This window comes from Mesorhizobium sp. M4B.F.Ca.ET.058.02.1.1, assembly GCF_003952505.1.
Taxonomy (GTDB): domain Bacteria; phylum Pseudomonadota; class Alphaproteobacteria; order Rhizobiales; family Rhizobiaceae; genus Mesorhizobium.
Genome location: NZ_CP034450.1, coordinates 4,218,734 through 4,680,106 on the forward strand (window position 1 = coordinate 4,218,734; position 461,373 = coordinate 4,680,106).

The window sequence follows — 461,373 nt, forward strand, 5'->3', positions numbered from 1 at the left end:
CTCGCGGCGCAGCATTTCTATCAGGACGTGCTCGGGCTTGATGTGCTGATGGACCAAGGCTGGATCGTCACCTGCGGCTCGGCCGAGACGATGACGGTGCAGATCAGCTTCATGACCGAGGGCGGCTCCGGCACCCCGGTGCCTGATCTTTCGATCGAGGTCGACGACGTCGACGAGGCGCTTGCGGCCATGCGCAAGGCCGGCTTCGCCATCGAATACGGCCCGGCCGACGAGCCCTGGGGCGTGCGGCGCTTCTATGTGCGCGACCCGTTCGGCCGGCTGGTGAATGTCCTTTCGCACCGGTGACGGTTGAAAGGCTTGCGCCGCAAGCACTTGGCGTTTAGCAAGGCCGCGGTTTCTCCAAACACTCTCGGGACGGTTCTCCATGGCTTCGAAAAATCTCCTCCTGCTCGCCGGCGACGGCATCGGCCCCGAGGCCATGGCCGAGGTGAAGAAGCTGATCGCGGCCATGAATGAAAAACTCGGCAGCGGTTTTGCCACCGATGAGGGGCTGGTCGGCGGTAGCGCCTACGACGCGCATGGCGCGGCGATCTCCGATGCCGACATGGAAAAGGCGATGGCGGCGGATGCCGTGCTGTTCGGCGCGGTTGGCGGGCCGAAGTGGGACAAGGTGCCTTACGAGGTGCGTCCCGAGGCCGGGCTGCTCCGCCTGCGCAAGGACATGGAGCTGTTCGCCAATCTCCGTCCGGCGATCTGCTACCCGGCGCTCGCCGCATCCTCCTCGCTCAAGCAGGAGGTGGTCGAGGGCCTCGACATATTGATCGTGCGCGAGCTGACCGGCGGCGTCTATTTCGGCGAGCCGAAGCAGATCATCGATCTCGGCAACGGCCAGAAGCGCGGCATCGACACGCAGGTCTACGACACGTTCGAGATCGAGCGCATCTCGGGCGTCGCCTTCGAGCTGGCGCGCACGCGCCGCAACCAGGTCACTTCGATGGAAAAGCGCAACGTCATGAAGTCGGGCGTGCTGTGGAACGAGGTTGTCAGCCAGACCCACGCGGCCAGCTACAGCGACGTCAAGCTCGATCACATGCTGGCCGATGCCGGCGGCATGCAGCTGGTGCGCTGGCCGAAGCAGTTCGACGTCATCGTCACCGACAATCTGTTCGGCGACATGCTGTCCGACATCGCCGCCATGCTCACCGGCTCGATCGGCATGCTGCCGTCGGCCTCGCTCGGCGCGCCGGATGTGAAGACCAAGAAGCGCAAGGCGCTCTACGAGCCGGTGCACGGCTCGGCGCCCGACATCGCCGGCAAGGGCATCGCCAACCCGATCGCCATGATCGCGTCCTTCGCCATGTGCCTGCGCTATTCCTTCGGCATGGTGGCCGAGGCCGACAAGCTGGAAGCGGCGATCGCCGCCGTGCTCGAAGACGGCCTGCGCACCAAGGACATCTTCTCCGACGGCATGAAGGAAGTCGGCACCATTGAAATGGGCGACGCCATCATCGCCAAGTTCCTTGGATGACAGATGGGCGAGGTGGGTCGCGCCATCGAAAGGGATGCTCTTGGCGAGCATAAACGCCAGGCCGACTTTCGCACCGACCAGCGTCTCGCGCCACTGCGGCAGTTCGTATGCGATCGATATCAGATCGAGAACAGTTTGAGCTGGGCTCTTGATCTGGCTTTGGCCCGGCAAGGTGGTTGATTGCGAAATTACCTATGAAGGATCCGAATTCAAGATTGTTGGGACCGAGACGATCCAAACCCACAAGAAGGCCCTTCGTGGTGACACTGCGAAGCACTTCAAGATTATCGAATACATCGCTTTGAGCGAACACGGTCAGTCTGGCTTGCGGCCCTAGTCTAGAACCTGACGCCGACCGGCATCGGTCCCCATTTGTTGTCGCCGGCCTGGGTCGGGATCAGCCCGAAGACGAGCGTCGCGAGCCAGCCGATATAGGGCAGGAAGCAGAGGATCGCGAGCCAGCCGGTCAGGCCGAGATCGTGCAGACGGCGCACGAGCAGCGCGACCCACGGCAGGAAGGTCAGCAGGATGTAGAGAACGACAAGGCAGATCATGACGATCGGCAGGTCGTCGCCCTGTTCGATGCCGCTTCCCAAATCCACAGAGAGGCCGACGCCGACAATGACGGCGAGGCCGATCGTCCAGAAAAGGCAAAAACCCCAGAACTCCTTGCGCCGGGCGCGGCCGGAGAAATCGACGTAATTGGTCGTCAGGCCGCGCCAGAAATAGTCCCACAGGCCACTCGATCCGATCGTTCCATTTTCGGCGTTGCGGCCGAAATGGTTGGGCACCGCAGGCGCGCTGCCCGGCAAGGGGCGAGGAGACGCCGCGGTCGGGGTGGCGGGCTCTGCCGGACCGGTCATGCGGGCGCGGACCGAAAATATGCTGCTTGCCCGGTCGCCATTCGGCTGGAATTCGACCTCGGCGCCCCTGGCCAACGCCATCTCGCGGCGCAGATCCTCGCGCGCGAAGCTGTAACGCTTGCCGTCGGCGCCGGTTATGAAGCCGAAGCCTTGCTGCTCGTCATAGTGCAGAACCTCGCCGCGCATCGCACTGCCCCCTTTGCCGCGCATGCCCAGACTGGTCAAAGTCGCGGCGAACCGCAAGGGGGATGCGATTTAGCGCACTGGCGGGCACCACGCCTTCGTCATTCTACGGCGGAGCAAGGAGCGAAGCGACGCGGCGCAGACCATAGAATCCATTCCGTGACCTACGAGCGTTGCAGCCGTTCAGAACGGCCCCTATTTCTGCCCCTTGTCTATGCTTCGCGCGAGGTCACGGCATGGATCCTCGGGTCTACGCGTCCGCTTCGCTCCGCCCGTGGATGACGAAGGTCGGACGCTTCGGCTAATTTTCGAGGTTGGCGGTTTGCCCGGACGTTCGCTGCGGGTCAGCTTCCAACCTGGCGAACCTACGCCGGCCGCTTCTTCGGCTTCTTGTGCTTTACCGGCTTGTCGAATTTCGGCCGGTCGAGTTTTGATTTGTCGAATTTCGGCTTGCCGGGCTTCTTCGCCCAGGGTTTTGAATCCACGCCGGCGGGCCGGTGCTCGCCCGGCGCGCGCTTTTCGAATTGGGGCGCGTTCTGGTCGAAGGGCCGCTTGCCGCGATGCGGCTTCTTGTCGGGTTTCGGCGGCTGGTAGCCGGCCCGCGACAGGTCGGGCGTGCCGTCCAGCCGTCTCACCGCGATGTTGTTCTGCAATTTGCGGTCGGGGCCGATAGCGGCGAGGAACCGGTCGGCCCAGTCGGCGGCGATCTGCACGAAGGTCTCTTCCGGCTGCATCTTGATGGCGCCGATCTCGCGCTTGCTGATGCTGCCGGTACGGCACAGCATGGGGATCAGCCAGCGCGGCTCGGCATTCTGCCGGCGGCCGACCGACAGCGAGAACCAGACGCTGTCGCCGAAATCGTCGCGGCGGCTGGGCGTCTCGTCGCGTCGCGCGGGCCTTTCGGCTGACGGCGTGAAGGGCGCGACGTCGAGCAGGTCTTCCGGCGCCGAGCGGCTGCCGCGGCAGAGCCGGACGAAGGCGGCGGCGACAAGCTCGGCGCCGTGGCGGTCGAGCAAGGTTTCGACGAAACCGCGTTCTTCCTCGCTCACCGGCTCACCGAAGGCAGGGTCGGCGAGGATACGCTCGTCGTCGCGGCGCAGCACCTCGTCAGCCGAGGGCGGGCTCGCCCAGGACGCGGTCAGGCCGGCATTGTGGAGCAGGCGCTCGGTGCGCCTGCGGGCATTGTTCGGCACGATCAGCGCGCTGACGCCTTTCCGCCCGGCACGGCCGGTGCGGCCGCTGCGGTGGAGCAGCGTTTCCGGGTTGGACGGCAGGTCGGCATGGACGACCAGGTCGAGATTGGGCAGGTCGATGCCGCGCGCCGCCACGTCGGTGGCGATGCAGACCCTGGCACGGCCGTCGCGCATCGCCTGCAGCGCGTGGCTGCGCTCGTTCTGGCTGAGCTCGCCGGACAATGCCACGACGGCGAAATTTCGGTTATTGAAGCGCGCGGTGAGATGGTTGACGGCGGCGCGGGTGTTGCAGAACACCATGGCGTTGGTCGCCTCGTAATAGCGCAGCACGTTGATGATGGCGTTCTCGCGGTCGGCGGGTGCCACGGAGAGCGCCCGGTATTCGATGTCGAGATGCTGCTTTGCCTCGCCGCCGGCGGAAATGCGCACGGCATCGCGCTGGTAGTTCTTCGCCAGCGTGGCGATCGAGCGCGGCACGGTGGCGGAAAACATCAAGGTGCGGCGCTCGGCGGGCGCGGCGTCGAGGATGAATTCGAGGTCCTCGCGAAAGCCGAGATCGAGCATCTCGTCGGCCTCGTCCAGCACCACGGCCTTGAGCGCCGACATGTCGAGCGCGCCGCGCGTAATGTGGTCGCGCAGCCGGCCCGGTGTGCCGACGACGATATGGGCGCCGCGCTCCAGCGCCCGCCGCTCGCTGCGCATGTCCATGCCGCCGACGCAGGAGGCTATCTGCGCGCCGGTCAGCTCATAGAGCCATTCCAGCTCGCGCCGCACCTGCAGCGCCAGCTCGCGCGTCGGCGCCACCACCAGGCCGAGCGGCGCGCCGGCATCGGTGAAACGCGCCGCGCCGCCAAGCAGGGTCGGGGCCAAGGCAAGGCCGAAGGCGACCGTCTTGCCGGAGCCGGTCTGGGCCGAGACCAACGCGTCGGCCGCGCGAAGCTCGGGCGCCAGCACCGCCTGCTGCACCGGCGTCAGCGCGGCATAGCCGCGTTTTTCCAGCGCCTCTGCAAGCGCAGGCACGATCGTTTCGAAACTGGACATTTTTCTCTTTCGGAATTCGGAGCTTGCCTGTCCGGCAACACATGCCGGGCTGACGCACGCAGGCGAAGGACATTTTGAGCGTTCGTACTTCCTGCGGCGGCCATTGTACAGCGCAAGCGGCACCGCCTCTCCTTCTCCCCTTGTGGGAGAAGGTGGATCGGCGCGCAGCCGAGACGGATGAGGGGTGTTCCAGCGGAGTGAGAGGTTGGTGTTTTCTGGAGCACCCCTCATCCGTCGCCTTCGGCGACACCTTCTCCCACAAGGGGAGAAGGGAGAGCGCTGCCGCCAATTGACTCTTTTACCAAACCGCGTAAAAGCCCGCTTCGAACGGGATTGTTCTTCGATGCGCGGCCTTCTGATGGCTCTTCTTGCATTCGATGCCCCAGCCACGATGCACGGCATCGGGCCGGGCGCTTCGGCGCGCCTGCCCGTTCCAGCAAAACTACGGCCAAAACCACCACCAAAACGGTGTGATTCCCTTGGCCTAACCACCCTCTCCCGGGTTCGGCCCGGGGGACGGAACCCGCATGAGGCCAGCGGGTTTTCTCCAACCAAGCGGAGAGGGACAGGAGATCTTTATGAGTTTCAAGGTTGCGGTAGTCGGCGCCACGGGCAATGTGGGCCGCGAAATGCTCAACATTCTGGATGAGCGCGGCTTTCCGGTAAGCGAAGTGGTGGCGCTGGCCTCGCGGCGCAGCCAGGGCACCGAAGTGTCCTTCGGCGACCGCACGCTGAAGGTCAAGGCGCTCGACACCTATGACTTTTCCGACACCGACATCTGTGTCATGTCGGCCGGCGGCAACGTCTCCAAGGAATGGTCGCCGAAGATCGGCAAGCAGGGCTGCGTCGTCATCGATAATTCGTCCGCCTTCCGCTATGACCCGGACGTGCCGCTGATCGTGCCGGAAGTGAACCCGGACGCGGTGGAACTGTTCTCGCGCAAGAACATCATCGCCAACCCGAACTGCTCGACGGCGCAGCTGGTCGTGGCGCTGAAGCCGCTGCATGACGCGGCGACCATCAAGCGCGTCGTTGTCGCCACTTACCAGTCGGTCTCCGGCGCCGGCAAGGAAGGCATGGACGAGCTGTTCACCCAGACCCGCGCCGTCTTCGTCGCCGACCAGGTCGACGTCAAGAAGTTCACCAAGCGCATCGCCTTCAACGTCATTCCGCATATCGACGTCTTCCTCGACGACGGCTTCACCAAGGAAGAGTGGAAGATGGTGGCCGAGACCAAGAAGATGCTCGACCCCAAGATCAAGTTGACGGCGACCTGCGTGCGCGTGCCGGTGTTCATCGGCCACTCGGAAGCGGTCAACATCGAGTTCGAAAAGCCGATCACGGCCGACGAGGCGCGCGAGCTCCTGCGCGAGGCGCCGGGCTGCCAGGTCTTGGACAAGCGCGAGAACGGCGGCTACATCACGCCGCTCGAATCGGCCGGCGAGGACGCCACCTTCATCTCGCGCATCCGCGAGGATTCGACCGTCGACAACGGCCTGTCGATGTGGGTCGTCTCCGACAATCTGCGCAAGGGCGCGGCGCTGAACGCGGTGCAGATCGCCGAACTTCTGGTCGAGCGGGGCCTGATCCAGCCGAAGAAGAAGGCGGCATAATCTCGCTCGCGGGCCGCACCGCCGCTGCCGCGGCGGGCCCTCCGCGGGGGGCGCCGGACGACCGGCGGCCCGCGGTCGCGGGCTCGGCCTTCGGCCGGGTAGCTTCCTTCTCCCCGTTCACGGGGAGAAGGTCCCGGCAGGGGGATGAGGGGCGGCACCGGCATCTCAAGCAGGCGGTGGAGAGCCGGCATCACAACCGATTTTGCTCCGCCAATTCCATCAACATCGCCATCGCTTCCTCGGCCCGATCCGCCGGGACGAACAGATGGTCGTGGTAAAAGGCCGAGACCGGATTGACGCCCATGCCAGCCCCTGCCAACCGCGTGGTGATGGCGGCGAGGAATCCGACGGCTTCCAGCGAGGAGTGGATGTTCAGCGTGATCATCCGGCAGCGGAAGATGCCGTCGATGCCGACCGCTCTCGACTGGTCCTCCTTCACGATCAGCGTAAGGCCTTCCTGCTCGCGAAAGCTCATGACCGGATCGAGGCCATCCGGCATGGTCGCGCCCGGCGCCAGCGTCGCGAAGACGTGGACATCGGGAAGCAGTCGCGGCGTCATCGACGCCAACAATTTTTGCAGATCGGTTTCGCCGGTCATTTTTCCTCCCTCGGCGGCGCGCGGCTGCCAGTCTCGCGAGCCCGCCGCCTCGTCCTTAGACCGGCCGGATGAGCGCCGGTAGTGCCTGCCCGGGCGACACGGAAATGTCGCTGTCGACCGAGCTTGCTTTGCCGTTGCATAGCACAATGGACGGGATCGGGACCGGAGCCGGTCCGTCTGGGGGTTTTGATGATCGTCCGCCCGCGTCCGCGCTTCCTGCATCTGTTCTTCATCATGCGCGGCTCGGTGGTGCCGCGCATCCTGCCGCAGATCTTCGGTTTTGCCGCCTATGGCGCGCTGGTGGTATTGGTCATCAAAGCTCTCAAGCTCGACTTCGGCAATGCCGGCACGGCACCCTTCGCCCTGCTCGGCGTGGCGCTGTCGATCTATCTCGGCTTCCGCAACAACGCCGCCTATGACCGCTGGTGGGAGGCGCGCAAGCTGTGGGGCCAGCTCGTCTTCGACATCCGCAACCTGGCGCGCGCCTCGACCGGCCTTATCGAGGACCGGGCCGAATTGCGCGGCCTGTTGATGGATGCGATCGCGTTTTGCCATTTCCTGCGCGGCCTGCTCAGGCGGGTGGATGCTACGGCGGAAGCGCGCGGCTTCATCGGCGATGAGGCCGAAGCCGTGGTGAAGGCCGTCAACTCTCCCGATGCCCTGGTACGCAGGATGGGCGCGCGCATCGCGGCGCTGCGCAAGTCCGGGGCGCTCGATGCGGTCGGCTACCGTATCCTCGACGAGCGCCTGTCGGAGATCGCCGCCGCGCAGGCCGGCTGCGAGCGCATCGCCGGAACGCCGTTGCCTTTTGCCTACACGCTGCTGCTGCAGCGAACGGCCTACGTCTTCTGCCTGCTGCTGCCGTTCGGGCTGGTCGCGCCAGCCGGCTGGGCAACGCCGCTGTTCACGGCGCTGATCGCCTATACCTTCTTCGGCCTCGACGCGCTCTCGGAAGAGCTCGAGGATCCGTTCGGCACCCAGCCCAACGACCTTGCGCTGGATGGGCTTTGCCGCGTCTGCGAGATCTCGGTGTTCGAGGCGCTCGGCGAACCGGCGCCGAAGATGATCCCGGCCGAACGGTTCTATTTCTCCTGAGGCCAGAGCGTTCCAGCCCTGGCCATCCGGTTTGCGAGCCGGATGAGCGCTGCCTGGATTCTGTTTTTGACACCGCCGCTTGACTCGGCCGGCGGCCTCTCGTATAGAACCAAAAGGTTATATAACCAGTTGGTTCAATATGACGGATAGCCTCAGTCTGACCCTCGCCGCGCTTGCCGACCCGACCCGGCGCGCCATCCTGGCGCGGCTGGCGCTCGGCGAGGCCTCCGTCACGCAGCTGGCGGAGCCGTTTGCCATGAGCTTTCCGGCGGTGTCGAAGCACCTCAAGGTGCTTGAGCGCGCCGGCCTGGTGGCGCGCGGCCGCGACGCGCAGTTTCGGCCGCGCCGCCTGCAACCGGAACCATTGCGCGAGATCGACGAATGGCTGGAGACCTACCGCGTGCTATGGGACGCGCGCTTCGACCGGCTGGAAACCTATCTGCAAGCCTTGCAGGCGGGTGATCCCGGCGCAGGTAAAAGCTAAGCCGGCCAATCATCTTGCCGCCCTTGCGCAACAAGACATCCAGAGAGGGGAACATGACAGATCAGACCATCGACACGCCATCCGACGACCCGGTCATCATCATCACCCGGACCTTCGATGCGCCACGCGCGCTGATGTTCAAGCTTTTCACCGATCCATATCACCTGGTGCGATTCTGGGGACCGGAAGGCTCAACCTATCCGGTCTGCGAGATGGATGTACGGCCTGGAGGGCAATTCCGTCTGACCATGCGCTTCGCCGACGGCAGTGAATACCCAACCAACAGCGTCTATCTCGAAATCGCTCCGCCGGAGCGGATCATCTATCGCGACGCCCCGCTCGATCGCAGTCAGTGGCAGGATACCCTGCCGCCGCCCAACATGGTGACGACAATCCTGTTCGAGGATGCCGGCGGCAAGACGCGGATCGTCGCCAACATCCGCGCCAACTCGGTTGCCGCCCGCGACATGGCGGTGAAGATGGGCTTCGGCCAGATGGTCATGGCGAGCTACGCGCGGCTGGAAGCCTATCTCAAGACACTCTGAGTGCCCTTGCGGCGCGCCGGAATGAGCCGCGCGCATCTGTGAAAAAGATTCCGGCACGTGTCGGACGGTCGACGCGTGCCGCGTCCTTGGTTCGAGCCTGGCAAAGACGCCGGGGTTCTAACTAAAATATTAGGAGGGAACGTCAATGAGCATTGCTCAAACCGCGCCCGTGTCGTCGGGTGCCCTGTGGACCGGTCGCGTGCTCAGCGCGCTCATCGTGCTGTTCATGATCTTCGACGGCGCCATCAAACTGCCGCCGCTCGACATCGTCACCCAGACGATGGTGCAACTCGGCTGGCCGGCCGATCCCAACGCCGCGCGTATGCTCGGCATCATCGGGCTGATCTCCACCGCGCTCTACGCACTGCCGCGCACCTCGGTGCTCGGCGCCATCCTGCTCACTGCCTATATGGGCGGCGCCATCGCCACCAAAGTGCGGCTCGACAGCCCGCTGTTCTCGCACACGCTGTTCGGCGTCTATCTCGGCATCATTCTGTGGGCCGGCCTGTTCCTGCGTGACCCCAGGCTGCGCGCGCTGATCCCGTTTGCCCGCTAAGCATCGGGAGGACCGTAGAATGTTCACCACCATCCTCACTATCCTGATTGTCGCCATTGCCGCCGTGCTCATCTACGCCGCGACACGGCCGAACGATTTCGTCGTCAGCCGCTCGGCCATCATCAAGGCGCCGCCCGAGGCGATCTATCCGCTGATCAACGACTTCACGCGCTGGCCCGAATGGTCGCCTTACGAAAAACTCGACCCGGACATGAAGCGCACGCTGTCCGGCGCCGAAAGCGGCAAGGGCGCGGCCTATGCCTGGGAAGGCAACGGCAAGGCAGGCGTCGGGCGGATGGAGATCACCAGCTCGGTTCCATCCTCGCTGGTGGCGCTGAAGCTCGATTTCGAAAAGCCGTTCCGGGCCAACAACAGCGTCGACTTCACCTTGACGCCGTCCGGCGAGACCACGACCGTCACCTGGGCGATGCGCGGCGGCCGTCCGTTCATCGCCAAGCTGATGGGCCTGTTCATGAATTTCGACACGCTGATCGGCAAGGATTTCGAGGTCGGCCTCGCCAACTTGAAGCGAGCCGCCGAATAACTACCTGAAAATGCACCATCTTTGCGCGTCCGGGGGGACGCGCGGCACTGCAGGGCGGATCAAATCACGTCTTTGTGCGTTATCGCTGCAAGGCGGGTGCAGGCGCATTCCCGTTGGGGAGAAACGATGATGAAGAAAGCGATAGTCTTAGTGGCCCTGCTGATGGCGCTCGGCGCTTGCTCGCAGACGGAAAAGGGTGCTGCGGTCGGCGGCCTGGGCGGGGCGGCGATAGGCGCTGCCGTCGCGAATGACCCGGTGGAAGGCGCAGTCGTCGGCGGCGCCGTCGGCGCTGTCGCCGGTGCGTTGATTGGCCGGGCCAACGAGCCGGACCGCTGCCGTTATCGGGATCGCTATGGGCGCGTCTATATCGCCCGTTGCCCGCAGGGCTACTGATTCCTTCCGGGAACGCCTGAAACAAGAAACGGCGGGCAAAGCCCGCCGTTTTCGCAAAGCAATGTGAGCCGGATTACTCGGCCGTGGCGGCTTCCGCCTCGGCCGGAGCAGCTGCTGCCGCGGCAACGGCGGCGGCGGCATCTTCCTGCGCCTTCTTCAGAAGGGCGGCGCGCTCCTGCGCCTTCTTGCCGGGCTCGGCCTTCTTCGGGTTCGAGCGGGCCGGACGCTTGGCAAGGCCGGCCTCGTCGAGGAAGCGCAGAACGCGGTCGGTCGGCTGGGCGCCGTGCGAGAGCCAGTGCTTGACGCGGTCGGCGTCAACCTTGACGCGCTCGCCGTCCTTCGGCAGCAGCGGGTTCCACGAGCCGAGCGCCTCGATGAAACGGCCGTCGCGGGGCGAGCGGGCGTCGGCGACGACGACGTGGTAGTAAGGACGCTTCTTCGAGCCCGCGCGGGCCAGTCTGATCTTCAGTGCCATTGTTTTCTCCTAAAAAGCTCTGATTTTCGTTTGATGGTCTGGGTTGGGTCTCAACCGGTTTTCGTCACGCCGTTGGCAGCGGCGATCTGTTCGTGGTGACGGATCACTTCGCGGACGACGAAGTTAAGGAATTTCTCCGCGAAATCGGGATCGAGATGCGCATCCTTCGCCAGTTGGCGAAGGCGGGCGATCTGCTGCTGCTCGCGCGCCGGATCGGCCGGCGGCAGGCCATGCTCCGCCTTCAGCACGCCCACTGCCTTGGTGCAGCGGAAGCGCTCGGCGAGCATATGGATGAGGGCGGCGTCGATGTTGTCGATCGAAGCGCGGTAGCCGGCCAGGGTGGCGCGTGCGTCGGCCATGTCCTTGTCCTCGTTCATCGCGCCCTCACTTCTTCTTGCCAAGGCCGGGCAGGCCGCCGCCACCTAGGCCCGGAAGGCCGGGCAGCTTCATGCCGCCGGGCAGGCCAGGTAGACCACCCCCGGCAAGACCGCCGGGCAACCCGCCAGGCAAGCCCTTGCCGAGGCCGGCCGCCTGCGCCTGCTTCTGCAAGACTTCGAGCTGCTTGGGATCCATCTTGGACAGGTCCGGCATGCCACCGCCCATGCCGCCGGGCATCATGCCGCCGAGACCCATCTTGGAAGCGAGGCCGCCCATCATGCCGCGCATGAGGCCGCCGCCTTTGCCCTTGCCGCCCATCGCCTTCATCATATCGGCCATGCCGCGATGCATCTTCAGCAGCTTGTTGATCTCGGCGGCGTCGGTGCCGGAGCCGGCGGCGATGCGCTTCTTGCGCGAATGCTTGAGGATATCCGGATTGGCACGCTCGGCCTTGGTCATCGAGGAGATGATGGCGAGCTGGCGGGCGAACATCCTGTCGTCGAGGCCGGCCGCGGCCATCTGATCCTTCATCTTGCCCATGCCCGGCATCATGCCCATGATGCCGCCCATGCCGCCCATCTTCGACATCTGCTGAAGCTGCCCGGCGAGGTCGTTGAGGTCGAACTTGCCCGACTGCATCTTCCTGGCCATCGCCGCCGCCTGCTCGGCGTCGATGTTCTCGGCCGCCTTCTCGACCAGCGAGACGATGTCGCCCATGCCGAGGATGCGGTCGGCGATGCGCTTGGGGTGGAATTCCTCCAGCCCGTCCATCTTTTCGCCGGTGCCGATCAGCTTGATCGGCTTGCCGGTCACGGCGCGCATGGAGAGCGCGGCGCCGCCCCGGCCGTCGCCGTCCATGCGGGTCAGCACCAGGCCGGTGATGCCGACGCGCTCGTCGAAGCTCTTCGCCAGGTTGACGGCGTCCTGGCCGGTCAGTGAGTCGGCGACCAGCAGTATCTCGTGCGGCGACGACACCTTCTTGATGTCGGCCATCTCGACCATCAGCGGCTCGTCGATATGGGTGCGGCCGGCGGTGTCGAGGATGACGACGTCGTGGCCGCCGAGCTTGGCCGCCTGCACGGCGCGCCTGGCGATGTCGACCGGGCTCTGGCCGGCGATGATCGGCAGCGTCGCGACCTTGGTCTGCTCGCCGAGCTGGCGCAGCTGCTCCTGCGCGGCGGGACGCCGCGTGTCGAGCGAGGCCATCAGGACCTTCTTGTTCTGGCGCTCGGTCAAGCGCTTGGCGATCTTGGCGGAGGTCGTCGTCTTGCCGGAGCCCTGCAGGCCGACCATCATGACGACGACCGGCGCCGGCGCATTGAGGTCGACCGCGACGCCCTCGGCGCCCAGCATCTCGACCAGTTCGTCGTGGACGATCTTGACGACCATCTGGCCGGGCTTGATCGACTTCAGCACGGCGGCGCCGACCGCCTTCTCGCGCACCTTGTCGGTGAAGGAGCGAACCACTTCCAGCGCCACGTCGGCCTCGAGCAGCGCGCGGCGCACCTCGCGCAGCGCCGCGGAGACATCCGCCTCCGACAACGCGCCGCGGCCGGTCAGGCCGTTCAGGATGGAGCCAAGGCGCTCCTGAAGGGATTCAAACATTCTGGTTCCTTTTCTCGGGGCATCCGGATGATGTCCGAGAGGTAATGCGTTCGCGCCCGATGTCCAACAAGCAAAGTCCAAAGCCAAAAAGCACCCGGGGGCGCCTTGCGCTGCCGGGTGTTGGCCTCCAGGATCGGTTTACAGCACTTGGCCTCTAGAGGCTTCGGCGTCCTGGTCGGCTTGCTCGGAGGGATACTCGTCGCGGAATTAGGGGCGTGTAGACAGGAAAACGCCCCGGGAGTCAAGATACGGGCCGAAATCGGCCGGCGCGACGGCTCAGGGGAGCGTTTCGCCGTCGAGGATGCGGGCATAGAGTTCGAGATAGGCCTGCGCCGTCCGGGTGATCGGAAAGCGGTCGGCCGCGGAGTCCCGGCAGCGCCCGGGTGAAAGATCGGCGATCGCGGAAAGCGCCGCGGCAAACTCGGCATCGGTGTCGAAAAAACGTCCGGTGTCCGCGTCGACGATCTCCGGCAGGGCGCCGCGCGGCGTCGTCAGCACCGGCGTGCCGCACAGCATCGCCTCGACCGGGGCCATGCCGAACGGCTCTTCCCAGGCGATCGGATTGAGGAATGCCCTGGCCTCGCCGAGCAGCCGCAGTTTTTCGGCGCCGCCGACGACGCCGTGGAAACGATAGCGGCGGCCAAGGCTCTTGAAGAAGACCCCCTGGCGCCGCACCTGGCTGCGCGTGAGCAGGCGCCAGCGCGGGCCGCCGGCGATGTCGAGCGCAAAATTGAATGTCTTGGCCAGGTCGACGGCGCGGTTGAGGTTCTTGCCGGCGCGGGCGACGCCGGCGAGGAACAGCAGGCGGTCATTCCTTGTCGCCGAGAGCCGGTAGTCGTCGACCGGAAAACCGTTGTAGACAAAGGTCTGGCGGCCATGGTTGCGGGCGTGGCTGGCGCTGACGAAGTTCCAGTTCGGTTGCGGCCGCGATTGTCCCGGAAGATAGCCGTGCTCGGTATTGAGAGCTGGAAACGGCACATCGAGGAACCAGCTGTTGAAGTGGACGATGTCGGTGTCCGTGGGAATAGCGGCCCGGCATTCCGCCTTCGAAGCCGCCTGCCGCACCTCGCAATGCGGATGGCTGGAGCCGGCGGCGGCGACAAGGACCACGCTGTGCCCGAGGCGGGCGAGTTCCGTCGCCAGCCAGTCGACCTGCCGCTCGGTGCCGCCATAACCAGCGCAGGGGATCGCCCCATCCACCACCAGTGTTATGCGCATCAGACCGGCCCACCGCCGCGCCATGTCGCCGCCCCGACTTTCAGCGGTGAGCGCGGATGCAGCAGAAGCAGCGCCGTCAGCAGGCTGCTGACGATACCGATCGCGGCGATTAGGACAGCGTCGAAACCGGTCCAGCCGGGGCCTTCTAGCGGCCTGGCGTTGAACAGGGCGAAGGAATTGTAGCTCTGCTGGTGCGAGATCAGCAGGAAGCCGGTCAGATTGTTGCCGAGATGGGCGCCAAGGGCCACTCCCAGATTGCCGGTCGCATAGACAAGGAGCGTCAGCACGAGCGCGAAGCTGGCGATCGAGACCAGCACGCAGGCATTGATGGCGAGCGTCGAGCTCGCACTCCAGTGCAGCGCGCTGAACAGCATCAGCGGAAGCCCTGCCCAGATCAGCGGACTGCTGAACCGGCTGGCCAGCCCCCGCAGCAGATAGCCGCGGAACAGCGCCTCCTCGGACGAGGTCTGCAGCAAAGCGAGCAGCACGATGGGGATCAGGAACAGCAGCCATGTCGACAGGCTGATCGCGCCGCGCGCGATCTCGGGCTGCAGCCAGTAGAGCAGAATCTCCGAAAGAAGCGAGGTGATCAGCACCGCGATCAGCCCCTTGAGGAAGTCCAGCCATGAAACGCGGTGGCTTTCGCCGACCAGCGCCGCAAGCGGCTCGCGGTGCACGAAGCGCATGGCGACCCACAGGCCGATCCAGATGCCGGCGAAGGAGAGCAGCGCGGTGAGGATACCCTGCGGCGAGGCGAGGAAATCCTGGACCGGGCCGCCGGCCGGCCGGCCGGCTCCCGTCGAGGCCCGCCAGACGATGAAGGCATAGGTGCCGCCGAGCAGCACCACCAGGGTCGCCGCCATCCAGAACAGCACGACGATCGCGGTTCCAAGCAAGAGGCGGAGCGGGGTTGTCCTGGCGTTCGGCGAGCGCCGGTAGCGCTCGAAGGCGGTTCTGTCGATGATCACGCGGTTCCCCTTGCCGAACGCGACTGGCGAGCATCCGGGTCGCCTGATCTATGGGATCGGCGCTTTGCGCGCAATCATCCTCGCCACGGCTTGCGCTCGTGGTTGCGCATTTGTGCAGAGGCGGCCGCACCGTTCGACGGGCGACCGCCTGTTGGCCGGCACTTGTCAGCGCATCACGTAGACGATACGCCGCGTGCCGGGATCGACCAGCGCCGGCTGGTTGTTCACATAGACATAGCGGTAGTCGTAGTCGGGGATTTCGCGCAACTCGACACTGTCGGGCAAGGTCGCGCCCGTCACCACCTCGCCGTCGAGATAGACCGGATCGAGCCGATGGGTGCTGATATAGGTGCCCACTTCGGCCGGCGGCCTGGCGATCGGTTCGACTGGTTCGACCGGTTCAGCCGAGATGATGGCGCCGGTGTAGTTGTCGGAATAGTCGCTGTCATCCGGCTGCTCGACGACGGCGATGCCCGCATCGGCCGGCCGCCGTGTCAGCACGACCGCGTTGCCGCCGAAATCGGCGGTCACATAGTCCGAATAGATCCAGCCTCGGCCGTTGGTCTCGGCGATGGTGCACCATTTGCTGTTGGCGATACAGCCTTCGAGCGTTGCCGACTGGCCCGCGGCCAGCACGCCGATGACCGGATATTGCGGGCCCGGTCCGGCGCGCACGTTGAGATCGGCAACAGCCGAAACGGCGGTCTCGGCCAGCGCAACACCCGACAAGGCGGCGAGCGCAGCGGCGACCGCGGGAAACAGTATGAGTTTCATGGATTTCACTCCGTTTTCAGGCTCCCTCGCGGACGAAAACGAAGCCAGGCCTTATGCGTTCCGGCTAAAATGCCCGTGCCGGCTCACGAATTATTCCCGTTTCTTTCGGCAATTCGGTCAGCAGGTTGTGGACAAAGGCCAGTTTATGCGCCGTCACGCCCGAGATGACGAAGGGGTAGAGGTCGGGCAAGCCCATGCAGCGGTTGATCGAGTTGGACGCCTCCGACAGCACCAGCCAGCGGTCAAGGATCTTCTCGAAAGGCTCAGGCGCGTTCCTTGGTTCGGCGGGCGCGGTCTGCAGTTCGCCGCCGGTATCACCACGCGGCAGGGCGTTGGCATCCACCGTCTCCAGCCGGCCGAGCGGAAAATTCAGCGCATGCACCATCTCCAGCGTGTCGGTGATGTGAAGATAGTGCGCGAAGGTCTCGGCCCAGTCCTCCCAGGGATGCGAGGTCGCATAGGCCGAGATGTGGCCCTGCTGCCAGTCCGGCGCCGCGCCATTGGCGTAGTAGGCCGTCAGCGCCTGTTCGTAGCCGGCACGCTCGTCGCCGAACAGGGCGCGGAATGCGGCAAGCCTTTGCGGATCGTCGCGGATCAGCCGGTCCCAATAATAATGGCCGAGTTCGTGGCGGAAATGGCCGAGCAGCGTGCGATAGTTCTCGCCCATCGCGACACGCCGTCGCTCGCGTTCGGCCGAATCCGCCTCGGCGACGTTGAGCGTGATCAGGCCATTGTCGTGGCCGGTGAGGATGCGCTCGCCACCAGGACCGCCACCGATCGGATCGGCAAGGAAATCGAAGGCAAGGCCCGCCTCGTCGCCAGGGCTCTGCTTGGGCGCGACCGGCAAGCCGAAGGCGAGCAGCGAATAGATGGCGCGTTTCTTGGCGGCCTCGACGCGGATCCAGCGCCGGCGGTTCCCATCCACGGACAGGTCCGGAATGAGCTGGTTCAACGCGCAGGCGCGGCAAAAGGCCTGGCCCGGCTCCGTCCGCCAGTTGCAGGCGCATTCGTCAGCATTGGTGCAGTGGTAGGCGCCATCAACATCCGACAGCGTGAAACGCGCGTGCTCGGGATCATAGAGCACGAGGCTGGCGCAGTTCAGGCACTGGGCATTCTCGAAATAGAGGCGGTGGCCGCATTGCGGGCAGTCGAACAGCTTCATATGGCACTCAAACCCATCAGCGCCCGCATATAGGGCGCGATCTCGCGCCACCCAAACGCCTGGCCGCGACCAGGCGTTTCAGCGCTATTCGGCCGCAAGCACGGCCGCCACCTGCCGCGCCACGCTCTCGCCCGACAGCCGAGCGCCGCCGCAGGTCTGGATCAGCGGTCCCGCCAGATGCTCGCCGGCGAAGAAGATCTTGTCCGCCACCGGCCGCATCAGGGTGGCGCGCGCCTCCGATCGCCCGGGCCGCGCCGCGGCATAGGCGCCGCGCACGTAACGCTCGCCGCCCCAATTGGTCATCATGGCGCGTCCGACATGCTTGCGGGTGTCGGCACCGAAAATGTCGCACAGCCGGTCAACGACGAAATCGATACCGGCCGCCTCGCCGGCCGCCGACATTTCCCAGGCGAAGTCGCCGCCGACGAAGCCGACCATCAGGTCGAGATCGAAGGGAAAGCAGAGAAAGTAGATGTCGTGCCTGGCCAGCCGCTCGACCAGCAAATCGTCGAAAGGCTGCAGGCCGAGCCGGGTTCCGCTGATCTCGACCGGCAATTTGGTCAGCATGCCCATCGGCAGGTCGAAGAAAGCGGAAAAATGCGCATCGGGAAGGGCCGGCGAGAACGCGATCTCCTCGAAGGCGAGCACGGCGGGCGAGGCGGTGACGATGACCGCCCTGGCGCGGATTGTGCCGCGATCGGTGACGCAAGCGACATCCGGCCCGTTCCAGAAGATCCTGCGCACCGGGGTCGACAATTCGACCGGCACGTCGGCGCCGAAACGCGCGACCAGCGCGCCGAACCCTTCCTTGCTGAAATAGTTGGGGTCGAGATCGGCGGCGGCCTGGAAATCGCGGATCGATATCTCGTCCTCGTCGGCGCCGAAGTCCATCGGACCGGCGAAGGTGGCGGCGGCGCGCGGCGCCTGGCCCCTGGCGAGCAGCGCCGAAAGCCGGTCGTCGTCACCCTCCTCGACCTTGTGGGCGGCGAGCAATTCGAATAGCTTCGCGTCGGCGGCCTTCATCTCGGCCTCTTCCGCCTCGCTCGCCTTGCGCTGGCGGTAGTAGAGATGATCGACATTCATGTCGTGGTGATGCAGGTTCCAGCCGGCGGCTTGCGCCTCGGGAAAATAGGGATTGCGGTCCGCCGCGTGCAGCCAGGCGCAGCCGATGTCGAAGGGCACGCCGAAATGCCGGTCGCTGGTCCAGGCGCGGCCGCCGATTCGGTCCATCGCTTCCAGCAGTTTGAAGGACAAGCCGGCGGCGCTCAGGGTTTTCGCGGCTGAGAGCCCGGCCGAGCCGGCCCCGATGATCACAACATCAACATCGCCCATGTGTATCGCGCCCCCCGCCACAATAAATACTTGATCGTAGGCAAATTCCGCTTCATTGGCCAGCATCGAGCAACCAGTGCAGCCGTGGGGGCGGTGACAATCGGGCGCTTCACTGGCAAATTCGCAACCGGGACGTGATTCAGGCGATCAGGAGAGAACAGCATGGCATTTCTTGCCAAGGGAAAGATTTTTGCGGCCGTGGTGGCGGCGGTGGTTGCGCTGGCGACAGGCGCGCAGGCGGCTGGCAGCTGTGGCAAGAACAGCGCCGGCTTCGAAGCCTGGAAGCAGGACTTTGCCGCCCAGGCCCAGGCCGAAGGGGTCGGAGCGAGGGGGCTGTCCGCCCTGGCTGGCGCGACCTACGCGACGAGGACCATCTCCGCCGACCGCGCCATCCACAAGGCGTTCAGCGGCTCGGTGGAAGATTTCATGAAGCGCCGCGGCGGGGCTGCGATCATTTCCAAGGGCCGTTCGCTGAAGAAGTCGAACGCGGCGCTGTTCGACAGGATCGAAGCGACCTACGGCGTGCCGCCCGGCGTGCTGCTCGCCATCTGGGGCATGGAGACCGGCTTCGGCGCCTCCATGGGCAACCAGAACACGGTGTCCGCTATTTTGACGCTTACCTATGATTGCCGCCGGCCGGACTACTTTTATCCGCATGCCATTGCGGCGCTGAAGCTGGTCGATCGCGGGACGTTGACCTCCGCTTCGGTCGGCGCCATGCATGGCGAGATCGGCCACACGCAGTTCCTGCCCGGAAACGTCCTGAAGTATGGCGTCGGCAACGGAAATCTGCGCGACAGGAATACCGCGCTCGCTTCCACCGCCAACTACCTCAAGGGCCATGGCTGGCGGGCCGGCGCGGGCTATCAGGCGAACATGGGCGCCATAGCCGGCTGGAACTCGGCCAGCGTCTACCAGCAGGCCATTGCCCGCATCGCGGAGGCGATCGACGGCAACTGATGCCATCTCCACTCGACAGAAAGCCCGGCCATGCGCCGGGCTTTTTGTTTATGGAGCGGTGTCAAAGCCAATCGCTCGAAACGATCAGGTTCGATCCCGCTCTCAATAATGCGCGTAGCCGCTCAACGGGCATTTCTGGGAAATGGGAACCTGGAAGCTGCCGTCAATACCGCTGCAGTTACGGAATTTGGACGACCGCGGCGCCGGGGCCGCCTTCGACCTGCCCTTGGTGTCCATTTTGGTCGGCTGGTCGGAATGCGCGTAGCCGCTCACCGGGCATTTCTGGGAAGCGGGAACCTGGAAGGGGCCGTCAAATCCGCTGCAGGTACGGAACTTGGACGACCGTGGTGCCGTCGCCGCCTTCGACCTGCCCTTGCTGTCCATTTTGGTCGGTTGGTCGGAATGCGCGTAGCCGCTCACCGGGCATTGCTGGGAAATGGGAACCTGGAAGGGGCCGTCAAATCCGCTGCAGGTACGGAACTTGGACGTCGGCGCCGCCAGGGCCTGCGAGGACTGGCATCCGCCGAAGATGACTGCCGCTGAAAGCAAGAGAAAAAGACCGTTCTTCACTGTCGAAGTCCCTCCACTCCGCTGCCTTGCTTTCTGCCTATGGGGCAGGGTCAAAGCCCAATCACTCGCTCTCAACAATGCGCGTAGCCGCTCAACGGGCATTTCTGGGAAATGGGAACCTGGAAGCTGCCGTCAATACCGCTGCAGGTAAACAAGTTGGAGTTCCGCAGCGTTGGAGGAGCCGCCCTTGGCCTGCCCTCGATCATCGTCGGGACCCCGGTAGATTACGATTAGCCGCCGCCCAAGGGGCATTTCCGGGAAGCGGGAACCTCGAAGGTGCCGGTGAAAACATTTGAGCAGGTATGGAATTTGGGGTTCCGCGGCGCTGAGGTGGCCGCCTTCGACCTGGCGCTAATCTCCCTTTCGGACGGCTGCTCGAAATGCCCGTAGCCGCCTGGGGGGCATTTCCGGGAAGCTGGAACCTGGAAGATGCCGTCTCTCCCGGTGCAATTACGGAAGTTTGACGATCGCGGTGCCGGGGCTTGCGTGACCGCGGCCGGCTTTGGCTTGCCTTTGAGGACCATCCAGATTTCGGTCGGTTGGTCGAGCTGCAGGTTGTTTATATCGGAATAGGTGATCCGGCCGCTGCGCACGCCGGCAGCAAGGCGCTCGCAGAACAAGGCCGGCATGCGCTCCAGCGAGACGCCCATGAAACCGGCGATATCGTGCTTGAGCGTGATGTTCCAGGCGCGGGCTTCGGCGATGCAGCCGTCCAGATCCGGCTTTGGCTCACGCTTCGCGGCCTGCGCGGTCTGGCACGCCGCGAAAGCGACGGAAGTTGCCAGCAGAACAAAAATGCCTTTTTTCACTGTCAAAACCCCGTCAATCCCGCGGCGGAACTTAGATGAAGCTACCGAAAGGTCAAACGGGAAACGTCATTTGGTCGTTCTTATTTTGCTTATATTAGGAACGCAAAATAGAAAACCCGGCGTCTCCACCGGGTTTCTTGCGTCGTTTCGGCTTTCGCGGGATCGGCACAGCGCACGACGGCGCTATGTCAGCCCTTGCGCGTGCGCGCCGCGAGCGTCCTCAGCCGCAGCGCATTGAGGCGGATGAAGCCGGCGGCGTCCTTCTGGTCGTAGGCGCCACGGTCGTCCTCGAAGGTGACCAGCGCGTCGGAATAAAGCGTCTTCTTCGACTTGCGGCCGGTGACCATGACATTGCCCTTGTAGAGCTTCAGTCGCACCGTGCCCTCGACGTCCTCCTGGCTCTTATCGATCATCGCCTGCAGCATCAGCCGCTCGGGCGAGAACCAGAAGCCGTTGTAGATCAGCTCGGCATAGCGCGGCATGAACTCGTCCTTGAGGTGCGCGGCACCGCGGTCGAGCGTGATCGATTCGATGGCGCGGTGGGCGGCGATCAGGATGGTGCCGCCGGGCGTTTCGTAGACGCCGCGCGATTTCATGCCGACGAAGCGGTTCTCGACGAGGTCGAGCCGGCCGATGCCGTTGTCGCGACCGAGGTCGTTGAGGGCGGCCAGCATCGTCGCCGGCGACAGCTTCTTGCCATTCAGCGCAATCGGATCGCCCTTGAGGAACTCAATCTCGATCTCGGTGACCTTGTCCGGCGCGTCCATCGGCGAGACGGTGCGCTGGTGGACGAATTCCGGCGGCTCCGTCCACGGATCCTCCAGCACCTTGCCCTCCGAGGAGGAGTGCAGCAGGTTGGCGTCGACCGAGAACGGCGCGTCGCCGCGCTTGTCCTTCGGCACGGGAATCTGGTGCTGCTCGGCGAAGTTCAGCAGGTCGGTGCGCGACTTGAAGGACCAGTCGCGCCACGGCGCGATGACCTTAATGTCGGGGTTAAGCGCGTAAGCCGACAGCTCGAAACGGACCTGGTCGTTGCCCTTGCCGGTAGCGCCGTGAGCAATCGCGTCGGCGCCGGTTTCCTTGGCGATCTCGACGAGGTGCTTGGAGATCAGCGGCCGGGCGATCGAGGTGCCGAGCAGGTAGGTGCCTTCATAGACGGCATTGGCGCGGAACATCGGGAAGACGAAGTCGGCGACGAATTCCTCACGCACGTCGACGATGCGGATGTCCTTGATGCCCATCAGCTCGGCCTTGCGGCGCGCCGGCTCCAGCTCGCCGCCCTGGCCGAGGTCGGCGGTGAAGGTGACGACTTCGGCGCCGAGCTCGGTCTGCAGCCATTTCAGGATGATGGATGTGTCGAGGCCGCCTGAGTAGGCGAGCACGACTTTCTTCACGTTCTTGGTCTTGGACATTTTAGGCGGTTCCGCGGGGAAAGGTTTCGCGGGCGAGGTATCACGGCGTTTCCGGGCTGCGCAAGAGAGGAACGGTCTTTGATAGCCGAACGCTGGACCAGACGCCGCCGTCCGGCCGCTGGCCACGGTGACGCCGATGGTCGTATCTGTTCGGCGGCGTGTTCTCGGCCTTCGCGCTCAAGATCCTGACGGCCCAGGCGAAACAGGCTCGCTCTCGCGCCAGCTGCCGGCCCAGCGGCCGGCGGCGAGCCAGTAGAAAATACCGCCGACCATGCCGGAGCCAATTACCGCCAGTATGGCGCTGGTATCGGTGACGACGAAGTTGGGATCGCCGCTCTGGCGGACGAAACCGAGGAAGGCCGCGGCGACGCCGCCGCCGGCGATCGCATAGAACAGCCAGTCGCGCCGTCCGAGGACCTCGGCGGCGAGGATGACGACGGTCGCCGGCATGAAGGCGAAATAGGCGACGAACAGCGCCACGAAGGGGATCGAGAAATAGAGCGAGGCGGTCGCCGTCGGGTGAGCCTGGTCCGGCGTATAGCCGAGCGAGCCCAGGAACAGGATGTTGAGGAAGGCGCTGGCCGCCAGCGAGGCGGCGATGTAGCCGACAAGGATGACGGCGAAGCGGATGAGGTAGGCGATGAAGCGGCTCACGCCTCGCCGTGCCCCGCGATCATCATGGCTTCGAGCGCCAGCCGGTCCACCTTGCGCATGCGCTCCGACTCCGACTTGAGCTGGCCGCAGGCGGCGAGGATGTCGCGGCCGCGCGGTGTGCGGATCGGCGACGCATAGCCGGCATTGTTGATGTAGTCGGCAAACTTCTCGATCGTCTCCCAGTCCGAGCACTGGTAGTTGGTGCCCGGCCACGGGTTGAACGGGATCAAATTGATCTTGGCCGGAATGCCCTTGAGCAGCTTGACCAGCGCCTTGGCGTCGTCGAGGGAATCGTTGACGTCCTTCAGCATCACATATTCGAAGGTGATGCGCCTGGCATTGGAGAGGCCGGGATAGGCCCGGCAGGCGGCGATCAGCTCCTTCAACGGGAACTTCTTGTTGATCGGCACGAGCAGGTCGCGCAGGTCGTCATTGGTGGCGTGCAGCGAGATCGCCAGCATGACGCCGATCTCCTCGCCGGTGCGGAAGATTTCCGGCACGACGCCGGAGGTCGAGAGCGTAATGCGGCGCTTGGACAGTGACAGGCCGTCGCCGTCGGAGGCGATCAGCAGCGCCTTCTTCACTGCCTCGAAATTGTAGAGCGGCTCGCCCATGCCCATCATGACGATGTTGGACACCTTGCGGCCCTCGGCCGGCACGATGGCGCCGTCCGGCGTGTCGCGGTCGGGGAAGTCGCCGAGCCGGTCGCGGGCGGTGAGCAGCTGCGCCAGGATCTCTTCGGTGGTCAGGTTGCGCACGAGCTTCTGCGTGCCGGTGTGGCAGAACGAGCAGGTCAGCGTGCAGCCGACCTGCGAGGAGATGCAGAGCGTGCCGCGGCCTTCCTCGGGGATATAGACGGTCTCGATCTCGACCGGGCGGCCGGCGCCGCGCGGCGGAAAGCGGAACAGCCATTTGCGGGTGCCGTCGGCGGAGATCTGCTCCTCGACGATCTCGGGCCGCGCGACGGTGAAATGCCTGTCGAGTTCGGCGCGCAGATCCTTGGAGATGTTGAACATGCCGGAAAAGTCGGAGACGCCGCGCACATACATCCAGTGCCAGAGCTGCTGGGCGCGCATTTTGGCTTGGCGCTCCGGCACGATGCCGGCCTCGACCAGGGCGGCGCCGAGCTCGGCCCGGGTGAGGCCGATCAGCGTCGGCTTTTCGGCCGGCGCGGCGCGGGCACGCAAGGCGTCGCGCGCGCCTTCGGCGGTAAGATCAAGTGAAAGGGTCATGGTTGCGCCAATATAAGCGGTTTGCGGCCGATTTCAGCATCGTGCCCGAAATGAAGCGCGGCGCATAGCACAGGTTCGGAGCGGAGTCATGCGGGGCGGGCGCGACCTTGCCAGTCGTGTCATCATTCGCTCGACCGCCGCGAGGCGGCGCCGCATCCCTCGCACTGCGCAAATCGATCACATATTCGTGTTGGCGTAACGACCCAAGGCGCCTTCGCGAACCCTGAAAGGGGCAACTGTGCCCCTGCAAAATGGGAGTATGCGGAATGCACTCGATCAAGCTTATTGTCATCGCTGGCCTCCTCGGCCTTTCCGCGACACAGGCATTTGCCGAAGACACGATGGGAACGATGACCATGATGAAGGCCGGCCAGGTAACGGCGATCACGCCCGACGGCCATATGGGCACGATGATGCCGGACGCCAAGATGAGCGCCGAGATGATGAAGATGGCGAAGCCAATCAAGCACTGCATGATGATGATGACAGACGCCAAGGGCAAAACCTACATGATCGACACCTCGACCAAGAAGGCCCAGGCCGAGTGTGAAAAAATGGCGATGTGAACATCGCCAAGCACGCACGCCGACCTTCCCGCCGGCCGGCACGCCGGCGGGTATTCCGATCACATCTGCTTGAACCCCGTTCCGAGACGTTGCCGGCATAGCGTCGGACTCGCCGCGCGGGTTGATCGGCTCCGTCATTGTGCTAGGCCGGGCCTATCACCACGAGGCTCGTCATGGCCGGCATATCCCGAAAATACCGCTTGCTGCGGCGTTCGCACGCCATGTGGGTGTCGCGGCGCGTCTGGCAGCCGCGTCTCGTCTTCTGGGCCGGCGCCGTCTCGATCGGCCTGATCAGCGTCCTGTTCGCGCTGCTTGCCGACCGAGCCGCCGGCCTGTTGTCGATGGTGTCGGGCATTCCGGGCGGTCTCTTCGCACCGTCGCTGGCGGTGGGCGCGGGGCTGGGCAGCACCCTCGGCCTGGTCTTCGGCACCGCCACCGGCACGGCGGCGCTGCTCGGCATGGCCGGTTATTTCGCCGGCGTCGTGCAGGCGCCGATGACGGCCTTCGTCATCATCCTCGAAATGACCGGCAACCACGACAATGTCATCGCGCTGATGTGCGCGGCGATGCTGGGCTACGGCACGGCGAGGCTGATCTCCAACGAGCCGCTCTATCATGCGCTGTCGCGCGTCTTCATCGCCGAGGCGATCCGGCGGCGCAGAGCGGAGACGATGCCCGCGCCGGGCTGAGCTATCGTTCTTCCGCTTTCACTTGCGGGAGGCGGACCTCGCTGTTGCGCCAGAGCGCCAGGTCTCCCTGGCTTTCAATGTCGCCGCGCGCGTCGAGAGCTTCCAGTCGCCCGGCGATATCGTCCCAGGAAACCTGGACGCCCGCCTTGCGAAGCGCCTGTTCGGTTTTCGCGAGGACCATGGCCGTCTTCTGCCAGCGGTCCATCACCATTTGCATGATGGCGCGGTCGATCTCGCTGTCCGCCGTCAAGGGGGGCCTCAGCCTACTTGCACTTGGCGATCGAGGCCAGCGCGGCCGAAATGCCCTTCAGCGAGAACACATAGGAGGTGGGGTTGCCGCGACCGGACTTGGCCTGCACCTTCATGTCGGTGCCGGTCTTCATGGCGGCGATCAGCACCGGTTCTTCCGCCGCGTTCTCGACCCAGGCCGACTTGCCGCGCGTGAACATCGAGAAGGTCTTCTTGTCGATGGTGACGGTGGCCTTGGAGCCTTCCTGGAAATTGTAGCCGGCGATGAATTGCGGCTCGTAGGACACCTGCTGGCCCGGCCGCTGGCTGACGAAGAAGAACATGTCGCCGTGGTCGAGCGTCGCCGGCTGCTTGTCGGTCGGCACGGTGAGCACGTAGCAGACCTTGCCGCCGGATGCCTGGTAGCTGTAGGTGCCCCAGGCATTGTGCTGGCCGATCTTGGTCGCCGACTGTGCCAGCGCCGGCGCCGCCAGGGCCACCAGGACCAGGCTGGAAACTGTAGCAATCAATCCGCGCATCGTTTTTCCCGTATTCCAAATGGTGCGGCGGCAGGCCGCTGCGGCGTCCTGCCCGTCGCTTCATTTTGATTTAATCAGGGTTACCAAACGGTGAATTTTCCTCAAGAAAAGGACCCTCACCCCAGGAAACCGCCGCCATTCCCGCGCCGCCGCTCGAAAGCGGCCGGCGCGTTGTCCCTGCGCCGACTTGGAGGCCACGAAAACGGCAAGAGTTTGACTTTTCAAACAAGCGCTTGCGCCGGTTCCGGATCAGCTCTTGTCGGCGATCGCGTCCCTGGCGGCTTGCCTGTGCGCGGGCGTGATGTGGGCGCTAACGGCGGTAATCGCGGCTGTCAGCACGGCGATGTCGTCGGTGAAGCCGAGGCCGAAGATGACATCGGGGATGAAATCGATCGGCAGCACGAAATAGCCGAGCGCCGCCAGCAGGATACCCTTGGCGCGCAGTGGCGTATCCTTGTCCATGGCGCAGTAATAGGCGGCGACCACCTCTTCCATGAACGGGATCTGGCGGGCGGCCTTCTTGGCCGTGCGCCAGAATTTTTCGCGCACCTCGCTCTCGCCGGCGAGCTTGTCGCCAAAGCCGAAGAAATCAAAACCGGGTTGCCGCGCCATCTGCTTCTCCTTGGCGCCGCGCGCTTGGTTGGGTGCGCGGCCGCCGGGGGAAAATGTGGTGAAAGCGCCGCCCCATCACAAGAGTTCAGCCGCCGAAATAGCGGTTCATCTTCTTTGCCAGTTCGATGTCGAGCGCCGTGACACCGCCTGCGTCATGGGTGTTCAGCGTCACATCCACGGTCTTGTAGACATTCGACCAGTCGGGGTGATGGTCCATCTTCTCCGCCGCCAGCGCGACGCGGGTCATGAAGGCGAAGGCTTCGGAAAAGTTCTTGAAGACGAAGCTGCGTTTTATAGAAGCGCCGTCCTCGGCCAGCAACCAGCCGCGGAGTTCCGCCAGCGCGGCAAGGATGGCGTCCTTGCCCAGTTTTTCTCTCGTCATGTCTGTTTCCCGTGCTATTTCGAATTTTGACCCTCACCATAATGCATGTCGCCCAAAAGTGCGCCGCGGTTTTGGGACAATGACATGCACAAAAACGGCGCCGGATCGATGAGCGCGAAGCCCATAACATCCATCCTGTTCGTCTGCCTCGGCAATATATGCCGCTCGCCTCTCGCCGAAGGCGTGTTGCGCGCCGTGCTGGCCGAGCGCGGGCTGGGCCGAACCGTCATGCTCGATTCGGCCGCGACCAGCGGCTGGGAGGTCGGCTCCGCTCCCGATCCGCGTTCGATTTCGATCGCGGCGCATCATGGCATCGACATTTCCGGGCAAAGGGCACGCAGGGTGGCGCCGGAGGATTTTGCCCGCTTCGACGTGATCCTCGGCATGGACCGGGCGAACGTCCGCGACCTCAAGGCAATCGCGCCGGCCGCGATGCGCGAGCGCATCCACCTGTTCCTGGAGTTTGCCGACGCCGGCGCGGGCGAGGTGCCGGACCCTTATTATGACGGGCCGGACGCGTTCGCCGAGGTCTATCGCATGATCCGCGAGGCGTCGGAGGCGCTGGCCAATCGACTGGCCGCGCGCGTGTCAGCGCCCGAGAGCGGCCAGGCTTCCTCGACGATATAGGGACCGCCGCCGACTGAATCTCGTGACGACATCAAAACGAAGCGGCCGACGCGGAAGGGCAGCGCCGAGAAATTACCGCGCGCCGAAAGATATTGCGCCACGTCGAGTGGGCTCGAATTGCGCAACCGTGCCAGCGTCACATGCGGCATGAACTTGCGCGGATCGGCCGGCAGGCCGAGCCGCTGGCAGATGCGGTCGATCTCGCCCTGCAGGGCAGTCAGATCCGGCGAGGCGGCGACGCCGGCCCACACCGCGTGCGGCTTCTTCTGGCCGAAGGCACCGACACCGGAGAGCGTCAGCGGGAAGGACGGGCGGTGGACGCGGTCGAGCGCGTTGGCGATCTCGTCGGCGACATGGCCCTCGACATCGCCGATGAAGCGCAGCGTCAGATGGTAGTTTTCGACATCGATCCAGCGGGCTCCGGGCAGGCCGCCCCGGAGCAGGGACAGCGAAAGAGCGGCGTCACGAGGAATTTCGAGGGCGGTGAAAAGACGCGGCATGGCAAGCCTCCTGTCCTCGAATCGAAACTCACGCCCCTAGCGAATCATCGATATCCAAGCGGGGCAAGCGGTTTGTTGACCTCGCGGTTTCCCCAACGGCAAGCGTGACTTTCCTGCCTCACGACCCGCCGCCACCCGCGGCAATCGACTTTTCCACCGTCGGCAGTATGCCTTCGACCATCCTGTCGACGCCGCTGGCGTTGGGGTGCAGGCCGTCTTCGAGCTGCAGGGCGGGCACGCCGGCGACGCCGTCAAGGAAGAACGGATAGAGCGGAACGCCGTATTTTTCGGCGAGCTTCGGATAGATGGAGTCGAAGGCATTCTGGTAGTCGGTGCCGAGATTGGGGGCGGCGCGCATGCCGGCCAGGAGCACGGCGATCTTGCGCGCCTTGAGTTTTGCCAGCATCTCGTCGAGGTTCTTCTCAGGAATTGCGGGCGCGACGCCGCGCAGCATGTCGTTGGCGCCGAGCTCGAGGATGACGAGCCGCGTGCCGTCCGGCACCGACCAGTCGAGCCGCGCCAGGCCGCCGCTCGACGTGTCGCCGGAAACACCGGCATTGGCGACGCTGACGTCAAGACCCTTGGCGCGAAGCGCCGCCTGCAGCCTGTCGGTGAAACCTTCGCCTGGCCCGAGGTTGAACCCCGCCATCAGGCTGTCGCCGAAACCGACCATCCTGAAGGTCTCGGCGCCTGCCGCCGACATGGCGCCGCCGATCGTTACGAAAACAACGAAGGCTGCTGCAAGAGTGTGTTTGAAAGCCATGCGGCAGGCCCCATATGAGCGGAAATGGTCTTCAGGCGAAGCCGGGTTCCTCGTTGAGCATCGGATTCCCCCGGTCTCCACTTTGGCTCCGATGCTTAGCCCTCATCTATCCATATAGGACGCTTTCATTGTGACAGAAGCCGTCATCGTGCTGAAAGACGTATCGCTGACGCTCGGTGAAGGCGCGTCCTCCGTGCATGTGCTGAAGGGCGTCAGCCTCGATGTCGCCGCCGGCGAGGCGACCGGCATCGTCGGCCCATCGGGCTCCGGCAAGTCGACGCTGCTGATGGTCCTGGCCGGCCTGGAAAGGGTCGATTCGGGAACGGTCCGAATCGCCGGCGAATTGCTCGATGGCAAAAGCGAGGATCAGATTGCATCGTTTCGGGGACGAAACATCGGCATCGTCTTCCAGTCCTTCCACCTCATCCCCAACATGACGGCCCTCGAGAACGTCGCCGTGCCCCTAGAGCTCGCCGGCCATGCCGACCCGTTCAGCGTCGCCGCGCACGAGCTGGCGGCGGTCGGCCTCAGCGACCGCGTGACCCATTATCCCGGCGAACTGTCGGGCGGCGAGCAGCAGCGCGTTGCGATTGCCCGCGCGCTGGCGCCCTCGCCGCGCATCCTGATCGCCGACGAGCCGACCGGCAATCTCGACCAGGCGACGGGACGGCAGATCGCCGACCTTCTGTTCGCGAAGGCTGCCGAGCGCGGCATGACGCTGGTGCTGGTCACGCATGATCCGGCACTCGCGGCGCGCTGTTCGCGCCAGGTGTCGATGCACTCGGGACGGATCGAGGACGCGCCGAAACCGTTGAAGGTTTCGGCCTGATGCCCCTGTCGCGGACGTTGAAGCTCGCGGTCCGCTTCTCGCTGCGCGAGATGCGCGGAGGCCTGTCCGGCTTCCTCATCTTCCTCGCCTGCATCGCGCTCGGCGTCGCCGCTATCGGCGGCGTCAATTCGGTGGCGCAGGCGATCACCGCTGGGGTCGCCAACCAGGGCCAGACGCTGCTTGGCGGTGACCTGCGCTTTCAACTCAACCAGCGCGGCACGACGCCGGCCGAGCGCGGCTTCCTTGATCGGCTGGGAACGATTTCGCACAGCGCCAGCATGCGCTCGATGGCGCGGCTGGAGGACGGCTCGGACCAGGCGCTGGTCGAGGCCAAGGCGGTCGACGAGGCCTATCCGCTCTACGGGGCGCTGGCGACCGAGCCGGCGCTGCCGCGCGAGGCGCTGTTCGCCGAGAGGTCCGGCGTCTTCGGCGCCGCGGCACCCGAGCTTTTGTTCGACCGGCTGAACCTCAAGCTTGGCGACCGGGTGAAGCTTGGCGCTGCGACGTTCGAGCTGCGCGCGCGGCTGGTGGGCGAACCGGATGCGGTGTCCGACGGGTTCGGCTTTGCGCCGCGGCTGCTGGTATCGACCGAAGGCCTTGCCGCCTCAGGCCTGGTCCAGCCGGGCAGCCTGGTCGAGAACGCCTACAAAATCCGCTTGCCCGCCGGCGCCAGCGAGACCGACCTCAAGGCGATCCAGGACCAGGCGGCAAAGACGTTTCCGGAGGCTGGCTGGTCGATCCGCACGCGCAGCAACGCGGCACCGGCGCTCTCCTCCAATATCGAGCGCTTCTCGCAATTTTTGACGCTGGTCGGGCTGACGGCGCTGGTGGTCGGCGGCGTCGGCGTGGCGAACGCCGTGCGCGCCTATCTCGACGGCAAGCGCGGCGTCATCGCCACCTTCAAGAGCCTCGGCGCTTCGGGTGGCTTCGTCTTCACCGTCTATCTGGTGCAGATCCTGCTGATCGCCGGCCTCGGCATCGTCGCCGGGCTGATCCTCGGCGCCGCTATGCCGTTCGCGGCGAGCGCAGCCCTGCAGTCGGTCATCCCGGTGCCGGCGGAAGGCGGCTTCTACCCCGGCGCGCTTGCCATGGCGGCGCTGTTCGGCCTGCTGGTGACACTGGCCTTCGCGCTGCTGCCACTGGGGCGCGCCCGCGACGTGCCGGCAACGGCGCTGTTTCGCGAGATGGGTTTTGAGAGCCGCGGTTTTCCGCGCCTGCCTTATGTGGCAGCGGCAGTCGGCATCGCGCTCGTCCTGGCGGCGCTGGCCATCCTGTTTTCCGGCGACCGCCGCATCGCCTCGATCTTCGTCGGCGCCACGGTCTTTGCCTTCCTTGTACTGCGCCTGGTCGGCGCGCTGGTGCAGTGGGCGGCCAGCAGGAGCCCGCGTGTCCGTTCCGTCGCGCTCAGGCTGGCGCTGGGCAACATCCACCGGCCGGGCGCCCTGACGCCGTCCGTGGTGCTGTCGCTCGGCCTCGGGCTGACGCTTTTGGTGACACTGGCGCTGATCGACGGCAATCTGAGGCGCCAGATCTCCGGCAGCCTGCCGGAACGGGCGCCGAATTTCTTCTTCGTCGATATCCAGAGCAGCGATGTCGATGCGTTCTCGGCGCTGATCGGCAAGGAGGCTCCGCGGGGGACGCTGGCCAAGGTGCCGATGCTGCGCGGGCGGGTGATGGCACTGAACGGCGTCGACGTCGGCAAGGTGAGCGTGCCGGCGGAGGGCGCGTGGGTGCTGCGCGGCGACCGCGGCCTGACCTATGATGCGAAGATGCCTGCCAACGCGACGCTGACGCAAGGAACCTGGTGGCCGGAGGACTATGCCGGCGAGCCGCTGGTGTCGTTCTCGGCCGAGGAGGGACGGCAGATCGGGCTGAAGCTCGGCGACACCGTCACCGTCAATGTGCTGGGACGCAACGTGACGGCCAGGATCGCCAATTTCCGCCAGGTCGAATGGGAGACGATGGGCATCAACTTCGTCATGGTGTTTTCGCCCAACACCTTCGCCGGCGCGCCGCATGGCTGGCTGGCGACGCTGACCGACAAGGACGCCACCATCGCCGACGATGCCCGGCTGCTCAACGCGGTGACGCGTGCGTTCCCTTCGGTGACGACGGTCCGGGTCAAGGACGCGCTCGATATCGTCAACCGGCTGGTGGGCCAGCTCGGCACGGCGATCCGCGCCGCCGCCGGCGTGGCGCTGATCGCTTCTGTGCTGGTGCTTGCCGGCGCGCTCGCCGCCGGCAACCGGGCGCGCATCCATGACGCGGTGGTGCTGAAGACGCTGGGTGCGACGCGCAGGACGCTGATCACAGCCTTCTCGCTGGAGTATGTGCTGATCGGCCTTGCCACCGCGGTCTTCGCGCTGGCGGCTGGCGGAGTGGCGGCCTGGTTCGTGGTCGCGCATATCATGACGCTGCCATCGCATTTCATGCCGGAAGTGGCGGTGGCGACGATCCTGTTTGCGCTGCTCGTCACGGTCGGCATCGGCCTTGCCGGAACCTGGCGGGTGCTTGGCCACAAGGCGGCGCCGGTGCTGCGCAATCTCTGATTTGCCGCGCTGACACCGCCCGACTCGGATTAAATCTTGGTAAGAATGACCGCATAAAGGCCGGCAAAGCAGCTTTTTGCCCTCTCACGAACCGTTACAGCCGGTTACGGTCTTGTCCTTGACGCGAAGAACCATCATATTCCGCGCAGGCATGCTGGAGCCCCTGCCAGCGGCGCCTGGGCCCGAAATGGCCTGACACCGGACGGGGCAGAAGCAACAGAGGAATTCCAATGGCTGATCCCATTCGCAACTACCAGACGCGCGCCGTGCCCGGCGCCCGTGTCGATGCCGACATCGACCAGGGCCTGCGCGCCTATATGATCAAGGTCTACAATCTGATGGGGCTTGGCCTGCTCATCACAGGCCTTGCCGCTATCGGCACGATCATGCTGGCCACCACCACGGACCCGGCCTCGGCGGTCGCCACGCTGCCGAGCGGCGAGATGCTGACCTCGTTCGGCTATGCCATCTTCGGCTCGCCGCTGCGCTGGCTGGTCATTCTCGCCCCGCTCGCCGCCGTGCTGTTCCTGTCGTTCCGCGTCCAGTCGATGAGCGTTTCGGCGGCGCAGACCACGTTCTGGGTCTATGCCGGTCTCGTCGGCCTGTCGCTGTCGTCGATCTTTTTGGTCTACACGACGGCCAGCATCTCGCAGACCTTCTTCGCCACGGCCGCCGCCTTCGGCGCGCTGTCGCTCTATGGCTATACGACCAAGCGCGACCTGACCGCAGTCGGCTCGTTCCTGATCATGGGGCTGTTCGGCCTGATCGTCGCCATGGTGATCAATATCTTCCTGCAGTCCTCGGCGCTGTCGTTCGCGGTTTCGGCGATCGGCGTGCTGATCTTCGCCGGCCTGACCGCCTATGACACGCAGAAGATCAAGGAGATGTATTTCGAGGGCGACGCCACCGACGTCGCCGGCCGCAAGGCCATCATGGGCGCGCTGACGCTTTATCTCGACTTCATCAACCTGTTCATGTTCCTGTTGCAGTTCATGGGCGACCGCCGCTGATCGGCACTGGACCACTGAGTTCACGAAGGGCGGCCCAACGGCCGCCCTTTTCTTTTGTCCGAGCCTTTGCTGTTATGGGAGGCAGATGAACAGTTTGCATAAATTATGAGCAGCATCGCGATCAGAGCCGCAACGACGGCAAACCTCAACCGAATCACGGAAATTTACGCCGATGCAGTGACGCATGGCACCGCAAGCTATGAGCTGGAGCCGCCCAGCCGCGCCGAGATGGGCAGCCGATTCGACAGCCTGGCGGCGGGCGGCTTCCCCTATCTGGTGGCTGAAAGGGATGGCGTCGTGCTCGGCTATGCCTATGCCGGCCCGTTCCGGCCACGCCCTGCCTATCGTTTCGTTGTCGAGGATTCGGTCTATGTCGCGCCCGAGGCCAAGGGCCAGGGTGTCGGGCGTCTGCTGATGCAAGGGCTGATCGAGGCGGCCGAGGCGGCGGGCTTTCGTCAGATCATCGCCGTCATCGGCGACGGCCACGCCGACAGTGCCTCCGTGCGGCTGCACGAGAAGCTCGGCTTCCGCCATTCCGGCCGCCTCGAGGGCTCCGGCTACAAGCACGGACGCTGGCTGGACACGGTGTTCATGCAACTGTCGCTGAATGGCGGGGCAGGACTTTCGCCGGATCCGGATTCGTGGCCGGAGCGGAGGTTCCGTGATGGACTAAGGGGGAAATGAGGAACCGGGGAATTGGAGAACTGAAGAACAAAAGGAAGACGGCGGTTACATCAGGCCCTGAGTGCCTTCTTCCCTAATTCCTCAATTCCTCAATTCTTCAGTTCCTCATTTCTCCAGTTCTCCAGTTCTCCAGTTCTCCAGTTCCTCTTCGACTTCCCAGCTCAGGCCTCGATAACCTTCAGCTTGGGATCGAAGACGCCGAGCACGCGGCCGAGCTCCTGGCCGCGCTTCAGGATACGGCCGCCGGCGGCGATGACAGAGAATGCGCCCTGGCGGCGCGCCAGCTTCGGGTCCTTGACGATCTGGAACAGCGGCACCTCGCTGGCGCGGCGGAAGACGGAAAAGACGGCCCGGTCGGAGAGATGGTCAATGGCATAGTCGCGCCATTCATTGGCGGCGACCATGCGTCCGTAGAGCCTGAGGATCTGGTCGAGTTCTCGCCGGTCGAAGCGCACCGGCTGGTCGAGGCGCTCGCGTCGGGCCTCATGCAGCGGGATCAATATTGCGGATGCGTCCCCATCCTCCGTCCCACTGCCACCGCGATCGGTCATGCCTCGATCCTTCGAATGAATCTTCGCCCTCAGAAGTTGGCCCGTTCGCCGTGGAATTGCAAGACCCGGCTAAGCATGCCGGAGCCGCGCTGTTTCCGGAACGTCCAGTCACGTTTGCGAACCGCGTGTTGGAATTGGTGATGCTCTGACACATTGTCGCCACAATTTATCCGCGCTCATGCCCCAATGTCCGACGAGTTTACCGGCGTTGCCTGAGACGGTTCGGTCCGGCACCGGCTCGTAAACCCCAAGCCCCCGCCCACGGGTCTGCGTCGGATCGAACCAACCTCGGTTTTCCGTTGGAAAATCGGGTGCGACGATCCCAAAACCTAAATGACCGGCGTCAGAAGCAAGCTGACGCCGGTTTTTTATTGCTCGAAGGCTGGGGTCAAAGGCGGTCGGGCTTGCGAATAAACGCAGCGCCGAGGATCGGGCCGGGCATGCCATCCTTACCGACCGACTGCAGCAGCACCGCGCAGCCGGCCTTCTTGGAAATCTCGGTCATCGGCAATTCGTAGCGCTGCGCCTTGCCGTGCCACATGCCGGCGATCTGGATGTCGGAGACAGCGTTCCAATAGGTCAGGCGACGCCCGCTGTTCTCGCCCTGGCCGATCTTGATCGTTTGCGGCGGTTCGAAATAGACGATCACCACATGGGCGTCGTTCGGGCCGTTGCCGGCGTCGCCGGCATCGATCATGACGCGGTCGCTGGTGTGGCTGACCGTCACGCCGACGCGCATGCCCTCGCCGGTTCGGTCGAGGCGCACCAGCGTGCCGTCGACTTCCTTGCGGCTGGCGCCGTTGACGTGGCTGCGGCCGTTGATCACGGCTTGCGGCGTGTAGACAGAGCGGCTGCCGAAGGCACGCATATAGTCATACTGCCGGTCGGTGTTTTCCTTGTTGCTCAGCGTGTCCTGCCAGCCGAGATAGTCCCAGTAGTTGACGTGATAGGCGAGCGCGACGATGTCCTGCTTGCCGGCAAGCTCGGCAAAGAACTCATCGGCCGGCGGGCAGGAGCTGCAGCCCTGGCTGGTGAAAAGCTCGACCACGCCTAGCGGTTTGTCGGCCTGGGGCTTTTCGAGCTCGCCTGCCAGCGCCGTGCCGGCACATGCCGACAGCGCCAGCGCGAGTGCCGCGAGCCGCGAGGGTTTTGCAAATGCCATGGCCGTTCCGATTCCCGCCGGTGACGCCGGCCTTGTTCTGATTGCCAAAATATGTGGCAGAAGCGCCGGTCAACGGGAAGTCACGTTGCGGTGAAATTTTCACCGTTGCAAGCACGCGCAGGGCCGCAATAGGAAGGATGCCTGCACTTCACGCCGCGGTTCGATTCGGAGGGCGCATCATCGTCATGTGGCAGACTCTCTTGGCGCCCGTCGACCTTTACTGCGAGCGGACCGGGCCGGAACTTTGGGCCGAGCCGGCCAATGCTTTGACCAATCTTGCCTTTATTGCCGCTGGATTGTGGGGCGTGCGGGAAGTGCGGCGGCATGGGACCGGAACGTTCGCCGCGATTCTGGCCTGGTGGGTGGTGGCGATCGGGATCGGCTCGACGCTGTTCCACACCTTCGCCGTCAAGTTCACGATCTGGGCCGACGTGCTGCCCATCGCCGGCTTCACGCTGGCTTTCACGCTGTTCAACCTGCGCCGGTTTCTCGGTCTGGAGTGGGGCAAGGCGATCGCCGCCTTCGTCGTCTTCTATGCCGCCGCCGGCCTGTTGACCTATGCGGTGCCGGACTGGCTGCGGCAGGCCTCGAACGGCACGACCGGCTACCTGCCGCCGTTCCTGGCGCTTGCCGTCTTTGGCGTATGGACGGCGGCCAGCGGCAGCGGCGCCGGCCGCTATATCCTGGTGGCTTCGGCGATCTTCGTCGTCTCGGTCGGCTGCCGGATGGCTGATCCACTGGTTTGCGCCAGCTTTCCGCTAGGCACGCATTTCCTGTGGCACATCCTCAACGGGCTGATGTTGGGCGTGCTGCTGGCGGCGGTGGCGCGTCAGGGCGCCCCGAAGGGCAGGGGAATAGGGGAGTGCGGCAGCAAGGAAGCAGGGAATAGGGTGAAGCTGGGGCAAACGGCCTAACCTTCTGCCCTATTCCCCTACTCCCGTACTGCCTTTCACTATGCTGCCAGATCGCGCAGCACGTATTGCAGGATGCCGCCGTTCTTGAAGTAGTCGAGCTCATCCAGCGTATCGATGCGGCAGATGATCGGCACGTTCTTCACCGTGCCATCGCCATAGGTGACCTTGGCGCCCATCTTCTGGCGCGGCTTGATGGCGTCCAGCCCGTCAATCTCGACCAGCTCGTCACCCTTGAGGTTGAGGGAAGCCCATGAGGTGCCGTCCTCGAAGACGAAGGGGATGACGCCCATGCCGACCAGGTTCGAGCGGTGGATGCGCTCGAAGGACTGAGCGATGACCGCGCGGACACCAAGGAGGTTCGTTCCCTTGGCCGCCCAGTCGCGCGACGAGCCGTTGCCGTATTCGACGCCGGCGAAGATGACCAGCGGCACGCCTTCCTTCTTGTACTCCATCGCGGCGTCGTAGATCGACATCTCCTCCTTCGAGGGGTAGTGGATGGTGTAGCCGCCCTCGCGGCCGTTCTCGCCCAGCATGTGGTTGCGGATGCGGATGTTGGCGAAGGTGCCGCGCATCATCACCTCGTGATTGCCGCGCCGCGTGCCGTACTGGTTGAAGTCGGCGACGCCGACGCCATGTTCGGTCAGGTACTTGCCGGCCGGCGAGGCGGCCTTGATCGAGCCCGCCGGCGAGATGTGGTCGGTGGTGATCTTGTCCCCGAAGAGGCCGAGCACGCGCGCGCCCTTGATGTCGCCGATCTTGCCGAAGCCCGAGGTCATGCCGGCGAAGTAGGGCGGGTTCTGCACATAGGTCGAGCTGTCGTCCCAGGCATAGGTCTGGCCTTCCGGCGCCTTGACCTTCTGCCAGTATTCGTCGCCCTTGAAGACGTCGGCATATTTGCGGGCGAACAGCTCGCGCGTGACGTTCTTCTCGATGAACTCCTGGATCTCGGCCGCGCTCGGCCAGATGTCCTTGAGGTAGACCGGTTTGCCGTCGCTGCCTTCGCCGAGCGGCTCGGTGGTCAGGTCCTTGGTCACCGTGCCGGCCAACGCATGGGCGACGACCAGCGGCGGCGACGCGAGATAGTTCGCCTGCACGTCCGGCGAGACGCGGCCCTCGAAGTTGCGGTTGCCGGACAAGACCGCGGCAGCAATCAAGCCTTTGTCATTGATTGTCTTGGAGATCGGCGCCGGCAGCGGGCCGGAATTGCCAATGCAGGTGGTGCAGCCGAAGCCAACCAGGTTGAAGCCGATCTGGTCGAGCTCCTGCTGCAGGCCGGATTTTTCCAGGTATTCGGCGACCACCTGGCTGCCTGGCGCCAGCGAGGTCTTCACCCACGGCTTCTGCTTCAGGCCGACGCGGTTGGCGTTGCGGGCGAGCAGCCCGGCGCCGATCAGCACGCTCGGGTTCGAGGTGTTGGTGCACGAGGTGATGGCGGCGATGACGACGTCGCCATGGCCGAGATCGTGGTCGGTGCCTTCGACCGCGTAGCGCTTGGAGATCTCGGCGGCCTTCTTGTACTCGGTCTCCATCGCCTTGGCGAAGCCGGCCGGAATGCCTTCCAGCGCGACGCGGCCCTCAGGGCGCTTCGGGCCTGCCATCGACGGCACGACGTCGCCGAGATCGAGCTCGAGCAGGTCGGTGAAGACCGGGTCGGCGGAGCCGGCGTCGCGCCACATGCCCTGCGCCTTCGAATAGGCCTCGACCAGCGCGATGCGGCTTTCCTCGCGGCCGGACATCGTCAGATACCGGATGGTCTCGCTGTCGACCGGGAAGAAGCCGCAAGTGGCGCCATATTCCGGCGCCATGTTGCCGATGGTGGCGCGGTCGGCCAGTGTCATGTTGGATAGGCCGGGGCCGAAGAACTCGACGAACTTGCCGACAACGCCCTTCTTGCGCAGCATCTGGGTGACGGTAAGCACGAGGTCGGTGGCGGTGACGCCTTCCTTGAGCTTGCCGGTGAGGCGGAAGCCGATGACCTCGGGCAGGAGCATGGAAACCGGCTGGCCAAGCATCGCCGCCTCGGCCTCGATGCCGCCGACGCCCCAGCCGAGCACGCCGAGGCCGTTGATCATGGTGGTGTGCGAATCGGTACCGACGCAGGTGTCGGGATAGGCGGTGGTCTCGCCGTCCTCGCTGTTCGTCCAGACGACCTGGCCAAGATATTCGAGGTTGACCTGGTGGCAGATGCCGGTGCCGGGCGGCACGACGCGGAAGTTGCGGAAGGCCTGCTGGCCCCATTTCAGGAACTTGTAGCGCTCCTCGTTGCGCTCATACTCGAGCTCGACATTGCGGGCGAAGGCCATCGGCGTGCCGAACTCGTCGACGATGACGGAGTGGTCGATGACGAGGTCGACCGGCACCAGCGGGTTGATCTTTTCCGGATCGCCGCCGAGCGCCTTGATGCCGTCGCGCATGGCGGCCAAATCGACCACCGCCGGAACGCCAGTAAAATCCTGCATCAAAACGCGGGCCGGACGGTAGGCGATCTCGACGCCGGCGGTGCCCTTGTCGGTCAGCCAGCCGGCCACCGCCTGGATGCTCTCCTTGGTGACGGAGCGGCCGTCCTCGTTGCGCAGAAGATTCTCCAGCAGCACCTTCATCGAATAGGGCAGCCGGGCAATGCCGGCGAGGCCGTTCTTCTCGGCCTCGGTAAGGTCGAAATAGACATAGTCAGCGCCACCCGCGGTCAGGGTGCGGCGGCATTTGAAACTGTCGAGGGATTTTGACACGTGCGATCCGTCCTTGTCTGTTCAGCCTGAAAGGGAACGGACGCCGATGGCATGCAATCACGCGCAAAGGTGCGGGTACGGCCATTTCCGCTGTCCGCTCCCAAGCAACCCGAGCCGTTCAAGGCGGCGCGTGCGCTGGTTCGGCGCCAATTCTGTTCCCGCGCCGACCGCTGGCACGGATGATCCGCATATAGAGAATTTCCTGGAATAGTTCTAGACAGTCGAAAGGCAAATTTGTGCGATGCGGCGACGGCCGCGAAACGGTGCTTTCGGAACGGGCAATGATGCGGCTGATCGCCGAAAATCTGGGCGGCGAGCGCGGCGGCGAGACGGTCTTTTCCGGCATCGGCTTTGCGCTCGAGAAGGGCGAGGCACTTGTCGTCACCGGCCCGAACGGCGCCGGCAAGTCGACGCTGCTGAGGGTCATCGCCGGACTGCTGCGGACTGCTGAAGGGCAGGTCCGGGTCGAAGGCGGTGGCGAGGCCTTCCCCACGGTCGCCTCGGCCTGCCACTATCTCGGTCATCTAAACGCGATGAAGACGGCATTGAGCGTGGCGGAGAATCTGCGCTTCTGGCGCGACTTTTCCGGTGAGCCGGCGTTTAGCGTGGACGAGGCGCTGGCGACCGTCGGGCTCGGCGGCATCGGCCATCTGCCGTTTGGCTATTTGTCGACCGGGCAAAGGCGGCGCGCCTCGATCGCAAAACTCCTGGTCAGCCACCGGCCGATCTGGCTGCTCGACGAGCCGACGGCGGGGTTGGACAAGGCGTCGGAGGAGAGGTTTGGCGGACTGATGCGGGTGCATCTTGCGGATGGGGGATCATCGTGGCGGCGACGCATCTGCCGCTTGGGCTGGAAGGGGCGCGCGAGCTGCAAATGAGGGTGGCCGGTTGATGTCGGTGCTCTACGGCGCCCCCCTCTGGCCTGCCGGCCATCTCCCCCACTTGGGGGAGACTGGCAGCTCCGGCGCCCCGCTCATCTTTTCAATGTTGGTGATTGGCGAAATCGCCGGCGACGTCTGATCTCCCCCTCGTGGGGAAGATGGCCGGCAGGCCAGAGGGGGGCGCGAAGGAACGCACACCTAACCAGGGGACCGCACCATAATGGGGTCCCTCTTCCTGCGCGATATCCGCCTCTCGATCCGTGCCGGCGGCGGCGCGCTCACCGGGGTCATCTTCTTCCTCGCCGTCATCGCCACCATCCCGTTCGGCGTCGGGCCGGACCTCAACCTGCTTGCCCGTATCGGCCCGGCGATCCTGTGGATCGCGGCCTTGCTCGCCTGCCTGCTTGGCCTCGACCGGCTGTTCCAGGCCGACCGCGAGGACGGCTCGCTCGATCTTCTGGTGCTCGGCCACGACCGCCACATGCTGGCGCTGACGGTGCTGGTGAAATGCCTGGCGCACTGGGCGGGCAGCGTGCTGCCGCTGGTGGTCGCCGCACCGCTGCTTGGGCTGTTCATGAACATGGAGCCGGCCGGCATCGGCGCCACCGCGCTGACGCTTCTCGTCGGCACGCCGGCCATCACCTTGATCGGGGCGGCCGGCGCCGCGGTCGCGGTGGCACTGCCGCGCGGCGGGCTGCTGATCTCGGTGCTGGTGCTGCCGCTCACCATTCCGGTGCTGATCTTCGGCGTCTCGGCAAGCTATGGCGCGGTGGCCGACCCAGCGCCGTTCCTGCAGCCCTTCCTCATTCTTGCCGCGCTGACGCTGTTTCTTGCCGTGCTCGGGCCGGCGGCGGCGGCGCTGGCGCTGCGCCATGGGACGGACTGAGCGATACGGGCTGCGGCGCGGCGGCCAATTGCGAAGCCGGAACGGCGAGGCTAAGGGAAGGCATGAACAAGCAGGGCAAAATGGCCGGGCCGGAATGCCGCATCCGCGCGGAGCGGCGGGCATGAGTGCGCATGCGCTCTATGTCACGGCTGCCTATGCCATTACGGCGCTGGTGCTGGCGGGGCTGGTCGCATGGATCCTGATCGACCAGCGCGGGCGCAAGCGCGATCTCGCCGAGCTCGAAGCCGCCGGCGTGCGGCGGCGCTCCGACAAGAGCGAGGCCCTCAAGGACAAGGGCGCGAAATCATGACTGAGAGCACGGAAACCGGAACGCCGGCGCCGCGCGCGCGTCGCCTGTTCGTCCTGCTGCCGCTGCTGATCTTCCTGGGGCTGGCCGGGCTGTTCCTGTCGCAGCTCCTGTCCGGCCGCGACGTGTCGGAAGTGCCGTCGGCGCTGATCGGCCTGCCGGCGCCGCAGACCAATCTGCCACCGCTGCAAGGCAGCACGCTGCCGGGGCTCGATTCGAAGTCGTTCGCCGGCAAGGTCACGCTGGTCAATGTCTTCGCCTCATGGTGCGCGCCGTGTCGCGACGAGCATCCGGTGCTGCTCGCTTTGTCGAAGGACAAGCGTTTTGTGCTGGCGGCGCTGAACTACAAGGATGAGCCGGAGAACGCCCGGCGCTTCCTTGGCGAGGTCGGCAATCCCTACCAGGCGATCGGTGTCGACGAGGCCGGGCGGGCGGCTATCGATTGGGGCGTCTACGGCGTGCCGGAAACTTTCGTCGTCGGCAAGGACGGCAAGATCGCCTACAAGCATGTCGGGCCGATTACCGCCGAGTCGGCGGAGACGCTGCTGTTGCCGCAGATCGAAAAGGCGCTGGCGGCGCATTGATATCCAGGTGATGCCGGCCTGCGAACGGCGGCTTCCTGCGCTTCCGGTGCTCCAGTACCTAAGTACGCTCCGCTCCGGTTCTCGGAATCCACCATTCTCGACTCGGCCTGACCTGAATCTCAACGCGCCTGACAGCGCGGAGCTGGTTGGGCCGAAAAGCTCAGCCGTAGATCTGCTTGTGGATCTGGTAGAGCATCTCGGAGCGGTCGGCGCGCATGTCGGCCAGATCGCGGCTGGAGAAGCTGTCGATTTCGGCGACGAGGCGGTTGTACTGGCGGCGCTTGGCGATGTTGGTGCGAGCGCGGGTGACGAGGTTGTCGAAGATCATGGTAGAGGTTCCTTTCGTGCCGCGTTGCCGCGGCGAATTGTTCCTCCCTTGATCGATACGGAGCATGACATAGGATTGGTGCGTTGCAAAAAGAAGATGTTGCAATGCACCATTGCGCTGGGCGCATAGCCGGTTAATGCGACGTCAATTCCGCGGGGCTGGTCGCCGGGCCACAAGCCATACGCCAACTCTCGCCCTTTTTGTATTGCAACTGCGTATTCGCACATTGCCTTCTGGCTAGCGGACTGGCTTGATCCGCGCATTCTGAAATGCCCGGAGGAAAAGCATGACGGCCGCCGATTACGAAGTTCTCGATCCACGTTTTTCGCGGCTGGTCAACAGCAACGAGCGGGTGGAGAAGCTGTTCACCGGCTGCCGCTGGGCGGAAGGTCCGGCCTGGTTCGCCGCCGGCCGCTACCTCGTCTGGTCCGACATCCCCAACAACCGAATGCTGCGCTATGACGAGACCGACGGCAGTGTCAGCGTGTTCCGCCAGCCGTCCGGCAATTCCAACGGCAACACCGTCGACCGGCAGGGCCGGCTGGTCACGTGCGAGCATTCGGGCCGCCGCGTCAGCCGCACCGAGCATGACGGCTCGGTCATCACCATCGCCGACAATTGGCGCGGCAAGCGGCTCAACTCGCCGAACGACGCGGTGGTGAAGTCCGACGGCTCGATCTGGTTCACCGATCCGGCCTACGGCATCGACACCGACTATGAGGGCAATCACGCAGAAAGCGAGATCGGCGCCTGCAACGTCTACCGGGTCGATCCCGGCACGGGGGAGATCGATGCCGTCATCACCGACATGGTGAGACCCAACGGGCTTGCCTTCTCGCTCGACGAAAGCCTGCTTTATGTCGCCGATACCGGCCGCACGCATGGCGCCAAGAACCCGGCGCATATCCGCGTCTTCAACGTCGGCAAGGGTGGCAAGAAGGTTTCGGGCGGCAAGGTCTTCGCCGACTGCACGGCCGGGCTGTTCGACGGGTTCCGTCTCGACGAGGCCGGCCGAATCTGGACAAGCGCCGCCGACGGCATCCATTGCTACGATCCCGACGGCACGCTGATCGGCAAGGTCAAGGTGCCGGACGTCGTCGCCAACTGCGTCTTCGGCGGCCCCAAGCGCAACCGCCTCTACATCGCCGGCACCACCTCGCTCTATGTGGTCTGGCTGATGGTGAACGGCGCCAAGACGTATTGAGCGATGGGCCCGGCCGGTGTCATCGCGAGCGGATGAAGCCGGCGAAGGCCGAGAGCGCCTCGTTCATCGCCAGCCGGTTCGCAGGCTCCGCCAGGATCGCCTCCATCTCCGGCGGCTTCTTGCCCAGCAGCGCGATTTCCAGCGCCGCTTCTTCACGGAGCGCGAACGACATCGTCCGCATGATCTCGGCCAGGGCGGCGCGCGCATAGAGCGAGCGCGGCGAGGCATGCACGAACATAGCCGGCTTGGCGACGGCGGCGTCGCGCGACACCAGCCAGTCGAGCGCGTTCTTCAGACCGCCCGGCACGCCATGGGCATATTCCGGACAGGAGACGATGACGCCGTCGGCCGCCGTGACGGCCTCGATCAGCGCTGCCGCTTCCGGTGGCGTGCGCTCGCCCTCGTCGTCCGGGTTGAAGATCGGCAGCCGGCCAAGTCCGTCATAGAGGGTCACGCGGGAGCCGGCCGGCGCGTTTTGAGCCAGCGCCGCGAGCAGCGCCGAATTGGTCGAGGCGGCGCGCAGGCTGCCGGAAATGGCAAAGATGTTGAGCAAGCGGGAACTGTCCGGGCGAATCGTGCCCGAGGCTACCACATGGTCTGCCGGTAATCCTGGTCCAGCTCGCGGTCGATGTCGCCGGCGGCCTCGGCGAGCGCCAGCTGGTCGCGGATGATCTGGCCGAGCGTCGGCAGCGTCGCGCGGTCGTACCAGGTCTCCGGCTTCCACAGATCCGAGCGCATGAAGGCCTTGGCGCAATGCATGTAGGCGGCCTTGACCGACACCACGATGACGCTCTGCGGCTCCTTGCCGTCGACGGCCAGCCGCCCGCGCAGGCCGGCATCGACGGTGATGCGGGCGTCGCCGTTGACGCGCAGCGTCTCGTTCATGCCGGGAATGAGGAACAACAGCCCGACCGAGGGATTGCGGACGATGTTCTCCAGCGTGTCCAGCCGGTTGTTGCCGGGCCGGTCGGGGATGGCGATGGTCGCGTCGTCGAGGATGGCGGCGAAGCCGGGCTTGTCGCCTTTCGGCGTTACGTCGGCATTGCCGGCGCCGTCGGAGGAGCCGATCAGCACGAAGGGGCTCTTGCCGATAAAGGAGCGGCAATGGCCGTCAAGCGCCTTCAGTTCCTTGCGGATGGGGCCATCGGTCGGTCGGGGCGTCTTGTAGATCGCCCTCAGCTCGTCGCGCGTGGTGAGGAATTCCATGCCCCGTCCCTCTCTTGTTCTGCCGCAATTCCGGACGGAAAACCGCTGCGCACGTTTCCTGGAATTGCTCTATTTGCCAGCGTTCTCCTCCTTAGCCTTGTCCTCAAGCGAATGGCGCATGATCAGTGGCATCTGGCTGAAGGTGAAGAGAAGCGTGATGGGCATGATGCCCCAGACCTTGAAGGTAACCCAGGCGTCGGTGGAAAAATTCCGCCAGACCACTTCATTGACGAGGGCCAGGAAGAGGAAGAACAGGCCCCAGCGGAAGGTGAGCTTCTTCCAGCCTTCGGTGTCTAGCCTGAAGGCTGAATCGAAGACATAGCCGAGCAGTGACTTGCCGAAATACAGGCCGCCGAGCAGCACGCCGCCGAACAGCGTGTTGACGATGGTCGGCTTCATCTTGATGAAGACGTCGTCCTGCAAATAGAGCGTCAGCGTGCCGAAGATGAGGACGACGACACCCGACACCATGGGCATGATCGGCAAGGTGCGGATGAGCAGCCAGGAAACGATGAGCGCCAGCGCAGTGGCAACCATGAACAGGCCGGTGGCGACGAAGATCGGCCCGCCGAGCTCGCCCAGCACCGGGAATTTCTGCACCAGCCATTCGCTGCGCGAATTGGCGAAGAAGAACACCATCAGCGGACCGAGCTCCAGCGCCAGCTTGAGCACCGGGTTTACGCCTTCCTTCTTCTGTTTCTGCGGGTCTGACGGGTCGCGTTCGAGGATGTTCATGGAAGTCCTTGTTGTCCCGAAAGTCGGCGCTTTTGGGATCGTTCAAGCCACGCCAGCGATCGCGCGGGCGAATTCGCTGGCTGAAAAAGGTTCGAGGTCGTCGACTTGCTCGCCGACGCCGATGAAATAGACCGGCAGCCTGTGCCTGGCCGCGATCGCCACCAGAATACCGCCGCGCGCCGTACCGTCGAGCTTGGTCATCACCAGGCCGTTGACGCCGGCGACGTTGCGGAAGATCTCGACCTGGCTCAGCGCATTCTGGCCGGTGGTGGCATCGACCGTCTGCAGCACGGTGTGCGGCGCTTCCGGATCGAGCTTGCCCAGCACGCGCACGATCTTCTCCAGCTCCGCCATCAGCTCGGCCTTGTTCTGCAGCCGGCCGGCGGTGTCGATGATCAGCACATCGGAGCCGGCATCCTTGGCCTTCTCGAAGGCGTCGTAGGCGAGGCCGGCGGCATCGGCGCCGAGTTTTGAGGCAATGACCGGCGATTTCGTCCGCTCGCCCCAGATCTTCAATTGTTCGATCGCGGCGGCGCGGAAGGTGTCGCCGGCGGCGAGCATCACTGACAGGCCGCCATCGGTCAGCTTGGCGGCCAGCTTGCCGATCGTCGTGGTCTTGCCGGTGCCGTTGACGCCGACCACCAGGATGACATGCGGCTTGTGGGTGAGGTCGAGCTCCAGCGGCAGGGCGACGGGGGTCAGCACCTTCTCGACCTCGGCCGCCATGACCGAGCGCACCTCGGCGTCGGAGACGTCCTTGCCGTAGCGGCTGGAGGCCAGCGCATCGGTGACGCGGAGCGCGGTCTCCAGGCCGAGATCGGCGCGGATCAGCACGTCCTCCAGGTCCTGCAGAGTGTCCTCGTCCAGCTTGCGCTTGGTGAAGACGCCGGCAATGTTGCCCGACAGCTCGCGCGAGGAGCGGGCAAGCCCGTCCCGCATGCGCTGGAACCAGGAGCGCCGCGGCGCCGGCTCCGGCGCCTTCTGCGCCTCGGCCTTCTGCTCGACCTTTTTTGCGACGGTTATCTTGCCGGTTGAGGGCTTTGGCTCCGGGGTGTGCGGGATCGGCTGCGGCTCGGGGGCAATCTCGGCAACCATCCGCTCCGGTTCGACCGGCGCAGGCTGGCGAATCGGAGGAGCGATTTCCGCCGGCGGAGCAGGCTCCGGTGGCGGCAAATCCTCGACAGGCTGGCGCTGCCCCTCACCCTCTGCCCGTGAAGAACGGCGCGAGGGGGGCGTCGGCGTTGGCGCTTCTTCCTTCTCCCCGTCACTATACGGGGAGAAAGTGCCGGCAGGCGGATGAGGGGCGGCGCCGACCTCCAAAGATGGCTCGATAGAACGTGGCGCTGCCGGCGGCACCTCGATCGGTGCCGGCGTCTCGGCCGGGACTTCGCTGGGCGTCGTCGGCACTTCGACGGGCGCCGGCTCCGGCTGCGGTACCTCTTGCGGCGCGGGCACCGGCTCAGGTGCAGGTTCGGGCGGAACGGGCACTTCCTCCGGTGCCGGCGGCTCCGGCTTCTCCGGGGCAGGTTGCGGCTCTTCCTCCGGCAGGGGCTGCGGCAACGGCTCCGGCTCGGACGGAACGACCGGCTCAGGTGCCGGCGGGATGACGGGTTCCGGCGCCGGCGGAATGTCCGGTGCAGGTTCGGGCTTCGGCTCCTCGGCCGCCGGCTTCAGCGCGTCCAGCGCATCCCATTTGATCGGCGGCAAGGGTGCCGTCTCGTCGACGCGCTCCTCGACGACTTCCTTCTTGCCGAACGAAAATATCTTCTTGAAGAAACCAGCCATGTTTTGCGTATCTCAGGCGGCGCGCGCGGCAAGCGACGCGGCCAGGAGGCGGGCGCCGTCATGGCCCGTAACAACAGCCTCGACGATCTTGCCCGGTGCCCCGGCGTCGATGGCGGCCAGCGTGAACCCCTCGGTGCGGCCGAGGCCGTCGCGCTCGACCAGGATCGACTGGCGCGTACCGGCAAGGGCGGCGAGATGGCGGCGATAGGCGGCCTCGCCGGCGGCGCGAAGCCGGGCCGCGCGCTGCTTGACCACCTCGCGCCGCACCTGCGGCATGCGCGCGGCGGGCGTGCCTTCGCGCGGGCTGAACGGGAAGACGTGCAGATGCGTCAGGCCGCATTCCTCGACGATCTTTTCCGAGTTCGCGAACATCGCCTCGGTCTCGGTCGGGAAGCCGGCGATGATGTCGGCGCCGAAGACGATGCCGGGGCGCAGCTTGCGTACCTCCTCGCAGAAGCGGATCGACTGGTCGCGCAGGTGGCGGCGCTTCATGCGCTTCAGGATCATGTCGTCGCCCGACTGCAGCGACAGATGCAGATGCGGCATCAGCCGGGGCTCGGTGGCGATGGCGTCCAGCAGGTCCTCGTCGGCCTCGATGGAATCGATCGAGGACAGCCTGAGCCGCTTCACCTCTGGCACCTGGCGCAGGATCGTCTTCACCAGCTTCCCAAGCTTCGGGGCGCCCGGCAGGTCGGCGCCAAAACTGGTCATGTCGACGCCGGTCAGCACGATCTCGGCATAGCCATTGCCGGCCAGCCGCTTGATCTGCTCGACCACGGCGCCCATCGGCACCGAGCGCGAATTGCCGCGGCCATAGGGGATGATGCAGAAGGTGCAGCGATGGTCGCAGCCATTCTGCACCTGGACGAAGGCGCGCGCCCGGCCCTCGATTGCATCGACCATGTGGCCGGCCGTCTCGCGCACCGAGAAGATGTCGTTGACGCGCGCCTTCTCGGTGTCGTTGACGCCAAAATCGGGGAGCGCGCGATAGGAATTCGCCTTCAGCTTCTCTTCATTGCCGAGCACGAGGTCGACCTCGTCCATGGCGGCGAAGTTCTGCGGCTCGGTCTGCGCCGCGCAGCCGGTGACGATGATGCGTGCCTGCGGGTTCTCGCGGCGGGCTTTGCGGATCGACTGCTTGGCCTGGCGCACCGCTTCCGCTGTGACGGCGCAGGTGTTGAAGATGACGGCGCCGCCCTCGAGCGCGCCGAGGCCGGCGCTTTCGGCCTCGCGGCGCATCACCTCGGACTCATAGGTGTTCAGGCGGCAGCCGAAGGTGACGACGTCTATCGCCATCAGGCCGCGCTTTCGGTGTCGCGGGCCCAGGTGCCGGTCGAAGGGTCGAAGCTGCCGGAGAATTCCCATTCGGCGGCACCGGTCAGGATGACGTGGTCGTCGTCGCGCCATTCGACATGCAGCGAGCCGCCGCCGGGCGTCATCAGCGAGACGCTGCGGCCGGTGCGCTTGGTGCGGGCAGCGGCCACCACGGCGGCGCAGGCGGCCGAGCCGCAGGCCTTGGTCAGGCCGGCGCCGCGTTCCCAGGTACGGATAACCATGGTTTCGGGCGAGGTGACCTGCGCGATGGTGATGTTGGCGCGCTCGGGGAAGATCGGATGGTTTTCCAAAAGCGGGCCGAACCGGTCGAGCTCGTAGGACCAGACGTCGCGATCGACCCAGAAGATGGCGTGCGGATTGCCCATCGAGACGGCCGAGGGCGAATGCAGCACCGGCGCGTCGATCGGGCCGATCTGCAGCTCGATCATGCGGGTGTCGCGGAACTCCTCGGCGAGCGGGATGTCCTGCCAGCCGAAGCGCGGCGCGCCCATATCGACCGAGATCGTGCCATCGGCATGTTCCTTGGCGTTGAGGATGCCGGCCCGGGTCTCGAAGGTGAAGCTCTTCTGGCCGGTCTCGGCGGCGAGCGCCTGCACGACACAGCGCATGCCGTTGCCGCAGGCCTGCGCACCCGAGCCGTCGGAATTCAGGATGTCGACATAATAGGCGGTGCCCGGCGTCCTCGCATCGTGGATCGCCATGATCTGGTCGAACTTGGTCGCGGCATCGGCATTGAGCGCGATCGCCGCCGCCGGCGTCACCCGGTCGGCGCGGCCGCGCATATCGGCAACGATGATCTCGTTGCCGATGCCATTCATCTTGGCGAAGGGGGCGGTGCCTGCCATCTAACCGGTCATTCCATGTCCGTTTGGCGCTATATGGCGGAAACGGGCGGGAATTACCAGTGCGGCGCGCTTGAAGCCACGGCGAAGACGCCGAACCGGCCACGACGGAGACACCGGGCCCGGCGACGGCGAAGACGTCGCGCCTTGGCGACGACGAAGACGTCGCGCCTAGCCGACGGCGAAGACGTCGGGCCTAGGTAACCGCGAAGACGCCGAGCACGATCAGCAGGAAGATGATGAGGACGACGCCGATCAGGACGCGCGCGCCGGTGGCGGCCGCGCCTGCCAGTGCCGGCATGCCGAGCAGGCTCGCCGCCGCGGCGACAATAAGAAGAATGATGATCCACTTGATCATGGAAAGGCTCCCAGCCGAATTGCGCTGTTGGGTCAACGCCTCTTGTCGGCTTGGGTTCCTGTGGTCGGCCAGCTCCTGGGCTAGGCGGCCGGCACATCCCACACCTCGCCCGGCCGCAAGGCGCGGAAACGTTCGCGCGGCAGGCGCTCGGCGTCGAGCGCCTCGGCCAGTTTGCGGGCAGGCTCGTCGATCGGCTCATTGGTGAGCTGGAAGGTGCCCCAGTGGCAGCCTGCGGCGTGGGCTGCGTTGCAAAGCATCATGCCTTGCACCGCCTCCTCGGGATTCTGGTGCTGCGGCTCCATGAACCAGCGCGGCTCATAGGCGCCGATCGGCAGGATGGCGAGGCGGAAGCCGCCATGCTTTTCGGCCATCAGCCGGTAGTTGGCGCCGCCATGGAAGCCGGTATCGCCGGCGAAATAGATTTTTGCGCTTGGCGTCTCGACCACGAACCCCGCCCACAGTGCCATGCGCCGGTCGCGCGCGCCGCGCGCCGACCAGTGGTGCACCGGCTCGACATGGATGGCGGCATCCTTGCCGAGGTCGAGCCTGTCGCCCCAGTCATGCGCGCTGAGCCGCATGCCGGGGACGGCGGCGTCGATGATGGCGTCGTTGCCGAGCGGCGTGATCACCAGCGGGTCGTGCCTCGCCTTCAGCCGCTTCAGCGTGGCGAGATCGAGATGGTCGTAATGGTTGTGGCTGACCAGCACGAGGTCGATCGGCGGCAACTGGGAAAAGGCGATGCCCGGCGCGTTGACACGTTTCGGCCCGGCAAAGGACAGCGGCGAGACGCGCTGCGACCAGGCCGGATCGGTGAGGATGTTCAGCCCCGCCGTCTGGATGAGCAGCGAGGAATGGCCGACCATGGTGAGGCGCAGCGCGGCGCCGTCGACGCGCTCGTCCGGCCTCGCCTGATGGAACGGGCTCGGATTGGCCGCCGGCCATTTCGCGCGCTCGCCGCCCAACTGCCATCGCAGGAGGTCGGCGAAGCGGCCGGGCGGCTTGCCATTGGGATTGAAGAACAGGGTGCCGTCGAAATGATCGCTTGGCGGGCCGCGATAATAGCGGTTGGCGGCTGTCTTTCTTGCGGCCAAGGCTGCGGCTCCGGCATGTTTCTTCCTCTTGCAAGATAGGATCGATGCCATCTGGCGCAAGCATTTGGGACGGGTGCATGCTCTGGCCAGAGGCCGCGCGCTGGCGCCGGCGATGATTTCCGGTATACGATCGGTCGGCGGAATGGAGGGGGAAACCATGCGTCGGCAGGCAGTTCTTGCAGTCGTGGCGGCGATCATGGGGACCGCGCCGATAGCGCCGGCTGCCGCGCAGACGCAGCCCGGCGCTTGCGCCTTTGCGCCAGCCATCCTGGACGCGGGCGATTTCCTGCTTGCCGAACCGGCAACGTTCCCGAATTTCTGGCGCGACCGTTTCGGGGATGACGCCGCGTATCTGAAGATACGCTATGGCGGCCTTGCCTACACCGAAGGCTCGGCGCTTCTGGCGAGCCTGGAAAAACGCAGTCATCCGCCGCAGCGCATTGTCGAACTCAGACTTGCCTATGCAACAACGCCGGACCGGGCGGCGATGATTGCCGGCATGCAGCCGCTGCCCAAGGCACAGTCGATTGTGCCACAGCTTGGCCAATCCGCCTGGCGCGCGCTGGTCATGGAGGATGATGGCGACTGGCTTCTGGACGAACTGGCGCGCTTGCAGACGTCGGATCTTTACCAAGCGTCGGTCGCCGCCAAAGGAATTGCGCAGGCGCTGTCCGCTCTCGATGATCAGGCAAAGTCGCAGCTCGCCCAAAGGGCTGAAGAAGCAGGCGTTTGGCTCCTAGCGCTCGAGATGCGGGCAGCAGAAGACGACCTCTCCGACTACGTCGCCTACCTCGACCGCCTTCCGCCCGCGGCATTAATCGACAAGCGTCATACCGGTTATCTTCGCAACGCCCTCAACTCTGCCAATCTTCGCCCGTTCTTCGACATTTCCAAACAGCCGGCGCAGGTACAGGCGCTCGACCGTCAAAACGGTATGGGTTCAGCCATCAGGCCAATCGGGCAGCTGATTGACCATTCTCCGCAGGCCGCCATCTTGCTGACTCTCGTGAACCAGACCGGTGATCTGCGGCTTGGCCCTACAGTGGCAGGGGCGCTCAACGCGCAGATTGCAGCAAAACAGCTCGACCCGATCAACAATCCCGATGCCGTCACGGCGGCTATGCTCAATGGGATCGACTATGTTCTTGGTCGCCGCGAACGGGAGGACAATCTGCGTCATGCCCTGATCTCCGAGATGCAAGGCGAAACGGCGGAGTCGTTCGTTGACAGGGCGTTGGCTCGATCGACGCTGGCGCCTTTCATGAAAGGCAATGAGGCCGAACCGCCACATCGCCCAAAACAGCTCACAGCGGCCTTCCCCTGGGAACAGTGGGTCGGGCTGGCGGGCAGGCTGAAGGCTGGCGAAACCATCGCGCCGGAAGATCGCATCGTCGCCGCCGACCTCATGATTGCGGCCAACCGCCCGTCGGATGCGCTTGCCCTGCTGAAAACAGCCGGCGCCTGGAAGACGGCGGCGCTGCGAGCCCATCAGTTGGCCCTCGACCTGGACCGCCGCTGCGCCGACTTGCTGCGGCCCCCGGTGGCGCTCGCGCAACCGCTCTACCAGTTCGAACCGCGCTGAGACCGTTCCAGCGACATCCCCGTAATTTCCGAGGGCAGCACGATGGCAATGAAGCGGACCAAGACACCGTGGATGAAGGCCGAGGATTTCGGCCGCTCGCTGCCGCGCGGCATCGGCGTCAACCTGCTGGTCACCGACATGGCGGCGATGGAGGCCTTCTGCCGCGACGTGCTTGGCGCCCGCATCATCTATGTCGACGAGGATTTCGCGGCGATCGAACTCTTGGGCTCGATATTCATGCTGCATGCCGACCATTCCTATCTCGACAATGAGATGAGCGGCGTCATCGCCGGCGCCGAGACGCGCGGGACGGGCATCGAGCTGCGCCTCTATGGTGCCGATCCGGATGCGATCGAGGCGCGGGCGCGCGATCTCGGCCACATCGTGCTCGCCGGCACGATCGACAAGCCGCATGGCCTGCGCGAATGCTATGTCGTCGGTCCGGACGGCTATGTCTTCGTGCCGAGCGCGGGGCTTTCCGCATAGGGCCGCGCCGGATATTGCCGACGACAACGGGCTTCATCGAGGCGCGCCATAATTGGACCTTCGAGGGTCACACGCCTGTTGCGACAAAATTGCAACAATTGCCCCGAAAACCCTATTTTAACCATATCGGGTTGAAATTCTGCCACCTTCTCCATCTTGGTGGAGGGAGAGATTGCGCGGACGGCGTCCCCCCAGCCGGGTCCGACGGAGGTAGGAATGACTTTTTCGAAGACCGGTCTGGTGGCCGTATCGCTGGCCGCACTGATTGCAAGCGGTTGCTCGACGTCGCGATTCTCGTCGATGGATGACCAGCAGCCGGCGCCGCTGACGCCCGCGCCCGCCGGCACGGTGACCGGAAACCAGCTGCCGCCGCCGGCAGCTCCCGGCACCGCCGACGCCTCGCAGTTCCCGACCGCGCCGGCGAACGGCCAGGTCGCCTCGCTGCCGCCGGATGGAAGCGCACCCGCAGGGGCGCCGGACCTCACCGCGGCCAGCGTCGCCGGTGTGTGGAACGCCAGCGTTTCCGGCCAGAGCTGCAAGGTGGCAACGCCGCAGACCAAGTTCGGCGCCGGCTACCGCGCCGGTCCGTTGCATTGCCCGGCGCCGATCGACGGCATCAAGTCCTGGAATGTCGCCGGCAAGCAGCTGACCCTCTATGACGAGAATGGCGGCACGCTGGCCAGGCTTTATTCCTCGGGCGGCGAGAAATTCGACGGCCAGACTTCCACCGGCCTGCCGATCTCGCTTACAAGATAAGGCGATACCGCCCTGGGGCGGTTCAGCGTTCGAAAGAGTCGCCTAGCCGCTCCAATTACGGGGGGAAAGCGGCTACTTTTCCTGGATGTGCTCAAGAACGACGTGACCGATGCACCTGCGTGACGGCCTCCAAACCCATGCGACCGTCAGGCAGCGCTACGACCATCTGGTCGAGACCGGCGCCATCGCGCGCGATCCGGCGCAGGAGCGCATCGCCGCCGCGCTCGATCGGCTGACCGACGAGATCTCGGCAAAAAGGCTGGCGCAGAAATCGAGCGCGCTGGGCTGGCTGTTCGCCCGCAAGCAGCCGCCGGCACCGGTCAAGGGCCTCTATATCCATGGCGGCGTCGGCCGCGGCAAGACCATGCTGATGGACATGTTCTTCGAGCTGTTGCCGGTCAGGCGCAAGCGCCGCGTGCATTTCAACGACTTCATGGCCGATGTGCAGGACCGCATCCAGAAGCACCGGCAGGCGCGCAAGAACGGCGACGCCAAGGAGGACGACCCGATCCCGCCGGTGGCGCGCGCGCTGGCCGAGCAGGCCTGGGTGCTGTGCTTCGACGAGTTCTCCGTCACCGACATCGCCGATGCGATGATCCTGTCGCGTTTGTTTTCGGCACTGTTTGCCAATGGCGTCGTGCTGGTCGCCACCTCCAATGTCGCGCCCGAAGGTCTCTACCGTGACGGGCTGAACCGGCAGCTCTTCCTGCCCTTCATCGGCCTGCTCGAGCGCAATGCCGAGGTGATGACGCTGGACAACGACAAGGATTATCGCCTCGAGAAGCTCAGCCGCATGGCGGTCTATGTCGCGCCGGCGGACGCGGCGGCCGACGCCGCCCTCGACGAGGCGTGGCGGGCGATGACGCATGGCAAGCCGGTAGCGGAGACGACGCTGACGGTGAAGGGCCGGCAGGTCGTGGTGCCGCGCGCGGCCGGCGACGCGGCGCGCTTTTCCTTCGCCGATCTTTGCGAAAGGCCGCTCGGAGCGCGCGATTTCCTGGCCATCGCCGGCCGCTTCTCCACCATCTTCATCGACCATGTGCCGGTGCTCGGCGAGGGCAAGCGCAACGAGGCCAAGCGCTTCATCCTGTTGATCGACACCCTCTACGACCATCACACGCGGCTGGTGGTGAGCGCCGATGCCCCGCCGCCCGGGCTCTATACGGCCAAACGCGGCAACGAGGTGTTCGAGTTCGAGCGCACGGCCTCGCGCCTGATCGAGATGCAGGGGCATGAGTGGCTGGAGGACTGGGCCGAAAGACGGAAGGACGGGGCGATGGCATCGCCGGAGGCGCAGCAGGTGCGGGCGTAACCTCGGCCAGCCCATGTGGCTCGCCCGGACGCCCATTGGGCACCGCCATCACAAGGGCGTCATCGCTCGCCGCCAGCCTTCTGATCTCCATCTTCATTGTGTAAATTCTCCCAAGTCGGCTTAGGAATTTTGACGTTTACGTAAAACCCAAATTATCTAACCGATTGAAAATGCTCGCTCCAAAATAATCGTTTGAATTTTCTATCCACCGGAGCTATTGGGTGCGGCGAAATCTCACGGGTTCCCCGCAGCATTCGGCCTCCTTCCTCGACGCCGTCAGCAAGTCGCTAAAGATTGGCGCCGTCACAGACAAAGGGAAAAAATCCTCACATGGCACGCAACAAGATAGCGCTTATCGGCTCGGGCATGATCGGCGGCACGCTCGCCCATATGATCGGCCTCAAGGACCTCGGCGACGTGGTTCTGTTCGATATCGCCGAGGGCATTCCGCAGGGCAAGGGGCTGGATATCGCACAGTCGTCGCCGGTCGACGGCTTCGACGCCAGGCTGACCGGCGTCAACGACTATGCCGGCATCGAAGGCGCCGATGTCTGCATCGTCACCGCCGGCGTGCCGCGCAAGCCGGGCATGAGCCGCGACGACCTGCTCGGCATCAACCTCAAGGTCATGGAACAGGTCGGCGCCGGGCTGAAGAAATACGCGCCGAAGGCCTTCGTCATCTGCATCACCAACCCGCTCGACGCCATGGTGTGGGCGCTGCAGAAGTTCTCCGGCCTGCCCAAGACCCATGTCGTCGGCATGGCCGGCGTGCTCGACAGCGCGCGCTTCCGCTATTTCCTGGCCGAGGAGTTCAAGGTCTCGGTCGAGGACGTCACCGCTTTCGTGCTCGGCGGCCACGGCGATTCGATGGTGCCGATGATCCGCTATTCGACGGTCTCCGGCATTCCGCTGCCCGACCTCGTCAAGATGGGCTGGACCTCGAAGGAAAAGCTCGACCAGATCGTGCAGCGCACCCGCGACGGCGGTGCCGAGATCGTCGGCCTGCTGAAGACCGGCTCGGCCTACTACGCGCCGGCGGCTTCGGCGATCGCGATGGCCGAATCCTTCCTCAAGGACAAGAAGCGCGTGCTGCCCTGCGCGGCCCACCTGTCGGGCCAGTACGGAGTGAAGAACACCTATGTCGGCGTTCCCGTGGTGATCGGCGCCGGCGGTGTCGAGCGTGTCATCGAGATTGACCTCAACAAGAGCGAGCAGAAGATGTTCGACAGTTCGGTGGCGACGGTGCAGGGCCTGACCGAGGCCTGCGTGAAGATCGCGCCGCACCTCGCCTCGAAGTGATCCGCCAGCAGTTGATCCGGAGATAAGCCATGAACATTCATGAATATCAGGGCAAGGCACTGCTGAAGTCGTTCGGCGCGCCGGTCGCCGAGGGCGTGCCGGTGCTGAAGGCCGGCGATGCCGAGGCCGCCGCCAAGGCGCTGCCCGGCCCGCTCTATGTGGTGAAGAGCCAGATCCATGCCGGCGGTCGCGGCAAGGGCAAGTTCAAGGAGCTTTCCCCCGACGCCAAGGGCGGCGTGCGGCTGGCGAAGTCGGTGGCCGAGGTGGTCGCCAACGCCAACGAGATGCTCGGCCACACGCTGGTCACCAAGCAGACCGGCCCGGCCGGCAAGCAGGTCAACCGCCTCTATGTCGAGGACGGCGCCGATATCGATCGCGAACTCTACCTGTCGATCCTGGTCGACCGTTCGGTCGGCCGTATCGCCTTCGTCGTCTCGACCGAGGGCGGCATGGACATCGAGGCCGTGGCGCACGACACGCCGGAGAAGATCATCACCGTCGCCATCGACCCGGAAAAGGGCGTGACGGCGGATGATCTCAAGACGCTCAACGGCGCGCTGAAGCTCGACGGCGACGCGGCCAAGGACGGCGGCACGCTGTTCCCGATCCTCTACAAGGCATTCGTCGAGAAGGACATGAGCCTGCTCGAGGTCAACCCGCTGATCGTCATGAAGAACGGCCGGCTGCGCGTGCTCGACGCGAAAGTGTCGTTCGACAACAACGCGCTGTTCCGCCATCCCGACGTGATGGAATTGCGCGACACCACCGAAGAGGACGAGAAGGAGATCGAGGCGTCGAAATACGACCTCGCCTATGTCGCGCTCGACGGCAATATCGGCTGCATGGTCAACGGCGCCGGCCTCGCCATGGCGACGATGGACATCATCAAGCTCTACGGCGCGGAGCCCGCCAACTTCCTCGACGTCGGCGGCGGCGCGTCCAAGGAGAAGGTGACGGCGGCGTTCAAGATCATCACCAAGGATCCGGCGGTCGAAGGCATTTTGATCAATATCTTCGGCGGCATCATGAAATGCGACGTCATCGCCGAAGGCGTGATCGCCGCGGTCAAGGAAGTCGGGCTGAAGGTGCCGCTGGTGGTGCGGCTGGAAGGCACCAATGCCGAACTGGGCAAGAAGATCATCAATGAAAGCGGCCTGAACGTCGTCTCGGCCGACGACCTCGACGACGCGGCCAAGAAGATCGTCAAGGCGGTGAAGGGCTGAGCGGATGCAACCGAGCCGCCTTCTGTGTGCAATCGGATTCGGCTTTCTGGCCGTTCCGTCGCATGCGGAAGAGATTTCGGATGCCGTCGTGCTCTATCAGCAAATTTGCATCGCTCCCGATGGTGATCTGGCGAAAAGCGGACAGTTGGCGTTGGAAAACGGGTTCTCGATCAGTTCGGATAATTTCGGCGTGAAAATCCTTAATCGAGATACGTCAAAAGGTCTTTCGGCGCCCTTCGTCAAGTTGAGTTCCGAGAGACCTGACGCAAACAGGCTTGTCGGTGTTTGCGAGGTTTTTGGTAGCACCGGACACGTGTCGACGTTTTTCGACTACGTGGAATCGCAGGGATTGGTGGAGCTGCCGAAAGAAGAGATTTTCCCTGACGCAGGAGACAAGATCTACCTTCGGTATTTTGCCGCCAAGGACTGCCTGGCTTCGACCGGATACGACGGAAAATGCCGGCTTGTATGGACGATCGGTGATCCTCCTGTTGGCGAGAACTACAGCGGCGCTTTTCGATTCAGCCGGAATTCTCACCACGATGCGGTTGGCCAACAATGAGCCGCGTTGAAGCCCCCGCCATTGCGAACGCAGGAACGAGCCCATGCCTCCGCGCAAGATAAACCTGGTCGAGGCGGCGGATCAAAAGATCGCCAAGGTCTTCGATCCGCATGTCGCCGGCGACGTCAATGACAGCCAGGCCAAGGTCGCCAAGTTCGGTGCCGCCTTCGACTGGCATGCGCATGACCATGAGGACGAGGCCTTCCTCGTATTGCGCGGGCGCATCGCCATCGATTTCCGCGACGGGCCTGTCGAGCTCGGCGAGGGTGACTTCATCGTCGTGCCGCGCGGCGTCGAGCACCGGCCGCGTTCGCTGACCTCCGAGCCTGTGGTGCTGATGTTCGAGCCGGCGACGACGCTCAACACCGGCAATGCCCGGAGTGAGCTCACAGTCACCGATCTGAAGCGGCTCTGAGCCATGAACGCGTCGCCCTTCTCCTCGCTTTCGGCCGATCACCAGCGCCTGCAGGCGCTGGTCGGCGCGTGGCGCGGCGAGGAAGAGGTGGCGGGCACGCAATGGACCGATGCCGGCACCGCGACTTCGGAAGTGATGGCCGAGGCGCAGTTCGGCGGCCTGTTCGTGGTGCAGCGCTATCGCCAGCGCCGCGACGGGACGATCTCGTTCGGCTCGCACAATGTGTTCGGCTTCGACCAGCAGAACAGCCTCGTCACCATGCACCAGTTCGATTCGATGGGCTTTGTGCCGGCGTCCCCGGCCACAGGCACGTGGAACGACAGCGAGCTGGTTCTGGAGCGGTCGTCGCCGCGCGGCGCCGCGCGGGTGACTTACGTTTTTGAAGGCGCCGACACCTACCGCATGCGGCTGCAGTTCAAACCTTCCGGCAGCGATGCCTGGCAAGGCATGGTGAGCGGGCTCTACCGGCGCGTCGCGCCTTCCGAGATGAAGGAAGGCTGAACCGATGGTGATCGCCGGCATTGAAGAATTACACATAATCACACATATTATTCCTGTGTATTTATGTGGAGACGGACGATGAAGAACGTCACCCTGGCCATGGACGAAGCTCTGCTCGAAAAGGCGCGAGGCCTCGCGGAGCATCGCAAGACAACACTCAACGCCCTGATCCGCTCGCTGCTCGCGCATGAGGTCGAACAGGAAGACCGGATCGCCTGGGCGCGGGAAGGCATGCGCAGGCTGATGGAGGAATCGCCGCTCGACCTAGGCCCCGAATACAAATGGAACCGGGACGAGATCTATGCCGAACGAGAGGATAGAATGCTTTCTCGACTCGAACGTCCTCCTGTACGCGGCTTCGGAGAGGACAAGTGATCCTCGCCGCCACGATATCGCGCAAAGGCTTGTGCTCGGGACCGTGTTCGGTGTCTCCGGCCAGACCTTGGCCGAGTTCGCGAATGTCGCGAGACGCAAGTCGGCCTTTGCCGATGCTGTGGTCGACCGGTGGCTGGTCTTTCTCGGCGCGCTTCCGTTCGTCCCGGTCGACCAGGCCTATGTCATCGCGGGCCTTCGTCTCGCGCGCCGCTATCAACTCAAATACTATGACGCAGCACTGCTCGCGGCCGCGGAGCGACTTGGCGCGCCGATCTTCTACACCGAGGATCTCAATCACAACCAGGTTTACGGCTCGGTCCGGGCCGTCAATCCTTTCTTGTAATCGCTGAATTCAGAGGCGTTCTCACCCATGTCCATTCTCGTCGACAAGAACACCAAGGTTCTCGTGCAGGGCCTGACCGGCAAGACCGGCACGTTCCATACCGAGCAGGCGCTGGCCTATCACGACACCAAGATGGTGGGCGGCATCCACCCGAAGAAGGGCGGCGAGACCTGGACCGGCGCCAAGGGCGAGAGCCTGCCGATCTTCGCCACGGTCGCCGAAGGCAAGGAAAAGACCGGCGCCAACGCCTCCGTCATCTATGTGCCGCCGGCGGGCGCGGGCGAGGCCATCATCGAGGCGATCGAGGCCGAGATCCCGCTCATCGTCTGCATCACCGAAGGCATCCCGGTGATGGACATGGTCAAGGTCAAGGCGCGGCTCGACCGCTCGACCTCGCGGCTGATCGGCCCGAACTGCCCGGGCGTGCTGACGCCCGACGAATGCAAGATCGGCATCATGCCCGGCAACATCTTCCGCAAAGGCTCGGTCGGCGTTGTTTCCCGCTCGGGAACCCTTACCTATGAGGCAGTCTTCCAGACCACCAATGTCGGCCTCGGCCAGACCACCGCCGTCGGCATCGGCGGCGATCCGGTCAAGGGCACTGAATTCATCGACATGCTGGAAATGTTCCTCGCCGACGACGAGACCAAGTCGATCATCATGATCGGCGAGATCGGCGGTTCGGCCGAGGAAGACGCCGCGCAGTTCCTCAAGGACGAAGCCAAACGCGGCCGCAAGAAGCCGATGGCGGGCTTCATCGCCGGGCGCACGGCACCGGCCGGCCGCACCATGGGCCACGCCGGCGCGGTCATCTCCGGCGGCAAGGGCGGCGCGGAAGACAAGATCGCGGCGATGGAATCGGCCGGCATCAAGGTTTCGCCGTCGCCGGCAAGGCTCGGCACGACGCTGGTCGAGGCGATCAAGGGTCAGTGAATAGTGAATGGTGAATAGTGAATGGCAAGTACGGATGAGTGGCGGTGCAAAATCGAGGGAAGTCCCGGGTTTTCTGCTGACCATTCACCACTCACTATTCACCATTCACCCTGAAAAGGAGACGGAGCCAGGCTCCGACAAGTGACATGGCACGACAAGATCAGGCCAACGACCAATTCTCGCTCACCTCTTTCCTCTATGGCGGCAATGCCGACTATATCGACGCGCTTTATGCCGCCTATGAGGACGATCCTGAATCGGTCAATCCCGAATGGCAGGACTTCTTCGCGGCGCTGAAGGACGACGCCGCGGACGTTCGCAAGAACGCCAAGGGCGCTTCCTGGGCCAAGCCCTCCTGGCCGATGCAGGCCAATGGCGAACTGGTGTCGGCGCTCGACGGCAATTGGGGCCTGGTCGAAAAGGCGATCGAGAAGAAGGTCAAGGAGAAGGCGGTCACCAACGGCGTCGTCCTGTCCGATGCCGACGTGCACCAGGCGACGCGCGATTCCGTGCGCGCCATCATGATGATCCGCGCCTACCGCATGCGCGGCCATTTGCATGCCAATCTCGACCCGCTCGGCATCGCCAAGCCGCTCGAGGACTATAACGAGCTGTCACCCGAGAATTACGGCTTCACGTCAGCCGATTACGACCGGCCGATCTTCCTCGACAATGTGCTCGGGCTCGAATTCGGCACCATCCGGCAGATGCTGGAGATTCTCACCCGCACCTACTGCTCGACGCTCGGCGTCGAGTTCATGCACATCTCCGATCCGGAAGAAAAGGCGTGGATCCAGGCGCGCATCGAGGGCGCCGACAAGGAGATCACCTTCACCGCGACCGGCAAGAAGGCGATCCTGCAGAAGCTGATTGAATCGGAAGGCTTCGAGCAGTTCGCCGACGTCAAGTACAAGGGCACCAAGCGCTTCGGCCTCGACGGCGGCGAAGCCCTGATCCCGGCGCTGGAGCAGATACTCAAGCGCGGCGGCCAGCTCGGCCTGAAGGAGGTCGTGCTTGGCATGGCGCATCGCGGCCGCCTCAACGTGCTCTCCCAGGTGTTGGCCAAGCCGCACCGCGCCATCTTCCACGAGTTCAAGGGCGGCTCGGCAGCACCCGACGAGGTCGAGGGCTCGGGCGACGTCAAGTACCATCTTGGCGCCTCGTCGGACCGCGAGTTCGACGGCAACAAGGTGCACCTGTCGCTGACCGCCAACCCCTCGCATCTGGAAATCGTCGACCCGGTGGTGATGGGCAAGGCGCGCGCCAAGCAGGATCAGCTCGCCGGCCGCGAGCGTGGCGAGATCGTGCCGCTATCGGAACGCGCCAAGGTGATGCCGCTCCTGCTGCACGGCGACGCGGCCTTCGCCGGCCAAGGCGTGATCGCCGAAATCCTCGGCTTGTCCGGCCTGCGCGGCCACCGCGTTGCCGGCACGCTGCATTTCATCATCAACAACCAGATCGGCTTCACCACCAATCCGCGCTTCTCGCGCTCCTCGCCCTATCCGTCGGATGTGGCCAAGATGATCGAGGCGCCGATCTTCCACGTCAATGGCGACGATCCGGAAGCCGTGGTGCACGGCGCCAAGGTGGCGACCGAGTTCCGCATGAAGTTCCACAAGCCGGTAGTGGTGGACATGTTCTGCTACCGCCGCTTCGGCCACAATGAGGGCGACGAGCCGGCCTTCACCCAGCCGATCATGTACCGCGCCATCCGCACCCACAAGACGACGGTGCAGATCTATGCCGACCGGCTGATCGCCGAGGGCCACATCACCCAGGCCGAATTCGACAAGATGAAGGCCGACTGGCGGGCGCATCTGGAAGTCGAATGGGAGGTTGGCCAGTCCTACAAGCCGAACAAGGCCGACTGGCTGGACGGCGCCTGGTCCGGCCTGCGCACGGCCGACAACCAGGATGAGCAACGGCGCGGCAAGACCGCCGTGCCGGTCAAGACGCTGAAGGAGATCGGCAAGAAGCTGACCGAGGTGCCGAAGGGTTTCGAGGCGCACAAGACGATCGTCCGCTTCCTCGAGAACCGCCGCCAGTCGATCGAATCCGGCGAAGGCATCGACTGGTCGACGGCCGAGGCGCTGGCCTTCGGCGCCATCCTTCTCGACGGCAACCCGATCCGCCTCTCCGGCCAGGACTCGGAGCGCGGCACCTTCTCGCAGCGCCATTCGGTGCTCTACGACCAGCGCGACGAGACGCGTTACATCCCGCTCAACAATCTGTCGGCGGCGCAGGCCGGCTACGAGGTCATCAACTCGATGCTGTCGGAAGAGGCCGTGCTCGGCTTCGAATATGGCTACAGCCTGGCCGAGCCGAAGGCGCTGACGCTGTGGGAAGCGCAGTTCGGCGACTTCGCCAACGGCGCCCAGGTGGTGTTCGACCAGTTCATCTCATCCGGCGAGCGCAAGTGGCTCAGAATGTCGGGGCTCGTCTGCCTACTGCCGCATGGCTATGAGGGCCAGGGACCCGAGCACTCGTCGGCCAGGCTCGAGCGCTTCCTGCAGCTCTGCGCCGAAGACAATATGCAGGTGGCCAACGTCACCACGCCGGCCAACTACTTCCACATCTTGCGCCGGCAATTGAAGCGCGATTTCCGCAAGCCGCTGATCCTGATGACGCCGAAGTCGCTGCTGCGCCACAAGCGGGCGGTGTCGACGCTTTCGGAGATTTCGGGCGAAAGCTCGTTCCACCGGCTGTTGTGGGACGACGCGCAGCTGTTGCCGAACCAGGCGATCAAGCTGACCAAGGATTCCAAGATCCGCCGCGTCGTGCTGTGTTCGGGCAAGGTCTATTACGACCTCTACGAGGAACGCGAGAAGCGCGGCATCAACGACATCTACCTGTTGCGCGTCGAGCAGCTCTATCCGTTCCCGGCCAAGGCGCTGATCACCGAACTGTCACGCTTCCGCAATGCCGAGATGGTGTGGTGCCAGGAGGAGCCCAAGAACATGGGCGCCTGGTCGTTCATCGACCCCTATCTGGAATGGGTGCTGGCACATATCGACGCCAAGCATCAGCGGGTGCGCTACACCGGCCGTCCGGCCTCGGCCTCGCCGGCGACCGGGTTGATGTCGAAGCATCTCAGCCAGCTCGCCGCCTTGCTCGACGACGCGCTCGGCGAATAGAACCTTAACGAGACAGAACGGACAGGCACAATGGCTACCGAAATCCGCGTCCCCACCCTCGGCGAATCCGTCACCGAAGCGACCATCGGCAAATGGTTCAAGAAGGTTGGCGACGCGATCGCCGCCGATGAGCCGCTGGTCGAGCTCGAGACCGACAAGGTGACGGTGGAAGTGCCGTCCCCGGGCGCCGGAACGCTGGGCGAGATCATCGCAAAGGAAGGCGAGACGGTCGGCGTCGGCGCGCTGCTCGGCTCGATCTCGGCCGGCGGCGAGGCGGCGGCGCCCGCGACCAAGCCGCAAGCCGTGTCGCAGGCCTCCAGCCCCGAGGCGGCGTCCACCGTCAAGCAGGCTGCCGCCGAGACCGCCAAGATCGCCGGCGATGCCGGCGCGATCGAGCAGCGCTCCATGCCGCCGGCGCCGGCGGCGGCGAAGCTGATCGCCGAGGCCAACCTCGCGGTCGACCAGATCACCGGCACCGGCAAGCGCGGCCAGGTGCTGAAGGGCGACGTGCTCGACGCCATCGCCAGGGGCGCGCCGTCGCAGCCGGCCGAGACGCCGAAATCGGCGCCGGCCCCGGTCGTCGTCCGCGCGCCGTCGCCGGCCGAAGACGCCCCGCGCGAGGAGCGCGTGCGCATGACCAAGCTGCGCCAGACCATCGCGCGGCGGCTCAAGGAAGCGCAGTCGACCGCCGCCATGCTCACCACCTTCAACGAGGTCGACATGAGCGCGGTGATGGCGCTGCGATCCAAGTACAAGGACGTGTTCGAGAAGAAGCACGGCGTGAAGCTCGGCTTCATGGGCTTCTTCACCAAGGCGGTGACGCATGCGCTGAAGGAGATCCCGGCGGTCAACGCCGAGATCGACGGCACCGACATCATCTACAAGAACTTCGCCCATGTCGGCGTCGCCGTCGGCACCGACAAGGGCCTGGTGGTGCCGGTGGTGCGGGATGCCGACCAGATGGGAATAGCCGAGATCGAGAAGGAGATCGGCCGCCTCGGCCTCGCCGCGCGCGACGGCAAGCTTTCCGTCGCCGACATGCAGGGCGGCACCTTCACCATCTCCAATGGCGGCGTCTACGGGTCGCTGATGTCGACGCCGATCCTGAATGCGCCGCAGTCGGGCATCCTCGGCATGCACAAGATCCAGGACCGGCCGGTGGTGGTCGGCGGCCAGATCGTGATCCGGCCGATGATGTACCTGGCGCTCAGCTACGACCACCGCATCGTCGACGGCAAGGAAGCGGTGACCTTCCTGGTGCGCGTCAAGGAAAGCCTGGAGGATCCGGAACGGCTGGTGCTCGATCTGTGATCGAAGGCTGACCCGCTATGAGTGGCTGGCTGGAGCACCTGGGGTTCGGGCTGGGGCGTGCGGCGCGCGGCTTACAGCGGGTTTTTCGGCGCGGCCTTGTCGGACTGGGCCTGTCCACGGCTATCCCTTCGCTGGCAATCGCCGCACAATGGGATCCGGCAAAGGCGAGCAGCAACCTCGGTATCTTCGCGCTCAGCGAGACGCAACTGGCGGAGCGCAAGATAGCGATCACGCCAATCGGAGACCTTGAGTTGCCGACAGGTGAGATCATCGCCTGCGATCCCCTGGTTACAAGCGATGACTGGCCGGCGCTGAGCCGCAAGGTGAAGCCCGGGCACTATCCGGTTTCGCTGTTCGAGGCGCAGGGCCGTGTGGCGGCGGCCTTCCTACGCTTCCATCCCGGCACGCCGGTGCGCTGGGAACTCGCCACCATGCCCGGCCAGGATATCGCGACGCTTAAGGCCGACGAGATCTTCGGCTATCCCGTCGATGCCGGTCTGGGCTCGTTCATGGACAAGACGGCGATGGCGCTGATGTCGGCCGCGCAGGACAGGCTAAAGCCCGACCAGAATTATTATGACGATGTGCTGGCGGCCGAATTCGCGCCCAACCAGGATCGGTTCGTCATGCATCATCCGGTCGCCGGCAAGGCGACCAACATCGCGATGTTCTGGAGCGGTTGGGGCGACGGCTTCTATCCGTCCTTCTGGGGATTGGACGCGGCCGGCGAGCCGCTGGTCTTGATGACCGATTTCGGCGTGCTCGAAAACGCCGACGGCCGCGAGAGCAGCCAAGCCAACTGATGGCAAACGTCACCTCGCCCATAATCGGATATATGGCCGGTTCGCTGGCTGTCCTCGCAGCGGGTCATGAGGCCCACGCCGCCTGCCCGCTGGAACTCGCCGTCTATGGCGATGCCGAAAGCGAGGCCGGCATCGATTTCAGGCCGACCATGGACTCGGCCACCGTCACCAACAGCTTCAAGATGCTGCTCGACAAGGGCGTGGTGCTGGACGGTATCGTCATGTGGACCGACGGCGTGGCGCGGCCGCATGGCTCGCTGATGTACAAATGCCCGACCGGCGACGTGACCGGCGATGAACTCGCCGCCTGCACGGTGTGGGAGGGCGTCGTCTACAGCGCCGACGACAAGGGCAACATCGCGCTGCTGCCGGCCGAAGGCGCGGAGGCGCCGAAAAGCCTGATCTTTCCAGATCTAGGTGCTTCGCTGCAGATGTCGGCCGCCTATGGCCCGGACGGCTTTTCCAAGGTGCCGTGGGATGTCTTCCTGCTGAAAGGCTGCCAGGAATGAGCGCGGACAAGAAGACGCTGCTGGTCACCGGCGGCAGCCGCGGCATCGGCGCCGCCATCTGCCGGCAGGCCAGCCAGGCCGGCTATCGTGTCGCTGTCAATTTTGTCTCCAACCAGGCAGTCGCCGAGGCGCTCGTCGCCGAACTCAAGGCCGCGGGCGGCGAGGCCATTGCCGTCAAGGGCGATGTCGGCAACGAGGCCGATGTGCTGGCGATGTTCGAGGCGGTGGACAGAACCTTCGGCCGGCTCGATGCTTTCGTCAACAATGCCGGCATCGTCGACGCCAAGACGCGCGTCGACGAGATGAGCGCCGCGCGGGTAGAGCGCATGATGCGCGTCAATGTCGTCGGCTCCTTCCTCTGCGCGCGTGAGGCGGTCAAGCGCATGTCGACCCGGCATGGCGGCAAGGGCGGCGGCATCGTCAACATCTCTTCCGCCGCGGCGAGGCTGGGTTCGCCCGGCGAATATGTCGACTACGCCGCCTCCAAGGGCGCGATCGACACTTTGACCATCGGCCTGGCGCGCGAGGTGGCGACGGAAGGCATCCGCGTCAATGCGGTCAGCCCCGGCATCACCGACACCGAGATCCACGCGTCCGGCGGCCAGCCCGATCGTGTGGCGCGGATGCAGGATATGCTGCCGATGAAGAGGGCGGGGACGGCCGATGAGGTCGCCAGCGCCGTTCTCTATCTTCTGTCGGATGCGGCCTCCTATATAACGGGCGCGATCCTGAATGTGAGCGGCGGCCGCTGAAGGCCGGATAAAGGGACAACACCATGGCTTATGACGTTGTAATCATCGGATCGGGACCGGGCGGCTATGTCTGCGCCATCAAGGCGGCGCAGCTCGGGCTGAAGACGGCGGTGATCGAGAAGAACGCCACCTTCGGCGGCACCTGCCTCAACATCGGCTGCATCCCGTCGAAGGCGCTGCTTCACGCCTCCGAGATGTTCGCCGAGGCCGGCCATTCCTTCGACACGCTCGGCGTCGAAATCGGCACGCCGAAGCTCAATCTGAAGAAGATGATGGCGCACAAGGACGCGACCGTGACGGCCAACGTCAACGGCGTCGCCTTCCTGTTCAAGAAGAACAAGATCGATAGCTTCCAAGGCACCGGCAAGGTGGTCGCAGCCGGCAAGGTCTCGGTCACCGGTGAGGACGGCAAGGTCGAGGAGATCGAGACCAAGAACATCGTGATCGCCACCGGCTCGGACGTTGCCGGCATTCCCGGCGTCAAGGTCGACTTCGACGAGAAGGTGATCGTGTCGTCGACCGGCGCGCTGTCGCTGGAAAAGGTGCCGGGCCATCTGGTGGTGGTCGGCGGTGGCGTCATCGGGCTGGAGCTCGGCTCGGTCTGGGCCAGGCTCGGCGCCAAGGTCACTGTCGTCGAATTCCTCGACGCCATCCTCGGCGGCATGGACGGCGAAGTTTCGAAACAGTTCCAGCGGCTGCTTTCCAAGCAGGGTTTCGAGTTCAAGCTCGGCGCCAAGGTCACCGGAGTCGCCAAGGCCAAGAAGGGCGCCAGCATCACCTTCGAGCCGGTGAAGGGAGGCGCCGCCGAAACGATCGCCGCCGACGTGGTGCTGGTCGCCACCGGCCGCCGCCCCTATGCCGACAGCCTCGGGCTGAAGGAAGCCGGCGTCGAGGTCGACGAGCGCGGCCGCGTCAAGACCGACCGGCACCTCAGGACCAACGTGCCCGGCATCTACGCCATCGGCGACGTCATCGCCGGGCCGATGCTGGCGCACAAGGCCGAGGACGAGGGCGTGTCGGTGGCCGAGATCATTGCCGGCCAGGCCGGCCATGTGAACTACGACGTGATCCCGAGCGTCGTCTATACCAGCCCGGAGATCGCCTCGGTCGGCAAGACCGAGGAGGAGTTGAAGAAGGCCGGCATCGACTATAAGGCCGGCAAGTTCCCGTTCACCGCCAATGGCCGGGCGCGCGCCATGCTGCATACCGACGGCTTCGTCAAGATCCTGGCCGACAAGCAAAGCGACCGCGTGCTCGGAGTCCACATCGTCGGCTTCGGCGCCGGCGAGATGATCCACGAGGCGGCGGTGCTGATGGAGTTCGGCGGCTCGTCGGAAGATCTAGCCCGTACCTGCCACGCACACCCGACGATGTCGGAAGCGGTGAAGGAAGCGGCGCTGGCCACCTTCTTCAAGCCGATCCACATCTAGCTGCGCGCCACGCGGCGGCGCCGAACGCCCGTCGAAAACGTGGTTGCCACCAAACAAAACGGCCCGCCTTTCGGCGGGCCGTTCGTCGTTGAGCTAAGCCTGATTACGGAGACGGCGCAGGTGCCGGAGCGGGCGCCGGGGCCGGTGCTGGCGCGGGAGCCGGCTCTGGTGCCGGAGCGGGCGCTGGCGCAGGTGCCGGGGCAGGTTCCGCAGGTTTCATCGGCTCGGGAGCGGGCGCCGGTGTGCTGGCGGCCGGCGGCTCGGCGGGCGCCGGAGCTTCGCCGCTTCTTCCGAAAACATAGTAGGCAACAATGGCCAGGATAATGACCACCAGGGCAATCAGCCAGCCACTGCCGCCGCCGCCCGATCTGGGAGTGTCGTTAGGGTTCGCCATAAAAGTGTCCTCCGTGGATGAAAAGTATCAAATAACAACCGTCAACGCGCGACCGTTGAACGGGTTTCATACTAGGCCCGGAAAATGCTGAAAGCAGGGCAATTCTGACCTGGGATCCCCTGCCGGCAGGCATTTCCACCACAAAATGGGTCGGGATCGAGCCGAACCCGGTCTTTCGACACCATTCGGCACGAAACCGGGGAGCCTTGCGCCGCCAAGTCACGAATCAGCACGGCACCGGCGCTCCTTCCCGATCGAAGCGCAACCCGGCCGTGCGGATCAGTCGACGGCGGTCACCGTGTAGCCGGCCTTGCGAAAATCCTCGACCAGCCCCTGCGGGCCGGGAAGGTGCAAGGCGCCCACCGCGATGAAGGCATTGCCCCTGGCCAAGAACGGCGCGGCATGATCGGCCATCACCTTGTTGCGGCTGGTGATCATGGTTTCCTCGAAGGCGGCGTAGCTGGCCGGATCGTCGGCGTCGCCGGGCAGGACTGCTCGAAACAGCGGCCAGAACATGCCGGTGTCGCCGTGCTGGTAGAGCACGATCATGGTTTCGTTGACGTCATTGACCTTGTCGCCGAGCTTCAACGTGTCGACCAGGCCCTTCATGTGGAAGGCAAGCGGCAGCGAGGCCATGGCATGAAGCTGGTCGGCGACGGTCTCCAGCCCCTCGACGGCCTTGCCCGAGGCCTTGGCGTCCTCGGCGAGCTTGACGTCGAGCACCGGCGCGCCGCCGGCCTTGCGCGCCAGCTCGCAGGCCGGCAGCGCCACCATGGCCGACAACATCCACGGCTTCATCTTGGCGACGGTCGCCGGTGGAATGCCGCGCGCGTCGAGCGCCTTGTTCATCGTCGCCGCGTCGTCGGGCGACAGCAGCGAGGACAGCGTGGTGCTGTCGGTGAACATCATCAGGTCCGGCTCCTTGACGAGCGCGGCCATCATCTTCTGCTGGTCGAGCACTTCGGTGGTCTCGATGACGACCGTGTCGGCGGCGCCGAAAGCCTTTCGCGCGGACGCCGGCAGCGTGGTGACGCGCGGATCGGTCATGTGCATCGTGCCGAACAGGAAGGAAGGCTTTTCGCCCGGCTTTTCGAGTTTCCAAAGGAGGCCCTTGCCGTTCGGCGTCGCCGCCGCTTCGGCCTCGATCTTGCGATAGGTGGCCGGATCGTCCTTCTGCAGCGCGCTCAGCATGTCGTTGCCGCCGCAGGCTGCAGCTTCGGCATGTGCCCTGCCGGCCAGCAGCAGGACGACGAGGAAGGACAGGAAGAACAGTACGTTCAGCGCGACAAGCAGCCTCAGCGACACGAGGGCCGCGCGATCAGCGATGGCGATGACGCGTTTCATGAGGAAGCGTCTTAGCGCTGAAAAGCGGCAAAACAGTTAATCGACAGAATGAAATTGTTTTCGGTGCTGTTGGTCTTAACAACAGCTTGCGTTGTCCGATGATGTCCTGACGATCAACCAAGGCCCATCGCGTCGCCTACGAAGTCGGCGGTTTACGCCCGTGGATGCGCGGATTCGTAGATCTCCAGCAGCCGCGCGGTGTCGACGCCGGTGTAGATTTGGGTCGTCGACAGGCTGGCGTGGCCGAGCAGTTCCTGGATGGTGCGCAGGTCGCCGCCCCGGCCGAGCAGATGCGTGGCGAAGGAATGGCGCAAGGCGTGCGGCGTGGCGGTGTCCGGCAGGTTGAGCGCCGAGCGCAGCTTCGCCATGTCGCGCTGGACGATCGCCGGATTGAGCGGCCCGCCGCGCGCGCCGCGAAACAGCAGGCCCTTCGGATCAATATGGAAGGGGCAGAGCCGGCGGTATTCGGCGACCGCGCGCAAGGCAACCGGCAGCACCGGCACCAGCCTGGTCTTGCCGCCCTTGCCGATGATGCGCAGCACCGTGTCCGTCTCCGACACCAGCTCGGCGCCGGCGAGGCCGAGCGCCTCGGAAATGCGCAGGCCCGAGCCGTAGAGCAGCGTCAGCACGGCGGCGTTGCGGGCGGCGATCCAGGGCTCTTCCGCCAGCTGGCCTTCGACGGAGACGACGTCTCTTGCATCACTCGCCGTCAGCGGCTTGGGCAGCGATTTCGGCTGGCGCGGCGCGCGCAGCGCCGCCGCGCCCGCAGCATTGGCGAGGCCGCGGCGTTCGAGGAAGCGCAGCAGCGAGCGGATACCGGCCAGCCCGCGGCCGAGCGTGCGGGCACCGGCGCCGGCGTTGCGGCGGGCGGCGAGGAATCCGCGCAGATCAGCCGGGCGCAACTCGGCAATGTCGGATATGCCGGGCGGGCCGCCGCAATGGCCGGTCAGGAAATGCAGGAACTGGCGCGTGTCGCGCTCATAGGCTTCCACCGTCTCCGGCGACAGCCGCCGTTCGCGCGCCAGCATCTTCAGCCAGTTCTCGCGCGCCGCCTGGAGGTCGGGCTTTGCCGGGATGAGGAATTCCTGCATGGCGGCATTGTCCGCCAGTCGGGTTAGGAAGCGGTGAAGAGGCGATCATTGGAATGACGCCGGGCGATCATTGAAATGACGGCTGGGGAGGGTTAGAGCAGGGCAAAGGATGTCGCGCCATGACCAAGCCCCAGAACCCCGTCCAGCTGGCCGTGATCGGCGCCGCACATGGCATCAAGGGCGAGCTGCGGGTGAAGACCTTCACCGGCGATCCGCTGGCGCTCGCCGATTACGGGCCGCTCTATGCCAAGGACGGCCGCGCCTTCCAGATCATCGACATCCGGCCCGCCAACACCGTCGTGGTGGTGCGTTTCAAGGGTATCAGCGACCGCAATGCCGCCGAGGCGCTTTCCGGCACCGAACTGTTCGTCGATCGTTCGGTGCTGCCTGACGACGGCGAGGAGGACGAGTTCTATCACGCCGACCTGATCGGGCTGGAGGTCAGGGACGACACCGGCGCGGCCATCGGAAAGGTCGTCGCCGTGCACAATTTCGGCGGTGGCGACATACTCGACGTGACGCTTGCCGGCCGCAAAGGCGTACTGATTCCGTTCACCCAGGCCGCTGTCCCGCAGGTGTCGGTCGCCGAAGGGTTCGTCCGCGTCGATCCGCTGGCGGCGGGGCTGGTCGAAGACGAGGATGGCCAGGCCGCTCCCGGCCGCGACGGCTTCGACCCGAAGGGCCGGCCGCGCGGACCGAAGGACGCCGGGGGCAATCGGTGAGCTTTGTTGCCTCGGTGCTGACGCTCTATCCGGAGATGTTTCCCGGTCCGCTCGGCCTATCGCTGGCCGGCCGGGCGCTGGAAGCCGGCACATGGTCGCTTGAGGCGATCCAGATCCGCGATTTCGCCACCGACAGGCATCGCACCGTCGACGACACGCCGGCTGGCGGCGGCGCCGGCATGGTGATGCGCGCCGACGTGCTGGCGAAAGCCATCGACCATGCCTCGCCGCCGGGTGATGCGCGCGCCCGCCTCTTGATGAGCCCGCGCGGAAAACCCCTGACGCAGGCCCGCGTGCGCGAGCTTGCCGCCGGGCCTGGCGCGGTGATCCTGTGCGGCCGCTTCGAGGGCGTCGACCAGCGGGTGATCGACGCGCGGGGATTAGAGGAGGTCTCGGTCGGCGACTTCATCCTGTCGGGCGGTGAGCCGGCCGCGCTGGTGCTGCTCGATGCCGTGGTGCGGCTCTTGCCGGGCGTCATGGGCAATGCGGTCTCCGGCGAAGAAGAGAGTTTCGAGAACGGCCTGCTCGAACATCCGCACTATACGCGGCCGCAGGAGTTCGAGGGCCGGCCGATTCCCGATGTGCTGATCTCGGGCAATCACAGAAAGATCGCAGAATGGCGGCGGGCCGAGGCAGAGAAGCTGACCAAGGAGCGGCGGCCGGATCTGCTGGCGGACGATCCGCCCCGGTAGCTCGAGCGGATCGTCCTTCTCTTTATCTGACCATGATCTTTTCCGAAAACCGGGTCCCACTCTTCGGGATTTCTCAGCCCTTGGTGAAATAGTAGAAGGCGAGGAACAGGCCGACGGCGACGACGAAGCCGCGCACGACGTTCTGCGGCACGCGCTTGGCGATCCAGACGCCGGCATAGCCGCCGAGCGCCCCGCCAGGAATCATGACGATCGCCTGGGGCCAGGCGACGACACCTCCGGAGACGAAGACCAGGATGGCAATGGCGGCAATGACCACCGCCAGCATGTTCTTCATCGCGTTCAGCCGGTGGTAGTCGCCGGCTTGGGTCAGGCCCAGTGTCGCCAGCATCATGACGCCCATGCCGGCGCCGAAGAAGCCGCCATAGATCGAGGTCAGGAACTGGACGAGCGAACCGGCGAGCCAGCCGACGGTCGGCTGGTGTCCGGGCTTCGGCGCCGGCTTCAGCCACGGCCCGGCGGCGAACAGGGCGGTGGCCGCAAGCAGCAGCCAGGGCACGAGCGTGCGGAACGAGGGGTTGTCGAGCGCCAGAAGAATGAGCGCGCCGGCCAGTGCGCCGAGGGCCGAGATCAGGCAGAGCAGCAATGCCTGGCGCCAGAAATGCCTAATGTCGGATGCATAGGCGAGCGTCGAGGTGATGTAGCCCGGAAACTGGGTCACCGAGGAGGTGGCATTGGCGACGATCGGCGGCACGCCGACCAGCGTCATGGCGCCAAAGGTGATGAAGGTCCCGCCGCCGGCGACCGCATTGGCAGCGCCTGAGACAAAGCCCGACAGGAAGAGCAGGATCGCGTCGAAAACAGACATCAGGACGCCGCCGGAGAGGATTGTTTTCTCCGGATTAGGAAGCTGGGAGGGCCGGCGCAACCCCGCCGGAGCCAATTGCGTGATGGCATGCGGCCAAAAAAGACAGGGCCAAGGCGTGACAAAGCGTCAAAATAGCTGTATGTGCCCGCCCGAACCGGAAGAACGATCTTTCGGAACCCGTCAACAATGGCGGTGTAGCCGTCCCTGCCCGATGTCCTATGTTGGACAGAGGGCATAGCCAAGCGGTCGATGGAACTGCAAGGCGAGTTGAGGACGCTCTGACTGTCGGAAGAACAAGAAGTGGATATTTGAGATGGATCTCATCCGTCAGCTCGAGGCCGAACAGGCCGCCAAGATCGAAGCCAAGCGCAAGCTTCCCGAATTCCAGCCCGGCGACACCGTGCGCGTCCAGGTGCGCGTCACCGAAGGCACTCGTACCCGCGTCCAGGCCTATGAGGGCGTCGTCATCGCCCGTTCCGGCTCCGGCTTCCAGGAGAATTTCACCGTCCGCAAGATTTCCTACGGCGAAGGCGTGGAGCGCGTGTTCCCGGTCTACTCGCCGATGGTCGAGGGCGTCGAGATCGTGCGCCGCGGCAAGGTGCGCCGCGCCAAGCTCTATTACCTGCGCGATCGTCGCGGCAAGTCGGCCCGCATTTCGGAGAACACCGGTGTGCGCGCCCGCAAGCTGAACGACGATGAGCGTGATGCGCTGAACGCCGAGAAGGCGCGCATCGAGGCCGAGAAGGTTGCCGCCGCTGAGGCGCTGGCCGCCGAGAAGGCAGCGCAGGACGCCGCCGAGAAGAAGGCCGCCGCCGAGGCCGCCAAGGCCGCGGAAGCCGCGGCCGAGTAAGGCTTTCAACCAATCGTTTCTGGAAAAGGCGGCCTCGGCCGCCTTTTTTCGTTTCCTGGACACGTTCACGTAGCCGTGAAGGCTTTCCGTCCAAAAATCCGGGCGCGGACGTTGACGACAAACTATCTTGTACACTAAATAATCGTGTACAAAATAACAGGAGACCACACATGTCTGCACTCTACACCACTCAGGCTCGCGTCACCGGCGGCCGCGCCGGCCACGCCGAAACCAGCGACGGCCTGCTCAAGGTCGATCTGGCGATGCCGAAAGAGCTGGGCGGGCAGGGCGGCGCCACCAATCCGGAGCAGCTTTTCGCCGCCGGCTACGCCGCATGCTTCGAAAGCGCGATCCGCTTCGTCGCGCGCAAGCAGAAGCTGCCGCTCGAAGACGCCGCGGTGACGGCCACCGTCAGCCTCCATCCCAACGACCAGGGCGGCTTCCGGCTCGGCGTGTCGCTGGCGGCGGAGACGAAAGGCCTTGATCCGGCGGGCGCGGAAGCGCTTGTATCGGCGGCGCACCAGATCTGTCCCTATTCCAACGCCATCAGGGGCAATATCGAGGTGGCGCTTTCGACCGTGGCGCTTCCGGCAAAGGCAGCATGACGACAGAGATCACAGCGACCGTCAGCGACGTCCCGGCGGATAGAGCCGGGGCGATTGCCGTTCCGCGGCTGGATCAGCAGCTCTGCTTCGCGCTCTATTCAGCGAGCGGGCTGATGACCAAGCTTTACCGGCCGCTGCTCGATCCGCTGGGCCTCACCTATCCGCAATATCTGGCGATGCTGGTGCTGTGGGAGCGCGCGCCGAGCACGGTGGGCGCGCTTGGCGAGGCGCTAGGCCTGGATTCGGCGACGCTGACGCCGCTGCTCAAGCGGATGGAAGCCAGCGGCCTCGTCAGCCGTCGGCGCGATGTGGCCGACGAGCGCCGGGTGCTGGTCGAGCCGACGGCCAAGGGCGAGGCCCTGCGCGAGAGGGCAGCCAGGGTGCCTGCCGCCCTGGCATGCCAATTGCCACTCGAGGTCGGCGAGCTGCGATCCCTGCACGGTGTGCTCACTCGCTTTGTCGCCGAGATGCGCAAGTCGAGCTCGGAAGCGACGGAATAATCGATCCACCCCGATACGTTCCAAAACCACGTCGTTGAGAGCACGGGAATCCACTTTGGTGCCCATCCGCGCAGCGGATCGGCTTGCAAGGCGCTTGCGGAAAGCTAAAGTCGGCGCCGGATTTTTCCTGCAAGCCCGGCACATTCGCCGGGCGTTTCAAGTTTCTGGGAGCGTGTCATGACCAAATCGAAACTGCTGCTGGCAGCCCTGCTGGCTTGCCTTCTCGCGCCTGTCGCCGCATTGGCCGAGACGCTGCCCGACCTCGGCGGCAAGAAGGTGGTGGTGGTGACGGAAAACGCCTATCCGCCGCTGCAGTTCATCGATTCCAAGACCGGCAAGCAGATCGGCTGGGAATATGACGCGATGGACGAGATTGCCAAGCGGCTGAACTTCAAGGTCGAGTACCAGAACACCTCCTGGGATGCGATGATCCAGGCGGTTTCCGACAACCAGTACAACATCGGCATGACCGGCATCACCATCAAGGACGACCGCAAGGAGAAGGTCGATTTCTCCGACCCCTATATGCGCTCGGAGCAGTTCATGCTGGTGCGCGGCGACGAAAGCCGCTTCACCGACGCCAAGAGTTTCGGCGCCTTCAAGGACGGGCTGATCGGCGCGCAGCCGGGCACGACGCCCTTCTACACCGCCGTCTACAGCGTGCTAGACGGCAATGAGCAGAACCCGCGCATCAAACTGTTCGAGACGTTCGGGGCCACCGTACAGGCACTCAAATCCGGCGACGTCGACGTCGTCTTGACCGACGGCACCGCCGGCAAGGGCTATGTCGACGCTTCCGAAGGCAAGCTCAAGCTCATCGGCGGGCCGCTCGGCACCGAGGATTTCGGCTTCATCTTCCCCAAGGGATCCGACCTGGTGAAGCCGGTCAACGCCGCGATCGCCTCGCTCAAGGCCGACGGCACGCTCGATGCGCTGAACAAGAAGTGGTTCCTTGATTACAAGATGGGGCAGTAGGCACTTTTGTTGAGGGTGGTGCATTTGCGAGAAATCACGCTGACATTGCGCCCAGGCACCCCCTCTGCCCTACCGGGCATCTCCCCCTCAAGGGGGAGATTGGCAGCTCCGCCGACGGTGCTCTTCATTCAACGTTGGTGATTGGCGAAAGCCAACGCGAAGTTCGATCTCCCCCCTTAAGGGGGAGATGGCCGGCAGGCCAGAGAGGGGGGCCTTGGCGCCAGCCTTTCGCGATTCTTACACCAGCGGTGCCAGCTGATGCCTGCGCCGTCCGCTTCTGCAGCCAAATCCGAATTCCCCTGGTGGCTGGCAGCCGCCCTCGTCCTCGCATTGGTCGCCGCTCTGTTCATCGCTTCCAGCGACCTCTACGCCCAGGTCTTCGCCACGGTCGCCAAGGGGATCGGCATCACCGTTTTCGTCACCGTGGTCGCCTTCGCGCTGGCCTCGGCGATCGGGCTCGGCATCGCGCTGATGGGGCTGTCGAGCTCGCGGCTGCTTCGCCAGATCGCCCGCTTCTATGTCGAGATCATCCGCGGTGTGCCGATCCTGGTGCTGCTGTTCTGGATCGCGTTCGCCGGCGCGCCGGCCTTCGTCGCGGCGTGGAACGCGCTGACAGCGCCGCTGCAGAGCGCCGGCTATCTCGGCGAATTGCAGGTGCGCGACGTCTCGCTTCTGTGGCGCGCCATCATGGCGCTGACCATCGGCTATTCCGCCTTCATCTCCGAAGTGTTCCGTGCCGGCATCCAGTCGGTCGAGAAGGGCCAGATCGAAGCGGCCAAGGCGCTGGGGCTGACGCGCGCGCAGCGCTTCCGGCTCATCGTCTTTCCGCAGGCGATCCGCACCATCCTGCCGCCGCTCGGCAATGACTTCGTCGCCATGGTCAAGGATTCCTCGCTGGTCTCGGTGCTCGGCGTCGCCGACATCACCCAGATGGGCAAGATCTACGCCGCCGGCTCGTTCCGCTTCTTCGAGACGTATTCCATCGTCGCTTACATCTATCTGATCCTCACGGTCGGCCTGTCGCTGGCGCTGAGGGGGCTCGAGAAACGGCTGCGCCGCCAGCACCAGCAATAGCCGCCCGCCAAAGACCGCGCTACGATCCTCGCCGCGCGGTAGCGGAGGAGGACAATCGATGAATTTCGACAAGGCCAATGCGGCGCTGGACTCCGTCTACACGGCCGACACGCCGGAAGCGCTTGCCAAGGCCTATGCCGAGTGGGCCGCGACCTATGACAGCGAGACCGCCTCGCTCGGTTATTTGCTCCCCTTCCTGATCACAGCCTGGGTGGCGCGCCACGTGCCTGTCGGCGAAGGTCCGCTGCTCGACGCCGGCTGCGGCACCGGCCTCTCCGGCCCGTCGCTCAAGGCACTGGGCTATGGCGACATCGCTGGGCTAGATCTTTCGGACGACATGCTGAAGCTCGCCGGCAGTCGGCAGGCTTATGGCGAGCTGAAGAAGGGGATGCTCGGCGGGCAGCTGCCCTGGCCGGACGACCATTTCCGCGCCTTCTTTTCGACCGGCGTCTTCACCATCGGCCACGCGCCAGCCTCCGGCCTGCATGAGCTGGTGCGCATCACGAAGAGCGGCGGCCACGCCATCTTCACCGTGCGCGACCAGGTGTTCGAGAGCGGCGGCTTCCATGCGGTGTTCGACGAACTGGAGCAGGCGAAGAAATGGCGAGCCGTGGAGCAAAGTCTGTGGTTCCGCTGCTACGCGATCGGCGATCCGGAAGCGCTGGTGAAGACGTTTGTGTTTGAAGTGATGTGAGCGCCGCCCTCTTCCCCTTCTCCCCTGGGAGAAGGGGCCTCGCGAAGCGAGGTCGGATGACGGCACTCCTCCCAACACCCATCATCCGTCTCGGCGCTGCGCACCGATCCACCTTCCCCACAAGGGGGAAGGGAAAGCCGCACCGCCGCCCGCAATTGCCGAAAAGGCAAAACATTGATATGAGCAGCGCCATGGAAGAGCTTTTCGGCGATCCGGCTTATAAAAGTTTCGTGCTGCAGGACAGAAAGCGCCTGCCGTCGCGATTTGCCGCGCGCGTCTGCGGCGCGCTCACCAGCCGACTTAGCCAGGCCGACTGATCGCAGTCGTGGCGCCGGACTGCCGGCGTCTACTCTCCCCCTTTTCATATCGACGGATTTACGCACATGAGCGCACCGCGCACCCTCTACGACAAGATTTTCGACGACCATCTGGTCGACCGTCAGGACGATGGCACTTGCCTGCTCTACATCGACCGCCACCTCGTCCACGAGGTCACTAGCCCGCAAGCCTTCGAAGGCCTGCGCATGAGCGGCCGCAAGGTCCGGCATCCGGAAAAGACGCTGGCCGTGGTCGACCACAACGTGCCGACCTCGCCCGAGCGCAAGTTCGGCATCAGGAACGAGGAAAGCCGCATCCAGGTCGAGGCGCTGGCCCGGAACGCCAAGGATTTCGGCATCGACTATTATTCCGAGAACGACATCCGCCAGGGCATCGTCCACATCATCGGCCCGGAGCAGGGTTTCACCCTGCCCGGCATGACCATCGTCTGCGGCGACAGCCACACCTCCACGCACGGCGCCTTCGGCGCGCTCGCGCATGGCATCGGCACGTCGGAAGTCGAGCATGTGCTGGCCACCCAGACGCTGATCCAGCGCAAGGCCAAGAACATGCTGGTGCGTGTCGACGGCACGCTGCCCGAAGGCGTCACCGCCAAGGACATCATCCTTGCCATCATCGGCGAGATCGGCACCGCCGGCGGCACCGGCTATGTCATCGAGTATGCCGGTGAGGCGATTCGTGCGCTGTCGATGGAAGGCCGCATGACGATCTGCAACATGTCGATCGAAGGCGGGGCGCGAGCCGGCCTGATCGCGCCGGACGAGACGACCTTCGCCTATGTCAAGGACAAGCCGCGCGCGCCGAAGGGCGCGGCGTGGGACGCGGCCCTTGCCTACTGGAAGACGCTGCATTCCGACGAAGGCGCGCATTTCGACAAGGTGGTGGTGCTCGACGCGCAGAAGCTGCCGCCGATCGTCTCCTGGGGTTCCTCGCCGGAGGACGTCGTCTCCGTGCAGGGCTTCGTGCCCAACCCGGAAGAGATCACCGATGAGAACAAGCGCTCCTCGAAGCTGCGCGCGCTCGACTATATGGGGCTGACGCCCGGCACCAGGATCACCGACATCCAGCTCGACCGCGTGTTCATCGGTTCGTGCACCAATGGCCGCATCGAGGATCTGCGCGCGGCCGCCAAGGTGGTCGAGGGCAGAAAAGTCAATCCGCGCGTCAACGCCATGATCGTGCCGGGCTCCGGCCTGGTCAAGGAACAGGCGGAGGCCGAGGGTCTCGACAAGATCTTCCTCGCCGCCGGTTTCGATTGGCGCGAGCCGGGCTGCTCGATGTGCCTCGCCATGAACGACGACCGGCTGAAGCCGCACGAGCGCTGCGCCTCGACCTCGAACCGCAATTTCGAGGGCCGGCAAGGCTTCAAGGGCCGCACCCATCTGGTGTCGCCGGCCATGGCGGCGGCGGCAGCGATCGCCGGCCATTTCGTCGACATCCGCGACTGGAAATAGGCGGCCGCGACCTACCGCATACAGAACCCAAGCAGACCCCGAACCATCCCGATGGTTCGGGGTTCTTCTTTGCCCACGCCGCCGGTTTTTTCGGCAAAGCGGCCTTGGCTTAACCGCTTGTTTGGGCTTGCGCTTTAGCATCTTCCCTGACTAAGCGGGGAAATCACAGTCGTTTGGACACGGGTCTGCTCATAGCGCTGCTCAACCCGACGATCGCGCTGGCGCTTGGCGCGGCGTTCCTCGTCCTGTGGTTCCATCAGCGCCATCGCCCCTATCTGGCGGTGCTGGCTGCGAGCTACTGCCTGTCGGCCCCCGGCTTCCTGTTCCAGTATTTCACGCTTCCTGTCGGGATGGTGCTGACCAAGCTTGTCTCCAACATATGCTTCACGGCGGCCGCCTGCTGCCTCTCCAGCGCCATCGTCGCGCGCTACGGGCGGCGCGTCCCCTATATCGGGATCGCACTCACCACCGGCGGCGGGCTCGCCGCCTTTTCATGGTTCATGTTCGTGCAGCCAGATCTCACCTGGCGCATCCTGTCGATGAATTTCGGTTTCGGCGCCCTCAGCCTGCTGGTCGCCGCCGAACTGCGCACGGTGCGCGGCAACGGTCCGACGGAAAAGATCCTGTTCGTGCTGTCGCTGCTGTCGGGATTGAACTTCGTCGTCCGAACCCTGATCGTCGTCATCGCGCACGGGCCGTTCCCGAGCTATGACGGATTCTACGGCTCGTCCTACTGGACGACGGCGCTCTTGTCGCATGCGCTGCTGTCGCTGCTGATCGCGCTTTCCCTGTTTTCGGCGGCCGCACTCGACGTGATGAAGGCTCTGAAGGCCGAGACCCATACCGACCCGCTGTCCGGCCTGCTCAACCGCCGCGGTTTCGAGGAGCGGGCGGCGCTGCTGCTCGACCAGTGCGCCAAGGCGAAATTCCCCGTCGCCATGGTGCTTGCCGACCTCGACCACTTCAAGGCACTCAACGACCGGCACGGGCACGCGGTGGGCGACAGGGTGATCGCCGACTTCGCCGCCAAGCTGAGCTTCGCCACGGGCACGCGCGGTGCTGCCGGCCGCATCGGCGGCGAGGAGTTCGCCGTGCTCCTGCCGTTGTGCGATCTCGCTTCGGCGCGGCTGTTCGCCGAGGCGATCCGCTCGCTCTATTCGGCCGGCGGCGTCGCCAGCCTGCCGCGCGGCGTCAGTGTGACGGCGAGTTTCGGCGTCGCCGCCCGCACCGGCGACGAGGGTCTGGCGCCGCTGATGCGCCGCGCCGACGATGCGCTCTACAAGGCCAAGAAGAACGGCCGCGACAGCGTGCGGCTATCCTATGAGCGGCCGGAAACGGTGTTCGTGCCGGAGCCCGCCGGCGTCGGGTGAGGCCAAGCAGCCCGATCATGACCCGTCGTTAACGTCTTTTTCGCCCGTCGATGCTTTGCTGTCGGCGGGGGTTTTTGAACCATGGGCAGCGCGGACGTCATACTCGTGATCAACCTGTTCGTCGCCGGACTGCTGGTGGCGGCGTTCATGACGATCGCCATCTACGACAAAAACCGGGTGTCGGCGCGCTGGCTGGCCTTCGGCTACATGATCGGCATGGTCTATTTCGCCCTCGAATTCGTCATCCCCGCCTTCGACAATGCCCGGCTCCCGGTCGTCGCCGCCTTTGCCGTCTTCCTCGGCGCCACCATCGTCTTCAATGGCGGCCTTGCCCACAAATACGGCGTGGCACCGCCATGGTGGCCGATGCTGCTCTTCCTGGCCATCGCTTCCGTCGGGGTCTATCTCGTGCAGGAATTGCCGCGCCAGTCGCTGACCGCGATGATGGCCTATCAGCTTCCCTACGCCGTCATGCAGTTCACCGCGCTCGGCATCGTCTGGTCGTCCAGGCAAAGGCGCGAGCGGCTCGACACCATACTGATGGGCGTGCTGACGGCCAGCGCGCTGCAGTTCGCCTCCAAGCCCTTCATCGCGCATGCGCTGGGCGGCCGCGGCGCCGACCCGCAATCCTATGTGCAGACGAGCTACGCGCTGGTGTCGCAATCGCTCGGCACCGTGTTCGGCCTGGCGCTGGCGCTGCTTGCGCTGGCCATACTGGTGCGCGACGTGCTGGCCGAGGCGACGTCGAAATCGGAAACCGACGCGCTGTCCCGGCTGCTCAACCGCGGCGGCTTCGAGCGCCATGCCGAAATCACCCTGAGAGATGCCGCGCGCCGTGGCGTTCCGGTGGCGCTGGTGATCGCCGACCTCGACCATTTCAAGGGCATCAACGACAATTTCGGCCACGCCTGCGGCGACCGGGTGATCGAGACCTTCGCCGGTTTCCTGCGCGAGGCGGCGGCCGACCATCACGTCGCCGGGCGCATCGGCGGCGAGGAGTTCGCCATCATCCTGCCGGGCACCAATCTCGCGGCCGCACGGCTGTTCGCCGAAGGCGCGCGCAGCGCGTTCGGCGCCCTGCCGATCGACAGCCTGCCGGCCGAGCACCGCTGCAGCGCCAGCTTCGGCGTCGCCGAACTCGGCGCGGGCGAGGGCTTTTCCGATCTGTTGCGGCGCGCCGACGAGGCGCTCTATCGGGCCAAGGGCGGCGGCCGCGATTGCGTGCGCGTCTCGCCCGGCCCGGCCGGGCGGCAGGCGTCCGCCGTCTTCAACGGCAGGGGCTGAGGTTCGGCATCTCGCCGTCGGACAGGCCGTACATATAGGAGCGGCCCTTGATGAAGACCGGCGGCTGGTAGCAGCCGCGGCCAACGGTCTCGTCGGATTCGTTCTCGTAGATCACGTCGGGCTCGCCGGCACTGGTAAAGTTCGACAGCTCCTTGGCGTGCCTGCCTTCGCCGACGATGATGCGTTTGTAGCCGGCGGCGCTGTCGATGACGAGATTGCCGAAGGAATCGGCATAGACGCGGTCGTGGTGGCGCAGCCCGGCTACGGCCGGCGCCGTGAAGCCGACGGCAAGTGCCGCCAGCGCAAGCGCCGCTAGGCGCAGTCTGCTCGAATTCGAACGCATGGCACCCTCCGTTTGCTTCGACCGTTTCGGTCTGGAGCCTGTTCGAATCGGAAATTAACCTTTTCTTAACCTTTGTTAAGAGCCGGCCCGCTTTCGCGGCCGGACTTTAACAAACATGGTTAATTTCGGCCGACGGGGTGGCCATCTTTCGGCCATGCTTGCCCGCACCATCGCGCCACCTCGACCAGCCGTTTGAGCCGGGTGAGCTTGATCAGGAACGACATCGTGGCTAGCGTGCCGCGCACAGGAGGGGCAGCACATGGCGTTACGCCGCTTGGTTCGGGGATTGCTCCTTGCTCCGTTGCTCGCTGCGGCAGCGGCCTGTGTGCCGCAGGATGGCGCGCCCAAGGCGGCATCGCCAGCGATCTCTCCCGCTCCGGCTCTGCAGGCCACCGCACCCGCCGCGCCGCCAGCGCCTGCAACGGCATCCGCAGCCAGGATCACCACCGACCTCACTGCGCCGCGATCGGCAGTCGGCATGGCCACCTACAAATGTAATGGCGGCACGATCTCCATCCAAAATCTCGGCACGTCGCTGCGTGTGGCAGGGCCGGATGGCTGGACAGAGGAGTTTGCGGCGTCGCCCGCCAACCAGAGCAGCCGCTACCAGGCGGCGACGACGCATGACGCAGTTGTGATCGACGGACGCGAGGCGCTGCTGATGAAGAAGGGGTCGACGCCGCTCACCTGCAGAAGGTAGGCAATCTTCATCGACATGCCGCACTGCAGCGAACCATTGCGCCGGCTTTCGGACGCGCCCTAATCGATTGAAGCAAAAGCCGGCCCTTTTTTCAGACTAAATGACGTTTCCAAAACGATTTTCCGGCTTTGACGCGGTGCAAAAAGAGCATTAGAAACCGGCTGTCCGAAGTCGCAACCGGGAACGGCAATGCCGCTTTTCCGCTGAGGCTCCAGGAGACGCCGAACTGGGGGAGCCATGAGCAAATCACCAGCCACCCGCGAATTTGCCAGACGTGAACGGCCGCTTTCGCCGCACCTGAGCGTGTACCGGCCGCCGATCACAATGACCATGTCGATCATCCATCGCATCACCGGCGGTGCGCTCTATTTCGGCACGCTGCTGGTGGCGCTCTGGCTGATGGCAGCGGCGAGTTCCGAGGCCACGTTCGATCTCGTCAACTGGGCCTTCGGCTCGTGGCTGGGGCGGCTGGTGCTGTTCGGCTACACCTGGGCGCTAATGCACCACATGCTGGGCGGCGTACGCCACCTGGTCTGGGACACCGGCGCCGGGCTCGAGAAGCACACGGCCTCGAAGATCGCCTGGGCGACACTGGCCGGCTCGATCCTGCTCACGCTGCTGATCTGGATCGCCGGCTACATGGCGCGGGGAGCCTGACCATGAGCGGCAAGAACACCGACATGCGCACGCCGCTGGCCAAGGTCCGCGGCCTTGGCTCGGCCCGCGAGGGCACTTCACATTTCTGGCGTCAGCGGCTGACGGCGATCGCCAACATCCCGCTGATCCTGTTCTTCGTCGGCTTCCTGATCGCGCTCAACGGCCACGGCTACACGGAAGTGCGGACGGCGCTCGCCAATCCGTTCGTGGCGCTGGTGCTGGCGCTGGTGCTGATTTCCGGCCTCTACCACATGCGGCTCGGCATGCAGGTGATCATCGAGGATTACGTGCATGGCGAAGGCATGAAGCTGGCGCTGATTGCGCTCAACACATTTTTTTCCGTAGCGGTCGGCGTCGCCTCGCTCTTCGCCCTGCTCAAACTGGCATTCGGAGGCTGACATTTTGGCCAAGGACGCGAAATCAGCCAATTCCGCCTACACTTTCGTCGATCACAAGTTCGACGTGGTGATCGTCGGCGCCGGCGGCGCCGGCCTGCGCGCCACGCTCGGCATGGCCGAGCAGGGCCTGCGCACCGCCTGCATCACCAAGGTGTTCCCGACACGCTCGCACACGGTGGCGGCGCAAGGCGGCATCGCCGCCTCGCTCTCCAACATGGGCCCGGACTCCTGGCAGTGGCACATGTACGACACCGTCAAGGGCTCGGACTGGCTGGGCGACGTCGACGCCATGGAATACATGGTGCGCGAGGCGCCGGCCGCCGTCTACGAGCTCGAGCATTACGGCGTGCCGTTCTCGCGCACCGAGGAAGGCAAGATCTACCAGCGGCCGTTCGGCGGCCACATGATGAACTATGGCGACGGCCCGCCGGTGCAGCGCACCTGTGCGGCCGCCGACCGCACCGGCCACGCCATCCTGCACACGCTCTACGGCCAGTCGCTGAAGAATAACGCGCAGTTCTTCATCGAGTATTTCGCGCTCGACCTGATCATGGAGCCGGACGGCACCTGCACCGGCGTCGTCGCGTGGAACCTCGACGACGGCACCATCCACCGCTTCTCGGCCAAGATGGTGGTGCTGGCGACAGGCGGCTACGGCCGCGCCTATTTCTCGGCGACGTCGGCGCATACCTGCACCGGCGACGGTGGCGGCATGGCCGCCCGTGCCGGACTGCCGCTGCAGGACATGGAGTTCGTTCAGTTCCACCCGACCGGCATCTATGGCGCCGGCTGCCTGATCACCGAGGGCGCCCGCGGCGAGGGCGGCTATCTCGTCAATTCCGAGGGCGAGCGATTCATGGAGCGCTACGCGCCGTCGGCCAAGGACCTCGCCTCGCGCGACGTCGTCTCACGCTGCATGACGCTGGAGATCCGCGAGGGACGCGGCGTCGGCAAGAACAAGGACCACATCTTCCTGCATCTCGACCATCTCGATCCGGCGGTGCTCCATGAGCGGCTGCCCGGCATCTCGGAGTCGGCGAAGATCTTCGCCGGCGTCGATCTCACCAAGGATCCGATCCCGGTGCTGCCGACGGTGCACTACAATATGGGCGGCGTGCCGACCAACTACTGGGGCGAGGCGCTCAACCCGACAGCCGCGAGCCCGGACAAGGTATCGCCAGGCCTGATGGCGGTCGGCGAGGCCGGCTGCGCCTCGGTGCATGGCGCCAACCGGCTGGGTTCCAACTCGCTGATCGATCTCGTCGTGTTCGGCCGCGCCGCGGCGATCCGCGCCGGCCAGGTGATCGACCGCAAGTCGGCAATCCCGTCGCCGAACGAAGCCTCGGTCGAGAAGATCATGGACCGCTTCGACCGGCTTCGCCACGCCAACGGCTCGACGCCGACGGCGGTGCTTCGCGAAAAGATGCAGAAGGCGATGCAGGAAGACGCGGCGGTGTTCCGCACACAGGAATCGCTGGAAAATGGCTGCAAGCGCATTTCGCAGATCTGGGGCGAGCTCAAGGACATAAAGGTGTTCGACCGCTCGATGATCTGGAATTCGGATCTGGTCGAGACGCTGGAGCTCGAAAACCTGATGGCCAACGCCATCACCACGGTCTACGGCGCCGAGGCTCGCAAGGAGAGCCGCGGCGCGCATGCGCGGGAAGATTTCTCGGCCCGCGACGACGCCGCCTGGCGCAAGCACACGCTGGCCCATCTCAGCGAGGACGGCAAGGTGACGCTGACCTATCGTCCGGTGCACACCGAGCCGCTGCTGGCCGAGAAGGACGGCGGCATCAGCCTCGCCAAGATCGCGCCGAAGGCCAGGGTGTACTGACGATGGCGCTGGCGGCAACGGGATATTCCGGCACCCCGCTTCCGGCCAAGCTCGGCCTGAAGGACGGCATGGTCGCCGCCTTCATCGCGCTGCCGCCGGAGCTGGATGATCTTGCCGGAGCCGTGGACTTTGCCGCGATCGACCGGCTGGCCGACTGGTCGGAAATTTCTGGTCGCCAGAGATACGATGCCGTGCATGCCTTCACCCGGCGGCGCGCCGAGATCGAGGACGGCCTTGCCGGCATCGAGACGGCGATCAAGCGCGACGGCATGGTCTGGGTTTCATGGCCGAAGAAGGCGTCGAAGGTGGCGACCGACGTCACCGAGGACGTCATCCGCGCCGAGGCGCTGAAGCGCGACCTGGTCGACGTCAAGATCGCCGCCGTGAATGAAATCTGGTCCGGGCTGAAGCTCGTCATCCGAAAGGACCGCAGGTAATGGTCGAACTCACGCTCCCCAAGAATTCGAAAGTTCAGCAGGGCAAGACCTGGCCGAAGCCGGAGGGCGCCACCAATCTTCGCGAATACCGCATCTACCGCTGGTCGCCGGACGATGACGAGAACCCGCGCATGGACACCTATTTCGTCGACATGGACGATTGCGGACCGATGGTGCTCGACGCGCTGCTCTACATCAAGAACAAGATCGACCCGACGCTGACGCTGCGCCGCTCCTGCCGCGAGGGCATTTGCGGCTCCTGCGCCATGAACATCGACGGCTCCAACACGCTCGCCTGCACCAAGGGCTGCGACGACATTTCCGGCGCGGTGAAAGTCTATCCGCTGCCGCATATGCCGGTGATCAAGGACCTGGTTCCCGACCTCACCAATTTCTACGCCCAGCACGCCTCGATCGAGCCATGGCTGAAGACGGTGTCGCCGGAGCCGGCCAAGGAATGGCTGCAGAGCCATGAGGACCGCGAGAAGCTCGACGGGCTCTACGAATGCATCCTGTGCGCCTGCTGCTCGACGTCCTGCCCGAGCTACTGGTGGAACGGCGACCGCTATCTCGGCCCGGCGGTGCTCTTGCAAGCCTATCGTTGGCTGATCGACAGCCGCGACGAGGCCAAGGGCGAGCGGCTCGACAATCTCGAGGACCCGTTCCGGCTCTATCGCTGCCACACCATCATGAACTGCGCGCAGGCGTGCCCCAAGGGCCTGAACCCGGCCAAGGCGATCGCGGAGATCAAGAAGATGATGGTGGAGCGGCGGGTTTAGCCTTGGCGGGATAACCAACGACAACCTCAAACGCGGCGATCCTTCGCGCCCCCTCTGTCCTGCCGGACATCTCCCCCACGGGTGGGGAGATTGGCTGTCATGAGGGCTTTCGCCTATCTCCAAGGTTGAAGGATGAAGCGCGGTCGGCGAAGCTGCTGATCTCCCCCAAGTGGGGGAGATGTCCGGCAGGACAGAGGGGGGCGCTGTCCCGCCAGCGTCAGAAAGGATTGCACGGCAATGAGCGAAGACCTTCCCATCCTCTCTCCCGCCGAAGCGCGTGTGCTCGGCTGCCTGATCGAGAAGAAGGAATTGACGCCGGACGTCTATCCGCTGACGCTCAATGCAGCGCTTGCCGCCGCCAACCAGAAGACGGCGCGCGAGCCGGTGATGGCGCTGGAACAGACCGAGGTGCATCGGGCCCTGAAGCTGCTTGAGCAGAAGGGGCTGGTGCGGCAGATGTTCGGTTCGCGCGTGGAGCGCTATGAGCATCAGATGGCGCAGCGATTCTCGCTGACCACGCCGCAGACCGCCCTGGTCGGGCTGCTTCTGTTGCGCGGGCCGCAGACCGCATATGAGCTGTTGGCGCGAAGCGAGCGCATGGCGCGGTTTTCGTCGATCGAGGATCTGCGCGGTGAACTCGACATGCTGATCGGCCGCCGGCCGGCGCTCGTTCAGGAGATACCGCGCGGGCCAGGCCAGCGCGAGGACCGCTATGTGCATCTGCTGGGCGGGCCGGTGGATGTGGCGGCCGTCGCAGCGGCGCCATGGCAGCCGCCAGCGTCATCGGGCTCCGATCTTGAGGCCCGGGTGCTGGCGCTTGAAGAGGAGGTGGCGGCGCTGCGTGCCAAGGTCGAGGCACTGGGCGGGTAGTAGTGCCTTAATGCAGTAGTCTCGCATCCGGGCCGAAGTCGGGGCTGCCCCTCATTGCCCTGCCGGGCATTTCTCCCCGTAAACGGGGAGAAAGAGGCTGGCCGCGACTTTGGCGCCAGTCTCGCAGCGTTGGAGATTGGCGAAACCATCGGTGACAGCGCCCCTCTCCCCGTCACTATACGGGGAGGGGACGCCGGCAGGCAGGTGAGGGGCAGCACCCAGCGTCTGTAATAATGAGCAGCGCCGGCAGACCGACGTCTGCAGTCTTCTCACCCCAGCTTCGCGTCGAGCGAAACCTTGATGGCGCCGAGCGCCTTCGAGACCGGGCATTCGGCCTTGGCCTTCTCGGCCAGCTCATTGAACTTTGCCGCGTCGATGCCCGGCACCTTGCCGACGACGGTGAGAGCGCTGCCGGTGATGCCGGTGCCGGGCACCAGCGTCACCACCGCCTTGGCGTCGAGTTCGGTGGCGGGCGTGCCATTCTCGGCGAGGAAGTGCGAGAACTGCATGGCGTAGCAGCCGGCGTGCGCGGCGGCGATGAGCTCCTCCGGGTTGGTGCCGGATTTGCCGCTCTCGTCCTCGAAGCGCGCCTTGAACGAATAGGGCGTGCCTTTCAGCGCCCCGCTCTGGGAGTCGAGCGTGCCCTTGCCTTCCTTCAGATTGCCATTCCAGACGGCGTTCGCGGTGCGGTCCATGAAATCCTCCTTGATCGTCGGGGTTGCGCCGGCAGAGCGCCGGCGTTCCCCAGGACTATAGCGCGGGCACGCGCGAAGGCCACCGCGCTCTTCGAGCGGTGGCGTCCAAAATTCTTTCTCAAAAAAAGCGCGCGCAAAAATGTCGACTTCCATCGGACTCGACCGTCCTACGGGCGGCCACGGATTTCGCGGCCGGATGGAGGCTCACATGGACGGTTTGTTTTTCGCGCTGTGGAAATGCCCTGAGCACAAGGCCCGGCGACAGGAAGACTATTGGCTCGATCCGCCGCCCTCCGGCTTCGGCCGGCTGCTGGCGGCGGTCGCCATCATCGGCATCGCGGCATGCCTTCTCGATCATGCGGCGGCGTTCGGAGGCGCGGCTGACACCATCATCACCGCATCCTATGGTCCATCACAACACGGGAGATCGGAATGAGATATGTCTGCCTGGTCTATGGCGAGGAACAGAGCCTTTATGCGTTGACCCCGGAAGGATCGGCCAAGCTAGACGCCGATTCGCTGGCCTATGACAGATCGTTGGACCAACAAGGCAAGCTGATCATCGCGCAGGCGCTGCAATCGGTGAAGACGTCGAAGAGTGTGCGGCGGCGCAACGGGAAAAGACTGGTCACCGACGGCCCGTTCGCCGAGACCAAGGAGCAGTTGCTCGGCTTCGTCATGATCGAGGCCGAGAGCCTCGACGAGGCGCTGGAGATCGCCGGCGACATTCCGCTGGCCGAACTCGGCACCGTCGAGGTCAGGGCGATCTACGACATACCCGGGTCATAGCTGGTCGCCGCCGGCTCATGCAGGTCGGCGGATCATATCCGCCGCCTTCTCGGCGATCATCACCACGGGCGAGGCGGTGTTGCCGGAGACGATGCGCGGCATGATCGAGGCGTCGATGACGCGCAGACCCTCGACACCGGTCACGCACAGGTCGGGACTGACGACGGCGCGATCGTCGACGCCCATTCGGCAGGTGCCGACCGGATGAAAGATCGTCGTCGCGATCGAGCCGATCTGGTGCAGCAGGTCGTCGTCGGACTGGTGGGCGGGACCGGGCAGGATTTCCTCCGGATGGAAGTCGGCAAGCGCCTTGGCGGTCATGATCATGCGCGCCTGGCGCACCGAGCTCAGCGCGATCTCGCGGTCGCGCACCGTCGAGAGATAGTTCAGCCGGATTTCCGGCTGTACGGCCAATTCAGGTGTCGTGGCATGTACGGAGCCGACGCTGTCGGGCCGCAGATTGCAGACCGACATGGTGATCGCCGGGAACGGGTGCAGCGGGTCGCCCAGCCGGTCCGTCGACAAAGGCTGGACGTGGTATTCCAGGTCCGGCGTCGCCATCGACGGATCGGATTTGCTGAACATGCCGAACTGGCTTGGCGCCATCGACATCGGCCCCGACCGGGCAAAGGCATATTGCAGCGCGATCCGCGCCTTGCCGCTCAGGCTGTTGGCAAGGGTGTTGAGCGTCAGCGCCGACGACACTTTGTAGACCGTGCGGATCTGCAGGTGGTCCTGCAGGTTCTCACCGACATCCGGGCTGGCGTGAACCAGATCGATCCCGAGTGAGGCGAGGCGATCCGGCTGGCCGACACCGGAAAGCTCCAGCAGTTTCGGCGTGTTGATCGCGCCGGCCGTCAGCAACACTTCTCGCCTGGCGCTGGCCTGGCGTGCCTCGCCGCCGGCGAGGTAGCCGACCCCCGTAGCCCGCTTGCCCTCGAACAGCACCTTCTCGACATGCGCCTTGGCGACCAGCCGCAGGTTGGGCCGCCGCAGCGCCGGGCGCAGGAATGCCTTGGCGGTGTTCCAGCGTATACCCTTGCTCTGGTTCACTTCGAAGAAGCCGGAACCCTCATTGTCGCCGTCGTTGAAATCCTCGCGCGGCATAATGCCGAATTCCTTCGCCGCGTCCTGCACTGTGTTGAGGATCGGCCAGGACAGGCGCTGCCGCGCCACTTTCCATTCGCCGCCGGAACCATGCAGCCTGGTCTTGCCGCCATGATGGTCTTCGGATTTGAGGAAATAGGGCAGCACGTCGTCCCAGCCCCAACCGACATTGCCCATCTGCCGCCAGCCATCATAGTCCGCAGCCTGGCCACGCATGTAGATCATGCCATTGACCGATGTGCAGCCGCCCAGCACCTTGCCCCTGGGATAGACCAGCGAGCGGCCGTTCAGGCCGGCCTCCGGTGCCGTCTTCATCATCCAGTCGGTGCGCGGATTGCCGATGCAATAGAGATAGCCGACAGGAATGTGCACCCAGTGGTAATTGTCGCTGCCGCCGGCCTCGAGCAGCAGCACGCGCGTCGCCGGATCTTCGCTCAGGCGGTTGGCCAGCACGCAGCCGGCCGTACCCGCGCCGACGATGATGTAGTCGTAGTCGCCGTCCAGCCTTTGGGTCATTCTGCTGCTCTGCCTGGTCCTGCGGCCTGTTCGGTCCAGAACGATCGCAGCGTATCGGCGAGGCCGCAATAGGCGCGATAACGCCTGGCATAATGTCGCTGCATGGCCGGATCCGGGCGGTAGGCGGCGCGCGGCCGAGTCATGGCGTCGACGCCGGACTCATAGTCGGCGAACAGTCCGGCCCCCACGCCGGCGCCGATCGCCGCGCCAAGCGCGCCGGTCTCGCGGGCTTCAGGAACGGTGATCGGTACGCCGAGCCCGTCGGCGAAGATTTGCGGCCAATGTTCGCTGCGGGAGCCGCCGCCGGACAGCACCGCCTTGTCGAAGCTGACGCCGGCGTCTTTCAACACATCGATGTGGCGCCGGTGCTCGAACATGACGCCTTCGAACAGCGCGCGCAGCAGATGGCCTTCCCTATGCCAGCCGGCCAGGCCGTAGAAGCCGGCGCGGAACTCGGCGCCCTGGCCCGAGCCGTAGAGGAACGGGTGGAAGATCGGGTCGTCCCAGGCCGGCGTGACTTCGCCGACAGCTGCGTTGCAGTGGCCGAACGGATCGTCGTGGTGGCTGCCGCGCTCGACGAATTCGCGCACGTACCATTCAAGATTGGCGGCCGATGTCGCGCTGGATTCGATGTTGACGAAGCGGCCGGGGCCGAAACGCGCGACCATGAAAACATCGGGATCGACAACCGGCGCGGCGGAGAAGACCTGGTTGACCGACCAGGTGCCGGCAATGATCGAGGCTTCGCCGGGGCGCACGACGCCGGCCCCCATGGCGCTGGCGACAACGTCGAAATAGCCGGCGATGACCGGCGTGCCTTCTGCCAACCCGGTCTCATCGGCCGCCCTGGCGGTGACGGCGCCGGCAATGTCGGCGCTGTCGAGCAGCCGCGGCAGTTTTGCCTGCGCGTCCTCGATGCCGTAGAGCGCGAGAAGCTCGCCATCATAGACGCCTTCGGGCATGCGGACGAGGCCGCAGCCGGACATGTCGGAGACATCGCTCACCTGCTCTCCGGTGAGGCAAAAGGCGATGAAATCCTTGCACAGCATCGCCGTGCCGGTCGCGGCATAAAGGTCGGGTTCATGCTGCTTGACCCAGGCCAGCAAGGTTGGCGTCTGCGCCGGCCAGGGCTTTTGCAGGCAGATCGCGTGCAGTGCGCCGGCGTTGCGCGAAGCCAGTTCCGCCGCCATGCCGGCGGCGCGGGTGTCGAGCGACTGGATGCCGATCAGCGGGGCGCCGGCGCGGTCGATCAGATAGAGGCCGTTGCCATGGCCGGCGCAGCCGACAGCGGCGATCTGGCGTGCGTCGATACCAGCCTGCGCAATGCAGCGGCGGATGGCGTCGCGCGCAGCGGCCCACATATCGCCGAGGTCGCGTTCGACATAGCCGGGCTGCGGCGTGTGCGAGCGCCCGGCGACGGTGTGCATGGCGACCTGCCGCCCGGCGAGGTCGAACAGTACCGCCTTGATGATGGTGTTGCCGGCGTCGAGACCGAGCAGATATGCGGCCTGATCAGCCATTGTTGTAGATTTCCCAGGCCTCTTCGCCGCCGGCGTCCTTGTGGACCATCGCCATCAGCGCGTTGACCACCGCCTTCGGGTTGGCATGCTGATAGATGTTGCGGCCATAGACCAGCCCTTTGGCGCCTTGTCTGAGCAGGGCCGACGATTTTGCCAGCACGGTCCTAAGGTCGTCCTTGCCGCCGCCGCGCACCAGCACCGGCACGCGCGCCGCCTCGACGACGCGGTGGAAATCCTCAGGCCGGGCCGTCGGATCGGCCTTGATGATGTCGGCGCCCATTTCGGCGGCGAGCCGCACCAGGGTGACGATCTTCTCGGCGTCGCCGTCGACCTGATAGCCGCCGCGCACATCGTTGGGCAGCATCACCAGCGGTTCGATCATCAAGGGCATGCCGTATCTGTGGCAGGCAGCGCGGACCTTGCTGATGTTTTCGACGCATTGGCGAAACAGCTCCGGCTCGTCGGGAAGCATGAACAGGTTGACGACGACGCAGGCTGCGTCCAGCTCCAGCGCGCCGATGATCGGCTCGTCATGATTCTGCAGCATCGACCACATCACGCGGTGGCGCTGGGCGTTGTAAGGATTACCCATGTCGATGCGCATGACCAGCGCCGGCTTGTCCTTGTCCGGCCGCGATTGCAACAGATCGGCCTGCCCGTAGGCGAGTTGCAGCGCGTCCGGACCTACCGCGATCAGCGTGTCGATGACTCGCGGCATGTCCTCCAGGCCGACGAGAAAATCCGGTTCATTGCAGACGCCGTGATCGAGCGCCACGTCGAGGCAATTGCCGTTGGTGAACATCCGGTTCATGCGGGCCTTGGCGCTGACCTTCATTTTCTGCTCCTGAAATCGTGCGTTGGACGAGCATCTCCTGCGAGACGCCGTGATAGGTGTCGAGTTCGGCAACCAGGCCCTGCACCTCGCGGTCGCGATGCTCATCGCTCCAGCCGCGCTCGGCGGCCAGTGCGTCGGCGATGCGTTCGATGGATGCCATCGAGATGTCGCCGCAAATGGCAAGCGATGTGCGGCGCAGGATAAGGTCCGACAGACAGGTTACGAACTCATGCCGGGTCAGGTAGACGATTTCGGCTGCCGTCGTTTCGGTCCTGCTGTCCAGTCTGACATCGTCGGGACGCCCGCCGCAAAACAGGACGATGTCGCGCGCACCGCTGCCATAGCGGTCGACAAGATACGCGGCGCGGGCGCCGCCGATCGCGAACTCACCAGCCAGATCGGCCGCCAGCGACGCCGGGTCCCGGGGGAAGCCGAGGCCGCCGCCGATCGGCATGGTCAGCGTGCCGCAAAGGCGCTCGCGGCCAAGCTCGGCCAGCACTGCGTCGGCCGCCTGTTCGGCGAAGGCGCGGAAGGTCGTCCATTTGCCGCCGATCATGCAGAACTGCGGGATGTCGCCGGCAATGCGATGCACGGAATGGCCGCGCGAAATCCTGCCGGTGAAGGCATGGTCGCTCTTCGGCAGCGGCCGGATGCCGCTATAGGTGAACACGATGTCGGAGGCGTGAACCGGAATAGCCGGAAAGACCAGCCGTGCCGCCGCCAGTATGTAATCGGCTTCCGCCGGTTCGCAGCGCACGCGGCTGGCCTCGCTGACGCGAATATCGGTCGAACCGACCAGCACCTTGCCGAGATAGGGGAACATGATGCAGATCCGGCCGTCGGCGTTCTCGAAGAAAATCATGTGGCCGCCAAGTGCCTGGTAAAGCGGCTCGTTGTTGAGGATGAGGTGCGAGCCCTTGGTGCCCTCGACGAGCGGTGCCGCGGGCTTTCCGGATGCGTCGAGCCGGGCGATCGCCGAATCGAGCCATGCGCCCGTCGCGTTGACGATTGCCTTGGCGCTGACAGGGAAGCGCTCGTCGGTCGTCATGTCGGTAAGTTCGAAGGCCGAACCGGCGCGCGTGATATGGGCGCGGTTGAGCGCCAGGCTGTCGGGCGCCAGGCGTCCGGCATCGAGCAGCAGTTCGATGCCAAGCCGTTCCGGATAGCTGATCCAGGCGTCGTAGTAGGTGGCGGAAAACCGCAGTTTCGGGTCGAGCGCCGGCCATTGCGCGAATGTCGTCCTGGCGCCGCGGAAATTGTGGCGCGGCAGCACCCGGCGCTTGCGCGTCGTCCAGTCGTAGAGCGCGAGCCCCGCCTTGATCGCCAGTGCGCCGCGGCTGGAAGGCGCCTCAGAAAGCCCGAGAAGGCCTGCCGCCCCGTTCATCAGCCCTGAGAAGACGGTGCGGATCGGAATTACAGTCGGCAATGGCCGCACCATATGCGGCGCATTGGCCAGCAGCGCATCGCGTTCGCGCAACGATTCCTGCACCAGGCCGAACTCGCCATTCTCGAGATAGCGCAGACCGCCATGGATCATGCGCGAGGGGGCCGCACTGCAGCCCGAGCAGAAATCGTTGCGCTCGACCAGCAGCACCTTCAGGCCCTGCAGCGCCAGTTCGCGGAAAACGCCGATGCCGTTGATGCCGCCGCCCACGACGACGACATCGAACGCGCCGTTCTGGCGGATCTTGTCGAGGATGAGGCTTCTCTGGTCAGGCATGGCTTCGCCGTTCGGCCGTCTGGTGGACGGCAGCTCAACTTGGTTCGGGTTCACAGGTGGCGGTCAGGCGTCGAGATTTGTCAGATGGCGGCTGGCGGCCTCGCTGATCTGGCTGATCTCCTGTTCGGACAATCTGATGCGGCCGGCCCGCGCGTTTTCCCTGGCCTGCTGCGGGCTGCGGGCGCCGCAAAGCGAGAAGGTGATGCCCGGCTGCTGCAGCGTCCAGGCGATGACGATCTGCGCCTCGCTTGCGCCGTGCGTCTCGGCAATCGGCCGTATCTCTTCCATCAGCGCCGCGACCTTGCGGCGGTTGGCCAGCGAGAACCACGGATTGTCCTTGCGCTGGTCATCGCCGGTAAAGACGCGGTCCGGACCGATCTTGCCCGACAACAGGCCGAGCGCCAGCGAGGAGTAGCTGAGCACAGACACATTGTTGTCCGCGCAGAAAGGCAGAAGGTCGCGCTCCATGTCGCGCACCACCATGCTGTATTGCTGCTGGACCGCGTCGAGCTGGCCGGCCGCGAGATAGGCTTCGACATCCGCAATGCTGACATTGCTGGCGCCGATGGAGCGGATCTTGCCTTGGGTCTTGAGGCGATCGAGCGCTTCCATGGTCTCAGGGACCGGCGTCGTCGCATCCTGCCAATGGGTGATGTAGTGGTCGATGTGGTCGGTGCCGAGACGGCGCAGGCTCTGCTCCACTTCGTAGACCACGGAGTCGGCGCCGAGATAGCGATGCACCGGCGCGCCGTCATAGTCGAAGAAGTGGTTGCCCTTTTTTGCGTGCCAGATCAGTCCAAGCTTCGTGGCGAGCACGACCTTGCCGCGGCGTCCCTTGATCGCCTTGCCGACGATTTCCTCCGACAGCCCCTGGCCGTAGGCCGGCGCGGTGTCGATCAGCGAAACGCCTTCGTCGATCGAGGCGCGGATGGTGTCGATGGACTGCGCCTCGTCGGTGCCGCCCCACATCCAGCCGCCGATGGCCCAGGTGCCGAGGCCGATCGCGGAGGCGGCGATTCCCGACGCGCCAATGGTGCGCGTCAACATTTCAGGCGACATTGCGTATGCTCCCCGCATTGTTCAGGACCGCGTTGGCCGTTTCTTCGTCGACGACCAGAGACTTGAGATAATTGCCGCGCAGCGCGGCGCGGATCGGCCCGACTTTTTCGGCGCCGCTGGCGACGCCCATCACCGTCCGGCAGCGAGCGAGTTCCGAGGGCGCCAGCGCCACCAGGCGGTCGTTGGGCGGGTAATCGGCCAGCGTGCCGTCGTCGCGGATCAGATGCGCAAGGAACTCACCGACCGCGCCGCTGGCGGCCAGCTTGTCGCGGTCGGGGTCAAGACCTGGGCGAAGGTCGTAATAACTCGACCCGGGCGTCTGGATCGACCCGATGCCGACCAGCGCGATCGCGGCCTTGCGCGCCAGATCGAAGATCTCGCGCACCGACGCCATCTCCAGAAGCAGGTCGCGCTGCTCCCGGCTCTCGGCGAACAGCGGCGCATGCAAGAGCATGCTGGAGCCGCCGAGCCGCTCGGCGAGCCGCGTCGCCAGATGGTTGACGTCGGTATAGTGCTTGCCCTGGACGCCGCCGGTCAGCGGCACGACGGTGATGTCGAAAGCCCGCTCCGGCTGCAGGTTCTCGGCGAGGGCGCTGATCGCCTTGCCGCCGGTAATGGCGATGACGTCGCCGTCGCGCAAGGTCTCGAGCAACTGGTTGGCCGCCGCGCGCCCCACCTGCTGCAGCGTGCTTTCGGGACTGCCGGCCACGGTCGGCGTCACGATCGCACTTGCCAGGCGGGCAACCTCGATCAGCTGCTTTTCGATATCGACCAAGGCCTGGAACGGGCTCTCGACCGCGATCCTCAGCATGCCGAGCTTGCGCCCCTGGGCGATCAGCCGATTGACCTTGGACGCCGACAGGTTGAGCGCCGCCGCGATGTCGTTCTGCTTCATACCGTCGACGAAATGCAGCACCAGCACGGTGTGGATCTGCCGGATCGCCTCGAAATCTTCCCTGCTGTCCGCCATCTCAGCCCCGCCGCTTGTTGAAGTAATAATCGGCGGTGACCGCCGTCAGCAGAATGGACCCGCGGATGATGTCCTGCCAATAGACGGACACGTCGAGCAGAGCGAGCGAGCTTGAAACGACGGACAAAAGGACGGTGCCCAGGATGGCGCCGAGAATGGTGCCGATGCCGCCGGTCAGGCTTGCGCCGCCGATCACCGCGGCGGCGATGACGTTCAGCTCCATGCCGGCGCCGAATGTCGGCTGGGCCGAGCCGAAGCGGGCCATGTAGATGACGCCGGCAAAACCGCACAGTGTCGAGCAGAGCGTCGTGGTCAAGAACACGACCTTGTTGGTGCGGATGCCGGAATAGGCCGCCGCCTTCTCGTTGCTGCCGGTGTAGAAGACTTTGCGGAACATCGTCGTGCGGCGCAGCATGAAGTCGGACAGGATGACGAAGACAATGAAGATGATGATGACGACGGGAATGCCGCCGACCGCGCCCTGGCCGATGAACTTGAACTCAGGCGGCAGGGTGTAAAGCCCGAGCGGGCGGCCGCCGGTGCCGAGCAGGCAGAGCCCGCGTGCAATCACCATCACCCCCAGCGAGACGATGAAGTGGTGCAGCCCCACTCTGGTGACGAAGAATCCCATGAAGGCGCCGATGGCAGCGCAAGCCGCTATCGCCACCAGCGACGCCAGCCAGGGGTCCATGCCGCTGAGGAAAAGCAGACCGGCGACCACCATGGCGAGCGCGGTGACCGAGCCGACCGAAAGGTCGATGCCGCCGGAAATCAGCAGGATCGTCATGCCGACCACGACGATGCCTTCCACCGCGAAGGCCATCGCCATCGCCCGCATATTGTCCCAGGTCAGGAAATAGGGGGATGCGAACGACATGACGGCAAACAGCACGGCGATGATGAGGATCAGGCCGGTCTCACGCATCCTGATCAGGCCACCGAACCTTGCGCCGAGCCCTATCCTGGCAGCTTGCGTCGCGCTGTCCATACTGTCCCCACGATGCTCATGCGGCGCTCCGTTGCCGGCCTTCATCGGCAAGCGATGCCAGGACCATGATGTTTTCCTCCGTCATCTCTGCCCCCGCGACTTCGCCGGTAATGCGTCCCTCGCGCACGATCAGCACCCGGTCGCAGATGCCGATCAGCTCCGGCAGCTCGGAGGAGATGACCACGATGCCGACGCCATCGCGCGCCAGCTTGCGCAGGATGCGATGAATTTCGGCCTTGGCGCCGACATCGACGCCGCGCGTCGGTTCGTCGAGGAAGATCACCTTCGGGTCGACCGACAGCATCTTGGCGATCGCTACCTTCTGCTGGTTGCCGCCCGACAGTGTCGAAACCGGCTGACCGACATGGCCGCATTTCAGCGACAGCTGCTTGCCGATCGTTTCCGCCCGATGCTTCTCGCGCCGCTCGTTGATGAGGCCGAAGCGCGTGGCGATCCGGTCGACCGCCAGCGCCGAAATGTTGGCGGCGATCGACATGTCGAGAAACAGCCCGTCGCCCTTGCGGTCTTCGGACAGGTAGACGATGCCCGCGGCGATGCTGTCGCCATAGTGTGTCAGCGACAGGCGCTCGCCGCGCAGGCTGACATCGCCGGTCACCTCACCTTCGAGCCGGCAGATGCCTTTGACGATCTCGCTGCGGCCGGCGCCGATCAGGCCGCCAATGCCCAGGATTTCGCCCTTGCGCAGCTGAAAGCTAATGTCGCGGAAGGCAGTCGCCTCGCAGAGGCCGACGATCTCGAGCAATATGTCTTCGGACCGTTCATCGTCGCGCAGCTTCTCGGGGTAGAGGCTGTCGATGACGCGGCCGACCATGGAGGCGACAACTTGTTCGGGAGTCGTCCCTGCTATGTCGAGCGTGGTGATGTAGCGGCCGTCGCGCAGCACCGTGACGCGGTCGCAATTGTCGAAGATCTCGGCCATGCGGTGCGAGATGTAGATGATGCCGATGCCTTCGCCGGCAAGCTGGTGAATGATCTCGAACAGTTTTTGGGCCTCGCGCTCGGTCAGCGCTGCCGTCGGTTCGTCGAAGATAAGGATGCGGCAATCGAGCGTCAGCGCCTTGGCGATCTCGACCATTTGCTGCTGGGAAATGGACAGATTGCGTACCATCGCGGTCGGATCGATGTGGCCAAGCCGCGCCAGGATCGCCGTCGCGCGCTTCTCGAGGTCGCGGTAGTTCATCAGCACCGCCTTGCTGGCGTTGGTGATCGACATGAAGATGTTCTCGGCCACCGAGATATCGGGGCACAGCGCGATCTCCTGGTGAACAAAGCCGATGCCAAGCTTCTGCGCCGCCAGCGGCGAGGAGATAGAGACGGAGCGGCCATCGACCTGGATGTCGCCGCTGTCCGGCGACAAGATGCCGTCGATCACCTTCATCAGCGTCGACTTGCCGGCGCCGTTCTCGCCGGCAATGGCGTGGATTTCACCGGCGCGCAGCTCGAATCCGACATCGCGCAAGGCACGGACAGGGCCGAACGATTTGCTGAGGCCGGATATTTTGAGGAGGACCGGGGTTTCCACTGAGGTTCTCGCCTGCTCAGGAATGGTTGAGGCAACCGCGCCGGACGGCGCGGTTGCCCGCGGGACGGATCAGCTTGGATCGCGGCCTTGCATGTATTTGTTCAGGTCGAACGAGTCGGCGTTCTCCTTGGTGATGACGGCGAAGCCGTTATCGGCGAAGGGGATGCTCATCGGGTTGTAGCCCGACGTCTTGTAGTCGTTGAACGGGTCGATCAGTTCCGGATGCGCCGCCATGAAGGTGGCGACGAAGCCGAGATAGCCCTGCATGCCCTGGTTCGGGCTCAGCGCCATGTGGATGTTGCCGGCCTTGATCTGCTCCAGCGTCGCCGGGGTGATGTCGGCATGCATGATCAGCACCTTGGCCTTGGCCTCGAGGACGGCGGCGACCGCGCCCTCGGCCGAGCCGGCTTCCGGAATCCACAGCGCCTTCAGGTTCGGATTGGCCTGCAGCATCGAGGCCACCGCCTTGTTGGCGACATTGGCGTCCTGGTTGGAGGCCTGGCGGCCGACCAGCTTCATCTTAGGATAGTTCTTGGCGAGATAGTCGATGAAGGCGGTGACGCGCAGGTCGTGGTTGCTCTGCCCCGGATTCTCCAGCACGCCGTATTCGGCGTCGTCGCCGACTTGCTTGACGATCTCCTCGGCGGCGAATTTGGCTTCCGCCAGATTGTCCGAGGTGATGTAGGACACGCGCTTGGATTTCGGCGAGTCGGCGGCGAAGGTGACGACGGTGGTGCCGTTCTCGACGGCGCGGTTGATCGGCTCGATGAACGGATCGGCCTGCATCGGGTGCAGCAGCACGCCGGCCGGCTTCTTGATCAGATCCTGTTCGAATGAGGCGATCTGCTTTGCGATGTCGTAGTCAGGCGTGCCCGAAAACACGGTCTTGCAGCCCATCGCCTGGGCGGCCTGCTTGAAGCCCTGATAGACCGGCACCCAATAGGGATGCGCGGAGACCATGACGTTCATCACATAGGTCTCGTCCGGCTTGCACTGAAACTTGCTCTCTGCCGACGCGGCGCCTGGCATCGCCAAGGTCAGCGTCATCATGGCGGCGCTCAATGCGCCCGCCAGCCCAATCCTGTTCATTCTCTCCTCCGGGTTCCCCGACGATGAAAAGCCTCGTCGTATCAGCTTTGCAAGAAATTTCAGGATATGAAATCTCTGGCAACGTTGAATACGGCGGGATTTGTTGCGTGTCAACGATGTTGCATGAAATATCAGATGGTGAAATTTCTTGCAGTGCGCGTCGACCAGCTGCAGCGTCGTCGGCAAGAGGCTGCATCGTTTGCCTTGCGGGTGAGCGACCGAAAGCCAGGACATTCGATCCGGTGCGCAGTTGCCTGGAGGGAGAGCACCTCTTCTTCACCGGCCGCAATTCTTGCGTGTTGAAGCAACGGCACAGTTCTCTTATTGTCGCCGGAAATTTCCGGGGGATTTTGACATGCCTTTCCTGCTTGCTATCCTTGGCGTGTTGGGAGCGGCCGCGTTCTGGTGGTACCGGATGAAGGCCATGAACGAGGCCGCGCGCGAGGTCGCCGACGTCGTCGGCCGCGTTCAGGGCAACATCCGCCGCAAGAAGCTGCGCAAGCAGGCGGCGCTGTCGCCGCTGACGGCGATCGACAATCCCGTTGTGGCGGCGGCGACGCTGATCACCGCCATCGTGTCGGAACAGGGGCCCATCCTGCCGCAGCGCGAAGCCGTCATCCGCGAGGTGATTTCGGGGATTGCGGATGGCCAGAAGAAGACCGACGAGGCCGTCGTCTACGCCAAGTGGGCAACGGCGCAGATCGACGACACGACGATCGTCATCGACAAGCTGGCGCCGTTCCTGCGCGAGCGCCTCGACCCGCACGAAAGGGAAGATCTGCTGCAGATGCTCAATCGCGTCGCAAAGGGCGGCGAGCAGGGCCTGAAGATACCGGACCAGCGGATGCTGCGGCTGCGGCAGAAGCTTGGGTTCGAGGTGAATTGATCCAGGCGACCACCGATCTTTGAACTGAAGGCAGTTGTGCCTACATCAGGGTGGGCATGCCCAACCGTGGGGAAATAGAGGGAAGCAATTGCCAGCGCGGCTGCCGAATTGGCCGATTTGATTGACGCGCTGTTGGAGACAGGTTGCGCAAATCCAGGGTCGGCAGGTGGGTGCTCGGCATGCTGGCCGCCGTAGCGGTCTTCTATTACCTTCTTTGGCTGCTAGATCGCTTCCCCTTTCAGTAGCCGCGGCGTGTCGCCGGACAGGCCCGAGGCCTGGCGGATGAAAAAGTCCTTCAGCTTCGGCATGCGCTCGACGAGGCCGAGGCCGATGTCGCGCGCCGCGCGCAGCGGGCCGATGTCGTTGGAGAACAGCCGGTTCAGCACATCGGTGGTGACGCCCATCTGCACGGTGTCGAAGCGCCGCCATTGCTGGTAGCGTTCGAGCACGTCGAGCGCGCCGATGTCCTGGCCCAGCCGGTCGGCCTCGACCACCACCTCGGCCAGCGCCGCCACATCCTTGAAGCCGAGGTTGAGCCCCTGGCCGGCAATCGGGTGGATGCCGTGCGCGGCATCGCCGGCAAGCGCGATGCGGGGCGCGACGAAGGCGCGGGCAAGGGTCAGCCCAAGCGGCCAGGCGCGCGGCTTGTCGGCGGCATGGATCTCGCCCAGCCTGAGGCCGAAATGCAGCTCCAACTCGTGCTCGAAGACAAGGTCGTCGCCCTCGACCAGCTTCCGCGCATCCTCGGTGCGTTCGACCCAGACGATGGAGGAGCGGTTGCGGCCGTCCTTGTCGGGCTTCAGAGGCAGCGTCGCGAAGGGGCCGGCGGGCAGGAAATGCTCTTCGGCGCGGCCATTGTGCGGCCGTTCATGCGCCACGGTGCAGACGATACCGGATTGGCCGTACTCCCACTTCACCGTCTTGATGCCGGCCATGTCGCGCAGCTTCGAGTTGACGCCATCGGCAGCGACCAGCAGTCGCGCCTTCAAGGTCGCGCCGTCCGCCAGATGCACGGTGATGCCGGCGCCGTCGATTTCGAAGGCGCTGACGGCGAGACCTTCGATGATGTCGATGCCGAGTTTTTCGGCGCGCCGGCGCAGCGCGCCGTTCAGGTCCCTGTTGGCGACCATGTGGGCGAAGGGCTCGCCGGGCGCCACTTCGCCGTCAAAGGTCAGGAACACCGGCCGCACCGGATCGGCGGTGCGCGAATCGGTGATGATCATTTCGGTGATCGCCTGCGCTTCCGGCGCGATCTCGCTCCAGACGCCGAGTTGCTCCAGCATGCGGCAGGCGGCGGCGGCGATCGCCGAGGCGCGGCCATCCTTTTGCCAGACGCCGGCGGGCGCCGCGTCGACGACGGCGACGGCGAGGCTGGGGCGTGCCTGCTTCAGCGAAACCGCGCTGGCCAGCCCGACATAGCCGGCGCCGGCGACCAGCACGTCGAGCGAGGCTCTCGATCCTGCATCTGCCTTACGGTCAACCATGGCAAATTCCTTTCACGGCTCTGTCTACGCATGTCGCTGCCCCAAAACCGCTGCCACTTTTGGGCGACATGCCTAGTCTACAGCCTGCCGCACCACGCCGGTCTTGACTGCCCGCCCTTCCTGTCCGAAACCGCCATAACATCTTTTGCGGCTGGAGCGTGAAACATGACGGCGGCCATGGACGAGCTACTCGACATTCTCGACCTCGAGCAGCTCGAACACAATCTGTACCGTGGTCGCAGCCCCAAGCTCGACTGGCAGCGGGTCTTCGGCGGCCAGACGATCGCCCAGGCGCTGGTCGCCGCCCAGCGCACCGTCGAGCCAGAGCGCCACGTGCATTCGCTGCACGGCTATTTCATGCGGCCCGGCGACACCAAGGTGCCGATCATCTACGAGGTCGACCGCATCCGCGACGGCGGCTCCTTCACCACGCGGCGCGTGGTGGCGATCCAGCACGGCCAGGCGATCTTCTCGCTGGAGGCCTCATTCCAGCAGGACGAGGTCGGCCTCGAGCACCAGGTGCCGATGCCGCAGGATGTGCCGGCGCCCGACAATCTGCTCAGCCAGCGCGAACTGCTCGGCAAGTTCGGCGAAGCGGTCCCCGAAGGCATCAAGCGCTACTGGGACCGCGACCGGCCGATCGAGATGAAGCCGGTGATGCTGAAGCACTACACCAGCCGCGAAAAGCTGGAGCCGAAGCAGAACATCTGGATCCGCACCACCGGCCCGGTGCCGGCCGACCGCGCCACCCGGGCGGCAGTGCTCGCCTATCTCTCCGACATGACGCTGCTCGACACCTCGACCTTCGCGCATGGCCGCGCCATCTTCGACCGCGACATCCAGGCCGCGAGCCTCGACCACGCCATGTGGTTCCATCGCAGCCACCCGCTCGACGACTGGATCCTCTACACGCAGGACAGCCCCTCCACGCAGGGCTCGCGCGGCTTCACGCGCGGCTCGCTGTTTGCCCGTGACGGCACGCTGATCGCCTCGGTTGCCCAGGAAGGCCTGATCCGGCTGAAGCGCTGAGCAGATAGCCGACTTTCGGTTCAAGCCCACTGAACAGGCATTTTTGAAAATTTGCCTATTTTTTAATCATTTGTCCTGCCGCGACTCTGAACAGTCGGCATGGAAATGCCCCTCAATTCCTTTGTTTACAACAGGTTAACGGGCTGCTTCGGCAATTGGCACGGAGCTTGAATCCTGTTGCGCACTTTCCGGCTCTCATGAGGATCGGTGAAGGTGTGCAAACGCGGGGGACCCGCAACAGCAAAGGGTGAAACCTTATGAAAATCGTGATGGCAATCATCAAGCCGTTCAAGCTCGATGAGGTGCGCGAAGCGCTCACCGCAGTCGGCATCCAGGGCCTGACCGTCACCGAAGTCAAAGGCTACGGGCGTCAGAAGGGACATACGGAAATCTATCGCGGTGCGGAATACGCGGTCAGCTTCCTGCCCAAAATCAAGATCGAGGTCGCGGTTGGTGCCGACATGGTCGACAAGGCCGTCGAAGCCATTACGTCGGCGGCCAAGACCGGCCAGATCGGCGACGGCAAGATCTTCGTCTTCGGCATCGACCAGGCGGTGCGCATCCGCACCGGCGAAACAGACACCGACGCGCTCTGAGCGGCGATCCCCCATTCCAACGGAGAGTTCAATGAATATTCCTTCCACCTTTAAGACGACGGGGCGCGCGACTGCTCTCGGCGCGCTCGCCCTGACGGCCCTGGGCACGGTCGCCGCCTTCGCGCAGGAAGCCGCGGCTCCGGCAGCGGCGCCCGCCACGCCGGCGCCAACGCTCGACACCGGCAACACCGCCTGGATGCTGACCTCGACGGCGCTGGTGCTGATGATGACCATCCCGGGCCTGGCGCTGTTCTACGGCGGCATGGTGCGCAAGAAGAACGTGCTCGCCACCATCATGCAGAGCTTCGCCATCACCTGCCTGGTGACGGTGCTGTGGTTCATGTTCGGCTATTCGCTGGCCTTTTCCGACGGCGGCAGCACCAATGCCTATGTCGGCGGCTTCTCCAAGTTCTTCCACCACGGCATCACCACCGCGACGCTGTGGCTGCCGGGCGTGGCGAACATTCCTGAATTCGTCTTCTCGATGTTCCAGCTGACCTTCGCCATCATCACGCCTGCGCTGATCGCCGGCGCCTTCGCCGAGCGCATGAAATTCTCGGCCCTGCTCATCTTCATGGGCCTGTGGCTGGTGTTCGTCTATGCGCCGATCGCCCACTGGGTGTGGGGCGGCGGCTTCCTCGGTTCGGCCGGCGTTCTCGACTTTGCCGGCGGCACGGTCGTCCACATCAACGCCGGTGTCGCGGGTCTGGTCTGCGCCCTCGTCCTCGGTAAGCGCGAGGGCTACGGCACCGCCAACATGGCGCCGCACAACCTCGTCTATTCGGTCATCGGCGCTTCGCTGCTGTGGGTTGGCTGGTTCGGCTTCAACGCCGGTTCGGAACTGGCCGCCGACGGCCTCGCCGGCGCCGCGATGCTGAACACCCAGGTCGCCACCGCCGCAGCGGCGCTCGCCTGGATGTTCGCCGAATGGATCATCGCCAAGAAGCCGAGCGTGCTCGGCATCATCTCGGGCGCCGTCGCCGGCCTGGTCGCCGTGACGCCCGCCTCCGGCTTCGTCAATCCGACCGGCGCCTTCATCATCGGCATCGTCGCCGGCGTCGTCTGCTATATCTCGGCCGTCAAGGTGAAGCACATGCTCGGCTATGACGACTCGCTCGATGCCTTCGGCGTGCACGGCGTCGGCGGCATCATCGGCGCGCTGCTCACCGGCGCGCTGGCCGATCCCGAGATCAACGCGCTCGGCAAGGGCGCCTCGGTCGGCACCCAGATCTACGGCATCGTCTTCACTATCCTGTGGACGGCGATCGCGACCTTCGTGATCCTCTACATCGTCAAGGCCCTGGTCGGCCTGCGTCCGAGCAGCCAGGAAGAAATCGAAGGCCTCGACATCAGCCAGCACGGCGAAGTGGTGCCGTGAGCCTATCGACCATCCGGCGCCGGCATCCTCCCGCCGGCGGCGGATCCGTTTCACGCAATTCCGACCGAAGCCGCTACGCATTTTTCCGGAATTGCTCAACAATCCCGTCGTGACGCTCCGAAAGGTGCTCACGCATTGAGGCCCGGAAACATCTTCCGGGCCTCCTTTTTTGGAAAATCGTGCGCCTCAATTGGGCGAACGAGGAATCGTTTCACGCGATCACGGTCGCGTGATGTGCCAGCGGAAAGAAACATTGGGCCTTCCGGCTCCGTACTGGGGTAGCGACCGCCGTTCTGGCGCTCGCTAACAACAGGGAAGGAACCAACCGATGAACATCAAGAGCATCTTCCTCGGAGCACTCGCTCTCTCCATGGTCAGCGGCGCCGCATTGGCCGGTGCTCTCGACGAACCGGACAACATGGCGCCATTCTTCACCGATACCGGCATGAAAACCATGAAGCCGGAAGCCGATTTCAAGGCGGCCTGGGCTGCGACGGCCAAAGACAAGCAAGACATGATGATGAAGGAGTGCCAGGACGCGGCGATGAGCAAGCCTCATGCCGAATTCTGCGCCAACTTGATGATGTACGCCGGTCACAAGTGATTGCTACAGATCGGTTCCAGACGGGCCCGATCGCATCCTTGTTCCAATGAGAGATGGCGGGCCGCGCGGCCCGCCTTCGTCGCCCGAACCGATAAAGCCGGCGTCAAGCTTTATCCATTGCGACAACCGACGATCCTCACGTGAGCATCAAGCGAATGTGATTCAGAGTGATTCAGTTCGGCACCTTTCATCGGCTAGCCTTTGCCTCGATCCAAACCCCCGGGATCATGGAAGGTGAAATCCCACTTTCGCTCTCCACAACGAAAGCCTCGCTGGCTCCGGCTCGCGAGGCTTTTTTGCATGCGCGGCCAGGCTGCGGAAAGCCGCGTGTCCGGCAACAACAATTCAACCGCCGGTGATGCGCGCCCAGGCCGCTTCAACCTCTTATAGTTAATGCGCCCTTAACCTTCCCGCCGATAGTCTGTCATCCGAATCTGCCGGCGTGCGTCATGCGTCCGGCGAGGCACTCACAGACGGGGAAGAGGCATGCGTTCAGGCGCTTCAGCACCGCTCGCGCTAACTGATACGGGGCACGGCATCCAGGCATTCGCGCGGCGTCAGCTTGGGCGGCTGGTCGGCGCCGGTCTGTTCACGCTCGTCGCCTTCGGCGTCGCCGGCCTTGCCACCTGGAACGTCGCCGATCCGAGCTTCTCGCACGCCACCGACAACATCGTCACCAACGCGATGGGTTATGCGGGGGCGGTGTTCGCCGATCTTGCCATGCAGTTCTTCGGCCTTGCCGCGGTCGCGGCCCTGGTGCCGGCGGTGATTTGGGGCTTCCTGCTCTTTTCCGCGCGCGGCGTCGACCGGCTGCCCAAGCGCGGCCTCGCCTGGTTCGGCTTCGCGCTACTTGCGGCGGCGATCGCCGGCTGTGTCACGCCACCCAAAACCTGGCCGTTGCCGACGGGCCTTGGCGGTGTTTTCGGCGACATGGTGCTGAAGATCCCCGGCATCGCCGTTGGCGGCTATCCCAAGGGCCTTTTCGCCAGCATCGTCGCCGTGGTCCTTGCCGCGCCGGCATTGTGGCTGTTTGCCTACGGCTCGGCGCTGATTTCCCGCAAGAACGGCTTTGCCGTCATGGAGCGCGCCGCCGAGCCCGAGCCGCGCGAGCAGGACGACCTGCTCTTCGACGAGGATGAGGACGAGGGCGATGAAGGCATCCTGGCACTCGGCGCCATCACCCACTGGTGGCTGTCGTTCAGGGCCTGGATGCACCGCCGCGCCGCGCGCCGCCAGCACGAGCGCGAGTACGAGCCGGAGATGGAGCCGCGCGCCAGCGCCTGGCGGCGCGCAGCCGAGCGCGTCGAATCAGCCGAGTTCGCCGAATCGCGGATGAGCCCGGGCGGCCGCGCCCGCGTCGAGCCTGAATTCTTCGCCGCCATGGTCAACGACCGCAGTATCTCGGTCGATCCTGACGACGACATCTTCGACAGTGACGAGGACGACGACTTGGATTTCGCCGACGAGCCTCCTGTCCAGCGCCGCGCCACGCCGACGGCGAAGGTGCAGAATTTCCGTTCCGATGCCGCAACCCGCGTCGAGGCGCCGGCGCCGCGTCCGGCGCCGGGCGCGCGCGTCCAGCGCGAGGCGCAGACCTCGCTGATCGGCTCGGACAAATTCGAGATGCCGTCGCTGCATTTCCTGTCGGAGCCGAAGAATGTGGTGCGCGACGCCAGCCTGTCCAAGGACGCGCTGGAGCAGAATGCGCGGCTCCTGGAAGGCGTGCTCGAGGATTTCGGCGTCAAGGGCGAGATCATCCATGTACGGCCCGGCCCGGTCGTCACACTCTACGAGCTCGAGCCGGCGCCCGGCATCAAGTCGTCTCGCGTCATCGGCCTGTCCGACGACATCGCCCGCTCGATGAGCGCGATCGCCTGCCGCGTCGCCGTCGTGCCCGGCCGCAACGCCATCGGCATTGAGCTGCCCAACGCCAAGCGCGAGACGGTGTATCTGCGGGAAATCATGGCCAGCCGCGACTTCGAGACCACCAAGGCGAAGCTGGCGCTGGCGCTCGGCAAGACCATCAATGGCGAGGCCGTCATCGTCGACATCGCCAAGATGCCGCACGTTCTGGTCGCCGGCACCACCGGCTCGGGCAAGTCGGTCGCCATCAACACCATGATCCTGTCGCTGCTCTACCGGCTGACGCCGCAGGAATGCCGGCTGATCATGATCGATCCGAAGATGCTCGAACTCTCCGTCTATGACGGCATTCCGCATCTTTTGACGCCGGTCGTCACCGATCCGAAGAAGGCGGTGGTGGCGCTGAAGTGGACCGTGCGCGAGATGGAGGACCGCTACCGCAAGATGTCCAAGGTCGGTGTGCGCAACATCGACGGGTTCAACGCGCGCGTCCAGCTGGCGGAGAAGAAGGGCGAGAAGATCTCGCGCACCGTGCAGACCGGCTTCGATCGCCAGACCGGCGAGGCGATCTACGAGACGGAGGATCTCGACCTCGAGCCGATGCCCTATATCGTCGTCATCATCGACGAAATGGCCGACCTGATGATGGTCGCCGGCAAGGACATTGAGGGTGCGGTTCAGCGCCTGGCGCAGATGGCGCGCGCCGCCGGCATCCATGTCATCATGGCGACCCAGCGCCCTTCGGTCGACGTCATCACCGGCACGATCAAGGCCAACTTCCCGACCCGCATCTCCTTCCAGGTGACGTCGAAGATCGACAGCCGCACCATCCTTGGCGAGCAGGGCGCGGAGCAATTGCTCGGCATGGGCGACATGCTCTACATGGCCGGCGGCGGCCGCATCCAGCGCGTGCACGGCCCGTTCGTGTCCGACGACGAGGTCGAGAGGATCGTCGCGCACCTGAAGCTGCAGGGCGTTCCCGAATATCTCGACGCCATCACCGAGGATGATGACGAGGACGACGAGGACGAAGGTTCCGGCAAGGGCGGTTCCGGCGGCGGTGGCGGCGGCAATTTCGAGGATTCCGACGACCCCTACGACCAGGCGGTGGCGGTGGTGCTGCGCGACGGCAAGGCCTCGACCAGCTACATCCAGCGCCGACTCGGCATCGGCTACAACCGCGCCGCCTCGATCATCGAGAAGATGGAGAAGGAAGGCATTGTCGGTCCGGCCAACCATGCCGGAAAACGCGAGATCCTGGTGCCGACGGAGGAGGACAAGTTCTAGGGTCTATCGATATCCAGGTGATGCCGGCTGGCAACCTTGAACCTTTCGGCGCGTTGAGGCGACGGAGCGTCGCTGGAGCCGCCAAACTTAAGCCCAACTGGGGGTCCAGAGACTGCGACACCATTCGAATCAGAAAGTGACCGGCATGAAAAACGAACCTTTCGCCCCGAACCGCCGCCAGGCGCTTGGCCTCGGCCTCGTGCTTGCCGGCGCGGCAAGCGTCAATGTCGTCCCCGGATTCCAGCTCCTGGCGTCGGCGCAGGCGGCGATTCCGCCGGCGGCGCAGAAGATCGCCGACCACTTCTCCTCGGTCAAATCGATGAGCGGCGAGTTCGTTCAGTTCGGACCGAAGGGCGAGCAGACCGGCGGCAAGTTCTTCCTGGAACGGCCGGGCAAGATCCGCTTCAACTATGATGGATCGTCGAATTTCCGGGTGATCTCCGACGGCAAGTCGGTGGTCATCCTCAACAAGAAGCTCAACACCTCCGATCTCTATCCGCTGTCGAAGACGCCGCTGAAGCTTTTGCTCGACAATCGCATCGATCTCTCCGGCGGACGAGTAAAGAGCGTCAAGGAAGAGGACGATCTCACCACCATCCAGCTCTCCGACAAATCGGTGTTCGGCAATGCCAGGATCACCATGATGTTCGATCCGAAGTCCTATGAACTGCGGCAATGGACCATCACCGACGCCCAGGGCAAGGACACGACGGTGATGATCTTCAACGTCAAGGAAGGCGTCAGCTTCGCTCCCGACACCTTCGCCATAGATTACACGGCGAACCGTGAGGTGAATACGAAGACAAGATAACTTCCTTCGTCTTAGTGCTCTTGCGAGCGTCGGCGCCGCCCCTCATCCGGCTGCCGCCATCTTCTCCCCGTAAACGGGGAGAAGGGACGCCGTCATCGACGGTTTCGCCAATCTCCAGCGTTGCAGAATGAGTGCCAAGGCTGCGGCCGGCTTCTTTCTCCCCGTTTACGGGCAGAAATGCCCGGCCGGGCAATGAGGGCGGCGAGCGCCTCGGCGATTGTCGCCGGCTTGTTTTTATGGCTGGCGGCTGGCAGTAGTTCGGCGACCTCTTGCCGGACCCCGCCGCATGCCCTTTTCCATCGCCACCTGGAACATCAACTCGGTGCGGCTGCGCATGCCGATCGTCGAGCGCCTGCTTCTGGAATACGCGCCCGATGTGCTCTGTCTGCAGGAGACGAAGGTTCCGGACGAGCTTTTTCCCGAAAAGGCCTTCCGCAAGCTCGGCTACGAGCACATCGCCTTCCACGGCCAGAAAGGCTATCACGGCGTCGCCACGGTGGCGCGGCGGCCGATCGAGCTGGTTGAAAAGCGCCGCTTCTGCGAGATCGACGACAGCCGACACCTCTCGGTCAGGGTAAGCGCCAGCGGCAAGTCGATCCTGCTGCATAATTTCTATGTGCCGGCGGGCGGCGACGAGCCCGACCCGGAGATCAACCGCAAGTTCAGGCACAAGCTGGATTTCGTCGCCGAGATGAATGGTGTACGGGCCGAGCACGACGCCGGGTCCGGCTCGATCCTGGTCGGCGACCTCAACATCGCGCCGCTGGAGCATGACGTCTGGTCGCACAAGCAGCTGCTCAACGTCGTCAGCCACACGCCGGTGGAGACCGAAAGCTTCGAGGCGATGCGGCGCGCCGGCGACTGGGTCGACCTGATGCGGCTCAACGTGCCTGCCGAGCAAAAACTCTACACCTGGTGGAGCTACCGCGCGCAGGACTGGCAAGCGTCGGACCGCGGCCGGCGGCTTGACCATGTCTGGTCTTCGCCGAACCTGGTGGAGCGCTTCACCGGCTACGAGATCCTGCGCCCGGCGCGCGGCTGGGAGCGGCCGTCGGACCACGTGCCGGTGATTGCGCGGTTCGATCTGGATTGAAGTCCGCCGCAGCCGGACGGATTCAAACACGGGGCCTGACGTTCTTGGGCGCGCCGTTCCGGAACCTACGCGGGCAGAGCCTCCTGTTCGTCCGCATGCCCCATCAGACAGGGGTGATCCCGGCGGCGCGTCGCCAGCATCCGCCGGGCGGCTTCTATGATTTTCGGCGCCGGGACATCGGCGACCAGGCCGGTCGGGCTTTCATGGCGCGCTTCTACCGCGTCCACGCTGTTCGAAAGCGGTCGCCAGCGAGCCATGTTGGCACCGCTATTGACGATGACCATCGGCGTCATCACCGTGGCCATGAGATGCGCCGTGCCGCCTTCGGCGCCAATGTAAAGATCGGCGAGTTCCCCGAGCGCCAGCAGGATGTCGCTGACAGGAATATCTTGCGCCGCGCCAGAATCGACGAGCCGCAATTTCGGCACGCGTTGCGCCAACTCGGCCATGTCTGGGCCGACGCCCGGTGTTTTCACATAGATGAGGTTGGCGCCATCGCCGATCATACTGTCGGATATCGCGACAACCTGATCCGCTGTCATCCGTTTGTTGCCATCGCCATGGGCCGCGATGACGACCAATGGAGCATGCTTGCCGGCCAGGCGCCTGGCCGCCGCACGCGCGGCCGCAGTCGGCTCCAGCCGATGGTCAAAAGGCAACCGCTTTCCCGCCAGGCGTTCGACAAGGCGGTGGTAGCGCCATGCATTGTGCTCTGGTCGTGTTTCGGGTCCATGGCCGGGGGCCAGGAAAGAGCGAACGCCGGAAAATTTGCTTCGTAGACGATGCCGCGGCCGAGCAGCGATACCCAGGTTTGAACCAGCCAGGGCGCGACAATGCGGAAATCGACAATGGCCAGCTGCCCTTTGCCCTTGCGATGACTGGCGACCAGATGCGCCAAGGGCGTCTGCGCCCTTATCGTATCGACCAGGTGGCGGACATGGTCATTGACGGCGGTTTCGAGCGTGCATGTCTGGGTGGTTCCGTACACGATCAAACTGTCGGGAAATGCCGTTCTCGCCGCTCGCAAGGCCGGAATCCGCAGCAAGCCGTCGCCGAACGCGTCCTTGCGTGAATACAAGATAATCGTCTCGTAACGCGCTGGCGGCATTCCCGCTCCCCCAGGAGCTCGGTGGTGTCGGTTCCTGCTACGCGGCCCATCCTCGAGTCCTGTAGGATCTCACCTTTTGCCTGTCAACGGAACCTCGCCCTCGGGGCCGGATGATCAACGCCAGGTGCGATTCGTCTACCCCGTGAAACGCGGCCCCAGTTTTTCGATGCGCCTGATCATCTGCTGGAATTCCTCCAGGATGCGCTCGTGCAACAGCACCGCAATCTCCGGATATTCCTCCAGGATGCGGCGGAACATCTTGCGGCTGAGCCGGATCACTTCAGAGTCGACCGCGGCCGATGCGCTGGTCAGCCGGTTGGTGTCGGCAATCAGCGCCAGTTCGCTCAGCATGGTGCCGGGTCCGGCGGTGCCGATCGGGACGCGCTCGCCATTCTGCTCGCGATAGAGCGCGATGCGGCCGCTGACCACGATATAGGCCGAGTCAGCCGCGTCATCCTCGCGGTAGAGCTTGTGGTCCGCCTGCAACAGCGTGGTTTCGGCGCCGAAGGCGAGCAGGCGCAACTGCTCCTGCGTGAAGCCCTCGAAGAGCTTCACGGCGGACAGGATGCGGATGTCGTCATCCAGCGCCATCTAGCTATGTCCCCGAGCGGTCAGTCCAGTCCCTCCCTTGGAGCGCGGCGTCCTCCTGGACGCGCAAAGGACGCTCCAACATCCTTTGAGTCTACGCATCGTGCCCGCCAAAAATCGATTCCGATTTTTGGCCGATGCGCATCGGAGCCGATCCAACCACCCTCCAGCACCAGGATCGCTTCCGAAGCGGCCCCGCCCTGACCGCTCATTGGATCATGAAAAGTTTAAGGAACCAGCTTGTAGCCGCCGCTTTCTGTCACAAGAATTTCGGCATTGGAAGGATCGCGCTCGATCTTCTGGCGCAGCCGGTAGACGTGGGTTTCCAGCGTGTGCGTGGTGACTCCTGAATTGTAGCCCCAGACTTCTTCCAGAAGCACGTCGCGCGTCACCACCTTCTGTTCGGCGCGATAGAGGTATTTGATGATCGACGCCTCTTTCTCGGTCAGTCGCACCTTGGCGCCGCGCTGGTCGATCAAGAGCTTCTGGCTGGGCTTGAAGGTGTAGGGGCCAACCGAGAAGGTGGCGTCCTCGCTCTGTTCGTGCTGGCGCAATTGCGCGCGGATGCGGGCAAGCAGCACGGCGAAGCGGAACGGCTTGGTCACATAGTCGTTGGCGCCGGCCTCGAGGCCGAGGATCGTGTCGGAATCGGTGTCGTGGCCGGTCAGCATGATGATCGGCGCCTTGTAGCCGCCCTTGCGCAGGATCTTCACCGCCTCGCGGCCGTCCATGTCGGGCAGGCCAACATCCATGATCAGGAGGTCGACAAGGCCGCCGCGCGCCGCGGCGACGCCTTTCGCGGCCGTCGCTTCCTGCTGGACGTCGAACTCTTCGTAGAGGGCCAGTTGCTCGACGAGCGTGCCGCGCAGGTCGTCATCGTCGTCAACGATCAGTATGGTGCGTGAGGTCATGGATCAATCCGTTGTTTTAAAAAGTATATTCAGTTGACCGTCCCCCATTTATGCGGAAGCTGACCGGCACAACAGCCGATCACAGTGATTTGTTCCGTGACACGATCATACAAGAAAAAACGTCCATGCAATGCAGCCGGCGCAATTTTGCCAAAAGGCCTCGCCGTGCTCAGCGTGCGCGCCAGGCCCGGCCATCCCAGCCAGGGGCTGCTGCAGGCGGGCAGCCTGGTGTTCGCCTGCGCGCTGGGACGCGGGGGCATTTCGGCGAACAAGCGCGAAGGTGACGGCGCGACGCCGCTTGGCGCCATGCGCATATTGTCGGGCTATTTTCGCGACGATCATTTTTCCGGCGGCCGCAGGACGCGGCTTGCGATGGCGCCGATCGGGCCGGATCTCGGCTGGTGCGAGGTGCCCGACGACCGCAACTACAATCGCCCGGTGAAGATTCCCTATGGCGCCAGCCACGAGCGGATGCGCCGTGATGACCGGCTCTATGATGCCTGCCTGGTGCTCGACTGGAACATCGCGCCGCGGCGGCGCGGCCGCGGCAGCGCCATCTTCTTCCATCTGGCGCGGCCCGGCTTCACACCGACACAAGGCTGCGTGGCGGTGACGGCGCGCACCATGGCGCGGCTGTTGCCGCTGCTTTCGGATCGGACGGTGGTGAGGGTGGTGAGGTAGGGATGACTAGGCAGTAGGGCGCTATGCCCTCTTTCCCCTACTGCCTAATCCCTACTGCCTTACCTTCTCGGCTGCTGCCAGCCAGTGCCGAGCAGCCCGATTTCGCGGAGCTGCCGGTCCACAGCCTTTGCGACGTCCCGGCGCTCGGCGCCGATGTCACGCAGCAGGTCGTCGGAGAGATCCTCGATGGATTCGAGGGGAAGCTGGGCAGCGACACGCGCCTGACGCAGCCAATCGAGGGTGGCGCGCAGCCAGACTGCGATACCGGAGCGGGAATTTAGGGCGGCGTGGGACTTCAGAACGATCTCGGTCATGGCTCTATCCGGTTTCTCCGGATGTCAAATCCGGTTTGATAGTGCTTCGATGCTGCAATCATGCCGGATTGAAAAATAAACAGGAAACGAGTAGTTCTTGCTTGATCATCAAGTTTTATTTGGAGATCGAATGGCCCGCCTGCTGCCCGGAACGCGTGCCCTGAGGACGTTCGAAGCGGCGGCCAGGCACCTCAATTTCACCCGCGCGGCCGACGAGCTCGGCCTGACGCCGGCGGCGGTCAGCCACCAGATCAAGGAAATCGAGGACCAGCTCGACCTTGCGCTGTTCATCCGCACCAGCCGCACCATCCGGCTGACGGAGGCCGGAAACGTCCTATTCGAGGCGTCGATCGACGCGCTCGACCTGCTCAACCGGGCGGTGTCGCGGGCCCGCAAGATGACGCGCGGCACGGCGCTGCTGAAGGTGACGCTCGACGCCCAGTTCGCGACGAAGTGGCTGATGCGCCGCGTGGACGATTTCCGTCAGCGGAAGCCGGGCATCGAGCTGCGTTTCGACATCACCTATGATGTCAGGGACTTCGAGCGCGACGATGTCGATATCGGCATTCGCTTCGGCGCCGGCAAATATCCCGGTCTTGCCGCGCATCGCCTGTTCGACAACATCATCATCCCGGTGTGCAGCCCGGCACTGCTGGCGTCCGGCCCACCGCTCAACGAGCCGCGCGACCTCTTTCGCCACACGCTCGCGCATATCGACTGGTCGCGCCAGGGCGTGACGTGGCCGAACTGGAGCATGTGGATGCATGCGGCCGGCGTCGACGATTTCGACGACAGCCGCACGCTTGTATTCGGGTCCTCGACCGATGCCACGCAGGCGGCGCTCGACGGCAACGCGGTGGCGCTGGCCGACTTCGCCATGGTTGCCAATGACCTTTCGCAAGGGCGTCTGGTGCGACCCTTCGAGCTCGGCATCAAGGTGGCGCCGGAGTTCGCCTATTTCCTGGTTTATCCGGAGGCCGTGAAGGACGACGCGCGCGTCGCCGCCTTTCGCGAATGGCTTATCGAGGAAGCGGCGAAGACGCCGACCTGAGAAAGCGAGTTGATATTCAGGTGATGCCGGCCTGCAAATGGCGGGTTCCTGCGCTTCCGGTGCTCACGTACTTCAAATTCGCTCCGGTTCTCTGAACCCGCCACTTTTGGCTCGTCCTGACCTGAATCTCAACTCGCCCTAGCCGGCCGGCGCGCCGAACCAGCCAATCACTGCGCCGATGAGGAGCAGCACGCCCAGCCAATGGCCGGCATCGATCAGCGTCAGGTCCCAGCCAAAGCCTTCATAGCGGTGGTTGACGGACAGCGTGGTGGCGACGAAGCCTAGCCAGAGCACGAAGCCGAAGATCAGCCCGGCGACAAGGCTGGGCTCGCCGCCGGTCATCGCGCCGACGACCAGGCTCAGCACGATTGCCATGACCAGCTCGGCGACGAAGGAGATGATGAACGACAGCGGCGACCGTTTCATCGTCGCCGGATCGAGCTTAGCCGCCTTGAGCCACGGCTTGCTGAGCGTCGTGTACCAGGCGGCGCCGAACAGCCACGCCACCACGGCGGCAACGACCACCGCCAGCCAGTTCACCGCAGAGAAATCCATTCGACCCCCTCCCGATGCATGTCGTTCTAACATGCACCCTCTTTGAAATCGCGGCGATGGAACGCCTGTTCGGCGCTGCCGTCAAGCAAGGCGCCAGACGGTGGTGCGCTTGACCTCGGCATCCTCCAGCACGCGCGTCACGGGCACCTGGTAGACGGCGAGCGATTGCAGCCCCTTCTTCGGCATGTAGGCGCGGCCGGGATCGCCGACGAGGATGTCGGCGCCGCGCGCCGTCAGCGCCTGGAACCAGGGCAGCAGCCTGTCGGCGAAGGCCTTGTCGTAGAAGACGTCGCCGGCCAGCACGACATCCCAGCCCATGTCGGCGCCGACGCAGTCCTGGCCGAGGAATTCCGCCTCGGCCCGGTTGGCCTCGAGGTTGAGGGCGATCGCCGTCTCGCAGAACGGATCGATGTCGGCGGCGGTCACTGCTGCGGCGCCGGCCTTCGCGGCGGCGATGGCGACCAGGCCGGAGCCGGAGGCGAAGTCGAGCACCCGCTTGCCGCGAACGGTTTCGGGATGGTCGAGCACGTAGCGGGCAAGGCCCTGGCCGCCGGCCCAGGCGAACGCCCAGAACGGCGGCGGCAGGCCGATCGCAGCCAGTTCCTCTTCCGTGCGCAGCCAAAGGTCATGCGCCTCGTCGGCGAGATGCAGGAACACCTCCGGCACATGCGGCGGCGCCATCAGCGCCGTGTTGTCGAGAATGAACTTTTTCGCGCTTTTCGGCGTCAGCCTGGTCACGGCGCTGGCGAGAGATCGGCCATGCGGCAGACCTCTTTCCATTCGGCCGGCGTCACCGGCTGCACGGAAAGCCGCCCGAGCCGCACGAGCGCCATGTCGGCGAGCTTGGGGTTGGCCTTGACCTGCTCAAGCGTCACCGGGGTCGGCACATCCTTGAAGGCGCGGATGTCGACGCATTCCCAGCGCGGGTCGTCGCTGGTGGTGTCGGGATGGGCGAGCGCGCAGACCTCGGCGATGCCGACGATGTTGAGCCCTTCATTGGAGTGGTAGAAGAAGCCGAGATCGCCGATCTTCATCGCCTTCATGTTGTTGCGCGCCGCATAGTTGCGCACGCCATCCCATTGCGTGCCGGCCTTGCCCTTGGCCTTCAGCGCCTCGAAGGAGAAGACCGAGGGTTCGGATTTGAACAGCCAGTAGTTCATCTCAGTTGTCCCCTTGCCATTGTCGGTTGGCTACAATGAAGCGTTCGCGCTCCCACTACCCTTACCCTTTCCCCGTTCTCGCGGGGAGAGGGGCGCGCCAAGCGAACGATCAAGCACCGGCGGGCTTCTGGAAGACCCAGTTCCACGGGCGGATTTCGACGCTTTCGAACAGGCCGACCTTGGCATAGGGATCGCTGGCCGCCAGGGCTTGCGCCGCCGTCATATCCGCTGCCTCGATCATGACCAGACTGCCGTCGGGCTTGCCGTCAGCGTCGAGGAAGGGCCCGGCAAAGGCAAGTTTTCCTTCGCTGATCAGGCCTTCCAGGAACGCCGCATGCGCCGGCCGCGTGTCGACCCGCAACTGCAGGCTGCCAGGCTTGTCCTTGCAAATCAACGCAAACAGCATGGTCTAAAACTCCGATGGTTCAGATGTCGGTTTCGGTCTTGAGCGGCCGCGTCATCAGCGCCGTCACGGCCTGGCCGATGGTCACGGTGCCGTCGAGAATCGCGGCGACGGCGGTGATGATCGGCGCGTCGATGCCGCGCTCTGCGGCGAGGCGGGCGGCGATCGCCGCCGTCGGCACGCCTTCGGCGAGCGGCAGGCCGGCAAGCGGCTTGCCCTGCCCGAGCGCCAGCCCATAGGCGAAATTGCGCGACTGCGCCGACGAGCAGGTGAGCAGGAGGTCGCCGAGACCGGAAAGCCCCATCAGCGTCTCTGGCCGGGCGCCGAAGGCGGCGCCGATGCGGCGCAATTCGACGAAGCCGCGCGTCACCATGGCGGCTTGCGCGCTGGCGCCGAGCCTCGCGCCGGTGACGGCGCCGGCGGCAATGGCGAAGACGTTCTTCAGCGCGCCGCCGATCTCGACGCCGACAAGGTCGTCACTTGAATAGCAGCGCAGGTTCTCGGCCGAGAAGCGGGCGGCAAGGTCGGCGGCAAGGTCGGCGTCGCGGGCGGCGACCACCACGGCCGTCGGCAGGCCGCGGGCGACATCGGTGGCGAAGCTCGGGCCGGACAGGGCGGCAACCGGATTGTTCGGCAAGGCCTGCTCGACGATCGCCGACAGCAGCGCGCCGGTGTCGCGCTCGATGCCCTTGGCGCAAAGAACCAGCGGGATGCCCGACGGCACATGCTCCCTGGCGCCAGCCAGCATAGCGCGCAGCGCCTGCGCCGGCGCCACCGCCAGCACGCAGTCGGCGCCGTCGAGCGCAGCCTCGATATCGGTTGTCGCCACGATGCCGGGCTGCAGAGCGATGCCCGGCAGATAGCGCGGGTTCTCGCCGCGATCGATCGCGGCGACGGTTTCCGGGTCGCGCGCATAGAGGCGGACGAAATGACCGGCGCGCAGCATGGCCAACGCCAGAGCCGTGCCCCAGGCACCGCCGCCTAGCACGGCGACGCGCCAGCCGCTCGGTGCCTCGTGGCCGCTGGTGACCACCTCGGTCATGCCTTGGCTCCGCGTCGGCCGGAGCCGACCATCGGGGCGGAGACGCTGTCCAGCGGCCAGCGCGAGCGCGGCACGAAATCGGCGGCATTCTCCAGCGCCATCCCGGCGCGCAGGCGCTCGATACCGGCCCAGGCGATCATCGCCGCATTGTCGGTGCAGAGTTTTTGCGGCGGCGCTATGAAGTCGAAGCCGGCTTCGGCGCAGAGCGTTTCCAGCGTCGCCTTGATGGTGCGGTTGGCGGCGACCCCGCCGGCGACGACCAGCGCCGGCTTCGCCTTATCAGGGAATTCCTGGCGGAAGCGGGAGAGCGCGCGCGAAACGCGGTCGCTCAGCGCATCCGCCACCGCCGCCTGGAACGAGGCGCAGATGTCGGCGACATCCCGGTCACTCAAGGGGGCAATGGCGGTCGCGGCCTGGCGCACGGCAGTCTTCAGGCCGGAGAAGGAGAAATCAGGCTGTGCCGCGCCCTTCATCGGGCGAGGAAAGGCAAAACGGCTCGCATCGCCCGACGCCGCCGCCTTCTCGACGTTGGGACCGCCGGGATAGGGCAGGCCGAGCATCTTGGCCGTCTTGTCGAAGGCTTCGCCGAGCGCGTCGTCGATGGTCGTCGCCCAGCGCTGGTAGTCGCCGACGCCGCGCACGGCGACGATCTGGGTGTGGCCGCCGGACACCAGGAGCAGCAGGTAGGGAAAGTCAAGCCCGTCGGTCAGCCGCGCCGTCAGCGCATGGCCTTCGAGATGGTTGATGGCGAGCAACGGCTTGTCGGCGGCGGCGGCAATCGCCTTCGCCGTCATCAGCCCGACGATCAGCCCGCCGACAAGGCCGGGACCCGCGGTCGCGGCGATCGCGTCGACCTCGCCCAGCGCCACGCCCGAATCGGCAAGGGCCGCCTCGACGATGCCGTCGAGCGCCTCGACATGGGCGCGCGCAGCGATTTCCGGCACGACGCCGCCGAACACGGAATGCTCCTCGATCTGGCTGAGCACGATGTTGGACAGGATTTCGGGCGCGGCGCGGCCATCCAGCGCCACCACGCTGGCAGCGGTCTCGTCGCAACTCGTCTCAATGCCCAGAACGCGGATCAATTGGTCGCTGTCCTCGAAGATTGTGTCGCCGGAGGTCTGTCGATATTCAGGTGATGCCGGCCTGCAAATGGCGGGTTCCTGCGCTTCCGGTGCTCACGTACTTCAAGTACGCTCCGCTCCGGTTCTCGGAACCCACCATTTTCGACCCGGCCTGACCTGAATCTCGGCAGACCTCAGCTTGCCGGGGGTTATCACGGACCGCGCGCCATGCAAACAACCTTGAAAATCGGAACACGCGGCAGCCCGCTGGCGCTTGCCCAGGCGCATGAGACGCGGACGCGGCTGATGGCGGCGCACGGCCTGCCGGAAGAGGCGTTCGAGATCGCCGTCATCTCGACCAGCGGCGACCGCATCCAAGACCGGCCGCTGTCGGAAGCCGGAGGCAAGGGCCTGTTCACCAAGGAGATCGAGGAGGCGATGCTCGCGGGCAGGATCGACATCGCCGTGCATTCCTCGAAGGACATGCCGACGGTTTTGCCGGAGGGGCTCGAACTCTGCGCCTTCCTGCCGCGCGAGGACGCGCGCGACGCCTTCATCGGCAGAGCGGCGAAAACGATCGCCGAATTGCCCCGGGGCGCCAGGGTCGGGTCGTCCTCGCTCCGGCGCCAGGCGCTGATCCGGCGCATGCGGCCGGATCTCGAGGTGGTGATGTTCCGCGGCAATGTGCAGACCAGGCTGCGCAAGCTGGACGAGGGCGTCGCCAACGGCACAATCCTCGCCTATGCCGGGTTGAAACGGCTCGGGCTGGAGCATGTCGTCACCGACCTGATGTCGCTCGAAAAATTTCCGCCGGCGCCAGGGCAAGGCGCGATCTGCATAGAAAGCCGCATCGGCGATGCCGAGGTCGAGAGGATGCTGGCGGCGATCCATGACGCGCCGACGGGCCAGGCGCTGGCCTGCGAGCGCGCTTTCCTGGCGGCGCTCGACGGTTCCTGCCGCACGCCGATCGCCGGCCATGCGACGATTTCGGGCGACAAGCTCTCCTTCGCCGGATTGATCATCGCGCCCGACGGCGCGCAGTCGCATGAGGTCAGGCTGGATGGGCCGGCGCGGGATGCCGCGCGGATCGGCACGCAAGCCGCCAGGGAGGTGCGGGCCAAGGCCGGCGAATCCTTCTTCGAAGGCTGGGCCTGACATGCTCCGCGTTCTGGTGACGCGGCCGGAACCGGGCGCCTCGCGTACCGCGCAACGGCTTGAGGAGATGGGTTTTCAGCCGATCCTGCTGCCGCTGACCGAAACGGTGGCGCTGCCGGCCAAGGCAACCGAAGCGCGGAAGGATGCTATGGCGGTCGCAGCTACCAGCGCCAACGCTGTGCGCCACGCGTCGCGGGAGCTCATCGCCGCACTGGCTGCCTTGCCCTGCCATGCAGTTGGCGAAAGGACTGCGGAAGCGGCGCGCAAGGCAGGCTTCGTGTCGGTGAGCGAAGGCCCCGGCGATGCCGTGGCGCTGGCCGATGCGATCGCCGGCGGCTCTCCGGCAGGGACGATCGTCTATCTCTGCGGCCGCGTGCGCTTTCCTGCCTTCGAGCAGCGCCTCTCGGCGGCCGATATTCCGGTCCGCGCCGTCGAAACCTACGACACGATCGCGCTCAACTATTCTGACGCGGATGTGGTTGCGCGGCTGTCCGGCGGGCCGGTCGATGCGGTCCTGCTCTATTCGGCCAAAGCCGCCCTGGCGATGCAGGTCCTGATCCGGCGGCCGGCGCTCGGCGATCATTTTGAAAAGACCAGATTTTTCGCGCTGTCGGGACGTATCGCCGCAGCGCTCGACGGCGTCGCTCCCGAACGGGTTCGCGTCGCCGGGGAACCGCAGGAAGACGCGCTGATCGGGCTATTGCTGGCCGGACGCTAAGCAGATTCCGAAAAGTGTCACACGGTTTTCCGACAAGAATCTGCGACAAGACAAAATGCCTAAGCAGGCATTCGTTGGCTTGCCAAGGAATGCCTGCTTAGGGTCTGTGTCATCACGCCGCCCCTTTTCACCGCTTGGTGATGTGCTAGAGCATCCTTCAGCTCTAGACCCTTTGAACCATCCCAAGCCAATTTGCGGAGCCCAAGCAATGGTCAAGACGCCGAAGATGCGACATTCGAAGAGCCGCCGCGAGCCGGTGACGATCGAACTCGAGCCCGGCGCCGTCTCGCGCATCATCGAGGAGGATGCGGCGAAGACTGTCGAGGCCGAGGCGGAGGAAGCCGCAAGCGCTTCGCAACCCGAGGCCCCGGCGGAGCCGGTGCATGCCGACCAGGTCGATCATGAGCCCTGGGAGCACAGCGACGCCGCAACGCGGGCCGGAACGGAAGACGCCGCCGCCAAGGGCTCGGATGAGGCGGAACGCCCCTATCCGGCTGGGTCCGACCTGCCGCCGAATCAGACGCACGCTTCCGACTACAGTTTCGAGGATGCCTCGGCCAGGGCGGCCGCCGAAGACGCGCCGAAAGCAACCCGCGCGAGGGAGGACTATATGGCACCGCAGCCGAAACGCGGCGGCCTCAATGGCATTGCCGCCGGCGTGATCGGCGGCGTCATCGCGCTGGCCGCAGCCGGCGGCCTGCAGTTCGCCGGCCTCATCGGCGCGCCGGGGTCGGGCGGCGTCTCGCTCGACGGCGTCAATGGCGAGATCGCCGCGCTGAAGAGCGAGATCGCGGGCTTGAAGCAAGCGGGCGGCAATGGCGATGCCGCCAAGGTCGACGGGCTGTCGTCGGCGCTGGATCAGGTCACGAGCGATGTCGCGGCACTGAAATCGGCGGTCGAGCAAGGCGGCGCCGGTGACGGGGCCGGGGTAGCGGCACTTGGCGACAAGCTCAAGCAGGTCGAGACGGCGATCGCCGACCTGCAGAAGGCCGGCAGTGCGGCGCCGGTCGATCTCGGGCCGCTCGATGAAAAGCTCGCCGGGCTGGACGCATTGGTGAAATCCGCCGGCGAGGCGGCGAAGGCGCAGGACGGCCGGCTGGCGGCGCTGGAGCAGTCGGTGTCGCAGCTCTCCGGCAAGGTCGAGGCGCAGGCCTCGCAGCCCAAAATCGCGATGGCCATCGCGGCGTCGGCGCTGAAGTCGGCGCTCGATCGCGGGGCGCCATTCGCCGCCGAACTCGAGACTTTCGCGGCGATTGCGCCCGATGCGCCGGAGATCGCGACGCTGCGCGCCTATGCCGAGAAGGGCGTTTCGACCCGTACGGACATCGCCGCCGAGGTCGATGCCGCCGCCAATGCGATGGTCGCCGCCGCCACGCCTGTCGACCAGAATGCAGGCTTCCTGCAGAACCTGATGTCGAGCGCCGAATCGCTGGTCAAGGTCCGGCCGATCGGCGCCGTCGAAGGCAAGGGCGCGCCGGAGACCGTGGCGCGCATGGAGGTGGCGGTCAACCAGGGCGACTATGCCAAGGCGCTCAGTGAATATGACACGTTGCCGGAGGCAGTGAAGTCGGCCGGCGCCGATTTTGCCGGCAAGCTGAAGGCGCGGCTCGAGGTCGAAAAGCTGATCGATTCGCTGATTGCCGGCGCGATGAAGGCGTGAGGGAGACCAGATGATCCGCATCCTCATCTTCCTCGCCGTCGTCTTTGCGCTCGGGCTCGGCTTCGCCTGGCTGGCCGATCGTCCCGGCGACATGGTGATCACCTTCAACGGCTATCAGTATCAGGTCAGCCTGATGGTGGCGGCGGTGGCGGTGGTCGCGGTCGTCGCCGCGGTGATGATCCTGTGGTGGCTGGTGAAGTCGCTATGGAACAGCCCTTACACCATCTCGCGCTATTTCCGGGTGCGCCGCCGCGACCGCGGCTACCAGGCGCTGTCGACCGGCATGATCGCCGCCGGCGCCGGCGATGGCGCGCTGGCCCGCAAGAAGACCAAGGAAGCGGCCAAGCTGATCCGCTCCGACCAGGAGCCGCTGATCCATCTCCTGGAGGCGCAGGCCTCGCTGCTGGAAGGCGATCACGAAGGCGCGCGCGAAAAATTCGAGGCGATGCTCGACGATCCCGAGATGCGGCTGCTCGGCTTGCGCGGGCTCTATCTGGAGGCCGAGCGCCTCGGCGACCGCAATGCCGCCAGGCACTATGCCGGCCGCGCCGCAGCCGTGGCGCCGCAGCTTGCGTGGGCCGCCGAATCGACGCTGGAGGAGCTGACCGGGCGCGGCGACTGGGACGGCGCGCTGAAGCTGGTCGAGGCGCAGAAGTCGACACGGCAGATCGAACGCGATGCCGCCAACCGGCGCCGGGCCGTGCTGCTCACCGCCAAGGCTGAGGCGCTGATCGACAGCGACGCCAATGCGGCGAGGACCGCGGCGCTCGAAGCCAACAGACTGGTGCCGGAATTCGCACCGGCGGCGGTCGCCGCCGCCAAGCTGCTGTTCCGGCAGAACGATGTGCGCAAGGGCTCCAGGATCCTCGAAACGGCGTGGCGGGCCGAGCCGCACCCGGAAATCGCCGAGCTCTATACTCATGCCCGTCCTGGCGATGCCGTCGGCGACCGGCTGAACCGGGCGAAGAAGCTGCAGGACCTGAAGAAGAACCATGCGGAGTCGTCGATGGCCGTCGCCCGCGCGGCGCTCGACGCGCAGGACTTCGCCACCGCCCGGCGCGAGGCGGATGCGGCGATCCGCATGGACCGGCGCGAAGGCGCCTATCTGCTTTTGGCCGACATCGAGGAGGCTGAGACCGGCGACCAGGGCAAGGTCAGGCAGCTGCTCTCCAAGGCGGTCAGGGCGCCGCGCGATCCTGCCTGGGTCGCCGACGGCGTCATCTCCGAACGCTGGGTGCCGGTGTCGCCGGTCACCGGCAAGCTCGACGCCTTCGAATGGCGGGCGCCGATGGAGCGTCTCGGCCATCTCATCGACAGCCATGACGAGGCTGCGGAGACCGTCGTGCCGGCGATCGCCGTGTCGCCGGAGCCGGCGAAGGAAAAGACGCTTGACGCCGTTTCGGCGGTTGGGTCGGCGGCGTCCGATGCGGATCAGGTCAAACCGGTCACCGCCGCCGCCTTTGCCGCCGTGCCTGACGATGCCGAAGGGGTGGAGCCGGCGGAGGAACTGGCGAGGCTGCCCGACGACCCCGGCGTCGACCCGGACGAGGCGGAAAAGGCGCCGCGCCGGTTTCGTTTGTTTTGAGGCCGGGAGCGATCCCGGCGCTATGGGAATGAAGTGATGTTCGAACGCGTCTTGTCCTTCTTGAGGGATCTGCCAGGCGGAGCCGGCGCGCGCGCCAACGCGGACGACCCGCGCGTCGCCGCGTCGGCGCTGCTCTATCACGTGATGAACGCCGACGGCGTGCGCCAGGACGTCGAGTGGGAACGGTTCAAGGCGGTGCTGGCGCAGACCTATTCGATCGGCGGAGAGGAGCTCGATGCGCTGGCGGCCGCAGGCGAGCGCGCCGACAATGAGGCGATCGACCTCTATGCTTTCACCAGCGTGTTGAAACGCCATCTCGACGCCGAGGCGCGCAAGGCTTTCGTCGGCCTGATGTGGGAGATCGTCTATGCCGACGGCGAATTGCACGAGCTGGAGGACAACACCGTGTGGCGCGTCGCCGAGCTGATCGGCGTCGAACGGCGCGACCGCGTCGAGGCGCGCCAAAAGGCGGCGGCCCGGGCGCCGGGGGCACGCGGAACCTCAAGCGATGAATAGTCAGGGCGACGAATAGCCGGGGTCCCGCCTCACGATGCCTCCCAGACCGTGTTCGAGACCAAAGATCCTGATCGTGCTGCATCAGGAGAGTTCGAGCCCCGGCCGCGTCGGCCATATGCTTCTGGAAGAAGGTTTCGATCTCGACATCCGCCGGCCGCCGCTCGGCGATGAATTGCCGGGCACGCTGGACGGCCATGCGGGCGCGGTGGTGTTCGGCGGGCCGATGAGTGCCAATGACGAGGACGATTTCGTCCGCCGCGAGACCAACTGGCTCAACATTCCGCTGAAGGAGAACCGGCCATTGCTCGGCATTTGCCTGGGCGCGCAGATGCTGGTCAACCATCTCGGCGGCAAGGTGGAAGGTCACGGCGAGGGGCTGGTCGAGATCGGCTGGTATCCGCTGAAGGCGACGGAAGCCGGCAGGAAGCTGATGCATTGGCCGGAGATGGTCTACCAGTTCCATCGCGAAGGGTTTTCGCTGCCGAAGGACGCGACGCTCTTGGCGACGGCCGAGACTTATCCTAACCAGGCCTTCCGCTACGGTGACAATGCCTGGGGCATTCAGTTCCACGGCGAGCTGACCCGGGCGATGATGCAGCGCTGGGTGGTGCGCGGCGCGCACCGCTTCGAACTGCCAGGCGCGCAGCCCGGCCGCGACCATCTCGGCGGCCGGCTGATCTGGGACATGCATCTGAAGCGCTGGCTGGGCGAATTCCTGGGGCTGATATTCGGCAAGCCGGCGGTGGGATAAAACCCAATTGCTTTGGGCAGCGGAGCTTGACCTTACCTTCCGATTTGTGACGCTGCCGACATCAGCTCCCGAGTGTTCGGGGCGCCGAATAGGCCGCCATCGAGGACCTCGTTGGAGGCCCAGCGAACGACGCCATCGCGGTCCAGCAGGAACTGGCCGACGAGCTGCCCTATGCCGGTTGCCATCATCTGTTGGTCCGCTTCAGTGATATCGTAGCCGTCTTTCTTGTTCAGATATTCGAGCGCCGCAAACGGGTCCATCGGTTCCGGCATCTCGTCCGGCAATTCGACCCGTATCGACTTCACATCGCTCATCGAAAACTTTTGCGGCCATGCGCTCTCGTCTTCGGTGATTTGCATATTCGGCAACCCAAAGGCGCGGTGTGAAGTCCGCTCCGGATCGGATGCCGCGAGTAGGCCTAGCATCGGATGGTAGCGGAGATAAAGGCGCGCCCGCTCGACAGGTGTGTTTACCACCGTCAGGCTATCGATGCCCTTCGCATTGAGGGCTGGGGTGAGCTGCGAAAGTATGGCGATATGGCGCCTGCAAAAGGGGCAATGCAAGCCTCTATACAGTCCGACCAGCACTGGTTTCTCGCCTCGGAAATCGTCGATGGCGATCTTGCCCTCGCGGGTAATCGCGTCGAGCACGAAATTGGGCGCCGTTTCGCCAAGTTGCAGCGGGCCTATGTTCAGACGTTCTGGCATGCTGATCCCTCCTCCCGGGTTGATTCACGACGGATGTGCGGGCGAGTGGCTTGAGCCCATGTGCGACACATACGTCTTTGGGCATGCTGAAATGGCGGTCGGCCTTAGTTAGGTCGGCGTCGATAGTCCAATTATAGCACGGAGTGGGCGGACGCTAAGGCGTTCTTACGGAGGGCCGCGCTTACCAGATGGCGCTGGTGTCCGCTTTAGCCCGGTTGCCGGCCTAAGCCCCGTAGATTGACCGTCCGATATATGTCTGGAGCCGAAGGCTGCAGGTCTGCTGACGGCTTATTCAGCCGTTGTCGGCGCAAGCTTGGCGCCCAAGCTGCAGTCTCGTCGCTCTCGGCGGCGCCGCGAATCTGTGCTAAGCGCCCGCCCAAATCAATCAAAGGACGACAGCTGTGAACGAACTCACCGTGGCCGAGGCGACCGAGAACATCTACGCCTCACTCCAAGCGGATAATGCCGACATCGATGCACATATCGCGACACTCAAGGCAGCGTTGACGCGAGAGGGGAAAAAGCAGGCGGTGTTCGATCCGGCCAGGCTGGCACAGAACAACCGCTCTGGCCGCAAGTTGATGCAGGCCTATTTTCGGCAGCGCGGCGTTGGCGTGAGCTTTTCGGATTAGCAGAGCGCGCCGTTGGGAGTTCCCTGCCGGTCCGGCGGTTCGCCATCCTGACGTCGCGTGCAGGCAATCTTAGGTACTATGCTGTAAGATTATCTTCCCCTTGCCGGCAAGCCGATCCCGAGACCCAATGCACCCATCTGAACGGCTCAGATTCTGGAGCGAGCGACTTGCGGACGATGTTTCGCCTCGCGCCATGCTCGCCGACATCTCCGACGATGCGAGCGAGCGCCTGGTCGCATTGCGAGCGGCCATGCGCGCCTTCCCTGGAATTGCACGCATTGGCGATGGGCCCTGGGGATTGGGGCGCGAAATAGACCTTCCCATCCGCCTACATTCAATCCGGGCAGTCTTCGTAACGTGGACTGAATTCGTTTTCGATGGTGTTCGCAATGACGCCCGGCGTGAGGCCTTGGACGCCCTTGAGACGCCGCTGGCCAAACTCGATGAGGGCCTTCCCGACTTCTACCAGCGCAATATCATAAGCAGCGACTATGCTGTCGCCGCTTGGCAGGACGCGACCGAAGCTGCGCGAAGGGGAGTTTCGCTTGTCGAAGCGATTGCGGCGCTGGAATTTCGTGATCTGGCATTCGATCGGGACCGCCCCCATCGGGACTTCCTCGACACGCTCTGCATATACGGTCCGACCGGACGCAGCGACATGGCCAGATGGCGGGCGGCGCAACGCGTCGCCATAGGGGTGGATTGCGCTGTCCTGCGAGATGGCGAGATGACAAGATCGGAACTTGCGCTTGCGCCGCTTTGGCCTGATGCGACCACCGCCGCACTGGAAACCAATCTCACGATGGGCCTGAGCTTCAAGAACGCGCAAGACCTAGGATATGACATCGAGAAGTGGCTGCGCGAGCGCAAGGACGGTTCCCTGATCCTCGGCATGGGCGCTGAGCAAGCGCGAGAGCGCGTCGTGCGGACCGCGAATCTCGCCTGTTCATTCTGGGAAACCCGGCCCGCTACCGACACGTGCTATGCTTTCGACTATTGCCTGCACGGAGATCTGCAAAACCCGAACTGGGGCAGCGAGACAAGCCGCCGACCCTGACCTGCCGAAGTGCGACGATCCAGCGGTATAGATTCGGCGCTCAATTCCGGCTGTTCAAATGCCGCACCCGGCGCAGCGCCGGAAACAGCCAAGCCCACAGCCCAGCGACGGCCACCGCGCCGATGCCGCCGATCACCACGGCGGGCACGGTGCCGATCAGCGCCGCCATGGTGCCGGCGCGGAACTCGCCGACTTCGTTGGAGGCGCCGACGAAGACCTGGTTCACCGCATTGACGCGGCCGCGCACGTCATCCGGCGTCCACAGCTGGATCAGTGTCTCGCGGATATAGACGCTGAACATGTCGGTGGCGCCGAGCAAGGCGAGGGCCAAGATCGACAGCCAGGTGATGGTTGAAACGCCGAACAGAACGGTGACAGCGCCGAACAGACCGACAAAGCCCAGCATGATCTTGCCGGCATGGTCGCGGATCGGGTGGCCGGCCAGCCAGACGGCGACGCAGATGGCGCCGATGCCCGGTGCCGAGCGCAGCAGGCCGAGGCCCCAGGGACCGAGTTCGAGAATGTCGCGCGCATAGACCGGCAGCAGCGCCGAGGCGCCCGACAGGAGCACGGCAAACAGATCGAGCGAGATGGCGCCGAGCACGATCTTCTCGCTCCAGATATAGCGGAAGCCGGCGAACAGCGTTTCCATCGTCGGCTTGTCGGTGGCGGTCTGCTGGGCGGGCTTCGGAATGGTGAAGACGAGGAGGGCTGCAACCAGCATCAGGACGGCGGCGGTGATGTAGGCCGTCTCCGCCGAAAGCCCGTAGAGCAGGCCGCCGGCGACCGGGCCGACAATGGTTGCTGTCTGCCAGGCAGAAGAATTCCAGGCGATCGCGTTGGCGAAGTCCTCCGGCGGCACCAGATTGGCGAACAGCGAGGATGAAGCCGGTCCATAGAAGGCGCGCGCTATGCCGAACATCGCAAGCACCACAAAGATGGGCAGCGGGCCGGCGAGGCCGCGCAACGTAAGCAGCAAGAGCGCAACCGCACAGCCCGCTTCGATCAGCGACGACAAGGTCATGATCAGGCGGCGGCCGAAGCGGTCGGCGACGACGCCGGTGACCAACACCAAAAGCAGCGAGGGCAGAAACTGGACGATGCCGACGATGCCGAGGTCGAAGGGATCGCGGGTCAGATCATAGACCTGCCAGCCGACCGCGACGGAGACGATCATGGTGGCGAAAGTGGTGAGGAAGCGCGCCACCCAGTAGCTGAGGAAGGGTCTGTGCCGGAAAGCGGCATAGCGCTGGTCCGGCGAAGTCTGTTCAAGTGCCATGGAGAGAAAGGCCCCGTTGCGAAAAAAGGCCGGCGGGGCAACTTCCACGATGGGCGCTGGTCCGGCCAGATGACCTTCTAGCAAAGTTCGCGGCGGGATGTGTGGCAGAATCGCGCTGGATCAAGAAATTTCCGGCTGGCGGCAAGGCGGACCGGAAAGTCAGTCCCTGAGCGCGGCGGAAATGGCCTCCAGCCCACCGCGCAAGTCGGCCTCCTTCGGCCAACAGAACCCGACGCGGAAGAAGCGCTTCGGCATTTCGAACCAATGGCCGGGGCCGACATAGGTGCCGTGGTCTTCCAGCAGCCTTGTGTAGAAGCGATCGAGGTCGAATTCGGGATCGACGTTGAGCCTTGGGAAGCCGACAACGCCGCCTTGCGGCCGCACCCAGTCGACCAGCGGCTCGTGGTCGATCCATGCCTGCACGATGTCGCGCCGCTTGGCCATCTCGGGCAGAAGTATTGCGAGGAACGCATCGCGACGCTCGAGCATGCCGCGCGCTATGCCTTCGTCGATGACGCTGCCGCAGATGCCGATCTGCTCCTTGGCGGCGAGGAACCTTTCCTGGAGCGCGGCGTCGCGAGTGACCAGCCAGCCGATGCGGATGCCCGGAATGCCGAAGGCCTTGGAGAGCGACGAGACGCTGATCGCGCGTTGGCTGAGCGATGCGGCCGCCGGCAGGCGCCGGCCGTAGGAAAGGTCGCGATAGGTCTCGTCGACCAGGAGATGGCATTGCCGGCTCTCGGCGAGCGCCACGAGCGCGTCGAGATCGGCACGACTCATCATCGTGCCGGTCGGATTGTGCGGGCAGGTGACGCTGATCAGGCGGGTGTTCGGCCGCATCGCCGCGGCGAGACGATCGACATCGACGGCGAAGCCGTCGTCGAAGTCGAGGTCGACATAGGAGATAGGGCAGCCGATCGCCCGGGGGGTCTCAATGTTGGTGGCGTAGTTGGGCCTGATGACCACCAGATGGTCGCTGGCCGAAAGCAGCGATGTGGCGATGATGAACAACGCGCCGGCGGCACCCGCGGTGACCAGCACGTCATCGGGCGAAAGGCTCTCGTCCTGCGCGGCGACCAGCGCGCGCAACTCCTTATCGCCGCGATGTTCGCCGTAGAACAGGGTGAGATCGGGCAGCGTGAGACCGATGTCGGAGAGTTTCTGGTCGGCAATCGAGCTTTCGGAAAGGTTATAGCGAATACGGTCGTAGCCGTATTCCTCCGGCGCCTCCCTCTCGATCACCATCATGGCTCCCCCCAGACTGCTTGGACTATCCAAGCCACAAAAGCATGAAGCCTGCCAAGGCGGATTCGCCGGCAGGCTTCTGTTCCAGTCGTTGAAACTATTGGCTCAGGCACGAGCCTGTCCCGGGCGTCGTCGAAATTCACCGTGAACTAATGAAGGCAGCGGCGAGCGTTCGGTTGAGGGGGAAGCGGTCGGCAACACAGCGCGCTCGACCTCCCCTTGCAAGCCGTCGATCCATGCGCTAATACTGAACCAAATGGTTCAGTATACGACAGTCCGCCTTGATGCCTCGTTCGCCGCGCTCTCCGACGCGACCCGGCGCGGCGTGCTGGAGCAACTCGGAAGTGCAGAAGCTTCGATCACGGAGCTTGCCGAAAAGTTCCACATGACCCTCACGGGTATGAAGAAGCATGTCGTCGTCCTGGAGCAGGCGGGGCTCGTCATCACGAAGAAAGTCGGGCGCGTTCGGACCTGCAAGCTCGGCCTGCGCCGGATGGAGGAAGAGGCGGCATGGATCGAGAGGTACCGCCAGCTCTGGGACGCACGCTTCGACGAGTTGGACAAGGTTGTCGAGGAACTGAAAACGGAAGGAGAAGATTGATGGACGTAAGAAAAGAGAGTGAGCGCAGCCCTATGACGAGCCGCACGACGGTCGAACGGAAGTCCGAGTGTGAGCTGGTCGTTACGCGTATTTTCGACGGCCCGGTCCGCATCGTCTACGAGGCGTGGACCAAACCCGAGCTGTTCAAGCGGTGGTGGGCGCCGAAGTCGGCAGGCGTGCCTCTGCTTTCCTGCGAGATGGATGTTCGTGTCGGAGGCAGATACCGGGTCGAATTTGGCCACGATGCCTTAGAGTCAATGGCATTCGTCGGCAAGTACATCGACGTGATACCGAACTCGCGCCTCGTCTGGACCAATGAGGAAAGTGATGACGGTGCCGTGACCACGGTGACGTTCGAGGAAAGAGGTGACAAGACGCTTCTGGTGCTGCACGAACTCTATCCCTCGAAGGAAGCTCTCGACGAGGCCATCGCCGGGATGGAGGGCGGTATGCCCGAGCAGTTCGAGCAGCTGGACGAGCTTCTCGTCACGCTGGGCGCGGGTGTGGGACGGTCATGAAGTCGCTCTCGCGGTCACCGGCCTCGAGGGGAGTCTCAACGTGCCGTAGAGCAATTCCAGGAAAGGTGTGAAACGGTTTTTCCTGGAATAGCGTCAAAACAAGGATAGAGCGGTTCGACGTTTCCGTGAAACGGTGAACCGCTCTAGGCCGAAACCCTGGCCTTCCTGCCCCTGGCCTTGACCGGCTCGGCGGCCTTGCGGCCGAGGCCGATCGACTTCGCCAGCTCGGAGCGCGAGGCGGCATAGTTGGGGGCGACCATCGGGTAGTCGGCCGGCAGGCCCCACTTGGTGCGATAGGCTTCCGGCGTCAGCCCGAAATGGACGCCGAGGTGGCGCTTCAGCGATTTGAATTTCTTGCCGTCCTCGAGGCAGATGATGTAGTCCGGCGTCACCGAGCGCCTGGGGTTGACCGCGGGGACGAGCGGCGCGGCGACCGGGGCCGGCGGCTGGCCGAGGCTGCTGATCGAGGCGCTGACGCTGGCGATGAGGTCGCTGAGGCCGGAGGCAGGCAGACGGTTCTTCTCGACATAGGCGGAAACGATGTGGGCGGTAAGCTCGAGCAGGTCGATTTCCTTGCGAGCGTCGTTGCTGTCGTCGGCCAATTTATGTCTCCGTCGGTAGGGGGATGGCGCGACTCCTAGTCGGCAAATCTGGATAACGCAATGACTTCGCGCCACGAAACACGTTATTTTGAACAACTATACTGAGCTATAATACTATCAGACGATCAGCGCCTTGTCGCGCCACAGTCGAAAACCGCCCTCGAAAGCGCGCGTATTGTCGCCGCGCCTGGAATCGGCGGGCATTTCATCAAGCTTGTCGACATTGCCGCCGCCGATGACCACGTAGTCCGGCTGCAGGGCGGCGCGAAGCCTGTCGACGACATCGAAGACGGATTTGCGCCATTTCCTCTTGCCGCGTTTCTCCAGCCCGCGCTCGCCGACATAGTCCTCGAAGCTGCCGCCCTTCCTGTAGGGAAGATGGGCGAGTTCCATCGGCTGGGCGACATTGTCGACGATCATCGCGGCGCCGAGGCCGGTGCCGAGGCCGAGGAACAGCATGCGGCCGCCCTCATAGCTGCCGATGGCCTGCATCAGCGCGTCGTTGATAACCTTCACCGGCTTGCCGAAGGCGGCGGCGAAGTCGTAGCCCGCCCAACCCTTGCCGAGATTGGCGGGGTCGGCGAAAGGCCGGTTGTGGGCGACCGGACCGGGGTAGCCCATCGAAATCAGGTCATAGGGCAGGCCTTCGGCCAGCGTGTTCACCGAGGTGATCATCTGCTGCGGCGTCAGGCCAGGCCCGGACTCGGCGCGGCGCATCTCGCCGCCGGCGCTGGTCAGGATCTTGACATGCGAGCCGCCGATGTCGATCGTCAGCACGATCTGTTCCGCATCCGCCGCCGCCGGCTTTGCCGCCTTGGCCATGTCGTTGCCTCCCAGCCCCTATTTCGATGGGTTGATCCAGCCGTTCGGCGGACCGAAGTCGTTCAGGGCATCGGCCGGTCCCCAGCTCTTCGGCGCGTAGATGTGCGGCGCCGTCGTGTCGCCAAGCACAGGGCCGACGATGCGCCAGGCAAGCTCGGCCGCATCCTGGCGGGTGAACAGCTGGCCGTTGCCGTTCATGGCGTCGCCGATCAGGCGCTCATAGGGCGGCATGTCGCCCTTGCTGTCATCGAGCGCCGTCAGTTCCACCTGTTCGCCGACCATGTCGTCGCCGGCCACCTTACGCTGGGCGCCGATCGAGATCGCCACCTGCGGGTCGATGCGGAAGCGGACATAGTTGGCGTCGTCCGGCTTGATCGGGTCGAAGACGTCGAGCGGCGGCCGTTTCAGCCGCACGATCACCTCGGTGGCATGCACCGGCATGTTCTTGCCGGCGCGGATGAAGAAGGGCACGTCCTGCCAGCGCCAAGTGTCGACGAAGAAGCGGACGGCGGCGAAGGTTTCGACCGGGGAGTTCGGGCGCACACCCGGCTCCGCCAGATAGCCGTCGAACTGGCCGCGCACGACATCGTCCTTCGTCAGCGTGCGGATGGCGCGGAGCACCTGGACCTTCTCGTCGATCAGGTCGTCGGCCGAGCGGCCGACAGGCGGCTCCATGGCGAGCAGCAACAGGATGTTGAGCAGGTGGTTCTCGATGACGTCGCGGATGCAGCCGACATCGTCATAGAATTTGCCGCGACCGTCGATGCCGAAATCCTCGGCCATGGTGATCTGCACGCTTTCGACGAAGTTGCGGTTCCAGATCGGCTCGAGGAAGGCATTGGCGAAGCGGAAATAGAGCAGGTTCTGGATCGCTTCCTTGCCGAGATAGTGGTCGATGCGGAAGATCGACTGCTCGTCGAACACCAGGTGCAGCACCCGGTTCAGCCAGCGCGCCGACTGCAGGTCGTGACCGAATGGCTTTTCCACCATCAGCCGCGCGCCACGCGCGGTGCCGGACTGCTCCAGCCCCTGGACCACGGTTTCGAACATGGTCGGCGGCACCGCCATGTAGTGCAGCGGGCGCTGGGCGGAGCCGAGCGCCGTCTTCAGCTTCTCGAACGTCGCGGCGTCGCGGTAGTCGCCGCTGACATAGCGCAGCAGCGAGGCGAGCTTGGCGAACACCGTCTCGTCTATACCGCCCAGCGCATTGACGATGCCGTCGTGGGCGCGCGCCTGCAGTTTGCCGATGTCCCAGGGGTCGAAGGCGACACCGATCACCGGCTCGGTGAGCGTCCCCTTGGCGACCATCTGGTAGAGGGCCGGAAATATCTTCTTGTGGGCAAGGTCGCCGGTCGCCCCGAAGAGCACCAGCGTGTCGGACCGTTCCTGACTCATCGATGTCTTCCCCGCTCTCAGGTCTTTGGCTTCTCGACATGGCCGCCGAAGGCGTAGCGCATGGCGGAGAGCAGCTTGTCGGCGAATTCGGATTCGCCTTGCGAGGAGAAACGGTCGAAAAGCGCCGAGGACAGCACCGGCGCCGGCACGCCGGTGTCGATCGCCGCCTTGAGCGTCCAGCGGCCCTCGCCGGAATCCGAAACGCGCCCGCCGAACTGCGTCAGCGCCGGATCGTTCTTCAGCGCGCCGGCGGTGAGATCGAGCAGCCAGGAACCGATGACGCTGCCGTGCCGCCAGACCTCGGCGACCTGCGGCAGGTCGATGTCGAACTGGTAGTATTGCGGGTTCTCCAGCGGGCTGGTCTCGGCGTCGGCGGTGCGCGCCCGCTTGCCGGCATTGGCCGACTTCAGGATGTTGATGCCTTCGGCGTAGGCGGCCATGACGCCGTATTCGATGCCGTTGTGGACCATCTTGACGAAATGGCCGGCGCCGCTCGGCCCGCAATGCAGGTAGCCGTAGGGCGCGGTGCCGGCGTCCTTGGCCGGCGTGCTCCCGGCGTCGGCGCCGGGCGCTAGCGTGGCGAAGATCGGATCGAGATGGCGCACCGCCTCGTCCGGACCGCCGATCATCAGGCAGTAGCCGCGCTCCAGGCCCCAGACGCCGCCGCTGGTGCCGACATCGACATAGTTGATGCCCTTGGCCGCCAGCTCGGCGGCTTGGTCAACGGCGTCGTGATAGTAGGAATTGCCGCCATCGATGATGATGTCGCCGGGCTCCATCAATGCCGCCACCTGGTCGGCGATCCTGCCGGTGATCGCCGCCGGCAGCATCAGCCAGGCGCTGCGCGGCTTGGCGAGCTTGCCGACGAATTCTTCCATCGAGGCGGTGCCGACGGCGCCGTCCTTGACCAAAGCGGCGACGCTTGCCGGGTTGATGTCATAGACGACGCATTCATGGCCGTCGCGCATCAAGCGGCGCACCATGTTGGCGCCCATCCTGCCCAGTCCCATCATTCCGATCTGCATGGATTTGTCCCAGTCGTTTGAGGAAGAAGAAATCTAGCGGCTATCCGACCCTTCGATACAGACGGTGAAGTCGACATTCTCCCAACGGCTGGTGTCGGGCCAGAAAAAAGTGAAGACGATCGTGCTCCCCGGCGGAAGTCGGTCAACGGACAAATCCACCAGATGGACACCGAACGCGTTTTCGATCGTCTTGTCGTCGCGCACCGTCAGCCATTTGTCGCTGCTCCAATGGACAACGCCGCGCGCTGCAAGCTCGACGCGCAGCATCTTGCCGGTGGGGATGGAACGGATCTTGTTGTTGAAGCGCCATATCCTGCGCGGCGAGGTGGTCTTTGCCTTGATGTAGCGCTCGACGCCTTGCGGCGGCAGGTCGAAGACGGCGCCGTCGCGAAGCGAACGCAAGAGCTTGATGTGCTCGGCATGCGCCCAGACCAGCGGCATGGCGCTGCCCGAAGGGGCGCCGCGGCGCAACTCGCGCTGCGGCATGTCGGGGCCGTCCCAGACCTGCTCCGGCAGCAGGCCGCCGATCCCGGCGGACGCCTCGAGCGTCGCGAGCAGGCTTTCCGCCCTGTCTCTGCGGCCCGCCGCGAGCTCGTAATGGGCACGCTCGCCCGCCAGCAGCGGCCATGGGCGGCCCTGGCCAGTGCCGTCGAAGGGCGCGCCGTCCTCGTGCTCGCCATAGCCGTCGCCGGTGTAGCGATACCAGAGCGGCCCTTGCGGCAGGTCGCAGCGCAGCCGGGCGTCGATGGCCTTCAAAGTGTCTAGAATGCGCGGATCATCCGCCGCCCTGAGACCAAAGCGCACCAGCGCCAGCGAATCGGGGCTGATGATAGCCTCGGCCAACCTGTCGGAGTCGACCGGGGGCCGGTTCTTGATCGGCACATAGCCGTCCTTGGGGGAGGCGGCATCCGACGTATCCGGCGGGGCGATGCGGACATAGTAGCCGTTGACGCCCATTTCTGCGGATAATGGCGTGCCGGTGGCATAGGTCCAGCGCTCGATCTGGTCGTTCCAGCAATCGGCGGTCTCGCGCAGATAGTTTGCCGGCTCTGTTTTTCCCACGATGTCGAGCATGTCGGCGGCCGCCAGCAGGGCGGCGATCTCGACGGCCAGCGTGAAGGGGTTGTAGCCGGCATCCTCTTCCCAGCGGTCCTCGCCGGTGACCGGCCCGTTGCGCACGACATAGGACGCGGCACTTTCGATCATCGGCAGGAAGCCGGCGAGTTTCGCGCGTGGCAGGTGGCCGGCGCGGCGCAAGGCGTCGGCAAGCAGCAGCGGAAAGGCGCATTCGTCCATCTGGATGCCCGGCCAATAGGCGGTGCCGTCGGACCAGGCATTTTGCGGCCAGTGGCCGTCCGGCTGCTGGATCGTGCGCAGACGGGTCAGGATCTGTAGCGCCTGCTTGCCGTCGCCGGCGGCTAGGAAGCCGCCGGCAGTCTCGACCAGATCGCGCGGCCAGATAAGGTGGTAGCCGCCGAGATCGTCGTCGCCCTTGTTGAAGCCCCAGGGGATCGACAGGCTGGCGACGGCGGCCCCCGGCCTGGCGATCGACAGATGCGAAGCCAGCACCGCCGTGCTGGCGCGGTAGGTGTTCAGTCCCGAGGTCGCGTGCCGGTCGAGCTTGTGCAGCCCGGCCTGCCATTTGCGCCAGTTTTCGACATAGACCTTGGCGGAGGCGTCGTAGCCCTGCTTCAGGCTGGCAAAAGCCAGGTCGGCGGCCTCTTCCGGCGAGGCTCCAAAGCCGAGTGCCAGCAGCGCTGTGTCGTCAGCGGCGGAAAAACCGATCTCGCCGGTCAGCGCCACATTGCCGTCCTCGGCCCGGCGGCAGACCGGATCGAGGACGCCGCCCTGCTGGAGCTGCTGCCAGCCGTCGGAAAAGCCGACATAGCCGGCCGAGCAGGCGCCCCAGGGCAGCGATGAGGCAAGCGCCAGGCAAGTGCCGCGTCCCGAGGCGAACAGCACAGGCCTGCCCCTGTGCTCGCCCACCCAGGCGGTGTTGCCCATGCCGGCATTGACGAGATGCGGCGCGAGCAGCGAGTAGACGCGGTAATCGCTAGCTGAGCCTTTGAGTGCCGAGAAGGTGATCTCCTGCAGCAGGACAGGGCGTTTCGGATCCGTAATGATCCTTTTACCGATCCTGTACGCCCCATCGGTCGCGGTGTTGGTCAGCCGGTAGGCGGGCACGCCGGCATCGACCGTCGAGACCTCATGCGCGGCATCGCGCTTCTCTTCGGAGAAATAGCCGCCGGGGCCGGTGACGATCAGTTCCATGTCGCGCGTGCAGGCGCTGTCGAGGCGCGGATGGTAGATCTCGTTGAGGATGCCGTGGCTGAGCGTGAACCAGAGGGGGCTGACCTCAGAAAGCGCAGTGCCAACGCCGCTCTTGGCGCTTGACGTCCAGCGCGCCGGTATCCCCGGGGCGCCCTGAGCAACGGTCGCTGCCATGCATTGGCCTCCTGCTGCCGTTCCTAGACCAGGAGCCGAAGGCTTTTCAATCGTCGCACCTGAAGTTGATCGCCGGCAGCGAGGGCAGGTGTCGTTGACGCGGCATCGGCAAGCGTTCACTATTTCGCTGGCAGGGAGGACTGCAGGCCGCGCTCGCCAACGAGGCGTCTGGCGTGCCGCTTGGTTTGCGGAGATGGCGAGGGAAGAGACATGTCGGACGTATCTCCCCAGTTGATAGACCGGCTGGTCGCCATTTCCCGCGCGCTTGCCGGCCACATCGATCCGGGCTCGGCGTTCCGGGCGACGGCGATCGAAATCGGCACGCTCATTCCGCACGACCACATCGACCTGGCGGTGCTGTCGCAGGACGGCCGCATGCATGCCTGCTACGAAGCCGGTTTCCACACCAGTTGGAGCGATCTGGCGCAGCATCCTGTCGAGGGCAGCCCGATCCGGCGCGTGCTGTGGGGCCAGACGCCCTTTCTGTTGTCGGACAACGCGCTGGTCGACGAGCGCTTTCACTTCGCCGGCGCCTTCGACGAGCCGATCTTCGAAGCCAGGCTGCGCAGCCGCATCATCGTGCCGCTCAGGGCGCGCGGCAGCGTCATCGGCGCGCTCAACATCAGCCGCCACGAGGTCGGCTGCTACACGCTGACGGATGTGGCCGTCGCCCAGCAATGCGCCGATCTCATCGCCCCCTACATCTTTGCGCTGATCCAGACCGAGGAGGCGCGCCGCGCCATGCTCGCCGAGAGCGAGGCGCGCAACCGGGCGGAACTGCTCAGGGTCGGCGCCTCGCAACTGACCGAAGGCATGGAGCGCGAGCGCCGCCGCATGGCCATGGACCTGCACGACCAGACGCTTGCCGATCTTGCCCGCATCGCGCGCCAGGTCTCGGCCTTCCGCAGCCGGGGCATGGCGCGGACGGCCCAACTCGCCGATCTCGAGCAGGAGATCGCCGGTTGCCTGGCGGAACTGCGCCACATCGTCGACGACATGCGGCCGAGCGTGCTCGAGCTGTTCGGGCTGCGCGACGCCGTCGAGGCGCATCTCAACCGCAGTGTCGCGCGGGCGAAGCCGCCGATCGCCGTGCGGATCGCCGACACCAGCGACGGCAGCGCCGACAGCCTGCCGGAGACGATGCGCACGTCGCTCTACCGGATCGTGCAGGAAGCGATCAACAATGCGGTGCGGCACGCTGCACCCGGCCGGATCGAGGTGCTGCTGACCTCGACCGACGGCGTGTTCAAGGTCGTCGTCACCGACGACGGCCATGGCTGCGGCACGATCGACCCGGCCGCGCAGGGCGGCATCGGCCACATGCATACGCGGGCGGCGCTTGTCGGCGCGCGGCTGCGCTTCGAGCCGGCCGGCCGCAAGGGCGGCACCAGGGTGGTGATCGAGATCGACCGCGCGCCAGCTGACGGCAAGCCGGCCATGGCGGCGAGCGAGCCGGTATCGGAGGTGGCGTGATGCTGGTCATGATCGCCGAGAATGACGGACTGCATCGCACTTTCGCGCGCCGGACGGTGGAACAGTTGTGGCCTGGCGACGTCGAGGTGATCGAGGCCGGCGACGGCGAGGATGCCATCAACATGGCGGCCGAGCGCGAGCCGCCGCATGTCGTGCTCGACCTGCAACTGCCCAAGGCAACGGGCATCGAGGTGGCCCGCGCCATCTGGAGCCGGCGCGCCGGCACGCACATCCTGTTCTGGTCGAACTTCGCCGACGAGGCCTATGTGCGCGGCGTGGCGCGCATCGTGCCGCCCGGCTCGGTCTATGGCTATGTACTGAAATCGGCTACCGAGGAAGGCATGCGCTCGGCGCTTCGCGGCGTCTTCCGCGAAGGCCACTGCATCATCGATCGTGAGATACGCGGCATCCAGCATCGCGTCCAGGATCGTTTCGAAGGCATCACCGATGGCGAATATGAAAGTCTGATCGACATCGCGCTCGGCCTGACCGACCGGGCGATCGCGGCCCGCCGGGGCCTGTCGATCCGCGGCGCGCAAAGCCGCATCAAGCACGTCTACGACAAGCTGGGCATCGTGCCGCCGGAGGACGGCGCCGGTGAGGCCTCCGTCTTCAACTCGCGCACGCGGGCGATCTACCTCGCCTTGGCGCGCGGCCTGATCAACATCGACGCGCTGCGCCGCGAGCAGGACCGGCTCGACGCCTGGCTGGCGCAGGCGGCGCCGCTGCAGGACCAGTAATTGACGTCCGCGGCCTGAAGGGACCGACTGTGCAAAACCACAGTCGGCGCTGCGCGTTGACCCGTATCGCCCGGCCCGGGCGCTGACTAGGCTCGCTCCCCACAACAAGAAAATGCCCGGGAGGCGCCGATGCCGTTCGTCAACATTCGGATACTCGAGGGCCATTCGCAAAAGCGCAAGGACGAGATCTCGCGCCGCGTCACCGAAGCCATCAGCGAGGTCGCCGAACTGCCCAAGGACGCGATCTGGGTGGTGTTCGAGGACGTGGCCGGCAGCGACTGGTTCGTCGGCGGCGCGGCAGTCCGCAAGCCGAAGGACCAGTGATGTCGATTTCGGCGCCGGCCCGCCATTCCGGCTTCGGCGACGTTGTCGGCAACGCGGCGATGGAACGGCTGGCGACAGGCTACTCCTTCATCGAAGGGCCGGTGTGGCATCCTTACGATAAATGGCTGGTGTTTTCCGACATTCCCGAAAGCCGTATGTACAGGCGCAGCTCTTCGGGCGAGATCGAGTTGTTCCGGGAGCCCAGCCATAAGGCCAATGGCAACACTCTCGACCGCCAGGGGCGGCTGGTCACTTGCGAGCACGCGACGAGCCGCGTTACCCGCGCCGAGCCGGACGGAACCGTGACCGTGCTCGCCACCCATTACGGCGACAAGGAGCTGAATAGCCCGAACGACGTCGTCGTCGCCACCGGCGGCGCCATCTACTTCACCGACCCCGGGTTCGGCCGGGCGGAATTCTACGGCGTGCCGCGGCAGCAGGAGCTTTCGTTTCAGGGCGTCTACCGGATCGACGGCGACCGCGCCCTGACCTTGCTTGCCGACGATTTCGCGCAGCCCAACGGGCTCTGCTTCTCGCTCGACGAATCGCGGCTGTTCGTCAACGACACCGAGCGCGGGCATATCAGGGTGTTCGGCGTGGAGGCCAACGGCGACCTCAATGGCGGCGCGGTCTGGGCGGCGACCGAGGGCACTGAGCCGGGATCGACCGACGGTATGAAGATCGACAGCCGCGGCAACCTATATTGCACCGGCCCGGGCGGCATCCACGTGTTCGATGCGTCCGGCGAGCTTCTCGGCGTCATCGCGACGCCGGAAGACTGTGCCAATTTCACCTTCGGCGACGAGGATCTGAGGAGCCTCTACATCGCCGCGTCGACGTCGCTTTACCGGCTCAGAGTCCGCGTGCCGGGGCTGAGGCTGTTTTGAGCGCGGGATCGTCCGGGCTCAAATCGGATTGGAAGTGAGGCCGGCCTTAAAAGCCGGCTGGAATGCAGCAGTCAACACATCTGGGAGGATATGACATGAAGAAACTACTCGTCCTGAGCGCTCTGGCGGCGATGCTCGCCTCGGGCACCGCGCTGGCCGACACCAGTGGCAAGAAGATCGCCTTCTCCAACAACTATGCCGGCAATTCGTGGCGCCAGGCGATGCTGGACAGCTACGGCATCGTCACCAAGAAGGCGGTCGAGGACAAGGTGGTCGCGGCCGCCGACGTCTTCACCACCGCCGACAAGGAAGTTCCGACCCAGGCTGCGCAGGTGCAGAACCTGATCCTGCAGGGCTATGACGCCATCGTCATCAACGCCGCCTCGCCGGATGCGCTCAACGGCGCCATCAAGCAGGCCTGCGATGCCGGCATCGTCGTCGTCTCCTTCGACGGCATCGTCACCGAGCCCTGCGCCTACCGCGTCGTCGTCGACTTCAAGGACATGGGCAAGCAGGAAGTCGAGCAGATGGCCAAGTTCCAGCCCAAGGGCGGCAATCTGCTGGAGATCCGCGGTCTCGCCGGCACCTCGATCGACGATGCCATCCATGCCGGCATCCTCGAAGGCGTGGCCGCGCATCCCGAGTTCAAGATCGTCGGCTCGGTCACCGGCGACTGGGACCAGACCACGGCGCAGAAGGCGGTGGCGACCATCCTGCCGTCGCTGCCTGACGTGGTCGGCATCGTCGACCAGGGCGGCGACGGCTACGGCGCGGCGCAAGCCTTCGCAGCCGCCGGCAAGCCGCGCCCGACCATCATCATGGGCAACCGCCAGGACGAGCTGAAGTGGTGGAAGGAGCAGAAGGACAAGGACGGCTACCAGACCTGGTCGGCCTCGATCGCGCCCGGCGTCTCGTCGCTAGCCTTCTGGGTGGCGCAGCAGGTGCTGGACGGCCGCACGGACATTCCGCACGACCTTCTGGTGCCGTATCTCGCCTTCACCCAGGACGATTTCGAAGCGGCCCTGCCGAAGATCAAGGAGGGTGGCGTCGCTACGCACGAATACACACAGGAAGACGCCATCGCGGCCATCAAAGCCAACATCAAGTGATGGCTGAACTGTTGCCGCCGGCATCGCCAACCGGATATCGTTGAGCATGCCCGAGGCAAACACCGATATAGTCAGGCCGGATGGCGCCAAAAAGCATTTCGGCGCCGCCAATTTTGACATCATCAGACTGGACGGTGCCGAAAAGCATTTCGGCGCCGTCCGGGCGCTCAGCGGCGTCGACTTCCAAGTCGGCGCCGGCGAATGTGTCGGTCTCGTCGGTCACAACGGCGCCGGCAAGTCGACGCTGATGCACATGGTGGCGGGCACGCTTGTCCCCGACAGCGGCGCGATCACGGTGCGCGGCAGCGCCGAGCAGGCCTATTCGGTGCCGCGCGCGCAGCAACTCGGCATACGCTGCGTATTCCAGGAACTATCGCTCTGCCCGAACCTCAGCATCGCCGAGAACACGCGCATCAACCATCCTTCGCTCACCGGTTTCGGCTGGCGACGCAAGGCCGCCGACCTTATCACCGCCAAGCTGGACGAGATCTTTCCGGACCACGGCATCTCCGCTTCCGACATCGCCGGCGACCTTTCAATCGGCCGGCGGCAGATGGTGGAAGTGGCCCGCGCCTTCACGCTGACCGAGGATCCGCTGGCACTGGTCATCCTCGACGAGCCGACCTCCTCGCTCGACGCGCATACAGCGGGCCAGCTGCTTGCGTTCGTGCGCCGCTTCGTCGCTTCCGGCGGCAGCTGCATCCTGATCTCGCATGTGCTGGGCGAGGTGCTGCAGAACGCCGACCGCATCGTGGTCATGCGCGACGGCAAGGTCGTCGCCGCCGACGCCGCAAGCGCCTTCGACCGCGATCGGCTGGTCGCCACCATGGGCGGCGCCGAAGGGCATCAGAGAACTGCCGCGGAGACAAGGAAGGCGGAGGCCGGCCCGCTGCGGGTCAAGGCACGTCCGGCGCGGCAGCAGGACGGCAAGGAGCTCGTCGCGCGCGCGGGCGAGATCATCGGGCTCGCCGGCCTCGCCGGCCACGGGCAAACCGACCTTTTGCTGGCGATTTTCGGCGCTGCCCAGCGCGCCAGGACCGGCATAGAGGTGACCGCGCCGGTGGCGCTGGTCGCCGGTGACCGCCAGTCGGACGGCATTTTTGCGCAATGGTCGATCGCGCAGAATATCGGCATCCGCTCACTGGCGCGGCTGCGCAGCGGCTTCCTGATCTCGCCGCGGCGCGAGGCCGAGCTTGCCGAATTCTGGAAGAACAAGATCGGCATCCGCACGCCCGACATGAGCAACAACATCTACTCGCTGTCCGGCGGCAACCAGCAGAAGGCGTTGTTTGCCCGCGCGCTGGGCTCGGATGCCGGGATCGTGCTGATGGACGACCCGATGCGCGGCGTCGATATCGGCACCAAGCTGGAAGTCTACGATCTGGTGCGCGAGGAAGCCCGCAAGGGCCGCACCTTCCTCTGGTACACGACCGAAACCGAAGAGCTCGACAATTGCGACCATGTCTATGTCTTCAAGAACGGCCGGATCGTCGCCAATCTCGGACGCGACGAGCTGACCGAGGAGAAGATCATCCAGTCCTCATTCGGCGATGCGGCCTGAGATGACGGCGGCCTCACTCGAAACCAGGCTGAAGGCGTCGTCGGCGGGTGGCGGTGCGGCGGCGCGGGCGCGCATGCTGCGCAGCCTGCTTCCGGCGTTGTCGTTGGCGCTGGTGCTTTTGGCGATCGCCTGGCTCAACCCGCGCGCCATCTCCTATTTCGGCTTCACCCTGATGCTCAACCTGGCGATCCCGATCGCCCTGGCCACGATCGCGCAGATGTTCGTTATCGCCGGCAATGAGCTCGACCTCTCGATTGGCACCTTCGTCGGCTTTGTCGGCTGCGTCACGGCGACCTGGCTGAAGGATGCGCCGCTGATCGGTGTGGCGGTGCTGCTGGGCTCGATCGGCGTCTATGCGCTGCTCGGCGCGCTGATCCACCTGCGCAACCTGCCCTCGATCGTGGTGACGCTGGGCATGAGCTTCGTCTGGCAGGGCCTCGCCATCCTCGTCCTGCCGAAGCCCGGCGGCAAGGCACCTGACTGGCTGTTGTCGCTGATGGCCTTCAAGCCGCCTCTCATTCCGTTCCCGATCATCGCCGCGCTGGTGATCGCGGCGGTGGTGCATGTCGGCCTGATGCGCACATCCTATGGCGTCATCCTGCGCGGCTCCGGCGGCAATGCGGCGGCGCTGCGGCGCGCCGGCTGGTCGCTGCTCAAGACCAGGATCGTGCTGTTCGCGCTGACAGGACTGTTCGGGGTACTCTCCGGCATGGCGCTGATCGGCATCACCACCTCGGCCGACGCCAATATCGGCAACGGCTACACGCTGCTGTCGATCGCCGGCGTCATCCTCGGCGGCGGCGAATTCGTCGGCGGCCGGGTGTCGCCGATCGGCGCCGTCATCGGCGCGCTGACGCTGGCGCTCGCCGCCTCGCCGCTGTTGACCTTCATGCACATCCCGCCCGACTGGCAGGTGGCGGCCAACGGCGCCATCCTGATCATCGTGCTGGCGGCGCGGGTGCTGATCAGCCGCAGGGAGAGGTGAGCGATGGCCTCGCTGCGAATGCTGCTGGCCAAACCGTGGACCTGGTCCTTCATCGGCGCAGCCGTGGTGTGGCTGGCGACCATCGTCTTCACCGGCGGCTATGGTGCCGGCGGCATGATCACGGCGGCACTTTCGCTGGCCGTCTTCACCGTCATCGTCGGCGTCGGCCAGATGTTCGTCATCACGCTCGGACCCGGCAATGTCGACCTGTCGCTGCCGGCCAATATCGGGCTTGCCAGCGCGGTCGCCATGAAAGTGATGGACGGCAATGATTCAATGATCGCGGTCGGGCTGATCGCGGCGCTCGCCACCGGGGCTGCGATCGGCGCGGCCAACTATCTGCTGATCTGGGCGCTCCGCATCCCGCCGATCATCGCAACCCTGTCGGCGAGCTTCATCATACAGTCGATTGACATCAGCTATGGGCGCGGGCTGCAGATCAAGCCGCCGCCGGGTTTCGCCGACTTCACCAACTGGCAATTCCTCGGCATCCCGGTGCTGGCGATGCTGACGGTACTCTTCACCATCGGCGCGGCAACGTCGCTGCAGCGCATGATCTACGGCCGCTCGGTGCTGGCGATCGGCCAGAACATCCGCGCCGCCTGGCTCGCCGGCGTCAATGTCGGCCGCATCCGCTTCCTCACCTACACGCTGTCCGGCGCGCTCGGCGGTATCGACGGGGCGCTGCTCGCCGGCTATTTCCGCGGCGCCAATGTCGACATCGGCAACGAATACCTGCTCGCCTCGATCGCCGTCGTCGTCATAGGCGGCACCTCGGTCGCCGGCGGCAAGGCCAATGTGCCCGGCGTCTGGGGCGCTGGCCTGTTCCTGGTGCTGCTGCTCACCATGCTCAACACGTTCGGCGTCAGCGCCGGCGTGCGGCTGGTGCTGACCGGACTGATCATCGTCGGGGTGATAACGGCGGCAGGTGGAGAGAAGGCGCTGCGGTGATATCCAGGTGAGGCCGGCCTGCAAATGGCGGCTTCCTGCGCTTCCGGTGCTCACGTACTTCACCTACGTTCCGCTCCGGTTCGCACCCAGTTTGGTCGCTTCGCGGCCGTCCGACTCCGGCTGACCGAATATCGGCGGAGTTCGTCAGATCGTTTGGTGTTGCCTTCTTCAGCGCGCTGTCGCGGCTTGTCCAGACAAGCATTGTGCCAGCGATACCATCAGGTTCCCATTCGCGGCGCGGCCTAGTAAACCCGTCGTGATCGCAGCCGGTCTCGGGAGGTTCCGCTTGTCCAATTCTGTCAACGTCGCAAACGAGAACGGCGTGGCGGTGGTCATAATCGACAACCCGCCGGTCAACGCGCTCAGCTTCCACGTCCGCGAGCCACTCCACGCGGCGCTGGCCGCGCTGCGCGACGATGCCACCGTCAGGGCCATCGTGATCGTGTGCGCCGGGCGGACTTTCGTCGCCGGAGCGGACATCACCGAATTCGGCAAGCCGGTGCAGCAGCCGGAGCTGCGCGCCATTGTGGCGCTTCTGGAAACCATCGCCAAGCCGACGGTCGCCGCCATCCATGGCACGGCGCTGGGCGGCGGGCTCGAGCTGGCGCTAGGCTGCCATTTCCGCGTCGCCGACGCCGGCGCGAAACTCGGCCTGCCGGAGGTGAAGCTCGGCCTGCTGCCGGGCGGCGGCGGCACGGTACGGCTGCCGCGCCTGGTCGGCGCGGCGAAGGCGCTCGGCATGATCGTTTCGGGAACGCCGATTTCGGCTGGCGAAGCAAAAGCCGCGGGCCTCGTCGATGCTGTCTTCGACGGCGATCTGATCGCCCAGGCGGTCCGGTTCGCCGGCGAGGCGGCCGCCAAAGGCGGGTCGTTCGCGCCGGTGCGCGAACGCAGGGACCGCGTTGCCGAAACGGACCTTGCAGCCTTCGACCGTCAGGCGGCCGAGCTTGCCAGGAAAGCGCGTGGGCTGGAGGCTCCGCTTGCCTGCGCCGAAGCCGTGCGCAATGCGATCACGCTGCCGTTCGATGAGGCGCTGGCGGCGGAGCGCGCGCTGTTCGTGAAGCTCGTTGCCGGCGACCAGTCGCGCGCGCAGCGGCATCTGTTCTTCGCCGAACGGGAAGCGGCCAAGATACAAGGCAAGGACGTCACCCGCCGCAAGATCGCCCGCGTCGGCATCATCGGCGCCGGCACGATGGGCGGCGGCATCGCGATGGCCTTTGCCAATGGCGGCTTTCCGGTGACCTTGCTCGAAACCGGCGAGGAGGCGCTGCAACGGGGCCTCGCAATGATCGAGAAGAACTACGCGGTCTCGGTCGGCCGTGGCTCGCTGACGGAAGAGGCCAGGCAGCAACGGCTTGGCCTGTTCAAAGGCAGCACCGACTATGCCGACCTTGCCGATTGCGACCTGGTAATAGAGGCGGTGTTCGAGGACATGGCGGTCAAGAAGGTGGTGTTCGGCAAACTCGACGCGGTGGCCAGGCCGGGCGCGATCCTTGCCACCAACACCTCCTATCTCGATGTCGACGAGATCGCCGCCTCGACGTCGCGGCCGCAGGATGTGCTCGGCATGCATTTCTTCTCGCCGGCCAATGTCATGAAGCTCTTGGAAATCGTGCGCGCCGATAGGACCGCGCCCGACGCGCTGGCGACGGTTGCGGAGCTAGCGCGGCGCATCGGCAAGGTGCCGGTCGTCGTCGGCGTCTGCCACGGCTTCGTCGGCAATCGCATGCTGTCCGCACGCGGCGCGGAAAACGAGTTCCTGCTGCTCGAAGGGGCGACGCCCGGCCAGGTCGACAAGGCGTTCACCGATTTCGGCTGGCCGATGGGGCCGTTCCAGATGGGCGATCTCGCCGGCCTCGACATCGGCTGGCGCAACCGCAAGGCGCGCGGCCAGACGGCGGTGATTGCCGACACGCTCTGCGAGCAGGGCCGTTTCGGCCAGAAGACCGGCAGGGGCTGGTATCGCTATGAAAGCGGCTCGCGCGAGCCCGTCCCTGATCCCGAGGTCGAGGAATTGATCCGCGCCAAGGCAGCCGAGCCTGGCATCGCCCGGCGCGAAATCGGCGCCGACGAGATCATCGAGCGCACGCTCTATCCGCTGGTCAACGAAGGCGCGAGGATCCTCGAGGAAGGCATTGCGGTGCGGGCGTCGGACATCGATGTCGTCTGGGCGAACGGTTACGGCTTTCCCATCGGCAAGGGTGGGCCGATGTTCTGGGCTGGCCTCGAAGGGGCTGCGAAGATCGTCGAGCGGCTGGAGCATTGGCATAGGCGGACCGGCCGGGCGATCTTCGAGCCGGCGCCGGTGCTGAGAAGGTTCGCGGAGACGGGGTCATGGCAAGTCCCGTAAACGGCTCAACGTCGCGTTCCTTCGCATCCAAGCACATCAAATTTGACCATGTGGACAAAACTCAGACACCGTTCCATAGTCCAGCGTCTGACATTCCTGAGAACGGCCGGCTCGACACGGCTGTCAACCAGAGGGCACTTCCATGAAAGACGATCCTAGCAAAATTGAACGCGCCGGCTTGTCTCGGCGCACCGTGCTGGAACTCGGCGCGCTTGGGCTGGCAGCGGCGGTGCTGCCGAATGCCGCCTTAGCCAAGGACAAGAAGCTGAAGGTGGCGGCGATCTTCGCCACGCCGATCGAGGAGCCGTGGGACAACCAGATCCACGTCGCCCTGCAGAAGGCCGAGAAGGAGCTCGGCATCGAATACAAATGGTCGGAAAAGGTGCAGACCGCCGACTTCAGCCGCGTGATGCGCGAATATGCGCAGGGCGGCTACCAGCTGGTGCTGGGAGATGCCTTCGCCGCCGAGCGCGAGTCGCGCCGCACGGCAAAACAGTTCCCGAAGACCGCATGGCTGTTCGGCTCCGGCGCCGGGCCGGCCGAGCCCAATTTCGGCGTCTTCGACAATTGGATCCACGAGCCGGCGTACCTTTCCGGCCTGATTGCTGGCAAGATGTCGAAGTCCGGCACCGTCGGCGCGGTGGCGGCGATGGGCATTCCGGAAGTGAACCGGCTGGTCAACGCCTTCTTCGCCGGCGCCAAGGAGGTCAACCCGAACATCAAGAAGAAGGTCGCCTTCATCGGCTCCTTCTTCGATCCGCCGAAGGCCAAGGAAGCCGCCGTGGCGCAGATCGACGCTGGCGTCGACGTGATCTATGCCGAGCGCTTCGGCGTCATCGAGGCGGCGGTGGAGAAGAAGATCCTCGCCATCTCCAACATGTCCGACCAGTCGAGCCTCGGCCCGGATACGGTGATCACCGGGCCGGTGTGGGACATGTACCCGACGGTCGAGCAGGCGATCAAGCTGGTCAAGGCGGGTGTCTTCACCGCGCAGGACTATGGCGATTTCTCGCGCATGGCCAAGGGCGGTTCGTTCCTGGCGCCGTATCACAAGTTCGACAAGACGCTGCCGGCCGAGGTCAAGGACCTGGTCGAGAAGAAGAAGGCCGAGATCCTCGAAGGCAACTTCCGCGTCGACGTCGACGAGAACACGCCGGTCTCGGATTGAGGCCGGCTTATCCCCCTCGAGGGGAGGGTGGCCCGCAGGGCCGGGAGGGGTCGCCCGCGACGCGCTCCATCTTGCTAAGTCATAGGTCGAGGCGGTTGAGGTGACCCCTCCCGCCTCGCTTCGCTCGGCACCCTCCCTCAAGGGGAGGGGTACCAGGAGTATCCCTTGTCCGCCCCACTCATCGAAATGCGCGGCATCACCAAGAGCTTCGGGGCCGTCAAGGCGAACGAGGCCGTGGATCTCAGCGTCGCACCGGGCGAGATCCTTGGGCTGCTTGGCGAGAACGGCGCCGGCAAGACGACGCTGATGAACGTGCTGTTCGGCGCCTATGCACCTGACGCCGGCGAGATACTGGTCGAGGGCCGGCCGGTCGCCATCCACAGTTCGGCCGACGCGCTCGCCGCCGGCATCGGCATGGTGCACCAGCATTTTCATCTGGCGCCGCGGCTCACGGTGCTCGAGAACCTCCTGATCGGCATTCCGGGCAAGTCGGGCCGCATCGACCGCGCCGGCGGGTTGGCGCGGCTGAAGGAGATCGGCCGCCAGCATGGGCTGAGCCTCGATCCGACGCTGCCGGTCTCGGCGCTGTCGGTCGGCGAGCAGCAGCGGCTGGAGATCATCAAGGCGTTGTTTCGCGGCGCGAAGCTTTTGATCCTCGACGAGCCGACGGCGGTGCTGGCGCCAGGTGAGGTCGACGGCCTGTTCGCCGCCCTGCGCTCGATGGCGGGCCAGGGGCTCGGCATCATTTTCATCTCGCACAAGCTCAACGAAGTACGGGCACTCACGCATCGCTGCGTGGTGCTGCGGCACGGCAAGGTCGCGGGCCGCGTCGACGACCCCGCCAACACGACGTCGTCCGCCATGGCGCAATTGATGTGCGGCCGCGAGATCTTGCCGCCGGCCAGAGGGCCCTCGACGCCAGGCGCGACGGTGCTTACCCTCGACGGCATTTCCACGTCGGGTCATCTCGGCACCGCGTTGCGAGATGTGTCGCTTTCGGTGCGGGAAGGCGAGATCCTCGGCATCGCCGGCGTCTCCGGCAATGGCCAGCGGGCGCTGGCCGACGTCATTTCCGGCATGCTGGCGCCGAAGGCCGGCGCGATGACGATAGCCGGCAAAGCGGTTGCGCAATTCTCGCCGCGCGCGGTACAGGCACTCGGCCTTGGCCGTATCCCGGAAGACCGGATGACGACCGGGCTGGTGACCAATCTGCCGCTCGCCGATTCCATGGTGCTGCCGCGCATCGGCACCGAGGCGTTCAGCCGCAAGGGTCTGCTCAATCCGTCCGCCATCCGCGCCTTCGCCGAGGAACAGATCAAGGCCTATGACATACGCTGCCCGGGGCCGATGGTGCGCGCTGGCGCGCTCTCCGGCGGCAATCTGCAAAAGGCACTGCTGGCGCGCGAGCTCGCCTTCGATCCGAAAGTGCTGATCGTGTCGCAGCCGACGCGCGGCCTCGACATCGGCGCTGCCCGCTTCATCCACGAGAAGTTCCTCGCCATGCGCGCCAAGGGCTGCGGCATCATCGTCATCGGCGAGGACCTCGAGGAACTGCTAATGCTCTCGGACCGCATCGCGGTGATGTATGAGGGCCGCATCGCCGGCACACTCGCCGGTGCGGACGCCACCGTCGCAAGGCTCGGCCTGATGATGACCGGCGTGGAGGGGAGGGCGTAAAGCATGGGTTTGCCTCTGATTTCGAACGCCGGCGCCGCCCCTCACCTGCCTGCCGGCACCCTCTCCCCGTATAGAGACGGGGAGAGGAGCGCTTTCATCGATGATTTCGCCAATCGCGAGCGTTGCAAGAAGGGTGTGACGGCTGCGGCCAGCCACCTTCTCCCCGTCACTATACGGGGAGAAGGTGCCGGCAGCCGGATGAGGGGCGGCGCCGACATCTGGCGAGCGGGGGGCCACGCCTGATGTTCCGCCTCGAAGCCCGTACGTCGACGCCGGCTTGGTTCAATCTCGCACTGCCGCTGCTGGCGATCGCGGCGACGCTGGTGTTGTGCAGCGGCCTGATAGCAATCGCCGGCGCCGGCGTGATCGAGGCCTATGGCGTGATGCTGTCGGCCTCGCTCGGCGACAGCTACGCCATAACCGAGACGCTGGTGCGCGCCGCGCCGATGATCTTCACCGGCCTTGCTGTGGCGATCGCCTTCCGCGCGAAATTCTGGAACATCGGCGCCGAGGGCCAGTTGCTGGCGGGCGCTGTGGCAAGCTGCTTCGTCGGCGCCATCCCGATGCCGGGCTATCTCGCCATGCTTTTGATGGCGCTGGCGGGCGCCGCGGCCGGCGCCGCCGTGGCGCTGGTGCCCGCCACGTTGCGCGTAAAGTTCAAGGTCGACGACGTGGTCAGCTCGCTGCTGCTCAACTCAGTCATCTATTACGCGCTGATGGCGCTGATCGAGGGGCCCTGGAAGGATAGCTTCAGCGGCTATCCGATCTCGCCGCCGGTCGAGGATTCGGCCAATTTCCCGGTGCTGATTGAGGGCACGCGGCTGCATCTCGGCGTCGTGGCGGCGCTGATCGCCGCGCCGCTCTGCTGGTTCTTGATCGCGCGCATGACGCTCGGCTTCCGCATCCGTGTCACCGGCGAGAATCCGGAAGCGGCCCGCTACAGCGGCATCAACGTCCAGCGCGTGCTCATCTCGACCGCACTGCTCTCCGGCGCGCTGGCGGGCTTGGCCGGCGTCGGCGAGGTCGGCGGCGTGCATTTCCAGGTGATGAGCGACATTTCGCCCGGCTACGGCTATTCCGGCATTGTCGTCGCCATGCTGGCCAGGCTCAATCCGCTCGGCGTGGTGCCGGCGGCGCTCTTCCTTGCCGCGGTTATGACCGGGGCCGAGGCGATGTCGCGCGCGACCGGCGTGCCGGCTTTCCTCAGCGACGTCATCCAGGGCACGGCGCTGCTTGCCATGCTGGTGGCGCTGCTGTTCACCGCCTATCGAATTCGGCGGGTCGCGAAATGAGCGCGGTGTTCGAGCAGATCTTTCAGGTCGGCTTCCTTGCCGCCATCATCCGCATCGCCACGCCGCTTGCCTTCGCCACGCTTGGCGAAATGTTCTCCGAGCGCGCCGGCGTGCTTAATCTCGGCATCGAAGGCATCATGCTGCTCTCTGCCATGGCCGGGTTCACCGCCACCAGCATGAGCGGCAGCCTGTGGCTCGGCGTGCTGGTTGCCGTGGCGACCGGCGCGCTGATGGGCGCGGTGCATGCGCTGTTCACGGTGGCGCTGGGCTTAAGCCAGCATGTCTGCGGCATCGGCGTGACGCTGTTCTGCTCGGGGCTCGCGTATTTCCTCTACCGGCCGATCTTCGGCCAGCAGTCGGTGCCACCGAGCATCAAGGGTTTCCAGCCCGAGCCGATCCCGCTGCTTTCGCACATTCCGATCCTCGGCCCGGCGGTGTTCAACCAGTTTACGCTTGTCTATCTGGCGATCATCGCCGTTCCGCTCGCCGCCCTCGTGCTCTACCGCACGCCATGGGGGCTTTCGGTGCGGATGGTAGGCGAAAACCCGCGCGCCGCCGACTCGGCCGGGGTCAGCGTGATTGGCACGCGCTTCCAGGCGGTGATCCTCGGCGGCGCGTTGATGGGGCTCGCCGGCGCGTTTCTCACCATGGCGCAGTTCAACGCCTTCACCTTCGGCGTGGTGTCCGGGCGCGGCTGGGTGGCGATCGCGCTGGTCGTGTTCGGCCGTTGGGACCCGTGGCGCTCGGCGGGCGCGGCGCTGCTGTTCGCCTTCGTCGATGCGCTGCAGCTCAGGATGCAGGCAAGTGGGCTCGGCCACATCCCCTACGAAGCCTTCCTGATGCTGCCCTTCATCTTCACGATCGTCGCCATGGCCTTCATGTCGCGCAATGCGGTCGCGCCCTCGGCGCTGCTGAAGCCGTTTCGGAGGGAAGAGCGGTAGAGGACTTGGCGCCCTTTCCTCTCCCCCGATCGACGGGGGGAGAGGAAGAGCGCCAAGCCTGGGACGCTTCACATCGCCGTAAAGGCGTTGTCGACGAAGAAATGCGCGCCGTTGACGAAGCTGGATTCGTCACTGGCCAGGAACAATGCGGCCTTCGCCACTTCTTCCGGCTCGCCGATGCGGCCCTGCTGGGCGGCGAGTGCCGCGTCGGAGACGTCGACGCCGAGTTTCCCCAGGTCGGCCACCTCGCGCAGCCCGTGCGGGGTGCGGATGAAGCCGGGACAGACGGCGTTGCAGCGAATGTTGCGGTCGCGGAATTCGACCGCGATGGCGCGGGCGAACATGTGGCAGGCGCCCTTGGTGGTGTCGTAGAGCACCTCGTTCGGCGTCGCCGCCACCGCCGAGATCGACGAGGTGCAGACGATCGAGCCGCCGCCCGCCGCGATCATGCCGGGCAGTACGGCGCGCGTCATCAGGAACATCGAGCGCACATTCACGGCGTGCAGCCAGTCCCATTCCGTGAGCGTCGTCTCCAGGAACGGCTTTATCACGATGGTGCCGGCGTGGTTGAACAGCACGGTGACGGGGCCGAGCTTTGCCGCCGCCGCCTTCACCGCTCCCTCGACCTGCGCTTCGTCGGAAACGTCGGCGACGAAATGCGCCGCGACATGGCCGCGTGCCTGGATCGCGGCAGCGGTCGCCGCCGCCGCTTCGCCGTTGCGGTCGACGATCGCCACCTTGGCGCCTTCCGCCGCGAAGAGCTCCGAGGCCGCTCCACCCATGCCCGTCGCGCCGCCCGATATGATCGCGACCTTGCCCGCCAGCCTTCCGCCCATTGATTTCTCCGTCTGTTGATGCTTCACGCGTGAACCGGCAACGATGCTAACCCGCGCGTGTCGGATGGCCAAGCTCGCTGGCCGCATCGCCGACTCCAGCGCGACCGCCGAAATCCGGGGCGGCGTCATCATCTCCGCAGCCGTTTCCCCTGCATAGGGCAGACGCAGCAAGCCAAACCAATGTCCAGCGCGATATGAGAAATTCGTTCTTCGGATCGCGGAAAAATAGCAATCGACAAAGTCTACTAACTTTATAGATTAAGGGTGAGACGGAGGCCGACATGTCCTATTACCAAAACACCCAGACAGACCGCAGGGGACAAACCGTCGGCCAGAGCTGGCGGCCGGCCTATGGCGGGGCCTTCGCCTATCTCGTTTTCACCCTTGCGTTCGTGTTCACCGGGGCAGTCGTTGTGGGCCTCATTCCCTGAGGCGCGGGAACCACGGGGGTGGCGGCCTAACGCTTTCAGGCAACCGGAGTTGAGTGAGCCGCGTCGGCGGCGCGTTTTCGCGCGCCCTGTGGTTTTGATATGCGATTCCAAACGTGATGAAGGAGATGGCAATGCCAATCGAGTTCACGCATGTTCCGGGTAAGTCTGCCTATGGCAGCTTCTTCTACGATTTCGCCGAGACCGCGACGAAACTGTCGCTGATCGAGGATGTCGGCTTTCAGAAGATCGTCGTCGACGATCCGGCCGGCCTGCTCACCAATATGGACATAGCCGCGCAGGCGCTGAAGCGCACCGCGTCGCTGGAGGTGGTGCTGACCCACTGGGCTGGCGTGGTCGAGCCGACGGTGGCGGCCAGGCAGCTTGCCGCGCTCGACGCCAGGAGCGGCGGCCGGCTGTCGCTCAGGATGCTGAGCGAGCCGCTCAGCGATGAGGATGCCGAGGCGCGCCCGGTCGGGCACACCGTGGTGTGGCAGCGTATTGACGAATATCTGGTGCTTTTGAAGCGCCTGTGGTCGAACGACAGGCCGTTCGACCATGAAGGCGCCTTCTACAGCGTCAAAGGCGGCTATGTGCCCGGCAAGGGCCCGCACGGCGCCGACGTGACGATCCGGCTTGGCGGCCAGTCGGGAACGGCGCTCAGGGTAGCCGGCCGGCACGCGGATGTCTTCGAACTGTCCGCCGGTTCGCCCGACGAGGTCAGCCAGTTGATCGAGCGCGTGCGCGCCGCCGCCGCCGAGCATGGAAGGGCCGGCAAACTGCGCTTCGCGCTGCCCGTGCGCATGCGATCGCAAAAAGATGAAGGCGTCGCCGATCACAAGGCGGTTGAGGTTTCCGGGTCGCCGGCCGAGATCGCGTTGTCGCTGTTGCCCTATGCGGGGCTCGGCATCCATGAATTCATGATCGGCGGCATCGACCGTCCGCGCGAGATCGCGACGGCGGGTCGCGAGACTGTCACGCTTATCGCCAATTCACTGGCGCGTCTCGAGAGCAGCGTGACGCAATCCGGCGCATTGGCGCCGCGCCTGCCATCGGGATCCCGCGCCCGGGCCTGACCGGGTCGTCAGCGCGGCCTGCCGGCAGGCCGGGCCAGCGCTTCGATGACGGCGTCCGAATCCGCCAGCGCGCCGAAGACGCCGTCCTCGACCGTCACCATGTGAAGCGCGGCCTCATGCGCCTGTCTGCCGCCGCTGGCGCAGGCGTCCGCAATCGTCAGGCACTGGAAGTTGCGGTCGCAGGCCTCACGCAGCGTGGTGTGGACGCAGACGTCGGTCGTGCATCCCGTGAACAGGAGATGCGTGATGCCGCGTGCGCGCAGGACCAGCTCCAGGTCGGTATAGGTGAAGGCGCCGTTGCAGGTCTTGTCGACGACGATGTCCTGCGGCGCCACCTCGATATCGGCGACGATCTGGAACCCCGGGCTGGAGCGCAGCAGGATGTCGGTGCCGTCGAGCCCTGCCCGTTGGCGGCGCCATTTCTCGTAAGGCGTCATGTCGGCCATGTCGGCGCGGTAGCCTTGCCTTGTGTGCACGATGGTCAGGCCGGCGGCGCGGGCTGCCGCGATCAGCCGGTTCACCGCCGGCAGGATCGCCCTGAGCGGCGAAGGGTCGTATCCCTTTCTGGCGAAATAGCCGGTCGGCGACAGGAAGTCCTCCAGCAGGTCGATGACCAGCAGCGCGGTGTGTTCCGGCACCAGCCGGCCGTCATAGGGAAAATCGAACGGGATCGCCTTGATCATGGGGGCTTGCCTCACGCAGGGAGCCATCGTGGCCGGAGATGGTATCGCAGTCCATAGCCAGGGTCATGACCCCGCAGAGGCGCCACATTGGCAGCAATGGCGCAATTCGACCGTGCGCCGGGGCCTCATGACATTTTTGTTGATTCAAAAAGTCACCTCATAGTTGACTATTAAACTCATGTTTCTTAGTCAACCGTCGATGGCAGCTGGAAACCGCTTGCCGAGGAATGCGCAAGCCCGAGTTGCAGAAAGGCCAGAGCGTGGCTGGAGTTCAGACTGCCTTCCGTGTCGAAGCGGTGCGTTTCGCCGTCGGCGAGCGGACTCTGCTCGGACCGGTCTCGCTCGAGCTCGAACGCGCGCGCGTCTACGGTCTGATCGGCCACAACGGCTCCGGCAAGTCGACGCTGATCAAGCTTCTGGCGCGCCAGCAGCCGGCAAGCGAGGGCGCGATCAGCTTCGCCGAGCGGCCGCTGGCCGGCTGGAGCGCGCGCGAGCTGGCGCGGGCATTGGCCTATCTGCCGCAGACGACGCCGGCGGCGACCGGGCTTACCGTGCGGGAACTGGCGGCGCTCGGGCGCTATCCCTGGCATGGCGCGCTCGGCCGTTTCGGCCATGAGGACAGGCGGCATATCGAGGAGGCGCTGGCGCTGACCGACATGGCCGGCTTCGCCGACCGTCTGGTCGACGAGCTTTCCGGCGGCGAGCGGCAGCGGGCCTGGCTTGCCATGCTGGTGGCGCAGAATGCCGGCGTCATGCTGCTCGACGAGCCGATCTCGGCGCTCGACATCGCCCACCAGGTCGAGGTGCTCGACCTGGTCAGGGAACTCAGCCGCAAGCGCGACCTTTGCGTCGTCGTCGTGCTGCACGATCCCAACATGGCAGCGCGTTATTGCGACGAACTGATCGCGCTGAAGGAAGGCAGGCTGCTGACGCGCGGCACGCCCGCCGAGATCATGCGGGGCGACATGCTCAAGGGCATTTTTGGCGTCGAGATGGGGGTGTTTTCGCACCCCGTCACCGGCCAGCCCATCGGTTACGTGCAATGATGAAGCGAGGACGAAGCGTGTCCAGACATGGCCTTTTCGCGGCGCTGGCCGCATCGTTGATCCTGGCGGCCGGCGCTGTCGCCGCACAGGAGCAACCGGCGACGCCAGCTCCGGCCGCACAAGCGCCGGTGGCGCAAGCTCCTGCCACCCAAGTGCCGGCCGCACCCGCCACAACCGCTCCGGCCATTGCTGCTCCCGCTGCACCGCAACCGGGCGTTAGGCCGGCTCCGGCACCGTCGACGGCGATTGCGCTGACGCTGCCGCACGATTTGTCGCCCTGGGGCATGTTCATAGCCGCCGACATCATCGTCAAGGCGGTGATGATCGGCCTCGCCTTCGCCTCGCTGGTCACCTGGACGATCTGGCTGGCCAAGTCGCTGGAGATCCTCGCCGGCAAGCTCAGGGCGCGCCGCGCCGCGCAGGCGATCGGCAATGCCGCGACGCTGATGCAGGCCGGGCGCGCGCTCGGCCACAACAATGGCCCCGGCGCGCTTCTGGTGCGCGCCGCAGAGGAAGAGGCCGCGCTTTCTGCCGGCGCGCTCGACCACGTCACCGGCGATGGCCTGAAGGAGCGCGTTACCTCGCGGCTGTCGCGCATCGAGGCAGCTGCGGCGCGGCGCATGTCGCGCGGCACCGGCCTGCTCGCGACCATCGGCTCGACCGCGCCTTTCGTCGGCCTGTTCGGCACGGTGTGGGGCATCATGAACGCCTTCATCGGCATCTCGCAGGCGCAGACCACCAATCTGGCGGTCGTGGCGCCCGGCATCGCCGAAGCGCTGCTCGCCACCGCCATGGGCCTGGTGGCGGCGATCCCGGCGGTGGTCATCTACAACGGCTTTGCCCGCTCCATAGCCGGCTACAGGCAGATCCTCGCCGATGCCGCCGCTGGCGTCGAACGGCTGGTCAGCCGCGACCTCGATTTCCGCACCGTGCCGCCGGCAGGCGCCATCGCGGCGGAGTGAGCGGTCATGGCGGCGCGGATTCGCGAAACGGCCGGCGACGATCTCGAGGAAAGCCACGAGATCAACGTCACCCCGTTCATCGACGTCATCCTGGTGCTTTTGATCATCTTCATGGTCGCGGCACCGCTCGCCACCGTCGATGTCAATGTCGACCTGCCGGGCTCGACGGCGACGCCGGCGCCGCGCCCCGAGACGCCGCTGTTCCTGACGCTGAAAGGCGATCTTACGCTCGCCGTCGGCAATGACAGCGTGCCGCGCGCCATGTTCGCCGCCATGCTCGACGGTCGCACCAAGGGCGACAAGCAGACGCGCATCTTCCTGCGCGCCGACAAGTCGGTTGGCTATGGCGAGCTGATGGAGGTGATGAACCTGCTGCGTGCCGCCGGCTATCTCAAGATCGCGCTGGTCGGCCTGGAGACGCTGCCTTCGGCCGATGCGCCAGAGCCAGGCGGAAGCCAGCCATCTGGAGGCCAGCCGACAGCCCCGAGCGGCGGCACGGCACCATGACGGGCGCGACGGCCGCCTTGTCCGGGGTCGGTCAGCCGCGGTTCGGCGCGAGCGAGACCGGCCTGTGGGCGGCTGCCGCCGCCTTGATCCTGGTCGCGCATGTGGCGGTCGCCTATGCAGTGCAGAACTTCAGTCCTGCCGACATCTCTGGCGGACCGCCGCCGGCGCTTGCGATCGAGATGTCGCCGCTCGCGCCCGCAGAACAGGAAGAGGCGCTGGTGCCGGACACAGTGACGCCCGATCAAGCCGAGCCGGTCGAGGAGACGGAGAGGGCGGCGCCAGTGAAGCCGGCAACCGAGCCGGCGCCTGAGCAGGTCACCGAAGTAGCGGAACCGACCGTCGAACAGCCGGCAGAGGCCGACGCGGCCGAACCGGCGGCGCCGACGGTCGCCGCGCTGAGCGCTCAACAGCCGCTCGACGAAGTGGTTCCGGACGTCGTCGAGACGGTGGCACCGGACGTCGTCATTCCCTTGCCGCAGCCGAAACCGGTCGATGCGCCGGCGGAATCCAAGGTCATGAAACCGGTCGAGGCCAAGGCGAAGAAGCCCGTCGACAAGCCGAAGCAACGGCCGAAGAAGGAAAAGCCGGCGCCGGCCAAGACCGCCATGGCGGCCAGCGCCGACGCCAGGCCGGCCGCGCGCGCGGCGGCGCCAAAATCCGCCGAGGGAGCATCGCGTTCCAGCGCCAGCCCGGCGCGCTGGAATTCCAGCCTGGCGGCTTGGATCAGGCGGCATACGCGCTATCCGAGCGCGGCACGGTCGCGGCGGGCCGAAGGCAGCCCAAACGTGACCTTCACGGTCGATTCTTCCGGCCGGGTGGTCTCGGCCCGGCTGGCGCGGTCCTCCGGTGACGCCGACCTCGACCGCGCGGCACTCGGCGCCTTGCAGGGCGCCTCGGTGCCGGCGCCGCCATCCGAACTCGGCGCCCGCGTCACCCGCACCGCGCCTTTTGTCTTCAGTTTGCGGGATTAGATGGCAAACGATGTCATCGTGGCGACGTGTCGTGTCGCCCTTGGCTCTCATGCTTGCCGGGACCTTCCTTGGCGGCCTCGGGGTGCGCACGGGGCGGCAGGGTCTCCGTCAGGTTTCTGACCTTTGGCATTGTTGTGCGCATCGATGATCGCGCGGCCAAAATGGACAAGGATTGGAAGCACTGACATTGCGCTTCCTCCGTTGGGACGGCTGCTGCGCGCTGTCGGAACGGGGATAGATGCGTCGGGTCTGTTTCGCGGGGATGGCACGGAAAACGGCGGGCTGTTGCCGAAATCATCGACCGGGAAACATTTGCCTACGAATGATTTGGTTCGTTTCGCCTATGCCGAAACGGCAACCGAGCAGGCGAAACGGCTGCGAAATCCATTCGGGTCAAGGGCTCGAGAAATCCCACTGGTGGAGCTGAGGGGGATCGAACCCCTGACCTCATCATTGCGAACGATGCGCTCTCCCAGCTGAGCTACAGCCCCGTCCAGCGGATGGCGCATTTATCGGGCGCGGCGGTTTCGTGTCAAGGCGAAACGAGCGGCGCCATTGGCGCTGCCGGAAAGCCGGCTCTTGCCGGCTCCGCCTGCAATGGCTACATGTCGGCCGTTCGCAAGGAGCACCTGATGATCGCAGTCTTTTATACGCTGCATGCCGCAATAGGCATCTATTGGTGGATCGTAATCGGCGCGGCCATCTTCTCTTGGCTGTACGCCTTCAACGTCGTCAACTCGCGCAATCAGCTCGTTAACTCCATCGGCACCATGCTCTACCGGTTGACCGAGCCGGCGCTGCGGCCAATCCGCCGCTTTCTGCCCGATCTCGGAGGTGTCGACATCTCGCCGATCATTTTGCTGTTAGCACTGACATTTATCAGCGTGTTCTTGAACTACACAGTTCAGCCGATGTTCGGCATCGGTCCGATGTGAGGTCTACCGCCTTTTTCTTCTTTCGTCTCCGCAACGACGGCATCGATCTGTTCGTACGGCTGACGCCGAAGGCGGCGCTTGATGGGATAGAGGGCGTCGAGACTACCGCCGACGGAAGAAGCCACCTCAAGGCCCGCGTGCGCGCCGTGCCGGAAAACGGCGCCGCCAACCAGGCGCTGGAACGGCTGGTCGGCAAGGCGCTGGGCGTTCCGGCGTCGGCCGTCGCGGTCGTCGCCGGCGCCACGGCGCGGCTGAAGACGCTGCGGATAGTGGGAGATGCGGCTGAGCTGGCGAAGCGCATCGAGGCATTGAGCGGCAGCCAAGGCAAATCGCATTGATGGCTGCTAGTCACATCATCGGTCGGCGCTGCCCCTCATTGCCCTGCCGGGCATTTCTCCCCGTATTGTGACGGGGAGAAAGATGCCTTTGTCCGAACCGGATAGATAGGTAACAGAATGGACCGATTGCATAGGTGACAGTTTTCTCCCTCGCCGGAGGACCCGGCGATGGTTTGGCGAGAGACTGGCATCATGGACGAGCGGCTTCGTTTTGTAGTGGATTGCCTTTCTGGCGAAGAGACGATGAGCGAGCTTTGTGCGGCCTACGGAATTTCGCGCAAGATCGGCTATAAATGGCTGGGTCGCTACCGGGAGTTTGGCCCGGAAGGTTTGCACGATCGGCCGCGAGCGCCGCTCAATCATGGCCGTGCGACAGCCCTTGATCTTGTCGAGCGGATCGTGGCGGCGAAGGAGACGCATCCGCTGTGGGGGCCCAAGAAGATCGTGGCGCGGCTCAAGCGCGCGGCTCCCGACTTGATCTGGCCGTCGGCCTCGACGGCAGGCGCTATCCTTGCACGGCATGGGCTTGTCAGCGCCCGCAAGCGGACCCGGCTGCGGGCCTGCGGCAATGGACCTTGGCCGGAGCCGCAAGGGCCGAACGCGGTGTGGACCGGCGATCACAAGGGCTGGTTCCGGACCCGTGACGGGTGGCGTTGCGAACCGTTGACGGTGATGGATGCGTCGAGCCGCTACTTGCTGGCGCTCGAAGCGACCGGCTCGACGGCGGATGCCGAGGCCTGGCCGGTATTCGAGCGGCTGTTTGAGGAGCATGGCCTGCCGGACCGGTTCCGAAGCGACAATGGCCCGCCCTTCGCGTCGGCCGGTGTCACCGGGCTGACACCGCTTGCGGTGCGCTTCATCAAACTCGGCATCGCCCTGGAGCGGATCGCGCCCGGCAAACCCCAGCAGAACGGGCGCCACGAGCGCTTTCATCTGACCCTGTTGCCGCTGGCCGAGGCACCGGAGGCCGACAGGGCGGCCCAGGGCCACGCCTTCGAGGCCTTCCGGCGCAGCTACAATGAAGAACGTCCCCATGAGGCGCTAGGCATGGACACTCCAGCCCAGCATTACAGATCCTCCCGGCGCGCCATGCCGACGATGCCGCCCGAGCCTGATTATCCGGCCGAGGCCGCGGTCCGTCATGTACGCCACAATGGCGAGATCAGGTGGAACGGCGGCTTCGTCTATGTCTCGCAGGCACTGGTTGGTGAAGCTGTCGCGGCCGCCCAAACCGAGGATGGTCAATGGGCTCTTTCCTTCCATGCACACCAGCTCGGCATCATCGACACAAGGCGTATGACGCTTGTCCGCTGCAGCGCCGCGCTAACCAATCCGCTTGGCGCTGCAGCGGACAAATAGGGGGAGAACTGTTACCTATGTATCCGGTTCAAACTGTTACCCATCTATCGGCTGGACACCTTCGCCGGCGATTTCGCCAACCATAAACGTTGCAGAAAATTGCGCTGCGGGCGCGGCCAGCTCTCTTCTCCCCGTTTACGGGGAGAAGGTGCCGGCAGGCGGATGAGGGGCGGCGCGACGATTCCAGGATTGGCTCGGTTCTCACCGAATGTCCCCATTCGGCATCACGTGACCATGGAAAGATGCCCCCTCAATCCCCCAGCGGCAGGCGGGGGTCGTCGACCTTCAGCGTGTTCACGCTCTGCTTGATGCGGCGCAGGTTCTCCAGCACCTTCGGGCCGCGCGTCTCGGCGACCGAGGTCACGATCATGTCGACGATGGCGAGCAGCGCGTAGCGCGACGATGTCGGCTTGTAGATGTTGCCGTCCTCGAACGACTGCAGATGGATGACCGTATCGGCGGCCTTGGCCAGTGCCGAGTCCGGCGCGGTGATGGCGACCGTCGTGGCGCCATACTGCTGCGCGACCTGCACCGCCTCGATGACCGATCGCGCATAGCCGGAAACCGAAAAGGCGACCAGCGTCGTCTCGGGCGTCGCGACCGCGGCGTACATGCGCTGCAGCTGCCCGTCGATCTGCGCCAGCACCGGCATGCCCAGCCGGAACAGCCGGTTCTGCATTTCGGTCGCCATCATCGAGGAGATGCCGCCGGAGCCGACGCACAAGACATTGCCGGAAGTTGCGATGCGCGCGGCGACGCCGACCAGCGCCGTCATGTCGAGGTTCTCGCCGGCGCGCTGGATGGCCGCTATCGCCGCTTCGGTGATGGCCGATGCGATGCGCTGCTCGCGCGCGTCGCGGCTAAGCGGCGCCGGCGACAGATACGGCCCGCCGATGGCGATCGCTTGCGCCAGGTAGAACTTGAAATCGCGCAGGCCCTCGCAGCCGAGATTGCGGCAGAAGCGGGTTACCGTCGGCTCACTGACGCCGACGCGCGCCGCGATCTCCGAGATCGCCGCCTTGGAAGCGAAATCGAGATCGGAAAGCACGAGGCCGGCCAGCCGGCGGTCCGACTTAGTGCCGTCCTGCGACATCAATTGCAGCCGCGTGACGATGTCGGCCGGCGTCTTCATCTGGGGTGACTTCATAGGGGCAGGCCCGTCGTCCTGTCGAACAGATGGGTGTTGCGCGGCTCGACGGTGACCGGCAAGCCGCCGATCACGTGATCGCCGGAGCTGATCGTTTCCAGGCCGGCCAGCATGCGCAGCAGGGTCGACTTTGCCGCACCCCGATGGCCCGACCAGCATGACGGACTCGCCGCTTTGATCTCGAGGTCGATATCCACGAGGATGCTGTGAAGCCCGAACGATTTCGACAGGTTGCGGAACTGGACATCGGTCATGGTCACGCTCCCAATATGTCGTCGATGAAAGGCAGGCACCCGGCGGTGAGCCCCGCATCGACCGGCATCACCACGCCCGTTACGCCGGATGCGCGGTCGGAGGCAAGGAAGGCCACCGTTTCGGCCACTTCCGACGCATTGACGATGCGGCCGAGCGGGTAGAGCCGCTTGAGCTTGGCGAGGATTTCGGGGTCCTTGGCCAGGCGATGCTCCCAGGCGGCGGTGCGGATCGATCCGGGGCAGACGACATTGGCGCGCACGCCGCTGCGGCCGAGCTCGACGGCGATCGACTTGGCATAGGCATTGATGCCCGCCTTGGCCGCGGCATAGGCGGGATTGCCGAAATGGGAAATCGCGTTGACCGAGGAGATGAAGACAACGTTGCCCGCGCCGCGCTTGGCCATCGCCTTGGCAATAGGATCGGCGAAAATCATCACGCCGGCCAGGTTGAGATCGAGCTCATGCGCGACCCTGTCCGCCGTCAGCGCGCCAAGCGTCTCGGCGCGGGTCCAGCCGGCATTGTTGATCAGGATGTCGGGGACGCCGTCGCTGTCGAGGATCGCTGCGATGGCTGTCTCGATCGAGACCCGGTCGAGCAGGTCGAAGACATGGCGCGAGGCAAGATGCGGGCTGGCCAGCGCCTCGTTCGACTGATCGCAGCCGACGACGCGCGCGCCGCGTTCGTTGAGCAGCGCCACGATCGCTGAGCCGAGGCCGCCGCCGGCACCCGTGACCACGGCCGTCTTGCCCTCGAATTCGGCTTTCGAAACCACAGCGCGCTCCTCCTCCGACGGAACGCTACTCAAGGAAATGAAATTAAGCAACAGAATGATCTGCTTGATTGATGCGAAATCACGGATAATGTAGGAAAGTCACATCAATCCTGAATCCTTCTGGCTACAGGCGCAGATGCCCTGGCGCTAGGAGCCGTCAAATAGCAATTCCAGCAATTCCGGGAAAAGCGTGCGGCGGTTTTCCGCCCGGAATTGCGAAAGACAAAGACTACACGGAGCATTCATGCGCATCTTCACCGCCTCGCTGGCGACGGAAACCAACACCTACTCGCCGGTGCCGACCGACCGGACCTCGTTCGAGATGGCCTTCTATGCCGGGCCGGGCAAGCATCCGGAAACGCCGACGCTGTGCTCGTCACCGATCGTGGCGCTGCGCCGGCGCGCGGCAGGCGAGGGCCTGACCGTCATCGAAGGCACCGCCACCTGGGCCGAGCCCGGCGGGCTGGTGCAGCGGCAGGCCTTTGAGGCGCTGCGCGACGAGATCCTCGGCCAGCTCAGGGAAGCGCTGCCGGTCGATGCCGTCATCCTCGGCCTGCATGGCGCGATGGTGGCGCAAGGCTATGACGACTGCGAGGGCGACCTGCTCGAACGCGTGCGCGCCATCGTCGGTCCGAAGGTGGTGATCGCCTCAGAGTTCGATCCGCACAGCCATTTGACGCCGAAGCGTGTCGCGGCATCCGACATCATGGCCTACTTCCTTGAATTCCCGCACACCGATTTCTACGAGCGCGGCGAGCATGTCGTCGAGCTCGGTCTCGCCGCTGCGCGCGGCGAGATCAAGCCGGTGATCTCGACCTTCGACTGCCGCATGATCCAAGTGCTGCCGACGAGCCGCGAGCCGATGCGCTCCTTCGTCGACAAAATCAACGCGCTGCACGGCAAGGACGGCGTGCTGTCGGTCTCGGTCATCCATGGCTTCATGGCCGCAGACGTGCCGGAGATGGGCACGCGCATCCTGGTCGTCACCGACAACGAAAAGGAAAAGGGCGATGCACTGGCGGAAAGCTTGGGGCGCGAACTCTACGCCATGCGCGAAAGGACAGCGATGACGATGCTGAACACGGCCGACGGCATCGAGCGCGCGCTCGCCGTGCGCAAGGCGAATCCGGACAAACCGGTGGTCATCGCCGACATCTGGGACAATCCCGGTGGCGGCGTTGCCGGCGACGGCACCGTCGTGTTGCGCGAGCTGCTCGCGCGCGGCATCAGCAATGTCGGCATGGCGACGATCTGGGATCCGATCGCGGTGACGTTCTGTCAGGCAGCGGGTGAGGGCGCCGTCATCGATTTGCGCTTCGGCGGCAAGGCCGGGCCACTGGCGGGCGAGCCGATCGATGCGCGGGTCAAGGTGCTGAAGGCGGTCGGCGAAGGCTGGCAGAGTTTCGGACCGAGCCGGGTGACATTGGGGTCGGCCGCGGTGGTGCGCGTCGAAGGCACCGAGGTCGATGTCATCCTCAACACCAACCGCACGCAGACCTTCGAGCCGGACATCTTTTCCAACATCGGCGTCGATCCGCTGTCGAAGGACATTTTGCTGATCAAGTCGACCAACCATTTCTATGCCGGCTTCGCGCCGATCGCCGCCGAGATTATCTATGTCTCGGCGCCGAGTTCGTATCCCAGCAATCCGGCGGTGACGGATTACACCAAGCTGGTGCGGCCGGTGTGGCCGAGGGTGGCGGATCCGTGGCTCTAATCTCCCCCCTTGAGGGGGAGATGTCGCCAAAGGCGACAGAGGGGGTCCTCGCGCGTGAAGCGCTAGGCTCCATCTGCCGCAGGAGCTCGCGTCCAGTCGAACCGACCCCCTCTGGCCGCTTTGCGGCCATCTCCCCCTCGAGGGGGGAGATTAGCCAATCACACCAACCCCCGCTTCGCCATCATCGCCTCTGGCGACGGCATCTTGCCGCGGAACGCCATGTAGAGCTCTTCCGGATCCTTGGAGCCGCCGGCGGCGTAGATGTTTTGCTTCAGCCGCTCGGCCAATGCCGGGTTGAAGGGATCGCCCGCCTCCTCGAAGGCGGCAAAGGCGTCGGCGTCGAGCACTTCGGACCACATGTAGGAATAGTAGCCGGCCGAATAGCCGTCGCCTGCGAAGACATGGCCGAAATGCGGGGTGCGGTGGCGCATGGCGATGCTGTCGGGCATGTCGAGCTTGTCGAGCGTTTCGGCTTCGAAACGAAGCGGCTCTTGCAGCGCGTCGGGGCGCGCATGGTAGGCCATGTCGATCAGCGCCGAGGCGGTGAACTCGACTGTGGCGAAGCCGGCGCCGAAGGTGCGGGCGGCGAGCATCTTGTTGAGCAGGTCCTTCGGCATCGGCTTGCCGGTCTTGACGTGCAGCGCGTGCTTTTCGAGTACCGCCGGCACCGTCAGCCAGTGCTCGTAGAGCTGCGAGGGCAGCTCGACGAAATCTCGGCTCACGGACGTGCCCGAGACCGACGGCCAGGTGACGTCGGTCAGGATGCCGTGCAGTGCATGGCCGAATTCGTGGAACAGCGTCTTCGCCTCATCGACCGACAGGAGTGCGGCCTCGCCGGCCGGCGGCTTGGCGAAGTTCATGATGTTGTAGATAACGGGCCTGGAACCGTGCCCGAGCTTATAACCGGATTTCAGCGCGCTCATCCAGGCGCCCGAGCGCTTGGAGGGCCGGGCGAAGTAATCGGCGAGGAACAGGCCGCGCTCGCTGCCGTCGCCGTTCTTGACCACAAAGACGCGCGCGTCGGGATGCCAGGCCGCGATGCCCTGCTTCTCCTCGAAGCTGATGCCGAACAAGCGCGTCGCGACGTCGAAGCAGGCGTCGATGACGCGCTCGAGCTGCAGGTATGGCTTCAGCTCGGCCTCGTCGAAGGCGAATTTCTCGGCGCGCAGCTTCTCCTGGTAGAAGCGCCAGTCCCAGGCGGCGAATTTTTCGTTGCTGCCGGCCTCTGTCGCCAGCCGCTCCAATTCCTTTTGGTCGAACGCCGCCTTCTCCAGCGCCTTCTCCCATACCGGGTCGAGCAGCGCGTGCACGGCTTTCGGGGTCTTGGCCATGGTGTCGTCGAGCTTCAGCGCTGCGAAGGAGTTGTAGCCGAGCAGTTTTGCCTTCTCGGCGCGCAGTTTCAGCATGTCGCGGACCACTTCGGTGTTGTCGGTGGCGCCGCCGTTCTGGCCGCGCATGGTGAAGGCGCGGAAGGCGATCTCGCGCAGGTCGCGGCGCTCGGAGAAGGTCGAGAACGGCTCGTAGATCGAGCGTGACAGCGTCACGGCGAAGCGGCCCTTCTGGCCGCGCATCTCGGCCGCTTCCGCCATGGCGCTTTTCAGGAAATCCGGCAGGCCGGCGAGATCGGCAGCGTCGAGGAACAGCGCCCAGTCGCGCTCGTCGGCCAGAACGTTCTGGCCGAAGCTGGTGCCGAGCGAGGACAGCTCTTCGTTGATCCTGGCCAGCCGCTTCTTGCCGCCGGCGTCGAGCTTGGCGCCGGACCGGACAAAACCCTTCCAGGTCTTTTCCAGCACGCGCAGCGTCTCTGCATCCAGCTTCAGGCTTTCGCGGCGCTGGTAGAGGTCGTCGATGCGGGCAAACAGGTTCTCGTTCATCGAGATGGCCGAGAAATGCCTGGACATTTTCGGCGAGATGTCGCGCTCCAGCGCCTGGATGTCCTCATTGGTGTGCGCGCCGGCACGACACCAGAAGATCGACGAAACCTGGTCGAGCGCCTCGCCGGCGAGTTCCAGCGCGGCCAGCGTGTTCTCGATCGTCGACGCCTCGCTGCTGCCGGCGATCGCATCGATCTCGGCCTCATGCGCCTTCAGCGCCGCGTCGAAGACGGGGCCAAAATCGCCATCGCCGATGCGGGTGAAATCTGGCAGGCCGAGCGGCCCTTGCCATTTGGTCAGCGGATGGGCGGCGAGATCGACGGCTGATGACATTGAAGAACTTTCGATTGGTGGCAATGGGAGGCGAGACCGATGTAGGGCGCGGGCTTGTCGCGCGCAACCGCGCGGTGGGCCCGTCAGTAGGCCTCGCAGCTTTCGGCGATCGCCGCCTGCGTGCTGGCGGTGATGCGGTTGCCGGCGACGGAGAAGGTCTCGTGCATCAGCATGTCGTTGTTGGGGAAGTCGTAGCAGGCGATCACCGTGGTGACGCCGGCTTCCGACTTCTCGATGCGATGACGGATCGCGGCGCCGGCGACAGCGCCCTGCCAATCGTCGATCGAGGCGATGAACTCTTGCTTGGTCTGCACGACGCCAAGGTCGTCGAGCTTGATGCGCACGTCGTCGGCAAGCAAATCCGAGAGCTCCGTCCGGTCGGCGACGAGCAGCGCCGAATACCAGCGGTCGATCAGCGCGCCGTCATCGGCGCGGGCGGCGAGGACCGAAAAGAACAGCGCGGCGGCTATCGCGGTTCCCTGGGAAACGATCCGCATCGCGGGCCTCACCCCAGATCCGGCCGCTCGAAATCGCCGGTCTCCTTGTTCATCACCCACAGCTCGCCTGTCGAGATGTCGAACCAGGCGCCGTGCAGCGACAACCTGCCCTTGCCTTCGAGGATGGAGACGCAAGGGAAGGTCCGCAAGTTGGCGATCGAGTAGCGGATCGAGATGCGCTCCAGGGCGGTCTGGCGCTCGGTCGCCGTCATGAAGGTGCTGGACGACACGGTCTCGGCGGCGGGCGCGATCAGGCTCATCCACTTGCCGATGAAGTCGCCTGGCGAGAGCGGCGCGGAATTCGGGTCGAGTGCCGCGCGGATACCGCCGCAGCGGCCGTGGCCCATCACCACGATGTTCTTTACCTTCAGGCTCTGCACCGCGAATTCGAGCGCGGCGGAGGTCGAATGGAATTCGCCGTCCGGCGCATAGGGCGGCACCAGATTGCCGACATTGCGCAGCACGAACAACTCGCCCGGGCCGGCATCGAAGATCGCCTCAGGGGCGGAGCGCGAATCGCAGCAGGCGACGATCATCGTCTCGGGCGCCTGGCCTTCGCGCGCCAGAGAGCGGTAGCGCCCGCTTTCGGCCGGATAGCGGCCGTTCATGAAATTGCGATAGCCGTTGAGCAGATGTTCGGGAAGATGGGGCATGGGCGGCGTCTGGACCCTTTCCGGGTTGGATGCGGCACTTTCAGTCTGGAGAAGCCTCTAACGGCAAAAGCCGGTCGCGAGCAATGCCGAATTGCGGATGGCTCCGTCGCAATCGCGATGCGGCGGACATGGCTCAACCTGTCGCTCTATGCCCAGATGGCGACTGGAATGCCAAAACGATCCGACAGCGGCGGGTCCGGATTCGGCCTTGCCTCGCCACTGGCGATGCGGCCGGCAATCAGCATCATCGCTGCCGCGTCGAGAAAATCATCGGCGGCGGCTCCCTTCGGTGCCGGCTGATCGAGGAAGCTCTTTTCATAGCCATGCCGGCATAGCAGCGCCTTGCGTTCCTCCATCCCGGCGAGGTTGATCGCGCCCTTGACCTTCTTCGGCAGCGCCATGGCCTGGCCGCCATTCAGCCGGCAGAAGGCGACCTCGGGGTGCGATTCGAAGACGCGGCCGCGCAACTCCGGCCGCGCGATCAGCAGGGCATCGATCTCGCGGATCTTGGCAAAGATGCCGAAGGCCTGGATCGAGACGCCGCGCGGCGGATCGGAACTCGCCTTGGCGACCTCGCTGGCGCGGCGATGCGCGGCGTACCAGGCCTCGACCGTGGTGAAGCCGTCCGTCTCGGCATAGAGCGCCGCGCGCGAGGGGATCGAGAACACGCTCGATTGGCGCTGCCCAAGCAGCGGCCGCACGATCGCCTCCGGGCCGCGTCCTCCCCTTTGCGAGAAGTCGGGGAGGCCGATCGGCATGTCGACGGCGATCGTGGCGCCGCCGGCGGGCAATGCGGCGAGCAAAGCGGCAAAGCCTGGAAAGACGGAGATCGACGGAGCGGCATCCGGATGACGATGGACGGCGATCCAGCCGGCCTTGCAGCCGTCGACGCCGACCAGCACGCCGGCCGTCACGCCCGCTTGTCCCGCTCCGGGTGCAGGAGGTGGCGCAGCTGCACCATCGCCATCGGATGCGACAGGCTCTGCGCGTCGGTCTCGAGCTGCAGTTCGTCGCCGCCGCGTTTGGCGGTCCGCGCCAGGATCTCGTAGACGGCGGCCGTGGTCGACTGCAGCGCCTTGATCGGCGGCTGGCCGGAGAGGATGCGCGCCAGATAGACGGCGGCCGTCAGGTCGCCCAGCCCGTTCGGCGGCTTGTCGATGAGGCGGTGCTCGGCAAGCAACGCCTGCCTGGAATCGAGCAGGAGGTTGCCGGTACCGCCGGCCATCATCGAAGGCGCGGAGGTGACCAGCATGGTCGAGGGACCGGCGTGAAGGGCTGCCGCCATCACCGATTTCAGGTCGGCAAGCGGTGCCCCGGCCATCCATTCCAGCTCGTAGCGGTTGGGCGTGGCGATGTCGGCGATCGGCATCAACCGGTCGCGCAAGGCCGCCGCTGTCGGCTCCGGCACGTAGAGCCCGCCGGAATCGCCCATCACCGGATCGCAGATATAGAGGGCGTTCGGCGTCCTCTCCCGGACGGCGGTGACCAGCGAGGCGACGGCCTCGGCCTGGCCGGCCTCGCCCAGATAGCCAGACAGCACCGCGCCGACCTCGCCCAGCCAGGGCGCGCGCTCGAGATCGGCCATCAGCGCCTTGAACTGGTCGAGCGGCGGCACGATGCGGGTTGCCCGGCCGTGGCCTGGATGCCAGGGCAGGACGATGGTCGGCACCGCCCAGACCGGGAAGCCCAGTGTCTCCAGCGCAAAAACGGCGGCGCGGTTGCCGACAGAGCCGCGCGCGACATGGCTGGAGATGACGATGACCGCGCGCGGCGCGCCGGCTTTTTCAGCATTCATGGATGTCCGGTCCTAACCGCCACGCGTGGCGAAATACACCAGCCAGGCCAGCAGGCCGAAGGCGATGACGAGCCCCAGCACCCTGCCGATGCGGGTGCCCCAATAGTCGATCCGGTCCGAACGGTCGGCGTCCGCGGCGTTGACATGGTCGCGCGCGCCTTTCGCCGCCCGGGCGATGAACGACGTGCCGCCCGGGTTCGTCTCCCGCTCCACGCGCTCGAGAATACGGCGCGATTCTTTGTCGCTGTCCTGGCGCTCGGCCATGGCAATGTCCTGTTCAGCCGGGACCTTAGCCTGTTCGCCCGGCCATTCACAGGGCCTGCCTGCAGGGCAGCGGGATGGCAGTGGAAGCTTTCCGGCCGGGTCATTTTCTTGCACGCGGATTGTGGTAATGCTTCGCGTGCAACTTCCGACGAGGGACCCAAATCATGCTTGCCCAGAGCCTCTCTTCCCCCTCCATCTTCCGCCATCTGCCGGCCATTCTGATGATGGCCATCGTGCTGCCGCTGCTTGCCGGCTGTGGCTACAACACCATCCCGACGGCGGAGGAAAACGCCAAGGCGGCCTGGAGCGAGGTGCTGAACCAGTACCAGCGCCGCGCCGACTTGATCCCCAATCTGGTCGAGACGGTCAAGGGCTATGCTGCGCATGAGAAGGACACGCTGGACGCCGTGGTCGAGGCGCGCGCCAAGGCGACGCAGATCACGGTGACGCCGGAAACGCTGAAGGATCCCGAGGCCCTCAAGAAGTTCCAGGATGCCCAGGCCGGGCTGACCAGCGCGCTGTCGCGGCTGATCGCGGTGTCGGAAGCCTATCCCGACCTCAAGGCCAACCAGAACTTCCTGGCGCTGCAGGCGCAGCTCGAAGGCACCGAGAACCGCATTGCGGTGGCGCGCCGCGACTACATCCAGGCGGTCAAGGATTACAATTTGACGCTGAAGACCTTCCCGTCGGTGTTGTGGGCGACCTTCTGGTTCCGCAGCAACGAGCCCTTCGCTAACTTCACCGTGGAGGAAGACAAGATGCAGCCGCCGAAGGTCGATTTCGGCACGAAGCAGGGCGGTTGAACGACGAGTTAGTTTACCGAGCTTGCCAGCCTTGCGTTCCTTCGCGCCCCCCGCTGTCCTGCCGGACATCTCCCCCCCAGGGGGGAGATTGTTCGTCGCGTTCGCCTTCGCCATTCCCCAACGTCTGAAAGGGAGGGCTGGTGGTCGAGCCGTCAATCTTCCCCCAAGTGGGGGAGATGTCCGGCAGGATATAGGGGCGCGCGCCAGAACGCCTTCGTTGGCGTCTTGCTGAGCTTCGTCTGCTTCCTCCTCCTCCCTCTCACCGCCTTCGCCGCCGATCTGCCCGCGCTCACCGGTCGCGTCGTCGACAATGCCGGTATCATCGACGCTGGAACAAAAGCCGCGCTGACGAAAAAACTCGCCGATTTCGAGAAGAAGGGCTCCGACCAGATCGTCGTCGCAACCATCCCCAGCCTGGGTGGCGAGGAGATCGAGCCTTACGCCAACCGGCTGTTCCGGTTCTGGAAGCTCGGCCAGGCCAAGGAGAACAACGGTGTCCTGCTCGTGGTGGCGCCGAACGATCGCAGGATGCGCATCGAGGTCGGCTATGGGCTGGAAGGCACGTTGACCGACCTGCACACCAAGCTGATCATCGAGAACGACATGGTGCCGGCCTTCCGCGCCGGCGATTTCTCCGGAGGCATAACCAAGGCCGTCGACGACATGATCATGGTGCTGGAAGGCAATCCGGAGGAACTGGAGGCGCGCGGCAAGCGCAACGAGCAGGCGCCATTCAATTCAGACGATTTGTTCTTCTCGATCTTCATCGCAGTCTGGATCACCATCCTCGTTCTCAGCCTTGCCGCTTCCATCCTGCCACCGATCTTCGGCCAGAGGATCGGCCCCGGCCGCTATCGCTGGCTAGGCATGACCTTCGAGCCCGGCAAGCGCTCGTCCAGCGGCGGCTGGTCCTCGGGGAGCTCCGGCGGTGGCTGGTCCTCGGGCGGCGGAGGCGGCGGATTCTCCGGTGGCGGCGGTTCGTCGGGCGGCGGTGGCTCCTCGGGAAGCTGGTGAGACACATGGCGACACGACCGATCAGTCCGCAGGATCATGAGCGCATCGCCGAGGCGATCCGCGCCGCCGAGGCGAGGACCGACGGCGAGATCTACTGCGTCGTGGCGCATGCCAGCGACGGCTATTTCTTTCCCGCCGCCTTCATGACGACGCTAGCCATGCTCGTCGCCACCCTTGCCGTCGCCTATGGGCTGGAGGCCTGGTGGCTGTCGATCCGCCTGCCGCATTTTGTTTTCGCCGAGCTCCTGGCGCTGGCCTCGGTGCTGGTGCTCTTGTGGGCGCTGCCCGGATTGCGCATCCATTTCGTGCCGCGCCACCTGCGTTACCAGGCGGCGCATCTCAACGCGGTCAAGCAGTTCCTTGCCCGCAACGTGCATCGCACCGCTGCGCGCACCGGCGTGCTGGTCTTCGTCTCGATCGCCGAGCGCTATGCCGAGGTGTCGCCGACAGCGGCATCAACAGCAAGGTCGGCCAGCATGTCTGGGACGGCGTGGTGCGCGACCTTACCGCGCATGCCGGCGACGACCGGCTCGCCGACGGGTTCATCAAGGCCGTCGAATCGGTTGGCGCGGTGCTGGCCGAACATTTCCCTGTCACAGCGGGCGATGCCAACGAGCTGGACGATCATCTCGTCGAGATTTGAGATTAGTCTTAAACCTGCGCTGAGCCCTCCCGCGCCCTGTTGTTCGCCTGTGCGAAAGCGCGGATGCCGTGGGCCGGACTCTTTGCAATCCGGCGATGCGGGTTTATGGTTAACCAATCATGAACACGCTGACCATCGACATCAGGAAGGCCGAGCCGCGCGACGCGGCGGCCATCGCCGACGTGCATCAAGAGGCCTGGCGCGGCGCCTATTCCGGCATTATTCCGCACCGCACGCTGACCTCGATGATCAACCGCCGCGGCGCCGACTGGTGGGCGAACGCGATTCGCCGCGCCGCCACCGTGCTGGTGGTGGAGATTGGCGGCACGATCGCCGGCTACGCCACGATCGGCAAGAATCGCGCCCGTGAACTCCGCCAGCAGGGCGAGATCTACGAGCTTTATCTGCGCCCGGAATACCAAGGCATCGGGCTCGGCAGCCGGCTGTTCAGCGCGGCCCGCGCGCGCCTAGCCGACCACGGCCTGCGCGGCATGGTGGTTTGGGCGCTTGAGGACAACCAGAACGCGCTCGCTTTCTATGCTGGCGCCGGCGGCCGCGACATCGCCGAAGGCGTCGAGATATTCGAGCAAAAGGCGCTGAAGAAGGTCGCCTTCGTCTGGGAATGAACGCCCGCGTTTCGGCGTTGTTATTCTCCCCGCACGATTCGCCGCATTGCACCATGACGCGTCCGCCGCTATCGGTCTGACAAATCGAGAGAGGGATTTGAGTTATGCGCATCGAAGCGATTGCCACCGGGAAGAACCCGCCGGAAGACGTCAACGTCATCATCGAAGTGCCGATCGGCGGCGAGCCGATCAAGTATGAGATGGACAAGGAGGCCGGCACGCTGTTTGTCGACCGCTTCCTGCATACCTCGATGCGCTATCCCGGCAATTACGGCTTCGTGCCGCACACGCTGTCGGGCGACGGCGATCCGATCGACGTGCTGGTCTGCAATACGCGCGCGCTGGTGCCGGGCTGCGTCATCAATGTGCGGCCGATCGGCGTGCTGATCATGGAAGACAATGCCGGCCAGGACGAGAAGGTGATCGCCGTCCCGTCGCCGAAGCTGACGCTGCGCTACGAGAACGTCACCGAGTACACGCATCTGCCCGAGATCACGCGTGATCAGGTGCAGCACTTCTTCGAGCACTACAAGGATCTCGAGCCCGGCAAATGGGTCAAGATCGAGGGCTGGCACGATTCCAAATACGCCAAGAAGATGATCGTCGAGGCAATCGAACGGGCGAAGGTGGCGAAGGCGGCGAAGTAGTCTCGGCTCAGTTATCCACCCGGCCGAAGTCCGGCACGCTGCCGATCACCTCGCGCTTGTCCTTGCCGCAGGCGAAGCCTTTCGCCTTCTCGTCGGCGAGCTTGCGCGCCTGGTCGTTGGCCTGCGGGTTGCCGGTGGCCAGCACCAGCCCGATGGTGCAGCCCTGCTGGGTGTCCGGCTGGGCCACCTTGGCGACGACCAGCACCTGGGTCGGCTTGTTCTCGTCATCGGGATTGCTGACCTCGCGGCGGTGGATGACGGCGAAGGGGATGGCGACGTCGCCGTTGGTCTCGATGCGCCATTCCACCTTGGGCCCGGCCGTGTTGAGGCCGGAGAAGCTTTCCCAGACCGAGGTCATGTCGCCGGACGGGAACCCGTAGAACAGCGATTCGCGGGCATCGTCGTAGCCGATCAGCACGGGGTAGCCGCGATAGCCGGAGCAGGCGAGGCTCGCCCAATCGCCTTCGCCCTCGGCCGCCTGCGCATAGGTTACGCAATCCCTCTCCCAGTCCAGATCGGTGTAGGCGCTGGATATGTCGCCGGCATGGGCCGCCTGGCAGAGACCGGCGAGGGCAAGCGGGATCAGAGGCGCACGCATGGCGGACAACTCCGTTTCGAGTTGCCGGGAGCGTACCGCCAATCGCTATTTCTTCAAGCTGGCTTCGATCAGCAAATCGGCGTTGCGGGCGACCGACGCCGCCGGTCCGCCGAGGCCGAACAGCTGGCCGCTGATATAGGCGCCCTCGATCAGCAGCAGCAGGCCGTCGCCAAGCGTGTCGGCATCGGCGGCGCCCATTGCGGCCGCCATGGCGCGCAGGCGGCGGCGCAGTTCCTGCTTGTTGGTCTCACTGACGATGCGCGCCGGATGACTGTGATCGGGATATTCCACCGCCGCATTGGTCATGCCGCAGCCGCGATAGTCGGGTTTTTGCGTGCGCTTGCCGACGCGGGTGAGGAAAGCCACGATCTGCGCGCGCGGGTCGCCCGGATGCGCATCGACAGCCTCGTCGAAGCGCTCCCAGAATTCGAGATCGTATTTGCGCAGATAGGAGGCGGCGAGTTCGTCCTTGGAGGGAAAGCTGCGGTAGAGGCTGGGCTTGGTGACGCCGGCGCGCTTGACGATCTCGTCGACGCCGATCGCTCTTATGCCTTCGCGGTAGAACAGGTCGCGCGCCACGTCGAGAATCTTGTCGGCGGCCTTCGGACGCGCTGGCGCGTGATCCCCGCTGATGGATGCTTCAATTTTTTTGTCCGGTGGCATGCCACGACTCGCTTGACAATGTTACTGACCGGTACGTATTCATAGCCCCATCCAATTGCAACGTACCGGTCAGTAACATGATAGCTCAGTCTCGTCCGTTTGGCCAGCGCTACGCTTTCGTCGTGGTCGGCGTTATCTTTCTTTGCCTGCTGATCGCGGCCGGGCTTCGTTCGGCGCCGTCGGTGATGATGCTGCCGCTGGAGGAGAGTCTTGGCTGGCGGCGCGACGTGGTCTCGCTGGCTGCCGCGATCGGCATCTTCCTCTATGGCCTGACCGGGCCGTTCGCGGCAGCCCTGATGGAGCGGATCGGGCTGCGCCGCACGCTGCTAATTTCGTTGCTGGTGATGTCGGGCTCGACGGCGCTCAGCCTGCTGATGACCAAGCCGTGGCATCTGCTGATCACCTGGGGCGTGCTTTCCGGCATCGGCTCGGGTGCGGTCGCAACCGTCCTCGGCGCCACCATCGTCAATCGCTGGTTCAAGACCAATCGCGGCCTGGTGATGGGGCTGATGTCGGCTTCGAGCGCCACCGGCCTGCTTGTCTTCCTGCCGTTGCTCGCCTCGCTGGCGCAGGCGGGTGGCTGGAAGCCGGTCGCCATCGCCATCGCGATCGCCACCGCCGCCCTGGTGCCGGTGGTGTGGCTGCTGGTGCCGGAGCGTCCGGCCTCGATCGGCCAGGTGCGCTATGGCGCCGATCCGGATGACGTGCCGCCGGTATCGCCCGCCTCGCAGGGCAATTTTCTGGCGCACACGCTCAGCACGTTGCGCCGCGCCGCCGGCACGCGGGTGTTCTGGTACCTGTTCGCCACCTTCTTCATCTGCGGCTTCACCACCAACGGGCTGGTCGGCACGCATCTCATCGCCTTCTGCGGCGACATGGGCATCGGCGAGGTGCAGGCGGCCGGCCTGTTGTCGATGATGGGCATCTTCGACCTGATCGGCACGACGCTGTCGGGCTGGCTCACCGACCGCTTCGACCCGCGCAAGCTGCTCGGCGTCTACTATGCCATCCGCGGCCTGTCGCTGATCTACCTGCCCTATTCCGGCTTCTCGGCGGTCAGCCTGATCATTTTCGCCGTGCTCTATGGGCTCGACTGGATCGCCACCGTGCCGCCGACGCTGAGGCTCGCCAACGAGGCCTTCGGCGACCGCAGCGGGCCGATCGTGTTCGGCTGGATCGTCGCTGGCCACCAGGTCGGCGCGGCGGCGGCCGCGGCGTTCGGCGGCACGATGCGCGAGCTGCAGGGCAATTACGAGCTGGCCTTCCTGATCGCCGGCATGACGGGCATCGCGGCGGCCTGCATCTCGCTCTTGATCAACACGAGCAAGCCGGCCTTCGAGCCGGAGCCGCAGCCGGCGTAGGACACGACTGCCCCTTCTCCTCTTGTGGGAGAAGGTGTCGCCGAAGGCGACGGATGAGGGGTGTTCCAGAGGACACCGACGTCCCATTCCTTCCAGTACCCCTCATTCGTCTCGGCGCTATCGCGCCGATCCACCTTCTCCCACAGGGGGAGAAGGTAAAGACACCTGTTGGTTGTCAGAAAAACTTCATGGTTCCGAGATGCGCCTGAAACATTGAGGCGGGAGCTTGGCGGTCCCGTTCAATGCCATCCCGGAGACAGCCATGAACAAGATCTCGATGACCCGCCGCGCCTTCGTCACCTCGGCGAGCGCGTTCGGCCTGGTCGGCACCTCGGGCCTCGCGCTGCCCTATTATTCGCGCGCCAGCCAGCGTCCGGCCTTCACCCATGGCGTCCAGTCGGGCGACGTCGATGCTGGAAGCGGCATGGTGTGGACGCGCACGGACCGCCCGGCGCGGGTGATGTTCGAAGTCTCGTCGACGGAGAGCTTCGCCAACGCGACCAGGCTCGCGCCGCTCGATACGTCGCCGGCCAGCGACTACACGGTGAAGCGGCTGCTCACCGATCTCGCCGCCGACCAGGACATCTTCTACCGCATGACGGCCGCCGATCTCGCCGACGTCAACGCCGTCTCCGAGCCGATCGTCGGCCGGTTCCGCACTGCGCCGGCCTCCAAGCGCGACATTCGCTTCGCCTGGTCGGGCGACACCGCCGGCCAGGGCTGGGGCATCGACGAGACCGGCATGAAGACCTACGCCACCATCGGTAAGCACACGCCCGATTTCTTCCTGCACTCCGGCGACACGATCTATGCCGACGGCGTGATGAAGGATGAGGTCGACCTGCCCGGCGGCGGCAAATGGAAGAACGCCGTGCTGATCGACGAGAAGCGCAAGGTGGCGCAGACGCTCGACGAATACCGGGCGCAGTGGAAATACAACATGATGGACAAGAACGTGCTGGGCCTCTCCGCCATCTGCCCGACCTTCTACCAGTGGGACGACCACGAGGTCGTCAACAACTGGTCGGATTCGAAGGACCTCAGCAGTGACGACCGCTATTCGGAAAAATCCATCCATGTGCTGGCGGCGCGCGCGGCGCGCGCCTTCCACGAGATGACGACGATCCGCTATGAGCCGGCCGAGCCAGGCCGCGTCTACCGCAAGATCGCCTACGGGCCGCTGCTCGACGTGTTCTTCCTGGACTTGCGCTCCTATCGCGGCCCGAACGGCCCGGACATGCAGGACACGATGACGCCGGAATCGCGCATGCTGGGCGAGCAGCAGACCAAGTGGCTGAAACGCGAGCTGACCAATTCAAGGGCGACCTGGAAGATCATCGCCGCCGACATGCCGCTTGGCCTCGTCGTCTGGAATGACGGCACCAAGAAAGTGGGCGCAGAGGCCGTCAGCAACGGCGACAACGGCCTGCCCAAAGGGCGCGAACTCGAGATCGCCGATCTGCTGCGCTACATCAAGAATGCCGGCATCAGCAACACGGTGTGGCTGACGGCCGACGTCCACTACACGGCCGCGCACTACTACAACCCCGACAAGGCGCAGTTCCAGGACTTCAATCCGTTCTGGGAATTCGTCTCAGGCCCGATCCATGCCGGCACGTTCGGGCCCAACGATTTCGACATGACCTTCGGACCGGAGCTGAAGTTCATCAAGGCGCCGACCGCCGAGCAGGGCCAGAACCTGCCGCCGTCGGCCGGCCTGCAGTTCTTCGGCCTGGTCGACATCTCAGGCGCCACCGAGCAGCTGACGGTGCGGCTGATGGATCGCGACGACAATGAGCTCTACAAGGTGACGCTCGATCCGGTGCGCTCGGCTTAGGAGACTGTTGGAAATTCTACTCCGGCGGCCATCTGCTGGCGTTTTCTGCGCTTCCGGTGCTCACGGACCCAAATTGTCCGCTCCGCTCCGGTTCTCGAAACCACCACCATATGACTCGCCGGAGCGAATTTCGAAACAGTCTCCAGGAGGACGACCGCGACCGCTGGCCGTCAGTCCGGATAGCAGACAGCGGGAATCTTCGGCCAAACGGCGCTGTCGCAGCCGGCATCCTTCTGTCGCTGCTTGAAAGCGGCGCTGACGGCGCCGGTCACCACCGGGTCGACGCCATCGGGGGCGTCGGCGAACATCTGCTCGGCCGTCTGCGTATCGGCGGGCAAAGCCGGATTTCCCTTGAGCGTCGCGGCGGACTGCGCCCCGCCAACCGCCAGCAGAACGGCAAGCGTTGCCCATGCCACGGTTGGACGCAATCTGGTGAGTTGATCGGTCATGGGAATCGAACTGCCTGGACCCCGAAAGGTTCCGCCCTGGTGAATTGATACATTTGACGCAAAGACGCTTAACAATTGGTAACCACATATTTGGGTACGAGCCTCCCCTTTCGCAAATGCGAAAAACCCTGTATGAGCCGCGCAACCGAAAAAGGCGGCGCCTCTGGGCCTGCTGCCCGCAACGCTCCCGAGACCAGACACATGAACCTCCGCAATATCGCGATCATCGCGCACGTCGACCATGGAAAAACCACCCTCGTCGACCAGCTCTTGAAACAGTCCGGCGCCTTCCGCGACAACCAGCGCGTCGCCGAGCGCGCCATGGATTCCAACGACCTCGAAAAGGAACGCGGCATCACCATCCTGGCCAAGGCGACTTCGGTCGACTGGCATGGCACCCGCATCAACATCGTCGACACGCCCGGCCACGCCGATTTCGGCGGCGAGGTCGAGCGCATCCTGTCTATGGTGGATTCGGCGATCGTGCTGGTCGATGCCGCCGAAGGGCCGATGCCGCAGACCAAGTTCGTCGTCGGCAAGGCGCTCAAGGTCGGCCTGAAGCCGATCGTCGTCATCAACAAGATCGATCGCCCGGACGCCCGCCACGTCGAGGTGGTCAACGAGGTGTTCGATCTCTTCGCCGCGCTCGACGCCACCGACGAGCAGCTCGACTTCCCGATCCTGTACGGTTCGGGCCGCGACGGCTGGGTCTCGGAAAACCCCGAAGGCCCGAAGGATCAGGGCCTGGCGCCGCTGTTCGATCTCGTCGTCAAGCACGTGCCGGCGCCGACGGTGCATCCCGGCCCGTTCCGCATGATCGGCACCATCCTGGAAGCCAATCCCTTCCTCGGCCGCATCATCACCGGCCGCATCGAGTCGGGCTCGCTGAAGGCCAATCAGGCGGTCAAGGTGCTGCACCATGACGGCACCCAGATCGAGACCGGCCGTGTCTCCAAGATTCTCGCCTTCCGCGGCCTCGAGCGCCAGCCGATCGAAGAAGCCCAGGCGGGCGACATCGTCGCCATCGCCGGCCTGTCGAAGGGCACCGTCGCCGACACGTTCTGCGACCCGACGGTGACCGAGCCGCTGCATGCGCAGCCGATCGATCCGCCGACGGTGACCATGTCCTTCCTCGTCAATGACAGCCCGCTCGCCGGCACCGAGGGCGACAAGGTGACCAGCCGCGTCATCCGCGACCGCCTGCTGCGCGAAGCCGAGGGCAATGTCGCGCTGAAGATCGAGGAATCGCCGGAAAAGGATTCCTTCTTCGTCTCCGGCCGTGGCGAATTGCAGCTTGCGGTGCTGATCGAGACGATGCGCCGCGAAGGCTTCGAGATCGCCGTGTCGCGGCCGCGCGTCGTCATGCAGAAGGGCGAGAACGGCGAGCTGCTGGAGCCGGTCGAGGAGGTCGTCATCGACGTCGACGAGGAGCATGCCGGCGTCGTCGTGCAGAAGATGTCGGAGCGCAAGGCCGAGATGGTCGAGCTGCGCCCGTCCGGCGGCAACCGCCAGCGCCTGGTCTTCCATGCCCCGACACGCGGCCTGATCGGCTACCAGTCGGAGCTCTTGACCGACACGCGCGGCACCGCCGTGATGAACCGGCTGTTCCATGCCTATGAGCCCTACAAGGGCGAACTGCCCGGCCGCACCAATGGCGTGCTGATCTCCAACGAGCAGGGCGAGTCGGTCGCCTATGCGATGTGGAACCTGGAAGACCGCGGCCCGATGGTCATCGATCCCGGCGTCAGGGTCTATCAGGGCATGATCATCGGCATCCACAGCCGCGACAACGACCTCGAGGTCAATGTTTTGAAAGGCAAGAAGCTCACCAACATCCGCGCCGCCGGCAAGGACGAGGCGGTGAAGCTGACCCCGCCGATCCGCATGACGCTGGAGCGCGCGCTGGCCTGGATCCAGGACGACGAGCTGGTCGAGGTAACGCCGAAGACGATCCGGCTGCGCAAGCTCTATCTCGACCCGAACGAACGTAAGCGTTTCGAGAAGTCGGCCAAGGCGGTCGGCGCGGCGTAAGGTCTTCGCCTGAGCAATCATCGAGGGAGGGAGCACTGCTCCCTCCCTTTTTCGTTTCACGCGCCGGCAGCGGCGACGATGGTGTCGCGATCCGGTTCGTCGCTCAGATCGATACGGATGGCCATGCCGTCGCGCGGCGGCCTGCGCAGCGCCCTGGCGCCATCAAGCTCGACGCAAAGCTGCCGCCGCTCCTCCCAGGCCTGAAGCCGCGAGCGCGAGACGCCGAGTTCGCCAGCCAGCAACCGGTCGAGCCGCAAGGGCACAGGCATTTCCAGAGTGAGCCGCAGGTCCAGCACGGTCGTATGTTCCGGCCGGCGTTCCAGCACATACCTTTCAATGGCGACGTCTGGGAACTCCTCGATGCGTCCGACGTGGCTCCTCAGTACGGCGGCATCGAAGGCATGACGCCGGGCCAGCGCCGGGTCGTTGCTTTCGAGTGCCGCAAGCAGCGCCGGCTCGATGTCGTGGCGGCTGCGGCGCTCGAAAATGGCGAAATTCCAGGAATTGTCGCAGTCGACGCAGCGGTAGATCAGCCAGGCGTCGATGCGCTTGCCGTTGGCGTTGACGCGGAACTTGCCGCTCGATCGATACGGCCTGAGGCCGCGGCAGCGATTGCAGTTGATGAGAGGTCGAGGCGCGATTTCGGGCGCGATCGCCCAGCGGATACGCAAAAGTCCGGACATGCCGAAAGCCCTTCCCGTCGGGAAGTTCGCCAGGTCGGCGATGTCGAGTTGCCCGGGCGGGCACGGCGTGGCTGGAGAGCTGCGGCTTTAAGGAAATCAGGCGTCGCGCAGCGCGCGACAGGTTCAGCAATGCCAAACCGGTCTCGAACCGCCGCCTGAGGAACACATGAAATGATCGGGACGCCGCAACTGCAGCGCCCTGTGTTTTCAGGAGAGTTGACGAGACCGGCGGTTACTGAGGCAAAGTGAAGCTCGAAATGAATGTCGGGGCGGCTCTTCTAGCCGCGGCCGACGGGAACGGCAAGGCGGCAATTGTCGAGATCGGCGCCCCGCCCGACCGAAGCGATTGCTTGTTCTTTGCCAATGCTGCCGTTGCTGGCTAGATTGGCGGCCAAACCTCGATCGGAGATTTTGGCCATGCATATCACCTCGCTGCTGATCTTCGCTGCCGCGCTTTTCGTGGCCGCCGGTTCGCCCGGCCCGTCGATCGCCGCCCTTGTCGCAAGGGTGATCGCGAAGGGTTTTCGCGACGTGTTCCCATTCCTGCTCGCCATGTGGATCGGCGAGGGCATCTGGCTGTCGCTGGCAGTGTTCGGGCTGGCCGTGGTGGCGCAGACCTTTCATCTCGCCTTCGTCGCCGTGAAATGGGCGGGCGTCGCCTATCTCGCCTATCTGGCGTGGAAGATGTGGACCGCACCCGTCGAGGCAAAGGAAGGCGAGATGCCGCGCGAGGATTCGCCGGCAAAACTGTTCTTCGCCGGCATGGCGGTGACATTAGGCAACCCCAAGATCATGATGTTCTACCTGGCGCTGCTGCCGACTATCATCGATCTCGCCTCGGTCAGCGTCGTCGGCTGGATGGAGCTGACGGCGACCATGGCGGTGGTCCTGGTCGCCATCGATCTTGCCTGGGTGCTCGCCGCCGCGCAGGCGCGCAAGCTTCTGAAGAGCAAGCGGGCGATGAAGATCGCCAACCGCGTCAGCGCCACCACCATGGCAGGGGCCGCCGCGGCCATCGCTGCCCGTTCCTGAACGGCTACATCATCTCGATGATAGGCGCGATCTCGACGCTGAAGGCGGGATTCATCAGGATCGGGCAATCCTTGGCTTTGGCGACGGCATCGTCGATATCCCTGGCTTCGACGACGGTGTAGCCGGCGGTCGGATTGCTGCCGCCATTGTTCTCGACCTTGCCGCTGGGCAGCACCGTTTTCGACATGCCGACCGGATTGCCGCCGTCGACCACGGCCGAGCCGAGCTTGCCGTACCAGCCGTTCCAGGCATCCATCGCCGCCTTCCGCTCGGCTTCGTCGGTCGGCATCTTGCCGGAGCCGTGATAGACATAGAGAAACTTCGCCATGTTCTCCTCCCTTGATCGGCGGCAGCGAACCGGCATGCGGCCGTGCCGCTAGCGACATGCGGCTATGCCGCAATCGTTGATCATCGGACCAAAACAGCGAAGAAGCAATGCGAATGCGCGATGCCAATAACTGAGGTGACCAGCCCGGCTATCTTGCCATGGCGTGGTATTCATCGTTCGGTCGCATGTCGACGGCCGCGGCCACGCGGTTCGACATGTTGAAGAAGGCGGCGGTCGAGGCGATGTCCCAGATGTCGCGGTCGGAAAAGCCGGCCTTGCGCAAGGCGGCGCGGTCCGCCTCGATGATCTTCGCCGGTTCCTCCGTCAGCTTGACGGCGAATTCGAGCATCGCGGTCTGCTTGGGTGAGAGGTCGGCGGCGCGGAAATTCATCGCCGTCATCTCGCCGAGGGAAGGATCGCCCGAAAGCTGGCGCACCGCCGCGCCATGCGCGGTCAGGCAATAGTAGCAATGGTTGATCGAGGAGACGACGACGGCGATCATCTCGCGCTCCAGCTTCGACAGGCCGGACTCGCCCAGCATCAAATCGTTGTACATGTCGGTGAAGGCGCGCAGCTTCTTCTCGTCGAAGGCATAGGCTTTCAGCACATTGGGCACCAGGCCGAGCTTTTCCTCGCATTTGACGAAATAGGCTTTCGTCGCCTCGCTGAGTTCAGCCTGGGCGAGGTCGAGCGCGGTGATCTTGCCGGTGGTTTTGGCGGTCTTCCTGGCGCTCATTGGGCTCGTCCTTCTCATTCGCTGCCGATTTGCGATCAAAATCCCGAAGAATCTTTGCAAGCCGTCAAACCTTTGTCGCCAAATGGCGGTCATCTGCTACCATAATCGCAAAAGCATGTGACGGGAGGGACTTCGCATCATGGCCAGCCTCAAAACCGCAAGCCAGCCGAAAAAGACGGTTCCAGCAAAGGGAGGCGCGGCGAAGGGCGGCGAGAGACCAGGCCGGCTTGCCGACTACCTTCTGGCTCGCGCGCCGGCGGAAGACGTCGCTGCCTATGAGGTCGCCGACCTCGAGCGCGCCGCCGACCTCGCCGGCCGCGCCATCGCCAGGCACAAGAAGGGCGACTCGATCGTCGCCATCGACACCGAGTCCGGCGTGGCGCGCCAGGGCCGGCCGGTGACGGTGATCACCGTCGTCAACGACAACATGCCGTTCCTGTTCGATTCCATCCTCGGTGAGATCACCGAGACCGCCGGCGAGCCGTTGCTGGTCACCCATCCCGTCGTCGCCGTCAGGCACGGCAAGGGCGGCGTGGAGGAGATCCTCGGCGATGGCGGATACGCCAAGGACGACGGCAGCCACGACCGGCTGAGCGTCGTGCATGTCCACATCGGGCGCCTTTCCGCCGAACTGGCCGACGCGCTGGCCGGGCATTTGAAGAAGCTGCTGGTCCAGGTGCGCGCCGCCGTCACCGACTGGAAGCCGATGCTTGCCCGCCTCGACCAGGCGATCTCGGAATTCCGCTACGCGCCGGTGCCGCTCGACAAGGCGCATGTCACCGAGGCGATTGCCTTCCTCGAATGGCTGCGCGACGACAATTTCACCTTCCTCGGCATGCGCGAGTTCAAATACACCGGCGGCGAAAAGAGCGGCACGCTGGAGCGCGCCGACAAGCCAGGGCTCGGCATCCTCTCCGACCCGGATGTTCTGGTGCTGAGGCGTGGTACCGAAGCGGTGACGACGACGCCCGAAATCCGCGCCTTCCTGCATGGGCCGGAGCCACTGATCGTCACCAAGGCCAACGCCAAGTCTGCGGTGCACCGGCGCATCTATCTCGACTACATCGGCGTCAAGACCTACACCGCCAAGGGCACGCTTTCCGGCGAATTGCGCATCGTCGGCCTGTTCACCTCGACCGCCTACACGCGCTCGGTGATGAAGATCCCCTATCTGCGTTCCAAGGCCGAGACCATCATCGCCAAATCCGGCTTCAATCCGAACGACCATTCCGGCAAGGCGCTGATCAACGTGCTGGAAAGCTACCCGCGCGACGAGCTGTTCCAGGTCCCGGTGCCGATCTTGAGGAAGCATGCCGAGGCGATCCTCGGCCTGATCGAGCGGCCGCGCGTCAGGGCACTGGTGCGCGTCGACCAGTTCGACCGTTTCGTCTCGATCCTCGTCTTCGTGCCGCGCGACCGCTACGACAGCGTCGCGCGCGAGAAGATCGGCACCTACCTCAAGACCGTCTTCGCGGGCCGGCTGTCGGCCTACTATCCGGCCTTCCCCGAGGGCGGGCTGGCGCGCGTCCACTTCATCATCGGCCGCTCCGGCGGCAAGACGCCGAAGGTCGAGCAGGCAACGATCGAGGCGGCGATCCGCGACATCGTGCGCACCTGGGACGATGCGCTGCGCGAGACCGCGGCCGAAACCGGCACGGAGAGAGCGCTGACGGCAATCGCAGCGCGCTTCTCCGAAAGCTACCGCGACAGCTTCTCTCCGGCGGTGGCACTGGCCGATGCCGGGCGCATCGCCAAAATCAGCGCGGCCAATCCGATAGCTATCGACTACTACCGCCACGCCGATCAGAAGCCGAATCAGGCGGCGCTGAAGATCTATCACCACGGCAGCCCGGTGGCGCTGTCGCGGCGGGTGCCGGTTCTGGAGAACATCGGCTTCCGCGTCATCAGCGAGCGCACATTCGAGGTCGGCGAGGACCCGTCCAGCATGGTCTTCATCCACGACATGGAGCTGGAGAACAGCTACGGTAAGCCGATCGACCTTTCCGGCGGCGGCGGGCTTTTCGAGGATGCGTTCCTGTCGGTCTGGCGCGGCGACGTCGACAATGACGGCTACAATGGCCTTGCCCAGACGGCCGGCCTGTGGTCGGGCGAGATCACCATCCTGCGCGCCTATGGGCGCTACCTGCAGCAGGCCGGCATTCCGCAGAGCCAGGATTTCATCGCAGCCGCGCTCAACCGCTATCCCGACATCGCGCGCGGCCTGCATGCGCTGTTCGTCGCCCGCCTCGGGCCGGCGGCCGAAACGGAAGGCGTGGTGGCGGCCAAGCATCTCAAGGCCAAGATCAAGGATGCGCTGGAGGAGGTGCCCAATATCGATGACGACACCATCATCCGCCGCTACCTCAATCTAATCGAAGCTTCGCTGCGCACCAATCATTTCGTTGCCGGAACGAAGGAGCGAGGGCAGTCGCTGGCGATCAAGCTCGATTCGCAGGCGGTCGACGGCTTGCCGGCGCCGCGGCCGTGGCGCGAGATCTTCGTCTATGGTTCCGAGGTCGAGGGCGTGCATCTGCGCTTCGGCCCGGTCGCACGTGGTGGCCTGCGCTGGTCGGACCGCGCCCAGGACTACCGCACCGAGGTGCTAGGCCTGGTCAAGGCGCAACAGGTCAAGAACGCCGTCATCGTGCCGGTCGGCGCCAAGGGCGGTTTCTATCCGAAGCGTCTGCCCGTCGGCGGCAGCCGCGACGCCATCTTCGAGGCCGGCACCTCGGCCTACAAAAACTATGTCTCCAGCCTTTTGTCGATCACTGACAATATCGGCATAGACGGCGTCATCCCGCCGGCCGGCGTAGTCCGGCGCGATCCTGACGATCCCTATTTCGTCGTCGCCGCCGACAAGGGCACGGCGACCTTCTCCGACACCGCCAACGCGATCTCCGAGAAGCACGGCTTCTGGCTGGACGATGCCTTCGCCAGCGGCGGCTCGGCCGGCTACGACCACAAGAAGATGGGCATCACCGCCAAAGGCGCCTGGGAAGCGGTCAAGCGGCACTTCCGCGAGATGAACCGCGACATCCAGACCTCGCCCTTCACCGTCGTCGGCGTCGGCGACATGTCGGGCGACGTGTTCGGCAACGGGATGCTGTTGTCGCCGCAGACGCGGCTGATCGCCGCCTTCGACCATCGCGATATCTTCATCGATCCCGATCCGGACATGGCGGCCTCGATGGCCGAGCGGGAGCGCATGTTCGCGCTGCCACGCTCGTCCTGGCAGGACTACGACAAGTCGAAACTGTCGGATGGCGGCGTCATCGTCTCGCGCAATCAGAAGTCGATCACGCTGCCACCGGCGGCCGCCGCCGCGATCGGGCTTGGCAAGACCACCGCGACGCCAGTCGAGATCATGAATGCCATCCTCAAGGCGCCTGTTGACCTGCTGTGGTTCGGCGGCATCGGCACCTATCTCAGGGCTTCGACCGAAACCAACGCCGATGTCGGCGACCGCGCCAACGACGCCATCCGCGTCACCGCGCTCGACGTGCGCGCCAAAGTCATCGGCGAGGGCGCCAATCTCGGCGTCACGCAGCGGGCACGCATCGAATTCGGGCTTGCCGGCGGCCGCTGTAATTCCGACGCCATCGACAATTCCGCCGGCGTCAACTGCTCCGACGTCGAGGTCAACATCAAGATCGCGCTGGCATCGGCCATGCGCAAAGGCCAGCTAGCCCGGCCGGCGCGCAACAAATTGCTCTCGGAGATGACCGGCGAGGTCGGCGGGCTGGTGCTGTCCAACAACTACCAGCAGACGCTGGCGCTCTCGATCGCCCGCAAGCGCGGGCTGGCCGACATCGCGCATCAGAGCCGCTTCATGACGGCGCTGGAGGCGCGCGGTCTGCTCAACCGTGCGGTCGAGACGCTGCCGTCCCCGGCGGCCCTTGCCGAGCGCGAGGCGCGTGGCGAGCCGTTGACCCGGGCCGAACTCGGCGTGCTGCTCGCCTATGCCAAGATCGTGCTGTTCTCCGACATCGTCGCCAGCGACGTGCCTGACGATCCGCATTTCGAGCGCGATCTGCTTGGCTATTTCCCGGACCGGATGGCGAAGAAATACGCCGCCGAGATCGACGGCCACCGGCTGCGCCGCGAGATCATCGCTCGCGTGGTCGCCAACGACCTCGTCAATCGCGGCGGTCCGTCCTTCGTCAACCGGCTGCAGGAGGCCACCGGACGCACCGCCGCCGACGTGGTGCGCACCTTTGCCGTGGTGCGCGACGGCTTCGCGCTGCCGGCGCTCTATCGCGAGATCGACGCGCTCGACAACCAGATCGACGGCCAAGTGCAGCTCGATCTCTATCAGGCAGTTAGCCGGCTCATCTTCATGACCAGCGGCTGGTACCTGAAGAACGACGCCGGCACCGCGCCGCTCGGCCAGCGCATCGCCGAGCTGCAGGAGGCACGCAAGGTGTTGGAGCCGAAGCTCGCCTCGCTGTTGCCGGCATATTCGCGCGAGCGGATCGAGGAGCGGCGGCATGGGTTGTTCAAGGCCGGGGCACCGGAGAGGCTTGCCGGACAGCTGGCGCTCGCCGATGTCGGGGAACTGATCCCGGATATCGCGCTGACGGCGCGCACCGCCAATGCCGATATCGTCGCCGCGGCGAAGGCCTTCTTCGCCGTCAGCGACGCCTTCCGCATTCCGCGCATCGAGGAAGCGACGCGCGCGATCTCGCCGCCGGACTATTACGACCAGCTGGCGCTTTCACGCGCGGCCGACACGATCGGCGCCGCCCGGCGCGGCATCGCGGTTGCGGCGCTGACCGCCCATGCCAAGGCGGCCGACCCGGTGACGGCCTGGCTGGAGGCCGGCGGCGAACGCGTCGCGCGCATCCGCGAGCGGCTGCAGGCGCTGACCGAGGGCGGCGACATCACTGTGTCGAGGCTGTCGGTGGCATCCGGGCTGATGAGCGATCTGACGGGGATGTAGCCATCTCCGAAACGCCTGGCGCCGCCCCTCATTGCCCTGCCGGTGTCCAGCCGATAGATGGGTAACAGTTTGAACCGGATACATAGGTAACAGTTCTCCCCCTATTTGTCCGCTGCAGCGCCAAGCGGATTGGTTAGCGCGGCGCTGCAGCGGACAAGCGTCATACGCCTTGTGTCGATGATGCCGAGCTGGTGTGCATGGAAGGAAAGAGCCCATTGACCATCCTCGGTTTGGGCGGCCGCGACAGCTTCACCAACCAGTGCCTGCGAGACATAGACGAAGCCGCCGTTCCACCTGATCTCGCCATTGTGGCGTACATGACGGACCGCGGCCTCGGCCGGATAATCAGGCTCGGGCGGCATCGTCGGCATGGCGCGCCGGGAGGATCTGTAATGCTGGGCTGGAGTGTCCATGCCTAGCGCCTCATGGGGACGTTCTTCATTGTAGCTGCGCCGGAAGGCCTCGAAGGCGTGGCCCTGGGCCGCCCTGTCGGCCTCCGGTGCCTCGGCCAGCGGCAACAGGGTCAGATGAAAGCGCTCGTGGCGCCCGTTCTGCTGGGGTTTGCCGGGCGCGATCCGCTCCAGGGCGATGCCGAGTTTGATGAAGCGCACCGCAAGCGGTGTCAGCCCGGTGACACCGGCCGACGCGAAGGGCGGGCCATTGTCGCTTCGGAACCGGTCCGGCAGGCCATGCTCCTCAAACAGCCGCTCGAATACCGGCCAGGCCTCGGCATCCGCCGTCGAGCCGGTCGCTTCGAGCGCCAGCAAGTAGCGGCTCGACGCATCCATCACCGTCAACGGTTCGCAACGCCACCCGTCACGGGTCCGGAACCAGCCCTTGTGATCGCCGGTCCACACCGCGTTCGGCCCTTGCGGCTCCGGCCAAGGTCCATTGCCGCAGGCCCGCAGCCGGGTCCGCTTGCGGGCGCTGACAAGCCCATGCCGTGCAAGGATAGCGCCTGCCGTCGAGGCCGACGGCCAGATCAAGTCGGGAGCCGCGCGCTTGAGCCGCGCCACGATCTTCTTGGGCCCCCACAGCGGATGCGTCTCCTTCGCCGCCACGATCCGCTCGACAAGATCAAGGGCTGTCGCACGGCCATGATTGAGCGGCGCTCGCGGCCGATCGTGCAAACCTTCCGGGCCAAACTCCCGGTAGCGACCCAGCCATTTATAGCCGATCTTGCGCGAAATTCCGTAGGCCGCACAAAGCTCGCTCATCGTCTCTTCGCCAGAAAGGCAATCCACTACAAAACGAAGCCGCTCGTCCATGATGCCAGTCTCTCGCCAAACCATCGCCGGGTCCTCCGGCGAGGGAGAAAACTGTCACCTATGCAATCGGTCCATTCTGTTACCTATCTATCCGGTTCGGACACCGGGCATTTCTCCCCGTATAGTGACGGGGAGAAAGGGCTGGCCGCGGCCTCGGCGCTCCTTTTTGGAACGCTGGTGATTGGCGAAATCCGCGGCGACAGCGCCCCTCTCCCCGTCTCTATACGGGGAGAGGATGCCGGAAGGCAGGTGAGGGGCAGCACGAACATTTGCCAGTTTGCATGCTCATGAAAAACATGCAGACATGGCGCCCGACGCGGGGCGGGCCGAGGGAATCATCATGGCGGTAGAGACAGTGCAGCGGGCGTCGGGGCGCGGCATCTGGGGCTGGATGTTCTTCGACTGGGCGGCGCAGCCTTTCTTCACCCTCGTCACCACCTTCATCTTCGGGCCTTATTTCGTCGAGCGCATGGCGAGCGATCCGACCACCGGCCAGGCCGCCTGGGGTTACGGCATAGCCGCCGCCGGGCTGGTCATCGCGGTGCTTTCGCCGGTGCTCGGCTCGATCGCCGACCAGACCGGGCCGCGCAAGCCGTGGATCGCCTTCTTCGCGGCGATCAAGATCACCAGCCTCACGCTCCTTTGGTTCGCGGCACCGGGTTCGAACCTGTTCCTGGTGGTGATGCTCTTCTCGCTTGCCTCGGTGGCGGCGGAATTCTCCACCGTGTTCAACGATTCGATGATGCCTCGCTTGGTGCCCAAGGAGGACATCGGCAGGATTTCCAATGTCGCCTGGGGGCTCGGCTATCTCGGCGGCATGATCGCGCTGATCTTCGTCGTGTTGTTTTTGGCCGGCTCGTCGGAGACCGGCAAGACCATCATCGGCGTCGACCCGCTGCTCGGGCTCGACCCGAAGCTCGGTGAGGATGCGCGCGCCACCGGACCGCTGTCGGCCGGCTGGTATTTCCTGTTCATCCTGCCGATGTTCTTCTTCACCCCCGACGCCAGCAAGGGAATTGCGATGGGGCCGGCGGTGCGCGAGGGCCTGTCGGAACTCAAGTCCACGCTGTTCGAGGTGCGCAGGCGCGCCGGGATATTCCGCTTCCTCGTCGCCCGCATGATCTATCAGGACGGTGTCAACGCGCTGCTGGCGCTCGGCGGCACCTTCGCCGCCGGCATGTTCCATTGGTCGACCATCGAGATCGGCATGTTCGGCATCATCCTCAATGTCGTCGCCATCTTTGGCTGCTGGATCGCCGCCCGCCTCGACACTGCCCTCGGCTCCAAGGCGGTGGTGATGATCGCGCTGGTCATGCTGTCGGTCGCCACCGTCGGTGTCGTCTCGACCGGACCGGGCTTCACGCTGCTCGGCCTGATCCAGCTCTCGACTGCCGATTCCGGCGGCAACTTCGGCACCGCTGCCGAAAAGGCCTACATCCTTTACGGCCTGCTTATCGGCCTGGCCTTCGGGCCGGTCCAGGCCTCATCCCGCTCCTACATGGCGCGCAGCGTCACGGCGGCCGAGTCCGGCCGCTATTTCGGCATCTACGCGCTGGCCGGGCGGGCGACGAGTTTCCTCGCGCCCTTCATGGTGGCGACGATCACCGCCGTCAGCGACTCGGCGCGGCTCGGCATGGCGGCGATCATCCTGTTCCTCGGCATCGGCCTGGCGATCCTGGTGAAGACGCCGTACCCGGCGGATCGGCCGGTGGAGTAGCACCCTCTTCCCCTTCTCCCCCTGTGGGAGAAGGTGTCGCCGAAGGCGACGGATGAGGGGTGCTCCAGCTTGGCGACGAGTTGGAAATCGCCGCCGCCTCACTCCGTCACGTACCCCTCATCCGCCTCGGCGCTACGCGCCGATCCACCTTCTCCCACAAGGGGAGAAGGGAAGAAGGGCTCAATGCCGGAAATGCCTGACGCCGGTGAACACCATGGCGATGCCGTGCGCGTCGGCGGCGGCGATCACTTCGTCGTCGCGCATCGAGCCGCCCGGCTGGATGACGGCGGTGGCGCCGGCTTCGATCGCCGACAGCAGGCCGTCGGCGAAAGGGAAGAACGCGTCCGAAGCGACCACCGAACCCTTGGTCAACGGCTGCGACAGGCCCGCGGCTTCCGCCGCATCAAGTGCCTTGCGGGCGGCAATGCGCGAGGAATCGACACGGCTCATCTGGCCGGCGCCGATGCCGACCGTGGCGCCGTCCCTGACATAGACGATCGCGTTCGACTTGACGTGCTTGGCGACACGGAAGGCGAACTTCAGGTCGGCCATCTCGGCCGGCGTCGGCGCGCGCTTGGTCACCACCTTCAGTTCGAGATCGTCGACCACCGCATTGTCGCGGCCCTGGACGAGCAGTCCGCCGGAGACCGATTTCACCGTGGTACCGGCGGCGCGCGGATCGGGCAGGCCGCCGGTGACCAAAAGGCGCAGGTTCTTCTTGGCGGCGACAATCGCTGCCGCGTGCTCGGACGCGTCGGGCGCGATGATGACCTCGGTGAAGGTCTTGACGATCTCCTCCGCCGCTTCGGCGTCGAGGATGCGGTTCATGGCGACGATGCCGCCGAAGGCCGAGACCGGGTCGCAGGCGAGCGCCTTGGCGTAGGCCACCTTCAGCGAGGTCGCTTCGGCGACACCGCAGGGGTTGGCGTGCTTGATGATGGCGACGGCGGCTGTGGCGGCAGGATCGAACTCGCCGACCAGCTCGAAGGCGGCGTCGGTGTCGTTGATGTTGTTGTAGGAGAGCTGCTTGCCCTGCAACTGACGCGCTGTGGCGACCCCCGGCCGCTTGTCGCCATTGAGGTACAAGCCGGCGCCCTGGTGCGGGTTCTCGCCATAGCGCATCACCTGATCAAGCCTGCCGCCGAAGGCGCGCCAGGTCGGATGCTCGATCTCCAGCGCTTCGGCGAACCAGCCGGAAATCGCGGCGTCGTAGCTGGCGGTGCGGGCGAAGGCCTTGGCCGCCAGCTTCTTGCGGAAATCCAGCGACAGCGAGCCGATATTCATCTCCAGCGCGTTGAGCACCGCCGCATAGTCTTCGGGATCGGTAACGATGGCGACATAGGCGTGGTTCTTGGCCGAGGCGCGGATCATCGCCGGTCCGCCGATGTCGATGTTCTCGACGATCGAGGCGTAGCCGGCGCCGGAACGGCGCACCTCCTCGAACGGATAGAGGTTGGAAACGACGAGGTCGATCGGCTCGATATGATGGTCGCGCATCGCCTTCGAATGCTCAGGGTCGTCGCGCACGCCGAGCAGCGCGCCATGCACCGAGGGATGCAGCGTCTTGACGCGGCCGTCCATGATCTCGGGAAAGCCGGTCAGTTCGGAGACGTCACGCACCGCCATGCCGGCGTCGGCGATCGCCTTGGCCGTGCCGCCGGTCGAAACCAGCTCGACGCCGGCGGCGGCGAGCGCCTTGGCGAAGTCGATCAGGCCGGTCTTGTCGAAGACGGACAGCAGCGCGCGGCGCACGGGAACGAGGTCGGGCGCGGGAATGTTCTTGGCGGCGACGGCCATGGGCTGGCGGCCTTTCAAGGCTGGATTGGAAGAAGCCCGCGCCGTAGCACATGAGATCAGGAAATCAAGCGCCGTGCGGCTGGCATCACACGCTGTTGCGCGCCGTCAGTTGTTTTCCGGATAGCCGGCGATGGTCGTCCTGGTCAGCTGCCAGTGGACCTCCGATATCTCCGAGGCCTTGAAGGCAAGCACGATCTGCCGGCTGCGGCGCGGCCCGCCGAGCCCGGCGAAATAGATCGACTCCTCCACCTCGGGCACGATGCCAGCGCATGTGAACACCCAGGTATCGCCCTGGTCAGCGGCGAGCACCAGGCGGTCATGCTCGTCCTGCAGCAGGTTGATGTCGGGGTGGACGTGGAAGCGCACGGCGACGAAGTCGCGGCCATTGTTGCGGATCGCGGCCCCGCCGGGGCGCTGGAAGCGGTCCCGGCCCGTCAGCACATTGCCGTTGCTCGACAGTTTCATTTCGCGCTCGTGCAGGAACCCGAAGCGCTGGACATAGCCGTCATGGCGGGCAAGGAAGCCCTGGCTGCCCTTCAGGTCAGTCCGCTTGCAGGGCACATGCTGCGGACCGCCGATCAAGGGCGAGCCGAGCAGGTCATTGACGCGCAGCGAATGGCTGAAACGCGCCGAGGACGTGTCGTTGACGGTGGCGGTCGAATGCGCGGCGGTGGCGCGGGCCAGCGGCCGGAACTCGGCGGCGCCATAGGTGTCGATGCCGGCATTGACGATGTAGTGCTGGCGGCCGGAGGACATCTCGAAGGCGAGGCAGCCGGCGTGCGCGGCGTTGGACACGTCAACGGGCGGCGGCAGGCCGGTGTCGGCGATGACGGTGACGCCGCCCATCGACAGGCGCTCATAGCCGGAATGCGGCGCGTGCAGCAGCGGCGCGCCGACGGTGTCGTCATGGCGCAGGATAGTGGCGATGCGGTCGTGGATGGTCGCCCCCATGCCGTTGAAGCGGGCGAGGCTGCCGTCCTGATGGCGGAAGAAGCGCAGCGCCGGCAGCATGCGGTCGATGGCGCCCATCAAAGCCGTAGGCGGCGTCTCGGCCTGGTTGGCATAGGTCTGGCGCAGCGGCAGCAGGTCAGCGAGCAGCTCCAGAACCGTCATCGGGTTGCGCGAGATGTGGCCGCCGTCGGGAAGGATCTGGCGGTCAAGCTCCTCGGCGAGATTGCGGGTGGCACCGCGCAATGCCGATGCCGGTGCTGGCAGCGACAGAGCGGCGAAGGCGAGCGCGATACGGGCGCGCAACCTGTCCTTGCCGTCGGGCATCGCTCGCGCCATCGAGCGGAGATAACGGATCTGCACGGCAAGCGATTTGAGAAAGGCACGGTAGAAAGGAAATTCGGCCCCCTGGAGCACGACGGAGGAATGCTGCAGCCAGGCGATCACGCGCTTGGCGGTGGTGCCGGGCTCCCAGGCGATGCCGGAAATCTGGTTGCCATGGATGGCGATCCAGTCGGAAACCAGCGCGCGGGCATTGGCGGCGGCAAGCTCGGTGCCGGCGGCACGCATATGGCGCAGCCAGCGAAAGCCGTGCAGCGTCTTTTGCCAACCGCGATTGGGCACGTCGATCTGGAAGGGCGATTTGCCGCCGGTCTCGACCAGATGTCCCGACAGCGGATAGCGGCCATAGTAGATTTCGAGCGCGATCTGCGGGTCTGCGAGTCTGAGATCCGGCGGGGCGATCAGGACGCGTTCGGGCGTGCGGCCGGAATAGCGCCAGCGATAGACCGGGCCGGCGCGCAAACGCCGGCGGGTCTTACGCCAGAACTCCTTCGCAACAAGCGTCCATAGCCGCGTCGTGCTGCCGGCAGCGATTGCCAAAACCCCTCCTGATCGTCCCGACCCAGGCACAAGCTTATATGATTCAAGAACTTATGCGAAGGCGGATTTCGCGCGGGTGACCGAGTGAACCCAATCGGGACGCGATCCTCCCTAAAAAAGTCGGCAAGTTTTACGAAAACAAGCGCCAAAGCGCGTCGTGTCGAAACGGATTCAGGCGATGCGCGCTTTGGCGAGATGCGTTAACCGGCGCGGCGCATGCGGGCGGCGAAGAAGCCATCGAGGCCGGACAGTCCGGGCGATTCGTGCGGCAGATCGGCCGGCGTGGTGCGCAACGTGCCCTCGGCCGTCAGGAACGGATCGATGCCGGCGATCTCGCCGCGGCGGACCGGATCGTCGACGACATCGGCTGTCTCGGCGAGGAAGGCGCGGTAAAGCTCCTCGCCTTCGAGCGGGTCGAGCGAGCAGTTGGAAAAGACGATGCGCCCGCCGGGCCTGGTCAGGCCGACGGCACGGGCGAGCAGCTTGCGCTGCAGCGCGGCGAGCTTTTCGACATCGGCCATCGTCTTGGTCCACGGCACGTCGGGATGCCGCCGCACCGTGCCGGTCGAGGAGCAGGGCGCGTCGAGAAGAACGGCATCGAACAGCTCAGCCGGCCGGTAGTCGAGCAGGTCCGTCTGCACGAGCTCAGCGGTCAGGCCGAGGCGCTCGAGATTTTGCGCCAGCCGCGTCAGCCGGTTCTTCGAGGTGTCGACGGCGGTGACGCGCGCGCCGGCAAGGATGAGCTGCGCCGTCTTGCCGCCGGGGGCGGCGCAGAGGTCGGCGACGCGCAGACCCTTGATGTCGCCGAACAGGCGGGCCGGCAGGGCGGCGGCGGCGTCCTGTACCCACCACGCCCCCTCGGCGAAGCCGGGAAGTTCGGGTACGGAGGCACTGAGCCTTTCCACCCGTATCGTGCCGGTCGGCAGGACGATGCCGCCGAGCCGCTCGGTCCAGAGCGCCGGATCGGACTTGACCGAAAAATCGACCGGCGCCTCGTGGCGATGGGCGGCAAGGATTTCTTTCGCTTTGTCCACGCCGTAGGCCGCCCTCAGCCGGCCGGAAAACCATGCCGGCGCTTCCTCGGTGGCGATCAGCGCGGGGGCGAGTTCGGCGTCCTTGGCCCGCGCCAGCGTGCGCAGCACGCCGTTGACGAGGCCGGAAAAGCGCAGCGTGCGCGGATCGGACTTGGCGTGGGTGACGGCAAGGTCGACGGCGGCGCTGTCGGGAATGTCGAGGAACAGGATCTGCGCCGCCGCCACATGCAAAATGTGCGACAGCGCGGTGGCGTTCTGCGGCAGCGGCTTTTCCAGCCGGCGGGAAAGAAGTCCGGCGATCGTCATGCGGTGGCGCAGCGCGGTGACCAGTATGGCGCGCACCAGCGCCCGGTCGCGCATGTCGAGCGCCCGGTATTGCGGGTGGCCGTTGTCGTGGTCGGTCAGACCGTCGAGCGGCGTGCGCGCGTCGATGACAGCGGCAAGCAGCCGCGCCGCCGCCTTGCGCGCGGCGAGGCCCGCGACTGCCTCGGTCCTGTCGTCACGATCGCCTGGGGTGCGCTGCCGGCGTTTGGCGCCGCTCACGACCACGGACCCTTGGGCCCGGTCGGGTTGCGGCCCCATGGATTGGGCCTAGGCTTGGCGGGTTGCGCCGGCTGCTCTGGCCGCGCGGCCTGGTCCCATGGACCTGGCGTCTGCTCGTCGTCCGCCGGATCGGATGTCGGCGCCTGGCGTGGCGCCTGCGCTGCGCGGCCGCCCATCTCGCGCGCCATCTCCTGCAGGGCGGCGATGCGGTTGTCGGTGTTGGGATGGGTGGAGAACAGACTGTCCATGCGCTCGCCGTGCAGGGGATTGATGATGAAGAGGTGCGCCGTCGCCGGATTGCGTTCGGCATCCGGGTTGCGGATGCGTTCGGCGCCGCGGGCGATCTTGTCAAGGGCAGATGCCAGCCAGAGCGGATTTCCGCAGATTTCGGCGCCGCGCCGATCGGCCTCGTATTCGCGGGTACGGCTCACCGCCATCTGCACGATCATCGCGGCGAAGGGCGCGACCAGCATCGCCACCAGCACGCCGACGAAGCCGAACGGGTTGTTGTTGTCGCGGTTGCCGCCGAAGAAGAAAGCGAAGTTGCCGAGCATCGAGATGGCACCGGCCAGCGTCGCGACGATGGTCATGGTCAGCGTGTCGCGGTGCTGGATGTGGGCGAGTTCGTGCGCCATCACCGCCGCCACTTCCTCATGCGAGAGCTGTTCCAGCAGCCCGGTGGAGGCGGCCACTGCGGCATTCTCGGGATTGCGGCCGGTGGCGAACGCGTTGGGCTGCGGATTGTCGATCAGATAGGTCTTCGGCATCGGCAGGCCGGCCTGCTTGGCCAACGCCTGGACGATGGCGTAGAACTCAGGTGCGTTCTTCGCATCGACCTCGACGGCGCGATTCATCGACAGCACCATCTTGTCGGCGTTCCAGTAGCTGAACAGATTCATGCCGGCGGCGATCAGCAGCGCGATCACCATGCCGCCGGAGCCGCCGATCAGGAAGCCGACGCCCATGAACAGCGCCGTCATCGCGGCAAGAAGCATTGCTGTGCGAAGGGTGTTCATCGTCTAGATCCGTCCGTGGTGGCGAAAGGGGTCGATCCTTGCGAGTTCATGGCTATATGATGGGAGACACCTGCCCCTGTTTCAATGCGCCGGGACTATCGCATGACCGACCAGACCAGCAAAGCCGATGCCGCGCCGGCGAGCGACGCGCCGCAAAAAACCCCGACGCCGGCGGCCAGCCGCGCGCTGGCCGAGGCTGAAGCGAGGCGCCTGGAATATCGCGAAAGGGAAGCCGCGCTGCCCAAGGAAATCGGCGGCCGCGGCGGCAAGGAACCCGGACGCTACGGCGACTGGGAGGTGAAGGGTCTCACCAGCGATTTTTGACGGGCGCGCTGATATTCAGGTGATGCCGGCCTGCAAGCGGCGGTTCCTGCGCTTCCGGTGCTCACATACTTCAAGTACGCTCCGCTCCGGTACGCGGAACCCACCATTTTCGACCCGGCCTGACATGAATCTCAACGCACCCTACGCGGCGTCGCGTTGCGGCTCGATCACGATCCAGCCGTGGTCGTCAAAAGCGATGCCGAGCTCGTCGTAAGAGGCGATCGATGCGTGCAGCGTCGCGATCGGATGCGTGTGCGTGGCGCTGATCACCATCAGGGAAGCGCCGGACGCTTCCGCCGCCGCGATGCCGGCCGGAGCGTCCTCGAAGACCAGGCAGTCGCGTGCGTCGACGCCGAGACGCCTGGCTGCGAGCTGGAAGCAATCGGGCGCCGGCTTGCCGCGGGTGACGTCCTCGGCCGCGACGATCACGGCGGGAACAGGAATGCCGGCCGCCTTCATGCGCAGCAGCGCCAGTTCGTGCGGTGCCGAGGTGGCGATCGCCCAGCGCTCCGGCGGCAGCGACTTGAGAAACGCCACCGCGCCGGCGATCGGCACGATGCCTTCGAGATCACCCGCTTCAGCCTTCAGCAGCGCGTCGGCCTCAAGCACCGGATCGACGCCGGGAAGCATCAGCGCGGCGATGGTCTCGACAGCCCGCTTGCCATGAATCGTCGGCAGGAAGGTCGCGACGTCGAGGCCCTGGCGCTGAGCCCAGTCAGTCCACACCCTTTCGGCCGCGGCAATGGAATTGATCACCGTGCCGTCCATATCGAACAGGAAGGCCGCGAATTTTCTGCCTGCAAACATCTAAAATCCTGGAGGTCGTATTCGGGAGGGACTAAGCTACGATCGATAGTAGCCGCATGGCCGGGCCGTGGAAAGGCGCAAGGCCGCCTTTTGACATGCCGGAGCGGTGCAAACCGCTCCAATTCTGTTTGCGCAATTCCGTACGGAAGACCACTACGCACTGTTGCTGAAAGTGTTCCAAGGGGAACCATGGCAGGCCTGCCGCGTTGAAAAGACTGTCTTCCAGAATGACCGCAGGGGGCAATCGTGATGCTGATCCGGCTCGGCTACGAAATCGCCATTGAATGCGCCGGATCGACGCCGATCATCTCGCTGCTCGAGATTCACAGGGATCGTCAGGCCGACATCAAGCGGCAGACGCGCGTGCTCACCTCGCCTTCCGTGCCGACCAGGGTCTACCACGACCGCCACGGCAACAGCTGCCGCCGCTTCACCGCGCCTGCCGGCGGCTTTCGCATCCTCTATGACGCGGTCATCGAGGACAGCGGCGAGCCGGACGAGGTCAACACGCTCGCCAGGGAAACGCCGGTGGCGGAGCTCCCCGATGACGTGCTCGTCTACCTGCTTGGCAGCCGCTATTGCGAAACAGACCATCTCAGCGATCTCGCCTGGCAGCGGTTCGGCAACCTGCCGCCGGGCTGGGCGCGGGCGCAGGCGATCGTCGATTACGTCCACAGTCGGCTGTCCTTCGGCTACGGCTATGCGCGCGCCACCCGCACGGCGGCGCAGGCGCATGAGGAGCGCGTCGGCGTCTGCCGCGACTTCGCGCATCTGGCGATCGCGCTGTGCCGCGCCATGAACATGCCCGCCCGATATGTGAACGGGTATCTCGGCGACATCGGCGTTCCCGTCGATCCGGCGCCGATGGACTTCTCGGCCTGGCTCGAAGTCTTCCTCGACGGCAAATGGTACACGTTCGATCCCCGCCACAATATTCCCAGGATCGGCCGCGTTGTCATCGCGCGCGGCCGCGACGCAACCGACGTGCCGCTGCTGCACAGCTTCGGCCAGCATCAGCTCAAGCTGTTCAAGGTCTGGACCTATGAGCAGGAGCGCAATCTGTTCAGCCCGCCCCATCACAACGTCGACAGGACGGTCAGCGCGCAGATGCTGGCATAGGCCCTGCCGCTGCCGGATTCCCGCAAGACACAGAGCCGGATCATGATCCGCTTCGGCACAGCGCGCCTGTGCCGGACTGGGATCGCGGTTGGCGGCTCGGTCGCGCGAAGACGGAGCATGGTAAGCACTTCCTAAACTCCGCGGCTGCCACGGCCTTTTGTTTACCGGCCGTTCACCCTGACTTGCTCGGAATTCAAGCAAAAACAAGGACTTGACCAGAAAGCGCCGGATTCATCCGGCAGGGTGCCGCAACCCGGCCGGAATCCTGCACCGCATCCGTCAGTCGGCTTCGAGGCCAATGGCGAATGGAGGCGGAAGATGCGGCGTTTTGCGGGTCTTGTTCAGGGGGCAGGCGGCTTTGCCAGGGATCGCGGCGGAAACTTCGCCATCCTGTTCGGCGCCGCCGCCTCGGTGCTGGCGCTCGGTGTCGGCTTCGGCGTCAACATCACCCAGATCTACAATGCCCAATCCAGCCTGCAGGGCGTGGTCGACGCAGCCGTCACCTCGACGGCGCGGGACCTGACCACCGGCGTCATCAAGGAGGCCGACGCGAGCAAGTCCGTGCAGGCTTTTCTCGACGCCAACAGCGCGGCCGGCATCCTGCAAGCCGGCCAGGTCGTCCTCGACAAATTGACGGTAGACAAGGCCGCAAAGACCGTCCGGGCGGACGCGTATGTCGATGTCGCCTTCTACTTCCCGCTGTTCAGCATGGGCGACACCAAGCGCATTGCCGTCTCCACCACCGCGCTCTATTCCGACAAGACAATCGAGGTGGCGATGATGCTCGACGTCACCGGGTCGATGGCCCCCGACAAGCGCGCCAAGACCAACAAGATCGGCGACCTGCAGGCTGCCGCCTCGGACGCGGTCAAGGATCTGCTCGGCCAGAACCGCGACCCCGGCAATCCGCGCGTGCGGGTGTCGATCGTCCCCTATGCCGAGGCCGTCAACACAGGCGGCCTGGCCGGCACCCTGTTCGTCGAGACGGCGACTGGCCCGAAGGTCCCGCCGCCGATCGACGCGCCTGTATCGGCGTCGGCGACTTCGGCGCCCGACAAATGCGCGACCGAGCGCAAGGACAGGGACGGCTATGCCGACTATTCGTCCGACGGGCCCTACACGCTGCGCCTCGACAACAAGGGCAGGACATATCAGGCCAAGGTCAACCGCGACTACCGCATGAAAGTGTGTCCCTCGGCCGCCCTCGTTCCATTGACCGCCGATGAAGGCAAGCTGCTCACCGCCATCGACCATTTCAGCGCCGCGGGCGTCACGGCCGGCGGGATCGCCGCGCAGTGGGGTTACTACATGCTCTCGCCGGCCTGGCGCTCGGCGATCGCGGACGCCGGCCTCGGCGCCGGCCCCGCCAATTTCGACACCAGAAAGGTGGCCAAGATCGCCATCCTGATGACCGACGGCCAGTTCAACACTGCCTTTGCCGGAGCGCGCGGCGCGCCCAAATCACAGGACCAAGGCCAGATGTCGCGCGGCAACGCCGAAAGCATCTGCGCCAACATGAAGCGCGACGGCATCGAGATCTTCACCATCGGCTTCGATCTCAACGATCCGTCGATGACGGCGACGGAGCGTGACCAGGCAAAGACCCTGCTCAAGGATTGCGCCACGGCCGATACATCGTCGCTCAAGCACTATTACGAGGCGGCCAACGGTCCGGAACTGTCCGACGCGTTCGGCAAGATCACCGAGAACATCGAGAAGCTCACGATCAACCGCTGAGACGTTGCGGCGAGCGCGTGCGCAGCCCGCCAAACGGAAAAGGCCGCCGCTTCTTCACGAAGCCGGCGGCCTTCCGTGTTTCCGTCCATGACGCGGTCTCTGGCGGTGATGCCATCGCATCACCTGCCGCGCTTCTCGCGCCTTAACGGGAAGACTGCTTCCCGAAAGTGCAATCCGCTGAGGCCACGTTCTGGAAAACGAAATCACTCGACATCGGATCACCTCCTTTCGATCTGTTGAACACACCCTCATGATGGGGTGCGTTGCAGCGAAAGACAAGGGGCAGGCGAAAAAGGCGTTGGTGTATTGCTAGACGAAGCGCATCGTCGCGCCGACCTCGATCCGCGCCGGCCGGTCGACGGTGCAGTAGACGCCGAGATTGTGGGCGTTGTGGCGCACCAGGTTGCGCAGGATGCCGGGATCGGCGTCGAAGCCGTCCTGGGCGATGATGGTGAAGCCGCAGCGGCGGCACGGCTCCGAGACGGTGAGCAGCAGGTCGCCGATAGCGAGCTTGCGGCCGACCCATTCGGTTTCGGGAAACGAGCCTTCGACCGGGGCCATGTCGATGACGATGTTGGGACGGAAGCGGCGCGGGTCGGCCGCCCCTTCCGGATGCAGCGTCTTGAGCCGTGCGAGCGAGGCGGTGGTCAAAAGATGGATCGGCGTCTTGACGTAGCGTTCCGCGGTCAGCGGGCCGGCATAATCCGGCGCGGCATCGTCCTGGCGGAATGGCCGGATCGAAGCCGCGAAACCGAGAAAGGCGGAGATGGCGCGGTCGCTTTCGGCCCCGGGCGCCGCCAGCCAGCCGCCGCCGGGAACGGCAACTTCCAGTTCCCGTGCGTTCGACAGCCGGGTGCGGATCAGCGGCACCTTGTGCCATTTCGCTTCCCGGTCGGGCCGGGCGATCTCGCCGCTGGTCGCGTCGACGAGGCCGAACAGCCGATCGCCATCGACGGTGCGGCTTCCGACCTCGATCGCATGCTGGCGCTCGCCGGCGAGCGAGCTCGCCGGATAGCGCCAGAGCTGGCTAACCGTGCCCCGTGCGGCCGCGTCGGCCATCAGCTCCTCTTGTTTTGCCGGTTGGCGACGAGGTCGTCGACGACGGCCGGGTCGGCCAACGTCGAGGTGTCGCCGAGCGCGCCGAAATCGTCCTCGGCGATCTTGCGCAGGATGCGGCGCATGATCTTGCCCGAGCGGGTCTTGGGCAGGCCCGGCGCGAACTGGATCTTGTCGGGCGTGGCGATGGCGCCGATCTCCTTACGGACATGGTCGACAAGCTCCTTGCGCAGCCCCTCGCTCGCTGCCTCGCCGGCCATCAGCGTGACATAGCAGTAGATGCCCTGGCCCTTGATGTCGTGCGGGTAGCCGACGACGGCGGCTTCCGATACCTTGTCGTGGCTGACCAGTGCCGATTCCACTTCCGCGGTGCCCATGCGGTGGCCGGACACGTTGAGGACGTCATCGACGCGGCCGGTGATCCAGTAATAGCCGTCGTCGTCACGGCGGCAGCCGTCACCGGTGAAGTATTTGCCCTTGTAGGTCGAGAAATAGGTCTGCACGAAGCGATCGTGATCGCCATAGACGGTGCGCATCTGGCCAGGCCAGGAATCGGTGATGCAGAGATTGCCGTCGGCCGCGCCTTCCAGCACCTTGCCGTCGCCGTCGACCAGTTGCGGCTTGACGCCGAAGAAGGGGCGCGTTGCCGAGCCCGCCTTGAGGGTTGTGGCGCCGGGCAGCGGCGTGATCAGGATGCCGCCGGTCTCGGTCTGCCACCAGGTATCGACGATCGGAACCTTGCCGTTGCCGACGAGGTTGAAATACCACTCCCAGGCCTCGGGGTTGATCGGCTCGCCGACCGAGCCCAGCACGCGCAGCGACTTGCGCGAGGTCTTCGTCACATGGGCATCGCCGGCGCCCATCAGGGCGCGCAGCGCCGTCGGCGCGGTGTAGAAGATGTTGACCTTGTGCTTGTCGATGACTTCCCAGAAGCGCGACTGCGAGGGGTAGTTCGGCACGCCCTCGAACATCAGCGTCGTGGCGCCGTTGGCGAGCGGCCCATAGACGATATAGCTGTGGCCGGTGACCCAGCCGACATCGGCGGTGCACCAGTAGATGTCGCCGTCATGGTAATCGAAGACATATTGGTGCGTCATCGAGGCGTAGACGAGATAGCCGGCGGTGGTGTGCAGCACGCCCTTCGGCTTGCCGGTCGAGCCGGAGGTGTAGAGGATGAACAGCGGATCCTCCGCCTTCATCTTCTCCGGCTTGCAGTCGGCCTTAACGGTCGCGGCTTCCTCGTGGTACCAGACGTCGCGTCCCGGTGCCCAGCCGACCTTGCCGCCGGTTCGGCGCACCACCACCACCTTCTCGACCCTGGTGCCGGCCTTGGCGGCGATCTCGACCGCCTTGTCGGTATTTTCCTTCAGGGGACATGTTTGCCGCCACGCAGGCCCTCATCGGCGGTGATGACGATGGTCGACTTGCAGTCGTCGATGCGGCCGGCGAGCGCGTCCGGCGAGAAGCCGCCGAAGACGACCGAGTGGATGGCGCCGATCCGCGTGCAGGCCAGCATCGCATAGGCCGCTTCCGGGATCATCGGCATGTAGATGGTGACGCGGTCGCCCTTCTTGACGCCGTGCTTCTTCAGCACGTTGGCGAAGCGGCAGACGTGCGCATAGAGCTCGTTATAGGTGACCTTGCGATCGTCATAGGGATTGTCGCCTTCCCAGATGATGGCGGTCTGGTCGCCGCGCTTCTTCAGGTGCCGGTCGATGCAATTCCACGACACGTTGGTCTCGCCGTCCTCGAACCATTTGATCGACACCTTGCCGTCGAAGGAGGTGTTCTTGACCTTGCTGAAGGGCTTGAACCAGTCGATGCGCTTGCCGTGCTTGGCCCAGAACTTGTCCGGTGACTTCACGCTGTCAGCATACCATTTGAGATAGGTGTCGTTATCGATCAGCGCGTTCTTCTTCCACGCCGGCTGCACCCGATGGACATGAACCTCGGACATTTTCAGTTTCCTCCCCAAACCAAGCCGCCGGGTGGCGGTGTCGCGGCGAAGCGGCCGCGAATTCGGGCGCATTATTAACAGTTCCGCGGTGACGACAACATTAGACGTTGGATTCGCGCGGCGGGATGACGCAGGGGCACTGCCGCACGCTGTCAGCACTCACGGCCTATCGCTGCTAACTGCATGTTTTGGCGAAGGAAAAGGCCGACACGATCAGAAAAAATCAATAGACAGTTAAGCAACTGAGCGCAGAATCACACATGGGAGGAAAGGAGATCGACGCAGGGGGCTGCAATGCATGACCATACCGAAATGGACCTGATGCTCAGGGGATATGGCCTGACCACGGCCAAGATTCTCTACCATTTTCCCGACCATCCGCATCTCTTGCAGAGCTACATCTGGCAGGACTACGACATCGCGCCGAAGTTCCCGGTGCTGATCCGCTTCATCGAGTTCTGGAAGGCCAAGCTCGACGGGCCGCTGCATTCGGTGACCTACACGCACCAGACGCTGGTCGCGCCGAACGAGTGGCGCAAGGTGGATGGAGAGTTTCTGGTGCATTAGTCTCTCGGTGCCGTTCCGACCGACGGCTCGCATGCCTTGGCGATTGGGGAAAACCCAGATCGATTCGTCATGGTCGACGCGGTGCCGCCGGCGGGGTCCTTGTAGTCGCAGTGTGGCAGCCGCGTTCGGGTAAACCGTCTGGGAGTCGATATGCGGATCGGGTGGACGATCTTGATCTGGCTTGCGCTTGGCGGCGTCGGCGCCGCGGCAGAGGCGCGGTGCCCGAAGGGGGAAGCGCCGATCCAACCGGAGGATATCGAAGCCGCGCCGGACTGCATCCAAGCACACAAGCTGCACGATGCCTGCGCCTGGGGGTCGAGTGGCGATGCCACTATGACGGAGATCGTCATGAGCAAGTGCGAGGCCGGTTTCTTCGACCATATGACGGCCGCGCAGAAGCGCCGCTATGAGGCTCGTGGCCGAGCATGCGGCGAGCGCTATCCGGTCACGCCGCTTGGCGGGTCAATTCAAATATACCTGTCCGCCATGTGCCACGAGGACCTCGCGGTGACCTATTTCAAGGCGGCCAAAGGCGGGCGTATCGCGGGAACGCCACCGTGGAAGGTTCCCGACATAGCTGAGTAGATCGAGGTTTGCTTCCAGGAGCCGCAAGCTCTTCGGCGAAAGGTCGGGGGCAAATTTTTGCCCCGCTGAACGGCGGCGATGCCGCCGCCCGGTGGGTAAACTGGTGTCAGACGGCCGGCGGGTTCAACCGGGCAAAGCCCTCTTGCCGCCGATAGGGGAAGTACGGGTAAGGCGCGGTGACTTCGCTTGCCGCGTCCAGTGTCCTGATCTGCTCCGGCGTCAGCGTCCAACCGACGCCGCCAAGGTTCTGGCGCAACTGCTCTTCGTTGCGGGCGCCGATGATGACGGAGGCGACGGTCGGGCGCTGCAGGAGCCAGTTGATGGCGACCTGCGGCACCGTCTTGCCGGTTTCCTCAGCAACGGCGTCTAGTGCCTCGACAACATTGAACAGGTGTTCGTCATCGACCGGCGGCCCAAAGCTTGCCGTGTCGTGCAGCCGGCTCCTTTCCGGCAGAGGCCGGCCGCGGCGGATCTTGCCGGTCAGCCGGCCCCAGCCGAGCGGGCTCCACACCAGCGCGCCGACGCCCTGGTCGAGGCCGAGCGGCATCAGCTCCCATTCATAGTCGCGGCCGAGCAGCGAATAGTAGACCTGATGCGCGGCGTAGCGCGGGTAGCCGTGCTTCTCCGCCAGGCCGAGCGACTTCATCACCTGCCAACCGGAGAAATTGGAGACGCCGACATAGCGCAGCTTGCCGGCGCGCACGAGGTGGTCCAGCGTCGACAGTACCTCTTCGACCGGTGTGCCGGCATCGAAGGCGTGCAGTTGCAAGAGGTCGATGTAGTCGGTGCCGAGACGCCTGAGCGCGTCCTCCACCGCCTTGATCAGACGCGAGCGCGAGGAGCCGTAATCGGCTGGCCCGTCGCCCATTGGCAGCGATGTCTTGGTCGAGATCAGCACGGCGTCGCGGCGGCCCTTGATCGCCGCGCCCAGCACCACTTCCGAAGCGCCGTTCGAATAGACATCGGCGGTGTCGAAGAGGTTGACGCCGGCCTCGAGGCAGATGTCGAGCAGCCGGCGCGCCTCTTGCGCGTCGCTGTTGCCCCAGGCGCCGAACAGCGGGCCGGAACCGCCGAAGGTGCCGGCCCCGAACGAGAGCGCCGGGACCTTGAGGCCCGATGCGCCAAGACGTCGATAATCCATCTTTTGCTCCTGCTTGGATTGAGAGGGTGGTTGAGCTTTTGCCGGGCAGACTACGTGCGGACGGACGCCGGCTCGCCGAGCGCCTGGGCGCGATCGAGGCGCAGCGCCAGCGCGGCGACGCAGAGCGCCGAAAGCGGCAGCAGGGCCGCGACCCAGGTGACGGCGCCAAGGCCGGGGCCATGCGCGATAACCACGCCGCCCAGCCAGGCGCCGGCGGCGTTGCCGAGGTTGAAGGCGGCGATGTTGAAGGAGGAGGCAAGGCTCTGCCCGGCGCCTTCGGCCTTTTCCAGCACCCACATCTGCAGCGGCGCCACGGTGGCGAAGGCGGCGGCGCCGAGCAGGCCGGCAAAGAGGACCGCCAGCACCTGGCTCCGCAGGCCAAGAGTCATCAGGCCAAGCACCAGCGCCAGCACAATCAGGCTGCCGAGCACGGACGGCACCAGCCAGCGATCGGCTGCCTTGCCGCCGATCAGGTTGCCGGCGATGAGGCCGCCGCCGAAGACGAGCAGGATCGGCGACACCGCCGCTTCCGGAAAGCCGCTGATTTCGGTCAGCATCGGAGCGATGTAGGTGAAGACGGCAAAGACGCCGGCATAGCCAAGCACGGTGGTGGCGAAGCCGAGCAGGACGGGTGCGCGGCCGAGCACCGCGAGATCGGCGCGCAGATTGCTCTTCTGGGGCTCTGGCTGCTCGCGCGGCACCAGGGCCAAGATGACCGCGAAGGCCGCGATGCCAACCAGCGTCACCGCCCAGAAGGTGGCGCGCCAGCCGAAGGCCTGGCCGAGCCATGTGCCGAACGGGACGCCGAGGATATTGGCGATGGTCAGCCCGGTGAACATCAGCGCGATCGCCGAGGCCTTCCTGTTGGGCGCGACCAGCCCGGTCGCCACGACCGAGCCGACGCCGAAGAAGGTGCCGTGGGCAAAGGCGGTGAGCACGCGGGCGCCCATCAGCGTCCAGTAATCGGGAGCGAGCGCGCAGGCGAGATTGCCAAGGGTGAAGATCGCCATCAGCGCCAGGAGCACGGTCTTGCGCGGCCAGCGGCCGGTGGCGATGGTGAGCAGCGGCGCGCCGATAACGACGCCCAGCGCATAGCCGGAGATCAGCTGGCCGGCGGCCGAGATCGAGACTCCAAGGTCGCCGCTGACCTGGAGCAGCAGGCCCATGATGACGAATTCGGTGACGCCGATGCCAAAGGCGCCGGCGGCAAGGGCATAGAGAGCAAGAGGCATGGCGATCGTCCCGTTGGTGGTGCTGGGACGCACTTCCCCGCGTCCCGGCTCGGAAGATCGTGTTGCTACCGTCTGTGAGCCAGACTTGCCCGAGGCACATCGATTATGAAATAGATTCATAGATGGCGAGATCAGAGATAAACCGCTCTGGCGAGATCGAGGTGTTTGTTCGCGTCGTCGAGGCTGGCAGCTTTTCGGCGGCGGCGCGGGCGCTGCGCATGACGCCGTCGGCGGTGAGCAAGCTGATCGCGCGGCTGGAAGCGCGGCTCGGCGCCCGCCTTGTCAGCCGTTCGACGCGCAGGCTGCAGCTCACGCCGGAAGGGGCCGCCTTCCACGACAGCGGCGTGCGCATCCTGGCCGACATGGCGGCGGCCGAGCGCGAGGCAGCAGCCGGTGCCGCGCCGCGCGGTCTGCTCAGGATCAACTCCTATGTGCCGTTCGGCCAGCATCGGCTGATCCCGCTTTTGCCGCGCTTCCTGGAGCGCTATCCCGAAATCTCGGTCGACGTCGTCCTGACCGACCATGTCATCGACCTGATGGAGGAGCGCGCCGACGTCGCCATCCGCGCCGGGCCACTCGGCGAATCGCGGCTGGTGGCGCGCAAGCTCGGACAGAGCGGCGTGGTGGTGGTCGCAGCACCCTCTTACCTCGATGCGCACGACACGCCGCGCACGCCGGCCGATCTCGACCGCCACAACCGCATGGGCTTCCGCTTCGCGCGCCATATCGACGGCTGGCCGTTTGCCGACAGGGCCGGCCGTGCCACCGTAGTCCCAATCAAGGGCAATGCCCAGGTCAGCGACGGCGAGGCGATGCGGCTGATGGCGCTTGCCGGCGCGGGCATCGCCCGGCTGGCGCGCTGGCATGTCGAGCCCGACATCGCCGCCGGCCGGCTGGTGCCGTTGCTCGAGGATTTCAATCCCGGCGACGAGGAAATGACCCACGCCGTCTATGTCGGCCAGGGCAAGCACCTGCCGGCCAGGGTGCGTGCCTTTCTCGATTTTCTGGTCGAAACGGTGCGGCTCTGAACGGGGCACGAAAAATGCCGCGCGCCCGAGGGACGCGCGGCTGCTCAGACGAAGCGGACGAACTAGGCCTTCGGCACGAACGGCGCCGGGCGCCGGCCAGCGCCCTGCCGCTCCAGCATCCAGCCAGGATATTCGGAGGGCAGTGTGCTGACCTCGTCCAGCCTGGCGATATCCTCGGCGTCGAGCTTCAGCGCGGTGGCGGCGAGGTTCTGCTCGAGCTGGTCCATGCGGCTGGCGCCGATGATGACGCTCATCACGAAGGGTTTTGCCAGCACGTAGCCGAGCGCCACGGTGGCAACGCTGACATCGTGCTTCCTGGCGAGTTCGCGCATGACAGCGACGGCTGCCCAGGCGCGATCCTCGTTGACCGGCGGAAAGTTGAAGGAGGCGCGTCGGCCTTCGCCATTGCCAGGCGCGCCCGGACCGTATTTGCCGGAGAGCAGCCCGCCGGCCATCGGTGACCAGACCATCAGGCCGAGCTTCTCCTCATTGAGCAGCGGCACGATCTCGCGTTCGAGGTCGCGGCCGGCGATCGAATAGTAGGATTGCACGGTTTCGAAGCGGGCAAGGCCCCTGCGCTCGGCAATGCCCAGCGCCTTGGCGATGCGCCAGGCCTGCCAGTTCGAGACGCCGACGTAACGCACCTTGCCGCTGGACACGAGATCGTCGAGCGCCCGCAGCGTCTCGTCGATCGGGCTCACCGTGTCGGTGCCGTGCAGCTGGTAGAGGTCGATGTGATCGAGCTGCAGCCGTTCGAGGCTGGCGTCGACCGAATCCATGATGTGGCCGCGCGAGGAGCCGCGCTGGTTCGGGCCCTCGCCCATGACGCCATGCACCTTGGTGGCGATGATGACGTCCGACCTTTTGACGCCGAGATCGCGGAGCGACTGGCCGAGCAGTCTTTCGGAGGCGCCGAATGAATAGACGTCGGCCGTGTCGAAGAAGTTGACGCCGGCGGCAATCGAGCGGCCGACGATCTCGTTGACGCCTTTCTGGTCGAGGCTGGCGATCAGGCCCCATTGGGCGTTCTCGCCGGCGGCGCCGAAGGTCATGGTGCCGAGGCAAAGTTCGGAGACGAACAGGCCGGTGTTTCCGAGTTGATTGTAGCGCATGTTGGGAGCTCCAGGGAGATGGGAATGACGCTGGAGAAAATAGGAACGGTACGTTCCGTTTCAAGAGCTTGGAGCAAGCGTGGCGAGCAACTGGCTCAAGAGAACCGTCGGGCAGCCACCGCTAGGCAGTAGGTGGTTCCCAGGGATTAAGTACGGTAACGCCGATGTCTTCGAAGTCAGACATTGCGCGTAACCACGATTAGGTCATGGACGAGGGCTGTCGCTGCTATCAGTGTGTCTGCGCTACCTCGCGTACGACCTGCCGTGATGCGGCCCCTGCCAACGCAATCTCTTCGGTGATTGGAAGAATGCAGTCTGCATTGTCTCTTCGCAACTCTCGCAGCCAGATATCGAGCCGGGCCGCCCTTTCAGGGTCAACCTTGCGCTGCTTGACGATCCCTCGCTCGATCTCGCCAAGGGTAATGACGCTAAGGCTGATCGACGCCGGATCGATCGAAGCCACCCACGCAGGCGGCTTCGGCAGGCGCCTCTGCGTATCCGAAGCGACGTTCGTATCCAGCAGGTATATTCAGAGGTCGATGTCCCGGATCATCGTATTCCGGCGACGGGTGATTTCCTCGTCAAACTCATCGTCCCACCCGGGGCCGGTCAGAAGATATTCGGCAAGCGATTTCTTCTTTCCGGCAAGGCGATCGTAGTCCTCCACGGACAGGACAACTGCAGCCCGTTCACCGCGAAGTGTCACGGTCTGTGGCCCTTCGGTTCGCGCCCGCTGAAACACTTTCGAAAAATTGTTTTTTGCGTCCTGTAGATGCCAGTTCATGAAGACCGTCCTAGCTAGCTTGGCTGGATATACATCTGGCAAGCCTTTGCGGCGAGGTTCATCGCCCAGTTATCGGCTGCCGAAGATCGCCGAGCCGACCCTGACGCTGGTCGCGCCGAAGGCGATCGCCGTCTCGTAGTCGCCGGACATGCCCATCGACAGCTTTGCGACCCCAGCCTCCTTGCCGAGCTTCTCCAGCAGCGCGAAATGCGGGCCGGGGTTCTCGTCGGCTGGCGGAATGCACATCAGGCCTTCGACCGCAAGGCCGTGGACCTCGCGGCAGCGCTTGACGAAGGCGACCGCCTCGCGCGGCTCGATGCCGGCCTTTTGCGGCTCCGAGCCGGTGTTGACCTGAACGTAGAGTTTTGGTGTCCGGCCCTGTCTCGCCATCTCCTTGGCGAGTTCGGCGGCGATCTTCTCGCGGTCCACGGTCTCGATGACGTCGAACAGCGTGACCGCTTCCCTGGCCTTGTTCGACTGCAGCGGACCGATCAGATGCAATTCGATGCCGGGAAATAGATGCTTCAGCGCCGGCCATTTGCCTTGCGCTTCCTGCACGCGGTTTTCGCCGAAGACGCGCTGGCCGGCCTCGATGACCGGGCTGATCGATGCGGCCTCGAAGGTCTTCGACACCGCCACCAGCGTGACCGCGCCTTGGTCGCGGCCGGCCTCGCGCTCGGCGGCGGCAATCCTTGCCTTGACGGCAAAAAGCTGTTCGACGGCGCTCGTCATGCCCATATCCTGCCTGTAGTTTTGGTCCTCGCCGGCTCGCCGCAGTTGACGGGTCCGGCAATCCATGATGAACACCGCGACGACATTTTCCTGGGCCGCCGGGCATTGCCCCGCGGTTCGTGCCAGCTTTTAAGTGAAAAACATCCGATGGCAACCGAACGATACAATCCGCGCGCGTCAGAGCCCAAATGGCAGAAGGCCTGGGCCGAAAAGAAGCTGTTCGAGGCCGACAACGCCGATCCGAAGCCGAAATACTACGTGCTCGAGATGTTCCCCTATCCGTCGGGGCGCATCCATATCGGCCATACCCGCAACTATACGATGGGCGACGTCGTGGCGCGCTACAAGCGCGCCAAGGGTTTTAACGTGCTGCACCCGATGGGCTGGGATGCCTTCGGCATGCCGGCCGAGAACGCGGCGATGCAGAACAAGGTCCACCCCAAGGACTGGACCTATGAGAACATCGCCACCATGCGCGAGCAGCTCAAGGTCATGGGCCTGTCGCTGGACTGGGCGCGCGAGTTCGCCACCTGCGACGTCGACTACTACCACCGCCAGCAGATGCTGTTCCTCGACTTCGTCGAGAAGGGGCTGGTGACGCGCAAATCCTCCAAGGTCAACTGGGACCCGGAGGACATGACGGTGCTCGCCAACGAGCAGGTCATCGACGGTCGCGGCTGGCGCTCCGGCGCGCTGGTCGAGCAGCGGGAACTGACGCAGTGGTTCTTCAAGATCACCGACTTCGCGCAGGACCTGCTGGATTCGCTCGAAGGCCTCGACGAATGGCCGGAGAAGGTCAAGCTGATGCAGCACAACTGGATCGGCCGCTCGGAAGGGCTGCTGATCCGCTGGCCGCTGGCCAAGCCGGTCGCCGGCGAGCATGAGCTGGAGGTCTACACGACCAGGCCGGACACTATCTTCGGCGCCTCGTTCATGGCGGTCGCCGCCGACCATCCGCTGGCCAAGAAGGCTGCCGAGGATAATGTCGAGCTGGCCAAGTTCATCGACGAGGTCCGCCACATGGGCACCTCGGTGGCGGCGCTGGAGACGGCCGAGAAGAAGGGCTTCGACACCGGCATCCGCGTCGTCCATCCGTTCGACGAGAACTGGACGCTGCCGGTCTATGTCGCCAATTTCGTGCTGATGGAATACGGCACCGGCGCCATCTTCGGCTGCCCGTCCGGCGACCAGCGCGACCTCGACTTCGCCAACAAATACGGCCTGCCGGTGATCCCGGTGGTGATGCCGGAAGGCGGCGACGCCAAGACCTTCCAGATCATCGAGGAGGCCTATGTCGACGACGGCGTGATGATCAATTCGCGCTTCCTCGACGGCATGAAGCCGGAGAAGGCCTTCGACGAGGTGGCCAGGCTTCTGGAAAAGAAGACAATCGGTAACCGGCCGATGGCCGAGCGCAAGGTGAACTTCCGCCTGCGCGACTGGGGCATTTCGCGCCAGCGCTATTGGGGCTGCCCGATCCCGATGATCCATTGCGAGGATTGCGGGGTGGTGCCGGTGCCGAAGGCCGACCTGCCGGTCAAGCTGCCCGACGACATCGAGTTCGACCGGCCGGGCAACCCGCTCGATCGCCACCCCACCTGGCGGCACGTCAATTGCCCGCAATGCGGCAAGCCGGCGCGGCGCGAGACGGACACGATGGACACGTTCGTCGATTCGTCCTGGTATTTCGCGCGCTTCACCGCGCCCTGGGCCAACGATCCGACCGACCCGAAGGCGGCCAATGAGTGGCTGGCGGTCGACCAATATATTGGCGGCATCGAGCACGCGATCCTGCACTTGCTCTATTCGCGCTTCTTCACCCGCGCCATGCGCGAGACCGGCCATCTCGATCTCGCCGAGCCGTTCAAGGGCCTGTTCACGCAAGGCATGGTGGTGCATGAGACCTACCGTGTCGGCGGCCCGTCCAACAACGGACGCTGGCTGTCGCCGAGCGAAGTCAGGCTCGAGGACGATGGCGGCAAGCGCCGCGCCGTCGACATCGCCACCGGCGAGGAGGCCGTCATCGGCCCGCTTGAGAAGATGTCGAAGTCGAAGAAGAACACGGTGAGCCCGGAAGAGATCACCGACGGCTACGGCGCCGATACCGCGCGCTGGTTCATGCTGTCGGATTCGCCGCCCGAGCGCGACGTCGAATGGACCGACGACGGCGCCGCCGGCGCGCATCGCTTCGTCCAGCGCATCTGGCGCCTGGTGTCGATCGCGGCCGAATCGCTGGCCGGCGTCAAGCCAGAGGCGGCGCGGGAGGGCGAGGCGGGCGCTGTCTCCAAGGCCGCGCACAAAATCCTCAAGGCGGTCGGCGAGGATATCGAGAAGCTCGGCTTCAACCGCGCCATAGCCCGCATCTACGAGCTGGCCAATGCATTGACCACGCCGCTCAACGAGGCGGCAGAAGGCAAGGCCGATGCGGCGCTGAAAGGCGCCTGCCGCGAGGCGGTGGAGATCCTAGTGCATCTGATGGCGCCGGTCATGCCGCATCTGGCCGAGGAGTGCTGGGAGACGCTGGGCGGCACCGAAATGGTCGCCGAACGGCCATGGCCGGTCTTCGATCCGGCGCTCGTCGTCGACAACGAGATCGTGCTGCCGGTGCAGGTCAACGGCAAGAAGCGCGGGGATTTGACAATTGCCCGCGACGCGGACCAAGGTGCGGTCGAAAAAGCGGTGCTGGCCCTCGACTTCGTGCAGAAAGCGCTGGAAGGTAAGGCGCCCCGCAAGGTGATCATCGTGCCGCAGAGGATCGTCAATGTCGTTGCCTGATTTCGGAAAGACGACGCGCTCGCTCCGCCGCACCGCGCTGTACGGCCTGGTCGCCTCGCTGGCATTGGTGTCGGCCTGCACCGTCAGGCCGCTCTATTCGAACGCGCCGCTTACCGCCGGCTCGACTGTCGGCGCCGCCGCCGAACTGGCGTCGATCTCGGTCAAGCCGGTCAAGACCCGCTATGCCCAGCAGGTGCGCAATAATCTGATCTTCGCGCTCGGCCAGGGCGCCGGCGAACCGGCTACGCCTGCCTATACGCTCGATCTCGGCGTCACCGAGCTGGTCGAATCGGCGGCCCTGGTGCAGATCCAGACCGACGAGGACGAACCGACGGCCGGCACGGTGACATTGACCGCGAATTATGTACTGCGGGACACCACCGGCACGGTCATCGCCACGGGCAAGCGCTCGGTGCCGTCATCCTTCGACCGGCCGCGTCAGGAATATGCATCTTACCGGGCGCAGATCGATGCCGAGAACCGCGCAGCGCGCGAGCTGGCGGACCTGCTCAGGCTCGCCGTCGCGCAGGACTTGATCAAGCACGGCAAGTAGGCCTGAGGCGTATTGATATTCAGGTGAGGCCGGCCTGCCTTCAAGTACGCTCCGCTCTGGCTCTCGGAAACCACCGTTCTCGGCGTGGCTTGACCTGACTCTCAACACACCCAAGCGCACAAGTATGCATTCACCAAAAAAGGCCGGTCGCCCGGCCTTTTTTCTTACCTGACGAGATCAGCCGATTTTCTGGCCGGTCTTGGCCCAGTCGGCGAGGAAGGCGGCGAGGCCCTTGTCGGTCAGCGGATGGCTGACCAGCGCCTTCAGCGTCGCCGGCGGCGCGGTGATGACGTCGGCGCCGATCAGCGCCGCCTGCTTGACGTGGTTCACAGTGCGCACCGAGGCGGTCAGGATCTCGGTCTGGAAGTCGTAATTGTCGTAGATCTGCCTGATCTCCTGGATCAGCTCCATGCCGTCCGAGCCGGTGTCGTCGATGCGGCCGACGAAGGGCGAGATGAAGGAGGCGCCGGCCTTGGCGGCGAGCAGCGCCTGGTTGGCGGAGAAGCAGAGCGTGACGTTGACCATGCGCTTCATCTCGGTGCGGATCGTCTTGCAGGCCTTCAGCCCGTCGAGTGTCAGCGGCACCTTGATGCAGACATTGGGGGCGATCTTGGCCAGTACCTCCGCCTCGGCCATCATCTGCTGGTATTCGGTCGCCACGACCTCGGCCGAGACCGGACCTTCGACGATGTCGCAGATCTGCTTGGTGACCTCGGCAATCTTGCCGCCCGATTTCAGGATCAGCGAGGGATTGGTGGTGACGCCATCGAGCAGCCCCAGATCGTTCAGCTCGCGGATTTCCTTGATATCGGCGGTGTCGACAAAAAATTTCATCGCGGTCTCCTGAAGATTTTCATGTGCATGACATGCAGCTTGGGGGTCGGCCTTTGCTCTAGACCAAAGTCGGGGCAAGGTCACGCCTCATGATGGAAGATTCGCCCTTTGTCGCCGCCGCGCCGGTGCTGGTGCCGATGCCGGCCGAGCGGCCCTACACCTATGCGGTGCCGGCCGGCATGCGCGTGGTGCCGGGCTCGATCGTGCGCGTGCCGCTGGGCCCCCGCCAGGTCGCCGGCATCGTCTGGGACGGCGCCGTCGAAACGGTCGACGCAAGGAAATTGCGGCCGATCGAGCTGGTCTTCGATTGCCCGCCGATCGACCGCGCGATGCGCCGCTTCGTCGACTGGATCGCGCAGTACACGCTGTCGGCCCCGGGCATGGTGGCGCGCATGCTGCTGCGTGCGCCGGAGGCCTTCGACCCGGAGCCCTGGATCGAAGGCCTGCAGCTCACCCTGGCTAGACCCGACCGGATGACCGAGGCGAGGGCGCGCGTGCTGGAGACGGCCGAGGGCGGCCTTGCCTGGACGCGCTCGGGCCTGGCGCATGCGGCCGGCGTATCGTCGGCGGTCATCGACGGCTTGCGGGCGCAAGGCGTGTTCGAGACGGTGATGATCCCGCCGCGGCCGGTGGTGGCAGCGCCTGATCCGGCCTATGCGCAGCCGACGCTGATGCCCGACCAGGAGGACGCGGCGGCCATGCTGCGCGCCGGCGTCGCGGCGAACGCCTTTGGCGTCACCCTGCTCGACGGCGTCACCGGATCCGGCAAGACGGAAGTCTATTTCGAGGCGGTGGCGGCGGCGCTCGACCAGGGCAAGCAGGTGCTGATCCTGCTGCCGGAAATCGCGCTGACGCACGCCTTCCTGGAACGCTTCCAGGACCGTTTCGGCGCCAAGCCGGCGGAATGGCACTCGGACCTGCCGCCGAGAATGCGCGAAAAAGTCTGGCGGCAGGTGGCGGAAGGCGGCGTGCGCGTTGTTGCCGGGGCGCGCTCGGCGCTGTTCCTGCCGTTCCCGGAGCTCGGCCTGATCGTCGTCGACGAAGAGCACGACCCCGCCTACAAGCAAGAGGACCGCGTCTTCTACAATGCGCGCGACATGGCGGTGGTGCGCGGCCACATAGGCGGCTTCCCGATCGTGCTCGCCTCGGCGACGCCGTCGGTCGAAAGCCGGGTCAATGCCAGCCAGGGCCGCTATCATCGGGCAGTGCTTTCGTCGCGCTTTGCCGAGGCGGCGCTGCCCGACTTGAAGTCGATCGACATGCGACGGGCGCCGCCGGCGCGCGGCGGTTTCCTGTCGGCCGTCCTGCTCGAGCAAATGGAGCGCACGCTAGGGAAAAAAGAACAGTCGCTGCTGTTCCTCAACCGGCGCGGCTATGCGCCGCTGACGCTTTGCCGTGTGTGCGGCCATCGCTTCGGCTGTCCGGTCTGCTCGGCCTGGCTGGTCGAGCACCGCTTCCGCGGCCAACTCGTCTGCCACCATTGTGGGCACAATGAGCGGCGGCCGGAGTCCTGCCCGGAATGCGGCACGCTCGACCATCTCGTCGCCTGCGGTCCCGGCGTCGAGCGCATCGCCGAGGAGGTGGTGACGCATTTTCCGGACGCCCGCACCATCGTCTTGTCGTCGGACCTGATGGGTGGCGTGCGCCGGCTGCGGCTCGAGTTGGAAGCCATCGCCAATGGCGAGGCCGACATCGTCATCGGCACGCAACTCGTCGCCAAGGGCCACAATTTTCCCAATATGACACTGGTCGGCGTGGTCGACGCCGATCTCGGCCTCGCCAATGGCGATCCGCGCGCCGCCGAGCGCACCTTCCAGCTGCTCAGCCAGGTGACGGGCCGCGCCGGCCGCACCGGCAAGAAGAGCCTCGGTCTGCTGCAGACCTACCAGCCGGACCATCCGGTGATGCGGGCCATCGTCTCCGGTGACGCCGAGGCCTTTTACGAGCGCGAGATCGCCGAGCGCGAGCGGGCGGCGCTGCCGCCCTTCGGCCGGCTCGCCGGCGTCATCGTCAGCGCCGCGACGCGGGCCGAAGCGGAGGCGCATGCGCGCGGCCTGCGCCGCACCGCGCCGCAGGCGGCGGACCTGTTCGTGCTGGGCCCGGCCGAGGCGCCGTTGTCACTGCTCGGCGGGCGCCACCGCTTCCGCCTGCTGATCCAGGGCGAGCGGCGCGCCGACATGCAGGGCTTCATCCGCGCCATGCTGGCCGAAGGGCCGAAATTGCGCGGCTCGGTTCGGGTGCAGGTCGATATCGATCCGCAGAGCTTTTTGTGAGATTACGAAACTACTCCCGTGGACCAGTCTCAGCGAAGGGGTCCAGGTAGGGTACATCCAGAACCGCAAAATGCCGGACATTGGCCGTCAAGACTGAGAGGCCATTCAAACGAGCGGTCGCGGCGATCAGGATGTCCGCCAAGCCCGGGTTAAAGCCTCTGGCGAGAGCGGCATCCTCCAATTTGCCGGCTTCCCTCGCGATTGCCGTGTCGACTGGCAGAATGCGCTGGTCGAATTCCGCCAGCAGCCGTTCGAACCATTCGCCAATACGTGCCGCCTTCGAATTCGCGCCAGATCGCTTCAGCTTCGCAATGCCCTTTTCCACCTCCAGAACGACAATGGAAGACATATGCCATGAGCCGCGCGCCCGCTGTTCGGCAACCCATGTCTGAACGTGCGAGGGAAGGGGAGCACGGTCAGGTTCAAAGGCCGACAGGAACGACGTATCCAGCAGATAGCCAGTCAAAACTCGACGTCCCGGGACGGCGATTCGTTTCGCTCAAACTCGATGCCGCCGGGGTAATGAAGCAGGAAATCCACGAAGTCCTGCTGGCTGTTTTGCGGATAGAGCTTCTGCCCCTCTTCAATCGGGACAACCATGGCCGTTGGTTTGCCATGCTTTGTGATGACGGTAGGCTCACCATTCTCGGCGGCCTCGACGAGCGCTGAGAAACCTGCCTTGGCCTCCCGAACCTGCATCGTCTTCATAACTGCCTCCTTGTAGTCTCATGTGGTCATAATATAGGAATTGCTGGAAAGGAACAGCCACCGTGAAAACCCTTGGCCTCATCGGCGGCATGAGCTGGGAATCGACCGCCATCTACTATCGACTGCTCAACGAGATCGTGCGTGAGCGGCTCGGTGGCCTCCATTCGGCGAAGCTGCTTCTGTGGTCGTTCGACTTCGCCGAGATCGGCGAGCGCCAGCATGCCGGCGACTGGCGGGGAGCGGGCGTGCTTCTTGTCGAGGCTGCGCGCAAGCTGGAGGCGGGTGGTGCGGACGGCCTGGTGGTCTGCACCAACACCATGCACAGGCTGGCGGATGAGGTACAGGCGGCAGTGTCGATACCGCTAATCCACATCGCCGATGCTACGGCGGTCGCGGTCAGGGATGCCGGCGTCCGGCGGCCGGCGCTGCTCGCCACGCGCTTCACCATGGAGCAGGATTTCTACAAGGGCCGGCTTGCCGAGAAGTATGGCCTGCAGCCGGTGGTGCCCGGCCAGGCCGGCCGCGACATGGTACACCGGGTGATCTATGACGAACTCTGCCAAGGCATCGTCAAATCCGAATCGCATGTGGCCTATGTCGAGGAAGTTGGCCGCCTGCGGCGCGATGAGAACATCGACGGCGTCATCATGGGCTGCACCGAGATCACCATGCTGATCGGCCAGGCGGACTTCGACATTCCGGTGTTCGACACCACGCGCCTGCACGCCGAGGCGGCGGTCGCATTCGCCCTGTCTTGATACGCCTTCCTAAAGTTCCGGCGCCATCTGGCGCGCGGCTTTTCCTCCGCTAGAATGCCCCGGTTTTCAAACAGGCATTTACGAGGGGGCAAGATGGAATTTGCGTTTCCGTGGCCGATGAGCCAGGGCGAGTGGCTGGCATGGTCGAGCGCCGTGGCGACCTTGCTGATCGGCCTGTTGCTGTTCCTGGCGCCGAACCTCGCTTTCAGGATCCTCAGGCTGCAGGCCAGGCCGGAGAAGGCGGCGGCGATCGCCGAGGGGCGCGGCCGCATGTCGGGCTTCTATCTCGGCGTCAGCCTGTGCTGCATCCTGCTCGCGCAGCCGCTGCTTTACATGGCGCTCGGCTTCTCCTGGCTGTTCACCGCTTTCGGCCGTTTGCTGTCGATGATGTCGGACGGCGCCAACACCCCTTTCAATTGGGCTTCCATCGTGGTTGAACTGGTGCTGGCGGCGTTGCCGCTGGCCTTTGCTTTCGGCTTTTTGCCCTGAATCACCGACTAATCCGCCGCTTGCGGCCGGGCTCTACCGCCGGATGCGACAAAAGTGCCTGAAAACCATGCCGGACGACGCATTGCGGTCTTAAAAGGCCTGTGCTAGACGGCAATCGACTTTCGGCCGGGGATAGCGGAAGCCGCGCCTCCGTGCTTGGAAAAATGCAGTAAGGTCAAAGATTTAGCCAGAGTTCTCGCTCGCGCCAACAATCTGCGGCCTGTCAGACAAGAGAAAAGACGGTCCGTGGCTCAATCGTCATCGCCAATCTCAGCTGTCGCAGAACGCTATGCGGGTTCGCTGTTCGAACTCGCGCTGCAGGCAAATTCGGTCGCCCAGGTCGAGGCCGACCTCACCAGTTTCGAGGCGCTGCTTGAAGGCAGCGCCGATCTTTCCCGGCTGATCAACAGCCCGGTGTTCTCCAGCGAGGATCAGGCCAAGGCGATCGCCGCGATCGTCGCCAAGGCAAAGCTCGGCGGGCTCGCCGGCAATTTCCTGCGCGTCGTCGCCAAGAACCGCCGCCTGTTCGCAGTGCCCGGCATGATCAAGGCTTTCCGCCGCATCGCCGCCGATCATCGTGGCGAGGCTTCGGCCGAGGTCACCTCGGCGCATGCGCTGACGGCGGCGCAGGAGACCGAACTGAAGGCGGCGCTGAAGGGCGTTGCCGGCAAGGACGTGGCCATCACGGTCACCGTCGACCCGTCGCTGCTCGGCGGGCTGGTGGTCAAGATGGGCTCGCGCCAGATCGATACGTCGCTCAAAACCAAACTCAATTCGCTCAAGCTTGCACTGAAAGAGGTCGGCTGATGGACATCCGCGCCGCGGAAATTTCCGCAATTCTGAAAGACCAGATCAAGAATTTCGGCAAGGAGGCCGAGGTCTCCGAAGTCGGCCAGGTGCTGTCCGTCGGTGACGGCATCGCCCGCGTCTATGGCCTCGACAATGTCCAGGCCGGTGAAATGGTCGAATTCCCCGGCGGCATCCGCGGCATGGCGCTGAACCTCGAAGCCGACAATGTCGGCGTCGTCATCTTCGGCAACGACCGCGACATCAAGGAAGGCGACACCGTCAAGCGCACCGGCGCCATCGTCGACGCGCCTGTCGGCATGGGCCTGCTCGGCCGCGTCGTCGATGCGCTCGGCAACCCGATCGACGGCAAAGGCCCGATCAAGGCGACCGAACGCAAGCGCGTCGACGTCAAGGCGCCCGGCATCATTCCGCGCAAGTCGGTGAACGAGCCGATGTCGACCGGCCTCAAGGCCATCGATGCGCTGATCCCGGTCGGCCGCGGCCAGCGCGAGCTGGTCATCGGCGATCGCCAGACCGGCAAGACCGCGATCATTCTCGACACGATGCTGAACCAGAAGTCGGTGCACGAAAACGGCCCCGAAAAGGAAAAGCTCTACTGCGTCTACGTCGCCGTCGGCCAGAAGCGCTCGACCGTCGCGCAGTTCGTCAAGGTTCTCGAGGAGCGCGGCGCGCTTGAATATTCGATCGTCGTTGCCGCCACCGCTTCCGACCCGGCGCCGATGCAGTTCCTGGCGCCGTTCACCGGCGCCACCATGGGCGAATATTTCCGCGACAACGGCATGCACGCGCTGATCAGCTATGACGACCTGTCGAAGCAGGCCGTCGCCTATCGCCAGATGTCGCTGCTGCTGCGCCGCCCGCCGGGCCGCGAAGCCTATCCGGGCGACGTCTTCTACCTGCACTCGCGCCTGCTCGAGCGCGCCGCAAAGCTCAACGACGATCTGGGCGGCGGTTCGCTGACCGCGCTGCCGATCATCGAGACGCAGGCCAACGACGTGTCGGCCTACATCCCGACCAACGTGATCTCGATCACCGACGGCCAGATCTTCCTCGAAACCAACCTGTTCTTCCAGGGCATCCGCCCGGCGGTCAATGTCGGCCTGTCGGTGTCGCGCGTCGGTTCGTCGGCGCAGATCAAGGCGATGAAGCAGGTTGCCGGCTCGATCAAGGGCGAGCTCGCGCAGTATCGCGAAATGGCGGCCTTCGCGCAGTTCGGCTCCGACCTCGACGCCGCCACGCAGCGCCTGCTGAACCGCGGCTCACGCCTGACCGAACTCCTGAAGCAGCCACAGTTCTCGCCGCTCAAGGTCGAGGAGCAGGTTGCGGTGATCTTCGCCGGCGTCAACGGTTACCTCGACAAGCTGGCGATCAACCAGGTCGGCAAGTTCGAGCATGGCCTGCTCAGCCACATGCGCTCGGCCGGCAAGGACGTGCTCGACGGCATTCGCAAGGAGAAGGCGCTGTCGGACGATCTGCGCGCCAAGCTCAAGGCCGAGATCGACGCCTTCGCCAAGACCTTCGCCTAAGAAGAAGCCGGACGCACGGGATCAGGTTTGAAGCATGCCTTCATTAAAAGACCTTCGTAACCGTATCGCCTCGGTCAAGGCGACGCAGAAGATCACCAAGGCGATGCAGATGGTCGCCGCGGCGAAGCTGCGCCGCGCGCAGGAAGCGGCGGAAGCGGCGCGTCCCTATTCCGAGCGGATGGGCGCGGTGCTGGCCAACATCACCCAGGCGATCGGCGGCGGCGGCGATGCTCCGGCGCTGATGACCGGCACCGGCAGGGACGACGTGCAACTGCTCGTCGTCTGCACCGCCGAGCGCGGCCTCTGCGGCGGCTTCAATTCGCAGATCGCCCGCCTTGCCCGCGACCACATCCGCAAGCTCCTGGCCGACGGCAAGCAGGTCAAGATCATCTGCGTCGGCAAGAAGGGCTACGACATCCTGCGCCGCGACTACGCATCGCTGATCCTTGAGCGCGTCGACCTGCGTGAAGTGCGGACGCTCGGCTTCGCCAATGCCGATGCGATCGCGAAGAAAGTCATCCACCTCTTCAACGAGGGCGGTTTCGACGTCTGCACGCTGTTCTACTCGCAGTTCAAGTCGGTGATCAGCCAGATCCCGACGGCGCAGCAGATCATCCCGGCGGCGACTGCCGCTCCTGCTGCTGCCGAGGCGACCAATGGCGGCAACGCCGTCTACGAATACGAGCCGGAGCCGGGCGAGATCCTCTCCGACCTCATCCCGCGCAACATCTCGGTCCAGATCTTCCGCGCGCTGCTCGAAAACGCAGCCGGCGAGATGGGCGCCAAGATGAGCGCCATGGACAATGCGACGCGCAACGCCGGCGACATGATCAACAAGCTGTCGATCACCTACAACCGCCAGCGGCAGGCGCAGATCACCAAGGAATTGATCGAAATCATTTCGGGCGCCGAGGCGCTCTAGTCGCGGGCCCATGTGGAGGTCGCTGACCTCCATGCGGACAGCGCGAGAAACAGAAAGACGAAAAAGGGCAAAGACGATGGCGAAAGCAGCTACCCCGAAGACCGCCGCCAAGGCGGCACCGGCCCCCAAGGCGGCGGCACAGGCTCCGGCAGCAGCCGCGAAGGCCGCTCCGGCCAAGAAGGCGGCGGCACCGGCCAGGGCAGCACCGTCCAAGGCGGCGAGTGTCGCCGTCAAGAAGACCGGCGCCGTCGGCAAGGTCCGCCAGGTCATCGGCGCCGTCGTCGACGTGCAGTTCAGCGACCACCTGCCGGCGATCCTGAACGCGCTGGAAACCTCCAATGTCGGCAACCGCCTCGTGCTCGAAGTGGCCCAGCATCTCGGCGAGAACACAGTGCGCTGCATCGCCATGGACTCCACCGAAGGCCTGGTCCGCGGCCAGGAGGTCTATGACACCGGCGCGCCGATCTCGGTGCCGGTCGGTCCCGGCCTGCTCGGCCGCATCATCAACGTCATCGGCGAGCCGGTCGACGAGGAAGGCACGGTCGACGGCGTCGAACAGCGCGCCATCCACCAGCCCGCTCCGGCCTATGTCGACCAGTCGACGGAAGCGCAGATCCTGGTTACCGGCATCAAGGTGCTCGACCTGCTCGCTCCTTACGCCCGCGGCGGCAAGATCGGCCTGTTCGGCGGCGCCGGCGTCGGCAAGACGGTGCTGATCCAGGAACTGATCAACAACGTCGCCAAGGCGCATGGCGGCTTCTCGGTGTTCGCCGGCGTCGGCGAGCGCACCCGCGAAGGCAACGACCTCTATCACGAGTTCATCGAATCGGGCGTCAACAAGAAGGGCGGCGGTGCAGGTTCCAAGGCGGCGCTGGTCTATGGCCAGATGAACGAGCCGCCGGGCGCCCGCGCCCGCGTCGGCCTGACCGGCCTCACCGTCGCCGAGTACTTCCGCGACCAGGGCCAGGACGTGCTGTTCTTCGTCGACAACATCTTCCGCTTCACCCAGGCGGGCTCGGAAGTGTCGGCGCTGCTCGGCCGTATTCCTTCGGCCGTGGGCTATCAGCCGACGCTGGCCACCGACATGGGCGCGCTGCAGGAACGCATCACGACGACGACCAAGGGCTCGATCACCTCGGTGCAGGCGATCTACGTGCCGGCCGACGACTTGACCGACCCGGCGCCGGCGACCTCGTTCGCCCACTTGGACGCCACCACCGTGCTCAACCGTGCGATCTCGGAAAAGGGCATCTACCCGGCCGTCGATCCGCTCGACTCCACCTCGCGCATGCTCGATCCGATGGTCGTCGGCGAGGAGCACTACCAGGTGGCGCGCCAGGTGCAGTCGATCCTCCAGCGCTACAAGTCGCTGCAGGACATCATCGCCATTCTGGGCATGGATGAGCTGTCGGAAGAGGACAAGCAGACCGTTGCCCGCGCCCGCAAGATCGAACGCTTCCTGTCGCAACCGTTCTTCGTCGCCGAAGTGTTCACCGGCTCGCCGGGCAAGCTGGTCGACCTCGCCGACACCATCAAGGGCTTCAAGGGCCTCTGCGCCGGCGACTACGACCACCTGCCGGAAGCCGCCTTCTATATGGTCGGCGGCATCGAGGAAGCGGTCGAGAAGGCCCAGCGCCTGGCGGCTGAAGCGGCATAAGAAGCGAATAGCGAATAGGGAGTAGCGAATAGGAATACCAGCGCGGCGGATTTGTTCTTACTACTCGCTACTCGCTATTCCCTGCTCGCTAATTTGATCATGGCTGAAGCTTTCAAGTTCGAACTGGTCTCGCCGGAGCGCCTGCTCGTTTCCGAGCAGGTTGAATCTGTCGTCATCCCCGGCGCCGAAGGCGAGATGACCGTGATGGCGCTGCACGCGCCGGTCATGACCACGATCAAGCCGGGCGTCGTCACGGTGAAGACCGTTGCGGGCAAGGAAGAACGCTATGTGGTGTTCGGCGGCTTCGCCGACATCGTGCCTTCCGGCTGCACGCTGCTTGCCGAGTCGGCGGTGGCGGTCGGCGACATCGATCGCGCGGATGTGGCACGCCGCATCCAGGAGGCGAAGGAAGACGTCGCCGACGCCAAGGACGACCAGGCCCGCAGCAAGGCAGAGCAATTCCTTAGCCAGCTCACCACGCTGGAAGGCGCCATCCTGCCGGCCTGAGATCAGGCTTCCACCGGAGATTGCAAAAGCGGGCTTGCCCCGCTTTTTTGTTTAGTGGACAGTCCGGCTGCCTTTGCGTGGGGGGGTGGCCGATGACGCAGCAATCAGACCAGCGAGAAATTGCGCCGCGATCCAGGTGGTCGACGGCGCTGGTGTCGGCCTTTGGCGGGCCGTTCGGCGGGTTTCTCTGGATCGGCGCCGGAAGGCCGGCGCTTGCCGTCCTGATTGTGTTCAGCGCCCTCGGCGTCGCGGCTGTCTATATCGGGTTTCCGGTGCTGCCGGGCGCCGATCTTGCCGGGCTGGCCAATTTCTCAGGGTTCGTGTTGATGGTCCTGTGGATGGCGCTCGTCGTGCCCTTCGCGCATCGCTTCAAGCCGGACAAATGGTATGCGCACGGGCTTTCGGTGCTGGTGCTCGTCCTGCTCACCTCGTCGGTGCCGGCCTTGCTGATCCGATCGTTCCTGTTCCAGCCGTTTTCGATTCCCTCCGGCAGCATGGTGCCGACACTGCAGGAAGGCGACTATCTCTTCGTCTCCAAATTCGCCTACGGCTACAGCCGCTACAGCGTGCCGTTCAATTTGCTGCCAATCGAAGGACGTGTGCTAGGCGCGGAACCCAAGCGTGGGGATGTGGTGGTCTTCAAATTCCCGTCCGACCCAAGCATCGACTATATCCAGCGGATCGTCGGCTTGCCGGGCGAGAAGATCCAGATGGTCAACGGCGCGCTCCACATCAACGATGTGCCCGTTGGTCTCGAGGATGCCGGCACGTTCCCGTACGAGGAGATGGCGCAGCCGGCCAGGCTTCAGCGCGAGACCTTGCCAGGCGGGGTCAGCCATTTCGTTCTCGACCTGACGGACAATTCGATCGGCGACAACACGCGCGTGTTCGAGGTGCCCGAGGGCCACTATTTCGTGCTTGGCGACAATCGGGACAATGCTTCCGACAGTCGATTCACCGTCGGATTCGTCCCTTACGAAAACCTCGTCGGCAGAGCAGCGCGGCTGTTCTGGAATTCAAAGGGCACCGGCTATTCGTCCCGGCAAACACTGTATGGCTCGGCTGTGGAATAGGCGAGCCATCCGTGGGTGGAACTGCAAGTCTATTCTTGCCGTTCGCCCTCTATGCCAAGCGCGGCGAAGGCCAGGGTGGGGCCGTCCCGGCGCAGGTGGACGAGATGGACAGCCACGAGTTCAATCAATGTCTGGCGCTCGGCGTGGTCCCTGGCAAAGCCAGCGAGATCGAACACCGCCGTCACCGTTTCGTTTGCCGGCAGTTGCTGGCTCAGAAGTTCCGTCAGCGCCGCGTCGAGCGGATCCGTGAAATGGGCTTCCGGCAAGGCCTTGCCGCGCGCCGCGCAGGCGGCGATCCAGGCGGCCACCACCAGCGTGAGATGGACCATTTCGGTGCCGGCTTCCAGGCACTCCAAGACTGACGCCACGATGCGCTGCGGCAGTTTCTGGCTGCCGTCATTGGCGATCTGCGCGGTACGATGGGCAAGCGCGGTGTTCGAAAAACGTTGGGCGAGTTCCGCCGTGTAGGCGCTGGTGTCGAGCCCGGCGTCCTCGGGCAGCGTCGAAATGGCCTCGGCCCACAGGCGATCGACGAACTGCCGGATCGCCGGATCGGCGAAGGCACGGTCGACGGTCGCGTGGCCGCTGAGCAGGCCGAGATAGGCGATGCCCGAATGCGCGCCGTTGAGCAGTCTCAGCTTCATGTCCTCGAAGGGGCCGACATCGGCGACCATGGTGACGCCGAATTTTTCCCAGGCCGGCCTGCCGGCCGGAAAATCGTCCTCGACGACCCATTGGCAGAACGGCTCGGTCATCACCGGCCAGGCATCCTCGACGCCGAGCTCGACCGCGATGCGTGCCCGGTCGGCATCGGTGGTCGCCGGCACGATGCGGTCGACCATGCTCGATGGGAAGGCCACTTCGTTTGCAACATGGCTGGCAAGAGGGGCATCGCCCGGTGGGGCGAGCTGGACATCGCCCTGTCGGGCGAGCTGGACATCGCCCTGTCGGGCGAGTCCTGCATCGCGCAGCATCGCGAATTCGGCCAGCAGCCGGTGCAGCGTGGCGCCGTTGGCCGGCAGGTTGTCGCAGCAAAGCACGGTGAAGGGCGGCGTGCCGGCGGCGCGGCGGCGGGCCAGCGCTTCCGTGAGGAAACCATGCGCCGTGCGCGGCGATCCCGGATTGGCCAGATCGTGGACGATGTCGGGGTGGGTTTCGTCGAGCCGGCCGTCGGCTGCCCTCAGATAGGCCTTTTCGGTGATGGTCAGCGTGACGATGCGGGTGCGCGGGTCGATAAGCGCCGCCAGCACCGCGCCTGGGTCCTCGGGCGCCACCAGCATCGACTGGATCGAGCCGATGACGCGCAGGCTCTCGCCGCCGCTGTCGCGGATCGCCAGCGCGTAGAGCCCGTCCTGTGGCGCCAGCGCATCGCGCGTGTCGGCGCTGCGCAGCGAGACGCCGACAATGCCCCAGTCACGCTCTCCCGCCGCCAGGCAGTCGTCGACATAGGCGGCCTGATGGGCGCGGTGGAAGGCGCCGACGCCGAGATGGACAATGCCCCCCGCGATGTCGTCCCGATCGTAGGCGGGAACCGAAACCTGATTTGGCAAGGACCGCAGCGTCCCATCGGAGAGGCGGTCGTGGGTCATGGCACCAAACACGCTGAGAGGTTTCGGCGGAGCGGCATTTTGATGTCCCGTGCGATGGATCCGATGCGGGGTATCATCTGTTCCCCGCTGCCGCAAGCAGGCTCAGGAACGCCGTTCGCGTTGACATCACTCCTGTCCGACCATACCGGTACTCCCTCCTGGAGGAGCCGTTATGTCCACGATCACGCTGACCGATCCGGATCTGCTGTTCCCCTCCGAGGCGGATGCGCGCGCTTGCCAGCGCGCTTTACGCCGGCGTGGAAAAGCTGCCCATCGTCAGCCCGCGCGGTCATACACAGGCGAACTGGCTTTTGCGCTGCTTGGACGCGATCACGGAGGCACGGCGTCATCGATGACAGACAAATGTTGGATATCATGAGCAGGAAAGGGCCCGATCTTTCCGCCTTCAGCCTCGCTAGCAAACGCATCCTGGTCACCGGCGCCAATACCGGCATCGGCCAGGGCATCGCGGTGTCGGTCGCGCGTGCCGGCGGCACAGTGATCGGCGTCGGCCGCTCGGCGATGGATGAGACCGCCGAAAGGATAGAGGCGGCCGGCGGGAGCATCGAGGCGGTGCGCTGCGAGCTTGCCGACTCGACGGCCGCGCAGGCGATGCTCGATCGGGTCTGGCGCGACAGCGGACCGCTCGACGGCCTGGTCAACAATGCAGGTATCATAAGGCGAGCCGATGCGGTCGAGCTGACCGAGGCCGACTGGGACGACGTCATCGACGTCAATCTGAAGACGGTGTTCATGCTCGGCCAAGGCTTTGCCCGGCATGTGCTTGCCGAACCCGGGCGGCGCGGCAAGATCGTCAACATCGCTTCGGTGCTGAGCTTCCAGGGCGGCATCCGCGTCGCCTCCTACACGGCCTCGAAGCACGGCGTGCTCGGCATCACCCGGTTGCTCGCCTGCGAGTGGGCGCAGAAGGGCATCAACGTCAACGCCATCGCGCCGGGCTATATCGAGACCAACAATACCGAGGCGCTGCGCGCCGATCCCGATCGCCGCGCCTCGATCATGGCGCGCATCCCGGCCGGCCGCTGGGGCCGGCCGGAAGACATGGGCGACGCGGCCGTGTTCCTGCTGGCGCCGGCGTCCGACTATATGCATGGCGCCGTGGTGCCGGTGGATGGCGGCTGGCTGGCGCGCTGAGAGAGGCGAGATGACCGTGACGAAGATATTCTCGCATGCCGGCGAGGCTGCATGGACGCCGACGCCGGACGGCAACCGCCGGCGCGTGCTCCTCCACACGGACGAGCTGATGATGGTCGAGTTCGGCTTCGACAAGGGTGGCGTCGGCGCGCTGCATTCGCATCCGCATGTGCAGGCGAGCTACGTCGCCGAAGGCCGCTTCGAGGTGACCGTCGACGGCCGGACCGAAGTTCTGGAAGCCGGCGGCAGCTTCATCGTTCCGTCCAATATGCCGCACGGCGTCAGGGCGCTGGAGGCCGGGCGCCTGGTCGACAGCTTCACGCCGCACCGAGCCGATTTCCTCGGCTGATTTTTCTGACCGTAATCTAGCGCGGCAAGGCGTGGTCGCGTCGGCTCGCGGCGAGCAAGCGATGGGTGGCTTCGATAATCGCCTCGGCCGGCGTATCGGAGACTTTCGCCGATCGCCCGCGCCTAGGCGCGGTGACCACCTCGACGGTGTTCGACAGCGGCCGCCAACGTTCCATGTTAGCGCCATTGTTGATGATCACCGCCGGGGTCATGACGGTGGCGAACAGATGCCCCAGACCGCCTTCCATGCCGACATAGGCGGCCGCCATTTCGCCGAGCGCAAGCAGCAGGTCGCTGAATGCTTCGGCATCGAGCCCAAGCTCCGGGCCGACCAGTTGAAGACGGGGTTCCTTCGCGGCAAGGGTCTGCGGGCTCGGTCCGCTGCCCGGGGTGACCAGATAGAGCACCCGGCAGCCGGCATCGATGAGGTTGCCGGCGACGGCGGCGACCTGAGCGTCGCTCATGAACTTGTTGCCCTTGGCGTTGCCGCCAAGAAGGATGAGCGGACGCTGGTCCGCGCCGCGCAACTGACGCGCCATGGCGCGGGCAGCCTTCGGAACGTCCAGCCTGTGGTCGAATGGCAGATGCCTGCCGGCCAGCCGCTCCACCAGCCGATGGTAGCGCCAGGCATTGTGTTCGGGACGCAGCGTCCATCTGACGCCCGCACGCCAGGACAGCATATAGCCGGCAAAATTGGGCTCGTAGCGAACGCCGCGGCCGATGAGCTGCAATCCGGTCACCAGCAGGCCGGGCACGCCGGTGCGGAAATCGACGAGCGTCGTTTGCCCGCCGCGCGGCTTGAACTCGGCGAGGACAGCCGAAAGCGGCGTCACCGCCCTGAAATCGTCGATGAGGGAAGCGACGTGCTTCCGCAAGACACCGGTGAGCGAGGAGTTGCCCATTGTGCCATAGACGATGTGGCTCTGCGGGAAGGCCGTTCTTGCGGCGCGCAATGCCGGCAGCCTTAGCAATCCGTCGCCGAGGGCGTCGTTGCGGGCGTAGAAGATCAGCAGCGGTGCGGTCGAATCCATGCCGGTGCGGAACCCGTGGCTCAGGGCGGAAATGGGCCTCGATCGAGGCGCGCTCTGGTCCGGCCGCTGATACTGAAGCCGTCCTGGGGAGTCAAAGGCGATCTGCCGCGCACCGGAAACAGAAAACCCGCGCCTCCGGGGAGGCGCGGGTATGTTGCCTGGGCGCGTGTGGCGCCGCGGTACTCAAAACATCACCGCAGGACTGGGACGGTGCCGCAACATGGTGAAGATAGGTTTAACGCGGGCTCGAATGAGGTTCACGGCGACGCTCCCGCCTGTGGATAAGCCAGGCCATTTGCAGGCACCTGAAAATGCACGTATCTGACCATGTTCGTGGGCGGAGAGGCAAAGCTTGAACGAAGGCCGGAAAGAGGCTTGTCAGCCCGGGACTCGCGTCGTTCTGGCGGTTCGGCGACATGGGCCCATCATCACGCCGGGCATGCTGCCGGGCGACGATGGCGACAACATCAACGGCCCGTCGCTGATCAGGGTACCCGACTGGCTGCCGGGCCGGCTCGGCGCCTACTATCTCTATTTCGCCCACCACACGGGCACGTATATCCGGCTCGCCTACGCGGATTCGCCGCAGGGTCCGTGGCGGGTCCATCCCGGCGGGGCGCTGTCGCTCGAACAATGCCCGTTCCTGCGAGAGCACATCGCTTCGCCGGACGTGCATGTCGACGATCAGAGCCGCCGCCTGGTCATGTATTTTCACGGACCGACCGAGGCCGGCGGCCGGCGCCAGACGAGTTTTGCCGCAACCTCGCCCGACGGCATCCATTTCGAGCCCCGTCCGGAGCCGCTCGGGCCATCCTATGCGCGGATCTTCCGCCACGGTGGCTGGTGGTACGGGCTTTTCGGCACCGGCACCGTCACGCTGTCGCGCTCCAGCGACGGGCTTTCGGGCTTCGAGCCGGGCCCCGTGTTGTTGCCTGCCTCGGGCCGCCGTCTCTCCCCCAGGCATGTCGCCGTGCAGACATGCGGCGAGCGGCTCAGGGTCTACTACACGCGCCGGGGCGATGCGCCGGAGCGGATCCTCCATGGGACTGTTGATCTCGCGCTGGACTGGCGCCGCTGGAAGGTGCGGGGCATGACCGAATTGCTGCGGCCGTCATGTGGATTCGAAGGCAATGGCGAGCCTGTCCGGCGCAGCCGGACGGGGCTGGCAAGAGGCCGGGAAAACGCCTTGCGCGATCCGGCGATCTTCGAGGAGGACGGCCGGACATGGCTGCTCTATGCCGCCGCCGGCGAGAGCGGCATAGCGCTCGCCGAAATCCATTCGATGCCGGAGCGGATGGCGGACCGGCTTGCCAGAACCATTCGCCAGGTGGCCTCGCCGCTGTCGGAACGGCTTCGACGCCTCGGGATCCGGACCAAGCAGCCCAGGCGGATATTCATAGCCGGCTGCGCGCGCAGCGGAACCACGCTCGCCCGCCGGCTGATGGGCTGTTTCGACGACACCTATGTCCATGAATTCGAATCGCCCTTTCCAAAGCTGCTCGAACTGAAACGCCCGCATGCCAGTCTCGTCGTCAAGCGCACTGCCCAAAGCCACGAGCAGCTATGGCAACTGCCCGCCGGCATCGGCCTGATCTATTGTGTGCGCCATCCTTTCGACGTGCTGACCAGCGCGCATCCGGAGACGGTGCATCTGCGGCCCTTTCATGTCACGACCGAACGCTGGGAGGCGGAGTATGCCGGCTTGAACCGGTTGCGCGAAGCCCAGCCGGCGCGCAAGATCCTCTACCTGCGCTATGAGGATCTGATTGCCGAGCCGGATGCCGCGCAGGCGAGGATCTCCGGCGCGTTCGGCCTCGCGCCGGCGATCCGCTTCAGCGCGGATGCGGACAATCCGATCCGCGCCACCTCGTTGCGGAAATGGGAACGCAATGAGGCGCTCAGGACCTATCTCCAGGGTCTGCCGCCGGCCTTCCTCACCCGCGTCGAGATGTTCTGCCGCGAATTCGGTTATGAGTTGCCGTCAGATCTGAACGCCGGAAAGGGCGAACGTGGAGAGTGAGTCGCGTCATCGAGCGCCTGCAGCGGCGCATGATCCGCCCGCTCGCAGCCGACCAGAACGCAGGTGGCACACGCGGCGGGTGGCGCTCGGGCGATCTTGCCTTTAAGACCATCGCCTCGACCAAACCGGGGACCATCGGGTGATGCATAGATCGGCGGCGAGCGTCCCGGCGGATGCACGGGATGCCAAGCATCGCGTCCTCAAGGACGTGTTCGGCTACGACGATTTTCGCCCCGGCCAGGCCGCTGTGATGGAAGCGCTGCTCAACGGACGCCATGTGCTGGCGGTGATGCCGACCGGCGCCGGCAAATCGCTCTGCTACCAGGTCCCGGCGCTGGTGCTGGGCGGGCTCACCATCGTCGTGTCGCCGCTGGTGGCGCTGATGCAGGACCAGGTCGCGGCGCTGCGTCTGGCGGGTGTGGCCGCCGACACGATCAATTCCTCGCTCGACCGCGAGGCCAATGTCGCCGCCTGGCGCCGTGTCGCGTCGGGCCAGACGCGGTTGCTCTATCTCGCGCCGGAGCGGCTGATGACCGAGCGCATGCTCGATGCGCTGGCCAGGCTCGACGTCCGCCTGATCGCCATCGACGAGGCGCATTGCATTTCGCAATGGGGGCCAGCATTCCGGCGCGAATATGAAGACCTGTCGCGGCTCGGCGGCATCTTCCCGGATGTGCCCGTCATCGCGCTGACGGCGACGGCGGACGAAGGGACTCGCGCCGACATCGAAGCCCGGCTGTTCTCCGGGCGCGTCGAGACCCTGGTGCTGGGCTTCGACCGGCCGAACATCAAGCTTGCCATCGAGGCCAAGCAGGACAGCAAGCGCCAGTTGCTGCGCTTCATCGAACGCCATCCAGGGCGCAGCGGCATCGTCTATTGCCTGTCGCGCAGGAAGACGGAGGAGGTGGCGGCCTTCCTCGAGAAGAACGGCGTCACCGCGCTCGCCTATCATGCCGGCATGAGCAAGGACGCGCGTGAAGCGAATCAAAACGCCTTCATGACGCTCTCCGGCGTCGTCATGGTGGCCACCATCGCCTTCGGCATGGGCATCGACAAGCCCGACGTCGCCTATGTCGTCCACACCGACCTGCCCAGCAGCCTGGAAGCCTATTACCAGGAGATCGGCCGCGCCGGCCGTGACGGCCGGCCGGCAGAGGCGCATATGCTGTTCGGCCTCGGCGACATCCGCACACGCCGCATGTTCATCGAGGATGAGGACGCCTCGCCGGAGCACAAAAGGCGCTCGCATGGCCGGCTCGATACGCTGATCGGCTATTGCGAGACGGCGCAGTGCCGGCGCCAGGTGCTGCTCGGCTATTTCGGCGAACAGGCCGAGCCGTGCGGCAATTGCGACAATTGCCTCGAGCAGGTGCCGCGCGCGGACGGCAGCGCCGAGGCGCGCCTCATCCTTGCCGCCGTCGCCCAGAGCGGCGAACGTTTCGGCGCCGCCCATGTCATCGACATCCTGCTCGGCCACGAAACCGAGAAGGTGCTGGCCAGGAGCCATCACAGGCTTGGAAGCTTCGGCAGCGGGACGGCGCACAAGCGGCCCGCATGGCTGTCGCTGATCCGCCAGCTCGTCGCCGGCGGGTTTCTCGTACCTGATCCCGCCGGTCATGGCGGTCTTGCCATTTCCGAAAACGGCCATGCGCTCGGTCGTGGCGAGGTTTCGTTCGAGTATCGCGTCGAGACGCGGCACCGCGCCATGCGTGGCAAAGCGCGTTCCGGCGAGGGTGGCGGCGCGGAGGCGGACGGCGTGGATGCAGCGCTGCTCGCCACGCTCAAGGCCCTGAGGCTGCGCCTGGCCAAGGAACGCCAGGTGCCGGCCTATGTCGTGTTCTCCGACCGCACGCTGATCGACATGGCCGAGCGCCGCCCGAACGACCTCGACGCTTTCGCCGAAGTGAACGGCGTCGGCGAGGCCAAGCTGAGGGAGTTCGGCGAGATTTTTCTCGAAGCGATTGCGGGGCATCGCGCGGTCTAGGTCAGGCGCAACCGCCGAGACCGAGGGACAAACTCCCGGGCCGCGGACGCCCTGTCTGCCCAGACCACGTCTGGCGATCGCAACCGCGCATTCCGGCCGGCAGTTGCCGAACGCCGATTGGCAGGAGCCACGTTCCGCTGAATTTTTCCCCCGCCGCGGCGAAATTCCGACAAAGGCTGTGCCGGAAAAGCTCTAGGTACGACGCTGCTGGAGGACCCAGCGCAGTTTTTGAGGGCTGTCAGCCCCAAGTGGAATGCACGAATGACGATAATCATCGACAATGCCGCAAATTGGCGCGACATCGCGCGCGTGGGAGACGGCGAAAAGCTGGCGTTGGCGCCGGCCGCCTGGGATCGCATCGCGCATGCGAACCGCATCGTGGCAAGCCTCGTCGAAAAGGGCATCCGCGCCTATGGCGTGAATACGGGCGTCGGGGCGCTTTCGAGCCAGGTGGTGGCGCCTGCCCTCCAGGAGAAGCTGTCGCGCAACATCATTCTCAGCCACGCTTGCGGCGTCGGCGAACTGGCGCCCGAACGCGGGATCCGCGCCATCATCGCCGTGCAGGTGGCAAATTTCGCGCATGGCCATTCGGGCGTGCGGCCTGAGATCGTCCGCAATCTGCTCACCTTCCTTGAGCGCGACTGCATTCCGGAAGTTCCTTCTCGGGGATCCGCCGGATATCTCACGCACAATGCCCATATAGCGCTGGTGCTGATCGGCGAGGGCATGGCAAGGGTCGCCGGGCGCAGGATGAACGGTCGCGAGGCTTTGGCCGAGATCGGCCTCGAGCCGCTGGTGCTGGGCGCCAAGGAAGGTTTGAGCCTCGTCAACGGCACGGCGTGCGCAACCGGCCTGACAAGCATCGCGGTGGCTCGCGCCGAGCGTCTATTGGGTTGGGCCGATGCCGCCGCGGCGCTCACGCTGGAGGCCGCCGGCGGGCAGATGGCGGCCTTCGACGAAGATGTGCTTGCCATGCGGCCTTCGCCCGGCATCCAGTCGGTTGGCGCTTCATTGCGGCGCCTGCTCGATGGCAGCGGGCTGATCGCGGCTGCGCATGGCAGTCGCACGCAAGACGCCCTCAGCCTCCGCGCGGTGCCGCATGTGCATGGCGCGGCGCGCGAAGTGCTTGAGCGCTCCGCGCAACTGGTCGATCGCGAACTGGCTTCGGTAACCGACAATCCCATCGTATCCGGCTCGCTCGATGACCCGCGGGTGTTTTCGCAGGCGCATCCGGTCGCGGCCGCGCTCGGTCAGACCGCCGACAGTTTGACGATTGCGCTGGCGCAGGTCGCCGCCATGAGCGAACGTCGCATCGACCGCCTGGTCAACCCGCTGGTCAACAATCTGCCGGCATTTCTCGCGGCGGAAGGCGGTTGCAACTCGGGCTTCATGATCGCCCAGTACACCGCCACGTCGCTAAGCAACGTCAATCGGCGCCTTGCCGCGCCGGCAGCAACCGACGGCGGCGTGACATCCGGCCTGCAGGAGGATTTCCTCGCCCACCCGACGGTGGCGGCCAACAAGCTCTTGGCGGTCATCGACAACGCCGAATACATTCTGGCGATCGAACTCATGGCGGCCGCGCAGGCGCATGATTTCCTGTCCGACCGCGCGGCACGGGCGCCAGGCACCGATGCCATCTATCGCGCCATCCGCCAGCGCGTCGGGCACTACAGCGACGACCGCCCGCTGTCCTGGGACATGGAAAGGTTGCGCGATTTCATCCGCGAGGCCGATGTGAGGCAGTGAAAGGCGGATGTCGGGAGAGGCTCCGAGCCGCCCTCCTGCGCTAAAGCTTCGGAGGGGCAACCTGCTTCGCGCGACGGAGCGGGCTGTTCGGCGAAGCTCGAAGAGCGAGCAGGATGGCGGAGAGGGAGGGATTCGGTTTCACGCCTATCCTGCTGAAAATGCTAATCTTTTCGCGCTTTTTGTTACGCAGTTTGTTACACTGCTACAACTGCGATTTACAATCGCTCTTTTGAGCTCGCCTGCCCAATCCATCTTATCTGTCGAAACCGACGCAATGGCGCGGCGGTGGATTGGGTCACTCTGTCATAGTATCCGCGCTTCATTAAGTTGACGATGCCGTTTAGACTCGGAGCTGATCCTTTCCGGTCGATCACCAGGATTTGGCGCGCGACCCGGCACCGGCGGTTCGTCTTTGTACGTTTGTGTCATCCAGGCCGGATCAACTCGGCCATCAGGCTTCTCACGACTTATGCATGCGTTTCCCACTTTTATTAGCATTCGGTGCGAACCCGCACCCTGCACCAAACCTGCGACGCCTAAGCTATCGTCCTCGACTTGAGCGTTCCCTGCTTCTCGTGGAAGACGCTAAATTCGCTCGTGCGTTATTGCCGGCCAGCAAAGGCTGCGGGTCGGCGGTGAGGGTGTCGAGGAGCGGCGGCCGTTCCCTTTCACTCAATAGTGCCGCCGGCGCCTGGATGGTTTCCACGACGCCGCCCCCGCAATCGTAGCCGTTGTGATGATCATCGTGCATGCGCTGAGCTGTTGGGGACATGCTGATGGCGGTGCCGGAAGCACCGGAGACATGTGATATCTCGGCAGCGGGCAGAGCGGCTTCTCTGTCGCTGCACAGGAAAGCGTAGAGTTCCTTCACGCAAATGCGGGCGTCCTTCTTGTCTTTTTGAAAGGGCGGGACGAGGGGCAACCTGATATCGGCCTTTTGGTAGAACGGACTGCGCTCTTCGTACAGCTGGTCAACCTTCTGCTCGATGTCGGCGCCTTGCAGCAGCGGCCGGCTGGTGTCCCTCTCGAGGCGCCTGCGGAGCTCTTTCAGCTCGGGTGTCGAGCCAGATCGACCTCGCCTTATTAAGAATCAGGGCTTGATTGGACTCCTTGCCAAAGCAGCCGCCGCCGGTTGCGATGACGATGGGGCCTCTCTCCAGCTGCTTGGCGAGCTCTTTGGTCTCCAGGTCCCTGAAGTGCGCCTCGCCACGGCCAGGGTCGGCGAACATCTCCATCAGATTGCCGTGATCGGCGACGATATGCTTATCGATGTCGACAAACTCCACCCCCAACTCCTTGGCAAGCTGGGCGCCGATGGTCGACTTGCCGCTCGCCGGCATGCCGACGAGCACGACCGGCCGCGTACCGAGGGCCGCGAGGATCTCGCCGGCTTGCGGCGAGCGAGCGACCGCAATCTGTTGTCTTGCGACGATGGGCGACCTGGAGGTCCCTGCCGCCCTCGACCTGCTTTCTCCTGACGAGTCCCAGTGTAATATCTCCCAGGCACCACGGGGAATGGGGACTAGCTGTGAGCTCTGCGCGCGGTGCGCGAGCTCGGCCCGATAACTGGCCGGCGTAGGGAACTCGACCTCGAAGCGATAGTTCTGCGCGGTTCTGAACGCCGTGTGAACGCCGCGTAACCGCGGCCTGTCCATCCTGATGACCCAGTTGGTGGTCTCGACCTCGCTGCAGTCCCGCTCCTCGAAGGCCAGTGCCGCCTTCCTGAAGGCGCGCGTAAAAGCCTCGTCCGGGATCTCGAAGACATGGCGCACGGCATTGGTGACCAGTTGGGCCTCCGGCGCCGTGCTCACGCTCTGGCCGGTCAACTCGTCGGCTATCCAGACCTGCCCGCCCGACCGTTGGTCAAGATGCGGCACCTTCACCTCGATGCCGTCCTGCCGCAAAAGCTCGGCAACCGCATGCACAATTTTTGGTAATCGCGCTTTCTTGCGCTTCGGCGGGGGCGGCTTCGAGCCTGGCCCGCTCAAGGGCCTGTTCGCTGCTCAGCGTTATCGTGCTGGCGCGGTCGTCTTCGGCCGAGATTGCTAAGGCGCTGAGCAGAATGCGCTTTTCGACGGCGAGTCTGATCGAGGCCTCCATGACCGATGCCGCCAGCGTGGGGTTGTCCTTCAGATCCGCCAGGCTGCCATCGACGTCGAACCGGCCCTGGTGGAGCTTTGCCGCCTGCGCCTTGACATATGGCGCCGACTTGAAGCCCGGCCTCTGCTCCAAGAGCCGCTGCAATTCGGTGGTTTTTTGCATGAACACCCGCGCACCGGTATCGGACTTGTAGGCGTCAGTGCCGACCTTGATGCCGACGCTCAACAGATTGATGGCGCTTTCATGCAGCTTGACTTCCGACTGCTCATGAGCCGGCTCGCTATTGAGCTGCAGGTTCCAGTCCTGGAGCTCGGCCACTAACAACGCGGCCAGTTCGCAGGCCACCGGATGCCTGGCGGCCTTGCTGTCTTCCCTCGCCCTGGCGATGAGCTCATGGAGGGCCTGGCCATCCGGCCGATCTTCCTGCAACAGTGCGCGGATGTCGGCCTTGAGCTCATTATGAATGCCCTCGTAGGTGCCGAAGATGGCACGCTCGGCAAACCAGCGTTGCGCCTCCAGCGGCTGCGCCAGCACGTTGCGCTGCAGGCAGCTGTAGGTCTCCAGCACCAGCCCGGTGGCCGACAGGATCTGCTTGGACCGGGTGAACTGGTAGCCGCTTTTCTCAATGGCCGGCGTGTGCGACTTCGGCGGCTTCATCGAGGCGATGCCGCGCGCCTGCAGCTGCGCGTCGAACTGGCGCACATGCTCGTAAAGGCGAGGCTGGTCGCCAATGATGACGACGGTGTCGCCATCAAAATCGCCGTCGAGCATTTTTTGTTCGACGCTTGGAACCGCAACCAAAGAGCCGGGCGCGAACACCTCCGTCGCCTGCAGGATGCCGACGCACTCGAGCGCGGTGTCGGCCTTGACCCGGTCCTTTTCCTCCAGCCAGTACGAATGGCACTTTACGTCCTCGGCAGACATCACGACCCCGCGCTCGGCGAAGTCCGCCGGCCACATTTCGTCGGGCACAACGATCAAGATGCCTTTGGCAAAGAAGGTCGGATCGTCGGCGGCAAGCCCAGCCCCCGACCTGTGCGCGAAGTTGAAGCTATATTGGAAGGCCACGCACCGATCCAGGAACGCCGCGGTCCGGTCGCCATCGCGCGCCGACCTGACCCGGTCGGCGGCGAACGGGCGCAGGTTGGGCTTGTCATAGGGGGAGCGTCCGACAAGCACGCCAGCGTCACGGGTCAAGGTCTTGCTCTTGCCCGTCGGCACATGCAGGCATTCGTCGCTGGACGGCACGGCGATAGCGCTCGAACCCTCGATATGCCCGCCCGTGACCGTCCGGAACAGCTCCTCGGCGGTGAGGCTTTGATGGGTTTCGAGCCAAGCCTGAGCCTTCTCGCGGGTCTCCTGTGCTACCTCGACGCTACGCGGATAATGTTGCAGCGCCGAGGGCGGTACCGCCGATTGCCTTTTATCGGCATAGGCAGGCATCCGCTCGGGAGCGTCGTGGCGAGCCCGGGCAATGGACGGCATGCGCTCGGCCAGTGAGGCCCTAATGAAGCCGCAGCCGTCATGCGGCCGCAAGGCGATCTCGCCGTCTCGCCCCTCGAACCGGAAGGGATGCACTGCGCCTGCGGGATGGTCGGGCAGAAGGGACAGCTTGAAGCACCCTTCCAGCGCATAATCATGGGGGCCAATGTCGGGGATGCCCGGCGGCGCGGCAAATCCGCGGCGCTGGGTATAGTAATAGGCTTCCTTGAACGGCGCCCAGGCCCGCGACAGCTGCTCAAAGGCCGTACCCGGAGCCGTCTCGGCATAGGGGATCGCCAAAAGCTTGCCGCTTGGGGCCTCTGCGGCCGTGAAAGGCAGGTGAGAGGCAAGCTGGTTCAGGCTCTTTTGCGGCGGCTTCAGTTTGCTGCCGCCGAACAGGTCCATGCGGTAGGGCACGCCCTCCACGGTGAACGTGCGTGTCAGCATGGCTCCAGTCGGAGTTCCCTTTAGCTGCACCGCCACCACCTTCACCGCGCCCGAGGTCAAGCGGTGGAAAATGGAATAGCGCAACTCGGCTTCGCTGGCCAGCGGCCGGCCTTGCATGTCGACCACCGGCAGCCGCATCAGTCCGGCATCGCCTTGCGGCGGTCTCGGCTCGTGGTCCATGGCCTGAAGGACCCGATGGACATCGAAGCTGGAGGCTGCATGCTGGGCCTGGATCATCGATGCGTTCTGCGCCATGAAGGTGTCGAGCGCTTCGAGCGGCTCCTTCGCCTCGATCTCGGCGATCACGCTCGAGTTCGCGCACCGCCTCGGCGCGCGCCGCGGCGCTCCTTCCTCGGCTGATGAACACTGCCGATCATAGATTCGACTGCCAGCCTCAAAGCCCCATCGTCGTGCATAATATGGGCTGGCCTCGCTACATTCGAAGGGGATCGAAGGCCGATCCCACGGTGCGGTGAAAGAAGCTGCAAGCGGCTTCCAAGACTAGGTGCGAGCACCTCGATCTCATTGTAGGCCCGTCATCGGATCATATGGAAATCGGTGAGCTTCATCCGCCGGCCTTTTACAACGTGGTTTGGTCGATCCTCTAGGGGATTACGCAGTCTTAAGCCAGCATTAATACCTTAGACGCGACACTAGGAATACTTTTACTATTCGCTAAAGCTCGATGCTATTTGACGAGGACTGGTCTTGCGTTTGCAGTTTTCTAGATGAGAGGGCTAAAGGACATTAGCGTCGGGACCAAGCTCTCGTTGGGCTTTGGGCTGGCGCTGCTGTGCGTCGTGGCCGTGGGAGTATTTGGGGTCGCGCAACTGCGATCACTCAACAAGGTCACGAGCGAGATCACCAGCGTTTGGTTGCCCCAGGTCCAGATCGTCGGCGAGATGAAGCGCAACCTCGCGGAACACCAGCTCTATGCGACGTTGCGCGTGCGCACTGCCGAGGCTGCGCAGATAGCCGGCATTGAGAAGGAGATGGCGAGGGAAAGCGACGAAATACTGCAAGGTCGGCGCGCCTATCGCCGGAGTGCCGGATCGCTGGCCGAGCAGCAGCTGTTCGACCAGTTCGTCAACCTATGGACGGCCTACGAAGATTCCCTGACATCGATTTTCCCGCTCCTCGAAACAGGAGGGCGAACAATGGCTGTCAAGGAGTTCGAGACGGTATCGCTCCCGACCGTTGCCGCCGCCACGCAGCGATTGGACGACCTGCTGGCCCTCACCAACGAGCGCAGCACGGCCGCGGCGGTGATGGCGGACAGGACCTACACCGTTGCGCAAAGATTGACTTGGCTGGCAGTTCTTTTTGCCGCCGGGTGTCTTGGTGGGCTTGTCGCCTGGATACGCCACAATGTCAGCAAGCCGATCCTCGCCGTGACCGAGGCGATGCGTTGCTTGGCGCAGGGCGAGCGCCGTTCGAGTCTCATTGCGCTGAAAAGGGATCGGCAGGACGAGGTTGGAGTGCTGTTCTCGGCCTTTGCCGGCTACCGGGCCAGCCTGGAGCGCAGCGATGCCTTGGCCCGAGAAGCCGAGCTGGAGCGGCAGCAATTGGCCGCGGCCGCCGCCAATATGCCCGTAGGGCTTTGCATGTTCGATGCGGAGAGGCGGCTGGTTCTGTGCAACCAAAGCTACGCCGATCTCTACCATGTGCCGGAGCCCCTGACTCGTCCCGGCACGCCGTGGATCGATTTGATGCGGTTCCGGATCGCGGCGGGCCTCTATGCCGGCCATGACCCGGAAAAGTATGTGCAGCAGCTGACGGAGACCATCGATCGCGCAGAGCGGACGGTGAGCCTGGTGGAACTCAGGGACGGACGCACCATCGACCTCATCCATCAGCCACTGCCGGGCGGCGGGTGGCTTGCCACTCACCATGACGTGACCGACTTGCGGCGGAGCGAAGCCAAGATTTCATACATGGCGCGCCACGACGGACTTACCGAGCTTCCAAATCGCATATTGTTCCGCGAACGCGCCGAGGAGGCTTTGGTCGAGATGCGGCGTGATGGTAGCAAGATTGCTTTCCACTGCCTCGATCTCGATCATTTCAAGATGGTCAACGACACGCTGGGGCACCCGGTTGGCGACGCCTTGCTGAAGGAGGTCGCCGCCAGACTGAAACAGGTGGCCCGTGAAGGCGACACCGTGGCAAGGCTCGGCGGCGATGAGTTCGTGATCATTCAAACCGCGGTTGATCAGCCGGTCGAGGCGACAGCTCTTGCCCAACGGGTCATTGATGGGCTGAGCGCACCTTATGTCGTCGATGGCCACGGGGTTATGATCAGCGCCAGCATCGGCATCTCGATCGCGCCGGACGATGGCATTGACGCCGACCAACTTCTCAAGACCGGCGACATGGCGCTCTACCGGGCGAAGGCGGAAGGCCGCGGAACCTACAGGTTCTTCGAACCGGAAATGGATGCGCGCATGCAGGCGCGGCGGTTTCTCGAACTCGACCTGCGCGAAGCGGTGGTGCGGCAGCAGTTCGAAATCTACTACCAACCGCTCCTCAATCTCGACCGCGGCGAGGTCAGCTGCTTCGAGGCGCTGCTGCGCTGGCATCACCCGACGCGCGGCATCGTATCCCCGGGAGAATTCATCCCGCTGGCCGAGGACATCGGCCTCATCGTCCCGATCGGTGAATGGGTTATCAAGCAAGCCTGTCTCGACGCGGCAAGCTGGCCCGGTAGCATCAAGGTCGCCGTCAATCTGTGCCCGGCGCAATTTCGCAACGCGCGCTTGCTCTCCACCATCGTCGAGGCATTGGATATCTCGGGACTGCCCCCCAGCCGGCTTGAGCTTGAGATCACCGAGACAGTGCTGCTGGCCAACAGCCAGGCGACTCTCTCGATGCTGCAACATATCCACATGCTCGGCGTTCATATCGCGATGGACGACTTCGGAACCGGATATTCGAGCTTGAGCTATCTGCGCTCGTTCCCATTCGACAAGATCAAGATCGATCAATCCTTCATCACGGACGCCGGAGATATCGACAGTTCCGTCGCCATCATTCGAGCGGTCACGAGCCTCGGCAACAGCCTCGGGATGCAGACCACCGCCGAGGGCGTCGAGACCGTGGAGCAGCTGGAACGGGTCCGAAGAGAAGGCTGCACCGAGGCGCAGGGCTTCCTGCTCAGCCGCCCGCTGCCCGCGCGGGACATCCCCGCGATGCTGGAGCGGACCCGCGCCGTGGTGGCGGGCGAGATCATTGAGACCGAACCCGAAACGTCAGGCGAGCGAGACACGGACAAGCCGGGCAGGCGTCGCAGTAGGGCGTCTGTCCCCGCCTAACCGGGATGCAAGCGAAAAACAGTGCCAACGAACATGAGTTTGCCGGCCTAGTTCAGGCCGCCACTCGGATCATGTCGATAGCGGGTGTGTAGGTCGGCGCGGCTCGAAATTAGGTGTGCTGAGCGCCGGTCAAAGTGGGATTAGCTTGTCATATCGATTATGGGATCCAGGTTGAACCCGACTTGCAGGACTCTGCTCGTAACCGAGCAGATCAACCTCACATTCGGTCGCTGCTCTTCACGGCTGCACCAACATCCCGCCTACGGCCGCTGGGCTCGGGCGACGAGACCATTCTGAGTGAGCGGCGTTTTATATACCCGTTCGGTCGTCAGTACCTTGCGTTCACGACAGATACGCCGGCGATCCTCCTGCTCCGGTGTTGGCTCTTTGACCATTGCACATATGCGCGGTTCGCCTCGCTTGAAGGCAAGGAGAGACGAGCGTTTCACCATCGATCTTATCGGTTTTGGCTCGGCGACTGCGACGAGACACTGCGATAGAAGCGGGATCAACGACGTAGCTCTCGATCCCCGCCTTGCTCAGAACCCGATGGATCCAGGAGCCATCGAGCCCGGCTTCCTGGATAGCGACGACGGGGAAGTCTGGCCCCATGCGTGCTCTTGCCTTCTCTCGCACGCTATCGAAGCGACGGAACAAGGCGGATAAATCACCACTGGGGACACTGTGTTTCGACAACTTCTCGCCGCCACCTGGCGACAACGACGAGATCAGCCAGGTTGAACGGCTGAGCTCCAGCGATACGAAGATTGCGCCCAGACCAGTCCGGATAGCAGTCAGAGTTTCGGATCGGTCGGCCACTACATGCATGGTGTTCCTCCGCGGGGTGTTTGTTAGCAGCGTCACTCTGCCAGAGCACGCGCCGCTATCCATCCGTCGCCATGGGATCTGGTGATTGTTCATGTCGCCGATTCCCGCGAAGGAACGCCACCATGACCAAGATTGAAAGTAAGACCGCCAGCGCTGCCGTCAAAGACATTCTGCTTTCAGACCCGGACGGACTTCACGAAATGATCCGTGCGGTGATGCAGGAGGTGCTCGAGGCCGAGATGGACGACGGTGGAGGAGACCATCGAGCGCACGCTGACCTTCTTTTGCCTGCCGCGCCAGCATCACAAGCATCTCAAGAGCACCAACATGCTTGAACGGCTCAATGAGGAAATCCGCCGGCGCACCTATGTCGTGCGCATCTTCCCCAACGCCGAAAGCTGCCTGCGCCTCGTCAGGGCGCCGGCTGTCGAAACCAACGAAAACTGGATGGAGGCCCTACATCAACATTGACGACCTGCGCGAGCACAAGAAGCTCGCTCTACGCCAAGCCGCATGACCAGCATCGTGGCCGCCCCATTTTGCAGAACTTGACGCACACAACCGCCACTTCGAGTTTACCGACCGCACCGAGTCATCCACGCAAAGACCTGCGCAGCGTCAGCTTCAGAGCTTGGTCCCACCGGCTGAACGCCAAAAAAGCGGATCTTGGCCATCGGAAGCGCCCTCAACCGACTGAGAGGTTTCGGCTTATGCGATGCGACTGGCAGTCCTGCGCTCCGGGGACAAGGCCGTGGCGGCAGAAGATCCCCTGGACATCAGGCGATGTCCGGAAGGCAGCATCGTAGTAACGGTTTTTACGCCGCTCGCGGCACGCGCGAGGTGAACGTCGCCCGGGTGACCGACACGCTGGTGCCGTCAATATCGCTGATAATCTCCACCCTGGCCTCCAGTTGTTTCACCAGTGCTTCGACGATGGCTGTTCCAAGTCCGGTAGCCGGTACGTCGTTGGCGATCTTGCCGACGCCATTGTCCGAAACCGTCAGTTTCCAGTCACTGCCCGCGGTCTCGTAGCTCACCTGGATGCGAGCGCCGGTTCTCTTCTTGGGGAAAGCATATTTGATGGCGTTGAGCACGAGTTCGGTGACAATTAGTCCCAGACTGACTGCCCTTTGCGAATCTATCCTGCCGCCTTCGGCCATTACGGTGACCGTGATCGGCTGGGCTTCGCCGACCATCGACGAGGCGAGGCTGCTGCACAATTTCGGTAGGTAAGAGCCGACATCGATCTCGTCGACGCCGGCGGAGGTGTGGAGATGGCGTTGCACCTCGGCCACGGACAGAACGCGCTGATGGGCGTCCTTGAGATGCTGGCGCGTCTCTTCCGACGTCACCGAGCGTGCCTTCAGCAACAGGATCGAGGCAATGATCTGCAGGCTGTTGGCAACCCGATGCTCCATCTCGCGCAGCAGGACGTCTTTCTGCCGAAGCAGGTCTTCGGTGCGACCGAGCAGTTCTTCCTTCTCCCGCTCGATGATACGACGGGCCGTTATGTCATTGAAGGCGAGAAGGATGGTGATGGCCGAACTATGGTCGTAAAGCACCTTGCGGGCATTGAGCAGCATGGTGCGACGGCCGATCCGCGTTCCTGAGCCATGCTTGCCTCCCTCTATCCCTTGATCTGGATCTTCTTCGGCCGATCCGCCTCCGGCCGGTGCAACTCGACTTCGAGCAGCCCGTTGGCGAAACGCGCCTCGACCCGTTCCGGGTCGACGCGGAATGGCAATTGCACTGTCCGGGAGAAGGTCCCATAGGCGCGCTCACGGCGGTGCCAGACGGATTTCTCGTCCTCCGTTCGAGGCTCGCGCGTTCCCTTCAATGTCAGAATGTTCTCGCGCACCGTGAGGCCGATTTCGTCAGGTGATATCCCCGGCAGTTCCGCGGCCACCGCCACGCTGTCCTCGCCAGTCCAAAGATTGATCGGCGGAAACTCCTGAGCGGCGCTGGCGGTCAGCCCGGCCAAACGCTGGTTTACTTCCTGTTGCATGCGCCGCATTTCCACAAACGGATCGAACCCGATGCGGCCGAAATCCGACAAAAGCATGTACATCCTCCTATGATTCACGACCTTGCATGATTGCCACGCGCGACACGTGCGTGCGCACCGGAAGCGGAATCGATCGATGGCAACAGGAGGGGCGATCAGCACAGAGACCGAGCGGCCCGATCGCGCAACCTCGCAGAATGCGAGAAAGAGGGGTTCGGGCAGACGCCGGAACACATCCTCCTTGCGAAGCGACATGAACCGAACTCGATCCACCGTAGGGCCGGACCGTCATTCCCGTGCCAGGACCCGATAGCGGCATCCGGCTTTATCATTAGGTGGCCCCAAATGGCCTTTCACGAGGTGATCTTTGACATTCCACCAGTCACCTCTTCGGCAACAGCGGGGTCCCTTCGAATCCGTAGCCACGTTGCCTCTAGTCGCTGATTTGGCTTCCCTTTGCGCAACTGTCGGGATCGACGAAGCGTCCCGAATTGCACCGCGGTTCGATCAACTGATCGCAGGCGACGCGCCGCATCGTCATGGTAGCTGACGAATGAATCGGCATGACACGTCGCAGTGACCGAGACATCAAGCCAGCACCTATGTCGGCTTGCCGCAAGTCAAAAGAATCCAGCCCTGCGTGCCGCGTTCGCTGACCTTCGCCAGTGACGCCATTTGCATTTCGGCCGGACAGATGGGCACAGACATGTGCAATTCCCGCATCGCCCATTATTGGAACTCACAAGGCGGCGTTCTTTCCGTCTTGGCGAGCAGCGGGCCAACGCGTTACCGGCGGTGATCTTCCTGCAGCTTTAAATCAGTCGCCACCAACGACGAAATCAGATTTGGCCAGCACGCCGGCAATCCTGGCAAATCCCACAATGCTTGCCGCGCCTGCTCGGGTGTCATCTGTCCGGCGATCGCTGCGTTGCTGCTTCTCACCGCGCAACTGAATACCGGTCCCCGACGCGCTTTTGGCCACTGATTCAGGAATACGAGCGCTTCGCGCACTGTGTTGATGTCGTGACGACGTCGTTGGTCTTAACCTGGACCGGCGATAGGAAAGCCAGACCGGTTATTCTTACCTCCCTGCGATCGCACGCTGGATCTTTCATTCGGTGGTTGGTTGCGTGACAGGTTTCGAACGTTAGGTCTTGTTTTCTCTGGAAGATCGGGCTGTACGACATAATCCAAATGTTGCGACGCAGCGAAGGCTTCTGCTGGTTCCCGAGTTGAAAAAGCCAGTTGCACCTGGATGAGTGTGTCGCCGCCACCCAATAGCCCATCAGATGTTCAATGGCAGGCGGCGTCCGACGCTCGAACAGCAAGCGCCACGGCCGGCGGGTAGCCGATGCCACAGCTTTGGAGCTGCCCCGGATACTATTATAAGACCGATTGACGCGGGGCTCGACGCGTTTGCGGCAAATAAGCTCGAGTGTGGACAGAGATGTGACGTTCTATTGAGTCGCTGACCCAATCGGTAGCGACCTGGTGATCCACGCAACCAATTCCGGTCGTTTCTGTCACTAAGAACTCGATATTCGCTATTTGCACCTCGAAAGTCGCATAATTGGCAGTGAGAAACTCAACGCGTTGTGAGGATGGCATAGAGAAGCAGTAGCCCCTTCTCTAGTCTCGCTACGGGAAAAATTCTGGAAAATGGGTCTGCTTGGCTGGACGCAGAACGCTGTGGTTATTCAGCCGGCATTTCTGAAGCCTCTCCAAGACAAACAGCTTGCCTTCGCGCACGCTGTCTTCGAGCGGCTTCGGCTTCGCCAGATGCGCCGCAATCGCGCTGGCCAGCATGCAACCTGTCCCGCGCATCGATGTGGCAAGGCGCGGTGCATCGAAGCGGATGGGTTCGTGCCCGGAGCGTAACAGAATATCGGTCGACCGGGTTCCCGACGCATGCCCACCCTTGATCAGCAGGGCTTGAGGGCCGGCGGCCAGCAGTCTTTTTCCTTGTTGGAGCGCTCCGTCCTCATCCACTGCCAGTTCGGAGCCACTAAGGAGCGCCAGTTCAGGGAGGTTGGGCGTGACAATGCAGCAAAGCGGCATAAGATCGCGCTTCATGGCAGCGATAGCGCCTGCTTGCAGAAGTGCGCGGCCTGAGGTGGAGGCCAGCACAGGGTCGAGTACTGCGGGGACATGCGGAAATTTGCGCAGCACTGCGGCAACGGCAACAATGATCTTGGCAGTCGCCAGCATGCCGATCTTGATTGTGGCCACGTCGTTGGCCTGCAGCGCGGCGCACATCTGATTGGCCACCAGGCTAGGTGGCGAATAATAGATTTCGATCACGGCGTCATGCGTTTGCACCGTTAGCGCTGTGACGGCGAGACAGGTGCGCACGCCAATGGCAGAGATCGTCTCGATATCGCGTGCAATTCCAGCACCGCCACTGGAGTCCGATCCACCGACGACAAGCACATGTGGTTCTCGCCTCAGCGCCATTGGTCCGTCTTTTCGATCCATTCTCGCGTGCGCGCCTCGGGGTCGTCGTTGAGCGTGATGTCGGTCACCACCGCCGCGCTGTCCGCGCCAGCCGCAAAGACACCGTCGAGCCGCTCAGGGTTGAGGCCACCAATGGCGACCAATTGAAACGGCGCGACCTGGCGCTTCCATTCGCTGATCCGTTCGACCCCTTGCGGCGCCCATTTCATCTTCTTCAGGATGGTCGGATAGATGGGTCCAAGCGCTATGTAGTCAGGCTCGGCGGCCATCGCCGTTTCCAGCTCCTGATGATCATGTGTGCTCAGTCCGAGCCTTACGCCGGCTGCCCGTATCGCCAAGAGGTCAGCGGTCTGCAAATCCTCCTGGCCGAGATGTATGAAGTCGCAGCCTTCCTCGATTGCCAGGCGCCAGTGGTCGTTGACGATGAGTTGGCACTGGTATCGAGCACACAAGGCCTTCGCGGTGCGGATCTCCGCGCGCAACCCAGCCTCATCCACGGTCTTGATGCGCAGTTGCAGAAGCCGGACTCCGAGTGGGACCAGCCGTTCGATCCAGGCAGCGCTGTCGACGATCAGATAAAAGGGATCGAGCTTCATGAAAAAACGGCCCTGCCGACCATCGGTGTCGATGGCACGGCGACGTCGCGCGGTTCGAGCATTCCCGAACTGAACGCCTCACGACCGGCGTCGACCGCCTTACCGAAAGCACGCGCCATGCCGACCGGATATGCCGCCTTGGCGACCGCTGTGTTCAGGAGCACGGCGTCAAAGCCGAGTTCCATGACGGTGGCCGCGTGCGACGGCCGTCCGAGCCCCGCATCCACAATCAGCGGGACGCCAGGGAAATATCCGCGCATCGAGCGCAGCGCCGTCATGTTGACCGGTCCCAAGGCGGAACCGATCGGTGCGCACCACGGCATCAGGACCTTGCAGCCCGTTTCCAGCAGCCGCTCGGCGACAACGAGATCGTCGGTGGTATAGGGGAATACCGCAAAGCCGTCCTCGCACAGGATGCGGGCGGCTTCAACCAGACCGAACACATCCGGCTGTAGCGTGTCGTGATTGCCGATCACTTCGAGCTTGATCCAGTTGGTGCCGAAGACCTCGCGCGCCATTTTCGCGGTGGTGACGGCTTCCTTGACGGAGAGGCAGCCGGCGGTATTGGGCAGGATTCTGGCGCCCAGCGAGCGGATCAACGACCAGAATTGTTCGCCGGCTCTACCGCCCGCCATCTCACGCCGCAACGAGACGGTCACCACCGACGTGCCCGACGCCTTGACTGCATCGGCAAGGATGGCCGGCGAAGGATATTGAGCGGTGCCGAGAAGCAGGCGCGACGAAAGCTCGGTTCCATAAAGCTCCAACATGCTAGCCGCCCTGCATGGGCGAGAGGATTTCGATCCGGTCGCCGTCGCTCAACTGGAACTCCGTGCGGTTGGCTTTGTGCACGAGGTCGCCGTTGACGGCGGTGGCGAGCCAATCGCCCTCATAGTCGAGCGCGGCAAGCAACTCGGCCAGCGTGGTGGCGGCAATCTCACGCGCCTCGCCGTTGACCATCAGTTTCATGAGCATGCTCCTTGGTTCTGTCTTGACTGAAAACCAGGCCGGCAGCCTGGCGCGCCATGGCGGGGGCGAGGAGAAAACCGTGACGATAAAGACCGTTGATCGCGATGATCTCACCGTCTGTTTCGACGCGTGGCAAATTGTCGGGAAATGCCGGACGGACACCCACACCGGTTTCAACGATCTCGGCCTCACCAAAGGCCGGATGGAGGGCATGGGCGGCGCCCAGCAGCTCCATCATGGAACGCGCCGTCACCGGTCCGGCGCTCTGGCTTTCAATCATCGTCGCTCCGATCATGAAACGGTGATCGGTGCGCGGCACGGCATAAAGCGGAAAGCGTGGATGAAGCAAACGGACCGGCCGCGACAGCGAGACATCAGGCGTGCGAAGGATCAGCATTTCGCCGCGAACACCGCGCAGCCTGTCATCGGCCGCTGCCATTCCCATGCAGTCTATCTGACGGGCGAAACCCGAAACAGGCCGGGCGTCGCAGCCGAAGTGGAATTTGACACCCATGGTCGCAAGGTTGTCATGAAGTGCCGCCATCGCCTGGCGTGGGTCGAGGTGAGCCTCGTTGGGGAAGAGCAATCCACGCCGGAAGCGGCCGGCGAGGTCGGGTTCCAGGAGCGCAATTTCGTTTTCATCGACGCGCCTATGCCCTGACGTGCGACTGGCGAACCGGTCAAGCTCACCGGCATCACGCGGCGCGGCCACGACCAATGTCCCGGCCCGTGTCACCTGACCCGACAGCACCGCATCCCACCAGTCGGCAGCGTCGCGTCCGAGATCCAGCACCGGCTGCTCCGCGCTTTCGCGCTCGCACCATGGCGCCAGCATGCCGCCGGCGAACCACGACGCGTTGCCGCCAAGGCCATGCCGCATCTCGGCGACTGTGACCGTCGCGCCGCGGGCGGCGAGTTCGAAAGCGACGGTGAGGCCGGCAACGCCGGCCCCTTTGACGAGCACCCTCATGATGGTTTGGGAGCCTCCGGCACGACCGGTACGCCAGTCTCGTCCGCCGGCATGTAGAGATCGCCGCCCTCCCGGTATTTTGCCGCCATTGCCGCCATGCCTTCCTTCTGAGCCTCGGCACGGATGTCGTGGGAAATGCGCATGGAGCAGAATTTCGGCCCGCACATCGAACAGAAATGTGCCAGCTTGTGCGCCTCCTTGGGCAAGGTCTGGTCGTGGAAGGACCGTGCGGTTTCGGGGTCGAGCGACAGGTTGAACTGGTCCTCCCAGCGGAACTCGAAGCGCGCGCGCGAAAGGGCATCATCCCTGGTTTTCGCTGCCGGATGGCCCTTCGCCAGATCGGCTGCATGGGCGGCTATCTTGTAAGTGATCACCCCAATCTTGACGTCGTTGCGGTCGGGAAGGCCGAGATGCTCTTTCGGCGTGACGTAGCAAAGCATTGCGGTGCCGAACCAGCCTATCATGGCGGCACCTATCCCTGAGGTGATGTGGTCATAGCCCGGCGCGATGTCGGTCGTCAGCGGCCCCAACGTGTAGAACGGCGCCTCACCGCACACTGCGAGCTGCTTGTCCATGTTCTGCCTGATCTTGTGCATGGGGACATGGCCCGGGCCTTCGATCATCACCTGGCAGTCCTTTGCCCAGGCAATCTTGGTGAGTTCTCCAAGTGTTTCCAGTTCGGCGAATTGCGCCGCGTCGTTCGCATCGGCGATTGAACCGGGACGAAGGCCGTCGCCGAGCGAGAAGGAAACGTCATAGGCTCTGGCGATGTCGCAGATCTCCTCGAAATGCTCGTAGAGGAAGCTCTCCCGGTGATGGTGCAGGCACCATTTGGCCATGATCGAGCCGCCGCGCGAGACGATGCCCGTGACCCGGTCGACGGTCAGCGGTATGTAGTGCAGCCGCACGCCGGCGTGGATGGTGAAATAGTCGACGCCTTGCTCGGCCTGCTCGATCAGCGTGTCGCGATAGACCTCCCAGTTGAGGTCCTCGGCGATGCCGCCGACCTTTTCGAGCGCCTGATAGAGCGGCACCGTGCCGATCGGCACCGGTGCATTGCGCACGATCCAGTCGCGGATGTTGTGGATGTTGCGGCCGGTCGACAGGTCCATCACCGTATCGGCGCCCCAGCGGATCGCCCACACCATCTTTTCGACCTCTTCGGCCATCGACGATGTGGCAGCCGAGTTACCGATGTTGGCGTTGATCTTCACCAGGAAATTTCGCCCGATGATCATCGGTTCGCTCTCGGGATGATTGATGTTGGCGGGAATGATTGCGCGTCCGCGCGCCACCTCGTCGCGCACGAATTCGGGTGTGACGAAATCTGGGATCGCCGCGCCGAAGGCTTCGCCGTCGCGTTGCAGCTTGCCGCGCATCACCTCGCGGCCGAGATTCTCGCGGATGGCTACGAACTCCATTTCTGGCGTGATGATGCCGGCGCGCGCATAGGCAAGTTGGGTCACCGCCTTGCCCTGCTTGGCCTTGAGCGGCCGATTGCGTATCGGAAATTCCGGTGTCAGGCGCTCGCCGGTGGCGAATCCATTGTCTTCCGGCCGGACGTGGCGGCCGTCATAGGCTTCGACATCGCAACGCGCCGTGACCCATTCGTGGCGAAGCCGGGCAAGGCCTTTTTCGATGCTGGTTTGGACTGATGGATCGGTGTAGGGGCCGGACGGATCGTAGACGGTGACGGGCGGTTCGCCGGCCGTCGGATGGACGGAAATCTCGCGCATCGGCACCCTGATCTGCGGGTAGAGGACGCCGGGCTTGTGGATTTTCCGCGAGGCGGGCAGTGGTCCCGTCGACACGGCGGGGGTGAGGGCATTCATCGTGAGGCTCCTTTGCTCATGCATTGGAGACCCAGTTCTGTGCCGGAAGGATGAAAAGACGCTTCTGTAGACCTGCTGCAGCAGGACCTCGGGCGTAAACTCCCGCAAAGCGCTTGCACCGTCCCTACGCCAGTATGAACTGGATCAGGTTCAACGGGTCACTGCGCCGCGAAAGCCAGCAGTATCTCAGCCCCTTACCGGGACTCCCCTGGTGAATGCCTCAAGTTGAATGGGCCGGTGCTGCTTTGTCAAGCGCCTTCGGGCGCCTTCGGGCGCCTTCGGCCGGTGGCGACGTCCGGCGGCCGGCCGAGCGGAGAGCTCGCGCATGCATCGGGGACAAGTCACGCCCCGTAGACCAGGGCTGGAATGGCCAAAGTCTCATTCGCTTCGTGAAGGATGGAAAAACTGTATCGGCCATGTGCGTCGAGATCGACCGAGTAGCTCAGGCGGTCACGGATGTGGTTATCCTGGTCGAAGGCGACGATTTGCGGCTTCAGCGAGGTGATTTGCACCACGTCCAGGTAGATGGAGTTGCAGATATGATCTGGTCGTCGGGCTGGCAGGTGCAAGCGGCCGCTCTATTCAGGATGCGGCATCGGCGGCGTTCCCGATACCAATGATATCTTGCGGGCAACTTATGCAATCACCGGCTTCGTAAAACCCGACGGCGGCGGCCGTGTCCTGGCGCTGAGGATGTGCCGCTGTTCCAGCAGAGAAATCGCGTGGGCGCGGAGTTTTCGCTCTGCGAGGAAGAGTTGACGCAATCGTTTAGCTTGCTTGCAGTTCGTAGAGACCCGCCTTTGAAAGCAACTAAGCTATTGCATTGATATGTTGGTGCGCGATCGATCGCTACATAGCCGGCCGCCATTATCCGAGTATTGATCCGCCGGTGTTCGTGTTGCCGTATATGGCAATCCCTGCGAGATCGTCGCGGCCGGATCGGCCGCACCCTCTAGTCATAAAAGGGGAAGCGACCGAGAATTCCGCTGCCGAAAACTTCTCTGGCTTGGCTATGCATGCGGTAGATGAGATCGCCGCCTACCGCGACCTGGTCGAGGAAGGCATCGACGCCCAGTTCGGACAGCCTGGTTATCGCAATGCGTTAGCGGCTCAGACTTGCGGTCTCGAGAGCGGCCTTTGGGGGTCACCTCTTTTTTGTTTCAGAGGTTGGAAGACGGCTGCTCGTTACCCAATAGAAATGGCGACTACGGAACGCGATCGATCGCGGCCATCAGGAAACACCTGTCTTCGGCTCAACCTCGACATGGCGTCCGATCGACCGCAGATATACAGCTATCTCGTCCATGAGATGATCGCGTTCGCCGTAGATCTCAGCAATCCTGCGCAGCTGTGGCTCGACGGACCTCCGTTGCGCCGGCGTCAAATCAGCATCGCCAAAGACATATCCCAAGTTGCCAATCGCGCAAATGTTGCAGCCGGCCTCCACAACTGCTTGCACGAATGCCGGAATGTCTTTTTCTTGCATAGTCTTCATGTCGAACCTCTCGTGAATGGCGTGCTTGCGCGCCCATGCTGCCTTTTCAGCGTGTCCTCTGGGCGGCGCAAGCCTTGAGCGTAATTGTGCCGGGCAACCTCGACTATCCCGTCTGCCACGCTCTTTAGAGTCGGTGGGGTCTGGTGATTGCAGGCTGGGCCACTCAAAAGCCTGCAAGAAGAAAGTCATGGCGACCATTGCTCAAGATCGCGAGGGTGCGTGCAAGACCTTCCGTTGGCAGTCATGCACGCTCACCCAGCAACTGGGTATTGAGCAACTGGGTCTCACGTCGCGGGTCTCGTGTGCTTCACAGCCGAAAATAAGGTACCACCGTGGCTATTCTCAAGTGCAGGCTACCTCTTCAGGACACGGCGGAGTGCCTTCCGACGCACCCCTGGTGCAACGTGCGACCTAACGAGACACATCTCGTTCGCGTTCCCTCGACCTTTCTTCGTATTGCTGCTTGCCCTGCGATTTCAGGCCCTCTGCTAGCTTCTCGGCCGCTCTTTGGCCTGCAATGTCACTATTCAAGATCATATCCGACATCCCTGGATGGTCATAACCGTAATGCGCATGCAGTTTCCCTCACGAGCAGCGCCTATCCGTCGATTAGTTCGTCTTCCGGAACCCGAAGCCCTTTTTATCCGGCGTACCTATCCACCATTCAACCGGTATACCTTTCCCAACTTTGGCGGACCATTTACCTCAGGCATGATCATCTCGCGTGACATTTTTTTTGGCGCCATCATCGCACGTGGCATTTTCTAAAAACCAAGACGTGTCAATTTGTAAAATCAAGGATGCGGCCGCGCCCGTTGCGAGGATTTGCAGGTAGCTCTTCAGCCCCAACACGATGTGTGAGGCGGCGGTGGAAAAGGCAACCGACGGCGTCGACGCGTCCTTTGATGATCGCAAGCGATATGCTTCGTCGCGAGCCCAGATTGCGGTCTCGGGCACAAGGCGAGATCACAGTTCTGCGATCTGTGGTAACGCGAGCCCGCAAAGCGCCGCTGCGGCCACCGCTTTTGGAATCTGGACGAGATTCGTCGTCGTCTGAGATCAGTTGATCGAGCAGTTCGCGCGCGCGGGACGCGCTTGCGGTGCAGTCTCTCCCGCGAGCTCGCCCGTGACCTTCTCATCGACGACATCCGAGAGCTGCGCGGACGGCCCTATGACCTCGTCGCTGTCGCCGGCGGCTGGAAGCACCTGACACGGCCGGCCTATGCCGATGCCATCCGCGCCTGCGGAAGCAGCGGGCGTGCCGTGGACCTGACGTGGTCGGACGTGCTGATGCTGATGTGCATCGGCACTTCCAGCCGATTACCCGCGCCGAATTGTCGTCGGTTTTCGGGAAGTAATCAGTCGCGACCTGATCGGCCATCTGCGGCACCGGCCTGATCGCGTCGAACCCGCGCAGTCCGACGCCCGGCGCTCCCTACACCTATGTGACGACAAAAGCGTCCTGCTCGAGTTCGGCCTCGACACGCTTCGCGATCTCCCGGACTGCGAGGCGCTCGAGGATGCCGGGCTGCTGAGCAGAGATGAGCTGCTTGCTGGTGAAATTATGCCAGAGTTGGCTAGTGGCCATGAGGATGCGGGTTTGGATACGGAGGAATAGCTTGGCGCTGCAGACGCTGTGGCCACCGGGCTTGCGAGTGCTTCCAGCTTTCCATAGCGAATCTAGCGCGCCCAAGGGCGTCCGAAATTTGTAGGCAAATTTCGGACATGGACACGGTCAGCGACGTCAAGCAGGCAGCGGTATGCGGCCTCTGCACCGCTGTCGCCCAAAAATTCGTGGCCATGGGCAAGCCCCACTTGAGACCCCAGAGAGAACGCTCGTGAGCGATGGAAACGGTTTTGGTCCAAAGCTTGATACAGATGGCCTGCAGATGGGTGTAGGGTTTCAAAGCGCTCGAAGACGCGCCTTCGCAGAGTTAAAAGTCCGCGACGAACTCGTGTGTCGTTTGTCGCCAACTGCAAATTCGATAGTTAGCGCAATTATACTGCGCCGAGTCTGCCATCTCGAGCCCCAAGGGTTTGTGAGGCCTCTCGGCTCACCACCGCCTTTGCTAACCGCCGTGATTCCAAAGACGCGTGCCTTTACGGAGGGGGTCAAACGGCCTATATTATTCTTTATAAGGAGAAGAATAATGGGCACACTTGCTCGCATCTACACCCCCGCAGAGGCAGCCGCCGTCAGCGGGATAGGAATCAAGGCCGTGCACAATGCGATCGACAAACGCATTGTCGATACTGTGCCAAGCACTGCTCGGCGCATCGGTGGGGTCGTCCGACGGGCATTGACCGGCGAGGATTTGCTGCGGCTCAAGCTTTGGTATGGCGTGGGTGCGACATTGCCCGCTGATCGTCGCTACCGCCTGTTCGAGGAAATCAAAGCTGCCCCAAGGGCCAAGACCGTAAGGGCCGACGACCTGCTGATCGTCGACGTCGCCGAGGCACGTAAACAGCTCAAAGCGCGCATCGTGGATCTTGATGAAGCGGAGGCCGCCATCGGCCGCGTTAAAGGGGTGATGGGCGGAGAGCCTGTCTTCAAAGGAACCCGCATCCCTGTTCGTATGATCACGACGATGCTAGCGCAGGGCGCAGATGAAGCGGAGGTTCTGGAGGGATATCCGAAGCTAACGCCGCGCGTGATTGAGCTCGCCAGAATGTGGGTCGCCGCGCACCCGGTTCGTGGGCGGCCTAAGAAGCTGGTCGAGCAGGGCGTGAAAATAAAGTCGTCGAAGCGCGTGGTTTTGAAGGGCGACCCAGGTCCGTCGGCCAGGTCGAGACGCGTGTGACCTCGTGAGGTTTCTGATCGATGAGTGCCTGCACACGTCTCTGGTTGCGGTAGCCCAAGAACGCGGACATGAAGCAAACCACGTCAACTGGCTTGGGCTAAGCGGCGAAACCGACTGGGACCTCATGCCGCTCATTATCGATGAGGATTTCACCTTCGTCACCAACAATGCTAAGGACTTCAGGAAGCTCTATGCCAAAGAACCGGTTCACGCCGGCCTGATTATCGTCGTCCCTCAGGTCGGGCCTGAAAAACAGAGAGAGCTCTTCGATGCTCTCCTCGAGGATCTTGGCCCAGAGGAATTCCTGATTAATGAAGTTATCGAAATCGAGATCGAAAACGGCATTGCAATCGTAACACGATACGATCTGCCGTCGCCCTAGCTGAGGCTGCGCGATCTCCGCTTATGACCGACCCGGTTGCCAGTCGCTCATCTGCAAAATGTTACCGCCGAGTTTTGCAAACGCGCGTTGGCGGCAGGAGAAAACGAGAATCTGCTGATCGTGTGATTGACGATGCAAAGCGTCGAACATGCGCTCGATGCGGTCGTCATCGGAATAAACCAAAGCGTCATCCAGGATAACCGGTGTGGGTCGGCCGTCGCGGGCAAGCAAACGGGCGAAGGCCAGACGTGTCAGAACCGAAAGCTGTTCTCGCATGCCGCCACTCAACCTATCGACATCCTCATCCTGACCATTGCGGCGAACGGTCTGTGGCAACAGTGTGTTCTCGTCGAACACTATGGAGATGTCATCGAATAGCAATCCAAGCAGCGGTCGCAGCTCGGACATGACCGGCTTCAGATAAAGATCGCGTGCCGTCGAGCGCGCAGCGACCAGCGTCGTGCGCAGCCGGTCGAGGACGGCTTTTTCGAATTCGAAGCGTCTCGCTCGCTCTCCAGCGATTTCCAATTTTTCTGTGGCCTCGCGCAAAGCTTCTTCCACCGCGTCGTCGGACCGAGTGCGAATATGGCCATTGAGATCGGCCAGGGTTACACGCAACTGACTTGCTTCCTGTGTGGCGGCATCCTGAACCGAACGGGCGCGGCGCAGAACGGCTTCAGCGCTGGTGAGATCGCGAGCGCCGTCGCGCAGGGGAGCAGCGCGCATTTCGGCCGCTTCGCGCAGCTTTTGTCGTGCGGTGGCCTCGGTGAGCAGCAAGCGCCCCTTTTCCTCGCGCGCTGCATCGGGTCCCAATATGACCTCGAGGCTGGTCAGTTCCGCCTGGATGGTGACATAAGCCGTCTCCGCAGCCATGACAGCCTCGTCGGCATGGCTGCGCAAAGGCAAGGCCTCGCGCACGCTGTTGCGTGTTGTCGCCACACGCTGCTCGGCTGCGGCATGATGTTGCCGGATCTGTTCTGGATCGACTTTGAGTTCGAGGTCCCCGGCCCCGAGGGCACTCAGACGAGCAAGCTCCTCGTGTAATTGCTGTATCCCCTTGGGCGCGAGATCGGCAAGTCGCTGACGCGCCAAGCCCAGTTCGGTAGCTTTGTCGCGCGCTTCCACTAGGCGCTGGCGTGCCGTCCTGAGGCTATCGACACCGAGGGACGCAAGCAGGCTGCGGTGCTTCGCTTCGGCGTCTTCGATGGTCCGGTCGGCCTGCTGCGGCCGATTCGATCGCAGGGTCAAGGCTCCGATGCCGGCAATATCCAGGCGTACGGTGCCAGCAAAGCTTTGGTCTTCTGCATGGGGCAAGGGCTTGGCATCGATGGTCACCAAATCGGCGGCGCCGTCCCGGTATTCCATGCATAGCGTCGGCAGGGTTGCCAGGTGAGCTGCACGAAGGCTGGCGATCTCGATTTCGAGCGCCTGGAGTTGCTCGACAGCTTGTTCCGGCACCGCCAGCATCGCCAGTGCTGCCTCTCCATCTTCGATCTGGGTTCTGGCGACTTCGGCTTGTTTCAACCGGTTGTCCGAGCCGGCCAGTTGTTCGGCAGCGTCACGCGCCAAAAGAGTCGCATCCAGCCGCGCGAGCAATTCGCGTGCTTCGCGCTCTTCCAGTTCGGCTGCTTGAACTTCGCCCATCGCTTGTTCGTTTTCGGCAATGGCAGAAGCGCGCCGATCGAGAACCTCACTGCGGCGAAGCTGCGCAATCGTCGACTGCTGGCGCAAATCCGTGGCTCGTTTGAGCGCGGTCCGAAAACTATCGAGGGCCTGCTGCGCCGCGTCGTGGTGAATTGCGGCAAGGGCAGCTTCCGCCTCGGCGGCTTTCAAGGCTTCGCTGTGCGATTTGGCGGCCTCGACTGCGGCTTCCGCGGCCGAGATGGCTTCCCGCCGAGTGGCGCCTTCTTCGGGGTTTTCAAGCTCAGACAGACGCGCCAACGCCATGCGCCGCTTGTCGAGCGAATCGCGCAGACCGGTGACTTCGGCGCTGAGACGCTGCTCGTCTTTCACCAGCTTGTCACGCTCGTCGAGCGCTGCCGCATAGAGACCGCCGCTCTTGGGACGCAGCGTTGACGTAACCAGGCTATAGAGTTCTTCTTCACATGCCGCGGCGATTTCGGCCATGCGTCGCCCGCCGGTCAGGGCTTCAACTTCCCCTGAACCGAGGACAGTAGGCTTTCGCGCACGCGTTTTTCGCCGTCCTCCTCGCTTTTGCTGCGCCTTTCGATGCCGGTGACCCCTTGGCGAACCCAGAGCAATCCTGCCGGTCCTGCGCTTCCGCCATGGATTAGTTTGCCGATAAAGGCTTCGGCCTCATCGGCTTGAGCCAACAGTCGCCCGCCGTCGAGGTCAATAACGCTGGCCAGCCTGCCGCCATAAAACTGCTTGGCAAGTCGATAGCGTCCTTCTGAAGTGGTGATGTCGGCCTCCACCACCGGATTGCCCCCACTGTAAGGCCGCAACAGTCGCACGCCTTCGGGTGTGCCCGTGTGAGGCTGGAAAAAGAGTGCGTGCAGCGCTTCGAAGAAGGTTGATTTGCCGAACTCATTGACCGCGCAAAGCACGTTGACGCCGTCGCCGATGTTTTCGATGGCGACGCCTTGCCCGGCGAACCGTTTGACGTTGTGGAGCCGAAGGGCCGTAAGTTTCATGATCCCATCGCCTCGCAATAGCTGAACAACCGAACCAGTGCTTCTCGCGATATGTCGCGTTCGACAGCCGACCGGGTTTCGTCGCTGCTTTCATCCAACAGTGCCTGCGCTGCCTCGCGAAGGGCACCAGAGCGGTCGATCCGATCCAAATCGCCACTTTCGCAGTCGGTCGCGAGCCCGTCCCCGTCCAGTTCCAGATAGGCGAAGTCGGGCGCGGCTACCGCGATCGCCGCTTGAAGGATCGTTCGCCCACTTAACCGCACCCGGCCAGACGCGGCAATTCGCAGCAAAGTCTGACGCCGCAGATGAGCCGGTGGAAGCAACGCTTCAAATGCCGCGGCGCTGTCGTCGCCAGACAGCAGATGCAGGGGAGCGGTTTTCCAGGAAAAGCTAGCTGTTTCAACGGCCACGATCTCGGGCACGGCGCCAGGCCCGGCAATGGAAACGACAAGGGCCTGACCGGGTGTATCATGCTTGAAACGGTCAGGTTCGGGCGCACCGCTATAACGGCTGCGCTCATTGATGGTGACGGGTCCGTGCCAGTCGCCAAGTGCCAGATAATCGAGGCCGGCCTTAGTCGCGCGATCTGGTGCAATGACATCGGACGCTGCTGAATCTTCGGAAAAGTTCTGAATAGCGCCATGAGCAAGGCCGAGCCGGATGGCGCCTTGCGGCGTCGCGGCGCTGTTCATCCACTCGGTAAGGTCGCGACCGGGTCTGCGGGTGGTGCAAGGTGCAGGCAGCAGCGCCACGTCCGCGCCAATGGTCAGGGTTTCGGGCCGCGTCGCCAGCAGGACATTGTCCGGCACAACGCTGTCCGCTGCACTCCACAATTGATCAGCCAACAGGGAATCATGGTTGCCAGGCAGCAATATCCAGCGCAGAGGCGCGCTCTGGCTCATCTCGGCCATGGCCTGCCGCAACATCGCTGGAGTGGGCGTTTCGGTATCGAACGTATCGCCGGCCAGAAGTATGGTGGATGCACCATGGACGCGTGCCTGCTCTGCCAGCCGGCTGATCGCGCCATGGCGCGCTTCACGGAGCCGCCCGCGCAGATCCTCTGGCATGTTGCCGAACCGCTTGCCGATATGAAGATCGGAGCTGTGGATGAATCGAAACATGGAGTCTCCGAGACTATGTCGATGCCAGGTTGCGCTGGGCGCGATCGATGGCTTCATCCAGCCGGGAGCGTGAAATCGCCGCAAGTCGCTCGACACCGAGCAGACGTGCAAGGTCGAGAGCGGGGTCGGACTGTTCCAGAATGTCCTCGTTCGCAACGACGACAGCGGCCAGCTCGGCGATTGGAATGTCGGCAATGGACCGGCGGGCATCGGCATCGAACGGCATGCGATAATCAAGCAGGTCGACCACCGTCCCTCTCTTCCATAGGAAGCTGCCGCTGGATTCTTCAGTTCTATCGAACTCGCGCAGATGCAGGTCGATCCGCTCCCGAATCTTGTTGCCCGTTCTGAGCCAGCCATGCGCCCGTGCGATGCGCTGCGCAAGGACGTCATCTCGCAGAGGTCCTTCCTGCTCGATCACCGCGTCGACCATGGACCGCAGCGTGCCTCGGTAGACGAAGTCATAAAACTGATCCGGGCTGGTGGAAAATCCGGTTAGATCAGTCAGGCGATAACGGCCGCCCGTCGGTACGGTATCATGCGTCGAATGCGCGGCCGCAGGCAAAATTCCTGCAGATGCCGATGGGCGCTCTCCCGTCGCGAGGGGAGCGGCGACAAGTTCTGGCTCTGATTTTATCGACGGATGTTCCGGTTCGCCGGCCGATGCTAGGTCTTCGGCTGGCAATGGGTCCATGGGGTCGACCTTATGTCCCATGTCCCAATGGATCGCGGCTTCACTTTCCTGTTGTTCAGCCTGTTTGCGACGGCTTTCCTCGAGCAGCGCGGCCAGGCTGGCATGAAGCCTCTCGGTGCAACCTTCGAGATCAAACCACCAATCGGTTGACCATACCCGGACAATGTTCCACCCGAGGCCGCGCAGGACCTGCTCGCGGACCTTGTCTCGATCTCGCGCCGTGGCAGAACTGTGATAGGTCGCGCCGTCGCATTCGACCCCAGCCAGATAGGCGCCGGCGAGATCGGGATGCCGGATCCCTATATCCACTCGAAAGCCCGAAATGCCGACTTGAGGAACGATGGTCCATCCGCGCTTCTCAAGCTCGGCAGCGACGGCCTCCTCGAAAGGGGATTCCAGGGCTCCGACCGATCCGCGTTCCTGCGCTGGCAATGCCACAGCGCCGCGTTCGGCAAAATCGAGAAAGGCTTTGAGATGCTGTACGCCGATCGCTTTGGTTCGGTTGGGGTCGATCTGGTCGGCGGCAAAACCTGAAAATACGATCAGTTCCTGCCGCGCACGCGTCACCGCGACATTCAGCCGGCGTTCGCCGCCGTCCCGATTCAGCGCGCCGAAATCCATGCTGCGCTTGCCGGCATTATCTTGCGAAAAGGTGATCGAAAACAGGATTATGTCACGCTCGTCCCCTTGGACATTTTCCAGATTCTTGACGATGGCGGGCTCAATACGCTCGTCGGCAAAGAACCATTCAAGCTCCGGCTCTGTCTGGCGTGCCTTGTCGAAAAGGTCGAGGATGAGCGACTGCTGTTGCGCGTTGAAAGTGATGACTCCGAGCGTGGGTCGGTCCTTTTCCGGTAGGGCCAGCCAACGCCGCATCCTGCTGACCGCCTCGTCGGTTACCGCTTGGGCTTCGATTCGATTGGTGCGGCTTTTGCCACGGTCATAGATGCCGGTCGTGATTTTTCGCAGCTGAACTGCCCGATCTTCCACCGTTGGCGAAGGGAATGTGATGAGCCGGTTCTGATAGTAGTGATGGTTGGAAAAGGCGATCAGCGACTCATTGCGGCTACGATAATGCCAGCGCAGGTCACGTACCGGGATGCCGGCCGCTTTGGCTTCGTCGAGAATGCTCTCAAGATCCTTTTCGTGTTCGACGACTTCCTCGTCCTCCTCGTTGCGGCCAAAGAAATTGGTGGGCGGCAACTGCTTGGGATCGCCTACGATTATGGTTTGATGGGCTCGCGCGATGGCACCGACGGCGTCCCAGGTGGTGATCTGCGATGCTTCGTCGAAAATCACCACGTCGAACAGGGCTTGGTCGGGCGGTAGATATTGAGCGATTGAAAGAGGGGACATCAGCATGCACGGCGCGAGCTTGGCAAAGCTCGTCGGCATCGCGCCAATCATCTCGCGGATTGACCGGCTGGGCCGCTGCAATTCCATCTGATGGCGCAACAGGCCCAACTCGGAATTGCGCGGGACGCCTTGCACAGCCGGCAAACCATGAGCGATGGCACTGATGACGCGAAGGCTTGCTTGAGCGCGGACAAGATCGTCGATTTCCCGGAAATCTTCGATGGCGTGCTCGTGCTGGAAGCGACGGAAATTCCGCAGCACCGGATCGGCATCCAGCGTGGCCGGCAGCCACCAGCGTACATAGGCCAGGCGGAACGCGGATTGAGCTTCAGCTGGTCGCACTAGACCCGCCTCGATATCGTCGACCAACGCTCCCAGATTGTGACTGACAGCCCTGCGACGAATGCCGCACCACGAAGTCCAGTCCCGGAGAAGATGACGGGCGTCGAGCAAGTCTCCCATCGCAGTCGTCAATTCGGTCAGCGGGTTATCATGTTCTGCCCAAGAAGGCGTCTTTCCAGCAGGGATCGCAAATTGGGTCTTGGCAGCCTCGAATGCTGCAGAAGCCGCAAGGAAGCGGGCTGCCCCATAGCGCATCGTGCTATCTGCTGCACCGCTTCGCAGGCTCGGGGCGGTTGCTTGCAGGAGCGCTTTGAAATCCTCCGTGCCGAGGCCGGGCAGGCGTAGCGTCTGTCGAAGCCTTTCGGCCATCGAGAGTATCTGATCGATACGGTGGGTGTCGGTATCAAGTGCGGCAAATCCGATCGGCTTCCCAGATAGGATGTTGGCTTCGACAGTGGCCCGGCGGTCCTGCATCAGGCGCAACAGCAGCAAGTCGTGCTGAGGATCGGCTACCCCCTCTGTGACATAGCCTTGAAGCAGCTTCTGGACTTTGCGTTTGCCCAACTGACTGTTTGGCCAGAATGCAGAAGCGGCCTGCTGCCATTGCTGCTCTATGTCCTCCACCCGTATGCGCGCAACGGCAGCCTCGTCATAGCGGGCCGACAGGTCCTTGCGAGACTTGCGATAGTCTCCGATTGCCTCATTGAGAGTGGCGAGGGCTCCCCGCAACTGGGCGAAATCTCGATCAAAGACAATGCTGACGTCATAGCCGGCACTGTCCTGGAGTGCCGCTGCTAGTTTTCGCAGCGCTTCGAGCTCCGCTTTTGACGCGTCGCCTTTGGCGCGCAGGCCGATGCTCACCAGGAAGGCGTCGAGTGCGGTCGCTAGAACCTCGGACGCATTCTTGAGGGTCTTTGCCCCTTCGAGCAAATTGTCCTGCCAGCCTGACGTCCACTCGGTGACATCTATAAGACGCAAGACCGACCGCATCTCCACCGACTGAAATGCGAGACCTGTTTCGGCGGCAATATGCTCCAGCGCCAGCCGGTTTGCCTCGTCATGGGAATCGCGCGATGGCCAGGACAATCTCGGAGCGTGCTGCCGCTTGTTCTTGAGAGCGATGCCGAGCGCCAGATAAGGCGTCAGACCATTGACATGGTGCCGATGCAGCGCTTCGACATAGGCATTCAGTTCGTCGCGACGGACGCGAAGCCGCTCGTTGATCGCAATCCACTCCGCTGCGTCCACGCGCACGCCGCTTTCCCAGCTGATCCTGAGCTGGGTGAGAAAGTTGCGTCGGTCCGCCTTGCTGGAATGGAGTTCGAGACAATGCGCGCCCAGGCCATGTTCGCGCAGGCGGCGATACACCACATCGAGCGCCGCCGTCTTCTCGGCCACAAACAGCACGGTTTTGCCAACTGAAAGACAGTTGGCAATCATGTTGGCAATGGTCTGGCTCTTGCCAGTGCCGGGAGGACCGATGATGACAAAATCGCGACCCTCAGCGGCGGCAAGACTTGCGGCGGTCTGTGAGGAGTCGGCCGGCAGCAGCAAAACCATGTCGGACGGGGCATAGTGCCGGTCGAGTTCGCGCTCGTCGCGGAATGATGCGCCATTGCCCTCGAAAGCTATCTCCGGCGTGTCGATCAGATGGCGCACGACACGGTTTTCGCGCAGCGCATCGGTACGCTCGACCAGATCCTTCCACATGAGAAACTTGGCGAAGGAAAAGGTCGACAGCGCCGTCTCGTCCACCACCTCCATGCCGGGGACGTCGCGCACTGCCTGGCGCATAAGACCGAGCAGCCTCGGCACATCAACGCCGCTTTCGTCCTCGGGCAGCTCACCGGAAAACTGTGGCAGTTTGAGCTCGAAGTCGCGTTCGAGAAACTGCAACAAGGTTGCGTTGAATCGCGGTTCATCTTCATGGAAGCGCAAGGTAAAATGCGATGTTGCGCTGCGGCGCTCGATTTTGACCGGTACGAGCAGCAATGGCGCGCGATAGCTGCGCTCGTCCTCGGCCTTCTTCTTCCAGCGCAGGAAGCCGACCGCCAGGAAGAGCGTATTCGCGCCGCCCTCGGCAAAATCGTTGCGCACTTGCCGGTAAAGATCGATCAGCCGGGATTCCAATTGACGCCCATCGAGCGTCGACGGGAGCTCGTCGCGCAGAAGCGCTTCCGCGGCAAAGCCACGCTGGAGGTCACGTCCGTGCACCTCGCGATAGAGGACAGCATCCCGCTCGCCCAGTGGATTCTGTTCGGGGAGCGAAATCAGCCGGATCGAAGCGCCTGCCATCAGACGGTCCTCGAGGTAGCCGACGTCAGTACAAAGAAACGGAATTGTCTTCTTGGAGTCCGGAAAATTGAGCAGGCGGTTCCGCAGTGTCAAATCGAGGAGCTTTTTCTGCCAGCGGTCGATCCGTCCGGCCGCTGTCGTCGGCTTTACCTCGACGATCTCGACCGGCAGGGCTACCACGGCCGGTGCGGCTGGCAACGGCAACGCGATTTCGGTTGCCGCCTCTGCATCCACGCTGCGGCGCGTCGGTTCGTGCGAAGCAAGCGGTGTGATGCCGCCGCTGCGCGAGCGGCGTATATCGATGGCTGCGACAAAGGTGGCTACCTGCGTTTCGTCGAGCCGCTGTTCGATTGCGTGTTGGGCAGCCTCCAACGTCATCGCCGGCCGATGCGTCACGCCTGTCGTCTCAAACACGATGAGTTCGCGCGATGCCAGCGCCTTGCGGACCTCCATGGCATCGGGTTCAATGGCGTTGGCGAGCGTCCTTTGTGTCATCCAGACGCCGACGGCCGCGTGTCCCTGAAACATCAAAACGACGGGATGCAAGCCCGTCGCCTCCAGGGCGGACGCGAATAACAGACTGGTATCGAGACAGGTTGCCAGCTTTTCTGCCGTAATAATTGAGGGACGTCGAATTTTTTGGCCGCGGCTTTCGAAGCTCGCAGGTGGCTCTGCATAATGCAGCGATAGGCCAGCAATGGCCGAATAAATTGCGGCCGCCAGCATGAATGCGCGTTGCGGATTGCCGCTTTGATAGCCATCGAGGCTGGAAGGATGACCATGCGCTGCGAGCAGCTCCGCTGCGGAACGCAGCAGTCCTGCGATCGCCGGGTCGTTCGGCATGACGAATGCGGCGAGCAATTGCGCCATATCGACGACGCCACCCCATTCGTCGCGGGCAAGCAGGCGCACCGCAACGCGCTGCTCGGCCAGCACTGCGCCTCCTGAGGTTAGGCGCAACGTTATCTCCCCGCGCTCAGCCTCGTTGAGACCGGCCAGATAGCCGGCGTCGAGATCGATTTTTCGATCGCTTAAGGGAAGCCGGTCGCCAGCAACGATCCGATCAATTGTCCAGCTTTTGGCGCGCAAAAAAGGGGGGTTCGATGTCAGCTCGAGAGTGCATTTTTCGAAACCCTGCTGGGTCGGGTTGTTGAGCGCGATAGACCGGATCACCGGAATAGCATTTTGGAAGGACGCATATGTAAAGCTGGCGGCGATGTCCGCCACGACTTCTATTACGGGCGCGGCTGATATACCGGCAGCATCGCCAGTCTCCGAACTCGTTTCCATACCCCATCCCCTATTTTCATTTACGATAGAACTTTGCCGCCAGAATTTGAAAGTAAATTCTCGGTATGGTCGCCGCTTATGTCCAGCAGCATAGATTTCTAAAAGTGTTACCGCCCAGATAACGGTCGAAATGGAGACAGGCGATAATCGGTCGTCACGATTGGAGGGGATCCAAAAGTCGCGGAAATCGGAGCGCCGGCGCACGCTGCTGAAACCCAAGACGGGCAGGACGTCATCCGCAAATGTGTGGCGGTCCGGGCGCCATGGACCAAGCGTTGCGCGCCTATCGCGAGCGCTGTCGTGGCGCCTATCGCGGACTCGGACCCAGCCCGACAGTGACGGCGAACCTCGATCGGCCTATCGGTGAGGCGGTCGAATTCCGCCCATAGACTATCGAAAGGCACGCACTTCCAGCTCTATCTCCTCGTACGCGTTGCCGGCTACCTAAATTCGTGCGCGCGGTCCAATGCCTTTGATTGCTGATGTCGTTGTGGAGACGTTTGATCGCTGAAGCATTTGTTTGCTGACCTAGCGGCGCGGGGGAGGTCATTTATTGGGTACATCTCCAGCACTCTATGTGCGATCGCGAGGAAAATTTGTCCAGACAAGCGAATTCATCGAATCTGGACTAATCAATAAGTATAATGATGGTAAGATTCGGGGGGCAGGAATGGCCGAGGTTGGACTTTTGGAATGGGCGGATAAGCAGCCCGACTGGATTAGGGATGCCTTAAGAAGACACGCCGCGCGGCCGGGCTTCAACCTCGAGCAGGAGGATAAGGCCGGTGTAACAGCTCGGGTCCGCCACGTCGGTGGATTTACCGCTGATCTGCCCGAATGCTCTCCGCTCTCGGCGGAGCATTTGAGGGCCAACAGTTCGAACGAGCCGCGCGCGGTGCTTTGCTCACTCGGCCCCGTCAAGCATTTGAACCGCCTCGCCGAAGAGCAGCAACTGCGTTTCGCCACCGATGGCATCACCATTATCTACGGCGACAATGGAAGCGGAAAGAGCGGCTATTGCCGGATCGCGAAGAAGCTTTGCCGTAGTCTGACGGCGGATGATCTTCTTGGCAACGTGTTCGAGATCGGCACCAAACCGCCAGCCGAAGTGCTTGTCCGGTTTCTCGAAGAGGGTGCTACGGAACCGACCCCCATAACCTGGAAGGACGGAACGCTGCCCCCGCGTCAATTGCACGGATCTCCGTTTTCGACTCCGCGAACGCTCGCCTCTACGTCGATAAGCAAAACCGTATCGGTTTTCTGCCCGCAGCCATCGCGCTTCTCGAAAGCCATGGACGTCACCGCACCGAGCTCGAAGCCGACTTCCGGGAAGAAATCAAAGCGATCGAAAAGAACCTAAAGACACCATTGCCGAGTGGGTACACAGCTGCCGGCGCGGTCGTAAAGCTGCTGGCTCGTCTCGAAATCAAGTCAAAGGACGTGATGCCTTCCGCAGCCGAAATCAAAAACCTCGCTGCCCTCTCAGAGCAGGACATGGCTGATCTCGCTGGCCTCGAACAGGCTCTGGCAAGCGACCCTTCAACGATGGCGACAAAGCGTCGGCGTGCCAAGGCGGCCTTGGAAAAACTGCTGACTGCATCTGAACAGATCGACGCGGCTCTCTCAGCGGCGGCCCTCGAGATTTATCGCAATCTATATGCAACAGCCGATTCTACAGCGCAGGCTGCACAACTTGCCGCCTCAGGAGCGTTCGCGACTATGCCGTTGAGCGGCGTTGGGCTTTCTCCCTGGCGGTATATGTTCGACCATGCACGAGCCTATTTAGCGAGCGTCACTGGCATCGATCATCAGCACTTGCCAGATCAGGAAGGCGATCGTTGCATGCTCTGCCAGGAGCCGATGACGGCGGACGCCGCGGGGCGGATCCAATCCTTCAATGACTTCGTAACGGGCGCCGCAAATAAGGCGGCGCAAGTCGCATCTATTGCCCATGAAGAGGCCCTGCGCCAAATCAAAGGACTCACCATTGCGACCGGGGAGGCGGTTGAGGCGGCTCTCGGAGAGTTTGGCGATCTGTCCGCCGCACGCAAGGCGATGGTGGCCCTGATCTCGGCATATTATGTCGAGGCAGGTAAAAGGCGTGATGCAATTGTCGTTGCGGCTGCGCTGTCCGAGTACGCTGCGTTCCCGCAACTTGCGGCGCCAGTTGCATCGAAACTCCGAACGGAGGCGGAGGCGCTAGAGGCCGAAGCGCTGACGGACGACAAGGCAGCGGCCGACGACGGGAACCGCGCTACCGATCGAGCTCGTCGCGATACACTCAAGGATCGGAAAAAACTGGGCGACGATCTCACCATCGTTCTCGCGCGCTTGGCGAATCTCGAAGAGCGGCGCAAGCTTCTCTCATGCTGCGATGCTGTCGAAACAGGCTCGGTGTCACGGCAGATGACGTCGCTTCGACGAAGCCTCGTCATGCAGGATCTCGAAAAGCGCGTCGTCGCCGAGATTGAGACTCTGGCGTTAACGCACATCCCGTTCGCAGTTAATGATCGTAGTCAAGATGGGCAGAGCTATTTCGAGGTCGGGCTCAACGCGGCAAAAGCGATCTCAAACAGCAAGGTCTTAAGCGAAGGAGAGCAGCGCGCGCTTGCCCTGGCCTGTTTCTTAGCCGAGGTCGGAGGAGACACATCGCGTCAAGGCATGATCATCGACGACCCCGTGTCATCTCTCGACCATGTTCGGATCAGGCGGGTCGCGGCAAGGCTCGTAAAAGAAGCGGCCACAGGACGTCAGATTATTATTTTCACCCATAATCTTCTGTTCTTCAACGAGGTGGTTGACGCAGCTGCGCAGGCCAATCCGCCGATTCCCCTTGTTCGAAACTACATCAACAAGTCCGAATCTGCCGGTTTTGGCTTGATTAGCGAAACTGACGAGCCGTGGATCGCACAGTCTGTCACGAAGCGCATCGAGACTCTCAAGACGCGCCTGAAGAGCTTCGACGGCGCCACTGATTTCACCACCGATGCTTGGCGAAGGTCAGCGAAGGATTTCTACAGCGATCTTCGGGAAACCTGGGAGAGGCTCGTTGAAGAAATCCTGCTCGGTAAAGTCGTCGAGCGATTTAACAGCGATGTCAAGACACAGAGCCTGAAGGGTGTGGTGGTCGAGGACGAAGACCACAAGCGAATCTATTGGGCCATGAAGCGAGTTTCGGAGCGTTCTGGACATGACATGGCGTCCGCCAAGGCCATTCCAGTTCCAACACCAAACGATATGAAGAGCGATCTTGATGGAATTGACCAATATCGTATCGACACCACCAAACGAAAAAAGGATGCCGAAAAGCGCCGGATTGAATTCGAACAGCCTCCCAAGGCGACTGTACTCTAGCCTAATGACTATTGTCGTGTATTACTGGCCCTCACTGGCTTCATCCTGCTGCGCATGCCGGTGTCCGCCTGCCGCGGGCGAAGCCGACGTGACGAGGAAGTATCGCGAGGGCGCCAAGCCATCAATGGCTGTGCGCTCGCTCTTCATCTTGGATTTCAGCGCCGAGAAGCCTGACCGCTGGTAGTGCTTCGCCTGCACAATGTCGCCGCCGGCAAGGGCATGTCGACCATCCATCGCGTCGTCCGGTCCCTCGGGAAAGGCCTCGAAACGCTTGTCGATCTCGCGACCTACGAGGTCGCGGGCCAAATCCTCAAACTCGTTATGGGACAAACTCGAGAAATCATAAGCCATGCGCCCAGATTGAGTGCCCATTTGGTGGGCAGACAAGCAACCGGGGGCACAATTGCGTCGTGCCTCTCCATTACCAACAAAAAGATAAACGCGCTTTCCAGGCGATGCGGTCGGATGATCGTTTCGCGCTTGGCAAAAGCGAACGGATTAGTCTATGGCTCTCGGCGGGGGGGCGAGTTATGCGACGGGTGCGAATCCTTCAAGTAGGCGATATTCACTATCCGGATTGGCATCCTTCCTCTAGCAACATCGATGCCAAGGATAGCAAGTTCGCTCCGAAAATAACGCAGAAGCTACGCGCGTCTTCGCTGCGTGCCGTCTTGACGAAGCTTCGGCGGCTGACGACTTCGAAGCCCTTGGATTCGATCGCCTTCATGGGGGATTTCACGAGCCGTGGCGACAAGACTTTCATTGCTTCGGCATTCCAGCATTTCACGTTGCTCTGCCGCGCACAGGGGCGCAGTTCAAAGGCGCTTCCGTTGATATTCGTACCGGGAAATCACGATGTGAACCGTGATGACGCGCGCGAACTTGGACCGACTGAGAAATTCAGCGAAATGGCGAGTTTAGCCGCCCGCTTGGGTTGGCAGACCGTTCCCGTGGACCAACCCGTGCACTTCAGACTTCCGACAGGATCCGCAGGCGCAAACTTCATCCTCGTCAACACAGCGATAGGCAGTTGGGAGCTTCAGAACCTTCCCGCGTTCCTTCGTGATCGTCTCGAGGCACTCGGTCCTTCTACAGAACCTGTAGATCTCGGCTCGCCGGACACCTCGGGACATTCGCCCGCGACACCTCCCAGCGATCCAGACAAGGAGGCGTCCGACGACGAGTATTACGGTCAGATGGACACGCCATACATCTCGCGTGAGATGCTTGCAGGCCTACAGGAATTGCTCCAGCAGCCCGACATGCGTTACGGCATCATGATCGGCCATCACAATCTGCTGCCACAAAAGACTCCGCGCATTACGCCATACGCGGAGATGCTCAACAGCGGATTTGTCAGAACTCAGCTGCTGCAGGGCAACAAGCCTATCGTCTACCTGCATGGACACATACATGCCGATCCGGTCGAGATCGTCAACGATCCAAGGTTTCCGGACGGCAAATTGATCTGCATCTCAGCACCAGAGATACAGTCAGGTTTCAATGAGCTCGTCTTCTTCACGACCGATCAGGGAGAGCTCGTCGGCATCCGACTTATACCCTACCGCACCAATGTCGCCGACGGGACGGTCATGGAAGGCGAACATTGCTTCATCTCGACTATGTCCAACGGCAAGGCCTTTCTGAACAACGACACGTTTGACCTGATGCGCCGACTGCGCGACCATGCCACCAGGCGCGGGAATGGGTTACTCTTCTGGGACGAGATCACTGAGATTGCCGCCTCCGCCGAGCTCGGGCTAGATTTGGAAGACTCTCTTCTGATGCTCCAAGCGGCGCGCTTCGTCGAGATAGACGGCCTCACGAAGGCAAACTCGGCTTGGCGCATTAAGGTAAGGGACGAATAGAGATGGAGAATCCGTTCGGCCCCAACAGGATCGAGTACGAAAGTCGCCCGATACTGTGGTTCAGTCAGAAGTCGGCCTTGATTTCTGCCGCCGCCAAGCCGGTCTTCGTCGCAGGGACGAGAGGCAGCGGCAAGACCAGTATTCTTCGCTCGCTTTCCACAGTTCATATCCTCGAAGACAAAAGTCTCGCGGACCAAGTCGGCAAGCTCGGCTGGTATGGCGTCTTCTTCCAGCTCAATGAGACATTTTCGCCCCTAATCGACAACGCGGTTCTGAACCTCATTCCGGAGCGGATACGCTTCGACACGGCCGCCGTGATCCCGCGGCAATTCGTAATCTTCTCTCACTATCTGGAGCTGAAGATAGTCGAACGCCTGCTCGAGAGCATCAGCCAGCTCAGACGCGACAGCCACTTGAAATACCGGGCCTCTGAAGATAGGGACGTCGCCTTGGCACTGCATCGCGAAGTGCTGCACTTCATACCCCAACCTGCCCGTCTCGACTTCTTCAGCATAGATGAGCTGCGGGGTGGGATAACCCGGTACGTCGACGAATGCTTCAACGCGTTCTTCTTTGCCGCCGATGAGGGAGCGACCGGCTTCAGAGCGACAGACCCTGGCGCGATCATTAACAAGGTCGCGACCGCGATCACCCCACTTTTAAATGGCCCATCTTTCGCCGGTGACAGGGCGCCCTTCTTCAAGATCCTGATTGACGACTGTGAGGCACTGACACCGCTCCAACAGCAGTTCCTGAACACCTTGGTGAGGAAGACGCGCGGCAATGTGAAATGGGTCCTCGCCTACATCGGCGGCCTTTACGACACGATCCGGACGATCATACCCGGCCAGTCGCTCTCGAATGCTGACCGGGACGTCGAGAATCTTGATTCAGTCGATCCGAGGGAGTTCGCCACGCTGTGCGAGAACGTGTCGTCGCTTCGGCTCTACTATGCGCTTCCTGACCATCTGCGGAGTGATCTCAAGCGCAACGATGCGCTCAGCGCGTTTTCGCTCAAAAACCGGCTGGGGCGGCTTTCCGTCAATGACATCATCGAGCGGGTTATCATATCGGGTCATTCCGAGGGCAGAGAAGAGCTTGTGGCACTCGCTGATGCAGCACGTGAATTCCTCTCCGTGAATTTGAGGACGGCGGATCAGCAGCAATTCCTTCTTGATCGAAAAGCGCGCCCTTATGCCGAAGGGCTGGCGCTCGCGCTCATGAACCCGGAAATCAAGCGCCGGCCCATGAGCAAGGCGGATGCTTCAAATCTGAAGAGGTCGATCGCCCGGAAACAGGGATGGGCTTTTCTGAAAGCGTGCCAGATGCTGCGTCTGCATGACTACCCGTACGTAGGGCACCAGATCATCACATCATTGAGCGACGTCTGTATACGCGATTTCCTTGATATAATGGGAGAGATCTTCCGCCGCAGTGTTCCGAGTTCCAGTGATCCACGAAAACTGGTGGAATTCATCAACTCGGATTTACAGATTCATCTCGAACAGCAGAGACAGGCTGTGAACGCCGCCTCTCAACGGAAGCTTGATGGACTTCAGGCGCTTTCACATCCGTACGAAGAAGAGAGCGTGCGCATGGTGCGGGCGTTGGGTTACCTGACCGCTCGCCTCCAGACAGAGTTTGCCGAAGAAAATGCTCTAGGAACGACAGAGAGAGGCATTTTCAGGGTTGATCTAAAGGAAATGCGCTCGCTGGTGAACCGACTGGAGCAACCCAGCGGAAAACTGGACGAGGTCCTGCGTCGGGCGGAAAGGGATGGGTTTATCCGGGAGGTCTCCGCCGCCGGCAACTTTGAGGTGGACCGCGCCGACCCCGCATCGAAGGAGATGCTGATCAGATTGCATCGGCGATTTGCACCTTACTTCGGGTTCTCCTATCGCGGCCCGTACGAAATCAACACAATCCCTGCGGCGCAGATGGTCGACCTGCTTTTTACCAGGCATCGGCTCCCAGAAGACTGGGCCGACTCGGTGTTTAAGGAGCTCGTCGCGCGGCCCGCACTCAAGACCGAATTCCAGCACTCGCTTTTCGAGAGCGATCTCGAATGACCGCTTCAACTGTCGAGTATCGAGTCTTCGGCCATCTGGCCGTCACTGAGAAGGCGAGAGATGCAGGTACCTGCGAAACGATGGAGGCAGATATCGCGATCGTCGCGCTTGGATGGGAAACGCGTTTCGCCGCGTTCGAAAACCATCTTGACCTGAAGGTCGGCAAAATCGTGGTTCTGGACTTTGCTCTGAAGGAAGCGAACGTCCCAGCCGTCGAAGAAAACCGGCGAAAGCTCATCGCTATGGGTACCCGATGGGGCGTCGAAGTGACTGCGATCACCCTCGAGCCTTCCATCGAGTATCAGAAGAACATCAATCTCCTCGATCACCTGCTCACTCAGATGGCCGCTTCATGTGGCTCATACGAAGGAAGCCTGCGGAAGGTTTTCGTCGAGTGCTCGACGATGCCGCGAATCTACATCCAATGGCTGATTGCGGTGGCATTCAAGAAAATGTCGATTCAGTCTCTCGAATTCGGGTACGCCGAAGGTATCTACGGGAACGCGATCGGCAAAGAGGATTTTTCCAGCGGCTTGGACCGATACGTCACCGTCCCTCATCTTCAAGGCAGCGGAGGAATGGGCGAAGAGAAAGTCCTGCTCGTGGGGATCGGAGGAGATGCCGACGTATTCTACGGATTGATCGATATCGTCAGTCCGGAACGGATCTCGCTCCTCGTCCCAAGAAGCGAGAAGAATGCGCATATCGATGCTTTGCTCGATCAACAGGTGGCCAAGGTACGTGAAACCCACCGGCTCGAAGATGGCGAAGTTCGCGACATCCAGGCTTTCGGGCTGATGGCCCACCTCGATGCTTTCGAGACGTATCTCGACGGGTTCGGCTCGCGTGCGGTGGTGAACGTTTTTGTCAGCGGCCCGAAGGTTCAGGCCATCGCTGCTGCCGTGCTCGCCTGCTCCGACAGCCGCGTCCATCTCAAGGCACGAATTCCCACCTCCTATGCCCATCGTGAAGTCTCAGCGAATGGGCGGTATCATATCTATAGGCTGATTGACCTGACATCCCCTGCCTGCAGCCTTCCCGGGACGTTCTGACACGATCTTGCATTCGAGTAGCATCATGGTCCCAGTAGCCGTTCCGCCAAGCCTTCAGCGCATGTTCGTGTCGCCCGATCCGGTCGATGGGGGACTAATTCCCACTTAGAAGCTGCTCTACATCAGATCAGGGGAAATGCAGACTGGCAGAATTCCATAATTAGCGACTCAAAACATATACTCAGGCGAGACTGTTTAGCATAGAAATAGTGAGCGCTCTCCAATATGTTAGGCTCTGTCGCAGTAGCGCAACAAGCTCAGTCTTTGGATGGGTGGTATGAGGATGAGACGACTGAATGTGTACAGGCTCAGTCATTTTATCGAGGCTCTCGTTTTTGTCGTAAGCGCGTTCGGTGCGACGTGGCTTACCAGCTTTGTGAACGCGCCATGGTGGGCATATGTGATTATAGCGGCCATCACTATGGGCATGTTCGTAGCCGTGCGTCGGGTCCTTTCTGAGCCGCAACGTATGGGACTCTTGGCACACAACTCGGCAGCGACCTCTGCGTGAACCCAGGCGCCTTGAAAATGTCCCCGATGCGTCCGGATTTTTGGCGGTGATCTTCAATCAAATGCGATGAGCTGCAATTTCTGGCGACGGCCACGCTAAGGGCGGGCCTCCAGCACCATGTTGAACGGTGTCTCCGCGGCGCGACGCAATCGCTTGAAGCCGCCGCCGGTCACAACCTTGCGCAGCCTCGCCTCACCGGCCTGGGCTCCAAGCGCGAGCCCGACTTCCTGCGACACGGATGCGGGCGTGCACACGAAAGTGGAAGCGGCATAGTAAACGCGGCCGACGGGATTGAGGTTCGCCGCCAGATGATCATGCGCGAACGGCTCGACGATCATCCACGTGCCGTCCGGCTTGAGCGATCCGTGGACATGGGTGGCGGCGCCCGTCGGGTCGCCCATGTCGTGAAGGCAATCGAAGAATGTGACGAGGTCATACGTTCCGGGATAGCTCTTGGCGGCCGCCACGTCGAACCGCGTGTTAACGCCGACGCCGGCTACCTCGGCCGCCTTGCGGGCGCGCTCAATCGAGGGGGCATGATAGTCGAAGCCGACGAAGCGCGAATTGGGGAAGGCCTGTGCCATGAGCACGGTCGATGCACCATGACCGCATCCAACATCCGCGACGTCCACGCCGCGTTCGAGCTTCTCGACGACGCCCTCCAAGGCCGGCAGCCAGGAGTCGATCAGATTGGCATTGTAGCCTGGACGGAAGAACCGTTCCGTACCGCGAAACAGACACGCGCTATGATCGTGCCACCCGACGCCCTTGCCGGACTGGAATGCCTGCCTCACCTTTTCTTCATCGAGCCACAGCGCGGACAGGAACTCGAATGCGCCTGCCATGAAGGCCGGGCTGTCTTCATCAGCGAACACCAGCTCTTGCTCGGCGTTGAGATAGAATTTGTCGCTCGCTTCATCGTAGTCGACGTAACCCGCCGCCGCCTGCCCGGAAAGCCATTCCCTTACGAGGCGTTCCTGGGTGCCGGTGCGTGTCGAAAGTTCGGCGGCCGTCATCTTGCCGCCTTCGCGCAATGCCTTAAACAGGCCGAGTCTGTCCCCCAGCAGGACTCCCGCGCCCGTTGCGATCGCACCGAGATCGCCGACCATTTTCCCCAAGAATGCGTCCAACTTTTCCTGATTCGCTTCAGACATCTGAATCTCCCTTTGGGTTCAATCTCTCCAGGCGACGGAGCCGTGCTCGTCATGAGGCGCCTTGAGCATCAGATGCTCGAAGACATGCAGATATCCCCGGCGGCTCATCCGCGCTGCCGATCCTGCACCAGACCATATCGGTGACGAGCGGCGCGGTGGTCGGGAATGACAGCCACCTCCATGCCGTTGAAAAGCAGGAAATCCGTCACTTTGCCCTCGTCGGTAACCGGCGGAGCCGGAGTGGTCGTCACCAGGGCAAGCCCTGTTGCAGCAGGTATCCTTGGGCAGCCTGTCAGAACATCGATGACTCCGGTTGTGGTGCCGGGGCGGGCGATCAGGGGCCAAGTGATTGTTCCGCGGCGGCTGTATGTTGTGGTAAGGTGATCATGCGAACTCTTGTTGGTCGGTCACGTGTTTTGCGGATGACCCGCATGTACTGTGCCAAATGAGAAAACCATTCAAACGCAATCCAGTAGATCTGACTGTATCCGACATTGTCGGAATTTGGACATCGCCGAACGCGAAGCGCTCGGGGCTTGTGACGATACTTGAGCGTGCTGCTTCGGAGGAGGGATGCGCCTCGAACCGGCCGCGAGGCCTTTTTCTGGCAACGGATATTCCGGCCGGGTTAGGCCGCGAGGAAAGCGACGGTGAATAAGAGGTAGAGGACCAACCGTTTTGAGCGGGTAGTTGCCGTGTTGCGCCCCCAGGCAAAGGCCAGCACCACGGAGCAGTATTTCTGGTGGCGATACTACATCGCCTTTAAGTGCCGGTTACCCGTTTTTACCCAGTTGGCCTGGTGCATTCAGAGCGAGGTCGTTGGAAACCGCTTATTGTGGCTATGAGCAAACTCGGGATGGAGGAGTGGACCCAAAAATTGGCAAAATGCCCCAGGGAGGATTACATGGGTCGCTCATTCCCCGTACTCGTTACAGGTGCGCGTCGCTACGCAAACAGCTTGCTTTTGACTTGGCGTTTCTTGCCGTTTCGGCATCGCTCACTAATTCGGCCGCTGCCGACACCGTGAACTGGCGTCAATTCGAAGGGACCAGCATAACTTGGGCCTACGACATCCACCCCTATGCGGATGCTCTCGCTGCGCAACTTTCCGGAGTTCGAGAAGCTGACCCGGCATCAAGGTCACGCCGGAACTCTACCCAGACGATTCTTACTGGAACAAGATGACGATCCAACTGACGACGAAGTCGCCAGCATGGGATGTGTTCGGCACTGGCATTCAGCCCGCGTAGGACCTCGCTCCGAGTGGCGCCTGCTGGACAAATACCTGAGTGATCCGAAGCTTACCGATGCTGGATACGACTACATTCGGACATGATCAAGAAGTGCGCGGCTCCTTCCTTCGCCAATGATAACTGGAACCAGGTCGTGGACGGCATCTCGTCCGGCCGCACCGCGATGACGATCGACTCAAAAATGTTCGGCTTCTGGAACGATGTTGCGGGGAAGCCGGCATCCGGCAAGATCGCCTTCGCTCCGCCGCTGCACGCACCGAGCGCCACGAGCTTGGATTCTGACATCTGGATCTGGGCTCTCGCCATGAACGCGGCTTCCGAAAAGAAGGGCACGGCCTGGCTGTTCATCCCGTGGGCCACCTCCAAGCAGGTGGCGCTCAAGGGTGCCCTTGCTGGCCAGCTCGTCAATCCGCCGCGCACGTCGACCTGGCAGGACGATACCTAGACTAAGTACGCTTCGCAGCCCGAGTTCAACAACTTCGTTGACAGCTTCAAAAAGATACAGGATCAAGCCGCGCTGGCTTTCACACCGCGTGTCGGCTTCGGCGAAGCCATGAACGCATGGGCCGTGGCGATGCAGAAGATGGCAAACGGCGATGACGTCGAGACGACGTTGAGGGCGCTTGCCGAAGAAATCCGCACTGGCCTCTGATCAAAAGGAACAGGGCAGTACTATTGCACTGCCCTGTTCCCGCCAACGGCGGAGATCACGCCGTGTCACCCCAAGCACTTAAACCCAGCGCTGCTTCGCCCGGCCGCGCCGACGATTTTTCTTGGCCGCCAAGGCGGCAGCCTGCGGCCGGGGCCACAACCGAAACGACCACGGCGATCAGTCCGTAAGCTGCCCGGGGCAGCGGAAGGGCGGAAAGCGCCTTCAGGTGGCCGCACAAGTAGGGTCTCGAGACGGACTCAGCGCGGCAGCACGCTCGATCCCATCAGCGCCTCATCGATGGCGCGCGCCGCCTGGCGGCCCTCGCGGATCGCCCAGACGACCAGCGACTGGCCGCGCCGCACGTCGCCCGCCGCATAGAGCTTTTCGACGCTGGTCCTGTAGTCCCGGTCATTGGCCTCGACATTCTTCGAGCGGCGGCTGTCAATGGCGATCTTCATCTGGCCGGCCAGTTCCGACACCGGCCCGCGAGCGGCTGGCCCGGCAAAGCCGATGGCGATGAACGCGAGATCGGCACGAATGACGAATTCGCTGCCGGCGATCGGCTTGCGCTTTTCGTCGACCTCGCAGCATTTGACCCCGGTCAGCTGGCCGTCTTCGCCGATGAACTCGAGCGTCGCCACCTGAAACTCGCGCTCGGCGCCTTCGGCCTGCGAGGACGAGGTGCGCATCTTGGTCGCCCAGTAGGGCCAGACCGAAAGCTTGTCTTCCTTTTCCGGCGGCTGCGGACGGATGTCGAGCTGGGTGACGCGGACCGCGCCCTGGCGGAAGGCGGTGCCGACGCAGTCGGACGCGGTATCGCCGCCGCCGACGACGACCACATGCTGGCCGCCGGCGAGGATCGGATGCGACGGCCACGCCACCGACTGGATCGGTTCGCCGCCGACACGCCTGTTCTGCTGCACCAGATAGGGCATCGCGTCATGCACGCCGCCGAGATCGTCGCCGGGAATGCCGGCCGCGCGCGGCGTTTCGGAACCGCCGCAATAAAGCACCGCGTCATGTTCGGCGAGCAGCTCGGCAACCGGCTTGTCGACGCCGACATTGACGCCGCAATGGAAGGTGACGCCCTCGCCCTGCATCTGCTCGATGCGCCGGTCGATATAGTGCTTCTCGATCTTGAAGTCGGGAATGCCGTAACGCATCAGCCCGCCGGGCCGGCTCTCGCGCTCATAGACATGGACGTCGTGGCCGGCGCGGCCGAGCTGCTGGGCAGCCGACATGCCGGCCGGGCCGGAGCCGATGACGGCGACGCGCTTGCCGGTCTTCTTCTCCGGCGGATAGGGCCTGATATGGCCGGTCTCGTAAGCCTTGTCGGCGATCGCCTGCTCGACCGTCTTGATGGCGACGGGAATGTCCTCGAGGTTCAGCGTGCAGGCTTCCTCGCAAGGTGCGGGGCAGATGCGGCCGGTGAATTCCGGGAAATTGTTGGTCGAATGCAGGTTGCGGATCGCATTGTCCCAGTCGCCATTGTAGACGAGGTCGTTCCAGTCCGGGATCTGGTTGTGGATGGGACAGCCCGTTGGCCCGTGGCAGAACGGAATGCCGCAATCCATGCAGCGCGCGGCCTGTTTCTCGACCTCCTTGTCCGACATCGGCAGCGTGAATTCACGGAAATGCCGGATGCGGTCGGAGGCCGGCTGGTACTTGTGCACCTGCCGGTCGATTTCGAGAAAGCCTGTTACCTTGCCCATAGTCCAGCTCCTGCTGTCCAGATGGCGCGCCTGGCGACGCCCTGCAGCTGGATCAGATGGGGCATCCCGTCCACACATGGGCCGCACCAAGTTGCCCAAAATTCGACTATGTACACTTGCCGGGCTCAAAGCTCGTGAGGGGCTCGCCATGCAGCCAGTTCTCGACTCTAATCGAAGGAGCCGGGGACTCCATCTGCAATACCACGTTGCGGTCCAAAGCTATTTCCAAAGGTTTCTGCACGAGCTGGTTTCCTCTCAGAGACGGCACACGGGTTCAGGGAGGAGCGCATCGCTCGTCTTGCCCCATTAAGTGCAGTCACAGTCACTCAGTCTCAAAAGCCATGCCAACGCGCTCAGCGCGCAGTTAGCGCCCATTGCTTCGAAAAACCTCGTCAGTGCCCAGATGTTGGTTGTAATGAACCTGACATTTGTCTGACGCTGTCAGCTTTTGGACACGCGATCACGCGCTTCGTGCCGCCAGGCCAGGCCGAGCCCTGTGTTGCCAGCGGTCGCTTCGATGATTGTACCGCCCGGCGCGAGCTGGCCACGCTGTTCGGCATTAACGATCATCGACAACGCAATGCGATCCTTGATCGATCCGCCGGGATTTTGGCTTTCGAGCTTGACGAAGAGAATTCCTGACTCCGACGTTGTACCGCTGACCAGCCGTGTTGGAGCTGAAATCAGAGGAGTTCGCCTTGGTGGAGACCTTTCGGACGCAGCGATAGCAGCCATCAACCAGCTTCTTCTAAAACACAAGGTGATCTTCTTCCGCGGCCAGGAGCATCTCGACGATGCGGAGCAGGAATTGTTCGCGCGGCGTCTGGGTAACCTTGTACCTCATCCCACGCAGGGGCCGGCAGCCGGCACGGCCTCAATCCTCAATCTCGATTCCGGCCGTGGCGGTGGCAGGGCAGACCAGTGGCATACCGATGTGACTTTCGTCGATGCCTATCCGAAATTCTCGGTCCTACGTGGCGTCGTCATTCCGGCGGCGGGGGGCGACACGATCTGGTCCAACACGCACGCCGCGTACGAGAATCTGCCGGCGCCGCTCAAAATATTGGCGGACAATCTGTGGGCTATTCATAGCAATGCCTACGACTACGCAGCCGTGCGCCCGCGCGCCACAGCCGAAGAGAAGAAGCACTTCGAGGAAGTTTTCACATCGACGATCTACGAGACCGAGCATCCGGTCGTGCGCGTCCATCCGGAAACCGGGGAGAAGTCGCTGCTGCTCGGCAATTTCGTGCAGCGCCTCGTCGGCCTTTCCAAGAGCGATTCCGCCAAACTCTACGAGGTGTTCCAGTCCTACGTCACTGCCCCGGAAAATACCGTGCGGTGGCGCTGGCAAGTAGGCGACGTCGCTATCTGGGACAACCGTGCTAACCAGCATTATGCGGTCAACGACTATGGCGACCAGCACCGGGTTGTGCGTCGCGCTACGGTTGACGGTGACGTTCCGATCGGCGTCGACGGTCGCCGCAGTATAACCCATGTCAAGGCAGCCAAGCCGGCGGCGAAGGCAGCCTGACCGTCTGAACAGGGTAAAGATGAAAACTTCGTATCGCCGCGGCCATATCGCGCTGCTTAACCGCCCCACAAAGCCTTATGATTTCCGAGAAGCAAGGCGAGTTGCGGGCTCGAGGCTTGGCCCGAAATCGAGGTCCTGCAGCGTGGCGCATGGCTCGAGTCGCTGCTCGTGGCCCCGCTGCAGCGGTACAGGTCCCCCACCGCCCCACCATCTCGCCCGCCCTGCACCTCGGATAGCGATCATTCACCGTTTGTTCATTATGATAGCGCACGATCATAACTGGACATGCTGGTAGCTCGTACATGCCTGAAGGCCCTGCGCGCCGACCCAGCGCCGGGGCCTTTTTACTTCCGCAAAATCGATTCCAGCAACGCGGGCACTTCGCAGGATGTCGGAATCCCGCGCTTGCGATGATACGCCGTACAGCGAATTGCGCGAGTCAAACGAATTTGGGTTTCTCAAATATAGAATCGTCGATACCGATCCTGATGGATCGAGCCTCGACGACGAAGTCAACCATCTTCAAACGGAATTATTCAACATTGCCGAGAGCTCCCGGTGTGCCGTCGAAGCCGACATTGGGGAGGTCAGCGGTCACCAACGATCATGGTGATCGCCAGCATCTTTCGTATTCACATAACCGTCGGCCTTGTACTTTCCCGAGGCCATGACATGAGTGGGTCTTCCAAGCACCGATTTGGCCCGGTAGGATTTGCAGGGGGCGCGGACAAGCGGATGAACAAACGGAATGATGCCGGAAAACTGCGCGCGCCTGCTGGGATTTAGCCGACCGTCGATAGGAACATAGCCCTGGTCGACGGCTTTCTGAAGGGCAAGAGTTTCGCCGACCTGGCTCAGGAACATGGCTTGTCGACAACGAGGGTGCGCCAAATCATCGAGAAGGCCGATCGGCTCGTGGGCGGCGCATTCAGACCAAGACTGAAACGTCCAACGCCTCGCCTCGGTCCGATTTCATGGTCGACTATCCCTATGTGTGCAAATGGCCGAGAAGCACCGGCTGGGTAGCGTCACGCCGCATCATTCTTTGCGGAGCTGGAGCGCGCGGGATCGCTGGAGCGGCTGGTGAAAGCGGTTGCCGGGGCGCACAACACGTGAGCTGGCGCCTCGTGTGGCAAAAGGAGAGGGCGAGAGCCCATGGCCTGCAATGAAGCGATCAAGCATTGCGATCGTGGAACCAAGCTAGTCGACCATCCGGACCGCGGCCTTCAATGCCAGCTCGCCTTGGAATCGGCCTTCCAGGAATTGGCTGAGCGCGCAGCGGAATCCGGCTGGACCGAGGAGATAGCCACGCGCTCCTCGAACTCGCCGGCGCGCGCCTCAGGAGCGACTCCGCCAATGACAGACTGAGAGGACGATTAATCGTGCCAGGGCAACGAGAGAGCGGCAGGTTCAAGAAGCTTCGCCTGAACCGATAGGAACGTCGCTGCGCCAATAAAATTGGCGGTGAAGGCTGACCGCGGCCGAGTCGGGCAAGCGAGCGAAGTGCTGAAATAAGGGCGTGAGAATCCAAGACATCGTTTGTAGAGAGCATCGAGCTTCGCGAGATTGTGGTACAGGATCGACCGCAGGTGTTCTCGCAGCGCTCGCAGAACCCGGGATTCTTCCGCGGCACCCGCCAAGGCGAAGAACGGTCAGAGTTGCACGATAACGTTTAAAAGCGAGCCTTCCTCCGAAAGTCTGCGCGCGCAGTTCCACGGTCCGATGCGCTTTCATAGCTATTCCAATCGCCGCGCCCATCCTCTCCCGGATCAGGTCCAGCGGGTCTGCAGTGCATGCGCCCCCAAAGTGGACGCCATTGGGCCGGGTGAACCGGGCTCGATTGCGCGCCGAAGGCCCGTTCCAGGCCCGGAAATCCGGGTCCGTCAGGGCGAGCGCGTGCGGGTCGAGGTAGAGAACGGCCTTGCCGAGAAAACGACCGTGCACTGGCATCGCGTGCGTGTGCCACATGCCATGGATGGCGTGCCTCACCTCACGCAGAAGCCCGCGAAAAGGCAACGGAAGATCTAGCATTTATGGGGGAAATGTTTTTTCGGAGTGCTTGACCCGCAGGAAGGGCAGGGCATGACTGCCTATCGCCCGACCCGGCCGGCCGCACTCATGACCGGCTGGGCTCGGTTAATCCTGCATGCCGCGCCCATGAGGTTGCGCTCTGTCGGGAGTGCGTCGAGCACAACGACGAGATGTAGTTCACGATCTTTGAAACGCGTGTCAACCATCCAAAGTGTGGATGCCTTTCATCGAAACAAACGATTTCATCAATGTTCTGGAATCCTGCATGGGCAGAACAGAAACCGCCCGAAAGGAGATTTTTCATGCGCTCTACCGGGCAGTGGAGTGCTGGGAAAGGGAGTTGCAACTGACCGGGTCCGACTTCTTCCGAGTCTATGGACAGACTGGGAGACGCGCACGGTGTAGCGGCTCACATCGTCATACTGCACCTACGCCACACACCGGCCGGACCTGATCCGGCTTTATGAGCATTGGGCTTTGTCAGTTGCCCAAGCGTGATGGCTTTCGCGACGCGGCGCGCCTCAGGAACTGAGCCGCGTCCAGGTCGAAACGCGGGAAAGAAAGACAGGAAACAGAATGGCCGATCAATTCGCAACGGACGTCATTGCCCTGATCAAGAAACGCGCCGAGTCGGAGAGCGGTGAGGGAATGCCTGCGTCATTCGTCGGCGAGATAACAATCGCCACGGAACTGGACGCGCTCGGGTTTGATTCGCTGGGTTTGGCGGACGTCCTCTGGGATGTGGAGCAGGCCTACGGCATCAAGATCGACATGAACACGGCCGATGCCTGGTCCAATCTCAAGAATGTCGGCGACGTCGTGGAAGCCGTCCGCGGCTTGCTTGCGAAGGAGGCTTGAATGGACAGGCGCGTCGTTATCACCGGAGTGGGCGGCCTGTGCGGACTGGGCACCGACGCCGCCTCTATGTGGAAAGAGATGCGCGAAGGCCGCTCCGCCATCGGCCCGATCGCCAATTCCGAGCTTCATGACCTGGAGGGCATGACCGGCGCTGAGATCAAGGCGCTGCCCCAGCACGACATCAACCGGGGGCATCTCATCTCCATGGACCGCTTCAGCTTGCTCGCCGTGCTTGCAGCGCGCGAAGCCATGCGGCAGGCCGGACTTTCCTGGGACGAGGGGAATGCCCATCGCTTCGGCGCGACAGTGGGCGTCGGATTTACCGGTTCATACGCAACAGAACAAACTTACCGCTCACTGCTTTTGGGTAGCGCAATCCGTGCTGAACTCTTCACTGGAGTAAAGGTGATGCCCAGCGCCGCTTCCGTCCATCTTAGCTTGAGCCTCGGCTTGCGCGGGCCGGTCTTCGGGGTGACCTCCGCATGTGCCTCGGCCAACCATGCGATCGCCTCGGCGGTGGACCAGATCAAGCTGGGCCGGGCCGACGTAATGGTTTCCGGAGGCAGCGACGCACCCTTCGCATGGGGCGTGCTGAAAGCATGGGAAGCAATGCGCGTGCTTTCACCCGATACCTGCCGGCCCTTCTCCGCCGATAGGAAGGGCCTGGTGCTGGGCGAGGGTGCGGGCATGGCCGTGCTGGAAAGCTACGAGCATGCCACGAGGCGTGGTGCCACAATTCTTGCCGAGATCGCCGGCGTCGGCCTTTCCGCCGATGCCTTCCACATTGCCGCGCCATCTGTCGAGGGGCCAGCGTCGGCGATGCGCGCCTGCCTTGCCGATGCCGGGCTGAATGCCGAGGACGTCGACTACCTCAACGCGCACGGCACCGGTACCAAAAGCAATGATCAGACTGAAACGGCGGCGATCAAGCGTGTGTTTGGAAACCACGCTTATTTGATGTCCATCTCTTCCACCAAGTCCACGCACGCGCATTGCCTCGGCGCAGCGAGCGCGCTTGAAATGATCGCCTGCGTGATGGCAATCCAAGAGGACGTCGTGCCGCCGACCGCCAACTATCGCGAGCCAGATCCCGCTTGCGACCTCGACATCACACCCAATGTGCCGCGCGAGCGCAAGGTGCGCGTCGCCATGAGCAACGCCTTCGCCATGGGCGGTACGAACGCAGTTCTGGCATTCAGGCAGGTGTAGAAGCCATGCAAGACGCCTCATTTGAGGTCACCTGTCGTATCTAGCTGCTTGCCGGACCACTATGTGAAGCGAGCGCTATTGGCTGCCTCTGCGATGCGGGAATTGGCAGCGGACGTCTCACGATCAAACAGGCATCTGCTTGTAGAATTCTTTTAATCGTGAAGCGGCGCGAGTGCGCTATCCGTTGAGGTGAGCAAGGCCGGCGCCCTGGGTGAGCGCTGGTGTCGGGTGGTGGAAAGTACAGGGGGAGCTGTGTGGCCCCCTCTTTCTCGGCCTCGACGATGTGCGAAGGAGCCTGTGCGGCGAACGGGCCGACGCCCCAGGCTCAGAACCTGGGCGAACCTAACTCCCGCCAAAGGACAGCCCAGAGCTGGATACACGAAAGAGATACTGAACCCGCGAATCAGATTCTGATCAATCGTCGTGTCTGAGCTCCGCTCGGCTCTTACGGAGATAATCGCGCGGCCCGGCAACGGCCGCGCGTGCCGCGGGCGTGAGCTTTGCGCTTCGTCAGAAGTGCCTCGAGCGTGACGACGATAATTGACCAGCCATATGGAACGCATTCGCCCAGTTATCCAAAGCGTGGATACCTTTCATCTAAACAAAGGATTTTACCGTTTTTGCTGCAGGTCCCATAGAGGCGCTTCAAGTTGGAAAGATAGGTAGTTCCCATGGTTGCGTTGGATCCGAGGAGCATCATCTGGTGTGCGGGGCGCACAAAGTCAGTCGCATCTGCATTACGGCTTGGTCTTTCGGCGGTCTCCACAAGTTACGCCCCGTTGGTGCGATGCCAATTATTTAACCAATGCTTGGACATTTATCTCAACCAGACAGCTCCAAGGTGAGGTCTTCCATGCGCCCGAATGTCGATTGGAAGTTGTGCTGGGAAAATGAGCTGCAACTGGCCGACCATGTCGAACTCTCCGACTTTTTTCGAAAGACCTATGGACGGACTGGCGCCTTCAACGCGGAGCCATTCGAAGGCGGCCGCAGTTGGGCCGGCGCGAGGCCGGAATTCCGCGCAATCGGCTACGACGCGCATGGGGTAGCGGCTCACATCGGCATGCTGCGGCGCTTCATCAAAGTTGGCGAGGTCGACTTGATCGTCGCTGAATTGGGCCTGTACGCGGTTCGTCCGGATCTTGAAGGGCTCGGAATCGGTTTTTCGATGCGCGTGGCGTACCCAGTGCTCCATCAGTTGGGTGTTCCATTCGCTTTCGGCACGGTTCGGCACGCGCTGCGAAACCATGTCGAAAGATTCTGCAGAGCCGGCCTCGCGAACATTGTGTCGGGCGTTCGCGTACGATCGACCCGTCCAGATGTGCATCCCGACCTGCCGCCCACGCGCCTGGAAGACGTACTCGTGTTGGTTTCGCCGATCGGACGCTCGATGGACGAGTGGCCGTCCGGTACCCTGATCGACCGGAACGGTCCGGAACTATGAAGCCTCTGGACTACATATGCGAAGGGCAGAGTGACAATGCCGATGGCACTGCAGAGCGCAGCGTCTATCTGACGTTTGACGATGGTCCCAATTCATTTTTCACACCGCAGATACTCAATGTGCTGGCGCAACATCAGGTGACGGCGACCTTCTTCGTTGTTGGGGCCTACGCGGCCGACGAGCCGGAACTCGTTCGCCGAATTATTACAGACGGGCACGGTATAGCCAACCACACGATGACTCATCCGGACCTGGCCAAATGCGGGTCCGTCGAAGTCGACTGCCAGATAGTTGAGGCAAACAGAGTCATAGGGATGGCTTGCCCGCAGGCCATGGTTCGGTACTTTCGTGCACCGTATGGCATCTGGACCGAAGAAGTAATCGCTGCATCAGCGGGTGCGGCATTGGCGCCCGTCCATTGGTCCATTGATCCACGCGACTGGTCTCGCCCCGGCGTTGACGCCATCGTCGACAGAGTGCTCGCCGATATCCGGCCGGGCGCAATCGTGCTGTTGCACGACGGGTGCGCTCCCGACGAATTGCAACCAGGCAATCAAGCCAGTCTGCGCGACCAGACGGTGACAGCGTTGTCACGCCTAATTCCAGAATTGCACGGCCGCGGATTTGTAATCCGATCACTTCCTCAACACCCCTGAACAAACAGAGATCCTATGGACCTTCTCACCACAGCCAGTACTGTTGCCGTTTCGTCTTATGCGGTGCTCTCGACTGTTTACAGAGGCATGCAAGCGGTCTACTCCCAACCGGAAAATGTTACGCCGCCGTCGGAAAGCTTGTTCGGATCCGACCGTTGGCCGAGCGTGGATGTCATTATCCCCTGCTACAATGAGGACCCGCGCACACTCGCGGCGTGTTTAGCTTCCATTGCAAATCAAGATTACGCCGGAACATTTCAGGTCTATCTGGTTGACGACGGTTCTGGAAATCGTAATGCCGTCATCCCGGTACATCACGCCTACGAGGGCGACCCGAGATTCAATTTCATTCTGCTCCGCGAGAATGTTGGCAAACGCAAGGCGCAGATCGCCGCCATCCGCCGCTCATCTGGAGATTTCGTGCTCAGCGTCGACTCTGACACGACACTTGCGTCCGACGTCATCACAAAGCTTGCAGTAAAAATGCGGGATTCCATGGTCGGAGCGGCCATGGGCCAGCTGACGGCATACAACCGCAGCGACACTTGGTTGACCCGATTGATCGATATGGAATACTGGCTGGCTTGCAATGAGGAGCGCGCGGCGCAAGGTCGCTTTGGTGCGGTCATGTGCTGCTGCGGCCCATGTGCAATGTACCGCCGGTCTTGTCTCCTTTCTCTGCTGGATCAATACGAGACGCAGCTGTTCAGGGGGAAACCAAGCGACTTCGGTGAAGACCGTCATCTTACGATCCTCATGCTGAAAGCAGGCTTTCGAACCGAGTACGTTCCAGGTGCCGTCGCGGCGACAGTCGTTCCGGACAAGATGGGACCTTATTTGCGCCAACAACTCCGCTGGGCACGAAGCACCTTCCGGGACACGATGCTTGCGCGAGGTCTACTGCGTGGCCTGGATCGCTATCTAACTTTGGATGTGATGGGAGAGAATCTCGGCCCATTGTTGCTCGGCATCGCGGTAGTAACGGCGCTCGGTGAGCTACTATTTTCACATACAGTAAATTGGTGGACGGTGCTGGCTATTGTCACGATGACCATAATCAGATCTACGGTGTTATCTTTCCGCACTCGGCAGCTTCGATTCATCGGCTATTCAATGCACGCGTTAATCAGGATATTCCTGTTGATCCCCTTGAAGGCTTACGCCCTGTGTACATTGAGCAATAGCGATTGGCTGTCGCGTAAAAGTGTTCCCCTGCCCAACAGGAGCACAAAGGAAATCACAAGCGCGATGCCGCTTGCCGGAGCAAATGCTGCGGGCAATTCTGGAATTGCGGAGTCACTTCATACTGCAGATCTTTCGCTCACAGCTGGTGAAGTCTGACGGCCTTGCAGCGCCGAGTGACCGAGTAAGTTGTGTCAGTCGACACGGGGTGAAGCTTTCGAGTTACCTATGGTCAGAACGGGAACTATCTGGAAGCGACACGTGGCATCTTGACGTTATTCTTTGGCGGAAGCGATACACGCGTCGCTCCGGCCGCGACTTTCCAAAGGTGCCATCTCAAGGCGGTGGCCTGCTCTGAACCAGAATTCGCAAGTAAGCTGCCGGTGGCCAATCGGACTCATTCCGCTTGAGATAGACGCATGTCCAATGTAGCAATCGACCTTACCGGCGTAACCAAATTATTCGGAAACAAGCTCGTTGTGGACGGGCTGTCCTTCACCGTTGCATCGGGAGAGTGCTTCGGTCTGCTGGGGCCGAACGGCGCAGGCAAGAGCACGATTGCGCGTATGCTCCTCGGTATGACCCGGCCTGACGCGGGTGATATAACAGTCCTCGGTCTACCAGTGCCGGCACGCAGCCGCTTGGCCCGCAAGGGCATAGGCGTGGTCCCGCAGTTCGACAATCTCGACCTGGAATTTACGGTACGCGAGAACCTGTTGGTGTTCGGGCGCTACTTCGGCATGAGTACAAGAGAGATCAACGCCGTCATCCCACGGCTCCTCGAGTTCGCTCGCCTTGAGAGCAAGGCGGATTCACGTGTCGGCCTGCTATCCGGCGGGATGAAGCGGCGCCTGACGCTGGCACGTGCTCTGATCAACGACCCCCAGTTGCTTGTGATGGATGAGCCCACGACCGGCCTCGACCCGCATGCCCGCCATCTGATCTGGGAGCGACTTCGTTTCCTGCTGGCGAGCGGAAAAACGATCATTTTGACCACCCATTTCATGGAAGAGGCTGAGCGGCTTTGTGATCGGCTGTGTGTTCTCGAGCGGGGACGCAAGATCGCCGAGGGCAGTCCTCATGCGCTGATCGACGAGTACATTGGGTGCAACGTGATCGAGATCTTCGGCGGCAATCCACAGGAGCTGATTTCGCTGATCAGACCGTACGTTCAGCGTGTCGAGGTAAGCGGCGAGACGCTCTTTTGCTATGCGCCTGAGCCGGAGGATGTGCGCATCCAGCTTCGCGGTCGAGCGGGTCTGCGTATTCTAGAGCGTCCACCCAGTCTGGAGGACGTTTTCTTGAGGTTAACCGGACGTGAGATGGAGAAGTGAGCAATGGGTGAACGTTTTGCGGCCGCTCTACCCGCCAACGCCTGGAACTGGATCGCGGTGTGGCGCCGCAATCATCTGGCATGGAAGAAGGTGGCATTTGCTTCAATGCTCGGCACCCTTGCTGATCCGATGATTTACCTTTTCGGGCTCGGCACTGGCCTTGGACTGTTGGTAGGCCGCATCGAAGGTGCATCCTACATCGCCTTTCTGGCAGCCGGCATGGTTGCGACGAGCGCGATGACAGCATCAACCTTCGAAACAATTTACGCGGTTTTCGGTCGAATGCGCGATCAGGGCACTTGGGAAGCAATCTTGCACACACAACTTACCCTCGGCGACATCGTTCTCGGTGAATTGACCTGGGCAGCCACAAAGGCCTTTCTGGCCGGTACGACAATTGCGATTGTTGCCGCCGCGCTAGGTTATGCCGCGTGGACGTCGGTTCTCTACGTGCTGCCGGTCATCGCTCTCACCGGGTTCGCCTTTGCGAGCCTGGCCATGCTCGTCATCGCGCTCGCGCCCAGTTATCACTATTTTATTTTCTATCAGACGCTTGTCATCACACCTATGCTGTTCCTTTCGGGCGCGGTTTTTCCAGTCGGCCAATTGCCAGGAGTGTTTCAGCAGATTGCGGCCTTCTCGCCGCTGGCGAATTCTATCGATCTAATCCGTCCGGTGATGCTCGGCCGCCTGGGCGACAATGTAGGGCTGCATATAGGCGCACTTTGCATGTTCGCTGTATTGCCTTTTTTTGTGTCGGCTGGACTGTTTCATCGACGACTAATGCGTTGACGCTTACCTACGCCCATCAACGAGAAGGAGGTCCGCAATGCCGGATTGCAAACTGCCCACAGCGGCCCGGAGGCATGCGTGTGCCAGGAATCGCGAGTGGTACAACAACGCCGAAGCCGGGCGCCACCCAGCCGCTGCAGGCACGCGCCCATCTTCGCGACCACACCTCGGAGTACAGGCTGGGTGGTGAGGCGCGGACCCACCCGGAGCGTTCAAGCGATAGCAGCCAAGCTTCTTGTGCGCGTCCCCAGACCGTCGCGGCCATTATTTAGTTGGATACACATGCAATGACCCACAACGAACCAACTCCTGAGCCTTTTGTGATCCTTGCTATGCCAAGGACCGGAACACACTATTTAGAAGAATTGCTAAACGAGCATCCGACCGTTTTGAGTAACGGTGAGTTGCTAAACGAATATGATCCCAATTGGCCCAGCACGGATCGCCTGCTAGGCACGGATCGCGAGCTTCTTGAGCTTGCCTATGTGCGCTGCCCTATGCGCGACTACAAGAATGTGACGCATCTTGGCTGCAAGATCAATGAACCTCAGTTTCGCGAGCGTCCAGCATTCTTTGCGGAATTAGCTCGTTGGCCAGCACTCAAGGTCATCCTCGTTGTTCGCCGAAACGTATTGGAATCGCTCCGTTCCTTTGTGCAGGCCAGGGAAAGCGGTCAGTGGCTGAAGTTCAGCTCGGACAACGATACCGCTCGGCCACCGAGCGTCAGGTTGTCAATCGCTGACTGTGAGGCTTATTTCAAAGCCGCCGACGATTTTCACGCTCGCGTTATGGACTCCTTCACGTCGACCAACCTGCTTGTAATGGAATACGAGAGCCTTCTTCATGAACCTGCCCAATGCTTGGGAGCGGTTTGGGATTTCCTGGGCGTTCCAGCGCTTGAGCCATCAGATAACGCCATCCTGCAGCGCCAGGAAACGCGACCGCTGGATCAAACGGTGGAGAACTTTGACGAGTTGCGGATTCACTTCGCACGCGGACCTTATTCAAGATTTTTTGACCTCGGAGATTCGATGCGCTCCTACGCTTAATCGCTTGTCCCGCGTGCTCTGATGGGCGTGTAGGATATCCTACAGTTTGCGCGCATTCCGTCGCAAAACTGACCAACCAAAGTCACCAAGACGACAGATATCGGCCGGCATTCGATCTGCGGCGAACATCAAAGGCACGGCCGCAAGGCGACCTGGTCAATTCCCTCTCTGGCGAAGCACTTCTTCACGCGATCTTTGGCGAGCCTTGAGTGCAAATTCCGGCAAAGGTGGAGGGTTCCAGTGCGCAACCCGCACCAATCTCGCTGGACGGGACAGGCCTCCAGTTGGCACGGCGCTTGCTCCGAGATGACAGCAGCGCTCGACCGGAGCGCAGCATGGGAGAAGGAGGAGCCCCCACCCCGATCCGGTCAGGGAGAGAGAAACGGTGTTGGTTCCAAAAGTCCCCCGCGCGATCGCAGCGCCCCGCAAGCGCCATTTTGCCCGGACCTACGTGCAGGTGCTTGCCGCCATAGTCCTGGGTGCCGCAATTGGCTATCTCTATCCGGAAACCGGCCAGAGCCTGAAGCCGCTCGGCGATGCCTTCATCAAAGTCGTCAAGATGATTATCGCACCTGTCATCTTCCTGACAATTGCGACCGGCATTGCCGGCATGAGCGATCTGCAGAAGGTCGGCCGAGTTGCCGCCAAGGCGATGGTTTATTTCCTCACCTTCTCGACGCTTGCACTCGTTGTCGGACTGATTGTCGCGAATATCGTTCAGCCTGGCGCCGGCCTCAACATCGATCCGGCCTCGCTCGATGTCCAAGCCGTTAAGGGCTATGTGGCCACGGCTCACGAGCAGTCCGTGACCAGCTTCCTGATGAACATCATCCCGTCAACGATTGCCAGTGCCTTCGCGGAAGGCGACATCCTGCAAGTCTTGTTCTTCTCGGTCCTGTTCGGCATTGCTTTGGCGATGACCGGAGAGACGAGCAGGCCGGTCGTTACCTTTCTCCAGGCGCTTACCGCCCCCATTTTTAAGCTCGTCGGCATTCTGATGAAGGCTGCACCCATCGGCGCCTTCGGCGCAATGGCCTTTACGATCGGCAAATACGGTATCGGTTCGGTGGCCAACCTCGCGATACTGGTCGCGACGTTCTATCTTACCGCCTTCCTCTTCGTGTTCGGGGCTCTCGGCGCGGTCTGCCGCTACAACGGCTTCTCGATCTTTTCTCTTGTCCGCTACATCAAGGACGAACTGCTGCTTGTCCTGGCAACGTCCTCCTCGGAGGCCGCGCTGCCCTCGCTCATGGAGAAGATGGAGAAGGCCGGCGCCGCGCGTTCGGTCGTAAGTCTCGTCATCCCTACTGGATACTCATTCAATCTGGACGGTACCAATATCTACATGACGATCGCCGCCCTCTTCATCGCGCAGGCGACGAACACAGATTTGTCAATTGCCGATCAGATCCTCCTGCTGCTAATTGCGATGCTTTCCTCGAAGGGTGCGGCAGGCGTCACCGGCGCCGGCTTCATCACATTGGCCGCTACTCTCTCTGTCGTGCCGAGTGTTCCCGTTGCCGGAATGGCTCTAATTCTTGGCGTGGACCGCTTCATGTCGGAATGCCGCGCGCTGACGAATTTAGTCGGTAATGCGGTGGCATCGCTCGTTGTCGCTCGCTGGGAAGGCGAATTGGACCAGTCACGGATGGAAGCCGCTTTCCGCGGTTAGGGTTACATCAAACTGGCTCCCCGCAAGCAAAATCGCAACAGCGCGACGTGTAAGTCGCGGCCTTGCCACAACAGTCGAATTGCCAGCCTCCAAAGAGCGCTGGAAATAGAGTACTAACGCAGTGAGTAATACAACACCATGAAGCCCCTAAGCAAACGAACGGTTCACGGAAACTCATCTGGGTGCGCATGGAGCGCTGTTCGTCGAATGCGCTATCAACCGCCGGGTGTGGGAACTATTTCAGCTTGCCGCCCCAAGCCGTCGCGGGATCGCACCGGATGACGGAGGACCGGCCGATCAGAATCGCTAGGGGAAAGCGCGTCACAATTGCCGATCTCGCCCGCGAAGCCGGAGTCAGCGTAGCAACAGTCGATCGGGTTCTGAACGTCCGCCTTCCGGTGCGAGAGGAGACCGCCCAGCGGGTCCATGCGGCCGCGCACGCGATCGGCTATCATGCTGCCGGTCTCATCAAACAGCGCTTGCAGCAGCACCTGCCGCACTACAAGCTGGGCTTCATCTTGAGAAAACCTGCCCACGATTTTTACCAAGATTTCGCTCGCAATATTGAAGAGTCGGTCAGTATGGCTAAATCCTTCCACGGCCTTCCGATCATCGAGTTCGCGCAGTCACATTTGCCGCGTGACCTGCTCCCGCTTCTTAAGGACCTTGGAAGCCGCTGCCAGGCGATCGCCATGGTGGCGGCCGATCACCCGAAAATCACAGCATCAGTCGAGGAGCTCAAGGCGAAAGGTATCCCGGTATTTTCGCTGTTATCCGACTTCGCCGATGGCGTGCGCGAGGGCTACATCGGCCTCAACAACAGCAAGGTCGGACGGACTGCCGCTTGGGTGTTTTCCAAGGCCGCAAAACGGCCCGGCAAGGTGGCGGTGTTTGTCGGAAGCCATCGCTTCCAGGCGCATGCGACGCGGGAAACGGCCTTTCGTGCCTATTTTCGTGAGAACGCGCCCAAATTCGAGGTGCTTGATCCGCTCGTGAACCTTGATGAACGGCAGCTCACTTACGAAAAATTGCTGGATCTTATGCAGCGGGAACCAGAGCTCGTCGGCTTCTATATGGCCGGCGGGGGTATAGAGGGAGCAATTTCCGCGCTCCGAGAAGAGGGGAGCGGTCAGGATCTCGTCGCGATCGTGAGTGAAATGACGCCGCAGTCACGTGGGGCGCTTGCGGATGACATCTTGACGATGGCGGTCGGCACGCCAATGCGCCGACTTTGCCAGGAGCTGATAATGGCAATGGAGCGGGCCATCAAAGCCGGCGTCGCGGAGAGCCCGGGGCAGACATTTCTGCCGTTCGACATTTATCTTCCGGAAAATATTTGACCTTGATGGATTTCTATCATGAGCGCCCATTTTCCTTTCACCGATGAAAGGAAAGCTCGATTGACTCGGCCGTCTCTGTCCGATCTGTGAACCGGCGTGGTTCCGTCTTGAAAGAAGCCGGATGCCGAAATGGCAGCCGCGCTTCATGGAAGGAAAGTCAAGCAATGCGCCAGGTATCGCCCCGCTTTGCACTCGATCACATGGCGGCGCCCCGCCTTGACGTCAGTGCGCTTTTCGCGCTTGCCCGTGACCAAGGCCTGACCGACGTCCAAATCCGTTACCCTCATTTCAGCAATCCTGTCGCACGCGGCATTCCGGCTGCGGACGTCCGGTTTGCCGCTACCGAAGCGGGCATCACGATCATCTCTGTCAACGCCTTGCAGCGGTTCAACGACTGGACTCCAACGCGTCAGGCCGAGGCAAGCAACCTCGCCGATTATGCGACGGCGTGCGGGGCGGAGACGCTCGTTTTGGTGCCGGCCAACCGCAGCTCGTGGCCCACCAATAGCGAGCGCCAGGACAATCTTCGTTTCGCTCTAAACGAGATCAAGCCAATCCTCCAGTCGCGGGGTCTGATCGGTCTTATCGAGCCGCTGGGTTTCCGAACCTGCTCGCTTCGATCAAAGAAGGAAGCGGCCGAGGCCGTTGCCGCGGTTGATGGCCAGTCCGTCTTTCGCCTCGTGCACGACACGTTCCACCACACCCTGGCCGGGGAGACATGCCTGTTCTGCGAGCTTACCGGCCTGGTGCACATTTCAAGCGTAAACGACCCGACCTTCTGGATTTACCCCGATCGCTTTCTTGCAGGTTCCGACAATGGCAGCCAGATTCAGGCGCTGCTGGATGGCGGCTACGCGGGACCTTTCTCGTTCGAGCTGGTCGAGGAAGTCCATTCTCTGGACGATCTCGCAGGCGCACTTGCCGCCAGCATCGACTTTATCCGGCGAGGGCTATTGTCGTCAGAGTAGATGGTGACAGGAGTAGTGACTATAGGTGCGCCTGAATTTTCCGTGGGTTCACAGCGGGACAGCCATCCGAGATGCCTCTTGCATCATTATCTCCCGCATCCAGATGCTTGCCGGATCGCTATTGTGGAGGGCCGGCCATTGGAGGGTCTCGGTGAATGTGGGAAATGGCAGCGGAAGTTCGATAACCCGCAGGGGGAACGTGTTTTCGAAATGCCTGACCAGCCGCAAGGGCATGGTCGCTATACGAGCTGTGCCGGACACCATAGGTGGAATCATGCTGAAGCCCTGCACGGCGACCTCGACACGTCTCTTAAGGCCATGCTCAAGCAAAAACCATTCCTCGATAGACGGCTTCATCGTACGCCCGAACCTGACCGCGACGTGCCTCATCGACATGTATCTCTCGAATGTAAGCTGCTGTGGCAGCTGCTTGTTTGTGGGACAGCCTACGCACACGAGCTTCTCGTCAAACAGCGGAACGCTTGAATGCACACTCGACGTGAACATATCCGGTAGAATTAGAAAATCGACGTCACCGCGCCGGAGAAGCTCATCGGGGCTATCGTCGACAGGCAGCAGTTCGAAGCTGACGGCGGGGGCTTCCCGTGCAATACGCTCCACAAGCTTTTCGAAAAACACGAGCGTGACGAAATCGGAAAGAATGATCCTGAAGAGGCGATCGGCTCGAGCTGGGTCAAACGGATCCGAAGAAATAATCGAGCACTGGATGTGCTGGAGAGCGTCGCGAACTGCGGGGGCAAATGCTGCCGCACGCGGGGTTAGAAATCGTTCGCGACCTCTTATCGTAAACAGTTCATCGCGGAAATAATCGCGCAGTCGGGCGACGGCCGCACTCATGGCGGGCTGACTCAGGTTGATCCTGCGTGCCGCCGCCGAGAGATTACGCTCCGTCAGGAGTGCGTCGAGCACAACGAGGAGATTTAGATCAAGTCCTTTGAAACGCATGTCATCAGCCATCCATGGGATGGATGCCTTTAACCGAAACAAACGACTTTAACAATTTAGCATTCTTGCAATCTTTTGTCGCAAAAAGTTTATGATGGATGACGTTAAGGTCCGACATATGAGCCGCGTGATCTGCCGAAGCGAGCAATCGTACGTACTGTGCAGGTCAGAGATTGGCGGTTTGAAATGCCGGGCCGATGGCGCCGGGCTATCAACCAGCGTCTTCGGCGGCCCCGACCTAGCAAGGCGTGGTCCGAGGCGACTGATGGGCGGTTTGATCCTAAGCTGCCGTGAGGCCTGTGTTGTATCGGCGAAGCCAATGCAGCAGTTCGGCAGCGTTTTTGAGAGCTGTTGTAGGCTCGGCCTAAGCCCATTGGCGCAAGCCTGTCTGAACGAAGCGCTTGGCCTTGCTGTTATCCGGTGGTGATCTGTGGTGCCTTTTCGTCCTGCCGTTCTTGTTTTGGAACGCCCTTATGGTGAGCCCATCCGGGACGTGGGGCACCGGGAGCACGAAGGTGCAGGCAGGCCGTCAATAGACCGTGGGCTGAGAGCCCGAGCTCGTTACATCGCCGCCCCTCGCGACTTTCCCGGAGGCGCTGCGAGCGCGGATCAGTAGATGTCGTGTTACCCGCCAGCTCCCGTCTTTGACCGAGCCAAGAAGGAGGAACGGGCATGCGCATCATCGGACTGGATATTCACCGCGCCTTCGCCGAAGCAGTGGCATGGGAGGATGGCAGGCTCAGGCGACTCGGCCGCGTCGACATGCGGCGCGATCTGCTGGCGGCGTTCGCCGCGAAGCTGTCGCCGAACGATGTCGGGGTGATCGAGGCCACCGGCAACGCGACGTCCGCTACGGCTGTGGTTGCGCCGCATGTGAAGAAGGTGGGGATCGGCAACCCGAAACAGGTGCGTATCATTGCCTATGCCAAGATCAAAACGACGATCGAGGCCGACGTTCTTGCGCAGCTCTATGCCAGCGGCTTCTTGCCAGAAGTCTGGATTGCGGACGAGCCGACGCAGGCTCTGCGTCGACAGGTGACACGGCGCAATCAGATTGTCCGACAGAGATCTCGATTGAAGACCGTCATCCAGTCGATCCTTCATAGCCACCTGATCCCGTCCTGCCCGCATGCCGACCTGTGCGGCGCCAAGGGTCGGACCTGGTTAATCGAGCAGGTCGTACCGCAGGACGAGCGCCTCGCGATCGATCGGCATCTGCGCGAGTTCGACCGATTGGGCGAAGACCTCCAGGTCATCGAACGCGATCTTGCCCGCTCGGCTCTCGAGGATGAAGGCGTGAAGCGGCTGATGACCATTCCCGGCGTCGACATCACCGTCGCGCTGGCGATGAAGGCGGCGATCGGCGACGTGTCGCGCTTCGACGATCCGCAGAAGCTCGTGACCTATCTCGGGTTGAACCCAAGCGTCCGACAGTCCGGCCAGGTCCGGCCTACCATGGGCGGATCACCAAGCAGGGCCGTGGTCATGCGCGCGGCATGCTCGTCGAGGCGGCCTGGGCGGCCGCTCGTGCTCCCGGACCGTTGCGAGCCTTCTCCCTGCGGCGTGCGAGCCCGGCGCGGACAGCATGTCGCGGCCGTGGCAACCGCACGCAAACTCTCTGTCGTGATCTGGCATCTGTTGATGAAGGGCGAGAGTTACGCGTGGGCTCGACCCTCCCTGCATGCCAAGAAGCTTGCGCGATGTGGAACTCAAGGCCGGGAGCAAGGCTGTGCGCGGCCAAAAGGGAGCCGCGCACGCCTACAACATAAAGAGCCACCGGGAAGAAGAGCGCCGCTGGGTGGAGCAGGCCGAGGGCGCCTATGCACGCCTCGCCGCCGGTTGGAACCCACGAGGTCCGAAGAGGGTAGGCACGGATGCCGCAAACCGGGCGCCCAGCTTGGCATAAGGGCTACGTGGCCTCAGGAAGCGTCGTCGCCAATGCAGACCATGGACGAATTCCCAGCCGATGCCGAGATGCCGGTCGACCGTGCCTGTCGCCGTCCGGTGATGCGATGCCCCCGAGCGGATGAGTTCGCCCCGGATGCTCCCGGTCACGACGCACGGGTTCGGGTTCCAAGGCGCTCAGTTTGTTCGCGCCTAATCGGTGTAGGGCGCGGCAGAAATACGAGCGTGACGAAATCGGAAAGAATGATCCTGAAGCGGCGATTCGGTAGAGCCGGGTCAAACTATCCGACGAAATAAACGAGCACTGGATGGGCGGGAGAGCGTCGCGAACTGGAGGGCAAGAGCTCCCGGACGCAGCGTTAAGTTTGAATACCTCCGCGGACATGGTCGCGAGCTCATCGCGCAAATAATCGAGCAGCCGAGCGCCGGCCGCACTCATGACCGGCTGGGCTCGGTTAATCTTGCATGCCGCGCCCATGAGGTTGCGCTCTGTCGGGAGTGCGTCGAGCACAACGAGGAGATGTAGTTCACGACCTTTGAAACGCGTGGTCAACTATCCAAAGTGTGGATGCCTTTCATCGAAACAAACGATTTCATCAATGTTGTGGAATCCTGCATGGGCAGAAGCACCTGACGGACACCGATGCCCCACTGCCTCATGGCGTGGCGAGCGTCTTAAGAAACCGCCCGAAAGGAGATTTTTCATGCGCTCTACCGGGCAGTGGAGTGCTGGGAAAGGGAGTTGCAACTGACCGGGTCCGACTTCTTCCGAGCCTATGGACAGACTGGGAGACGCGCACGGTGTAGCGGCTCACATCGTCATACTGCACCTACGCCACACACCGGCCGGACCTGATCCGGCTTTATGAGCATTGGGCTTTGTCAGTTGCCCAAGCGTGATGGCTTTCGCGACGCGGCGCGCCTCAGGAACTGAGCCGCGTCCAGGTCGAAACGCGGGAAAGAAAGACAGGAAACAGAATGGCCGATCAATTCGCAACGGACGTCATTGCCCTGATCAAGAAACGCGCCGAGTCGGAGAGCGGTGAGGGAATGCCTACGTCATTCGTCGGCGAGATAACAATCGCCACGGAACTGGACGCGCTCGGGTTTGATTCGCTGGGTTTGGCGGACGTCCTCTGGGATGTGGAGCAGGCCTACGGCATCAAGATCGACATGAACACGGCCGATGCCTGGTCCAATCTCAAGAATGTCGGCGACGTCGTGGAAGCCGTCCGCGGCTTGCTTGCGAAGGAGGCTTGAATGGACAGGCGCGTCGTTATCACCGGAGTGGGCGGCCTGTGCGGACTGGGCACCGACGCCGCCTCTATGTGGAAAGAGATGCGCGAAGGCCGCTCCGCCATCGGCCCGATCGCCAATTCCGAGCTTCATGACCTGGAGGGCATGACCGGCGCTGAGATCAAGGCGCTGCCCCAGCACGACATCAATCGCAAGCAGTTCGTCTCCATGGCCCGCTTCAGCTTGCTCGCCGTGCTTGCAGCGCGCGAAGCCATGCGGCAGGCCGGACTTTCCTGCGACGAGGGGAATGCCCATCGCTTCGGCGCGACAGTGGGCGTCGGCGGCTTGGGCTGGGATGTGATGGAGGAAACTTACCGGGCCCTCCTTTTGGACGGCGCGAGGCGAGTTGGCATCCTCGCTGTACCCAAAACGATGCCAAGCGCCGCCGCCGGCCAGGTGAGCTTGAGCCTCGGCTTGCGCGGGCCGGTCTTCGGGGTGACCTCCGCATGTGCCTCGGCCAACCATGCGATCGCCTCGGCGGTGGACCAGATCAAGCTGGGCCGGGCCGACGTAATGGTTTCCGGAGGCAGCGACGCACCCTTCGCATGGGGCGTGCTGAAAGCATGGGAAGCAATGCGCGTGCTTTCACCCGATACCTGCCGGCCCTTCTCCGCCGATAGGAAGGGCCTGGTGCTGGGCGAGGGTGCGGGCATGGCCGTGCTGGAAAGCTACGAGCATGCCACGAGGCGTGGTGCCACAATTCTTGCCGAGATCGCCGGCGTCGGCCTTTCCGCCGATGCCTTCCACATTGCCGCGCCATCTGTCGAGGGGCCAGCGTCGGCGATGCGCGCCTGCCTTGCCGATGCCGGGCTGAATGCCGAGGACGTCGACTACCTCAACGCGCACGGCACCGGTACCAAAAGCAATGATCAGACTGAAACGGCGGCGATCAAGCGTGTGTTTGGAAACCACGCTTATTCGATGTCCATCTCTTCCACCAAGTCCACGCACGCGCATTGCCTCGGCGCAGCGAGCGCGCTTGAAATGATCGCCTGCGTGATGGCAATCCAAGAGGACGTCGTGCCGCCGACCGCCAACTATCGCGAGCCAGATCCCGCTTGCGACCTCGACATCACACCCAATGTGCCGCGCGAGCGCAAGGTGCGCGTCGCCATGAGCAACGCCTTCGCCATGGGCGGTACGAACGCAGTTCTGGCATTCAGGCAGGTGTAGAAGCCATGCAAGACGCCTCATTTGAGGTCACCTGTCGTATCTAGCTGCTTGAGGGGCGGGGCATTGTGATACAGGGAGAGCTGTGGGGTCCCTCCTTCTCGGCCTCGACGATGTGGAAGGAGCCTGTGCGGCGAAACGGGCTAGACGCCCCAGGCCCAGAACTTGGGCGAAACCAACTCCCACCAAAGGACAGCCGGTTTAGTAGCCGAACAATGAAACCTCGCTCGACGAGCCGCCGTCTCTACTGTCTCCGGCCTCACGCGGTTGAAGCGAACAGCGCAGCAGCTACTGTTCCGCACAACTCGGATGGCAATTGGGACAAGTCCGCACATGTCGTCACGTACGCTGAACGCCGCAGGTACAGCCAAACTGGGGCGGGGCGTTTCTGCCGTTTTGATAGAATTCTATCAAACTGACAATTTTCCTTGCATAAATGCAAGGAGAGCTCGGTTGACTCCCCTCCTTTCTTGTCAAGGATGAGTTTGCAGGCTGCGGTGCGGCAGAAGCCGGACAGAACAGCGACCGGTCGAGTAAAGGCCTGCGCAAACCGCATATTGCGAGCGCCCGCGCGGAGGAAGACGCTCGTCCTGGTGAAAGGCAACGATGCTCAGGCGCCATTGCCATTTGCCGAGGGCGTCCGCGCGCCGAAAATTTCGAAGCAACAAAGGTGAGATCGAGAATGATGATGACGAAATACAACACAGCTCACCGTCCAGTGCAGTTCTACCGGCGGGTGGCGGAGTGGGATGGGCTGCCAAATGGAACGTAAAAAGATCAGCAAGGAGATGCTTGGCGATAGTCAGGCGCTGCGCAAGCTGCGTGAGCACCTTGTCAAGGTGGCCAAGGCGAAGACTACGGTCCTGTTGCGAGGTGAATCCGGAACCGGTAAGGAGCTGGTTGCCAAAGCCATTCACGAGCTCTCGCCTCGCGCCAAGCAGCCCTTCATCAAGGTCAATTGCGCGGCGCTCACCGAGACGCTTCTGGAATCTGACTTGTTCGGTCATGAGAAGGGTGCCTTCACCGACGCGAGCAGTTTGCGCAAGGGGCGCTTTGAGGCTGCCGACAAAGGCACATTGTTTCTGGACGAGATTGGCGAAATATCGGGCTCGTTCCAGGCTAAGCTGCTGCGTGTCCTGCAGGAGCAGGAGTTTGAGCGTGTCGGCAGCAACCACACCATTAAAGTCGATGTTCGCGTGATTGCCGCAACCAACAGGGACTTGGAAAAGGCAGTTCAACGCAAGGAGTTCCGGCAAGACCTCTATTACCGCATCAGCGTCGTCACTTTACGCGTGCCGGCATTGCGCGAAAGGCGAGGTGATATTCCGCTCTTGGCCGCTCAGTTTCTCAAGAATTTCAATACTGAGAATGATCACACGCTGACCTTCGCTCCCGAAGCGATTGAGGTGCTAATGAATTGCGAATTTCCAGGCAACATCCGAGAGCTCGAAAACTGCGTTCAACGGACGGCAGTTCTGGCGACGGGTCCATCAATCCTCAGAACTGACTTTGCCTGTTGCGTGGGTGAGTGCTTGGCCGCGGCGCTGTGGAAGAACGGACCGCCGACGTCAGAGAACTCGACTACGATCGAGCCTTCCGCCGCCCGTGCCGCCCCGCCCGTCGGCGACGGGCAAGCGCCGATAGGCCCTGCCACGACTCGTGGTAGGGTGCCCGATGCCGATACGGTCATTGCCGCCATGGAAAAGTGTGGCTGGGTGCAGGCAAAGGCGGCGCGCCTGCTCGGTTTGACCCCGCGCCAGATCGGCTACGTGCTGAGAAAACACGGCATCGAGATCAAGCGTCTCTGAAACAACCCGCCGAGCAAGAGCTGGAGCAGGTCAAGCATTGGTGCTCTGGCGCCGAGCCCATCGGCCACCTTACGAACGTGGGTGTGAACAGCGCTGCCAAGATTCCGGCCGTGTGCTTTCTACCACCAGTCGTACTGGGGCTCTGCGGCTGACAAAACTAAGAAGGAGGAATCCTATGGCTAGTAACTTCGCTCTACACCGCAAGGGCAAATCCAATCCGACGTGCCTGAAATCCAGAAATAATCGATGTATCATTGGTGACACGCCAGCATGCGTAGAGGCGACGCGCAGATCTCCGCTGGCGGGACCTGGTCGATACATAAGCTGATCGCTTGCCGCTCGATATCGCGCCAATCTGATCTGAAAGAAATAAGTAGTTTTGGGAATAGGGATTAAGCATGCCAACGCGCTTCAGAACGATCAAATTGTTTTTAGCAACAACGGCGCTCTTCGCACCAAATCTGTCCTTGGCCCAGGAATCAGTCGCGTCGCCTGCGCCGGTGGCAGATGCCGAATATTCCAGAAATTGGGGCCTGAGTATGATCAACGCCCTGCCCGCCTACCTTAAAGGCTATACGGGCAAGGGCGTCGTCGTTGCGATTGTGGATACAGGACTGGATATCAACCATCCCGAATTCGTGGCGCGCATTTCGAAGGCGCTGCACAACTTCGGGACGGATAAACGCTTGGCTGACGTCAGCCATTCTGTCGACAAAGACGGTGTGCCTGACGGACACGGGACCCATGTGGCGGGGATAATCGGCGCCGCGCGCGACGGCACGGGCATGCAGGGCGTGGCCTATGAATCGACAGTATTGCCCCTTCGAGCAGTGGATATCGGCGACCCAGATGATCCCGAGATGGACCCGACCAATGAAGCGATCGAATACGCGATTGGTGCGGGAGCTGGCGTGCTCAATGGGAGCTACGGGCCAGGCCTGTTGCTGGGGCGGTATCTCAAGGACGAGAACGGCCAACTGAAACTCGATGGCAAGGGATATGCCATCGATAATAAAAACTATGAGATTCTCGACTATCAGGCCATCTATGATGATCCGAGCAATCTCGTCGATACCTACAATACGTTGAAGAAGGCGGCTAAGGCGGACATCGTGCTCGTCTTCGCCGCCGGTAATGATGCCAGTACCGACGACCAACCCGGCGCTGCTTCGGCGATTCCCAGCGGCATCGGCACGTTGCCGTTAATAACGCCAGAAAATACCAAAGATGGAAATCTTTATAAGTTCATCGACACAAACGATCAAACAAACAAAGGTTTCGATTTCAATAACCCAAATACATACAAGATAGTGAGCGGGTCTGATGTCTCGAAGCTCGACTTCTCGGATCTGGCAGGCTCGCTGATAACAGTCGTTGCTGTCGGCAAGGATGGCAAGATTGCCAGCTATAGCAATAGATGCGGAGCCACAGCAGAGTGGTGCCTCGCGGCTCCGGGTGGCGATATTAATGCCGATCCCGATAATCCGATTGATGAGAACGGCATTTATTCTACCTGGCCACAAGGGGATCGGGCGAACAAGAACAACCCGTATAAGTACGAGGAAGGTACTTCCATGGCAACGCCGCATGTTGCTGGCGCGGCGGCAGTGATCCGGTCGGCATTCCCTTACATGAACGCCCGCCAGACCATTGAAACCCTCCTGACAACGACGACCACCAAAGGGTTCGAGGATGAACAAGTCTTCGGCCAGGGTCTGCTCAATCTCGGCGTTGCGATCGAGGGTCCGGGCGAGTTCCGCTACGCCGGCGTCTTCGACGTCGACACCAAAGGCTACTCCTCGATCTGGTCGAATTCAATCTCGGGCGCCGGAGACCTGACGAAGCGCGGCGAAGGAGCGCTGATCCTGTCCGGCGAAAACAGCTACAGCGGGCCGACCAAGGTGCTTGGAGGCATACTCGCCGTCGATGGCCGCATTGTTTCGAAGGTAGGCGTCTCGGCTACTGGTACCCTTACGGGTATCGGTGCAGTCGGCTCTCTTACGGTTGGCGCAGGCGGCACCGTCGCTCCTGGCAGCGTGCTCGATCCAAGCAAGGGGGTTGCAGTGCTCACCGTCAACGGTGACTTCGTGCAGCAGGCCGGGTCGACCTATTTGGCGGGTATCGCACCGAGCAAGGCTTCAGATCTCATCGACGTTGCCGGCAGTGCCGCCATCAACAAGGGAGCGAGCGTCAACCTGGTGCGTGAAGGTGCCGGGCATTTCTCAGTCGATACCCGCTACACGCTTCTGACCGCCGCTGGCGGCGTGATCGGGACCTACGGCGGGCTGACAGGAGGCCTCTTTACAGACTCGCCCTTCGTCGATTTCGAACTCGCTTATGACCCGACCAACGTCTATCTCGACGTCGATCGCAATTCTGTCACCTTTGCCGATGTCGGCAATACCTTCAATCAGCGATCCGTGGGCGCGGCTGCGGAAGCCCTTGGTTCCGGCAACACGATCCACGACAACATCCTCTTCCTGACGGGACAGGGATCCCGCAACGCATTCGATCAGCTTTCGGGCGAGATCCATGCTTCCGTTCACAGCGCCTTTGTCGAAGACAGCCATTTCGTCCGTGACGCCGCCGGCGATCGCATTCGCGCAGCGTTCGCAGGCGTGGGCGCATCAACCGTGCCGGTCATGGCATATGGACCGGAAGGCCCGGAACTGGCTCCCGCGACCAGCGAAAACTTCGCCGTCTGGGGCAGCGGTTTCGGCGCCTGGGGACATTTGGACGGAGACGGCAACGCTGCTCGCCTCGACCGCTCGACGGGAGGCTTTATTGCAGGCGGCGATGCGGCCATCGGCGAAAGCTGGCGGCTCGGGCTTCTTGCCGGTTATAGCCATACGTCCATCCATGTGGATGATCGCGCCTCCTCCGGCTCAGGCAACAATTATCACCTCGGGATCTACGCTGGCACGCAGCGTGGCCCTCACAGCTTCCGTTCCGGCCTTGCCTATACGTGGAACCGCATCGAGACCGGCAGGTCGGTGGCGTTTCCGGGCTTCTCCGACAGCCTTTCGGCCGATTACCATGCCGGCACGTTCCAGGCTTTCGGCGAACTCGGCTCTCGACTGGATACAGCTTCCGTATCTTTCGAGCCCTATGCGAACCTAGCCTATGTGAACTTCAACGCGGATGGCTTCACAGAGCATGGCGGTGCCGCTGCGCTTTCCGGAAAAGACCGGTCGAGCGACACGACATTCACCACGATAGGGCTGCGCGCCTCGACCGCTTTCCCGCTTGGTTCCGTCAATACAACCGCCCGTGGCGGTATCGGCTGGCGTCATGCGTTCGGCGATGTGGTGCCTGAAACGGCGCTTGCCTTCACAGGCGGCTCATCCTTCGCCGTGGAGGGAACGCCAATCGCAAAGAACGCTGCCGTCTTCGAAGCTGGTATCGATGTCAACCTTACCGACAAGGCAACCATCGGGCTTACCTATAAAGGTCAGCTTGCCTCGGACGCGCAGGAGCATGGCTTCAACGCCAAACTCAGTGTTCGGTTTTAATCGCCGCAAGGGAGGGCGATATGTCATGCCCGATTCCAGCAGCGAACTGACAGCCATCTCTATTGAAAGATCTTATCGCCTTGCAATGGCCGACCATCCTTCGGCCATTGCTGCTTTTGCTTTCCGGAAGGAGTGTTTCGTGAACAAAGTAATTCTAATTGCGATTTGGCAGGGTGCCTTTCTTTCGCTGCCGGGTGCAGTACGTCCGACGGCGGCAACTGGGTGAAGGACGAGACGCCGCGCAGTGCTGCCCAGCAGGACTACACTGAATGCAAGTATCAGTCGGAAATGGCGACGGCGACGATCGGAACGAATAGCCGCCCGAAAACGATGACAGATGCAATCGGGGACGGTGTCGGGGATCGTATCGTCAAGGGTATGGAACAAGGCAATCTCGTCAAGGATTGCATGAGAGCCCGCGGCTACACTCAATCCTGACAGGCAACTCATGGGCTTCCGCCGCTATCGAAGGGATTGTAAAGGACGCGTCGATCTTCGAGAAACGAGGAAGCGGCGTACGATTTCTGTCTCTGAGGGGCTGGGGTCCGACCATGACACGCCGAAGACAGGTGTACTGATACCGGTTACCCGGCGTGCGGTCTCGGCAGTGACCTTGCTGCTCTAGCGAATAAATTGCGCTACTGCCTGCTAGCCGACCCTAAGTCTGGCCTGCTTCAAATGAGGTTGATGCTCGGTCGGCCGAAGCGAATGAGCAGCCATCGCGGCAATGAAAACCTCGGGCGTTTTTAGGTAGCGCTCCAGCTTGTTCTCCCTCATGAGCACTACGAACAGAGCGCACGTTTTCGCCTGACAATTGACCGACTTGGTAGGGTTGAACTCTATGTCAGTGAAACCGGCATACCGCATTTCGCCGTCCACTCGATTTTTGAGCCATACACGGTGAGGAAAGATGGCATTGAGATAAAGCCAATCGTAGAACACGGTCGTGGGTTCTAGCGGGAACTCGAAGCCGTCGAATTTGAAGCCCACCAGTGCGCCGGATTCGCGGAGTCGTGGCTCGCGCTTCGCATCGCGCGGTTCAACCTCGTACAGATCGGTGTACGGCCCGCCACGCTCGAATACCTTACTTCCCTGAAAGGCGTTCTCCAGCGGTATCTCGCCGATGCTGGTCCTCACGCGCAGGTGAAACGCGCTAAGATGCTGGCCGGCGACTTCATCAGACTTGCTAGACACTTCTAGCAGCGGCGCATATCCGGCTTTCTTGGCGGCCTCATGCAGCGACCGTATATTCTTCTTCTTCTGAACCTCAGCGAAGCCACCGGCCCACGGAATTTCGAAATCCAATCGCCTGACGTAACCTTCGTCCTCGGTTGCAGGGATAAAGACTGGTCTCTCAGCCATTCTAAATGTTCCTTATTAAGCCCAGCAGAATGACATGGGGAACCAACACCTCGTATTTCTCCGCCTGAGTGAGACGCGCCTTAATCGCCGAATCCTTCCAGTCCGTTCGGGTGTAAAGTATCTCAAAATCGATTAGCGGTTCAGCCTCTCCGATAGGAATCGATTCGACGCCAGCTTTGTTCGCGACATCGTTGGTAAAACGAACACCCGTGAACTGCATTACCGAGGGGTGTATTTGCAGAAAGATCGTGTCCGTAATCCTCCCATCCTGCCGGGCAACGTACTCCATCGGATGGGTGCTACGAAAGCAAAGGTGGACGTAGTTGCCCATTCCCTTCAACGCGTCGGCGTCACGACTCCATTCATTGCCGCCCGGTGCCGGAACCTTGACCTTCTTCTGGTCAAGCTGCGCGAGTGGATAGAGTCCTCCCATTTCTTTAATCACCGGCAGGTTCCTCCGGTCGGTGAAGTGATAGAGCAGCGGCACCTTATCAAGAGTATCAATTGCCATGTTCCCCTCCGTCGCAGGCCGGTAGCAGCCTTGCCCCACACGGGTGGAATCTTACGGCAGTCATCGTCCGAACGCCATGATCCGAGGCGAGGTGTTCAGATTGGCGACGTTTCTCAATTGTTCTATACGATTAAAATAGAATTCTACATCGCCAACTATGGTTCGAAATCGTCGTGCACGGCAGCTCCACAACGATCATCATCCCGGATCGGACTGTGCGGGAGCTGCAATCGCAGCCGCGCGAAGGCGACCGTGTTGTCACGAGCAACGACGCGCTCCTCCTCGATGCACAGGATCTGGGCCAATTGCTGCGGGTCGGCGGCGACAAAGGCACTGTCTTCAACCGCGGCGGGCCTGGCGAAGCGGGCATTGTGAGCCGGCAGATAGGTCTGTGCGACGAAGCGGTTGGCGGCCTCGATATCAGCCATGCCGGCCAGTGCCAGTTCCCTCGGCAGTCGGTCCTGCAAGGTTGAGAACATCCGCTCGGAGCGGCCCCTGGCTCCAGGCGAATAGGCTGGAATATGTTCGATGCCGAGCCGCTCGAGCGCCCGACCGACCTGGGTCATGCGAATCTTGTCGACAGCCCCGCCCGCCTTGAGCGTCACGAAATAGTGTCTGCCACGATCGCTGTAGAGGCTTGACGGCAATCCCTTGGCGACAAAGGTCTCCAGAAGTCCCTGGAAGCTCGACGCCGTGCCTTCCTCCTCGATCAGAAAGGCCGAATAGATCGTGCTCGTCGCATCGTCCATAGTCACGATCAGATCCAGCATCGGCCCACTCGCCAGCCACTGATGACGGCTGCCGTCCTGGTGTAGCATCATCCCTTCGCACGGCTTCCTTTCCCGCTTGCGCCGGTGAGCACCGCGCCGCTTGGCCCGTTCCACCAGGCCCGCCGCGTGAAGCTGCGTCTTGATGAAGGTGTAGCCCCAGCTGAAATCGTGATCGCGCAGCAGGTGCTCGTGGAAATGCTTCACGTTCCAGCCAAGGTAGCGATGGCGATAAAGCTCCAGCATCTCCTCGATCGCCTCCACTGGCACCCGGCGCGTCGAAAGCTTGCCCAAACGCCGGTCCAGCAACCCAGCCTCCCCGGCCTCTTCGTAACGGTCGCGATAACGCCGAAATTGCCGCTCCGACATGCCCAGCAACTCGCCTGCCTCCATCATCGAGAGATCGCCGCCAGTCCAACGGCTCAATACGTCCCGAAACTTCTGTATTCTCCGTCCTGGAGCCACGCTGCCCGCTTCATCCCCAGCTTCCATTCGCTGGCGATGAAACCGGACAACTCCTGTGCTACCTAATCCGGACAAATCATGTGCTTACGACACGCCGGAGCGGAACGCTTGCCTGCGGCATCGCGGTCGGGTAATTGTTGCAGATACGTCGGCCCGAAGATCGGCATCGATTTTCGGGCCGACGCGTCGTTTCAATCGGATAGAGCGCCATTCTCGCCTCGAAGGCACGCGCGGCGCTCCACGACAAGGGGGCAACGGAGCTTTGCTGATGTCGGATTCGTCCAGGATTTGTGCGGTGGCCGCGGCCACCCTCATGGCGCTTTCCGCGTCGTTGGCAGCTCAGGAAGCCGGGCTGCCGGGCGGTGCTTCCTCGCTGAAGGAGACCTATGAGGACTGGGATCTCTCCTGCCAGGCCACGCCGACGCTGGTATGCGCGGCTACCTATCAGCAGTCGCAGCAGAACGGACGGCGCCTGCTTGCGGTCGAATTGGGCAAGGGGCAGGAGGACGGCATTGCGGGCAATCTCGTCCTGCCCTTCGGCCTGCAACTCGCCGTCGGCGCGACGCTTCAGGTCGACGATGGGCAAGCGGGCAAGCCGCTGCCCTTCTCGACCTGCCTGCCCGCCGGCTGCTTCGTGCCCCTCAGCTTCGACGCGAAAGCAGCCGCGTCGCTGCGCACGGGCACAACGCTCAAGGTCACGGTTAAGAGTCTCGACCAGAAGGATGTGCCCTTGTCGGTTTCATTGAAGGGTTTGACGGCGGCGCTGGACAGGTTGAAGGTGCTGCTCGGGGCTTAGATTGGGGGCTGGCTGGCTGATGATCTCGGTTGTCACTTTCCTTTGTTCCACTACGGCTTTTCGACATTTTGGTCAGATAATCCCCACGCGCGAGAAGCGCGCGGTCTCGGCCTGAGTGATCTCGGGCGGGCGAGTGGCGCCCGACGCTTCCGACTCCGCGGCAGCGATCCGCTCGATCGCCTTCTTCACCTTTGCACGAACATTCTCGTCGAACGTCCGTACACTGACCTTGAGGAGGGTCTCATCCGGGATTACGTCGTACTTTGTCCCCGCATTGATCGCGCCCACCTTTACAATCATCGCGGCTGTCCTGAGGGAGAGAAGAGTAATGATGCGCAGAACGTTTCTCATGGCGGGCGTGTCCCTGTCTGCCGTAGCGGTCGGCAAGTCCTTAGCCGCGTCGGTATTCCTCGACTACACACAGGAGCAACTGGATACGGCGTATGACCAGTCATTCTGGGCGCCGCGGATGGCGGAACTGGAGGAAGGCGATGGCATCGCCAGCGCCGAGGTCCGGCGCGCGATGCCGCCGCGTCCGGCAAAATACGGTCCAGATGCCAGAGATCTCATCGATGTGTTCGCGCCTGGGATGCCAAGGCCGCCCCGGTCCTGGTCTTCATCCATGGCGGTGCCTGGACCCGAAACACTCGCGAGGATGCATCCTATCCGGCCCCGACCTTCGTTTCGCGCGGGGCGGCCTATGCCGCGCCTGACTTCGGCAGTGTGAAAACGCTGACGCTGCGACAGATGGTCGAGAATTGCAGGCGGGCGGTGGAGTGGACGATGAAGAATGCCGCCAGTTTCGGCGGCGACCCGAACCGGGTGTATGTGGCGGGTCATTCTTCCGGCGCGCATCTGGCGGCCTGCGTCCTCATCACCGACTGGACGGAGCGCAGCCTACCGGCGGATGCCCTCAAGGGCGGCTTGCTGATGAGCGGCATGTATGATCTCTATCCGGTGATGCTTTCCTCGCGCAGCAGCTACCTGCATCTGACGGAGGGGGGAAGAGGCGGAATTCAGCCCGATGCGCCATCTCGACCGGATCACCTGCCCGATTGCCGTCGTGTCAGCCGACCAGGACAGTCCGGAGTTCAAGCGCCAGTCCGATGTGTTCGGTGAAGCGCTGCGCGGCATGGGGAGATTGGCCAGTCGAACGATAGCCTTCAACGCCAACCACTTCCAGGAACCCGAGCATCTGAAAGACCCCGACACTGAAGTCAGCCAGGCGGCGTTCAAGCTGATGGGGATCTGACACGGATGTGTTGCAAACTCTTCAGCTAATGGGATTGTTAGTTTCGTACAAAACGATGCACTTTCTCAATCTTAGAGGGTGTTTGGGAATTAAGTATTTCGGCGTTCGAGCGCGTTGCGCCGCGCTCATGGCACCCGTTGAGATGGGCATGAAAGTGAGTTCGACCGCTGGACAGTTGCCGACTTCGTCAGGTATTGGCCCTGCGACCGGTTGATCTGCGATATTTCCAAAATTCGCAGAAGTTGGTCGAGACGAAACTGTCGCCCCGGCTTGACCACGCGCCCGGCAGACCGAGTTACAAAGTTGCCGAGGCAGTTTGATGTGCGTTCCTGCATCACTGCACGGGACACGACCTGACGGGAGACTATGATGCGTAGCCAGAAAGAAAAGATGCTCGCAGGCGAGTTTTACAATGCGGCGGATCCGGAGATCCAAGCTGACCTGTTGGCCACCGGGGCTTGGCTCAAGCGGTACAATGATACGCTGGGGCAGACCACGGAGCATTGGCATGAGCTTTTGTCCGAGCGGCTGGGAGAGGTTGGGCGCGGAACGGTCATCCGTCCGCCCTTTTTTTGCGACTACGGATTCAATATCCGCATTGGCGCCAATGCCTACATCAACTTCAACTGCGTTATTCTTGACGTGGTAGAGGTCAAAATCGGGCAAGGAACGGCAATTGGGCCTGCCGTGCAGATTTATACCGCCGATCATCCACATGATGCCGAGCAGCGACAGGCCGGCCTGCAGGTCGGGCGTCCTGTTCGCATTGGCAGCCGTGTCTGGATCGGCGGTGGAGCAATCATTCTGCCTGGCGTCACGATTGGCGATAATGCGGTCGTAGGCGCTGGCAGCGTGGTCACACGCGATGTTCCCGCCGGGGCAAAGGTAGTGGGAATTCCTGCTCGCGTCGCCAACCCACATAAACAGGCATAATCAACCTCCTTGACCCTGGAGGTGCATGCGAACTGTCGAAACTGTGCCAAATTTCTGCCGAAGCCATTGAGCGCTGCATATCTTGTCGCGGTTCGGCTCGGGCGCTTCAGTTCTTTTGCCACGGGTGTCACAAAATCATGTGCGTAATGCCGCCGCAACGTGCTCACGTCCCGCAGCAGCGGGCCCTTTCACATGGCCCAACGAATTCAGAGCCTCCGTTGTGCTGCCAGTAGCATTACTGCTCAGATGTATTCCCAACTGAGTTTTCGCCCTTGGAGGCAAGCGACTCACCAGCAATCGCCGGCCATTAATCCTGGCTAGCATCGACCCCGACGAGGCGAGCCGCGGCGTTGCCGATCGGCATGTCGATGACCGTGATTGCGCCTTCGGCAAGGAAACGACGTTCGTTTCTGGTCAGCGTAGCCGAATCGATCACCGCAAAATGTGGGCCAGTGGAGCGCTTCATCATCTGTCTGGCATATGTGCGCAGCATCTGATCGTTGAAGCGACAGCCAACGAAGAAAAAGCCCCGGTTGACGCGCCGTTGCTTCACCACGTCCGGGATCGGCGTCTGGATATCAATTTCGGTTAGGACTTCGACGTAATCGGAATCAGCCACGAGGAAGTTTGCGGCCGGCCTGACGCTGCCGTGCGGCGCATAGAGCACCGTCCTTGCCACTTGTTCGGCGTCGAGTTCTGTTCCTGACAAATCGTAAGTTCTCGTCCAGATGTTACCAATTCCGGTCGCTCGCGTGGTTCCTTGTATCTCGACAACGTCTGTTTGGCCGGCCTCTGCAAGGGCTGCCCGCATGGCGCCATCGTACCAGCTGTCGATGATGACAGACAGTTGAAGGGTTGCGAGCCAGGCGTGAAGAACGGTCGGCTCGGCGGGGGCTGCGAATATCTCCGCCATCCACGCTTGAAGAGTCCGACGATGTCGGCGCTGCTCGATAAACTGCGCGACCGACCACATATTGGTGCGAATCCTGGAAGGGGCAGGCGCCCGCTTGTTGAGCGCCGCGGCGACATCTTCAGGGGTGCAAGGTGCAGGTGATTCCGGCGTGTTAAGCTGCAGAAGACCAGGACCGAGATAGGGGATCACTCGATCGGCCTTGAGAGCGCCCTTCAGCAGGTCAATCAGCTTTTTGGCAAAACTGCCCCGGACGACGACGAGATGGTCCCAGCTCAGCATCGTGTTCATACGCGTTTCCTCTCCGCCACTGAACCCACCGGCATCAGGCCCCGTCGGAAATCTTCATCGCCTCGACGGTGATCGGCAAACGCGTATCGCGCGGAAGGTCGGGCAGCATGAGCCGCCAACCGTTCCTGAGCGTCACGGTCCCGCCCCATAAGTCTGCGTTCTCAATCTCGGTGATCGGCTCTTCGAGATCCTTCTTGGGGACATAAGCCGACAAGCCAGTAGCGGTCCTGCGAATCATTACTTTCATCCGGCTGTTCCTCCGTTGGAAATGCCTTCAGCTCCGCAGGGAACCTCGACTTTGTCGAGGCTAATGAGTTCGCGCGCTCGCATGCCGACGACCGTGCCACGATCGATCCATTCGACCGCATAGATGAAGAATTGCTGGAGAAAGGTTCCAATGTCGCGCACGTAGCCTTCGTCGCCCTTCCGCACGAGGTTTTCGCCGATCTCCTTGCCGGGATAGGTGCCGTCGTTTTTTATGTGGCGTGTTGCACGGACCCGCTCACCCTGCATGAACCGTGGCGGTCTGCCGATTTCGACCTCCTGTTCGCGTCTGGACCACATGCTGTCCATTCCTTTCTCGAGGCTTTTGGTGTGGTCGCGGGTTGCAGGCGTCCTCGCGCGGCGAACCCGACCGTTTCGGTAGGAATCAAGCGGGAACGCAGGTTTTCGGTACCGGACAGACCGACACGCATTGCTGCTTATCGAAGGCCTCCTTGCATTCGGTGCACTTGATTGGATCGATCACATAGGCGTCGCCCTTGAACTTGATCGCTTCCGAGGGACATTCGAACTCGCAGGCCCCGCATTGGGTACATTGGGATGCGATGATCTTGAAAGCCATTCTAACTCCTGGTTATCGGACGAGACCGCTCAGGCCGTCGCCGCTAGTGGTCTGATCCCAAACTCTGCCGCGTAAAGTGCGCTGACTGCGGTCTCGATGTAGTCATGGCCATAGGCGTCGGTTACGCGCAGTCCAGCTCGCGAGAGTTGTTCCTTCGGGCGATTTCCGATCTTGGCGCATAGCACTATGTGTATGCCTTCCAGCGCAGCGAAGACGCCCTCGAGGGTGGCGTCTTCGCCCCCGCCTCCGAGGCAATACCGCTCGACCTTCCGATGCCCGACCAAGCTGATCCCTCTAGGCGAGACTTCATAAACCTGGAATTCCTTCGCGTGGCCGAAGTGTTCGTTGACGCGTCCACCTCCCTTTGTGGCCACCGCAACCAGAAGCGACTTTTCGGAGTCTGTTGCCTTGACCATACCGATGGCCTCGCTCCTCGCCGCCTCATGATCACGGCGCTCGTGTGCGACCACCTGCCGATAGGCCTGACGCTTGCCAGCATCGTAGGTGACATCGTCGGGAATCCCATCCAGCGTGAATTCCTGGCCACGATCTTCACCGAGCAGGCCGACAGCATCTGCCCGGCACTGCCGGCAGTGGCGCATCAACTTGGCGCCACCTTCAAGTCGATCCTGAAGAGCCATCATCTCCATTGCCGTTGGGCCGCGCTGCCCGATGAGTCCGTAGTGGGTGCCGTGCGCCGGGTCCGAAATCAGAGGCATCACGTTGTGCAGGAACGCGCCCCGCTCCTTGACCATTTTGTTCACCTCAAACAGGTGCTGGTCGTTCACTCCAGGAATCATCACCGAGTTGATTTTGGTGAGGATGCCGCGCGCGCTCAGCATCTCCAGGCCCAGCATCTGCCGCGCGTGCAAGATTCGAGCGGCTTCGATGCCGAAGTAGCGGCGATTTTCATAAAAAATCCAAGGATAGATCTTTGCGCCGACTTCCGGGTCGACCATGTTGATGGTGATCGTCACGTGATCAACATTCATTTCGGCAAGCTCAGCTACATGGTCCGGCAGCACGAGCCCGTTGGTGGAGACGCACAGCTTTATGTCGGGGATTTCCCTGATGACGCGGTCGAACGTTGCCTTCGTTTTCTCCCAGTCGTAACAGGCATCCCCCGGCCCAGCGATGCCAAGAACCGAAAGCTGCGGAACTTCGTTGGCAACCGCGATGACCTTGCGTAGCGCTTGGTCGGGCGTCAGCTTCTCAGACACAACACCAGGCCGGCTCTCGTTGGCGCAATCGTATTTGCGATTGCAGTAGTTGCACTGGACATTGCAAGCCGGCGCGACCGCCACATGCATACGCGCGAAATAGTGATGCGCTTCCTCCGAAAAGCAGGGGTGATCCTTGATCTTGTCCCAAATAGCCGGATCCACATCGCCCGGGCTGGTCGGCGACGAACCGTAGGAGGACGGTGCGCAGCCACCGGATTTCGCGGCTGCCAGAAAACCCTCGGATGTCGTGCTGGTCGGCCCCTCAATCGAAACTGTCGGTGAGGACATCAAACGGCTCCGTTGCTGGTAACGTCGCGGTTCAAGGTGCAAGAGCCATACCAACTTAAAAAAGCGGCTTCAGTTCACTATTTGGGTCGATGTCGGATTGTGTGAGGCCGGCGCGACACAATTTTGTCCTGCTTGCGACAGTGCAAGTCCAAATCCGTTCAGAAGCACAAAGCACTCCTTGTCGCGCAGAGGGCGCGCAAGACCACTGGCCTGACGATTGGCTCATCAGGCTCTTAGAATTTCCTTCACCTCGAGACTATGCCGGCGTATCGCCTAGCCGACTTGTCGCGGCGTGAGGCGGAGAATTCGAGCCGCATTAGCCTGAACCCAGCCGGCCTTCTCCATTGTGTCGATCAGCCGGTCACGCTCCGTCCGTCGCGGTCCCAGCGCCGGTCCGGCCGTATCGTTAGAATCGCAACCGGCTATCTCGTGTTCAGGGGCGCCGATGCGCCTAACCGGCTTCGTGCTGGGCCGTGAGAGCTCGTCGATGCCATTGCCACGTTCCGAAAGATTGGTTCCTTCCAGAGGAGAACGCGCAAGTGTGGCTGTTCTTTACACGCAGTTCTCCAGCTCGCGGACGTTGCCGGGGAAATAGCATTGCGAGATCAGCTCAACTGCCGACGGCGTAAAGCCATGGTTCTCCATATTTTAAGGGTAAGCGCTGTGTCCTTCCAGGAGTGCCCGCGATCTGTGGGCCTGCCGATTCTGAGGTGGATCGGAGATCGGCTTGTGTCTGAACTTGAACTTTACGATTGACCCTGAGCGGCAGCCTCGGCGTTTCAAGGTGATCAACGGCGCTGTTAGTCGGCAGGCATTGGTCGATGGACGACAAGGGACGGAGTCATCGCCGAGACCCTGGGGCCGAACGTGGTGATCTCGGAGGTTGCCCGGCGCTACGGGCTGCGGCCGCGGCGGAACGCTCGCAAGCTTGCGACGTCGGCAGGACAGGCCACTCCCGCCTTTGTTCCGGTGGTGGTTTCGGTGGCGCCACCGGAACGACCCGTTGGGCCTACATCCGTGCACCAGAACTCAAGGCCGCGGCCTGAGAATCGGCCGCCCGCTCACCCTTTACTTGGTTCCTCAGCCGACAGCGCTAAGAAGGAGAGCAACTTCCGTCGGTGCGAGGATCATTGCGTCGTGGCCAGTGGCGAGTTCCTGCCACGCCCAGCCATCCTGCTTCGCGACCCATTCTCGCGCTCCCGCCGTCGGCGGGTGGAGCGGATTAGTGCAGACGACATAGGTTCGGGGCCTGCCGTTGCCGAGCGGGGGCTCGAGCTTAAGTCTGCTTTCGTAGGTGCTTGCCGCATGCGGTGTTATCCGGCGCCGCACCCAGTCCGTGAGCGAGTGTCCCTTGGGAATGCCGAATGCTGTTGGCGGCGGAGTCGGCATGAAGATACCCCGTCCTTCCTCCGCAACCAATTTTCGACGGGCGGCGACGATGTCGGGGGGCATGGTGCTGAATACACTTTGACCGCTCTCGACGATGGCGCCGTCGAGCGAGATAAACGAGATGGCTGATATGGTCGGGTATCCGGTCGGCGGCGCCGGTGATGCTGATGCCGCCTAGACTGTGACCGACAAGGATCACATCGCTCAGCTCTTCCGTTACAATGTGGTTGACGATGTCGGTCACGAATGTGTCGGGCGTGATGTCCTTGCACAGCAAATGTGCGCGTTCGCCGACACCTGTCTGGGTCGGCGTGGTCACGTGGCATCCCATCTTGCGAAGATTGGCGGCGACGTCCCGCCAACACCATCCGCCATGCCAGGCACCATGCACTAGCACATACGTCTTTGTCATGGATTGTGCCGTTCCATTTGCTCACCGGCCGTTGTGGCTGCCATCCGGCACGATGGCCGAACGTTGTCCCAAAGGGGCTCGACCACGTTACCGGTGGTAAGTCCGGCGCACAGGCCGCCGCCGTGGCCTGAGGACACCCCTACCAGTCGAGGAAATTTGAATTGCGAACGCCCAATATTCACTAGCTCTTTGCAAGTGGATGGAGAGGCTCATGGTGTGCCGCAGTTGCTCGCTGCCGGCATGCTCTTGGCACGGTCCCGGCTGATCATCCGAACTTGAACAGGACACCAAAGCCGCCGCGCGGATAGTTCCACTCGATGTCGCCGCCTTTCTCGCACAATATCCGGCAGGTGCCGCATTCCATGCAGCCGTCGGCGGTGATCTCGACTTGGCCCCTGTCATTCAACTCATAGCATTTCGCTGGACAGACGTAGGTCAACGCAAGCAAGTTCGCGCTTGGCTTCTCGTGCGGTCGCACTATGATATGGGGGCGGCCGGAATCGACCAGGTAGCGGTTCTGGTAAAGCTTGTCCTCGACACGAACCTTCGTCACTGCGATCGTCATCTTGTACCCTCTTCAGCGCCATGCCAATGCCAGCCGGACCGCGTCGCTGACCAACCCCCAGCGCGAGCGCGCGTTGATGAAGGCGGCCGTGGTGGCCCTTTCCTTCTCGATCTTCGGCGTGCCGTCGACACGCATGAAGTTCTGAGCGGCATACGACATCAACCGCGGATAGCTGGTAAAAAAGTTGCTGGAATTGGTGTGGAGTAAGGCTGGCATGTCCTTGTATTTCTTAAGATCCTTGATCACAAAGGATTCATCCAGCATCGTCTTGTAGAGCGCAAGGTTCCCTTTGGTCATAGGACCGTTGCGGCTTTTGACTTTGATGATCGCCTCAGCCGCGACACGACCCGAGGTCATGGCAAGGTTCGAACCCTCACGGTGAATGGCATTGTTCAGTTGCGCTGCGTCGCCGACGATGACCCAACCGTCGCCGAAGAGCTGCGGAATGGCCCTGTAACCACCTTCGGGGATAAGATGGGCGGCATATTCTTTCACCTCCGAGCCAGCGATCAGCGGCCGGATCGAAGGATGGTTTTTCATCGCGTCTAGGAGGGCGGACGGGCTCTCCAACATCGCGGCGAAATCCGAGACCAGGCAGCCGATGCCGAGTGAAATCGACTCCTTGTTGGTGTAAAGGAAGCCGAGCCCGGCCATGTCGCGAGAGATCGTGCCCACGGCCTCGATTACGCAGCCTTCATCGCCCTTGACACCGAACCGCTGGTCAATGACCTCTTCGGGCAAGAAATGCATTTCCTTGACGGCAAGCGCCACGGTCTCCGGCTTCGGCATCTCGCGCAGGCCTGCGCGAGTGCCAAGCAATCCCGACACCCCTTCTGCGAGAACGACCACATTCGCGAAGACCACTCCGCCAGCCCGGTCTGTGCGGACGCCGATCACCTTGCCATTGCCATCACGGACGAGTTCCGTCGCGGTCGTCTCACACAGGACCGTCGCGCCAGCCTCGCGCACCTTGCGGGAAAACCATTTGTCGAACTGGGCGCGGATGATCGTGTAGCGGTTGGGTTTCGCCTCATTGAAGTCGTCCGACCGGTAATGAATTCCGGTGTGAGATGTGTTGTCCATCACCCAAAGTCGCTGTTCGACCAGGTGCCGCTCGAGGGGCGCATCATCCCGGAAGTCCGGGATGATCTTCTCCAGCATGTTCGCGTACATTATGGCGCCCTGGACGTTCTTAGAGCCCGGATATTCCCCGCGCTCCAACTGCAGTACCTTCAGCCCCTGGCTTGCCAAAGTGTAAGCAGCTGCGTTTCCGGACATGCCGGCTCCGACCACAATGGCATCGAATTGTTCAATCATGTCCTCTCCCTCAACTCGCAAGCTTGTCTCGACTGTGCGGCGACAGCCGCCGGGTGAAGGCTTCCGTGAGTGCGGGCAGGAAGCGGATTGCATCCGTGACGATCCCGAGGTGGGCGAACTCGAAAATCGGCGCGTTCGGATCGGTGTTGATCGCGACGATGAGATCGGCCCCCTCGACCCCAACTCGGTGCTGGATGGCGCCGGAAATTCCGGCCGCGATGTAAAGCTTCGGTCGAATGGTCTTGCCAGTTTGGCCAATCTGGCGATCAGCCGGCATCCAGCCCTTCTGGACCAAGGGGCGCGAACAGCCATGCTCGGCGCCGATCGCTCGGGCAAGATTCTTCACAAGCTGAAGGTTCTCCGCCGCACCGAGACCGAGGCCTCCCGCAACCACGACATCCGCATAGGCAAGATTTGCCATTGCCGACTGGTTATCCGGTAGGAAGCCGAGGACTTTGGTGACGATATCGTCCTCAACGAGCGACAGCTTGTGCCGCATGACACGCCCGACCGGCTTATCCACCCGTTGCGGCATAGGCATGACCCTTGGTCGCACCGTCGCCATTTGCGGCCGGTAATTTAGTGTATAGATCGTACACAACAACGAGCCACCAAAAGTCGGACGGGTCGCGGCGAGTGAACCGTCGGAATCTACATCAAGTTCGGTGCAGTCGGCCGTGAGCCCCGTCTGCAGGGTCGTCGCTACCGAGCCCGCAAGATCCCTGCCCAGTGTGGTCGCGCCGAGAAGGAGGATTTCGGGTTTATGGGTATTGACCAGATCCGTGAGCGCCTTGGCGAACGGCTCGTTGCGGTAGTCGGCGAGCGGCGGCGCATCGACGATGTAGACAAGATCCGCCCCGTAAGCGAAGGCCTCGGCAACAGCGTCCTCGACCATCTCGCCCGGCGGTCCCAGCACGACGCCCGCGAGCTGGACTTCAAGCTTGTCGGCTAATTTGCGGCCTTCACCCAGCAGTTCGAATGATACAGGATGCACATTGCCGCGTTCGAGCTCGAGGAAGACCCACACGTGCCGGTAGTCTTTGAAACGGTCGGGAAGTTCTTTCTTTACACCGGCACGGCCGGGGGCAAGGCGAGGGGTAGCTTGGCTTGCGGTCGACATTTTCTGCTCCTGGCCGTCACGTGCCGCTCTTGAAGGCCAACTCATGTTCCAGCGCCGGCCGGCGGGTTAAGATATCGGCGATGAGTTCATCGGCGATGTCCTGCAAGCCCTTTTCCGCGGTGTCGATCTGCGCCGCGCTTTCTGCCCGTGCGGTGGGGGCGAAAACACGCTTGACGACTGTCGGCGAGCCACGCAGACCGCACCGGGTGAGATCGTCAATGCCGGCGTCGGCTGCAGTCCACTTCACGACTTGGCTGCGCGCCGCGCAAAGAGCCTGCTGGAGCGAGCCCCGGCGGATTTCGTTGGTGTCTTCCAGCATGGTAATGAGGCAGGGGAGTCTGCTCTTCAGCAACTGGGTGCCGCCTTCGGCGCGACGCGCGACTTCGATCTCGCGCGTTTTGAGATCGATGGAGGCAATCTTCGCGACGTAGGTAAGTTGCGATAGATTCAGGCGCTTGGCTATGCCTGGTCCGACCTGGGCGGTATCGCCGTCAATCGTCTGCTTGCCGGTGAAGACGATGTCTGGCCTGCCGAAAGTCTCCCCAATTTTTGCGATTGCTTGCGAAAGAGCAAAGGAGGTCGCCAGCGTATCGGATCCGGCAAAATAGCGGTCCGTCAAGAGAACTGCTCGGTCAGCACCGTAACCGAGCGCCTTTCGCAGCGAGTCCTCCGCCATGGGCGGACCCATTGTGAGCACAGTAACCTCGCCACCATGAACGTCGCGCAGTTTGAGCGCTTCTTCGAGGGCGAACAGGTCGTAAGGATTGATGATGGTCGGCACACCCTGACGCATGATCGTGTTCGTCACCGGGTGGACGCGGATCTGGGCCGAATCCGGCACCTGCTTGATGCAGATTACGATGTGCATTGGCGATTTCTCTAAGCTCCCAGTCCGGATGCGTGCTTGGCGGTTCACCTCATTGCCTGCATCGTTCATGCCAAGTCTTCTTCCTGCCTCTATTCCAGAAGGTGGCTTCGTTTGCGTCCGAGGAGGCGTCATGAGGACTGGATTTGTCGACTTCCCGACATTGTCGCGTCGCAGCCGTGTCGGGCTCATTACTTTCCGAACCGCTTCAGTGCAGAGTCGAGCGGGACGAAGGCGCGGCCAGGTGCGGGACATATGTTTGGATCGTGGTCCCTTAGCACCTTGAACACACGTTGCGTGAGCGGCGAGGAAGTCGCGAAATCTTCGTAGGCGCGTTCCAGCTTGGCGCGCACCCGCGCGGCGATTACCTGGTCAGGCAGACCGGAGAAATCTTCTTCGGCAAGGTATTGGCCCACGCGCTTCATGATATGGAGCCGCGAGACATTCATCACTTTCGGGTCGTAGGAGACGCCAAGGCAGGCGAAGAAGTCCTCCGCAGCCGACAGGCCCTTCAGTCGCGCCAGGATATCGGTGGGATCAATCGGGCGGCTGTCAGCGGAGCAGTTCATTGTATTCTCCCGGCGCGAAATTGTGGTGTCGATGCGTTGGTGACATTGCTGACGGCGTGCCGACCTCTGGCACGGCGGCTGGGGCAAGAGACTTGGCGATCTCAAGCTTTTCTGAAGTGGTGAAGGCGACCCCGGGTTGCCTGCTCTCCATTGCGTAGGGTCGTCACGTTGAGGAAGTCCTCACGGCTCATGAGTGGGCGTCGGCTATTGTGCCGCTCGGGCCCGGGCCGGAATGAAGGTGTTCTGCACCTCGCCCGCACAGTCCAGCACTGGGAACGGCACGTAGTTTCTCGATGATCGCAGGCAGGACCTCAAGCACGCGGTCTACGTCATCTTCGCCGTTGTCACGCGACAAGGAGAAGCGGACTGCCCCACATGCCGCGTTCATAGCGATCAGAACATGGCTCGGTTCCATTGAGCCAGAGGCACAGGCGGACCCGGCGGAACAGGCGATTCCCAGCCGGCTGAGGACAATTGGGATTGCATCGCCTTCGATACCTTCGAATCCAATGTTTGCAGTGTTTGGCAATCGCTCCTGCGGATCGCCGTTGATGGATGCGTTTGGGATGCGCTGGATGATCCCGTTCTCAAGGCGGTCGCGCAACCATTTTATTCGTGTTGTCTCGTCCATGAATTTCAAGGCGAGTTCGGCCGCCATGCCCAGTCCGACTATGCCGGGTGTGTTTTCAGTGCCTGCACGCCGGTCGCGCTCTTGGTGGCCACCCTTGATCAGGGAGGAGAAGCGCACGCCACGTCTTACATAAAGCGCGCCTATCCCCTTTGGACCATGCAGCTTGTGGGCGGAGAGCGACAGCATGTCGATCGCGGTCGATTTCAGCTCAATCGGAAACCTTCCGACCGCCTGCACTGCATCAGTGTGGAAAAGCGCGCCGACTTCCCTGGCTAGGTCGGCAAGCTCAACCACGGGAAAGATCGTACCGGTCTCACTGTTCGCCCACATTATCGAGACGATTGCCACTTGTGGGGTGAGGGCGGTTCTGTAGGCGTCCAGGTCGAGCCGGCCGTGGTGATCGACTGGGATAATGTGCACCTTGACGCCGCGCGTCTTTTCAAGGTGCGCGCACAACTTCAGAACGGCCGGATGTTCAACCGCGGAAGTCACTATTTCCGTTCGACCGGGCATTACCTCGAGCGCCGAAAGGATGGCTGTACTGTCGCTTTCAGTCCCGCCCGAGGTGAAGATGATCTCGTCCTCGAATCCCGCGCCGATGAGGGCTTGCAACTGCCGCCTCGCCTTTCTCACGGCTTCAGCAACCGATGCGCCATAGGCGTGCATGGACGAAGGATTGCCAAATTGCTCCGTAAAGAAAGGCAACATCGCTCCAAGGACTGCAGGATCAACCCGCGTCGTTGCGTTGTTGTCGAGATAGACAGGTCTCATGGGAGTGATCCTTCAACTGCTGAAATGATTCAAGGGTAGGCGGGCCATTGAACCTCTGGCGCATATCGTATCTGGTGAGGTGGGCGGCCGGGCGAGCGATGGCTTGGCTGACCGGTCGCTGCCGACATTGCCATTTGGTGGCGGCATCCGCCGGGAATTCAGCTGTTTCGGGCAATGTTGTTTGCTTGCCCACGGCAACGATCGATGATCGCGATTTGGCACATCACCGAACGCAATTGTTCCGGGCCGACAGTGCGTGTCGGCTGGTTCCAGAGCGCCGGGGGTTACCGGTTTGACGCAGTATTCCTTGGCGTCGCTATAGTCGAACATAGCCTGTTCCCCTGCAATCATTTGCAGGACTTGCCGCAGCTGCACTTCTCCTGCGCATTGGGGTTATCGAAAACAAAGCCGGATGTTTCGAGCCCTGTGACGAAGTCGACGGTCATGCCGGCGGCATGGGGTTGGGAGCCTCTATCCATGAACACCTTGAGCCCATCTCGCTCGATGATCGTATCGCCCTCATGTGAGACGCTCTCCAGGCCCATTGAGTATTGGAAGCCGGCGCAGCCGCCGGCATGGACCATGATGCGAAATCCTTCCGCCGGCTCGCTGGCGCGGTAAAGAGCGGCCTTGATGGCGGCAACAGCGTTGTCGGTGAGCGTAATCATGGCTCGATTTCTCCTCGGTCCGTGACGTTTTCGCGGATCATCTCGCATGAACCGTGCCAAAGGGAAGACGTGTGTAAAAACGGTAGGACATCCCGACGTCTCTATGCTCGATTGCTGGGGAGACGTCCGACAACCGACACTTACTGTCGGGTTTGTCGCGTCCGCGTCACAGGAGGGGCGCCTGAGTTCGCGATGCACTCACGCGTAAAGCAATGAACAGAGCCAAAGATGTTCAGAGCTTGCCGCGGAGCAACTGGCACGACTTTTGAGAGCCTTCGTTGCGGCGGCAAAATTGCCGGCCGATTCACCTTTGGGTTGCCCTCGCAATCGAAGAACGAAGGAAGCAATATGTCGCTCCTCCCTCAGACCCGCCTTGTGTGGGAAAGCAGCACCGCCGGTGGAACCCGAATGCTCGATCGGCCGATTGGCGCCGACCACCCAACAATCGCTCTCTACCGGCGATTGGCCGCTGACCGCCCGGAGACAGGATTCGACTGGCGTGTGCCTGACGATCAATCGCGTCCGCCGTGCACACCCCTGAGGCCCTTTTTTCGACCGATCGTCAAAAGAAGAACGGGGCGGGGTTAAAAACATGGATCAGCGCAAGAAGCGGTCGCCCAACGAAATCCGGCGTGCGTGGGAAGTCTGTCCGAGCATTCCCGCGCGTGATTTCGCCGCCCAATTGGGCATTTCGGAAGCGGAACTGGTCGCGGCCCATTGCGGTTTCGGCGCGGCACGCATCGACCCGCGCGTCAATCACCTGCTGACGGGCCTCGAATTCGTGGGCGAAGTGACGGCGCTGACCCGCAATCAAGGTGCCGTGCACGAAAAGATTGGCGTCTTCAACAAAGTGATAACCGGCAACAATCACGCCATGGTCCTTGGTGACGAATTCGACCTTCGCGTCTTCCCGCAGGCTTGGAGGTATGGTTTCGCTGTTGAAAGGCGCCATCGCGGCGGAATCCAGCGCAGTTTGCAATTCTTCGACGCCGCCGGCGCAGCAGTGCATAAGGTGCATCTCAGGCCGGTCTCCAACCTTCATGCCTATCGAAAGCTGGTGGCCGAGCTCGTATCCGCCAACCAGGAGCCGACCATGTCGCTTAAGGCGAGAGTAGCCGACCTGGGCGCGAGGACTGCGGACCGGGCCGGCACGGTGGACGACCTACGCGAGCACTGGAGCCGGCTGACTGACGTCAACCTTCTGAAGACGCTCAAGCTCAGCCGCTGCCAGGCTTTGCGCATGGTAGGCCAGGATTACGCTTGGCTGCTCGACAATGCTGCAGTTGGCGCCGTGCTCCAGCGTGCGGCCGAAGACGAATTGCCGATCATGTGCTTCGTCGGCAACCGAGGCTCTATCCAGACCCATTCCGGCTTAATCAAGTCGGTCAAGCAGATCGGGCCGTGCATCTATGTGCTGGACGAAACCTTCCGGCTGCATCTCAGGAGCCACCAAATCCGTGAGGTTTGGGCCGTGCGCAAGCCGACCAATGACAGTCACGTCACCTCGCTCGAAGCATATGGGTCCGACGGCAAGATGATCATCCAGTTGTTCGGTGCGCGCAAGGAAGGCGAACGCGAGCGCGACGACTGGCGGGTTCTGGCGGAAAACCTGCCGCGTTTCCCCGACAGCTACATGAGAACAGCTACATGAGAAAGACCGATCGTTGTCGGTGGGACGCCGGCGCCCATCTGCCTCCGCAGCGAGTAGCCGGGCATTGAAGCCGAGATCGGGAACACGATGACGCAATAAGCGCGCTGTATTGTCATAACGCGATGAGCAGGTAGCAATTTGGCGCTGCCCCATCGAAGGCATGGTTACGACGAAGCCGCGGCCTTTGGCCGAGCTCAGAGGTGACAATAGCGTTAACGCCACCGACCGTCGTCACTCCCCACCAGGCGGTCAGCTGTTGCGGTTCGGGCCGAGCAGAAATACTGTCAAGACAGCGAGGAACGTGGCAACCGCGCTGTAGAGAAAGACACTGGCAATGCCCGTGTGATCCACCAATAGGCCACCGAAAGTTGTGCCGGCTGCGATCGCCACTTGGAAGGCTATGACCATCAGTACACCAGCGCTCTCGGCCTGTTTCGGAGCGGCGCGCAGCACCATCCAGGTCTGCAATCCGACCGGGACCGCGCCAAAAGCAAAGCCCCATACGGCAACTGCAATTGCCGAGGTCAAGGCCGATGCTCCCATAGTCAGGAGCGAGACAGCGGCTACGGCAATGAGCAGGGGCGGCAGGGCCGCGACTGCCTTGAGACTGTGTTTGGTGAGGAATGCGCCCGCTAAATTGCCGAAGACGCCGGCCGTGCCAGAAGCAAGGAACACGAGCGGGATCGACTTCTTGTCGAGCGGAGGAACGCTCTCGAGAAAGTCGCGGATGTAGGCGAAGCTGGCAAAATGGCCGGAAGCGACCAATAGCACGACTAGGACCGCAACCTTCATCGTCGGATTCTTCGCGACATCCAGCGGACTGCGGAATCTGCGCACTTCGATCGGAGGCAGTGGCGGAATGGTTACGAGTTGCACGAGCAGCGCAACGGCACTCACGATTGCGGCGACCTTGAACGAGGCTCGCCATCCCCAAATGTCACCGACATAAGCGCCGATTGGAGCCGCGCAGACGGAGGCGACAGAAACGCCGGTGAGGATGATCGACATGGCGCGCGGCATGAGGTGACTTGGAACCAGCCGCATTGCCAACGCTGCCGAAATTGACCAAAAACCACCGAGCGATATGCCGAGGACGACGCGTGCCGCCAGCAACACCGGCAGCGACCCCGCAACCTCCGCCAGAACGTTCGACAGGATCAGCAGCAGCGTCATCGCCCAGATGACGACCCTGCGGTCCAGACGCTTTGTCACGATGGCCATTGTCGGTGCCGAGATCGCCGCGACGATTGCGGTCGCTGTTAGCGCCTGTCCAGCCGTGCCCGTGCTGATACCGAGATCATGCGCGAGCGGTGTCAGAACGCTGGCGGGCAGAAACTCTGCCGTCACAAGCCCGAAGGTGCCGAAGGAAAGCGAAATGATCGCACCCCATGCGGGGCCAGACCGTTGATAGGGACTTTCTGGGTCAAGCCGATCTCGGTCGAACAGAGCCGCGTCCACTAAATCTGTCGCCGATTCGGTCATGAATGAGTTCTCCAGCTAGGAGCTGTTGCAGCAGGGGTGGCTATATCGCCGGGGATCAAAGCCGCTAGACCTTCCGGCGGCGGCCAGTCGGCCTCAGTCGAGGCCTCGGCGCCCACGCATCCGAGGCCTCATCGGAGGGCCGACGGACACAACCGTCGACAATGCGGGAGAGTTCTCGGCGCGGTCGCATCGATCGCATCCGTCGAAGTGCGGCCTGTTCACTGCGAACCAAGCAAGCCGAACGCGGTGTCCTCGATCGAGGCCTTGATGGGGGGATGATCGACGATCTCTATATTGCTTTGAAGCAGGAAGTTCCGTCGCCATATGCGGTTATCCTGGCAGCCAGAATTGAGCGGTCGTCGCAAGCACCAAGGCGGTCGCAATGAGTGCAACGAGGCGGAAGTCTGATCGATGGCTGCGGTTCGATGGCCGCGCGATCGACAGAATTGAGGTGATGAGTTATCCCTTTTGAAGCCGTTGCTCCCAATTCTGGGATAAGGTAATTGCAGGCGGTCCCAGCAACGTCGGGCGGCCTTTTTGGTGATTGAATTCATGGGACGACACTCTCGGTCCGTGACGCGTCTGCGAATGACTGCGCAAGTACCGTGCCATCAACGACAAATCTGGCTCTGCTGAGCGGGTGGTGGAGGCACGAGCGTGGGCTATCCCAAGAGCTTGCCGCAAGGTTGTTCGAAGTTGAGGTGCCGGATAGGCCGCAAATATGTCGGGCGGCCTGGGGTTCGCCAACACGAAGATGCGCAAGTTCAAAAGGACGAGCTGAACCCTTGCCGATATCCGTCCGAGGCTGATCTGGAGAAGGTCAAGAACTGCGTCTTGAAGGCTTTCCGCCGCACCGGCAAATGCGAAGCCAAGGTGCTGGGCAAGATGGACAGGGCCACACAACCCCTCGACTGGACGCTCATTAACGGCATCGGTGTGGCTCTGGTAGCTGGCGAGAAAACGCCGTGCTGAAAGACGAAAGCTCGTGTGGCCGGCTCTGAAGGAGGGCCAATGAGGCAGGCGAGGAGAGGCTATAGCCCATTCTTGTAGACTGACCTTGTCCCACGGAGGCGGCTAACCACCCCGCCAGACATCATCGAGGGGAGCGCCACTAGGCTCACGAACAAGTGTTGGTCATTTCCACCTGGGTGACCTCGGCCAAGTCACCAAACCGCTTAGCGCAACCTTTCGAACTGGATGCTCCCCGGGCACATGATCGGCTAGCGATCCCACCAATTGAGTTGCTCCAAGTCGGTGTCTAGCTTTCTACATTCTGTGTCCGACGCTGGACAAGAATGTTGCAATCCCGACCAGTAAGTCAGCACAGGCGCCACCTGTTGCCCAGCAAACGGCAAGGATTATCGAAAGACGAATTCGGCACGGAGCTTGCACCAACGATTGCATGCAAATGCCGACAGCATCTCATGAACGGTCTCTCGATTCTGGCGCGGTTAAATCGCGGCCGGTTCCAGATCATGTCCCGCCCGAAATGGTGAGGGACTTCAGCCTGTTTACGTCGCCCGGCATGTTGCCGACGGCCAACGGGGATCCGCATGCAGCGGTTGCTTGCGTTCATGCCGGGCCTCCGATCTTTTATTCAACCAGCAACACGCGCGACGGTCGGGGTACCTGGGTCATCACTCGCGCGAGCGACCAGCGCCGGGTGCTGCAGGACACCGAAACGTTTTCCAGCCATCGCAGCATCTTCGCCTCTGTGCTCGGCGAGAGCTGGCCGATGATCCCGCTTGAGCTCGATCCGCCATTCCACGGTGTTTTTCGCTCACTGCTCAATCCGCTGCTTTCGCCAAAGCGGGTAATGGCATTGGAGCCGGCTGTCCGGGAACGAGCGATCAAGCTGATCGACAGGATCGCCGCATCAGGCACGAGCTGCGACATCATGAAGGATTTTGCAGTTCCGTTCGCGGTCAATATCTTCCTTCGCTTTATTGGGCTTTCGGACGACGGACTAGAAACATTTGTCGGCTGGGCTAGAGATCTGCTCCACGGCGATAAGGAGCAACGACCACCCGCAGCCCGGACGATCGTGGCCTTCATCGACGAACTTGCCACCGAGCGCCGCAAGGAGCCGGTCGATGATTTCATGACCTTCATCGTGAAGGCAAAGGTCGAGGGCCGTCTGCTCAGTGACGAAGAAGTCCGTGGCATCGGCGTGCTTGTGTTCGTCGCGGGGCTCGACACGGTCTCAGCAGCCATATGCTTCGACTTGGCCCATCTCGCGCGCAACCCCAAAGATCAGGAATTGCTACGAAGCGAACCGGACCGGATTGCCGTCGCCGCGGAAGAATTGCTGCGCGCCTATTCGACCATTCAGATGATCCGAGTGGCAACGAAGGATGTCGACTTCAAAGGCGCGCCGATCCGCAAGGGAGACTATGTTTCCTGTGCCACGATGATTGCCAATCGTGACCCGGCGGAATTCGAATACCCGAATGAGATCGATCTGGCGCGCGAGGACAACCGGCACGCTGCCTTTGGCTATGGTCCCCATCGTTGTCTTGGCTCACACCTTGCCCGGCGGGAGATTGTCATTGGCCTGGAGGAGTGGCTGGCGCGCATCCCAGCCTTTCGGATCAAGACAGGGACTGAACCCATCACCTTCGGCGGCCATGTGTTCGGGATCGAGAATCTGATCCTGGACTGGTCCTGAAGTTTCCGCCAACGACATTGGAGTTCGCTATGCGTGTCATCGTACACAAAGCCAGATGCCAGGGTCATGCGCGCTGCTTGGCGCGGGCGCCGAGAGTCTTCAAGCTTGATGACGACGGCTACATCTTGCCCGGTGATATTGATGTTGCCGATGGGGAGCAACTGCTTGCCTCACAAGGGGTAAGAGCCTGCCCCGAACAAGCTCTGGAAGTTGACGAGCCCCCCGCTAACTCAATTGTAGAGAGAGACACACGCAAAGTGCAGACTGGCGTCGGGAAGGACAAAACAATCATACAATTCGCGACAGAACCTGTCGACCACGCGAAAATTACCGAACTGCGTGACCGAGAGGCGATCCGCAACTGCCTGTATCGGTACTGCCGCGGGATAGACCGCGCCGATGAGGCGGCGCTGCGTAGCGCATACTGGCCCGAAGCGTATGACAGGCACGGTCCCTATTGCGGACCGGCAGAGGACTTCATCCAATTTGCTCTCGGTCTGCCGGGGCAGCGTAACATCCATCAAATCACGAACAGCCTGATCGACTTCATCAGTTCAGCAGAGGCCGCGGTCGAGAGCTATTTCACCGCGCTGCAACGCGGACCGGATACAGACCAAGAAATACGTCAGACGCTGCTTTGCGGCCGTTACTGCGATCTGTTTCAGAAGAGGCAGGACGAGTGGCGAATTGCGGAACGGACAGTCGTCTACGATTGGGTTGAGGAGCAAATCCCGCCAGCGATTCTTGAGGCAGATAGGTTCGGCCGGCGACAGCCGATTGGAGCACCACATCCAGACGATCCCATCTACCAGCTGCTCAAGCGTCACATCCCCACCGACCAAGATGGCGTCGAGGGTCCCCAACTGGGAGCTGCATAAGTGGGTAGAAATGGAGGATGAGCGCCTTGCGGGATTGAGATCTGTGTGGGGCCGCAACTGGCGGTCACTGCAACGATTTGGCTCGACCCTTCATTCCGCCCAAGGTCGATGGGCTGAGATCACAAGCGGTCATCGTGGAGAAGCTCTCGTGAAACTGGCAGCACGCACCGTAATCATCACAGGCGCCGCGGGCGGGATCGGCCGTGCCCTGGTCGATATCCTTGCCGCGGACGGAGACACTGTAGTTGCGGTGGACCTTCCGGGCAGTGGTGTGGTTGAACTGGCTCGGGATCTCGGGTCGCCGCACGTCGGTCTGGAGTGCGATGTGTCGCGAGAGAAGGACATGCTCTCACTTTTCGGCCAGGTCGAAGCACGGTTCGCGCAAATCGATGTCCTCATCAACAATGCGGCGGTTGGACCCACGATGGATAGGATCATCGACACCGCTGTCGATACCTTCCGACGCGGCGTGACAGTGAACCTTATTGGGCCATTCGTTATGGCCCGGGAAGCGGCGCGGCGCATGAGGCCGGGCGGTGCGATCGTCAATGTGGCTTCGATGGCGGGCGTGGTCGGCAATCCCAGGCGCAACGCCTACGCAGCCTCGAAAGCTGGCGTGATCTCGTTGACAAAGTCCCTTGCGTGCGAGTGGGCTATGCGAGGAATCCGCGTCACGGCGGTGGCGCCGGGCTCCGTCCGCACCCCAATGGTCACAGAACTGGCACGCGCTGGCAAAATGGACCTCGCGGCGATACGCCGCCGCGTGCCGATGGGGCGCTTGGCTCGCCCCGACGAGATCGCCAGGGTCGTGCGTTTTCTGAGCAGCACGCAGGCGCGCTACATCACCGGCTCGGTGCTGGCAGTCGACGGAGGCTGGATGTCATTCAACCAGCCGGGGGATGCTCACCCGCCGGTGGATAGTGCGCTCCAAGCCGAGCTCTCCTGTCCGGCCGAATGCACAGATGCGCGAATCGTGCTCGTCACCGGTGGCGCAAAAAGCATTGGCGCGGCCGTCGCTCGCCGCTTTGCCGCGAACGGCGACACCGTCGTGATTGCTGATAAAGATGGCACTGCAGCGGCAGAGCTGGCTACATCGCTCCCCGGCAAGCATCTGGCGAAATCGCTGGACGTGGCCGTCGAGAGCGATGTGGTGTCGATGTTCGAAGAGCTGAGGCGACGCTTCGGGTATATCGATGTTCTGGTCAATAGTGCTGATACCGCCGACAGGATTGTGCCTGCGATCGAGCAACTGTCGAAACAGCTCGAACACGTCCTGGATGTCAACCTTACCGGCGCCTTCACCTGCGCGCGCGAAGCGATCAAGGCTATGCGCCCGGGCGGCGTGATCCTCAATCTCGGGTCGATCGACAGCTTTCTGCCGTTCGCGCCGCGCCATGCCTACGGCGCCTCCAAGGCGGGGATGGATATGCTGACCCGTTGCATGGCGGCCGAACTCGGCCCGGTCGGAATTCGGACAGCCACCGTCGCTCCTGGCCACATCCGCACGCCCGCACTTGCTCAGTTGGCCAAAGCCGGCCGCATCGACCTGGCAGCAATCGGACGACGCATCCCCATGGGCAGGATGGGACGGCCAGAAGACGTCGCAGATGCATCGTTCTTCCTTGCTTCGTCTGACGCCTCATACATCAACGGCTCGATCCTCTACGTGGACGGCGGCTGGACCTCGTTCGGTGATGCGGGAAACGCCAGCGAACTCTATGACGAATGTTTTGCGGAGGCCGCAGGTTAATTGCCAGGCATTCGCAGGGCGACCGGCCGAGCATTATGAAGCCTCGGCTCCACGACGCACCCGAGGTGCTTGAGATCCAAGCATGCGCATGCCGAGCACATTCCCGGTCGGCTGACGTGTCTATAACGAGGAGAAATCATGGAATTTGCCACTTTCATTCTGGCCGCCCAGCGTGGCTATCACCAATCCTCAGAAAGCGTCATCCGCAACTCCATCGAACAGGCCGTCGCTTCGGAGCAGGCTGGGTTCAACACCGCGTGGTTTGCTGAGCACCACTTCAACAATTACAGCCTCATACCATCCCCGCTGATGATGGTGGCGCACTGCGCCGGCTTGACAAGCACGATTCGCCTGGGCACTGCCGTCTGCGTGCTGCCGCTTTACCAACCGCAGCGCCTGCTGTCCGAGATCGGCTTCGCCGACATCGTTGCGAACGGCCGTCTCGAGCTCGGCGTAGGCTTGGGATACCAGCAGTTCGAGTTCGAACGGTTCGGCGTGGACATCGATGAGGCGCCGGCCGTCTTTTCGGAATACCTGGACATCATTCTCAAGGGCCTCAACCAAAACGTCTTCGAACACGACGGCCAGTATGAGAAGATCCCCCCAACAGCGATTTCGGTCCGCACAGTCCAGCAGCCGACGCCGCCTATCTGGATCGCTGGCGGAGCCGCACGGATGGCTCGGGCCTACCGCGAGGGGCACAATTTTTTTGTCACAGCCTTCCACGACGGCTTAGAGACTTTGACCACACTGCGTGAATCAGTCGAGAGGGCGGCGGCATCCGAGGAAAAGAACGTCACCGACGTCAAGATATCGCTGCTGCGCTGCTGCTATGCCAGCCACGACGAGTTGGAGATCAACAGCTATCTCGACAATGCCCGCTTCCAGCGCCGGCTTTCTGAAGCCCTGCATCAGCGCCGCCAACAGAGCCACGATGGCTACCTGCTGCAGGAGACACCGACCCAGCAGGATCTGTCCTTCGAGACCATGCGCAAAAATTTGCCGATTGGCAGCGTAAATCGCGTGATTGATCGCCTGCTGGAAGAGATCGATGTCTTGAAACCGGACCAGATCGCAGTTCAGACTCAATTGGGCGACTTCGACCAAAAGACGATGCTGCGCCAGATCGAGCTCTGGGGCGACAAGATCATCCCTGCGGTCAACAAGGCGCTTTGTCATGCCGGAAGCTGAAGCCGGCCGTTACGATGATGGCTGCCTATCCACGCGCGCAATGGCGTGGGTCCGAGCTAGGGAGGAGCTTCGATCAGCATGTGCTGCCCTGCGTGCTTTCGCGTTCGCTTGAGGAGGTCCAGGCGGGCGAGGTGTTGGCGACGGAGGGGACAGGCCTTTCGTCTGTCGAATTGCGTGATGTCTTGGCCGCAACTTTCCCGTCTACCTCCAGCAGCGTATTCGCTTTGGAGGAGTTGAGCGAGCCCGAGCCGGAACTGGAAGAGGAGCTGCTGCGCCGGCTGCTGCTAGCGCATGCTGCGCCGGGCGACCCGGCGAGCGCCCGCTTGGCCAAGATCATCGCCCGGCGTGCGATGCGCACGGACCATCTTTGGCGGGATCTTGGCCTCTCAAATCGCGCTGAGCTCAGCCGCCTGCTTGCCAGACATTTTCCCGCGCTGGCGGCAGGCAACACAGAAAACATGAAATGGAAAAAGTACTTTTACCGCAAGCTGTGTGAGGCCGAAGGCTTTTCGTCATGCACTGCACCCAGTTGTCGGGAATGCCATGACTTCGAAAGCTGCTTCGGCCCGGAGGAAGTTGAGAGTCGCCTCTCGCCGACCAGGAATGCCGGTTAGTCACTTCGCTTGATCGCAGCTGCGGACAACCGCTTATCACGGCGCCGTAGTATGGAGGAAGGGATGTTCATCGCCTCGCGATATTTGGTGACGGTACGGCGAGCGACATTGATGCCGGTCTGCTTGAGCTGAGCAACGATGTCTTCGTCGGAAAGTACCTTGTCGAGCGATTCTTCGGCGATGATTGCCTTGATCCGATGGCGGACAGATTTGGCGGAGTGCGCGTCGCCGCCCTCGCAGGATGCGATTGTCGCTGTGAAAAAATACTTCAGCTCGAACACCCCGCGCGGAGTTAACATGTACCTGTTCGAAGCCACCCGGCTTACCGTCGACTGGTGCATTTTGATCCCGTCAGCGACATTTTTGAGACAGAGAGGCCGCAGATGGGCGACGCCGTGTGTAAAAAAGGCATCCTGCTGGCGCACGATTTCGGTCGCAACCTTAAGGATCGTCTTAGCGCGCTGCTCGAGACAGCTGATCAGCCAGTTCCCTTTTTCCTGGCAATGGTCGAGAAACGCTTTGCCTTCCGGATTTTGATTGGTCAGCTGCGAGATTTCGGCGACATAGGTGTGGTTGATCAACACTTTGGGCAGCGTGGCCGGATCAAGCTCCACCCGCCATCCACCTTCGGACTTGGGCATTACCCAGACGTCCGGTACGATGGTTTCCGGCGTCCCGGACTGGAACCGGTCTCCAGGCTTGGGATCGAGCGCGCGGATTTCGTTCCTCATGTCGAGGAGATCCTCCTCGTCGACTCCGCAACGCTGCTTCAATCCCTGAAAATCCCCCCGTGCAAGCATCTCGAGATTGGCGACCAAAGCTGCCATAGCCGGGTCGAACCGGTCTTGCTGGCGCAGCTGAATCTCCAGGCATTCGCTGAGAGTTCGCGCAAAAATCCCCGGCGGATCAAATTGCTGCAAGATTCCGATGACCCGTTCCACATCAGCTTGCCGAACGTTTAACCTCCCGGCCAGATCGAAAAGGTTTACCTGAAGATAGCCAGTGTCCTCCAGATGGGCGGCGAGCTGTCCGGCAATCAGCCGCTCCTGCGGGGTGAACGGGGTGAGGGCGACCTGGCGGGCGACATGGTCGTGCAATGTTTCGGTGTGGGCGGTAAACTCCTCGACGGCAGGTCGATCGTTGCCGCTACTGCGTTGCGACTTCCATTGCCCGCGCCCGCCAGACGGCCCGCCAATGGGCGATTCGCCGATTTCGCTTCTGCTTTGACTGCTCCGCTGATCCACCCCTGACAGCGGCGAAACGTCGTCAAACGGGTCAGGCTTCAAAACGGGGTTCTTCTCGAGTGCCTGCTCCACGAGCTGATGGAGTTCAGTATGCGTCAATCGCAGCAAGCGAATAGCTTCAATGGCTTGAGGCGATAAGACCATACGTTGCTTCTGGCGTTGAAGCAGGCTTGCTGAGAGATGCATGTTGAACCGGTAATCTGCCGAGGAGGCTCTAGTGTGTGCTGGGGTTGTGTGAGACTTGCCACTTCTGGGTCATGCCGCCGCCTTCAGTTTGTCGAGAACGTTTTGCGGGGATGAAACGCCATAGGGGTCCGTCTCGCAGTTGTCACAGAAGCCTTCCTCCTCGAACCACTGCTCCACCACGCCATCGTCGATCAGAGCGGCGTATCGCCAGGAGCGCATGCCAAAGCCCAGATTGTCCTTCGCGACCAGCATGCCCATCTTGCGCGTGAACTCGCCCGACCCGTCTGGGATCAGCTCGATCTTCTGCAGCCCCAAGGACTTTCCCCACGCATTCATGACGAAAGCATCGTTGACTGAGACGCAGTAGATCGCGTCAATTCGCAGTTCCAGAAATTGATCATAGAGTTTTTCGAAATCGGGCAGTTGGAAGGTCGAGCAGGTCGGGGTGAAGGCGCCAGGCAGCGAGAACAGGATAACGCGCTTGCCCCCGAAATAATCGTCGGAGGTCTTGTTCTCCCACCGATAAGGATTTGGCCCCCCGATCGACTCATCGCGAACACGCGTGCGAAAGGTCACGAGAGGAACGTTCTTTCTATCGGTCATTGATTTGCTCCCAGGCCAAAGTGGTACGGTGCATTTTTCGGTTAAACTGAAGCGGCATCGACTTCGGTGGACAGTTCCGGCAGCCTTTCGCCCTGGCGTGGTTGCCTCGGACCAGTCTTGTGCAAGACCGCCCCCGAGCAGGGACGTTTAACGGCGACGAGCTTCCAGTTTTCCGCGGGGACGGGGAATGTTTGCTCGCGTGCTTTATCGAGCTTTGAGAGGTAGGCATGGTCTCCAACCGTGGTTTTGACTGCGTTCTAGCGACCGAGTCGCAAGCGCCATGCCAATTGACCCCATGCCTTGGGTTCACTTCGGTTTTTGCAGCAACTTTCGTGTTGTGCAGTAATGCCGGTCGATATTATTGCTCAAGCAGCACTGGAAATTGGGTGGGACTCCGTTCGGCAAACCCGGCCTTTGTCCGAAGCCGGACACGAATGTCGGAAATTAGCCAAACGCCAGGACCTGGGGCGGGTTAAGAAACGTTGCCGTGGGCACCGTTCTTCAGCACAATTGCGCCACGCGAGCATGGCTCCCAGCGTCAATGCCGTGCAGCAGCGAGACGAAAGTCACTGCAGAATATCAACCTCTGCGAAGTCGTTGAGACGATGGGACAGGATAGCCAAGGAGGTGCGCCGTCTTGCATGCCCCGCCAGCGAGGCGAACCCTCTTGGCTACGCGCGCCACCAGAGACGCTCCATATCGTCAGGCCCGCGTCTCATGCTCAGATGAGCCGGTATTTGGCTCTCTCATCAGCGAACCGAGAGAGCCCATGCCAAGACGGAAGCAAGCAAGACGAACGAGCGTCAAAGATACCCGGACGATCCTGCGCCTGACCCGTAAACAGGGCAGTCCGGTGGGCGAGGTGGCAGAGCAACTGAGGTTCGGCAAGACCTCGGTTTCCACCTATTTCTGCGGGCGCTGGAGGCGGGCTGTCGTGCTGGCCCTGCATGCGGCTTTGACGACGATGCGATGTTGAAACACCGTCTGTTGCGCCGAATCGGCCGTCGGCCACACGTTGGGTCGTCATCAGGTTCTCGACAGCTTCCCGGTGTCAAATCCAAACCGTGGTCGGCGATCCCACCAAGGTGGGAAGGCAGCGCTGACATAGCCGAACGTCGATCAAGTCACGATCAACGATTGCCTCATGTCACATGCCCTGCGGGACTGAAAAACGGAGAAGAACATGTGCGATGCAAAACTGAAGACCGTGCTTTCGCTCTTCTCGCCGGTGGCCAGCAAATTAGATGCTCTCTCGTCCAACGGACCAGCGACGGATGCAAATTACGTTAAGCTAAATACGAACGAGAACCCGTTTCCGTTGCCGAAGAGCGTAATGCAAAGTGCAATTGCTGCGATCGAACACCATTATCTTTATCCGGAAGACGACAATCTCAGCTTAAGGGCAGCTGCCTCCGACGCTTACGGATTTTCCAAAGATCAGGTGATTGCCGGCAACGGTTCGTCGGAACTGCTCGGACTCATCTACAGAGCTTTCCTCGCCCCAGGAGATACAGTGGCGATGCTGTCGCCCGGATTTTCGTTCAACCGTAAACTTGCCATGTTACAGGGTGCCGAGTTTCTCGAAATCGCATCGAGCGAAGCTCATCCCCTGCCGATAGAAAAACTTCTGTCCGGCCCCGCAAAAGACGCGAAGTTCATTCTGTTGGCTAATCCGAACAATCCGACCGGAACATTCGTGCCGGTGGCCGAAATCGAACGCCTTGTGGAGCAAGCAGATCGCTTGATCGTCTTGGATGAGGCCTACGTTGACTTCGCACCCGACCATGCCCTGCGCCTCGTCAATAGACATCCGAATCTTTTGATCTTGAGGACTTTTTCAAAGAGCTATGCTGCCGCTGGCGTGCGAGTCGGCTTCGGTTTCGGTCACCCAGAAATCATTGGCAGGCTGCGCAACATCCAGAATGTCTTCAACATGAACGTGATCGGGCAGGCGGTCGGGAAAAGCATTCTTGCGCATCGCCACGCCTACGAAGAGAACCACAGGCACATCAAGCATGAACGACAGCGAGTGACCCTGGCGCTGTTGCAACTTGGCTTTTCCGTAACACCCTCCCACGCAAACTTTTTGCTGGCCCGTGTGCCGGCGGGACAGGAGGGCTCATGCTGGCAAGCCGCGTTGAAAGAGCAGAAGATCCTCATCGCCAGCTTTCCTGACATAGATTTGAAGAACTGCATTCGCGTCAGCATTGGTAGCACAGAGCAGATGGACAAATTCCTTGCTGCCGCCAAACACGTCTGTATGAACTTTAAGAGGAATCGCGGTGTGCGCAAGCATGAAGTCAATTCACATTGCATTGGAAATGTATTAAGTAATAAGTGTCGATGTGTTATAAGTTATGATGTTTCCAATAGTGGATAAATCATAGGTAATTTGGAGAATAATTAATTGACGAAAATTTTCGCTTCGGGCCTAACCTTCGGCATCTTCGATCATCTGGACGAAAACGGCGATGACATCGCCCAACAATATGCAGATCGGCTGAGCCTAGCAGAAGCGTGCGATGGCTATGGCTTTTATGCGTATCATCTCGCAGAGCACCACTGTACGCCACATGGCAGAGGTCCATCACCGAATTTGTTCTTAGCGAGCGTCGCCCAGCGAACCCGCAGTCTTCGTGTTGGTCCCATGGTAATGCTACTTGCGCTCTATCATCCGCTGCGTGCCTTCGAGGAGATCTGCATGCTTGATCAGTTGAGCGGCGGCAGGCTTGAACTCGGCATAGGGCGCGGCTCTGCTCCGACTGAATTGGGATACTTCGGGGTTGCTGTAGAAGCAGCACCAGAACAGTACACGGAGGCCAGCGAGATTCTCATCAATGCGATGAAAGGCGGGACGCTTTCTTATGAGGGCCGCCACTTTGAGTTGAAAGACGTTCCGCTGACGTTGAGACCTCACCAATATCCCCAGCCGCCGACATGGATCGCCACCAATCGACCCGAGCCGGCTAGCTGGGCCGCCGCGAATGGGGCAAACATCGCCTGCGTCGGACCTTCCACTTCTGTTCGCAGCGTTACCGACGCGTTCCGCGCCGCCCGAATTCACGATGCTGACATTGGCCACCAAGCGCCATTTCTTGGATTGCTCCGAATGGTGGTGATAGGGCGTTCTGAAACAGATGCGTATTTGCTCGCAGCACCTGCCTATGAACGATGGCTCAAGAGCTTCAAATTTCTATACGAACTAAATGCCATTCCCACTCCACCAAACTTGCCTTTGAACTTCGATGCAGCAATTGAAAGTGAATTGTGCGTCGTGGGAACGGCAGCTTCTGTCCGAAAAGCTCTCCTTGATCAGCTGGAAGAGGCAGGTGCTAATTATCTTCTGTGTCAACTGGCATTTGGGGATTTGCCGCTGGATGCCTCGCTATACACCGCATCGACCATTCGATCCGAAATCATGGCTCGAGTTGCCGCATCGTGAATCCGTTGTGTGATTGGAGGAGCAGCGGCAGCGCTGCTGCTCATTCCGAAACGGTTGTGGGGGCCGGACTCTTGTGTCAGGCGTAAACACTAGGCCGGTGCTTGGTCGCCGACCGCGATACTGCAGCCCTCGCCCATTTCAGTCCCGATGACATTCCTGCCGCGACGGTTGCAGTGCCGCACTCCGCAAATTCCCCATACAGAAACAGACTTCTTGGCCTGCTCGACCAGCAGGATGGGTCCCTGCTCTCGCCGGATCTGGAGCACGTCGAACTGGCACTGAGCGATCGCCTTGAACAGCAAGGCAGGCCGATCAACTTCGTGTACTTCATAGAGGAGGGCTTCGGCTCTATCATCGCCAAAATGGCGCCCGGCCGGGATGCCGAAGCCGGCATTCTGGGCCACAAAGGCATGACAGGAACGGTTGTCGTCCTCGGCGACAATCTGGCGCCGCATGATTGCGTCGTCCAGCTCGCCGGAGAGGCGATGCGCATTCCGATAGCCCCCTTTCATGAGGCACTCGAGCAAAGTCCCACCCTGCGGCTGTTTCTTCTGCGCTTCGTGCAATGCCTGATGGTGCAGACCAGCTACACCGCTCTCACGCGAACGCCCGCCAGGGGCTCGAAAGCCGTCTCGTCCGATGGCTGCTGTTGTGTGAGGATCGCGCTGGCCCCGAGCTGAAACTCACGCGCGAATTCCTGTCGATCATGCTCGGCGTGAGGCGGCCGGGCGTAACCGTCGCCATCGAGGTCCTGGAAGGCAATGGCTTGATCCGCGCCACGTGCGGCAAGATCGTCATCCGTGATTGGGAAGGACTGATCAAACTGGCCGATGGCAGCTATGGCCCACCGGAAGCCGAGTACGAAAGGCTTATCGGTAGCAGTCCACTCCGCTGAAGGCTGTAGGGACCCTCGACAGCAGTGAGCCCATAGGAGATCACATGGCCGCCCTTTCCCTTAATTATTTTGACGTACGCAACAATGATCGGCTCTTTTCCGACACTGAAGGGACATGGTTAGCCGGCGGCATGGATTCCGTCAGGCTCGAGGCTTTCGCCGCGCTGACAGACTATGCGCGGGAAGTCACCCCCACCGTCATTTGCCGCCGCCTTACCGTTGAAGCCCGCGACGAAGACAGCAAGCCGCTCTTGGAAGCTGTTATGGACGTGGTCATCGGGGTCGTTTGTCTCAGACGACCCCGAACAGCCAAAGCGCTAAAAAAACGCCGAGCGCCAGCTCGGATGCCTTCCGGTGAACCGATCTGCGGGGCCGACTAGTCCTCTCGAACATCGGTCAGAGTGGCATGGCGCAGCCCGCCCTCGCCTTTCAGGAAGCTGATGTGGCCGACCAGGCCGGGCTTGATCCACTGCGCGTTCGGCTTCTTGATCGGAATTCCTTTGCGCGCCCGGCCGGGCATCCGGCGACGCGCTCGTAGAGCCGTTCCTTCATGGCGCGGTTCAGACCGATCACCGCGGCCCCGACATATTTTCGTGAGCCGTCGGCCTTGGCCATGAGAGCCATCGGCGCGGCGAGTAACCCTGAGGGTCTCGAGCTGCATCAGCATGGAGAGCCTGCCTATAACGGACCCCGTGCCGTCGTCGCGCTTTCCGAAGAAGTCGTCCGCCCACGGCAACCAGAGCGTCCTATCGAGGACAAAGCATGTTTGCCTGCGGCATTCTGAATCACATCCGAGACGAGGGTTGCCAGCTAATGGGTGGGCAGGCAGGGTGGCGCGCCAACGGCACACGGCCGCACGATGTAATGCAAATAGTACGAGGAAACCGATGCCCCCCATCACCCGTCGTCATGCCCTCTGCGCGCTCGCAGCCCTTTTTGGTGGAAAACACGCCCATGCTCAAACTTCTGTACAAGGCGGGCTCGATATCGTCCGCGGCAAGCGGACCACGTCTAAAGAGCATCCTTGGTACGTCGAACTCAATATTGTCACAGAGGATAAAATTGTCAGAGAGGATAAATCTTATCTATGCGGTGGAGTGGTGATCGGAGACCAATGGATCCTCACAGCGGCACACTGTTTAGCGGGTGCAACCAAGGTCGAGGCCTTTGTGAAGAATGGCGTTTCGTTAGATGTAACGGACTTTATTGTTCACGAAGAATATGTCGCGAAGACATTCAAACATGATCTGGCGCTCGTGCGGGTGCGCAGTACGCTACCCGCAGTGGCCATTCCCCTTGCTACCCCCCGGATGGACATTCCTAATGGCGAGCTCCTTACCGTGACGGGTAAGGGAGTTACACGACATGGTGGAGAGGAATCAGAAGAGCTCCGAGAGGGCAAGGTCCCATACGTCGACAACAAAACGTGCAGCCGCAAATATGGGGAGGAGATCTTTCCTGGGATGATGTGCGCCGGAACCGAAAGCGGCGGGACCGATCCTTGCCAAGGGGACAGTGGAGGTCCTCTGACCAAAGCCCATGGCAAAAACCCTATCTTGGTTGGAATTGTCTCGAGTGGGGCCGGTTGCGGAAGGACATACGGTGTGTATACGCGCGTGTCGTATTATCGCGAGTGGATCACGAAACATACCGGTGACTGAGGGGGCGAGTCGGGATGCGTGCAGGGTGGAAAGTTCACGTTGCCGCGTATCCGAACGCGCAGAATGTCCAGACTAATCGGAGTTCATCTAACAGGTATCCTGACCATGTCCCATGAAGGCTGTGCAGGCTAGGAAGCCCCGAGGCACCCGCGCCTGGCTCATCAGCGGAGCTGGGGGCTCTGATTAGACCCGCCGGAGATCAGGGCGGCGGGCTCTATCCAGCGGCACTGTATGACGCCAAGTCCAAACGCAAATTTGATGACGACGTGCGCGATAGCGGGCTTGGGGATTTTGTCGAGGCGGTCGAAGCCACCCCTCACGCCCTTGGCTAAGAAACCAAGCCTTCTTCAGCTTCCAAGAGACCGAGCACAGTGGTGCCAGAGTGGTCGGTCGAGGCATGCTGGCGAATGCGCGACAAAAGCAGCTTGTGGCCATAGAAGGCAGCGACACAAGCAAGACTGGTCGCCCCGCAATCGGTGATATCGCGCTGCTTAAACTTGCTGACCTTGCTTGACATGGCGGCTCGCTGACTGTCTGGAAATTGAAGATTAGTCGCCCGCGTAGAGCGGATTGAGCTAATCGTCGACTTTATCATAGAGGAGTTGCAGCAAAGTGCGGCCTGCAACGAGAAAGCGTGCCCAAACGGTAATGCCTTTCTTCAGGTGAGCGATGCCCCCGTTCTTAAGGACGAGTTGGTTGCGAGACAGCGCAAGGGGGACCTTGAAGAAGGGCTCCCGCCGTGGAGAATGGAGTCCTGCGCCACGTTGAGCACCTTGGCGTCAGTGACACCCCATTGATTGTAGTTTGTAGGCATCGATTTGGATATGCACCGACTGGCCCGGGTGCACAAAAGCGATGTCTTTGGGGGGAACGTAGATTTCCACCACCAGTTCGGTACCGGCGAAACCCAACCGACGTTTTGCCCGGCCTGTACGTAGCTGCCGGAAGTGAGGCCTGAGAATTGCTCAAGAGTACTGGGGCTCGAATATGAGTCAGATCCCGCTCGTTCTCGAGCTCATGCAAAGTGGCCGTGAGCTCCTTGAGGCGCAGGTTGATGTCGAAGAGTTGCTGGTTTCATTCGGCGATTTTTCGCCGGGCCAGGATCTCGCCCTGGAGCTCAATGTTGTGGAGGGCGAAAGTCTTTTCTTCAACAGTTTTCGCGGGCGCTGCAGAAGCCGAAAGCAGTCGCTTGGCACGGTCGAGTTCCGCTGCGGCATTGGTGCGGGCGTATTCGTTTTCCCGCAACAAGTTGAGGAAATGCGCGCGGTCAGCTTTGGCGGATTCGGTCGAGAGGCGGATCGGGTCCTTGGCCTGCGTGCCGGAGGAGATCAGGTTTTCGAGATCACCGGCAAGATCGCTCCTTGCGACCCATGCTCGCTCCAATCGGGCTGTGCGGAAATTCTCCCGGTTCACAAAATTGAGTCGCTGGAGTAGTGGGGGCGCAGAGAAATCTCCGGTCGCAGCCTTACCCGGTCAAAACAAGGATACCAATGATGAAGACTCTCGCCGTCTGCTCTGGCGGATTGGACTCCGTTTCCCTTGCTCACATGGTGGCAGCGGAGCACGAACTCACCGGCCTTCTATCTTTCGACTATGGCCAACGGCACAGGAAGGAATTGGGCTTCGCCGCTCTTTGCGCGCAGCGACTGAAGGTCCCGCACCAGATCATCGACATCGGCGAAATCGGCCGTGGCCTTTCCGGCTCAGCGCTGACCGACAGTGTCGACGTGCCGGACGGCCACTACGCCGAAGACACGATGAAGATTACGGTGGTGCCGAACCGCAATGCCATCATGTTGGCAATCGCCTTCGGTCTCGCCGCCGCCCACAACGCCGAAGCGGTGGCGGCGGCCATGCATGGTGGGGACCACTTCATCTATCCCGATTGCCGTCCGGCCTTCATTGAAGCTTTCCAGACAATGCAAGACCGCGCGCTCGACGGCTATGCGCAGATACGCCTCTATGCACCGTATGTGAATCTCGGAAAAGCTGACATTGTTGCGGATGGCGCAAGATACGGCACCCCGTTTGCCGAGACCTGGTCCTGTTACAAGGGCGGCGTGCGTCACTGCGGACGATGCGGGACCTGCGTCGAGCGGCGCGAAGCGTTCCATCTCGCCGGGCACGCTGATCCCACCGACTACGAGGACGCCGATTTCTGGCTCGAGGCGCTGCGCAGGAGGCGCGCGTAATGTTCCACATCAGCAAGGAATTCCACTTCTCGGCCTCGCATCAGCTCACCTCCTTGCCTCCCAACCATCAATGTGCGCGCCTGCACGGGCATAACTATGTCGTCGTAGTGGAGCTGTCGGCCAAGGAACTGGACGCCCACGGCTTCGTGCGCGACTATCACGATCTGGCGCCGCTCAAACGCTACATTGACGAGAGCTTCGACCATCGGCACCTCAACGACGTGCTGGGACATGAGAAGGTCACGGCGGAATGCCTGGCCAGACATTTCTATGAATGGTGCAAGGCACGTCTGCCGCAGACCGCGGCCGTGCGCGTTAGCGAAACACCGAAAACTTGGGCGGAATACCGTCCGTGACCGACATGCATCCCGTAATCCGTGTGAGCGAGATATTCGGGCCGACGATCCAGGGCGAGGGCGTGCTCATCGGCTTGCCGACGGTGTTCATCAGAACCGGCGGATGTGATTATCGCTGTTCATGGTGCGACAGCCTTCACGCGGTGGACAATCAGTATCGCCATGAATGGCTACCGATGCCGATCGATGCCGTGTGGCAAACCGTCCATGCGCTTTCCGGCGGCAGGCCGGTTATGGTCTCCTTGTCAGGCGGCAACCCGGCCATTCAGCCGTTCGGTCCCCTCATAGAACGAGGCCATCGCGAGGGCTATCGTTTTGCACTGGAAACGCAGGGTTCCGTGGTGAGGGAGTGGTTTGCGGATCTTGACGTGCTGACCCTTAGCCCAAAGCCGCCGTCCAGCGAAATGACGACCCGTTGGGCTGCGTTTGAGGCGTGCCTCGAAGCGGCGCAAGAGAAGCCGCAAATCGTGCTCAAGCTCGTCGTTTTCGACGAGAGTGACTATGCCTACGCCAAAGAAGTCGCGGCGCGATATCCGCACCTTCCGATCTATCTGCAACCCGGCAATCACACGCCGCCGCGCCCCGGCAGTGAAGACGCCTCTGTCGACTTGGACGGAATAATGATGCGAATGGAATGGCTTGTCGAAAGGGTGACCAGCGACAGGTGGTTCGAAGCCCGCGTGTTGCCGCAGCTGCACGTTCTGCTTTGGGGTAACAAGAGGGCGGTCTAGTCTGCGGCTTGCGTCGCACCGGAAGGCCGGGCTCCGACGGCTTGGCAGGCTCTCTTCGCGTGCCGAGTACAGCCGAGCTTTGTTCGCGCCAGCGGTCTCGCGATTGTGCGGCTGGAAACCGCCCGGACACCCGCTGCCGGCGTGTGTCACCTTGACTCCGATGAGCTGTCGTCACGCAAAGTTGAAATCCGCAAGAACTGGCCTTCTCGCCCCACCTGCTTGACTGTTTCCTCCGTCGCAAGCACGTCATCCCCTCATCCTTGTTCAGCTCTTATCGATGTATCTCATTGTCCGGCCTGACGCTCGACTGTCAGACACCAGAACGCCCAACGGGGCTGGCCCGCCGGTCAACGGCAGCTGCTAAACAGAACGGCGATGTGCATGGGAATGCATCCATTGCGTAAATGCCTTCCATAAAGAAGATCGATTTCCTCACTGGCCCAACGTGAAATATAGCAACGTCTTCGTGGCGTCGTCGGCTGCGTCAGGAGTAGCGATGAAAACGTATTGGGGTCGCCTGCGTCTCCTTGGGCGGCGAGTGTAAAGTGTAGCGATGCGGCCTCAGGCGCGAACGGCGAGCCGCGCAGTGATCACCTTCGCCTGTGCCTTTGCGGCGGGGGTCAAGCGCTGGTCTGCTCGAATTTTTATCGTCTAGCTGGTTGAAACTGCGTCCGTTGCGGGCTGCAGAAGCCGGCCGGCCGAGAAACGGCAGCCGCACTTATAAAAGCACGCCAAGGCATGCGGGCATCCGTCAGTTGCAAAGGACAATAGTGGCCGCGCCGATTGGCCATCACGGGTCCATTAGGGCAGCCACCAACATCAGTTCGCAAGAGGAGCAAAAGCAATATGTATCGTCGTCACCTGATCAAAGGGTTGGTTGCGCTCGGCGCATGCCGGATTTGCGTTCAAGCCGCCCAAGCGACCAGTGCCCATTGGGGATACACCGGTCCGGTCGGACCGGAGCACTGGGCTGATCTGGATAAGAAAAATTTCGTATGCTCTGCCGGCACGCAGCAATCGCCGATCGATATCAACAGCGCGGTCAAGGCGGATATCCCGCATATCGCCATCGGCTGGCACAAGGGCGGCGGCAATATGGTGAACAACGGCCACACCATTCAAATCAATATGCCACAAGGCAGCACGCTGACCCGCGGCGATCGTGTCTACGAACTGGTACAGTTCCATTTCCATGCGCCAAGCGAACATCACGTGGCGGGCAAGAGCTTCCCGCTGGAGGTGCATTTCGTTCACAAGGACACGCAAAGTGGTACTCTGGGCGTGCTGGGCGTCTTTTTAACGCCCGGCGCGACAAATGCCAGCTTTGCTGCCCTTGCTGCGGCCTTTCCCGAACTGCCGAATGGGGAGGTTACGATCGACGAGGTGAATCCCAACTGGCTTCTGCCAGCGTCGCTTGGCTATTGGACTTATGAGGGCTCACTGACGACGCCGCCGTGCGCCGAAAACGTCGAGTGGATGGTGGCGATGGAACCGGTTGACGTTGATCCGGCAGACATCCAGCGATTTACCTCACTTTACCCGTGAACGCGCGCCCTTTTCATTCACCCAATCGACGCTTCATCCTGCGCCAGAGTTGAGCGCCGCCCCAGCGGTTCCGCACGGTCCAACATTCTTGGCACAAATTGGCGCGAAGCCTCCTCTTCCGGTCTGGCGGTCTGACGGCGCTCCCCAAGCTGGCTAGTCTAAAGGATAGGGATTCGGTGCCGGCACCACTCGTCCCAAAGACGTCGCGGCGAGGTTTGTCTGCAACCCGGCAATCACACGCCGCCCCGCCGTGGCAATGAAGACGTCTCTGTCGAGTCCGACGGAATATGATGCGCATGGAATAGCTGGCCGAAAAGGTGACCAGCGACAGGTGGTTCGAAGCCCGCGTCTTGCCGCAGCTGCACGTTCTACTCTGGGGTAACAAGAGGGCGGTGTATACCTTCTCTTAGCTTCGCCGCCAACTACTCGGTTTTCCGAATTGCTCTCTATATTCTTGAAGGCGATGCGTTCGTTAAAGACATGTGCTGCGCACCTGGTGTAAAAGCTGCTCTCATCATGCAGAGGTCAAGTTGTAGCTGATGTTGCCCTTGATGCCGCAGCCTACCGCGGCGGGACCAAACTCAATGGCAAGCAGGCCGGCTAGGATCGTGCAGCCAGTCGCGAGCCTCGCCCACAACGGGGTCTCACGCGCATGATGGCGCCGGCCATGGGTTCGGCGGTTGTACTCATTGTCTACATAGCGCCGTTTGCCCTCGCTCTTTCTCCCCGCGGGGCAGTATGCCCATCTATCATGACCAGGTGCATATTAGCCCTATGCAGACAAGCGGGTGGCTACTTACATCGTGAGCGTTCTCGAGAAGCCGTAGTGGCGCACCGTGCTGACCAACAACGAAAAGGCGCAACCCCTTGCCCGCGCGTTCGGTTGCCGCTCACTCGTCATCTTCTGGCGGTTCTAGTTTGCCAACCGAAACCTCTAGCCTCGTGGTGCACTCAATAAGGTTAGCTAGCAATTTGGCATCAATGTCTGTGTGCCCCTCGTACTCGGAGAGGTTTCGCTCGTTGTGCGCTTTAGAAAAATCTGAATGTCAGCCTTGTCGGTTCCGACGGTATGAACGAGCGCTTGAAACACCGAAGTGCGATTGTCCGAGCGATAGCCTTCGCGGCGTAGGGCTGCCAGGGCAAGCCGATGCGCAGCTCCATATAAGAGAGTGAATTGGCTGTCGGGGTCGAGACCTTTCTGTGCGTCAGTTAAATTCTTGCGGGCGCCACCCAGCATGCCGTCATATTCGGACAGCGATGGGGGCTCACTTTTCATCAGCCCAATCTTTACGAGGTTGTCTAGTTCTTGCTTGCCCACGCTTGTAAATCTTTCTCCGAGCCGATGAGGAAAATCTTTGGAAGGGTACTTACCTTTCGGACAAACGACCCTTTCTGCGACGCCTTTCGTTGCCATTCCTCCGGCGACAGAAATGTCGGACTGACCTTTCGGCCTAGTCTCAGTTCCGCGTTTTGTGCGGCTGAATAAAGTTCAGAGAGGTTCAGGTTATCGCCGACCACCATCAAATCGATATCGCTGCGTTCTGTGTCCGTGCCTTTGGCGACTGAACCGTACACGAAGGCAGATTTGATCGAATGAAAGTGCGACAGCAATTCCCTTAGTGGCTCGGTTGGTATTTGGTTCTTAAGTGAAAAGTGCGCCGTGCTCTGCAAAGCAGGGGGGCTGCGTTCTCAGGCCCCGCGCTAGTGCCGTCACGATGCGCCTTTAGGCGCTGGTATTCATCGACCGAAAGCAGCACAAGCCGTTCGCGGCCATTCTTGCTGATGATCACGGGTTCCGCTAGCGCCTTGTCCTGATACACCCCTAAGTTGCGCTGAAATTCAACCGAGCTAATGACCGACATAGAATTGTCCCGATAATCCGTTATATCCGTATAATACGTATCTTTTTGAAAATATCAATGATCTCGTGCTAAGGTACTGAATTATTTGCCTTCGATATAGCGCGTCGGCGGAACCAACTCGTAGACGGGCTATGAAAGGTTAAGCGCGGATGTCTATCGGCCGCCGGCGTTCCCGCTCCGCAAGCCTGCCTGAACTATTCCGCGCGGCGGTCAAGCCCCAGGCTCCTGCTCATCCAGCGACCGCAGGCTGGAAAGACAATAGCCGACGTCTTCCGATGGTCTCGCCATCAGCTTTGGGCTAGCTCCCCATTATCCCGCTTCGAGCTCGACACAGGGCGGTTTCGATGGCGCACGACAATCTGTGTCGGCTTTGTCGTGTCCGTGACAGACGCCTGAAAGGCCCGCTCGCGCGTTTTGCCGCCGTCTAAGTGGCTGGAATTTAATAACGAAGTTTCTTCTCGGATCGGCCGATCACGCTGGTACGCTTTTTGCGATGCTTGGTGTGAGGCGGCACGAGCTGCCTATCGGCACTTGTGTCGCGGGCAGTCGCGATGATTAGAACGAAGGAAGGAAAGCTATTATGTCAGGTCTGCGTCAGATCGCCTTTTACGGCAAAGGCGGCATCGGCAAGTCCACCACCTCCCAAAATACGCTCGCCGCCCTTGTCGACCTCGGGCAGAGAATCCTCATCGTAGGATGCGACCCCAAAGCCGATTCCACACGCTTGATCCTGAATTCGAAAGCTCAGGATACCGTCCTGGATCTCGCCGCACAGGAAGGTTCGGTGGAAGACCTCGAACTCCAGGACGTGCTCAAGGTCGGCTACAGAGGCATCAAGTGCGTGGAGTCCGGCGGCCCCGAGCCGGGTGTCGGTTGCGCCGGCCGCGGCGTCATCACCTCGATCAATTTCCTCGAGGAGAATGGCGCTTATGACGATGTCGATTATGTCTCCTATGACGTCCTCGGCGACGTGGTATGCGGCGGCTTCGCCATGCCGATCCGCGAAGGCAAGGCCCAGGAGATCTACATCGTCATGTCCGGCGAGATGATGGCGCTCTATGCCGCCAATAACATCGCCAAGGGCATCCTCAAATATGCCCATTCGGGCGGTGTGCGGCTGGGCGGGCTGATCTGCAATGAACGTCAAACCGACCGTGAACTCGATCTGGCCGAAGCACTGGCTGGCCGATTGAATTCCAAGCTCATCCACTTCGTGCCCCGCGACAACATCGTCCAGCATGCCGAACTCAGGAAGATGTCGGTGATCCAGTACGCGCCGGACTCCAAGCAGGCAGGGGAATACCGCGCTCTGGCCGAGAAGATCCACGCCAATTCGGGCCAGGGTACGATCCCGACGCCGATCACCATGGAGGAGCTGGAGGAGATGCTGCTCGACTTCGGCATCATGAAGACCGACGAGCAGATGCTTGCCGAGCTTCACTCCAAGGAAGCGGCGAAGGCGGCGGCCCAGTAGTGACATTAGCGCTGCCATGAATCGGCGCGCCTTGCAGAGAACGGCGCCTATTCGTTGAGGCGTCACCCAACCTTGAAAGGGGACTCATGAGCCGGGAATACGAGAATGACGGTGCTCTTCATGCGAAGCTTATCGAAGAGGTGTTGTCGCATTATCCCGACAAGGCGGCGAAGCGCCGCAAGAAGCACCTCAACGTCGCAAAGAGCGGCAACGAGGCTGGCGGGGAAAGCGAGGTCCTTTCCGAATGCGACGTCAAATCGAACATCAAGTCCATTCCCGGGGTGATGACGATTCGCGGCTGTGCATATGCGGGTTCGAAAGGCGTGGTGTGGGGGCCAGTCAAGGATATGGTCCATATCTCGCACGGCCCGGTCGGCTGCGGCCAATACTCTTGGTCGCAGCGCCGCAACTACTACGTCGGTACGACGGGCGTCGACACGTTCGGGACAATGCAGTTCACCTCCGATTTCCAGGAGAAGGACATCGTCTTCGGCGGCGACAAGAAGCTGGAACAGATCATTGACGAGATTGAAGTCTTGTTTCCGCTTAACAACGGCATCACCGTGCAATCCGAATGCCCTATCGGCCTGATTGGCGATGACACCGAGGCGGTTTCTCGCAAAAAGACCAAGGAGTATGACAAGACGATCGTGCCGGTACGCTGCGAGGGTTTCCGCGGCGTCTCGCAGTCGCTTGGCCACCACATCGCCAATGATGCGATCCGGGATTGGGTCTTCGACAAAAAGGATGTCAAGTTCGAGGCCGGCCCCTACGACGTCAACGTCATCGGCGACTACAATATCGGCGGCGATGCCTGGGCCTCGCGCATACTGCTTGAGGAGATAGGGCTGCGCGTGGTCGGCAACTGGTCGGGTGACGCCACACTCGCAGAGATCGAGCGCGCCCCGAAGGCTAAGCTCAATCTTATCCACTGCTACCGGTCGATGAACTACATCTGTCGGCATATGGAGGAAAAGTATGGCGTCGCTTGGATGGAGTACAATTTCTTCGGTCCCTCCCAGATCGAAGCCTCTCTGCGCAACATAGCCAAGCATTTTGGGCCGGAAATCGAGGAAAAGACCGAAAAGGTCATTGCCAAGTACAGGCCGCTTGTTGATGCGGTCATCGCCAAGTACCTGTCGCGCCTGGAAGGAAATACCGTGATGCTCTATGTCGGCGGCCTGCGCCCCCGCCACGTCGTCACGGCCTACGAGGACCTCGGCATGGTCATCGTGGGCACCGGCTATGAATTCGCCCACAGCGACGACTATCAGCGCACCGGCCACTACGTGAAGAACGGCACGCTGATCTATGATGACGTGACCGGCTATGAGTTGGAGAAATTCATCGAAGGGATTCGCCCAAATCTGGTCGGCTCGGGAATCAAAGAAAAATACCCGGTGCAGAAGATGGGCATACCGTTCCGCCAGATGCATTCCTGGGATTATTCAGGCCCGTATCACGGGTACGATGGCTTTGCCATTTTCGCACGTGATGTGGATCTCGCCATCAACAACCCGGTCTGGGACCTATTCCACGCGCCTTGGAAAAGAAGCCGGGGCGATGAGCGGGCGATGGCTGCCGAATAAACATCTGCTTTAGCCCCAGTCTCCCACTGAGACGGTGAACTCCCGCGGCCTCTGATCCGCCGGAGCCTGGAACGTCTTGACGTCCTGAGCTGCCGTACCGCGCAGCCAGATGCAAAAGAGGTAATCATCATGCCGCAGTCGGCTGAAAAAATTCTCGATCACGCTCCCCTGTTCCGCGAGCCGGAATACAGAAAGATGCTCGCTGAGAAGAAGCTAAACTTCGAATGTCCGCACCCCGATGAGATCGTTTCCGATCAGCGCGATTTCACCCAGACGTGGGAATACCGCGAAAAGAACCTCGCCCGCAAAGCGCTTGTCGTGAACCCGGCCAAGGCCTGCCAGCCGCTGGGTGCGGTATTCGCTGCCGCCGGCTTCGAACGAACCATGTCCTTCGTCCACGGCAGCCAAGGTTGCGTCGCCTATTACCGCTCGCACCTGTCGCGCCATTTCAAGGAGCCTGCCGCGGCGGTCTCCTCCTCAATGACCGAGGATGCGGCGGTGTTTGGCGGCCTGAAGAACATGGTCGACGGGCTCGCCAACACCTACCAGCTCTACGACCCGAAGATGATTGCCGTGTCGACGACCTGTATGGCAGAGGTCATTGGCGACGACCTGCACAGCTTCATCCAGAACGCCAAGGACGAAGATTCAGTCCCGCGCGACTTCGACGTGCCCTTTGCCCACACGCCGGCCTTCGTTGGCAGTCATGTCGACGGCTATGACAACATGGTCAAAGGCATTTTGGAGCACTTCTGGAAAGGCCAGGAGCGTACGCAAGTCGAAGGAGCCATCAACATCATTCCGGGCTTCGACGGCTTCTGCGTCGGCAACAACCGGGAGCTCAAGCGCCTGCTCGATGTAATGGGCGTGTCCTACACATTCATCCAGGATGCCTCTGACCAGTTCGATACGCCTTCGGACGGTGAATACCGCATGTATGACGGGGGCACGAAGATCAACGAGGTGAAGAAGGCCCTCAACGCCGAGGCAACGCTTTCGCTGCAGCATCACAACACCCGAAAGACGCTGGGCTATTGCGAGGAGGTCGGGCAGGCGACGGCCTCGTTCCACTATCCGCTCGGCGTTCAGGCGACCGACGAATTCCTGATGGAGGTCGCGGCGATTTCCGGCAAGGAGATCCCCGAGGCAATTCGCCTCGAGCGCGGCCGACTGGTAGACGCCATGGCGGACAGCCAATCCTGGTTGCATGGTAAGAAATACGCCATCTACGGCGATCCCGACTTCGTTCACGCGATGGCCCGCTTTGTCATGGAGACCGGCGGCGAGCCAACCCATTGCCTCGCCACCAATGGCACCTCGGCATGGGAAGCCGATTTGAAGAAGCTGCTAGCATCCTCGCCTTTCGGCAAGGCTGCCCAGGTTTGGGCGGGCAAGGACCTGTGGGCGCTGCGCTCACTGCTCTTTACCGAGCCGGTGGACCTTTTGATCGGCAATTCCTACGGCAAGTACCTGGAGCGCGACACCGGAACGCCGCTGATCCGGCTGATGTTTCCGATCTTCGATCGGCACCATCATCACCGCTTTGCGCTCTTTGGCTACCAGGGCGCGTTGCGCGTGCTTACGACGATCCTCGACAAGATCTTCGACAAACTCGATCGCGAGACGAGCGAGACGGGTGTGACGGATTATTCCTATGACCTCACGCGCTAAGAGCCGTGGCCGGCTTTTCGCCGAGGCCATTCCTTGCCCAATGGACTGGGGAGGCTGAGCAATGTCCTCCCTCAGCGCCAAAATCAAGGACGCCTTCGATGAGCCCGCCTGCGATAAGAACCGTGGCAAAGATGCCAAGGCGCGCAAGGAGGGCTGCTCGAAGTCGCTGACACCAGGGGCGGCAGCCGGCGGCTGCGCCTTTGACGGAGCCAAGATCGTCCTGCAGCCGATCACCGACGTTGCGCATCTGGTCCATGCGCCGCTTGCCTGCGAGGGCAATTCTTGGGACAACCGTGGTGCGGTTTCGTCAGGACCGACCTTGTGGCGGACAAGCTTCACGACCGACCTCACCGAACTCGACCTGGTGATGGGGCAGGGCGAGCGGAAACTCTTCAAGGCGATCCGCGAGATCAAGCACACATACGCGCCGCCGGCGATCTTCGTCTACTCGACTTGCGTAACGGCGCTGATCGGTGACGACATCGAGGCCGTGTGCAAACGCGCCACGGAAAAGTTCGGTTTGGCCGTGGTGCCGATCAATGCGCCTGGCCTGGCAGGCTCCAAGAACCTCGGCAACAAGCTCGCCGCCGAGGCGTTGCTCGATCATGTCATCGGCACGGTCGAACCCGACGACTCTGGGCCCTACGACATCAACATCCTTGGCGAATTCAACCTCTCGGGCGAATTCTGGCTTGTAAAGCCGCTCCTCGATCGGCTCGGGATCCGGGTGCGCGCCTGCATTCCCGGCGATGCGCGTTACCGCGACATTGCTTCCGCGCACCGCGCCCGGGCGGCAATGATGGTGTGCTCGACCGCGCTGATCAGTCTTGCCCGCAAGATGGAGGAGCGCTGGGACATCCCGTTCTTCGAGGGCTCCTTCTATGGCATCTCCGACACATCGCAAGCTCTTCGCAACCTTGTCAGGCTGCTGGTGAGGAAGGGCGCCGATCCGGAGATCCTCGAGCGCACAGAGACGCTAATCGCGCAGCAGGAGGCGATCGCGTGGAAGAAACTCGAATCCTACCGGCAAAGGCTCCAAGGCAAGCGCGTGCTGCTCAACACAGGCGGTGTGAAGTCCTGGTCGGTTGTCCATGCGCTGATGGAGATCGGAATCGAGATCGTCGGCACCTCGGTCAAGAAATCTACGGTGCAGGACAAGGAGCGCATCAAACAAGTTCTCAAGCACGACAAGCACATGTTCGAATCCATGGCTGCGCGCGAGCTGTACGCCATGCTCTCTGAACACAGGGCCGATATCATGCTGTCGGGCGGTCGCACGCAATTCATTGCGCTCAAGGCCAAGACGCCCTGGCTCGATATCAACCAGGAGCGCCAGCATCCTTATGCCGGCTATGACGGCATGGTGGAACTCGTACGCCAGATCGACCTCGCCATTCACAATCCGATCTGGTCTCAGGTGCGCCAGCCGGCCCCGTGGGATTGCCAGCCTGATCTGATAGGCGAATTGCCGTGCACGAGGAACGAGACCGCGTACCTGTTTGATGAATTCGCATGCGCGACGGCACACGAGTGTTGAGGCGACCGATGGCCCGCATCCTTCTCCAGAGCAAATCGGCTGCGGTCAACCCGCTGAAGTCGTCGCAGCCGCTGGGTGCCGCCTTTGCCTTTCTTGGCGTCGACGGTGCGATGCCGCTGTTCCACGGCAGCCAGGGATGCACAAGCTTTGCGCTCGTTCTCTTCGTGCGGCACTTCAAAGAAGCGATTCCCTTGCAGACTACGGCGATGGATGAGGTGGCGACCATCCTCGGCGCAGCCGACCATCTGGAAGAGGCGATCCTCAACCTCAAGAACCGCACGAAGCCAAAGCTGATCGGGGTGTGCACGACCGCGCTCGTGGAGACGCGTGGCGAAGATTGCGCGGGTGATATCGCCAACGTCAAGCTGAAGCACACGCAAGAGCTTGCGGGTACGGAGGTCGTGCTGGCCAACACGCCGGATTTTGACGGCGCGATCGAAGAGGGCTGGGCCAGGGCAGTCACCGCAATGATCAAAGGGATTACACGCTCGGGCGAACGTGCGCGGCAGCCGAAGAAGATCGCGATCCTGCCCGGATGCAACCTCACTGTCGCCGACGTCGAGCATATGCGTGACATGGTTGAAAGCTTTGGGCTCAAGCCGGTTATTCTGCCCGACATTTCAGGCTCGCTCGACGGTACGGTTCCTGACCGCTGGGTAGCGACTACATACGGCGGCACCAGCGTCGAGGACGTTCGCGAGTTGGGCACGGCCATGCAATGCATCGCCATCGGTGAGCACATGCGCCGTCCGGCGAGAGTGCTGCACGGGTTGACCGGCGTGCCTTACGTGTTGTTCCAGTCACTGACTGGGCTGCAGGACACGGACCGCTTCGTGTCGCTGCTGTCTGCGATTTCGGGCGCGGCGGTACCGGCCCGCGTGCGCCGGCGCCGGGCGCAATTGCAGGACGCGATGCTCGACGGACATTTCCATTTCGGCGGCAAGAAAATTGCCATCGCTGCCGAACCAGACCAGCTGTTCCAACTCGCAGCCTTCTTTGCTGGCCTCGGCTCCGAGATAGCCGCGGCCGTCACAACGACCGACAGGTCTAAAATTCTCAAGAAAGTCCCGGCGGTTTCGGTTCAGATCGGCGATCTCGGCGATCTGGAAAGTCTTGCCGTCGGTGCTGACCTGCTTGTCACGCATTCGCACGGGCGCCAAGCATCGGAGCGGCTCGGAATTCCGCTCATGCGCATCGGGTTCCCGGTCTTCGATCGACTAGGCAGCCAGCACAAGCTCGCAATTCTCTATCAGGGCACCCGCGACCTGATCTTCGAGGTCGCCAACATCTTCCAGGCCAACCAACACGCGCCCACTCCTGAGGCGCTTGATCCACTCCGTAATCGAGAAATATCAGATGAACGCTGTTCGCCGCCTCTCGCTGGTCAGTAATGAGGTTTTCGCACCGATGCCGGAACAACGTGCATGCGCATTGCGCGTCGCGATCGCCACTCAGGACATGAAGGACCTCAACGCCCATTTCGGGTCGGCCAGACGCTTTGCTGTCTACGACGTGACGCGCGAGGAGTGGAACCTCGTCGAAGCCGTGGCCTTCGATGACGTTTCGGATGAAAGCGGGGAGCATCGGGCCGAGGGCGATGACCGCATCACGCCCAAGGTGGATGCGCTGAAGGGCTGTCATCTGCTGTTTTGTCTGGCGATTGGCGGACCTTCGGCAGCCAAGGTTGTCGCGGCAAAAATCCACCCGATCAAAGTGGCGGAGCCCCAATCCATCCAAGAGGTGCTGTTGCGCACGCAGATGATGCTCAGGACGTGTCCTCCGCCCTGGCTGCGCAAGGTGCTGGCGCAAGCGGGCGTTGCCGAAACGAAACCGTCCTTCGAGGACGAGGACTGAAAAGAGGAGGACGCCAAATGTCTGACCCCGCAATCCCCCAGCCGTCGCCGAAGACGAGGCGGCTCTTTGCACCCCGTTCGTCAAATGCCTCGTCCGGCTGATCCGTGCTCAGGATTCCTATGGCTCGTGGGAACGCAAAGCGGACGCCGAGCTGCTGGGCGACTTCATTATTACCAAGGAACAGCGCCGAGCGATCCCGATCATCGGAGATCCCGATCCGGACGTGCTGTGGAGGCTCGACAAGTACTACGCCGCCATCGGGCTTGCGATCGAGGAGCGCTGCGGCCTTATGGCATCGCCGATGATCCAGGTGAGCCATGAGGGTTTTGGTCGGGTGCTTTTCACGACCGGACGGTTGGTCGTTTTGTCCAAAACGCTGCGCGATGTCCACCGGTTTGGCTTCGAGACGCTCCTGAAGCTCGCCACGGCCGGTACGAAGCTGGTCGACGATGGGATTGCAGTCATCGAAGCCTTTCCCCACGTGGCGCTGGCATGATGGGCGCGATTTTCGAGAAAGGCCATCATGACGGACGCGAGAAACTTTTTTGGCCAGCCCCCTCGATCCAGGGGCTCGAGGCCGACCAGGTTGCTGGGGTATCGCCGATGAAGAAGCCGCTGGTCCTGATCTGCTCGCAAGATGCCGAGTTCTATCTGCTCTACAGTCACATACTGGAGGTGGACGGTTTCAGCAGTGAGACGGCAGACGGCGCGAAGGCTGCGCTGGCCTTGGCCGAACAACGGGAGCTTCAGGCCGTAGTGCTGGATTGCGACCCAGCCAGCATAAACGGGTCCGCAATTTGCGCCCACCTCAAGCGGGAACCGCGCACCACCGACCTGCCCATCATCGCCCTGATCGCGCCTGGCGCCGAGCACCAGCACCTCGATCTCTTGAAGGCAGGCGTTGAGAGCTTTGTGCGGCCGGTGGCTCCGGCCAAGCTGCTCGACTGCCTGCGGGCGAGGCTCGGGCTGACCAAGCGTGGTTCGAACGGGGTTGAAAACGACAGTTGGATTTGTTGTGGAGGCCTGGAGATGAAGCTCGATGCCCATCGGGTTCGCGGTAATGGCCACGACATCCATCTCGGACGGATCGAGTTCAACGTGCTGCGGCTTATGATTGAGGCCCCCGGCAAGGTCTTCAGCCGGGACGAGCTTATCGGGGCGGCCTGGCGGCCCAACATTCATGTCGGTGCACGCACCGTCGATGTCCATATCAGCCGAATCAGGAGGGCGCTGAAAACGGCCTTGCCCGGCAGCGTCATTCGCACCGTCAGGTCGGCCGGCTACTCGCTCGAGAAGCCGGACGACTGAAATCGGTGGTCGAATGTGGTGCCGCTCTCTCTTCCTCCGCTGAGAGCGGTGTTGCCGCAGACGCTCCTAACGAAGACCAAGAGAAGCAGGCAAATGGAATTTAAAAGCATATTCTGTGTGACGGGTGCTGATCATTCTGATGAGGACCTCACAACAGCTGCCGGACTGTGTGGCGAGGTCGGCGCGCACCTATCCGTACTGATTATACCGCCTCCATTGCTCTTGATGTCGTCTCCGCCCCTCGAGTGGGGTACGGGACGTGCACAGGCAATTGCAGTACCGAATTATCGATTTCAGCAAATCGAGAAATTTTCACAGGACGTGACCAGAATGGAAAGACGGTCCGCGGATATCCTCAAACGGCTGAAAGCTATGTCGCTTTCCTGTGACGTTGACACCGACTATTGCGATCCGGCTAGCCTCGGTGAAGTGGCGCGACAGCGGGCGCTCTGCGCTGACCTGACGATCGTTGGAGCGGACCTCCTCAACGATGAGACTCTCGGACCTCCTGTTGTCAACGGCTGCTTGTTCGATAGCGGAAAGCCGGTGCTCATCGTGCCGAAGGGCGCTAAGGCGACCCTGTCGCCTCGACGCGTGCTGGTCGGCTGGGATTCGCGCGTAGAGGCCTCGCGTGCGGTTCGGGAAGCTCTTAGTCTCCTATCCGCTGCTGAGGAAGTTTGTGTCGCTATGGTCGATCCGAAGGCGCAAAACAACGGGAAAGGTGCGCAGTCTGGAGCAGACATCGCTGCCTATCTTACTCGGCACGGTGCTCGGGTCTCGGTTGACCTGCTTAAGAGCGCCGGTAAATCGGCGGCCACAGTGCTGACGCAGCACGCGGCCGACACCTGCGCCGACATGATAGTCATGGGTGCTTATGGCAGCCGTCGGCTGCGTGAGCGGATTTTCGGCGGTCCGCCGAGCTGGAGCTTTGAGAAGACCACATTGCCGCTGTTTTTGGCTCGCTGATCAGTTCCGTAGGAACACCGATCAGGTCGTAGGACCGCCAACCAGTCCGAAGTCGTCGTCGGTTACCGGTCGGATTGCGGAGACATGGCTGGATCCGCGAACATCTTGCGACGCTTGTCAGAGCCAAACCGGACGCCTCGACTGCTTCAGGACGCTCTCGTGCATCCAACTCGTGCGAGATCGTCTGTAACGGGCAGTAAAGACGAACGGCTGCAGCAGACCGCAGCCAAGCCACAGGGCGGGTGTACCAGGGGACCCCCGCCTCGGGGCGCGAACCCTGTTGGAAGGCCCCTGATCAGTACCCGGACGCGGGTCAAATCGGCGGCTGCCCCCTGTCAGGCCTGCGGTGTGCAAGGGCCGCTGCCGCGGAGCTTCCTCTGCCCGATCGTCGGGCGTGCGACAATGTCGGGTTCCAGACGAGCTGGAATTACGCGAACTCGTTGGTTTGACGTTTTCTTTATCCGGCACGCTGCATGCATGGCAGTCTACGAACGCATTACGAGCCGTTATCCATGGTTACGCCCCTCGAAGAAAGAGCCGCTTCCGTCGTAACCGGGAAACAGCCAATCCTGGGGTGGAGGCAGCCGCTAGGAGCCGCCGTAAAATCCGGAGAGCTGCGCGACAGCATCACACGCGGTCCTTCTCGCTCTTGGGTTCGGATGATGCGGTGCCCGCTGTCGATGTCGCCCATTGAGCCCAAGATCTGGAAGGCCGCGCAGGCTTTTGCCTTCCTCTCAGTCGGGACCGCGGCTCAAGGATGCCTGTGAGGTTCGCAATGCTCAATGCCTGGCGGTCGCCGCGCACATGCCGCTGAGTTGGGAAACACTCCTAGAGGAGCAAGGATAAGTGGACCTCTTTTGCATTGGTATCGGTGCTGGGCCGTCTAATTTGAGCCTTGCGTGTCAGATACAGGAAGAGATTGCGCAAGGGGCACTGTTCTTGGACCGGCAGGTCGATTTCCGCGGACATCCAGGCAGCGCTTTCGATTGCGCGGAGCTCCAGGTCGGCCACTTCCAGGATCTGGTTACTCTGGTCAATCCGCGATCAGCCTACACATTCGTAAATTACCTCCACGAGAACGGGCGTCTTTACCATTTCCTCAATGCGCAATTTCACGGGGTGCTCAGAGCCGAGTTCGCCCAATATCTCAACTGGGCGTTCCAGAAGAATCCGCTTGTCCGTGGCGGCGAGGCAGTTCGCGAAATCCGCTTTGACGGCGAGTTTCGCGTGCGGACGGACAACGCGGTCCTTGATGCGAGAAACCTCGTCATCGACATAGGCAAGCAGGCGCAAATTCCGCCTCAGTTTCATGGCTGGACTGGACCCAACCTGTTCCACTCATCAGACCTAGCGCATATCCATCCTGAGGTGCACAAAAAGCATGTCTGCGTGGTTGGCGGCGGACAGTCGGGAGCCGAGCTGCTGCTGCACCTTGTCGGCCGGCCGAAAGAACGGCGGCCCGCGGCGATCACTTGGGTCTTGACGCGCGAGATGCCTTTCGACGACCACCCGTTCACAAACGAGCTGTTCACGCCTTGCTTTTCGGATCGTTTTGCGGCCATGAGCGAGGTGCATCGCCAGCTGTTCCTGCGGCGTTTCGCGCTTGCCTCCGACGGGATTTCAGAGAGCACGTTGCGCGCGGTCTATCAGGCGCTCTACCACCACGCCTTTCTCGAGCCACACCAATGCGACATCACACTGCGGCCAAGTTGCAACGTGTCGCGCTGCATCAACGCAGGGGCGGGGCACAGGCTCACGCTGCAGCGCGGCATGGATAACATCGGAGAAGTAACCGCCGACATCGTCATCCTGGCCACGGGGTACGAGAACGCGCTGCCGGACTTCCTGGAACCGATCGCAGATCGCCTCGAGCAGATCGGCAATGAGTTCGCCATCGGCGAGGATTTTTCGGTGTACTGGGACGGACCGCGAGACAGACGCCTTTTCGTTCAGAACGCCTGCCTTGGACAGCGCGGGCTGGCTGATCCGAACTTTGGCCTGCTGGCCTGGCGAGCGCGCCGCATCCTGGACAGCCTTCTGGGGCGCGCGCCATGCACCAATCCCGAGCATCTGGGCTTCATCAGCCGTACGTTGATCGAGCGCCGGCCCGACCTCGTAGCCGAAGAAATGGGCAGCGGGATATAATGGTCTACTATTGTTCATTGGCGGTGGCATCCAGGGAATGATGTACGCCTTCGTTGCGGCGAAGGCGGGAGCCTTAGCCCAGATCATCTTGACCGAATAAGCACTCGGGCCCTGAGGCACATCGTATATTCTGCGGACGTTTTCCCCTACGCTCGTTAAATCCTTACGTTCACTCGAAATTGCGCGGACTTTTGAGAAGAAAACCGGCACTGACGAAGAGTGCGGTAGCCTCAGCGGCCATGGCTGAGCCCGCAGTCAGCGGGGAGGGTCCTTGCCTTTGGCGATGCATGTCGTGGCTGGACCCGGTGAGTTAGGTGAGTCCGGCCCAGTCTACCCAGCCCCTGCGCCCGCCCCGAAGCCGCTCGCCCGCTCAGCGCTATCGAGGGGGCGCTCGCGAGCGGCTTCGCTGACCGCCGTGCTACAGCGTAAGGACGCGACCCCAGTGAAGGCATACTCCAGTGTCGCCAATTCCTTTTCGTTGGCCCGCCGCAAGCCGGTCTTCCAACCAAAGGCCGAACTCGCCAATTTGCCAGCCAACTCCACCAACGATTGTCTAAATCCGCTACCCCGGGGCGGTTCGCTCGGGCTCGCTTGCTTGAGCACGGCACAGACGGGATCGCGAGCATGATGCCGCGGAATGGGAACGCACCATGCTTGGGCACGAGGGCCCGTGCCAACGCGCATCGCGCCAATCGGCGTCGTCACGTCCGAGATTCAGCACCGGCTGCTCGGCGCTTTTACGCTCGCATCATGCGCCGGCATGCCGCTGGCGATCCATGACGCGATGCCGCCGAGGCTGCTCGTTCATGGAAAGCGATAAGCACTAGATTAATGGGCAACCTCGTCGGGACCGAAAAGGGCGCTAAACCGGCTGGCTAGATCGATCCAGGGTGCCGCGTCTCCGCGCTCTGAAGCTATTCGAACGACCGTCGCCAGATAATCGGTAAAAGCCTTCAGTCTGATGGCGCCTTGCTCAGAAAGGTGGTCAATGGCGTCAAGCCGCTGGTGAACGGCAGCCAGCATATGTTGCACCAAAAGCAGTGAGGATGGGCAAGGGCAGTCGCCCTTACTCGCGAGGCGCCTGCACTCGCTGCAAAGCGGCGGAATGTCCTCTAAGGCTAGGTCGCCGGAAAGCCGTTGTATGAGATTGTCAGTGGCGTTCCACAAATTCGCTCGCATGCAGAACGGAATGCAGCGTGACCCCATGTTGGGCTAGCAGCTCCGTAGCTCCCTCGTCACGGTCCACGAGGCAAGCTGCGTCACCTACAATGCCCCCGACGCGGCGAACCTCTTCAATCGCCTTCAATATCGACTTGCCGCTTGTGGCAACGTCGTCAACGATCAGGACGACTTTTCCCTCGAGATCTTCTTTGGGCCCAAGACCTTCAATCACGTCCCTTGTGCCATGAGACTTCGGAGTTTTGCGAACGAAGATCGTGTTTATGGGTTTGTTCATCGCCGAGCTGACAGCTGCCATCGATCCGATTACGGGGACCGCTCCCATTTCAAGGCCGCCGACGTACTCTGCTTTCACTTGCTCAGCGATTTTTAGGAACTCAAGAGCGGCAAGTTGCGCGCCTCGCGCCATCATCATGGTAGGCTTCATATTGAAATAGATGTCGCTCTCTATGCCCGACGAGAGCGTGTAGCGTCCGGATCGAAAAGAGCGCTCACGGACGATTTCGCGGAGTTCGTCCTTATCGTGTTGGCTGGAATCAACTGGTCTGAATTTTGCCAGTGCCGCCATAGATCTGACCTCGCCCTAGGGAAAAAATTGGGTGCGGCATGCACCTAGTCACTACCGCTATGTGGCTTATGCAAGTGTTCGCGGGGTGTGTCAATTAATGTCAATACCGGTGCGACCGTTTCGCGCAGATTTTTCCATTATCGTTATTGGGTGCCTAAAGCGTGATCACGGGTTTCCCTACGGCTGGGTAGCGTTGGCTACCCGCCCTTGCCCGATCTCGGCAGGCACGGCTTTTCTCGATGCGGGCCGTCTCTTTGAGGATTTGGGCGTTTCATCCTCGTCCGCTCGAGTTCCGCCTCGCTCGGCCCCGTTTGCGCCAGCTTCTTAACCAGGTTGCGCATGAGGTGAGCGTTTCGGCCGCCATGTCGGCCCGTGTCGCTCTTGTGATGACGAGTGGGCAAGGCCGCGCTTTTCGTGCAACCTCCTCGTAGAGGCGCGAGAGGTAAAGTTCGAGCCGCCGAGAATTTTTGTCATCAGCACCGCGGCGCAACATTTCGGCTCGCTTCATCTGACGACGGTAAAAAGCAAAAGTTCAAGGTAGGTCGTAGTCCACCTCCCCTGCCGGCCGAGTCTTTACGGCGATATCGGCGACAGGGGCGAGCGTCTGCCTCTGAGGCAGACGCCGAACAGCAGGCCGAGCCTTACACTGATTTTGGTGACATTGAGTTTCGCCGACACCCGTGAGATGGAGCCTATCACGGGCGGGAAGCGTCTTGTGGCAGAACTCGACAAGCGGCGCTACGTTCTGGACGCCGGCGTTGCTGACAGGACATCGAGGCGCCCGAAGGTTTCGATTGCCTGCATCAGCCGCGTTCCACCTGCCCCTCACCCTGGCAACCATTTTTCGTCAATCGATCGATCCCGGACGCCGTTGTTGGACTTCGCTGTGATCAAGATCCGCGGACCACTCTTGCTCCCTCGCGGGCGAACCGCGCTTTCCTTGCCGACCCCGCTCGCGGCTTCGGCGATCACCGCCACCTTGTCGATAAGCCGGCCACCGGCTCCCCGTCGCGCTGGTTCAACAAAATATCATTGTGAAAGTTCATGGTTTCTTCCTTTCCGATGGCGAGGCTCGGCTTCCGCGAGATAGTCGTGGACGACCTTCCCGAGCGCGAGCGTGAGATCGGCGACGAGGTGTACGGCCGAGACTACTTCCAGCACCGGCAGTTCGGCGACGGGGGCAAGCGCATGCGACCAGAGGTTCAGGGCTGCCGGGCCGGTCCAGGCGCCTCTCAGATCGATGTCCTCCAGGTGGTATTCCACGAGTTCGCAGATGCGCGGCGTGCCGTCGACATGCGGGACGATTTTGAGGAGGAAGTTCGGGTCGGCGAGCGAGGCCTTAACGCTCCCAAGGTCCGCGGCCCGGTGCTTGTAGCCCATCGTACCCGTCGCGACGCGGACCGGGCCGTAGTCCAGCGTGCCAACAAGCGTGTCCGTCTCTGTTCGGAGCGTTGGGCTGGCGAGCTTCTTGGGAAAGCCCCACAACTCGCGTCCGCCCGCTGTCGGCGGATGGTCGTCGAGAAACATGCAGTGGGTGTAGCTCCCCCTGCGGCCGCAGAAGGAGACAGGGATGACCTGTCCGCTTTCCGTGTAGTCGCCGAAGCCCGTCGAGTCCGGCATGCGAATGAACTCGAATTTGACCAGAGGCTCGCACACCTGAAGCGGCTCCGGCACAAGGTCGCGCAGTTTTTGCGGATCGGTGCGATATGTGATGATCAGATACTCCCGGTTGCTGAAGCGATATGGGCCGGCCGGGTAGGCCGGGCTGGTCAGGGGCATGGCGAAAGCTCTCCCACGGACGGTATCTTGGTGCATGTTTGAAATTCCTTTGTGCTGGCTCAAGTGGGCTTAGATAGGTCTCGATGATGGCGGCGAGGCTCTCCGAGGTGCCTTCGTTAGCCTGGATGCATGGCGTGATCGCGCGTAGCCATTTTGCGCTGGGCCATTGCCTCGGGGCGCACTCATTGTATGGTCGCGGACGCGGTTCCATGGGTCCGGTTGTAGTCGAGAGGCAAGATTCGAGGTAAAGTGATTTTGTTCCTCATTTGAAGGCGCTGCTTCCCGTCTGCTCTCGTGGTAGGAGGAAGTGGAGTGGCGGCCAGCTCCGATTTCGCCTCATGGCGGGGTTTGCGGATCAACGCGCACGCGCCATGCCAAATGAGAATCGTTCGAGGCAAAGCGATAGATCTTGCTCAGCTACGTTACGCCTCCGACGTTGTCGGACATCGGATAGCGCCGAACAGGACCGCTTGCGGATTGGGAGGACGTGTCTTTTGCGCAAGAGGACCTCCGCCCCTCAGGCAAATAGCTCCGACCGGGGCGCTATGCTTCACCACCGTCGGCCCGGGAAGTAACGCTCTTTATGCCGAGGTGTTCTCCCACTGGACGCCGCGCATTCGCCATCATGTGAAAGAGTTCTACTGCTCGACGACCAGAAATTCTCGACCAGCCGGGGCCATGCGGCTAGGGCAAGGAGGCTCTGGGCCCAAAGGCAGGTTGACGTCGTGCGTACCCATTCGGCGCTGGTACGCCCGCAAGGTGAGCTGGACGCGCTCCGCCGGGGAACGAGACATTTCAAGGGATCTTGCGATATCCGTCGTGTTAGCCTCGCCGTCTTTACCGGTGTGGTTCGAGGCGCTAGTCAGCGTGACGCGCCTTGCATAGTGCCCGATCACCCGAGAACGCCTGTGATCCATCGCGAGGAAATACAGCGGACCTCATTTGCTGGCAGAATGCCTATCCGACCCAAGTACCTTCTAATGGCGGCTGGCTATCCTGCGGCGCAGATTACTGCAGTCGCGCTCGAACGTGGGCAGGTAGCGTCGCTCGACGCCTGGCTGCAGAAGTGGAGGCAGCGAAGGGCATCCGATACATTGGTGCAGCATTACGTGCTGTCGGGGCTCAACGCCGCGCTGATTGAGCCCAATGCCGCCGACTTGCCAGCCGCGTGGTGATTTATGTCCACGAGGCAAGGATCCACACGCGGCGGTGGCGGCACGAGGACCAAGCCGCCCCGCACTTTCGACCCGGCGCCAAAGTGCCACTGCTCGAGGACGCCGGCCAGTCTAATGACAGGCGAGCCATCCAAGCTCTCACCTGTCCTAAAGCGGCTGGCTCAAGAGGGCGAAACCCGACAGCGGCAGAAGACATGTCAGGTCCACGACAATCGGCCGTGTTTGGGCTCGTGGAGAATTTTCAAAGCATTCCCCGCCGCTTACCGGAGCTGAGAGGGGTTGGCACGCCCATTGCTGCTTGATGGGCGGCAACACTGTGAGAGGGCTGAATCGCATGCAAACGCGCAAGACGAGCGATGGCCTCCTGATCCGTGTGTTGCGATTCTGACAGAGAAACCAACTACGCATAAAAGCCACGAAAGGTGTGGGTAGCTTTGGATAAGAACATCATGGAACTGCGTATGGGGTCCCCGGCTCCTCCGATCAAAGTGGAGAACTGGCTGCGTGGCGAGCCCGTCACGAACTTTAAGCCCGGCAAGGTCTACCTCGTTGAATTTTGGGCGACTTGGTGCGGACCATGTGTCGACGCCATGCCCCATTTGATTGAACTGCAGGAGAAATATAAAGACAGCGGATTTGAGATTATCGGAGTCGCAGCTTGCGAACAGGCTGCAACCGCGGACGAGGCGCGGACCAACGTGGATCCCTGGCTGACCGATAAGTTCCCGAATCTGAATTATCGTATCGGGTTCGATTACATTGGCGAAATGAACAAGCTCTGGATGGATCCCAGCTCTTCGATTGGGATTCCCACCTCGTTCGTGGTCGACCGCGACGGCCACATCGCTTTTATTGGCCACCCGGCGGAACTCGATGACGTTTTGCCGAAAGTCCTTAACGGCAGCTGGCGCAGCAGCTATGAAGCGAAAGCCGCCGATGCAAAGCGCATCGCGCATAACCAACTTGCAGCGCGCGAAATGTCGCTTACCCGGCCGATATACGCCAAACTTACGCCGGCGATGCAGGCCGAGGATTGGACGGCGGCGCTCTTGGCCATCGAAGAAGGCCTCGCCTTGATGCCAGACTCTTATGAGTTCCGGCAGATTCATGCGGATCTTCTGCTTCACAAGCTGCGCGACATCAAGACCGGCATGCCGGTCATGCGAGAATTGGTCGAGGACGCGATCGACAAAACGTCCGAGGCGGTGTCGTGGATGGCCTTGGCCCTCAACCAACTCTTCGATCCCACGATGGACAATTCCCATCTTCCGCGCGCCGAGCGCTTTGCGATGGGCAACGAGCTCTCGGAACAGATACTGACCTTAAATCCCCCACAAGGCGATGGCCCGTTTAAATACCGCCGGTACCTCCCGGTAGCTCAGTATTATTACGAGAGCGGCAACAAAGATCGCGCAATCGAGTTGATCGAGGTGGCACTGAAATCGGTGGACCGTCTGGGGCCAATTCCGGACCACACCAAACAGTACTATCTTACCCCATTGCTCCAAGCACTGGCCAACTACACGGGTGAGCCTGCCTGTCACGCGGATCTTTGTGTGGCTCCGCAAAACAAGGCACCCGAAACTCAAAACGCAGTCGCTTCCTGAGCAAGAATCGCGAAGGGACTGACAATTGGAATTGAACACTGGCCAATCCGCCCATCGAGGCTCGCTTCGCAGCAAGTATGTCGATGCAGCAAGGGCGGGCGGCTTGCGGCAGGGTGGATTTCAATTGCGTTGACCACCGGTCGGATCGCGGCGCAGACGATGTGCGCCGCGAATTCGCGCCGTAGGTCTCGCACTCGTGGACATGTCGAGGTCGGCCACGGGGCACTCTTGGGTGGGGTTGGGCCGCCCAAGCCATTCGTCGGCCACGCAAGTGGGCCCGGAGTGGGCATCGCAGGAAAAGGAAATCGTCCCTCGAAGACGAAGACTGAAATGAGGAACAACGAAATGCCTCATGCACCGGTTGGCCCTGCTGTCAACAAGGACGAAGAAGCCCTTGCTCGCCCGTTCGTCAAATGCCTTCTGCGGCTGATCCGTACTCAGGATTCCTTCGGCTTATGGGAAGGCAATTCGGACGCCGAGCTGCTGGCCGAATTCATCATCACCAAGGAACAGCAATGTGCGACCCCTCTCATCGGCGATCCTGATTCGGACGCGCTGTGGAGGCTCGACATGTTTTACACCGCCGTGGCGCTTGCGATTGAGGAGCGCTCCGGCGTGTCGACGTCGCCAATAATTGGAATGAAACCCCTGGGGGCTTCCGGCGGTTGGTCGTTCTATCGAGATGTCCACCGGTTCGGCTTCGAGACTCTCCGCAAACTGGCTGAGGCCGGTACGAAACTGGTCGACGATGCGACTGCAGTCATTGAAGCCTAGCCCGAGATGGCGCGCATCAAGAAAACCATTGTTCCAGGAAGGATCTATGTCAGACCTAGATAAGATGAGGAAGAAAGTCCGAAAGCTCCAGTTGCGTGCAGCTATTGCCAAGATGGCATTGCAGGACCTTGTCGAGGGTCTGCCGGGCAAGTGGGCCGACATACAGGAAGTCGCCGAGAAAACCCACGCCGTTTATGCCGAGTTGGATGTTGCCAAGAGAGAACTCGCTTCAATGAAGAATTTAGGATGATGCGCACATTCACCACTCGTGACGGCTCCATTTGGATGCCGTCGTACCTGACCTTCATCGATAGCAAGACCTGCATCGGCTGCGGCCGTTGTTTCAAGGTCTGCTCGCGTGATGTGATGCATCTTCACGGCGTCGATGACGCGGGTGAAATCCTCGGCCCCTGCGATGACGAGGACGACGATTTCGACGGCGAGCTCAATCGCATGATCATGGTTGTCGCCAATGCCGGCCGCTGCATCGGCTGCGGAGCCTGCGCCCGCGTCTGCCCCAAGAACTGCCAGACCCATGTTGCGGCCGACGAGCTCGCAGCATGATCAGGCCGAAAAACCAGGAGAACGGCGTTGCACTTCACATCCTTTTGTCGGCTCCTGGGGCTGGTCCTGTGCAGCAATGCTTTGATTGTTTACGTCGCTTTGGATTCGCTCCGTCTGGCAGTCGTCACGACGCTGGCCTGTTCGCTGCTGCTTCAGGCCTGCTATTTCGGCAGCGTGCTCTTTCTGATCTGGCAGTCTAGCCGCGCTCGTGGAACTCGCCTCAGCCGCCAGCATGTCGATGGTTCCAGGAAAGCTTGGTACCAGTCGTCTGACTCTGATCAGCTGCGGAATGAAATTTCAGCTGTGTCCCGGCTTGGTCGAATGCCCAGCATGCGCTGCTGTTTTGATGCGCGGATGACAGGATCAGTGCTCAGCCCCACACCAATTTTGGTCACGCTCTCATGACTGAGCTGATCGTATAGGGAATCTGTGTTCGGCTAAGACGCGACCACATTCGGTTTGTCCTTAGGCCGGGAGATGCGGGTGGTTGGTCGATTAGGCACATAAGAGTCATCGCAGCACGCCGGATGCGGTCTGCTTGTCGCAATGACAAACTCGGTGCTGTAATAACGATGAACGTCTTCTTCACCCGCTTCGAAAGACGGGTGGCTTTGATCACACACACCCTTGGGCTGACCGGTGCGTAGCCGGTTCAGGTACTTTTTTGCTGGAGAAAGCATGCTGGAAAAATTCGAACGTTATCCGCTCACCTTTGGGCCCACGCCGATCGAGAGGCTCGACCGCCTCGGCAAGCATCTGGGCGACAAGGTGGAAATCTACGCCAAACGCGAGGACTGCAACTCCGGTCTCGCGTTCGGCGGAAACAAGCTGCGCAAGCTCGAATACATTGTGCCCGACGCGATCGCGTCAGATGCCGATACGCTCGTCACAATCGGTGGCGTGCAGTCCAACCATACGCGCATGGTCGCTGCGGTCGCCGCCAAGATCGGCATGAAATGCCTCCTGGTCCAGGAGAGCTGGGTCCCGCATGATGATGCCGTCTACGACCGGGTCGGCAATATCCTCTTGAGCCGCATCATGGGGGCAGAGGTGCGCCTGGTTGACGAGGGCTTTGACATCGGCATCCGCCGCAGCTGGGAAAAGGCACTTTATGAGGTCAAGGCAAGGGGCGGCAGGCCCTATGCGATACCGGCCGGCGCCTCTGTCCACAAATACGGCGGCCTGGGCTATGTGGGGTTCGCTAAGGAGGTGCGCGCCCAGGAAAAGCAGCTTGGGTTTGCCTTCGACTATATCGTCGTCTGTACGGTGACTGGTTCAACCCACGGCGGCATGCTCGTCGGGTTCGCCAAGGACGGTCGACAGCGCAACGTGATTGGTATCGATGCCTCCGCCATGCCCGCCAAGACCAAGGCGCAGGTGCTTGGCATCGCCCAAAATACAGCGAAGCTCGTCCACCTCGGAACGGAAATTGTCGAGGCAGACGTGGTGTTGCTCAAGGACTACGCGTACCCGGGTTATGGCGTTCCATCGGAGGAAACCAAAGAGGCAATCCGTCTGTGCGCGCGGCTCGAGGGCATGATTACCGATCCCGTTTACGAGGGCAAATCGATGCAAGGGATGATCGACCTCGTCCAGAGGGGCTTCTTTCCAGAGGGATCGAGGGTCCTCTACGCACATCTAGGCGGCGCGCCGGCGATCAACGGGTACGGCTACACGTTTCGCAACGGCTGACATTCCGCAGACTACGATTCCCCGTCCTGCCGTACCGGACGTGCATAACACCGTTCAGCGCTGGGCCGGAAAGGCCGAGGTCAATTTCGCGGACGTCGATGATCTGTAGAACTGTTCATTCGCTCCGCAGAGGGCCGGCGAATCCAATCTCGTCCTAGGGCGTTGGCCGTAATCGAAAGACACGAGGCCGGCGAGTTCGTGCTCAGCTGCCACTCTGGTAGCAAGGGAACGGAATCCAATCCCCCGGAGCAAATGGCGAGAGTTGAGCGAAGACTGCGGTCGGAGCTCCTGCGCTTCCGGGTCTGCGAGGGACGCCTTTGCGAACCGAAGGGAGTTTGATGCGTTGACGTGCTGGCGTGCGGCAGGTTGGGCCAGCGACAGGGCTCCCAGCCGGCCGGGAAGCACCGCCCTCTTCAATGTGCGTTGACTTCGCTTTCTTTGGCGAAATGTGGGTAACGGCGAGGGCCGCACACTTCCCGGACCCAAATGACCGCCGACATTGCCGCCCTTTTGGTGCGTTCGCCGTGAGGCGCGACAATTCGGTGCCGGCGTGTAACTGCGCGCATTCGCCGAAGCTTAGACGTGGTGCATTCCCGCCCGCCCGCTCGGCGGACAGTTCCGGCCGTGGTGGTTTTGCCGGCCGTAACGCCCCCCGCTCGTCGGTAAGGCCTCACTGCCACACGCCTCTCCGGCAACGGCTCGGCGCATCGCGCAACCCGGTTGGCGATCAGGCAAGGCCTTTCGCTAGTTCCAATGCCTGCCGTTCATATAGGCGGCGGTAAATGCCACCATCGATACCGACCAGCGCCGCATGATCGCCGTCCTCGACAATGCGGCCGCGGTCGAAGACGAGCAGACGATCGAGCGCGCGGACCGTCGACAGCCGGTGTGCGATGACAAGCGTGGTCCGACCAACCATCAGCCGATCCATCGCTTCTTGAATGAGCACCTCGGATTCCGAATCGAGGCTTGACGTCGCCTCGTCCAGGATGAGGATCGGCGCGTTCGCCAGGAAGGCGCGCGCGATCGCCACCCGCTGGCGTTCGCCGCCTGAGAGCTTTAAACCCCTTTCGCCGACCAAGGTCCGATAGCCCTTCGGCAGGGGCGCGATGAATTCGTGTGCACTGGCCATTCGTGCCGCTTGCTCGATCTCGGCCTGGCTAGCACCAGGCCGGCCATAAGCGATGTTCTCGGCTAGCGACCTGTGAAACAGGATAGGCTCCTGCTGCACTATTGCAATCTGCGAACGAAGCGATTCTTGGGTCACCTCGGAGACGTCCTGGCCGTCAATCAGGATCCGGCCGCCACTCAGGTCGTAGAGTCTCTGGATGAGCTTCACGAGTGTTGTCTTGCCGGAACCGGAGGGACCAACCAGCCCGACCCTCTCGCCAGCTTCAATCGACAGCGAACATTCGCTGTAAAGCGGCAGGAGATGGTTGCTGTAGCGGAAATGGACGTTCTCGAAAACAATGCGCCCCTTTGTGATCCGGATCGGCTTGGCCGCTGAATGGTCGGCAACATCCAGCTGCTGATTGTGGATGGCGACCAGTTCTTCTATTTCATTAACCGAGCGCTGCACGTTGCGGACGTGCACGCCGGTATCACGCAGATAGCCCTGGAGGACGACGAGGGACGTGAGAACATATGCGATCTCGCCAGGCGTTGCACGTCCATCCGACGACAGTAAAAGGGCATACCCGACCACCGCCATCCTGAGAGCCACCAAAGTGACACCTTGGGTTGAACTAATTGTCGTTCCGCGCATCCAAGCCCGGCGCGTGCGGTGCCGCCATTTGGTAACGATCTTTGCTAGGCGCTCGTCTTCGCGGCCCTCGGCGCCGAAGCCCTTGACCACAGCGTTGCAGCTGACCGCATCCGCAAGCGCTCCGCCGAGCCTTGTGTCCCACCCGTTAGCAAGGCTCGCCGCCGGCGCGACATAGCTGAGCGACAGCGAAATCGCAAATGCAAGGTAGATGATAGCGCCGCACGCAAAGATCAGGCCCATGACCGGCCAGTGCCAGCCGAGCAGCGCCGTCGAACCTACCAAAATGATAAAGGACGGGAGCAGCGCGATTAATATAGTGCTGTTTAGGAGCTCAAGCGCCCCCATGCCGCGTGTTATCTTGCGCACTGTCGAGCCGGCGAAGCTGTTCGCATGCCAGTCTGTCGAAAAGCGCTGGAGGTGATAGAACGCTTCGTTCGCGACATCGGACATCATCTTCAGCACCAGGTCGTTCAGGCCAATCAAGGCGACGTGGCGAATGGCAATGGCACCGAGTGCTAGTGCAAACGGTACAGAGAAGGCTGCAAGGACAGTGTCGCCTCGGAAAACAGCGTCGATGAGACGGCCTGAATAGAGCGGCACCAGCACGTCAGCCAGCGTGGAGGCGAGCATCGCGCTCATGATGATCGCGAGCCGGGCCGGCTGCCGGTTCCAGAGGTGGACAGTAAAAGTAAAGACGTCGCGACAAGTGGCATCGCGCCCATGGACGGGGAAGCGTTTCATGGTTTCCAAGCGGGCGCATCAACACGCTCGGTCCCAAAGAAGTTAAATGACAAAGCTGGAATTTTCGACCTCCCCCACACAGGGTCAGTTTGGCGGGCAGCTCCTGCCGCCTCGCAACGGTGGGCTTCAAAAGTCGTGCCAACTGAGCGGGACCAGCCGCACCGGCAGGTTACCGAGCCTGGAGAAAGTCAGCTGGGATCCAGTCGAATACGATTGCTACGGCTATCCCAAACTCGAGGGAGATTGCAAAAGAAAGGCCGATGCTATCGATGTAAAATTGTTCTTCTTTATGCTTTAAGCGTGTTTGGCGATCATCACCTGGTGCATCACGTTGCCTCGATCAAATAAGTACAGTTGCAACGCAGCTTTCTCACGTGCCCGGCGCTTAGGTGCTGATTTCAAAAACGCGCCGCGAATACTTTCCTGCCCATATTCCGTCAATCGAATGCTCGACTGTCGGATTGTGCGCTCCCCGACACAGTGCTGTTCGGTTCGCCTCCTGGGTACCTCGCTCCAGTCGGTTTACAACCTGAAGAAAGCTCCGCTCGCAAGGTGGCACGACTCTTGATCGTACGTCTTTAGGTGGCGGAAGAAACTCCGGCTGTCGATTCCCATACTACGCATGTTGCGATGCTGGGCTGGAGCTGCGCACCTGAGGACGCAACTGAAGGAGAGATCGTGGAACTCCCGCGGATCGAGTTAGGTCTATTCCTCGACATGACTGATGATATCGCGCAATCCGAACAGTTGTTCGAACTGTTGTCCGCGTTTGCGCTGAAGTTCGATTGCCCGTGGATTGCCTATGGCCCGCTCGCATCAAAACAGAGGGTTTTCAAGCCGAACCGACAGGATTCTGTGGTGATGTGGAATTATCCTGCTGAATGGCAGGAGCGCTACTCGAGAATGGGCTATGCCAAAATAGACCCACTCATCAAGAAAGGTCGAAAGGAGGCAGGGGCCTTTCGATGGAGCGAGGTGTATACCGATGAAAGCATAACTGAAGATGGACGCCGCGTCTTGGACGAAGCAGCAACATTCGGCTTGAGGTCAGGCGTTACCGTCCCATTACATGGCCCTGCTGACAGCTTTAGGTTTATGAGTTTTGCTCAATCCTCGGACTGCGAATTGCAAAATAGAGCGATCACCTACCTGCAAATGGCCGCGCTACGGTTTCATCTGAGGGTTACGAAGTTCGACACTACGACTGCGTCGGAACAAGTTCATAACCTGTCTCCGAGAGAAATACAGTGCATTGATTTGGTGTCACAAGGAAAATCGTCATGGGTCATCGGAACTATTTTAGGGATATCACGATATACCGTAGATTTCCATCTTAAAAACGTGATGCGGAAGTTGGATTCGACCAGCAGAACATCAGCTGCTGTAAAGGCTTCGAAACTTGGGATTATCGAACCGCAATAGGTGCGCAGCTAGTTCTCCGCCCGTAGTAGCGCGAGTGATAGCCGAGACGCTCCGGCGTGCGCTCGCTCTTTCGAAGCACCCAGCGCCTCGTCCATCTCGGCCTCGAGCACCTCCTGCATCACCGCGCGGATCACCTCGTTCAATCTATCCCGGTTCCAAAGCAGAATGTCTTTGACGGCAGCGCTGGCGGTCTTACTTTCTGTCTTGATCGGCGGCGTTCCTTCCAGGGAATCGGTGACGTTGAACACCACCCTGTCATGACCGCCCACTCTCAGCGAATTTGCAGAACTCAGCACACCATTCCGTCTTAAGCGACTGACGCATGAGTGATGTGTGTCCAAAATCTGACAGCCGTCAGAAAACATGTCGGGTTCAAAACAGCGGAGCGTCTTGAGCCTGTCGGGCTTTTCGAAGCCTATCACGCAGTAACTGCGCGCCAGGCGCACTGGCACGGCCTTTGCTGGTCGAGGTGCGGCAATATAGGGTGAGGGCTGACCCGCATGAGAACACGGAACTCGCTCGATGAAAGGGATGACTCGACCTCATCCAGAAAGCTTCTTTCCGGCGGGTTCGAGGGTGCTGTGCGCGCATCTCGGCGGCGGGCCAGCGATCAACGGTTGAGGCTACATCTCCGGAGCGAGTGATGCCTCGAAAAATGCAATGCTGTCTCTGGTCCGACGCGCTCGAAGTTTGTGAAGAGTCGGCCCGGCAAATCGGCGAACCGGGCGGCTTAGGCTGCCAAAAGGGTAGATGGCCGCGTTGACTCAGTAGATCAGCAGGCGGTGCCAGAAAGCCAAAGGCACACCATCGTGGCGCTTCGACGTAAGTAGATGGGAGTCGTCACCAGTGATTTTGCCGGAACTTCGCTTAGCAAACACAGCCGGCAGGGTTTTGGAGATAACGACGACCACGGGATGCGTCGTAGGATGTTCATATTGTCCCCAGGACAAGTTCGCGGTCCGGCAAAGAAAAGTGTCTCATGCGAGTCATCTGGGTCTTGAAGATTTCAAGCGGTGTCTGGCCCGCGTACCGACTTCCGTCGACATTGGTTTTGCGGGATACTCCGAACCTTGGCTCAATCCGGACTGCACCGAAATGGTGGAGCACGCCTTCGCCAAAGGCCATGGCATCAGGATTTTTACGACGCTGGTGGGAATGAACGGGCAGGACCTGCAACGATTGCAAGCCTTGCGCTTAGGCGTATTCGTGGTTCATGTTTTCGATGATGGCACCTACATGAACAGCCGCCTGGTCGGAGACAAGTATCGCGATCTGGTTCGTCAACTCGTCGACGCGGATATCCCCTTGATCCGGTTCGTGGCTTTGGGCGAGCCCCACCCAGATATAGCCGACATTATTCCTACCCAAGCACTGATAAAAGCGCGGCCCATGAGCAGTAGGGGTGGAAGCGTCGACCCTAAGATCGTTGCACCACGCCAGCCAGTGGTCGGAGCCCTAACCTGCGTGGACGAACGACAGTATCGGAATGTTCTTCTTCCAAACGGCGACGTTACCCTATGCTCCATGGATTTTGAACGGCGTCACGTATTGGGCAACCTTCTATATGAGGGTTACTCCGATCTGTTTGAAAAGCCAGTTTTTCGCGAAATCGTCGACCGCATGAATGGAGCGGATGGTTTTCTGCTTTGCAGAATGTGTGAATTCGCCGACCCAAACGACCGGACCTGAGCGGATGCCGGCCGAGAGGGCGTGCCTGGCAATGCGGATGGCCCCACGACAAATGCACCTGCCCGCGACGCCATCGTGTTTTCGCGGTACGCGAGCATGATCCGGTAGGCGCGGCAGAGGGCCTCGAGCATTTCGGAGACGAGTTCATCGAACGTGGTCTTCGCCTTCCAACCGAGCTTGCCGGCTGCCTTGGAGGCATCGCCGATCACCAGGTCAATCTCGGTCGGACGGAAATAGCGTTTGTCGATACCGATGAGCGCTTGATTGCTTATGCATCACGGCCCACCTCGTCAACGCCTTCCCCCTCCCAGACTATCTCCTTTTCGACTGGCCTGAAGGCAGCAGCCCAGCTGCGGCCGGGATGGTTGCCGTCGCGGTAGTGGACGTTCTCGAAATCGATGCGGCCCTTCGCCAGCACGTCTCCCGGTTGCTTCCGCCTGGCCTACGAACGGGCTTTCCGTCAAGGGCGCCCACGGCGGCCCCGCCCCTTTTTTCCGGCGGCTCGGGCCAATCATCTCGCGCAAGAGATCGGAATCCGCAGTCGTCTCCAAGAGAGCGCGGCTTTCGCTGTGTCATCGGTCATCAAAAGTTTTTTGAATCAGGTTGGTGTCCGCAGCCCGAGGTTGAACGGCGAATATTGATGACCACCGCAAAGCCGCTCGCTCGCTACGGCACTATTGAGGGGGCGCGCTCGCGAGCGGCTTCGCTACCGCCGAGCTACACAACCTCTGGCGACGCGACCCTGCTAATCGTCCTTGGACTTATCATTCTCTGGAGTCGCTATGGGTAGGCGATGGGATACGTCAACTACCCGATATCGTAGTATCGGTGCTTTCGCGGAAACTGTAAAAGCCATCTTGTTGCAGCAGATTCACCGAAAGTGTCCTCACGGAGGCAACGCAACCGAACAACGTTCGATGAGGATGCCGGCATCACCAGACTAACCAAGGCTGCCTCCGGCATTCTGCTCTCAATGTTGGATGACGAACATCTACCGCGAACCACCAGCCATTAATCGCTCTCTCTTCTTTGAACGACCCAAGTGCAGAGGACTTAATATGAACACCGACCCTTTCACCGCGCATGAGTCCAACGTTCGTCGCTATGGTCGGTCGTTTCCCGCGGTCTTTGAGAGGGCACTTGGGGCCACCATCTGGGACGAAACCGGTAACGCATATATCGACTTCCTCGTCGGGTCCGGGGCGCTTAATTACGGGCACAACAATCCGGATATCATGGCGCCAGCGATTGAATATCTCGTCGGTGAGAACATTCTTCTGTCGCTTGATATGCATACGGCGGCAAAGCGTGACTTCATTGAAGGGTTCGTCGATTGGATCCTGAAACCCAGAGGCCTTTTGTACAAGATTCAGTTTCCCGGCCCGACCGGCACGAACGCCAACGAAGCGGCTCTGGCGCTGGCGCGAAAATACACCGGCCGCTCGAGCGTCATGGCCTTTACGAATGCGTTCCACGGCATGTCGCTCGGCTCTCTGGCGGTGTCGGGCTCGGCCTCAACCAGGCAACTGGGAGGCGTTGCTCGCCACGATGTGATCCGTGTTCCCTATGACGGCTATCCGAGCCAAGCTTTCGATTCCGCCAGTTACATCGACCACGTTTTGAGCGACCCGGGGAGCGGCATAGAAAAGCCTGCCGCAATTATACTGGAGACCATCCAGGCAGAAGGCGGCATGAACGCCGCGTCCGCGGCTTGGCTCACGGAAATTCAGCGCATTTGCCGTACTCACGGCATTGTTTTTATCGTCGACGATATTCAGGCGGGTGCGGGCCGAACTGGCGATTTCTTCTCATTCGAGTCCGCAAAAATCGAACCGGACATTGTGTGTCTTTCCAAGTCCCTAAGCGGTTCAGGTAGTCCGTTGTCCATCGTTCTGATTCGACCCGACTTGGACATATGGAAGCCGGGAGAGCATAGCGGGACATTCAGAGGCAACAATTTCGCCTTCGTGACGGCAGGAGCCATGTGCAAGATGTGGTCGGATAGAAAATTTACTGCAGGTATCGAGCGGACAGCCGTCAGGCTGCAAACGCACCTCGATCGCCTCGTTGCGAAATTCCCCCGGTACATCGAACAAAAGCGCGGTCGCGGTCTGATGGCCGGCCTGAAATGCCGTTCACCGGCAGTTGTCGGCCGCGTGCACGATGTCGCGTTCGAAAATGGCCTTCTTATCGAATCCTCAGGGCCAAATCGCGACGTTATCAAAGTCCTCCCGCCGATAACCATCACCGATGCCGAACTCGATCGTGGCATCACCATCCTTGATCACGCACTACAGGAGCAAGACAATGCATAAGCAGATAACTCAAGTGCCAGCCATCTCCCCGGTTTCAATCAAAGAACGGACCGGGTCGATCAACACGGCGGATATCATCTCAGTCCTGAAAGGTGAGCTCACCGCTCTGCACATCAAGCAAGCGTTCAGCGCCGAAGTAGCCGAGGAGATCACCACGAACTTTGTAGGCAGTTCCGGTCTCAAGGAGCGTAATGATGGTGTGCCCGGACAATATGTCGGCGCATCTCACTACAGGAAGGATGCAGCCACATATTTCGCAGACGCCGAAAACGCGCGGCCGTACGTCGATGCCCTTTTTAAGAATTTGGTTGACCCGGTCCGAGCAATATTCGGCGCGTTGAAGCGAGAGCTTCATAACCAGGGCATCGAATTGCGGCTGGCCCGTTCCGAACACGGCCAGGCCAATGTTTGTCGCGCTCTCAGTTGGTCAGGCAGTGGCACGTTTTCCTTGGATCCCCACGACGATGTCGCTCAAGTCTTACGTGCTGGCGATGATTACGAGCTTTCTGCGGTGGCGCACAATACGGTCGCAGCGCTCAACCTCTATCCCAGCATGTCCGAGAACGGGGGCAATCTGAGGCTCTGGAGCCATAAGCCGACAGTTGCGGACCGAAAGTCGCAGGGTGTGGAGACCACTGGATATCCCTATTCGGCAGCCTATCTTGAGGCCGTCCCTTGCCGCGAGTTCCAGCTCAAGGCCGGGGATATCGCCCTAATCGATGGCGGCTTCGTTCACGGGGTTACCGGTCAATCAGACGGAAAGCGTCGCCTGGTGCTGAATTGCTTTTTCGGATTTGCCCGGCCTGATCTTGTTCTCTGGTGGACCTGAAATAGGAATGTCGCAGCGACCGACCGGATTTAGCCGGCAGTTAAAGCGTGAACATCCTTCGTCACGGGGACTTGCCACGGGTGATTTCCTCTAGCTGCAATTAGAGTCCATCCTAATTGATGTAGAAAGAAGATCACTCGTGGCGTGAGTTCCAACGAGGACATCGTTGCTTGCAAGGGGCCGGCCTCCGAAGCAGGGAAAGAAACATGTGGATCGTCGCACGAATTCTTTCTTGCGATGCGCGACGACTGCGGCGTCATAGCTTTGACCGGTTGAAAAGCCATTGACCATCCCACTGAGATGAACGCCTTGGATCCCCCGCCTCCGGCCCCGTCGCGTGCGTAAAGCGTCTGCCCTGGTAAGTCAGCACCGTAGAGATTGGGCCGGAATATTCTCATGCATCATGGCGCGCCACCTCCCGTCGAACGCACTATCGATCTCGCCGTGCCAAGACCGATCTCCCCGCGTGACTTGCCCTCGCTATCCGCGGCTGACGGCTTGGGTGGAAGGCACCATCGACACACTTTAAAGACGGCTCAATATAACGAAACAATCTTAGATTCTCAGTTTTTGAAGGATTTCTCGAAAGGTCGCTCCGACTGAGTGAAAGCTGGCCTGATTCCTGGTCGCCCCGCAGAGGAGAGGCCGAATACCTCGCGAGCAATTGCCAGTCTGTCTTACGGCGGGAAAACTCAAACGTCAGTTCCTGTCCGGTTGGCTCTTGAAACAGAAGCCCATGACGGCAATAAGCTTCGCATACCAGGAAAGTACTTAGCGCCACCCCGGAGGTCAAAGTAGGCGAAATCACCTACAATATTGATGTTGTTTAAAACACCAGAACGAATTTGTATTATATTTTTAACATATAAGTTCTTGAATCGTCCCTCAATAACTTGGTATTGATCCCATAAGTTAACTGGATCAGGGGTCTCATTGTTTTATTTTACTTAGGCAGAAACTGAGTTGCGAGATTTTCCAGGAGCCCAGCAGGGGGCGCCGATACAGACGGAGGATGACTATGACCACGCTACCGCAAATCTCATTGGCGAAACTGTCTGCCGATGCGACGCGACATGAAGAGCAACAGCGCTTGCGCAATGCATGCGAGGTGTACGGGTTCTTCTACCTTATCGAGCACGGAATCCCGAAGGAACAGATCGCGGATGCCATCGACGCGTCCCGGCGGTTCTTCGCGTTGCCACTGGCTACAAAGGAACGCTTCGGTCACGCCGCACAAAACGTGCACCCCACTATCGCACGTGGATACAGTCCGCTGTACGGCGAAATCCTGCATCCTGAGGCCGGCCGCGATCCAAAGGAAGTGTTCGATCTCGGAATCGACAACGAAGGCGATCGGCGTCCGTTTGCGGGGAGCACACTGTTTCCGGATGAGGCTTTGGCTCCTGGTTTCGCGCGAAGCCTGCTTGCCTTGCAGGCTACCGTGCTCCGCGAAGTCGTCCCGCAGCTCGGAACCGCGCTTGCCGACGTGATCGGTTTGGAACAGGGCTGGTTCCAACGGTATTTCAGCCCGCCGACGCTCGAGCAACGCGTAATCCGGTATCCAGCTCGCGGCGGCACGTGCGCTAAGCACACCGATGGTGGCTTTTTCACGCTGCTGCTGCAGGAGGAACTCCCCACCCGGTCGTTGCAGGTGTGGTTGCGCGGGCGCTGGATGCCAGTGCCGAGCCTGCCCGACAGTCTCGTAGTCAATTTGGGCGATATGCTTCAGGCTTTGAGCGACGACCGCTTCAAGAGTACGCCGCATCAGGTCGCGCACAATGGTCTGACCGACCGAATTTCGCTTCCCTTCTTTATCTATCCCGACGTCGACGCGCGCCTGACTTCGCTGGAAGGGCGCCACACCTTCAGTGTCGCGGAAATGATGCTGCGCAATTACGAGTCAGTCGAGACCGGGAATGGCGCCGGGCGCGCCCGAGAGTTGCAGTGAGTGTTTGGTTTTCCCAGGCGTGGGCAATTACTGGCGACGACGCGGGGCACCTCGGCCAATATGCCGGGGGAACTCAATCCGTCCACGTCGCGTGTATAGCGCGGCGGCAATGCGCTTGGGACCGACCCCGACACCAATGTTCCGTTAGGCTGCATCTGCCGCGGGCTTGGAATCATTTTCGTTCATCTTTCTTGCAGCGCTTCCCCTGAGAGGGGGGCTGGCGCAAGGCGACGTGACGCATTTCGAGTAACGGCGCGTGAATCTGCCCTGAGAAACTTAAAGGACAGGAATATATGGATGTACCTGAGGCGCGATATCAGCTATACGTTGCAAGCAACCCAGAATTGGGTCAGCGATCTGGCGTGGAGACTACGTTGGCATGACCGCGAGCAGGTTTTCCGAGCCCTGATTGCGACACTTCACGCCCTGCGCGACTGCCTAGGTCGCGACGAGGCGGTGTACATCGGTGCCCAGCTGCCAGCCTTACTCCGCGGCTTTTACTACGAAGGTTGGCACCCCGGCCGCCGCGCCATAAACACAAAACGGACTTCGTTTCTCGACCGGATCCACGAGGGCCTCCACCGCGACCCGGCAGTGGATCCGGAAGAGGTTGCCCGCTCGGTTCTGAGCCAATTCGCGGACCGTTTGTCTGCAGCAGAGATCGAAGAGGCCAGGGCTGCCACTCCAAAACCACTGCATGATCTTTGGCCAGACTGAGAGACGTCTGCCCATGAGCATAGAGACATGAAGCCATCGGCTTGGGAGCCTTCGACCCGGAAAGTCGCCGGCGTTTCCATTTCCGCCAAAACTGGCGGTAAGGGCTCGAGGCCACCGTTTTGAGGGCGCATCACGGCCCTAGGCCCACTTGAAAATTGGCCAATCCCAGAGCCATCGAGCCAACAAAAGCGACCGGAACTCTGAGCTGCATAATTCGACCGCTGTCCTGCTGCTCAGTGAAGGCTGATGAAAGACCATCGCGGAGCCAGTGAGCGCCTCCTCGGCTTCATCCTGCTGACACCCAGCCAATTGGCGCCAGAACGCGTCGCTCTTCGCCGAATTCTAACATTATCCCCGTGGGGGACACTCGTCTCATCAGCTCTCATTCAATGGCGTCAAACATCTTTCAGCAAATAATGGTTGGGCTGTTTCGTGTTTGCTCTAGGGCAGTATGGCATCACCGATGTCCCTGGCGACACGATGCCGGAATTTGCCGCTCCAGTTGAAACACTGAATACTCCCTATTGGGTAATCAAAGAATGCTCGTCTGGATAACAAGACAAAGTTACGCCTATATAATACGTTTCCAGCAAATGCAGCCCACGTATCTGGTAGGTACCCGAAGGTAGAAGACAAGCTATCATCGCGGGAGAGGAATTGGCTAAAAGGAATTTTAAGACGCATCCTTGCGATTTGTCGGTCTTAGCGCGGGAGCTGCGTCGTTATCGGTCGTGCGTGGGGCGGGGGCAGGTGGCGATTGAGGTCGCATCAAGAAATGCGATCCTCATAGGCAACCAGGAATCGACCTCCGCTGTCGACTTCTTCGAAGCCTATTTTTGCGCTCAGAAGCCCAAAGGCGGCTTTCCCAGGAAGACACGTACGAAGCGTTTGATGCTCAGTACCAACAGGAACCGGCGGCGATCGACAAGCATGGCTACTTCAGAAGTGATCAAGAATTTCATCGATGGGGAATGGAGAGATTGTTCGTCCGGCAAACGGATCGAGGTTGATGACCCTTCAAACGGAGAGACGGTAGCGGTTATTGCAGAGGCAGGACCTGAAGAAGTGCATCTCGCCGTTGCTGCCGCCGACCGTGTCTTTCGCGACCGCGTTTTGATAGACATGCACCCGTACGACCGTGGGCGCATGCTTTTCCGCGTGGCGGACGCACTTGAGGCACGCAGCGACGAGGTCGCGATCATTAACTGCATAGAGACTGGGAAGGCGTTGGACCTTGCCCGTGGCGAGGTTCGGACCGCCGTCAGATACCTGCGGTACTACGCTGGCTTGGCGGACAAGCTCGAAGGTCGCTCTATTCCGCGGGGGCGGATCTTGTTGACTATACGGTTAGAAGCCCCTTCGGAGTGTCAGCCCAGATCGTTCCTTGGAACGGCCCCCTCGAACTGACGGCCCGTTCACTAGCTTGCGCCATTGCAACTGGTAACTCAGTGGTAGTGAAGTCCCCCGAACTGGCTCCTTTATCAGGCATAGAACTTGCTCGCGCCTGTGAGACCGCGGGCCTGCCTGCCGGAGCCGTAAACGTGCTCACTGGGTATGGCCAGACGGCAGGCCAGGCGCTGATCGATCATCCCGATGTTCGCCACATCGTCTTTACGGGCTCCATGGCAACCGGGCGAACCGTCCTCAAGGCTGCAGCGGAGCGCATCGTACCCTGCATCATGGAACTGGGCGGCAAATCGGCCGCTGTCGTTTATTCCGATGCCGATCTCGACGCCGTCGTGGAAGCGGTGCGTATCGGAACCTATCTAAATGCTGGCCAGAATTGCAACAACCTAACAAGATTGCTTGTAGAGCGTTCAATCGCTGATGAAACGTTAGAAAGAGTGAAGGCCTGCGTCGAAGGACTCTCAATTGGACCAGGACGCGAAAACTGCGACATCACCCCGTTGATCTCTCAAAAGCAGCGAGAGGGGGTCGAGAGCGCCTGCCGGATGGCCCTGTCGCAAGGGGCACGGCTTGTGGCCGGCGGAACTGCACTTTCGGTGCGAAGCGGCTATTTCATGGCGCCGACTGTATTTGCCGATGTCGCGCCCGACAGTAGTCTTTTTCAGAAAGAAGTCTTCGGTCCTGTTCTTTCCGTTACTGGTTTCGATGATCCGATAAAAGGGATCGAACTGGCCAACGATACCGATCAAGGCTTGGCAGCGGGCGTTTTCACCCGGGATATCGACCGGGCTCTTTGGAGCGCGGATCGCCTTTGGGCTGGCCAAGTGTACGTGAATGGATGGTACGTCGGCGGCGTAGAAACGCCGTTCGGTGGAGTGAAGAAGTCTGGCTACGGTAGGGAAAAGGGTCAGGAAGCCCTTGATGGCTACGTGCAGACCAGAAATATTGGCATCCGGATCTCACAACCCTTGTCTGGTTCGGGCAACAGCGAGCCCGCCGTGAATCGATCCGATCGTTATTGCTAGTCGCCAATCCGCCGTCGGGAAGTCTTGCGGCGGAGGTTTAGTCGTCGATGCTGGTTTGGGGTCTTCACAGGGCACATCGCGCACCAGAACGCTGACCTAGCACCCGACCGGCACAGTATCTCTCGTCGTAACTTTCAGAAATGTTGAGAACCCGTAGTTGCGATTTGGAAAAATTGAACCAAGCCGGATGCAGGCGCATGAGCCCCCTACTCCCCTGAAAGCTGCGGGAGGGCACAAGGTTGTCAATCTCGCCGGATATTCCCACCGGTCCAGCGCGTGCATCGAGATCGAGGTGGTCTTGCGGCTGAGCCTCACGAACAACATCCGGTCGAGGATTACCCATGTCGTGTCGTCGGCCAGCGAGCGGGCATTCCAAGCATTCCAGTGCGTCTCCTGCTTGCCCCCTTTCTAGGCGACGATCGACCAGGACGTCGTGATCTGCATCGGGCGCAAGGTGACACGAGGGAGTGTCGCGTGCTCATGCCCGCTAAGTAGTCTCGAGGCGATGCCCGGCGTCATCCGTGCGTCGCTGATTGGCGCTGAGCCCTGCTCCTCCATCCACTGGCTTTGCCTCGTCGATATCTAGCCCGCTCGCGGACCGGTGATCTGCTGATGTTGAAGGTCCTGTCAAAGTGCGCGTACGGTAGCCGGCGACATCGACGGCCTCATCAGCGCGCCGACGGCTGCTGGCCAAAAAAACGGAGACAGGCAAGCACCGCCCCAGCGACTATTCAGCGAGAGCCAACCGGATCCCAGCCGGGTGGTCAAAAATCGCAACAAATCATTCAGCTAACTTTACAAAATCTTCGCGAGATCAGATCGCTGAGCATGGTAGCTTCTCTTGGAGGCTGACGTCAGGCCGAACAACAAGTCGACGCCTGTTTACTCCCAGGCCGTCGCACTGCACACTGCGGAGATCGACGGCAATGACAAAAAGAGCTCTCATCCTGGTTGAAGGCAACAGAAGTACTGGTGAGCTATATGTTAAAGCGGCCAAGCGTCTTGGCCTTCATCCAATTACCTTGTCGGCTGACCCAACCCAGTACGATTATCTTGCAGCAGACGATATGGAGACAATCCGCGTCGATACGGACAACCTCGATGCCCTGATCAGCGAATGTTCCCGGGTGCGTGCAACTTATGATATTGCTGGCATCACCGGCTTTACGGGTCTCGATGAGTTAGCCTATGCTACAGTTGGTAAGCTATGCCGATCCTTCGCTCTGCCAGGGCCGAACCCCAGTTCGATTGAACGATGCTGCGATAAATTCACTCAACGTCAGATCCTCGCGGAGGCCGGCGTTCCTATGCCGGCCTATCGCTTAGCATCGAATGCCGCGGACGTACAAAGCTGTGCCGCGGAAATCAACCTCCCGGTAATTCTTAAGCCTGCCGTGGGCAGCGGCAGCAGCGGTGTCCTATTGTGCCGCGACGTCGACGAACTAGCAAAACATACGATCCATCTGTTGGGCGGGAAGCACAAATGGCGGGCTTCGCCCAGGATACTGGTCGAAGAATTCGCACAAGGCCCCTATTATTGGGCTGACATAATGGGGAATGAGGTCATTGGAATTGGCGGCGCTGACTTCGGGCGCCCACCGCATTTTGTCCATCGTGGGTGCACCTATCCAGCGGTGCTTACTGACGTCGAGCAGCAGCGTATCGCCGATGTATCGCTAAGCTGTTTGGAAGCTCTCAGCCTTGGCTGGGGGCCATCGAACATTGGATTCCGCTGGACAAGGCGTGGCCCAGTCGTCATCGAGGTCAATCCGCGTCTTGCTGGCGCGCCCGGTCCTCAAATGGTTAAATTGGTTTATGGTATCGATCTAGTCACCGAGCACATCAAAGTGGTTATCGGCGAAGAATCGGATTTGCGAAGTACGCGTTCGCATGTCGCGGGCGCTCGGTTCCTCCTCCCGGAGGGTGATGGCATCCTCGATTGGATTGATGGCGCCAGTCGAGCGGCTGCCGTAGAAGGTGTCTCGGAGGTCAAATTGCATGTTCAGCCTAAGACACCTATCGTCAGGGAAGGCGATTACCGAGACACGATCGGACACGTCATCGCCGCTTCCCCGAGCCGCCCTCAGACCGACGCGATACTTCAGCACGCCGTTGCCTTGATTGATTGGTCGATCACGTCGGTTTCTGCCCTTGGCGAAACGGAACACGCTGTGGCCCCTTACCTTCCACCTGGTGCGGAGATGGTGACAGATAAAGGTACTCATCGCAGCATGTTGGTGAAATCGAGTGCAGGAGACGATGCGGTCTAGGGTGAATTGGCCATCCGCGAGGAGACCATTATGCTGACGGGCGTCATTGCTTCCTAGAGCCGACGCGCTCGCCTACCTCCGCTTTTATGCACATGTCGCCGCACAAAGCCGATTTCCTGCGTGAACGCGGAAGATTCGAATAGATCGGCCATTTACATGCGCTACATTCAGTAAGGGCGCTCTGAGCGGTCCGGTCCTCTTATTGTAAGCGGGCCTGATGCGGCTGGTTCAGAACGTTTGCGAAGATACGCCTCCTCCCAAGGCGCACCTGCCCGGCAGCGAGCTAAGTCTCCTGCCGGGCGCCCTGAGTTGTGTGCGCACTGAGCCAGCGTCCAGCCTTATGAGAGCGGATGAATGCTGAACGATAGACGGTCCCATGGGCTTTGGGAGCGGACAGCTCCGCCGCCGCCTGCAACGGAGAATCTGCGAGGCAACCTCGTCGCCGATGTCGCGATCGTCGGCGCCGGCTACACCGGGTTGTCCACTGCGCTGCACCTTGCCGAGCGGGGCCTGGACGTTGTCGTGATTGAGGCAGCCGAAATTGGTTTTGGCGCCGCCGGGCGAAGCACCGGGTTGGTGAATGCGGGCCTTTGGGTTATGCCCTCGGCGCTCAAGGAGACGCTCGGTCCGCTCTATGGCGATCGTTTGCTTAATTTGCTGCGCGATTCCCCACGCACCGTCTTCGAGATCGTCGACAAGCACAACTTGCAGTGCGAGCTGAAGCGGGCCGGCACGATCCATTGTGGAGCCGATAAGAAGGGCGTTGCCGAGATCGCGGAGCGAGCTCGGCAGTGGCAGGCGCTCGGCGCCCCGGTGCACATCCTCGACGCCGGGGAGACGCGTGCCAAGACAGGCACCTCGGCCTTCCCCGGAGGCCTCCTCGACCTGCGTGCCGGGACGATCCAACCGCTCGCCTATGTGCGCGGCCTCGCTGGTGCGGCGATTGCCGCCGGCGCGACCGTCTTTACGGCGAGCCCGGTCGAGCACATCGGGCGCGAGGGCCGCCTCTGGCGGCTCGCCACGCAAGGTGGAACCGTCCGGGCGAAGTGGGCGGTTCTTTCGACCGACACCTACACGTCGCGCATCTTCCCCGAGCTGCGTGGCGAGCAAGTGGTGCTCCCCTTCTTCCATGTTGCGACTGCGCCGCTGAGCCACAGAATTCGCCACACGATTCTGCCCGAAGGGCACGGCGCATGGGACACCCGCACCGTGCTGACCGCCTTTCGCACAGATAATGCCGGCCGCCTCATCGTCGGCAGCGTCGGCGCGCTCCGCGGCGCCGGAACCGTGATCCATCGCAACTGGGCACGGCGGCGTATCCGGGCGCTCTTCCCGCAGGTCGGTGAGGTCGAGCTGGAGCATGAGTGGTACGGTCGGATCGGCATGACGAACGACCATCTACCACGCCTTCACGCCCCAGCGGAAAACATGATCGCGCTGACGGGCTTCAACGGACGAGGCATCGCGCCGGGCACCGTGTTCGGCCGCGAGCTCGCCCGCCATATCAGCGGCGAGCTGCGGCTCGATGCGATGTTCCTGCCCGTGTCCCCGGCGCAGAACGCCTCCTTCCGGGCCATCAGAGAGGGCTACTATGAGCTCGGTGCGCAGATCGCGCATCTACCGCCGGCGCGCTGATCCGGTGGGTCAGCTGCTGGTCCACGGCGCGAAGCCTTGTGAGTGACTCAAAGTGCTGACAAATCACCTCCTCACGGAGGTGAATCATGAACCACGCCTCATTGGAATCCCTCGCGATTCAATCTGAACGTCCGACGCGCTAGCAATGCCGCAGCCTCGAGATAGCCTCGCGAAAAAGCCGCGCCACTGCAATCGCCTCAAAATCCTTCAGCAGAGCGCTGAGGAAACTCGAAGACCGGAAACGGCTGCAAAGACTGGCAGCCGAAACTTCGAAAAGACAAGGGAGCAGCACTCCTGCCGATCATTGCGCGTGTGGAAACTCTTCCCACGGCTTCTGTCAAGATGGGTGCTTTTAATGTCTGTAAGGGGAAGGAATTCGCTCTCTTCGTAACGTGCAGGAGAATCGCGTGTTTCTGCGGAAATTGCAAAAAATCGGGGCTTTCCTGCCCAGGAATGATCTCATTCGCAAATTTCCGCTCTAGAACTGTGCTAGCTTGCTGCCGCAAGATGGGGAGGAATCGTTGCTTTTTGACTATATAATTGTAGGTGGTGGCTCATCCGGATGCGTTATGGCGAACAGGTTGTCGGCCGATGGTAGTCACGTCCTGCTCGTCGAAGCTGGGCCTGACTTTCTCCCCAACGAAATTCCTGATGATATTCTAGATGGGAACCCGACGCGCGCTTACTACAATCAACGATATCAGTGGCCGTCACTTACTGCAGCCGTTGCGCGAAATAGCGACAGACGTGTGCACTATGAGCAAGCTCGAGTCATAGGTGGAGGCTCCAGTATCAACGCTCAAGTCGCCAATCGGGGTGGACCCGCCGATTATGATGAGTGGGCCTCCACCGGGGCAACGGGTTGGGATTGGGAAGGCGTCCTGCCATATTTCCGCCGACTCGAATGCGATCTGGACTTTCGCGATCACTTCCACGGCAACAGCGGGCCGTTGCCGATTAGCCGTGCCGACAAAGGAGAGTGGTCAGGATTCGTGAACGCGGTGTCGACGGCTTTTGAAGATGAAAATATACCCTTCTGGCCTGACTTCAACGGTGAGTTCCGCGATGGCCACTCAGTTGTTCCACTAACAAACCTCAATCGTCGCCGAGTGTCAGCTGCGATGGCTTATTTGCCAGAGAGTGTCCGCGCTCGGACAAATCTTACAATTTTGGCAGAAACTACGGTCGTAAAACTAACTCTTTCAGGTCGCAAAATAACTGGCGTCGATACTGAGAGTAAGACCGGTCGTCGCCAATCCTATAGCGCACCAACTGTGGTCCTATGTGCTGGCGCTATTCATTCGCCCGCAATACTGATGCGATCCGGTATTGGCCCGGCTAAACCCTTATCAGAGCTCGGCATTCAAGTCATCGCAGATATTAAAGGAGTCGGAAAAAACCTGCAGGAGCATGCCGGGGTCGCCATCTCGGCGTACTTGAAGCCAGAGGATCGGATGTTGCCGACCGCGACCGGATATATCCAGATGCATGCTCGGTATTCATCCGGTCACGACGGTTGCCCGCCTACCGATATGGCCATCTCGGTTCTGGCGAAATCTGCCTGGCATCCCATTGGCAAACGCCTAGGGACGCTCAATTTCTGGGTTAATCGCGTCTATTCGACAGGAACTGTCTCGCTCAAGAGTTCCTCTCATTTCATTGAGCCAGAAGTGAACTTCGACATGTTGAGCGACCAGCGCGACGCGGAGCGATTGAAAAACGCGTTTCGATTCGTTGCAAGACTGATTAATCATAAGGCCTTGGCGAATACGGCGCTCGACCCTTTTCCTTCTACCTGGACTGGACGAGCAAAGCGGATCGGCAAGTACAACCGTCTGAACTACGGTCTCACATCCTTGCTCGCGGCCGTTATGGATAGTTCCTCGTCGCTTCGTCGAAGCCTGATCAGATTCGCTATCACTGATGGTCGCAGCATCTCAGACCTTCTAAATAACGACGAGCTTCTTGATTACTTTGTACGACAAAACGTTTTTGGGAATTTTCATCCCACTTCAACTTGCAGAATGGGATCTGCTCATGATCCGAACAGTGTGACGGATCCGACAGGCCGCGTTCATGGACTATCCGGTTTAAGAATCGCCGATGCGTCGGTGATGCCATTCTGCCCGCGAGCAAATACGAACATCCCAACGATTATGGTCGCCGAGAAAATGTCTGACGCCATACTTCATGAACGCGGGGCAGCAATGAAGGTGTCGTTGGTCAAGTAGAATTCTGCAAGCTCAAGCGGCCGCAGGCACACCGGTCACTTCAGCTCGCTATCAATCTGGCTGGTTCGGAACTTGCCGAATAGCCGGGAACACCAGCTGACCGCCGATCATCTAGAAGTCTGTCGCCCACGTGAACGCGAGGAGTTTGCCTCATCTCGAAGCGAGATGGGGTCAATACACACAATGCATTTGACTGTAGGGGTTCAACCCTGGAAGTTTTCCAGCGATAGAGACGCGACGCGGAACCGCGCATCTAGGATGCTGAGCCCCGCTGCGCAGATGTGGTTCAAGCCGGCAGACGCGAGGCGCGGGCTGCTCATTTTTGGTGCAGGAGACAAGAATGCGCAGCATCGATGAATTCCGGGATATTCATGATGAGGCTATCGCTTGGCGCCGTCACCTCCACCAGAATCCGGAACTCGGATACAACGTGCACAACACCGCCCGCTTCGTCGCCGAAAAGCTCGCTTCCTTTGGGATAAACCATGTCGAGACGGGCATAGCCGAGACCGGTGTGGTTGCGGTGATCCAAGGCGCCGGCGGGGACGGACCGACGATTGGCCTGCGCGCGGATATGGACGCCCTGCCGATCGTCGAGGCTACCGGCAAGCCTTGGACTTCCCAGATCGAAGGGAAGATGCATGCCTGCGGTCATGACGGCCACACCGCCATGCTGCTGGGTGCTGCTAAGCATCTCTCCGCCACTCGGGACTTCAAGGGTTCGGTGGCGCTCATTTTCCAACCCGCCGAGGAAGACGGGCAGGGCGCCGGACGAATGGTGCAAGAAGGGTTGATGGACAGGTTCAATATCTCCCAAGTCTTCGGCATGCACAACATGCCAGGTATTGACGTTGGCAAATTCGGTATTCGCGACGGATCGATTATGGCGGCCCTCGACGAGTTTGACATCACTGTCACAGGCCGGGGCGGACACGCTGCAACGCCTCATTTTACTATAGATCCGGTGGTGGTCGGAGCACAGATCATCACGGCGCTCCAGACCTTGGTTTCCCGAAACCTCGATCCGACGGAAGCGCTCGTTGTGTCAGTGCCGAAATTCACCGGAAGTGAATCCTACCACATCATACCTGACTCCGTGACGCTGGGCGGAACGGTTAGGAGCCTATCGCCAGAATTGCGTGATTTTGCGGAAAAACAAATCAAGGTCTGCGCTGAAAATATCGCGGCAGCTTTCGGGGCTAAAGTGGAATTTCGGCACAGGCGTCTCGAGCCGCTGACGTTCAACCACACAGAGGCGACCGAATTGGCCGCCGCAGCCGCGCGGGGTCTTGTGGGGCGAGAGGCAGTCAACGAACAGGTCAAGCCGGTGATGGTCTCGGAGGACTTCTCTTACATGTTGCAGGCGCGACCTGGCGCGTTCCTATTCCTTGGCAACGGACCTACCGCGGGCCTGCACAATCCAACCTACGACTTCGACGACAATGCAATCCCTTACGGGATCGGCTACTGGGTCAACCTGGTGGAAGGCGGCTTGGCTAGCGCTGCATAGTCTCTTAAACTCTGCCCGCGCGCACCTCAGATAGGCGCGCAGGGTTGCTAGCTAACTGGGCGCGCCATCGCGAGGCATGACAATCCAGCTCCGTCGTCAGACCGAGCAATCTCGGCGCCGTGCAAACTCAAGATAAGGAACTAGGCTGTTCCCTCCATCCACGCACTGGCCGAGCATGGCCGGCGTGCGACCCGAAACCGGGTTATGGCAAGCGGATGGCGTATACATCTGGGACACCGAGCGTCTCACAAGCCTGGATAGGTTTGGCGGCCTTCACTGCGCTAAAATCCAATACGGTTGCACGAAATTGCCGATGCGATTGCGAGACAAGCCCATGAGCTGCCGTTCGCCCACGTTATGCCAGCCAGAGCACAAATACCGTTGCCCTAGCTGAGGGCCGTTGAAACGAGGCCAGCGTTAAGCTGGCCTGTAGCAACGACGTCATAGCGGGCCGCGTGTGTGGGCATCTTATCCCCAATCGATGCGCGACCCGATGCAGCGCGTGCTGGTCGACCAGAGGCGCAGCTCAGTCGTCCAAGATTGCGCAGTCTAGTTTTCAGGCCTTGAGGAGCTCTTTCGCCACCAACTCCTCCACAGCACGCCACTCGCCCTTCACGCGGCTGCGTCCGGCGTCATAGAATGGCCGCAGAGAAGCTATGGCGGAATAGCGCTCCCCAGCGATCTCGATTTCGAATGACCCTCCGGACAGCCAATCAGCCGTCACCCCGGCTTCTGCCGTGAGATATCCCATGCCGATGCCACAGCCGACAGTGTGGCCAAATCCAGCCGATCGCAGGTATCCGACAAGGCTGCCGTTACGCCAGACAGGCTCGGTCCCGAACATCAACGATTTGGCATCTGGGGCAGCGAGCTGGACCAGCCGCCGGCGCAAGGGTTTGCCGCGCTGGGCCTCGAGTGCAGCGCGTCCGATGAAATCCTCGCGCTTATCCCAGGCAACCGTGAACCCCAGTCCCGATTCCAACGGGGTGTCCTCATCACCAACATCTGCACCCCAGTCACGGTAGCCCGCTTCCAGGCGCAGCGTGTTGAGAGCGACATATCCGGCGTGGCCTAGGCCGAGATCGGCACCGGCGGCCACCAGGGCGTCGTAAACCCCTAGTGTTTGTTCGGTCGGGATGTGAAGTTCCCAGCCCAACTCGCCGACAAAGGTCATCCGGAATGCGAGCGCGAGGCTATACCCGACCTCGATTTCACGAGCCGTTGCGAAGGGAAATGCCTCGTTAGAAAAATCCGCAGGACTGACGCGCTCCAGTAACTCACGCGATCGCGGACCCATCACGGAGAGGGTCGTATATCCGGATGATACGTCGGCAACCGAGACGTGGCCGGCTCCCTTGGCATGCAAGCGCAGCCAGGCGAGATCACGGGTGCGTTGGACCGCCGCTGTCACGACAAGAAATTCCTCGTCACTGATGCGTGCGATAGTGACGTCGGACTCCATACCGCCTCGCTCGTTCAGCCACGGCGTATAGACAACACGGCCAACGGCTACGTTCACGTCGTTCGTGGACAAGCACTGTAGCAGCGCAAGGGCATCCGAACCCTGCACCAGAAGGTGCGCGAAGGAGGTTTGGTCGAACAGAGTGACGCCGGAGCGGGTGGCGGCATGCTCCGCGCCACTTCGCTCGAACCATTCGTCCTGGCCGAACGTTGCATGGCTTTCATTCGGCGATCCAGGCGCACCAAACCATTGAACGCGTTCCCACCCTGCGCTTTCGCCGAAATTCGCGCCGACGGCGGATAGGCGGTCGTGCAGGGGGGACACGCGGACGTTGCGTGCGGTCGTCGGCGACTTATGCGGCAAATGAAGCGACCAGAGGTTGCCGACCGCCTCCACCGTGCGGTCGTACAGATACCGCCTATTCCGCTGGAAGGGCATTGACCGCCGGACGTCCATCTCCCAGCAGTCTCCCGCTGGCAAACCTGTCGACATCCACTCTGCCATGACCTTGCCCGCCCCACCCGAGGACTCGATACCGCAGGAATTGAATCCAGAGGCGACATACAGACCTTGAATTTCAGGCGATGGCCCGAGGTGGAACCGGTTATCAGGCGTGAAGCTCTCAGGGCCGTTGAAATTCAGTTGGAGGCCGACATTTGCCAGGACGGGCATGCGCTCGATGGCCGCAGAGAGATACGGTTCGATGTGGTCGAAATCTTCGGGCAACGAATCGAAGCTGAAATCCTGGGGATGCCGTTCATGCCCCAAGGTTTGCCATTGGCCTCGAAGAAACCTACGAGCAATTTCCCGGCGTCTGCCTTTGCATATACGCGCGCGTCCATATCGCGGATCGTCGGTAGGTCATGGGGTAGGTCGAGAATCGCCTCGGTGACAACATAGAAATGCTCGGCAGCCTGCAATGGCACCGACCAGTTAAGTTCAGCAGCTATATTCCGCGTCCATAGGCCGGTGCAGATGACCGCCCGTTCAGCTCGGACCGTTCCCTGACTAGTTTCCACGCCGACAAAACGGCCCTTCTCGACGAGGATGCGCGTGACGGGTGTCCGCTCAAGGATCGTTGCTCCACCCTGCCTCGCCCCAGTTGCGAAAGCACGGGCGGTATCGATAGCGTTGGTCATCCCGTCGGAAGCGATCCATGCCGCCCCCAGGACATCACTGACATCGAGCAATGGAACGCGGCGTCGGGCTTCCGCAGCGCTTATCATCTCCACGTCCAGGCCAAACGAGCGGCCCATCGAAGACCCGCGCTTAAGCTCTTCTAGGCGGTCCTGGGTCGCGGCGACAGTGATGGAGCCGGTTTGCCGAAAACCAGTTGCCTGACCGGTTAGATTTTCGAGGTCCCTGAACAGATCCGCAGAGTATTGAGCGAGCTTTGCCATGGTCTCGTTGGCGCGGAGTTGCGTCACCAGGCCCGCAGCATGCCAGGTCGTGCCGCATGTCAGTTGGTCGCGCTCCAGAAGCAGAACGTCCCGGTGGCCGAGACGTGTCAGGTGATAGGCTATCGAGAGGCCGATTATGCCGCCTCCGATGACAACGTATTCGACATGCGATGGTACTTTGCTGGCCATTTGAAACCTGTTGGAGCTTGGGCGAAAGCGCGGGCTAAGGCGGACTGGTCGTGGCCAATAAAATATTGTCAGATATGCTCTGATTTCCGCTGATCTGCATACCAGGAGTGCAGTATTTCTGCGCCGTGAGGCGGCCCAATGCAGCGTGACTCCAGCAGAATGCACCAGGGTAAATGTGGTGATGACTTGAAGGGCCGCCGTGCAACATAATCGGATGGTGACTCTGGAGCGGGAACGCGCCGAGATCGGCACCCAATCACGTGCCGACAGGGGTCGAGGGAACCGGCGCCCTTATAAATATCAGGACCTTGGGCAGTGGTTCCCAGCATAGCGGCTGCCCCGCGCCGCCTCGATTGTCGTAAGCGCCGGTGCCCAAGCCGAAGACAAAATCCATATGGGCACGATGGGTGCAGATGGCCCAGCGTCAGGTGACATGGGCGTCTTTAGTCGAAGCCAGCGGCATTCTTCAACGCGCAATTTCTTGTCTGCAGGCCCCGGCATCTCGAAGCGAGATGATGCCAATATAAACACTGCATTTGACTGAGAATGCCTTGAGACAAATGCTCGCCTGAGCACCCGCAACACAAGCAAACTGGGACGTGCGAGAATGGGCATCAAGATTTCCGGGCGTCGCCTGCGGTCGTCCTGGGCCGCACGAGCTTGGGCGAACTCAAGAGCGCACATGCTCAATTTCGAGAAGGATCATATGCATGAGCTACCAAAAACCTTTTCTGCGTGAGGAGTTCGACTGGCGCGTCCAGGACACGAAGAAGCGGATGCAAAAAGCTGGTCTTGATCTCCTCATCTGCCAGGATCCAGCCAATATGTACTGGCTTACGGGCTACGACAGTTGGTCCTTCTACACGCCGCAGGCAGTGCTAGTCCATGTCAACGAGGATATGCCTCTTTGGTTCGGGCGCCCGATCGACGCAAAATCGGCTACCGTTACAACAAACTTGCCGGCCGAGAACATCTTCGGATTCGCGGAGACTTTGGTTCACCATCCGGAAAATCATCCTTTCGATGATTTGTGCGGGCTCATCAATTCCAAAGGGTGGGGTTCCGATCGCATCGGCGTCGAGCTCGACACTCACTACTACACCGCGCGGGCCCATCAGCACCTTGTTAGAGGCCTGCCTAATGCGAAGATCTCGGACAGTCGGGAACTTGTAAACTGGGCGAGGCTCGTCAAGTCAGAAGCCGAGCTCGTCTATATGCGAGAGGCGGGTCGTATCATTAGCAGAACTATGCGAGAGGCGATTGCGAAGCTCAAGCCGGGGGTTCGCGACTATGAGGTCGTAGGGGACATTTACCGCAATCAGATTTTGGGTGAGGGCAAGTTCGGCGACTACACTGGTCTGTGTCCCCTAATCCAGATTGGTGAGGGGACGAGCACTTGCCACCTCACATGGACGGGCCAGGCGATCCCCGAGTCAGCGCTAGTGGTGATGGAGCTTGGCGCGGCACGTCGCCACTATAACGCGCCCCTGACCCGCACAATTCACGTCGGACAGCCGCCACAAGAAATCTCGCGTCTGGCCTCCGTGATCGTTGAAGGCGGCGACCTCGCACTCGAAGCGGCCAAGCCGGGCGTGGCCGTCGAAGAGGTAGCCGCCGTATTCCAACGTACACTGAAACGGAATGGCTACAGCAAAGACAGCCGCGTCGGCTACTCAATCGGTGTTGGCTACCCGCCGGACTGGGGCGAACGCACTATCAGCATCCGCGCGGGTGAAACAACGCTATTGCAGGAAGGAATGTGCTTCCACTTCCAATCCGGAGTGTGGCTCGACGATTTTGGCGCAGCGATCTCAGAACCTTTCGTGGTCACAGCGAAGGGCGGCCAGCGCTTCTGCGATGTGGAGCGCCGCTTGGTCGTTATCGACTGATTATTAGCCCATCAACTTTTCGAATAACGCCTTGGCGGGCCCGGACTATGCGGCAATCGCCCAACACCGGTTTGTTACTCAACGAAATAGGAGATCAGCTTCTGCAAAAAAAGACGCTTCTACAAAGCTGGAAACGCCCATCCCGGGCTGCTGGATAATTCAACAAATAAGAAGGGAACGAGAAATGAAGATCAGACTTTCATACATTGCGGCTGGCTTGGGCCTTGCCGTCGCGCTTGCCGCTTTTCAGGCCCACGCAGGAGAACTAACCGACCGTATCGCCAGCGGCAAGTCCATCCGCATCGGCTTCGCGAACGAAGAGCCGTTCGCCTTTCCGGACAGTAATGGTCACCCAGTAGGGTTTGTAAACGCGATTACTCTCGGCGTCCTTAAGCAGATGGGCTACGAAAACGTAGAGATCGTCGTAACAGATTGGGGCGGACTTATACCCGGACTGCAGTCTGGACGGTTTGATATGGCTACCGGGGGGCTCTACATCCTTAAATCAAGGTGCCAAAGCGTTACATTTTCCGAGCCTTTGGCGAAAGTGACCGACGCGCTTATCGTCAAAGCTGGCAATCCTAAAGGGCTGCACAATTATGCAGATATCGCAGCCAAGGGGGCGACTATGGTGACCGGCATAGGATATAGCAATATAGAGCAAGCGAAAAAGGCAGGAGTTCCGGAAGATCAAATCATGCAAGTGCCGGGACAGACAGAAATTCTTGCAGCGGTCGAGGCGGGACGAGCAGATGCCGGGGCATCGGGATACCTGTTGTCTCGATCTGTGGCTGGCAAATCGGGTGGAAAACTTGACGTAACCGACCCGGATGCAATGCCGGAATCAACTCAAAACTGGGTCAGCATAGCCTTCCGAGAGTCGGACAAGGACTTTGTGGAGAAGTTCAACGAGGCTCAGAAAAAATACATCGGTACGCCCGAGATGATGAAGGCTGTCGAGCCTTATGGCTACGACGCAAAGCTGCTACCAAATGACAAGAGTGCGGAGTGGGTTTGCGCCAACCGCTGACCCCGCCCAGACACGGCCGGAGGCTTGCCTCCCGGCCGTGTCTGACGCAGGATGGCGAATGTCAATCTTGGAGTTTCTCCAAAACTATGGCCAGGCGCTCTTACAGGGGACCTTGGTCACATGCGCGCAATTCTTGCTTGCTACGCTGGTCGCTGTAGCTGCCGCCGGGGCCGCAGGCATCGGCAAACTGTCGAGCAAGTGGCCTATCCGGAGTGTAAGCGTTGTATACATAGAGATCTTCCGCGGAACGTCGCTGCTAGTGCAGCTATATTGGATTTTCTTCGTGTTGCCGCTGTTTGGTATAACGCTTCCGAACTTCACCGCCGGCTACATATCCGTCGGCCTCAATATCGGTGCCTATGGCGCCGAGATTGTGCGCGGCGCCATTGAGTCAGTTCCGCGCGGACAGTGGGAAGCGGGAACCGCGCTGTCGATGCCGCAGGGCGTGAGGATGCGCAGGATCATATTGCCGCAAGCGCTGGCGATCATGCTTCCGCCTTGGGGTAATCTCCTGATCGAGCTTCTCAAGGGAACCGCCCTGGTGTCCCTCATCTCGGTCGCCGATCTCATGTTCCAGACACGCCAGATCAACGCCTCGACCTATCTGTCGGCGCAGGCGTTTGGAACAGCTTTGATTATCTACTACATCCTTGCCAGGTTCCTCATAACCCCGATGATGCGCTGGGCGGAACGCTTGGTTGCCCGGAGGCTTGGAAGGGCATGACATTCAACTGGCGCTGGGACTTTACGTGGGAGATCCTGCCACAGTTATTGTGGGCTACCCTCAACACGTTGATTGCGGCCGGGATCGGGTATTCAATTGCTCTGGTCGGCGGCCTGCTGCTCGCGCTCGCGCCCCTCGACGACCGCCTTCAGGATTAAGATCCAGAGATTGTCTTCCGGCGCCGCTGAAGGCACCGGAGACACGAAAATGCCGGCTGAGGCTCAGGTCTCTCGCGTTGCGAAGATGCTCCCCGTGCCCTCCGCAGCATTCCACCGATCTGCTCAGCCGTATTAAGTCATCCATTTCGATGGTGCTCGTGCACGCAGGATCTCTGCGCTTGGGCGGGAAGTTTTGCAGCTGCAACGCCCAAGAGCTGCGTTCTTCGCAGAAAGGAGCACTTAAAATGGCCTATCATACCTGATGCAAGCGTCTCTTGCTCGAAGTGCAAAGGAAGAACGCCCATCGCCGCCGAGAGGCGCGCGTTCAACAGAACAAGAAAAGGGAACAGAATGGAACGTATAACCAAGATTTTTCTGAGCATTGGGCTCGTCGTCGTCGGTCTGACGGCGCCCGCTTACACAGGTGAGCTTGCTGATCGCGCGGCAAGCGGCAAGACAATTCGTCTCGGCTTTGCTTCCGAGCCGCCACAGGCATATCCTGGTGAGGGCAACAAGCCTCTGGGGTACGTAAATGCCATTGCCGAAGGGGTTCTTCGTTCAATGGGTTACACCAATATCGAGCCTGTGGTGACCGATTGGGGTGGGTTGATCCCGGGGCTGCAAGCCGGCCGGTTGGATTTAATTACAGGTGGCATGTATATCAATAAAAAGAGGTGCGACAACATAACATTCTCGGAGCCTGTTTCTAAAGAAACAGATGTCTTCATGGTGAAATCCGGAAATCCGGAACAAATCACTACGTACAAGGATTTGGTGACTAAGAATGCGACCATGGTGACTGGGGCAGGCTACGCTGGCATCGAGATCGCTAAGAAGCTGGGCGTGCCCGCATCGCAGATTATGGAGGTTCCAGGAGGTACCGAAATTCTTGCGGCGGTGATCGCTGGTCGAGCAGCCGCCGGAGTGACGTCTTATACAGTCGTCCAGGATATCGCCAAAAAATCTGGAGGGAAGGTGGAGGCCACCAATCCCGCCTTGATGCCGGAGGAATCGTCCGCTTGGATAGGTATTGGATTTAGGAATTCAGACAAAGATTTCGTGGCAAAATTCAATACCGAACTGAAGCGCTATCTCGGAACGCCTGAGATGATGAAGGCTGCGGCAGAAGATGGTTACGACGAGAAGGCGTTGCCAGGCGATACAACAACAGAATGGGTCTGCGCTCATCGCTGAAAACTTGTGTGCTAGAGGCAGGCGACTGCCTCTAGCACAGCCAATTTCATCAGCAGCCGCTCTGCGAAAAACCAGGGATGACATATCAGAAAGTACGAGTCTAATCCGGAAACGGATCGTACGCACGGAGAACTTTGAGATGCCTAGTGAGACTGCGTTCTACACCACTCACGTTGAGCCATCATATCCTGCTGTGGCAACTGAGACCGTCATCGGATTGATAACCCCGTCCAACGACGTCCTCACAGAGCTTGAATTGCGCAGAATGATGCATGATGACGGCATCAGTTTCTGTGCCGCCAGGATGAAGCATCACGAGCCCAGTACGGTCGAAAACCTCTACCGCCATGTTGATGAGATCGCTAAGGTTGGCGAGCTATTCGACCCGCCAGGTGTCGTCAAAGTATTTGCCTACGCCTGCACATCGGGATCAGCCATCATCTCGCAGAAAAGGTTTGAAGAGGAGCTACATACAACCCGACCCGGGGCCTCCTTAACCTCACCGATGACAGGAGCTTTGCGCGCCTTCGACAGGCTCGAGGTGAAACGCATCGCCATGCTCACACCTTATATCGATCAGGTAGGCGCTGTCGTCACCGAGGCCCTCAGCAGGTCGGGTATTTCGGTCTGCGCGTCTGCTTCATTCCACTGCAAAAATGATTCCGACATCGCCGGACTTTCCCCGGAAAGTATCTTCGAGGCCTCTTGCTCGTTCGATTCCTCTGAAGCTGAAGCTCTTTTCATCCCATGCACCCTCCTTCGGACTTCAAGCATAATCGACCGCCTGGAGGCGCGCCTCGGCAAGCCAGTGATAACTGCAAACCAGGCTATGCTGTGGGACGCATTGAGGCTCGCGCAATATGGGAAGCCAATAGTCGGCCATGGCCAGCTCCTGATGCTGTAATCTTCAAGGGTGCTAGATAAGTTCTCAAACTGCCAACCCAGCCTTTTGAACCACCCCGGGCATTGCAACCGCGGCCAACTTGCGGTTCGAGGTTCGGCTCCAGAATAGCTGAGTCCGGCTCACAAACGGCCAATATTAATTCGGCCCGAGCCTCTGCAAGCCGCCCTAATGCTCTGCAGGCCCGAAACGCGCAAATGCGAAGGAGCCTCCCTAATGACTCAGCGAAAGCCTGCGCTTCTTTTGACCGGCTCGGATCGGATAATGGGTAAACTGGAGGACTTTGATGTCGAGCGCAGAAGTGATCAAGAATTTCATCGATGGGGAGTGGAGAGATTGTTCGTCTGGCAAACGGATCGAGGTTGATGACCCTTCAAACGGAGAGACGGTAGCGGTTATTGCAGAGGCAGGACCTGAAGAAGTGCATCTCGCCGTTGCTGCCGCCGACCGTGTCTTTCGCGACCGCGTTTTGATAGACATGCACCCGTACGACCGTGGGCGCATGCTTTTCCGCGTGGCGGACGCACTTGAGGCACGCAGCGACGAGGTCGCGATCATTAACTGCATAGAGACTGGGAAGGCGTTGGACCTTGCCCGTGGCGAGGTTCGGACCGCCGTCAGATACCTGCGGTACTACGCTGGCTTGGCGGACAAGCTCGAAGGTCGCTCTATTCCGCGGGGGGCGGATCTTGTTGACTATACGGTTAGAAGCCCCTTCGGAGTGTCAGCCCAGATCGTTCCTTGGAACGGCCCCCTCGAACTGACGGCCCGTTCACTAGCTTGCGCCATTGCAACTGGTAACTCAGTGGTAGTGAAGTCCCCCGAACTGGCTCCTTTATCAGGCATAGAACTTGCTCGCGCCTGTGAGACCGCGGGCCTGCCTGCCGGAGCCGTAAACGTGCTCACTGGGTATGGCCAGACGGCAGGCCAGGCGCTGATCGATCATCCCGATGTTCGCCACATCGTCTTTACGGGCTCCATGGCAACCGGGCGAACCGTCCTCAAGGCTGCAGCGGAGCGCATCGTACCCTGCATCATGGAACTGGGCGGCAAATCGGCCGCTGTCGTTTATTCCGATGCCGATCTCGACGCCGTCGTGGAAGCGGTGCGTATCGGAACCTATCTAAATGCTGGCCAGAATTGCAACAACCTAACAAGATTGCTTGTAGAGCGTTCAATCGCTGATGAAACGTTAGAAAGAGTGAAGGCCTGCGTCGAAGGACTCTCAATTGGACCAGGACGCGAAAACTGCGACATCACCCCGTTGATCTCTCAAAAGCAGCGAGAGGGGGTCGAGAGCGCCTGCCGGATGGCCCTGTCGCAAGGGGCACGGCTTGTGGCCGGCGGAACTGCACTTTCGGTGCGAAGCGGCTATTTCATGGCGCCGACTGTATTTGCCGATGTCGCGCCCGACAGTAGTCTTTTTCAGAAAGAAGTCTTCGGTCCTGTTCTTTCCGTTACTGGTTTCGATGATCCGATAAAAGGGATCGAACTGGCCAACGATACCGATCAAGGCTTGGCAGCGGGCGTTTTCACCCGGGATATCGACCGGGCTCTTTGGAGCGCGGATCGCCTTTGGGCTGGCCAAGTGTACGTGAATGGATGGTACGTCGGCGGCGTAGAAACGCCGTTCGGTGGAGTGAAGAAGTCTGGCTACGGCAGGGAAAAGGGTCAGGAAGCCCTTGATGGCTACGTGCAGACCAGAAATATTGGCATCCGGATCTCACAACCCTTGTCTGGTTCGGGCAACAGCGTCCGCAACAGCTCCACTTGACCTAGTTGTCGCCAGCAGTTGTTCGCCATCCGCCACACGTTGGGTGTGGCGGCCGAGACGCCGGCATTTGCCAAGCTTTTTCGTTGCGCGAACGTAGCGCCGGACGCGATGGGCTGATCAGAGGGCCACGGCTGCCAGTTCAGGATTGAAAAATTGCTCAACTTATTGCGGTTCAGGTCATATGTCTGGCCCGCGGCACCGCCACTCCCTCTTTTCGAGCAGAATTTCTCGGACATCCTTCGCGAAGATTCGGACGACCTCGAACGGGTACCGCGCTGCCTTACGGACGGCCTTGGCGTCGTTGGCGAACGCTTGCGTTAAAGCTCCAGCGATGCGGCGTCAGCTCTTGCCGGAAGGGCCAGCACGTTCCGCATGAGGACCCGCAGCTCTGCTATGTCGCGCACTGCACCTCGCCACCCTGATGCCTTCTGCGCATGTGAGATCACGCGATTTCTGGTATTCCGGGGAGGGGTCGCCGCCGGACGGCGCCAGCCAGGTCATTGCAATGTGGCGGATGCCGAGTTGCTGGGTACGGCTTCCCGCCGGGGTTGTCTCCCCCTGGCGCTGCCCCCATAACGGAACAGGTCTTTCCTCGATCAGATTATGCGCCAATACCAAAAAGAACGCAGATTTCCTGCGTGGCAAGAGCTATACGAGCCCAAATCGGTCTTGGAAGCGTGCTACCTTAACGGCCAGGCGGAGGGTTATGGAAGGACATTTGTCGGGTCATGTGAGCTCTGAGATTCGACCCTATGCCCAAGAAACAGGACCGCAGAGCTAGCGCCCTCCACTGACGGTGGCATTCGGGACTAGGCCTTAGTTCCGATGCGTAAAGAGGATGGTGAATGTCAATTTTGGAGTTTCTCCAACAATTTAAGCCCGTTCTACTGCAGGGAACGCTGGTCACATGCACGCAGTTCCTGCTCGCTGCTCTCATTGCGATCTTGGTCGCCCATGTGGCAGGACTTGGAAAGATTTCGAGAAACCCGCTGGTCCGCGGCGCTTCGGTGATTTACATTGAAGTGTTCCGCGGAACGTCGCTGCTGGTGCAGCTATATTGGATTTTCTTCGTGTTGCCGCTGTTTGGTATAACGCTTCCGAACTTCACCGCCGGCTACATATCCGTCGGCCTCAATATCGGTGCCTATGGCGCCGAGATTGTGCGCGGCGCCATAGAGTCAGTTCCGCGCGGACAATGGGAAGCGGGAACCGCGCTGTCGATGCCGCAGGGCGTGAGGATGCGCAGGATCATACTGCCGCAAGCGCTGGCGATCATGCTTCCGCCGTGGGGTAATCTCCTGATCGAGCTTCTCAAGGGAACCGCCCTGGTCTCCCTCATCTCGGTCGCCGATCTCATGTTCCAGACACGCCAGATCAACGCCTCGACCTATCTGTCGGCGCAGGCGTTTGGAACAGCTTTGATTATCTACTACATCCTTGCCAGGTTCCTCATAACCCCGATGATGCGCTGGGCCGAACGCTTGGTTGCCCGGAGGCTTGGAAGGGCATGACATTCAACTGGCGCTGGGATTTTACGTGGGAGATCCTGCCACAGTTGCTGTGGGCAACCCTCAACACGTTGATTGCGGCCGGGGTCGGGTATGCAATCGCTCTGGTCGGCGGCCTGCTGCTCGCTCTTGCACAACGCACAAAGTGGCCCGCACTGACATTTGTCGTCAGGGAGCTGATTGAATTCATCCGGTCCACGCCCTTGGTCCTGCAGATTTTCTTTGTTTTCTACGTCGGACCCCAGTTCGGGATTTTCCTGTCGCCCTGGGTATCCGGCATCTTTGCGATCGGTCTGCACTATTCGGCCTATCTCTCAGAGGTTTACCGCGCAGGCCTCAATTCCGTGGCTCCCGGGCAATGGGAAGTGTGCCGTGCGCTGAACATGTCCCCCCGCGTCACCTATGTACGCATCATCATCCCGCAGGCGCTTGCGCCTGCGGTGCCAGGCCTCGGCAACTACCTGGTGGGCATCCTCAAGGACACGCCCATGCTGTCGGTGATTGGTGTCATGGAGCTAATGCACACGGCCAACGCGTTAGGGTCCGAGAACTACAGGTATTTGGAACCTTTTACTTTGGTTGGCCTGATTTTCCTCTTGATCTCGCTTCCGACGGCCGGACTCGTCAGGATGTTCGAACGACGGCTGCGGCTGAGACTAGGACTGTAAAATGAGCAATACCGACTATCCCCTTGAACTGCCGGAGAATGACCGCCCCATGGTCCGGTTCATGAACGTCAGCAAGAGCTATGGAAGGCTCAACGTCATCAGCCACCTCGATTTTGACGTGGCCGAAGGAGAGATGGTTACCATTATAGGACCCTCAGGGTCCGGGAAGACCACGGTGTTGCGAGCCCTTATGACACTCGAAACTATCAATGGCGGCGTGATATACGTCGACGGCAAGCCGCTGACACACATGCCCCGCGATGGGATCCTTGTGCCGGCAGACGAGCGATACCAGCGGAAGATTCGCTCCTCGATCGGGATGTGTTTCCAGCACTTCAACCTGTTTCCGCATATGACCGCGATCCAGAACTGCATGGAAGGCCCAGTCCAGGTACTGGGGCTTTCGAGGAAAGAGGCGCTTGAGCGATCCGAAGAGCTCCTGAAAATGGTGGGTATGATCGACAAGCGCGACCAGCATCCTTCCCGTCTATCAGGGGGACAACAACAGCGCGTCGCCATAGCCCGCGCGTTGGCGATGCGGCCCAAGGTGATGCTTTTCGACGAAGTCACTTCCGCCCTCGACCCCGAAGTCATCGGCGAGGTGACACATGTCATTCGAAAGCTAGTCGCCGAGCACAATCTAACCATGATCATGGTCACCCATCAGATGGGTTTTGCTCGCGACATCTCTGACCGCGTGTGCTTCTTTTATGGCGGCTCGATAGAGGAGCAGGCGCCCCCGCAGACATTATTCACCAGCCCACAGCGCGACCGCACAAAGCAGTTCCTTTCTGCCGTCAAGGAAGCGGTTTGAAAGATCCGCATTGAGTCTTCGTCCCCAATTCCATGGCCTTGACCCGCTGAGGGACTACGGCCGTGGAGCGTTCCGACTTTACTTTTAAGCCCGTCCCGACCGGTCAGCGAAGTACTGGCCTAGAGGCTTTGGTGGATCGAGGCGCCGTTCCTCTCGTTGCCCGAAGTGTTGCTGGGCGATGGCCAGTCAGCCTGGCAACTAGCGCTTTGCGCGCCATCCGTCGCGAAAGGACCGCTGCTGTCCAACTCCGCCCATTTTCTTGATGGGCAAAAATTGATCTCTGCATGCCTCCACTTCGGAGCTTGCTACGGCGGAGACGCCTTAAGGGTCTGACGTTCTAAGTGCATCGGATAGCGAGACCATCTTGTCGTAAGATGATTTCGATCGGCAAACTGAATTTGACATAGAACCTCAGAGCAGTGAACGTACCGGTGTTCAGTTCTTGCCTAGGTTCGCTTATCAAGACTAACCAGGACTGAAGCTTGAATGACAGCACCCCTCTCCAAGAGCCTGCGCGAGCGCATCGTATTTGCGATTGAAGCTGGCGAGAGCTGCCGGTCGGTCGCGGCTCGTTTTGGGATTGCAGTTTCTTCCGCCGTTAAATGGTCGCAGCGCTACCGAAGGAGCGGTTCTATCGAGCCTCGCAAGACGGGTGGCCACCGAAAGCGCGTTCTGGAACCTCACCGGGATTTCATCCAGGAGCGAATTGACAAGGCGCCGCATTTGACACTGCATCAGTTGAAAGCAGAGCTTGAGGCACACGGTGTGAAAGTCTCACATGACACTGTTTGGCAATTCCTGCGCCGTGAGGGGCTAAGCTTCCAAAGGTGGACAGGCTCCGCGCCAATTTCGCGTGGCGACGCCAAAGCCGAGCCCGAGCAGACGCCGCATACTTGAGGGGGTTATGCCGGGACCCGATGCAGAGTCATTCTTGTCGGTGATGGGTGAGCTTGATAGCGCTTCAGGCTCTTGCTGTATCGCTCGACGGAACACCGCTGTCGTCGTGGCGCTCCCATGAAGAACCCGGCCCATAGCGCATCCCGGATTCGGAGGACAAGCCGCATCAAAATCTGGATCAAACGTCTAGCGTCGGTTGCCAGAACCTGGGCGTCGCCCTTCCCAAGTTGATCGAACCCGCCGCTACGCCGGTCGTTCGCGCGCGGGAACGCTGCAAGAAGCTGAACGTACGCCAAAGGCCGGTACCGGCAGCCGCGACGGCTTCGACGGCAATACCGAAGCGGGCCTCTGCCTCATGCCGCTGAACCGGCTTCTTCGAACACTAATTTCGAAGGCCGGCGCATCGCTCACTTTGCTCGACGGTTGCCGAATTGCGATGGAGTTGGCGCCGTTCGATCATCGGCGTTCCAGCGCGGGATCCATCATTGCCGTTCAGTGTTTGACATGGATCTCTCGCGGGAAGCTGGTCAGAGTTTCGCAGCCGTCAGCGGTGACGAGGATGGTTTCGCTCACTTCGATCCCCCAGCCGTCCATCCACATGCCGAGGATCGAATGAAGGACATTGCCTGGCTTCAGGATTGTCTTATCCCCTTGGCGCAGGCTAATCGTGTGCTCGCCCCAGTCTGGCGGATAGGCCGCGCCGATCGAATAGCCAATGCGGGATTCCTTCTTCAGGCCGTAGCTCTGGATGACCTTGCGCCAGCTCGCCTCGATGTCCTCCGCCAAGACGCCAGGCCTGATGGTCGAAAGCACGGCCTCCATGCCTTCGAGCACGGCCTTGCCGGTGTCGCCGACCTTGGCTGGCATGGCGCCCAGCTGAAGCGTCCGCGCCAGACCGGCGGCATAGCGACGAACGACGCCGGCCAGCTCGAGCGCGACGGTTTCGTTGTGGCCAAAGCGACGATCGCTCCACATGATATGCGGCGCCGATGCATTTTCGCCGCCCAGTATGGTCGGCGGCAGGGCGGTGATGTCGCCGGCGAAATCCGGCGATCCAGCTACCTGAGCGGCCTGGATTTTGGCGATGGCGTCGCACTCGCGAACGCCTGGCGCTATCACCTCATAGGCCGCGGTGACCGCCGCCTCGGCAAGACGCGAGGCTTTGCGTAGGTAGCCGATCTCGGCCTCCGATTTGACGCTGCGGATCCAGTTCACCAGAAGGTCAGCATCGTGAAAGATTGCGTTGGGCAGCCCAGCGGTCAGCCGCGCATGCGCCTTGGGGGAATAGTAGTAGGCTTCAAGCTCGATGCCGATATTGCCGCGCCCCCAGCCCTTCCTGTCGATCCAGGCGGCAATCCAGTCCATCGGATGACGGTCGGTGCGCTGGACATGATCCTCGGGAAAGCCGACGATGTTCTCGGGCTTCATCCAAGCCGTCAGCAACCCGCCGGCGGCATCCATGGCGCGACCGATCCAGACCGGCTCCTCGTCGGCGAGCCGGACCAGGACCATTTGCGGCGTGTAAAACGACCAGCCGTCATAGCCGGTGATGTAATGTTGGTTGGCGACATCGTTGACGATGAGAAGATCGAGGTTGCGGCGCACCATTTCCGCGCGGATAGCGGAAAGCCTGCTGCGGTATTCGTCGGGGTGGAATGGTAATGGTATCATGTTGAGAAAATCCTCTTCTATCGCGCTCGAGCCCGGTTTCGACAAGAGCTCATCGACGTGAGCCCATCACCAACACCAGCGTCATAACTGATCTTCACAGAATAACTCTGCTAGTGGCAGTTAGGCACCCTTTCGTAACTTAGCCTCCGATCGATTTTCCTGATTCTATTTTCTTCCGGCGCGCTCGAGCGCGCTTTTTTTCGTTGGTGCACTGGCAGTCGTGATTGATGCGGCGCGCACCCGTAAGCATCGCGGTACGCTTTTGAGAAATGCGATGCGGAGATAAAGCCGCAAGCCATCGCTATCTCAACGACCGGCAGGCGGGAACTGATGAGCAGCAGATGCGCCCGTTCCAGACGAAGATCCAAATAATAACGGCTTGGAGAACATCCCAGTTCGCGCCTAAAAAGCCGCTCGATTTGACGTCGGGAAAGGCCGGCTGATCCCACAAGTTCGTCTAATAGCAATGGCTCCGTGAGGTTTGCCTCCATCTCCTCGATTATCTTGATGACCGCCCGATGGTTTAGTTGCACTCGTGAATGGAGCGGCAAACGTTGGCGGTCACCGGCTGAACGGGTCCTACACGCGATAGCTTTTTCACAAATACGATTGACCACTATCGTCCCATGGTGACGGTCAACCAAATCTAGAAACATGTCGAAGGGAGCGTCTCCCCCGGCGCAGGTGTACAGGTCTCCATCCCGCTCAAAGGCGGTTTGAGTGGCTGACACACCCAGAAAGCGCTCAGAGAATATAGGAAACTGTTCCCAGTGAACCGCGCAACGCCGCCCTTCTGCAACACCGGCACGAGCAAGCGCAATCGTTCCACTACTTATGCCTACGAGACAACTGCGGTGGTTTCTGCACTCTCGTAACCAGGCTTCAAGCTGTTTGTGCGAGCTAGGAGCATTACGGCCGCCGACGACGACGACGGTCGGCGCTGAGATTGATCGACGAGTTCTTTCACGTTCGAACGACAACGACGATGCAGCGCATACCAACAACCCGCAACTTGAGACCACAGGACCCCCGTCGTCCGAAACGACCTGCCAGCTATACACGTCCCGCCCCAACACTTCGTTGGCGAGCCTTAGCGCCTCTACTGCCGACGAGAACGCCTGGAGCGAAAAGGCAGGGAGGAGGTAAAAGCAAAAATTTCGGCAGGTCGACTGCGAGTCTAGCATCCCGGGAGTTCCTTTTCTGCTAGCCTGATCTCTCGTTCGTGAAACGGCCATGTGCAAAACTGCGCGACCGGCTTTGGCATTTGGATTGGCGCTGAGCCACCACATTCGGGTGCCGAGGATTCTCCCGCTAAGTGTCCATTGATCTTCGCTAGCGTCGCCACCGGTGAACCGCTCAGGAGGCTGAACCTGCCTAAGGCAGACATCAGGGCGTCTGGCGCTGCAGGTTCGGCTGTCGCCCGCCTCAGACGCTAAGCCCCCTCTCTCGTGAGCTCATCCATAACGAAGCGCACTGCACTCTCAGCGATGCCAATGATCTCTTCCACTTCAGACTTGGTTGTCACCAAAGGCGGAGCGAAGCCGAGGATGTCACCATGCGGCATGGCGCGGACGATCAGGCCGCGGTCGCGTGCTGCCTTCGAAATGCGTGCACCGACCTTCAGCGACGGATCGAAACGTTTCTTCTTGCCGCGATCGGCAACGAATTCGATTGCAGCCATTAGACCGACGCCGCGCACTTCGCCGACGATCGGCAACTGCGCGAACTTCTCCTGCAGCTGCGCCTGGAAGAACGCGCCGACGTCACGGGCATTGCCGGGAAGGTCTTCTTTCTCGACGATGTCGAGGACCGCGTTGGCCGCGGCAGCCCCGATCGGATGGCCTGAATATGTATATCCGTGCGAGAATGCCCCGACCTTGTCCGCCCCGTCCTCCAGGACCTTGTAGACTTTTTCACCGACAATTGCCGCGGAAAGCGGGAAATAGGCCGAAGTCAGACCTTTTGCGATCGTGATGAGGTCTGGCTCGATGCCGTAGTGCTGCGAGCCGAACATGGAGCCAGTTCGACCAAAGCCGGTTATGACTTCATCTGCGATGAGCAGCACGTCGTGCTTCTTGAGCACGGCCTGGATTGCTTGCCAGTAGCCTTCCGGCGGAGGCGTGATGCCGCCGGTGCCGAGCACCGGCTCGCCGATGAAGCCCCCCACGTTGTCTGGCCCCAGCCGCTCGATCAGCTGATCAAGTTCCTCGCCCCGCCGCGCTGAAAATTCCAGTTCGGTCTCGCCCGGGGTTGCACCCCAGTAATGATGCGGAACACCGGTGTGAACAATCTGCGGAAGCGGCAGGTCCATGTGGTCGTGATAAAAGCTCATGCCGGTCATCGAGCCGGACACGACGCTGCAGCCGTGATAGCCGCGTTCACGCGAGATGATCTTCTTCTTGGTCGGCTTACCGCGGAGATTATTATAATACCAGACGAGCTTGGCCTGCGTCTCGTTGGCGTCCGAGCCGGACATGCCGTAGAACACCTTGCTCATCTTGCCCGGCGCCATCTTCACGAGGCGATCGGAAAGGATTGCGAGCTCGTCGGTCGTGTGGGCGGCGTAGGAATGATAGTACGCCAGACGGAAAGCTTGGCGGGAAATCGCTTCGGCGACCTCGGTGCGGCCGTAACCGACATTGACGCAATAAAGGCCGGCGAATCCGTCGATCAGCTGGTTGCCATGCGCATCTTGAATGCGGATGCCTTTGCCTGTCTCAACGATGGTCGGCTCGCCGAGCTTGCCGGTGGCAAAATCCTTGAGTTGTGTGAAAGGATGCAGGACAGCATTTCTATCCTTCTCGCTGATGTCCTTGATGTTGATACTCATGCGTCTGTCCCTTCAGTTTGCCGTATTACCGATGCACACGTATTTGGCTTCCAGATATTCGGCGAGACCATGCCTTGAGCCCTCGCGGCCGAGCCCGGATTGTTTCCATCCGCCAAAGGGTATGGGAGCGCCGGTGAATTTCGGGGTGTTGACGGCGACCATGCCGTATTCCAACTGATCGGTTAGCCGCATGGCGCGATTCAGATCTCTTGTGTAAACGTAAGCCGCAAGGCCCATTTCCGAGTTGTTGGCTCGTGCAAGCACTTCCGCCTCCTCATCGAACGGAAGGACTGCTGCCACCGGCCCAAAGGTCTCTTCCTTCGCCACCAGCATGTCGTCCGTGACATCGGCGAGAACAGTCGGGGTAAGGAAGTTGCCCCCGAGAAGACTATCCTGTCCGCCAACAACGATGCGAGCCCCGGAACAAAGAGCTTCGGACACCTGCCGTCTGCACTTTTCGGCGACGGATGGTCTGGTCATTGGGCCAATATCGACGCCGGGTTCGAATCCGTGCCCGACTTTCAGTTTACCGGTGGCCTTCGCGAATTCTTCCACGAAGCGCTCATAGTTTCCTCGCTGAACATAGATCCTATTGGCTGCCAGGCAGTCCTGACCGGATGTGGCAAATTTGGCTGCTATGCATCCAGCTACGGCTGTCTCCATGGGGGCATCATCGAAAATGATAAAAGGAGCATTGCCGCCCAGCTCAAGCGAAGCCTTCTTCACGGTTTTTGCCGACTGCTCGAGCAGGATCCGACCGACCTCCGTCGAGCCCGTGAAGGAGAATGCCCGCACATCTCTATGATCCAATAGCCGTTTTGCGAGTGGGGCAGCCTCTCCCGTGATCACCTGAAACACGCCAGCCGGGATTCCTGCCTCCTCGGCAAGGCGGGCAAGCGCCAGAGCGGACAAGGGCGTTTCCGGGGCTGGCTTCACAATCATCGTGCAGCCCGCAGCCAAGGCGGCTCCTGCTTTCCTGGTGATCATCGCCGACGGAAAGTTCCAAGGCGTGATAGCGACCGTCACTCCGACCGGCTGCATCTGCACGGAGAGCCGGCTGCCCGCAAGATGGCTCGGAATGGTCTCGCCATATGCTCGCTCACCCTCTGCCGCAAACCAGTCAAGAAAGCTGGCGGCATATAAAATTTCACCGTGCGCCTCGGTTAATGGTTTGCCTTGTTCAGCGGTCATGATGGTGGAAAGGTCTTCCGCATTCTCGCGAATACCGGCGGCCCATCTCCGCAGACATGCGCCCCGTTCCCAAGGAAGAACATTGCGCCAATGTTCAAACGCAGTCCTCGCGAAGCTGACCGCGTCATCTACATCAGACACCTCACAGGCAGCCACGTGAGCCAAGTCCTGGCCAGTAGCCGGGTCAACCACCAAGATCGTCTCAGCCTTGGAGAGCCAAGCTCCATTCACATAGGCGCACTTTTGAAGGAGGTCCTGCCTTTTGAGCTCCTTTAACGCGGCAGTTGCTGTACCTTTCATTACTAACCTCACAATCGACCGTTCATTTCCGGCAAAATAGCCGTGCAACTGCGTCGATTGGCAGCGCGATCGAGGGCCACCAAGGCGTTCTCCTGCGAATAAGGGCATGCGACTGAGGTTTTTTGCCGTTTGATCTCTGTCGGCTTATGGGCAAGGTTCAGCAAGGAAAGATGACATTGTCACCTGTGGCCATCCACGATCACACTCAGCCTCGAGGGGCGGCGAACGGTAAGTTGCAGTTGGCCACGCTAAGCGGACACTTCGGCTTCGCAGTATACCTCAGGATTGTAATGGGCTTCGAAAGGTGGGGAAGTTGATTGTAAGATCGGTGACCTGGTGGGGAGATCTTGTGCTTAGATCGCCACTGCGGTTTGTGAAAACAGATTGGGGCAAATCCCAAAAATCACACTAAATCGAAAATCTTCTTGCCGAAAATATTTCTGCTGCGCTCCCAATGGGTGGCAACCGCTTCCCAGGCGACGAAAGAACGAGGGGAAGAGGATTTGCTGCGCAAGCGGCCGCAAATATGCAGATCTTGTGCGGCATCACCGGCTGGGCAGCAGAACCCCAGCGTCCAAGGCGTGCTAGCCTGTGAAGAACACAAAAGGACTTGGAAAAGCAACAGCCCGATGCTGGGGAGCCCACGATGAGCCACACGATCAACCACCTGAAGAAACTGAGGCTGCAGCGCAGCGAGTTGGCCGTTCCCGGCTCCAGTCCGGAGATGATCGACAAGGCGGCGAACAGCGCCGCCGACTTCGTATTCCTCGACATCGAGGATGCGGTCGCCCCGCCTGACAAGGAACGCGCCCGCAAAAACATCATCCAGGCGCTCAACGACATCGACTGGCGCGCCAAGGGCAAGACCGTCTCGGTGCGCATCAACGGCCTCGATACCCATTACATGTATCGCGACGTGGTCGACGTCATGGAACAAGCGGGCGACCGCCTGGACACCATCCTGGTGCCGAAGGTGGGCGTTCCAGCGGATCTCTACATGGTCGAGGCCATGGTCAACCAGATCGAGATGGCTAAAGGTTTCAAGACCCGTGTCGGTCTAGAAGCGCTGATCGAGACCGCGCTCGGCATGGCCAATGTCGAGGCGATCGCCGCCACGCCGGGCCGGCTGGAAGCCATGCATTTCGGCGTTGCCGACTATGCCGCCAGCAACAAGGCGCGCACCGTCAACATCGGCGGCCTCAACCCCGATTATCCCGGTGACCAGTGGCATTTCGCTTTGTCGCGCATGACGGTCGCCTGCCGCGCCTACGGCCTGCGCGCCATTGACGGACCGTTCGGCGATTTCTCCGATCCCGAAGGCTACAAGGGAGCCGCAAGGCGCGCCGCAGCACTTGGCATAGAAGGCAAATGGGCGATCCATCCCTCGCAGATCGCGCTCGCCAACGACGTCTTCTCGCCACCGGAAAAAGAGGTCACCCGCGCCAGGCGCATCCTCGAAGTGCTGAAAGAGGCCGAGGCGCAGGGCAAGGGAGCGGCAGCCCTCGACGGCAAGATGATCGACGCCGCGTCGGAGCGCATGGCCAGGAACGTATTGGCGGTTAACGAGGCGATCGAGCGCGCCGGCCAGGCGCATCTGGCGGCGCAGTAAAAATACCGGGAGGACATGATGGACATCCACGAATACCAGGCCAAGGAACTGCTTGCCCGTCATGGCGTGCATGTGCCGCGCGGCGGGCTGGCCTACAGTCCGGAGCAGGCAACATACCGTGCCAGCGAGATCGGCGGCGGCAAATGGGTGGTCAAGGCGCAGATCCATTCCGGTGCGCGCGGCAAGGCCGGCGGCATCCGCATCTGCTCGTCCGACCAGGAAGTGTCCGATGCGGCCGAGGCGATGCTGGGCAGGAAGCTGGTGACGCATCAGACGGGGCCGCGCGGCAAGTTGGTGTCGCGGCTCTATGTCGAAGAGACCGTCGACATTGGCCAGGAAATCTATCTCGCCTTTGTTCTCGACCGTAAAGCCGAGCGGGTGATGATCGTCGCGTCTGCGTCCGGCGGCATGGAGATCGAAGAGATCGCCGAAAAGCAGCCAGATTCAATCATTCGCGCGACGGTCGACCCTGGCGCGGGAATGCAGCACTATCAGGCGCGCGAGATCGCCTTCGAGCTTGGTCTCGAAAACAACCTAATTGGCAAGGCGACCGAAACCCTGCTTGGTTGCTACCGCGTGTTTCGCGACTACGACGCCTCGATGCTGGAGATCAATCCGCTGGTCGTCACGCGTGACGGTAATCTGATGGCACTGGACGCCAAGATGTCGTTCGATGAGAACGCGCTGTTTCGTCGTCCCCAAATTTCCGAATTGCGCGACAAGTCGCAGGAGGATCCGCGCGAAACCTTTGCCAGCGACCGTGGCCTGTCCTATGTCGGCCTCGACGGCAATATCGGCTGCATCATCAACGGCGCCGGCCTCGCCATGGCGACGATGGACATGATCAAGATCGCCGGCGGCGAGCCGGCAAACTTCCTCGACATCGGCGGCGGCGCCTCGCCCGAGCGGGTCGCGAAATCGTTCCGGGCCGTGCTTGGCGACAAGAATGTCGAGACCATACTGGTCAACATCTTCGCCGGCATCAACCGCTGCGACTGGGTCGCCGAAGGCGTTGTCAAGGCGATACGCGAGGTCGGTGTCAACGTGCCGCTGGTGGTGCGGTTGGCCGGCACCAAGGTCGAGGAAGGGCGCCGCATCCTGGCCGATTCCGGCGAGGCGGTGATCGTCGCCGAAACGCTTGCCGAAGCCGCCGAAAAGGCCGTCGCCGCCTGGCGGTCCGCCACGATGAAAAAATCAGGCTGAGGGGACGATAGAATGGCAATTCTGCTTGACCGGGACACCGGCGCAATCGTGCAGGGATTTACCGGCAAGATCGGCAGTTTTCACGCTGAGGACATGAAGCGGTACGGCACCAATGTGGTCGGCGGGGTCACCCCCGGCAAGGGCGGCCAAACACATCTCGGCCTGCCGGTGTTCAACACCGTCAAGGGCGCGGTGCGCGAAACAGGAGCCGATGCGAGCATCGTCTTCGTGCCGCCGCCCTTTGCCGCCGATTCAATCATGGAAGCGGCGGATGCCGGCATCAAGGTCTGCGTCTGCATCACCGACGGCATTCCCTCGCAGGACATGATGCGGGTGAAGCGCTACATGCGCCGCTACCGCTTCGAGGACCGCATGCGGCTGATAGGGCCGAACTGCGCCGGCATCATCACGCCCGGCCAGGCGCTGATGGGCATAATGCCCGGCAGCATCTACCTTCCCGGCCGCGTCGGCATCGTCGGCCGCTCCGGCACGCTGGGCTACGAGGCCGCATCACAGATGAAAGCGCTGGGAATCGGCGTGTCGACCAGCGTCGGCATCGGCGGCGACCCGATCAATGGCTCGTCCTTCAAGGACATCCTGGAACTGTTCGAGCAGGATGACGACACCGACGCCGTGGTCATGATCGGCGAGATTGGCGGCCCTCAGGAAGCCGAAGCCGCGCTCTGGGCGCGCGATAATATGCGCAAGCCGCTGATCGCCTACATCGCCGGGCTGTCCGCGCCGAAGGGCCGCCGCATGGGCCATGCCGGCGCGATCATCTCGGCCTTCGGCGAGTCTGCTCAGGAGAAGGTCGAGATCTTGAAGGAAGCCGGCGTCATCATCGTGCCGACGCCAGCCTCCTTCGGCGAGGTCGTGGCCGGCGTGATGGCGGATCGGGACGAAGGCGGCATAGCGCAAAATACCGGTCAATTTGAGGATCGGGTAAAAGGAGCCGGTCCGTCGCATCCAACATGACGGAGCCTGCAAATAGCGCGACTTTCGGCGGCGCTTCGATCACATCGATGTCGTGGCCCCGCATCTTGCGAAAGCCAAGTTGCGAGTCTTTAGCTGATTGACAGTTGAATAAACGAAACCACGCAGTCGTGGATCAGCACGTCACCGCTACTATCATGCCAAGCGAGCTTCGGCATGGTGGTGTGGCAGTAGCTCGGTCTTGGGCTGTCCAAACCGGGGATTGTCTCCGCCGTCAATGCAACTACAGGGGTCATGCGCAACGCCTTGCCTAGACGGTTTCACGACACCCTTTGGGCACGATATTTGCACGGCCATAGGCCGTCCCAGATGGTCCATCTGGTCTGACGACGCCAGCCTGCCCGTCTGCAGTGTTCTCCAGAAGAGCCCCGCCCTCGGCGTCGCTCTTCCCCATGGAGATCAAGCGGCGGTTCACATGTCCACCGTTGTCCGGCTATTTGGCACCAACAAAAGGCTGCATCCCAGCCCCGGACATCGGCCGAGCCGTTTAATAAAGGAGGTGAACCTGCGCATGGAGCCCCAACAACGCAGGTTTTCTGCGATTAGACGAAGAGGTCCGCGCGAAGCAAGCATCTGAAGCATGCTAGGTTGGAAACCAGCACGGATTGGGCGGGAATGCTTGGTCCGGTCAGCCAACCTAGGTGCAGAGGACGACTACATAATGGACTTTGAGAAACCGTTTAAACCGGCGGAGTATCGACGCCGTGTCCAAGACGTGAAGAGACGTATGGAGGAAGCAGGATACGACCTGCTAATCTGCCAAGATCCCGCGAATATGTGTTGGCTGACCGGTTACGACGCTTGGTCCTTCTATACGCCTCAAGTGGTTCTATTGCATCTGAAGTCGGACTCGCCGGTGTGGATCGGACGGCTGGTTGACGTAAACGGCGCTCGTGCGACGACGAACCTGGCTGCTGAGGATATCATCAACTTCTCCGATGACCGGCTGCATCACGTGGAACTGCATCCCTACGACGAAGTAAGCGAAATCATAAAATCACGCGGATGGGGATCCGATCGCATTGGGGTCGAGCTCGATGCGCACTTCTACACCGCCCGAGCGCACCAGCACCTCGTCGCGGGTCTTCCAAACGCCAAGTTCTCTGACAGCCGCGGCCTCGTTAATTGGGCGCGACTCGTCAAATCCGACGCCGAACTCGTCTACATGAGGGAAGCGGGCCGGATTGTCAGCCACACCATGCGCCAGGCGATCAATAACCTGAAGCCAGGAGTTCCTGAATACGAAATCGTCGCTCAGATTTATGCCGATCAGACAAGAGGCGTTGATGGGAAGTACGGTGACTATACAAGCCTCTGTCCATTGATCCAAGTTGACGAGAAGACGAACGCTCCACACCTCACATGGTCGGACAAGCCCCTGCCCAAGTCGGGGCTGGTTCTCCTGGAGATTGGAGCGGCCAGGCGCCATTATCACGCGCCTCTGACGCGTACGGTCTACATGGGAAAGCCTCCTAAGGAGGCCCAACACCTCGCCAATGCCATTATCGAAGGTGGCGACGCCGTGCTAGAAATGGCAAAGCCGGGTGTAATCGTCGACGAACTGAACACCGTTTGGCTGAGCGTTCTGAACCGCCACGGGTACGTCAAAAAAGGCCGTTCCGGCTACTCAATCGGCATGAATTTTCCGCCAGACTGGGGCGAGCGTACTGTGAGCATTCGCGCCGGCGAAAAGACCGTGCTGCAGGCTGGCATGTGCTTCCATTTCCAATCAGGGGTGAGGCCTCCTGCCTTCGGAGCCGCAATCTCAGAGTCGTTTGTTGTTACCGAAAAGGGTGGCGAGCGGCTCGCCGACGTCGCACGAGAGTTGATTGTCGTAGACTAACTGAAACCTTTCAGGCAGCCGGATGGGAAGGTGGCCGAAGTGCTTCGCTTCCCAATCCGTTAACTTTTTATCTTACCCGGAAGGCGCTGAGGTTACCCGTCGGTCGACTATCATTTTCTGGCCACTCATAACCCATTCCATGCCGCAGATCTTTCCCAATCGACGCGGGATCGTGCCCCCGGAAGGGTGTAGCTGAGGACTTGGTCGCCGCACTCTCTGGCCGGTTCATCAGCGCCGCTGCCTTCAGGCCAATGAGCGGATGATGGCTCATGTGGCCTAGCAAAGCTCCTTCATCGCCATGTGTGGATGCAGCTTTGCGTGGAGCTGCCGTATGGCGACGAGCTGGGACCTCCGCCGGGCCTGGTCAGCAGCGGCCCTATTGGTTGTTCCCGCCACCTCCTGCACGACGGCCGTCAGCAGCTCATAGGAGCCCTCCGCAGCTTGGGAGGCGCAGCTCGATGTGCCGACGCGGGTCTCGCAGTCGCGCTCGGGACAAGCCGTTGCGCCGCGCAGTGCGCAACGGATTCTTCTCGCCGGGGGCAGGGTGGCGCCAATCTCCTGCTTCCTCGGCCGCTCGGCGGCAAAGGCGACCATGTCTTGCAGGATAGTCGGCGTTGGGGTCTTCTCTTCGAGCGTTCATCGTTTTATCGGTCACCTGTGCTCCTCAAGCAGTTTGTATCGGCGACCTACATGGTCCAGCCAAGCCGCTCGCTCGCTAAAGCGCTGTCGAGGGCTGTCGCGAAGGACGCGGTTATCACGTGGCCCGGGTAGGCACGCGACCTGTCCCTATTCCAGCTATCCGGGCCAAGGGCCGCTATCTGATAGACGGCGCAATTTACCATCCGGGCGCTCGGGCTGCTGTGAAAGTGTTCGCAGTCTGCCCAACTCCCTTTCACTTCGCGCAATAATTCAGCGTCGAACCGAAGAATACGCAGAAGGACATCGCTGTTGCGGCACATTTAGCGCGATCAGCGCGAGCCTCGGCGCTTAGTCTGCTGGAAAGTGACCGACTAATGATCATGGGACTGGAAATGCGTGGGAGCGCCCGCAGAAGCTCAAGATGGCCAAACTCGTCGAAACACCTTGCCGCTGCCAGTTCCGAGTGAAAACGAACAAGGATACATATGATTACGAATCCGCCCTTCCGTCCTCGTGAGATACCGACTCGCCACCACGAGATCCTCATAGTTGGCGGAGGGATCGCGGGCGCAAGTGTTGCCTTTCACCTGGCAAGGAATGGTAAGAAGGACGTCGCACTCTTGGAGCGCAACAGTCTTACGTCCGGTACTACTTGGCACGCAGCGGGTTTGATTATGCAGACGCGTGGTACGCACGCGCTGACGGAGATCGCAAAATACAATGCTGAACTTTACTCCGCGCTGGAGGCCGAGACCGGCCAAGCTACCGGATTCAAGCGAAATGGCACGCTTGGGGTAGCCAGAACCAAGGAACGCCTCTACGAAACTGCACGCAACGCCTCGATCGCCAAAAGTTTTGGCCTTGAGGCCAACATGATCTCGCCGAGCGAGGCGAAAAAACTCTATCCAGCGCTCAACGCGTCAATCATCGAAGGCGCAGTCTTTATCCCTGGGGACGGCCAAACCAATCCTGTCGACACATGCATGGCGTTAGCTCTTGGCGCCAAAAAGAACGGGGTAAAAATTTGCGAAAACGCAGAAGTCACAGACCTCTGGCGCACAGCAGACGGGCACTACCAAGTTCGAACTAATGACGGAGTTGTTGAAGCTGAAATTCTCGTACTTGCGTGTGGGCTTTGGACCAGAGAACTAGCGTCGAAATTAGGTGCACGAATTCCGATATACGCGGCAGAGCACTTTTATGTAGTGACCGAAGCCATGGATTTTGTGACGCCCACCTTGCCAGTGCTACGCGACACCGACGGGCATGTGTATCTCAAGGAAGATACAGGAAAGCTCTTGGTTGGTGCCTTCGAGCCTTGGGGAAAACCTTTGCCGATGGGGAAGCTTCCGAAGGAAACGGCGTACATCGAGCTTCCTGATGACTGGGATCACTTTGAGCTACCGATGACCAAAGCGATAGAGATTGTTCCTGATCTTGCGAACTGCGGCATTGGAAAGTTTTTCAATGGTCCTGAAAGTTTCACCCCCGACCTTCTGTTCATGATTGGGGAAGTTCCCGGATCGAAAAATCTCTTCGTTTCCACCGGATATAATTCAGAGGGCATTGAATACGGGGCAGGAGCCGGACGAGCACTGGCAGAGTGGATCATCGCCGGCGAGCCTCAAATGGACATCAGCTTTGTCGATGTCGCCCGATTTCATCCCTTCCAGATCAACAAGCGATATTTGCACGATCGCACAGCCGAAGTGCTGGGCCTTCATTACAAGATGCATTGGCCGGCGTACCAGCCTGAGACATCCCGAGGTGTCCGCAAAAGCGCTCTTCACGACCGGTGGGCGAGGCTTGGTGCCAGCTTTGGCGAAGGAATGGGATGGGAGCGTCCCATGTGGTTCGCGGGGGAGGGGGTATCGACTACAAACGTCTACTCCTACGATGAGCCTAACTGGTTCAAGTATACCAGTCAGGAATGCCAGGCTGCCCGCAACGATGCTATTTTGTTGGACCAAAGCTCTTTCGGTAAACACTTGGTGCAGGGTCGTGATGCCTGCCGTTTTCTTCAGTGGCTTTGCGCCGGCAACGTGGATGTACCGGTGGGAAAGTTGGTATACACCCACATGCTCAATGAAAAGGGCGGGATAGAAACAGACATCACTGTAAACCGATTGTCGCAGACAGAGTTCCTAATCATCTCGTCAGCGACCGTCCATCCCCGGGATCAGGCCTGGATAACAAAACACATTACTGACGAATGGAATGTCACGGTCACCGATCTCACCTCCGGGTACGCGGTCCTGTCATTGCAAGGCCCGCGATCGCGCGAGATCCTATCCCAGGTAACTGATATAGATCTCGCGAACTCGGCGTTTCCATTCGCCACCAGTCAGGAAATCGATATCGGATATGCTCGTGTTATAGCCAATAGATTGACCTATATCGGAGAGCTTGGCTGGGAGCTTCATATTCCAACCGAGATGGCACAGCACGTGTTTGACGTTGTTTGGGAGGCCGGCCAGGCGTATGGGCTCAAGGCTGCAGGATACCACGCCCTTGAACATCTGCGGTCCGAGCGCGCCTACCGAGAATACCAGCTCGATCTGACGCCAGTGGATACGTTGCTTGAAGCGGGGTTAGGATTCACGGTGGACTGGAATAAAGAAGGCGGCTTTATAGGAAAAGAGGCGTTGACATGCCAGAAAAAATCCGGACCGCTTAAAAAACGACTGGTATTATTCAAGCTTCGCGATCCGAAGCCTGTCCTCTTTCATGAAGAGCTTGTCCTCTGTGACGGGAGGATTGTCGGATATATTTCCTCCGGCGTGAAGAGCTTTACGATCGGGACGTCAATCGGAATGGGATATGTAAACCACTCCGCTGGTGTCACGAAGGACCTGATCGAAAACAGTCGATGGGAAATCGAGATCGCCGGCAAACTCTATGCATGTGACGCGTCGCTCCGGGCGTTTTTCGATCCAAACGGGGATCGGGCTAAGCAATAGTCGTGCGCCACTGTGGAGGTGGAGAGAGCTGGTTCTCGTCCTCCCCCCAAGCGGATCCGCTCCGCGATTATCTTCGAAGCGGCCGGCTCACTTTCCTTATGGCTCATTGGACCGCTCGGCCGGCGGAGCTATGACGAGGTTTCGATGAGCTCCGAGTTGAGGCTTCGCCCGGCGCGCCAGCCTTGAGAGCGAGCTGCCTCTGCTTTGCCGGGCGATCGCCTTCACCAGCATCGGGTTGGCGACAATCACCCGGTCGACATAGGGCGACAGAACCCGCACCACCGCCATGGCATTGCCTCGTAGCTTCGATGACAACCTCATCCGTCCGTCGCAAACTGCGGCCGAAGCCTTCCAGTCCCGAGCGGGTCATGTCGACCCATCCGTGATGGCGGAGCCGGCGGTCTTCCCAAACCACCACCTCCGCAAAGGTGCGGTGGATGTCCATTCCAATCACACGTCTCATCGGCTCCTCCTTAAACAGTCGGGAGCCGGCGGGCGACGCGACACCCTACGGATCCGCGCTTTCGGCGCAACCGGGCAGGTCGTATCCCCACGGTGACGGCCGCCTTGCTGAGGTAGGCTGAAGGCTGCAAGTCCTAGTGCAAGCACTAGGAGTAGCCCTGTGACGAAGCATCAGATCGAAGTGATCACGTCGGTCGAGCGGCGCCGGCGCTGGTCTCGCGAGGAGAAGGAGCGGCTGGTCGCCGCGACGTTTGAGCTTGGGGCCAGTGTTTCCGAGATTGCGCGATCGGCTGGCATCCATGTGAGCCAGCTTTTCCGGTGGCGCAAGGAGCTCTGCCAGATCTCCGCGCCGTTCGTGCCGCAGCTCGTTCCCGTGGAGGTCGTCGAGGCACTGCCAGCGCCACCTGCGCCTGCGCAGCCACCGCCGATCTCCCGACCGCGCAAGAAGAGCAGCATGGTGACGATCGAGCTTGGCGGCGCCCGCCGCCTGCGGGTCGAGAGTGATATCGATAGCGAGGCGCTCGGCCGGATCCTGGATGTGCTGGAGCGGCGATGATCTCGATCCCGAGCGGTGTGAAGGTGTGGCTCGCCACTGGCTATACGGATATGCGCAAGGGCTTCCCCGGCCTGTCGCTGATGGTGCAGGAGACATTGAAGCGCGATCCGCACAGCGGTCATTTGTTCTGTTTCCGCGGGCGGCAGGGAGGGCTGATCAAGGTGACCTGGCACGACGGCCAGGGTGCATGCCTGTTTACGAAGAAGCTCGAGCGCGGCCGCTTCATCTGGCCCTCGGCGGCCGACGGTACGGTGGTGATCACGCCCGCTCAGCTTGGCTATCGGCTCGAAGGCATCGACTGGCGAATGCCGCAAAAAACCTGGCGTCCAAGCTCGGCGGGATGAGCAAAACCGCTGGCATGGCGGGAGCGAATATGATTCCATCGCGCCATGACCGATGCAGCCGATCAGCTTCCTGGTGATCTTGCCAGTGCGCACGCGCTCGCCGAGCGTGCAGCCTGCCGGGAGGCGCAAGCAGTCGCCGCCCGCGCGCAAGCCGTGAACTCGCACTCGGATGCGCTGATCGCCCGACTCAGGCTGGAGATCGAGAAGCTGAAGCGCGAGATCCATGGCCGCCGCTCGGAGCGCAAGGCGCGGCTTCTCGAACAGATGGAGTTGCAGCTTGAGGAACTGGAAGCCGACGCCAGCCAGGACGAATTGGCGGCGGAACTGACGGCACGCTCCTCGACGGTCAGGGCGTTCGAGCGCAAGCGACCGTCGCGCAAGCCTTTCCCCGAACATCTGCCCCGTGAGCGCGTGGTCATAGCCGCGCCGGCGAACTGCCCGTGTTGCGGTTCGGGCAAGCTGGCCAAGCTTGGCGAGGACGTTACCGAGACGCTGGAGGTGATCCCGCGCCAGTGGAAGGTGATCCAGACCGTGCGCGAGAAGTTCTCTTGCCGCGAATGCGAGAAGATCTCGCAGCCGCCGGCGCCCTTCCATGTGACGCCGCGCGGCTTTGCCGGGCCGAACCTTTTGGCGATGATCCTGTTCGAGAAGTTCGCCCAGCACCAGCCGCTGAACCGGCAGAGCGAGCGCTATGCCCGCGAGGGCATCGACCTCAGCCTTTCCACACTGGCCGATCAGGTCGGAGCTTGTGCCGCGGCGCTCAAGCCGGTGCATACGCTGATCGAGGCCCATGTGCTTGTGCTGACCGCCTACATGCCGATGACACGACCGTGCCGATCCTGGCCCGCGGCAAGACCGATACCGGTCGCATCTGGACCTACGTCAGGGATGACCGGCCGTTCGGCGGAACATCGCCGCCGGCGGCGCTCTACTATGCCTCGCGCGATCGGCGGCAGGAACATCCCGAGCGTCATTTGCGGAGCTTCACCGGCATTCTGCAGGCCGATGCCTATGGCGGCTACAATCCGCTCTTCAAGGTGGACCGTGATCCCGGTCCGCTGACCCAGGCGCTGTGCTGGGCGCATGCGCGCCGCAAGTTCTTCGTGCTTGCCGACATCGCAACGAATGCCAAGCGTGGCAAGAACGCCGCGCCGATCTCGCCGATCGCGCTTGAGGCGGTCAAACGCGTCGACGCCCTGTTCGATATCGAGCGCGACATCAACGGACTCGTCCCCGACGAACGTCTGCAACGACGCCGGCAGGAAAGCCGTCTTCTCGCCACCGAACTTGAGGCCTGGATGCGGGCAGAGCGGGCAAAACTGTCGCGCAGCTCTCCGGTCGCCGAGCCAATCGACTATATGCTGAAGCGCTGGGAAGGGTTCACGACCTTCCTCGGCGATGGCCGGATTTGCCTCACTAACAACGCGGCCGAACGCGCGCTGCGTGGTTTGCTCTCGGCAGAAAAGCTTGGTTGTTCGCGGGCTCCGATCGAGGTGCCGATCGGGCTGCCTTCATGGCGACGCTGATCAACACCTGCTTATACCGCGCGCGGCATAAGCAGGTTTATGCCGACCGCCGAACTATGCCGAGTGAGCAAGTTTTTACCAACACTTTCCTCAACGTAGCGGTAGCTGGATCGGCATAGCTTAGGCTCTCTCCGTCGCAATTAGACGCGAAGGAGAGGACATATGAACGCAAGTGACTATCTGCAACGCAGCACACTGTATCGGAAGCTGCTCCACGGGCCATTTGGCGAGTTTGCACGCGTTTATGCGGGCAGATTGTCGGACGAAGGCTTCGGTCGGCAATGCACCTGGCGATCGTCAAGCCTATTTCGTGAGCTGAATGACTGGCATGTCGGCAACGGGCACGATCTCCAGGATTTAAGCGAAGTTCATGTTGAGCGGTTTCTTGAGCACCGTTCCAAGCACTGGAGCATCGATTCGGGCACCGATCGGCGCTCCGGCGCTTGCTTGCCGCGTTACGGCAAGAAGGTTTGATACCAACCGCCCTTCCGATTGAGCGCACGGAGTACGAGCAGATTGTTGATGTGTTCGCGGCTTACCTCACGAATGAGAGGGGGCTCGCCCGCTCGACGGTGGAAAGCCACAAGCTGCTATCGCGCCGATTTCTGCAGGAGGTCTGTCCGGCTGGCGCAGATGCGTTTGCAGCGCTCACCCCGGAGATCGTCATCGGTTATGTCGAGCGACATGCTCTCGATGGCTCCGCCGACAGCGGCAAGGCAATGTGCGGGGTGGTGCGCGCCTTCCTGCGCTATTTGCATCTGAAGGGCTTCATTTCGGTGGCCTTGGCCAATTGTGTGCCGTCGATCCGTCGCTGGCGGCTTGCTGGCCTACCAACCTTCCTGCCACCACAGAAGGTTCAGGTGGTTCTCGATGCCTGCGATCGGACCACGGCAATGGGCCTTCGCGACTATGCGGTTTTGATGGCGCTGGCCAAGCTGGGCTTGCGCGCCAGCGAGGTTGCCGCGCTCAGTCTTGACGATATCGATTGGCAGTCGGGCAGAGTCCTCGTCCATGGCAAGGGGCGGCGGCAAGCGATGATGCCGCTACGCCACGACGTCGGTGCAGCTATCGTCGCCTACATCCGGCATGGGCGACCCGCTTCACCGTGTCGCCGGTTATTTCTGCGAATGCTTGCTCCGCACGTCGGCTTTGCCTCGCGAAGGAGGCCCTCGAGCGGGCGGGTATTCACGGCTATGCGCACCACGGCGCGCATCTCTTCCGCCACAGCCTTGCGACCGACCTGCTGCGGTCGGGGGCCAGCTTTGCCGAGATCGGCCAGTTGCTTCGTCACCGGAGCATCGACAGCACAAGGATCTGTGCCAAGCTCGACATCGAGAAGCTGCGCGAACTGAGCCTGCCGTGGTCGGGAGGTGTCCAATGAGCCGTCTTCGAACAGCGCTCGAGCGCTATGTGGGCATGCGCCAGGGATTGGGATACAAGTATCATGGCCCCGCTCGGCGGTTGTCGGATTTCGTCACTTTTATGGAGGCTTGCGGCGCCGAGACCGTCACCACGGCGCTGGCGATGAAGTGGGTGACGTTGATCGGCCGACAACCGAGTTGGTCCATCCGCCTGACCGATGTGCGCTGCTTCGCTCAGCACCTCGCTCATTTCGATCCCCTGACGGAAGTGCCACCTCAAGACGCTGTGTCGCCGGCGCGGCGTGCAAAGCCCTACATCTATACCGATGCTGAGATCACGGCGCTTCTGGCGGCGGCACTGTCGCTGCCGCCGGCCAACGCGCTGCGTCGCTGGACATATCATTGCCTGTTCGGATTTATAGCGGTGGCCGGGCTACGCCATTCCGAAGCGCTCGACCTGCTCCGGGACGACGTCGATCTCGACCAAGGTATCCTCACCATTCGGGAGACGAAGTTCGGCAAGTCGCGGCTGGTCCCGCTCCATGCCACGACGGTCGCCGTGCTGTCGGACTATGCCGCGCGACGCGACGCGCATCTCGTCGCGCCTCGTAGCCCCTATTTCTTTGTCGCCGAGCAGGGCGGCAGATTGCTGCACCAATACGTGCACCGGGTGTGCTGGCAGCTGTCGCGACAGATCGGTCTGCGGCAGCGGGGGCAGCGCAATGGTCCGCGGATTCACGATCTTCGTCACCGTTTCGCCGTCCACGCCCTGACCAACTGGTATCGTGCGGGCGAAGATGTCGAGCGGGAACTGCCGGTCCTCTCGACCTTTCTCGGCCACGCCAATGTTCGCGACACCTACTGGTATCTATCCGCCGCGCCAGAGCTAATGACCCATGCCGCGCGACTGCTGGATAAGCGGTGGGAGGTTCACTCATGAGTGCCCCGAACGATCTGGCCGTGCTGATCGAGCGGTGGTTCACCGATCGGCTCATGCGACATCGAGGCGTAAGCTCCAACCATCGCCTCCTATCGCGACACCTTCCGGCTCCTGTTTGCATTCGTGCAGACACGCCTTGGCAGGTCTCCGTCGCAGTTGACACTGCGGGATTTGGACGCGCCTTTCATCGGCGCATTCCTGGAGGACCTCGAGACACTGCGATCCGCCTCAGTGAGGACCCGGAATCTCCGTCTTTCGGCCATTCGGTCTTTCTTCAGATATGCGTCGTTCGAGGAGCCGGCCCATAGCGCCCAGATTCAACGCGTGCTCGCGCTCCCGAGCAAGCGATGCGACAAGCGACAGCTTCAGTTTCTCACCAGGCCCGAGATTGAGGCGATCCTGGCCGTGATTACACTCTGCTGTTGCTGGCCGCGCAAACGGGGTTGCGGGTCTCGGAGACGTGCGATGCCTTGGCAAGGGCCGCAAGGAGCGAAGTACGCCGCTCACCAAGGTTGCACAGCAAGCCCTTCGGGGCTGGCTCAACGAGCCCAGGATGCGGGGTGCAACGGCTCTCTTTCCGAACATGCACGGCGGCAGGCTGAGCGCCGACGGCGTGCAGGCGCTGCTGAACAAATATGTCGCCAAGGCTCGCGAACACTGCGTCACCCTCCGCTCGAAGCGGGTGTCGCCCCATGTTTTGAGACACAGCGCTGCCATGGAGTTGCTGCAAGCGGGCGTCGATTGTTCGGTCATCCCCCTATGGCTGGGTCATGAGGCGATGGTAACGACGCTGACCTATCTTCACGCACATCTTGAGCTGAAGGAATCCGCACTTGCCAAGCTGAAGCCATACGAACGCGCAAAGGCCGAACGATTTCGACCAAACGACCGGCTTCTTGCGTTCCTGAACGCCCTTTGAGCATGAGAACTATGCCGAATGTCAACGACCGGTTCTTGGTCGAAATGGCGGGCAAAGCGCTTCATACCGCCATGATCGGAAGAGGCGCTCGGCATAGCTCGGCGGTCGGCATAAACCTGCAAGCTCAATGGTGTCGAACCGCTCGGCTATCTCGCCGATGTCCTCACCAGGATCGTCAACGGCCACCCCAACAGCCAGATCGACGATCTCCTGCCTTGGGTCTACATCAACAAGCTCGAGCTCAAGGCCGTGGCCTGAGAACACCGCTTACCCTGTTACAAAGGACCTGGGGCGAAAAAAGTCTATCCGTCACTCTGACCACGAACATAAGAGTACCTTCGAATTTAGGGGACACACTCTCCTCCGCAAACATCCACCTTTCGGGGCTCATTCCAGCACCCGTGTCAAGCGAAGTGAGGATTTGACCCCCGCATTGCCTCAAGCAAAATGTGTGCCGGTAGTGTCGCTGTTCCGAATGGTATGGTCAGGCGTTGTCATCCCGACTCGGAGGATGGATGGTAAGGCGGATGTCAGCGTCACGCGCCTGAAGCGAGGCCCTCGGCCAATTCCAGCGCTTGCCGCTCGAACAGGCGGCGGTAGGTGCCGCCGTCGAGACGGGTCAGGGCGGCATGATCGCCTTCCTCGATGATATGGCCGCCGTCGAAGACGAGCAGCCGATCGAGCGTGCGCACCGTCGCGAGCCGGTGCGCGATGACCAGCGTGGTCCGCCCGACCATTAACCGCTCCATCGCTTTTTGGATGAGCACCTCCGATTCAGAGTCTAGGCTTGATGTCGCCTCGTCGAGGATCAGGACGGGCGCACTCGCGAGGAACGCGCGCGCAATTGCTACTCGCTGGCGCTCGCCCCCAGAGAGCTTCACACCGCGCTCGCCTACCAGCGTGCTGTAACCCTTCGGCAGGCCCTCGATGAACTCATGCGCGCTAGCAAGCCGGGCCGCTTCCTCAATTTCTGCTTGGCTAGCGCCGGGGCGGCCGTAGCCGATATTCTCGCTGAGTGTCCGGTGAAATAGGACGGGGTCCTGGTGCACCATCGCGATTTGGGAGCGCAGCGAAGTCTGCGTCACCTTCGAAACATCCTGCCCGTCAATCATAATGCGGCCGCCATTCACGTCATACAGCCGCTGGATGAGCTTTACGAAGGTGGTCTTTCCAGAACCAGAGGGGCCGACGAGACCGACGCGCTCGCCGGCTTTAATTGAAATGGAGAAGTCAGTATAGATCGGGTGATGGTTGCCGTAATCGAAGTAGACATTCTCAAAGTCGACGGAGCCTTCGGTGATCCGGATCGGCTTGGCTCCGGGAATATCAGCTACCCCAAGTGGCTGGTTCTGGATATCGACCACCTCCTCCATATCGTTCACCGAGCGCTGCAGCTTGCGCAAATGCATACCGACCTCGCCGAGATAGCCTTGCACGACAAAGAAAGATGCGAGCACTAAAGCTACGTCGCCAGGGGTTGCCTGCCCGCGCGACCACAAAATCGAGGCATAGCCGATGACGGAAGCCCTGAGTACAACCAAAGTTAGACCTTGGGCTGTCATGTTGATCGTGCCACGAAACCAACTCCGGCGCATTCGATGGCGCCACTTGGCGACGACCGCCGCGAGGCGTTCGTCTTCCCGCGCTTCCGCGCCGAAGCTCCTGACGACCGCGTTGCAGCTGATTGCATCCGCGAGAGAACCGCTGATCCGTGTGTCGCAGCTGTTCGCCAGAGTCGCCGCCGGTGCCACGTAGCCGAGCGACAATGCGAAGGTGAGAGCGACATAGAAGAGCGACCCGCTGCCGACAATCAGACCCATCATCGGCCAGTTCCAGCCGAGCAGCGCGGTCGACCCTATGAGGATAAGAAGCGATCGGAACAGCTCGTTCAATATTGTGTAGTTCATCAGGTCGAGCGCCCACATTCCGCGGGAGATCTTGCGTACAGTCGAACCTGCGAAGCTATTTGCATGCCAGGCTGTCGAAAAGCGCTGGACGCGATGGAATGCTTCTCCCGCCACATCCGACATCATCCTCAGCGTCATGTGGTTGATCCCCATGAAAGTGACGTGTCGCGTCACGACGGCACCGAGTGTGATTGCAACCAGCATGAAGGAGGCTGTAAGCGTTGGATCCCAAGCTGTGACTTTCGTCGTTGAAGCGCGGGCCACAGCATCGACGAGACGGCCCGAGTAGAGCGGCGTCAGCACGTCTGCCAACGCGGAGCCTAGGATCGCGGTCATGATGATCACGAGCCGGGCTGGCTCCCTGGTCCAGTGGCGGACAGTGAAGGCGAGAACGCTGCAAAAAGCGCTGTCGCGTAAATCACGAAGAAAACGGGTCATGCCTCTAGATCGGCGCACCGACGCTCCCCAACAAAGCCTTGCGTTCTGATGTGGCACGCATCATGCTTTCCTTTCCTCGTTCGAGTGTCACCACATCGCGGGCCGGCAGTTCCTGTCCTTCACTACCACGCAAGCACAAATCATGCCGATGGACAGGAGCTGCCCCCAAAAGACCTTCGGCTTGTACTTCAATGGGCTGTCGGGCAAACAGCAAGCCTCCATGTCGGATAGAGCCGTGTTGGAAACCTCACAAAACGACAGTAACTGTCGTTTGCCGATTTGCCGAGGATTGTCCTTGTGTGATCGAGGGCCGCAACGGCGATATTCCACATGGGGCAATAGCGGGAGCGAGTCGCCCTGAAACCAAGCACATCCTTGGAAGGGGCTTGTTCACTGATACGATGGAAATACGGGCTCACGACCTGACGTGGGGTCCAAGCATCTGATGGAGAACAGCCACGGAAGAATATACCGGTCTCGACGCGTCGATGAAGAGACAGCGATCCGACGTGAGGGCAAGCGCGTCTGGCGCGGGAAGTGCGCCTCTGATCCAAAGATCATTGCCGAGCTTATCCGTAAGCGGGTGCCAGCCGCCAAACGCGTGGTGTTCGAGACTGGAACCCTTCCGTCTGGTTCTATCACGCGCTACGCGCGGAAAGGGTGCCAGCGATGCATCGATGCTCGCCATGCCAAAGCTGCGCTCGATATGGCGCCGAATAAGACCGACGCGAACGACGCCGACGGTTTGGCGGATCTTGCAGAGGTGGGATTCTTCCGTGAGGTGCGGGTGAAAGGTTTTGACAGCATGCTGACCCGCACGCTCGTGGCGGCACGAACCCGGCTGGTCCGGATCACCACCGAACTTTCCAACCAGATTCGTGGAATCATGAAAACGTTCGGGCCTGCCTCGTTCCTGCACGTAAGGGGAACCACGTTCGAGAAGAACGTTCGGCGCCTTCTTATCGACCACGAGGAACTTGCTCTCATCGTGCTGCCGATGTGGAGGCCTGGCGCGGCATTCGCATCCGTGCCGCCGAGCTTGGGCGCAAGCGTGCAGATGCAAGTCAGAGCGAGGCATGCCGCATGCTCATGTCGATCCCGGGCATCGGCACCATCACCGCAACCTCGTTCGCCACTGCCATTGAAGATCCGGACAACTTCAAGACGTCCCGATCTGTTGGACCTGGATAGGCCTGACGACGCGCTGCTACCAGTGCGAGAATCGATTATGACGGCTATATATCCAGACGCCGCGACGGCCATTTGCGAGGGCTTCTCTACGAAGCGGCGTCGGTTATTCTGACGCGTAGCTCAACCGAGAGCACCCTGCGGACATGGGGTCTCCAGCTCCGGGAGAGGATCGGCTTCAAAAGAGTAGCTGCCCTGGCTGTCCGAGCGCGAAGATGCGATTAGATAACCCATTATAAAAACTCATCGGCCTCCCAACCTTAGGTAGGAGCGTGTATCTTTACGCCTGCTAATCTGCCGCTCGCAGAATCTATCCCAAGGCGTGGGCGAGAAGCGTTGGGGATGGACGGCTATGGTGGCCAGCGCGTTCGTCAGCCTTTCAGGGGCCGGTGCCCCAGCCTCTGCTGCGAGAGAATTTATGCGCGTGCCAATGATAAGATGAGGCATGAGATGCCGTTCCGATTGCCGATGAGAATACATCAGACCGAACGTTTAATTCTCACCCCAATACGACGTGGAACAAGGCAGAGTTGTTCAAGCTGCACAATGACCCGCTTGTGCAGAAAGCAATTTGAACCATGTGCCGCAGAGCACTGAGGACGTACACAAATGGCTCAATCGATAGGTCAGTAGCGGAAGAACAACTTTGGCGTCTAGCTGGTGCACGAAAGTGCAATGCTGGGCCGAGGTTTGTAGGTCGATGCGGTCTGCAAGACTATAAGGACCAATCCCGAATTTGCTTATGCTTTTTTTTGGAACATACGGCCGGACAGGTCTGGGCCCTGAAGCCGCACGCTTCACCATCACACATGCCTTACGAAATTCGACCAAGCAAAAAAATTGTCGGTTTTATTGCGAGCGGCAACGAAAGGGCGTGCTGTAAGCCGGGACCGAGTCTGTGGGCGTCGCGGTGAAAAGCCGTCTCCCCGGGGTTCAGTGAGGGCGAAAGCCGAGTAGCTGAGCTCCTCCGATAGTCAGCTCACTTCGGCCATCTCAACCTCAGATACTCACGATCTTGATTCTATTCTAGCCAGTTTCGAGACATCCGACGCATCATAACTTTCCAAGAATTAGAGCATTCGCGCAATGGGACAAAGGTCTCATGTCGCCGACTAGTTCGCCTGGGATTGACCGGCAAGAGGCGCCACCACCATTGAGGTTGAGCGAGGCACTTGGCTCGTCCGACTCACGAATTTAAGAGGCATGTTCGAGGCTTGAGATGCATCTCAATCGGGATTGCACGCTGACTGCGCTGGGGAGCGAACGGCGGGGAAGGCGAGTGGATGCGAAGACGAAATCGAGGCCGAGAACGCCGGGAAACATATCCCTTGCGAGATCGTCTCAAGTCTTCCAATTCGAGCGCGGCAAGCCCCGCGTCGTGATGCTCTCGGTGACAGCTTCAGCCCATCGTGGTGATAAGGGAAACAATGGATGAAACTGCGTGAATACGCTACCCACGATGCCACCGGGCTCGCGGAGCTGGTAAACAGACGCGAGATCAGCGCAATCGAACTTGTACAATTGGCGCGTGAGGCTCACAACCGCATGAACCCCACCATCAACGCCGTGGTCGAGTTCTATGACGACGCCGAGTCTGTGCGTGGGGCGGACACGGGGCCATTTACCGGGGTGCCCTTCCTGCGCAAGGACCTGGGGCCTACCGAGGCCGGTCGCCTTCAGGAGTGCGGAAGTCAGCTCTTTGTAGGCTATCGGCCAACTGTGGATAGCTACTTCATTCAGCGCGCGCGCGCGGCAGGGCTGCGTATCTTAGGTCGCACCACCACTCCGGAATTGGGGATCGGGAGTAGCGAGTCCGCGTTGTGCGGGGTCACCCGCAATCCCTGGAACCTTGAGCGAACGTCCGGCGGCTCGACGGCGGGCTCTGCGGCCGCTGTGGCTGCGGGAATTGTCCCGATCGCTAGCGGCGGCGACGGCGGTGGCTCGATCCGTGTACCCGCATCGTTCTGTGGTCTCGTCGGTTTAAACCCCTCACGCGGCCGGGTCTCCGGTGGCCCGAACCAGCAGGACGGTGGCCTCAGTCGGAGTCGCACCTTCCTTATGTGTCGCACCGTTCGCGACATGGCGGCGGCTCTGGATGTGTTCAGCGGCGCCTATCCGGGCGATCCATTCGTTATTGCTCCGCCGGAGCGGTCCTATGTGGAGGAGCTTCATCGTCCGACCGGTAGCCTGCGGGTTGGGGTGGCAATGTCGTCGTGGGTGGAAGGCCAAGTAGGCCCGGGCGTCCTTGAGGCCGTGATAAACACAGCGCAGCACCTTGAGGCCATGGGACATCGAATCGAAGAAATGCCTCCACCCTACCATCCGGCACTTTATCCAGAGGTCGCCGCCGCCATGTATCACATGGGACTCTTGACCCTCGATGCTACCGCCCGTGAGCTCGGGCGCAAGATTGACGAGCACACTCTGGAGCCAGTCAATCTAAAGCTGTACCGGAAAAGCAAACAACGCCCACTCACCTACGCGGGGGAAGTATTCCAGCGCGATCGCAAGTTTCGGGCCGATGTGGGTGAAGCAATCAAGGACTACGACATTCTCGTAACTCCCACAATGCCCTGCACGGCGTTTCGCCACGGGACATACTCGACTCTTGACGAGAACCTGACCGTTGAAGACTTTCTACATGGCGCCGATCTAGCGATGCATCAGTACATGCACATCTTCAACGTCACGGGTCACCCATCCGTTTCACTGCCGCTTTTCCAAAGCCTGGACGGCTTACCCATAGGTGTTCAGATTGTGGGGCGCTTCGGTGAGGAGGCGACCCTTGTTCGTATCGCCCGCGACCTGGAGGAGGCGATTCCATGGGCAGCGCGACGGCCGCCCGTGTTTGCTGGCGAGTGTGAATAGGAGTCGTTCTTCATGCGAACTCGTGCCGGGGTGTCCGGCCACCCTACCAATAGGCCGCCTGCGTGGGATCAGCACGATCGGAGCCCCGACTGCCTAGGGGCCGACTTCAGTACTCGCAAGGAAGCGCGCAATCCCAAAGGGCATACACCGCCCCTTCGCCGATCATGGACAGTGCGATGGGCGCGGGGAGATGCGCTAAAAAGCGTGACGCGACGCTACGACAAGGTCGTATTATGTTAGATTTGTGCGATTCTGAAGAGACTTTCCCGAAGGCTGGCTTGAGGCCATGGACTGCACGACGTTCTTCCTTACAGCTGCGCTCGTACAGATCGGAGACGGTCGAGAACCAAAAAGCCTGGCTAGCGCTGGCCGAGAACAGGCATGCCGATGAGTGTGTGACGCGCTGACGCAAGCTGGGCAACCGGACGCGAGCAGCCCTGGCGAGGCTAGAAGCTGCGGAATGAAAGATAGCCATCACCAATGTTATTTAGGAAGCGCAGAACCGGCGGTATCCTGTCCGGCTTTGTTTTCTTCATTTGGCTGCCCGCACCTCATACCTCTTGTGGCGCTCATTTGGTCCAGTGTTGGGCTCTTCTCCCGGTTCGACTTCATTCCTGGTCGTGTCCCATCGGGTGGTGTAGCTCGGCGGTTACGAAGCCGCTCGTGCGAGCGCGCCGTTAGTAGCGGTGTAAATGCTAGGGGCGGCGGCGAGCTACACCACCCGATGGGACACGACCTTTTTGTCGGCATCACGCGACCCAAGAGGCGTTCTCCCGTTCGGGCTCATCAGCCGCTGCGCCAATTCTTCAACATCCACTCTGCCTCCCCTGAACAATGTCTGGATCAAACCGAGTTTCGCAAAAATATCGGCTTGAGCACCGGCGTCGTTCAAATGCAGGGCAGGCTCAATCCCGGCAAATTCGCTGGGCGCACTCCTTACGAATGATATCGATGTCGGACCGTATGATGCCGGCGGTGAAGGACGACTTGAAGGCGAGCATTGGCGGGATACGGTGCTTGATCCGTCGATGGTCCGGCTCAATGCGATTGTCGAGGTACTGGCTTTGACGGATCCGGATCGGATTCAGCCGGCGCCGGGAGCGATCCTGCAAGCGATTTGTAGCATGCAGAAACGATTGCCTCCATCGATGACGACGCGCTCGGGCGGACTATGACGGTCCAGTGCCTTTCTGAGGAAGCGCTGGCGCGCCGAAGCGGCGCTTGATGAGCCTCGACATCTGGGACCGCAGCTATTTCGTCGGACACTTGCGCGGTAACAGCGTTGTCCATTCGGTTGAGCAGCGCCATGGGAATCCCATTGTCGTGGTCCTTACATGCTACTGTGGTTCCGCTCCCGCAGCGGTAGGGACAAGCGCCTGGGAGAACGTCCGTTGCCTACCAGTCTCCCTTCCAAATACACCGCAAAACCCTCATCGGCAGCCATGGGCAGATTTCGCCCTTTCTGATCTCGAGGTTTGATGTCGCGCAGACCAAGCAAAATTGCCCGTGGTTCTTCAGCGTTGTCCCTTTTGTGAATCCCCGCCGAAATGCCATGCTGATGTTGGACGCAAGCGTGCTGGCCAAGAAAGCGCTGGTCGTAAACGATCGCAGGGCAGAAGGCATCGACCGCTTCACTTATATGGCGAGCGTCACAAGCGCCGGAACGGTGGTAGTTCAATGGCTAATTCCGGCAGCGACGCGGGAGTTTCTATGTAGACATACTCGTTTGGAATGCAGGGCGGAGCCATCGCCGAAATGAGTCTTCGCAGATTGTCCGCGCTGTTGCTGACAGCTAGCGTGTAGAAATTTCCGCAATTCCATGTCACGCATCCATATTTGAAATAAGCAGCCAATGCTGCTGACATATCGTCAAGCGTCGTCTCGTTCCGGCTCATACGCTGGAGAATTACGTCAGTTTTATTTTTGATATCATCCGGATTGAAAAAACGCGTCTTATATCCGTGATCTTTCTGCAGCTCCCGACGCAAGTATTCATCGGAATCAGCGTTTCTGAATTTTTCTAGGAAGAGAAATATGCCTTCTTCTTTCAAATGACGTTTCACAAAACCAATCTGCACCATTCGATTGGGCGAATACATTTGAAACGTGGTGTCCTCCAAGATGATGTCGAATCCGTCGGAAAATTGCTTGAGCCCCGGCGTCGCGACCATTCGACTTCGGGTCAAGTGATGGAATGGGCCCAGGAAGAACGTCGCATGTTCGGGTCGTCCGTGAAGAAAGAAGCTCTCCTCGTTTTCCTTATTCGGACTGCACGAAAGAGTTTGAATCTTTCCCTTGCCTAATTTGGCTAGCGTTCGAGCAAGTATGCCTTCGGCGGCGCCGAGTATATAGATTCGAGTCAGGCTGTCATCATGCCCAGTGAATCCATATCGCAAGAACGCATCGCCAAGGCGAATGTCCTCCTCAAGACGATAAGGAATACTGCTAAAATAATGAGGGCCGAAACGGCCCCAGATCTGGCGTTGCACATTGTTTAAGCCTACCAGCGCCTCATCCCCTTGGAAAAGTCGCGGATCAACGCGCGGCAATTTGGTCGGAACTCCTGATCGTCCAGCAGCCGTCGCCGAGAAAAATTCGGCCATTTCATTCAGTCGGGGCGCTTTATCGCACTCCCTAAAAAAATCTTGCATCTGCTGTTCCATTTCGGTCGCCCCGGCGAATTGCTCGACGCCACAACCTCGGGCAGTGCAAGCATGAGGCTGCTGCTCTAGGTGCATCGATCGAGAAGAAACGCTATTCTTGCTACGCTTGGTCATCAGGTTAGTTGTCCATCATTGAAAGCGGCGGCTGTGGCCGGAAACGAAGATAGGTCATCATCGTCGACTGCCACTGTCTCGTGCTCTAAATTTTTCCATCAACTTTCGGCGACCACCTCCTACCTTGCGTCAAATTTGCTGGCGTAAGAGCCGCAGATGTTCCTATTTGCCAGCGGTCGGAAATGATGTGATCGACCAGCCGACTAAGTTGACGGCGCGCTGAAGTATCGCCTTGCTCCGGGCAGGGGTGTGTGAAGCGGCGATGACATGTCCGATCGTGTCTCGGGATTCGCCTTTTCTGATTATCTGGGTCTGGGGTTCAACATAGAATTTGACCTCGGCTACACCCGGGATGGCAGCAGCCTGACTGTCGCCGGCGATCCACTCGAGCGTGCCATCGCGGTCAGCAACCAGGAATCGCGCGGCCGCTGTCTGCGAATGCCTTTTGCGCAAGTCCCACTCCTCGCCGATGACAAGCCTGATATGCTCGGTGACGAGATCGACGCCGTAAGCCAGCTTAACTAGTTGGGGAGTGGGCGTGCCATGAAGCCGCGGATTGACTTCAATGACGACTGGGCCACGCTTGGTCCACCGGAATTCAATCCCCGTTGGCCCCCAGCCAAGGCCCAGAGCTCGCAAACAGCTAAGCGAAACAGCGGCGATACGCCCATGCTCGTCATGAGTTAGCGGTGCCGGAAAAGTGAACTCACGAAAGACGAAATGCGGTGGGGGGCCGAAGTCAGCGGTGCCAATCGCAATAACCTCATTTCCCATTATGTCAGCGCTATAGTATGGGCCTTGTGCGAATTCTTCGACAAGTATCCTCGGCGAAGACCGCCATATATGCTTCCCGCCCAACAGAAAGGTCGTGTGTTCGGCCAACTCATCGAGGGTGCGGCACAATCGAACACCTCTGCTGCCGACGCCTACGGCTGGCTTAAGAATCACCGGCAGCCCGATCTCAACGGCAAAGCTTTCCACGTCCGTCGCATTCGTGGCCAAGCGATAAGCAGGTGTTGGGACCCCGGCCTCCGCGAGGAGCTGACGTTGAGTAAATTTGTCGCAGCATCGTTCAATGGATGCGGGGTTCGGTCCCAGCAGATCGAAATAGCGGCAGAGTTTGCCAACTGTCGCGTAGACCGCCTCCCAGGGGCTCGTAATGCCAGCAATATCATACGTCGCACGTAGCCGGGAACATTCGGCGATCAGCGCATCGAGATTGTCCGTATCGACACGAATTGCCTCAATTCCTTCCGCCGCGAGATAGTCGTACTGAGCTGGATCAGCCGACAGGGTAATTGGATGAAGGCCAAGACGCTGCGCCGCTTGGACATACAGCAGACCAGTGGATCTCGCATGGCCTTCAACTAGGATGAGAGCTCTTCTTGCCATCGACTGTAAACCCCGGCATTGTGTGCTTTGCAACGGTGCCCGACCTCAAACTCAAGGTGAACGTATCATTGTCAGCTATCAGCGGTCGCAAAGATTCTGTGAAGTTAGTTGAAGTGTCTGTTAAACGATTGCCGGCGGTGTGACACGGAGCGTCTCGACAAATTTAGGAGCGTTGCGAATGTTCAAGGGACGCGAGTTTGGCCAGGTTACTGCTTTGGGTGCGCTTGTACCTGCCTATAATCTCACTTGCGTGATTTGGAAGAACTGATGGCGAGCGCCTGGTTGTGGTCTCGTTCCAGACTGTCACGAATGGAATGGGTGCGTGTTTCGGTAATTGCCGGACACCCTTTTCGCTAAATCCCGGACAGTATTGGAGTGCACCCCTCGACTGAGACAAGGAAAATCGCGGACAGTTTCCCTGCAAGAGAGGAAACTGGGGCATGGCCGGACGGCAAAGAGTTATTGATGAGGACCAGAAGCTGGAGCTTCTCCAGCGCATGGAGGCGGGTGGACACTACGAAGATCCACGCCTCGGCGCTGGCGAAGGTCGCCTCGAAGTCCTTGGCGAGCCGACGGCATCGTCCGAGCCAGGCGAAAGTTCGCTCGACGACGCATCGTCGCAGCAGCACCTCGAAGCCTTTGGCCGCGTCGGAGCGCCGGATGATTTCGATGGTCCACGTGCAGGTCGGCCCGGGCCTGGGTCAGTTTTCTCCGGCATAGCCGCCGTCGGCGAATAGATGGCGCAGCCAGGGATAGAGCTGTCGAATGGAGGCAATGACGCGGACCGCTCCATCCCTGTCCTGGATGTCGGCAGGATGGACCATTAGCCCGACCCAGATGCCCCTCGGTGTGGTGATAATGGCGCTGCGACCCTTGATCTTCTTGCCGGCGTCGTAGCCGCGCAAGCCCGTAACGTCCGTGGTCTTTGCCGATTGGCTGTCGATGATGCCGGCGCTCGGGCTCGCCTCACGCCCAAGCGCCAGACGTGCCGCGGCCACCCGATGGAAGTTGATGTTCTTCCACAGCCCATTGGTCTCGCAGGCATAGAAATAGCGTTGAAGCGTCGAAACAGGTGGAAAGCGGTCCGGCAATGCCCGCCAGTGGTAGCCTGTCCAGGCGATGTAGAGGAGCCGTCCACGACCGCCCGCAACTCGGTCGTGCGCGGTCGTACCGTCGCCCTTGCCTCGGGCATGAACGGCTCGATCGCCGCCCCATTCCTTATCCGTTAACGCATTTGAATTGCGGTAGAGGATCTTCTTCTTCCCGCCGTCCTTGGAGCGGAACACGCCCCGTTCCTCGTAGAGGCCGAACGCGTCGCTGAGCGCGGCGAGATAAAGGATGTCGGGGGGCGTGCGGAACGCAAATCTTGCCGATATGGCGGGTCTCCTTCAGCCTCAGATGAGTCAACTGCGACCGCCATCGGTCGACCTGTAGACCCATGTCCGTAAAGAGACCTCGACGAGGATCGTCGTTTTCGCCCGTGCCGGCATAGATGACGTTCGAGTCGGCACCGGCGACCGCGAGCGCGCCAAAGCTGGCGCCCTTGAACTAACCGACGGACGCGTTGCGCCAACAAACACCGCCGTCGATCGTCTTCTACACCCCGCCCGCGCAGGCACCGGAATAGAACACCAGCGGGTCGTCGTAGTTGCCCGCGACGGCCACAACGCGGTCACCTCTGGCGGGTCCAACGCCATTTGAGGGCCTTGAGGCTTTTGGGATCAGTCACATGAATCTGCGTAGACATCGCATCAGCTCTCGAGAATGATGTTATTGTGCCCAATGAAGTTGCTAGCCCATTCTTCATCCTCGGCTCTATCAAGGCGCTTTGGCTTAAATGGCGGGCTGGATGTATGGCTGGTGCAGCTACACCAGATCGAACTTTCCGGCCCCTTCGACAACCTCGATCCGTGAACCATACGCCATCGACGCCGATGCAACCCTCCCCAAGATGCGATCGGCAGCGGCTCCCGTGGCCAAATGCGGCACCAACCGGCGCTGCAGGACTTCGTCCTTCAGCCCCTCCTCGCCTCCGAGAATGACCGGGTGGAGGGTTAGAGATGTCAGCCGATGGTTCTGATCGAAGGAGCAGAGGCCGACGGCACTTTCCCAAACCTCGTTTGGCTTCCAAATGTCCGACCGTGAATGGAAGATGAAATTGCCGAGGCTGTGGAAGATCGGTCGGCCCTGATAGATTTCGATGGGCAAGAGTACCGGAACGCCATGGCTGACGAAGATCGCCGCGCCTGCATCGATGCATTGCCGCGCGAAGGCGCTGATCCAGTCGGGCGACTGCAGCCAATGGCTCGCCCAGTGATGGTGGTGCAGATAAGCAATTACCAGATTTCCGCCATCTGCGGCCATTCGAATGGCCCGGAGATTGTTCTTGAGATCTTCTTTGTCGATAAAGACCGTTCGCTCGAACCGGTCCGACTTGCGAAAGGCCGCGCGCCCGATCCACAGTTCCCCTTGATTGAGCTGCGGCTGGTCCTCCGGCTCGTACAGGTCCAATGAGGAGTATCCAGCCTTGTCGAGGATCGCCTTAAGGTGGCCGAAAGCCTCGGCATCGACATCGAGAATCCGAGACATCCGAAGACGATTGATGCCGGGTCGCTCTGGCCGGTGGTCGGTAGCGTCGGCTGCATACATCAAGTCGTCCCCCGGCCCCCCATCCATGGCAACCATCGCAACGGCTCGTTTGCCAAATGTGGCGCTGGCTGGTCCGAGCGCCTCGCTTGCGTTGCGCCCAATTCCCGCATGCAGGAACCCCCTCTTGCCGACCTCGTCCAACGTCGAGAGGATGCCCGAGGGCCCCAGATCAAAGGAGTGATTGTTGGATAGTGAGAGGGCCTTGAAGCCCGTCTCATCCAGGGAGTCCAGAACAAACGGTTTGCTGCTTCCGAACCAATAGCCTTTCATCGGCCACCCGCCATGTGAGCCGTATATCGTCCCCTCGAAGTTCGTAAATGCGAGATCCGCGCCCTTTAGGATTGCCTTCACGCGATCGAACTCCGGGCATCTGATATTTCGCGTATCGTGATGAATTAGGGACTGGCCAGTGACTGCCAAAGTAAAATTGTCGTTCATTTTGGGGCCTTCTGTTTGGATTCTTCCGAGGCGGCCGCGCTTGGTGAATGTTGAGGGGAGGGGCAACAAGCAGCTCAAAGCTCTGCAGCTATCATGAATGGCAATCGTCAGAGTTTGGGTCCAGCCGGAGACAGGGCCACTTCCAACGGCCGCTCGGTTCGTCGGCCCAGCGGGAAATGACATCTGAAGCTGTGCTCCGTGTCGTCCGGGTCTGTTGAGGATTCGGGGAATACGCGGCTGCAGATTTCCTGCGCGTAACGGCAGCGGGGGTGGAACTCGCAGCCGGTTGGCCGCCTCATCAGGCTCGGCACCTCCCCCTTGAGCTCGATCCTATTGAGCACTGCATCCGGGTTAGGCTCGGGATTGGCTGCAAGCAGCGCCTCGGTGTAGGGATGGCGCGGTTGGTCAAAGATACGGTCGGTCGAGCCGACCTCAATAAAGCGGCCGAGATACATGATCGCCATGCGATCGGTCATGTGGCGCACCACGTTAAGATTGTGCGTGATGATCAGGATAGCCATGCCGAGTTCGTCCTGGAGCCGCGCGAGAAGATTGAGCACCTCGCCCTGCACGGAAACGTCGAGGCCTCCGGTCGGCTCATCGGCAATGATCAAGTCTGGATTCAGCGCGAGAGCACGCGCGATACCCACGCGCCTGGCCTGACCTCCGGAAAGCTGATGGGGATAGCGGCGTCCAAAATCCGCCGGCAAGCCGACCATCCGAAGCAGGCGCTCGGCTTCGCCTCCGGCATCGCGATCCCTTAGTCCATGGATCCGAAACGGCTGTGTCAGGAGCGATCGCACCGTCAGCCTTGGCGAGAGCGAGCCGACGGGATCCTGGAACATCATCGCCATGCGCCGCAAATAAGGCTTGCGTTCGACCCCGGTGAGCTCCTCAATTTCCTGTCCGTCGAAGCTGACGCTGCCGCTCACAGCCCTCTGCAAGCCGATTATCGTGCGCGCGATGGTGGATTTGCCTGAGCCACTTTCACCGGCAAGGGCGAGTGTCTCGCCCTTGCGGATTTCAAACGAGACACCGCATACTGCGTCGATGAAAGGCGCTGTCGTCCCGGAAGCTAGCGCCTTGAGCGGACCCATGGTGCGGAAGCGGACCCGCAGGTCCTGAACGCGGAGCAGCGCGCTCATGCCGAAACCAGCCTTTCTTTGTCGAGGAGATGGCATCGGGCGACTTGGTCCACGCCGATGCGATACTCTACCGGGTTCTCTTGGGCACAGCGGTTGGACGCATGTCGGCAACGTGTGCAAAAGATGCATCCCTTCCTGCTGCCGAGGAGACTTGGCACCTCGCCCGGAATGGTCGGCAAAGTGCGGGTGCTTTTCTTGATCCGCCCGGGATCGCACTCAAGTAGCGAGCGCGTGTAGGGGTGAGCAGGATTGTGGAAGATGTCCCGAACGGCGCCCTGCTCCACCACTTCGCCCGCATACATGACGGCGACCCGGTCACACAACTCAGCCACCGCTCCGAGATGGTGGGAGACGAACAGAATCGAGCAGCCGATCTCCTTTTGCAGATCCTTGAGCAAATGAATGATCTGCACTTCCAAGGTCGCATCAAGCGCGGTGGTTGGCTCGTCGGCGACGAGGAGCGCCGGTTTCACTAAAAGCGCCATGGCAATGCAAACGCGCTGACGCATGCCGCCAGAGAAGTGATGCGGATAGGCGCCGATACGGCTTTGGGGATCGGGAATTCCGACCCGGTGAAGCATCTCGAGCGCACGAGCGCGCTTTTCGCTGCGGCTTTCTTGTTCGTGGTGCTGAATATCGATCATCTGGCTCTCGATGGTCCGCACCGGATTGAGTGCGGTCATCGGATCCTGAAAGATCATGGAGAGACGATCGCCGAGCAGGCTCCGACGTCCCTGAGCGGTCATTGTGAGCAGGTCTCGTCCTTCGAACAGGATGCTGCCTGCTGTCACATCTGCATTCTCGGGGAGCAGGCCCATCACCGTATAGGCGAGCGTCGACTTCCCGGATCCGCTTTCGCCGACGATGCCAACCACCTCTGCGGCCGGGACATTGAGCGAAACGTTCCGCAACGCATGGATGCGCCCACGCGGCGTACCGAAATCGAGAGTGAGGTCACGGATCTCAAGAAGCGGGCGGCGGCTGGAAGAGGGCGGCGGTCTCGAATGGTCGTGTCTCATAGGTCTTTCCGCAGCTTGGGATCGAAGATGTCGCGTAGCGCCTCACCGAGGAATGTGAAGCCTAGCGTTGCGAGAACGACAGGAATGCCGCCGGCGATGACCGGCCAGGGCGACTGATTGATGGAGCTATAGCCATCGCTGAGTATCACTCCCCAATCAGGAGTCGGTGGGCGCACGCCTAAGCCGAGAAAACTGAGACCTGCTTCTACGGCGATGACGGTCGGCACATCCATGCTCACCAGAATCAGAAGCGGGCCGATGACGTTAGGCAGTACGTGCACGGCGACAATACGCGTCGTGCTCGCGCCCATGCTGCGCTCTGCGGCTATGTACTCACTGTTGCGCAGGGCCCATGTCTGGGTGCGGACTACACGCCCGTAGATCGGCACCGACCCTATTGCGATGACGAAAATGAGAGTGGCCAGACTGGGTCCGAGAAGCGCGATCATGGCCAACGCGAAAATGATGCTTGGAATGGAGCGCTTCGTATCGAATACAAGCAGGAGCAAATTGTCGAGCCAGCGCGGCCCTATGCCTGCGATGAGGCCAAGCGTAAGACCGACTGCCAGCGAACTGCCAAGAGAGGCGAAAGCGACGAGGAGCGGGATGCGGCCGCCCATCATGACGCGCGAAAACGTGTCGCGACCCAGATGGTCCGTGCCCAGAAGAAATTCCAGCGAAGGGCCCTCCAGGCGCGGCCCAGCCATGATCCGGATCGGGTCCTGCGCGATGATGAGCGGCGCAAATACCGCACTTGCCACCACAAGCGCGACGAGCGCTGCTCCGAGCACGCCCAGAGGGTGGTTGCACAATTGCCGTAGGAAGCTACGGAAGACGCCGAGGCCCTCTTCCCCATTGGCTTCGGGATGGATAGCTTCAATGCTCGCCATGCTAGAGGTTCTCGCGGATTCGAGGATCGAGCGCTGCAGCGACCAAGTCGGAGAGCGTCGTAGTGAGGACGACAAGGAAGCTAGTGATGAGCACGGTGCCCATCACTATCGGATAGTTGCGCGCATTGACCGCGTCCACAATTAACGCGCCGATGCCAGGTCTCGCGAAGACTACCTCGATAAAGACAGCGGACGAAAGTAGCGATGCTATTCCAACGCCGAGTATTGTCACGGTCGGCAGGATCGCGAGCGGCAGCGCGTATCGTGCAACGATGCGCCATTCCGAAATCCCAAACGAGCGGGCCATGCGTATGTGGTTTTCCCCTAGAACCTCTAGCATGGATGCACGCACCAATCGGGAAATGTAGCCGACCCAGCCACTTCCTATGGCAAAGGCTGGGAGGATGAGATGGATAAGCCCGTCCCAGAAACCATTGCCGGCTCCGATCGCCGGCAACCAATGCAGAGTCACGGCGAAAATCAGCAGGGCGTAGACGGCCATAACAAAGGAAGGAATTGCGATCGTGGCGATCGTCAGGACGCCGGCTACCTGATCGATCACGGAGCTTCGCCGCATGGCCGAGCAACAGCCGAGCGGCACTGCGACCGCGACCGCCCATGAGATTGAGACCAGGATCAGTTCGATCGTATAGGGCAATTGCTCGAAGACGATATCGGCAACAGCTCTCTGGCTGAACACATCATAACCGAGATTGCCGTGGAGCAGCCCGCCGAAGAAGATGGCAATCTGCACGACAAGCGGCTTGTCGAGCCCCATCTGCTGATGGAGCTGCGCCTTCATCTCGGGCGTCGCGCGTGGGCCGAGCAGAATCGCGGCAGGATCGCCCGGCACGGCATGGATCATCAGGAACAGAAGCGTCACCGCGATCACAATGATTGCGACCGCGAGCGCGATCCGTTTGAGAAAATAGAACCACATGTTCTTACTCAGCCGCGCTGCTCAATTAAGCCGTCGAAAAATCGAGATACAATGGGATTCCATCCGGACGCGTCGCGGCCTGTGTTTGCTTGGCGCGATACATGACTGGATTGCCGCCATGGGTCAGGAACCGGTAGGCGCCCGAATCCTCCATGAGATCCTGCATCTCGTAGTAGAGCTTCGCGCGCGCCTCCTTGTCCTCGGTCGTGACCCCCTTGGCGTAGAGTTCATCGAAACGCTGGCTACGGAAACGCTCCCAGTTCCACACGCCGACCTGGTCTTGCAAGAACGAAGAGGTCGGATAAGATGGGTCAGGCAAACTTGAAAAATCATTTATGATGAGTTGCAGATCCTTCCAGCGTTCGCCCTCGGACTCCTTGCCAACTGTAGAGAACGAGCCACGATCCTGGGCATTGATCTCGACTTTGATGCCGATCTGCGACAATTGCGCCTGCACGATCACGGCTATGGTCGAGAAAGTGCTCACATTCGTGCAATCGATGGTCAAGGTCAGATCGCTCACACCGGCCTTTTCCAGGAACTCCTTGGCCTTTGCGAGATTGCCTTCCGGTGGGACGAGCGCCTTATCGCGATGCCCGACAATCCCCGGAGCAATGATGCCCGTCGCGACATCGGCCTGGCCCGAATAGGCAGCCTCCAGGATCTGCGGCACATTGATCGCCCATTGGATCGCCTTGCGGACATTGATGTCCTTCAGCTTGGGGTGATCCATATTCATGCCGATCCAGGCGTAACGGAGCGAGGGATGTTCCTCAACCTTGGTGTCGGCGGGCGAATTGCTCTTGAACGTCGCGAGTGAATCCAGACTGGTGCTGGTGAAATCGATGTCGCCCGCCTGGTAGGCCCGTTCCGCCGTCTTGATATCGGAGATCGGCAGAATGCGGATTTCGTCAAAGCCGGGTTTCGGGCCTGACCAGTCCGGATTGCGCGTCAAGAGCAGATACTGGTTCGCCTTCCAGTCGGCGAGTACATAGGGGCCGGAGAAAGCGGGCGGCTTCATGCCGAAATCACCGCCGTCCTTTGTTGCCTTCATCACGGCATCCTCGCAAATGATATGACCAGCCCCATAAGGGAGCGCGATGTTCCATAGCGGCACGAAGGGTGTCTTGAGCACGATCACGCCAGTATAGTCATCTTCCAACTCGACATGATCGAGCGGCCCCCAATCGCCCTTGTCCGGCGAATTGTGCTTGATCACGCGCTCGAACGAGAACTTGACGTCCTTAGCTGTCAGCTCGCCGTGACCGCCAGTGAACTTGATGCCTTTCTTTAGTCGGAAGCGGATGTGAGTAGGATCGACCTGCTCGATTTTTTCTGCCGCCTCCAGCTCCCAGCCCCATTCTGAGCCGGGCTTATAATGCGTGAGCTTCGAATAGATGCAATTCATCACGTCGACATCGGGGCCACCCTGGTAGAAGCCCGGATCGAGCTTGGCGATGTCGCGCATGCCGCGCGCCTTGAGCACCTTGCCTCCGGCTGCCCAGATGGCTTGTGACAATGGCATGCCGGCGGCGATGACACCCCCGCCAAGCGCGGCGCCGATTTTGAGAAAGGCTCGACGGCTTACATTTCCTGCGATAGCATCCATGATCGATTCCCCAATTGTTGAACAATTTCCCCCGGAGCGGGGTCGCTTTCATTTTGTAGCGCGGAAGTGCCTGCGAAGGTTCAGCTATCTCTGATAGACCAGTGGCTCGAATATGTAGGTGTGCCGCGAAACGTTTTTGCTGAATGCCATGTAATCAAGCGTCATCATCTTGAAGTCACCTGGCAAAGCTGTCAGGGCCGCCATCGCAAGCATTTTCACGGATCGAGTAAACTCGTTCGGCCCCCTTTTTATCCGTTGGCTGGATCATGATTGCCCTGCCCATGCTACGCCGAGGTTTGACGGCTAAATTCGAATGTTGATGGCTAAAGATGGGAAATTGTGGTTGCCGTCAATTTATTAAATTTTTGTGACGCCCGATTAGGATGGCTAATATAGAGGATTGCTAACATAGCGGTTCGAACGTACGCTCCGAGCCAGAACGGCACGTTCAGAGGATGAATTAGTGAGGGAACCAAATGAACACGCTGCCCTCGGGTTAAAGTGTGCTCGCGCATTCGGAGAAATCATAAAGGTTGGCTCGACGCGCGGTGCTGCGCGTTTTCTCGGTGTCACGCAATCCGCCGTCAGCCAGCAATTGAAGCTCTTCGAAGAGATGGTCGGAGAAAAGCTCTTCGTCCGAGACCGGCGCGGCCTCATCCCCACGACACGTGCGATCGAAATCTATAACAAGATCGATCGCTATTTTGAGACGCTTGTCCGAATAGAAAAGGAGATCATCGGGTCCTTCGGTTCGGCCAGAGAGAGTCTGACGATTGCCGCGCCCCATTTATCATGCCTGTTGTTTGTTCCCCAGCTTATCAGTGCCCTTGATCGAACAGAGCCTGACGCGGAGTTTTATGTCAGGGCGCAGGGCTACGATCAAATCGCGCAGAGCATATTGACAGGAGAGGCAGATGTGGGAATTTCCCGGCTTCCCTTGGATGATCGGTTCTTTGAGTGGCGTACGTTCACGGTGAGCAAGTGTGTGTGCATGATGTCGTCCCAGCACGCCTTGGCGCACAAGGGCGAGATCACGGCGGATGACATTGCCGGGGAGCGCTACATTATTCTCGATCGTGAATTCGCGTCACATCACACCGGAATGATGTTAGAGGAACCCGTCAAGGTGCGAACCGACGCTGTCGGCTTTGTGGCGGGATACGTGGCGGAAGGCTTGGGAATCTCAATTGCCAACGAATTCATCGCTGCGCAGTGCGCCTTATTCAACCTGAAAGTCGTCCCCTTTCTTTCTTCCGCGACCTACGAATACGTGGTGTTCTGGAGGCTAGGAAGTGCGAAAACTCTCCTCAGAGAAGCGTTGGTTAACGCCATAGAAAGCTGGGTAAAGGACGTCGGCCTGAGGCATGTGCGCGATTGAACCATCTATATTTGTTTGTAGGTCCGCTGCCGGGGAGTCGCCGCCATGCCCCCAAGGCCGCGGCCTGGATGGGGAGGAGTCGGGGTCGACCCCATAAGCAGGTACGTTTCGGATGTGATCAAGCGCCCATAAGCGCGGAATCTCCAAACCTGCTTGCTGCAACCCGAGCGACATACCGCTCTCCCCCGCGTACAGCTTCCATTGCTTTCATGTGCGTGCTCTGCCAAAATTCCGGCCCGGCCCGGCCCGTCGCGCTGCCGCACTCCCATGTAGAACCGCCGCAACGTGCCCCCATAGTTCCTCATGTCCCTCATGAGGCGATCGAGTTGGCCGACGCCATGCCTTGCGCGCGGTGCACGTCCCGACCTATGCCGTCCTGCAGATCGCGGAGGCCAGCCGACAGGCGCATCGTGGCACGAGTCACTCTGAATCGCCAGCCGGAACGGGCACGAAGGACTCTTCCGCAGTAAGCCCGCAGACGGGTTCCGGCCCAGTTCAACTCTACCAGGCCAGGTTTGCCTTTTGGCTGACCGCTCTTCACCTTCGGAGCAGGCAGTGCAGAGGGGTTCTTACCGACCACGAAGCCGCTCCAACTGGCTAGCCAGATTTAATGTCCGCCTGCGGCGAAAGCGTACGCATCCGGTGAAGCTTCTGATTACCCACATCGTCGGCGGGCCTATTGCCCCGTATGAATCTGCCGTGATTCTGTCCGTGACGCCGAATCACGGAGGCGTCACGGATGCGAGACAAGACCAGCAGCAGCGAGAGCGCTTTGCAGGAGGAAGAGCTTTCTGCGGCGGCCCTTCCAGACAAGCGTCTGGCCCGTCGGCTGCAACGGTTGCTGGAGCAGATGTCAGCTGCGCCGGGCAAGCCAATCCCGGCGGCCTGCGGCGACCGGGCGGCGGCGAAAACATAGAGTTCTCGCCGGCCATTTCGCCGCGACTGCGGCGCGCGTTGCGGCGGGCGAAGGTCCGATCCTTATCCTGCAGGACACGACCGAATTTATCTACAGCCGCGCGCAGCCGGGCAAAATCGGATTCACCAAAACCATCAACGCCGGGCGCTACAAGGCCGGGCAGCTCAACGTGCTGACCTTGTGCGGGGTGCTGATGCATTCGAGCCTGGCCGTCACTGCGGTGCTGAGGTCAAGCTTTCGATGGGGAGACGCGATGATATTCTTCGAGGAGGAGTTTGACTTCCTCGATGCCTTCATCGGTGAAGGCCAAGATCCGGTCGTCATCGTTGGCCCCGTACACCCAGATGACGCCGTCCTCGGGCTCGAGAACGAGGGTCAGGTCCTGGATGAGTGCTTCGCTGACGCCGAGGTCGCTGGCGACACGTTCGACGGTGTAGACGTGATGCACCTTATTGCGCTGCATGATCAGGCCGCAGCTGGTTGGGTCCGCAGTTTTGCGGATCTCCAATTCCACGGCAGCAAATCATCGATCTGATGGGCCGGATAGGCGGGCAGTCGGACGAGGACGTCGGCGAGCCAGGTCTGCGGGTCGATGTCGTTCATCTTGGCGCTGACGATCATGCTGTAGAGAACGGCAGCGCGCTGTCCGCCGCGATCGGAACCGCAGAACAGCCAGGACTTCTCGCTCGGCTGCATTGTTCGATAGGCAGATCCGCCCATCATCGAGGAACCGGGTGAAGGATGACCAGCGGCGCAGCATGTGGTTGAAGGCCTTGGTCAGGTCGTGCCCGCGCGAGAGCTTGTCGCGCGTCTCGATCATCCAGCGCTCGAGTTCGGTGACCAGCGGCGCGCTCCGCTCTTGGCGCACGGAGTGGCGTTGGGCGACAGGCCGTTGATCGCGCGCTCGATATCGAACAGGGCATCAATGCGCTTTCACGGCGTCGACCGCCAGCGGATAGACCAGGTTGGGCTTCTCGCCCTGCGCCTTCTCGCGCGCCGCCGCTTCGATATCGGCCAGCTCGAACACTTTGCGCCGGCTGTGAGCCCAGCAGCTGGCTTCCATAACAGGCGCCGGCTGACGGCCCGTCGCATAGAGATCAACTACCAAAGGCATCGGCCTGCAGAATGCCGCTCCAGCCGGCGAGATGCGCCGCGGGATGTTCGCCTCGACGACCGCCGCCGGCGGATCGGCGCCGCCGAACGGTCGGTCATCGCGCACATAGGTCCATAATCGGCCAGTATCGGTCTTGCCCTTGGCCAGCCGGCACCGTCGTATCGTCGCCGTGCAGACGTGAAGCGGCCAGCACATCGGCTTCGAGCTGCTTAAACAGCGGCATCAGCACCGCGGCGCCGGCGCCGACCTGGTCGGCGAGCGTCGACAGGCTGAGCGGCACGCCTTCGCACGCATAGCGTTCAGCCTGGCGGTTGAGCGGCTGATGCTGGCCGAACTTCTCGAACAGGATCATCGCCAGCAGGCCGGGACCGGCCCAGCCACGCGGGGTGGCGTGGAACGGCGCCGGAGCCTGGCTGATCGCCTCGCAGTCGCGGCAGGTGAACTTCGTTCTCAGCGCTTTTTGGTCGAGCAGGCGGGTCCGATACTCGGCAGTGAAGCAGGCGTCGCAGAATTGAGGCAGTTTGTGCTCGCGGGCCGTTTCGCCGAGAGCCCGATAAAGCCCGCCGATCGACAAGAAGCCGAGCGAATCGACACGGATGAATTTGGCCATTTCCTCGATCGACATGCGCGACGCTAAAAGTTTCGCCGTCTCAGGCGTGTCGACGCCGTAGAAGCATGAGGAGCGGGTCGGCGGCGAAGCAACGCGCATATGCACTTCCTTCGCGCCTGCATCGCGCAGCAACTGCACGACCTTCTGGCTGGTTGTGCCTCGCACTATCGTCGACCAGCACGATGCGCTTATCCTCGATCATGCGACGGTTGGCATTGTGGTTCAACTTGACGCCCATGTGGCGGATGGAATCGGTCGGCTGGATGAAGGTTCGGCCGACATAGTGGTTGCGAATGATGCCGAGCTCGAAGGGCAGGCCGGCGGCTTGGGCGAAGCCGATCGCGGCCGGGGTGCCGCCGTCGGGCACAGGCACGACGATATCGGCATCGACCGGGTTCTCGATGGCGAGCTCGGCGCCAATCTTCTTCCGCACTTCATAGACGTTGCGGCCCTTGACCGACGAATCCGGACGAGAGAAATAGACATACTCGAAAATGCAGAACCGCGGTTTCTGCGTTTCGAACGGGAACAGGCTCTCCACTCCCTCAGCGGTGATGATGACCATCTCGCCAGGCTTCAGGTCTCGAACAAAGCGCGCACCGATGATGTCGAGCGCGCAGGTCTCTGAGGCCAGGATCCAGGCGCCCTCAAGTTCGCCTAGTACCAGCGGCCGGATCCCGAGCGCGTCGCGGCAGCCGATCATTTTTGTGGGGGAGAACGCTACCAATGAGAACGCGCCCTCCAGTTGGCGAACCGCATCTATGAAGCGCGAAATGACGTCCCTTCCCGACGCTGGTCGCGATGAGATGCAAGATCGTTTCGGTGTCCGAGGTCGACGAGAAGATCGAACCCTGCTTCTGCAGCGCACGCTGTAGCGTCATCCCATTGGTGATGTTGCCGTTGTGGGCGATGGCAAAGCCGCCGTCGGCCAACTCGGCGAAGAAAGGCTGTACGTTGCTCAGCCCGGGTCCGCCCCCAGTGGCGTAGCGGGTGTGGCCGATGGCGCGCGTGCCCTTCAGCCGGTCGAGGACCGGCTGCTTGGTAAAGGTGTCGCCGATCAGACCGACATGACGTTCGACGTGGAACTGCGTGCTGTCATAGGAGACAATCCCCGCCGCCTCCTGCCCCCGGTGCTGCAGGGCATGCAAGCCGAGGGTGACGATAGTGGCCGCATCCAAGGGGCCAAAGACTTCGAATATGCCGCATTCATCATGAAAATGATCATCGGCCTCCGCAGAGAATAGTTTATCTGCCTCAAACATTTGTCATGATCATTATCCGAAGCACAAGATGAGGTAAGCTGTCGTCTTCGCCTGAATCGGACCATGAGGGGGCGGATGTCGGCCGCGAGCCCCCAGCCGACATCGTCCCAATGCGCCAGCCTCTTGCCGCATCAGAGATGATCATCCGGCAACGGCGGGATCACATGTAAGTGGCTTGATAGGACTTGAAAGTCTACCGTAAGGCACGTGGTCCCGCGAAGCCGAAGTCATCGCGGGATCCCATCCTTGCGTGATTGTGCCAATGGTCGCTAGTAGGTAAGCATGATCTTTTGGTAGATGTCGACGGCTTTGGCCAACTGATCAATCTCCACGTACTCATTGGCGGTATGGGCCTGATCAATACTCCCAGGCCCAAGAATAACGCAGGGAATACCACCCAGAGACAGCTGACTCGCGTCCGTCCCATATGGAACTCCGCGGTGCTGGCCCGTTCCGGCAACTTCAGCACAGGCCTTTGCCGCCACCGAGGCGATTTTTGTGGCTTCCGCACTCGGGGAGCTGGATCTTCCAGAGCGGGTAGCAGCGAGCGCACGTTGATCTTATCGGGACCCTGGCGCAGGCCTTCCAGGATGTTTTCTACCTCCTGTAGCGCTTCCGCCGGTCGCTCTCCTGGTATGAGCCGCCGGTCGATCCACACGCGGCAGGATGGCGGTACCGTCGCCAATTCCGTACCCCCTTCGATGAGCGTGATCGTAAGGGTCGGGGGCTGACCAGGGGGTGCACGCGTTGGGACAGAGTCTCGTTAATCTTGTCGAGCGCCAAGATAACCTTGGCCATTCCCGTGATCGCGTTCACTCCGAGGTGGGGCTTGGAGCTGTGAGCGGCCACCCCCTCCACTTCAACTTGCCAGCGAACCGATCCTTTATGTGCAACGACAAGCTCCAAGTCAGTGGGCTCACCGACCACCGCGGCCTCATAGGATACGCCTGATTGAGCGATCTTTCGCGCTCCCTTCTTTCGGTATTCTTCGTCGACACTTGCGCCTAGGACAATCGTGTATCGTGGCTTACGGTCCCTAGAGTGCTAAGAGCCATGAGCATTGCCGCGAGCGGACCCTTATCGTCACAACTTCCTCGCCCATAAATCCGACCATCCCGTTCGTCCGGCGAAAAAGGATCTGCCTCCCAATTATCAACCGGCACCGTGTCCATGTGAGATATGAACAGGACACGCTTATCGGGCTCCTGCCCAGGAACCCAGGTGAAGAAGTTGGCGCGTCCGTCGGTGACTTCCTGATATTCAAAGGGTAGATTTCGCTCTCGACAAAAGGCCTCGAGGAACTCAGCGACCTTTTGTTCACCGCTCCCCTTCGCCGACGCTGAAGGGTTGATGCTCTCAATTTTTATGAGTTGTTTGAGAAGCTCTACCGTTTGTGTGCTGATGGACGACATGAATACTCCTATCCCTCCTTGAGAACGCAAGCTTGCGGCTATGCCAGCCAGTTCTTTGCCAGGCCGACAACTCGGTCAGCTTCGTCTGCTGTGTTGTATAAATGTAGCGAGAAGCGCAGCATTCCCCGGCGTGCTGAGACGATCACCTGGTTTTTCATCAAATGCTCGTGCAGCGACTGAATGCGACTGTCGGCTTCGCGCGAACCAGGTGCTGGATCTCCAAGAGCAACGATACTTCCGGTGTGATCCCCTGGTGCTCCGCCGCAGACGGGGAGTCCGAGATCTAGGAGGCCCGATGCCAGTCGCCTTGCAACGGATGTAACGCTTTGTTCAATGGCCGGCGTGCCGATTTCCATTAGCTGTCCGATAGACGCGTAGACCGCTATGACGCCCGCAAAATTGTAATGGCCAATTTCAAAACGGGGCGCGCCCGCGCGCAATTTTACCGAATCGAATATTGGAGCCGACTCTGGCGCTTCGCCCAAATCGATACTAAAGCGGGCGAGATAGGCAGGGCTTAGACGATC

404 protein-coding genes, 1 tRNA gene, 40 pseudogenes and 1 riboswitch (2 of these 446 only partly in view) are annotated in these 461,373 nt (G+C 62.1%); of the genes and pseudogenes, 253 read left to right on the forward strand and 192 right to left on the reverse strand.

Going from position 1 to position 461,373, the window contains the following annotated elements:
- The 3 genes from EJ073_RS20650 to EJ073_RS31655 form a co-directional block, all read left to right on the forward strand.
- On the forward strand, window positions 1-306 hold the 3' portion of the coding sequence (locus EJ073_RS20650; RefSeq protein ID WP_126057393.1) for a VOC family protein. 48 nt of this gene lie to the left of the window's left edge; the window shows 306 of its 354 coding nt (coding positions 49-354); its start codon lies beyond the left edge, outside the window; it ends in the stop codon at window positions 304-306.
- A gap of 79 nt (window positions 307-385) precedes the next feature.
- Window positions 386-1,489, forward strand: a complete 1,104-nt coding sequence (gene leuB / locus EJ073_RS20655; protein WP_126057394.1) for a 3-isopropylmalate dehydrogenase — start codon at window positions 386-388, stop codon at window positions 1,487-1,489.
- A gap of 3 nt (window positions 1,490-1,492) precedes the next feature.
- The gene (locus tag EJ073_RS31655; RefSeq protein ID WP_189347901.1) at window positions 1,493-1,669 is read left to right on the forward strand and encodes a hypothetical protein; all 177 of its coding nucleotides are present in this window, start codon (window positions 1,493-1,495) and stop codon (window positions 1,667-1,669) included.
- A 158-nt stretch (window positions 1,670-1,827) separates the two neighbouring features.
- Here the strand turns inward: EJ073_RS31655 and EJ073_RS20660 are convergent, their stop codons facing one another.
- Together EJ073_RS20660 and EJ073_RS20665 are read right to left on the reverse strand one after the other, a co-directional pair.
- Window positions 1,828-2,538, reverse strand: a complete 711-nt coding sequence (locus EJ073_RS20660; protein ID WP_126057395.1) for a DUF805 domain-containing protein — start codon at window positions 2,536-2,538, stop codon at window positions 1,828-1,830.
- Window positions 2,539-2,900: 362 nt separating this feature from the next.
- On the reverse strand, window positions 2,901-4,769 hold the full coding sequence (locus tag EJ073_RS20665; RefSeq protein WP_126057396.1) for a DEAD/DEAH box helicase: 1,869 nt from the start codon (window positions 4,767-4,769) through the stop codon (window positions 2,901-2,903).
- A 578-nt stretch (window positions 4,770-5,347) separates the two neighbouring features.
- Between EJ073_RS20665 and EJ073_RS20670 the strand changes: the two genes are divergently transcribed.
- Window positions 5,348-6,382, forward strand: coding sequence for an aspartate-semialdehyde dehydrogenase (locus tag EJ073_RS20670; RefSeq protein ID WP_126057397.1), 1,035 nt, complete (start codon window positions 5,348-5,350; stop codon window positions 6,380-6,382).
- Window positions 6,383-6,572: 190 nt separating this feature from the next.
- Here EJ073_RS20670 and EJ073_RS20675 read toward each other — a convergent pair whose 3' ends face one another.
- Entirely contained in the window at window positions 6,573-6,980 is a 408-nt protein-coding gene (locus EJ073_RS20675; protein ID WP_126057398.1) for an ACT domain-containing protein, read from the reverse strand.
- A gap of 189 nt (window positions 6,981-7,169) precedes the next feature.
- On the opposite strand from EJ073_RS20675, the gene EJ073_RS20680 reads away from it, so the two are divergent.
- From EJ073_RS20680 to EJ073_RS20705, 6 genes are all read left to right on the forward strand, one after another.
- Window positions 7,170-8,075 carry a bestrophin family ion channel gene (locus tag EJ073_RS20680; RefSeq protein ID WP_126057399.1) on the forward strand — a complete coding sequence of 302 codons (906 nt, stop codon included), beginning with the start codon at window positions 7,170-7,172 and terminating at the stop codon, window positions 8,073-8,075.
- A gap of 139 nt (window positions 8,076-8,214) precedes the next feature.
- Entirely contained in the window at window positions 8,215-8,559 is a 345-nt protein-coding gene (locus tag EJ073_RS20685; RefSeq protein ID WP_126057400.1) for a metalloregulator ArsR/SmtB family transcription factor, read from the forward strand.
- 53 nt (window positions 8,560-8,612) lie between these two features.
- Entirely contained in the window at window positions 8,613-9,104 is a 492-nt protein-coding gene (locus EJ073_RS20690) for an SRPBCC domain-containing protein (RefSeq protein WP_126057401.1), read from the forward strand.
- 145 nt (window positions 9,105-9,249) lie between these two features.
- Window positions 9,250-9,660: a DoxX family protein gene (locus EJ073_RS20695; RefSeq protein WP_126057402.1), complete on the forward strand. Its 411-nt coding sequence runs from the start codon at window positions 9,250-9,252 to the stop codon at window positions 9,658-9,660.
- Between the two features lie 19 nt (window positions 9,661-9,679).
- Window positions 9,680-10,204 carry an SRPBCC family protein gene (locus EJ073_RS20700; protein ID WP_126057403.1) on the forward strand — a complete coding sequence of 175 codons (525 nt, stop codon included), beginning with the start codon at window positions 9,680-9,682 and terminating at the stop codon, window positions 10,202-10,204.
- 129 nt (window positions 10,205-10,333) lie between these two features.
- Window positions 10,334-10,597 carry a glycine zipper domain-containing protein gene (locus tag EJ073_RS20705; RefSeq protein WP_126059294.1) on the forward strand — a complete coding sequence of 88 codons (264 nt, stop codon included), beginning with the start codon at window positions 10,334-10,336 and terminating at the stop codon, window positions 10,595-10,597.
- Between the two features lie 73 nt (window positions 10,598-10,670).
- On the opposite strand, the gene rpsP is transcribed toward EJ073_RS20705, so the two are convergent.
- From rpsP to EJ073_RS20745, 8 genes are all read right to left on the reverse strand, one after another.
- Window positions 10,671-11,072: a 30S ribosomal protein S16 gene (gene rpsP / locus EJ073_RS20710; RefSeq protein WP_126057404.1), complete on the reverse strand. Its 402-nt coding sequence runs from the start codon at window positions 11,070-11,072 to the stop codon at window positions 10,671-10,673.
- Window positions 11,073-11,122: 50 nt separating this feature from the next.
- Window positions 11,123-11,449 carry a chorismate mutase gene (locus EJ073_RS20715; protein ID WP_126057405.1) on the reverse strand — a complete coding sequence of 109 codons (327 nt, stop codon included), beginning with the start codon at window positions 11,447-11,449 and terminating at the stop codon, window positions 11,123-11,125.
- Between the two features lie 7 nt (window positions 11,450-11,456).
- Window positions 11,457-13,055: a signal recognition particle protein gene (gene ffh, locus EJ073_RS20720; RefSeq protein WP_126057406.1), complete on the reverse strand. Its 1,599-nt coding sequence runs from the start codon at window positions 13,053-13,055 to the stop codon at window positions 11,457-11,459.
- 276 nt (window positions 13,056-13,331) lie between these two features.
- Window positions 13,332-14,273, reverse strand: a complete 942-nt coding sequence (locus EJ073_RS20725; RefSeq protein WP_126057407.1) for a glycosyltransferase — start codon at window positions 14,271-14,273, stop codon at window positions 13,332-13,334.
- On the reverse strand, window positions 14,273-15,241 hold the full coding sequence (locus EJ073_RS20730) for a type II CAAX endopeptidase family protein (RefSeq protein WP_126057408.1): 969 nt from the start codon (window positions 15,239-15,241) through the stop codon (window positions 14,273-14,275). The genes EJ073_RS20725 and EJ073_RS20730 overlap by 1 nt, the downstream gene beginning before the upstream one ends.
- A gap of 165 nt (window positions 15,242-15,406) precedes the next feature.
- Window positions 15,407-16,015: a DUF1236 domain-containing protein gene (locus EJ073_RS20735; RefSeq protein WP_126057409.1), complete on the reverse strand. Its 609-nt coding sequence runs from the start codon at window positions 16,013-16,015 to the stop codon at window positions 15,407-15,409.
- A 64-nt stretch (window positions 16,016-16,079) separates the two neighbouring features.
- Window positions 16,080-17,177, reverse strand: a complete 1,098-nt coding sequence (locus EJ073_RS20740; protein WP_126057410.1) for a putative zinc-binding metallopeptidase — start codon at window positions 17,175-17,177, stop codon at window positions 16,080-16,082.
- An 84-nt stretch (window positions 17,178-17,261) separates the two neighbouring features.
- Complete coding sequence (locus EJ073_RS20745; protein WP_126057411.1) at window positions 17,262-18,509, reverse strand: NAD(P)/FAD-dependent oxidoreductase; 1,248 nt, start codon at window positions 18,507-18,509, stop codon at window positions 17,262-17,264.
- Window positions 18,510-18,671: 162 nt separating this feature from the next.
- Here EJ073_RS20745 and EJ073_RS20750 point away from each other — a divergent pair, with 162 nt between their 5' ends.
- On the forward strand, window positions 18,672-19,469 hold the full coding sequence (locus EJ073_RS20750) for a lytic transglycosylase domain-containing protein (RefSeq protein ID WP_126057412.1): 798 nt from the start codon (window positions 18,672-18,674) through the stop codon (window positions 19,467-19,469).
- A gap of 102 nt (window positions 19,470-19,571) precedes the next feature.
- Here the strand turns inward: EJ073_RS20750 and EJ073_RS20755 are convergent, their stop codons facing one another.
- The 5 genes from EJ073_RS20755 to rlmN all read right to left on the reverse strand — a co-directional run bounded on the left by EJ073_RS20755 (window position 19,572) and on the right by rlmN (window position 24,146).
- Entirely contained in the window at window positions 19,572-20,039 is a 468-nt protein-coding gene (locus tag EJ073_RS20755; protein ID WP_126057413.1) for a hypothetical protein, read from the reverse strand.
- Between the two features lie 230 nt (window positions 20,040-20,269).
- Complete coding sequence (locus EJ073_RS20760; protein WP_245455302.1) at window positions 20,270-20,848, reverse strand: hypothetical protein; 579 nt, start codon at window positions 20,846-20,848, stop codon at window positions 20,270-20,272.
- A 188-nt stretch (window positions 20,849-21,036) separates the two neighbouring features.
- The gene (locus EJ073_RS20765) at window positions 21,037-22,260 is read right to left on the reverse strand and encodes an argininosuccinate synthase (RefSeq protein ID WP_126057414.1); all 1,224 of its coding nucleotides are present in this window, start codon (window positions 22,258-22,260) and stop codon (window positions 21,037-21,039) included.
- Between the two features lie 177 nt (window positions 22,261-22,437).
- Window positions 22,438-22,914 (reverse strand): hypothetical protein, encoded by a 477-nt coding sequence (locus EJ073_RS20770; protein ID WP_126057415.1) that lies wholly within the window; start codon window positions 22,912-22,914, stop codon window positions 22,438-22,440.
- Window positions 22,911-24,146, reverse strand: a complete 1,236-nt coding sequence (gene rlmN / locus EJ073_RS20775) for a 23S rRNA (adenine(2503)-C(2))-methyltransferase RlmN (protein ID WP_126057416.1) — start codon at window positions 24,144-24,146, stop codon at window positions 22,911-22,913. Before rlmN ends, EJ073_RS20770 begins: the two co-directional genes overlap by 4 nt.
- Window positions 24,147-24,412: 266 nt before the next feature.
- Between rlmN and EJ073_RS20780 the strand changes: the two genes are divergently transcribed.
- Together EJ073_RS20780 and EJ073_RS20785 are read left to right on the forward strand one after the other, a co-directional pair.
- Window positions 24,413-24,712 (forward strand): hypothetical protein, encoded by a 300-nt coding sequence (locus tag EJ073_RS20780; RefSeq protein WP_126057417.1) that lies wholly within the window; start codon window positions 24,413-24,415, stop codon window positions 24,710-24,712.
- Between the two features lie 329 nt (window positions 24,713-25,041).
- A pseudogene (locus EJ073_RS20785) lies at window positions 25,042-25,401 on the forward strand (chloride channel protein); the annotation flags it as partial.
- Window position 25,402: 1 nt separating this feature from the next.
- On the opposite strand, the gene EJ073_RS20790 reads toward EJ073_RS20785, so the two are convergent.
- The 4 genes from EJ073_RS20790 to EJ073_RS20805 form a co-directional block, all read right to left on the reverse strand.
- On the reverse strand, window positions 25,403-25,651 hold the full coding sequence (locus EJ073_RS20790; protein WP_126057418.1) for a hypothetical protein: 249 nt from the start codon (window positions 25,649-25,651) through the stop codon (window positions 25,403-25,405).
- Window positions 25,652-25,664: 13 nt separating this feature from the next.
- Window positions 25,665-26,168 carry an invasion associated locus B family protein gene (locus tag EJ073_RS20795; RefSeq protein ID WP_126057419.1) on the reverse strand — a complete coding sequence of 168 codons (504 nt, stop codon included), beginning with the start codon at window positions 26,166-26,168 and terminating at the stop codon, window positions 25,665-25,667.
- A gap of 249 nt (window positions 26,169-26,417) precedes the next feature.
- The gene (locus EJ073_RS20800) at window positions 26,418-26,780 is read right to left on the reverse strand and encodes a YkvA family protein (RefSeq protein ID WP_126057420.1); all 363 of its coding nucleotides are present in this window, start codon (window positions 26,778-26,780) and stop codon (window positions 26,418-26,420) included.
- Between the two features lie 85 nt (window positions 26,781-26,865).
- Entirely contained in the window at window positions 26,866-27,162 is a 297-nt protein-coding gene (locus EJ073_RS20805; protein ID WP_126057421.1) for a 4a-hydroxytetrahydrobiopterin dehydratase, read from the reverse strand.
- Between the two features lie 108 nt (window positions 27,163-27,270).
- Here EJ073_RS20805 and EJ073_RS20810 point away from each other — a divergent pair, with 108 nt between their 5' ends.
- Entirely contained in the window at window positions 27,271-27,789 is a 519-nt protein-coding gene (locus EJ073_RS20810; protein ID WP_126057422.1) for a low molecular weight protein-tyrosine-phosphatase, read from the forward strand.
- Here EJ073_RS20810 and thpR read toward each other — a convergent pair.
- Both thpR and EJ073_RS20820 read right to left on the reverse strand, forming a co-directional pair.
- The gene (gene thpR / locus EJ073_RS20815) at window positions 27,693-28,289 is read right to left on the reverse strand and encodes an RNA 2',3'-cyclic phosphodiesterase (protein ID WP_126057423.1); all 597 of its coding nucleotides are present in this window, start codon (window positions 28,287-28,289) and stop codon (window positions 27,693-27,695) included. The two genes, EJ073_RS20810 and thpR, sit on opposite strands and share 97 nt — an antisense overlap.
- Before the next feature lie 118 nt (window positions 28,290-28,407).
- Window positions 28,408-29,052 (reverse strand): arylesterase, encoded by a 645-nt coding sequence (locus EJ073_RS20820; RefSeq protein WP_126057424.1) that lies wholly within the window; start codon window positions 29,050-29,052, stop codon window positions 28,408-28,410.
- Between the two features lie 130 nt (window positions 29,053-29,182).
- Here EJ073_RS20820 and EJ073_RS20825 point away from each other — a divergent pair, with 130 nt between their 5' ends.
- From EJ073_RS20825 to EJ073_RS20840, 4 genes are all read left to right on the forward strand, one after another.
- Entirely contained in the window at window positions 29,183-29,881 is a 699-nt protein-coding gene (locus EJ073_RS20825; protein ID WP_126057425.1) for an ABC transporter ATP-binding protein, read from the forward strand.
- Entirely contained in the window at window positions 29,881-32,430 is a 2,550-nt protein-coding gene (locus EJ073_RS20830; RefSeq protein ID WP_126057426.1) for an ABC transporter permease, read from the forward strand. Before EJ073_RS20825 ends, EJ073_RS20830 begins: the two co-directional genes overlap by 1 nt.
- Before the next feature lie 230 nt (window positions 32,431-32,660).
- Window positions 32,661-33,440 carry a Bax inhibitor-1/YccA family protein gene (locus EJ073_RS20835; protein ID WP_126057427.1) on the forward strand — a complete coding sequence of 260 codons (780 nt, stop codon included), beginning with the start codon at window positions 32,661-32,663 and terminating at the stop codon, window positions 33,438-33,440.
- Window positions 33,441-33,545: 105 nt separating this feature from the next.
- Window positions 33,546-34,124 carry a GNAT family N-acetyltransferase gene (locus EJ073_RS20840; RefSeq protein WP_126057428.1) on the forward strand — a complete coding sequence of 193 codons (579 nt, stop codon included), beginning with the start codon at window positions 33,546-33,548 and terminating at the stop codon, window positions 34,122-34,124.
- Between the two features lie 161 nt (window positions 34,125-34,285).
- On the opposite strand, the gene EJ073_RS20845 is transcribed toward EJ073_RS20840, so the two are convergent.
- Complete coding sequence (locus EJ073_RS20845; protein WP_126057429.1) at window positions 34,286-34,675, reverse strand: DUF2794 domain-containing protein; 390 nt, start codon at window positions 34,673-34,675, stop codon at window positions 34,286-34,288.
- 388 nt (window positions 34,676-35,063) lie between these two features.
- On the reverse strand, window positions 35,064-35,837 hold the full coding sequence (locus tag EJ073_RS20850) for a thioredoxin family protein (protein WP_126057430.1): 774 nt from the start codon (window positions 35,835-35,837) through the stop codon (window positions 35,064-35,066).
- Window positions 35,838-36,022: 185 nt separating this feature from the next.
- Here EJ073_RS20850 and EJ073_RS20855 point away from each other — a divergent pair, with 185 nt between their 5' ends.
- Entirely contained in the window at window positions 36,023-36,751 is a 729-nt protein-coding gene (locus EJ073_RS20855; protein WP_126057431.1) for a ceramidase domain-containing protein, read from the forward strand.
- 38 nt (window positions 36,752-36,789) lie between these two features.
- Here EJ073_RS20855 and acnA read toward each other — a convergent pair whose 3' ends face one another.
- Window positions 36,790-39,480 carry an aconitate hydratase AcnA gene (acnA, locus tag EJ073_RS20860; RefSeq protein WP_126057432.1) on the reverse strand — a complete coding sequence of 897 codons (2,691 nt, stop codon included), beginning with the start codon at window positions 39,478-39,480 and terminating at the stop codon, window positions 36,790-36,792.
- 284 nt (window positions 39,481-39,764) lie between these two features.
- Here acnA and ccmA point away from each other — a divergent pair.
- From ccmA to EJ073_RS20880, 4 genes and pseudogenes are all read left to right on the forward strand, one after another.
- Window positions 39,765-40,372 (forward strand): annotated as a pseudogene (gene ccmA / locus EJ073_RS20865) (heme ABC exporter ATP-binding protein CcmA).
- Window positions 40,373-40,581: 209 nt separating this feature from the next.
- A complete protein-coding gene (gene ccmB / locus EJ073_RS20870) occupies window positions 40,582-41,247 on the forward strand; it encodes a heme exporter protein CcmB (RefSeq protein WP_126057433.1) in 666 nt (221 codons plus the stop codon).
- A 121-nt stretch (window positions 41,248-41,368) separates the two neighbouring features.
- Window positions 41,369-41,557, forward strand: coding sequence for a heme exporter protein CcmD (ccmD, locus tag EJ073_RS20875; RefSeq protein ID WP_126057434.1), 189 nt, complete (start codon window positions 41,369-41,371; stop codon window positions 41,555-41,557).
- Window positions 41,554-42,138 carry a DsbE family thiol:disulfide interchange protein gene (locus tag EJ073_RS20880; protein ID WP_126057435.1) on the forward strand — a complete coding sequence of 195 codons (585 nt, stop codon included), beginning with the start codon at window positions 41,554-41,556 and terminating at the stop codon, window positions 42,136-42,138. Before ccmD ends, EJ073_RS20880 begins: the two co-directional genes overlap by 4 nt.
- A 160-nt stretch (window positions 42,139-42,298) precedes the next feature.
- Here EJ073_RS20880 and EJ073_RS20885 read toward each other — a convergent pair whose 3' ends face one another.
- On the reverse strand, window positions 42,299-42,466 hold the full coding sequence (locus tag EJ073_RS20885; RefSeq protein WP_126057436.1) for a hypothetical protein: 168 nt from the start codon (window positions 42,464-42,466) through the stop codon (window positions 42,299-42,301).
- A 286-nt stretch (window positions 42,467-42,752) separates the two neighbouring features.
- On the opposite strand from EJ073_RS20885, the gene EJ073_RS20890 reads away from it, so the two are divergent.
- Window positions 42,753-43,670, forward strand: a complete 918-nt coding sequence (locus EJ073_RS20890) for an SMP-30/gluconolactonase/LRE family protein (protein WP_126057437.1) — start codon at window positions 42,753-42,755, stop codon at window positions 43,668-43,670.
- 19 nt (window positions 43,671-43,689) lie between these two features.
- Here EJ073_RS20890 and EJ073_RS20895 read toward each other — a convergent pair whose 3' ends face one another.
- The 8 genes from EJ073_RS20895 to EJ073_RS20930 form a co-directional block, all read right to left on the reverse strand.
- Window positions 43,690-44,223 carry an NADPH-dependent FMN reductase gene (locus tag EJ073_RS20895; RefSeq protein WP_126057438.1) on the reverse strand — a complete coding sequence of 178 codons (534 nt, stop codon included), beginning with the start codon at window positions 44,221-44,223 and terminating at the stop codon, window positions 43,690-43,692.
- Between the two features lie 32 nt (window positions 44,224-44,255).
- The gene (locus EJ073_RS20900) at window positions 44,256-44,876 is read right to left on the reverse strand and encodes a pyridoxamine 5'-phosphate oxidase family protein (protein WP_126057439.1); all 621 of its coding nucleotides are present in this window, start codon (window positions 44,874-44,876) and stop codon (window positions 44,256-44,258) included.
- A 69-nt stretch (window positions 44,877-44,945) separates the two neighbouring features.
- Window positions 44,946-45,611, reverse strand: coding sequence for a septation protein A (locus tag EJ073_RS20905; protein WP_126057440.1), 666 nt, complete (start codon window positions 45,609-45,611; stop codon window positions 44,946-44,948).
- A gap of 42 nt (window positions 45,612-45,653) precedes the next feature.
- Entirely contained in the window at window positions 45,654-47,396 is a 1,743-nt protein-coding gene (gene ftsY / locus EJ073_RS20910; RefSeq protein WP_126057441.1) for a signal recognition particle-docking protein FtsY, read from the reverse strand.
- A gap of 12 nt (window positions 47,397-47,408) precedes the next feature.
- On the reverse strand, window positions 47,409-48,692 hold the full coding sequence (gene mtaB, locus EJ073_RS20915) for a tRNA (N(6)-L-threonylcarbamoyladenosine(37)-C(2))-methylthiotransferase MtaB (protein ID WP_126057442.1): 1,284 nt from the start codon (window positions 48,690-48,692) through the stop codon (window positions 47,409-47,411).
- Window positions 48,692-49,576, reverse strand: a complete 885-nt coding sequence (gene dapF / locus EJ073_RS20920) for a diaminopimelate epimerase (RefSeq protein WP_126057443.1) — start codon at window positions 49,574-49,576, stop codon at window positions 48,692-48,694. Before dapF ends, mtaB begins: the two co-directional genes overlap by 1 nt.
- Window positions 49,577-49,769: 193 nt before the next feature.
- Complete coding sequence (locus EJ073_RS20925; protein WP_126057444.1) at window positions 49,770-49,931, reverse strand: DUF1328 family protein; 162 nt, start codon at window positions 49,929-49,931, stop codon at window positions 49,770-49,772.
- Window positions 49,932-50,011: 80 nt separating this feature from the next.
- Complete coding sequence (locus tag EJ073_RS20930; RefSeq protein ID WP_126057445.1) at window positions 50,012-51,022, reverse strand: MBL fold metallo-hydrolase; 1,011 nt, start codon at window positions 51,020-51,022, stop codon at window positions 50,012-50,014.
- Here EJ073_RS20930 and EJ073_RS20935 point away from each other — a divergent pair.
- From EJ073_RS20935 to lpdA, 18 genes are all read left to right on the forward strand, one after another.
- Window positions 50,997-52,604 (forward strand): hypothetical protein, encoded by a 1,608-nt coding sequence (locus EJ073_RS20935; protein WP_126057446.1) that lies wholly within the window; start codon window positions 50,997-50,999, stop codon window positions 52,602-52,604. The genes EJ073_RS20930 and EJ073_RS20935 overlap by 26 nt on opposite strands.
- Before the next feature lie 42 nt (window positions 52,605-52,646).
- Window positions 52,647-53,090, forward strand: coding sequence for a VOC family protein (locus EJ073_RS20940; RefSeq protein ID WP_126057447.1), 444 nt, complete (start codon window positions 52,647-52,649; stop codon window positions 53,088-53,090).
- Between the two features lie 216 nt (window positions 53,091-53,306).
- Window positions 53,307-53,846 carry an AprI/Inh family metalloprotease inhibitor gene (locus tag EJ073_RS20945; protein WP_126057448.1) on the forward strand — a complete coding sequence of 180 codons (540 nt, stop codon included), beginning with the start codon at window positions 53,307-53,309 and terminating at the stop codon, window positions 53,844-53,846.
- 109 nt (window positions 53,847-53,955) lie between these two features.
- Window positions 53,956-55,158, forward strand: coding sequence for a cell division protein ZapE (zapE, locus tag EJ073_RS20950; protein WP_126057449.1), 1,203 nt, complete (start codon window positions 53,956-53,958; stop codon window positions 55,156-55,158).
- 330 nt (window positions 55,159-55,488) lie between these two features.
- On the forward strand, window positions 55,489-56,457 hold the full coding sequence (mdh, locus tag EJ073_RS20955; RefSeq protein ID WP_126057450.1) for a malate dehydrogenase: 969 nt from the start codon (window positions 55,489-55,491) through the stop codon (window positions 56,455-56,457).
- Window positions 56,458-56,486: 29 nt separating this feature from the next.
- Window positions 56,487-57,680: an ADP-forming succinate--CoA ligase subunit beta gene (gene sucC, locus EJ073_RS20960; protein ID WP_126057451.1), complete on the forward strand. Its 1,194-nt coding sequence runs from the start codon at window positions 56,487-56,489 to the stop codon at window positions 57,678-57,680.
- Between the two features lie 4 nt (window positions 57,681-57,684).
- On the forward strand, window positions 57,685-58,242 hold the full coding sequence (locus EJ073_RS20965; RefSeq protein ID WP_126057452.1) for a hypothetical protein: 558 nt from the start codon (window positions 57,685-57,687) through the stop codon (window positions 58,240-58,242).
- Between the two features lie 43 nt (window positions 58,243-58,285).
- A complete protein-coding gene (locus EJ073_RS20970; RefSeq protein WP_126057453.1) occupies window positions 58,286-58,657 on the forward strand; it encodes a cupin domain-containing protein in 372 nt (123 codons plus the stop codon).
- Window positions 58,658-58,660: 3 nt separating this feature from the next.
- The gene (locus EJ073_RS20975; RefSeq protein WP_126057454.1) at window positions 58,661-59,158 is read left to right on the forward strand and encodes a DUF1579 family protein; all 498 of its coding nucleotides are present in this window, start codon (window positions 58,661-58,663) and stop codon (window positions 59,156-59,158) included.
- A gap of 78 nt (window positions 59,159-59,236) precedes the next feature.
- Complete coding sequence (locus EJ073_RS20980; protein WP_126057455.1) at window positions 59,237-59,533, forward strand: hypothetical protein; 297 nt, start codon at window positions 59,237-59,239, stop codon at window positions 59,531-59,533.
- A complete protein-coding gene (locus EJ073_RS20985) occupies window positions 59,460-59,876 on the forward strand; it encodes a PIN domain-containing protein (RefSeq protein WP_126057456.1) in 417 nt (138 codons plus the stop codon). The genes EJ073_RS20980 and EJ073_RS20985 overlap by 74 nt, the downstream gene beginning before the upstream one ends.
- A 27-nt stretch (window positions 59,877-59,903) precedes the next feature.
- On the forward strand, window positions 59,904-60,809 hold the full coding sequence (gene sucD / locus EJ073_RS20990; protein WP_126057457.1) for a succinate--CoA ligase subunit alpha: 906 nt from the start codon (window positions 59,904-59,906) through the stop codon (window positions 60,807-60,809).
- A 146-nt stretch (window positions 60,810-60,955) separates the two neighbouring features.
- Window positions 60,956-63,943, forward strand: a complete 2,988-nt coding sequence (locus EJ073_RS20995) for a 2-oxoglutarate dehydrogenase E1 component (RefSeq protein ID WP_126057458.1) — start codon at window positions 60,956-60,958, stop codon at window positions 63,941-63,943.
- 30 nt (window positions 63,944-63,973) lie between these two features.
- Window positions 63,974-65,254: a 2-oxoglutarate dehydrogenase complex dihydrolipoyllysine-residue succinyltransferase gene (gene odhB, locus EJ073_RS21000; RefSeq protein WP_126057459.1), complete on the forward strand. Its 1,281-nt coding sequence runs from the start codon at window positions 63,974-63,976 to the stop codon at window positions 65,252-65,254.
- 17 nt (window positions 65,255-65,271) lie between these two features.
- Complete coding sequence (locus EJ073_RS21005; RefSeq protein ID WP_126057460.1) at window positions 65,272-66,057, forward strand: DUF4241 domain-containing protein; 786 nt, start codon at window positions 65,272-65,274, stop codon at window positions 66,055-66,057.
- Window positions 66,057-66,566, forward strand: coding sequence for a hypothetical protein (locus tag EJ073_RS21010; RefSeq protein WP_126057461.1), 510 nt, complete (start codon window positions 66,057-66,059; stop codon window positions 66,564-66,566). The genes EJ073_RS21005 and EJ073_RS21010 overlap by 1 nt, the downstream gene beginning before the upstream one ends.
- Window positions 66,563-67,318, forward strand: coding sequence for a glucose 1-dehydrogenase (locus EJ073_RS21015; protein WP_126057462.1), 756 nt, complete (start codon window positions 66,563-66,565; stop codon window positions 67,316-67,318). Before EJ073_RS21010 ends, EJ073_RS21015 begins: the two co-directional genes overlap by 4 nt.
- A 23-nt stretch (window positions 67,319-67,341) precedes the next feature.
- A complete protein-coding gene (lpdA, locus tag EJ073_RS21020; RefSeq protein ID WP_126057463.1) occupies window positions 67,342-68,748 on the forward strand; it encodes a dihydrolipoyl dehydrogenase in 1,407 nt (468 codons plus the stop codon).
- Window positions 68,749-69,421: 673 nt separating this feature from the next.
- On the opposite strand, the gene EJ073_RS21030 is transcribed toward lpdA, so the two are convergent.
- Window positions 69,422-70,486 (reverse strand): TraB/GumN family protein, encoded by a 1,065-nt coding sequence (locus EJ073_RS21030; RefSeq protein WP_126057464.1) that lies wholly within the window; start codon window positions 70,484-70,486, stop codon window positions 69,422-69,424.
- Window positions 70,487-70,638: 152 nt separating this feature from the next.
- The gene (locus tag EJ073_RS21035) at window positions 70,639-71,577 is read right to left on the reverse strand and encodes a tyrosine recombinase XerC (RefSeq protein ID WP_126057465.1); all 939 of its coding nucleotides are present in this window, start codon (window positions 71,575-71,577) and stop codon (window positions 70,639-70,641) included.
- Between the two features lie 119 nt (window positions 71,578-71,696).
- On the opposite strand from EJ073_RS21035, the gene rimM reads away from it, so the two are divergent.
- Window positions 71,697-72,299, forward strand: a complete 603-nt coding sequence (gene rimM, locus EJ073_RS21040) for a ribosome maturation factor RimM (protein ID WP_126057466.1) — start codon at window positions 71,697-71,699, stop codon at window positions 72,297-72,299.
- The gene (trmD, locus tag EJ073_RS21045) at window positions 72,296-72,991 is read left to right on the forward strand and encodes a tRNA (guanosine(37)-N1)-methyltransferase TrmD (protein WP_126057467.1); all 696 of its coding nucleotides are present in this window, start codon (window positions 72,296-72,298) and stop codon (window positions 72,989-72,991) included. Before rimM ends, trmD begins: the two co-directional genes overlap by 4 nt.
- 73 nt (window positions 72,992-73,064) lie before the next feature.
- On the opposite strand, the gene EJ073_RS21050 is transcribed toward trmD, so the two are convergent.
- Window positions 73,065-73,817: a sulfite exporter TauE/SafE family protein gene (locus EJ073_RS21050; protein WP_126057468.1), complete on the reverse strand. Its 753-nt coding sequence runs from the start codon at window positions 73,815-73,817 to the stop codon at window positions 73,065-73,067.
- A gap of 313 nt (window positions 73,818-74,130) precedes the next feature.
- Between EJ073_RS21050 and rplS the strand changes: the two genes are divergently transcribed.
- The 10 genes from rplS (at window position 74,131) to EJ073_RS21105 (ending at window position 82,962) form a co-directional block, all read left to right on the forward strand.
- Window positions 74,131-74,667, forward strand: coding sequence for a 50S ribosomal protein L19 (gene rplS / locus EJ073_RS21055; protein ID WP_126057469.1), 537 nt, complete (start codon window positions 74,131-74,133; stop codon window positions 74,665-74,667).
- Between the two features lie 170 nt (window positions 74,668-74,837).
- Window positions 74,838-75,272 carry an organic hydroperoxide resistance protein gene (locus tag EJ073_RS21060; RefSeq protein WP_126057470.1) on the forward strand — a complete coding sequence of 145 codons (435 nt, stop codon included), beginning with the start codon at window positions 74,838-74,840 and terminating at the stop codon, window positions 75,270-75,272.
- Window positions 75,269-75,772: a MarR family transcriptional regulator gene (locus tag EJ073_RS21065; RefSeq protein WP_126057471.1), complete on the forward strand. Its 504-nt coding sequence runs from the start codon at window positions 75,269-75,271 to the stop codon at window positions 75,770-75,772. The genes EJ073_RS21060 and EJ073_RS21065 overlap by 4 nt, the downstream gene beginning before the upstream one ends.
- A 177-nt stretch (window positions 75,773-75,949) precedes the next feature.
- Window positions 75,950-76,747 (forward strand): transporter substrate-binding domain-containing protein, encoded by a 798-nt coding sequence (locus EJ073_RS21070; RefSeq protein WP_126057472.1) that lies wholly within the window; start codon window positions 75,950-75,952, stop codon window positions 76,745-76,747.
- Window positions 76,748-77,005: 258 nt separating this feature from the next.
- Window positions 77,006-77,821 carry an amino acid ABC transporter permease gene (locus tag EJ073_RS21080; RefSeq protein ID WP_126057473.1) on the forward strand — a complete coding sequence of 272 codons (816 nt, stop codon included), beginning with the start codon at window positions 77,006-77,008 and terminating at the stop codon, window positions 77,819-77,821.
- A 58-nt stretch (window positions 77,822-77,879) separates the two neighbouring features.
- Window positions 77,880-78,515, forward strand: a complete 636-nt coding sequence (locus EJ073_RS21085; RefSeq protein WP_126057474.1) for a class I SAM-dependent methyltransferase — start codon at window positions 77,880-77,882, stop codon at window positions 78,513-78,515.
- 56 nt (window positions 78,516-78,571) lie between these two features.
- Window positions 78,572-78,832: a hypothetical protein gene (locus EJ073_RS31660; RefSeq protein WP_189375649.1), complete on the forward strand. Its 261-nt coding sequence runs from the start codon at window positions 78,572-78,574 to the stop codon at window positions 78,830-78,832.
- Window positions 78,833-78,898: 66 nt separating this feature from the next.
- The gene (gene leuC, locus EJ073_RS21095; RefSeq protein ID WP_126057475.1) at window positions 78,899-80,308 is read left to right on the forward strand and encodes a 3-isopropylmalate dehydratase large subunit; all 1,410 of its coding nucleotides are present in this window, start codon (window positions 78,899-78,901) and stop codon (window positions 80,306-80,308) included.
- A 173-nt stretch (window positions 80,309-80,481) separates the two neighbouring features.
- Window positions 80,482-81,678: a GGDEF domain-containing protein gene (locus EJ073_RS21100; protein ID WP_126057476.1), complete on the forward strand. Its 1,197-nt coding sequence runs from the start codon at window positions 80,482-80,484 to the stop codon at window positions 81,676-81,678.
- A gap of 81 nt (window positions 81,679-81,759) precedes the next feature.
- A complete protein-coding gene (locus EJ073_RS21105) occupies window positions 81,760-82,962 on the forward strand; it encodes a GGDEF domain-containing protein (protein WP_126057477.1) in 1,203 nt (400 codons plus the stop codon).
- On the opposite strand, the gene EJ073_RS21110 is transcribed toward EJ073_RS21105, so the two are convergent.
- Complete coding sequence (locus EJ073_RS21110; protein ID WP_126057478.1) at window positions 82,946-83,305, reverse strand: hypothetical protein; 360 nt, start codon at window positions 83,303-83,305, stop codon at window positions 82,946-82,948. The genes EJ073_RS21105 and EJ073_RS21110 overlap by 17 nt on opposite strands.
- A 259-nt stretch (window positions 83,306-83,564) precedes the next feature.
- Between EJ073_RS21110 and EJ073_RS21115 the strand changes: the two genes are divergently transcribed.
- The 7 genes from EJ073_RS21115 to EJ073_RS21145 all read left to right on the forward strand — a co-directional run bounded on the left by EJ073_RS21115 (window position 83,565) and on the right by EJ073_RS21145 (window position 88,983).
- Window positions 83,565-84,005: a hypothetical protein gene (locus EJ073_RS21115; protein WP_126057479.1), complete on the forward strand. Its 441-nt coding sequence runs from the start codon at window positions 83,565-83,567 to the stop codon at window positions 84,003-84,005.
- Between the two features lie 237 nt (window positions 84,006-84,242).
- Window positions 84,243-84,662 (forward strand): succinate dehydrogenase, cytochrome b556 subunit, encoded by a 420-nt coding sequence (sdhC, locus tag EJ073_RS21120; RefSeq protein WP_126057480.1) that lies wholly within the window; start codon window positions 84,243-84,245, stop codon window positions 84,660-84,662.
- A 2-nt stretch (window positions 84,663-84,664) separates the two neighbouring features.
- Window positions 84,665-85,060, forward strand: coding sequence for a succinate dehydrogenase, hydrophobic membrane anchor protein (gene sdhD, locus EJ073_RS21125; protein ID WP_126057481.1), 396 nt, complete (start codon window positions 84,665-84,667; stop codon window positions 85,058-85,060).
- A 4-nt stretch (window positions 85,061-85,064) separates the two neighbouring features.
- On the forward strand, window positions 85,065-86,897 hold the full coding sequence (gene sdhA / locus EJ073_RS21130; RefSeq protein WP_126057482.1) for a succinate dehydrogenase flavoprotein subunit: 1,833 nt from the start codon (window positions 85,065-85,067) through the stop codon (window positions 86,895-86,897).
- A gap of 2 nt (window positions 86,898-86,899) precedes the next feature.
- Entirely contained in the window at window positions 86,900-87,334 is a 435-nt protein-coding gene (locus tag EJ073_RS21135; protein WP_126057483.1) for a DUF3052 family protein, read from the forward strand.
- Complete coding sequence (locus tag EJ073_RS21140; RefSeq protein WP_126057484.1) at window positions 87,334-88,113, forward strand: succinate dehydrogenase iron-sulfur subunit; 780 nt, start codon at window positions 87,334-87,336, stop codon at window positions 88,111-88,113. Before EJ073_RS21135 ends, EJ073_RS21140 begins: the two co-directional genes overlap by 1 nt.
- Window positions 88,114-88,350: 237 nt before the next feature.
- Entirely contained in the window at window positions 88,351-88,983 is a 633-nt protein-coding gene (locus tag EJ073_RS21145) for a DUF480 domain-containing protein (RefSeq protein ID WP_126057485.1), read from the forward strand.
- A gap of 269 nt (window positions 88,984-89,252) precedes the next feature.
- On the opposite strand, the gene EJ073_RS21155 is transcribed toward EJ073_RS21145, so the two are convergent.
- Complete coding sequence (locus EJ073_RS21155; RefSeq protein ID WP_126057486.1) at window positions 89,253-89,678, reverse strand: OsmC family protein; 426 nt, start codon at window positions 89,676-89,678, stop codon at window positions 89,253-89,255.
- A gap of 139 nt (window positions 89,679-89,817) precedes the next feature.
- Here EJ073_RS21155 and EJ073_RS21160 point away from each other — a divergent pair, with 139 nt between their 5' ends.
- Complete coding sequence (locus EJ073_RS21160) at window positions 89,818-90,114, forward strand: hypothetical protein (RefSeq protein WP_245455303.1); 297 nt, start codon at window positions 89,818-89,820, stop codon at window positions 90,112-90,114.
- Window positions 90,111-90,467 carry a YciI family protein gene (locus EJ073_RS21165; RefSeq protein ID WP_126057487.1) on the forward strand — a complete coding sequence of 119 codons (357 nt, stop codon included), beginning with the start codon at window positions 90,111-90,113 and terminating at the stop codon, window positions 90,465-90,467. The genes EJ073_RS21160 and EJ073_RS21165 overlap by 4 nt, the downstream gene beginning before the upstream one ends.
- Window positions 90,468-90,482: 15 nt before the next feature.
- Here the strand turns inward: EJ073_RS21165 and EJ073_RS21170 are convergent, their stop codons facing one another.
- From EJ073_RS21170 to EJ073_RS21210, 9 genes are all read right to left on the reverse strand, one after another.
- On the reverse strand, window positions 90,483-92,090 hold the full coding sequence (locus EJ073_RS21170) for a GMC family oxidoreductase N-terminal domain-containing protein (protein WP_126057488.1): 1,608 nt from the start codon (window positions 92,088-92,090) through the stop codon (window positions 90,483-90,485).
- Window positions 92,087-93,610 (reverse strand): FGGY-family carbohydrate kinase, encoded by a 1,524-nt coding sequence (locus EJ073_RS21175; RefSeq protein WP_126057489.1) that lies wholly within the window; start codon window positions 93,608-93,610, stop codon window positions 92,087-92,089. The genes EJ073_RS21170 and EJ073_RS21175 overlap by 4 nt, the downstream gene beginning before the upstream one ends.
- The gene (locus EJ073_RS21180) at window positions 93,603-94,445 is read right to left on the reverse strand and encodes a class I fructose-bisphosphate aldolase (protein WP_126057490.1); all 843 of its coding nucleotides are present in this window, start codon (window positions 94,443-94,445) and stop codon (window positions 93,603-93,605) included. The genes EJ073_RS21175 and EJ073_RS21180 overlap by 8 nt, the downstream gene beginning before the upstream one ends.
- Complete coding sequence (locus EJ073_RS21185; protein ID WP_126057491.1) at window positions 94,357-96,165, reverse strand: glycerol-3-phosphate dehydrogenase/oxidase; 1,809 nt, start codon at window positions 96,163-96,165, stop codon at window positions 94,357-94,359. The genes EJ073_RS21180 and EJ073_RS21185 overlap by 89 nt, the downstream gene beginning before the upstream one ends.
- A 63-nt stretch (window positions 96,166-96,228) precedes the next feature.
- Entirely contained in the window at window positions 96,229-97,224 is a 996-nt protein-coding gene (locus tag EJ073_RS21190) for an aldo/keto reductase (protein WP_126057492.1), read from the reverse strand.
- A complete protein-coding gene (locus tag EJ073_RS21195) occupies window positions 97,214-98,194 on the reverse strand; it encodes a sugar-binding transcriptional regulator (protein WP_126057493.1) in 981 nt (326 codons plus the stop codon). The genes EJ073_RS21190 and EJ073_RS21195 overlap by 11 nt, the downstream gene beginning before the upstream one ends.
- A gap of 1 nt (window position 98,195) precedes the next feature.
- Complete coding sequence (locus EJ073_RS21200) at window positions 98,196-99,182, reverse strand: ABC transporter permease (protein WP_126057494.1); 987 nt, start codon at window positions 99,180-99,182, stop codon at window positions 98,196-98,198.
- Window positions 99,183-99,198: 16 nt separating this feature from the next.
- Window positions 99,199-100,725 (reverse strand): sugar ABC transporter ATP-binding protein, encoded by a 1,527-nt coding sequence (locus tag EJ073_RS21205; RefSeq protein WP_126057495.1) that lies wholly within the window; start codon window positions 100,723-100,725, stop codon window positions 99,199-99,201.
- A gap of 69 nt (window positions 100,726-100,794) precedes the next feature.
- A complete protein-coding gene (locus tag EJ073_RS21210; protein WP_245455752.1) occupies window positions 100,795-101,775 on the reverse strand; it encodes a substrate-binding domain-containing protein in 981 nt (326 codons plus the stop codon).
- 394 nt (window positions 101,776-102,169) lie between these two features.
- Between EJ073_RS21210 and EJ073_RS21215 the strand changes: the two genes are divergently transcribed.
- Entirely contained in the window at window positions 102,170-102,700 is a 531-nt protein-coding gene (locus EJ073_RS21215; protein ID WP_126057497.1) for a hypothetical protein, read from the forward strand.
- Window positions 102,701-102,921: 221 nt separating this feature from the next.
- Here the strand turns inward: EJ073_RS21215 and EJ073_RS21220 are convergent, their stop codons facing one another.
- Complete coding sequence (locus EJ073_RS21220) at window positions 102,922-104,184, reverse strand: ubiquinone biosynthesis hydroxylase (RefSeq protein ID WP_126057498.1); 1,263 nt, start codon at window positions 104,182-104,184, stop codon at window positions 102,922-102,924.
- Window positions 104,185-104,349: 165 nt separating this feature from the next.
- Here EJ073_RS21220 and tesB point away from each other — a divergent pair, with 165 nt between their 5' ends.
- The 7 genes from tesB to EJ073_RS21255 all read left to right on the forward strand — a co-directional run bounded on the left by tesB (window position 104,350) and on the right by EJ073_RS21255 (window position 112,845).
- Window positions 104,350-105,213: an acyl-CoA thioesterase II gene (gene tesB / locus EJ073_RS21225; protein ID WP_126057499.1), complete on the forward strand. Its 864-nt coding sequence runs from the start codon at window positions 104,350-104,352 to the stop codon at window positions 105,211-105,213.
- Window positions 105,214-105,470: 257 nt separating this feature from the next.
- Window positions 105,471-105,809, forward strand: coding sequence for a P-II family nitrogen regulator (locus tag EJ073_RS21230; protein ID WP_027169082.1), 339 nt, complete (start codon window positions 105,471-105,473; stop codon window positions 105,807-105,809).
- A 31-nt stretch (window positions 105,810-105,840) separates the two neighbouring features.
- The gene (locus EJ073_RS21235) at window positions 105,841-107,187 is read left to right on the forward strand and encodes an ammonium transporter (RefSeq protein ID WP_126057500.1); all 1,347 of its coding nucleotides are present in this window, start codon (window positions 105,841-105,843) and stop codon (window positions 107,185-107,187) included.
- Window positions 107,188-107,515: 328 nt separating this feature from the next.
- Window positions 107,516-107,791, forward strand: coding sequence for a hypothetical protein (locus tag EJ073_RS21240; RefSeq protein WP_126057501.1), 276 nt, complete (start codon window positions 107,516-107,518; stop codon window positions 107,789-107,791).
- 486 nt (window positions 107,792-108,277) lie between these two features.
- Window positions 108,278-110,941 carry a DNA translocase FtsK gene (locus EJ073_RS21245; RefSeq protein ID WP_126057502.1) on the forward strand — a complete coding sequence of 888 codons (2,664 nt, stop codon included), beginning with the start codon at window positions 108,278-108,280 and terminating at the stop codon, window positions 110,939-110,941.
- Between the two features lie 145 nt (window positions 110,942-111,086).
- The gene (locus tag EJ073_RS21250; protein WP_126057503.1) at window positions 111,087-111,752 is read left to right on the forward strand and encodes an outer membrane lipoprotein carrier protein LolA; all 666 of its coding nucleotides are present in this window, start codon (window positions 111,087-111,089) and stop codon (window positions 111,750-111,752) included.
- 286 nt (window positions 111,753-112,038) lie between these two features.
- Window positions 112,039-112,845 (forward strand): exodeoxyribonuclease III, encoded by an 807-nt coding sequence (locus EJ073_RS21255; protein WP_126057504.1) that lies wholly within the window; start codon window positions 112,039-112,041, stop codon window positions 112,843-112,845.
- A gap of 65 nt (window positions 112,846-112,910) precedes the next feature.
- Here EJ073_RS21255 and EJ073_RS31665 read toward each other — a convergent pair whose 3' ends face one another.
- From EJ073_RS31665 to EJ073_RS21270, 4 genes are all read right to left on the reverse strand, one after another.
- The gene (locus EJ073_RS31665) at window positions 112,911-113,426 is read right to left on the reverse strand and encodes a hypothetical protein (RefSeq protein ID WP_190233797.1); all 516 of its coding nucleotides are present in this window, start codon (window positions 113,424-113,426) and stop codon (window positions 112,911-112,913) included.
- Complete coding sequence (locus EJ073_RS31670) at window positions 113,384-113,953, reverse strand: hypothetical protein (protein ID WP_190233798.1); 570 nt, start codon at window positions 113,951-113,953, stop codon at window positions 113,384-113,386. The genes EJ073_RS31665 and EJ073_RS31670 overlap by 43 nt, the downstream gene beginning before the upstream one ends.
- Before the next feature lie 135 nt (window positions 113,954-114,088).
- Entirely contained in the window at window positions 114,089-114,544 is a 456-nt protein-coding gene (locus EJ073_RS21265) for a cyclic nucleotide-binding domain-containing protein (protein ID WP_126057505.1), read from the reverse strand.
- Between the two features lie 224 nt (window positions 114,545-114,768).
- Complete coding sequence (locus EJ073_RS21270; protein ID WP_126057506.1) at window positions 114,769-115,452, reverse strand: response regulator transcription factor; 684 nt, start codon at window positions 115,450-115,452, stop codon at window positions 114,769-114,771.
- Between the two features lie 144 nt (window positions 115,453-115,596).
- On the opposite strand from EJ073_RS21270, the gene EJ073_RS21275 reads away from it, so the two are divergent.
- Window positions 115,597-116,133, forward strand: coding sequence for a L,D-transpeptidase (locus EJ073_RS21275; protein WP_189347350.1), 537 nt, complete (start codon window positions 115,597-115,599; stop codon window positions 116,131-116,133).
- Between the two features lie 59 nt (window positions 116,134-116,192).
- Here EJ073_RS21275 and EJ073_RS21280 read toward each other — a convergent pair whose 3' ends face one another.
- On the reverse strand, window positions 116,193-116,447 hold the full coding sequence (locus tag EJ073_RS21280) for a hypothetical protein (protein ID WP_126057508.1): 255 nt from the start codon (window positions 116,445-116,447) through the stop codon (window positions 116,193-116,195).
- A 130-nt stretch (window positions 116,448-116,577) separates the two neighbouring features.
- Here EJ073_RS21280 and gcvA point away from each other — a divergent pair, with 130 nt between their 5' ends.
- Entirely contained in the window at window positions 116,578-117,498 is a 921-nt protein-coding gene (gcvA, locus tag EJ073_RS21285; protein ID WP_126057509.1) for a transcriptional regulator GcvA, read from the forward strand.
- Between the two features lie 138 nt (window positions 117,499-117,636).
- Here gcvA and EJ073_RS21290 read toward each other — a convergent pair whose 3' ends face one another.
- The 6 genes from EJ073_RS21290 to tsaD form a co-directional block, all read right to left on the reverse strand.
- Window positions 117,637-118,053, reverse strand: coding sequence for a DUF1761 domain-containing protein (locus EJ073_RS21290; protein ID WP_126057510.1), 417 nt, complete (start codon window positions 118,051-118,053; stop codon window positions 117,637-117,639).
- Window positions 118,054-118,134: 81 nt separating this feature from the next.
- A complete protein-coding gene (locus tag EJ073_RS21295) occupies window positions 118,135-118,833 on the reverse strand; it encodes a methyltransferase (protein WP_190233799.1) in 699 nt (232 codons plus the stop codon).
- Complete coding sequence (locus EJ073_RS21300; RefSeq protein WP_126057512.1) at window positions 118,788-119,213, reverse strand: EVE domain-containing protein; 426 nt, start codon at window positions 119,211-119,213, stop codon at window positions 118,788-118,790. The genes EJ073_RS21295 and EJ073_RS21300 overlap by 46 nt, the downstream gene beginning before the upstream one ends.
- Window positions 119,214-119,322: 109 nt before the next feature.
- Window positions 119,323-119,619, reverse strand: coding sequence for a YciI-like protein (locus EJ073_RS21305; RefSeq protein WP_126057513.1), 297 nt, complete (start codon window positions 119,617-119,619; stop codon window positions 119,323-119,325).
- Between the two features lie 19 nt (window positions 119,620-119,638).
- Window positions 119,639-120,658: an NAD(P)H-dependent glycerol-3-phosphate dehydrogenase gene (locus EJ073_RS21310; protein WP_126057514.1), complete on the reverse strand. Its 1,020-nt coding sequence runs from the start codon at window positions 120,656-120,658 to the stop codon at window positions 119,639-119,641.
- Window positions 120,655-121,740: a tRNA (adenosine(37)-N6)-threonylcarbamoyltransferase complex transferase subunit TsaD gene (tsaD, locus tag EJ073_RS21315; protein ID WP_189347337.1), complete on the reverse strand. Its 1,086-nt coding sequence runs from the start codon at window positions 121,738-121,740 to the stop codon at window positions 120,655-120,657. Before tsaD ends, EJ073_RS21310 begins: the two co-directional genes overlap by 4 nt.
- A 210-nt stretch (window positions 121,741-121,950) precedes the next feature.
- On the opposite strand from tsaD, the gene hemC reads away from it, so the two are divergent.
- From hemC to EJ073_RS21345, 6 genes are all read left to right on the forward strand, one after another.
- On the forward strand, window positions 121,951-122,877 hold the full coding sequence (gene hemC / locus EJ073_RS21320) for a hydroxymethylbilane synthase (protein WP_126057516.1): 927 nt from the start codon (window positions 121,951-121,953) through the stop codon (window positions 122,875-122,877).
- Window position 122,878: 1 nt separating this feature from the next.
- Entirely contained in the window at window positions 122,879-123,595 is a 717-nt protein-coding gene (locus EJ073_RS21325) for a uroporphyrinogen-III synthase (RefSeq protein ID WP_126057517.1), read from the forward strand.
- Window positions 123,596-123,803: 208 nt separating this feature from the next.
- Window positions 123,804-125,255 (forward strand): COG4223 family protein, encoded by a 1,452-nt coding sequence (locus EJ073_RS21330; RefSeq protein ID WP_126057518.1) that lies wholly within the window; start codon window positions 123,804-123,806, stop codon window positions 125,253-125,255.
- 10 nt (window positions 125,256-125,265) lie between these two features.
- Complete coding sequence (locus EJ073_RS21335) at window positions 125,266-126,840, forward strand: heme biosynthesis protein HemY (RefSeq protein WP_126057519.1); 1,575 nt, start codon at window positions 125,266-125,268, stop codon at window positions 126,838-126,840.
- 36 nt (window positions 126,841-126,876) lie between these two features.
- Entirely contained in the window at window positions 126,877-127,356 is a 480-nt protein-coding gene (locus tag EJ073_RS21340; protein WP_126057520.1) for a TerB family tellurite resistance protein, read from the forward strand.
- A 34-nt stretch (window positions 127,357-127,390) separates the two neighbouring features.
- Complete coding sequence (locus EJ073_RS21345; RefSeq protein ID WP_126057521.1) at window positions 127,391-128,107, forward strand: glutamine amidotransferase; 717 nt, start codon at window positions 127,391-127,393, stop codon at window positions 128,105-128,107.
- Between the two features lie 32 nt (window positions 128,108-128,139).
- On the opposite strand, the gene EJ073_RS21350 is transcribed toward EJ073_RS21345, so the two are convergent.
- Window positions 128,140-128,814: a peroxiredoxin-like family protein gene (locus tag EJ073_RS21350; protein ID WP_126057522.1), complete on the reverse strand. Its 675-nt coding sequence runs from the start codon at window positions 128,812-128,814 to the stop codon at window positions 128,140-128,142.
- Between the two features lie 401 nt (window positions 128,815-129,215).
- Here EJ073_RS21350 and EJ073_RS21355 point away from each other — a divergent pair, with 401 nt between their 5' ends.
- Both EJ073_RS21355 and EJ073_RS21360 read left to right on the forward strand, forming a co-directional pair.
- Complete coding sequence (locus EJ073_RS21355; protein ID WP_126057523.1) at window positions 129,216-129,446, forward strand: hypothetical protein; 231 nt, start codon at window positions 129,216-129,218, stop codon at window positions 129,444-129,446.
- A 193-nt stretch (window positions 129,447-129,639) separates the two neighbouring features.
- Window positions 129,640-130,503 carry a hypothetical protein gene (locus EJ073_RS21360; protein ID WP_126057524.1) on the forward strand — a complete coding sequence of 288 codons (864 nt, stop codon included), beginning with the start codon at window positions 129,640-129,642 and terminating at the stop codon, window positions 130,501-130,503.
- 40 nt (window positions 130,504-130,543) lie between these two features.
- Here EJ073_RS21360 and EJ073_RS21365 read toward each other — a convergent pair whose 3' ends face one another.
- Together EJ073_RS21365 and EJ073_RS21370 are read right to left on the reverse strand one after the other, a co-directional pair.
- Window positions 130,544-131,782, reverse strand: coding sequence for an MFS transporter (locus EJ073_RS21365; RefSeq protein ID WP_126057525.1), 1,239 nt, complete (start codon window positions 131,780-131,782; stop codon window positions 130,544-130,546).
- 159 nt (window positions 131,783-131,941) lie between these two features.
- Entirely contained in the window at window positions 131,942-133,030 is a 1,089-nt protein-coding gene (locus EJ073_RS21370) for an aminotransferase class I/II-fold pyridoxal phosphate-dependent enzyme (RefSeq protein WP_126057526.1), read from the reverse strand.
- A gap of 253 nt (window positions 133,031-133,283) precedes the next feature.
- Between EJ073_RS21370 and EJ073_RS21375 the strand changes: the two are divergent.
- A pseudogene (locus tag EJ073_RS21375) lies at window positions 133,284-133,650 on the forward strand (helix-turn-helix domain-containing protein).
- Window positions 133,628-134,146: an SRPBCC family protein gene (locus tag EJ073_RS21380; RefSeq protein WP_126057527.1), complete on the forward strand. Its 519-nt coding sequence runs from the start codon at window positions 133,628-133,630 to the stop codon at window positions 134,144-134,146. The pseudogene EJ073_RS21375 and the gene EJ073_RS21380 overlap by 23 nt, the downstream one beginning before the upstream one ends.
- Before the next feature lie 143 nt (window positions 134,147-134,289).
- Here EJ073_RS21380 and EJ073_RS21385 read toward each other — a convergent pair whose 3' ends face one another.
- The 5 genes from EJ073_RS21385 to EJ073_RS21405 all read right to left on the reverse strand — a co-directional run bounded on the left by EJ073_RS21385 (window position 134,290) and on the right by EJ073_RS21405 (window position 140,435).
- Window positions 134,290-134,748, reverse strand: coding sequence for a MucR family transcriptional regulator (locus EJ073_RS21385; protein ID WP_126057528.1), 459 nt, complete (start codon window positions 134,746-134,748; stop codon window positions 134,290-134,292).
- Window positions 134,749-134,865: 117 nt separating this feature from the next.
- A complete protein-coding gene (locus EJ073_RS21390; RefSeq protein WP_126057529.1) occupies window positions 134,866-135,570 on the reverse strand; it encodes an ROK family protein in 705 nt (234 codons plus the stop codon).
- Between the two features lie 18 nt (window positions 135,571-135,588).
- Window positions 135,589-136,965: a glucose-6-phosphate dehydrogenase gene (gene zwf / locus EJ073_RS21395; protein WP_126057530.1), complete on the reverse strand. Its 1,377-nt coding sequence runs from the start codon at window positions 136,963-136,965 to the stop codon at window positions 135,589-135,591.
- Between the two features lie 17 nt (window positions 136,966-136,982).
- Entirely contained in the window at window positions 136,983-137,990 is a 1,008-nt protein-coding gene (gene gnd, locus EJ073_RS21400; protein WP_126057531.1) for a phosphogluconate dehydrogenase (NAD(+)-dependent, decarboxylating), read from the reverse strand.
- Window positions 137,991-138,023: 33 nt separating this feature from the next.
- A complete protein-coding gene (locus EJ073_RS21405; protein WP_126057532.1) occupies window positions 138,024-140,435 on the reverse strand; it encodes a glucan 1,4-alpha-glucosidase in 2,412 nt (803 codons plus the stop codon).
- Window positions 140,436-140,645: 210 nt separating this feature from the next.
- Between EJ073_RS21405 and EJ073_RS21410 the strand changes: the two genes are divergently transcribed.
- The 13 genes from EJ073_RS21410 (at window position 140,646) to EJ073_RS21475 (ending at window position 155,893) form a co-directional block, all read left to right on the forward strand.
- Window positions 140,646-141,908, forward strand: coding sequence for a histidine kinase (locus EJ073_RS21410; RefSeq protein WP_126057533.1), 1,263 nt, complete (start codon window positions 140,646-140,648; stop codon window positions 141,906-141,908).
- On the forward strand, window positions 141,908-142,648 hold the full coding sequence (locus EJ073_RS21415; protein ID WP_126057534.1) for a response regulator transcription factor: 741 nt from the start codon (window positions 141,908-141,910) through the stop codon (window positions 142,646-142,648). The genes EJ073_RS21410 and EJ073_RS21415 overlap by 1 nt, the downstream gene beginning before the upstream one ends.
- 129 nt (window positions 142,649-142,777) lie before the next feature.
- Window positions 142,778-142,972, forward strand: a complete 195-nt coding sequence (locus EJ073_RS21420; RefSeq protein ID WP_126057535.1) for a 4-oxalocrotonate tautomerase family protein — start codon at window positions 142,778-142,780, stop codon at window positions 142,970-142,972.
- On the forward strand, window positions 142,972-143,859 hold the full coding sequence (locus EJ073_RS21425; RefSeq protein ID WP_126057536.1) for an SMP-30/gluconolactonase/LRE family protein: 888 nt from the start codon (window positions 142,972-142,974) through the stop codon (window positions 143,857-143,859). The genes EJ073_RS21420 and EJ073_RS21425 overlap by 1 nt, the downstream gene beginning before the upstream one ends.
- A 95-nt stretch (window positions 143,860-143,954) precedes the next feature.
- Window positions 143,955-144,968: an ABC transporter substrate-binding protein gene (locus tag EJ073_RS21430; protein WP_126057537.1), complete on the forward strand. Its 1,014-nt coding sequence runs from the start codon at window positions 143,955-143,957 to the stop codon at window positions 144,966-144,968.
- A gap of 46 nt (window positions 144,969-145,014) precedes the next feature.
- Entirely contained in the window at window positions 145,015-146,529 is a 1,515-nt protein-coding gene (locus tag EJ073_RS21435) for a sugar ABC transporter ATP-binding protein (RefSeq protein ID WP_189363021.1), read from the forward strand.
- Between the two features lies 1 nt (window position 146,530).
- Window positions 146,531-147,514 (forward strand): ABC transporter permease, encoded by a 984-nt coding sequence (locus tag EJ073_RS21440; protein ID WP_189363020.1) that lies wholly within the window; start codon window positions 146,531-146,533, stop codon window positions 147,512-147,514.
- A 3-nt stretch (window positions 147,515-147,517) separates the two neighbouring features.
- A complete protein-coding gene (locus tag EJ073_RS21445; RefSeq protein ID WP_126057539.1) occupies window positions 147,518-148,465 on the forward strand; it encodes an ABC transporter permease in 948 nt (315 codons plus the stop codon).
- A gap of 286 nt (window positions 148,466-148,751) precedes the next feature.
- Window positions 148,752-150,815, forward strand: coding sequence for a 3-hydroxyacyl-CoA dehydrogenase NAD-binding domain-containing protein (locus tag EJ073_RS21450; RefSeq protein WP_126057540.1), 2,064 nt, complete (start codon window positions 148,752-148,754; stop codon window positions 150,813-150,815).
- 142 nt (window positions 150,816-150,957) lie between these two features.
- A complete protein-coding gene (locus EJ073_RS21455) occupies window positions 150,958-151,983 on the forward strand; it encodes a BMP family protein (protein WP_126057541.1) in 1,026 nt (341 codons plus the stop codon).
- A 165-nt stretch (window positions 151,984-152,148) separates the two neighbouring features.
- Window positions 152,149-153,660 carry an ABC transporter ATP-binding protein gene (locus tag EJ073_RS21460; protein WP_126057542.1) on the forward strand — a complete coding sequence of 504 codons (1,512 nt, stop codon included), beginning with the start codon at window positions 152,149-152,151 and terminating at the stop codon, window positions 153,658-153,660.
- Between the two features lie 242 nt (window positions 153,661-153,902).
- Window positions 153,903-154,952 (forward strand): ABC transporter permease, encoded by a 1,050-nt coding sequence (locus EJ073_RS21470; protein ID WP_126057544.1) that lies wholly within the window; start codon window positions 153,903-153,905, stop codon window positions 154,950-154,952.
- A complete protein-coding gene (locus EJ073_RS21475) occupies window positions 154,949-155,893 on the forward strand; it encodes an ABC transporter permease (protein ID WP_126057545.1) in 945 nt (314 codons plus the stop codon). The genes EJ073_RS21470 and EJ073_RS21475 overlap by 4 nt, the downstream gene beginning before the upstream one ends.
- Before the next feature lie 68 nt (window positions 155,894-155,961).
- Here the strand turns inward: EJ073_RS21475 and EJ073_RS21480 are convergent, their stop codons facing one another.
- Window positions 155,962-156,729: an SDR family oxidoreductase gene (locus EJ073_RS21480; RefSeq protein ID WP_126057546.1), complete on the reverse strand. Its 768-nt coding sequence runs from the start codon at window positions 156,727-156,729 to the stop codon at window positions 155,962-155,964.
- A gap of 281 nt (window positions 156,730-157,010) precedes the next feature.
- Here EJ073_RS21480 and EJ073_RS21485 point away from each other — a divergent pair, with 281 nt between their 5' ends.
- Window positions 157,011-157,160 carry a hypothetical protein gene (locus EJ073_RS21485; RefSeq protein WP_126057547.1) on the forward strand — a complete coding sequence of 50 codons (150 nt, stop codon included), beginning with the start codon at window positions 157,011-157,013 and terminating at the stop codon, window positions 157,158-157,160.
- A gap of 131 nt (window positions 157,161-157,291) precedes the next feature.
- The gene (locus tag EJ073_RS21490; protein WP_126057548.1) at window positions 157,292-158,233 is read left to right on the forward strand and encodes an LLM class flavin-dependent oxidoreductase; all 942 of its coding nucleotides are present in this window, start codon (window positions 157,292-157,294) and stop codon (window positions 158,231-158,233) included.
- A gap of 8 nt (window positions 158,234-158,241) precedes the next feature.
- On the opposite strand, the gene EJ073_RS21495 is transcribed toward EJ073_RS21490, so the two are convergent.
- Window positions 158,242-158,916, reverse strand: coding sequence for an isochorismatase family cysteine hydrolase (locus tag EJ073_RS21495; protein ID WP_126057549.1), 675 nt, complete (start codon window positions 158,914-158,916; stop codon window positions 158,242-158,244).
- A 260-nt stretch (window positions 158,917-159,176) separates the two neighbouring features.
- Between EJ073_RS21495 and EJ073_RS21500 the strand changes: the two genes are divergently transcribed.
- The 4 genes from EJ073_RS21500 to EJ073_RS21515 are packed head-to-tail and all read left to right on the forward strand — an operon-like array spanning window position 159,177 to window position 162,402.
- Entirely contained in the window at window positions 159,177-159,962 is a 786-nt protein-coding gene (locus EJ073_RS21500) for an ATP-binding cassette domain-containing protein (protein ID WP_189363228.1), read from the forward strand.
- Window positions 159,963-159,979: 17 nt separating this feature from the next.
- Window positions 159,980-160,924 (forward strand): tonB-system energizer ExbB, encoded by a 945-nt coding sequence (exbB, locus tag EJ073_RS21505; protein WP_126057551.1) that lies wholly within the window; start codon window positions 159,980-159,982, stop codon window positions 160,922-160,924.
- 6 nt (window positions 160,925-160,930) lie between these two features.
- Window positions 160,931-161,431, forward strand: a complete 501-nt coding sequence (gene exbD / locus EJ073_RS21510; RefSeq protein WP_126057552.1) for a TonB system transport protein ExbD — start codon at window positions 160,931-160,933, stop codon at window positions 161,429-161,431.
- Window positions 161,428-162,402, forward strand: a complete 975-nt coding sequence (locus tag EJ073_RS21515; RefSeq protein WP_126057553.1) for an energy transducer TonB — start codon at window positions 161,428-161,430, stop codon at window positions 162,400-162,402. Before exbD ends, EJ073_RS21515 begins: the two co-directional genes overlap by 4 nt.
- 415 nt (window positions 162,403-162,817) lie before the next feature.
- Here the strand turns inward: EJ073_RS21515 and EJ073_RS21520 are convergent.
- Window positions 162,818-162,893 (reverse strand) — tRNA-Ala (locus EJ073_RS21520).
- A gap of 9 nt (window positions 162,894-162,902) precedes the next feature.
- Here EJ073_RS21520 and EJ073_RS21525 point away from each other — a divergent pair.
- From EJ073_RS21525 to EJ073_RS21535, 3 genes are all read left to right on the forward strand, one after another.
- A complete protein-coding gene (locus tag EJ073_RS21525; RefSeq protein ID WP_126057554.1) occupies window positions 162,903-163,337 on the forward strand; it encodes a YggT family protein in 435 nt (144 codons plus the stop codon).
- Entirely contained in the window at window positions 163,334-163,675 is a 342-nt protein-coding gene (locus tag EJ073_RS21530) for a DUF167 family protein (RefSeq protein WP_126057555.1), read from the forward strand. The genes EJ073_RS21525 and EJ073_RS21530 overlap by 4 nt, the downstream gene beginning before the upstream one ends.
- 168 nt (window positions 163,676-163,843) lie before the next feature.
- Window positions 163,844-165,034 (forward strand): integrase core domain-containing protein, encoded by a 1,191-nt coding sequence (locus EJ073_RS21535; protein WP_126056960.1) that lies wholly within the window; start codon window positions 163,844-163,846, stop codon window positions 165,032-165,034.
- Between the two features lie 250 nt (window positions 165,035-165,284).
- Here EJ073_RS21535 and EJ073_RS21540 read toward each other — a convergent pair whose 3' ends face one another.
- From EJ073_RS21540 to EJ073_RS21550, 3 genes are read right to left on the reverse strand one after another with little or no spacing between them, the layout of a single operon-like run.
- The gene (locus EJ073_RS21540; RefSeq protein ID WP_126059299.1) at window positions 165,285-166,166 is read right to left on the reverse strand and encodes a MurR/RpiR family transcriptional regulator; all 882 of its coding nucleotides are present in this window, start codon (window positions 166,164-166,166) and stop codon (window positions 165,285-165,287) included.
- An 11-nt stretch (window positions 166,167-166,177) separates the two neighbouring features.
- Window positions 166,178-166,435, reverse strand: coding sequence for a hypothetical protein (locus EJ073_RS21545; protein ID WP_245455304.1), 258 nt, complete (start codon window positions 166,433-166,435; stop codon window positions 166,178-166,180).
- A 2-nt stretch (window positions 166,436-166,437) separates the two neighbouring features.
- Window positions 166,438-167,208 carry an SDR family oxidoreductase gene (locus EJ073_RS21550; protein WP_126057556.1) on the reverse strand — a complete coding sequence of 257 codons (771 nt, stop codon included), beginning with the start codon at window positions 167,206-167,208 and terminating at the stop codon, window positions 166,438-166,440.
- Window positions 167,209-167,452: 244 nt separating this feature from the next.
- Between EJ073_RS21550 and EJ073_RS21555 the strand changes: the two genes are divergently transcribed.
- Window positions 167,453-168,925, forward strand: coding sequence for a M81 family metallopeptidase (locus EJ073_RS21555; protein ID WP_126057557.1), 1,473 nt, complete (start codon window positions 167,453-167,455; stop codon window positions 168,923-168,925).
- 158 nt (window positions 168,926-169,083) lie between these two features.
- Here the strand turns inward: EJ073_RS21555 and EJ073_RS21560 are convergent, their stop codons facing one another.
- The 6 genes from EJ073_RS21560 to EJ073_RS21585 form a co-directional block, all read right to left on the reverse strand.
- Complete coding sequence (locus EJ073_RS21560; RefSeq protein WP_126057558.1) at window positions 169,084-171,132, reverse strand: M3 family metallopeptidase; 2,049 nt, start codon at window positions 171,130-171,132, stop codon at window positions 169,084-169,086.
- An 83-nt stretch (window positions 171,133-171,215) separates the two neighbouring features.
- On the reverse strand, window positions 171,216-171,629 hold the full coding sequence (locus EJ073_RS21565; protein ID WP_126057559.1) for a nuclear transport factor 2 family protein: 414 nt from the start codon (window positions 171,627-171,629) through the stop codon (window positions 171,216-171,218).
- Between the two features lie 8 nt (window positions 171,630-171,637).
- On the reverse strand, window positions 171,638-172,282 hold the full coding sequence (locus EJ073_RS21570) for a carbonic anhydrase (RefSeq protein ID WP_126057560.1): 645 nt from the start codon (window positions 172,280-172,282) through the stop codon (window positions 171,638-171,640).
- A gap of 146 nt (window positions 172,283-172,428) precedes the next feature.
- On the reverse strand, window positions 172,429-173,196 hold the full coding sequence (locus EJ073_RS21575; protein ID WP_126057561.1) for a DUF429 domain-containing protein: 768 nt from the start codon (window positions 173,194-173,196) through the stop codon (window positions 172,429-172,431).
- Window positions 173,193-174,077, reverse strand: coding sequence for a pyridoxal kinase PdxY (gene pdxY, locus EJ073_RS21580; RefSeq protein ID WP_126057562.1), 885 nt, complete (start codon window positions 174,075-174,077; stop codon window positions 173,193-173,195). Before pdxY ends, EJ073_RS21575 begins: the two co-directional genes overlap by 4 nt.
- Before the next feature lie 12 nt (window positions 174,078-174,089).
- Entirely contained in the window at window positions 174,090-174,341 is a 252-nt protein-coding gene (locus EJ073_RS21585; RefSeq protein WP_126057563.1) for a hypothetical protein, read from the reverse strand.
- 164 nt (window positions 174,342-174,505) lie between these two features.
- Between EJ073_RS21585 and EJ073_RS21590 the strand changes: the two genes are divergently transcribed.
- From EJ073_RS21590 to ppa, 5 genes and pseudogenes are all read left to right on the forward strand, one after another.
- Window positions 174,506-175,144 (forward strand): LemA family protein, encoded by a 639-nt coding sequence (locus EJ073_RS21590; protein ID WP_126057564.1) that lies wholly within the window; start codon window positions 174,506-174,508, stop codon window positions 175,142-175,144.
- Between the two features lie 225 nt (window positions 175,145-175,369).
- On the forward strand, window positions 175,370-176,158 hold the full coding sequence (locus tag EJ073_RS21600; RefSeq protein ID WP_126057565.1) for a YgcG family protein: 789 nt from the start codon (window positions 175,370-175,372) through the stop codon (window positions 176,156-176,158).
- 5 nt (window positions 176,159-176,163) lie between these two features.
- Window positions 176,164-176,801 (forward strand): annotated as a pseudogene (locus EJ073_RS21605) (TPM domain-containing protein).
- A 119-nt stretch (window positions 176,802-176,920) separates the two neighbouring features.
- Window positions 176,921-177,427, forward strand: coding sequence for a GNAT family N-acetyltransferase (locus tag EJ073_RS21610; protein ID WP_126057566.1), 507 nt, complete (start codon window positions 176,921-176,923; stop codon window positions 177,425-177,427).
- 104 nt (window positions 177,428-177,531) lie between these two features.
- The gene (gene ppa, locus EJ073_RS21615; protein ID WP_126057567.1) at window positions 177,532-178,074 is read left to right on the forward strand and encodes an inorganic diphosphatase; all 543 of its coding nucleotides are present in this window, start codon (window positions 177,532-177,534) and stop codon (window positions 178,072-178,074) included.
- Window positions 178,075-178,081: 7 nt separating this feature from the next.
- Here the strand turns inward: ppa and EJ073_RS21620 are convergent, their stop codons facing one another.
- On the reverse strand, window positions 178,082-178,672 hold the full coding sequence (locus tag EJ073_RS21620) for a hypothetical protein (RefSeq protein WP_126057568.1): 591 nt from the start codon (window positions 178,670-178,672) through the stop codon (window positions 178,082-178,084).
- Window positions 178,673-178,717: 45 nt separating this feature from the next.
- Window positions 178,718-179,335, reverse strand: a complete 618-nt coding sequence (locus EJ073_RS21625; protein ID WP_126057569.1) for a TetR/AcrR family transcriptional regulator — start codon at window positions 179,333-179,335, stop codon at window positions 178,718-178,720.
- 77 nt (window positions 179,336-179,412) lie between these two features.
- On the opposite strand from EJ073_RS21625, the gene EJ073_RS21630 reads away from it, so the two are divergent.
- Window positions 179,413-180,696, forward strand: coding sequence for an MFS transporter (locus tag EJ073_RS21630; RefSeq protein ID WP_126057570.1), 1,284 nt, complete (start codon window positions 179,413-179,415; stop codon window positions 180,694-180,696).
- 262 nt (window positions 180,697-180,958) lie between these two features.
- Entirely contained in the window at window positions 180,959-182,533 is a 1,575-nt protein-coding gene (locus EJ073_RS21635) for an alkaline phosphatase (RefSeq protein ID WP_126057571.1), read from the forward strand.
- A 170-nt stretch (window positions 182,534-182,703) separates the two neighbouring features.
- Here the strand turns inward: EJ073_RS21635 and EJ073_RS21640 are convergent, their stop codons facing one another.
- Window positions 182,704-182,982, reverse strand: a complete 279-nt coding sequence (locus tag EJ073_RS21640) for a hypothetical protein (protein WP_126057572.1) — start codon at window positions 182,980-182,982, stop codon at window positions 182,704-182,706.
- Window positions 182,983-183,183: 201 nt separating this feature from the next.
- Between EJ073_RS21640 and typA the strand changes: the two genes are divergently transcribed.
- The gene (gene typA / locus EJ073_RS21645; RefSeq protein WP_126057573.1) at window positions 183,184-185,013 is read left to right on the forward strand and encodes a translational GTPase TypA; all 1,830 of its coding nucleotides are present in this window, start codon (window positions 183,184-183,186) and stop codon (window positions 185,011-185,013) included.
- Window positions 185,014-185,069: 56 nt separating this feature from the next.
- On the opposite strand, the gene EJ073_RS21650 is transcribed toward typA, so the two are convergent.
- A complete protein-coding gene (locus tag EJ073_RS21650; protein ID WP_126057574.1) occupies window positions 185,070-185,696 on the reverse strand; it encodes a DUF1062 domain-containing protein in 627 nt (208 codons plus the stop codon).
- Between the two features lie 417 nt (window positions 185,697-186,113).
- On the opposite strand from EJ073_RS21650, the gene EJ073_RS21655 reads away from it, so the two are divergent.
- Window positions 186,114-186,728, forward strand: a complete 615-nt coding sequence (locus EJ073_RS21655; RefSeq protein WP_126057575.1) for a LysE family translocator — start codon at window positions 186,114-186,116, stop codon at window positions 186,726-186,728.
- Between the two features lie 4 nt (window positions 186,729-186,732).
- On the opposite strand, the gene EJ073_RS21660 is transcribed toward EJ073_RS21655, so the two are convergent.
- Together EJ073_RS21660 and EJ073_RS21665 are read right to left on the reverse strand one after the other, a co-directional pair.
- Entirely contained in the window at window positions 186,733-187,056 is a 324-nt protein-coding gene (locus tag EJ073_RS21660; RefSeq protein WP_126057576.1) for a YciI family protein, read from the reverse strand.
- Window positions 187,057-187,204: 148 nt separating this feature from the next.
- Entirely contained in the window at window positions 187,205-187,792 is a 588-nt protein-coding gene (locus EJ073_RS21665; protein WP_126057577.1) for a peroxidase-related enzyme, read from the reverse strand.
- A 139-nt stretch (window positions 187,793-187,931) separates the two neighbouring features.
- Between EJ073_RS21665 and EJ073_RS21670 the strand changes: the two genes are divergently transcribed.
- Window positions 187,932-192,731 carry an NAD-glutamate dehydrogenase gene (locus EJ073_RS21670; protein ID WP_126057578.1) on the forward strand — a complete coding sequence of 1,600 codons (4,800 nt, stop codon included), beginning with the start codon at window positions 187,932-187,934 and terminating at the stop codon, window positions 192,729-192,731.
- A gap of 101 nt (window positions 192,732-192,832) precedes the next feature.
- Here EJ073_RS21670 and EJ073_RS21675 read toward each other — a convergent pair whose 3' ends face one another.
- On the reverse strand, window positions 192,833-194,023 hold the full coding sequence (locus EJ073_RS21675) for an integrase core domain-containing protein (protein WP_126056960.1): 1,191 nt from the start codon (window positions 194,021-194,023) through the stop codon (window positions 192,833-192,835).
- 316 nt (window positions 194,024-194,339) lie between these two features.
- Between EJ073_RS21675 and EJ073_RS21685 the strand changes: the two genes are divergently transcribed.
- Window positions 194,340-195,716 (forward strand): MFS transporter, encoded by a 1,377-nt coding sequence (locus EJ073_RS21685; protein ID WP_126057579.1) that lies wholly within the window; start codon window positions 194,340-194,342, stop codon window positions 195,714-195,716.
- Window positions 195,717-195,896: 180 nt separating this feature from the next.
- Here EJ073_RS21685 and purH read toward each other — a convergent pair whose 3' ends face one another.
- From purH to htpX, 4 genes are all read right to left on the reverse strand, one after another.
- Window positions 195,897-197,513, reverse strand: coding sequence for a bifunctional phosphoribosylaminoimidazolecarboxamide formyltransferase/IMP cyclohydrolase (gene purH / locus EJ073_RS21690; protein ID WP_126057580.1), 1,617 nt, complete (start codon window positions 197,511-197,513; stop codon window positions 195,897-195,899).
- 105 nt (window positions 197,514-197,618) lie between these two features.
- Entirely contained in the window at window positions 197,619-199,343 is a 1,725-nt protein-coding gene (locus tag EJ073_RS21695; protein WP_126057581.1) for a heparinase II/III family protein, read from the reverse strand.
- 200 nt (window positions 199,344-199,543) lie between these two features.
- On the reverse strand, window positions 199,544-200,926 hold the full coding sequence (locus EJ073_RS21700) for an RsmB/NOP family class I SAM-dependent RNA methyltransferase (protein ID WP_245455754.1): 1,383 nt from the start codon (window positions 200,924-200,926) through the stop codon (window positions 199,544-199,546).
- Window positions 200,917-201,936 carry a zinc metalloprotease HtpX gene (gene htpX / locus EJ073_RS21705; protein ID WP_126057583.1) on the reverse strand — a complete coding sequence of 340 codons (1,020 nt, stop codon included), beginning with the start codon at window positions 201,934-201,936 and terminating at the stop codon, window positions 200,917-200,919. The genes EJ073_RS21700 and htpX overlap by 10 nt, the downstream gene beginning before the upstream one ends.
- 102 nt (window positions 201,937-202,038) lie before the next feature.
- Here htpX and EJ073_RS21710 point away from each other — a divergent pair, with 102 nt between their 5' ends.
- Window positions 202,039-202,260 carry a DUF1674 domain-containing protein gene (locus tag EJ073_RS21710; protein ID WP_126057584.1) on the forward strand — a complete coding sequence of 74 codons (222 nt, stop codon included), beginning with the start codon at window positions 202,039-202,041 and terminating at the stop codon, window positions 202,258-202,260.
- A gap of 141 nt (window positions 202,261-202,401) precedes the next feature.
- Here EJ073_RS21710 and EJ073_RS21715 read toward each other — a convergent pair whose 3' ends face one another.
- On the reverse strand, window positions 202,402-203,067 hold the full coding sequence (locus EJ073_RS21715; protein WP_126057585.1) for an HAD-IA family hydrolase: 666 nt from the start codon (window positions 203,065-203,067) through the stop codon (window positions 202,402-202,404).
- Window positions 203,068-203,316: 249 nt separating this feature from the next.
- Here EJ073_RS21715 and EJ073_RS21720 point away from each other — a divergent pair, with 249 nt between their 5' ends.
- Together EJ073_RS21720 and EJ073_RS21725 are read left to right on the forward strand one after the other, a co-directional pair.
- Window positions 203,317-204,186 (forward strand): transglutaminase family protein, encoded by an 870-nt coding sequence (locus EJ073_RS21720; protein WP_126059301.1) that lies wholly within the window; start codon window positions 203,317-203,319, stop codon window positions 204,184-204,186.
- Window positions 204,187-204,504: 318 nt separating this feature from the next.
- Window positions 204,505-205,923, forward strand: a complete 1,419-nt coding sequence (locus tag EJ073_RS21725; protein WP_126057586.1) for a pilus assembly protein — start codon at window positions 204,505-204,507, stop codon at window positions 205,921-205,923.
- A 309-nt stretch (window positions 205,924-206,232) separates the two neighbouring features.
- Here EJ073_RS21725 and EJ073_RS21730 read toward each other — a convergent pair whose 3' ends face one another.
- Window positions 206,233-206,982, reverse strand: coding sequence for an MOSC domain-containing protein (locus EJ073_RS21730; protein ID WP_126057587.1), 750 nt, complete (start codon window positions 206,980-206,982; stop codon window positions 206,233-206,235).
- Window positions 206,982-208,936 (reverse strand): annotated as a pseudogene (acs, locus tag EJ073_RS21735) (acetate--CoA ligase). The gene EJ073_RS21730 and the pseudogene acs overlap by 1 nt, the downstream one beginning before the upstream one ends.
- 294 nt (window positions 208,937-209,230) lie before the next feature.
- Here acs and EJ073_RS21740 point away from each other — a divergent pair.
- Window positions 209,231-209,503, forward strand: coding sequence for an aspartate-semialdehyde dehydrogenase (locus tag EJ073_RS21740; RefSeq protein WP_126057588.1), 273 nt, complete (start codon window positions 209,231-209,233; stop codon window positions 209,501-209,503).
- A gap of 171 nt (window positions 209,504-209,674) precedes the next feature.
- Window positions 209,675-210,088 carry a hypothetical protein gene (locus EJ073_RS21745; protein ID WP_126057589.1) on the forward strand — a complete coding sequence of 138 codons (414 nt, stop codon included), beginning with the start codon at window positions 209,675-209,677 and terminating at the stop codon, window positions 210,086-210,088.
- Between the two features lie 106 nt (window positions 210,089-210,194).
- Here EJ073_RS21745 and EJ073_RS21750 read toward each other — a convergent pair whose 3' ends face one another.
- Both EJ073_RS21750 and EJ073_RS21755 read right to left on the reverse strand, forming a co-directional pair.
- Entirely contained in the window at window positions 210,195-211,229 is a 1,035-nt protein-coding gene (locus EJ073_RS21750; protein WP_126057590.1) for an aldo/keto reductase, read from the reverse strand.
- Window positions 211,230-211,279: 50 nt separating this feature from the next.
- Complete coding sequence (locus EJ073_RS21755) at window positions 211,280-212,461, reverse strand: MFS transporter (protein ID WP_126057591.1); 1,182 nt, start codon at window positions 212,459-212,461, stop codon at window positions 211,280-211,282.
- Window positions 212,462-212,583: 122 nt separating this feature from the next.
- Here EJ073_RS21755 and EJ073_RS21760 point away from each other — a divergent pair, with 122 nt between their 5' ends.
- A complete protein-coding gene (locus EJ073_RS21760; protein WP_126057592.1) occupies window positions 212,584-213,489 on the forward strand; it encodes a LysR family transcriptional regulator in 906 nt (301 codons plus the stop codon).
- Between the two features lie 62 nt (window positions 213,490-213,551).
- On the opposite strand, the gene EJ073_RS21765 is transcribed toward EJ073_RS21760, so the two are convergent.
- From EJ073_RS21765 to EJ073_RS21780, 4 genes and pseudogenes are all read right to left on the reverse strand, one after another.
- The gene (locus EJ073_RS21765) at window positions 213,552-214,601 is read right to left on the reverse strand and encodes an aldo/keto reductase (RefSeq protein ID WP_126057593.1); all 1,050 of its coding nucleotides are present in this window, start codon (window positions 214,599-214,601) and stop codon (window positions 213,552-213,554) included.
- Between the two features lie 121 nt (window positions 214,602-214,722).
- Window positions 214,723-215,130 (reverse strand): annotated as a pseudogene (locus EJ073_RS21770) (type II toxin-antitoxin system VapC family toxin).
- Entirely contained in the window at window positions 215,131-215,385 is a 255-nt protein-coding gene (locus EJ073_RS21775) for a type II toxin-antitoxin system Phd/YefM family antitoxin (protein WP_126057594.1), read from the reverse strand.
- A 69-nt stretch (window positions 215,386-215,454) separates the two neighbouring features.
- Window positions 215,455-216,117, reverse strand: a complete 663-nt coding sequence (locus tag EJ073_RS21780) for a YggS family pyridoxal phosphate-dependent enzyme (protein ID WP_126057595.1) — start codon at window positions 216,115-216,117, stop codon at window positions 215,455-215,457.
- A gap of 147 nt (window positions 216,118-216,264) precedes the next feature.
- Here EJ073_RS21780 and leuS point away from each other — a divergent pair, with 147 nt between their 5' ends.
- Entirely contained in the window at window positions 216,265-218,892 is a 2,628-nt protein-coding gene (gene leuS, locus EJ073_RS21785) for a leucine--tRNA ligase (protein ID WP_126057596.1), read from the forward strand.
- Complete coding sequence (lptE, locus tag EJ073_RS21790; RefSeq protein ID WP_126057597.1) at window positions 218,879-219,445, forward strand: LPS assembly lipoprotein LptE; 567 nt, start codon at window positions 218,879-218,881, stop codon at window positions 219,443-219,445. Before leuS ends, lptE begins: the two co-directional genes overlap by 14 nt.
- Window positions 219,446-219,622: 177 nt before the next feature.
- Here lptE and fsa read toward each other — a convergent pair whose 3' ends face one another.
- On the reverse strand, window positions 219,623-220,279 hold the full coding sequence (gene fsa, locus EJ073_RS21795; RefSeq protein ID WP_126057598.1) for a fructose-6-phosphate aldolase: 657 nt from the start codon (window positions 220,277-220,279) through the stop codon (window positions 219,623-219,625).
- An 89-nt stretch (window positions 220,280-220,368) separates the two neighbouring features.
- On the opposite strand from fsa, the gene EJ073_RS21800 reads away from it, so the two are divergent.
- Window positions 220,369-222,552, forward strand: coding sequence for a primosomal protein N' (locus tag EJ073_RS21800; protein ID WP_126057599.1), 2,184 nt, complete (start codon window positions 220,369-220,371; stop codon window positions 222,550-222,552).
- 10 nt (window positions 222,553-222,562) lie between these two features.
- Here EJ073_RS21800 and EJ073_RS21805 read toward each other — a convergent pair whose 3' ends face one another.
- Window positions 222,563-223,018: a type II toxin-antitoxin system VapC family toxin gene (locus EJ073_RS21805; RefSeq protein WP_126057600.1), complete on the reverse strand. Its 456-nt coding sequence runs from the start codon at window positions 223,016-223,018 to the stop codon at window positions 222,563-222,565.
- On the reverse strand, window positions 223,015-223,260 hold the full coding sequence (locus EJ073_RS21810) for a type II toxin-antitoxin system Phd/YefM family antitoxin (RefSeq protein WP_126057601.1): 246 nt from the start codon (window positions 223,258-223,260) through the stop codon (window positions 223,015-223,017). The genes EJ073_RS21805 and EJ073_RS21810 overlap by 4 nt, the downstream gene beginning before the upstream one ends.
- Window positions 223,261-223,322: 62 nt before the next feature.
- On the opposite strand from EJ073_RS21810, the gene EJ073_RS21815 reads away from it, so the two are divergent.
- The 8 genes from EJ073_RS21815 (at window position 223,323) to lepB (ending at window position 231,002) form a co-directional block, all read left to right on the forward strand.
- A complete protein-coding gene (locus EJ073_RS21815) occupies window positions 223,323-224,018 on the forward strand; it encodes an aspartate/glutamate racemase family protein (protein ID WP_126057602.1) in 696 nt (231 codons plus the stop codon).
- Between the two features lie 93 nt (window positions 224,019-224,111).
- Complete coding sequence (locus EJ073_RS21820; RefSeq protein WP_126057603.1) at window positions 224,112-224,507, forward strand: DUF4345 family protein; 396 nt, start codon at window positions 224,112-224,114, stop codon at window positions 224,505-224,507.
- A 246-nt stretch (window positions 224,508-224,753) separates the two neighbouring features.
- Window positions 224,754-225,314 carry a F0F1 ATP synthase subunit delta gene (locus EJ073_RS21825; protein ID WP_126057604.1) on the forward strand — a complete coding sequence of 187 codons (561 nt, stop codon included), beginning with the start codon at window positions 224,754-224,756 and terminating at the stop codon, window positions 225,312-225,314.
- Window positions 225,314-226,843, forward strand: coding sequence for a F0F1 ATP synthase subunit alpha (gene atpA, locus EJ073_RS21830; RefSeq protein WP_126057605.1), 1,530 nt, complete (start codon window positions 225,314-225,316; stop codon window positions 226,841-226,843). Before EJ073_RS21825 ends, atpA begins: the two co-directional genes overlap by 1 nt.
- 34 nt (window positions 226,844-226,877) lie before the next feature.
- A complete protein-coding gene (locus EJ073_RS21835) occupies window positions 226,878-227,765 on the forward strand; it encodes a F0F1 ATP synthase subunit gamma (RefSeq protein ID WP_126057606.1) in 888 nt (295 codons plus the stop codon).
- 76 nt (window positions 227,766-227,841) lie between these two features.
- Window positions 227,842-229,422, forward strand: coding sequence for a F0F1 ATP synthase subunit beta (atpD, locus tag EJ073_RS21840; protein ID WP_126057607.1), 1,581 nt, complete (start codon window positions 227,842-227,844; stop codon window positions 229,420-229,422).
- A gap of 99 nt (window positions 229,423-229,521) precedes the next feature.
- Window positions 229,522-229,929, forward strand: a complete 408-nt coding sequence (locus tag EJ073_RS21845; RefSeq protein WP_126057608.1) for a F0F1 ATP synthase subunit epsilon — start codon at window positions 229,522-229,524, stop codon at window positions 229,927-229,929.
- A gap of 326 nt (window positions 229,930-230,255) precedes the next feature.
- Window positions 230,256-231,002 (forward strand): signal peptidase I, encoded by a 747-nt coding sequence (lepB, locus tag EJ073_RS21850; RefSeq protein ID WP_348627271.1) that lies wholly within the window; start codon window positions 230,256-230,258, stop codon window positions 231,000-231,002.
- Window positions 231,003-231,031: 29 nt separating this feature from the next.
- Here lepB and EJ073_RS21855 read toward each other — a convergent pair whose 3' ends face one another.
- A complete protein-coding gene (locus tag EJ073_RS21855) occupies window positions 231,032-232,591 on the reverse strand; it encodes a mannitol dehydrogenase family protein (RefSeq protein ID WP_126057609.1) in 1,560 nt (519 codons plus the stop codon).
- A 375-nt stretch (window positions 232,592-232,966) separates the two neighbouring features.
- Here EJ073_RS21855 and kduD point away from each other — a divergent pair, with 375 nt between their 5' ends.
- Complete coding sequence (kduD, locus tag EJ073_RS21860) at window positions 232,967-233,746, forward strand: 2-dehydro-3-deoxy-D-gluconate 5-dehydrogenase KduD (RefSeq protein WP_126057610.1); 780 nt, start codon at window positions 232,967-232,969, stop codon at window positions 233,744-233,746.
- Window positions 233,747-233,756: 10 nt separating this feature from the next.
- Complete coding sequence (locus tag EJ073_RS21865; RefSeq protein ID WP_126057611.1) at window positions 233,757-234,095, forward strand: cupin domain-containing protein; 339 nt, start codon at window positions 233,757-233,759, stop codon at window positions 234,093-234,095.
- 16 nt (window positions 234,096-234,111) lie between these two features.
- On the opposite strand, the gene EJ073_RS21870 is transcribed toward EJ073_RS21865, so the two are convergent.
- Complete coding sequence (locus tag EJ073_RS21870; protein WP_126057612.1) at window positions 234,112-235,125, reverse strand: glycosyltransferase family 9 protein; 1,014 nt, start codon at window positions 235,123-235,125, stop codon at window positions 234,112-234,114.
- Between the two features lie 439 nt (window positions 235,126-235,564).
- On the opposite strand from EJ073_RS21870, the gene EJ073_RS32265 reads away from it, so the two are divergent.
- The 4 genes from EJ073_RS32265 to hutH all read left to right on the forward strand — a co-directional run bounded on the left by EJ073_RS32265 (window position 235,565) and on the right by hutH (window position 240,878).
- On the forward strand, window positions 235,565-237,145 hold the full coding sequence (locus EJ073_RS32265) for a hypothetical protein (RefSeq protein ID WP_245455305.1): 1,581 nt from the start codon (window positions 235,565-235,567) through the stop codon (window positions 237,143-237,145).
- On the forward strand, window positions 237,142-237,288 hold the full coding sequence (locus EJ073_RS31675) for a hypothetical protein (protein WP_189347473.1): 147 nt from the start codon (window positions 237,142-237,144) through the stop codon (window positions 237,286-237,288). The genes EJ073_RS32265 and EJ073_RS31675 overlap by 4 nt, the downstream gene beginning before the upstream one ends.
- Window positions 237,288-239,129, forward strand: a complete 1,842-nt coding sequence (gene recQ / locus EJ073_RS21880) for a DNA helicase RecQ (RefSeq protein ID WP_126059304.1) — start codon at window positions 237,288-237,290, stop codon at window positions 239,127-239,129. The genes EJ073_RS31675 and recQ overlap by 1 nt, the downstream gene beginning before the upstream one ends.
- Window positions 239,130-239,390: 261 nt before the next feature.
- Complete coding sequence (gene hutH / locus EJ073_RS21885) at window positions 239,391-240,878, forward strand: histidine ammonia-lyase (protein ID WP_126057613.1); 1,488 nt, start codon at window positions 239,391-239,393, stop codon at window positions 240,876-240,878.
- A gap of 541 nt (window positions 240,879-241,419) precedes the next feature.
- On the opposite strand, the gene EJ073_RS32270 is transcribed toward hutH, so the two are convergent.
- The 3 genes from EJ073_RS32270 to EJ073_RS21890 are packed head-to-tail and all read right to left on the reverse strand — an operon-like array spanning window position 241,420 to window position 245,213.
- Complete coding sequence (locus EJ073_RS32270; protein ID WP_306462658.1) at window positions 241,420-241,962, reverse strand: shikimate kinase; 543 nt, start codon at window positions 241,960-241,962, stop codon at window positions 241,420-241,422.
- Window positions 241,850-242,782, reverse strand: coding sequence for a shikimate kinase (locus EJ073_RS32275; RefSeq protein WP_245455306.1), 933 nt, complete (start codon window positions 242,780-242,782; stop codon window positions 241,850-241,852). Before EJ073_RS32275 ends, EJ073_RS32270 begins: the two co-directional genes overlap by 113 nt.
- The gene (locus EJ073_RS21890) at window positions 242,742-245,213 is read right to left on the reverse strand and encodes a hypothetical protein (RefSeq protein WP_245455307.1); all 2,472 of its coding nucleotides are present in this window, start codon (window positions 245,211-245,213) and stop codon (window positions 242,742-242,744) included. Before EJ073_RS21890 ends, EJ073_RS32275 begins: the two co-directional genes overlap by 41 nt.
- 422 nt (window positions 245,214-245,635) lie before the next feature.
- On the opposite strand from EJ073_RS21890, the gene EJ073_RS21895 reads away from it, so the two are divergent.
- A complete protein-coding gene (locus EJ073_RS21895) occupies window positions 245,636-248,218 on the forward strand; it encodes an EAL domain-containing protein (RefSeq protein ID WP_126057614.1) in 2,583 nt (860 codons plus the stop codon).
- A gap of 314 nt (window positions 248,219-248,532) precedes the next feature.
- Here EJ073_RS21895 and EJ073_RS31680 read toward each other — a convergent pair.
- A pseudogene (locus EJ073_RS31680) lies at window positions 248,533-249,046 on the reverse strand (transposase); the annotation flags it as partial.
- Window positions 249,047-249,168: 122 nt separating this feature from the next.
- Between EJ073_RS31680 and EJ073_RS21905 the strand changes: the two are divergent.
- Together EJ073_RS21905 and EJ073_RS21910 are read left to right on the forward strand one after the other, a co-directional pair.
- Window positions 249,169-249,381, forward strand: a complete 213-nt coding sequence (locus tag EJ073_RS21905; protein ID WP_126057615.1) for a hypothetical protein — start codon at window positions 249,169-249,171, stop codon at window positions 249,379-249,381.
- A pseudogene (locus EJ073_RS21910) lies at window positions 249,281-249,563 on the forward strand (transposase); the annotation flags it as partial. The gene EJ073_RS21905 and the pseudogene EJ073_RS21910, both read left to right, overlap by 101 nt.
- A gap of 298 nt (window positions 249,564-249,861) precedes the next feature.
- Here the strand turns inward: EJ073_RS21910 and EJ073_RS21915 are convergent.
- The 12 genes and pseudogenes from EJ073_RS21915 to EJ073_RS21975 all read right to left on the reverse strand — a co-directional run.
- Window positions 249,862-250,644 (reverse strand): annotated as a pseudogene (locus tag EJ073_RS21915) (sensor histidine kinase); the annotation flags it as partial.
- Between the two features lie 29 nt (window positions 250,645-250,673).
- Window positions 250,674-251,306, reverse strand: coding sequence for an Hsp20/alpha crystallin family protein (locus EJ073_RS21920; RefSeq protein WP_126057616.1), 633 nt, complete (start codon window positions 251,304-251,306; stop codon window positions 250,674-250,676).
- A 531-nt stretch (window positions 251,307-251,837) separates the two neighbouring features.
- Window positions 251,838-252,062, reverse strand: a complete 225-nt coding sequence (locus EJ073_RS21925) for a DUF982 domain-containing protein (protein WP_245454712.1) — start codon at window positions 252,060-252,062, stop codon at window positions 251,838-251,840.
- A 627-nt stretch (window positions 252,063-252,689) separates the two neighbouring features.
- A complete protein-coding gene (locus tag EJ073_RS21935) occupies window positions 252,690-253,505 on the reverse strand; it encodes a hydroxymethylpyrimidine/phosphomethylpyrimidine kinase (RefSeq protein ID WP_126057617.1) in 816 nt (271 codons plus the stop codon).
- A complete protein-coding gene (locus tag EJ073_RS21940) occupies window positions 253,496-254,101 on the reverse strand; it encodes a thiamine phosphate synthase (protein WP_126057618.1) in 606 nt (201 codons plus the stop codon). The genes EJ073_RS21935 and EJ073_RS21940 overlap by 10 nt, the downstream gene beginning before the upstream one ends.
- Entirely contained in the window at window positions 254,098-254,871 is a 774-nt protein-coding gene (locus EJ073_RS21945; protein WP_126057619.1) for a thiazole synthase, read from the reverse strand. The genes EJ073_RS21940 and EJ073_RS21945 overlap by 4 nt, the downstream gene beginning before the upstream one ends.
- 1 nt (window position 254,872) lies before the next feature.
- Window positions 254,873-255,070: a sulfur carrier protein ThiS gene (gene thiS, locus EJ073_RS21950; RefSeq protein ID WP_126057620.1), complete on the reverse strand. Its 198-nt coding sequence runs from the start codon at window positions 255,068-255,070 to the stop codon at window positions 254,873-254,875.
- Window positions 255,039-256,040: a glycine oxidase ThiO gene (gene thiO / locus EJ073_RS21955; RefSeq protein WP_126057621.1), complete on the reverse strand. Its 1,002-nt coding sequence runs from the start codon at window positions 256,038-256,040 to the stop codon at window positions 255,039-255,041. The genes thiS and thiO overlap by 32 nt, the downstream gene beginning before the upstream one ends.
- The gene (gene thiC / locus EJ073_RS21960) at window positions 256,037-257,872 is read right to left on the reverse strand and encodes a phosphomethylpyrimidine synthase ThiC (protein WP_126057622.1); all 1,836 of its coding nucleotides are present in this window, start codon (window positions 257,870-257,872) and stop codon (window positions 256,037-256,039) included. The genes thiO and thiC overlap by 4 nt, the downstream gene beginning before the upstream one ends.
- Before the next feature lie 103 nt (window positions 257,873-257,975).
- Window positions 257,976-258,092: riboswitch (TPP riboswitch) on the reverse strand.
- 121 nt (window positions 258,093-258,213) lie between these two features.
- On the reverse strand, window positions 258,214-258,441 hold the full coding sequence (locus tag EJ073_RS21965) for a hypothetical protein (protein ID WP_245454713.1): 228 nt from the start codon (window positions 258,439-258,441) through the stop codon (window positions 258,214-258,216).
- Window positions 258,442-259,103: 662 nt separating this feature from the next.
- Window positions 259,104-259,556 (reverse strand): hypothetical protein, encoded by a 453-nt coding sequence (locus EJ073_RS32960; RefSeq protein ID WP_348627213.1) that lies wholly within the window; start codon window positions 259,554-259,556, stop codon window positions 259,104-259,106.
- A 516-nt stretch (window positions 259,557-260,072) separates the two neighbouring features.
- The gene (locus tag EJ073_RS21975) at window positions 260,073-260,324 is read right to left on the reverse strand and encodes a hypothetical protein (RefSeq protein WP_126057623.1); all 252 of its coding nucleotides are present in this window, start codon (window positions 260,322-260,324) and stop codon (window positions 260,073-260,075) included.
- A 138-nt stretch (window positions 260,325-260,462) separates the two neighbouring features.
- On the opposite strand from EJ073_RS21975, the pseudogene EJ073_RS32280 reads away from it, so the two are divergent.
- The 3 genes and pseudogenes from EJ073_RS32280 to EJ073_RS21990 all read left to right on the forward strand — a co-directional run bounded on the left by EJ073_RS32280 (window position 260,463) and on the right by EJ073_RS21990 (window position 262,550).
- Window positions 260,463-260,985: pseudogene (locus tag EJ073_RS32280) on the forward strand (SMC-Scp complex subunit ScpB).
- A gap of 532 nt (window positions 260,986-261,517) precedes the next feature.
- The gene (locus EJ073_RS21985; RefSeq protein ID WP_126057624.1) at window positions 261,518-262,168 is read left to right on the forward strand and encodes a DUF433 domain-containing protein; all 651 of its coding nucleotides are present in this window, start codon (window positions 261,518-261,520) and stop codon (window positions 262,166-262,168) included.
- 4 nt (window positions 262,169-262,172) lie between these two features.
- A complete protein-coding gene (locus EJ073_RS21990) occupies window positions 262,173-262,550 on the forward strand; it encodes a DUF5615 family PIN-like protein (protein ID WP_126057625.1) in 378 nt (125 codons plus the stop codon).
- Between the two features lie 21 nt (window positions 262,551-262,571).
- Here EJ073_RS21990 and EJ073_RS21995 read toward each other — a convergent pair.
- The 3 genes and pseudogenes from EJ073_RS21995 to EJ073_RS22005 form a co-directional block, all read right to left on the reverse strand.
- Window positions 262,572-265,204 (reverse strand): annotated as a pseudogene (locus EJ073_RS21995) (DNA-binding protein).
- Window positions 265,201-266,325 carry a DNA repair exonuclease gene (locus tag EJ073_RS22000; protein ID WP_126057626.1) on the reverse strand — a complete coding sequence of 375 codons (1,125 nt, stop codon included), beginning with the start codon at window positions 266,323-266,325 and terminating at the stop codon, window positions 265,201-265,203. Before EJ073_RS22000 ends, EJ073_RS21995 begins: the two are co-directional and overlap by 4 nt.
- A 13-nt stretch (window positions 266,326-266,338) precedes the next feature.
- The gene (locus tag EJ073_RS22005) at window positions 266,339-272,302 is read right to left on the reverse strand and encodes a DUF3320 domain-containing protein (RefSeq protein WP_126057627.1); all 5,964 of its coding nucleotides are present in this window, start codon (window positions 272,300-272,302) and stop codon (window positions 266,339-266,341) included.
- A 670-nt stretch (window positions 272,303-272,972) separates the two neighbouring features.
- On the opposite strand from EJ073_RS22005, the gene EJ073_RS32285 reads away from it, so the two are divergent.
- Window positions 272,973-273,662, forward strand: a complete 690-nt coding sequence (locus tag EJ073_RS32285) for a hypothetical protein (RefSeq protein ID WP_245455308.1) — start codon at window positions 272,973-272,975, stop codon at window positions 273,660-273,662.
- A 134-nt stretch (window positions 273,663-273,796) separates the two neighbouring features.
- Complete coding sequence (locus EJ073_RS22010) at window positions 273,797-275,656, forward strand: AAA family ATPase (RefSeq protein ID WP_245455309.1); 1,860 nt, start codon at window positions 273,797-273,799, stop codon at window positions 275,654-275,656.
- A gap of 21 nt (window positions 275,657-275,677) precedes the next feature.
- Here EJ073_RS22010 and EJ073_RS22015 read toward each other — a convergent pair whose 3' ends face one another.
- Entirely contained in the window at window positions 275,678-276,007 is a 330-nt protein-coding gene (locus EJ073_RS22015; RefSeq protein WP_186815491.1) for a hypothetical protein, read from the reverse strand.
- Window positions 276,008-276,066: 59 nt separating this feature from the next.
- Between EJ073_RS22015 and EJ073_RS22020 the strand changes: the two genes are divergently transcribed.
- Genes EJ073_RS22020 through EJ073_RS22030 form a run of 3 tightly spaced genes read left to right on the forward strand, consistent with a single transcriptional unit; the run spans window position 276,067 to window position 280,645 of the window.
- The gene (locus tag EJ073_RS22020) at window positions 276,067-277,524 is read left to right on the forward strand and encodes a metallophosphoesterase (RefSeq protein WP_126057628.1); all 1,458 of its coding nucleotides are present in this window, start codon (window positions 276,067-276,069) and stop codon (window positions 277,522-277,524) included.
- Window positions 277,525-277,526: 2 nt separating this feature from the next.
- On the forward strand, window positions 277,527-279,593 hold the full coding sequence (locus tag EJ073_RS22025) for a hypothetical protein (RefSeq protein WP_126057629.1): 2,067 nt from the start codon (window positions 277,527-277,529) through the stop codon (window positions 279,591-279,593).
- Window positions 279,590-280,645, forward strand: coding sequence for a hypothetical protein (locus EJ073_RS22030; RefSeq protein ID WP_126057630.1), 1,056 nt, complete (start codon window positions 279,590-279,592; stop codon window positions 280,643-280,645). Before EJ073_RS22025 ends, EJ073_RS22030 begins: the two co-directional genes overlap by 4 nt.
- A gap of 606 nt (window positions 280,646-281,251) precedes the next feature.
- Here EJ073_RS22030 and EJ073_RS22035 read toward each other — a convergent pair.
- Entirely contained in the window at window positions 281,252-282,310 is a 1,059-nt protein-coding gene (locus EJ073_RS22035) for a class I SAM-dependent methyltransferase (protein WP_024504268.1), read from the reverse strand.
- 57 nt (window positions 282,311-282,367) lie between these two features.
- Window positions 282,368-282,588: pseudogene (locus EJ073_RS22040) on the reverse strand (insulinase family protein); the annotation flags it as partial.
- Window positions 282,589-283,642: 1,054 nt separating this feature from the next.
- On the opposite strand from EJ073_RS22040, the gene EJ073_RS32290 reads away from it, so the two are divergent.
- On the forward strand, window positions 283,643-284,008 hold the full coding sequence (locus EJ073_RS32290; RefSeq protein ID WP_245454714.1) for an extracellular solute-binding protein: 366 nt from the start codon (window positions 283,643-283,645) through the stop codon (window positions 284,006-284,008).
- A 464-nt stretch (window positions 284,009-284,472) separates the two neighbouring features.
- Here the strand turns inward: EJ073_RS32290 and EJ073_RS22050 are convergent, their stop codons facing one another.
- From EJ073_RS22050 to EJ073_RS32295, 3 genes and pseudogenes are all read right to left on the reverse strand, one after another.
- Window positions 284,473-285,927: a glutamate synthase subunit beta gene (locus EJ073_RS22050; RefSeq protein WP_024504270.1), complete on the reverse strand. Its 1,455-nt coding sequence runs from the start codon at window positions 285,925-285,927 to the stop codon at window positions 284,473-284,475.
- A gap of 41 nt (window positions 285,928-285,968) precedes the next feature.
- Window positions 285,969-286,132 (reverse strand): annotated as a pseudogene (locus EJ073_RS22055) (thioredoxin domain-containing protein); the annotation flags it as partial.
- Window positions 286,133-286,407: 275 nt separating this feature from the next.
- Window positions 286,408-286,593: pseudogene (locus EJ073_RS32295) on the reverse strand (pyridoxal-phosphate dependent enzyme); the annotation flags it as partial.
- On the opposite strand from EJ073_RS32295, the gene EJ073_RS22065 reads away from it, so the two are divergent.
- On the forward strand, window positions 286,508-287,461 hold the full coding sequence (locus tag EJ073_RS22065) for a TauD/TfdA family dioxygenase (protein WP_024504271.1): 954 nt from the start codon (window positions 286,508-286,510) through the stop codon (window positions 287,459-287,461). The pseudogene EJ073_RS32295 and the gene EJ073_RS22065 overlap by 86 nt on opposite strands.
- Window positions 287,462-288,055: 594 nt before the next feature.
- On the opposite strand, the gene EJ073_RS31685 is transcribed toward EJ073_RS22065, so the two are convergent.
- Window positions 288,056-288,325, reverse strand: coding sequence for a hypothetical protein (locus EJ073_RS31685; RefSeq protein WP_024504272.1), 270 nt, complete (start codon window positions 288,323-288,325; stop codon window positions 288,056-288,058).
- 993 nt (window positions 288,326-289,318) lie between these two features.
- On the opposite strand from EJ073_RS31685, the pseudogene EJ073_RS22075 reads away from it, so the two are divergent.
- Window positions 289,319-289,465: pseudogene (locus tag EJ073_RS22075) on the forward strand (multicopper oxidase domain-containing protein); the annotation flags it as partial.
- 104 nt (window positions 289,466-289,569) lie between these two features.
- Here the strand turns inward: EJ073_RS22075 and EJ073_RS32300 are convergent.
- A pseudogene (locus tag EJ073_RS32300) lies at window positions 289,570-289,698 on the reverse strand (LysR family transcriptional regulator); the annotation flags it as partial.
- 370 nt (window positions 289,699-290,068) lie between these two features.
- Here EJ073_RS32300 and EJ073_RS22080 point away from each other — a divergent pair.
- The 11 genes from EJ073_RS22080 to EJ073_RS22130 all read left to right on the forward strand — a co-directional run bounded on the left by EJ073_RS22080 (window position 290,069) and on the right by EJ073_RS22130 (window position 301,996).
- Window positions 290,069-290,350: an acyl carrier protein gene (locus EJ073_RS22080; RefSeq protein ID WP_029356603.1), complete on the forward strand. Its 282-nt coding sequence runs from the start codon at window positions 290,069-290,071 to the stop codon at window positions 290,348-290,350.
- Window positions 290,351-291,559 (forward strand): beta-ketoacyl-[acyl-carrier-protein] synthase family protein, encoded by a 1,209-nt coding sequence (locus tag EJ073_RS22085; RefSeq protein ID WP_126057631.1) that lies wholly within the window; start codon window positions 290,351-290,353, stop codon window positions 291,557-291,559.
- A gap of 853 nt (window positions 291,560-292,412) precedes the next feature.
- Window positions 292,413-293,003, forward strand: a complete 591-nt coding sequence (locus tag EJ073_RS22090) for a NodA family N-acyltransferase (protein WP_024505875.1) — start codon at window positions 292,413-292,415, stop codon at window positions 293,001-293,003.
- Window positions 293,000-293,659: a chitooligosaccharide deacetylase NodB gene (gene nodB / locus EJ073_RS22095; protein ID WP_126057632.1), complete on the forward strand. Its 660-nt coding sequence runs from the start codon at window positions 293,000-293,002 to the stop codon at window positions 293,657-293,659. The genes EJ073_RS22090 and nodB overlap by 4 nt, the downstream gene beginning before the upstream one ends.
- A 15-nt stretch (window positions 293,660-293,674) precedes the next feature.
- Entirely contained in the window at window positions 293,675-295,000 is a 1,326-nt protein-coding gene (gene nodC, locus EJ073_RS22100; protein WP_032899868.1) for a chitooligosaccharide synthase NodC, read from the forward strand.
- Between the two features lie 260 nt (window positions 295,001-295,260).
- Window positions 295,261-296,175, forward strand: coding sequence for a nodulation factor ABC transporter ATP-binding protein NodI (nodI, locus tag EJ073_RS22105; protein WP_024505873.1), 915 nt, complete (start codon window positions 295,261-295,263; stop codon window positions 296,173-296,175).
- Between the two features lie 3 nt (window positions 296,176-296,178).
- Window positions 296,179-296,967 (forward strand): ABC transporter permease, encoded by a 789-nt coding sequence (locus tag EJ073_RS22110; RefSeq protein WP_126057633.1) that lies wholly within the window; start codon window positions 296,179-296,181, stop codon window positions 296,965-296,967.
- Window positions 296,968-297,254: 287 nt separating this feature from the next.
- Entirely contained in the window at window positions 297,255-298,016 is a 762-nt protein-coding gene (locus EJ073_RS22115) for a sulfotransferase (RefSeq protein WP_024505871.1), read from the forward strand.
- A gap of 388 nt (window positions 298,017-298,404) precedes the next feature.
- Window positions 298,405-299,688 (forward strand): dicarboxylate/amino acid:cation symporter, encoded by a 1,284-nt coding sequence (locus EJ073_RS22120; RefSeq protein WP_281033076.1) that lies wholly within the window; start codon window positions 298,405-298,407, stop codon window positions 299,686-299,688.
- 278 nt (window positions 299,689-299,966) lie between these two features.
- Window positions 299,967-301,028, forward strand: a complete 1,062-nt coding sequence (locus EJ073_RS22125; RefSeq protein WP_024505889.1) for a LacI family DNA-binding transcriptional regulator — start codon at window positions 299,967-299,969, stop codon at window positions 301,026-301,028.
- 164 nt (window positions 301,029-301,192) lie between these two features.
- The gene (locus EJ073_RS22130) at window positions 301,193-301,996 is read left to right on the forward strand and encodes a TIM barrel protein (protein ID WP_091600623.1); all 804 of its coding nucleotides are present in this window, start codon (window positions 301,193-301,195) and stop codon (window positions 301,994-301,996) included.
- Window positions 301,997-302,044: 48 nt separating this feature from the next.
- Here the strand turns inward: EJ073_RS22130 and EJ073_RS22135 are convergent, their stop codons facing one another.
- A complete protein-coding gene (locus tag EJ073_RS22135; protein ID WP_091600624.1) occupies window positions 302,045-302,962 on the reverse strand; it encodes a LysR family transcriptional regulator in 918 nt (305 codons plus the stop codon).
- A 672-nt stretch (window positions 302,963-303,634) separates the two neighbouring features.
- Here EJ073_RS22135 and EJ073_RS22140 point away from each other — a divergent pair.
- The 7 genes and pseudogenes from EJ073_RS22140 (at window position 303,635) to EJ073_RS22170 (ending at window position 313,091) form a co-directional block, all read left to right on the forward strand.
- Complete coding sequence (locus EJ073_RS22140; protein ID WP_245455310.1) at window positions 303,635-305,164, forward strand: IS110 family transposase; 1,530 nt, start codon at window positions 303,635-303,637, stop codon at window positions 305,162-305,164.
- A 681-nt stretch (window positions 305,165-305,845) separates the two neighbouring features.
- The gene (locus EJ073_RS22145) at window positions 305,846-306,127 is read left to right on the forward strand and encodes an acyl carrier protein (protein ID WP_126057635.1); all 282 of its coding nucleotides are present in this window, start codon (window positions 305,846-305,848) and stop codon (window positions 306,125-306,127) included.
- Entirely contained in the window at window positions 306,128-307,336 is a 1,209-nt protein-coding gene (locus tag EJ073_RS22150) for a beta-ketoacyl-[acyl-carrier-protein] synthase family protein (protein ID WP_126057636.1), read from the forward strand.
- 761 nt (window positions 307,337-308,097) lie between these two features.
- Window positions 308,098-309,141 (forward strand): annotated as a pseudogene (gene nifA / locus EJ073_RS22155) (nif-specific transcriptional activator NifA); the annotation flags it as partial.
- A gap of 398 nt (window positions 309,142-309,539) precedes the next feature.
- Complete coding sequence (locus EJ073_RS22160; RefSeq protein WP_091599561.1) at window positions 309,540-312,653, forward strand: autotransporter serine protease; 3,114 nt, start codon at window positions 309,540-309,542, stop codon at window positions 312,651-312,653.
- Between the two features lie 25 nt (window positions 312,654-312,678).
- Complete coding sequence (locus EJ073_RS22165; protein WP_126057638.1) at window positions 312,679-312,879, forward strand: hypothetical protein; 201 nt, start codon at window positions 312,679-312,681, stop codon at window positions 312,877-312,879.
- Window positions 312,876-313,091 carry a hypothetical protein gene (locus EJ073_RS22170; RefSeq protein ID WP_126057639.1) on the forward strand — a complete coding sequence of 72 codons (216 nt, stop codon included), beginning with the start codon at window positions 312,876-312,878 and terminating at the stop codon, window positions 313,089-313,091. The genes EJ073_RS22165 and EJ073_RS22170 overlap by 4 nt, the downstream gene beginning before the upstream one ends.
- A gap of 210 nt (window positions 313,092-313,301) precedes the next feature.
- Here EJ073_RS22170 and EJ073_RS22175 read toward each other — a convergent pair whose 3' ends face one another.
- The 3 genes from EJ073_RS22175 to EJ073_RS22185 form a co-directional block, all read right to left on the reverse strand.
- Entirely contained in the window at window positions 313,302-314,015 is a 714-nt protein-coding gene (locus EJ073_RS22175) for a hypothetical protein (protein ID WP_091599555.1), read from the reverse strand.
- Between the two features lies 1 nt (window position 314,016).
- Complete coding sequence (locus EJ073_RS22180; RefSeq protein ID WP_126057640.1) at window positions 314,017-314,526, reverse strand: DarT ssDNA thymidine ADP-ribosyltransferase family protein; 510 nt, start codon at window positions 314,524-314,526, stop codon at window positions 314,017-314,019.
- A 155-nt stretch (window positions 314,527-314,681) separates the two neighbouring features.
- Complete coding sequence (locus EJ073_RS22185) at window positions 314,682-315,689, reverse strand: ISNCY family transposase (RefSeq protein ID WP_164746903.1); 1,008 nt, start codon at window positions 315,687-315,689, stop codon at window positions 314,682-314,684.
- Window positions 315,690-316,053: 364 nt separating this feature from the next.
- On the opposite strand from EJ073_RS22185, the gene EJ073_RS22190 reads away from it, so the two are divergent.
- Window positions 316,054-316,554, forward strand: a complete 501-nt coding sequence (locus tag EJ073_RS22190) for an invasion associated locus B family protein (RefSeq protein ID WP_236473430.1) — start codon at window positions 316,054-316,056, stop codon at window positions 316,552-316,554.
- 72 nt (window positions 316,555-316,626) lie between these two features.
- Here EJ073_RS22190 and EJ073_RS22195 read toward each other — a convergent pair whose 3' ends face one another.
- Window positions 316,627-316,905, reverse strand: a complete 279-nt coding sequence (locus EJ073_RS22195) for a peptidase dimerization domain-containing protein (protein WP_091599544.1) — start codon at window positions 316,903-316,905, stop codon at window positions 316,627-316,629.
- 673 nt (window positions 316,906-317,578) lie between these two features.
- On the opposite strand from EJ073_RS22195, the gene EJ073_RS22205 reads away from it, so the two are divergent.
- Both EJ073_RS22205 and EJ073_RS22210 read left to right on the forward strand, forming a co-directional pair.
- A complete protein-coding gene (locus EJ073_RS22205) occupies window positions 317,579-317,806 on the forward strand; it encodes a hypothetical protein (protein ID WP_126057642.1) in 228 nt (75 codons plus the stop codon).
- 366 nt (window positions 317,807-318,172) lie between these two features.
- Window positions 318,173-318,739, forward strand: a complete 567-nt coding sequence (locus EJ073_RS22210; protein WP_091599538.1) for a sugar O-acetyltransferase — start codon at window positions 318,173-318,175, stop codon at window positions 318,737-318,739.
- A gap of 307 nt (window positions 318,740-319,046) precedes the next feature.
- Here EJ073_RS22210 and EJ073_RS22215 read toward each other — a convergent pair whose 3' ends face one another.
- The 14 genes from EJ073_RS22215 to EJ073_RS22280 all read right to left on the reverse strand — a co-directional run bounded on the left by EJ073_RS22215 (window position 319,047) and on the right by EJ073_RS22280 (window position 330,602).
- On the reverse strand, window positions 319,047-319,940 hold the full coding sequence (locus tag EJ073_RS22215; protein ID WP_091599535.1) for an SIR2 family protein: 894 nt from the start codon (window positions 319,938-319,940) through the stop codon (window positions 319,047-319,049).
- Window positions 319,941-319,974: 34 nt separating this feature from the next.
- The gene (nifT, locus tag EJ073_RS22220) at window positions 319,975-320,187 is read right to left on the reverse strand and encodes a putative nitrogen fixation protein NifT (RefSeq protein ID WP_024505230.1); all 213 of its coding nucleotides are present in this window, start codon (window positions 320,185-320,187) and stop codon (window positions 319,975-319,977) included.
- Window positions 320,184-320,504, reverse strand: coding sequence for a nitrogen fixation protein NifZ (locus EJ073_RS22225; RefSeq protein WP_029356589.1), 321 nt, complete (start codon window positions 320,502-320,504; stop codon window positions 320,184-320,186). The genes nifT and EJ073_RS22225 overlap by 4 nt, the downstream gene beginning before the upstream one ends.
- Before the next feature lie 85 nt (window positions 320,505-320,589).
- Window positions 320,590-320,784, reverse strand: a complete 195-nt coding sequence (locus EJ073_RS22230) for a 4Fe-4S dicluster domain-containing protein (protein ID WP_091599532.1) — start codon at window positions 320,782-320,784, stop codon at window positions 320,590-320,592.
- A gap of 29 nt (window positions 320,785-320,813) precedes the next feature.
- A complete protein-coding gene (gene nifB / locus EJ073_RS22235; protein ID WP_091599529.1) occupies window positions 320,814-322,295 on the reverse strand; it encodes a nitrogenase cofactor biosynthesis protein NifB in 1,482 nt (493 codons plus the stop codon).
- A 273-nt stretch (window positions 322,296-322,568) separates the two neighbouring features.
- The gene (locus tag EJ073_RS32965; RefSeq protein ID WP_348627272.1) at window positions 322,569-322,640 is read right to left on the reverse strand and encodes a helix-turn-helix domain-containing protein; all 72 of its coding nucleotides are present in this window, start codon (window positions 322,638-322,640) and stop codon (window positions 322,569-322,571) included.
- 931 nt (window positions 322,641-323,571) lie between these two features.
- On the reverse strand, window positions 323,572-324,096 hold the full coding sequence (locus tag EJ073_RS22245; RefSeq protein WP_128345484.1) for an alpha/beta fold hydrolase: 525 nt from the start codon (window positions 324,094-324,096) through the stop codon (window positions 323,572-323,574).
- Between the two features lie 265 nt (window positions 324,097-324,361).
- On the reverse strand, window positions 324,362-324,661 hold the full coding sequence (locus EJ073_RS22250; protein WP_091599526.1) for a ferredoxin family protein: 300 nt from the start codon (window positions 324,659-324,661) through the stop codon (window positions 324,362-324,364).
- A gap of 12 nt (window positions 324,662-324,673) precedes the next feature.
- Window positions 324,674-325,978: an FAD-binding protein gene (locus EJ073_RS22255; RefSeq protein WP_091599523.1), complete on the reverse strand. Its 1,305-nt coding sequence runs from the start codon at window positions 325,976-325,978 to the stop codon at window positions 324,674-324,676.
- A gap of 10 nt (window positions 325,979-325,988) precedes the next feature.
- Complete coding sequence (locus EJ073_RS22260; protein ID WP_091599520.1) at window positions 325,989-327,098, reverse strand: electron transfer flavoprotein subunit alpha/FixB family protein; 1,110 nt, start codon at window positions 327,096-327,098, stop codon at window positions 325,989-325,991.
- A gap of 16 nt (window positions 327,099-327,114) precedes the next feature.
- The gene (locus EJ073_RS22265; protein ID WP_126059306.1) at window positions 327,115-327,966 is read right to left on the reverse strand and encodes an electron transfer flavoprotein subunit beta/FixA family protein; all 852 of its coding nucleotides are present in this window, start codon (window positions 327,964-327,966) and stop codon (window positions 327,115-327,117) included.
- A 188-nt stretch (window positions 327,967-328,154) separates the two neighbouring features.
- Window positions 328,155-328,532, reverse strand: a complete 378-nt coding sequence (gene nifW, locus EJ073_RS22270) for a nitrogenase stabilizing/protective protein NifW (protein ID WP_091599514.1) — start codon at window positions 328,530-328,532, stop codon at window positions 328,155-328,157.
- A 187-nt stretch (window positions 328,533-328,719) separates the two neighbouring features.
- Complete coding sequence (nifS, locus tag EJ073_RS22275; RefSeq protein ID WP_091599511.1) at window positions 328,720-329,934, reverse strand: cysteine desulfurase NifS; 1,215 nt, start codon at window positions 329,932-329,934, stop codon at window positions 328,720-328,722.
- A gap of 347 nt (window positions 329,935-330,281) precedes the next feature.
- Window positions 330,282-330,602 carry an iron-sulfur cluster assembly accessory protein gene (locus tag EJ073_RS22280; protein ID WP_091599508.1) on the reverse strand — a complete coding sequence of 107 codons (321 nt, stop codon included), beginning with the start codon at window positions 330,600-330,602 and terminating at the stop codon, window positions 330,282-330,284.
- 592 nt (window positions 330,603-331,194) lie between these two features.
- Here EJ073_RS22280 and EJ073_RS22285 point away from each other — a divergent pair.
- Window positions 331,195-332,253, forward strand: coding sequence for a ChuX/HutX family heme-like substrate-binding protein (locus EJ073_RS22285; protein ID WP_091599505.1), 1,059 nt, complete (start codon window positions 331,195-331,197; stop codon window positions 332,251-332,253).
- A 249-nt stretch (window positions 332,254-332,502) separates the two neighbouring features.
- Here EJ073_RS22285 and EJ073_RS22290 read toward each other — a convergent pair whose 3' ends face one another.
- Window positions 332,503-333,735, reverse strand: coding sequence for an MFS transporter (locus EJ073_RS22290; protein WP_091599502.1), 1,233 nt, complete (start codon window positions 333,733-333,735; stop codon window positions 332,503-332,505).
- Between the two features lie 657 nt (window positions 333,736-334,392).
- Between EJ073_RS22290 and EJ073_RS22295 the strand changes: the two genes are divergently transcribed.
- The 7 genes and pseudogenes from EJ073_RS22295 to EJ073_RS22320 all read left to right on the forward strand — a co-directional run bounded on the left by EJ073_RS22295 (window position 334,393) and on the right by EJ073_RS22320 (window position 340,836).
- Window positions 334,393-334,707: a hypothetical protein gene (locus EJ073_RS22295; protein WP_091599500.1), complete on the forward strand. Its 315-nt coding sequence runs from the start codon at window positions 334,393-334,395 to the stop codon at window positions 334,705-334,707.
- A gap of 517 nt (window positions 334,708-335,224) precedes the next feature.
- Entirely contained in the window at window positions 335,225-336,403 is a 1,179-nt protein-coding gene (locus EJ073_RS22300) for a cytochrome P450 (RefSeq protein WP_164746650.1), read from the forward strand.
- Window positions 336,404-336,432: 29 nt separating this feature from the next.
- Window positions 336,433-336,555 (forward strand): annotated as a pseudogene (locus EJ073_RS32305) (ferredoxin); the annotation flags it as partial.
- A 138-nt stretch (window positions 336,556-336,693) separates the two neighbouring features.
- Window positions 336,694-337,281: a nuclear transport factor 2 family protein gene (locus EJ073_RS22305; RefSeq protein WP_236378846.1), complete on the forward strand. Its 588-nt coding sequence runs from the start codon at window positions 336,694-336,696 to the stop codon at window positions 337,279-337,281.
- A 148-nt stretch (window positions 337,282-337,429) separates the two neighbouring features.
- Entirely contained in the window at window positions 337,430-339,031 is a 1,602-nt protein-coding gene (locus EJ073_RS22310; protein WP_091599495.1) for an SDR family oxidoreductase, read from the forward strand.
- A 138-nt stretch (window positions 339,032-339,169) separates the two neighbouring features.
- The gene (locus tag EJ073_RS22315; protein ID WP_091599492.1) at window positions 339,170-340,222 is read left to right on the forward strand and encodes an LLM class flavin-dependent oxidoreductase; all 1,053 of its coding nucleotides are present in this window, start codon (window positions 339,170-339,172) and stop codon (window positions 340,220-340,222) included.
- A gap of 14 nt (window positions 340,223-340,236) precedes the next feature.
- Window positions 340,237-340,836 (forward strand): nitrogen fixation protein NifQ, encoded by a 600-nt coding sequence (locus EJ073_RS22320; protein ID WP_126057643.1) that lies wholly within the window; start codon window positions 340,237-340,239, stop codon window positions 340,834-340,836.
- Here the strand turns inward: EJ073_RS22320 and rpoN are convergent.
- Both rpoN and EJ073_RS22330 read right to left on the reverse strand, forming a co-directional pair.
- Window positions 340,833-342,266: an RNA polymerase factor sigma-54 gene (rpoN, locus tag EJ073_RS22325; protein WP_091599489.1), complete on the reverse strand. Its 1,434-nt coding sequence runs from the start codon at window positions 342,264-342,266 to the stop codon at window positions 340,833-340,835. The two genes, EJ073_RS22320 and rpoN, sit on opposite strands and share 4 nt — an antisense overlap.
- Before the next feature lie 69 nt (window positions 342,267-342,335).
- On the reverse strand, window positions 342,336-342,869 hold the full coding sequence (locus EJ073_RS22330) for a peroxiredoxin (RefSeq protein ID WP_029356553.1): 534 nt from the start codon (window positions 342,867-342,869) through the stop codon (window positions 342,336-342,338).
- Window positions 342,870-344,052: 1,183 nt separating this feature from the next.
- On the opposite strand from EJ073_RS22330, the gene hisC reads away from it, so the two are divergent.
- From hisC to EJ073_RS31690, 5 genes are all read left to right on the forward strand, one after another.
- A complete protein-coding gene (gene hisC / locus EJ073_RS22335) occupies window positions 344,053-345,249 on the forward strand; it encodes a histidinol-phosphate transaminase (protein WP_091599485.1) in 1,197 nt (398 codons plus the stop codon).
- A 27-nt stretch (window positions 345,250-345,276) separates the two neighbouring features.
- The gene (locus EJ073_RS22340) at window positions 345,277-346,311 is read left to right on the forward strand and encodes an LLM class flavin-dependent oxidoreductase (RefSeq protein ID WP_091599482.1); all 1,035 of its coding nucleotides are present in this window, start codon (window positions 345,277-345,279) and stop codon (window positions 346,309-346,311) included.
- A 101-nt stretch (window positions 346,312-346,412) separates the two neighbouring features.
- Window positions 346,413-346,991: a Crp/Fnr family transcriptional regulator gene (locus EJ073_RS32310; protein ID WP_236473429.1), complete on the forward strand. Its 579-nt coding sequence runs from the start codon at window positions 346,413-346,415 to the stop codon at window positions 346,989-346,991.
- On the forward strand, window positions 346,961-347,206 hold the full coding sequence (locus EJ073_RS32315; RefSeq protein WP_236473428.1) for a helix-turn-helix domain-containing protein: 246 nt from the start codon (window positions 346,961-346,963) through the stop codon (window positions 347,204-347,206). Before EJ073_RS32310 ends, EJ073_RS32315 begins: the two co-directional genes overlap by 31 nt.
- Window positions 347,207-347,250: 44 nt before the next feature.
- The gene (locus tag EJ073_RS31690) at window positions 347,251-347,586 is read left to right on the forward strand and encodes a hypothetical protein (protein ID WP_187331497.1); all 336 of its coding nucleotides are present in this window, start codon (window positions 347,251-347,253) and stop codon (window positions 347,584-347,586) included.
- Here the strand turns inward: EJ073_RS31690 and EJ073_RS22355 are convergent.
- A complete protein-coding gene (locus tag EJ073_RS22355; protein ID WP_126057644.1) occupies window positions 347,583-347,873 on the reverse strand; it encodes a hypothetical protein in 291 nt (96 codons plus the stop codon). The genes EJ073_RS31690 and EJ073_RS22355 overlap by 4 nt on opposite strands.
- Window positions 347,874-348,093: 220 nt before the next feature.
- Between EJ073_RS22355 and EJ073_RS22360 the strand changes: the two genes are divergently transcribed.
- A complete protein-coding gene (locus tag EJ073_RS22360; protein ID WP_164747232.1) occupies window positions 348,094-348,867 on the forward strand; it encodes a serine protease in 774 nt (257 codons plus the stop codon).
- Window positions 348,868-349,127: 260 nt separating this feature from the next.
- Here the strand turns inward: EJ073_RS22360 and EJ073_RS22365 are convergent.
- A pseudogene (locus EJ073_RS22365) lies at window positions 349,128-349,384 on the reverse strand (cysteine peptidase family C39 domain-containing protein); the annotation flags it as partial.
- Between the two features lie 58 nt (window positions 349,385-349,442).
- A pseudogene (locus tag EJ073_RS22370) lies at window positions 349,443-350,232 on the reverse strand (HlyD family efflux transporter periplasmic adaptor subunit); the annotation flags it as partial.
- A gap of 128 nt (window positions 350,233-350,360) precedes the next feature.
- Between EJ073_RS22370 and queC the strand changes: the two are divergent.
- From queC to EJ073_RS32320, 5 genes and pseudogenes are all read left to right on the forward strand, one after another.
- A complete protein-coding gene (gene queC / locus EJ073_RS22375) occupies window positions 350,361-351,059 on the forward strand; it encodes a 7-cyano-7-deazaguanine synthase QueC (RefSeq protein WP_091599584.1) in 699 nt (232 codons plus the stop codon).
- Window positions 351,059-351,415 carry a 6-carboxytetrahydropterin synthase QueD gene (queD, locus tag EJ073_RS22380; RefSeq protein WP_063169374.1) on the forward strand — a complete coding sequence of 119 codons (357 nt, stop codon included), beginning with the start codon at window positions 351,059-351,061 and terminating at the stop codon, window positions 351,413-351,415. The genes queC and queD overlap by 1 nt, the downstream gene beginning before the upstream one ends.
- A gap of 5 nt (window positions 351,416-351,420) precedes the next feature.
- Entirely contained in the window at window positions 351,421-352,146 is a 726-nt protein-coding gene (gene queE, locus EJ073_RS22385) for a 7-carboxy-7-deazaguanine synthase QueE (protein ID WP_164747234.1), read from the forward strand.
- 846 nt (window positions 352,147-352,992) lie between these two features.
- Window positions 352,993-353,744: pseudogene (locus tag EJ073_RS22390) on the forward strand (carbonic anhydrase).
- 160 nt (window positions 353,745-353,904) lie between these two features.
- A pseudogene (locus EJ073_RS32320) lies at window positions 353,905-354,101 on the forward strand (7-carboxy-7-deazaguanine synthase QueE); the annotation flags it as partial.
- A gap of 554 nt (window positions 354,102-354,655) precedes the next feature.
- Here the strand turns inward: EJ073_RS32320 and EJ073_RS22400 are convergent.
- The 3 genes from EJ073_RS22400 to EJ073_RS22410 are packed head-to-tail and all read right to left on the reverse strand — an operon-like array spanning window position 354,656 to window position 355,553.
- Window positions 354,656-355,009, reverse strand: coding sequence for a hypothetical protein (locus tag EJ073_RS22400; RefSeq protein ID WP_210211298.1), 354 nt, complete (start codon window positions 355,007-355,009; stop codon window positions 354,656-354,658).
- On the reverse strand, window positions 354,991-355,266 hold the full coding sequence (locus EJ073_RS22405) for a nucleotidyltransferase domain-containing protein (protein WP_245455757.1): 276 nt from the start codon (window positions 355,264-355,266) through the stop codon (window positions 354,991-354,993). The genes EJ073_RS22400 and EJ073_RS22405 overlap by 19 nt, the downstream gene beginning before the upstream one ends.
- A gap of 41 nt (window positions 355,267-355,307) precedes the next feature.
- Window positions 355,308-355,553 carry a type II toxin-antitoxin system Phd/YefM family antitoxin gene (locus EJ073_RS22410; protein WP_126057647.1) on the reverse strand — a complete coding sequence of 82 codons (246 nt, stop codon included), beginning with the start codon at window positions 355,551-355,553 and terminating at the stop codon, window positions 355,308-355,310.
- A 580-nt stretch (window positions 355,554-356,133) separates the two neighbouring features.
- Between EJ073_RS22410 and nifH the strand changes: the two genes are divergently transcribed.
- From nifH to EJ073_RS22460, 10 genes and pseudogenes are all read left to right on the forward strand, one after another.
- A complete protein-coding gene (gene nifH, locus EJ073_RS22415) occupies window positions 356,134-357,027 on the forward strand; it encodes a nitrogenase iron protein (protein WP_024505261.1) in 894 nt (297 codons plus the stop codon).
- 86 nt (window positions 357,028-357,113) lie between these two features.
- The gene (gene nifD, locus EJ073_RS22420) at window positions 357,114-358,616 is read left to right on the forward strand and encodes a nitrogenase molybdenum-iron protein alpha chain (protein WP_024505262.1); all 1,503 of its coding nucleotides are present in this window, start codon (window positions 357,114-357,116) and stop codon (window positions 358,614-358,616) included.
- Window positions 358,617-358,745: 129 nt separating this feature from the next.
- Window positions 358,746-360,287, forward strand: coding sequence for a nitrogenase molybdenum-iron protein subunit beta (gene nifK / locus EJ073_RS22425; RefSeq protein WP_029356526.1), 1,542 nt, complete (start codon window positions 358,746-358,748; stop codon window positions 360,285-360,287).
- Between the two features lie 61 nt (window positions 360,288-360,348).
- Window positions 360,349-361,824 (forward strand): nitrogenase iron-molybdenum cofactor biosynthesis protein NifE, encoded by a 1,476-nt coding sequence (nifE, locus tag EJ073_RS22430; protein ID WP_126057648.1) that lies wholly within the window; start codon window positions 360,349-360,351, stop codon window positions 361,822-361,824.
- Between the two features lie 8 nt (window positions 361,825-361,832).
- Window positions 361,833-363,215 carry a nitrogenase iron-molybdenum cofactor biosynthesis protein NifN gene (gene nifN, locus EJ073_RS22435; protein WP_126057649.1) on the forward strand — a complete coding sequence of 461 codons (1,383 nt, stop codon included), beginning with the start codon at window positions 361,833-361,835 and terminating at the stop codon, window positions 363,213-363,215.
- On the forward strand, window positions 363,181-363,678 hold the full coding sequence (gene nifX / locus EJ073_RS22440) for a nitrogen fixation protein NifX (protein WP_126057650.1): 498 nt from the start codon (window positions 363,181-363,183) through the stop codon (window positions 363,676-363,678). Before nifN ends, nifX begins: the two co-directional genes overlap by 35 nt.
- A 37-nt stretch (window positions 363,679-363,715) precedes the next feature.
- Window positions 363,716-364,174, forward strand: a pseudogene (locus EJ073_RS22445) (NifX-associated nitrogen fixation protein); the annotation flags it as partial.
- Window positions 364,171-364,986: a response regulator transcription factor gene (locus tag EJ073_RS22450; protein ID WP_245455311.1), complete on the forward strand. Its 816-nt coding sequence runs from the start codon at window positions 364,171-364,173 to the stop codon at window positions 364,984-364,986. The pseudogene EJ073_RS22445 and the gene EJ073_RS22450, both read left to right, overlap by 4 nt.
- Window positions 364,987-365,079: 93 nt before the next feature.
- A complete protein-coding gene (locus EJ073_RS22455; RefSeq protein WP_126057652.1) occupies window positions 365,080-365,952 on the forward strand; it encodes a universal stress protein in 873 nt (290 codons plus the stop codon).
- An 846-nt stretch (window positions 365,953-366,798) separates the two neighbouring features.
- Window positions 366,799-368,097, forward strand: coding sequence for a SidA/IucD/PvdA family monooxygenase (locus EJ073_RS22460; RefSeq protein WP_126057653.1), 1,299 nt, complete (start codon window positions 366,799-366,801; stop codon window positions 368,095-368,097).
- Between the two features lie 1,150 nt (window positions 368,098-369,247).
- Here the strand turns inward: EJ073_RS22460 and pyrE are convergent.
- Both pyrE and EJ073_RS22480 read right to left on the reverse strand, forming a co-directional pair.
- Window positions 369,248-369,844: an orotate phosphoribosyltransferase gene (gene pyrE, locus EJ073_RS22475; RefSeq protein WP_126057655.1), complete on the reverse strand. Its 597-nt coding sequence runs from the start codon at window positions 369,842-369,844 to the stop codon at window positions 369,248-369,250.
- Between the two features lie 1,029 nt (window positions 369,845-370,873).
- Entirely contained in the window at window positions 370,874-371,659 is a 786-nt protein-coding gene (locus EJ073_RS22480) for an acetoacetate decarboxylase (RefSeq protein ID WP_126057656.1), read from the reverse strand.
- Window positions 371,660-372,603: 944 nt separating this feature from the next.
- Between EJ073_RS22480 and EJ073_RS22485 the strand changes: the two genes are divergently transcribed.
- From EJ073_RS22485 to EJ073_RS22515, 7 genes are all read left to right on the forward strand, one after another.
- On the forward strand, window positions 372,604-372,798 hold the full coding sequence (locus tag EJ073_RS22485; RefSeq protein ID WP_029356503.1) for a hypothetical protein: 195 nt from the start codon (window positions 372,604-372,606) through the stop codon (window positions 372,796-372,798).
- A 449-nt stretch (window positions 372,799-373,247) separates the two neighbouring features.
- Window positions 373,248-374,405: a TlpA disulfide reductase family protein gene (locus EJ073_RS22490; protein ID WP_126057657.1), complete on the forward strand. Its 1,158-nt coding sequence runs from the start codon at window positions 373,248-373,250 to the stop codon at window positions 374,403-374,405.
- A 330-nt stretch (window positions 374,406-374,735) separates the two neighbouring features.
- Window positions 374,736-375,179: a DUF269 domain-containing protein gene (locus EJ073_RS22495; RefSeq protein WP_240992585.1), complete on the forward strand. Its 444-nt coding sequence runs from the start codon at window positions 374,736-374,738 to the stop codon at window positions 375,177-375,179.
- 46 nt (window positions 375,180-375,225) lie between these two features.
- The gene (locus tag EJ073_RS22500; protein ID WP_029356497.1) at window positions 375,226-375,429 is read left to right on the forward strand and encodes a CCE_0567 family metalloprotein; all 204 of its coding nucleotides are present in this window, start codon (window positions 375,226-375,228) and stop codon (window positions 375,427-375,429) included.
- Window positions 375,426-375,743 (forward strand): ferredoxin III, nif-specific, encoded by a 318-nt coding sequence (fdxB, locus tag EJ073_RS22505; protein WP_126057658.1) that lies wholly within the window; start codon window positions 375,426-375,428, stop codon window positions 375,741-375,743. The genes EJ073_RS22500 and fdxB overlap by 4 nt, the downstream gene beginning before the upstream one ends.
- Window positions 375,744-375,770: 27 nt before the next feature.
- Window positions 375,771-376,148, forward strand: coding sequence for an exopolysaccharide production repressor protein (locus EJ073_RS22510; RefSeq protein WP_126057659.1), 378 nt, complete (start codon window positions 375,771-375,773; stop codon window positions 376,146-376,148).
- A gap of 273 nt (window positions 376,149-376,421) precedes the next feature.
- Window positions 376,422-377,435 carry a 1-aminocyclopropane-1-carboxylate deaminase gene (locus tag EJ073_RS22515; protein ID WP_126057660.1) on the forward strand — a complete coding sequence of 338 codons (1,014 nt, stop codon included), beginning with the start codon at window positions 376,422-376,424 and terminating at the stop codon, window positions 377,433-377,435.
- Window positions 377,436-377,490: 55 nt separating this feature from the next.
- Here EJ073_RS22515 and EJ073_RS32970 read toward each other — a convergent pair.
- A pseudogene (locus EJ073_RS32970) lies at window positions 377,491-377,689 on the reverse strand (7-cyano-7-deazaguanine synthase); the annotation flags it as partial.
- Between the two features lie 473 nt (window positions 377,690-378,162).
- On the reverse strand, window positions 378,163-379,941 hold the full coding sequence (locus EJ073_RS22520) for an ABC transporter ATP-binding protein (RefSeq protein ID WP_126057661.1): 1,779 nt from the start codon (window positions 379,939-379,941) through the stop codon (window positions 378,163-378,165).
- A 678-nt stretch (window positions 379,942-380,619) separates the two neighbouring features.
- On the opposite strand from EJ073_RS22520, the gene EJ073_RS22525 reads away from it, so the two are divergent.
- Window positions 380,620-381,363 (forward strand): LuxR family transcriptional regulator, encoded by a 744-nt coding sequence (locus tag EJ073_RS22525; protein ID WP_126057662.1) that lies wholly within the window; start codon window positions 380,620-380,622, stop codon window positions 381,361-381,363.
- Window positions 381,364-381,379: 16 nt separating this feature from the next.
- Here EJ073_RS22525 and EJ073_RS22530 read toward each other — a convergent pair.
- A pseudogene (locus tag EJ073_RS22530) lies at window positions 381,380-381,572 on the reverse strand (transposase); the annotation flags it as partial.
- Window positions 381,573-381,879: 307 nt separating this feature from the next.
- Here EJ073_RS22530 and EJ073_RS32325 point away from each other — a divergent pair.
- Window positions 381,880-381,984, forward strand: a pseudogene (locus tag EJ073_RS32325) (aminocyclopropane-1-carboxylate deaminase/D-cysteine desulfhydrase family protein); the annotation flags it as partial.
- 351 nt (window positions 381,985-382,335) lie between these two features.
- Window positions 382,336-383,052, forward strand: coding sequence for an SPASM domain-containing protein (locus EJ073_RS22535; protein WP_245455312.1), 717 nt, complete (start codon window positions 382,336-382,338; stop codon window positions 383,050-383,052).
- On the opposite strand, the gene EJ073_RS32330 is transcribed toward EJ073_RS22535, so the two are convergent.
- Window positions 382,935-383,261, reverse strand: a complete 327-nt coding sequence (locus EJ073_RS32330) for a hypothetical protein (RefSeq protein WP_245455313.1) — start codon at window positions 383,259-383,261, stop codon at window positions 382,935-382,937. The two genes, EJ073_RS22535 and EJ073_RS32330, sit on opposite strands and share 118 nt — an antisense overlap.
- 849 nt (window positions 383,262-384,110) lie before the next feature.
- On the opposite strand from EJ073_RS32330, the gene ectB reads away from it, so the two are divergent.
- The 10 genes and pseudogenes from ectB (at window position 384,111) to EJ073_RS22585 (ending at window position 398,939) form a co-directional block, all read left to right on the forward strand.
- Window positions 384,111-385,367 carry a diaminobutyrate--2-oxoglutarate transaminase gene (ectB, locus tag EJ073_RS22545; protein ID WP_126057664.1) on the forward strand — a complete coding sequence of 419 codons (1,257 nt, stop codon included), beginning with the start codon at window positions 384,111-384,113 and terminating at the stop codon, window positions 385,365-385,367.
- Window positions 385,360-386,196, forward strand: coding sequence for a hypothetical protein (locus EJ073_RS22550; RefSeq protein ID WP_126057665.1), 837 nt, complete (start codon window positions 385,360-385,362; stop codon window positions 386,194-386,196). Before ectB ends, EJ073_RS22550 begins: the two co-directional genes overlap by 8 nt.
- A 1,018-nt stretch (window positions 386,197-387,214) precedes the next feature.
- Window positions 387,215-388,144, forward strand: a complete 930-nt coding sequence (locus tag EJ073_RS22555; protein WP_126057666.1) for a 2-oxoglutarate and iron-dependent oxygenase domain-containing protein — start codon at window positions 387,215-387,217, stop codon at window positions 388,142-388,144.
- A gap of 297 nt (window positions 388,145-388,441) precedes the next feature.
- Window positions 388,442-388,861 (forward strand): DUF2267 domain-containing protein, encoded by a 420-nt coding sequence (locus tag EJ073_RS22560; RefSeq protein WP_126057667.1) that lies wholly within the window; start codon window positions 388,442-388,444, stop codon window positions 388,859-388,861.
- A gap of 930 nt (window positions 388,862-389,791) precedes the next feature.
- A pseudogene (locus EJ073_RS32790) lies at window positions 389,792-390,061 on the forward strand (aldehyde dehydrogenase family protein); the annotation flags it as partial.
- A 65-nt stretch (window positions 390,062-390,126) separates the two neighbouring features.
- A complete protein-coding gene (locus EJ073_RS22565; protein ID WP_281033077.1) occupies window positions 390,127-391,293 on the forward strand; it encodes an aldehyde dehydrogenase family protein in 1,167 nt (388 codons plus the stop codon).
- Window positions 391,294-392,219: 926 nt separating this feature from the next.
- On the forward strand, window positions 392,220-393,563 hold the full coding sequence (locus EJ073_RS22570) for an acetyl-CoA carboxylase biotin carboxylase subunit family protein (RefSeq protein WP_126057668.1): 1,344 nt from the start codon (window positions 392,220-392,222) through the stop codon (window positions 393,561-393,563).
- A gap of 354 nt (window positions 393,564-393,917) precedes the next feature.
- Window positions 393,918-395,198 (forward strand): FAD-binding oxidoreductase, encoded by a 1,281-nt coding sequence (locus tag EJ073_RS22575; RefSeq protein WP_126057669.1) that lies wholly within the window; start codon window positions 393,918-393,920, stop codon window positions 395,196-395,198.
- 569 nt (window positions 395,199-395,767) lie between these two features.
- The gene (locus tag EJ073_RS22580; RefSeq protein ID WP_245455314.1) at window positions 395,768-397,429 is read left to right on the forward strand and encodes a GMC family oxidoreductase N-terminal domain-containing protein; all 1,662 of its coding nucleotides are present in this window, start codon (window positions 395,768-395,770) and stop codon (window positions 397,427-397,429) included.
- Between the two features lie 340 nt (window positions 397,430-397,769).
- Complete coding sequence (locus EJ073_RS22585) at window positions 397,770-398,939, forward strand: M20 aminoacylase family protein (protein ID WP_126057671.1); 1,170 nt, start codon at window positions 397,770-397,772, stop codon at window positions 398,937-398,939.
- A gap of 556 nt (window positions 398,940-399,495) precedes the next feature.
- On the opposite strand, the pseudogene EJ073_RS32795 reads toward EJ073_RS22585, so the two are convergent.
- A pseudogene (locus EJ073_RS32795) lies at window positions 399,496-401,990 on the reverse strand (FAD-dependent oxidoreductase).
- 710 nt (window positions 401,991-402,700) lie between these two features.
- Between EJ073_RS32795 and EJ073_RS22600 the strand changes: the two are divergent.
- The 11 genes and pseudogenes from EJ073_RS22600 to EJ073_RS22650 form a co-directional block, all read left to right on the forward strand.
- Window positions 402,701-403,879, forward strand: coding sequence for a M24 family metallopeptidase (locus tag EJ073_RS22600; protein ID WP_126057672.1), 1,179 nt, complete (start codon window positions 402,701-402,703; stop codon window positions 403,877-403,879).
- Window positions 403,880-404,063: 184 nt separating this feature from the next.
- A complete protein-coding gene (gene ehuB, locus EJ073_RS22605; RefSeq protein WP_126057673.1) occupies window positions 404,064-404,909 on the forward strand; it encodes an ectoine/hydroxyectoine ABC transporter substrate-binding protein EhuB in 846 nt (281 codons plus the stop codon).
- Between the two features lie 58 nt (window positions 404,910-404,967).
- Window positions 404,968-405,633 (forward strand): ectoine/hydroxyectoine ABC transporter permease subunit EhuC, encoded by a 666-nt coding sequence (gene ehuC, locus EJ073_RS22610; protein ID WP_126057674.1) that lies wholly within the window; start codon window positions 404,968-404,970, stop codon window positions 405,631-405,633.
- Window positions 405,630-405,791, forward strand: coding sequence for a hypothetical protein (locus EJ073_RS22615; RefSeq protein WP_210211259.1), 162 nt, complete (start codon window positions 405,630-405,632; stop codon window positions 405,789-405,791). Before ehuC (EJ073_RS22610) ends, EJ073_RS22615 begins: the two co-directional genes overlap by 4 nt.
- A 351-nt stretch (window positions 405,792-406,142) precedes the next feature.
- The gene (locus EJ073_RS22620) at window positions 406,143-406,985 is read left to right on the forward strand and encodes a transporter substrate-binding domain-containing protein (RefSeq protein ID WP_126057675.1); all 843 of its coding nucleotides are present in this window, start codon (window positions 406,143-406,145) and stop codon (window positions 406,983-406,985) included.
- Between the two features lie 139 nt (window positions 406,986-407,124).
- Window positions 407,125-407,889, forward strand: coding sequence for a hypothetical protein (locus tag EJ073_RS22625; protein WP_126057676.1), 765 nt, complete (start codon window positions 407,125-407,127; stop codon window positions 407,887-407,889).
- Between the two features lie 283 nt (window positions 407,890-408,172).
- Window positions 408,173-409,660 (forward strand): aldehyde dehydrogenase family protein, encoded by a 1,488-nt coding sequence (locus EJ073_RS22630; RefSeq protein ID WP_126057677.1) that lies wholly within the window; start codon window positions 408,173-408,175, stop codon window positions 409,658-409,660.
- A gap of 845 nt (window positions 409,661-410,505) precedes the next feature.
- Window positions 410,506-411,171, forward strand: coding sequence for an ectoine/hydroxyectoine ABC transporter permease subunit EhuC (ehuC, locus tag EJ073_RS22635; protein WP_126057678.1), 666 nt, complete (start codon window positions 410,506-410,508; stop codon window positions 411,169-411,171).
- Window positions 411,168-411,836 (forward strand): ectoine/hydroxyectoine ABC transporter permease subunit EhuD, encoded by a 669-nt coding sequence (gene ehuD, locus EJ073_RS22640; RefSeq protein WP_126057679.1) that lies wholly within the window; start codon window positions 411,168-411,170, stop codon window positions 411,834-411,836. The genes ehuC (EJ073_RS22635) and ehuD overlap by 4 nt, the downstream gene beginning before the upstream one ends.
- A 1-nt stretch (window position 411,837) precedes the next feature.
- Window positions 411,838-412,650: an ectoine/hydroxyectoine ABC transporter ATP-binding protein EhuA gene (gene ehuA, locus EJ073_RS22645; RefSeq protein WP_126057680.1), complete on the forward strand. Its 813-nt coding sequence runs from the start codon at window positions 411,838-411,840 to the stop codon at window positions 412,648-412,650.
- A gap of 486 nt (window positions 412,651-413,136) precedes the next feature.
- Window positions 413,137-413,478: pseudogene (locus EJ073_RS22650) on the forward strand (transposase); the annotation flags it as partial.
- Window positions 413,479-414,039: 561 nt separating this feature from the next.
- On the opposite strand, the gene EJ073_RS22655 reads toward EJ073_RS22650, so the two are convergent.
- The 4 genes from EJ073_RS22655 to EJ073_RS22670 form a co-directional block, all read right to left on the reverse strand.
- Window positions 414,040-415,218 (reverse strand): M24 family metallopeptidase, encoded by a 1,179-nt coding sequence (locus EJ073_RS22655; RefSeq protein ID WP_126057681.1) that lies wholly within the window; start codon window positions 415,216-415,218, stop codon window positions 414,040-414,042.
- Window positions 415,219-415,328: 110 nt separating this feature from the next.
- On the reverse strand, window positions 415,329-416,507 hold the full coding sequence (locus EJ073_RS22660; protein WP_348627214.1) for a GlxA family transcriptional regulator: 1,179 nt from the start codon (window positions 416,505-416,507) through the stop codon (window positions 415,329-415,331).
- 143 nt (window positions 416,508-416,650) lie between these two features.
- Complete coding sequence (locus EJ073_RS22665) at window positions 416,651-418,048, reverse strand: aspartate aminotransferase family protein (protein WP_126057683.1); 1,398 nt, start codon at window positions 418,046-418,048, stop codon at window positions 416,651-416,653.
- A gap of 12 nt (window positions 418,049-418,060) precedes the next feature.
- Window positions 418,061-419,539: an NAD-dependent succinate-semialdehyde dehydrogenase gene (locus tag EJ073_RS22670; RefSeq protein ID WP_126057684.1), complete on the reverse strand. Its 1,479-nt coding sequence runs from the start codon at window positions 419,537-419,539 to the stop codon at window positions 418,061-418,063.
- A 646-nt stretch (window positions 419,540-420,185) separates the two neighbouring features.
- On the opposite strand from EJ073_RS22670, the gene EJ073_RS22675 reads away from it, so the two are divergent.
- From EJ073_RS22675 to EJ073_RS22695, 5 genes and pseudogenes are all read left to right on the forward strand, one after another.
- Window positions 420,186-421,148 (forward strand): CoA ester lyase, encoded by a 963-nt coding sequence (locus tag EJ073_RS22675; RefSeq protein WP_126057685.1) that lies wholly within the window; start codon window positions 420,186-420,188, stop codon window positions 421,146-421,148.
- 18 nt (window positions 421,149-421,166) lie between these two features.
- Window positions 421,167-422,351, forward strand: coding sequence for a malate--CoA ligase subunit beta (locus tag EJ073_RS22680; protein ID WP_126057686.1), 1,185 nt, complete (start codon window positions 421,167-421,169; stop codon window positions 422,349-422,351).
- 12 nt (window positions 422,352-422,363) lie between these two features.
- A pseudogene (gene sucD / locus EJ073_RS22685) lies at window positions 422,364-423,230 on the forward strand (succinate--CoA ligase subunit alpha); the annotation flags it as partial.
- 775 nt (window positions 423,231-424,005) lie between these two features.
- Window positions 424,006-425,187: a Xaa-Pro peptidase family protein gene (locus EJ073_RS22690; RefSeq protein WP_126057687.1), complete on the forward strand. Its 1,182-nt coding sequence runs from the start codon at window positions 424,006-424,008 to the stop codon at window positions 425,185-425,187.
- Window positions 425,188-426,311: 1,124 nt separating this feature from the next.
- The gene (locus EJ073_RS22695) at window positions 426,312-428,786 is read left to right on the forward strand and encodes an FAD-dependent oxidoreductase (protein WP_126057688.1); all 2,475 of its coding nucleotides are present in this window, start codon (window positions 426,312-426,314) and stop codon (window positions 428,784-428,786) included.
- Window positions 428,787-428,882: 96 nt separating this feature from the next.
- On the opposite strand, the gene EJ073_RS32350 is transcribed toward EJ073_RS22695, so the two are convergent.
- A complete protein-coding gene (locus EJ073_RS32350) occupies window positions 428,883-429,107 on the reverse strand; it encodes a hypothetical protein (protein ID WP_245455316.1) in 225 nt (74 codons plus the stop codon).
- 301 nt (window positions 429,108-429,408) lie between these two features.
- Between EJ073_RS32350 and EJ073_RS22705 the strand changes: the two genes are divergently transcribed.
- From EJ073_RS22705 to EJ073_RS32365, 8 genes and pseudogenes are all read left to right on the forward strand, one after another.
- Window positions 429,409-429,804 carry a transposase gene (locus EJ073_RS22705; protein WP_190233800.1) on the forward strand — a complete coding sequence of 132 codons (396 nt, stop codon included), beginning with the start codon at window positions 429,409-429,411 and terminating at the stop codon, window positions 429,802-429,804.
- Complete coding sequence (tnpB, locus tag EJ073_RS22710; protein ID WP_126057690.1) at window positions 429,801-430,148, forward strand: IS66 family insertion sequence element accessory protein TnpB; 348 nt, start codon at window positions 429,801-429,803, stop codon at window positions 430,146-430,148. The genes EJ073_RS22705 and tnpB overlap by 4 nt, the downstream gene beginning before the upstream one ends.
- 45 nt (window positions 430,149-430,193) lie before the next feature.
- Window positions 430,194-431,682 (forward strand): annotated as a pseudogene (locus EJ073_RS22715) (IS66 family transposase); the annotation flags it as partial.
- Between the two features lie 154 nt (window positions 431,683-431,836).
- Complete coding sequence (locus EJ073_RS32355) at window positions 431,837-432,148, forward strand: hypothetical protein (protein WP_245455317.1); 312 nt, start codon at window positions 431,837-431,839, stop codon at window positions 432,146-432,148.
- A 419-nt stretch (window positions 432,149-432,567) separates the two neighbouring features.
- Window positions 432,568-433,055 (forward strand): annotated as a pseudogene (locus EJ073_RS32360) (tyrosine-type recombinase/integrase).
- Window positions 433,052-433,975, forward strand: a complete 924-nt coding sequence (locus tag EJ073_RS22725) for a tyrosine-type recombinase/integrase (protein ID WP_126057691.1) — start codon at window positions 433,052-433,054, stop codon at window positions 433,973-433,975. Before EJ073_RS32360 ends, EJ073_RS22725 begins: the two are co-directional and overlap by 4 nt.
- Window positions 433,972-434,894: pseudogene (locus EJ073_RS22730) on the forward strand (tyrosine-type recombinase/integrase). The gene EJ073_RS22725 and the pseudogene EJ073_RS22730 overlap by 4 nt, the downstream one beginning before the upstream one ends.
- Before the next feature lie 164 nt (window positions 434,895-435,058).
- A pseudogene (locus EJ073_RS32365) lies at window positions 435,059-435,152 on the forward strand (hypothetical protein); the annotation flags it as partial.
- Window positions 435,153-435,430: 278 nt separating this feature from the next.
- Here EJ073_RS32365 and EJ073_RS22740 read toward each other — a convergent pair.
- Entirely contained in the window at window positions 435,431-437,239 is a 1,809-nt protein-coding gene (locus EJ073_RS22740) for an ABC transporter ATP-binding protein (RefSeq protein ID WP_126057692.1), read from the reverse strand.
- 445 nt (window positions 437,240-437,684) lie between these two features.
- Between EJ073_RS22740 and EJ073_RS32370 the strand changes: the two are divergent.
- The 3 genes and pseudogenes from EJ073_RS32370 to EJ073_RS22750 form a co-directional block, all read left to right on the forward strand.
- Window positions 437,685-438,083, forward strand: a pseudogene (locus EJ073_RS32370) (hypothetical protein); the annotation flags it as partial.
- Window positions 438,084-438,328: 245 nt separating this feature from the next.
- Complete coding sequence (locus tag EJ073_RS32375) at window positions 438,329-438,430, forward strand: IS110 family transposase (protein WP_245455761.1); 102 nt, start codon at window positions 438,329-438,331, stop codon at window positions 438,428-438,430.
- Window positions 438,431-439,858: 1,428 nt separating this feature from the next.
- Window positions 439,859-441,295 carry an amidase gene (locus EJ073_RS22750; RefSeq protein WP_126057693.1) on the forward strand — a complete coding sequence of 479 codons (1,437 nt, stop codon included), beginning with the start codon at window positions 439,859-439,861 and terminating at the stop codon, window positions 441,293-441,295.
- A 983-nt stretch (window positions 441,296-442,278) separates the two neighbouring features.
- Here the strand turns inward: EJ073_RS22750 and EJ073_RS32380 are convergent.
- From EJ073_RS32380 to EJ073_RS22800, 10 genes and pseudogenes are all read right to left on the reverse strand, one after another.
- Window positions 442,279-442,374: pseudogene (locus EJ073_RS32380) on the reverse strand (IS6 family transposase); the annotation flags it as partial.
- Between the two features lie 570 nt (window positions 442,375-442,944).
- Window positions 442,945-443,958 carry a class I SAM-dependent methyltransferase gene (locus EJ073_RS22760; protein ID WP_126059309.1) on the reverse strand — a complete coding sequence of 338 codons (1,014 nt, stop codon included), beginning with the start codon at window positions 443,956-443,958 and terminating at the stop codon, window positions 442,945-442,947.
- 276 nt (window positions 443,959-444,234) lie between these two features.
- The gene (locus EJ073_RS22765) at window positions 444,235-445,464 is read right to left on the reverse strand and encodes an acetyl-CoA carboxylase biotin carboxylase subunit family protein (protein WP_126057694.1); all 1,230 of its coding nucleotides are present in this window, start codon (window positions 445,462-445,464) and stop codon (window positions 444,235-444,237) included.
- A 515-nt stretch (window positions 445,465-445,979) separates the two neighbouring features.
- Window positions 445,980-446,717: pseudogene (locus EJ073_RS22770) on the reverse strand (IS5 family transposase); the annotation flags it as partial.
- Between the two features lie 613 nt (window positions 446,718-447,330).
- Window positions 447,331-448,551 (reverse strand): CapA family protein, encoded by a 1,221-nt coding sequence (locus tag EJ073_RS22775; RefSeq protein ID WP_126057695.1) that lies wholly within the window; start codon window positions 448,549-448,551, stop codon window positions 447,331-447,333.
- A 107-nt stretch (window positions 448,552-448,658) separates the two neighbouring features.
- Complete coding sequence (locus EJ073_RS22780; RefSeq protein ID WP_126057696.1) at window positions 448,659-449,696, reverse strand: ABC transporter ATP-binding protein; 1,038 nt, start codon at window positions 449,694-449,696, stop codon at window positions 448,659-448,661.
- On the reverse strand, window positions 449,693-450,715 hold the full coding sequence (locus EJ073_RS22785) for an ABC transporter ATP-binding protein (protein ID WP_126057697.1): 1,023 nt from the start codon (window positions 450,713-450,715) through the stop codon (window positions 449,693-449,695). The genes EJ073_RS22780 and EJ073_RS22785 overlap by 4 nt, the downstream gene beginning before the upstream one ends.
- On the reverse strand, window positions 450,712-451,605 hold the full coding sequence (locus EJ073_RS22790; RefSeq protein ID WP_126057698.1) for an ABC transporter permease: 894 nt from the start codon (window positions 451,603-451,605) through the stop codon (window positions 450,712-450,714). The genes EJ073_RS22785 and EJ073_RS22790 overlap by 4 nt, the downstream gene beginning before the upstream one ends.
- Before the next feature lies 1 nt (window position 451,606).
- The gene (locus EJ073_RS22795; protein WP_126057699.1) at window positions 451,607-452,545 is read right to left on the reverse strand and encodes an ABC transporter permease; all 939 of its coding nucleotides are present in this window, start codon (window positions 452,543-452,545) and stop codon (window positions 451,607-451,609) included.
- Between the two features lie 25 nt (window positions 452,546-452,570).
- Window positions 452,571-454,154: an ABC transporter substrate-binding protein gene (locus tag EJ073_RS22800; protein WP_126057700.1), complete on the reverse strand. Its 1,584-nt coding sequence runs from the start codon at window positions 454,152-454,154 to the stop codon at window positions 452,571-452,573.
- 463 nt (window positions 454,155-454,617) lie between these two features.
- On the opposite strand from EJ073_RS22800, the gene EJ073_RS22805 reads away from it, so the two are divergent.
- Window positions 454,618-455,532 (forward strand): LysR family transcriptional regulator, encoded by a 915-nt coding sequence (locus EJ073_RS22805; protein WP_126057701.1) that lies wholly within the window; start codon window positions 454,618-454,620, stop codon window positions 455,530-455,532.
- Window positions 455,533-456,271: 739 nt separating this feature from the next.
- Entirely contained in the window at window positions 456,272-456,448 is a 177-nt protein-coding gene (locus EJ073_RS32385; RefSeq protein ID WP_245455318.1) for a transposase, read from the forward strand.
- A 229-nt stretch (window positions 456,449-456,677) separates the two neighbouring features.
- Here the strand turns inward: EJ073_RS32385 and EJ073_RS22815 are convergent, their stop codons facing one another.
- From EJ073_RS22815 to EJ073_RS22835, 9 genes and pseudogenes are all read right to left on the reverse strand, one after another.
- Window positions 456,678-456,962: a hypothetical protein gene (locus tag EJ073_RS22815; RefSeq protein ID WP_245455319.1), complete on the reverse strand. Its 285-nt coding sequence runs from the start codon at window positions 456,960-456,962 to the stop codon at window positions 456,678-456,680.
- A complete protein-coding gene (locus tag EJ073_RS32390; RefSeq protein ID WP_245455320.1) occupies window positions 456,914-457,144 on the reverse strand; it encodes a transposase domain-containing protein in 231 nt (76 codons plus the stop codon). Before EJ073_RS32390 ends, EJ073_RS22815 begins: the two co-directional genes overlap by 49 nt.
- Window positions 457,145-457,172: 28 nt before the next feature.
- Window positions 457,173-457,757, reverse strand: a pseudogene (locus EJ073_RS32395) (transposase); the annotation flags it as partial.
- A complete protein-coding gene (locus EJ073_RS32400; protein WP_245455763.1) occupies window positions 457,657-457,914 on the reverse strand; it encodes an IS66 family transposase in 258 nt (85 codons plus the stop codon). The gene EJ073_RS32400 and the pseudogene EJ073_RS32395, both read right to left, overlap by 101 nt.
- 111 nt (window positions 457,915-458,025) lie before the next feature.
- Window positions 458,026-459,434 (reverse strand): annotated as a pseudogene (purF, locus tag EJ073_RS22825) (amidophosphoribosyltransferase); the annotation flags it as partial.
- A gap of 269 nt (window positions 459,435-459,703) precedes the next feature.
- Window positions 459,704-459,919: a M20/M25/M40 family metallo-hydrolase gene (locus EJ073_RS32405; protein ID WP_245455321.1), complete on the reverse strand. Its 216-nt coding sequence runs from the start codon at window positions 459,917-459,919 to the stop codon at window positions 459,704-459,706.
- Between the two features lie 331 nt (window positions 459,920-460,250).
- Window positions 460,251-460,361 (reverse strand): annotated as a pseudogene (locus EJ073_RS32975) (peptidase dimerization domain-containing protein); the annotation flags it as partial.
- A 77-nt stretch (window positions 460,362-460,438) separates the two neighbouring features.
- A complete protein-coding gene (locus EJ073_RS32410; RefSeq protein WP_245455322.1) occupies window positions 460,439-460,846 on the reverse strand; it encodes a M20/M25/M40 family metallo-hydrolase in 408 nt (135 codons plus the stop codon).
- A gap of 38 nt (window positions 460,847-460,884) precedes the next feature.
- On the reverse strand, window positions 460,885-461,373 hold the 3' portion of the coding sequence (locus EJ073_RS22835) for an aminotransferase class V-fold PLP-dependent enzyme (protein ID WP_245455323.1). The gene runs 696 nt beyond the window's last position; the window shows 489 of its 1,185 coding nt (coding positions 697-1,185); the start codon falls outside the window, past its right edge; the stop codon is at window positions 460,885-460,887.

Coding starts and splice junctions, on each gene's coding strand:
- leuB (WP_126057394.1), top strand. CDS start 386: ATGGCTTCGAAAAATCTCCTCCTGCTCGCCGGCGACGGCATCGGCCCC.
- EJ073_RS31655 (WP_189347901.1), top strand. CDS start 1,493: ATGGGCGAGGTGGGTCGCGCCATCGAAAGGGATGCTCTTGGCGAGCAT.
- EJ073_RS20660 (WP_126057395.1), bottom strand. CDS start 2,538: ATGCGCGGCGAGGTTCTGCACTATGACGAGCAGCAAGGCTTCGGCTTC.
- EJ073_RS20665 (WP_126057396.1), bottom strand. CDS start 4,769: ATGTCCAGTTTCGAAACGATCGTGCCTGCGCTTGCAGAGGCGCTGGAA.
- EJ073_RS20670 (WP_126057397.1), top strand. CDS start 5,348: ATGAGTTTCAAGGTTGCGGTAGTCGGCGCCACGGGCAATGTGGGCCGC.
- EJ073_RS20675 (WP_126057398.1), bottom strand. CDS start 6,980: ATGACCGGCGAAACCGATCTGCAAAAATTGTTGGCGTCGATGACGCCG.
- EJ073_RS20680 (WP_126057399.1), top strand. CDS start 7,170: ATGATCGTCCGCCCGCGTCCGCGCTTCCTGCATCTGTTCTTCATCATG.
- EJ073_RS20685 (WP_126057400.1), top strand. CDS start 8,215: ATGACGGATAGCCTCAGTCTGACCCTCGCCGCGCTTGCCGACCCGACC.
- EJ073_RS20690 (WP_126057401.1), top strand. CDS start 8,613: ATGACAGATCAGACCATCGACACGCCATCCGACGACCCGGTCATCATC.
- EJ073_RS20695 (WP_126057402.1), top strand. CDS start 9,250: ATGAGCATTGCTCAAACCGCGCCCGTGTCGTCGGGTGCCCTGTGGACC.
- EJ073_RS20700 (WP_126057403.1), top strand. CDS start 9,680: ATGTTCACCACCATCCTCACTATCCTGATTGTCGCCATTGCCGCCGTG.
- EJ073_RS20705 (WP_126059294.1), top strand. CDS start 10,334: ATGAAGAAAGCGATAGTCTTAGTGGCCCTGCTGATGGCGCTCGGCGCT.
- rpsP (WP_126057404.1), bottom strand. CDS start 11,072: ATGGCACTGAAGATCAGACTGGCCCGCGCGGGCTCGAAGAAGCGTCCT.
- EJ073_RS20715 (WP_126057405.1), bottom strand. CDS start 11,449: ATGAACGAGGACAAGGACATGGCCGACGCACGCGCCACCCTGGCCGGC.
- ffh (WP_126057406.1), bottom strand. CDS start 13,055: ATGTTTGAATCCCTTCAGGAGCGCCTTGGCTCCATCCTGAACGGCCTG.
- EJ073_RS20725 (WP_126057407.1), bottom strand. CDS start 14,273: ATGCGCATAACACTGGTGGTGGATGGGGCGATCCCCTGCGCTGGTTAT.
- EJ073_RS20735 (WP_126057409.1), bottom strand. CDS start 16,015: ATGAAACTCATACTGTTTCCCGCGGTCGCCGCTGCGCTCGCCGCCTTG.
- EJ073_RS20740 (WP_126057410.1), bottom strand. CDS start 17,177: ATGAAGCTGTTCGACTGCCCGCAATGCGGCCACCGCCTCTATTTCGAG.
- EJ073_RS20745 (WP_126057411.1), bottom strand. CDS start 18,509: ATGGGCGATGTTGATGTTGTGATCATCGGGGCCGGCTCGGCCGGGCTC.
- EJ073_RS20750 (WP_126057412.1), top strand. CDS start 18,672: ATGGCATTTCTTGCCAAGGGAAAGATTTTTGCGGCCGTGGTGGCGGCG.
- EJ073_RS20765 (WP_126057414.1), bottom strand. CDS start 22,260: ATGTCCAAGACCAAGAACGTGAAGAAAGTCGTGCTCGCCTACTCAGGC.
- rlmN (WP_126057416.1), bottom strand. CDS start 24,146: ATGACCCTTTCACTTGATCTTACCGCCGAAGGCGCGCGCGACGCCTTG.
- EJ073_RS20780 (WP_126057417.1), top strand. CDS start 24,413: ATGCACTCGATCAAGCTTATTGTCATCGCTGGCCTCCTCGGCCTTTCC.
- EJ073_RS20795 (WP_126057419.1), bottom strand. CDS start 26,168: ATGCGCGGATTGATTGCTACAGTTTCCAGCCTGGTCCTGGTGGCCCTG.
- EJ073_RS20800 (WP_126057420.1), bottom strand. CDS start 26,780: ATGGCGCGGCAACCCGGTTTTGATTTCTTCGGCTTTGGCGACAAGCTC.
- EJ073_RS20805 (WP_126057421.1), bottom strand. CDS start 27,162: ATGACGAGAGAAAAACTGGGCAAGGACGCCATCCTTGCCGCGCTGGCG.
- EJ073_RS20810 (WP_126057422.1), top strand. CDS start 27,271: ATGAGCGCGAAGCCCATAACATCCATCCTGTTCGTCTGCCTCGGCAAT.
- thpR (WP_126057423.1), bottom strand. CDS start 28,289: ATGCCGCGTCTTTTCACCGCCCTCGAAATTCCTCGTGACGCCGCTCTT.
- EJ073_RS20820 (WP_126057424.1), bottom strand. CDS start 29,052: ATGGCTTTCAAACACACTCTTGCAGCAGCCTTCGTTGTTTTCGTAACG.
- EJ073_RS20830 (WP_126057426.1), top strand. CDS start 29,881: ATGCCCCTGTCGCGGACGTTGAAGCTCGCGGTCCGCTTCTCGCTGCGC.
- EJ073_RS20835 (WP_126057427.1), top strand. CDS start 32,661: ATGGCTGATCCCATTCGCAACTACCAGACGCGCGCCGTGCCCGGCGCC.
- EJ073_RS20840 (WP_126057428.1), top strand. CDS start 33,546: ATGAGCAGCATCGCGATCAGAGCCGCAACGACGGCAAACCTCAACCGA.
- EJ073_RS20845 (WP_126057429.1), bottom strand. CDS start 34,675: ATGACCGATCGCGGTGGCAGTGGGACGGAGGATGGGGACGCATCCGCA.
- EJ073_RS20850 (WP_126057430.1), bottom strand. CDS start 35,837: ATGGCATTTGCAAAACCCTCGCGGCTCGCGGCACTCGCGCTGGCGCTG.
- EJ073_RS20855 (WP_126057431.1), top strand. CDS start 36,023: ATGTGGCAGACTCTCTTGGCGCCCGTCGACCTTTACTGCGAGCGGACC.
- ccmB (WP_126057433.1), top strand. CDS start 40,582: ATGGGGTCCCTCTTCCTGCGCGATATCCGCCTCTCGATCCGTGCCGGC.
- ccmD (WP_126057434.1), top strand. CDS start 41,369: ATGAGTGCGCATGCGCTCTATGTCACGGCTGCCTATGCCATTACGGCG.
- EJ073_RS20880 (WP_126057435.1), top strand. CDS start 41,554: ATGACTGAGAGCACGGAAACCGGAACGCCGGCGCCGCGCGCGCGTCGC.
- EJ073_RS20885 (WP_126057436.1), bottom strand. CDS start 42,466: ATGATCTTCGACAACCTCGTCACCCGCGCTCGCACCAACATCGCCAAG.
- EJ073_RS20890 (WP_126057437.1), top strand. CDS start 42,753: ATGACGGCCGCCGATTACGAAGTTCTCGATCCACGTTTTTCGCGGCTG.
- EJ073_RS20900 (WP_126057439.1), bottom strand. CDS start 44,876: ATGGAATTCCTCACCACGCGCGACGAGCTGAGGGCGATCTACAAGACG.
- EJ073_RS20905 (WP_126057440.1), bottom strand. CDS start 45,611: ATGAACATCCTCGAACGCGACCCGTCAGACCCGCAGAAACAGAAGAAG.
- ftsY (WP_126057441.1), bottom strand. CDS start 47,396: ATGGCTGGTTTCTTCAAGAAGATATTTTCGTTCGGCAAGAAGGAAGTC.
- mtaB (WP_126057442.1), bottom strand. CDS start 48,692: ATGGCGATAGACGTCGTCACCTTCGGCTGCCGCCTGAACACCTATGAG.
- dapF (WP_126057443.1), bottom strand. CDS start 49,576: ATGGCAGGCACCGCCCCCTTCGCCAAGATGAATGGCATCGGCAACGAG.
- EJ073_RS20925 (WP_126057444.1), bottom strand. CDS start 49,931: ATGATCAAGTGGATCATCATTCTTCTTATTGTCGCCGCGGCGGCGAGC.
- EJ073_RS20940 (WP_126057447.1), top strand. CDS start 52,647: ATGGCAATGAAGCGGACCAAGACACCGTGGATGAAGGCCGAGGATTTC.
- EJ073_RS20945 (WP_126057448.1), top strand. CDS start 53,307: ATGACTTTTTCGAAGACCGGTCTGGTGGCCGTATCGCTGGCCGCACTG.
- zapE (WP_126057449.1), top strand. CDS start 53,956: ATGCACCTGCGTGACGGCCTCCAAACCCATGCGACCGTCAGGCAGCGC.
- mdh (WP_126057450.1), top strand. CDS start 55,489: ATGGCACGCAACAAGATAGCGCTTATCGGCTCGGGCATGATCGGCGGC.
- sucC (WP_126057451.1), top strand. CDS start 56,487: ATGAACATTCATGAATATCAGGGCAAGGCACTGCTGAAGTCGTTCGGC.
- EJ073_RS20965 (WP_126057452.1), top strand. CDS start 57,685: ATGCAACCGAGCCGCCTTCTGTGTGCAATCGGATTCGGCTTTCTGGCC.
- EJ073_RS20970 (WP_126057453.1), top strand. CDS start 58,286: ATGCCTCCGCGCAAGATAAACCTGGTCGAGGCGGCGGATCAAAAGATC.
- EJ073_RS20975 (WP_126057454.1), top strand. CDS start 58,661: ATGAACGCGTCGCCCTTCTCCTCGCTTTCGGCCGATCACCAGCGCCTG.
- EJ073_RS20980 (WP_126057455.1), top strand. CDS start 59,237: ATGAAGAACGTCACCCTGGCCATGGACGAAGCTCTGCTCGAAAAGGCG.
- EJ073_RS20985 (WP_126057456.1), top strand. CDS start 59,460: ATGCCGAACGAGAGGATAGAATGCTTTCTCGACTCGAACGTCCTCCTG.
- sucD (WP_126057457.1), top strand. CDS start 59,904: ATGTCCATTCTCGTCGACAAGAACACCAAGGTTCTCGTGCAGGGCCTG.
- EJ073_RS20995 (WP_126057458.1), top strand. CDS start 60,956: ATGGCACGACAAGATCAGGCCAACGACCAATTCTCGCTCACCTCTTTC.
- odhB (WP_126057459.1), top strand. CDS start 63,974: ATGGCTACCGAAATCCGCGTCCCCACCCTCGGCGAATCCGTCACCGAA.
- EJ073_RS21005 (WP_126057460.1), top strand. CDS start 65,272: ATGAGTGGCTGGCTGGAGCACCTGGGGTTCGGGCTGGGGCGTGCGGCG.
- EJ073_RS21010 (WP_126057461.1), top strand. CDS start 66,057: ATGGCAAACGTCACCTCGCCCATAATCGGATATATGGCCGGTTCGCTG.
- EJ073_RS21015 (WP_126057462.1), top strand. CDS start 66,563: ATGAGCGCGGACAAGAAGACGCTGCTGGTCACCGGCGGCAGCCGCGGC.
- lpdA (WP_126057463.1), top strand. CDS start 67,342: ATGGCTTATGACGTTGTAATCATCGGATCGGGACCGGGCGGCTATGTC.
- EJ073_RS21030 (WP_126057464.1), bottom strand. CDS start 70,486: ATGAAACGCGTCATCGCCATCGCTGATCGCGCGGCCCTCGTGTCGCTG.
- EJ073_RS21035 (WP_126057465.1), bottom strand. CDS start 71,577: ATGCAGGAATTCCTCATCCCGGCAAAGCCCGACCTCCAGGCGGCGCGC.
- rimM (WP_126057466.1), top strand. CDS start 71,697: ATGACCAAGCCCCAGAACCCCGTCCAGCTGGCCGTGATCGGCGCCGCA.
- EJ073_RS21050 (WP_126057468.1), bottom strand. CDS start 73,817: ATGTCTGTTTTCGACGCGATCCTGCTCTTCCTGTCGGGCTTTGTCTCA.
- rplS (WP_126057469.1), top strand. CDS start 74,131: ATGGATCTCATCCGTCAGCTCGAGGCCGAACAGGCCGCCAAGATCGAA.
- EJ073_RS21060 (WP_126057470.1), top strand. CDS start 74,838: ATGTCTGCACTCTACACCACTCAGGCTCGCGTCACCGGCGGCCGCGCC.
- EJ073_RS21065 (WP_126057471.1), top strand. CDS start 75,269: ATGACGACAGAGATCACAGCGACCGTCAGCGACGTCCCGGCGGATAGA.
- EJ073_RS21070 (WP_126057472.1), top strand. CDS start 75,950: ATGACCAAATCGAAACTGCTGCTGGCAGCCCTGCTGGCTTGCCTTCTC.
- EJ073_RS21080 (WP_126057473.1), top strand. CDS start 77,006: ATGCCTGCGCCGTCCGCTTCTGCAGCCAAATCCGAATTCCCCTGGTGG.
- EJ073_RS21085 (WP_126057474.1), top strand. CDS start 77,880: ATGAATTTCGACAAGGCCAATGCGGCGCTGGACTCCGTCTACACGGCC.
- EJ073_RS31660 (WP_189375649.1), top strand. CDS start 78,572: ATGACGGCACTCCTCCCAACACCCATCATCCGTCTCGGCGCTGCGCAC.
- leuC (WP_126057475.1), top strand. CDS start 78,899: ATGAGCGCACCGCGCACCCTCTACGACAAGATTTTCGACGACCATCTG.
- EJ073_RS21105 (WP_126057477.1), top strand. CDS start 81,760: ATGGGCAGCGCGGACGTCATACTCGTGATCAACCTGTTCGTCGCCGGA.
- EJ073_RS21110 (WP_126057478.1), bottom strand. CDS start 83,305: ATGCGTTCGAATTCGAGCAGACTGCGCCTAGCGGCGCTTGCGCTGGCG.
- EJ073_RS21115 (WP_126057479.1), top strand. CDS start 83,565: ATGGCGTTACGCCGCTTGGTTCGGGGATTGCTCCTTGCTCCGTTGCTC.
- sdhC (WP_126057480.1), top strand. CDS start 84,243: ATGAGCAAATCACCAGCCACCCGCGAATTTGCCAGACGTGAACGGCCG.
- sdhD (WP_126057481.1), top strand. CDS start 84,665: ATGAGCGGCAAGAACACCGACATGCGCACGCCGCTGGCCAAGGTCCGC.
- EJ073_RS21135 (WP_126057483.1), top strand. CDS start 86,900: ATGGCGCTGGCGGCAACGGGATATTCCGGCACCCCGCTTCCGGCCAAG.
- EJ073_RS21140 (WP_126057484.1), top strand. CDS start 87,334: ATGGTCGAACTCACGCTCCCCAAGAATTCGAAAGTTCAGCAGGGCAAG.
- EJ073_RS21145 (WP_126057485.1), top strand. CDS start 88,351: ATGAGCGAAGACCTTCCCATCCTCTCTCCCGCCGAAGCGCGTGTGCTC.
- EJ073_RS21155 (WP_126057486.1), bottom strand. CDS start 89,678: ATGGACCGCACCGCGAACGCCGTCTGGAATGGCAATCTGAAGGAAGGC.
- EJ073_RS21160 (WP_245455303.1), top strand. CDS start 89,818: ATGTCGACTTCCATCGGACTCGACCGTCCTACGGGCGGCCACGGATTT.
- EJ073_RS21165 (WP_126057487.1), top strand. CDS start 90,111: ATGAGATATGTCTGCCTGGTCTATGGCGAGGAACAGAGCCTTTATGCG.
- EJ073_RS21170 (WP_126057488.1), bottom strand. CDS start 92,090: ATGACCCAAAGGCTGGACGGCGACTACGACTACATCATCGTCGGCGCG.
- EJ073_RS21175 (WP_126057489.1), bottom strand. CDS start 93,610: ATGGCTGATCAGGCCGCATATCTGCTCGGTCTCGACGCCGGCAACACC.
- EJ073_RS21180 (WP_126057490.1), bottom strand. CDS start 94,445: ATGAAGGTCAGCGCCAAGGCCCGCATGAACCGGATGTTCACCAACGGC.
- EJ073_RS21185 (WP_126057491.1), bottom strand. CDS start 96,165: ATGCCTGACCAGAGAAGCCTCATCCTCGACAAGATCCGCCAGAACGGC.
- EJ073_RS21190 (WP_126057492.1), bottom strand. CDS start 97,224: ATGTCGCCTGAAATGTTGACGCGCACCATTGGCGCGTCGGGAATCGCC.
- EJ073_RS21195 (WP_126057493.1), bottom strand. CDS start 98,194: ATGGCGGACAGCAGGGAAGATTTCGAGGCGATCCGGCAGATCCACACC.
- EJ073_RS21200 (WP_126057494.1), bottom strand. CDS start 99,182: ATGGACAGCGCGACGCAAGCTGCCAGGATAGGGCTCGGCGCAAGGTTC.
- EJ073_RS21210 (WP_245455752.1), bottom strand. CDS start 101,775: ATGATGACGCTGACCTTGGCGATGCCAGGCGCCGCGTCGGCAGAGAGC.
- EJ073_RS21215 (WP_126057497.1), top strand. CDS start 102,170: ATGCCTTTCCTGCTTGCTATCCTTGGCGTGTTGGGAGCGGCCGCGTTC.
- EJ073_RS21220 (WP_126057498.1), bottom strand. CDS start 104,184: ATGGTTGACCGTAAGGCAGATGCAGGATCGAGAGCCTCGCTCGACGTG.
- tesB (WP_126057499.1), top strand. CDS start 104,350: ATGACGGCGGCCATGGACGAGCTACTCGACATTCTCGACCTCGAGCAG.
- EJ073_RS21230 (WP_027169082.1), top strand. CDS start 105,471: ATGAAAATCGTGATGGCAATCATCAAGCCGTTCAAGCTCGATGAGGTG.
- EJ073_RS21235 (WP_126057500.1), top strand. CDS start 105,841: ATGAATATTCCTTCCACCTTTAAGACGACGGGGCGCGCGACTGCTCTC.
- EJ073_RS21240 (WP_126057501.1), top strand. CDS start 107,516: ATGAACATCAAGAGCATCTTCCTCGGAGCACTCGCTCTCTCCATGGTC.
- EJ073_RS21245 (WP_126057502.1), top strand. CDS start 108,278: ATGCGTTCAGGCGCTTCAGCACCGCTCGCGCTAACTGATACGGGGCAC.
- EJ073_RS21250 (WP_126057503.1), top strand. CDS start 111,087: ATGAAAAACGAACCTTTCGCCCCGAACCGCCGCCAGGCGCTTGGCCTC.
- EJ073_RS21255 (WP_126057504.1), top strand. CDS start 112,039: ATGCCCTTTTCCATCGCCACCTGGAACATCAACTCGGTGCGGCTGCGC.
- EJ073_RS31670 (WP_190233798.1), bottom strand. CDS start 113,953: ATGCCGCCAGCGCGTTACGAGACGATTATCTTGTATTCACGCAAGGAC.
- EJ073_RS21265 (WP_126057505.1), bottom strand. CDS start 114,544: ATGGCGCTGGATGACGACATCCGCATCCTGTCCGCCGTGAAGCTCTTC.
- EJ073_RS21270 (WP_126057506.1), bottom strand. CDS start 115,452: ATGACCTCACGCACCATACTGATCGTTGACGACGATGACGACCTGCGC.
- EJ073_RS21280 (WP_126057508.1), bottom strand. CDS start 116,447: ATGACCGAGATCGTTCTGAAGTCCCACGCCGCCCTAAATTCCCGCTCC.
- gcvA (WP_126057509.1), top strand. CDS start 116,578: ATGGCCCGCCTGCTGCCCGGAACGCGTGCCCTGAGGACGTTCGAAGCG.
- EJ073_RS21290 (WP_126057510.1), bottom strand. CDS start 118,053: ATGGATTTCTCTGCGGTGAACTGGCTGGCGGTGGTCGTTGCCGCCGTG.
- EJ073_RS21295 (WP_190233799.1), bottom strand. CDS start 118,833: ATGGAAAGAGGTCTGCCGCATGGCCGATCTCTCGCCAGCGCCGTGACC.
- EJ073_RS21300 (WP_126057512.1), bottom strand. CDS start 119,213: ATGAACTACTGGCTGTTCAAATCCGAACCCTCGGTCTTCTCCTTCGAG.
- EJ073_RS21305 (WP_126057513.1), bottom strand. CDS start 119,619: ATGCTGTTTGCGTTGATTTGCAAGGACAAGCCTGGCAGCCTGCAGTTG.
- EJ073_RS21310 (WP_126057514.1), bottom strand. CDS start 120,658: ATGACCGAGGTGGTCACCAGCGGCCACGAGGCACCGAGCGGCTGGCGC.
- hemC (WP_126057516.1), top strand. CDS start 121,951: ATGCAAACAACCTTGAAAATCGGAACACGCGGCAGCCCGCTGGCGCTT.
- EJ073_RS21325 (WP_126057517.1), top strand. CDS start 122,879: ATGCTCCGCGTTCTGGTGACGCGGCCGGAACCGGGCGCCTCGCGTACC.
- EJ073_RS21330 (WP_126057518.1), top strand. CDS start 123,804: ATGGTCAAGACGCCGAAGATGCGACATTCGAAGAGCCGCCGCGAGCCG.
- EJ073_RS21335 (WP_126057519.1), top strand. CDS start 125,266: ATGATCCGCATCCTCATCTTCCTCGCCGTCGTCTTTGCGCTCGGGCTC.
- EJ073_RS21340 (WP_126057520.1), top strand. CDS start 126,877: ATGTTCGAACGCGTCTTGTCCTTCTTGAGGGATCTGCCAGGCGGAGCC.
- EJ073_RS21345 (WP_126057521.1), top strand. CDS start 127,391: ATGCCTCCCAGACCGTGTTCGAGACCAAAGATCCTGATCGTGCTGCAT.
- EJ073_RS21350 (WP_126057522.1), bottom strand. CDS start 128,814: ATGCCAGAACGTCTGAACATAGGCCCGCTGCAACTTGGCGAAACGGCG.
- EJ073_RS21360 (WP_126057524.1), top strand. CDS start 129,640: ATGCTCGCCGACATCTCCGACGATGCGAGCGAGCGCCTGGTCGCATTG.
- EJ073_RS21365 (WP_126057525.1), bottom strand. CDS start 131,782: ATGGCACTTGAACAGACTTCGCCGGACCAGCGCTATGCCGCTTTCCGG.
- EJ073_RS21370 (WP_126057526.1), bottom strand. CDS start 133,030: ATGATGGTGATCGAGAGGGAGGCGCCGGAGGAATACGGCTACGACCGT.
- EJ073_RS21380 (WP_126057527.1), top strand. CDS start 133,628: ATGGACGTAAGAAAAGAGAGTGAGCGCAGCCCTATGACGAGCCGCACG.
- EJ073_RS21390 (WP_126057529.1), bottom strand. CDS start 135,570: ATGGCCAAGGCGGCAAAGCCGGCGGCGGCGGATGCGGAACAGATCGTG.
- zwf (WP_126057530.1), bottom strand. CDS start 136,965: ATGAGTCAGGAACGGTCCGACACGCTGGTGCTCTTCGGGGCGACCGGC.
- gnd (WP_126057531.1), bottom strand. CDS start 137,990: ATGCAGATCGGAATGATGGGACTGGGCAGGATGGGCGCCAACATGGTG.
- EJ073_RS21405 (WP_126057532.1), bottom strand. CDS start 140,435: ATGGCAGCGACCGTTGCTCAGGGCGCCCCGGGGATACCGGCGCGCTGG.
- EJ073_RS21410 (WP_126057533.1), top strand. CDS start 140,646: ATGTCGGACGTATCTCCCCAGTTGATAGACCGGCTGGTCGCCATTTCC.
- EJ073_RS21415 (WP_126057534.1), top strand. CDS start 141,908: ATGCTGGTCATGATCGCCGAGAATGACGGACTGCATCGCACTTTCGCG.
- EJ073_RS21420 (WP_126057535.1), top strand. CDS start 142,778: ATGCCGTTCGTCAACATTCGGATACTCGAGGGCCATTCGCAAAAGCGC.
- EJ073_RS21425 (WP_126057536.1), top strand. CDS start 142,972: ATGTCGATTTCGGCGCCGGCCCGCCATTCCGGCTTCGGCGACGTTGTC.
- EJ073_RS21430 (WP_126057537.1), top strand. CDS start 143,955: ATGAAGAAACTACTCGTCCTGAGCGCTCTGGCGGCGATGCTCGCCTCG.
- EJ073_RS21435 (WP_189363021.1), top strand. CDS start 145,015: ATGCCCGAGGCAAACACCGATATAGTCAGGCCGGATGGCGCCAAAAAG.
- EJ073_RS21440 (WP_189363020.1), top strand. CDS start 146,531: ATGACGGCGGCCTCACTCGAAACCAGGCTGAAGGCGTCGTCGGCGGGT.
- EJ073_RS21445 (WP_126057539.1), top strand. CDS start 147,518: ATGGCCTCGCTGCGAATGCTGCTGGCCAAACCGTGGACCTGGTCCTTC.
- EJ073_RS21455 (WP_126057541.1), top strand. CDS start 150,958: ATGAAAGACGATCCTAGCAAAATTGAACGCGCCGGCTTGTCTCGGCGC.
- EJ073_RS21470 (WP_126057544.1), top strand. CDS start 153,903: ATGTTCCGCCTCGAAGCCCGTACGTCGACGCCGGCTTGGTTCAATCTC.
- EJ073_RS21475 (WP_126057545.1), top strand. CDS start 154,949: ATGAGCGCGGTGTTCGAGCAGATCTTTCAGGTCGGCTTCCTTGCCGCC.
- EJ073_RS21480 (WP_126057546.1), bottom strand. CDS start 156,729: ATGGGCGGAAGGCTGGCGGGCAAGGTCGCGATCATATCGGGCGGCGCG.
- EJ073_RS21485 (WP_126057547.1), top strand. CDS start 157,011: ATGTCCTATTACCAAAACACCCAGACAGACCGCAGGGGACAAACCGTC.
- EJ073_RS21490 (WP_126057548.1), top strand. CDS start 157,292: ATGCCAATCGAGTTCACGCATGTTCCGGGTAAGTCTGCCTATGGCAGC.
- EJ073_RS21495 (WP_126057549.1), bottom strand. CDS start 158,916: ATGATCAAGGCGATCCCGTTCGATTTTCCCTATGACGGCCGGCTGGTG.
- exbD (WP_126057552.1), top strand. CDS start 160,931: ATGGCGGCGCGGATTCGCGAAACGGCCGGCGACGATCTCGAGGAAAGC.
- EJ073_RS21515 (WP_126057553.1), top strand. CDS start 161,428: ATGACGGGCGCGACGGCCGCCTTGTCCGGGGTCGGTCAGCCGCGGTTC.
- EJ073_RS21525 (WP_126057554.1), top strand. CDS start 162,903: ATGGCGCATTTATCGGGCGCGGCGGTTTCGTGTCAAGGCGAAACGAGC.
- EJ073_RS21535 (WP_126056960.1), top strand. CDS start 163,844: ATGGTTTGGCGAGAGACTGGCATCATGGACGAGCGGCTTCGTTTTGTA.
- EJ073_RS21540 (WP_126059299.1), bottom strand. CDS start 166,166: ATGAAGACGCCGGCCGACATCGTCACGCGGCTGCAATTGATGTCGCAG.
- EJ073_RS21545 (WP_245455304.1), bottom strand. CDS start 166,435: ATGACCGATGTCCAGTTCCGCAACCTGTCGAAATCGTTCGGGCTTCAC.
- EJ073_RS21555 (WP_126057557.1), top strand. CDS start 167,453: ATGCGCATCTTCACCGCCTCGCTGGCGACGGAAACCAACACCTACTCG.
- EJ073_RS21560 (WP_126057558.1), bottom strand. CDS start 171,132: ATGTCATCAGCCGTCGATCTCGCCGCCCATCCGCTGACCAAATGGCAA.
- EJ073_RS21565 (WP_126057559.1), bottom strand. CDS start 171,629: ATGCGGATCGTTTCCCAGGGAACCGCGATAGCCGCCGCGCTGTTCTTT.
- EJ073_RS21570 (WP_126057560.1), bottom strand. CDS start 172,282: ATGCCCCATCTTCCCGAACATCTGCTCAACGGCTATCGCAATTTCATG.
- pdxY (WP_126057562.1), bottom strand. CDS start 174,077: ATGAATGCTGAAAAAGCCGGCGCGCCGCGCGCGGTCATCGTCATCTCC.
- EJ073_RS21585 (WP_126057563.1), bottom strand. CDS start 174,341: ATGGCCGAGCGCCAGGACAGCGACAAAGAATCGCGCCGTATTCTCGAG.
- EJ073_RS21590 (WP_126057564.1), top strand. CDS start 174,506: ATGCTTGCCCAGAGCCTCTCTTCCCCCTCCATCTTCCGCCATCTGCCG.
- EJ073_RS21610 (WP_126057566.1), top strand. CDS start 176,921: ATGAACACGCTGACCATCGACATCAGGAAGGCCGAGCCGCGCGACGCG.
- ppa (WP_126057567.1), top strand. CDS start 177,532: ATGCGCATCGAAGCGATTGCCACCGGGAAGAACCCGCCGGAAGACGTC.
- EJ073_RS21620 (WP_126057568.1), bottom strand. CDS start 178,672: ATGCGTGCGCCTCTGATCCCGCTTGCCCTCGCCGGTCTCTGCCAGGCG.
- EJ073_RS21625 (WP_126057569.1), bottom strand. CDS start 179,335: ATGCCACCGGACAAAAAAATTGAAGCATCCATCAGCGGGGATCACGCG.
- EJ073_RS21630 (WP_126057570.1), top strand. CDS start 179,413: ATGATAGCTCAGTCTCGTCCGTTTGGCCAGCGCTACGCTTTCGTCGTG.
- EJ073_RS21635 (WP_126057571.1), top strand. CDS start 180,959: ATGAACAAGATCTCGATGACCCGCCGCGCCTTCGTCACCTCGGCGAGC.
- EJ073_RS21640 (WP_126057572.1), bottom strand. CDS start 182,982: ATGACCGATCAACTCACCAGATTGCGTCCAACCGTGGCATGGGCAACG.
- typA (WP_126057573.1), top strand. CDS start 183,184: ATGAACCTCCGCAATATCGCGATCATCGCGCACGTCGACCATGGAAAA.
- EJ073_RS21650 (WP_126057574.1), bottom strand. CDS start 185,696: ATGTCCGGACTTTTGCGTATCCGCTGGGCGATCGCGCCCGAAATCGCG.
- EJ073_RS21655 (WP_126057575.1), top strand. CDS start 186,114: ATGCATATCACCTCGCTGCTGATCTTCGCTGCCGCGCTTTTCGTGGCC.
- EJ073_RS21660 (WP_126057576.1), bottom strand. CDS start 187,056: ATGGCGAAGTTTCTCTATGTCTATCACGGCTCCGGCAAGATGCCGACC.
- EJ073_RS21665 (WP_126057577.1), bottom strand. CDS start 187,792: ATGAGCGCCAGGAAGACCGCCAAAACCACCGGCAAGATCACCGCGCTC.
- EJ073_RS21670 (WP_126057578.1), top strand. CDS start 187,932: ATGGCCAGCCTCAAAACCGCAAGCCAGCCGAAAAAGACGGTTCCAGCA.
- EJ073_RS21675 (WP_126056960.1), bottom strand. CDS start 194,023: ATGGTTTGGCGAGAGACTGGCATCATGGACGAGCGGCTTCGTTTTGTA.
- EJ073_RS21685 (WP_126057579.1), top strand. CDS start 194,340: ATGGCGGTAGAGACAGTGCAGCGGGCGTCGGGGCGCGGCATCTGGGGC.
- purH (WP_126057580.1), bottom strand. CDS start 197,513: ATGGCCGTCGCCGCCAAGAACATTCCCGCGCCCGACCTCGTTCCCGTG.
- htpX (WP_126057583.1), bottom strand. CDS start 201,936: ATGAACACCCTTCGCACAGCAATGCTTCTTGCCGCGATGACGGCGCTG.
- EJ073_RS21710 (WP_126057584.1), top strand. CDS start 202,039: ATGACCGACCAGACCAGCAAAGCCGATGCCGCGCCGGCGAGCGACGCG.
- EJ073_RS21715 (WP_126057585.1), bottom strand. CDS start 203,067: ATGTTTGCAGGCAGAAAATTCGCGGCCTTCCTGTTCGATATGGACGGC.
- EJ073_RS21720 (WP_126059301.1), top strand. CDS start 203,317: ATGCTGATCCGGCTCGGCTACGAAATCGCCATTGAATGCGCCGGATCG.
- EJ073_RS21725 (WP_126057586.1), top strand. CDS start 204,505: ATGCGGCGTTTTGCGGGTCTTGTTCAGGGGGCAGGCGGCTTTGCCAGG.
- EJ073_RS21730 (WP_126057587.1), bottom strand. CDS start 206,982: ATGGCCGACGCGGCCGCACGGGGCACGGTTAGCCAGCTCTGGCGCTAT.
- EJ073_RS21740 (WP_126057588.1), top strand. CDS start 209,231: ATGCATGACCATACCGAAATGGACCTGATGCTCAGGGGATATGGCCTG.
- EJ073_RS21750 (WP_126057590.1), bottom strand. CDS start 211,229: ATGGATTATCGACGTCTTGGCGCATCGGGCCTCAAGGTCCCGGCGCTC.
- EJ073_RS21755 (WP_126057591.1), bottom strand. CDS start 212,461: ATGCCTCTTGCTCTCTATGCCCTTGCCGCCGGCGCCTTTGGCATCGGC.
- EJ073_RS21760 (WP_126057592.1), top strand. CDS start 212,584: ATGGCGAGATCAGAGATAAACCGCTCTGGCGAGATCGAGGTGTTTGTT.
- EJ073_RS21765 (WP_126057593.1), bottom strand. CDS start 214,601: ATGCGCTACAATCAACTCGGAAACACCGGCCTGTTCGTCTCCGAACTT.
- EJ073_RS21775 (WP_126057594.1), bottom strand. CDS start 215,385: ATGAACTGGCATCTACAGGACGCAAAAAACAATTTTTCGAAAGTGTTT.
- EJ073_RS21780 (WP_126057595.1), bottom strand. CDS start 216,117: ATGACGAGCGCCGTCGAACAGCTTTTTGCCGTCAAGGCAAGGATTGCC.
- leuS (WP_126057596.1), top strand. CDS start 216,265: ATGGCAACCGAACGATACAATCCGCGCGCGTCAGAGCCCAAATGGCAG.
- lptE (WP_126057597.1), top strand. CDS start 218,879: ATGTCGTTGCCTGATTTCGGAAAGACGACGCGCTCGCTCCGCCGCACC.
- fsa (WP_126057598.1), bottom strand. CDS start 220,279: ATGAAATTTTTTGTCGACACCGCCGATATCAAGGAAATCCGCGAGCTG.
- EJ073_RS21800 (WP_126057599.1), top strand. CDS start 220,369: ATGATGGAAGATTCGCCCTTTGTCGCCGCCGCGCCGGTGCTGGTGCCG.
- EJ073_RS21810 (WP_126057601.1), bottom strand. CDS start 223,260: ATGAAGACGATGCAGGTTCGGGAGGCCAAGGCAGGTTTCTCAGCGCTC.
- EJ073_RS21820 (WP_126057603.1), top strand. CDS start 224,112: ATGGAATTTGCGTTTCCGTGGCCGATGAGCCAGGGCGAGTGGCTGGCA.
- atpA (WP_126057605.1), top strand. CDS start 225,314: ATGGACATCCGCGCCGCGGAAATTTCCGCAATTCTGAAAGACCAGATC.
- EJ073_RS21835 (WP_126057606.1), top strand. CDS start 226,878: ATGCCTTCATTAAAAGACCTTCGTAACCGTATCGCCTCGGTCAAGGCG.
- atpD (WP_126057607.1), top strand. CDS start 227,842: ATGGCGAAAGCAGCTACCCCGAAGACCGCCGCCAAGGCGGCACCGGCC.
- EJ073_RS21845 (WP_126057608.1), top strand. CDS start 229,522: ATGGCTGAAGCTTTCAAGTTCGAACTGGTCTCGCCGGAGCGCCTGCTC.
- lepB (WP_348627271.1), top strand. CDS start 230,256: ATGGTCCTGTGGATGGCGCTCGTCGTGCCCTTCGCGCATCGCTTCAAG.
- EJ073_RS21855 (WP_126057609.1), bottom strand. CDS start 232,591: ATGACCCACGACCGCCTCTCCGATGGGACGCTGCGGTCCTTGCCAAAT.
- kduD (WP_126057610.1), top strand. CDS start 232,967: ATGAGCAGGAAAGGGCCCGATCTTTCCGCCTTCAGCCTCGCTAGCAAA.
- EJ073_RS21865 (WP_126057611.1), top strand. CDS start 233,757: ATGACCGTGACGAAGATATTCTCGCATGCCGGCGAGGCTGCATGGACG.
- EJ073_RS21870 (WP_126057612.1), bottom strand. CDS start 235,125: ATGGATTCGACCGCACCGCTGCTGATCTTCTACGCCCGCAACGACGCC.
- EJ073_RS32265 (WP_245455305.1), top strand. CDS start 235,565: ATGCTGCCGGGCGACGATGGCGACAACATCAACGGCCCGTCGCTGATC.
- recQ (WP_126059304.1), top strand. CDS start 237,288: ATGCATAGATCGGCGGCGAGCGTCCCGGCGGATGCACGGGATGCCAAG.
- hutH (WP_126057613.1), top strand. CDS start 239,391: ATGACGATAATCATCGACAATGCCGCAAATTGGCGCGACATCGCGCGC.
- EJ073_RS21895 (WP_126057614.1), top strand. CDS start 245,636: ATGAGAGGGCTAAAGGACATTAGCGTCGGGACCAAGCTCTCGTTGGGC.
- EJ073_RS21905 (WP_126057615.1), top strand. CDS start 249,169: ATGACCAAGATTGAAAGTAAGACCGCCAGCGCTGCCGTCAAAGACATT.
- EJ073_RS21920 (WP_126057616.1), bottom strand. CDS start 251,306: ATGTCGCTTCGCAAGGAGGATGTGTTCCGGCGTCTGCCCGAACCCCTC.
- EJ073_RS21935 (WP_126057617.1), bottom strand. CDS start 253,505: ATGGCGCTGAGGCGAGAACCACATGTGCTTGTCGTCGGTGGATCGGAC.
- EJ073_RS21940 (WP_126057618.1), bottom strand. CDS start 254,101: ATGAAGCTCGATCCCTTTTATCTGATCGTCGACAGCGCTGCCTGGATC.
- EJ073_RS21945 (WP_126057619.1), bottom strand. CDS start 254,871: ATGTTGGAGCTTTATGGAACCGAGCTTTCGTCGCGCCTGCTTCTCGGC.
- thiS (WP_126057620.1), bottom strand. CDS start 255,070: ATGAAACTGATGGTCAACGGCGAGGCGCGTGAGATTGCCGCCACCACG.
- thiO (WP_126057621.1), bottom strand. CDS start 256,040: ATGAGGGTGCTCGTCAAAGGGGCCGGCGTTGCCGGCCTCACCGTCGCT.
- thiC (WP_126057622.1), bottom strand. CDS start 257,872: ATGAATGCCCTCACCCCCGCCGTGTCGACGGGACCACTGCCCGCCTCG.
- EJ073_RS32960 (WP_348627213.1), bottom strand. CDS start 259,556: ATGACTTTCTTCTTGCAGGCTTTTGAGTGGCCCAGCCTGCAATCACCA.
- EJ073_RS21985 (WP_126057624.1), top strand. CDS start 261,518: ATGGGCACACTTGCTCGCATCTACACCCCCGCAGAGGCAGCCGCCGTC.
- EJ073_RS22000 (WP_126057626.1), bottom strand. CDS start 266,325: ATGTTTCGATTCATCCACAGCTCCGATCTTCATATCGGCAAGCGGTTC.
- EJ073_RS22005 (WP_126057627.1), bottom strand. CDS start 272,302: ATGGAAACGAGTTCGGAGACTGGCGATGCTGCCGGTATATCAGCCGCG.
- EJ073_RS32285 (WP_245455308.1), top strand. CDS start 272,973: ATGGCCGAGGTTGGACTTTTGGAATGGGCGGATAAGCAGCCCGACTGG.
- EJ073_RS22010 (WP_245455309.1), top strand. CDS start 273,797: ATGGCTGATCTCGCTGGCCTCGAACAGGCTCTGGCAAGCGACCCTTCA.
- EJ073_RS22015 (WP_186815491.1), bottom strand. CDS start 276,007: ATGGCTTATGATTTCTCGAGTTTGTCCCATAACGAGTTTGAGGATTTG.
- EJ073_RS22025 (WP_126057629.1), top strand. CDS start 277,527: ATGGAGAATCCGTTCGGCCCCAACAGGATCGAGTACGAAAGTCGCCCG.
- EJ073_RS22030 (WP_126057630.1), top strand. CDS start 279,590: ATGACCGCTTCAACTGTCGAGTATCGAGTCTTCGGCCATCTGGCCGTC.
- EJ073_RS22035 (WP_024504268.1), bottom strand. CDS start 282,310: ATGTCTGAAGCGAATCAGGAAAAGTTGGACGCATTCTTGGGGAAAATG.
- EJ073_RS32290 (WP_245454714.1), top strand. CDS start 283,643: ATGATCAAGAAGTGCGCGGCTCCTTCCTTCGCCAATGATAACTGGAAC.
- EJ073_RS22050 (WP_024504270.1), bottom strand. CDS start 285,927: ATGGGCAAGGTAACAGGCTTTCTCGAAATCGACCGGCAGGTGCACAAG.
- EJ073_RS22065 (WP_024504271.1), top strand. CDS start 286,508: ATGCGATCCTTGATCGATCCGCCGGGATTTTGGCTTTCGAGCTTGACG.
- EJ073_RS31685 (WP_024504272.1), bottom strand. CDS start 288,325: ATGTTCCTGAGCCAGGTCGGCGAAACTCTTGCCCTTCAGAAAGCCGTC.
- EJ073_RS22080 (WP_029356603.1), top strand. CDS start 290,069: ATGGCCGATCAATTCGCAACGGACGTCATTGCCCTGATCAAGAAACGC.
- EJ073_RS22085 (WP_126057631.1), top strand. CDS start 290,351: ATGGACAGGCGCGTCGTTATCACCGGAGTGGGCGGCCTGTGCGGACTG.
- EJ073_RS22090 (WP_024505875.1), top strand. CDS start 292,413: ATGCGCCCGAATGTCGATTGGAAGTTGTGCTGGGAAAATGAGCTGCAA.
- nodB (WP_126057632.1), top strand. CDS start 293,000: ATGAAGCCTCTGGACTACATATGCGAAGGGCAGAGTGACAATGCCGAT.
- nodC (WP_032899868.1), top strand. CDS start 293,675: ATGGACCTTCTCACCACAGCCAGTACTGTTGCCGTTTCGTCTTATGCG.
- nodI (WP_024505873.1), top strand. CDS start 295,261: ATGTCCAATGTAGCAATCGACCTTACCGGCGTAACCAAATTATTCGGA.
- EJ073_RS22110 (WP_126057633.1), top strand. CDS start 296,179: ATGGGTGAACGTTTTGCGGCCGCTCTACCCGCCAACGCCTGGAACTGG.
- EJ073_RS22115 (WP_024505871.1), top strand. CDS start 297,255: ATGACCCACAACGAACCAACTCCTGAGCCTTTTGTGATCCTTGCTATG.
- EJ073_RS22125 (WP_024505889.1), top strand. CDS start 299,967: ATGACGGAGGACCGGCCGATCAGAATCGCTAGGGGAAAGCGCGTCACA.
- EJ073_RS22130 (WP_091600623.1), top strand. CDS start 301,193: ATGCGCCAGGTATCGCCCCGCTTTGCACTCGATCACATGGCGGCGCCC.
- EJ073_RS22135 (WP_091600624.1), bottom strand. CDS start 302,962: ATGCGTTTCAAAGGACTTGATCTAAATCTCCTCGTTGTGCTCGACGCA.
- EJ073_RS22140 (WP_245455310.1), top strand. CDS start 303,635: ATGCGCATCATCGGACTGGATATTCACCGCGCCTTCGCCGAAGCAGTG.
- EJ073_RS22145 (WP_126057635.1), top strand. CDS start 305,846: ATGGCCGATCAATTCGCAACGGACGTCATTGCCCTGATCAAGAAACGC.
- EJ073_RS22150 (WP_126057636.1), top strand. CDS start 306,128: ATGGACAGGCGCGTCGTTATCACCGGAGTGGGCGGCCTGTGCGGACTG.
- EJ073_RS22160 (WP_091599561.1), top strand. CDS start 309,540: ATGCCAACGCGCTTCAGAACGATCAAATTGTTTTTAGCAACAACGGCG.
- EJ073_RS22165 (WP_126057638.1), top strand. CDS start 312,679: ATGCCCGATTCCAGCAGCGAACTGACAGCCATCTCTATTGAAAGATCT.
- EJ073_RS22175 (WP_091599555.1), bottom strand. CDS start 314,015: ATGGCTGAGAGACCAGTCTTTATCCCTGCAACCGAGGACGAAGGTTAC.
- EJ073_RS22180 (WP_126057640.1), bottom strand. CDS start 314,526: ATGGCAATTGATACTCTTGATAAGGTGCCGCTGCTCTATCACTTCACC.
- EJ073_RS22185 (WP_164746903.1), bottom strand. CDS start 315,689: ATGATGGAGGCAGGCGAGTTGCTGGGCATGTCGGAGCGGCAATTTCGG.
- EJ073_RS22195 (WP_091599544.1), bottom strand. CDS start 316,905: ATGAGAAACGTTCTGCGCATCATTACTCTTCTCTCCCTCAGGACAGCC.
- EJ073_RS22205 (WP_126057642.1), top strand. CDS start 317,579: ATGCGCCATCTCGACCGGATCACCTGCCCGATTGCCGTCGTGTCAGCC.
- EJ073_RS22210 (WP_091599538.1), top strand. CDS start 318,173: ATGATGCGTAGCCAGAAAGAAAAGATGCTCGCAGGCGAGTTTTACAAT.
- EJ073_RS22215 (WP_091599535.1), bottom strand. CDS start 319,940: ATGAACACGATGCTGAGCTGGGACCATCTCGTCGTCGTCCGGGGCAGT.
- nifT (WP_024505230.1), bottom strand. CDS start 320,187: ATGAAAGTAATGATTCGCAGGACCGCTACTGGCTTGTCGGCTTATGTC.
- EJ073_RS22225 (WP_029356589.1), bottom strand. CDS start 320,504: ATGTGGTCCAGACGCGAACAGGAGGTCGAAATCGGCAGACCGCCACGG.
- EJ073_RS22230 (WP_091599532.1), bottom strand. CDS start 320,784: ATGGCTTTCAAGATCATCGCATCCCAATGTACCCAATGCGGGGCCTGC.
- nifB (WP_091599529.1), bottom strand. CDS start 322,295: ATGTCCTCACCGACAGTTTCGATTGAGGGGCCGACCAGCACGACATCC.
- EJ073_RS22245 (WP_128345484.1), bottom strand. CDS start 324,096: ATGACAAAGACGTATGTGCTAGTGCATGGTGCCTGGCATGGCGGATGG.
- EJ073_RS22250 (WP_091599526.1), bottom strand. CDS start 324,661: ATGACGATCGCAGTGACGAAGGTTCGTGTCGAGGACAAGCTTTACCAG.
- EJ073_RS22255 (WP_091599523.1), bottom strand. CDS start 325,978: ATGATTGAACAATTCGATGCCATTGTGGTCGGAGCCGGCATGTCCGGA.
- EJ073_RS22260 (WP_091599520.1), bottom strand. CDS start 327,098: ATGTCGACCGCAAGCCAAGCTACCCCTCGCCTTGCCCCCGGCCGTGCC.
- EJ073_RS22265 (WP_126059306.1), bottom strand. CDS start 327,966: ATGCACATCGTAATCTGCATCAAGCAGGTGCCGGATTCGGCCCAGATC.
- nifW (WP_091599514.1), bottom strand. CDS start 328,532: ATGAACTGCTCCGCTGACAGCCGCCCGATTGATCCCACCGATATCCTG.
- nifS (WP_091599511.1), bottom strand. CDS start 329,934: ATGAGACCTGTCTATCTCGACAACAACGCAACGACGCGGGTTGATCCT.
- EJ073_RS22280 (WP_091599508.1), bottom strand. CDS start 330,602: ATGATTACGCTCACCGACAACGCTGTTGCCGCCATCAAGGCCGCTCTT.
- EJ073_RS22285 (WP_091599505.1), top strand. CDS start 331,195: ATGGATCAGCGCAAGAAGCGGTCGCCCAACGAAATCCGGCGTGCGTGG.
- EJ073_RS22290 (WP_091599502.1), bottom strand. CDS start 333,735: ATGACCGAATCGGCGACAGATTTAGTGGACGCGGCTCTGTTCGACCGA.
- EJ073_RS22300 (WP_164746650.1), top strand. CDS start 335,225: ATGGTGAGGGACTTCAGCCTGTTTACGTCGCCCGGCATGTTGCCGACG.
- EJ073_RS22315 (WP_091599492.1), top strand. CDS start 339,170: ATGGAATTTGCCACTTTCATTCTGGCCGCCCAGCGTGGCTATCACCAA.
- EJ073_RS22320 (WP_126057643.1), top strand. CDS start 340,237: ATGATGGCTGCCTATCCACGCGCGCAATGGCGTGGGTCCGAGCTAGGG.
- rpoN (WP_091599489.1), bottom strand. CDS start 342,266: ATGCATCTCTCAGCAAGCCTGCTTCAACGCCAGAAGCAACGTATGGTC.
- EJ073_RS22330 (WP_029356553.1), bottom strand. CDS start 342,869: ATGACCGATAGAAAGAACGTTCCTCTCGTGACCTTTCGCACGCGTGTT.
- hisC (WP_091599485.1), top strand. CDS start 344,053: ATGTGCGATGCAAAACTGAAGACCGTGCTTTCGCTCTTCTCGCCGGTG.
- EJ073_RS31690 (WP_187331497.1), top strand. CDS start 347,251: ATGGCCGCCCTTTCCCTTAATTATTTTGACGTACGCAACAATGATCGG.
- EJ073_RS22355 (WP_126057644.1), bottom strand. CDS start 347,873: ATGCTGATGCAGCTCGAGACCCTCAGGGTTACTCGCCGCGCCGATGGC.
- EJ073_RS22360 (WP_164747232.1), top strand. CDS start 348,094: ATGCCCCCCATCACCCGTCGTCATGCCCTCTGCGCGCTCGCAGCCCTT.
- queC (WP_091599584.1), top strand. CDS start 350,361: ATGAAGACTCTCGCCGTCTGCTCTGGCGGATTGGACTCCGTTTCCCTT.
- queD (WP_063169374.1), top strand. CDS start 351,059: ATGTTCCACATCAGCAAGGAATTCCACTTCTCGGCCTCGCATCAGCTC.
- queE (WP_164747234.1), top strand. CDS start 351,421: ATGCATCCCGTAATCCGTGTGAGCGAGATATTCGGGCCGACGATCCAG.
- EJ073_RS22410 (WP_126057647.1), bottom strand. CDS start 355,553: ATGTCGGTCATTAGCTCGGTTGAATTTCAGCGCAACTTAGGGGTGTAT.
- nifH (WP_024505261.1), top strand. CDS start 356,134: ATGTCAGGTCTGCGTCAGATCGCCTTTTACGGCAAAGGCGGCATCGGC.
- nifD (WP_024505262.1), top strand. CDS start 357,114: ATGAGCCGGGAATACGAGAATGACGGTGCTCTTCATGCGAAGCTTATC.
- nifK (WP_029356526.1), top strand. CDS start 358,746: ATGCCGCAGTCGGCTGAAAAAATTCTCGATCACGCTCCCCTGTTCCGC.
- nifE (WP_126057648.1), top strand. CDS start 360,349: ATGTCCTCCCTCAGCGCCAAAATCAAGGACGCCTTCGATGAGCCCGCC.
- nifN (WP_126057649.1), top strand. CDS start 361,833: ATGGCCCGCATCCTTCTCCAGAGCAAATCGGCTGCGGTCAACCCGCTG.
- nifX (WP_126057650.1), top strand. CDS start 363,181: ATGAACGCTGTTCGCCGCCTCTCGCTGGTCAGTAATGAGGTTTTCGCA.
- EJ073_RS22450 (WP_245455311.1), top strand. CDS start 364,171: ATGATGGGCGCGATTTTCGAGAAAGGCCATCATGACGGACGCGAGAAA.
- EJ073_RS22455 (WP_126057652.1), top strand. CDS start 365,080: ATGGAATTTAAAAGCATATTCTGTGTGACGGGTGCTGATCATTCTGAT.
- pyrE (WP_126057655.1), bottom strand. CDS start 369,844: ATGGCGGCACTGGCAAAATTCAGACCAGTTGATTCCAGCCAACACGAT.
- EJ073_RS22480 (WP_126057656.1), bottom strand. CDS start 371,659: ATGCACCAAGATACCGTCCGTGGGAGAGCTTTCGCCATGCCCCTGACC.
- EJ073_RS22485 (WP_029356503.1), top strand. CDS start 372,604: ATGGCGGCTGGCTATCCTGCGGCGCAGATTACTGCAGTCGCGCTCGAA.
- EJ073_RS22490 (WP_126057657.1), top strand. CDS start 373,248: ATGGAACTGCGTATGGGGTCCCCGGCTCCTCCGATCAAAGTGGAGAAC.
- EJ073_RS22495 (WP_240992585.1), top strand. CDS start 374,736: ATGAGGAACAACGAAATGCCTCATGCACCGGTTGGCCCTGCTGTCAAC.
- EJ073_RS22500 (WP_029356497.1), top strand. CDS start 375,226: ATGTCAGACCTAGATAAGATGAGGAAGAAAGTCCGAAAGCTCCAGTTG.
- fdxB (WP_126057658.1), top strand. CDS start 375,426: ATGATGCGCACATTCACCACTCGTGACGGCTCCATTTGGATGCCGTCG.
- EJ073_RS22515 (WP_126057660.1), top strand. CDS start 376,422: ATGCTGGAAAAATTCGAACGTTATCCGCTCACCTTTGGGCCCACGCCG.
- EJ073_RS22520 (WP_126057661.1), bottom strand. CDS start 379,941: ATGAAACGCTTCCCCGTCCATGGGCGCGATGCCACTTGTCGCGACGTC.
- ectB (WP_126057664.1), top strand. CDS start 384,111: ATGAACACCGACCCTTTCACCGCGCATGAGTCCAACGTTCGTCGCTAT.
- EJ073_RS22550 (WP_126057665.1), top strand. CDS start 385,360: ATGCATAAGCAGATAACTCAAGTGCCAGCCATCTCCCCGGTTTCAATC.
- EJ073_RS22555 (WP_126057666.1), top strand. CDS start 387,215: ATGACCACGCTACCGCAAATCTCATTGGCGAAACTGTCTGCCGATGCG.
- EJ073_RS22560 (WP_126057667.1), top strand. CDS start 388,442: ATGTACCTGAGGCGCGATATCAGCTATACGTTGCAAGCAACCCAGAAT.
- EJ073_RS22570 (WP_126057668.1), top strand. CDS start 392,220: ATGACAAAAAGAGCTCTCATCCTGGTTGAAGGCAACAGAAGTACTGGT.
- EJ073_RS22575 (WP_126057669.1), top strand. CDS start 393,918: ATGCTGAACGATAGACGGTCCCATGGGCTTTGGGAGCGGACAGCTCCG.
- EJ073_RS22580 (WP_245455314.1), top strand. CDS start 395,768: ATGGCGAACAGGTTGTCGGCCGATGGTAGTCACGTCCTGCTCGTCGAA.
- EJ073_RS22585 (WP_126057671.1), top strand. CDS start 397,770: ATGCGCAGCATCGATGAATTCCGGGATATTCATGATGAGGCTATCGCT.
- EJ073_RS22600 (WP_126057672.1), top strand. CDS start 402,701: ATGAGCTACCAAAAACCTTTTCTGCGTGAGGAGTTCGACTGGCGCGTC.
- ehuB (WP_126057673.1), top strand. CDS start 404,064: ATGAAGATCAGACTTTCATACATTGCGGCTGGCTTGGGCCTTGCCGTC.
- ehuC (WP_126057674.1), top strand. CDS start 404,968: ATGTCAATCTTGGAGTTTCTCCAAAACTATGGCCAGGCGCTCTTACAG.
- EJ073_RS22615 (WP_210211259.1), top strand. CDS start 405,630: ATGACATTCAACTGGCGCTGGGACTTTACGTGGGAGATCCTGCCACAG.
- EJ073_RS22620 (WP_126057675.1), top strand. CDS start 406,143: ATGGAACGTATAACCAAGATTTTTCTGAGCATTGGGCTCGTCGTCGTC.
- EJ073_RS22625 (WP_126057676.1), top strand. CDS start 407,125: ATGCCTAGTGAGACTGCGTTCTACACCACTCACGTTGAGCCATCATAT.
- EJ073_RS22630 (WP_126057677.1), top strand. CDS start 408,173: ATGTCGAGCGCAGAAGTGATCAAGAATTTCATCGATGGGGAGTGGAGA.
- ehuC (WP_126057678.1), top strand. CDS start 410,506: ATGTCAATTTTGGAGTTTCTCCAACAATTTAAGCCCGTTCTACTGCAG.
- ehuD (WP_126057679.1), top strand. CDS start 411,168: ATGACATTCAACTGGCGCTGGGATTTTACGTGGGAGATCCTGCCACAG.
- ehuA (WP_126057680.1), top strand. CDS start 411,838: ATGAGCAATACCGACTATCCCCTTGAACTGCCGGAGAATGACCGCCCC.
- EJ073_RS22655 (WP_126057681.1), bottom strand. CDS start 415,218: ATGATACCATTACCATTCCACCCCGACGAATACCGCAGCAGGCTTTCC.
- EJ073_RS22660 (WP_348627214.1), bottom strand. CDS start 416,507: ATGTGGTGGCTCAGCGCCAATCCAAATGCCAAAGCCGGTCGCGCAGTT.
- EJ073_RS22665 (WP_126057683.1), bottom strand. CDS start 418,048: ATGAGTATCAACATCAAGGACATCAGCGAGAAGGATAGAAATGCTGTC.
- EJ073_RS22670 (WP_126057684.1), bottom strand. CDS start 419,539: ATGAAAGGTACAGCAACTGCCGCGTTAAAGGAGCTCAAAAGGCAGGAC.
- EJ073_RS22675 (WP_126057685.1), top strand. CDS start 420,186: ATGAGCCACACGATCAACCACCTGAAGAAACTGAGGCTGCAGCGCAGC.
- EJ073_RS22680 (WP_126057686.1), top strand. CDS start 421,167: ATGGACATCCACGAATACCAGGCCAAGGAACTGCTTGCCCGTCATGGC.
- EJ073_RS22690 (WP_126057687.1), top strand. CDS start 424,006: ATGGACTTTGAGAAACCGTTTAAACCGGCGGAGTATCGACGCCGTGTC.
- EJ073_RS22695 (WP_126057688.1), top strand. CDS start 426,312: ATGATTACGAATCCGCCCTTCCGTCCTCGTGAGATACCGACTCGCCAC.
- EJ073_RS32350 (WP_245455316.1), bottom strand. CDS start 429,107: ATGAGGTTGTCATCGAAGCTACGAGGCAATGCCATGGCGGTGGTGCGG.
- tnpB (WP_126057690.1), top strand. CDS start 429,801: ATGATCTCGATCCCGAGCGGTGTGAAGGTGTGGCTCGCCACTGGCTAT.
- EJ073_RS32355 (WP_245455317.1), top strand. CDS start 431,837: ATGAACGCAAGTGACTATCTGCAACGCAGCACACTGTATCGGAAGCTG.
- EJ073_RS22725 (WP_126057691.1), top strand. CDS start 433,052: ATGAGCCGTCTTCGAACAGCGCTCGAGCGCTATGTGGGCATGCGCCAG.
- EJ073_RS22740 (WP_126057692.1), bottom strand. CDS start 437,239: ATGACCCGTTTTCTTCGTGATTTACGCGACAGCGCTTTTTGCAGCGTT.
- EJ073_RS32375 (WP_245455761.1), top strand. CDS start 438,329: ATGTCGATCCCGGGCATCGGCACCATCACCGCAACCTCGTTCGCCACT.
- EJ073_RS22750 (WP_126057693.1), top strand. CDS start 439,859: ATGAAACTGCGTGAATACGCTACCCACGATGCCACCGGGCTCGCGGAG.
- EJ073_RS22760 (WP_126059309.1), bottom strand. CDS start 443,958: ATGGAACAGCAGATGCAAGATTTTTTTAGGGAGTGCGATAAAGCGCCC.
- EJ073_RS22765 (WP_126057694.1), bottom strand. CDS start 445,464: ATGGCAAGAAGAGCTCTCATCCTAGTTGAAGGCCATGCGAGATCCACT.
- EJ073_RS22775 (WP_126057695.1), bottom strand. CDS start 448,551: ATGAACGACAATTTTACTTTGGCAGTCACTGGCCAGTCCCTAATTCAT.
- EJ073_RS22780 (WP_126057696.1), bottom strand. CDS start 449,696: ATGAGCGCGCTGCTCCGCGTTCAGGACCTGCGGGTCCGCTTCCGCACC.
- EJ073_RS22785 (WP_126057697.1), bottom strand. CDS start 450,715: ATGAGACACGACCATTCGAGACCGCCGCCCTCTTCCAGCCGCCGCCCG.
- EJ073_RS22790 (WP_126057698.1), bottom strand. CDS start 451,605: ATGGCGAGCATTGAAGCTATCCATCCCGAAGCCAATGGGGAAGAGGGC.
- EJ073_RS22795 (WP_126057699.1), bottom strand. CDS start 452,545: ATGTGGTTCTATTTTCTCAAACGGATCGCGCTCGCGGTCGCAATCATT.
- EJ073_RS22800 (WP_126057700.1), bottom strand. CDS start 454,154: ATGGATGCTATCGCAGGAAATGTAAGCCGTCGAGCCTTTCTCAAAATC.
- EJ073_RS32385 (WP_245455318.1), top strand. CDS start 456,272: ATGCGAGACAAGACCAGCAGCAGCGAGAGCGCTTTGCAGGAGGAAGAG.
- EJ073_RS32390 (WP_245455320.1), bottom strand. CDS start 457,144: ATGCAGCCGAGCGAGAAGTCCTGGCTGTTCTGCGGTTCCGATCGCGGC.
- EJ073_RS32400 (WP_245455763.1), bottom strand. CDS start 457,914: ATGATCCTGTTCGAGAAGTTCGGCCAGCATCAGCCGCTCAACCGCCAG.
- EJ073_RS32410 (WP_245455322.1), bottom strand. CDS start 460,846: ATGTCGTCCATCAGCACACAAACGGTAGAGCTTCTCAAACAACTCATA.